The 461,373-nt window shown below is 39.4% G+C and carries 495 protein-coding genes, 11 pseudogenes, 2 riboswitches and 2 other annotated features (2 of these 510 running past the window's edge); of the genes and pseudogenes, 351 read left to right on the plus strand and 155 right to left on the minus strand.

The window, feature by feature from the left end:
• Window positions 1-592, plus strand: the 3' portion of a protein-coding gene (locus ABE41_RS05775) for an MBL fold metallo-hydrolase (protein ID WP_066287405.1). It extends 254 nt beyond the left edge of the window; 592 of the gene's 846 nt are visible here — the last part of the coding sequence; its start codon lies off the left edge, out of view; it ends in the stop codon at window positions 590-592.
• A gap of 43 nt (window positions 593-635) precedes the next feature.
• On the opposite strand, the gene ABE41_RS05780 is transcribed toward ABE41_RS05775, so the two are convergent.
• Window positions 636-899, minus strand: coding sequence for a hypothetical protein (locus ABE41_RS05780; protein WP_066287410.1), 264 nt, complete (start codon window positions 897-899; stop codon window positions 636-638).
• A 103-nt stretch (window positions 900-1,002) separates the two neighbouring features.
• On the opposite strand from ABE41_RS05780, the gene ABE41_RS05785 reads away from it, so the two are divergent.
• The 3 genes from ABE41_RS05785 (at window position 1,003) to ABE41_RS05795 (ending at window position 3,795) form a co-directional block, all read left to right on the plus strand.
• Window positions 1,003-1,629, plus strand: coding sequence for a LysE family transporter (locus ABE41_RS05785; RefSeq protein WP_066287414.1), 627 nt, complete (start codon window positions 1,003-1,005; stop codon window positions 1,627-1,629).
• 162 nt (window positions 1,630-1,791) lie between these two features.
• Window positions 1,792-3,084 (plus strand): amino acid permease, encoded by a 1,293-nt coding sequence (locus ABE41_RS05790; RefSeq protein WP_367642143.1) that lies wholly within the window; start codon window positions 1,792-1,794, stop codon window positions 3,082-3,084.
• Between the two features lie 318 nt (window positions 3,085-3,402).
• Window positions 3,403-3,795, plus strand: a complete 393-nt coding sequence (locus ABE41_RS05795) for a VOC family protein (RefSeq protein ID WP_066287420.1) — start codon at window positions 3,403-3,405, stop codon at window positions 3,793-3,795.
• Window positions 3,796-3,819: 24 nt separating this feature from the next.
• Here ABE41_RS05795 and ABE41_RS21510 read toward each other — a convergent pair whose 3' ends face one another.
• The gene (locus tag ABE41_RS21510) at window positions 3,820-4,191 is read right to left on the minus strand and encodes a hypothetical protein (RefSeq protein ID WP_367642144.1); all 372 of its coding nucleotides are present in this window, start codon (window positions 4,189-4,191) and stop codon (window positions 3,820-3,822) included.
• 128 nt (window positions 4,192-4,319) lie between these two features.
• On the opposite strand from ABE41_RS21510, the gene ABE41_RS05805 reads away from it, so the two are divergent.
• Entirely contained in the window at window positions 4,320-5,339 is a 1,020-nt protein-coding gene (locus tag ABE41_RS05805) for a S66 family peptidase (protein WP_066294664.1), read from the plus strand.
• A 68-nt stretch (window positions 5,340-5,407) separates the two neighbouring features.
• Here ABE41_RS05805 and ABE41_RS05810 read toward each other — a convergent pair whose 3' ends face one another.
• The gene (locus ABE41_RS05810; protein WP_066287422.1) at window positions 5,408-6,199 is read right to left on the minus strand and encodes a TIGR00266 family protein; all 792 of its coding nucleotides are present in this window, start codon (window positions 6,197-6,199) and stop codon (window positions 5,408-5,410) included.
• Window positions 6,200-6,385: 186 nt separating this feature from the next.
• Here ABE41_RS05810 and ABE41_RS05815 point away from each other — a divergent pair, with 186 nt between their 5' ends.
• Window positions 6,386-7,204 (plus strand): STAS domain-containing protein, encoded by an 819-nt coding sequence (locus tag ABE41_RS05815; RefSeq protein ID WP_066287425.1) that lies wholly within the window; start codon window positions 6,386-6,388, stop codon window positions 7,202-7,204.
• A 139-nt stretch (window positions 7,205-7,343) separates the two neighbouring features.
• On the opposite strand, the gene ABE41_RS05820 is transcribed toward ABE41_RS05815, so the two are convergent.
• The gene (locus ABE41_RS05820) at window positions 7,344-8,027 is read right to left on the minus strand and encodes an LrgB family protein (RefSeq protein ID WP_066287427.1); all 684 of its coding nucleotides are present in this window, start codon (window positions 8,025-8,027) and stop codon (window positions 7,344-7,346) included.
• Window positions 8,024-8,386 (minus strand): CidA/LrgA family protein, encoded by a 363-nt coding sequence (locus ABE41_RS05825; protein WP_066287429.1) that lies wholly within the window; start codon window positions 8,384-8,386, stop codon window positions 8,024-8,026. The genes ABE41_RS05820 and ABE41_RS05825 overlap by 4 nt, the downstream gene beginning before the upstream one ends.
• A gap of 201 nt (window positions 8,387-8,587) precedes the next feature.
• On the opposite strand from ABE41_RS05825, the gene ABE41_RS05830 reads away from it, so the two are divergent.
• Entirely contained in the window at window positions 8,588-8,926 is a 339-nt protein-coding gene (locus ABE41_RS05830; protein WP_066287430.1) for a MerR family transcriptional regulator, read from the plus strand.
• Window positions 8,927-8,942: 16 nt separating this feature from the next.
• On the opposite strand, the gene ABE41_RS05835 is transcribed toward ABE41_RS05830, so the two are convergent.
• The gene (locus ABE41_RS05835; protein ID WP_066287431.1) at window positions 8,943-9,791 is read right to left on the minus strand and encodes an SDR family oxidoreductase; all 849 of its coding nucleotides are present in this window, start codon (window positions 9,789-9,791) and stop codon (window positions 8,943-8,945) included.
• Window positions 9,792-9,799: 8 nt separating this feature from the next.
• Window positions 9,800-10,240: an Lrp/AsnC family transcriptional regulator gene (locus ABE41_RS05840; protein WP_066287432.1), complete on the minus strand. Its 441-nt coding sequence runs from the start codon at window positions 10,238-10,240 to the stop codon at window positions 9,800-9,802.
• Window positions 10,241-10,378: 138 nt separating this feature from the next.
• On the opposite strand from ABE41_RS05840, the gene ABE41_RS05845 reads away from it, so the two are divergent.
• Window positions 10,379-11,428 (plus strand): oxidoreductase, encoded by a 1,050-nt coding sequence (locus ABE41_RS05845; RefSeq protein ID WP_066287434.1) that lies wholly within the window; start codon window positions 10,379-10,381, stop codon window positions 11,426-11,428.
• A gap of 352 nt (window positions 11,429-11,780) precedes the next feature.
• On the opposite strand, the gene ABE41_RS05855 is transcribed toward ABE41_RS05845, so the two are convergent.
• On the minus strand, window positions 11,781-12,098 hold the full coding sequence (locus ABE41_RS05855; protein WP_066287437.1) for a hypothetical protein: 318 nt from the start codon (window positions 12,096-12,098) through the stop codon (window positions 11,781-11,783).
• A 210-nt stretch (window positions 12,099-12,308) separates the two neighbouring features.
• On the opposite strand from ABE41_RS05855, the gene ABE41_RS05860 reads away from it, so the two are divergent.
• The 6 genes from ABE41_RS05860 (at window position 12,309) to ABE41_RS05885 (ending at window position 19,012) form a co-directional block, all read left to right on the plus strand.
• Window positions 12,309-12,965 (plus strand): C40 family peptidase, encoded by a 657-nt coding sequence (locus ABE41_RS05860; protein ID WP_066287439.1) that lies wholly within the window; start codon window positions 12,309-12,311, stop codon window positions 12,963-12,965.
• A 494-nt stretch (window positions 12,966-13,459) separates the two neighbouring features.
• The gene (locus tag ABE41_RS05865; protein ID WP_066287441.1) at window positions 13,460-13,771 is read left to right on the plus strand and encodes a hypothetical protein; all 312 of its coding nucleotides are present in this window, start codon (window positions 13,460-13,462) and stop codon (window positions 13,769-13,771) included.
• A 69-nt stretch (window positions 13,772-13,840) separates the two neighbouring features.
• Window positions 13,841-15,853, plus strand: a complete 2,013-nt coding sequence (locus tag ABE41_RS05870) for a hypothetical protein (protein ID WP_066287443.1) — start codon at window positions 13,841-13,843, stop codon at window positions 15,851-15,853.
• A 2-nt stretch (window positions 15,854-15,855) separates the two neighbouring features.
• A complete protein-coding gene (locus tag ABE41_RS05875; protein ID WP_066287444.1) occupies window positions 15,856-16,527 on the plus strand; it encodes a putative bacteriocin export ABC transporter in 672 nt (223 codons plus the stop codon).
• 266 nt (window positions 16,528-16,793) lie between these two features.
• Entirely contained in the window at window positions 16,794-17,483 is a 690-nt protein-coding gene (locus ABE41_RS05880) for a M15 family metallopeptidase (RefSeq protein ID WP_066287446.1), read from the plus strand.
• Between the two features lie 203 nt (window positions 17,484-17,686).
• Window positions 17,687-19,012: a GntP family permease gene (locus tag ABE41_RS05885; RefSeq protein WP_066287448.1), complete on the plus strand. Its 1,326-nt coding sequence runs from the start codon at window positions 17,687-17,689 to the stop codon at window positions 19,010-19,012.
• Between the two features lie 279 nt (window positions 19,013-19,291).
• Here ABE41_RS05885 and ABE41_RS05890 read toward each other — a convergent pair whose 3' ends face one another.
• Genes ABE41_RS05890 through ABE41_RS05900 form a run of 3 tightly spaced genes read right to left on the minus strand, consistent with a single transcriptional unit; the run spans window position 19,292 to window position 20,984 of the window.
• Complete coding sequence (locus tag ABE41_RS05890) at window positions 19,292-19,786, minus strand: DMT family transporter (RefSeq protein WP_066287450.1); 495 nt, start codon at window positions 19,784-19,786, stop codon at window positions 19,292-19,294.
• A gap of 15 nt (window positions 19,787-19,801) precedes the next feature.
• Window positions 19,802-20,506: a Crp/Fnr family transcriptional regulator gene (locus tag ABE41_RS05895; RefSeq protein ID WP_066287452.1), complete on the minus strand. Its 705-nt coding sequence runs from the start codon at window positions 20,504-20,506 to the stop codon at window positions 19,802-19,804.
• A 52-nt stretch (window positions 20,507-20,558) separates the two neighbouring features.
• Window positions 20,559-20,984 carry a DMT family transporter gene (locus ABE41_RS05900; RefSeq protein WP_066287454.1) on the minus strand — a complete coding sequence of 142 codons (426 nt, stop codon included), beginning with the start codon at window positions 20,982-20,984 and terminating at the stop codon, window positions 20,559-20,561.
• Between the two features lie 204 nt (window positions 20,985-21,188).
• Between ABE41_RS05900 and ABE41_RS05905 the strand changes: the two genes are divergently transcribed.
• On the plus strand, window positions 21,189-22,076 hold the full coding sequence (locus ABE41_RS05905) for a DUF4199 domain-containing protein (protein WP_066287455.1): 888 nt from the start codon (window positions 21,189-21,191) through the stop codon (window positions 22,074-22,076).
• Window positions 22,077-22,168: 92 nt separating this feature from the next.
• On the plus strand, window positions 22,169-22,672 hold the full coding sequence (locus tag ABE41_RS05910) for a DinB family protein (protein ID WP_066287457.1): 504 nt from the start codon (window positions 22,169-22,171) through the stop codon (window positions 22,670-22,672).
• Between the two features lie 42 nt (window positions 22,673-22,714).
• Here the strand turns inward: ABE41_RS05910 and ABE41_RS05915 are convergent, their stop codons facing one another.
• Entirely contained in the window at window positions 22,715-23,335 is a 621-nt protein-coding gene (locus tag ABE41_RS05915; RefSeq protein ID WP_253805443.1) for a cell wall hydrolase, read from the minus strand.
• 277 nt (window positions 23,336-23,612) lie between these two features.
• Here ABE41_RS05915 and ABE41_RS20545 point away from each other — a divergent pair, with 277 nt between their 5' ends.
• Window positions 23,613-23,741 (plus strand): DUF4023 domain-containing protein, encoded by a 129-nt coding sequence (locus ABE41_RS20545; RefSeq protein ID WP_077362638.1) that lies wholly within the window; start codon window positions 23,613-23,615, stop codon window positions 23,739-23,741.
• Between the two features lie 54 nt (window positions 23,742-23,795).
• On the opposite strand, the gene ABE41_RS05920 is transcribed toward ABE41_RS20545, so the two are convergent.
• Window positions 23,796-24,587, minus strand: coding sequence for a lipase family protein (locus ABE41_RS05920; protein WP_066287459.1), 792 nt, complete (start codon window positions 24,585-24,587; stop codon window positions 23,796-23,798).
• Between the two features lie 130 nt (window positions 24,588-24,717).
• On the opposite strand from ABE41_RS05920, the gene ABE41_RS05925 reads away from it, so the two are divergent.
• From ABE41_RS05925 to ABE41_RS05965, 9 genes are all read left to right on the plus strand, one after another.
• Window positions 24,718-25,569 carry a hypothetical protein gene (locus ABE41_RS05925; protein ID WP_066287460.1) on the plus strand — a complete coding sequence of 284 codons (852 nt, stop codon included), beginning with the start codon at window positions 24,718-24,720 and terminating at the stop codon, window positions 25,567-25,569.
• A 271-nt stretch (window positions 25,570-25,840) separates the two neighbouring features.
• Window positions 25,841-26,638 (plus strand): nicotianamine synthase family protein, encoded by a 798-nt coding sequence (locus ABE41_RS05930; RefSeq protein ID WP_066287462.1) that lies wholly within the window; start codon window positions 25,841-25,843, stop codon window positions 26,636-26,638.
• Between the two features lie 34 nt (window positions 26,639-26,672).
• Complete coding sequence (locus ABE41_RS05935; RefSeq protein ID WP_083207680.1) at window positions 26,673-27,977, plus strand: opine metallophore biosynthesis dehydrogenase; 1,305 nt, start codon at window positions 26,673-26,675, stop codon at window positions 27,975-27,977.
• Entirely contained in the window at window positions 27,974-28,846 is an 873-nt protein-coding gene (locus ABE41_RS05940; protein WP_066287464.1) for a DMT family transporter, read from the plus strand. The genes ABE41_RS05935 and ABE41_RS05940 overlap by 4 nt, the downstream gene beginning before the upstream one ends.
• 62 nt (window positions 28,847-28,908) lie before the next feature.
• Window positions 28,909-30,453, plus strand: coding sequence for a nickel ABC transporter substrate-binding protein (gene nikA, locus ABE41_RS05945; protein WP_066287467.1), 1,545 nt, complete (start codon window positions 28,909-28,911; stop codon window positions 30,451-30,453).
• Window positions 30,454-31,395, plus strand: coding sequence for a nickel ABC transporter permease (gene nikB, locus ABE41_RS05950; protein ID WP_066287469.1), 942 nt, complete (start codon window positions 30,454-30,456; stop codon window positions 31,393-31,395).
• The gene (gene nikC, locus ABE41_RS05955) at window positions 31,392-32,249 is read left to right on the plus strand and encodes a nickel transporter permease (RefSeq protein WP_066287471.1); all 858 of its coding nucleotides are present in this window, start codon (window positions 31,392-31,394) and stop codon (window positions 32,247-32,249) included. Before nikB ends, nikC begins: the two co-directional genes overlap by 4 nt.
• A gap of 13 nt (window positions 32,250-32,262) precedes the next feature.
• Window positions 32,263-33,291, plus strand: coding sequence for an ABC transporter ATP-binding protein (locus tag ABE41_RS05960; RefSeq protein ID WP_083207681.1), 1,029 nt, complete (start codon window positions 32,263-32,265; stop codon window positions 33,289-33,291).
• Complete coding sequence (locus ABE41_RS05965) at window positions 33,278-34,048, plus strand: ABC transporter ATP-binding protein (RefSeq protein ID WP_253805444.1); 771 nt, start codon at window positions 33,278-33,280, stop codon at window positions 34,046-34,048. The genes ABE41_RS05960 and ABE41_RS05965 overlap by 14 nt, the downstream gene beginning before the upstream one ends.
• 36 nt (window positions 34,049-34,084) lie before the next feature.
• On the opposite strand, the gene ABE41_RS05970 is transcribed toward ABE41_RS05965, so the two are convergent.
• From ABE41_RS05970 to ABE41_RS05985, 4 genes are all read right to left on the minus strand, one after another.
• Window positions 34,085-35,545, minus strand: coding sequence for an MDR family MFS transporter (locus ABE41_RS05970; protein ID WP_066287478.1), 1,461 nt, complete (start codon window positions 35,543-35,545; stop codon window positions 34,085-34,087).
• A gap of 371 nt (window positions 35,546-35,916) precedes the next feature.
• Window positions 35,917-36,111: a YfhD family protein gene (locus tag ABE41_RS05975; protein WP_066287480.1), complete on the minus strand. Its 195-nt coding sequence runs from the start codon at window positions 36,109-36,111 to the stop codon at window positions 35,917-35,919.
• A gap of 150 nt (window positions 36,112-36,261) precedes the next feature.
• The gene (locus ABE41_RS05980; protein ID WP_066287483.1) at window positions 36,262-39,984 is read right to left on the minus strand and encodes a S8 family peptidase; all 3,723 of its coding nucleotides are present in this window, start codon (window positions 39,982-39,984) and stop codon (window positions 36,262-36,264) included.
• Between the two features lie 423 nt (window positions 39,985-40,407).
• Window positions 40,408-42,546 carry an FUSC family protein gene (locus ABE41_RS05985; RefSeq protein ID WP_066294669.1) on the minus strand — a complete coding sequence of 713 codons (2,139 nt, stop codon included), beginning with the start codon at window positions 42,544-42,546 and terminating at the stop codon, window positions 40,408-40,410.
• 262 nt (window positions 42,547-42,808) lie between these two features.
• On the opposite strand from ABE41_RS05985, the gene ABE41_RS05990 reads away from it, so the two are divergent.
• The 10 genes from ABE41_RS05990 to ABE41_RS06030 all read left to right on the plus strand — a co-directional run bounded on the left by ABE41_RS05990 (window position 42,809) and on the right by ABE41_RS06030 (window position 50,620).
• Window positions 42,809-43,318: an LURP-one-related family protein gene (locus ABE41_RS05990; RefSeq protein WP_066287486.1), complete on the plus strand. Its 510-nt coding sequence runs from the start codon at window positions 42,809-42,811 to the stop codon at window positions 43,316-43,318.
• 134 nt (window positions 43,319-43,452) lie between these two features.
• Window positions 43,453-43,659 (plus strand): hypothetical protein, encoded by a 207-nt coding sequence (locus ABE41_RS05995; protein WP_083207682.1) that lies wholly within the window; start codon window positions 43,453-43,455, stop codon window positions 43,657-43,659.
• A complete protein-coding gene (locus tag ABE41_RS06000) occupies window positions 43,656-44,126 on the plus strand; it encodes a YjdJ family protein (protein WP_066294670.1) in 471 nt (156 codons plus the stop codon). The genes ABE41_RS05995 and ABE41_RS06000 overlap by 4 nt, the downstream gene beginning before the upstream one ends.
• 119 nt (window positions 44,127-44,245) lie before the next feature.
• The gene (locus ABE41_RS06005; protein WP_066287487.1) at window positions 44,246-44,893 is read left to right on the plus strand and encodes a pentapeptide repeat-containing protein; all 648 of its coding nucleotides are present in this window, start codon (window positions 44,246-44,248) and stop codon (window positions 44,891-44,893) included.
• A 2-nt stretch (window positions 44,894-44,895) separates the two neighbouring features.
• Window positions 44,896-45,051, plus strand: a complete 156-nt coding sequence (locus ABE41_RS20935; protein ID WP_156774230.1) for a hypothetical protein — start codon at window positions 44,896-44,898, stop codon at window positions 45,049-45,051.
• A 209-nt stretch (window positions 45,052-45,260) separates the two neighbouring features.
• Window positions 45,261-46,106, plus strand: coding sequence for a cupin domain-containing protein (locus tag ABE41_RS06010; RefSeq protein WP_066287489.1), 846 nt, complete (start codon window positions 45,261-45,263; stop codon window positions 46,104-46,106).
• 420 nt (window positions 46,107-46,526) lie between these two features.
• Window positions 46,527-47,339: an ABC transporter ATP-binding protein gene (locus ABE41_RS06015; RefSeq protein WP_066287492.1), complete on the plus strand. Its 813-nt coding sequence runs from the start codon at window positions 46,527-46,529 to the stop codon at window positions 47,337-47,339.
• Between the two features lie 69 nt (window positions 47,340-47,408).
• The gene (locus ABE41_RS06020) at window positions 47,409-48,353 is read left to right on the plus strand and encodes an iron-hydroxamate ABC transporter substrate-binding protein (protein WP_066287494.1); all 945 of its coding nucleotides are present in this window, start codon (window positions 47,409-47,411) and stop codon (window positions 48,351-48,353) included.
• A 219-nt stretch (window positions 48,354-48,572) separates the two neighbouring features.
• Entirely contained in the window at window positions 48,573-49,616 is a 1,044-nt protein-coding gene (locus tag ABE41_RS06025) for a FecCD family ABC transporter permease (protein WP_066287499.1), read from the plus strand.
• Complete coding sequence (locus ABE41_RS06030) at window positions 49,616-50,620, plus strand: FecCD family ABC transporter permease (RefSeq protein WP_172827388.1); 1,005 nt, start codon at window positions 49,616-49,618, stop codon at window positions 50,618-50,620. Before ABE41_RS06025 ends, ABE41_RS06030 begins: the two co-directional genes overlap by 1 nt.
• Before the next feature lie 295 nt (window positions 50,621-50,915).
• Here ABE41_RS06030 and ABE41_RS06035 read toward each other — a convergent pair whose 3' ends face one another.
• Window positions 50,916-51,965 carry an NAD(P)/FAD-dependent oxidoreductase gene (locus ABE41_RS06035; RefSeq protein WP_066287503.1) on the minus strand — a complete coding sequence of 350 codons (1,050 nt, stop codon included), beginning with the start codon at window positions 51,963-51,965 and terminating at the stop codon, window positions 50,916-50,918.
• Window positions 51,966-52,152: 187 nt separating this feature from the next.
• Here ABE41_RS06035 and ABE41_RS06040 point away from each other — a divergent pair, with 187 nt between their 5' ends.
• The gene (locus tag ABE41_RS06040) at window positions 52,153-52,716 is read left to right on the plus strand and encodes a sigma-70 family RNA polymerase sigma factor (protein WP_066287506.1); all 564 of its coding nucleotides are present in this window, start codon (window positions 52,153-52,155) and stop codon (window positions 52,714-52,716) included.
• Window positions 52,706-54,022 (plus strand): hypothetical protein, encoded by a 1,317-nt coding sequence (locus tag ABE41_RS06045; protein WP_066287507.1) that lies wholly within the window; start codon window positions 52,706-52,708, stop codon window positions 54,020-54,022. The genes ABE41_RS06040 and ABE41_RS06045 overlap by 11 nt, the downstream gene beginning before the upstream one ends.
• A 29-nt stretch (window positions 54,023-54,051) precedes the next feature.
• Here ABE41_RS06045 and ABE41_RS20940 read toward each other — a convergent pair whose 3' ends face one another.
• A complete protein-coding gene (locus ABE41_RS20940) occupies window positions 54,052-54,192 on the minus strand; it encodes a hypothetical protein (RefSeq protein WP_156774231.1) in 141 nt (46 codons plus the stop codon).
• 116 nt (window positions 54,193-54,308) lie between these two features.
• Window positions 54,309-55,178, minus strand: coding sequence for a TetR/AcrR family transcriptional regulator (locus ABE41_RS06050; RefSeq protein WP_066287510.1), 870 nt, complete (start codon window positions 55,176-55,178; stop codon window positions 54,309-54,311).
• Window positions 55,179-55,344: 166 nt separating this feature from the next.
• On the opposite strand from ABE41_RS06050, the gene ABE41_RS06055 reads away from it, so the two are divergent.
• The gene (locus ABE41_RS06055) at window positions 55,345-56,865 is read left to right on the plus strand and encodes an MDR family MFS transporter (protein WP_066287512.1); all 1,521 of its coding nucleotides are present in this window, start codon (window positions 55,345-55,347) and stop codon (window positions 56,863-56,865) included.
• A gap of 136 nt (window positions 56,866-57,001) precedes the next feature.
• Window positions 57,002-57,169 carry an imidazoleglycerol-phosphate dehydratase gene (locus tag ABE41_RS06060; protein WP_066287514.1) on the plus strand — a complete coding sequence of 56 codons (168 nt, stop codon included), beginning with the start codon at window positions 57,002-57,004 and terminating at the stop codon, window positions 57,167-57,169.
• 182 nt (window positions 57,170-57,351) lie between these two features.
• Here ABE41_RS06060 and ABE41_RS06065 read toward each other — a convergent pair whose 3' ends face one another.
• Window positions 57,352-58,227 carry a LysR family transcriptional regulator gene (locus ABE41_RS06065; protein ID WP_066287517.1) on the minus strand — a complete coding sequence of 292 codons (876 nt, stop codon included), beginning with the start codon at window positions 58,225-58,227 and terminating at the stop codon, window positions 57,352-57,354.
• A gap of 121 nt (window positions 58,228-58,348) precedes the next feature.
• Between ABE41_RS06065 and ABE41_RS06070 the strand changes: the two genes are divergently transcribed.
• Both ABE41_RS06070 and ABE41_RS06075 read left to right on the plus strand, forming a co-directional pair.
• Window positions 58,349-59,713, plus strand: a complete 1,365-nt coding sequence (locus ABE41_RS06070; RefSeq protein ID WP_066287520.1) for an MFS transporter — start codon at window positions 58,349-58,351, stop codon at window positions 59,711-59,713.
• 20 nt (window positions 59,714-59,733) lie between these two features.
• Window positions 59,734-60,690 carry an NADP-dependent oxidoreductase gene (locus ABE41_RS06075; RefSeq protein WP_083207685.1) on the plus strand — a complete coding sequence of 319 codons (957 nt, stop codon included), beginning with the start codon at window positions 59,734-59,736 and terminating at the stop codon, window positions 60,688-60,690.
• A gap of 520 nt (window positions 60,691-61,210) precedes the next feature.
• Here the strand turns inward: ABE41_RS06075 and ABE41_RS06080 are convergent.
• On the minus strand, window positions 61,211-61,861 hold the full coding sequence (locus tag ABE41_RS06080) for a FusB/FusC family EF-G-binding protein (RefSeq protein ID WP_066287522.1): 651 nt from the start codon (window positions 61,859-61,861) through the stop codon (window positions 61,211-61,213).
• 379 nt (window positions 61,862-62,240) lie between these two features.
• On the opposite strand from ABE41_RS06080, the gene ABE41_RS06085 reads away from it, so the two are divergent.
• From ABE41_RS06085 to ABE41_RS06150, 15 genes and pseudogenes are all read left to right on the plus strand, one after another.
• Window positions 62,241-62,678: a nuclear transport factor 2 family protein gene (locus ABE41_RS06085; protein WP_066287523.1), complete on the plus strand. Its 438-nt coding sequence runs from the start codon at window positions 62,241-62,243 to the stop codon at window positions 62,676-62,678.
• Window positions 62,679-62,889: 211 nt separating this feature from the next.
• Window positions 62,890-63,117 (plus strand): annotated as a pseudogene (locus ABE41_RS06090) (YciI family protein); the annotation flags it as partial.
• A 2-nt stretch (window positions 63,118-63,119) separates the two neighbouring features.
• Window positions 63,120-63,473: pseudogene (locus tag ABE41_RS21345) on the plus strand (RNA polymerase subunit sigma-24); the annotation flags it as partial.
• A 91-nt stretch (window positions 63,474-63,564) separates the two neighbouring features.
• Window positions 63,565-63,939 (plus strand): YciI family protein, encoded by a 375-nt coding sequence (locus tag ABE41_RS06100; protein WP_066287528.1) that lies wholly within the window; start codon window positions 63,565-63,567, stop codon window positions 63,937-63,939.
• Between the two features lie 300 nt (window positions 63,940-64,239).
• On the plus strand, window positions 64,240-64,536 hold the full coding sequence (locus tag ABE41_RS06105; RefSeq protein WP_156774232.1) for a hypothetical protein: 297 nt from the start codon (window positions 64,240-64,242) through the stop codon (window positions 64,534-64,536).
• 214 nt (window positions 64,537-64,750) lie between these two features.
• The gene (locus tag ABE41_RS06110; protein ID WP_066287535.1) at window positions 64,751-65,098 is read left to right on the plus strand and encodes a YoqH family protein; all 348 of its coding nucleotides are present in this window, start codon (window positions 64,751-64,753) and stop codon (window positions 65,096-65,098) included.
• A 406-nt stretch (window positions 65,099-65,504) separates the two neighbouring features.
• A complete protein-coding gene (locus ABE41_RS06115) occupies window positions 65,505-66,890 on the plus strand; it encodes an LVIVD repeat-containing protein (protein ID WP_066287537.1) in 1,386 nt (461 codons plus the stop codon).
• A gap of 268 nt (window positions 66,891-67,158) precedes the next feature.
• A complete protein-coding gene (locus ABE41_RS06120) occupies window positions 67,159-67,434 on the plus strand; it encodes a DUF3986 family protein (RefSeq protein WP_066287539.1) in 276 nt (91 codons plus the stop codon).
• Window positions 67,435-67,523: 89 nt separating this feature from the next.
• The gene (locus ABE41_RS06125; RefSeq protein ID WP_066287541.1) at window positions 67,524-67,964 is read left to right on the plus strand and encodes a hypothetical protein; all 441 of its coding nucleotides are present in this window, start codon (window positions 67,524-67,526) and stop codon (window positions 67,962-67,964) included.
• A 170-nt stretch (window positions 67,965-68,134) separates the two neighbouring features.
• Window positions 68,135-68,371: a DUF2651 family protein gene (locus tag ABE41_RS21515; RefSeq protein WP_367642155.1), complete on the plus strand. Its 237-nt coding sequence runs from the start codon at window positions 68,135-68,137 to the stop codon at window positions 68,369-68,371.
• 99 nt (window positions 68,372-68,470) lie between these two features.
• On the plus strand, window positions 68,471-68,626 hold the full coding sequence (locus ABE41_RS20945) for a tRNA U-34 5-methylaminomethyl-2-thiouridine biosynthesis protein (protein ID WP_156774233.1): 156 nt from the start codon (window positions 68,471-68,473) through the stop codon (window positions 68,624-68,626).
• 126 nt (window positions 68,627-68,752) lie between these two features.
• Complete coding sequence (locus tag ABE41_RS06135) at window positions 68,753-69,340, plus strand: histidine phosphatase family protein (protein ID WP_066287544.1); 588 nt, start codon at window positions 68,753-68,755, stop codon at window positions 69,338-69,340.
• 109 nt (window positions 69,341-69,449) lie between these two features.
• Window positions 69,450-69,797 carry a hypothetical protein gene (locus tag ABE41_RS06140; RefSeq protein ID WP_066287547.1) on the plus strand — a complete coding sequence of 116 codons (348 nt, stop codon included), beginning with the start codon at window positions 69,450-69,452 and terminating at the stop codon, window positions 69,795-69,797.
• A 466-nt stretch (window positions 69,798-70,263) separates the two neighbouring features.
• Window positions 70,264-70,605, plus strand: a complete 342-nt coding sequence (locus ABE41_RS06145) for a hypothetical protein (RefSeq protein ID WP_066287553.1) — start codon at window positions 70,264-70,266, stop codon at window positions 70,603-70,605.
• 138 nt (window positions 70,606-70,743) lie between these two features.
• Window positions 70,744-71,223 (plus strand): GNAT family N-acetyltransferase, encoded by a 480-nt coding sequence (locus ABE41_RS06150; RefSeq protein WP_066287557.1) that lies wholly within the window; start codon window positions 70,744-70,746, stop codon window positions 71,221-71,223.
• A 459-nt stretch (window positions 71,224-71,682) separates the two neighbouring features.
• On the opposite strand, the gene ABE41_RS06155 is transcribed toward ABE41_RS06150, so the two are convergent.
• On the minus strand, window positions 71,683-71,874 hold the full coding sequence (locus ABE41_RS06155; protein ID WP_066287560.1) for a hypothetical protein: 192 nt from the start codon (window positions 71,872-71,874) through the stop codon (window positions 71,683-71,685).
• Between the two features lie 263 nt (window positions 71,875-72,137).
• Here ABE41_RS06155 and ABE41_RS06160 point away from each other — a divergent pair, with 263 nt between their 5' ends.
• On the plus strand, window positions 72,138-72,599 hold the full coding sequence (locus ABE41_RS06160) for a CarD family transcriptional regulator (RefSeq protein WP_066287562.1): 462 nt from the start codon (window positions 72,138-72,140) through the stop codon (window positions 72,597-72,599).
• Between the two features lie 631 nt (window positions 72,600-73,230).
• Window positions 73,231-73,626, plus strand: a complete 396-nt coding sequence (locus ABE41_RS06165) for a DUF1801 domain-containing protein (protein ID WP_066287566.1) — start codon at window positions 73,231-73,233, stop codon at window positions 73,624-73,626.
• Window positions 73,627-73,750: 124 nt separating this feature from the next.
• Here ABE41_RS06165 and ABE41_RS06170 read toward each other — a convergent pair whose 3' ends face one another.
• Entirely contained in the window at window positions 73,751-74,020 is a 270-nt protein-coding gene (locus ABE41_RS06170; protein ID WP_066287571.1) for a hypothetical protein, read from the minus strand.
• 200 nt (window positions 74,021-74,220) lie between these two features.
• Window positions 74,221-74,463: a hypothetical protein gene (locus tag ABE41_RS06175; RefSeq protein ID WP_066287573.1), complete on the minus strand. Its 243-nt coding sequence runs from the start codon at window positions 74,461-74,463 to the stop codon at window positions 74,221-74,223.
• 837 nt (window positions 74,464-75,300) lie between these two features.
• Between ABE41_RS06175 and ABE41_RS06180 the strand changes: the two genes are divergently transcribed.
• The gene (locus ABE41_RS06180; protein WP_066287577.1) at window positions 75,301-75,909 is read left to right on the plus strand and encodes a DedA family protein; all 609 of its coding nucleotides are present in this window, start codon (window positions 75,301-75,303) and stop codon (window positions 75,907-75,909) included.
• A gap of 81 nt (window positions 75,910-75,990) precedes the next feature.
• Window positions 75,991-76,362, plus strand: a complete 372-nt coding sequence (locus ABE41_RS06185) for a VOC family protein (RefSeq protein ID WP_066287580.1) — start codon at window positions 75,991-75,993, stop codon at window positions 76,360-76,362.
• Between the two features lie 60 nt (window positions 76,363-76,422).
• On the opposite strand, the gene ABE41_RS06190 is transcribed toward ABE41_RS06185, so the two are convergent.
• Genes ABE41_RS06190 through ABE41_RS06200 form a run of 3 tightly spaced genes read right to left on the minus strand, consistent with a single transcriptional unit; the run spans window position 76,423 to window position 81,767 of the window.
• The gene (locus ABE41_RS06190) at window positions 76,423-77,976 is read right to left on the minus strand and encodes a SagB family peptide dehydrogenase (protein WP_066287584.1); all 1,554 of its coding nucleotides are present in this window, start codon (window positions 77,974-77,976) and stop codon (window positions 76,423-76,425) included.
• A 21-nt stretch (window positions 77,977-77,997) separates the two neighbouring features.
• Entirely contained in the window at window positions 77,998-79,938 is a 1,941-nt protein-coding gene (locus tag ABE41_RS06195; RefSeq protein ID WP_066287586.1) for a TOMM precursor leader peptide-binding protein, read from the minus strand.
• Window positions 79,935-81,767 (minus strand): hypothetical protein, encoded by a 1,833-nt coding sequence (locus ABE41_RS06200; protein ID WP_066287587.1) that lies wholly within the window; start codon window positions 81,765-81,767, stop codon window positions 79,935-79,937. The genes ABE41_RS06195 and ABE41_RS06200 overlap by 4 nt, the downstream gene beginning before the upstream one ends.
• A 1,350-nt stretch (window positions 81,768-83,117) precedes the next feature.
• On the opposite strand from ABE41_RS06200, the gene ABE41_RS06210 reads away from it, so the two are divergent.
• The 3 genes from ABE41_RS06210 (at window position 83,118) to ABE41_RS06220 (ending at window position 85,522) form a co-directional block, all read left to right on the plus strand.
• Window positions 83,118-83,768 (plus strand): DsbA family oxidoreductase, encoded by a 651-nt coding sequence (locus ABE41_RS06210; protein WP_301336214.1) that lies wholly within the window; start codon window positions 83,118-83,120, stop codon window positions 83,766-83,768.
• Window positions 83,769-84,049: 281 nt separating this feature from the next.
• Window positions 84,050-84,472: a hypothetical protein gene (locus tag ABE41_RS06215; protein ID WP_066287601.1), complete on the plus strand. Its 423-nt coding sequence runs from the start codon at window positions 84,050-84,052 to the stop codon at window positions 84,470-84,472.
• 357 nt (window positions 84,473-84,829) lie between these two features.
• Window positions 84,830-85,522 (plus strand): HAD family hydrolase, encoded by a 693-nt coding sequence (locus ABE41_RS06220; RefSeq protein ID WP_066287603.1) that lies wholly within the window; start codon window positions 84,830-84,832, stop codon window positions 85,520-85,522.
• 9 nt (window positions 85,523-85,531) lie between these two features.
• Here the strand turns inward: ABE41_RS06220 and ABE41_RS06225 are convergent, their stop codons facing one another.
• Window positions 85,532-86,455 (minus strand): S66 peptidase family protein, encoded by a 924-nt coding sequence (locus tag ABE41_RS06225; protein WP_066287605.1) that lies wholly within the window; start codon window positions 86,453-86,455, stop codon window positions 85,532-85,534.
• Between the two features lie 189 nt (window positions 86,456-86,644).
• On the opposite strand from ABE41_RS06225, the gene ABE41_RS06230 reads away from it, so the two are divergent.
• Both ABE41_RS06230 and ABE41_RS06235 read left to right on the plus strand, forming a co-directional pair.
• Window positions 86,645-87,115: a DinB family protein gene (locus ABE41_RS06230; protein WP_066287607.1), complete on the plus strand. Its 471-nt coding sequence runs from the start codon at window positions 86,645-86,647 to the stop codon at window positions 87,113-87,115.
• 192 nt (window positions 87,116-87,307) lie between these two features.
• Window positions 87,308-88,768, plus strand: coding sequence for a protein adenylyltransferase SelO (locus tag ABE41_RS06235; protein ID WP_066287610.1), 1,461 nt, complete (start codon window positions 87,308-87,310; stop codon window positions 88,766-88,768).
• A gap of 66 nt (window positions 88,769-88,834) precedes the next feature.
• Here the strand turns inward: ABE41_RS06235 and ABE41_RS06240 are convergent, their stop codons facing one another.
• Entirely contained in the window at window positions 88,835-89,182 is a 348-nt protein-coding gene (locus ABE41_RS06240) for a hypothetical protein (protein WP_066287614.1), read from the minus strand.
• 193 nt (window positions 89,183-89,375) lie between these two features.
• On the opposite strand from ABE41_RS06240, the gene ABE41_RS06245 reads away from it, so the two are divergent.
• The 5 genes from ABE41_RS06245 to ABE41_RS06265 all read left to right on the plus strand — a co-directional run bounded on the left by ABE41_RS06245 (window position 89,376) and on the right by ABE41_RS06265 (window position 93,195).
• Complete coding sequence (locus ABE41_RS06245) at window positions 89,376-90,170, plus strand: DUF2935 domain-containing protein (RefSeq protein ID WP_066287616.1); 795 nt, start codon at window positions 89,376-89,378, stop codon at window positions 90,168-90,170.
• Window positions 90,171-90,515: 345 nt separating this feature from the next.
• Window positions 90,516-91,160, plus strand: coding sequence for a pentapeptide repeat-containing protein (locus tag ABE41_RS06250; RefSeq protein WP_066287621.1), 645 nt, complete (start codon window positions 90,516-90,518; stop codon window positions 91,158-91,160).
• Between the two features lie 125 nt (window positions 91,161-91,285).
• Window positions 91,286-91,645: a VOC family protein gene (locus ABE41_RS06255; protein WP_066287624.1), complete on the plus strand. Its 360-nt coding sequence runs from the start codon at window positions 91,286-91,288 to the stop codon at window positions 91,643-91,645.
• Window positions 91,646-91,897: 252 nt separating this feature from the next.
• Entirely contained in the window at window positions 91,898-92,380 is a 483-nt protein-coding gene (locus ABE41_RS06260) for an NUDIX hydrolase (protein ID WP_066287626.1), read from the plus strand.
• Window positions 92,381-92,430: 50 nt separating this feature from the next.
• The gene (locus ABE41_RS06265; RefSeq protein ID WP_066287627.1) at window positions 92,431-93,195 is read left to right on the plus strand and encodes a hypothetical protein; all 765 of its coding nucleotides are present in this window, start codon (window positions 92,431-92,433) and stop codon (window positions 93,193-93,195) included.
• Between the two features lie 107 nt (window positions 93,196-93,302).
• On the opposite strand, the gene ABE41_RS06270 is transcribed toward ABE41_RS06265, so the two are convergent.
• Window positions 93,303-94,022 (minus strand): GDSL-type esterase/lipase family protein, encoded by a 720-nt coding sequence (locus tag ABE41_RS06270; RefSeq protein WP_066287632.1) that lies wholly within the window; start codon window positions 94,020-94,022, stop codon window positions 93,303-93,305.
• A gap of 262 nt (window positions 94,023-94,284) precedes the next feature.
• Between ABE41_RS06270 and ABE41_RS06275 the strand changes: the two genes are divergently transcribed.
• The 15 genes and pseudogenes from ABE41_RS06275 to ABE41_RS20955 all read left to right on the plus strand — a co-directional run bounded on the left by ABE41_RS06275 (window position 94,285) and on the right by ABE41_RS20955 (window position 105,801).
• Window positions 94,285-95,130, plus strand: a complete 846-nt coding sequence (locus ABE41_RS06275) for an AraC family transcriptional regulator (protein ID WP_172827334.1) — start codon at window positions 94,285-94,287, stop codon at window positions 95,128-95,130.
• A 435-nt stretch (window positions 95,131-95,565) separates the two neighbouring features.
• Entirely contained in the window at window positions 95,566-98,985 is a 3,420-nt protein-coding gene (locus ABE41_RS06280; protein ID WP_066287634.1) for a phosphodiester glycosidase family protein, read from the plus strand.
• A gap of 340 nt (window positions 98,986-99,325) precedes the next feature.
• Window positions 99,326-99,811 carry an NUDIX hydrolase gene (locus ABE41_RS06285; protein WP_066287637.1) on the plus strand — a complete coding sequence of 162 codons (486 nt, stop codon included), beginning with the start codon at window positions 99,326-99,328 and terminating at the stop codon, window positions 99,809-99,811.
• Window positions 99,812-99,819: 8 nt separating this feature from the next.
• Window positions 99,820-100,131, plus strand: a complete 312-nt coding sequence (locus tag ABE41_RS06290) for a hypothetical protein (RefSeq protein WP_066287639.1) — start codon at window positions 99,820-99,822, stop codon at window positions 100,129-100,131.
• A 381-nt stretch (window positions 100,132-100,512) separates the two neighbouring features.
• The gene (locus ABE41_RS06295) at window positions 100,513-101,112 is read left to right on the plus strand and encodes a GNAT family N-acetyltransferase (protein ID WP_066287644.1); all 600 of its coding nucleotides are present in this window, start codon (window positions 100,513-100,515) and stop codon (window positions 101,110-101,112) included.
• Window positions 101,113-101,528: 416 nt separating this feature from the next.
• Window positions 101,529-101,798, plus strand: a complete 270-nt coding sequence (locus tag ABE41_RS06300; protein WP_066287646.1) for a hypothetical protein — start codon at window positions 101,529-101,531, stop codon at window positions 101,796-101,798.
• Between the two features lie 30 nt (window positions 101,799-101,828).
• Window positions 101,829-102,397, plus strand: a pseudogene (locus ABE41_RS21590) (AAA family ATPase).
• Window positions 102,394-102,978 (plus strand): NUDIX hydrolase, encoded by a 585-nt coding sequence (locus ABE41_RS06310; protein WP_253805445.1) that lies wholly within the window; start codon window positions 102,394-102,396, stop codon window positions 102,976-102,978. The pseudogene ABE41_RS21590 and the gene ABE41_RS06310 overlap by 4 nt, the downstream one beginning before the upstream one ends.
• On the plus strand, window positions 102,968-103,396 hold the full coding sequence (locus ABE41_RS06315; RefSeq protein WP_066287652.1) for a GNAT family N-acetyltransferase: 429 nt from the start codon (window positions 102,968-102,970) through the stop codon (window positions 103,394-103,396). Before ABE41_RS06310 ends, ABE41_RS06315 begins: the two co-directional genes overlap by 11 nt.
• A gap of 33 nt (window positions 103,397-103,429) precedes the next feature.
• On the plus strand, window positions 103,430-103,714 hold the full coding sequence (locus tag ABE41_RS06320; protein ID WP_066287655.1) for a hypothetical protein: 285 nt from the start codon (window positions 103,430-103,432) through the stop codon (window positions 103,712-103,714).
• Window positions 103,715-103,737: 23 nt separating this feature from the next.
• Window positions 103,738-104,184, plus strand: coding sequence for an NUDIX domain-containing protein (locus ABE41_RS06325; RefSeq protein WP_066287658.1), 447 nt, complete (start codon window positions 103,738-103,740; stop codon window positions 104,182-104,184).
• Window positions 104,185-104,282: 98 nt separating this feature from the next.
• Window positions 104,283-104,627, plus strand: coding sequence for an avidin-fold protein (locus ABE41_RS06330; protein WP_172827335.1), 345 nt, complete (start codon window positions 104,283-104,285; stop codon window positions 104,625-104,627).
• 168 nt (window positions 104,628-104,795) lie between these two features.
• A complete protein-coding gene (locus tag ABE41_RS06335; protein ID WP_066287661.1) occupies window positions 104,796-105,083 on the plus strand; it encodes a hypothetical protein in 288 nt (95 codons plus the stop codon).
• A gap of 25 nt (window positions 105,084-105,108) precedes the next feature.
• A complete protein-coding gene (locus tag ABE41_RS06340; protein ID WP_156774235.1) occupies window positions 105,109-105,573 on the plus strand; it encodes a hypothetical protein in 465 nt (154 codons plus the stop codon).
• 45 nt (window positions 105,574-105,618) lie between these two features.
• Window positions 105,619-105,801 (plus strand): hypothetical protein, encoded by a 183-nt coding sequence (locus ABE41_RS20955; protein ID WP_066287667.1) that lies wholly within the window; start codon window positions 105,619-105,621, stop codon window positions 105,799-105,801.
• Here ABE41_RS20955 and ABE41_RS20555 read toward each other — a convergent pair.
• Window positions 105,752-105,997: pseudogene (locus ABE41_RS20555) on the minus strand (DUF2975 domain-containing protein); the annotation flags it as partial. The gene ABE41_RS20955 and the pseudogene ABE41_RS20555 sit on opposite strands and share 50 nt — an antisense overlap.
• A 148-nt stretch (window positions 105,998-106,145) precedes the next feature.
• Between ABE41_RS20555 and ABE41_RS06355 the strand changes: the two are divergent.
• Complete coding sequence (locus tag ABE41_RS06355) at window positions 106,146-107,501, plus strand: IS1182 family transposase (RefSeq protein ID WP_066286973.1); 1,356 nt, start codon at window positions 106,146-106,148, stop codon at window positions 107,499-107,501.
• A gap of 175 nt (window positions 107,502-107,676) precedes the next feature.
• Here ABE41_RS06355 and ABE41_RS06360 read toward each other — a convergent pair whose 3' ends face one another.
• Window positions 107,677-108,045, minus strand: a complete 369-nt coding sequence (locus ABE41_RS06360; protein ID WP_066287672.1) for a hypothetical protein — start codon at window positions 108,043-108,045, stop codon at window positions 107,677-107,679.
• A gap of 211 nt (window positions 108,046-108,256) precedes the next feature.
• On the opposite strand from ABE41_RS06360, the gene ABE41_RS06365 reads away from it, so the two are divergent.
• Window positions 108,257-108,649, plus strand: coding sequence for a GNAT family N-acetyltransferase (locus tag ABE41_RS06365; RefSeq protein WP_172827389.1), 393 nt, complete (start codon window positions 108,257-108,259; stop codon window positions 108,647-108,649).
• A 165-nt stretch (window positions 108,650-108,814) separates the two neighbouring features.
• The gene (locus ABE41_RS06370; RefSeq protein WP_066287678.1) at window positions 108,815-109,135 is read left to right on the plus strand and encodes a hypothetical protein; all 321 of its coding nucleotides are present in this window, start codon (window positions 108,815-108,817) and stop codon (window positions 109,133-109,135) included.
• Between the two features lie 54 nt (window positions 109,136-109,189).
• Here ABE41_RS06370 and ABE41_RS20960 read toward each other — a convergent pair whose 3' ends face one another.
• Entirely contained in the window at window positions 109,190-109,351 is a 162-nt protein-coding gene (locus ABE41_RS20960) for a hypothetical protein (RefSeq protein WP_156774236.1), read from the minus strand.
• A 246-nt stretch (window positions 109,352-109,597) separates the two neighbouring features.
• On the opposite strand from ABE41_RS20960, the gene ABE41_RS06375 reads away from it, so the two are divergent.
• Window positions 109,598-110,212 carry a VanZ family protein gene (locus tag ABE41_RS06375; protein ID WP_066287682.1) on the plus strand — a complete coding sequence of 205 codons (615 nt, stop codon included), beginning with the start codon at window positions 109,598-109,600 and terminating at the stop codon, window positions 110,210-110,212.
• A 72-nt stretch (window positions 110,213-110,284) separates the two neighbouring features.
• On the opposite strand, the gene ABE41_RS06380 is transcribed toward ABE41_RS06375, so the two are convergent.
• A complete protein-coding gene (locus ABE41_RS06380; RefSeq protein ID WP_066287685.1) occupies window positions 110,285-111,280 on the minus strand; it encodes a Gfo/Idh/MocA family protein in 996 nt (331 codons plus the stop codon).
• A 179-nt stretch (window positions 111,281-111,459) separates the two neighbouring features.
• Here ABE41_RS06380 and ABE41_RS20965 point away from each other — a divergent pair, with 179 nt between their 5' ends.
• The 3 genes from ABE41_RS20965 to ABE41_RS06390 all read left to right on the plus strand — a co-directional run bounded on the left by ABE41_RS20965 (window position 111,460) and on the right by ABE41_RS06390 (window position 112,590).
• Window positions 111,460-111,603, plus strand: a complete 144-nt coding sequence (locus tag ABE41_RS20965) for a hypothetical protein (RefSeq protein ID WP_156774237.1) — start codon at window positions 111,460-111,462, stop codon at window positions 111,601-111,603.
• 325 nt (window positions 111,604-111,928) lie between these two features.
• A complete protein-coding gene (locus ABE41_RS06385) occupies window positions 111,929-112,174 on the plus strand; it encodes a hypothetical protein (RefSeq protein ID WP_066287692.1) in 246 nt (81 codons plus the stop codon).
• A 32-nt stretch (window positions 112,175-112,206) separates the two neighbouring features.
• Complete coding sequence (locus ABE41_RS06390) at window positions 112,207-112,590, plus strand: FAS1-like dehydratase domain-containing protein (protein WP_066287696.1); 384 nt, start codon at window positions 112,207-112,209, stop codon at window positions 112,588-112,590.
• A 72-nt stretch (window positions 112,591-112,662) separates the two neighbouring features.
• Here ABE41_RS06390 and ABE41_RS06395 read toward each other — a convergent pair whose 3' ends face one another.
• Window positions 112,663-112,854, minus strand: a complete 192-nt coding sequence (locus ABE41_RS06395) for a hypothetical protein (RefSeq protein ID WP_066287702.1) — start codon at window positions 112,852-112,854, stop codon at window positions 112,663-112,665.
• Between the two features lie 114 nt (window positions 112,855-112,968).
• Between ABE41_RS06395 and ABE41_RS06400 the strand changes: the two genes are divergently transcribed.
• The 13 genes from ABE41_RS06400 (at window position 112,969) to ABE41_RS06460 (ending at window position 131,729) form a co-directional block, all read left to right on the plus strand.
• Window positions 112,969-113,790 (plus strand): alpha/beta fold hydrolase, encoded by an 822-nt coding sequence (locus tag ABE41_RS06400; RefSeq protein ID WP_066287704.1) that lies wholly within the window; start codon window positions 112,969-112,971, stop codon window positions 113,788-113,790.
• Window positions 113,791-114,007: 217 nt separating this feature from the next.
• Complete coding sequence (locus ABE41_RS06405) at window positions 114,008-115,894, plus strand: sigma 54-interacting transcriptional regulator (protein WP_066287709.1); 1,887 nt, start codon at window positions 114,008-114,010, stop codon at window positions 115,892-115,894.
• A gap of 165 nt (window positions 115,895-116,059) precedes the next feature.
• Window positions 116,060-117,028 carry an enoyl-CoA hydratase/isomerase family protein gene (locus ABE41_RS06410; RefSeq protein WP_066287712.1) on the plus strand — a complete coding sequence of 323 codons (969 nt, stop codon included), beginning with the start codon at window positions 116,060-116,062 and terminating at the stop codon, window positions 117,026-117,028.
• Between the two features lie 40 nt (window positions 117,029-117,068).
• Window positions 117,069-118,439, plus strand: coding sequence for a TIGR00366 family protein (locus ABE41_RS06415; protein ID WP_066287714.1), 1,371 nt, complete (start codon window positions 117,069-117,071; stop codon window positions 118,437-118,439).
• A gap of 31 nt (window positions 118,440-118,470) precedes the next feature.
• Window positions 118,471-119,880 carry a phenylacetate--CoA ligase family protein gene (locus ABE41_RS06420; protein ID WP_066287717.1) on the plus strand — a complete coding sequence of 470 codons (1,410 nt, stop codon included), beginning with the start codon at window positions 118,471-118,473 and terminating at the stop codon, window positions 119,878-119,880.
• Window positions 119,877-120,929, plus strand: a complete 1,053-nt coding sequence (locus tag ABE41_RS06425; RefSeq protein WP_066287720.1) for a zinc-binding dehydrogenase — start codon at window positions 119,877-119,879, stop codon at window positions 120,927-120,929. The genes ABE41_RS06420 and ABE41_RS06425 overlap by 4 nt, the downstream gene beginning before the upstream one ends.
• Window positions 120,926-121,777 (plus strand): 3-hydroxyacyl-CoA dehydrogenase, encoded by an 852-nt coding sequence (locus tag ABE41_RS06430; RefSeq protein WP_066287725.1) that lies wholly within the window; start codon window positions 120,926-120,928, stop codon window positions 121,775-121,777. The genes ABE41_RS06425 and ABE41_RS06430 overlap by 4 nt, the downstream gene beginning before the upstream one ends.
• A 17-nt stretch (window positions 121,778-121,794) precedes the next feature.
• The gene (locus tag ABE41_RS06435; RefSeq protein ID WP_066287727.1) at window positions 121,795-122,571 is read left to right on the plus strand and encodes an enoyl-CoA hydratase/isomerase family protein; all 777 of its coding nucleotides are present in this window, start codon (window positions 121,795-121,797) and stop codon (window positions 122,569-122,571) included.
• Between the two features lie 359 nt (window positions 122,572-122,930).
• On the plus strand, window positions 122,931-124,130 hold the full coding sequence (locus tag ABE41_RS06440) for a hypothetical protein (RefSeq protein WP_066287729.1): 1,200 nt from the start codon (window positions 122,931-122,933) through the stop codon (window positions 124,128-124,130).
• A 12-nt stretch (window positions 124,131-124,142) separates the two neighbouring features.
• Window positions 124,143-124,757, plus strand: a complete 615-nt coding sequence (locus ABE41_RS06445; RefSeq protein ID WP_066287732.1) for a cell envelope integrity TolA family protein — start codon at window positions 124,143-124,145, stop codon at window positions 124,755-124,757.
• A gap of 123 nt (window positions 124,758-124,880) precedes the next feature.
• The gene (locus ABE41_RS06450) at window positions 124,881-127,388 is read left to right on the plus strand and encodes an McrB family protein (protein ID WP_066287735.1); all 2,508 of its coding nucleotides are present in this window, start codon (window positions 124,881-124,883) and stop codon (window positions 127,386-127,388) included.
• Complete coding sequence (locus ABE41_RS06455; RefSeq protein ID WP_367642147.1) at window positions 127,354-129,837, plus strand: DUF2357 domain-containing protein; 2,484 nt, start codon at window positions 127,354-127,356, stop codon at window positions 129,835-129,837. The genes ABE41_RS06450 and ABE41_RS06455 overlap by 35 nt, the downstream gene beginning before the upstream one ends.
• A 92-nt stretch (window positions 129,838-129,929) precedes the next feature.
• Window positions 129,930-131,729 (plus strand): GmrSD restriction endonuclease domain-containing protein, encoded by a 1,800-nt coding sequence (locus ABE41_RS06460; RefSeq protein ID WP_066287736.1) that lies wholly within the window; start codon window positions 129,930-129,932, stop codon window positions 131,727-131,729.
• A 1,070-nt stretch (window positions 131,730-132,799) separates the two neighbouring features.
• Here ABE41_RS06460 and ABE41_RS06465 read toward each other — a convergent pair.
• On the minus strand, window positions 132,800-133,699 hold the full coding sequence (locus tag ABE41_RS06465; RefSeq protein ID WP_066287739.1) for a LysR family transcriptional regulator: 900 nt from the start codon (window positions 133,697-133,699) through the stop codon (window positions 132,800-132,802).
• A 232-nt stretch (window positions 133,700-133,931) separates the two neighbouring features.
• Between ABE41_RS06465 and ABE41_RS06470 the strand changes: the two genes are divergently transcribed.
• From ABE41_RS06470 to ABE41_RS06565, 20 genes are all read left to right on the plus strand, one after another.
• On the plus strand, window positions 133,932-135,143 hold the full coding sequence (locus tag ABE41_RS06470; protein WP_083207693.1) for a metal-dependent hydrolase family protein: 1,212 nt from the start codon (window positions 133,932-133,934) through the stop codon (window positions 135,141-135,143).
• A 66-nt stretch (window positions 135,144-135,209) separates the two neighbouring features.
• Window positions 135,210-136,241 (plus strand): dipeptidase, encoded by a 1,032-nt coding sequence (locus tag ABE41_RS06475; RefSeq protein WP_066287745.1) that lies wholly within the window; start codon window positions 135,210-135,212, stop codon window positions 136,239-136,241.
• Between the two features lie 15 nt (window positions 136,242-136,256).
• Complete coding sequence (locus ABE41_RS06480) at window positions 136,257-137,096, plus strand: tetratricopeptide repeat protein (RefSeq protein ID WP_066287748.1); 840 nt, start codon at window positions 136,257-136,259, stop codon at window positions 137,094-137,096.
• A 113-nt stretch (window positions 137,097-137,209) separates the two neighbouring features.
• Complete coding sequence (locus tag ABE41_RS06485; RefSeq protein ID WP_066287754.1) at window positions 137,210-138,763, plus strand: ABC transporter substrate-binding protein; 1,554 nt, start codon at window positions 137,210-137,212, stop codon at window positions 138,761-138,763.
• A gap of 138 nt (window positions 138,764-138,901) precedes the next feature.
• The gene (locus tag ABE41_RS06490) at window positions 138,902-139,822 is read left to right on the plus strand and encodes an ABC transporter permease (protein WP_066287757.1); all 921 of its coding nucleotides are present in this window, start codon (window positions 138,902-138,904) and stop codon (window positions 139,820-139,822) included.
• Window positions 139,823-139,836: 14 nt separating this feature from the next.
• Entirely contained in the window at window positions 139,837-140,739 is a 903-nt protein-coding gene (locus tag ABE41_RS06495) for an ABC transporter permease (protein ID WP_066287760.1), read from the plus strand.
• A 21-nt stretch (window positions 140,740-140,760) separates the two neighbouring features.
• Window positions 140,761-141,765 (plus strand): ABC transporter ATP-binding protein, encoded by a 1,005-nt coding sequence (locus ABE41_RS06500; protein WP_066287762.1) that lies wholly within the window; start codon window positions 140,761-140,763, stop codon window positions 141,763-141,765.
• Window positions 141,740-142,702: an ABC transporter ATP-binding protein gene (locus ABE41_RS06505; RefSeq protein ID WP_066287768.1), complete on the plus strand. Its 963-nt coding sequence runs from the start codon at window positions 141,740-141,742 to the stop codon at window positions 142,700-142,702. The genes ABE41_RS06500 and ABE41_RS06505 overlap by 26 nt, the downstream gene beginning before the upstream one ends.
• Before the next feature lie 19 nt (window positions 142,703-142,721).
• Window positions 142,722-143,924 carry a M24 family metallopeptidase gene (locus ABE41_RS06510; RefSeq protein ID WP_066287772.1) on the plus strand — a complete coding sequence of 401 codons (1,203 nt, stop codon included), beginning with the start codon at window positions 142,722-142,724 and terminating at the stop codon, window positions 143,922-143,924.
• A gap of 686 nt (window positions 143,925-144,610) precedes the next feature.
• Window positions 144,611-145,342, plus strand: a complete 732-nt coding sequence (locus ABE41_RS06515; RefSeq protein ID WP_066287776.1) for a DUF4145 domain-containing protein — start codon at window positions 144,611-144,613, stop codon at window positions 145,340-145,342.
• Window positions 145,343-145,395: 53 nt separating this feature from the next.
• Window positions 145,396-145,725, plus strand: a complete 330-nt coding sequence (locus ABE41_RS06520) for a hypothetical protein (RefSeq protein WP_066287777.1) — start codon at window positions 145,396-145,398, stop codon at window positions 145,723-145,725.
• Window positions 145,726-146,064: 339 nt separating this feature from the next.
• Entirely contained in the window at window positions 146,065-146,511 is a 447-nt protein-coding gene (locus tag ABE41_RS06525; RefSeq protein WP_156774238.1) for a hypothetical protein, read from the plus strand.
• 73 nt (window positions 146,512-146,584) lie between these two features.
• A complete protein-coding gene (locus ABE41_RS06530; protein ID WP_066287782.1) occupies window positions 146,585-148,546 on the plus strand; it encodes a sigma-54-dependent Fis family transcriptional regulator in 1,962 nt (653 codons plus the stop codon).
• Window positions 148,547-148,852: 306 nt separating this feature from the next.
• On the plus strand, window positions 148,853-149,659 hold the full coding sequence (locus ABE41_RS06535; protein ID WP_066287783.1) for an SDR family NAD(P)-dependent oxidoreductase: 807 nt from the start codon (window positions 148,853-148,855) through the stop codon (window positions 149,657-149,659).
• A gap of 16 nt (window positions 149,660-149,675) precedes the next feature.
• On the plus strand, window positions 149,676-150,614 hold the full coding sequence (locus ABE41_RS06540; protein WP_066287784.1) for an alpha/beta hydrolase: 939 nt from the start codon (window positions 149,676-149,678) through the stop codon (window positions 150,612-150,614).
• A gap of 88 nt (window positions 150,615-150,702) precedes the next feature.
• Window positions 150,703-151,533 (plus strand): SDR family NAD(P)-dependent oxidoreductase, encoded by an 831-nt coding sequence (locus tag ABE41_RS06545; protein WP_066287787.1) that lies wholly within the window; start codon window positions 150,703-150,705, stop codon window positions 151,531-151,533.
• A gap of 940 nt (window positions 151,534-152,473) precedes the next feature.
• On the plus strand, window positions 152,474-152,929 hold the full coding sequence (locus ABE41_RS06550) for an OsmC family protein (RefSeq protein WP_066287794.1): 456 nt from the start codon (window positions 152,474-152,476) through the stop codon (window positions 152,927-152,929).
• 804 nt (window positions 152,930-153,733) lie between these two features.
• The gene (locus ABE41_RS06555; RefSeq protein ID WP_066287801.1) at window positions 153,734-155,059 is read left to right on the plus strand and encodes an SIR2 family NAD-dependent protein deacylase; all 1,326 of its coding nucleotides are present in this window, start codon (window positions 153,734-153,736) and stop codon (window positions 155,057-155,059) included.
• Entirely contained in the window at window positions 155,040-155,531 is a 492-nt protein-coding gene (locus ABE41_RS06560; protein WP_066287808.1) for a hypothetical protein, read from the plus strand. Before ABE41_RS06555 ends, ABE41_RS06560 begins: the two co-directional genes overlap by 20 nt.
• Before the next feature lie 5 nt (window positions 155,532-155,536).
• Window positions 155,537-157,528 carry a hypothetical protein gene (locus ABE41_RS06565; protein WP_253805486.1) on the plus strand — a complete coding sequence of 664 codons (1,992 nt, stop codon included), beginning with the start codon at window positions 155,537-155,539 and terminating at the stop codon, window positions 157,526-157,528.
• 508 nt (window positions 157,529-158,036) lie between these two features.
• Here ABE41_RS06565 and ABE41_RS06570 read toward each other — a convergent pair.
• The gene (locus ABE41_RS06570; RefSeq protein WP_066287814.1) at window positions 158,037-158,462 is read right to left on the minus strand and encodes a hypothetical protein; all 426 of its coding nucleotides are present in this window, start codon (window positions 158,460-158,462) and stop codon (window positions 158,037-158,039) included.
• A 270-nt stretch (window positions 158,463-158,732) separates the two neighbouring features.
• Between ABE41_RS06570 and ABE41_RS06575 the strand changes: the two genes are divergently transcribed.
• The 9 genes from ABE41_RS06575 (at window position 158,733) to ABE41_RS06610 (ending at window position 168,233) form a co-directional block, all read left to right on the plus strand.
• Window positions 158,733-161,747, plus strand: a complete 3,015-nt coding sequence (locus ABE41_RS06575) for a UvrD-helicase domain-containing protein (protein ID WP_066287816.1) — start codon at window positions 158,733-158,735, stop codon at window positions 161,745-161,747.
• A 74-nt stretch (window positions 161,748-161,821) separates the two neighbouring features.
• The gene (locus tag ABE41_RS21350) at window positions 161,822-162,274 is read left to right on the plus strand and encodes a recombinase family protein (protein WP_253805446.1); all 453 of its coding nucleotides are present in this window, start codon (window positions 161,822-161,824) and stop codon (window positions 162,272-162,274) included.
• A 95-nt stretch (window positions 162,275-162,369) separates the two neighbouring features.
• A complete protein-coding gene (locus ABE41_RS21355; RefSeq protein WP_253805487.1) occupies window positions 162,370-162,507 on the plus strand; it encodes a hypothetical protein in 138 nt (45 codons plus the stop codon).
• A gap of 530 nt (window positions 162,508-163,037) precedes the next feature.
• Window positions 163,038-163,172 carry a sporulation histidine kinase inhibitor Sda gene (locus ABE41_RS06585; RefSeq protein WP_253805447.1) on the plus strand — a complete coding sequence of 45 codons (135 nt, stop codon included), beginning with the start codon at window positions 163,038-163,040 and terminating at the stop codon, window positions 163,170-163,172.
• A gap of 188 nt (window positions 163,173-163,360) precedes the next feature.
• Window positions 163,361-164,491, plus strand: a complete 1,131-nt coding sequence (locus tag ABE41_RS06590; protein ID WP_066287824.1) for an ROK family protein — start codon at window positions 163,361-163,363, stop codon at window positions 164,489-164,491.
• A 3-nt stretch (window positions 164,492-164,494) separates the two neighbouring features.
• Complete coding sequence (locus ABE41_RS06595; RefSeq protein WP_066287826.1) at window positions 164,495-165,727, plus strand: ABC transporter substrate-binding protein; 1,233 nt, start codon at window positions 164,495-164,497, stop codon at window positions 165,725-165,727.
• A gap of 55 nt (window positions 165,728-165,782) precedes the next feature.
• Entirely contained in the window at window positions 165,783-166,661 is an 879-nt protein-coding gene (locus tag ABE41_RS06600) for a carbohydrate ABC transporter permease (protein WP_066287829.1), read from the plus strand.
• 1 nt (window position 166,662) lies between these two features.
• Window positions 166,663-167,511 (plus strand): carbohydrate ABC transporter permease, encoded by an 849-nt coding sequence (locus ABE41_RS06605; RefSeq protein ID WP_066287830.1) that lies wholly within the window; start codon window positions 166,663-166,665, stop codon window positions 167,509-167,511.
• Entirely contained in the window at window positions 167,508-168,233 is a 726-nt protein-coding gene (locus tag ABE41_RS06610; protein WP_066287833.1) for a glucosamine-6-phosphate deaminase, read from the plus strand. The genes ABE41_RS06605 and ABE41_RS06610 overlap by 4 nt, the downstream gene beginning before the upstream one ends.
• Window positions 168,234-168,798: 565 nt before the next feature.
• Here ABE41_RS06610 and ABE41_RS06615 read toward each other — a convergent pair.
• Both ABE41_RS06615 and ABE41_RS06620 read right to left on the minus strand, forming a co-directional pair.
• Window positions 168,799-169,680: a hydroxymethylglutaryl-CoA lyase gene (locus tag ABE41_RS06615; protein ID WP_066287835.1), complete on the minus strand. Its 882-nt coding sequence runs from the start codon at window positions 169,678-169,680 to the stop codon at window positions 168,799-168,801.
• Window positions 169,673-170,347 (minus strand): GntR family transcriptional regulator, encoded by a 675-nt coding sequence (locus ABE41_RS06620; protein WP_066287837.1) that lies wholly within the window; start codon window positions 170,345-170,347, stop codon window positions 169,673-169,675. Before ABE41_RS06620 ends, ABE41_RS06615 begins: the two co-directional genes overlap by 8 nt.
• Window positions 170,348-170,564: 217 nt before the next feature.
• Here ABE41_RS06620 and ABE41_RS06625 point away from each other — a divergent pair, with 217 nt between their 5' ends.
• The 9 genes from ABE41_RS06625 (at window position 170,565) to ABE41_RS06665 (ending at window position 178,811) form a co-directional block, all read left to right on the plus strand.
• Entirely contained in the window at window positions 170,565-171,764 is a 1,200-nt protein-coding gene (locus ABE41_RS06625) for a CaiB/BaiF CoA transferase family protein (RefSeq protein ID WP_066287839.1), read from the plus strand.
• Between the two features lie 18 nt (window positions 171,765-171,782).
• Window positions 171,783-173,207, plus strand: a complete 1,425-nt coding sequence (gene leuC, locus ABE41_RS06630; protein WP_066287843.1) for a 3-isopropylmalate dehydratase large subunit — start codon at window positions 171,783-171,785, stop codon at window positions 173,205-173,207.
• Entirely contained in the window at window positions 173,207-173,830 is a 624-nt protein-coding gene (gene leuD / locus ABE41_RS06635; RefSeq protein ID WP_066287845.1) for a 3-isopropylmalate dehydratase small subunit, read from the plus strand. Before leuC ends, leuD begins: the two co-directional genes overlap by 1 nt.
• 63 nt (window positions 173,831-173,893) lie before the next feature.
• Window positions 173,894-174,160: a hypothetical protein gene (locus tag ABE41_RS06640; protein WP_066287847.1), complete on the plus strand. Its 267-nt coding sequence runs from the start codon at window positions 173,894-173,896 to the stop codon at window positions 174,158-174,160.
• Window positions 174,153-175,661, plus strand: coding sequence for a sodium:solute symporter family protein (locus tag ABE41_RS06645; RefSeq protein WP_066287850.1), 1,509 nt, complete (start codon window positions 174,153-174,155; stop codon window positions 175,659-175,661). Before ABE41_RS06640 ends, ABE41_RS06645 begins: the two co-directional genes overlap by 8 nt.
• Window positions 175,662-175,691: 30 nt before the next feature.
• On the plus strand, window positions 175,692-176,954 hold the full coding sequence (locus tag ABE41_RS06650) for an MFS transporter (protein WP_066287855.1): 1,263 nt from the start codon (window positions 175,692-175,694) through the stop codon (window positions 176,952-176,954).
• Window positions 176,944-177,540: a flavin reductase family protein gene (locus ABE41_RS06655; RefSeq protein ID WP_066287856.1), complete on the plus strand. Its 597-nt coding sequence runs from the start codon at window positions 176,944-176,946 to the stop codon at window positions 177,538-177,540. The genes ABE41_RS06650 and ABE41_RS06655 overlap by 11 nt, the downstream gene beginning before the upstream one ends.
• 138 nt (window positions 177,541-177,678) lie before the next feature.
• Complete coding sequence (locus ABE41_RS06660; RefSeq protein WP_083207696.1) at window positions 177,679-178,260, plus strand: MEDS domain-containing protein; 582 nt, start codon at window positions 177,679-177,681, stop codon at window positions 178,258-178,260.
• Between the two features lie 56 nt (window positions 178,261-178,316).
• On the plus strand, window positions 178,317-178,811 hold the full coding sequence (locus tag ABE41_RS06665; protein ID WP_066287858.1) for a DinB family protein: 495 nt from the start codon (window positions 178,317-178,319) through the stop codon (window positions 178,809-178,811).
• Between the two features lie 80 nt (window positions 178,812-178,891).
• Here the strand turns inward: ABE41_RS06665 and ABE41_RS06670 are convergent, their stop codons facing one another.
• The 3 genes from ABE41_RS06670 to ABE41_RS06680 form a co-directional block, all read right to left on the minus strand.
• Window positions 178,892-179,398 (minus strand): DUF3231 family protein, encoded by a 507-nt coding sequence (locus ABE41_RS06670; protein ID WP_172827390.1) that lies wholly within the window; start codon window positions 179,396-179,398, stop codon window positions 178,892-178,894.
• Between the two features lie 498 nt (window positions 179,399-179,896).
• Window positions 179,897-180,220 (minus strand): ArsR/SmtB family transcription factor, encoded by a 324-nt coding sequence (locus ABE41_RS06675; protein ID WP_066287865.1) that lies wholly within the window; start codon window positions 180,218-180,220, stop codon window positions 179,897-179,899.
• A complete protein-coding gene (locus ABE41_RS06680; RefSeq protein ID WP_066287868.1) occupies window positions 180,221-180,640 on the minus strand; it encodes an SRPBCC family protein in 420 nt (139 codons plus the stop codon).
• Window positions 180,641-180,778: 138 nt separating this feature from the next.
• Between ABE41_RS06680 and ABE41_RS06685 the strand changes: the two genes are divergently transcribed.
• Window positions 180,779-181,498, plus strand: coding sequence for a hypothetical protein (locus tag ABE41_RS06685; protein ID WP_066287871.1), 720 nt, complete (start codon window positions 180,779-180,781; stop codon window positions 181,496-181,498).
• Window positions 181,499-181,728: 230 nt separating this feature from the next.
• Here ABE41_RS06685 and ABE41_RS06690 read toward each other — a convergent pair whose 3' ends face one another.
• The 4 genes from ABE41_RS06690 to ABE41_RS21440 are packed head-to-tail and all read right to left on the minus strand — an operon-like array spanning window position 181,729 to window position 185,669.
• Window positions 181,729-182,877 (minus strand): Ger(x)C family spore germination protein, encoded by a 1,149-nt coding sequence (locus ABE41_RS06690; protein WP_066287873.1) that lies wholly within the window; start codon window positions 182,875-182,877, stop codon window positions 181,729-181,731.
• Window positions 182,874-183,965, minus strand: coding sequence for a GerAB/ArcD/ProY family transporter (locus ABE41_RS06695; protein WP_066287875.1), 1,092 nt, complete (start codon window positions 183,963-183,965; stop codon window positions 182,874-182,876). The genes ABE41_RS06690 and ABE41_RS06695 overlap by 4 nt, the downstream gene beginning before the upstream one ends.
• Before the next feature lie 32 nt (window positions 183,966-183,997).
• Window positions 183,998-185,536, minus strand: coding sequence for a spore germination protein (locus ABE41_RS06700; protein ID WP_066287877.1), 1,539 nt, complete (start codon window positions 185,534-185,536; stop codon window positions 183,998-184,000).
• Between the two features lie 7 nt (window positions 185,537-185,543).
• Window positions 185,544-185,669, minus strand: coding sequence for a hypothetical protein (locus ABE41_RS21440; protein WP_301336204.1), 126 nt, complete (start codon window positions 185,667-185,669; stop codon window positions 185,544-185,546).
• 149 nt (window positions 185,670-185,818) lie between these two features.
• Here ABE41_RS21440 and ABE41_RS20970 point away from each other — a divergent pair, with 149 nt between their 5' ends.
• Window positions 185,819-186,001, plus strand: coding sequence for a hypothetical protein (locus tag ABE41_RS20970; RefSeq protein ID WP_156774239.1), 183 nt, complete (start codon window positions 185,819-185,821; stop codon window positions 185,999-186,001).
• Window positions 186,002-186,188: 187 nt separating this feature from the next.
• Here the strand turns inward: ABE41_RS20970 and ABE41_RS06710 are convergent, their stop codons facing one another.
• A complete protein-coding gene (locus ABE41_RS06710; RefSeq protein ID WP_066287883.1) occupies window positions 186,189-187,064 on the minus strand; it encodes an STAS domain-containing protein in 876 nt (291 codons plus the stop codon).
• 307 nt (window positions 187,065-187,371) lie between these two features.
• Here ABE41_RS06710 and ABE41_RS06715 point away from each other — a divergent pair, with 307 nt between their 5' ends.
• From ABE41_RS06715 to ABE41_RS06725, 3 genes are all read left to right on the plus strand, one after another.
• Window positions 187,372-188,562: a metallophosphoesterase family protein gene (locus ABE41_RS06715; RefSeq protein ID WP_066287888.1), complete on the plus strand. Its 1,191-nt coding sequence runs from the start codon at window positions 187,372-187,374 to the stop codon at window positions 188,560-188,562.
• A 259-nt stretch (window positions 188,563-188,821) separates the two neighbouring features.
• The gene (locus ABE41_RS06720; protein WP_066287890.1) at window positions 188,822-189,358 is read left to right on the plus strand and encodes a competence protein ComK; all 537 of its coding nucleotides are present in this window, start codon (window positions 188,822-188,824) and stop codon (window positions 189,356-189,358) included.
• 144 nt (window positions 189,359-189,502) lie between these two features.
• Window positions 189,503-190,435 carry an acetamidase/formamidase family protein gene (locus ABE41_RS06725; RefSeq protein ID WP_066287892.1) on the plus strand — a complete coding sequence of 311 codons (933 nt, stop codon included), beginning with the start codon at window positions 189,503-189,505 and terminating at the stop codon, window positions 190,433-190,435.
• A 374-nt stretch (window positions 190,436-190,809) separates the two neighbouring features.
• On the opposite strand, the gene ABE41_RS06730 is transcribed toward ABE41_RS06725, so the two are convergent.
• The 3 genes from ABE41_RS06730 to ABE41_RS06740 are packed head-to-tail and all read right to left on the minus strand — an operon-like array spanning window position 190,810 to window position 192,749.
• Complete coding sequence (locus tag ABE41_RS06730) at window positions 190,810-191,322, minus strand: GNAT family N-acetyltransferase (RefSeq protein ID WP_066287895.1); 513 nt, start codon at window positions 191,320-191,322, stop codon at window positions 190,810-190,812.
• Window positions 191,313-191,858 carry a GNAT family N-acetyltransferase gene (locus ABE41_RS06735; protein WP_066287898.1) on the minus strand — a complete coding sequence of 182 codons (546 nt, stop codon included), beginning with the start codon at window positions 191,856-191,858 and terminating at the stop codon, window positions 191,313-191,315. Before ABE41_RS06735 ends, ABE41_RS06730 begins: the two co-directional genes overlap by 10 nt.
• 15 nt (window positions 191,859-191,873) lie before the next feature.
• On the minus strand, window positions 191,874-192,749 hold the full coding sequence (locus ABE41_RS06740; RefSeq protein WP_066287901.1) for an aminoglycoside phosphotransferase family protein: 876 nt from the start codon (window positions 192,747-192,749) through the stop codon (window positions 191,874-191,876).
• A 121-nt stretch (window positions 192,750-192,870) separates the two neighbouring features.
• Here ABE41_RS06740 and ABE41_RS06745 point away from each other — a divergent pair, with 121 nt between their 5' ends.
• Window positions 192,871-193,419: a histidine phosphatase family protein gene (locus tag ABE41_RS06745; RefSeq protein ID WP_066287905.1), complete on the plus strand. Its 549-nt coding sequence runs from the start codon at window positions 192,871-192,873 to the stop codon at window positions 193,417-193,419.
• Window positions 193,420-193,455: 36 nt separating this feature from the next.
• Here ABE41_RS06745 and ABE41_RS20975 read toward each other — a convergent pair whose 3' ends face one another.
• On the minus strand, window positions 193,456-193,599 hold the full coding sequence (locus ABE41_RS20975; protein ID WP_156774240.1) for a hypothetical protein: 144 nt from the start codon (window positions 193,597-193,599) through the stop codon (window positions 193,456-193,458).
• Window positions 193,600-193,684: 85 nt separating this feature from the next.
• Between ABE41_RS20975 and ABE41_RS06750 the strand changes: the two genes are divergently transcribed.
• The 5 genes from ABE41_RS06750 to ABE41_RS06770 all read left to right on the plus strand — a co-directional run bounded on the left by ABE41_RS06750 (window position 193,685) and on the right by ABE41_RS06770 (window position 196,437).
• Window positions 193,685-194,005: a hypothetical protein gene (locus tag ABE41_RS06750; protein WP_066287909.1), complete on the plus strand. Its 321-nt coding sequence runs from the start codon at window positions 193,685-193,687 to the stop codon at window positions 194,003-194,005.
• Window positions 194,006-194,035: 30 nt separating this feature from the next.
• Complete coding sequence (locus ABE41_RS06755) at window positions 194,036-194,587, plus strand: GNAT family N-acetyltransferase (RefSeq protein WP_066287913.1); 552 nt, start codon at window positions 194,036-194,038, stop codon at window positions 194,585-194,587.
• Window positions 194,588-194,624: 37 nt separating this feature from the next.
• Window positions 194,625-194,996 (plus strand): VOC family protein, encoded by a 372-nt coding sequence (locus ABE41_RS06760; protein WP_066287915.1) that lies wholly within the window; start codon window positions 194,625-194,627, stop codon window positions 194,994-194,996.
• A gap of 452 nt (window positions 194,997-195,448) precedes the next feature.
• Window positions 195,449-195,934, plus strand: coding sequence for a GNAT family N-acetyltransferase (locus ABE41_RS06765; protein WP_066294686.1), 486 nt, complete (start codon window positions 195,449-195,451; stop codon window positions 195,932-195,934).
• Window positions 195,935-196,140: 206 nt separating this feature from the next.
• On the plus strand, window positions 196,141-196,437 hold the full coding sequence (locus ABE41_RS06770; RefSeq protein ID WP_066287919.1) for an antibiotic biosynthesis monooxygenase family protein: 297 nt from the start codon (window positions 196,141-196,143) through the stop codon (window positions 196,435-196,437).
• A 123-nt stretch (window positions 196,438-196,560) separates the two neighbouring features.
• Here the strand turns inward: ABE41_RS06770 and ABE41_RS20560 are convergent, their stop codons facing one another.
• Window positions 196,561-196,680 carry an FbpB family small basic protein gene (locus ABE41_RS20560; RefSeq protein ID WP_083207697.1) on the minus strand — a complete coding sequence of 40 codons (120 nt, stop codon included), beginning with the start codon at window positions 196,678-196,680 and terminating at the stop codon, window positions 196,561-196,563.
• Window positions 196,681-197,188: 508 nt separating this feature from the next.
• On the opposite strand from ABE41_RS20560, the gene ABE41_RS06775 reads away from it, so the two are divergent.
• Window positions 197,189-197,377 (plus strand): hypothetical protein, encoded by a 189-nt coding sequence (locus ABE41_RS06775; RefSeq protein WP_066287921.1) that lies wholly within the window; start codon window positions 197,189-197,191, stop codon window positions 197,375-197,377.
• A 142-nt stretch (window positions 197,378-197,519) separates the two neighbouring features.
• Here ABE41_RS06775 and ABE41_RS21360 read toward each other — a convergent pair.
• Both ABE41_RS21360 and ABE41_RS06780 read right to left on the minus strand, forming a co-directional pair.
• Window positions 197,520-197,645: pseudogene (locus ABE41_RS21360) on the minus strand (GNAT family N-acetyltransferase); the annotation flags it as partial.
• Between the two features lie 79 nt (window positions 197,646-197,724).
• Window positions 197,725-198,174, minus strand: a complete 450-nt coding sequence (locus ABE41_RS06780; protein ID WP_066287923.1) for a GNAT family N-acetyltransferase — start codon at window positions 198,172-198,174, stop codon at window positions 197,725-197,727.
• 322 nt (window positions 198,175-198,496) lie between these two features.
• On the opposite strand from ABE41_RS06780, the gene ABE41_RS06785 reads away from it, so the two are divergent.
• Window positions 198,497-199,984 (plus strand): DHA2 family efflux MFS transporter permease subunit, encoded by a 1,488-nt coding sequence (locus tag ABE41_RS06785; RefSeq protein WP_253805448.1) that lies wholly within the window; start codon window positions 198,497-198,499, stop codon window positions 199,982-199,984.
• A 23-nt stretch (window positions 199,985-200,007) separates the two neighbouring features.
• Here the strand turns inward: ABE41_RS06785 and ABE41_RS06790 are convergent, their stop codons facing one another.
• The gene (locus ABE41_RS06790) at window positions 200,008-200,679 is read right to left on the minus strand and encodes a hypothetical protein (protein WP_066287924.1); all 672 of its coding nucleotides are present in this window, start codon (window positions 200,677-200,679) and stop codon (window positions 200,008-200,010) included.
• A 184-nt stretch (window positions 200,680-200,863) separates the two neighbouring features.
• Between ABE41_RS06790 and ABE41_RS06795 the strand changes: the two genes are divergently transcribed.
• Window positions 200,864-201,496 (plus strand): LysE family translocator, encoded by a 633-nt coding sequence (locus ABE41_RS06795; RefSeq protein ID WP_066287926.1) that lies wholly within the window; start codon window positions 200,864-200,866, stop codon window positions 201,494-201,496.
• Window positions 201,497-201,568: 72 nt separating this feature from the next.
• On the opposite strand, the gene ABE41_RS06800 is transcribed toward ABE41_RS06795, so the two are convergent.
• Complete coding sequence (locus ABE41_RS06800; protein WP_066287929.1) at window positions 201,569-202,648, minus strand: nitric oxide synthase oxygenase; 1,080 nt, start codon at window positions 202,646-202,648, stop codon at window positions 201,569-201,571.
• A gap of 101 nt (window positions 202,649-202,749) precedes the next feature.
• Here ABE41_RS06800 and ABE41_RS06805 point away from each other — a divergent pair.
• The 8 genes and pseudogenes from ABE41_RS06805 to ABE41_RS06840 all read left to right on the plus strand — a co-directional run.
• A pseudogene (locus ABE41_RS06805) lies at window positions 202,750-203,184 on the plus strand (NUDIX hydrolase); the annotation flags it as partial.
• 24 nt (window positions 203,185-203,208) lie between these two features.
• Window positions 203,209-203,757 carry a GNAT family N-acetyltransferase gene (locus ABE41_RS06810; protein ID WP_066287935.1) on the plus strand — a complete coding sequence of 183 codons (549 nt, stop codon included), beginning with the start codon at window positions 203,209-203,211 and terminating at the stop codon, window positions 203,755-203,757.
• A gap of 442 nt (window positions 203,758-204,199) precedes the next feature.
• Window positions 204,200-204,679 carry a DUF2975 domain-containing protein gene (locus tag ABE41_RS06815; protein WP_066287937.1) on the plus strand — a complete coding sequence of 160 codons (480 nt, stop codon included), beginning with the start codon at window positions 204,200-204,202 and terminating at the stop codon, window positions 204,677-204,679.
• Between the two features lie 9 nt (window positions 204,680-204,688).
• Complete coding sequence (locus ABE41_RS06820) at window positions 204,689-204,907, plus strand: helix-turn-helix domain-containing protein (RefSeq protein WP_066287940.1); 219 nt, start codon at window positions 204,689-204,691, stop codon at window positions 204,905-204,907.
• A gap of 42 nt (window positions 204,908-204,949) precedes the next feature.
• Window positions 204,950-205,756, plus strand: coding sequence for a DUF817 domain-containing protein (locus tag ABE41_RS06825; protein ID WP_066287944.1), 807 nt, complete (start codon window positions 204,950-204,952; stop codon window positions 205,754-205,756).
• A gap of 139 nt (window positions 205,757-205,895) precedes the next feature.
• Window positions 205,896-206,204, plus strand: a complete 309-nt coding sequence (locus tag ABE41_RS06830; RefSeq protein WP_066287947.1) for a hypothetical protein — start codon at window positions 205,896-205,898, stop codon at window positions 206,202-206,204.
• Between the two features lie 57 nt (window positions 206,205-206,261).
• Window positions 206,262-206,774, plus strand: a complete 513-nt coding sequence (locus tag ABE41_RS21365; RefSeq protein ID WP_253805449.1) for a hypothetical protein — start codon at window positions 206,262-206,264, stop codon at window positions 206,772-206,774.
• Between the two features lie 41 nt (window positions 206,775-206,815).
• On the plus strand, window positions 206,816-207,007 hold the full coding sequence (locus tag ABE41_RS06840; protein ID WP_066287952.1) for a hypothetical protein: 192 nt from the start codon (window positions 206,816-206,818) through the stop codon (window positions 207,005-207,007).
• 31 nt (window positions 207,008-207,038) lie between these two features.
• On the opposite strand, the gene cyoE is transcribed toward ABE41_RS06840, so the two are convergent.
• Window positions 207,039-207,947: a heme o synthase gene (cyoE, locus tag ABE41_RS06845; RefSeq protein ID WP_066287955.1), complete on the minus strand. Its 909-nt coding sequence runs from the start codon at window positions 207,945-207,947 to the stop codon at window positions 207,039-207,041.
• 406 nt (window positions 207,948-208,353) lie between these two features.
• Between cyoE and ABE41_RS06855 the strand changes: the two genes are divergently transcribed.
• A complete protein-coding gene (locus ABE41_RS06855) occupies window positions 208,354-208,914 on the plus strand; it encodes an AAA family ATPase (protein ID WP_066287960.1) in 561 nt (186 codons plus the stop codon).
• A gap of 13 nt (window positions 208,915-208,927) precedes the next feature.
• Window positions 208,928-209,650: an alpha/beta hydrolase gene (locus ABE41_RS06860; RefSeq protein WP_253805450.1), complete on the plus strand. Its 723-nt coding sequence runs from the start codon at window positions 208,928-208,930 to the stop codon at window positions 209,648-209,650.
• A gap of 23 nt (window positions 209,651-209,673) precedes the next feature.
• On the opposite strand, the gene ABE41_RS06865 is transcribed toward ABE41_RS06860, so the two are convergent.
• The gene (locus ABE41_RS06865) at window positions 209,674-210,606 is read right to left on the minus strand and encodes a sigma-70 family RNA polymerase sigma factor (protein WP_066287963.1); all 933 of its coding nucleotides are present in this window, start codon (window positions 210,604-210,606) and stop codon (window positions 209,674-209,676) included.
• Between the two features lie 89 nt (window positions 210,607-210,695).
• Complete coding sequence (locus ABE41_RS06870; protein WP_066287965.1) at window positions 210,696-210,923, minus strand: hypothetical protein; 228 nt, start codon at window positions 210,921-210,923, stop codon at window positions 210,696-210,698.
• A gap of 100 nt (window positions 210,924-211,023) precedes the next feature.
• Between ABE41_RS06870 and ABE41_RS06875 the strand changes: the two genes are divergently transcribed.
• From ABE41_RS06875 to ABE41_RS06890, 4 genes are all read left to right on the plus strand, one after another.
• Window positions 211,024-211,566 (plus strand): P-loop nucleotide/nucleoside kinase family protein, encoded by a 543-nt coding sequence (locus ABE41_RS06875; RefSeq protein WP_066287968.1) that lies wholly within the window; start codon window positions 211,024-211,026, stop codon window positions 211,564-211,566.
• Entirely contained in the window at window positions 211,550-212,458 is a 909-nt protein-coding gene (locus ABE41_RS06880; protein ID WP_066287972.1) for an aminoglycoside phosphotransferase family protein, read from the plus strand. The genes ABE41_RS06875 and ABE41_RS06880 overlap by 17 nt, the downstream gene beginning before the upstream one ends.
• 312 nt (window positions 212,459-212,770) lie before the next feature.
• Complete coding sequence (locus ABE41_RS06885; RefSeq protein ID WP_083207701.1) at window positions 212,771-213,103, plus strand: ArsR/SmtB family transcription factor; 333 nt, start codon at window positions 212,771-212,773, stop codon at window positions 213,101-213,103.
• A gap of 95 nt (window positions 213,104-213,198) precedes the next feature.
• Entirely contained in the window at window positions 213,199-213,705 is a 507-nt protein-coding gene (locus ABE41_RS06890) for an SRPBCC domain-containing protein (RefSeq protein ID WP_066287974.1), read from the plus strand.
• 47 nt (window positions 213,706-213,752) lie between these two features.
• Here the strand turns inward: ABE41_RS06890 and ABE41_RS06895 are convergent, their stop codons facing one another.
• Window positions 213,753-214,844: a citrate synthase/methylcitrate synthase gene (locus ABE41_RS06895; protein ID WP_066287976.1), complete on the minus strand. Its 1,092-nt coding sequence runs from the start codon at window positions 214,842-214,844 to the stop codon at window positions 213,753-213,755.
• Window positions 214,845-214,960: 116 nt separating this feature from the next.
• Here ABE41_RS06895 and ABE41_RS06900 point away from each other — a divergent pair, with 116 nt between their 5' ends.
• From ABE41_RS06900 to ABE41_RS06915, 5 genes are all read left to right on the plus strand, one after another.
• Window positions 214,961-215,839, plus strand: a complete 879-nt coding sequence (locus tag ABE41_RS06900) for a LysR family transcriptional regulator (RefSeq protein ID WP_066287980.1) — start codon at window positions 214,961-214,963, stop codon at window positions 215,837-215,839.
• A 204-nt stretch (window positions 215,840-216,043) separates the two neighbouring features.
• Complete coding sequence (locus tag ABE41_RS20980; protein WP_156774241.1) at window positions 216,044-216,220, plus strand: hypothetical protein; 177 nt, start codon at window positions 216,044-216,046, stop codon at window positions 216,218-216,220.
• 98 nt (window positions 216,221-216,318) lie between these two features.
• On the plus strand, window positions 216,319-216,669 hold the full coding sequence (locus ABE41_RS06905; protein WP_066287984.1) for a VOC family protein: 351 nt from the start codon (window positions 216,319-216,321) through the stop codon (window positions 216,667-216,669).
• Window positions 216,670-216,745: 76 nt separating this feature from the next.
• The gene (locus tag ABE41_RS06910) at window positions 216,746-217,201 is read left to right on the plus strand and encodes a hypothetical protein (RefSeq protein WP_066287988.1); all 456 of its coding nucleotides are present in this window, start codon (window positions 216,746-216,748) and stop codon (window positions 217,199-217,201) included.
• A 105-nt stretch (window positions 217,202-217,306) separates the two neighbouring features.
• Entirely contained in the window at window positions 217,307-218,239 is a 933-nt protein-coding gene (locus ABE41_RS06915) for a bifunctional helix-turn-helix transcriptional regulator/GNAT family N-acetyltransferase (protein ID WP_253805451.1), read from the plus strand.
• A gap of 137 nt (window positions 218,240-218,376) precedes the next feature.
• On the opposite strand, the gene speD is transcribed toward ABE41_RS06915, so the two are convergent.
• The gene (speD, locus tag ABE41_RS06920; protein WP_066287996.1) at window positions 218,377-218,757 is read right to left on the minus strand and encodes an adenosylmethionine decarboxylase; all 381 of its coding nucleotides are present in this window, start codon (window positions 218,755-218,757) and stop codon (window positions 218,377-218,379) included.
• A gap of 181 nt (window positions 218,758-218,938) precedes the next feature.
• Window positions 218,939-219,865, minus strand: a complete 927-nt coding sequence (locus tag ABE41_RS06925) for a spermine/spermidine synthase domain-containing protein (protein WP_066287998.1) — start codon at window positions 219,863-219,865, stop codon at window positions 218,939-218,941.
• Between the two features lie 210 nt (window positions 219,866-220,075).
• On the opposite strand from ABE41_RS06925, the gene ABE41_RS21210 reads away from it, so the two are divergent.
• The 3 genes from ABE41_RS21210 to ABE41_RS06935 all read left to right on the plus strand — a co-directional run bounded on the left by ABE41_RS21210 (window position 220,076) and on the right by ABE41_RS06935 (window position 222,384).
• Window positions 220,076-220,249, plus strand: coding sequence for a hypothetical protein (locus ABE41_RS21210; RefSeq protein WP_172827336.1), 174 nt, complete (start codon window positions 220,076-220,078; stop codon window positions 220,247-220,249).
• A 230-nt stretch (window positions 220,250-220,479) separates the two neighbouring features.
• Window positions 220,480-221,826 carry a S8 family serine peptidase gene (locus tag ABE41_RS06930; RefSeq protein ID WP_066288007.1) on the plus strand — a complete coding sequence of 449 codons (1,347 nt, stop codon included), beginning with the start codon at window positions 220,480-220,482 and terminating at the stop codon, window positions 221,824-221,826.
• Between the two features lie 114 nt (window positions 221,827-221,940).
• Window positions 221,941-222,384, plus strand: a complete 444-nt coding sequence (locus tag ABE41_RS06935) for an SRPBCC family protein (RefSeq protein ID WP_066288010.1) — start codon at window positions 221,941-221,943, stop codon at window positions 222,382-222,384.
• A 61-nt stretch (window positions 222,385-222,445) separates the two neighbouring features.
• Here ABE41_RS06935 and ABE41_RS06940 read toward each other — a convergent pair whose 3' ends face one another.
• Window positions 222,446-223,306 (minus strand): LysR family transcriptional regulator, encoded by an 861-nt coding sequence (locus ABE41_RS06940; protein ID WP_066288014.1) that lies wholly within the window; start codon window positions 223,304-223,306, stop codon window positions 222,446-222,448.
• 123 nt (window positions 223,307-223,429) lie between these two features.
• Between ABE41_RS06940 and ABE41_RS06945 the strand changes: the two genes are divergently transcribed.
• The 3 genes from ABE41_RS06945 (at window position 223,430) to pheA (ending at window position 225,561) form a co-directional block, all read left to right on the plus strand.
• Window positions 223,430-224,326, plus strand: coding sequence for a DMT family transporter (locus ABE41_RS06945; protein ID WP_066288017.1), 897 nt, complete (start codon window positions 223,430-223,432; stop codon window positions 224,324-224,326).
• Window positions 224,327-224,414: 88 nt separating this feature from the next.
• The gene (locus ABE41_RS20985; protein ID WP_156774242.1) at window positions 224,415-224,558 is read left to right on the plus strand and encodes a hypothetical protein; all 144 of its coding nucleotides are present in this window, start codon (window positions 224,415-224,417) and stop codon (window positions 224,556-224,558) included.
• 178 nt (window positions 224,559-224,736) lie between these two features.
• Entirely contained in the window at window positions 224,737-225,561 is an 825-nt protein-coding gene (gene pheA, locus ABE41_RS06950; RefSeq protein WP_066288019.1) for a prephenate dehydratase, read from the plus strand.
• A gap of 42 nt (window positions 225,562-225,603) precedes the next feature.
• Here pheA and ABE41_RS06955 read toward each other — a convergent pair whose 3' ends face one another.
• Window positions 225,604-227,346 carry an ABC transporter ATP-binding protein gene (locus ABE41_RS06955; RefSeq protein WP_066288022.1) on the minus strand — a complete coding sequence of 581 codons (1,743 nt, stop codon included), beginning with the start codon at window positions 227,344-227,346 and terminating at the stop codon, window positions 225,604-225,606.
• 610 nt (window positions 227,347-227,956) lie between these two features.
• Between ABE41_RS06955 and ABE41_RS21295 the strand changes: the two genes are divergently transcribed.
• Window positions 227,957-228,286 carry a hypothetical protein gene (locus ABE41_RS21295; RefSeq protein ID WP_066288025.1) on the plus strand — a complete coding sequence of 110 codons (330 nt, stop codon included), beginning with the start codon at window positions 227,957-227,959 and terminating at the stop codon, window positions 228,284-228,286.
• A gap of 294 nt (window positions 228,287-228,580) precedes the next feature.
• Here the strand turns inward: ABE41_RS21295 and ABE41_RS06965 are convergent, their stop codons facing one another.
• Window positions 228,581-228,979, minus strand: a complete 399-nt coding sequence (locus tag ABE41_RS06965; protein ID WP_066288026.1) for a hypothetical protein — start codon at window positions 228,977-228,979, stop codon at window positions 228,581-228,583.
• Window positions 228,980-229,151: 172 nt separating this feature from the next.
• Here ABE41_RS06965 and ABE41_RS06970 point away from each other — a divergent pair, with 172 nt between their 5' ends.
• The 3 genes from ABE41_RS06970 to ABE41_RS06980 all read left to right on the plus strand — a co-directional run bounded on the left by ABE41_RS06970 (window position 229,152) and on the right by ABE41_RS06980 (window position 230,651).
• Window positions 229,152-229,532, plus strand: coding sequence for a YkvA family protein (locus ABE41_RS06970; protein WP_066288028.1), 381 nt, complete (start codon window positions 229,152-229,154; stop codon window positions 229,530-229,532).
• Between the two features lie 134 nt (window positions 229,533-229,666).
• Window positions 229,667-230,008 carry an NUDIX domain-containing protein gene (locus ABE41_RS06975; protein ID WP_066288031.1) on the plus strand — a complete coding sequence of 114 codons (342 nt, stop codon included), beginning with the start codon at window positions 229,667-229,669 and terminating at the stop codon, window positions 230,006-230,008.
• Between the two features lie 118 nt (window positions 230,009-230,126).
• Entirely contained in the window at window positions 230,127-230,651 is a 525-nt protein-coding gene (locus tag ABE41_RS06980) for a DUF3189 family protein (protein ID WP_066288038.1), read from the plus strand.
• A gap of 107 nt (window positions 230,652-230,758) precedes the next feature.
• Here the strand turns inward: ABE41_RS06980 and ABE41_RS06985 are convergent, their stop codons facing one another.
• Window positions 230,759-231,085 (minus strand): hypothetical protein, encoded by a 327-nt coding sequence (locus ABE41_RS06985; RefSeq protein ID WP_066288040.1) that lies wholly within the window; start codon window positions 231,083-231,085, stop codon window positions 230,759-230,761.
• Between the two features lie 164 nt (window positions 231,086-231,249).
• On the opposite strand from ABE41_RS06985, the gene ABE41_RS06990 reads away from it, so the two are divergent.
• From ABE41_RS06990 to ABE41_RS07035, 10 genes are all read left to right on the plus strand, one after another.
• Complete coding sequence (locus ABE41_RS06990; protein ID WP_066288042.1) at window positions 231,250-231,699, plus strand: GNAT family N-acetyltransferase; 450 nt, start codon at window positions 231,250-231,252, stop codon at window positions 231,697-231,699.
• 15 nt (window positions 231,700-231,714) lie between these two features.
• Window positions 231,715-232,440, plus strand: coding sequence for a hypothetical protein (locus tag ABE41_RS06995; protein ID WP_066288043.1), 726 nt, complete (start codon window positions 231,715-231,717; stop codon window positions 232,438-232,440).
• Between the two features lie 21 nt (window positions 232,441-232,461).
• Window positions 232,462-232,737 (plus strand): hypothetical protein, encoded by a 276-nt coding sequence (locus ABE41_RS07000; RefSeq protein ID WP_083207702.1) that lies wholly within the window; start codon window positions 232,462-232,464, stop codon window positions 232,735-232,737.
• A 21-nt stretch (window positions 232,738-232,758) separates the two neighbouring features.
• The gene (locus tag ABE41_RS07005; RefSeq protein WP_066288046.1) at window positions 232,759-233,388 is read left to right on the plus strand and encodes a pyridoxamine 5'-phosphate oxidase family protein; all 630 of its coding nucleotides are present in this window, start codon (window positions 232,759-232,761) and stop codon (window positions 233,386-233,388) included.
• Window positions 233,389-233,473: 85 nt separating this feature from the next.
• A complete protein-coding gene (locus ABE41_RS07010) occupies window positions 233,474-233,812 on the plus strand; it encodes a hypothetical protein (RefSeq protein WP_066288048.1) in 339 nt (112 codons plus the stop codon).
• 105 nt (window positions 233,813-233,917) lie between these two features.
• Window positions 233,918-234,241, plus strand: a complete 324-nt coding sequence (locus ABE41_RS07015) for a hypothetical protein (protein ID WP_066288051.1) — start codon at window positions 233,918-233,920, stop codon at window positions 234,239-234,241.
• 25 nt (window positions 234,242-234,266) lie between these two features.
• Complete coding sequence (locus ABE41_RS07020; protein ID WP_066288054.1) at window positions 234,267-234,809, plus strand: hypothetical protein; 543 nt, start codon at window positions 234,267-234,269, stop codon at window positions 234,807-234,809.
• Window positions 234,810-235,065: 256 nt separating this feature from the next.
• Window positions 235,066-235,983 carry a GNAT family N-acetyltransferase gene (locus ABE41_RS21595; protein ID WP_066288057.1) on the plus strand — a complete coding sequence of 306 codons (918 nt, stop codon included), beginning with the start codon at window positions 235,066-235,068 and terminating at the stop codon, window positions 235,981-235,983.
• A 53-nt stretch (window positions 235,984-236,036) separates the two neighbouring features.
• Window positions 236,037-236,258 (plus strand) — a binding site (T-box leader).
• 45 nt (window positions 236,259-236,303) lie between these two features.
• Window positions 236,304-236,759 carry an HIT family protein gene (locus tag ABE41_RS07030; RefSeq protein ID WP_066288060.1) on the plus strand — a complete coding sequence of 152 codons (456 nt, stop codon included), beginning with the start codon at window positions 236,304-236,306 and terminating at the stop codon, window positions 236,757-236,759.
• Complete coding sequence (locus tag ABE41_RS07035; RefSeq protein ID WP_066288063.1) at window positions 236,752-237,549, plus strand: PP2C family serine/threonine-protein phosphatase; 798 nt, start codon at window positions 236,752-236,754, stop codon at window positions 237,547-237,549. The genes ABE41_RS07030 and ABE41_RS07035 overlap by 8 nt, the downstream gene beginning before the upstream one ends.
• Window positions 237,550-237,614: 65 nt before the next feature.
• Here the strand turns inward: ABE41_RS07035 and ABE41_RS07040 are convergent, their stop codons facing one another.
• Entirely contained in the window at window positions 237,615-237,965 is a 351-nt protein-coding gene (locus ABE41_RS07040) for a cyclic-phosphate processing receiver domain-containing protein (RefSeq protein ID WP_253805452.1), read from the minus strand.
• 401 nt (window positions 237,966-238,366) lie between these two features.
• Here ABE41_RS07040 and ABE41_RS07045 point away from each other — a divergent pair, with 401 nt between their 5' ends.
• The 6 genes from ABE41_RS07045 to ABE41_RS07070 all read left to right on the plus strand — a co-directional run bounded on the left by ABE41_RS07045 (window position 238,367) and on the right by ABE41_RS07070 (window position 240,974).
• Window positions 238,367-238,915: a DUF3231 family protein gene (locus ABE41_RS07045; RefSeq protein WP_066288071.1), complete on the plus strand. Its 549-nt coding sequence runs from the start codon at window positions 238,367-238,369 to the stop codon at window positions 238,913-238,915.
• Between the two features lie 267 nt (window positions 238,916-239,182).
• Window positions 239,183-239,602 carry a GNAT family N-acetyltransferase gene (locus tag ABE41_RS07050; RefSeq protein ID WP_066294694.1) on the plus strand — a complete coding sequence of 140 codons (420 nt, stop codon included), beginning with the start codon at window positions 239,183-239,185 and terminating at the stop codon, window positions 239,600-239,602.
• Between the two features lie 21 nt (window positions 239,603-239,623).
• On the plus strand, window positions 239,624-239,866 hold the full coding sequence (locus ABE41_RS07055) for a hypothetical protein (protein ID WP_066288074.1): 243 nt from the start codon (window positions 239,624-239,626) through the stop codon (window positions 239,864-239,866).
• A 12-nt stretch (window positions 239,867-239,878) separates the two neighbouring features.
• Window positions 239,879-240,097: a DUF3951 domain-containing protein gene (locus tag ABE41_RS07060; protein ID WP_066288077.1), complete on the plus strand. Its 219-nt coding sequence runs from the start codon at window positions 239,879-239,881 to the stop codon at window positions 240,095-240,097.
• Window positions 240,081-240,644, plus strand: coding sequence for a GNAT family N-acetyltransferase (locus tag ABE41_RS07065; RefSeq protein ID WP_437435462.1), 564 nt, complete (start codon window positions 240,081-240,083; stop codon window positions 240,642-240,644). The genes ABE41_RS07060 and ABE41_RS07065 overlap by 17 nt, the downstream gene beginning before the upstream one ends.
• 3 nt (window positions 240,645-240,647) lie before the next feature.
• Window positions 240,648-240,974 carry a lipoprotein gene (locus ABE41_RS07070; RefSeq protein ID WP_156774243.1) on the plus strand — a complete coding sequence of 109 codons (327 nt, stop codon included), beginning with the start codon at window positions 240,648-240,650 and terminating at the stop codon, window positions 240,972-240,974.
• A gap of 493 nt (window positions 240,975-241,467) precedes the next feature.
• Here the strand turns inward: ABE41_RS07070 and ABE41_RS20590 are convergent, their stop codons facing one another.
• Window positions 241,468-242,082, minus strand: a complete 615-nt coding sequence (locus tag ABE41_RS20590; protein WP_172827337.1) for a nuclease-related domain-containing protein — start codon at window positions 242,080-242,082, stop codon at window positions 241,468-241,470.
• 192 nt (window positions 242,083-242,274) lie between these two features.
• Here ABE41_RS20590 and ABE41_RS07080 point away from each other — a divergent pair, with 192 nt between their 5' ends.
• The 5 genes from ABE41_RS07080 to ABE41_RS07100 all read left to right on the plus strand — a co-directional run bounded on the left by ABE41_RS07080 (window position 242,275) and on the right by ABE41_RS07100 (window position 245,607).
• A complete protein-coding gene (locus tag ABE41_RS07080; RefSeq protein WP_066288081.1) occupies window positions 242,275-242,439 on the plus strand; it encodes a DUF3934 family protein in 165 nt (54 codons plus the stop codon).
• Between the two features lie 105 nt (window positions 242,440-242,544).
• Window positions 242,545-242,946: a hypothetical protein gene (locus ABE41_RS07085; RefSeq protein ID WP_253805453.1), complete on the plus strand. Its 402-nt coding sequence runs from the start codon at window positions 242,545-242,547 to the stop codon at window positions 242,944-242,946.
• A gap of 57 nt (window positions 242,947-243,003) precedes the next feature.
• Window positions 243,004-244,008, plus strand: a complete 1,005-nt coding sequence (gene galE, locus ABE41_RS07090; RefSeq protein ID WP_066294699.1) for a UDP-glucose 4-epimerase GalE — start codon at window positions 243,004-243,006, stop codon at window positions 244,006-244,008.
• Window positions 244,009-244,411: 403 nt separating this feature from the next.
• Window positions 244,412-244,864 (plus strand): hypothetical protein, encoded by a 453-nt coding sequence (locus ABE41_RS07095; RefSeq protein WP_253805454.1) that lies wholly within the window; start codon window positions 244,412-244,414, stop codon window positions 244,862-244,864.
• A gap of 2 nt (window positions 244,865-244,866) precedes the next feature.
• Window positions 244,867-245,607 (plus strand): hypothetical protein, encoded by a 741-nt coding sequence (locus ABE41_RS07100; protein WP_066288086.1) that lies wholly within the window; start codon window positions 244,867-244,869, stop codon window positions 245,605-245,607.
• Between the two features lie 62 nt (window positions 245,608-245,669).
• On the opposite strand, the gene cphA is transcribed toward ABE41_RS07100, so the two are convergent.
• On the minus strand, window positions 245,670-248,300 hold the full coding sequence (gene cphA / locus ABE41_RS07105; RefSeq protein WP_066288088.1) for a cyanophycin synthetase: 2,631 nt from the start codon (window positions 248,298-248,300) through the stop codon (window positions 245,670-245,672).
• Between the two features lie 16 nt (window positions 248,301-248,316).
• Entirely contained in the window at window positions 248,317-249,111 is a 795-nt protein-coding gene (locus tag ABE41_RS07110; protein WP_066288091.1) for a cyanophycinase, read from the minus strand.
• A gap of 271 nt (window positions 249,112-249,382) precedes the next feature.
• On the opposite strand from ABE41_RS07110, the gene ABE41_RS07115 reads away from it, so the two are divergent.
• The 3 genes from ABE41_RS07115 to ABE41_RS07125 all read left to right on the plus strand — a co-directional run bounded on the left by ABE41_RS07115 (window position 249,383) and on the right by ABE41_RS07125 (window position 250,730).
• Window positions 249,383-249,877, plus strand: coding sequence for a competence protein ComK (locus ABE41_RS07115; protein ID WP_066288093.1), 495 nt, complete (start codon window positions 249,383-249,385; stop codon window positions 249,875-249,877).
• A gap of 95 nt (window positions 249,878-249,972) precedes the next feature.
• Complete coding sequence (locus tag ABE41_RS07120) at window positions 249,973-250,293, plus strand: hypothetical protein (RefSeq protein WP_066288095.1); 321 nt, start codon at window positions 249,973-249,975, stop codon at window positions 250,291-250,293.
• 53 nt (window positions 250,294-250,346) lie between these two features.
• Window positions 250,347-250,730: a hypothetical protein gene (locus ABE41_RS07125; protein WP_066288100.1), complete on the plus strand. Its 384-nt coding sequence runs from the start codon at window positions 250,347-250,349 to the stop codon at window positions 250,728-250,730.
• 121 nt (window positions 250,731-250,851) lie between these two features.
• On the opposite strand, the gene ABE41_RS07130 is transcribed toward ABE41_RS07125, so the two are convergent.
• The 4 genes from ABE41_RS07130 to ABE41_RS07145 all read right to left on the minus strand — a co-directional run bounded on the left by ABE41_RS07130 (window position 250,852) and on the right by ABE41_RS07145 (window position 255,707).
• The gene (locus ABE41_RS07130) at window positions 250,852-252,291 is read right to left on the minus strand and encodes a sodium:solute symporter family protein (RefSeq protein ID WP_066288105.1); all 1,440 of its coding nucleotides are present in this window, start codon (window positions 252,289-252,291) and stop codon (window positions 250,852-250,854) included.
• Between the two features lie 35 nt (window positions 252,292-252,326).
• Window positions 252,327-253,667 carry an aspartate aminotransferase family protein gene (locus ABE41_RS07135; protein WP_301336205.1) on the minus strand — a complete coding sequence of 447 codons (1,341 nt, stop codon included), beginning with the start codon at window positions 253,665-253,667 and terminating at the stop codon, window positions 252,327-252,329.
• An 83-nt stretch (window positions 253,668-253,750) separates the two neighbouring features.
• Entirely contained in the window at window positions 253,751-255,127 is a 1,377-nt protein-coding gene (locus tag ABE41_RS07140; protein ID WP_253805455.1) for a sigma-54 interaction domain-containing protein, read from the minus strand.
• Between the two features lie 157 nt (window positions 255,128-255,284).
• Window positions 255,285-255,707: an organic hydroperoxide resistance protein gene (locus ABE41_RS07145; RefSeq protein ID WP_066288111.1), complete on the minus strand. Its 423-nt coding sequence runs from the start codon at window positions 255,705-255,707 to the stop codon at window positions 255,285-255,287.
• 121 nt (window positions 255,708-255,828) lie between these two features.
• Here ABE41_RS07145 and ABE41_RS07150 point away from each other — a divergent pair, with 121 nt between their 5' ends.
• Window positions 255,829-256,302 (plus strand): MarR family winged helix-turn-helix transcriptional regulator, encoded by a 474-nt coding sequence (locus ABE41_RS07150; protein WP_253805456.1) that lies wholly within the window; start codon window positions 255,829-255,831, stop codon window positions 256,300-256,302.
• A gap of 29 nt (window positions 256,303-256,331) precedes the next feature.
• Window positions 256,332-256,520: a Ger(x)C family spore germination C-terminal domain-containing protein gene (locus ABE41_RS21530; RefSeq protein ID WP_367642156.1), complete on the plus strand. Its 189-nt coding sequence runs from the start codon at window positions 256,332-256,334 to the stop codon at window positions 256,518-256,520.
• A 31-nt stretch (window positions 256,521-256,551) separates the two neighbouring features.
• Here the strand turns inward: ABE41_RS21530 and ABE41_RS07155 are convergent, their stop codons facing one another.
• From ABE41_RS07155 to ABE41_RS07165, 3 genes are all read right to left on the minus strand, one after another.
• The gene (locus ABE41_RS07155) at window positions 256,552-257,328 is read right to left on the minus strand and encodes an alpha/beta fold hydrolase (RefSeq protein WP_066288116.1); all 777 of its coding nucleotides are present in this window, start codon (window positions 257,326-257,328) and stop codon (window positions 256,552-256,554) included.
• 2 nt (window positions 257,329-257,330) lie between these two features.
• Window positions 257,331-257,981 (minus strand): spore coat protein, encoded by a 651-nt coding sequence (locus ABE41_RS07160; RefSeq protein WP_066288120.1) that lies wholly within the window; start codon window positions 257,979-257,981, stop codon window positions 257,331-257,333.
• A gap of 126 nt (window positions 257,982-258,107) precedes the next feature.
• Window positions 258,108-259,289, minus strand: a complete 1,182-nt coding sequence (locus ABE41_RS07165) for a DHH family phosphoesterase (protein WP_066288123.1) — start codon at window positions 259,287-259,289, stop codon at window positions 258,108-258,110.
• Window positions 259,290-259,431: 142 nt separating this feature from the next.
• Here ABE41_RS07165 and ABE41_RS07170 point away from each other — a divergent pair, with 142 nt between their 5' ends.
• Both ABE41_RS07170 and ABE41_RS07175 read left to right on the plus strand, forming a co-directional pair.
• Window positions 259,432-260,718 (plus strand): MFS transporter, encoded by a 1,287-nt coding sequence (locus tag ABE41_RS07170; RefSeq protein WP_066288125.1) that lies wholly within the window; start codon window positions 259,432-259,434, stop codon window positions 260,716-260,718.
• Window positions 260,719-260,769: 51 nt separating this feature from the next.
• The gene (locus ABE41_RS07175; protein ID WP_066288130.1) at window positions 260,770-261,015 is read left to right on the plus strand and encodes a hypothetical protein; all 246 of its coding nucleotides are present in this window, start codon (window positions 260,770-260,772) and stop codon (window positions 261,013-261,015) included.
• A gap of 465 nt (window positions 261,016-261,480) precedes the next feature.
• Here ABE41_RS07175 and ABE41_RS07180 read toward each other — a convergent pair whose 3' ends face one another.
• From ABE41_RS07180 to ABE41_RS07190, 3 genes are all read right to left on the minus strand, one after another.
• A complete protein-coding gene (locus ABE41_RS07180; RefSeq protein WP_253805489.1) occupies window positions 261,481-262,893 on the minus strand; it encodes a sensor histidine kinase in 1,413 nt (470 codons plus the stop codon).
• Window positions 262,883-263,569, minus strand: coding sequence for a response regulator transcription factor (locus tag ABE41_RS07185; protein ID WP_066288137.1), 687 nt, complete (start codon window positions 263,567-263,569; stop codon window positions 262,883-262,885). The genes ABE41_RS07180 and ABE41_RS07185 overlap by 11 nt, the downstream gene beginning before the upstream one ends.
• A gap of 72 nt (window positions 263,570-263,641) precedes the next feature.
• The gene (locus ABE41_RS07190; protein ID WP_066288140.1) at window positions 263,642-264,697 is read right to left on the minus strand and encodes a hypothetical protein; all 1,056 of its coding nucleotides are present in this window, start codon (window positions 264,695-264,697) and stop codon (window positions 263,642-263,644) included.
• A 320-nt stretch (window positions 264,698-265,017) separates the two neighbouring features.
• Between ABE41_RS07190 and ABE41_RS07195 the strand changes: the two genes are divergently transcribed.
• Window positions 265,018-266,178 (plus strand): acyl-CoA dehydrogenase family protein, encoded by a 1,161-nt coding sequence (locus ABE41_RS07195; RefSeq protein ID WP_066288143.1) that lies wholly within the window; start codon window positions 265,018-265,020, stop codon window positions 266,176-266,178.
• Between the two features lie 405 nt (window positions 266,179-266,583).
• Here the strand turns inward: ABE41_RS07195 and ABE41_RS07200 are convergent.
• A pseudogene (locus tag ABE41_RS07200) lies at window positions 266,584-266,956 on the minus strand (glyoxalase superfamily protein).
• A complete protein-coding gene (locus tag ABE41_RS07205; protein WP_066288146.1) occupies window positions 266,949-267,890 on the minus strand; it encodes an MBL fold metallo-hydrolase in 942 nt (313 codons plus the stop codon). The pseudogene ABE41_RS07200 and the gene ABE41_RS07205 overlap by 8 nt, the downstream one beginning before the upstream one ends.
• A 367-nt stretch (window positions 267,891-268,257) precedes the next feature.
• Here ABE41_RS07205 and ABE41_RS07215 point away from each other — a divergent pair, with 367 nt between their 5' ends.
• The 3 genes from ABE41_RS07215 to ABE41_RS07225 all read left to right on the plus strand — a co-directional run bounded on the left by ABE41_RS07215 (window position 268,258) and on the right by ABE41_RS07225 (window position 269,260).
• On the plus strand, window positions 268,258-268,686 hold the full coding sequence (locus ABE41_RS07215) for a VOC family protein (RefSeq protein WP_066288152.1): 429 nt from the start codon (window positions 268,258-268,260) through the stop codon (window positions 268,684-268,686).
• A 2-nt stretch (window positions 268,687-268,688) separates the two neighbouring features.
• Entirely contained in the window at window positions 268,689-268,976 is a 288-nt protein-coding gene (locus ABE41_RS07220) for a hypothetical protein (RefSeq protein ID WP_066288156.1), read from the plus strand.
• Window positions 268,977-269,080: 104 nt separating this feature from the next.
• Complete coding sequence (locus tag ABE41_RS07225) at window positions 269,081-269,260, plus strand: hypothetical protein (protein ID WP_066288159.1); 180 nt, start codon at window positions 269,081-269,083, stop codon at window positions 269,258-269,260.
• A gap of 16 nt (window positions 269,261-269,276) precedes the next feature.
• Here ABE41_RS07225 and ABE41_RS07230 read toward each other — a convergent pair whose 3' ends face one another.
• The 4 genes from ABE41_RS07230 to ABE41_RS07245 form a co-directional block, all read right to left on the minus strand.
• A complete protein-coding gene (locus ABE41_RS07230; protein WP_066288162.1) occupies window positions 269,277-269,933 on the minus strand; it encodes a TetR/AcrR family transcriptional regulator in 657 nt (218 codons plus the stop codon).
• A 68-nt stretch (window positions 269,934-270,001) separates the two neighbouring features.
• Window positions 270,002-271,039 carry an ABC transporter permease gene (locus ABE41_RS07235; protein WP_066288165.1) on the minus strand — a complete coding sequence of 346 codons (1,038 nt, stop codon included), beginning with the start codon at window positions 271,037-271,039 and terminating at the stop codon, window positions 270,002-270,004.
• Window positions 271,029-271,757 carry an ABC transporter ATP-binding protein gene (locus ABE41_RS07240; protein ID WP_066288169.1) on the minus strand — a complete coding sequence of 243 codons (729 nt, stop codon included), beginning with the start codon at window positions 271,755-271,757 and terminating at the stop codon, window positions 271,029-271,031. Before ABE41_RS07240 ends, ABE41_RS07235 begins: the two co-directional genes overlap by 11 nt.
• 181 nt (window positions 271,758-271,938) lie before the next feature.
• Window positions 271,939-272,379 carry a universal stress protein gene (locus tag ABE41_RS07245; RefSeq protein WP_066288173.1) on the minus strand — a complete coding sequence of 147 codons (441 nt, stop codon included), beginning with the start codon at window positions 272,377-272,379 and terminating at the stop codon, window positions 271,939-271,941.
• Window positions 272,380-272,656: 277 nt separating this feature from the next.
• Between ABE41_RS07245 and ABE41_RS07250 the strand changes: the two genes are divergently transcribed.
• Window positions 272,657-273,421, plus strand: coding sequence for a class I SAM-dependent methyltransferase (locus ABE41_RS07250; protein WP_066288175.1), 765 nt, complete (start codon window positions 272,657-272,659; stop codon window positions 273,419-273,421).
• A 49-nt stretch (window positions 273,422-273,470) separates the two neighbouring features.
• On the opposite strand, the gene ABE41_RS07255 is transcribed toward ABE41_RS07250, so the two are convergent.
• Entirely contained in the window at window positions 273,471-273,902 is a 432-nt protein-coding gene (locus ABE41_RS07255; RefSeq protein ID WP_066288178.1) for a DUF4395 domain-containing protein, read from the minus strand.
• A gap of 137 nt (window positions 273,903-274,039) precedes the next feature.
• Here ABE41_RS07255 and ABE41_RS07260 point away from each other — a divergent pair, with 137 nt between their 5' ends.
• Window positions 274,040-274,492, plus strand: coding sequence for a PaaI family thioesterase (locus tag ABE41_RS07260; protein WP_066288185.1), 453 nt, complete (start codon window positions 274,040-274,042; stop codon window positions 274,490-274,492).
• A gap of 169 nt (window positions 274,493-274,661) precedes the next feature.
• Here the strand turns inward: ABE41_RS07260 and ABE41_RS07265 are convergent, their stop codons facing one another.
• Window positions 274,662-275,159: a peroxiredoxin family protein gene (locus ABE41_RS07265; RefSeq protein ID WP_253805457.1), complete on the minus strand. Its 498-nt coding sequence runs from the start codon at window positions 275,157-275,159 to the stop codon at window positions 274,662-274,664.
• 423 nt (window positions 275,160-275,582) lie between these two features.
• Between ABE41_RS07265 and ABE41_RS07270 the strand changes: the two genes are divergently transcribed.
• The 4 genes from ABE41_RS07270 (at window position 275,583) to ABE41_RS07280 (ending at window position 280,064) form a co-directional block, all read left to right on the plus strand.
• Window positions 275,583-276,743, plus strand: coding sequence for a S8 family peptidase (locus ABE41_RS07270; RefSeq protein ID WP_066288190.1), 1,161 nt, complete (start codon window positions 275,583-275,585; stop codon window positions 276,741-276,743).
• 399 nt (window positions 276,744-277,142) lie between these two features.
• Window positions 277,143-278,144, plus strand: coding sequence for a S8 family peptidase (locus ABE41_RS07275; RefSeq protein ID WP_066288192.1), 1,002 nt, complete (start codon window positions 277,143-277,145; stop codon window positions 278,142-278,144).
• A gap of 37 nt (window positions 278,145-278,181) precedes the next feature.
• Window positions 278,182-278,352, plus strand: coding sequence for a hypothetical protein (locus ABE41_RS20990; RefSeq protein ID WP_156774244.1), 171 nt, complete (start codon window positions 278,182-278,184; stop codon window positions 278,350-278,352).
• 620 nt (window positions 278,353-278,972) lie between these two features.
• Window positions 278,973-280,064: an MBL fold metallo-hydrolase gene (locus ABE41_RS07280; protein WP_066294705.1), complete on the plus strand. Its 1,092-nt coding sequence runs from the start codon at window positions 278,973-278,975 to the stop codon at window positions 280,062-280,064.
• Here ABE41_RS07280 and ABE41_RS07285 read toward each other — a convergent pair whose 3' ends face one another.
• Both ABE41_RS07285 and ABE41_RS07290 read right to left on the minus strand, forming a co-directional pair.
• The gene (locus ABE41_RS07285; protein ID WP_066288195.1) at window positions 280,065-280,262 is read right to left on the minus strand and encodes a hypothetical protein; all 198 of its coding nucleotides are present in this window, start codon (window positions 280,260-280,262) and stop codon (window positions 280,065-280,067) included.
• A gap of 90 nt (window positions 280,263-280,352) precedes the next feature.
• Window positions 280,353-280,862 carry a cupin domain-containing protein gene (locus ABE41_RS07290; RefSeq protein WP_066288199.1) on the minus strand — a complete coding sequence of 170 codons (510 nt, stop codon included), beginning with the start codon at window positions 280,860-280,862 and terminating at the stop codon, window positions 280,353-280,355.
• Between the two features lie 426 nt (window positions 280,863-281,288).
• Here ABE41_RS07290 and ABE41_RS07295 point away from each other — a divergent pair, with 426 nt between their 5' ends.
• On the plus strand, window positions 281,289-281,864 hold the full coding sequence (locus ABE41_RS07295; RefSeq protein ID WP_066288202.1) for a thioredoxin family protein: 576 nt from the start codon (window positions 281,289-281,291) through the stop codon (window positions 281,862-281,864).
• A gap of 150 nt (window positions 281,865-282,014) precedes the next feature.
• A complete protein-coding gene (locus tag ABE41_RS07300) occupies window positions 282,015-282,923 on the plus strand; it encodes a CobW family GTP-binding protein (protein WP_066288203.1) in 909 nt (302 codons plus the stop codon).
• Between the two features lie 37 nt (window positions 282,924-282,960).
• Here the strand turns inward: ABE41_RS07300 and ABE41_RS07305 are convergent, their stop codons facing one another.
• Window positions 282,961-283,383, minus strand: coding sequence for a DUF4830 domain-containing protein (locus ABE41_RS07305; RefSeq protein WP_066288209.1), 423 nt, complete (start codon window positions 283,381-283,383; stop codon window positions 282,961-282,963).
• Window positions 283,384-283,476: 93 nt separating this feature from the next.
• On the opposite strand from ABE41_RS07305, the gene ABE41_RS07310 reads away from it, so the two are divergent.
• Entirely contained in the window at window positions 283,477-284,085 is a 609-nt protein-coding gene (locus tag ABE41_RS07310; RefSeq protein ID WP_066288215.1) for a hypothetical protein, read from the plus strand.
• A gap of 16 nt (window positions 284,086-284,101) precedes the next feature.
• Window positions 284,102-284,674, plus strand: a complete 573-nt coding sequence (locus ABE41_RS07315) for a hypothetical protein (protein ID WP_066288218.1) — start codon at window positions 284,102-284,104, stop codon at window positions 284,672-284,674.
• Window positions 284,675-285,094: 420 nt separating this feature from the next.
• Here ABE41_RS07315 and ABE41_RS07320 read toward each other — a convergent pair whose 3' ends face one another.
• The gene (locus ABE41_RS07320; RefSeq protein WP_066288220.1) at window positions 285,095-285,541 is read right to left on the minus strand and encodes a GNAT family N-acetyltransferase; all 447 of its coding nucleotides are present in this window, start codon (window positions 285,539-285,541) and stop codon (window positions 285,095-285,097) included.
• Between the two features lie 70 nt (window positions 285,542-285,611).
• Window positions 285,612-286,268, minus strand: coding sequence for a haloacid dehalogenase type II (locus ABE41_RS07325; protein WP_066288224.1), 657 nt, complete (start codon window positions 286,266-286,268; stop codon window positions 285,612-285,614).
• A 126-nt stretch (window positions 286,269-286,394) separates the two neighbouring features.
• Between ABE41_RS07325 and ABE41_RS07330 the strand changes: the two genes are divergently transcribed.
• A complete protein-coding gene (locus tag ABE41_RS07330; protein ID WP_066288228.1) occupies window positions 286,395-286,730 on the plus strand; it encodes a LapA family protein in 336 nt (111 codons plus the stop codon).
• A 74-nt stretch (window positions 286,731-286,804) separates the two neighbouring features.
• On the opposite strand, the gene ABE41_RS07335 is transcribed toward ABE41_RS07330, so the two are convergent.
• Window positions 286,805-287,608: an alpha/beta fold hydrolase gene (locus ABE41_RS07335; RefSeq protein WP_066288230.1), complete on the minus strand. Its 804-nt coding sequence runs from the start codon at window positions 287,606-287,608 to the stop codon at window positions 286,805-286,807.
• Between the two features lie 191 nt (window positions 287,609-287,799).
• On the opposite strand from ABE41_RS07335, the gene ABE41_RS07340 reads away from it, so the two are divergent.
• The 9 genes from ABE41_RS07340 (at window position 287,800) to ABE41_RS07380 (ending at window position 297,955) form a co-directional block, all read left to right on the plus strand.
• Window positions 287,800-288,816 (plus strand): LacI family DNA-binding transcriptional regulator, encoded by a 1,017-nt coding sequence (locus ABE41_RS07340; RefSeq protein ID WP_066288233.1) that lies wholly within the window; start codon window positions 287,800-287,802, stop codon window positions 288,814-288,816.
• A gap of 84 nt (window positions 288,817-288,900) precedes the next feature.
• A complete protein-coding gene (locus tag ABE41_RS07345; RefSeq protein WP_066288239.1) occupies window positions 288,901-291,006 on the plus strand; it encodes an amylo-alpha-1,6-glucosidase in 2,106 nt (701 codons plus the stop codon).
• A gap of 17 nt (window positions 291,007-291,023) precedes the next feature.
• A complete protein-coding gene (locus ABE41_RS07350; RefSeq protein ID WP_066288241.1) occupies window positions 291,024-292,277 on the plus strand; it encodes an ABC transporter substrate-binding protein in 1,254 nt (417 codons plus the stop codon).
• A gap of 27 nt (window positions 292,278-292,304) precedes the next feature.
• Window positions 292,305-293,195: a carbohydrate ABC transporter permease gene (locus tag ABE41_RS07355; protein WP_066288242.1), complete on the plus strand. Its 891-nt coding sequence runs from the start codon at window positions 292,305-292,307 to the stop codon at window positions 293,193-293,195.
• 12 nt (window positions 293,196-293,207) lie between these two features.
• Window positions 293,208-294,032 (plus strand): carbohydrate ABC transporter permease, encoded by an 825-nt coding sequence (locus tag ABE41_RS07360; protein WP_066288246.1) that lies wholly within the window; start codon window positions 293,208-293,210, stop codon window positions 294,030-294,032.
• A 256-nt stretch (window positions 294,033-294,288) separates the two neighbouring features.
• Entirely contained in the window at window positions 294,289-295,302 is a 1,014-nt protein-coding gene (locus ABE41_RS07365) for a phosphotransferase enzyme family protein (protein WP_066288247.1), read from the plus strand.
• 121 nt (window positions 295,303-295,423) lie between these two features.
• A complete protein-coding gene (locus ABE41_RS07370; RefSeq protein ID WP_066288249.1) occupies window positions 295,424-296,026 on the plus strand; it encodes a biotin transporter BioY in 603 nt (200 codons plus the stop codon).
• 15 nt (window positions 296,027-296,041) lie between these two features.
• A complete protein-coding gene (gene bioB / locus ABE41_RS07375) occupies window positions 296,042-297,028 on the plus strand; it encodes a biotin synthase BioB (RefSeq protein WP_066288252.1) in 987 nt (328 codons plus the stop codon).
• A gap of 102 nt (window positions 297,029-297,130) precedes the next feature.
• Window positions 297,131-297,955, plus strand: a complete 825-nt coding sequence (locus ABE41_RS07380; RefSeq protein ID WP_066294706.1) for a mechanosensitive ion channel family protein — start codon at window positions 297,131-297,133, stop codon at window positions 297,953-297,955.
• Between the two features lie 41 nt (window positions 297,956-297,996).
• On the opposite strand, the gene ABE41_RS07385 is transcribed toward ABE41_RS07380, so the two are convergent.
• Entirely contained in the window at window positions 297,997-299,487 is a 1,491-nt protein-coding gene (locus ABE41_RS07385; RefSeq protein ID WP_066288256.1) for a potassium/proton antiporter, read from the minus strand.
• A 417-nt stretch (window positions 299,488-299,904) separates the two neighbouring features.
• On the opposite strand from ABE41_RS07385, the gene ABE41_RS20600 reads away from it, so the two are divergent.
• Window positions 299,905-300,078: a Fur-regulated basic protein FbpA gene (locus tag ABE41_RS20600; RefSeq protein ID WP_253805458.1), complete on the plus strand. Its 174-nt coding sequence runs from the start codon at window positions 299,905-299,907 to the stop codon at window positions 300,076-300,078.
• Between the two features lie 355 nt (window positions 300,079-300,433).
• Here ABE41_RS20600 and ABE41_RS07390 read toward each other — a convergent pair whose 3' ends face one another.
• A complete protein-coding gene (locus tag ABE41_RS07390; protein ID WP_066288258.1) occupies window positions 300,434-301,846 on the minus strand; it encodes an alanine/glycine:cation symporter family protein in 1,413 nt (470 codons plus the stop codon).
• 263 nt (window positions 301,847-302,109) lie between these two features.
• On the opposite strand from ABE41_RS07390, the gene ABE41_RS07395 reads away from it, so the two are divergent.
• Window positions 302,110-302,658, plus strand: coding sequence for a class I SAM-dependent methyltransferase (locus tag ABE41_RS07395; protein ID WP_066288260.1), 549 nt, complete (start codon window positions 302,110-302,112; stop codon window positions 302,656-302,658).
• 37 nt (window positions 302,659-302,695) lie between these two features.
• On the opposite strand, the gene ABE41_RS07400 is transcribed toward ABE41_RS07395, so the two are convergent.
• Genes ABE41_RS07400 through ABE41_RS07405 form a run of 3 tightly spaced genes read right to left on the minus strand, consistent with a single transcriptional unit; the run spans window position 302,696 to window position 304,361 of the window.
• A complete protein-coding gene (locus ABE41_RS07400; RefSeq protein ID WP_066288263.1) occupies window positions 302,696-303,049 on the minus strand; it encodes a DUF2512 family protein in 354 nt (117 codons plus the stop codon).
• A gap of 13 nt (window positions 303,050-303,062) precedes the next feature.
• Window positions 303,063-303,215 carry a hypothetical protein gene (locus ABE41_RS20995; RefSeq protein WP_156774245.1) on the minus strand — a complete coding sequence of 51 codons (153 nt, stop codon included), beginning with the start codon at window positions 303,213-303,215 and terminating at the stop codon, window positions 303,063-303,065.
• Window positions 303,216-303,227: 12 nt separating this feature from the next.
• The gene (locus ABE41_RS07405; RefSeq protein WP_066288268.1) at window positions 303,228-304,361 is read right to left on the minus strand and encodes a zinc-dependent alcohol dehydrogenase; all 1,134 of its coding nucleotides are present in this window, start codon (window positions 304,359-304,361) and stop codon (window positions 303,228-303,230) included.
• Window positions 304,362-304,512: 151 nt separating this feature from the next.
• Between ABE41_RS07405 and ABE41_RS07410 the strand changes: the two genes are divergently transcribed.
• The 4 genes from ABE41_RS07410 to ABE41_RS07425 all read left to right on the plus strand — a co-directional run bounded on the left by ABE41_RS07410 (window position 304,513) and on the right by ABE41_RS07425 (window position 307,386).
• Window positions 304,513-304,755 carry a glycine--tRNA ligase gene (locus ABE41_RS07410; RefSeq protein WP_066288271.1) on the plus strand — a complete coding sequence of 81 codons (243 nt, stop codon included), beginning with the start codon at window positions 304,513-304,515 and terminating at the stop codon, window positions 304,753-304,755.
• Between the two features lie 97 nt (window positions 304,756-304,852).
• Entirely contained in the window at window positions 304,853-305,638 is a 786-nt protein-coding gene (locus tag ABE41_RS07415; protein ID WP_066288274.1) for a Nif3-like dinuclear metal center hexameric protein, read from the plus strand.
• A gap of 180 nt (window positions 305,639-305,818) precedes the next feature.
• Complete coding sequence (locus tag ABE41_RS07420) at window positions 305,819-306,385, plus strand: tyrosine-type recombinase/integrase (protein WP_066288277.1); 567 nt, start codon at window positions 305,819-305,821, stop codon at window positions 306,383-306,385.
• A 92-nt stretch (window positions 306,386-306,477) separates the two neighbouring features.
• Entirely contained in the window at window positions 306,478-307,386 is a 909-nt protein-coding gene (locus tag ABE41_RS07425) for a YitT family protein (RefSeq protein WP_172827338.1), read from the plus strand.
• 151 nt (window positions 307,387-307,537) lie between these two features.
• Here ABE41_RS07425 and ABE41_RS07430 read toward each other — a convergent pair whose 3' ends face one another.
• Together ABE41_RS07430 and ABE41_RS07435 are read right to left on the minus strand one after the other, a co-directional pair.
• Window positions 307,538-308,074 (minus strand): HAD-IIIA family hydrolase, encoded by a 537-nt coding sequence (locus ABE41_RS07430; protein WP_066288283.1) that lies wholly within the window; start codon window positions 308,072-308,074, stop codon window positions 307,538-307,540.
• A gap of 13 nt (window positions 308,075-308,087) precedes the next feature.
• A complete protein-coding gene (locus ABE41_RS07435) occupies window positions 308,088-308,513 on the minus strand; it encodes a PH domain-containing protein (protein WP_066288285.1) in 426 nt (141 codons plus the stop codon).
• 346 nt (window positions 308,514-308,859) lie between these two features.
• On the opposite strand from ABE41_RS07435, the gene ABE41_RS07440 reads away from it, so the two are divergent.
• Both ABE41_RS07440 and ABE41_RS07445 read left to right on the plus strand, forming a co-directional pair.
• Window positions 308,860-309,468: a histidine phosphatase family protein gene (locus ABE41_RS07440; RefSeq protein ID WP_066288288.1), complete on the plus strand. Its 609-nt coding sequence runs from the start codon at window positions 308,860-308,862 to the stop codon at window positions 309,466-309,468.
• Between the two features lie 99 nt (window positions 309,469-309,567).
• Window positions 309,568-311,247 carry a DMT family transporter gene (locus ABE41_RS07445; RefSeq protein ID WP_066288290.1) on the plus strand — a complete coding sequence of 560 codons (1,680 nt, stop codon included), beginning with the start codon at window positions 309,568-309,570 and terminating at the stop codon, window positions 311,245-311,247.
• Between the two features lie 52 nt (window positions 311,248-311,299).
• Here the strand turns inward: ABE41_RS07445 and ABE41_RS07450 are convergent, their stop codons facing one another.
• Together ABE41_RS07450 and ABE41_RS21370 are read right to left on the minus strand one after the other, a co-directional pair.
• The gene (locus ABE41_RS07450) at window positions 311,300-312,325 is read right to left on the minus strand and encodes a C40 family peptidase (protein WP_066288292.1); all 1,026 of its coding nucleotides are present in this window, start codon (window positions 312,323-312,325) and stop codon (window positions 311,300-311,302) included.
• A gap of 237 nt (window positions 312,326-312,562) precedes the next feature.
• Window positions 312,563-313,810, minus strand: a complete 1,248-nt coding sequence (locus ABE41_RS21370) for a site-2 protease family protein (protein ID WP_066288295.1) — start codon at window positions 313,808-313,810, stop codon at window positions 312,563-312,565.
• Window positions 313,811-314,318: 508 nt separating this feature from the next.
• Here ABE41_RS21370 and ABE41_RS07460 point away from each other — a divergent pair.
• A complete protein-coding gene (locus ABE41_RS07460) occupies window positions 314,319-314,747 on the plus strand; it encodes a hypothetical protein (protein ID WP_066288297.1) in 429 nt (142 codons plus the stop codon).
• Between the two features lie 37 nt (window positions 314,748-314,784).
• On the opposite strand, the gene ABE41_RS07465 is transcribed toward ABE41_RS07460, so the two are convergent.
• The 3 genes from ABE41_RS07465 to ABE41_RS07475 form a co-directional block, all read right to left on the minus strand.
• Window positions 314,785-315,147 (minus strand): hypothetical protein, encoded by a 363-nt coding sequence (locus tag ABE41_RS07465; RefSeq protein ID WP_066288300.1) that lies wholly within the window; start codon window positions 315,145-315,147, stop codon window positions 314,785-314,787.
• A 111-nt stretch (window positions 315,148-315,258) separates the two neighbouring features.
• Window positions 315,259-315,816, minus strand: coding sequence for a GNAT family N-acetyltransferase (locus tag ABE41_RS07470; protein ID WP_066288303.1), 558 nt, complete (start codon window positions 315,814-315,816; stop codon window positions 315,259-315,261).
• Window positions 315,817-315,830: 14 nt separating this feature from the next.
• Entirely contained in the window at window positions 315,831-317,327 is a 1,497-nt protein-coding gene (locus ABE41_RS07475) for an HD-GYP domain-containing protein (protein WP_066288306.1), read from the minus strand.
• Window positions 317,328-317,640: 313 nt separating this feature from the next.
• Here ABE41_RS07475 and ABE41_RS07480 point away from each other — a divergent pair, with 313 nt between their 5' ends.
• Complete coding sequence (locus ABE41_RS07480; RefSeq protein ID WP_066288310.1) at window positions 317,641-318,369, plus strand: TraR/DksA C4-type zinc finger protein; 729 nt, start codon at window positions 317,641-317,643, stop codon at window positions 318,367-318,369.
• Between the two features lie 39 nt (window positions 318,370-318,408).
• Here ABE41_RS07480 and ABE41_RS07485 read toward each other — a convergent pair whose 3' ends face one another.
• The gene (locus ABE41_RS07485) at window positions 318,409-319,044 is read right to left on the minus strand and encodes a LysE family transporter (RefSeq protein ID WP_083207710.1); all 636 of its coding nucleotides are present in this window, start codon (window positions 319,042-319,044) and stop codon (window positions 318,409-318,411) included.
• A gap of 146 nt (window positions 319,045-319,190) precedes the next feature.
• On the opposite strand from ABE41_RS07485, the gene ABE41_RS07490 reads away from it, so the two are divergent.
• Entirely contained in the window at window positions 319,191-319,766 is a 576-nt protein-coding gene (locus ABE41_RS07490; RefSeq protein WP_066288311.1) for a cysteine hydrolase family protein, read from the plus strand.
• A gap of 116 nt (window positions 319,767-319,882) precedes the next feature.
• Window positions 319,883-320,116 carry a hypothetical protein gene (locus tag ABE41_RS07495; protein ID WP_066288314.1) on the plus strand — a complete coding sequence of 78 codons (234 nt, stop codon included), beginning with the start codon at window positions 319,883-319,885 and terminating at the stop codon, window positions 320,114-320,116.
• 32 nt (window positions 320,117-320,148) lie between these two features.
• Here the strand turns inward: ABE41_RS07495 and ABE41_RS07500 are convergent, their stop codons facing one another.
• Window positions 320,149-320,697: a ribonuclease FAU-1 family protein gene (locus tag ABE41_RS07500; protein WP_066288318.1), complete on the minus strand. Its 549-nt coding sequence runs from the start codon at window positions 320,695-320,697 to the stop codon at window positions 320,149-320,151.
• 106 nt (window positions 320,698-320,803) lie between these two features.
• Between ABE41_RS07500 and ABE41_RS07505 the strand changes: the two genes are divergently transcribed.
• A complete protein-coding gene (locus ABE41_RS07505) occupies window positions 320,804-321,202 on the plus strand; it encodes a hypothetical protein (RefSeq protein ID WP_066288320.1) in 399 nt (132 codons plus the stop codon).
• Window positions 321,199-322,074 carry an alpha/beta fold hydrolase gene (locus tag ABE41_RS07510; protein WP_066288322.1) on the plus strand — a complete coding sequence of 292 codons (876 nt, stop codon included), beginning with the start codon at window positions 321,199-321,201 and terminating at the stop codon, window positions 322,072-322,074. Before ABE41_RS07505 ends, ABE41_RS07510 begins: the two co-directional genes overlap by 4 nt.
• A gap of 32 nt (window positions 322,075-322,106) precedes the next feature.
• Here ABE41_RS07510 and ABE41_RS07515 read toward each other — a convergent pair whose 3' ends face one another.
• Window positions 322,107-323,402 carry a purine/pyrimidine permease gene (locus tag ABE41_RS07515; protein WP_066288327.1) on the minus strand — a complete coding sequence of 432 codons (1,296 nt, stop codon included), beginning with the start codon at window positions 323,400-323,402 and terminating at the stop codon, window positions 322,107-322,109.
• Between the two features lie 452 nt (window positions 323,403-323,854).
• On the opposite strand from ABE41_RS07515, the gene ABE41_RS07520 reads away from it, so the two are divergent.
• Both ABE41_RS07520 and ABE41_RS07525 read left to right on the plus strand, forming a co-directional pair.
• A complete protein-coding gene (locus tag ABE41_RS07520) occupies window positions 323,855-324,112 on the plus strand; it encodes a hypothetical protein (protein ID WP_066288331.1) in 258 nt (85 codons plus the stop codon).
• Window positions 324,109-324,366, plus strand: a complete 258-nt coding sequence (locus ABE41_RS07525; protein ID WP_066288333.1) for a flagellar biosynthesis anti-sigma factor FlgM — start codon at window positions 324,109-324,111, stop codon at window positions 324,364-324,366. Before ABE41_RS07520 ends, ABE41_RS07525 begins: the two co-directional genes overlap by 4 nt.
• On the opposite strand, the gene ABE41_RS07530 is transcribed toward ABE41_RS07525, so the two are convergent.
• Window positions 324,367-324,777 (minus strand): phage holin family protein, encoded by a 411-nt coding sequence (locus tag ABE41_RS07530; protein WP_066288336.1) that lies wholly within the window; start codon window positions 324,775-324,777, stop codon window positions 324,367-324,369.
• A 207-nt stretch (window positions 324,778-324,984) separates the two neighbouring features.
• Between ABE41_RS07530 and ABE41_RS07535 the strand changes: the two genes are divergently transcribed.
• From ABE41_RS07535 to ABE41_RS07555, 5 genes are all read left to right on the plus strand, one after another.
• Complete coding sequence (locus ABE41_RS07535) at window positions 324,985-325,266, plus strand: hypothetical protein (RefSeq protein WP_066288338.1); 282 nt, start codon at window positions 324,985-324,987, stop codon at window positions 325,264-325,266.
• A gap of 170 nt (window positions 325,267-325,436) precedes the next feature.
• Window positions 325,437-326,546: a GGDEF domain-containing protein gene (locus ABE41_RS07540; protein ID WP_066288340.1), complete on the plus strand. Its 1,110-nt coding sequence runs from the start codon at window positions 325,437-325,439 to the stop codon at window positions 326,544-326,546.
• Window positions 326,547-326,654: 108 nt separating this feature from the next.
• The gene (locus ABE41_RS07545) at window positions 326,655-327,683 is read left to right on the plus strand and encodes a YkvI family membrane protein (RefSeq protein ID WP_066288341.1); all 1,029 of its coding nucleotides are present in this window, start codon (window positions 326,655-326,657) and stop codon (window positions 327,681-327,683) included.
• 53 nt (window positions 327,684-327,736) lie between these two features.
• Entirely contained in the window at window positions 327,737-328,060 is a 324-nt protein-coding gene (locus tag ABE41_RS07550) for a nucleoside triphosphate pyrophosphohydrolase (protein ID WP_066288344.1), read from the plus strand.
• Window positions 328,061-328,400: 340 nt separating this feature from the next.
• Window positions 328,401-329,189 (plus strand): DeoR/GlpR family DNA-binding transcription regulator, encoded by a 789-nt coding sequence (locus tag ABE41_RS07555; RefSeq protein ID WP_066288347.1) that lies wholly within the window; start codon window positions 328,401-328,403, stop codon window positions 329,187-329,189.
• Window positions 329,190-329,232: 43 nt separating this feature from the next.
• Here the strand turns inward: ABE41_RS07555 and ABE41_RS07560 are convergent, their stop codons facing one another.
• The 3 genes from ABE41_RS07560 to ABE41_RS07570 are packed head-to-tail and all read right to left on the minus strand — an operon-like array spanning window position 329,233 to window position 330,857.
• On the minus strand, window positions 329,233-329,997 hold the full coding sequence (locus ABE41_RS07560; protein WP_066288348.1) for a DUF4097 family beta strand repeat-containing protein: 765 nt from the start codon (window positions 329,995-329,997) through the stop codon (window positions 329,233-329,235).
• Window positions 329,994-330,542: an HAAS signaling domain-containing protein gene (locus tag ABE41_RS07565; protein WP_066288352.1), complete on the minus strand. Its 549-nt coding sequence runs from the start codon at window positions 330,540-330,542 to the stop codon at window positions 329,994-329,996. Before ABE41_RS07565 ends, ABE41_RS07560 begins: the two co-directional genes overlap by 4 nt.
• 3 nt (window positions 330,543-330,545) lie before the next feature.
• Entirely contained in the window at window positions 330,546-330,857 is a 312-nt protein-coding gene (locus ABE41_RS07570) for a PadR family transcriptional regulator (protein WP_066288355.1), read from the minus strand.
• Window positions 330,858-331,396: 539 nt separating this feature from the next.
• Here ABE41_RS07570 and ABE41_RS07575 point away from each other — a divergent pair.
• Window positions 331,397-332,722 (plus strand): APC family permease, encoded by a 1,326-nt coding sequence (locus ABE41_RS07575; RefSeq protein WP_066288357.1) that lies wholly within the window; start codon window positions 331,397-331,399, stop codon window positions 332,720-332,722.
• A gap of 253 nt (window positions 332,723-332,975) precedes the next feature.
• Here the strand turns inward: ABE41_RS07575 and ABE41_RS07580 are convergent, their stop codons facing one another.
• Both ABE41_RS07580 and ABE41_RS07585 read right to left on the minus strand, forming a co-directional pair.
• Entirely contained in the window at window positions 332,976-333,968 is a 993-nt protein-coding gene (locus ABE41_RS07580) for an alpha/beta hydrolase family protein (RefSeq protein WP_172827339.1), read from the minus strand.
• A 147-nt stretch (window positions 333,969-334,115) separates the two neighbouring features.
• Window positions 334,116-335,153 (minus strand): SEC-C domain-containing protein, encoded by a 1,038-nt coding sequence (locus tag ABE41_RS07585; RefSeq protein WP_066288361.1) that lies wholly within the window; start codon window positions 335,151-335,153, stop codon window positions 334,116-334,118.
• Window positions 335,154-335,347: 194 nt separating this feature from the next.
• On the opposite strand from ABE41_RS07585, the gene ABE41_RS07590 reads away from it, so the two are divergent.
• A complete protein-coding gene (locus ABE41_RS07590; RefSeq protein ID WP_066288362.1) occupies window positions 335,348-336,370 on the plus strand; it encodes a DUF4349 domain-containing protein in 1,023 nt (340 codons plus the stop codon).
• A 22-nt stretch (window positions 336,371-336,392) separates the two neighbouring features.
• Here the strand turns inward: ABE41_RS07590 and ABE41_RS07595 are convergent, their stop codons facing one another.
• Complete coding sequence (locus ABE41_RS07595; RefSeq protein WP_083207715.1) at window positions 336,393-336,623, minus strand: IDEAL domain-containing protein; 231 nt, start codon at window positions 336,621-336,623, stop codon at window positions 336,393-336,395.
• A gap of 371 nt (window positions 336,624-336,994) precedes the next feature.
• A riboswitch (TPP riboswitch) is annotated at window positions 336,995-337,103 on the plus strand.
• Window positions 337,104-337,306: 203 nt separating this feature from the next.
• On the opposite strand from ABE41_RS07595, the gene thiD reads away from it, so the two are divergent.
• From thiD to ABE41_RS07640, 9 genes are all read left to right on the plus strand, one after another.
• Window positions 337,307-338,128 (plus strand): bifunctional hydroxymethylpyrimidine kinase/phosphomethylpyrimidine kinase, encoded by an 822-nt coding sequence (gene thiD / locus ABE41_RS07600; protein ID WP_066288363.1) that lies wholly within the window; start codon window positions 337,307-337,309, stop codon window positions 338,126-338,128.
• The gene (gene thiM, locus ABE41_RS07605; RefSeq protein WP_066288366.1) at window positions 338,115-339,014 is read left to right on the plus strand and encodes a hydroxyethylthiazole kinase; all 900 of its coding nucleotides are present in this window, start codon (window positions 338,115-338,117) and stop codon (window positions 339,012-339,014) included. The genes thiD and thiM overlap by 14 nt, the downstream gene beginning before the upstream one ends.
• A complete protein-coding gene (thiE, locus tag ABE41_RS07610; protein ID WP_066288371.1) occupies window positions 339,011-339,685 on the plus strand; it encodes a thiamine phosphate synthase in 675 nt (224 codons plus the stop codon). Before thiM ends, thiE begins: the two co-directional genes overlap by 4 nt.
• Before the next feature lie 6 nt (window positions 339,686-339,691).
• The gene (thiW, locus tag ABE41_RS07615; RefSeq protein WP_301336215.1) at window positions 339,692-340,201 is read left to right on the plus strand and encodes an energy coupling factor transporter S component ThiW; all 510 of its coding nucleotides are present in this window, start codon (window positions 339,692-339,694) and stop codon (window positions 340,199-340,201) included.
• 73 nt (window positions 340,202-340,274) lie between these two features.
• On the plus strand, window positions 340,275-340,514 hold the full coding sequence (locus ABE41_RS07620) for a hypothetical protein (protein WP_066288374.1): 240 nt from the start codon (window positions 340,275-340,277) through the stop codon (window positions 340,512-340,514).
• A 448-nt stretch (window positions 340,515-340,962) separates the two neighbouring features.
• A complete protein-coding gene (locus tag ABE41_RS07625) occupies window positions 340,963-341,565 on the plus strand; it encodes a winged helix-turn-helix domain-containing protein (protein WP_066288375.1) in 603 nt (200 codons plus the stop codon).
• Window positions 341,562-341,771 (plus strand): hypothetical protein, encoded by a 210-nt coding sequence (locus ABE41_RS07630; protein ID WP_066288378.1) that lies wholly within the window; start codon window positions 341,562-341,564, stop codon window positions 341,769-341,771. The genes ABE41_RS07625 and ABE41_RS07630 overlap by 4 nt, the downstream gene beginning before the upstream one ends.
• A 15-nt stretch (window positions 341,772-341,786) precedes the next feature.
• The gene (gene clpP / locus ABE41_RS07635) at window positions 341,787-342,368 is read left to right on the plus strand and encodes an ATP-dependent Clp endopeptidase proteolytic subunit ClpP (RefSeq protein WP_066288379.1); all 582 of its coding nucleotides are present in this window, start codon (window positions 341,787-341,789) and stop codon (window positions 342,366-342,368) included.
• 261 nt (window positions 342,369-342,629) lie between these two features.
• A complete protein-coding gene (locus tag ABE41_RS07640) occupies window positions 342,630-343,865 on the plus strand; it encodes an MFS transporter (RefSeq protein ID WP_066288382.1) in 1,236 nt (411 codons plus the stop codon).
• Window positions 343,866-343,952: 87 nt separating this feature from the next.
• On the opposite strand, the gene ABE41_RS07645 is transcribed toward ABE41_RS07640, so the two are convergent.
• Together ABE41_RS07645 and ABE41_RS07650 are read right to left on the minus strand one after the other, a co-directional pair.
• Window positions 343,953-344,813, minus strand: a complete 861-nt coding sequence (locus ABE41_RS07645) for a DUF1206 domain-containing protein (protein ID WP_066288388.1) — start codon at window positions 344,811-344,813, stop codon at window positions 343,953-343,955.
• A gap of 14 nt (window positions 344,814-344,827) precedes the next feature.
• Window positions 344,828-345,916, minus strand: a complete 1,089-nt coding sequence (locus ABE41_RS07650) for an AI-2E family transporter (protein ID WP_066288390.1) — start codon at window positions 345,914-345,916, stop codon at window positions 344,828-344,830.
• Between the two features lie 153 nt (window positions 345,917-346,069).
• Here ABE41_RS07650 and ABE41_RS07655 point away from each other — a divergent pair, with 153 nt between their 5' ends.
• The 5 genes from ABE41_RS07655 (at window position 346,070) to ABE41_RS07675 (ending at window position 351,334) form a co-directional block, all read left to right on the plus strand.
• On the plus strand, window positions 346,070-347,086 hold the full coding sequence (locus ABE41_RS07655; protein WP_066288392.1) for a LacI family DNA-binding transcriptional regulator: 1,017 nt from the start codon (window positions 346,070-346,072) through the stop codon (window positions 347,084-347,086).
• Window positions 347,087-347,176: 90 nt separating this feature from the next.
• A complete protein-coding gene (locus ABE41_RS07660; RefSeq protein ID WP_066288395.1) occupies window positions 347,177-347,899 on the plus strand; it encodes a ThuA domain-containing protein in 723 nt (240 codons plus the stop codon).
• 377 nt (window positions 347,900-348,276) lie between these two features.
• Entirely contained in the window at window positions 348,277-349,311 is a 1,035-nt protein-coding gene (locus tag ABE41_RS07665) for a Gfo/Idh/MocA family protein (protein WP_066288397.1), read from the plus strand.
• Window positions 349,308-350,369: a Gfo/Idh/MocA family protein gene (locus ABE41_RS07670; RefSeq protein ID WP_066288400.1), complete on the plus strand. Its 1,062-nt coding sequence runs from the start codon at window positions 349,308-349,310 to the stop codon at window positions 350,367-350,369. Before ABE41_RS07665 ends, ABE41_RS07670 begins: the two co-directional genes overlap by 4 nt.
• The gene (locus tag ABE41_RS07675; RefSeq protein ID WP_066288403.1) at window positions 350,366-351,334 is read left to right on the plus strand and encodes a sugar phosphate isomerase/epimerase family protein; all 969 of its coding nucleotides are present in this window, start codon (window positions 350,366-350,368) and stop codon (window positions 351,332-351,334) included. Before ABE41_RS07670 ends, ABE41_RS07675 begins: the two co-directional genes overlap by 4 nt.
• A gap of 155 nt (window positions 351,335-351,489) precedes the next feature.
• On the opposite strand, the gene ABE41_RS07680 is transcribed toward ABE41_RS07675, so the two are convergent.
• Entirely contained in the window at window positions 351,490-352,893 is a 1,404-nt protein-coding gene (locus tag ABE41_RS07680; RefSeq protein ID WP_066288405.1) for a LysM peptidoglycan-binding domain-containing protein, read from the minus strand.
• 192 nt (window positions 352,894-353,085) lie between these two features.
• Window positions 353,086-353,299: a binding site (T-box leader), on the plus strand.
• A gap of 45 nt (window positions 353,300-353,344) precedes the next feature.
• Between ABE41_RS07680 and proS the strand changes: the two genes are divergently transcribed.
• The gene (gene proS, locus ABE41_RS07685) at window positions 353,345-354,775 is read left to right on the plus strand and encodes a proline--tRNA ligase (protein WP_066288407.1); all 1,431 of its coding nucleotides are present in this window, start codon (window positions 353,345-353,347) and stop codon (window positions 354,773-354,775) included.
• A gap of 127 nt (window positions 354,776-354,902) precedes the next feature.
• Window positions 354,903-356,156, plus strand: a pseudogene (locus ABE41_RS07690) (dicarboxylate/amino acid:cation symporter).
• A 161-nt stretch (window positions 356,157-356,317) separates the two neighbouring features.
• On the opposite strand, the gene ABE41_RS07695 reads toward ABE41_RS07690, so the two are convergent.
• Together ABE41_RS07695 and ABE41_RS07700 are read right to left on the minus strand one after the other, a co-directional pair.
• On the minus strand, window positions 356,318-356,968 hold the full coding sequence (locus tag ABE41_RS07695) for a YdcF family protein (protein WP_066288409.1): 651 nt from the start codon (window positions 356,966-356,968) through the stop codon (window positions 356,318-356,320).
• A gap of 12 nt (window positions 356,969-356,980) precedes the next feature.
• Window positions 356,981-358,249 (minus strand): MDR family MFS transporter, encoded by a 1,269-nt coding sequence (locus tag ABE41_RS07700; RefSeq protein ID WP_066288412.1) that lies wholly within the window; start codon window positions 358,247-358,249, stop codon window positions 356,981-356,983.
• Between the two features lie 102 nt (window positions 358,250-358,351).
• Here ABE41_RS07700 and ABE41_RS07705 point away from each other — a divergent pair, with 102 nt between their 5' ends.
• Entirely contained in the window at window positions 358,352-360,106 is a 1,755-nt protein-coding gene (locus ABE41_RS07705; RefSeq protein ID WP_066288414.1) for an ABC transporter substrate-binding protein, read from the plus strand.
• Between the two features lie 89 nt (window positions 360,107-360,195).
• On the opposite strand, the gene ABE41_RS07710 is transcribed toward ABE41_RS07705, so the two are convergent.
• The 3 genes from ABE41_RS07710 to ABE41_RS07720 all read right to left on the minus strand — a co-directional run bounded on the left by ABE41_RS07710 (window position 360,196) and on the right by ABE41_RS07720 (window position 362,749).
• A complete protein-coding gene (locus ABE41_RS07710) occupies window positions 360,196-361,200 on the minus strand; it encodes an inorganic phosphate transporter (protein ID WP_066288416.1) in 1,005 nt (334 codons plus the stop codon).
• A gap of 12 nt (window positions 361,201-361,212) precedes the next feature.
• Window positions 361,213-361,830, minus strand: coding sequence for a DUF47 domain-containing protein (locus ABE41_RS07715; protein ID WP_066288420.1), 618 nt, complete (start codon window positions 361,828-361,830; stop codon window positions 361,213-361,215).
• Between the two features lie 331 nt (window positions 361,831-362,161).
• Window positions 362,162-362,749 carry a TetR/AcrR family transcriptional regulator gene (locus tag ABE41_RS07720; RefSeq protein ID WP_066288423.1) on the minus strand — a complete coding sequence of 196 codons (588 nt, stop codon included), beginning with the start codon at window positions 362,747-362,749 and terminating at the stop codon, window positions 362,162-362,164.
• A 146-nt stretch (window positions 362,750-362,895) separates the two neighbouring features.
• Between ABE41_RS07720 and ABE41_RS07725 the strand changes: the two genes are divergently transcribed.
• The 3 genes from ABE41_RS07725 to ABE41_RS07735 all read left to right on the plus strand — a co-directional run bounded on the left by ABE41_RS07725 (window position 362,896) and on the right by ABE41_RS07735 (window position 366,805).
• A complete protein-coding gene (locus ABE41_RS07725) occupies window positions 362,896-363,783 on the plus strand; it encodes an ABC transporter ATP-binding protein (RefSeq protein ID WP_066288426.1) in 888 nt (295 codons plus the stop codon).
• Window positions 363,780-364,586: an ABC transporter permease gene (locus ABE41_RS07730; RefSeq protein WP_066288428.1), complete on the plus strand. Its 807-nt coding sequence runs from the start codon at window positions 363,780-363,782 to the stop codon at window positions 364,584-364,586. Before ABE41_RS07725 ends, ABE41_RS07730 begins: the two co-directional genes overlap by 4 nt.
• Window positions 364,587-364,933: 347 nt before the next feature.
• Complete coding sequence (locus tag ABE41_RS07735) at window positions 364,934-366,805, plus strand: heavy metal translocating P-type ATPase (protein ID WP_066288430.1); 1,872 nt, start codon at window positions 364,934-364,936, stop codon at window positions 366,803-366,805.
• A gap of 334 nt (window positions 366,806-367,139) precedes the next feature.
• Here the strand turns inward: ABE41_RS07735 and ABE41_RS07740 are convergent, their stop codons facing one another.
• The 4 genes from ABE41_RS07740 to ABE41_RS07755 all read right to left on the minus strand — a co-directional run bounded on the left by ABE41_RS07740 (window position 367,140) and on the right by ABE41_RS07755 (window position 369,728).
• A complete protein-coding gene (locus ABE41_RS07740) occupies window positions 367,140-367,700 on the minus strand; it encodes a YtxH domain-containing protein (RefSeq protein WP_066288432.1) in 561 nt (186 codons plus the stop codon).
• A gap of 156 nt (window positions 367,701-367,856) precedes the next feature.
• Window positions 367,857-368,045 (minus strand): cold-shock protein, encoded by a 189-nt coding sequence (locus ABE41_RS07745; protein WP_066288434.1) that lies wholly within the window; start codon window positions 368,043-368,045, stop codon window positions 367,857-367,859.
• 67 nt (window positions 368,046-368,112) lie between these two features.
• Window positions 368,113-369,066, minus strand: coding sequence for a helix-turn-helix transcriptional regulator (locus tag ABE41_RS07750; RefSeq protein ID WP_066288441.1), 954 nt, complete (start codon window positions 369,064-369,066; stop codon window positions 368,113-368,115).
• A 218-nt stretch (window positions 369,067-369,284) separates the two neighbouring features.
• Window positions 369,285-369,728 (minus strand): MarR family winged helix-turn-helix transcriptional regulator, encoded by a 444-nt coding sequence (locus tag ABE41_RS07755; RefSeq protein WP_083207717.1) that lies wholly within the window; start codon window positions 369,726-369,728, stop codon window positions 369,285-369,287.
• 225 nt (window positions 369,729-369,953) lie between these two features.
• On the opposite strand from ABE41_RS07755, the gene ABE41_RS07760 reads away from it, so the two are divergent.
• Window positions 369,954-370,796, plus strand: a complete 843-nt coding sequence (locus ABE41_RS07760; RefSeq protein ID WP_066288445.1) for a DegV family protein — start codon at window positions 369,954-369,956, stop codon at window positions 370,794-370,796.
• Between the two features lie 71 nt (window positions 370,797-370,867).
• Here ABE41_RS07760 and ABE41_RS07765 read toward each other — a convergent pair whose 3' ends face one another.
• A complete protein-coding gene (locus tag ABE41_RS07765; protein ID WP_066288447.1) occupies window positions 370,868-371,731 on the minus strand; it encodes a sulfite exporter TauE/SafE family protein in 864 nt (287 codons plus the stop codon).
• Window positions 371,732-371,981: 250 nt separating this feature from the next.
• On the opposite strand from ABE41_RS07765, the gene gnd reads away from it, so the two are divergent.
• The 5 genes from gnd (at window position 371,982) to ABE41_RS07790 (ending at window position 378,054) form a co-directional block, all read left to right on the plus strand.
• Entirely contained in the window at window positions 371,982-372,878 is an 897-nt protein-coding gene (gene gnd / locus ABE41_RS07770) for a phosphogluconate dehydrogenase (NAD(+)-dependent, decarboxylating) (RefSeq protein WP_066288449.1), read from the plus strand.
• A 382-nt stretch (window positions 372,879-373,260) separates the two neighbouring features.
• Window positions 373,261-373,779 carry an acyl-CoA thioesterase gene (locus ABE41_RS07775; RefSeq protein ID WP_066288452.1) on the plus strand — a complete coding sequence of 173 codons (519 nt, stop codon included), beginning with the start codon at window positions 373,261-373,263 and terminating at the stop codon, window positions 373,777-373,779.
• A gap of 242 nt (window positions 373,780-374,021) precedes the next feature.
• Window positions 374,022-375,701, plus strand: a complete 1,680-nt coding sequence (locus ABE41_RS07780) for a spore germination protein (protein WP_172827340.1) — start codon at window positions 374,022-374,024, stop codon at window positions 375,699-375,701.
• Entirely contained in the window at window positions 375,698-376,933 is a 1,236-nt protein-coding gene (locus ABE41_RS07785; protein ID WP_066288454.1) for a Ger(x)C family spore germination protein, read from the plus strand. Before ABE41_RS07780 ends, ABE41_RS07785 begins: the two co-directional genes overlap by 4 nt.
• The gene (locus ABE41_RS07790; protein ID WP_066288456.1) at window positions 376,930-378,054 is read left to right on the plus strand and encodes a GerAB/ArcD/ProY family transporter; all 1,125 of its coding nucleotides are present in this window, start codon (window positions 376,930-376,932) and stop codon (window positions 378,052-378,054) included. Before ABE41_RS07785 ends, ABE41_RS07790 begins: the two co-directional genes overlap by 4 nt.
• Here ABE41_RS07790 and ABE41_RS07795 read toward each other — a convergent pair.
• Window positions 378,023-378,253: a YczF family membrane protein gene (locus ABE41_RS07795; protein WP_066288458.1), complete on the minus strand. Its 231-nt coding sequence runs from the start codon at window positions 378,251-378,253 to the stop codon at window positions 378,023-378,025. The two genes, ABE41_RS07790 and ABE41_RS07795, sit on opposite strands and share 32 nt — an antisense overlap.
• A 72-nt stretch (window positions 378,254-378,325) precedes the next feature.
• Between ABE41_RS07795 and ABE41_RS07800 the strand changes: the two genes are divergently transcribed.
• Window positions 378,326-378,958 (plus strand): SOS response-associated peptidase, encoded by a 633-nt coding sequence (locus tag ABE41_RS07800; protein ID WP_066288464.1) that lies wholly within the window; start codon window positions 378,326-378,328, stop codon window positions 378,956-378,958.
• A gap of 489 nt (window positions 378,959-379,447) precedes the next feature.
• Window positions 379,448-381,874, plus strand: coding sequence for a DUF6359 domain-containing protein (locus tag ABE41_RS07805; protein WP_083207718.1), 2,427 nt, complete (start codon window positions 379,448-379,450; stop codon window positions 381,872-381,874).
• A gap of 322 nt (window positions 381,875-382,196) precedes the next feature.
• On the opposite strand, the gene ABE41_RS07810 is transcribed toward ABE41_RS07805, so the two are convergent.
• Window positions 382,197-382,403 (minus strand): alpha/beta-type small acid-soluble spore protein, encoded by a 207-nt coding sequence (locus tag ABE41_RS07810; RefSeq protein ID WP_066288466.1) that lies wholly within the window; start codon window positions 382,401-382,403, stop codon window positions 382,197-382,199.
• Between the two features lie 314 nt (window positions 382,404-382,717).
• Here ABE41_RS07810 and ABE41_RS07815 point away from each other — a divergent pair, with 314 nt between their 5' ends.
• The 4 genes from ABE41_RS07815 (at window position 382,718) to ABE41_RS07830 (ending at window position 387,554) form a co-directional block, all read left to right on the plus strand.
• Window positions 382,718-383,656, plus strand: a complete 939-nt coding sequence (locus tag ABE41_RS07815) for an EamA family transporter (RefSeq protein WP_066288468.1) — start codon at window positions 382,718-382,720, stop codon at window positions 383,654-383,656.
• Between the two features lie 82 nt (window positions 383,657-383,738).
• Window positions 383,739-384,515 carry a Cof-type HAD-IIB family hydrolase gene (locus tag ABE41_RS07820; RefSeq protein ID WP_066288472.1) on the plus strand — a complete coding sequence of 259 codons (777 nt, stop codon included), beginning with the start codon at window positions 383,739-383,741 and terminating at the stop codon, window positions 384,513-384,515.
• Window positions 384,516-384,937: 422 nt separating this feature from the next.
• On the plus strand, window positions 384,938-386,563 hold the full coding sequence (locus ABE41_RS07825; protein ID WP_066288474.1) for an N-acetylmuramoyl-L-alanine amidase family protein: 1,626 nt from the start codon (window positions 384,938-384,940) through the stop codon (window positions 386,561-386,563).
• Between the two features lie 133 nt (window positions 386,564-386,696).
• On the plus strand, window positions 386,697-387,554 hold the full coding sequence (locus ABE41_RS07830) for a patatin-like phospholipase family protein (protein ID WP_083207720.1): 858 nt from the start codon (window positions 386,697-386,699) through the stop codon (window positions 387,552-387,554).
• A gap of 264 nt (window positions 387,555-387,818) precedes the next feature.
• Here the strand turns inward: ABE41_RS07830 and ABE41_RS07835 are convergent, their stop codons facing one another.
• From ABE41_RS07835 to ABE41_RS07845, 3 genes are read right to left on the minus strand one after another with little or no spacing between them, the layout of a single operon-like run.
• Complete coding sequence (locus tag ABE41_RS07835) at window positions 387,819-388,787, minus strand: ABC transporter ATP-binding protein (protein WP_066288477.1); 969 nt, start codon at window positions 388,785-388,787, stop codon at window positions 387,819-387,821.
• Window positions 388,788-388,797: 10 nt separating this feature from the next.
• Window positions 388,798-389,583, minus strand: coding sequence for an ABC transporter permease (locus ABE41_RS07840; RefSeq protein WP_066288480.1), 786 nt, complete (start codon window positions 389,581-389,583; stop codon window positions 388,798-388,800).
• Between the two features lie 3 nt (window positions 389,584-389,586).
• Window positions 389,587-390,366, minus strand: a complete 780-nt coding sequence (locus ABE41_RS07845) for an ABC transporter permease (protein WP_066288482.1) — start codon at window positions 390,364-390,366, stop codon at window positions 389,587-389,589.
• A 101-nt stretch (window positions 390,367-390,467) separates the two neighbouring features.
• Here ABE41_RS07845 and ABE41_RS20605 point away from each other — a divergent pair, with 101 nt between their 5' ends.
• Complete coding sequence (locus ABE41_RS20605) at window positions 390,468-390,656, plus strand: EAL domain-containing protein (RefSeq protein ID WP_437435470.1); 189 nt, start codon at window positions 390,468-390,470, stop codon at window positions 390,654-390,656.
• A 145-nt stretch (window positions 390,657-390,801) separates the two neighbouring features.
• Complete coding sequence (locus ABE41_RS07850; protein WP_066288484.1) at window positions 390,802-392,892, plus strand: peptidoglycan D,D-transpeptidase FtsI family protein; 2,091 nt, start codon at window positions 390,802-390,804, stop codon at window positions 392,890-392,892.
• A gap of 72 nt (window positions 392,893-392,964) precedes the next feature.
• Here ABE41_RS07850 and ABE41_RS20610 read toward each other — a convergent pair whose 3' ends face one another.
• The gene (locus ABE41_RS20610) at window positions 392,965-393,051 is read right to left on the minus strand and encodes a YjcZ family sporulation protein (RefSeq protein WP_077361959.1); all 87 of its coding nucleotides are present in this window, start codon (window positions 393,049-393,051) and stop codon (window positions 392,965-392,967) included.
• 221 nt (window positions 393,052-393,272) lie between these two features.
• On the opposite strand from ABE41_RS20610, the gene ABE41_RS07855 reads away from it, so the two are divergent.
• From ABE41_RS07855 to ABE41_RS07865, 3 genes are all read left to right on the plus strand, one after another.
• Complete coding sequence (locus ABE41_RS07855) at window positions 393,273-393,806, plus strand: copper resistance CopC family protein (RefSeq protein WP_066288489.1); 534 nt, start codon at window positions 393,273-393,275, stop codon at window positions 393,804-393,806.
• 423 nt (window positions 393,807-394,229) lie between these two features.
• The gene (locus ABE41_RS07860; protein ID WP_066288490.1) at window positions 394,230-395,993 is read left to right on the plus strand and encodes an ABC transporter ATP-binding protein; all 1,764 of its coding nucleotides are present in this window, start codon (window positions 394,230-394,232) and stop codon (window positions 395,991-395,993) included.
• A 2-nt stretch (window positions 395,994-395,995) separates the two neighbouring features.
• Complete coding sequence (locus tag ABE41_RS07865) at window positions 395,996-397,804, plus strand: ABC transporter ATP-binding protein (RefSeq protein ID WP_066288491.1); 1,809 nt, start codon at window positions 395,996-395,998, stop codon at window positions 397,802-397,804.
• Between the two features lie 277 nt (window positions 397,805-398,081).
• Here the strand turns inward: ABE41_RS07865 and ABE41_RS07870 are convergent, their stop codons facing one another.
• On the minus strand, window positions 398,082-399,041 hold the full coding sequence (locus ABE41_RS07870) for a metal ABC transporter solute-binding protein, Zn/Mn family (protein WP_066288497.1): 960 nt from the start codon (window positions 399,039-399,041) through the stop codon (window positions 398,082-398,084).
• Between the two features lie 523 nt (window positions 399,042-399,564).
• Here ABE41_RS07870 and ABE41_RS07875 point away from each other — a divergent pair.
• The 6 genes from ABE41_RS07875 to ABE41_RS21535 all read left to right on the plus strand — a co-directional run bounded on the left by ABE41_RS07875 (window position 399,565) and on the right by ABE41_RS21535 (window position 402,251).
• On the plus strand, window positions 399,565-399,987 hold the full coding sequence (locus ABE41_RS07875; RefSeq protein WP_066288500.1) for a CBS domain-containing protein: 423 nt from the start codon (window positions 399,565-399,567) through the stop codon (window positions 399,985-399,987).
• A gap of 46 nt (window positions 399,988-400,033) precedes the next feature.
• Complete coding sequence (gene crcB / locus ABE41_RS07880; RefSeq protein WP_066288503.1) at window positions 400,034-400,423, plus strand: fluoride efflux transporter CrcB; 390 nt, start codon at window positions 400,034-400,036, stop codon at window positions 400,421-400,423.
• Complete coding sequence (locus ABE41_RS07885) at window positions 400,420-400,767, plus strand: fluoride efflux transporter FluC (RefSeq protein WP_083207723.1); 348 nt, start codon at window positions 400,420-400,422, stop codon at window positions 400,765-400,767. The genes crcB and ABE41_RS07885 overlap by 4 nt, the downstream gene beginning before the upstream one ends.
• Before the next feature lie 20 nt (window positions 400,768-400,787).
• On the plus strand, window positions 400,788-401,372 hold the full coding sequence (locus tag ABE41_RS07890) for an undecaprenyl phosphate transporter UptA (protein ID WP_066288507.1): 585 nt from the start codon (window positions 400,788-400,790) through the stop codon (window positions 401,370-401,372).
• A 138-nt stretch (window positions 401,373-401,510) separates the two neighbouring features.
• Complete coding sequence (locus tag ABE41_RS07895) at window positions 401,511-401,702, plus strand: hypothetical protein (protein WP_066288508.1); 192 nt, start codon at window positions 401,511-401,513, stop codon at window positions 401,700-401,702.
• 267 nt (window positions 401,703-401,969) lie between these two features.
• Window positions 401,970-402,251, plus strand: coding sequence for a HesB-like (seleno)protein (locus ABE41_RS21535; protein ID WP_367642148.1), 282 nt, complete (start codon window positions 401,970-401,972; stop codon window positions 402,249-402,251).
• A 54-nt stretch (window positions 402,252-402,305) separates the two neighbouring features.
• Here ABE41_RS21535 and ABE41_RS07900 read toward each other — a convergent pair whose 3' ends face one another.
• Window positions 402,306-403,013, minus strand: a complete 708-nt coding sequence (locus ABE41_RS07900) for a thermonuclease family protein (RefSeq protein ID WP_066288509.1) — start codon at window positions 403,011-403,013, stop codon at window positions 402,306-402,308.
• Between the two features lie 133 nt (window positions 403,014-403,146).
• On the opposite strand from ABE41_RS07900, the gene ABE41_RS07905 reads away from it, so the two are divergent.
• From ABE41_RS07905 to ABE41_RS07915, 3 genes and pseudogenes are all read left to right on the plus strand, one after another.
• Complete coding sequence (locus ABE41_RS07905; protein ID WP_066288512.1) at window positions 403,147-403,329, plus strand: hypothetical protein; 183 nt, start codon at window positions 403,147-403,149, stop codon at window positions 403,327-403,329.
• Window positions 403,330-403,344: 15 nt separating this feature from the next.
• Window positions 403,345-403,662 (plus strand): annotated as a pseudogene (locus ABE41_RS07910) (redoxin domain-containing protein); the annotation flags it as partial.
• A 114-nt stretch (window positions 403,663-403,776) separates the two neighbouring features.
• Complete coding sequence (locus tag ABE41_RS07915) at window positions 403,777-404,139, plus strand: cupredoxin domain-containing protein (RefSeq protein WP_083207725.1); 363 nt, start codon at window positions 403,777-403,779, stop codon at window positions 404,137-404,139.
• Window positions 404,140-404,178: 39 nt separating this feature from the next.
• On the opposite strand, the gene ABE41_RS07920 is transcribed toward ABE41_RS07915, so the two are convergent.
• The 6 genes from ABE41_RS07920 to ABE41_RS07945 form a co-directional block, all read right to left on the minus strand.
• Complete coding sequence (locus ABE41_RS07920) at window positions 404,179-404,904, minus strand: hypothetical protein (protein WP_083207726.1); 726 nt, start codon at window positions 404,902-404,904, stop codon at window positions 404,179-404,181.
• A gap of 15 nt (window positions 404,905-404,919) precedes the next feature.
• Window positions 404,920-405,207, minus strand: a complete 288-nt coding sequence (locus ABE41_RS07925; protein ID WP_066288520.1) for a hypothetical protein — start codon at window positions 405,205-405,207, stop codon at window positions 404,920-404,922.
• 375 nt (window positions 405,208-405,582) lie between these two features.
• Window positions 405,583-406,341 (minus strand): IucA/IucC family C-terminal-domain containing protein, encoded by a 759-nt coding sequence (locus ABE41_RS07930; RefSeq protein ID WP_066288523.1) that lies wholly within the window; start codon window positions 406,339-406,341, stop codon window positions 405,583-405,585.
• Complete coding sequence (locus tag ABE41_RS07935; protein WP_066288525.1) at window positions 406,316-407,134, minus strand: ABC transporter ATP-binding protein; 819 nt, start codon at window positions 407,132-407,134, stop codon at window positions 406,316-406,318. The genes ABE41_RS07930 and ABE41_RS07935 overlap by 26 nt, the downstream gene beginning before the upstream one ends.
• Window positions 407,135-407,150: 16 nt before the next feature.
• Window positions 407,151-408,194 carry a FecCD family ABC transporter permease gene (locus tag ABE41_RS07940; protein WP_066288528.1) on the minus strand — a complete coding sequence of 348 codons (1,044 nt, stop codon included), beginning with the start codon at window positions 408,192-408,194 and terminating at the stop codon, window positions 407,151-407,153.
• On the minus strand, window positions 408,191-409,201 hold the full coding sequence (locus ABE41_RS07945) for a FecCD family ABC transporter permease (protein WP_066288530.1): 1,011 nt from the start codon (window positions 409,199-409,201) through the stop codon (window positions 408,191-408,193). The genes ABE41_RS07940 and ABE41_RS07945 overlap by 4 nt, the downstream gene beginning before the upstream one ends.
• A 185-nt stretch (window positions 409,202-409,386) precedes the next feature.
• Between ABE41_RS07945 and ABE41_RS07950 the strand changes: the two genes are divergently transcribed.
• The 7 genes and pseudogenes from ABE41_RS07950 (at window position 409,387) to ABE41_RS07975 (ending at window position 414,280) form a co-directional block, all read left to right on the plus strand.
• The gene (locus tag ABE41_RS07950; protein ID WP_066288532.1) at window positions 409,387-410,349 is read left to right on the plus strand and encodes an ABC transporter substrate-binding protein; all 963 of its coding nucleotides are present in this window, start codon (window positions 409,387-409,389) and stop codon (window positions 410,347-410,349) included.
• Window positions 410,350-410,692: 343 nt separating this feature from the next.
• A complete protein-coding gene (locus tag ABE41_RS07955) occupies window positions 410,693-411,916 on the plus strand; it encodes an MFS transporter (protein WP_066288535.1) in 1,224 nt (407 codons plus the stop codon).
• A 106-nt stretch (window positions 411,917-412,022) separates the two neighbouring features.
• Window positions 412,023-412,445, plus strand: a complete 423-nt coding sequence (locus ABE41_RS07960) for a DnaJ family domain-containing protein (protein ID WP_066288538.1) — start codon at window positions 412,023-412,025, stop codon at window positions 412,443-412,445.
• Between the two features lie 11 nt (window positions 412,446-412,456).
• Window positions 412,457-412,831: pseudogene (locus tag ABE41_RS07965) on the plus strand (cupin domain-containing protein).
• 26 nt (window positions 412,832-412,857) lie between these two features.
• Window positions 412,858-412,983, plus strand: a complete 126-nt coding sequence (locus tag ABE41_RS21445; RefSeq protein ID WP_301336206.1) for a hypothetical protein — start codon at window positions 412,858-412,860, stop codon at window positions 412,981-412,983.
• Window positions 412,940-413,875 (plus strand): magnesium transporter CorA family protein, encoded by a 936-nt coding sequence (locus ABE41_RS07970; RefSeq protein WP_066288540.1) that lies wholly within the window; start codon window positions 412,940-412,942, stop codon window positions 413,873-413,875. Before ABE41_RS21445 ends, ABE41_RS07970 begins: the two co-directional genes overlap by 44 nt.
• A gap of 54 nt (window positions 413,876-413,929) precedes the next feature.
• A complete protein-coding gene (locus ABE41_RS07975) occupies window positions 413,930-414,280 on the plus strand; it encodes a hypothetical protein (protein WP_066288543.1) in 351 nt (116 codons plus the stop codon).
• A 20-nt stretch (window positions 414,281-414,300) separates the two neighbouring features.
• Here ABE41_RS07975 and ABE41_RS07980 read toward each other — a convergent pair whose 3' ends face one another.
• Together ABE41_RS07980 and ABE41_RS07985 are read right to left on the minus strand one after the other, a co-directional pair.
• Window positions 414,301-414,519 carry a hypothetical protein gene (locus tag ABE41_RS07980; protein WP_066288548.1) on the minus strand — a complete coding sequence of 73 codons (219 nt, stop codon included), beginning with the start codon at window positions 414,517-414,519 and terminating at the stop codon, window positions 414,301-414,303.
• Window positions 414,520-414,565: 46 nt separating this feature from the next.
• A complete protein-coding gene (locus ABE41_RS07985; RefSeq protein ID WP_066294729.1) occupies window positions 414,566-415,225 on the minus strand; it encodes a deoxynucleoside kinase in 660 nt (219 codons plus the stop codon).
• 274 nt (window positions 415,226-415,499) lie between these two features.
• Here ABE41_RS07985 and ABE41_RS07990 point away from each other — a divergent pair.
• The 3 genes and pseudogenes from ABE41_RS07990 to ABE41_RS08000 form a co-directional block, all read left to right on the plus strand.
• Window positions 415,500-416,081, plus strand: a pseudogene (locus ABE41_RS07990) (DsbA family oxidoreductase); the annotation flags it as partial.
• Window positions 416,082-416,497: 416 nt separating this feature from the next.
• A complete protein-coding gene (locus ABE41_RS07995; protein ID WP_083207729.1) occupies window positions 416,498-417,742 on the plus strand; it encodes an MDR family MFS transporter in 1,245 nt (414 codons plus the stop codon).
• On the plus strand, window positions 417,739-418,113 hold the full coding sequence (locus ABE41_RS08000; RefSeq protein WP_066288554.1) for a VOC family protein: 375 nt from the start codon (window positions 417,739-417,741) through the stop codon (window positions 418,111-418,113). The genes ABE41_RS07995 and ABE41_RS08000 overlap by 4 nt, the downstream gene beginning before the upstream one ends.
• Window positions 418,114-418,214: 101 nt before the next feature.
• On the opposite strand, the gene ABE41_RS08005 is transcribed toward ABE41_RS08000, so the two are convergent.
• Window positions 418,215-418,550 (minus strand): ribonuclease M5, encoded by a 336-nt coding sequence (locus ABE41_RS08005; protein WP_066288555.1) that lies wholly within the window; start codon window positions 418,548-418,550, stop codon window positions 418,215-418,217.
• Window positions 418,551-418,652: 102 nt separating this feature from the next.
• Here ABE41_RS08005 and ABE41_RS08010 point away from each other — a divergent pair, with 102 nt between their 5' ends.
• From ABE41_RS08010 to ABE41_RS08025, 3 genes are all read left to right on the plus strand, one after another.
• Window positions 418,653-419,732: a hypothetical protein gene (locus ABE41_RS08010; protein WP_066288560.1), complete on the plus strand. Its 1,080-nt coding sequence runs from the start codon at window positions 418,653-418,655 to the stop codon at window positions 419,730-419,732.
• A gap of 487 nt (window positions 419,733-420,219) precedes the next feature.
• Window positions 420,220-420,669 (plus strand): hypothetical protein, encoded by a 450-nt coding sequence (locus tag ABE41_RS08015; RefSeq protein WP_083207730.1) that lies wholly within the window; start codon window positions 420,220-420,222, stop codon window positions 420,667-420,669.
• 98 nt (window positions 420,670-420,767) lie between these two features.
• A protein-coding gene (locus ABE41_RS08025) for an IS3 family transposase (protein ID WP_156774198.1) occupies window positions 420,768-421,930 on the plus strand; the annotation gives its coding sequence in 2 pieces (ribosomal slippage) (window positions 420,768-421,044 and window positions 421,044-421,930; 1,164 coding nt in all).
• A gap of 56 nt (window positions 421,931-421,986) precedes the next feature.
• Here ABE41_RS08025 and ABE41_RS21005 read toward each other — a convergent pair.
• The 3 genes from ABE41_RS21005 to ABE41_RS08035 all read right to left on the minus strand — a co-directional run bounded on the left by ABE41_RS21005 (window position 421,987) and on the right by ABE41_RS08035 (window position 424,007).
• Window positions 421,987-422,127 carry a hypothetical protein gene (locus ABE41_RS21005; RefSeq protein WP_156774250.1) on the minus strand — a complete coding sequence of 47 codons (141 nt, stop codon included), beginning with the start codon at window positions 422,125-422,127 and terminating at the stop codon, window positions 421,987-421,989.
• A 105-nt stretch (window positions 422,128-422,232) separates the two neighbouring features.
• Window positions 422,233-422,475 carry an NUDIX domain-containing protein gene (locus ABE41_RS08030; protein WP_066288566.1) on the minus strand — a complete coding sequence of 81 codons (243 nt, stop codon included), beginning with the start codon at window positions 422,473-422,475 and terminating at the stop codon, window positions 422,233-422,235.
• A gap of 56 nt (window positions 422,476-422,531) precedes the next feature.
• The gene (locus tag ABE41_RS08035) at window positions 422,532-424,007 is read right to left on the minus strand and encodes a methyl-accepting chemotaxis protein (protein ID WP_066288569.1); all 1,476 of its coding nucleotides are present in this window, start codon (window positions 424,005-424,007) and stop codon (window positions 422,532-422,534) included.
• Between the two features lie 134 nt (window positions 424,008-424,141).
• Here ABE41_RS08035 and ABE41_RS08040 point away from each other — a divergent pair, with 134 nt between their 5' ends.
• Both ABE41_RS08040 and ABE41_RS21010 read left to right on the plus strand, forming a co-directional pair.
• Window positions 424,142-425,005, plus strand: coding sequence for a hypothetical protein (locus ABE41_RS08040; protein WP_066288576.1), 864 nt, complete (start codon window positions 424,142-424,144; stop codon window positions 425,003-425,005).
• A 173-nt stretch (window positions 425,006-425,178) separates the two neighbouring features.
• Window positions 425,179-425,319 carry a hypothetical protein gene (locus ABE41_RS21010; protein ID WP_156774251.1) on the plus strand — a complete coding sequence of 47 codons (141 nt, stop codon included), beginning with the start codon at window positions 425,179-425,181 and terminating at the stop codon, window positions 425,317-425,319.
• A 327-nt stretch (window positions 425,320-425,646) separates the two neighbouring features.
• On the opposite strand, the gene cspD is transcribed toward ABE41_RS21010, so the two are convergent.
• Window positions 425,647-425,847: a cold-shock protein CspD gene (gene cspD / locus ABE41_RS08045; protein ID WP_066237152.1), complete on the minus strand. Its 201-nt coding sequence runs from the start codon at window positions 425,845-425,847 to the stop codon at window positions 425,647-425,649.
• 429 nt (window positions 425,848-426,276) lie between these two features.
• Window positions 426,277-426,567, minus strand: a complete 291-nt coding sequence (locus tag ABE41_RS08050; protein WP_066288578.1) for a late competence development ComFB family protein — start codon at window positions 426,565-426,567, stop codon at window positions 426,277-426,279.
• A gap of 212 nt (window positions 426,568-426,779) precedes the next feature.
• On the opposite strand from ABE41_RS08050, the gene ABE41_RS08055 reads away from it, so the two are divergent.
• The 17 genes from ABE41_RS08055 (at window position 426,780) to ABE41_RS08135 (ending at window position 443,427) form a co-directional block, all read left to right on the plus strand.
• Window positions 426,780-427,436 carry a GntR family transcriptional regulator gene (locus ABE41_RS08055; protein ID WP_066288581.1) on the plus strand — a complete coding sequence of 219 codons (657 nt, stop codon included), beginning with the start codon at window positions 426,780-426,782 and terminating at the stop codon, window positions 427,434-427,436.
• 25 nt (window positions 427,437-427,461) lie between these two features.
• Complete coding sequence (gene hpaI / locus ABE41_RS08060) at window positions 427,462-428,394, plus strand: 2,4-dihydroxyhept-2-ene-1,7-dioic acid aldolase (RefSeq protein ID WP_066288582.1); 933 nt, start codon at window positions 427,462-427,464, stop codon at window positions 428,392-428,394.
• Window positions 428,395-429,186, plus strand: a complete 792-nt coding sequence (locus ABE41_RS08065) for a fumarylacetoacetate hydrolase family protein (protein ID WP_066288589.1) — start codon at window positions 428,395-428,397, stop codon at window positions 429,184-429,186.
• Entirely contained in the window at window positions 429,170-430,684 is a 1,515-nt protein-coding gene (gene hpaE, locus ABE41_RS08070; RefSeq protein WP_066288591.1) for a 5-carboxymethyl-2-hydroxymuconate semialdehyde dehydrogenase, read from the plus strand. The genes ABE41_RS08065 and hpaE overlap by 17 nt, the downstream gene beginning before the upstream one ends.
• Before the next feature lie 12 nt (window positions 430,685-430,696).
• Window positions 430,697-432,172 (plus strand): 4-hydroxyphenylacetate 3-monooxygenase, oxygenase component, encoded by a 1,476-nt coding sequence (gene hpaB, locus ABE41_RS08075; protein ID WP_066288592.1) that lies wholly within the window; start codon window positions 430,697-430,699, stop codon window positions 432,170-432,172.
• A gap of 13 nt (window positions 432,173-432,185) precedes the next feature.
• Window positions 432,186-433,169 carry a 3,4-dihydroxyphenylacetate 2,3-dioxygenase gene (gene hpaD, locus ABE41_RS08080; RefSeq protein ID WP_066288593.1) on the plus strand — a complete coding sequence of 328 codons (984 nt, stop codon included), beginning with the start codon at window positions 432,186-432,188 and terminating at the stop codon, window positions 433,167-433,169.
• A 321-nt stretch (window positions 433,170-433,490) separates the two neighbouring features.
• A complete protein-coding gene (gene iadA / locus ABE41_RS08085) occupies window positions 433,491-434,663 on the plus strand; it encodes a beta-aspartyl-peptidase (protein ID WP_066288595.1) in 1,173 nt (390 codons plus the stop codon).
• A gap of 95 nt (window positions 434,664-434,758) precedes the next feature.
• Entirely contained in the window at window positions 434,759-435,214 is a 456-nt protein-coding gene (locus ABE41_RS08090; RefSeq protein WP_066288598.1) for a pyridoxamine 5'-phosphate oxidase family protein, read from the plus strand.
• Between the two features lie 92 nt (window positions 435,215-435,306).
• Window positions 435,307-435,696, plus strand: a complete 390-nt coding sequence (locus tag ABE41_RS08095; RefSeq protein ID WP_066288601.1) for a hypothetical protein — start codon at window positions 435,307-435,309, stop codon at window positions 435,694-435,696.
• 123 nt (window positions 435,697-435,819) lie between these two features.
• Window positions 435,820-436,425, plus strand: coding sequence for a TVP38/TMEM64 family protein (locus tag ABE41_RS08100; protein WP_066288605.1), 606 nt, complete (start codon window positions 435,820-435,822; stop codon window positions 436,423-436,425).
• 291 nt (window positions 436,426-436,716) lie between these two features.
• Window positions 436,717-437,466 (plus strand): type I methionyl aminopeptidase, encoded by a 750-nt coding sequence (gene map / locus ABE41_RS08105; protein ID WP_066288608.1) that lies wholly within the window; start codon window positions 436,717-436,719, stop codon window positions 437,464-437,466.
• Between the two features lie 155 nt (window positions 437,467-437,621).
• Complete coding sequence (locus ABE41_RS08110) at window positions 437,622-438,023, plus strand: DoxX family protein (RefSeq protein ID WP_066288611.1); 402 nt, start codon at window positions 437,622-437,624, stop codon at window positions 438,021-438,023.
• Window positions 438,024-438,196: 173 nt separating this feature from the next.
• Window positions 438,197-439,555: a magnesium transporter gene (mgtE, locus tag ABE41_RS08115; protein WP_172827341.1), complete on the plus strand. Its 1,359-nt coding sequence runs from the start codon at window positions 438,197-438,199 to the stop codon at window positions 439,553-439,555.
• Window positions 439,556-439,803: 248 nt separating this feature from the next.
• Entirely contained in the window at window positions 439,804-441,630 is a 1,827-nt protein-coding gene (locus tag ABE41_RS08120; protein ID WP_083207731.1) for a GAF domain-containing sensor histidine kinase, read from the plus strand.
• The gene (locus ABE41_RS08125; protein ID WP_066288615.1) at window positions 441,627-442,265 is read left to right on the plus strand and encodes a response regulator; all 639 of its coding nucleotides are present in this window, start codon (window positions 441,627-441,629) and stop codon (window positions 442,263-442,265) included. The genes ABE41_RS08120 and ABE41_RS08125 overlap by 4 nt, the downstream gene beginning before the upstream one ends.
• A gap of 329 nt (window positions 442,266-442,594) precedes the next feature.
• Window positions 442,595-443,185, plus strand: coding sequence for a hypothetical protein (locus ABE41_RS08130; protein ID WP_066288618.1), 591 nt, complete (start codon window positions 442,595-442,597; stop codon window positions 443,183-443,185).
• Window positions 443,182-443,427, plus strand: coding sequence for a GNAT family N-acetyltransferase (locus ABE41_RS08135; protein WP_066288619.1), 246 nt, complete (start codon window positions 443,182-443,184; stop codon window positions 443,425-443,427). Before ABE41_RS08130 ends, ABE41_RS08135 begins: the two co-directional genes overlap by 4 nt.
• A 155-nt stretch (window positions 443,428-443,582) precedes the next feature.
• Here the strand turns inward: ABE41_RS08135 and ABE41_RS08140 are convergent, their stop codons facing one another.
• The gene (locus ABE41_RS08140) at window positions 443,583-445,184 is read right to left on the minus strand and encodes an MDR family MFS transporter (protein WP_066288620.1); all 1,602 of its coding nucleotides are present in this window, start codon (window positions 445,182-445,184) and stop codon (window positions 443,583-443,585) included.
• Between the two features lie 72 nt (window positions 445,185-445,256).
• Window positions 445,257-445,694, minus strand: coding sequence for a MarR family winged helix-turn-helix transcriptional regulator (locus ABE41_RS08145; protein ID WP_066288622.1), 438 nt, complete (start codon window positions 445,692-445,694; stop codon window positions 445,257-445,259).
• Between the two features lie 474 nt (window positions 445,695-446,168).
• On the opposite strand from ABE41_RS08145, the gene ABE41_RS08150 reads away from it, so the two are divergent.
• Window positions 446,169-446,825: a peptidoglycan recognition protein family protein gene (locus ABE41_RS08150; RefSeq protein ID WP_066288625.1), complete on the plus strand. Its 657-nt coding sequence runs from the start codon at window positions 446,169-446,171 to the stop codon at window positions 446,823-446,825.
• On the opposite strand, the gene ABE41_RS08155 is transcribed toward ABE41_RS08150, so the two are convergent.
• The gene (locus ABE41_RS08155; RefSeq protein ID WP_066288631.1) at window positions 446,822-447,184 is read right to left on the minus strand and encodes a DUF2243 domain-containing protein; all 363 of its coding nucleotides are present in this window, start codon (window positions 447,182-447,184) and stop codon (window positions 446,822-446,824) included. The two genes, ABE41_RS08150 and ABE41_RS08155, sit on opposite strands and share 4 nt — an antisense overlap.
• A gap of 134 nt (window positions 447,185-447,318) precedes the next feature.
• On the opposite strand from ABE41_RS08155, the gene ABE41_RS08160 reads away from it, so the two are divergent.
• The 10 genes from ABE41_RS08160 to ABE41_RS08205 form a co-directional block, all read left to right on the plus strand.
• The gene (locus ABE41_RS08160) at window positions 447,319-448,149 is read left to right on the plus strand and encodes an STAS domain-containing protein (protein ID WP_066288637.1); all 831 of its coding nucleotides are present in this window, start codon (window positions 447,319-447,321) and stop codon (window positions 448,147-448,149) included.
• A 92-nt stretch (window positions 448,150-448,241) separates the two neighbouring features.
• The gene (locus tag ABE41_RS08165) at window positions 448,242-448,451 is read left to right on the plus strand and encodes a WYL domain-containing protein (protein WP_066288638.1); all 210 of its coding nucleotides are present in this window, start codon (window positions 448,242-448,244) and stop codon (window positions 448,449-448,451) included.
• 15 nt (window positions 448,452-448,466) lie between these two features.
• Window positions 448,467-448,826 (plus strand): YhjD family protein, encoded by a 360-nt coding sequence (locus ABE41_RS08170; protein WP_066288639.1) that lies wholly within the window; start codon window positions 448,467-448,469, stop codon window positions 448,824-448,826.
• A gap of 316 nt (window positions 448,827-449,142) precedes the next feature.
• Complete coding sequence (locus tag ABE41_RS08175) at window positions 449,143-449,796, plus strand: serine/threonine-protein kinase (protein WP_156774252.1); 654 nt, start codon at window positions 449,143-449,145, stop codon at window positions 449,794-449,796.
• A 77-nt stretch (window positions 449,797-449,873) separates the two neighbouring features.
• Window positions 449,874-449,963, plus strand: a riboswitch (cyclic di-GMP riboswitch).
• Window positions 449,964-450,225: 262 nt separating this feature from the next.
• Window positions 450,226-451,161 (plus strand): GGDEF domain-containing protein, encoded by a 936-nt coding sequence (locus tag ABE41_RS08180; protein WP_066288640.1) that lies wholly within the window; start codon window positions 450,226-450,228, stop codon window positions 451,159-451,161.
• 430 nt (window positions 451,162-451,591) lie between these two features.
• Window positions 451,592-452,107: a GGDEF domain-containing protein gene (locus tag ABE41_RS20615; protein ID WP_083207733.1), complete on the plus strand. Its 516-nt coding sequence runs from the start codon at window positions 451,592-451,594 to the stop codon at window positions 452,105-452,107.
• A 442-nt stretch (window positions 452,108-452,549) separates the two neighbouring features.
• Window positions 452,550-456,053 carry a helicase-exonuclease AddAB subunit AddB gene (gene addB, locus ABE41_RS08190; protein ID WP_066288645.1) on the plus strand — a complete coding sequence of 1,168 codons (3,504 nt, stop codon included), beginning with the start codon at window positions 452,550-452,552 and terminating at the stop codon, window positions 456,051-456,053.
• Window positions 456,050-459,793, plus strand: a complete 3,744-nt coding sequence (gene addA / locus ABE41_RS08195) for a helicase-exonuclease AddAB subunit AddA (RefSeq protein ID WP_066288648.1) — start codon at window positions 456,050-456,052, stop codon at window positions 459,791-459,793. Before addB ends, addA begins: the two co-directional genes overlap by 4 nt.
• 10 nt (window positions 459,794-459,803) lie before the next feature.
• Window positions 459,804-460,985, plus strand: a complete 1,182-nt coding sequence (locus ABE41_RS08200; RefSeq protein ID WP_066288650.1) for a metallophosphoesterase family protein — start codon at window positions 459,804-459,806, stop codon at window positions 460,983-460,985.
• On the plus strand, window positions 460,982-461,373 hold the 5' end (the start) of the coding sequence (locus ABE41_RS08205) for an SbcC/MukB-like Walker B domain-containing protein (RefSeq protein WP_066288652.1). It continues 3,013 nt past the right edge of the window; only the first 392 of its 3,405 coding nucleotides appear in the window; its start codon is at window positions 460,982-460,984; its stop codon lies off the right edge, out of view. Before ABE41_RS08200 ends, ABE41_RS08205 begins: the two co-directional genes overlap by 4 nt.

A 461,373-nucleotide genomic window follows, 5' to 3' on the forward strand; every position in this document is an offset into this window, starting at 1 on the left:
GACTCACGGACACTTCGATCATGTGGGAGCGGTTAACGAGCTAGCTGAAAAGTGGGGTGTTCCCGTTTATGCACACCATGAAGAGATTCCATATTTGAATGGGCAAAAAGACTATCCAGAGCCAGATCCATCTGTAAATGGCGGATTGGTCACGAAACTTTCACCTATGTTTCCGAATCACGGTATCGATTTAGGGAATTATGTTCAATCTCTTCCAGAGGATGGAACCATTCCTGGACTTACCGGGTGGAGGTGGATTCACACACCGGGTCACACACCAGGACATGTCTCATTCTTTAGAGAAAGTGATAGGGTACTGGTTGCAGGGGACGCTTTTATAACAGTAGAACAGGAATCGCTCTATAAAGTCTTGACGCAAAAACAAGAAATGAACGGGCCGCCAAAATATTTCACGACGGACTGGCAGCTGGCGAAGAATTCAGTTCAAGCATTAGCTGCTCTTCAGCCATCTGTAGCTGCAACAGGGCACGGAGTTCCGATGAACGGACCAAAGCTTACAGAGGAACTAAATAAGCTTGCCGAAAACTTTGACGAGCTGGCAATACCTGCCCATGGAAAATATGTAGATTAGAAAAAGATAAATCCCTCGTGTACACGTCACGAGGGATTTTTTATCAATCATATCGTGTTTCTTGCAGAGCAGCTTGTGTTTCGTGAAGGTGGCGCAAATATTCCTTCGCATGCAGAAGCTGCTTTTTTTCTTCCTCAGTTGTTCCTTCTCCAGCAGAATGGAGAGATTGCTGAGCGGTTTCAAGCCAGACTTTAGCGGTCTGAAAACAATTCGGTGCTGCGTTTGCCTGAGCTTCGATCATGGCTTCATCGGCACGTTTTACATGGTCTAACACTTCTTTTACCTTGGGATCTAAGTTTTGTTCCATAGGATTGCTTCTCCTTTTAAAAGAATTTATGGTCTGAATGAATCTCCTGACGAATAAGATGAAGACATGCAGAGTTGTCCATCTTCTATCGTGGAGGTCGCCAATGTTTCTTATTTTAAAATATGTTTTATTAGGGATATCACTTGCGGCACCAATCGGTCCAGTCAACGCGGCTCAAATGGACCGCGGAATTAAATACGGTTTCTGGCAAGCGTGGATGGTCGGACTAGGAGCGTCAATAGCAGATGGTCTGTACATGCTTTTGGTATATATGGGACTCGTAAGTTATATCGATACAGCATTTATGAAGTCTTTTCTATGGCTTTTCGGCTGTTTTGTTCTTTTATACACCGGGATCGAGACATTTAAAAAAGCGACGAAAGAAATGAGCAGCGAAAAGAACTACACAGTACATGTTGGTAAAAGCTTTTTTGCAGGATTTCTCATGTCGTTAACAAATCCTCTTACCATCTTATTTTGGTTAGGAATTTATGGTTCTATACTTGCAGAAACAGCCGCAAAGTACAGCTTTGAGAGTTTAATGCTATACAGCGGAGCCATATTTGCAGGAATACTAGCGTGGGACTTTACGATGGCACTTGTTTCGAGCAGTTTCCGAAAGCTCTTGGCTGACCGGATATTAGGTGCCATATCTAAGCTGTCAGGATTATCATTGATTGGCTTTGGCGTTTACTTCGGGTATCAAGGAATTGCATTTTTGTTCTTTTAAAACAGCTCAAGGTGAGACTTGGGTTGTTTTTCTTTTTGAGTATGCATATTTGACCGGTTAAGTCTGAACAATAATACGTGAGCAGCAGGAGGGTATTATTGTGAAGAATTTAACTGTAATGGGCCAGTTCAGCCCAATATGGACAAATCAGAAGTCAAGAAAATGACATGGTGGCAGCTCTCTCTAATAGGGGGCGGCTGTACGATCGGAACGGGTTATTTTCTGGGTTCAACCATTGGAATCCAGCTGACAGGTCCTTCGATTGTTTTTTCATTTTTATTAGCCGCAATCGGTACATACATCGTATTTCAGCTCCTTGCTAAGATGACAGCAGCTGATCCTCAAAAAGGGTCCTTCTGTTATTACGCTTCACAAGCCTTTGGGAGGTGGGCAGGATTCAGCTGCGGGTGGAATTATTGGGTATCCAGTATATTGATCATGGGCAGTCAGCTCACAGCACTTTCGATTCTTTCACAGTTTTGGTTTCCTCATATTCCGTTATGGGTGTTTGCAGCAGGTTATGCCATTCTCGCCATTATCGTTGTGCTGGCAGGAACGGAGAAATTTGACCAAGTGGAAAACCTGCTTGCTGTTATAAAAGCGGCTGCAATTGTCATGTTCATTATTTTAGCAATAGCAGGGCTCATCGGGATAATCGATGGAAAGTCATATGATTTATCCATTCCAAATAACTTCGATGGTTATTTTGCAGGCGGGCTTAAAGGATTCTGGTCGTCCCTGATCTATGCGTTTTATGCTTTTGGCGGGATTGAAGTAATCGGAATGATGGCGATGCAGCTAAAAAAGACAGAAGATGCGACGAAAGCAGGAAGCATCATGCTTTTGATTTTAACGATTATTTATGTGCTTTCTATTGGGTTGGCTGTAACAACAGTAGAGATGGAAGTTTTCGATCATAAAGAAAGTCCTTTCGTAACCGCAATGAAACGATATCATCTATCGTTCTTTCCTCATGTCTTTAATGGAGCAATTATCATAGCCGGATTTTCAGCGATGGCTGCTGCATTGTTCGGAGTTACGAACCTTTTGCAGTCTCTAGCAGAAGATAGTGATGCTCCAAAGTTTTTTGCGAAAAAGATTAAATACAAAGAACTTCCGATGGCAGCAATGGGTTTGGGAGCCGCAGGATTATTAGCAAGCATCATCACAGCTCTGCTCCTTCCAGGGAGGATATACGAATATATCACTACAGCTGCAGGAATCCTTCTTTTATTCAACTGGCTTTTCATCATCTTTTCAGCTATGAAGATTCTTAAGCAAAAAGCTTGGGCAAGAGTAATCGCCGTAATTGCGGTTGTCTTTATATTTGCTGCTGTAACAGGAACGTGGTTTGAGCACACCATTCGACCTGGGCTGTATGTAAGTTTAGCAATTGCAGCATTAATTGGCGCAGTCGCAATCATGATCCAGAAAAAACATACAAAATTCCAATAAAACTGTCTTCTACGTACACGATGTGCTCTTAGGAAGGCGGTTTTTTTACTTTTTAAAGCTGATTTTTTGCTTTAAAAAGATGGCATGGGCGAAACGGGAGGTACATGGGGCGAATCTGCATATATTCAGGGTGAGACGAAAGGTATACCGGGTGTAAGCACGATGAGTTGGGGCGAAAACATTTAGTTATTAGGCGTACGTGTAATAAATATAAGATCACGTACCGTAAAAAACTCTTCTTAATAAATTGTAAAGGACTTCTTTCCTCGAAAATCGAATCTTTATAAAACGACGATTTTTTCAAAGGAGAAGATACATATGACAGCTGACAATCAAAAAATCACTACATTCCTCATGTTTACTGGGCAAGCAGAAGAGGCGATGAACTTTTACATATCTTTATTCGATGACTCTGAAATTACGAACGTCCTTCATCAAGAAAACGGAAAGGTGCTGCATGCGACATTTACGCTGAAGGGGCAGTCGTATATGTGTATCGACAGTCCGATCAACCATGATTTTACGTTCACTCCATCCATTTCGCTTTTTGTTAAGTGCGATTCCTTGGATGAGGTAAGCGGTCTTTTTGAAAAATTATCACATGGTGGCTCCGTTCTCATGGAGCTAGGAGAGATTCCGGGCTATGAAAAATTCGGCTGGGTACAGGATCAATACGGTGTTTCATGGCAGTTGAGTCTTCTTCAAAAATAAAAAGCAGGGAATTGCGCCTGCTTTTTATCCAAAACAAACAAAATTTCTAATTTGGGAATACCCATAACGCACTCGTTGGCGGCGTCCGCCTACCCAAACATATCCTGTAACACTGTTTCTGCGGATCTCTGTTGGGAAAAACCAAAAGTCTCTTCCAAATTGACCTTGTCTTCGAAGACCTAACAAACCCCAGCTTCCAAGACAGGCACATATTCTTTGCCGGATCATTGGCGGCTGGTAGCTCGATGTGAAAAATGGCTGCGGGATTTGCCCTTGAGCAAATTGCTGAGGCGGAGGTCCAAAAGGTCCCTCATCTTCATCTCCATTCGGACGATCAACATACATAGGTTCCTCATGCGAATCATGGTTCTGATGGTAAAAAGGATGGTTATACATGAACAATTCACCTCCTTGTCTGATGACTCTATGATATGGATATGTTGTACACTTCGAATGAGTAGCTTGTACGTCAGCCTAAATTTAAAAAGCAGTGTTAACGAATGAAAATGAAAAGAGAGATGAACATGATCAAATATCCAATTTTAAAAAATAATGCAATGATCGGTGTAACAGCACCATCTTCAGGAGTGCCCTCATTTTTGCATGACATGTTCAAGCAGGCATGTGATCGAATGGAGAAGAGGGGCTATCAGGTAACAGTGGGTGATACTGTCTGGACTCAAAAGAAAGCAAAGTCTGCACCTGCGAAAGTAAGAGCAGATGAGTTTAACCAGATGATGGCAGACGAATCCATAGACTTAATCATTCCTCCATGGGGCGGTGAACTCCTAATCGAGATGATTGAACATGTAGATTTTACTTCCATTAAAAAGAAGTGGATTCTCGGGTATTCCGATACAAGCGCATTGATGCTTGCAACTACACTGAAAAAAGGAATTGCGACAGCGAACGGAATAAACTTTGTTGATGTTAGAGGGGAATGCATGGATGAAACGACAGCAATGTGGGAGAAGGTGCTGTCAACGAAAGAAGGAGATTCCGTTCTTCAGCATTCATCCTCTAAATATCAAAAGGCGTGGGACCATGCGAACCCAACCCCATGTATCTTTCATCTGACAGAAGAAACGAGCTGGAAGACAGTCTCAGGGGCAAAAGAAAAGGTAGAAGGCCGCTTGCTCGGCGGATGTATTGATATCATCAGGCATTTGATAGGGACCCCATTTGGTGATGTGAAGACTTTCCGTAAGCAGTTTATAAATGATGAACCGATCCTCTGGTACTTTGAAAACTGCGAGATGAATACAACAGATTTGAGAAGAACATTGGTGCAAATGAAGCTGGCAGGCTGGTTTGAAGGCTGTTCAGGAATTCTGTTCGGCAGAAGTGATGCAAACGATACTGTGGAAGATTATACAGCAGAAGATGATTATCAGGATTTGGCAAAAGACCTTGGAGTGCCTGTCATTTATGATATAGATTGCGGTCATCAGCCGCCTCAAAATACATTCATAAATGGTGCCTATGCAGAAGTAGAAGCAGATGGTGAGGGTAAGGGCACTGTTTTGCAGCATTTTAGAACATAAAATAATTAATGGACAACAAAAAGCTGGCTCGTCATTCGAGCCAGCATTCTCCACTTATAATCTACCAATCAATCACCATTCAGCATGCCGAACACGCCTTTAGCTAAGCTGCCTTCGTCACTGGAGCCGCCTCGGTGTGGTGCAGCTGCGAATACTCGGCTCGCCAATCGGCTGAAAGGAAGGGACTGGATCCAGACTGTTCCTGGTCCTCTTAATGTTGCAAAGAATAAACCTTCACCGCCAAATAATGCCGTTTTCACGCCTTTCACCATCTCGATGTTGTAATTGACACCGCTTGTCATCGCAACTAAGCAGCCGGTATCGACGCGGAGAACTTCGCCGGGTGCCAGTTCTTTTTTATGAATCGTTCCGCCAGCATGAACGAAAGCCATGCCGTCACCTTCAAGCTTCTGCATAATGAAGCCTTCTCCACCAAAGAACCCAGCGCCGATCTTACGCTGAAACTCGATTCCTACAGAAACACCTTTAGCCGCAGCCAAGAATGCATCTTTTTGACAGATCACTTTTCCGCCAAACTCACTCAGATCCATCGGGATGATTTTACCAGGATAAGGAGAAGCGAAAGAGACGTGCTTCTTCCCATTGGCGTCATTTGTGAAAGTTGTCATGAACAGACTCTCACCCGTTAGTACACGTTTACCGGCACTGAAAAGCTTGCCCATCAAACCGCTTCCTCCGCCTGAAGAACCGTCGCCAAAGATCGTTTCCATCCCGATTCCGTCTTCCATCATCATCAGTGCACCAGCTTCTGCGATCACTGTTTCATTTGGATCGAGCTCCACTTCAACAAACTGCATGTCATCTCCGTAAATTTTATAATCAATTTCGTGATTGTTCATGTTCATTTCCTCCAATTAAGTTCATTTTCGTTAACCTAAGTAAATTACGTTTCAGGGAGAAAATTGGTTTCAAAATACTTACTTAACCGTGGAAATATTTTCAACTTCCAAATTCTTTTTCTTTATTTTAAGGAAATGGTACAATAGAAGGTAGAAATTTCAAAACAATTAATAGGAGTGAACACTATGGCTTTAACCTTGGAAAAGGATTATATCGATTATTTTACAAATAACAGAGAAGAGTTCCAAGAGTCATTATTAAGTGAAGCCCAAAATGTTCGGGGGAAAATTGAAGAAATCCTTCTGATTGGTAATATCGATCTATTATCCAATGCTCATAAACTTGTGATGTACACGATCCAGGGGAAAGACGATGAATTAGAATCATTTGCAAAAATTGAAGGTGTTTCATGGGCATCGCACAGCCTTACGCTAGCATTCAAACTTGAGTGGGTACAAGCTATCCGCAGAACTATCTGGAAGTACTTGCAAGAATTCGATAAATTAAATCAGATTGATTTAGACAGTGACAGATTTTTTAATATTGAAAGACAAATTAACGACCGCATTGACAAGTTTTTAAACGAATTATTCTTGAGTTATTCTGAGTACAAAGATAAGCTGATTGAATCACAGAGAGCGCTCGTTGAAAATCTCTCTGTTCCAATTATTCCGATCACTGCAACAGTTTGTGTCCTTCCTCTAATTGGAAGTATTGATACATATAGAACGGACACGATTGAAGAGAAGGTTCTAATGGAAATCAGCAGACTTCGCATCGGAACGCTAGTCATTGATCTATCCGGTATCGCTCAAATGGAGACTGAAGTGATCGAACATATGATGAAGGTCATCGAAGGGGCGAACATGATGGGCTGTGAGTGTGTAATCACCGGCCTGCGTCCAGAAATCGTACGCAAAGTGACGAGCATCGGGTTAAATTTCGAAAGTAAAGCACAAACGAAAGCCACGCTTCAGCAAGCATTGGAAGATTACTTGAAATAACAACTTTATGATAAAAAAATCAGAGGATGACTCAAAAGTAAAAAACTTTTGAAGTCACCCTTTTTTTATTAAAAAATAATAAATGAGGACTGGCAAAAATAAGTTAACTTACTTTGGGGACAGTCCTTTTTCTGCATTTCTATGAAAACAACATATAGAACGGTATTAAGGATGAAACAATGATGGCGGTAGTGGTCATGGCAATTGCACTCATAGCACCTTCTTCTTCTCCCCATTGCAAGCACTTGCTTGCTCCAAGCGCCTGTGCTGAAGCACCCATTGCGAGCCCTTTTGCTGCTTTGCTTTTTATGTTTAGCCATTCTAACACTTTAGGACCACAGATAAAAGAAAACAGAGCTGATGTTAAAACGAATAAAACAGTTAGTGCAGGCACTCCGCCAAGGGATCCAGATGCTGAAAGCGCGACAGGCAATGTGGCTGCTTTAGGAAGCAATGACGCCATGATGTCCTTTTTGATACCGAACAAAGTGGCAAGAGATATAGTTGAACCAACACCTGCCGCACCTCCAATAAAAATACCTGTACCAATTTTTTTGAAATTCTTTTTGATGAGCGGCCATTGTTTATACAGCGGAATTGCCAAAGAAACAATCGCTGTTTGCATGAGTATGGAAAACAAACCGCTGCCGTTTTCGTAAGCTTTATAATCTAAGTGAAGGAAAGGAAGAAATGTGAACAGAAACACAGTTACAGTATAGAGCGGGTTTAGCCAAACATTCCGATTTGCTGCTTGAAATATCTTTAAGCCAATAAGATAAGCAAACACGGTAATTCCTGTACTGATTAACATATTTTCAATCATTGTTTTAGTCTCCTTTTCAATTTTTCGTAAAGCTCCACAGAATATCCTGTGATGACGATGATACATAAGCTGCTCCCGGCTATGACGACGCCAAGCTTCCAGATTTTCATATGAATATGGTGAAAGTACACTAAAGCTCCAATAACAGGCGGGATAAAAAGCAATGTCATATGCTGCAGGTGAACATTAGCGGCTTTTTCCACCCATTCAATCTGAATGATGCCGGTAAGAAGTGATAAAAACAGTAAGAGCATTCCTACAATACTTCCGGAAAGGGGCAGTCGGAAGATAGATACAATGGCATTTCCAAAGGCTAGAGAAGAGAAGATCAGGGTAAACTGCCAAAATATCTTGTGCATCTGAACCACCTCGCATTCATTTCCTATAGTGTAAAGAACAGAAATACTTCCATCTACAAACTTGGCAGAAAATATACCAAGGTTTTTTAATTTTCAGAAAATACATGTCAGATAACCTCACAGTTTTCTTGATTAACAGTTGGATTGAGATAAAGTGGAACAAAAGGGGACCTCTTTTTATTTGAAAAGGGAGTGGCTGGAATGTCTTCTGAAAGCACACCCTATAAAGATAAAAAGGTCATTTCAATAGGAATTGTGAGGGAGCTTACGGGATTATCTTTAAGACAGATCCGGTATTATGGAGAGCGAAAGTTAATATTCCCTGATCGCAATGAGAAAGGAACGCGAAGATATTCGTTTTCTGACATTGAAAAGCTCATTGAAATTGCGAATAAAAGGGAAGAGGGGGTACAGACAAATGAAATTAGACGGGAGATGAACAAGGAAACAAAACCGGTTGAAAAGAGAATGCTCAAAGAGATGCTGCGGGGTCAGTTTAATGCACACTTCAGGAATAATTCGAATAACAAACCATTTTAAAAAGGCAGTCAGAAGACTACCTTTTTTTAAAATCAAACAGCTTTTTTAAGATTACACTCTCAAGAAGTTTCCAAGGGATAATTGACTTCATAAAAAGACTTATTTTAATATCTTTACCGATTGGGTACCGCAGTTTCGGTGTCTTTTTTTGTGAAGCAATCTTTGCTACTAGATTTGCCACATCCAGCGGATTTCCGTGACCCGCTTTGCCAGACTCAATTTCATCAAGCAGTCTTTCCATATAAAAATGATAGGGGGAATCCCTGCTCACAGTCGTATTATCGACCGATGACCAGATGTTTGTCTGATAGGAACTAGGTTCAACAAGGATGACATCGATGCCAAACGGTTTTAATTCCAATCGGAGGCTCTCGCTCAGACCTTCAAGTGCGTGCTTAGATGCCGTGTAAGGGGACAACCCCGGGAATCCAAACTTTCCTGAGATGCTGCTCATGTTGATGATCCTGCCTGTCCGATTTTTCCTCATTATCGGAAGCACAGTTTGTGTCACGGCGATCACGCCAAAGACGTTCGTCTCAAATTGCAGCCGGTATTCATCCACCGAAAGTTCTTCACAAAAACCGCCAAGTGCAAACCCTGCGTTGTTCACGAGCACATCAATACTAGGAAACTTTGAAAGGTACGCTGCAAAAGAACGAACCGATTCCTCTGATGTCACATCAAGAGTTTGCAGCTGAATGAAGTCAGACACCTCTTGTTCATCCGCCAAACGCAATAGATTCTCCGCTTTATCCAAACCTCTCACCGTACTGATCACTTCAAAACCGGCCTTCGCGAGTTCCACTGCACACAGCATGCCGAATCCGCTGGAAGTACCAGTCACTATGGCTATTTTTCTTTTCATTGAATCTCCTATTCTTCTTCCACTATGGGAATTGTATTTTTTAAGGGAATGGGTGAGGAAAGCACAATGAGTGTAGTGGAATCCCCGTGTTTTCCGCTTGCGTTAATAAGATCTTCTAGTGATTGCATAGACTCTGTAACTATTTTTAACAAGTAATTATATTGACCGCTAATTCTGTGAAGTTCCACTACATCAGGAGATTGTTCACAAAAATGAATGAACTTTTCACAATTCTTTGTGTGAAACAACAGGAAAGCGGTAGTGGATTTGTTTATTTTTTCCGCATTAACTACCGCTCTATAATGATCAATCATTCCTTTTTCCTCTAACCTTTTGACTCGTTCCGTCACTGCAGGCTGTGATAAAGCGACCTTTTTTCCGAGTTCTGTCATTGATATGCGTGCTTGCTCCTGAAGAATAAGCAAGATTTGTTTATCAACTGTATCCATTTGAAAGCCTCCTAAAATTTAAATGCTGCTTTCTTTATCTATCTTTATTTTATAAGAAAATTTGTAAAAACTCATTTATAACCCTCTGTAAAGAAAGATAAATCATTCTTAAAATGGATAGTGAGAGGAGGAATACGGATGTATAAGAAACTACTAGAACCAGTAGAAGTAGGTACATGGAGGCTCAGAAACCGGATTGTTATGGCTCCAATGACAAGGTGTTTTGCCGATGATCAAACAGGAACCGTTGGGGATGACGTGGTTGAATACTACAGAAGACGAGCGGCAGATGGGATTGGCCTGATCATTACAGAAGGGATTATTATCAGTCAGCGGGGAAAAGGAACATTTAATTTGCCAGGCCTGTACACAGAGGGACAGGTCAAAGGCTGGGAAAAGGTCACAGATGCCGTGCATGAAGAAGGAGGCACCATAATCGCTCAATTGTGGCATGTTGGAAGACTGACTCATCATCAAGTAACTGGGGGATTTCCGCCACAAGCTCCATCTCCAATACGTGCAAAAGGTAAGGTTCATCGATTTGGAGAGCCCTTTGATATACCTGAAGAAATGACGGTTGATGATATTAAGGAAGTGATTCGGCAATATGCCAAAGCTGCCCGTAATGCGATACTGGCAGGGTTCGATGGTGTTGAAATTCATGGTGCTCATGGTTATCTGATCGATCAGTTTAACTCCGATGTTACCAATCAGCGAACTGATCGTTATGGCGGTAATCAGAGACAGCGATTAACGTTCATGAAAGAAGTTACTCAAGCAGTTATGCAGGAAGCGGGAGGCAATCGAACGGTGCTCCGTTTTTCGGAAATAAAGGATGATCTCCCTGATTTTAGATGGGATAATCCCGAGGAAACGCTAAAATTGTACGTTGAAGCATTTAAGGAAACGGGAGTAGAGATGCTCCATCCCTCAACCAATCATTTTGCCGGTTTCATCAGTAAAGATCATAAACTTCATGAGCTTGTCCGTAAGTACTGGTCCGGAATCAGTATCGGAGTCGGTGACCTTAACCCGAATACCGCCAACCAGGCAATAGAGAACGGTATAATTGATTTAGCGGCGTTTGGACGGCCACTTCTAGCGAATCCAGACTTTGTTCAAAGATTAATAACGAACGCTAAATTAGAAATCTATGATAAGACCAAGCATTTATCGCAGCTCGTTTAATTTTCATGGCTCATTTGTATAGATCTGCAGGTCTCTTGTTTCGATAGCTGCTTAATAGCTTAACAAATGAAACATAAGCACCCACTGCTGCAATGCCATAAACGATACCCATAACGATGCGGGTCCAAAGACTGTGAGGGTGAGCAATAAATATTGAAATGACAAGACCGATGATATTAGCGATTGCAGGAATTAAAGCAGAAATCGAAGGAAGAAAAATTTTAAGAATCTCAATAAGAACGATGATAGCATACAGCGATCAATGCATCCCAAAAGTTAGTATGAATGAATGGGAACTCCAAATAGATGCCTCCTTCATTTTACCCTATACTATACTCTATACAATTTGGAGCTAATCTTTCCTGTTATCATCCTCAAGGATCTTAATATCTTTCACTTCAAAATCATCAGGGCACCAGCAGTCTTTCCCCGGTGTTTTATCAATGAAAGTTGCGGTAACTCTTTGACCGATTTCATAGGCATCAACAAAATAGAGCTTAATAGGTTTACCGTCAATTTGAATGATTTTTTCCTCTTTATTAACTTCTGTAATCTCACCTGATAAAGTATGAGTTTCATAAGAGTCACAACCGGCTAAAGAATAAACAAGGAATAAAAACAGTGCAGCTCTTTTAAAAGAATTGTTCCAGCAGAAAGCTTGTTCTCTCATTTAATCAATCTCCTTTACTCTCATCACCAATCTTCTTCATTTACAACCCAATTCCTTCCAATATTACAATATGTGATTTATCATACATTTGGCCAGAAATTGTTATTCCTCTGTAACTCCTCTAAAATCTCGCTGTCATCTGGACCTGTTAGTATGGGACAGGTCAGATCAAAAAGAGATCGGCGAATCATATAAAAAGGGGATGGTAGTTTGAAGAAACTAACAGCAGGATTAGCATTAGCAGGTGTTGTAGCATTCAATCCAGCGACAGGTCATGCCGCAGTAGGAGATCAGACTCTGGAACCTGGAACAACTCATGCAGACGTGCAAGAACTTCAAGAGATTTTAGACAACAAGGGATATTTCTCATATAGTAAAACAACTACTTACTATGGCGACTATACGACGGATGCCGTGAAAAAGTTCCAAGAAGCTAAAGGAATTACGGTAGATGGAATCGCTGGAGATGAAACATTTAAAGCGCTGGGTGTTGATGGAGAAAGTAACGATTCAAATATCGTGGAAGTAGCGAAAAAATATGAAGGCACAAAATATACGTGGGGCGGAGAAACAGCTGAAGAAGGCTTTGACTGCAGCGGATACTTAAATCAAGTGTTTGATGAAGCAGAAAACATAGACTTGCCGCGCACGGTAGATGAAATCTATTCAGAAGGAACTAGTGTAGATGAGCCGGCAGTTGGTGACATCGTGTTCTTTAACTTAGAAGGAGACGGTCCAAGCCATGCTGGTGTATACGTTGGTAACGGCGAATTCTGGCACGCATCATCATCAAATGGTGTTACATCAGATGACCTTAATAGCTCTTACTGGAGCGATAAATATATCGGAGCTAAAAGCTACGAATAAAAAATAACAATAAGGTAGACGGAAAATGAAACAAGGCTGCTGAATGCGGCCTTGTTTTTTTGTATACCCGGATAGACTAAATTTCACACGTTAAAAATGCCGATAATGACTCATGAAATGAAAGATTTATGGATGTAAAATGACAGAAAGAGGAATTTTTCTAAATTTTTAAATTCGGTAGTACAATAGAATTATTTTTCACTTCTAATTAACAGTTCAATTCATTTCCGACATAACCAAGTGGAATTTTGCAAAACTCTAATGAAAGTTATAAATAAATCAGAAAGGAAAAAGGGTTCACTGTATTTTACATATAATTACAATAATTAAACAAAAAGAACTATACCGAGATGCCCGGCTCAGAAAAAAGGGGAATTATATCTATTTTTCTGCTGTAAAACAACCAACTTTCATAAATATGAAAATAATTACAAATTAACAAAATAATGTTAAGTTGATTACGGGAAAAAGAGCAAAGGGCAGAGGTGAACGGAATGAAGAAGAAAAGCAGAATCTTTGTAACGTTATTAACATTAGCAATGTTTATCATCCCGGTTGGAATCGTTAGTGCAACATCCGTTGCGGGTGGAGAGTTGATTTACAAAGGCGGACAGACAGATACGAAAGTCTACTCTGATATCCGTGATGCGAAACCAGATAATGCAAAAAAGTATAATGTTTGGGCAGCTGTAAAAGTTTGTTCTAGCACTTATTCTTCAGGTTGGAAAGCGGATGCAGCTTACAAAAGTGCAGATCGCCAATGGTACTGCAACGAGACTTCACATTATGATTACTACCAAAGATAAAATCTAATTACATTTGCTCTTTTTCCCCTTTCATCAATGATGAATGGATCGGAATCCTCAGGAGGAACTATGAAGAAACTATTATTTGTTTTTCTTATTGGACAGCTCTTATTATTATCTTACATTTTTAATAAATCGCTATTTGACATCTACGAGCTTAATAACATGGGAGACGCCTCACAAAAATCATATAGTGTTGAAGACTTCTCAGGAAACGAAATGAACAAGCTGTATCAGGGATTAGAGACTGCTTGCTTGAAGAATGATGAGTGCGGACTGCAGCTCGTGAAAACCCCTGTATCAAAACATGATCAGTTTGTGTATGAGATCTATCATAGTGACATCGATTCAATCAGCCAGCCAAAATCGATTTCAAAAGATACATCGCTCAACTATTACCCGCTTACAAAAGAGGAATTTATCGATAACAACGGAGTCTTTTATACGGACTTGCCGCAAAATAAGTTGACTCAAATAAGTGAGAAGGCTGGTCTTTCTGTTAAACCATATGATAATGATATCGCATATGGCCAGGTGATCAATTATAACCTGCTCAATTTCATAATACTGCTATTGCTGACACAGCTTGTCTTATTCATCTATACTTTTACGAGAATCAAGATCAATGCTATCAAAAAGATGATGGGCTACTCAAGCTTCCAGATGATATCAGATTCACTGCGAAACTTTTTGTACATGGAAAGCCTAGCAGTAGGAGTTACGCTCATTATTCATCTCGCTTACTATGTGGCCATGCAGAGTGTCGTACCGAGATATTTTGCATTATTGACCGCTTTTCTCGTTGTTGTGACAATCATCAATGTTTTACTTTTGTTAATTACACAGATCAGCCTGCGTTTTATTGATATCAGTTCGATGCTGAAGAACAAAGTGTATTCCAACCGGTTAAATTATGTTCTGTATGGGATTAAGATTCTATTGATCCTGGCTATTACACTTTCAATTTCTTCTTTTTATTCGAATTACAAAGACTATCAAGCGAAGCGGAAAGATCTGGAGCGATACACAAAGCTAGAAGGATTTTTCACATCGAATGGCTATAATGCTGATGAAGATACGAATGCCAGAAAGAACCTGCCTCTTTTAGAGAAGTACGGAGATTCGATTAAACAGGTGTACACACATTTTGATAAGTCGGATCAGCTGTATGTAAATGATGCCTATATTACAGAGCTGCTTTCAGAGGACTATCTGGAGACTCAGGGACTGACTAAGAATGATATTTACCAGTCATTAAAAGAGAACCATATTGTCGCCAATGAACGTTATATACAGGATTTCATGGAAATAAAAGATGAGAACGGCAAGAAAATAAATAATCTTTCATTCAAAGAACCTACGATATTGGTTCCAGAAAAATTAAAAAAACAAGAAGCAGAAGTAAAAGAGGTTTATACGGAGCAGTTCAACCATCTGCTGAACTACAATGAATACTTCGGTCTGCCTGATGATAAGGAAAAAAAGATAAACAGCTTGAATATCGTTTATACACAGAATGATTATGAGTTCGAACTGCTCGGCCAATCCGAAACGAATCTGAAAGATACAATTGTGATGCTCGATCAAGGTCAGTTCGGCAGCCTGTATTATTACGACCTGCTGAATGCAGGAGATCTATACTTTAAGCTGAATGATCGTGAAGCGTTCAGTCAGATTATAGGAAAAAACGGTCTTCAAAAATTAGTGAACGTCGGAACATTATTTACGCCTTATATGGATAAGGTACACTTTGTCGAGTTTGTGATGTACAACGCGCTCGTATTTACAATTCTATTTTTGCTGACACTGATCTTTGTTATCTACATCTCAAACTATGTAGATATCGTATCCAACAGCAAAAGATACGGCGTCCAATATATATACGGGTTCAGTCTGTTAAAAACGTTTCACACGCATCTAATTGTTTTTCTGCTGCTCCTTGTTATGGTGGCACTGAATTTCTTTATCACATTCAACGTTCCTTTTTATATCATGATGCTGGCAGCAGACCTGCTGATTCTGATGTATCTGCACAACAAACTGATTAAAAAAGATATTCACAAAATAGTTAAGGGTGGATAAACATGACTGTTATTGAACTTGTGAACGTATCAAAAACCTATGACAAAGCGGAAATACTTTCGAATATGAACTTAAAGGTAGAGCAAGGTGAGATGATCGCCATAATCGGGGAAAGCGGAAAAGGGAAAACAACGCTGCTTAACATCATCGGACTCATCTCCAAAAAGCAAAGCGGAGATCTAACTCTGTTTGGAAAGAAAAATCCTTCCATTTACTCCAAAGAGGCTATGATGCTTAGACGTAAAAGAATCGGTTATCTGTTCCAAAACTACGGACTTGTTGATGATGAAACGGTCAAGTGGAACCTGCACCTGGCTCTTGAATATAAGAAGCTCAGTAAAAAAGAGAAAGAAGAAAGAATTGACTCCTTGCTGAATGACTTTGGTCTGGCATATTTAAAGAACAAGATGATCTACCAGCTAAGCGGCGGGGAGCAGCAGCGGATCGCGATCATCCGCCTTATCCTTCAGGAGAGCGATCTGATTCTAGCAGACGAACCAACCGCAAGTCTTGATGCCGAGAATGAACAAACGATACTAAAATATTTGAAACAATTGAACGAACAAGGCAAAACGATCGTCGTTGTCACTCATAATAAAGACATTTTGCCTTATTTCTCCCGAGTGATCTCATTAGACGATATGTACGTAAAGGAAAGCAAGTCTGCGATATAATAACCGAGCGAAAAAACAAAAATCGCATAGAGAATAGCAATATAAATCGCAGCGTTATTCGTTGCGATTTTTTTCAAGTATATATAGTTTTATGAAAAAATACTCACTATAATACCCTGCCACACAAGGTGATGACCCTGACGAAAAGGATTAAATGGTTCTCAAAACGAATAAGAATAAGGTTATGACGAATGGATTTTATTCCATAAACGAGCAGCATTGTTGAATAAAATTATTTACTTATTTATTGATAAGGAATGAGAATGATGAATAATAAAGATTATTTATATATACCAGAAATCAAACGGATCGAGGGTTGGAAAGATATAAAGATAGAAATGAGTGGCGAAAAATTAGTACCGCTAAGTCAAAGTAGTAGTTTTATAGTAGAGCCTATGTATTATATAAATGGAATACTGGGTGCTATAAATGAATGCTATGTTCGTGAATCTATTGCTCATATGTTAGAGCAAGCATCATTAAAACTTCCCATCGGTTATAAATTTATTATTTGGGATACTTGGAGACCAGTAGAAGTACAACAGTCATTATTTAATGATTATAAAAAAGTATTATCTTCGAAACATCCAAATACCAACGAAGAAGAGTTAATAACATTGACACAAAAATATGTAGCATTACCATCTACTAATGTATTGCAACCTTCTCCGCATTTAACAGGTGGTTCCGTGGATTTATCTATTGTAGATGAAAAAGGAAAACTACTTAATATGGGAACAGATTTTGATGATTTATCGAATAAAGCTTCAACGAGATACTATGAAATCAGGGGAAACGACAATAAAATAAATAGTTTTGAGAAAGAGTGTTTACATAATAGAAGATTGTTATATCACACACTTACGTCAGTAGGTTTTACTAACTATCACGAAGAATGGTGGCATTATGATTTTGGAAATCAACTTTGGGGAAAAGTTACCAATAACAAATGTTAAATACTCTTCAATATACATTTAATTTTAAAGCCCGCTAGAGCAGTAGGTTAACTTTTGTGCAATGCTGAATAAGACCATAAAATGAATCCAATATAATACACTTACAAATATTTTAATCTTCTTAATTGATTCCCCTTACCATTGCCTGAACACTTTTAATTGATTACGTTGAGTATATACAAGGAAGGGTGGAATGATTAACGATGGATATATATTTACTGCTTGTTACATTAGCAGCTATCGTCATTGTTATCGCAACCGTATCCTGGCTTAAATGGCATGCTTTTATCAGCTTAACAGTAGCCAGTTTATTTTTGGCTCTGATGGCAGGACTATCTTTAGATAAAATTGTAACCGCTTACGAAACCGGAATAGGAGAAGTTTTAGGACATCTGGTCGGGATATTGGCATTAGGTACAATATTAGGAAAAATGCTTTCAGAATCGGGAGCCGGACTTCAGATCGGCAATTTCTTTATACAGATTTTTGGTGTTAAACGCTTGCCGTGGGCTATGCTGCTTTCAGGTTTTATTATCGGTATTCCTATATTTTTCGAAGTAGGTATTTTAATTTTACTGCCTTTAGTCATTTCGTTACATAAAACTACGAAGCAAAATATTTTATTGATCGCCTTGCCGGTTATTGCAAGTCTATCTATCGTGGACGGTCTTGTTCCACCGCGTCCTGGCGCACTTGCTGCTATCAGCATATATGATGCCAATCTTGGGTTGGTTCTTCTTTACTCTCTTGTAATCGCACTTGTTGCTGCAGTTATTGCAGGTCCGTTGTTTGCAAAATGGGTGCACAAACGTGTTATTCCTGAAACAGAACCGGAATTAATCCGCATCGATACGGATGCAAAAGAACTGCCAAGCTCAGGAATGTCTTTCTTCATTGTTTTACTCCCAGTCTTTCTTATGATCCTCGCTGCTTTAGCACCATATGTACAACTTTCAGAAAGCGGGCAGAAATTCTTTGCACTTATCGGAAATCCGGTCATTGCATTATTAATCGCGGTATTTGCAGCATATTATTTTTTGGGATTCCGTAAAGGGATGAACAGAGATCTTATTACAAAATTTACGGAAGAAAGCCTTCTGCCTGTAGGTTCAATCGTTTTAATTATCGGAGCAGGCGGCGGATTTAAACAGATATTGGTCGAGAGTGGTGTTGGTGAGATAATGGGCAGCATGTCTGAAGATCTATCCCTGTCTCCGCTAGTGATGGCCTTTATCATTGCAAGCTTAATTCGAATTGCGACAGGCTCAGCAACGGTCGCCTTAACAACGGCTGCTGGAATTGTTTCTCCGATCATTGAACATATGTCCGGGGTCAATTTGGAATTGCTCGTTATTGCAACAGGTGCAGGATCCATGATGTTTTCGCATGTAAACGATCCAGGCTTTTGGATGGTAAAAGAATATCTTGGCTTAACCGTTATAGAAACCTTCAAAACGCTGACCGTGCTCGAAACCATACTTTCCTTAACCGCATTTGCAGGCGCTTTGCTGCTTAATGTATTTATATAAAAGCCGTTATCCTAAACTTTGTTGCTTTTGAAAGAGGTTAATTTCCGCTGCAGGACTCGCTTTCCGCAGGGTGTGCGGTGAGCCCATTCGTCGCCTTGCGACATTGAATGGTCTCACCTGTCCCACTCATCCTGCAGGAGTCTCGCCCTTCCACTCCAATTAACTTTCAATGAAGAACTTCACCATCATCTCTCAGAAGCAACAATCTTTTAGAAAAAGAGCGTTACAAAAAAAAGAAGTGGCTGATTTCCACTCTAGTTTGCTCGCTTCCTGCGCGGCTTATCTGCCCACTGAATATTGTTTCAAAGGTTTTTGAACCTGTTCAACCTCTTTCTTTTCCGTGCTGCTAAACTTAAATACGATTACACCTCCAGCGATCACCAGTACGCCGACCAGCTGCTGAAACGTAAAAGGAATCTTCTCTAAACCGAACCAGCCGAGTGAGTCCCACAACAAAGCAAATCCCAGCTGTGAGGTAAGCACAATCGCGATGGCATACGTCGGACCGAGCAGTCGCGTTCCCTGCACGAGACAAACAACCACCCCGACTCCGATCAAGCCGCTGAACCAGTGCCATGTTTTCATGTTATCCAACATAAACAGACCGCTGCCTTCAAAAACAAGGCCAAGCGTCATGGAAGCAAGGAATCCCAACCCCAATACCAAAGCAGTCGTGGCCCATGTACCTGCCTGTTCATTAACTTTCGTGTTAAAAATGTTTTGCAGACCAACAAGCAATCCAGCTAATACCGCAAAGAACAATCCTAAGAACATAACAATCGCTCCTTTCTATTCATAGATGTTATTGTGACCGGCGATCGCACTTAAACCCTCTTTGTCTTTCACTAAAATGAACCCGTTATGACGATCAATGAGTCCGTCTTTTGAAAGATGCTGAATGACCCGGTTTAAGTGTCTATAGCTTGTACCTATGAGATTCGCTGCATCCATCAAATGCGCTGTACTTAAACGGCCGGTCGCAAGAGTTTCATTTTCTTCAAAACAAACGGAAAGAAGGTAACTGGCGAATCGTACTTCAACCGGATACAGAAGGTTAAAGCTTAACGAGCTGGATTTGATAAAAAACTTTTGTGTGATCACTTCTAGCAAAAATTTTAGAAGAGGGGTATGGTCACTCGCGTACTTCCTCAGCCATCGGTGGTGAACACCGATCATATGAACAGTTGAAACAGCCTCAACTGTATTAATAAATTCGGTCCCATTCTGCACGTACTCAATATCACCAATGGAATCCAGCGGCTTTTTAAAGGAAAGGATAAGCGTTTTGCCCTCTGGGGAAGTAGTGAAAATTTTCACTTTACCCTTAACAAGCACATACAAACAATCAGCGGGATCGCCTTGAGAACAAATCAACTCACCATGATCAAAGCTGAATAATGATAAATGAGGCTTCACTTCATCGTTAAAAATATTCTCGATTTTTTGTGTCTTCAAATAATGCTCTAGCATTTCACGATCCTGAATCTCTATCATTCCTGTACTTCACCCCATGACTTTTCAGCACTTATTTTCAAAAATCATATCATCAAAACTTCAGAATCACCACGCCGGCGATCATCATTCCGATGCCGATAAACTGTGGAAGTCTCATCTTTTGTTTCAATACTCCGAACCAGCCTTTCCCATCGATCAAAAAGGTGATCGCAAGCTGTGCAATCAGGATAACTGCAATCGTCAAAGTAACACCGATTTCTTTAATCCCGAAAATATTTCCGTAAATGACAACAGCCGCAAAAGAACCGCCAGTTAGATACAAAGGTCTTACACCTTTAAAGTTTTTCCATTTTCTATCTCGAACGATCATGACGATCAATAATGCCATCAGGAAGCCAGTTAACTGGGTAACTGTCGCAGCTTGCCAAGGACCGATGTCTTGACTGATGCGGGAATTCGCTACACCTTGCAGCGTGATAAAGCCCCCGGCTAAAAATGCAAAGATAATTCCTCTCATCGTCTCACTCCCCAATTCAAATTCTTATCTAATTAAAATGCATTTCCACATACGTTGGGAAGGACATATGTCCTAAAGTTAGATAATTTTGTTCTGATAAAGAGATGATAACGATATGATGATTTAGTGTTTTCCCTTTTCACTTCCCAAGTTATCGTTTAAAATAAAAAGCTGCACAACAATCTCTACGAAAGAGGTAAGATTATGAAACGTATTCCAATGCTATCAAACAAAAATAAAAATCAAGAACCGAAATCAAATGAGATCAAGAACCGTGAAAGCTGGCTTAAGATTATTATTATCGGTGGCTTCGCATTATTGTTATTTTACAAAATCGCAACAGCCCCATTCGTATTCCGTTTTTCGGATTTTATCTCGTTGTTTAGTTCACTGTTCGCAATTGCGGTTACATTAATCTATTTCAACAAAATCAATAAGCTGGAGAAGATGATGGAAGATTATACAAAGGGCAGACCAGTCCAGCAGACCGAAGTACAAATAGCCGAGGAAGAAGTGACAGAGCCAGACCAGAAGCAGCTGGAGCTTTTTGAAGAAAAAGTGGAAGAACCACGAACAGCTGTTGAAGAAGAAACGGAAGAAGAGTCTTTAGAGGAAAAAGAAGACGAAATCTCTGAAGAAATTTTTGAAACAAAACGCATCAAAGAAGAAGAGCTTGAAAAAATCGAAATGGATAAAACACAAATTTACAATGAATTATTTACTAGAGCTCAATTAAACGAAGAAGAAATGAAATATTTCAATGAAAGAATCAGAGAAAAAGAAACAGAATCCTTTAACACCAAACAAGAACTGAACCAGTTTAAAGAACGCATTCAAAATGTTTTCAAGAAAACGCCTCAGCTGTTTCAAAAAAGAGATTCAAGGATTGAAGGAATCGTTCGTATGCTGAATCCTGTTACACTGAAAAACGCATCACTAGAGGATCTCAATCAACGATTAGATGCAGTAATAGATGTTATACCAACCGAAACACTTGATTCATTAGTTCGAGATGGTCTCTTGGATTCACATTATCACCTAACACGTTCAGGCTATCGTGAATTCATTCAAGTCAGCAAGACATTTCAATAAATAATGAAGGACCTCTTTCTAAATCTAGAAGGAGGTTTCTTTTATTCGGCGAAGTTAGAAATAACGAAAAAACGTTAAAGGTGGTGTTTTATATGGGTGCTCTTCAATTGATCGAAACATACAAAAGTGACCTTCAGAACTATTCTGTGCAGCAGCTGAGACATATACCAGAGGCTGGGGTTTGGTCGCTATGTCAAATGTACGACCATGTGATTCTTGTCGCTCATGAGTACCTTGATCAGGTAGAATATTGTGCAGCAGCAAGCGAAGAGCAAACGCTTGGAAAGACGGAATTTGGTGAAAAATTATTTCAAAATGGAGGATTCCCGCCAATTAAAATCCGTTTGCCTGTTGAGATGAATGCTCCTCCAAATAATTCAGAAACCAATGAAGAGCTCATGCGGAGAGTTGATCAAGTTATTGAAAGGATGAAAGATTGGGAAGGAAAAGTAGATTCTATAAATCCAAACTACAAAATAAAACATGGTGGCTTTGGATGGCTTAACGCAAGGGAATGGTACGACTTGATCGGCATGCATTTTCGTCATCACCTTAGACAAAAGAGTGAGCTCGAACAAAGGCTTTTAGTGAAATAAAAGACATACCTCCTTCTAAAACAATAGAAGGAGGTTTCGTCGTTATCGGGCAAATAGATGGTTGCCGATCTTCGTTACAGATTGTCTGGTGAAAATCCAGGTGTTTGTCGCAAGATCAGGGTTGTAATAATAAACGGAACCGTATGTAGGATCCCAGCCTTGCATTGCATCGAATACAGCGCGATAAGCATAGCTGCTTGGCTCCAAATTATACTGTCCATCATGAACTGCAGTAAAAGCATTCGTTTGATGAATGACATCACCCACGTTATCAGGGAATGCGGAATCATCGATTCGATTCAAAATAACAGCCGCAACCGCAACTTTTCCTATGTATGACTCGCCTCTTGCTTCTCCATGGACGACTCTTGCCATTTTTTCCACTTCATTAAGCATCAAAAAGGTTGCTGGACCTGCAACGCCATCAGAAGACAGATTGGACTTATATTGAAAATCCATGACAGCTCTCTCTGTGATCGGACCATAATAACCGGTAACAGGACCATAAAAGAAACCCATGTCTTTCAAATTTTGTTGAAGCTCGGAAACCTCGTATCCTTGATTTCCGACCTTTAAAAGACTATGAGCTTGTACACTTGTTGGTAAAAACAATACAGCAACAAAAAGAAATAAAAGCATGAACTTGCTTATAAAATTTTTCATTAATGGCTCCTTTCTCCACTTTTTTCTATATATTATCAGTTGTGAAAAGAGTGGACATGAAGCACTTGGTCTATTTTTACAACTTTTTAAATCCATACTAAAAGTAGGAAGTTGTGACAAATTCCTGTACTATTCTACTAACTATGCTTTGTACAGGTTTTTAATATGAAAACAAAGGGTAAATTAGGAAATTGATTCTATCTTAGATAAACGAAAATGAGTAATTTCCTCATAAAGGGATATAGTAACAAGTGAATATTCCCTAGGAGGCAAAATAATGGAAAATACAAGTGATTTTGTAGAAAAATTGCATGATGATCAGGAGAAACAAGAAAAGAACAAAAAGCAGGGGAAAGGTAATCCTGGACAAAAATTACCGAACAAGCAGCATAGTACAAACAAGTGAATTCTATGTATAAGCCACAGTGAAACGTTAACGCCACTGTGGTTTTTTTATGGTTTAAAAACATCCACCGGACCTCGAAGTATCCGGGCAAAAACCAGGATTGTCTTTGCACATTTTTTTCGCGAATTTCGGATAAAGCTTACTTAATTGATTAAAGTAGCAAACGACCTTATGATTCAGCCGGACACTGCAGTTTTCAAAACACAAGCGGAATTCCTCTCCAACAGGCATGTTCATGAGAGGTTCTTTTCTAAATAATAAAGGTGTTACATGGTTCGTAACGGCGTCGTACATATTAATGATGCGTACGCTGTTTTTGACTTCTTTATAAAATCGCCGGACGAACTCAGTGTTTCCAATCGGCAAACTAGCAAACGTGTAAAGAATGGGATTGTTAAATGGTGTGTTCACAGCGGCATCCAATGTGAAAAGTGTAGCCAGACAAGCGCCAAGGCTATGGCCTGTCACAAGCAGTTTTTTCTCTGGGGGAAGTCTCATCAGGACTGTTAAAATAATGCTTCGGGCTGCTGAATAAATACGGGTGATTCCGCGATGAGTTTTACCGCTGTTTTTCACAAAGGGATACGTAACTTGAGGGATGTCCAGGTAGGAGGATACGTTATTTATCGTTGAAGTTCCGCGGAAAACGACGACAACGTGATCGTCAGATTCTGCGATAAAACCGAATATCTCACCTGAAAAAGAGGGGATAGAGCACTTCAGAGTATAGCCGCTTGGGAGTGTGAACGATTTGTCATCACTTAATTGATAAGCCTGATGACACATGACGGCCAAAAACATAGCAAGATGTCCATCAAATTCATAAACAATTTTATCTTTACCCATAAGCACCACTCCCCTCAGAATACTAGATGTAATAGTATATGAGGGAGGATGCAGCAAGGTATAGACGGATATGATGGTTATTCATAGAATGTGGTAAAATTAGTAAAAAGGCAAAGGCGTTGGGGATAATATGCAGATCATTGATACCATTCCATATTTTAAGCAAAATTATCATTCTTCTATCGAATTTTTGAGAAATTATTACGGGGAGTATCCAGAGATATTTAAAGAGTATTTTGCATACCATTGCAAAGATACAGAAGAAAGGCATCTAGCTTCATTAGAAAAATATCCAGGCGTTCTATCTGATATTGACCTCGTTTACAAAAATATTGTGCCTATCATACATGGAACAGCTGAACACTATAAGAACAACTATCAAGTGTCGTTTCCCGCGGACATCAACCTCATTGTTGGAGGGTTTGGGTCAAATGCGTATACATACCGTCAAATCATTCCGAACATCACCTTTGCTCTGGAAAAATTATCACCCGTCCAAGATCATCTAAAGACAATCGTGGCACATGAGTTTGGTCATGCGGCACACAACATCATTTCAAACAATGCAGGGATAGACTGGAAGAATGTCGATTGGAACAGTCCATTAACATGGCTTTATCAAGAAGGAGCAGCAACCCATTTCTCCAGACAAACAGCAAAAGGCATTAAGGAATCTGTGTATTTTTCCTTTGATGATGAAGGAGAAAAATGGCTGCAGTTTTTTAGTAAAAACCAAGAAAAAATTATCTCGGATTTTGCAAGGGATGTTACAACTGAAACACCAATCGCAGTATTTAAAGAATGGTTCTCCATTACTGGGGGGGCGAAGTTTGGTTACAATCGGTTAGGTTATCTCATCGGGGATCAGTTTTTTCAGGAATTGATTAAAAGAAATGGAGAACTCGTGGCTATAGTAGCTTGGAAAGATACCAGTTACAAAGAGAATGTAATTAACTGGTTATTAAACACACACAAAGTCTGAAAAAATAATTCTAGTGTGTTATTTAATTTTACACATCCTATAATATTGGAGTTTTAAGTTGTTCAAAAATTATTAGAAAAGTAGCTAAGCAATCGGCAGCATTTCTCCCTCTTGAGAAATGCTCTTTTTTATTTTGTAAAGGACCATTTATTAAAATTAGAGGAGAAATCAATATAACATAGGAAAAAATTCATTTGACGATTTATTGAAAGGAGTGTTACTATACAAAACGTAATGATTACGATTTGATAATAATTAAAGGAGGTACCATGTGAAAGAAAGATTTCAATTATTGCTGTCTTTAAAAGTGATTGAATATGAGATTAATGAGCTGTCTGAGTTTGCGAAAGAATGTGATGAATGTTTTGACTTGCTAAAAACAAAGCTTGATAGTCTGCATCACTTTATGACCGATACCAACAACATTACTCTATGGCAAGAATGGGGTGAGGATCAAGATATCTTATCTTTTTCTGAAAAAGTACGGGAAGCTTCTGTTCGTGCCCTTTGTCAGATGGAGAAGTACCAGAGTATGCGGTCGTGTAATCATCAATTAAATGCGAGTGAGTATATATCCGAGCTTTCTCGTTCGGTCAAACAGGAATTAGAAGATCTAAAAATTAACAGTGATTCGAAGGTGCTCTTCATTGGCTCAGGTGCATTTCCTGTTTCGGCTCTCACTATAGCTAGTGAAAAAAGTGCTGAAGTATATTGTGTAGACATTGATCAGGAAGCAGTTGTTATGGGAGAAAGAGTTGCTGAAATCACAGGGCTTAAATCACTTGTTAACTTTTCAGGCAAGGAGTTAAAAAATCTAGCTTTTGCTAAAAAGGCAACACATGTGGTGATAGCTTCACTGGTTAAAAACAAACCAGATGTGCTCAGGGAACTAAAAGATTTATTACCATCGCGAACACAAGTTATAATTCGATATGGCAACGGATTAAAGTCGATTTTTAATTATCCGTTGGAAACGGATCTTTCAAGGGATTGGGAGTTAAGAAAGGTGAACAGGATAGATGGTATTTACGACACCATGATCCTGCAGAAACAAAGAGTAAATACATAGACTAGCAAACTGATTATTAACAGGGGAGGAAGCCGTGCAGAAACAAGAAAATACAAGAAGTTTTGGAAATACATTGATCGCAGGTGCCGGCCCAGCCGCTATTCAAACCGCTGTTCAGCTTTCTAGAGGATTTAGTAAAAAGATAGGTTTTTATAATCGGACGGGGACTCATGCAGATCGTTTTAAAGAGGAATTAAAACAAAATCAGTATCATATTTCACTTACTGTTCAAGGTTCTGACACAGTATATAGTACTAAAATTCATCACTTTTTTGACAGCAGTGATGGATTACAGGATGAATGGGATACGCTTATTCTTTCAACGCCGTGCTTTAGTTATTCCGATGTCATGCAATCTCTTAGGATAGTAAATTTAAAGCGTTTAAAAACCATTATCCTTATTTCACCGAATATCGGTTCCAATGATTTAGTCAGAAATTATACGAATAAAGGCATTGTTGATGTCATAAGCATGTCCACTTATTATGCAGCTACAAAACATAGCAGTTCAGATTCAGTAACAAAAGCACATACAAAGACCTTTAAGAAACGCATCTATATAGCTTCTTCAAAAAAAGACAGCTATATGCTAACCGTTCTGAAACGATTTCTTAATAGTTTAGGAGTAGAGGGGATGATGGTGGATGATCCCGCTGAGGCGGAATGCAGGAATATTACCACTTATGTTCATCCGGCTCTTTTTATGAATGCCTTTACCCTAAACGAAGTATTCGATCTTCACACTTCTGGAAAAAAATATATGTATAAACTATACCCAGAGGGGCCGATCACGCAAGAGACGATTCGAACGATGGTAGCCGTTTGGAAAGAGGTTTCAAGACTAGTAGAGCATCTAGGCGCAAATCCAATTAACTTATTGCAGTTTCTGAACGATGATAACTACCCTGTCCCTGAAGAATGCCTCTCCAGAGAGGATATTGAAAAGTATGGTGATTTCGAGGTAACGAAACAAGAGTATTTATTATATGTTCGGTATTCTTCGATCCTTATCGATCCCTTCTCTAAACCAGATGAACATGGAAGGTATTTTGAGTTTTCAGCCGTTCCGTTTAAACCAGCAAGCCGTGAAGAAGACGGTAGATGGAAAGTGCCAAGAATTCCTTTTGAAGACTACCAAAAACTAAAAGTCATCCTAGGAATCAGCCAGAAGTTAGGTGTTCATATGCCGAAAACAGAGTTTCTGATCAACTGTTTTGAAAAGGAGTGCCAAAAGATAGAGAACAAGCTGGCGATGGGTGAATCCTTATTACAAAAATGGGAGATCTCTTCGATATGTGACGTCAATGAGATTATGAAAGCAAGAGGGAATGTATCATGAAAAATGGTGTCTTGCTGGCAATCCTATCATCCTTTGTCTTTAGTATTATGAACGCTCTTGTTAAAGCTGTAAGTTTAAACATTCCTTATTCAGAAACAGTATTTTTTAGAAGTTTAATAGGAACGATTATCATTTTTATCATCATGAAGAACAAAAAGGTTGGATTTTCAAAAAAAGGGGTACCAATGCTCGCTGTGCGAGGAATTTTTGGGGCACTTTATTTGTTGGCTTATTTTTATACGATTGCAAAAATACCGTTAGCAGATGCAAGTATTCTTGCTCACCTGTCACCGTTTTTTGCGGTATTGCTCGCAGCTGTTTTTTTGAAAGAAAGAATGCCGAGAACGATACTCTACGTGCTGCCTGCCGTACTGTTGGGAGCGTTCTTGCTCATTAAGCCGCAGGAGTTCTCATCTTATTCTATGTACGCTTTGATAGGTATAGGATCTGCCTTTTTTGCGGCGTGTGCTGCCACATCAATTCGTTATTTAAGTCAGAGACACCATGCCTATGAGATCGTGTTCTATTTTTTAGCCACGGCAACCGTGGTGAGCATTCCGCTGATGTGGAACCATTTTGTTATTCCATCACCTTTAGAGCTGTTTTATCTAGTCTGTATCGGAGTCGTTTCTCTTATTGGGCAGTTGTTCTTAACAAGTGCATTTACACATGAGAACGTGGTGATTGTAGAGATCACTCGTTACATCGGCATCGTGTTTAATACCTTTTGGGGCTTCTTGTTCTGGGTGGAGATCCCAGATGGACAAACAATCATGGGCGGTATTCTAATCATCGCTTCCTGTATCTTTTTATCACGAAGAAGAGAATTAGAAACGAGGATTAAGGGGCTCAGATTAAAAAAGGCATAATATTTTTTTTAGTTATTAAATCGTAATGAATACGATTAACAAAAAGTAAAGGAAGGTCCATAATGAATCGTTATCAAACAATAATAGCTGGTTTATGTTTTATCCTCCTGCTGCTGACGGGTTGTTCAACAACACAAACAAGCACAGATAGTAAGAGTAATGAAGATAAGAAAGTCACGATGATCTTTAGTTTTAAAGCGGCTAACCTAGATCCTCATACAGGATTTATCCCGATCCGTGCCGGATTAACGGAGACTTTGCTGAAGCTGGATCAAGAATCAAATATTGAGGGTTGGCTTGCTGAAAAATGGCACACAGATGATAACGTAAACTGGGAATTTACAATTAGAGATGATGTCCATTTCCAAGATGGGAAGAAGCTTGATGCAAAAGCAGTCAAAGATTCTCTCGAACGCAGTATTGAGGTGAATGAATCTTTAGGCAGTTCATTAAAGATCAAATCGATGAAAGCTGATGGTCAAAACCTTTCCATCCAAACGACAGAGCCATATCCTGCTCTGCCTTCGGAACTTGTTAATCCGTATACCTCAATTGTTAACATAGAAGCTGAAAAGAAGGCAGGTAAGGATGCTTTTAGAAACAACCCGATCGGAACAGGACCATTTAAAGTAAAAGAATTTAAACCGAACCAAGAAGTTCAGGTTGTGAAGAATAAAGATTATTGGGCAGAAGAGCCGAAGTTAGACTCAGCCAAAATTAAGTTTAATGAAGATGCGAACGTACGGGCGCTTGCTCTGCAATCAAAAGAAGCTGATGTAGTCTATAATCTTCCTTCAGAAAGTTTAAGTGCTATCGGGAAGGATAAAGAACTGGCAATCGAATCAGTACCAGGACTTCGAGCGCATTTCATCTTATACAATAGCCAGAGTCCGAAAGTGTCAGATGTAAAAGTCAGAGAAGCACTCGACCTTCTTTTAGACCGAAAAAGCATAGCAAACGATATCATGCTGGGTCATGGCGTTCCAGCGAACGGTCCTTTTAATAGCAGTCTGCCTTTTGGGATCGATGATGAAGTCAAAGAAGCAGATATCGAGAAAGCAAAGCAATTATTAACGAAAGCTGGATATAAAGAAAACGCTGACGGGAAGATGGAGAAAGACGGCAGCCCATTAACACTTGAAATCATCACGTACAAAGCACGTCCAGAGCTGCCGTTGATCGCGCAATTGCTTCAATCAGATGCAAGTAAAGCTGGTGTTGATATTCAGATCAAGACCGTTGAGAACGCAGATACTCATCTAGCTGAAAACAATGATTGGGATTTAGCAACTTACAGCAATAATACCTCACCGCGCGGGGATGGGAGCTACTTTTTTAACACTGCATTTACCGAAACAGGTGCCTTAAATGTAGGAAAGATTAATATGCCTGAACTTAATAAAGTAATCGATGAATTGAACGCGACAAGTGATCTAAATGAACGAACAGCTTTATCGAAAAAGGCAGCACGGATGATTAATAAGGAAGTTGCGCATAGCTATGCAGTATATCCAAACATAATCGTAGGAATGAATAAGCGAATCTTAAACTGGAAGCCTACAGCAGAGGAGTACTATATACTTACGCATACGCTGGATGTGAAATAAGTGTTCCTTATCATAAGAAGAAGATTGATCCAATTAATTTTCGTATTACTGGTTCTATCGTTATTCACATTCACCTTGATGAAGTTAGCTCCTGGAGACCCTGTTTTAACAATTTTAAATGCAGATGAAATGGTGGTAACAGAAGAAGATCAAGCCAAGCTCAGGAATAAGCTTGGCTTTGATCAGCCGCTTTATGTTCAATATGGAAAATGGATGCTGAATCTGGTTCAGCTTGATCTTGGCAAGTCTTATATGAACGGAAAACCGGTATGGGATGAACTGATGGAACGATTACCCATTACGTTTGAGCTTACAATGTTTGCGATTCTTATTATGGGTTCGTTAACCATACCACTCGGAATCCTGTCAGCCCGAAAAGTTAATAGATGGCCTGATCAACTTAGCAGGATTCTTGCTTTAATAGGTGCATCCATCCCTAGTTTTTGGTTAGGTTTAATCCTGATCTACGTCTTTGCTTTTAAATTGCAGGTATTGCCGTCGTCAGGGATCGGTTCATATTCTCAAATCATCCTGCCTGCTTTTACTTTGGGATTTACGTTTGCTGTCGTTTATGCAAGACTCCTCCGGGCAGGACTGCTGCAGAGTATGAGTGAAGACTACATCTTAGCAGGCAGAGCAAGAGGGATAAAGGAATGGAGGCTTCTCTGGCTACATGCATTCAGAGCTGCCCTCCTTCCTGTTATCACTGTCTTTGGTTTAAGTATAGGAAGCTTCCTGGGAGGAGCTGTTGTCATAGAAATATTATTTTCCTGGCCTGGGCTGGGCAGTTTGGCAGTCGATGCAATCTTTAGCCGTGATTATCCAATCATTCAAGGGTATGTTTTGTTGACCGGTGTATTTGTTGTCATTGTGAATCTATTTGTTGATCTGTCTTATTTTGTGATCGATCCAGGAATTAAAAGAAAAGAGGGGACATTATGAAAACAGACGTATCAATGCCGAAGGAAATAAACATAGGATTGGTATTGAAGAAAAGAAACTACATGATCTTATGCGGTCTCTTGTTTCTCGTAATGATCACCCTCATCACATTAATCGGTCCGTTTATTGTACCGAATGATCCCTATACTGCGAACATGTCAGAAAGGCTTGCTGGGCCAAGTCTTACCTACCCGCTTGGAACTGATCATATGGGAAGATGTATCTTTTCTAGGATCATTATTGGTTCACAAACCACATTAGGCATAACAGGTCTGGTAGTTGCAACAGTTATTGGAATCGGAATACCTGTCGGCCTTGTAACAGGATACATAGGGGGGCGCATTGATTCTGTCGTTATGCGTTTAGCTGATGGAATGCTTGCTCTTCCGGAATTTATATTAGCGATAGCGATCGCAGGATTTTTAGGACCGAGCTTAACCAATCTAATGATATCCATCGTATTTGTTAAGTGGATTGGGTACACAAGAGTCGTGAGAGGAATCGTCATATCAGAAAGAAATAAAGATTATGTATCTGCGGCAAAAGTTTCCGGGAGTTCACATTTTAAGATCATAAGAAAACATATGCTACCGCAGATTATTTCACCAGTACTTGTGCTTGCTGCACTTGATATCGGAAAAGTCATTCTGATTATCTCTTCTTTATCATATCTTGGTCTCGGTGCACAGCCGCCAGCACCTGAATGGGGAGCGATGTTAAATGATGGACGGCCTTATTTCCAGACAGTCCCTGAACTTATGATCTATCCAGGATTAGCAATCTTTTTTGTTGTCTTGTCCCTAAACTTAATAGGAGAAGGATTAAGAGACAGACTTGATGTGAAACGGCAATAGGAAAGGGAGAGCGATGGAAACCACATTTGAAAAATCTATTAACAAAAACTGTACGAATCATATAGTAAGAGAATCTTTGTTTGAAATAAAAAACCTTACCATTACCTCTGCTTCCCAAAAAGACCTAATCAAACAAATTGATTTATCGATCAAGCCTGGTGAAATGCTGGGTCTTATAGGAGAGAGCGGCAGTGGTAAAAGTCTAACCGCAACAGCTTTACTTGGTTTGCTTCCTTCTTCCTTAACGATTAAAACCGGTTCGATTACATTTATGAATGATGAGATTACATCTCTTTCAGAAAAAGAAATGAGACAGCTTAGAGGTAAAGAAGTTGCCTTTATATCTCAAAATTATCAAAGTTTTTTCACCCCTTTCATAAAGATTGGCAAACAGTTTATAGAAGGTATACAAAGCCATATTCAAATAAAAAAATCAGAAGCAAAGAAACTTGTCCTATATTGGTTTAACAAGGTTAGTCTTCCAGCCGAAAGAGTTTTTAACAGCTATCCGCATCAGTTAAGCGGAGGACAGCTTCAAAGAGCAGCCATTGCATCCGCCATCATGTTAAAACCAAAGCTGATTATTGCAGACGAACCAACAACTGCTTTAGACGTTTTAACAGGAGAAAGAATTCTAGATCTGCTGAAAGCACTTCAAAAAGAGCTGAACTGTGCTGTTCTTCTCATAACCCACGATTTAAAACATGTGATGAATAGAGCTGAAGAAATCGCTGTGATGTATGGCGGGCGAATCATTGAGAGCGGCCGTGCAGACAATGTCTGTCAGGATCCTGCTCACCCTTATACTAAGCTTCTTTTTCAATCAAGACTTCAGTTGAAAAAGAAAGTACCGGATAAGCTTCCTGCGATTTACGGGGAGCCTGGATTGACAGCAGAACAAGGTTGTCCGTTTGCACTGCGGTGTCCTTATGTATATCGTGTGTGTAATGAAAACCCTCCAACGAAAAAGGTAAGTGATCATCATTGGACAGCTTGTCATGCTGCAGTACAAGGAGAGGTTGACCAACATGTTGGAAATTAATTCGCTTACGAAAACATACGGAGGAAATGTTATTTTAAACGGCATTTCATTGACAATGAATCAAGGAGAAAGTCTTGGAATCATCGGAGAGAGCGGGAGTGGAAAAAGTACACTGTCTAGGGTGATTACGGGTCTTGACAATATCGATGAAGGTGAAGTTGTATTTCAAGGAATTAGCCTGGATCCTAAAAAAGGAAAGTCTTTAAAGAAACTTCGGAGACATGTGCAAATTGTCTTTCAAGATCCTTCAAGTTCTTTAAACCCAAAACTTCCAGTCTGGAAATCTGCAATAGAGCCTTTAGAAAATTACACTGATGCCATGCCAGCATATTTACAGCATGTTAAACACAATAAGAAGTCGATGGCAGAGGTGTTGTTCAATAAAGTAGGATTATCCAAAGATCTGCTAGAGAGATACCCGCATCAGCTAAGCGGCGGACAGAAACAGCGGGTGGCGATTGCGAGAGGAATCAGTCTGCAGCCAGATCTGCTCATATGCGACGAACCAACGTCGAGTTTAGATGTATCGATTCAAGCACAGATTTTAAACTTGTTAAAAGAACTGAAACGAGATTTAAATATGTCCTATTTGTTTATTTCTCATGACCTAGCAGCTGTTCAATTTATGTGTGACAAAATCGCAGTCCTAAAAGATGGAACCATACTTGATATGTTCAGGACGGAAGAGATATTCTCAGAAACCCGCCATGAATATACTAAAAAGCTGGTGAGTATAGCTTTACAAAATGCCCTTTAACTACTAAAAAACACTGCGTATTTGCAGTGCTTTTTTCTAATGTGAAGACTCTTCGGGAGAACGTTGTCTTTCTTTTATAAGAAGTAAAGAGATTCCGACGCCCATAATAACAAGCAGCAGCATTACACCATAGATCGCATGAATGCCGGAAGCCAGTATTTCTTGAAGCTGAACCAGCTTTTCCGTCGGAAGACTTCCGTGTTCAAATGATGCGTTCAGGTTCAGATTGTCTTGACCAGCTTTTTCTGCTTTTGAAAGAGTAATAATGTTAAAAATCGTTCCGAAAACGGCTGAACCAAGTGTCTGACTGAACGTGTTGGTAAAGGTGTTCGATGCTACAGCCACACCTCTTTTGCTTGATGGAACAGAGGACTGGATGATCAGCATAAAGACAGGCATCATCAGTCCCATACCGAGTCCCAGCACACCTGATGCAGCATAGATCAGAAACTCAGGAGAATGTGCGGTTAACGAGAAAAAGATGCCCGATGCTGCGGCTACTACCGTTAATCCGAGCGTGATGATCCAGTTTTCTTTCATCTTTCCAACGATGTTGCCGACAATCAGTGATCCAAGTGTCCAGAATACAGGTAAGGGCATAAGGATGAAGCCCGCTTGTGTTGCGGTTTTTCCCATAACTCCCTGACTCCAGATCGGCAAGTAAATCGTGATACAGATAATGATTGCACCGACAATCAGCGTTAACGTGTTCACGATCAGAACACTGCGGTTCTTGAACAGATTAAGCGGAATGAGAGGTTCAGGTGATGTTAATTCGATTCTTACAAAAACAATAAACGTGATAAGTGCAAAGATGAAAAGTCCGATGATCGCCGGGCTCGTCCATTCCTGCGTCTGGCTTCCGGTTAAAAGGGCATACAGGAACGCAATCGTCCCGAGTGAGAAGGTGACTGCACCCTTGTAATCTATATAGGGCTTTCCTTTTGTAAGTTCTTCCTTATAGTTGACGACTAGCATGAAGAACGCGAGAAGACCGAACGGAATATTTAAGAAAAAGATGTACCGCCAGGAGAGTGTATCAACTAAAAAGCCTCCCATCAGTGGTCCTAAAACGCCAGCGACTCCCCAAACCGCAGAGATCCAGCCTTGTGCTTTCGCTCTGTCCTTCGCCTCTGAATAGAGATCTCCGATAATCGTCATCGTGATCGGCATAACGGCTCCGGCACCAAGACCTTGAATCGCGCGATAGAAGATGAGCTGTTCCATGGACATGGCAATTCCGCAGAGTGCTGATCCAACTAAAAAAAGGACGATTCCTGACAAGATAACCTTCTTCCGGCCGAACAAATCTGCTAGCTTCCCATAGATCGGTGTCGATACAGCAGTCGCGAGCATGTATACCGCATACACCCAGCTTACGAGCTCAATTCCTGAAAGATCGCTTGTAATTCGCGGTACGGCTGTACTAACAATCGTTCCTTCCATTGCCGCGAGAACGGTAACAAGCAGAAGCGCGGTCATAATTTGTTTTTTCATATGAAACCTCCTCAAAAAACAGGCAAAACATCAATAAAATGAATAAATCGATTAAAACGTTCATCACAACAAAGAAATATATTACCACTAAAGGCTGTTTTAAGCTATTATGTAAAACTTTGAAGTGTGGTAGGTGAAATCGGAGGAAATTTGATCGGAAAATGGGGTTGTATGTTAAACGAATCTCCAGTTTGAGCGAACAGGTCATCATTCTGAGCGTAGGTGAGACATTTTGAGCGTACGAAGACGATTCTGAGCGTAACTCGATGATTTTTAGCGAAGAGAGAACAATGTTGAGCGAACTTGTAATAAATAAAAGAACACGTACCGTGAAACAAAAAAGGAAGAAGCAGATCGCTTCTCCCTAATCCTTATTCTTCATCATCATCTTTTCTTCTTACTCCTGTTGTATCAAAACCAGGTTTCTTTTCGAATTCGTACTCAGCATTTAATTCTTTTGCAAATTCGTATTCCTCACTGTTTGAATCTGCGATTTGATTCTTTGGAACTTGAGGAAGGGAAGTGAGATTCTTATCCTTGTTTCCCTTATGATGGTGGTGTCTCATACTTTAAAACATCCTCTCTTGAAATTTTCGTTCAACTATAGGTTGTGAAATCAGCGTGTTTTTTATGAAATGAACTTTAATTAAAAGAGAAGGGGATTATAAAAAAGAACAGCCTGCTAAAACGAAGTGTTTTAACAGGCTGTTTTAAATTTACTTTAAACCATAAGCTTTGATGATTTCTTGAGAGATTTTAATTCCTTCATCATCCCAAGCTGTTGCTCGCAAGGAAACAGATTTACTCGTTTTAGGATTATTGATTTTAGCAATCCAGCGATCATCCGCTGTGCGCTTAAGTAATACTGCTTTCCATGACTCACCTTCGTCAAAAGAAACGTCCAATGTTGCACCTTCCAGATTACCGTATCCTGCTACACCATCTATTTTAGCCACAGAAAGTTCGAGTGTAGTGGATGGTGCAGCCAGTGTATTTCCGTCCATGTCAGTCTCTACTTTGTAATCAAGTGAATAGAACGGAAGCAACGTTTGGTAATCTTCACCTTTTCCAGACCAGAATGTCCATTCTGTATGAGTGCTTACAGATGTAGACCAGCGATTCGGATCACGCTTTGCATCGGTTACTAAGCGGTATTCTTTTCGTTCTTCAGAAATGCCGCTGAATACATTTAATGCTTGGCTTTTTCCTTCTTTAATCAGAGTATCTCCTTGGTATAGCTTGTGTGTTTGGTTTTTAACCGATTCATCATAACCGGTACCGCCTGTAGACCCATTTCCTGAATCTGCCCAAGCCGGAATGTTAAGCTGGAAGCCGTTTCCTTGACGCTTAGGCGTCCAATAACCAACTCCCAAGCGTGGACGAACAACCGGTGAGAACCAATCTTCCTTCATTTTTCCACCTTTTTCATACGTAACTGCCGGCTGGCGAACTTCCCATTGGCTGTCTAATACTTCTGCATGGTGATACCAGCGAGTATCTTTGACAGCTGATACCCATTCTGTACGAACAGAAGGGAGGTCTAATTTGTATAAGAAACCAACAGCTCCAAATGTATGTGGGCGCAGATCATAACGGAATTCTCCGCCAGGCGCTTCACGGTCAGATTTGTAGCGAGTGTCGATCTTAACTAGTTCATCATTTGTTGGCGCATAGGTTAGATCTTCCGGAATGCTGCCTTGATGAACCTCCATTAAATCATAGACGTACGGCGTGTTCACTTCACCTTCAACGTTCAAGTTCAAGTTGCCTGACAGCGCTGCTTTAATTAGTTCGTCACCTTCACTTTTACTGATTGCGGCAACAGCAAGCGGAATATCTGAATAATCCGGATTTCCTGCAAAAACGCTGAATTCTTTATCTTCATTATTGACGATGATCAACAGCTTCGCACCTGCTCCGTGTGCAGCAACTGCCTGCTCGGAAGGTGTTGCTTCCGTGTTTCGATCAACAACTACAATCTTGCCTTTAACATCTTTGTTTTCATAATCAGCTGCTGTTCCATTCCCAGCATAGACAGTGGACAAGTTATATTTGCCATCAAGAGGTGTGCTGCCTGCTAATGGAATGTCGTCAAGTACTTTTCCTTTAAAATTGATTTCAAGGTAAGGTTTGATTAAACGCCAGCGAGTCAAATATTCAAACTCTCCGTTTTCCACTTTTTCCGTCGGAGCAGCATACATCTTATCGATCCATACTGGCAATAAGTTTATATGGCTCATCGTTTTACCGTCAATAGAACGGTAGTACTCCATACGCTGATAGCTTGGTTCCGTGTTCTTTGGCACTTCGACTTTAATTTCTTTAGCTTTTGATGCATCAAGTTCTACCGTTTGAGGTCCGTCCAATGTGATTTCTGGATTTCCTACTAATGCAATACCGCGGTGATCGGTATTTGTATCGACATCCATCAGAGACATTGCCGAATACGTACCAGGGCGTAGACGCAGTTCAGTTGTGCCGTTAACAGCTACGATTTCAGGGTCCATGTCTTTACTGAATAGTGCAGCATACGTAAGAGTTGGGTTACCATCGCGGTCTTTGGCGTTTAAAGTTAATGTATACTTTTCCTCTTCTTTTACCATACCCATCGAAGTATGAGCCACTTGGTTGCCTTCAGCGTCAGTTGCCATTAAATGACCTTCATAGCGACTGCCTAACTCACCTAATTGAGGATCCAATGTTACAGTTACACTTTTTGTGCCGTTAGCCGGAATCGTGATCTGTGTCTCAGATAACAATAACATGCCGCTTTGTGCAGCATTGCCATTTGCATTGTTAAAATCAGCTTGCAGATTTAGCGTTACAGCCGTGTCCGCATCATTAGTGTACGTGACTGTTTTTTGTACAGGCTGGGCATCATCATGCGGCCATTTAAAGAAGCCAAATGAGATAGAGCCCGTTGCGCGGACTGTGCTGTTTGCCGCTGCTGGAACATCCAGTCGACCAGTACCAATATGATATGGTGAATAATTTAACTTCTTAGAGGTACTCATCAACGCTTCTTTTAATTGAGTGCCTGTCCAATCCGGATTCTTCTGTAATAGAAGGGCTGCAGCACCAGCAACGTGCGGTGTTGCCATGGATGTACCATTCATGCTTCTATATGAACCAGTGCCTGAAGAAAGAGCAGAGCGAGCAGCAACTATTCCAACCCCGGGTGCAGACAAGTCTGGTTTTATTGCTTTATCTCCATATCGAGGTCCTTTTGATGTAAAATAGGCAATCTTGTCAGATTTATCGACAGCTCCAATTGTTAAGGCAGCATCGGCTGCTCCTGGTGAGCCGATAGCCCCTTCATAGCCTGCGTTACCGGCAGCGATAACAAATAGTGTACCTTTGTCTTCACTAAGGCGGTTTACAGCTTGAGCCATAGGGTCTGTTCCATCAGAAGGTTCAGAGCTTCCAAGACTCATACTTACGATTTTAGCGTTATCAGACGCCCATTCCATACCGTCGATGATCCAAGAATCTAAACCGCTGCCTGCATCATTCAGCACTTTACCAACTAATAAACGGGCCTCAGGGGCAACCCCTTTATTTTTCCCTTCGGAAGCGGCACCTGTTCCTAATACAGTCGAAGCAACATGGGTACCATGTCCATGTTTATCATCCACTGTCTCGTCAGGTACAAAACTTTTCGCTTCTTCTATTTGTCCAGAAAGATCCGGGTGATTCGGATCAATTCCTGAGTCAAGCACAGCTACTTTAACTCCCTTGCCGGTAAAACCTGACTCCCATACAGTGTTGGCTCCGATTTGAGGAATACTTTGCTCTAAATTGGCTTCTACTCGTCCATCCAGCCATATTTTTTCAATTCCTTGTTCAAAGGATAAAGACTCTGAGGCTGTTTTTTGTGCTGGAGCATCTTCAGGAGTAATATCTTCCCAGAATGTATCCGCTTCCTTTTTAGTAGCCGAAAGGGCAGCTCCATTAATACTCTCTAATACGCGAGCTTTTTTTGCTCCTTTAGGAGTCGGTTGACTTTGTTGAGCAGATCTTGCTTTAGATTCTTCATACTCAACGATTACAGGCAATGAACTCATTTTCTTGTCATCATAGCCATTCTTAATTAGTTCAGTAACATTGAACAAATCCATGTCTAATTTTTCAGCTGCTACATAAGGCATAGCGGAACTTGGAATCACATAAGTATCCTCACCAAGGGTAAGTACTTGTGTACCTGAGCCATTACGGTCAGCAGGTTCCACGTTAATGATTTGTTTTCCGCCTTCAATGGTTGTAATTTTAACAACGTCACCTGTGATCAAGGTGATGGTTTGTTCGCCAGAACTTGCAGCATTTTCGATCGCGGTATTTATTGCTGCATGATCAAACGCGGTTACGCTGGTTAAAGGTGATGAAAGCATAACGGTGGATAAGGTTGCTGCAAAAAACCTCTTCATATTCCATTTTTTCACGGTATATCCTCCTAGTAGCTATAATGTAGTATTTTGAAAGCTAAATATGTAGAAAAAGAGTTTACTAGGTTTTAGGCATGAAACACCTCCAATAAGTAAAGATCGTATTCATGAAGATGAAAAAGTTGGAACTGTGGATTTGGTAGGATTCTAGATGAGGACTGCTAATTAAGTTGAATTGTATAGGGACTTGTTTTCGTTGACAAAGGGGGTTTTGATGAAGGGCTAGAGACCTATTTTTACAGAATGATAGTCGTTTTTTTGTTCGAAAATAAGAAAAAGTAATTCAAATGAACCAAAATCGAAGAAAAGAGTTGGGGTTTTTGATGATAAAAAAACAAAAAGACACTCACAAAATGGAGGAGTGCGTTTCTTTTGTATGAAAATGGAAGTAATTATCGCTAAAAATAAGGAAGAAGTACATTACTTCTCCCTTGCACCTAACTCTGTACCTAGTTCCAAGAGGGAACGGTTGATACGCCATACATAATAAATGTGATGAATCAAGTCGCGCTGAGACTGTTTTCTGCTCGGAGCAAGACGCTCGATCTGCTCCTGTTCGTTTTCAAGACTGTACATAAGAGGTTCTTCCAGTTCAGATCTCTTTAAAAGATCCATTAACGTATCCATGTTATGTCCAAGCTTTTCTTCGGTCTTTTTAAACACTTCCACCAATTCCTCAGGATAGTCGAATCCTTTTCGATAGGAAGAGGCAACGAGATGTTTCGCATAATAATTGATGGCAGACAGCACCGTAAACCATCTGGTCATATCCGTATGTGCAGGCGATCCCGGCCGTTGCATTAGGGTTTGAGCTTCATCCTTTATAGCCTGCAGCTTTTGATCCAGCGTAAATCCTTTTTCAGAAAGCTCCTTAACATTCACATCCTCGCGAAAACTTTTCACATACTCCGTAACATACGGCTTAAGCTCAGTTAAGAATTCATTGATAGATTCGGCCACTTTTTGTTTCGTTTTCTTCGGAAAAATAATCGTTGAAACAACTAGTGCGATCAAAGCCCCTGCGATCGTATTAAGAACTCGGGAACCAATGAGTTCAAACGTAATTCCGCCAAGCAAGATATCATACATGAACGCAATCAGCATCGTAATAAACAAGCTCATCATTGTGTAAGAAACAGTGATCAAATAAAAAGCTAAGAAAATAACGGCAAAGAGCAAGATGACTTCAATAACCGGCTGGCCGGAAAACAGCTTTGCCATCAAAAAGCCGATCACTGCTCCTATAATGGTCCCGAGTGATCGCTGGAATCCTTTCGTATAAATACGGCCGATCGATTCTGTTCCAAGCAGGACGATAAAGGCAGTAAGCAGTACCCAGTACGGCTGGGTAGGAGAGATAAGCTGCCCGATAATGATGGAAAGAACACCAGCTGCCAGCGCCTGATAAGCTTTTTTCGTGGAAGGCTTCAAACCTGGTTCATCTTTTGGAGCATCTTCATCTAACTCTTCTTCAGCTTCTGCTGGCGCATCTTGGACGGTCCTTTTATCCTGCAATGACTGCTGTATCGTAGTAGCGCCTTCTATAACATGGTTCGCAATCGATTCAAGCTCTTGATCGCGATTCAAGAGGTCCAGAATCATAAGCCGCAGCTTTTGAACTGCCCGTTCTGCTCCTTCTAAATTCTGTTCCTCGTTATGTGGCGCAAGCACTTCCGCTTCGCGAAGAGCCTGGGTGACCTCGATAAGCAGAGGTCTTATCTCCTCCAGATCTTGGGCATCCGCATTTTTTAAACTCCGTATCGAATCAGATAATGTTTCAGCAAGCATCCCCGTATCAAATACATATAACCGCAGCTGCGCTGTTGTTAAACCTGGCCACATCTCTTTTACATCTTCAGCCTTTATGTATCCCGAAACAATCACGGCGTACTCTTTTAACTTAAGTACATTTTTCTGAAGATCTTTTTTGCGTTTCATACTAACTTGTGGGTCCTTCATGGCACTGAGTAAAAGATTAAAAGTAAGATTGCTCTGAAAATGAAAAGAACGAATACTCTTTTTTAGATTTTTTGCCGTACCTTGAAAAAGTATAAAATTCACAACATACGCATAAAGAATACCGATCGTAATGCCAGCGAAAAACCAAGGCAGCTGGTTGCTGTGCAGCTTCAAAACAGACGAGATATAAACCGTCATAAAAGCGATCATGGATAGAGAAAAATACCGCACCCCAAAACGGGTCAGATAAAAACTGCAAAAAATGATGATGATCATCATCACATCGATGTAATACGCATTGCCAGATAAAGAACCGATCGTTATCCCGAACATGGCAGAAGGGGCCATCAGCAAGGTGGTGACCTTCATCTTTTCCTTCGTGTCATCCATGATCGCCATGATTCCTAGCAATCCGGCCATTCCGGCAACAATGGCAGGTGTGATCACGGGATTACCAGCAGCACGCATGATCAAAAGCGTTGTAAAGACTGAGGCAATCAAGCTGACCGTCGCGCGGCTGGCTTTATAAAAGCGAATCTTTCCAGGGTCCGAGGCTAGCAGTCTGCCAAGCCAGTCATGTTTTCTATGAAGTTCTCTCATCCATTTCACCCCGTTTCTCCCGATAAATAATAAGTATCATGCTACCACACGCTTATTTATTATCCCAAGTTATTACCTTTTACACCTGTAAACATGCACAGGCAATTACACTTTACTAATAGAAGAAAGGAATATACTTCCAATCAGTGGAATATAGAGAGGGGAAGACAGTCCAATTGTAATAGGAATAATTTGTGCTTGGATCTTCCATATCACTGATAAGGTTTTATTAAAACTAAAGCTAAATAAAGGAGTACTACCTATGGAAAAATGCGTATATTTCAATGACAATTTTTTCTCTTCGGGGAAAACGGATATTTACAATGAATCTCAAGAAAGGCTTGGAGAAATTGATTTAAAAAGTGTGTTCGGTTCGAGTTTGAATGTGGAGAATGAAAAAGGAGAAGTTGTTGTGGAAGGAAATTTTCCTTTTTTCTCAAACAGATGGAGCATTAAACAGCCGAACGGGACTGAATTAGGCGAGGTGAAATCGTCATTTGCCTTTTTCTCAAAACGGTACCATTATCTCACCAATAACGCTGCATATGAGATTGAATCACCTGCTTTTTCAAAAGAATACACCATTCTTGATGAGAACAAAGCGGAAGTAGCAACGTTCAAGAAAGTGAACGGATTCTTTCAATCACCAGCTTTTGAATTGAAGAATTACTCGGATTCACTATCAACTGAAGAACTGATCGCTGTTGTGATGGGAGTCAATGCAATTGAAAAGCGCCACAATTCAAGTGCAGGTGGAGGAGCAGCTACGTAATATAGCAGGGGGTTCGTTGGGATGAATAGGTTATTTTGGTTTTTGCTCGTATTTGCGATTGTATTTTTTGTCGTATTTTTTATTCCCAGACTCTTATTTCAAGGAAACGGATTTTAAAGGAGAGTAAAATTAGATTGACTATTAGATTTCTGATTTTATTATTAGTCCTGGTATTAACAGCTTGCCAGAATCATGAAAACAGAGAGTACTTGCATTGGGGAGAAGCAGAAGGAAATATGATTGAGAGATTGGAGTATGGAGGGGTTGATTACAAGGTGGAAAAGGGAGAAGTCTATATTCCAAAGGATCAATTAAAAAGAGCGACGGCTTGTTGCACATGACTTACATCATTCAATATGCAATAGCAATCTTTACGTTTCTATTCTCGACATTTTCGGCTTGGTATGAAGGAAGCGAATTAAGGGATGTTCAATGGGAGTGGAATCACTCAGCTATTTTCTCTAAGTGGTTAAACGGAACGGTAACAGCACCGTCGGATATTTCCGGTCTCGATCACTTTATTTATGCAGCAAAATTTAAGCCGGTCTTTCCAATACTCATGACAGTTAGTGGGTTGTACCTAATTGCATTAACCGCAACTTGGCTGCTAAAGAATAAAAGAAACAAATTGTTTATGTTCTTCAGTATACTTGGGCTGTTATTAATGCTAGCGAGTTCACTTACTTATCAATCACCAACAAAAGGACTGGAATTGATTACTTTGCTGTTTATCGTAACAGGATTAATGAGTATTATTGCTTCGGCTGTTATAAAAATGAAATTGCCAATAAAAGATAACATCTATTGATTATTTTTGGATAGTTCATTGCTCACAATCTTGAGTAAAAATAAAGACTTATAAACCTTTTTGTTTTCTTGTAAAGTTAATGAACAGTTAGAAGAAAATAGAGGTGGAATATGTCAAAAATGAAAATTGAATCACCCAAAATTCATCCTGATTTAAGAAGTGCTAATTTCCATGATATTTTTTATGAAGAAGAGCCGGAACTCATTAACTGTACAGTCGTTAGCTCCCAAGCAGACAATGAGGTAATTGATAAGGTTGTTTTTTCAAAGGTTATTTTTAAGAATACAACTTTCATTAATTGTACGTTTATGAACATCGATATGACGGATGTGGTTTTTGAGAATTGTAATTTATCCAATACACGTATGTGTGATGGGATTATACATAGAGCGGTGTTTAAAGATTGCAAACTGTTAGGTGCAGATTTTTCAGGAGCTAATCTTGGTAACGTCCTCTTCGAAAACTGTGATTTGAATTTAAGCAATTTTACAGAGACGCGTTTTAAACAAGTTGGATTCGAGGGGGCGTCTTTAAAAAGCGGTAATTTTTTTGATGCTGAATTGAATAAGGTTCGTTTATATCACTGCGATCTTAACGATGTGGATTTTACACAGACGATTCTAAAAGGAATTGATATCAGTACGTGCACCTACGAACAGATAAATGTCACTGCTGAAAGTTTAAAAGGGTGCGAAGTTTCACCCAATCAAGCTATAGGATTCTCAAGATTGTTAGGACTTAAAATTAAAGAGGGGATAAGCTTTTGAAAGTGGGTCATATACTAATTGCAGCTGCCGTATCGGCTACTGTTGTTACAGCAAGTGATGGATTAGAAAATTGGCAAAGAACGATTCTAAGTTTAGTTACGATTTATTTTACTATTTTTATCCTTAATATTTTTCAAAAATGTAGAGATAAAAGATAGCATAGAAAAAAGACGCCCAATAGGACGTCTTTTTGTGCGTATTGCGGCGAGAGACAGCACTCCACATAGTGCATTGCCAAAAGGCGCGTCAATCTCGTCTTATGCAAATTAGCTCATCGCCAGACTAGTATATCACCATTCACACTGAAAGAGAAGGGGTACCTTCTATAGACATAGGCATATGATAATTCCATAAGTCTTTGAAGGGAATGAACAACGTGTATAATTCTTTCTACCGTTTTGACCATTCACAAGCGGAATCTATACTTATGGGGATCCAAAGAGAAGCTTCAGCGATCAATTTATACCAGCGATTAGCACATACTGCGTCTAATCAGCACCATAGGAACCACATTCTTTATGCACTTGAAGGCAAACAAAATCATATGCAACAATTTACAGATCTTTATGTTTCTCTTACTGGATTACAACCCGAATACCATATAGATCCGGTGGCTTTCTACTGTTACAAAGATGGATTGCGAATCGCTTATGAAGCGGAATTAAAAGGTAGTCAAGCATATCAGAACCAAAGTCAGCGCAGTCAAAATCCTTATCTCCAGCAAGTGTTCCTGCACGCTTTTTCTGAGAAAAAAGAAAGCGCAGCTCTAATGGATTGGTTATATCGAGATACTCCGGCAGAAATTAGAGATTATGGAGGGAAGCCGTTAGTTATTAATATTGATGAAGCATCTAAAGTGAATAATACGTACCGAACGGCTCTCTGGACTGGTGAACATTTGCAAGTAACCTTGATGAGTATAGACGTTGGAGATGACATCGGATTGGAAGTTCATCCGAATACCGATCAGTTTCTGCGTATAGAAGAAGGGCAAGGGATTGTTCAAATGGGGGATAGCCAGGATCAACTAGACTTTCAAGTGGAAGCTTATGACGATTTTGCCATTATGATTCCGGCAGGGAAATGGCACAACCTTACCAATACAGGAGATAAACCAATCAAACTATATGCCATCTATGCGCCGCCTGAACATCCGTTTGGAACCGTTCACCCAACAAAAGCAGCGGCTATGGCTGCTGAAGCGAGTGAATAGGTAAAAAAAATTCAATTTTTTATCAATAATTGACCCAAAAGTGTGTACTTCAACTTTTGGTGTCATTTTTTTTTTGTTAAATACAGATTATTATGCAGTCTGAAAGGTGATTTTTCAGAAGGAAAATCCTTGGTTGAGCGAAAACAAGGTGTTTTTGAGCGTAGCGGCAAGGTTCTGAGCGATACGTAAGCTATTTGGAGCGGTACTAGATGTGTTTTGAGCGTACATTACAAATCCTGAGCGTACGTGTAATAAATATAAGAACACGTACCGTAGCAGTAAAAAAATAAATACTTTGTGAAAAATTTATAAAACGTATTGACACACTCCAGGCAATCCAATAAAATGAAAAACGAGATTGATAATCATTTTCAATTGAAACATACATTAGCTAAAACCAGTACAAAAGGAGGGCGAAACATGTCCAGACTGTATGCGGAAGACTTACATATTGCTTATGGTGAAAGGGACATTGTGAAAGATCTCAACATTTCCATTCCAGATGGGAAGATCACTACGATTATCGGACCGAACGGCTGCGGAAAATCAACGGTTTTGAAAACGTTGTCGCGCATCTTGAATCCGAAGTCTGGTGCTGTTTACTTAGATGGTAAAGCCGTGAGCAAGGAGTCAACGAAGAAAATCGCTCAAAAGATGGCGATCTTGCCGCAGTCTCCAGATTCACCAGAAGGACTTACGGTAGGAGAACTCGTTTCTTACGGAAGGTTTCCATACCAAAAAGGCTTTGGAAAGCTGACAAAGAAAGATTTTGAAGTGATAGACTGGGCTCTTCACGTGACGGGTGTTTCTGAGTTTAAGGACCGTCCGGTAGATGCACTCTCAGGCGGTCAGCGCCAGCGTGTCTGGATTGCGATGGCATTAGCACAAGAGACAGATATTATCTTGCTGGATGAGCCGACTACATACTTGGATCTGTCTCATCAGTTAGAAGTCCTTGAGTTATTGCATCAATTGAACAGAGATGAGAAACGCACGATCGTCATGGTGATTCATGACTTGAATCATGCAGCGAGGTTTGCTCACCATATGGTGGCAATGAAGGATGGCTCGATCCTTAAAGAGGGAACGGCAGAAGAAGTAATGACACGTCAGGTGCTTCGGAACGTTTTCAATATCGATGCCGAGATCGGTGTTGATCCAAGAACGAGAAAGCCAGTCTGTCTTACGTATGATCTTATCAAAAATGTTCAGTTAGTTGAGAACTTGGCGTAATTGATCGCCTTTCTTTTTTACTGTTAATTGAGAATGATTTTTATTATCGAATATATGGGGGATAACAAAATGAACAAACGCACAAAACAACTATTAGTAACTTTTATGACAATGCTGCTCGTGTTCGCACTTGCTGCATGCGGAAATAAATCAGAAGAAGGCGCAAGTTCAGGAGAAAAAGACTCCAAGAAAGAAACAAGAATCTATAAAGGCGAGAATGGTGACGTTGAAGTACCTGCCGAACCAAAACGGGTTGCGATGATGGCGGCTACATACGCTGGTAACTTACTAGATTTAGGAATCACGCCAATTGCAGTAAACGAATATCCGAAACAAAACAAATTCTATGGCAACAAACTGGACAAAGCAGAAGTGGTAACAGCTGATTCTTATGAAAAACTTCTAGAATTGAATCCAGATCTAATCATCACGTATTCAGATGACAAGAACATTAAGAAGTACGAAGAAATCGCTCCAACAGCAACAATGACATATGACAAGTATGATTATAAAGAACAGCATGTTGAGATCGGTAAGATGGTAGGTAAAGAAAAAGAAGCAAAAGCATGGGTTGAAGAGTGGGATAAGAAAGCAGCTGACGCTCGTGAAAAAGTAAAAGACGCGATCGGTGAAGACAAAACGTTCATGGTTATGGAAGCTTACGGAAAAGACATGTATGTTTACGGTGAGAACTGGGGCCGTGGAACAGAAGTTATCTATCAAGCTCTTGAACTAAAAGCGCCTAAGAAACTAGAAGAAGATGTATTCGGTCCTGGCTGGAAAGCAATCTCTACTGAGACGATTCCAACATATGCAGGAGATTATATCTTTGTTGGATCAGGTGCTGGCAATCCGGATAACTCATTCATGGAGTCAGATGTTTGGAAAGAGCTTCCTGCAGTTAAGAACGGAAACGCAATTAAGTTCGATTCAGAATCATTCTATTTCAATGATCCGATTTCTCTGGAAAAAGAGTTAGACTTTATTGTAGAAGAATTAACGAAAAAGAAATAATAGGTTTGTAGCTATTGTAAGTAGTTGATTTCCGCTCCAGGCTGCTCGCTTTCCACGGGGCGTGCGGTGAGCCTCCTGCCGCTTTGCGCCATTAGGAGTCTCCACCTGACCGCTCGTCCCGTAGGAGTCTCGCACCTTGCGCTCCAATCAACTTTGTCAATGAAGGACTGAAAACGGAAAAGAGCTAAATAATAAAAGCCTCAAAAAGGAAAATAGGCCATGTTCAAAACAAAGACCAAGCTTATAAAAGATAATAAAGTGTACTCAAGGCCTGCCGTTGGTTTAGTGATTCTGCTGTTTGGATTCATTCTCTTATTGGCGAGTATGGGTCTTGCGATTTCAGTAGGTGCAGCACAGATTAATTTTCCGACCGTTTGGAATTCTGTCTTAAACTATGATCCTAGCAGGGAAGCTGATCGTATCATAGTCAGCCTTCGATTACCGAGAGAGCTTGGTGCTGCGATCGTCGGTGCGGCGTTTGCGGTCAGTGGTGCAATCATGCAGGGGATGACGCGAAATCCCCTTGCAGACCCTGGCTTACTTGGGTTGAACGCAGGTGCGAGTTTAGCTCTTGCATGTGTGTTCGCTTTTAACACAGGCGCAAACTATTTTACCGTGATGATGATTTCCTTTATTGGTGCAGGAATAGGTGCAGGAATGGTGTTCGGATTAGGCTCGATGAGCAGAGGAGGACTTTCTCCCATCCGGATAACCCTAGCCGGTGCAGCTGTTTCTGCACTGCTTTCTTCGTTAGGTGAGGGAATTGCTTTATACTTTAAGCTTTCACAAGACCTTGCTTTCTGGACAGCAGGCGGAGTTTCAGGAACGAACTGGGAACAGCTGAAGCTGATTGTACCTGTAGTCATTGTGGGGATCCTGATCGCTGTTATGTTTTCCAGGCAGCTCACGATCCTGAGTTTTGGTGAAGAAGTGGCAAGAGGGCTGGGGCAGCGCACTCTGTTAACAAAAATTGTACTGATGACGGTCGTACTGATCCTTGCAGGTGCAGCGGTCTCACTTGTTGGTGCCATCGCGTTCGTTGGATTGATGGTTCCGCACATCGTACGTTTCTTGGTGGGGACGGATTACCGTTGGATCATTCCATGTTCTGCGATGTTCGGCAGTGTGCTGATGGTGCTGGCAGATACTTTTGCTCGTACGGTTAACGCTCCTTATGAAACGCCAGTCGGCGCGGTCGTTGCTATGATCGGTGTACCTTTCTTCCTTTACCTTGCTAGAAAGGGAGGAAGAAAACTGTCATGATGAATGCTACTCAGATTAAAAGAATTAGAATAACAACGATTGCAGCCATAATCCTGCTTTTAGCCGTTTTTGTAATTAGTGTAGCAACAGGTTTTGCGTCACTCACTCCTGAAGAACTGTTTCGGACTATAATCGGACAGGGAACTCCTCGCGAAAATCTAATTTTGTTTGAGTTTCGGCTGCCAAGAATATTTGTAGCAATCTTAGCGGGGATGGGGCTCGCGGTGTCTGGTGCCATCCTGCAAAGTTTGACGAAGAACCCGCTTTCTGACCCTGGTATTTTAGGAATTAATGCCGGTGCAGGTTTGATGGTCGTGGTTTATATCATGTTTTTCACGGTTGAAACATCAAGTTTCTTATACGTCCTTCCGCTCTTTGCTCTTGCAGGCGGTATGGCAACAGCGGCCGTCATCTACATCATGTCTTATATAAAAGGCGAGGGCGTTGAGCCAACGAGGCTTGTGCTCGTCGGGGTAGGTCTGGCCGCGGCATTATACGGAGCAACTCTAACATTATCAACAAGATTAGATATGGAAGATTACTCATTTATGGCGAACTGGATAGCGGGAAGAATCTGGGGTGACGATTGGATGTTTGTCCTATCATTGCTGCCATGGATCATAATCCTGATTCCGATCACAATCTTGAAGTCAAATGTGCTTAATACCTTGAACCTTCATGAAAATGTTTCAATTGGTGTTGGAGTGAATGTGGGACGGGAGCGAATTGTCCTGATCATGATTTCGGTCGCACTTGCTTCTGCATCCGTTGCGGTGAGCGGCGGTATCGGTTTTGTTGGACTGATGGCACCTCACATCGCAAGGTCACTCGTTGGTCCGCGGCATCAAGCTTTCTTGCCCGTTGCTGCATTAATAGGAGGAATCTTGCTCCTTGCTGCAGACACGATAGGAAGAGTCGTCCTGGATCCAAGCGGAATTCCAGCTGGAATCATTGTAACGATAATTGGAGCACCGTATTTTATGTATTTACTAGCCAAAAAATAGCGTTTTTAATAGAGCTGACTCAAAAAAGGCACTTTAATGTGACTGTTTGGGTCAGCTTTTTCGTGTACCTTGATGTGTTTTCAATTGGATTTGCTCTTGTGGGGCGAAACGAGAGTACTATTGGGCGAAACGGGAGCCAGTCGGGGCTAAACAAGAGCATTCCTGGGTGAAACGGAGGCAAGTTGGGGCTAAACGACAGCGTTATGGGGCGAACGTGTAATAAATATAAGAACACGTACCTAAAAAATCACACTCAATCTTTTGTAACAAAAAAGGAGCCCATCGGCTCCTTTTCCTAATGAATCATCTGTTTCACAAGTTCACGGTTGCGCTCTTTGAACACTTCGTTATGAGACGAAACCATCGCAACAGTTTGGGCATCTGGTTGAATAAACTGCTTCGCCTTATTAACAGCATTCGCAGCATCTTGGAACGTTCCAGCGATTAAATTCAACTTGCCTTCATGCTTCAGGATATCACCTGCAGCATACAGACCAGGAACAGATGACTCACTGTTCGCGTTTCCTGCGATATAAAAGTTATCAGCAAGTTCAATGTTCAAGTCGCAATTCCCAAGCAGGGATGTATCCTGCTCAAACCCATGATTGATAATAACTTCATCTATTGGAAGGTAGGAAACCTCACCGGTCACATGGTTGGTCAGCTCAATCTGCTCGATCACCTCATGGTTTGGACAAGCAAACAGCTTCGAGATCGAGGTGTTGAAAATACAGTCCGCGCAGCTGTTCATAAGCTGTGTAACTTGAGCTTCGTGTCCAGCTAACGTTCCTTTTCGATATGTAAGGTATACTTTTTTGGCGATCGGCACTAGTTCGTTTGCCCAGTCAATCGCAGTATTACCGCCGCCTGAAATGACGACTGTCTTATCTTTAAATTGCTGAAGGGATTTCACAGTGTAGTTTAAATTAGACACTTCAAATCTTTCAGCACCTTCAATATCTAGCCGCTGAGGATTTAAGATACCACTGCCCACTGCAACGATCACCGTTTTTGAATAATGCTGTTCTCCACTGGCACCTTTTAAAATAAAAATACCGTCTTCATCCTTCGTCATCGATTCAACTTTTTCATTTAGAACAACTTCCGGATTGAACGTTAACCCTTGTTCAACCAGTTTTTCAATAAGTTTTGCACCAGGGAGCGGGGTATGGCCGCCAACATCCCAGATCATTTTCTCAGGATATACATGAATCTTACCGCCTAAATGAGGCTGAAACTCAATAATCTTTGTCTTCATCTCTCTTAATCCGCTATAAAAGGCAGAATACAGACCTGCTGGCCCTCCACCGATAATGGTTACATCAAAAATCTCTCTGTTTTCCATATGCGTTCCTCCTCAGGAAGCAATAATAGTGATTATCATTCTCACCTAAATATATAACGAATCTCACTTTTTTACAATGGAAATTTGGAACGGATTACTGCCTAAGATGAAGTCGCATTTTTTCTGTGTAAAAAATGGACCTTAATTAAACCGATAATCGTCTATTATAAAGAATAGAGGTGGGGAAATGGAAAAAGCTGAAGAATTACAAAGTATGACTCCCATAGGTCAAAGTAAGGAAGAAATCCTCATGTGGCTTATGAAAGAATACGGGCGAGACTTAAAGAGATTAGCATTTACATATGTTAAGCAAGAACAACTGGCAGAAGATATCGTCCAAGATGTTTTTGTAAAATGTTATAAAAACTTAAATTCCTTTAGACAGGATTCATCATATAAAACGTGGCTTTATAGAATTACTGTTAATAGTTGTAAGGATGTTATAAAAAGTTGGAACTTTAAAAATCTCATAATTTCAAACTTAGTTGGCCAACCCATTCATGCGTCCAAAGAGAAATCTCCCGAAGAGAAACTTCTCACATATGAAGAGAATGATTACTTATCCAATCTAGTAATAACTTTGCCAATTAAGTTAAGGGAAGTTATTATTTTTTACTATTATGAAGAAATGAAGATCGACCAAATATCTGAGCTGTTAGGTATTAACCAAAACACAGTTAAATCTAGACTTTTAAGAGGAAAGCAGCAATTGAAAAAGAAGCTGGAAAGAGGTGATAAACGTGGAAGATAAACTAAAAAACCTCAATGAAAAGATGAATAGCACACTACTTAGAGAACTGGATTTTAATGAAAATAGTATGATGCAGGTCATGCGAAAAGTAAAAGAATCAGAAAAACCTCAGAGCAGTTCTTTCTTTTCTCGAACATGGAAATTCACTTTAAGTACTGTCGTTTCAGTTTCTTTATTAACAGCCGTCACGTTATTTGCCGTTGAACAAATGAATCTTACAGAAAGCGGAGACACAAAATTATTAAAGGAAAACTTAGCGAATAAACCAGCGACAACAACATATATACCAGAAAAAAAAGAAGAGTACTTTGGTGAAATGACAAAAGAAGAAGTACTTACAAAGATGATCAACACAATCGATTACTTTGAAACTGCTAAGGGGAGTTTTGAGGAATATACTCATAATAATATGACGACAGTAGAATTCCAGCTAAATATGAAAAAACCAATCGGAGGTTTTAGTAAAACCGTGCATGTGCCGAATGGCAAAATAAATACGAATGTTGAAATTACTTATTATGATAAAAGCACAGTTTGGAGTATCTCTAAAGAAAATAACTCTTATCGAAAAATGGGATATTTGCCTACGTCTACTTGTTGCACATTAAAGATTCAAGATGCATTTTCAACAGATTCAGATGGAGTGAACATGACAAGCTACCGAGATCGGCCGCCTATTGGAATGGCCCAAAACTCTCTTTTTCCCTATGAAATTGCTTCAAATTATACAAGAGATTTAGAAAGATGGGAAATTGAGAAGCAGGACGAAATGGTACTTGGTCACAATACAGTCGTCATTAAAGGATATCTAGACAGTTATGCTTCCGAAAAACATAGCTCTAAGACTTTTCGATTTTGGGTGGATAAAGACACCGGAATCCTTGTAAAGTATGAGACCTATAATGAAAATGATGAGGTTGTAAATTACCTGTACCCTAAAGAGTTACTGATTAATATACCTATAGAGGTCAGTAAATTAAAACCGGATATAACAAAATATAAAAACCAGTTTGATATTAATGAATCTCCAAGCGGTGAAAAGAAGTTTCTAGCAGAAGATAAAAGCAAGGTGGCTCTCTTCGTGGTTGGAGATGAACTAGAAGTGTTTGAGTTGGAAGACAAAGGGATTAATAATATTCAATCTATCTTTAATGCTATATCCTTAAAAAAGGCTCAACAAAAATATCCGTTTTTAAAGTTACAACAAGAACCAACATATGTGGTATTTGATAACAAAAAACAAATATTTAATACTACTGATTACAATGAATTAGTGAGATATTTAAAGAATTTGAAATTGAAATAAACAAGATTTAACGGAAAAATATTTCTATTTCACCCTTTGTTATCTCCATTTTTTACGGATTCACTTAATTTACTTATTTTCGAATTTAGAACCATGCCAAAGACAAAAGAAGAAACAAGACCTAGGATACTAAAGAAAATTAAGGCGGCAAAGCCAGTTTCATTACGCATAATTAAACCTCCAAAGGATTGATGAATTTAATTTATTATTTGTATCCATATATCTTTTATCCATCAAAAAAGAGGCTGCCAGCGATTACTCTGGCAAGCCTCTTTATCTTTTTACTTCAAGTCTTCAATAAATACCAAAGCATGTTCGTAAACTTTTGTACTTGTGATTGAATCGGCGTCTCGTCAAATAGCTTCTGAAAAGGTTTTAATAATGGCTGAAGGACGACTTTGCGCATCCGTTCACGCTGTAATTCATTTACGATTACATCAAATAAATCCTGCTGTTCGTCATTAAAAGTGTGATGTTCTTGCAGCTGGTCTGCAAGCTTTAAGATATCTTCCTTGGTTACGACATTTTTACTCATATTCGTACGCAGCAGATCAATGGCTGAATGATTCAGCATGATTTTCTCATTCATAATCATTTTCGGCGCGATTAGTTCGATATACGACAAAAGGGTGTCCACCACTTCATCTAATGAATACGTACTGTTCGTAACCCGGAGAGTAAATAACATGTGGTGGACCATGCCAAAAAACAATACGGTAGCTTCAAAAGCATGATCGCGGATGTCTTCCCCCATAATATCTATAAAACGATTGGACAGCCATTCCATCTCATAAACACGGTGCTGCATAACTAGTTTTTTGAGCTCAGCTTCATTGGATGACAGAATAGCCTCAAATAGTGGCGTTACATTTCGCTCTTGATTCAAACGCATGATGGTTGTAATTTGCTCGATAAAAACTTGGCGGTCACTTGGATCCTTACCGATCTGGAGCGCGATCCGCTGCTGGCTTGCATCATAGCGCAGGAATTCCAGGATATCTGCAACACAATCATTCTTTGAGGAGAAATAATTATAAAACGTACCTTTTGAGATGTTCGCTTTTTCAATAATTTCCTGTATAGAGGTTTGCTGAATACCTTTTTCTATAAACAGTTTTAATGCAACGTCAGCTACTTTTCTTTTCTTATTGTTCATGTATTCATGCCATCCCCTTGGTTTACTTCTATTTGTAGTATAAATATTTTCTGAAGGAAAAACAATAATTTTTAGACTATCGGTATAAAAGTGTTGCCTTTTTTGAACCTCGAGTATAAACTTAATAAAGTTAAGTATTAATTTTATAAAACAGAGGGGAAAATACATGAATAATACGGATACAACTTTAGAACATAAAAAGCCTCCTTATTTAATGCTTGCTATCTTGTTCGTCGGAGCATTTGTTTCATTTTTGAACAACTCATTGCTGAACGTCGCACTTCCGACAATTATGGTTGATTTAGAAATAAAAGATTATTCAACGGTACAATGGCTCGTCACAGGATTCATGCTTGTCAGCGGAGTATTGATTCCGGCATCAGCCTTCTTGATCACACGTTTTTCAAATAGAGCGCTGTTTATCACTTCCATGGTCATTTTTACAGTAGGTACGGCTATTTCTGCATTCGCACCGAACTTTGGACTGTTACTGACAGGACGTATGATTCAAGCTGCAGGTTCTTCCGTTATGGGACCGCTCTTAATGAACATCATGCTCGTCAGCTTCCCACGCGAAAAGCGTGGTATGGCGATGGGGATCTTTGGTCTGGTTATGATTACAGCACCAGCGATAGGACCAACATTATCAGGATATATCGTAGAATACTATGACTGGCGATTGCTTTTTGAGATGATCTTGCCTTTAGCGATCATTAGTTTATTATTCGCAGTCTGGAAGCTCGAAAACGTCATGCCTCAGAACAAAAAGGCGACACTTGATTATGCTTCCATTGTATTATCAAGTATCGGGTTCGGGGGAATCTTATACGGATGCAGTACCGCGAGTTCCGATGGATGGACGGATACCATCGTACTCAGCACACTTATTACGGGTGGTATTGCACTAATTCTGTTTTTGCTGCGTCAACTCAAACTCGAAGAGCCATTATTGGATATTCGTGTTTATAAATATCCGATGTTTGCACTTGCTTCCATTATCGCGATTGTAAACGCAGTAGCTATGTTCTCGGGGATGATCTTAACTCCGGCATACGTACAAAGTGTTCGCGGCATTTCTCCGTTAGACTCTGGACTGATGATGCTGCCGGGTGCGATTGTAATGGCTGTTATGTCGCCGATTACCGGAAAGCTGTTCGATAAATTTGGTCCGCGTGCTTTGGCAGTAGTGGGACTATCGATTACGGCTGTATCCACTTATATGCTGGCTAATTTAGATGCTCAATCGGCGTATTCTTATATCATCTTCGTTTACTCGCTGCGTATGTTCGGACTTTCGATGGTTATGATGCCGATCATGACAAACGGATTAAACCAGCTGCCGACGAAACTCAATCCGCACGGTACAGCTGTAAACAATACAGCTCAGCAAGTATCAGGTTCGATTGGAACGGCAATCCTCGTTACGCTAATGAACTCTGTAACCAAAACAGAAGCAGAAAGCTTAATGAGCGGAGTGGATCCTGCAACCATAACAGAAGCTTCAACTGCTGCATTATCACAGCAAGCGTTATTATCCGGAATTCAATATTCGTTCTATGTTGCATTAGGGATGAACATAGTAGCACTGTTGCTAGCATTGTTCGTAAAACGTGTAGATACAAGTGCAGAAGCTGTTAAAAAGATAGAGAATCAGGGCAAACCATTATCTAAACCTGTAACAAATTAATTAAAAAGTGAAGCTGATACAAAAGGGGCGTAACTAGGACTCTTTGTGTCAGCTTTTTTTATGCAGTGAAAAATGAGTAATCGGCAACGTAAAAGCAATACTAAAAAGGAAGCTTTTTATTAAAGGAGGAAATGAGATGACGAGTCGCAATGGAAGTAAAGGAAGCCAAAATCAAGGTTCACCGCAATCACAGCACGATCAAGAATTTGCAAGTGAACTGATAAGCGGTAATAATAACAAAGGAAACGAATATCGTTCTAAAAAGGGAAGTAAATCAAAGACTAAACCAAAGCAAAGCGAATAAAGCATGCGCTTGTAAGGGGTCTCTTACCCCTATATACTAGTGATGTAAAATTTGTTTCATTACAAAACCACGAACTCTTAAACGATTAGACCAAATTGTATAGAGATTAGGAAAGAAATTCGCAGCAGAATTCGCTGCGATTTTTTTATATTTAAAGTTTTTGATGTAAAAACCACTTTCAGCTATTTTTTAACGAAATACTCGATTAGCAAGTCACGAAAAGTACGTGCCGCCAAGGATAAATAACGTTTTTCGGACCATGCTAACTGATAGGTACGCTGACAAGTGGGCTCTATAATACGTAAATGGTGAAAGGAGTTTTCTTTTTCTAATAAAGTTTCTAACCAGAAAGAAACTCCAATCCCCGACTTAACCAATTCTATTAATGTCTTAGAGTCGTCTGTTTCACAGACAATATTTGGTGTAAACCCGGACTTCTGACATAATTCATCGGTATCCTCGCGGAAAGAATGACCCTTTTTAAAGTGAATAAAAGGTTCAGTCGCGACTTCACTTAATTTAATACTTTGCCGATTTGCAAATCGATGTGTGAAAGGGACGGCTAGTACAATTTCTTCCGTTAATATCGGTAAATTACGGATTCCATTCCGTTTAATCGGCTTACAAGAAATGCAAAAGTCTAATTCTCCATTTTCCAGTAACTGCTCTTGCCTCTCTTTTGTAGAAACTTGTGAAATACGAAAACGCACATCAGGATAGGAGGAGCGAAAAATATTTATCATGTCAGAAAATAGAGGTAAAAAAGTGGTGTCTATCGAAACTGTTCCTCGTTCTAATCCCGCCATATCTACAATTTCTCGCTGCCCTTCTTCAAGTAGTTTCAGTGCAGCATCAACCTTTTCCAGAAAAACTTCTCCATATCTATTGAGGCGAATCTGTCTGGCTTGACGATCGAATAAAGGAACTCCTAAATCTTTCTCTAACTTTGCAATGGTTTGACTTAGAGAAGGCTGCGTGATGTGTAGCTCTTGTGCAGCTCGTGTCAAATGATTCAATCGTGCAATCTTCTGAAAATACTTTAGTTGAAGGAAATCCATTTCAATCGACTCCTTTCATAAGTTTGTAATTATGATTATATAAACAAATATATAATTACAATTATGCTAAATCAACCATACAATAGAATTATCCAAAAGTAGTGAAGGAGGATTCGACAAAATGAATGTATCCGTCGCAGAAGAAACGAGAATCGTTCGATTACTTTGTTTCATTGTTCCGTTTTCCATCATTAATATTTATATGTTAAATGTTGCGCTTCCCGATATAGCAAGAGAATTTGAAATCAGTCCCTCTACTACCAGCTGGGTGGTTACCATATCCGGAATCATATCAGCCCTTGGAGCTCTGATTTACGGAAAGTTAGCCGATTATTATGGTATAAGAAACTTGGCTACTTTTGGCGTACTGCTGTTTTCAATCGGTTCTCTTTTATGTTTCTTATCCCCGAATTATCCGTTGCTAATCGTCGGTCGCATCATCCAAGGTATTGGTGTCTCTTCCATTCCATCTTTAGCCATGACCATTCCTGCTCGTTACATTGCAGAAGAAAGACGTGGAAAAGCTCTGGGGATAATCGCATCTGTGATGGCATTTTCAGGTGTCATCGGTCCTATTTTGGGTGGAATACTTACAGGAGCTCACTGGAGATATTTATTTCTCTTTTCTTTGAGTATTATTCTCACCCTTCCATTAATTCGGAAATGGTTACCAAATGAAGTTCCCAAACAAAAAGAGAAAATAGATATTTTCAGTGCAGGATTGCTAATAGCTTTCATTGTGTCTCTGATGGAATCTATCACCCTATTGAATCTATGGTTACTATTTGCAAGTTTTGGATTTTTTGTTTTCTTTCTATGGAAACAAAAAAAATCTCCCTTTCCATTTATTCCTTTTCACTTATTTCATCATGCTTCTTATCGTCAAGGAATGTTTATGGGCGCTTTAAACATTTCAGCCAATTTTGGTGTTTTCCTTGTTACACCATTACTTCTCAGTGAGGTTTATGATTTAAAAGGATATTGGATTGGATTACTAATGGCTCCGGCGGCCGCTGTATCTGCTCTATTGGGTAAATATGGCGGATCACTAACCGACAGTAAAGGCAATCGCTATGTATTAACGATTTCTATCATTCTACTCAGCATCGGTTTTCTTTTACTCTCTACCTTCGCTGGGTATACTTCATGGACCATTTCTATTTTCCTGATTTTTACCGAGGTCGGCTATATTTTTATGCAGCCTTCAATTACCAAGCTGGTTTCATCTCATCTACCCAAAGAGCATTCGGGGATTGGCATGGGAGTGTATGGTCTATTCAACTTTTTAACCATTGCTGTTGCAGGTACGACCATAACCAAAGCTGTGGAGTATGCCAAGATTCCGCCACTCAATCCTCTTGCCATACTAGGAAAATCTGGAGTTTACAGTAATGTATACTTGTTTTTCTTCCTATTATCATTAATGAATTTATTCTTTTTATACAAAATTATGTACAACTCTAATAAAAAAATGATTCAAATCTAAAATAGAAAGGAAATTATAATATGAGTATTCCTATGATAAAAGCTGTACGTGTTCATCAATACGGAGGATCAGAACAACTAAAAATAGAACACATTCCGCGCCTCAATCCATTAGCTGGAGAAGTATTGATTCGTATCTATGCCGCAGGTGTTCTCCCCTATGATTGGAAATATCGTCAAGGACAATTCAAAAAATTTCGTCCGGCAAAATTTCCCTATATTCCTGGTTCTTCCTTTGCGGGAATCATAGAAGAGGTTGGCGCAGATGTGACGGAGTTTGGTAAAGGACAAGCGGTTTTTGGTCGTAGCGAAAAAGGTACCTATGCTGAATATACAACAGCTCCTATCAAAGGACTTTCTCTAAAACCAGAAAAATTAACTTTTGATGAAGCAGTCACGATACCTGGAAGCGCCTTGCCTGCATGGTTAACTTTGTTTCATAATGGTGGATTGGTGGCAGGTCAAAAAGTGTTAATCCATGCAGCAGCTGGTGGATTTGGAAATTTAGCAGTTCAATTAGCGAAATGGAAGGGAGCCCATGTGATCGGCACTTGTTCAACAAATAATGTGGACTTTGTGAACGCTTTGGGAGCAGACACTGTGATCGATTATACTGCTGAACGGTTTGAACAAAAAGCTTCAGATGTAGATCTTGTAATTGATACAGTAGGAGGAAAAACTTTAGAACGATCATGGTCTGTTGTAAAGCAGGGAGGAAGGCTTTTGTCTATTGTGGAGGAGCTATCCAAAGAAAAAGCAAAAGAACGTGAAATCCATATAATAAAACCAAGTTTACATTCTATGCCTTCACCTGAGAAACTACAAAAGATTTCTCGGCAAATTGCTCAAATGCTAGTGGAGGGAAAAATAAAATCTGTTATAAACAAAAAATTCCTATTACATGAAGTTCAACAAGCTCATGAGCTTAGCCAAATTGGGCATGGACGAGGACGAATTGTACTCCACATTGCTAATTAAAAATAAATCAAGAAAGTAAAAGAAAAAACGACTAGAGAAGAGGAAAATGTTGAAACAAAAAATCATTTGATTGTACGTACTATATTTGAAATATTATTGTTAATATAAGGGTTAAAATCGGATTTTATTTTAATGTACGGTACGACTTTATCAATACTCATAATAATTGATTATTTAGCAATTAGGTTGTTTCTTAGTCGGTTTCAAATGATTTTTAACTTAGTAGAACTTTTGAGTGTTTGTATTATCTGTATATTAATAAGTACAGTATTTACCTTCTATGGATGGTATAGGCTGGAACAAGATTGGTTGAAAAATAAATCTCCTTTCAATTAAAATTTGCGTTTTGTAAAGGATTTTCTGCTCCACAATCGGGTGCTTTAACTGAATAAGAATATAAGAAAACGACCAGACATAAATCAGGTCGTTTTGATGTTGGTTCCACATCTAGTTACAGTGTTATTTCAACTGCTAATTAGTATGTGACTTATATGTTTTTATTAGAACAATTTATCCATCCTTAGTAAAGAACCTCTTGAAGAAACTTCTCCAATACAGCAACTTCCGTAATCTTCTTGTTGCACTCATGGCTGTCCACGCACATATAGTTACCGATCGCTTTATAGTAATCAGGGGATGCGTTCGCTGGTTTGGATTTGGTGATTGCTGAAAACAGAGCTACGTCTCCAATCCCGTTACATAAAAAACATATTCCTTTGCTCGCAGGAGTATAACGTCCTTGAATACCAACCGTTTGACCGTTCAGATGATAGACGATAAACAGTTTTTGAGTGGCGATGTCCACCCAGCCCAAATAGCTGATCTTGTGATGAACGATCGTACTTAGGTTAGGTGTCTTTAACTTCTTGATCTTTGGGTACAACTTCATGATCTGTTTTCCAGTTACTTGTGAAAATGCCTCTAAATATGATTCCAGCGAAAACAGATATTGCTGGAATTCTTCCGTCTTACGCAATCCCACAAACTGTTCTAATGTATGTTTTTGAGAATCTGTTATTTCCGGAAACGATTCCAAAATAGTGGATAGAGCATTGAACTCTACCGCTTCAATTACTTTAGGGTCAGCACCGTTATTGCAGGCATGCTGCAGATGTCCGACTTGTTTTTTAATGAGGTTATATTGATGGTTTCTAATGAATGGTGTATTCATTGCTTTCAGCTCCTTAGTTTTAATAAAAAATAAAACAAGCTGCAAAGCCCATTATTAGAAACGATAACTGCTCTCGGGCGACAATCAATATCGATTACGATCCGCCCATACAAAGTATCGCCCTAACAAAAGGCTTTGCATGAGCAGCTTTTGATTACGGCAAACTGATTTGCCATTTCCATCACACTCCATTCATCACTATTTATTATAAAAAGTATTCTGGTGAACTGCAATTGAAACATCCTAAAATTTAGCAGAATTTTTAACATGAAGATGGCTTGAAAAGGATAATAGATAACTCAATAGAATACATAGAAAAGTGAAAAGAATACTGCTTTTATTCTAAAAAAGGCATTTGAATAATAAAGGAGATGTATTCATGAGTATTCGTTTTAATACAGTTCAAGAAGTGCTGGAAAACTACAAATCAGCCATTTATGAGAATGATGTTGAGAGATTTATATCTGCCTTCGATTCTGACATCCATATTTATGATTGTTGGGGAGAATGGGAGTGTACTGGTATTTCTCTATGGAAGGAAATCGTTAAAGAATGGTTTGGTGGTTTAAGTAAAGAAGGTGTATTACTCAAGACAGATTTTGCTGATCTCGTAATTGAAGAAAATTCGAATCTGGCTTTTATTCATTGTGCTGTTACTTTTGCGGCTTACAAAGAATCCGGAGAGAAACTTCGTCAGATGACGAACAGATTTACATTTGGTTTAAGAAAAGTAAGTGAATCGTGGTCCATCACTCATTTTCATTCATCTTTGCCGATAAGTATGGAAACGGGCAAAGGGATTTTTAACTTGAAGTAATACGATCTTAAAATATTATGTACGGTTAATTGCATCGCGGCAAGCGATAAGTTATGTGTAATTTGGGAGATTGTTTTTTTTATGTCAGTTAAACGTGATGCCATAATCAAATCTTGAATGGAGTGGGCGGCTCGTGACTCATAACAAAAAGATGAAACGGAATACATACAAAAAATTGAACAATGGATTTCCGATGAATTTAAAAAGGTAAATAAGCGGAAATCGCCCGAGCTCAGAGCTCAATGAAGCCATGAGGAAGTACAATGAGGAATTAGTTAAGGCAGGTGTGCGGGTTGCGGCTAAAGGACTTCATCCAAGTTCAAATGGGATTCGCATTTCGTATCCAAAACCAGGGGAAAAACCGGTGGTTACGGATGGCCCATTTACGGAAACCAAAGAATTGATTGCCGGGTTCATTTTGATTGATGTGAAGTCGAGGGTATAGCTGCTTGTCACGCCAAGGCACGAACAGCAACGGAAACGGATTGGCAAGAAATTTCCGCCCTATACGATGCCCTTGCCCAGGTGGCACCTTCTCCCATAGTAGAATTGAATCGTGCGATTGCTATATCGATGGCATTTGGGCCAGAGGCAGGGTTGGAGATTGTTGATTCTCTACTTTTGGAGCAGACGTTGAAGAACTATCATTTGCTTCCGAGCGTAAAGGGCAATTTTCTCCTAAAGCTAGGGAGAAAGAGGGAAGCATTTGAAGAATTCCAGCGTGCTGCTTCGTTAACACAAAATGTACAGGAACAGAAATTCCTATTGAAACAGGCTAAAGTTTGTATGGAATAAAAAAATATATTAAAGTTTTGTCGATTTTACAGTTTGATGATTGACATATTAATAGATACAAAAAAATTCGAGTAATATAGGAGAGATGAATATGATATTTTTATGTATGGGCTATTTCAACCCTGAAAAAATGAATGCACGCCCAAGGGCAGAGATTGAGGCCGTTATGTGTGAATGCCAGCCCGTCGTTGAGAATTTTTATGAAAGCGGTAAGGTGCTGATTGATGCCGGTCTGGAGTCAGAGACCAAAAGCTTACGCCGTGTGAACGGTAAGGTAATCGTAACAGATGGTCCGTTTACAGAAACGAAAGAGCTGATCGGCAGCATATTCATTTTTGAAGCAGAGGGCATGGATGAGGCGATCCGGCTAGCCTCTCTTCATCCGACAACACAAATCAGCAGAGGGGAAGAGTTTGGCTGGCGCATCGAAATCCGTCCTGTTCATTACTTTAAGAACGATAAATGAGTTACCATAAAAAAGGCATTTCCTAGTGATAGAGGGTGCCTCTTTTTTATTTTAAGCTATTTTCTAACCAATGATGAGCGATCAAAGTGCAAGCTGTGAGACTCCTGCTTGCTCCTTCCGAAAAAAACTTTTAACCTCCGATAATTTCCGTGAACATATATTCAACGATAAGATGTGTTAATTTATGAAGGGTTAACACCTATTTTATTGAATTTAACTTATTGAACAAACGTAGCAGGATTGTGGAATAAGCATAGATATTCAAAAGCGTGGTAATATTTGTATAAAGGAGGTTTGGTAATGAAATTTAATACTAAAGTAATTGTCGGGTTAGCACTAAGTGTAACTTCAATAATTGGCTTAATATGTTACTTGCCCAATAGTAATAATGGCTTGAAAAGGGAAATTACCAAAGCAAATATTCCTCAACGTGAAGTCATAATTAGAGATTCTGTTGACGAACCTTTGCCACCGACTGTAAAGAATGTCCAAACTATGCCAAACAAACGTGAGCCACAGCCTTTGCCGAATGCAGAGCTTGATAAGCCAATAGTAATAACTAAAATGCCAATAATAAAATCTGAACAGCAAGATTAAAGCACTGCTATCGCAGTGCTTTTTATGTCTTATGAAAACCTAATTTATATCAATTATTCAACTATCGAGTTGCGTTATCGAAGTTCCAAAGAGCTGTTTACACAGCTCTTTTTATTGAACTTAAGGGCAGTTTAGTTTAACAAATCCTTGGCATAAATAATCTTTTTTTAGGAGGGTACCCTACTTAATAAAACTAAAATGAGGAAGTTTTAAAATGAAAAAAATATTCCATAGTATAATTATTGCGTTAGCCATTTTTCCTTCAACAATTCTTGCAGAGAGTGAACTTGAAAAACTCCCTTCTTGTTCAGAGATACTTAATCCAACAGCTGGCGTACCTGAAAACGCAAGGGGAGTAGCATTAATTTATAACATTGATAGAACGTTTAATGATAAAAGAACTAGCCTTAGCGTTCACGCTTTGTATATGCCTGAACCATCAAGGTTTGGGGATTTTGACAGTTACGAAGTATTAGCCTCTATTCCGAAAGAAGTAAGTTGGATATTCCCGCTTACAAGATATGCAGAGAACAATTGGTCGGGAAAATTGTTAGACCAATAAATTCAAAAACACACAAGTTTGGTCCTGTTGTACTTGTAAAAAATGTATCCTGTAAATAGAAAGTAATTCTTATTCCATTAAAGGGTGCGTTTCTGTAATAAGTAATGTACACTTCTTTGGAAATCTAGTGCAATTAGCTGGATTAGAGTTAAAAGACCTAGTGAGTAACAAACAATACTTAGTATAAACCTCATATTTTAAAAATTTTCTAGTCAAGAAGAATGAAGATAGGAATGTCTCTTTATGTAGAAAGATTAGGAAATATAGTTCATATAAAAATGACAGAATATTCATTATTATTTATATGACATATATCTATCATCAAAAGTTTTTTTTAAAACGTTTAGTCGAGGCAGTATGTTCGTACATAATTGGTTGTTTTAATTATTTGATAGGGGTGAAAAAAATGAAAAGTGAAATTTTAGTAAAAACTGCATTGGTAGGTGCATTAGTATTTTCAGCAGGAGGAACTTCTGTTTTAGCCCATGATGAGATTGGGGGAGGAGAGGAAAAAGGCGATAACCTTGCCGGTGTCGAATTAACTGTTCCATTGCTTGAGGGAAGTAAGAATACTGGCAATCTTAAGGAAGTGGCTGCTGTTCCATTGAAAGAAATCCGAGACGGTGTAAAAAACTCAACAGGAGATGTTTATGCCCATAAAGGGTTTGCCTATTTAGGAACACACCGAGCGAATGGCGGAGGGGGAGGTGTCAGAGTTTTTGATATGAAAGATCCTTCCAACCCAGTTGAAGTTTCAGTATTTGCTGCTATTCAAGGTACCTGGCAAGAAAAAGTAATCGTCAAAACGGTAAACACGAAACATTTTAAAGGTGACCTAGCGGCAGTAAGTGTCCAAAAGATGGATCAGAAAGATCCAAATTCACAGGGCGGTTTTGTATTATATGATGTTACGAATCCTCGTGAACCTAAAAAGCTCGGTTTCTGGGAATCCTCTTCTTCTGGAGCAAGGGGTACACATGAGCTGTATTTGACCGTACAAGGAGATAATGTTTATGTTCTGACTGCGGATTGCTATGCTGACTATTACTCGCATGGCAAAAAAATGGATGTTTCCATTGTGGATGTATCCAACCCTACGAATCCGAACACCATTTATGAGTTTAATCCTCGTGCCTACATACCTGAAGTCAGCGATGAAAATTATGATGGTTACAATTGGACAGATGAGGAAGGCATACAGCGTGCTGCGTTTGCTCATAGTGTAAAAACAGATGGAACAGGAAAAACGGCTTTCCTTTCTTACTGGGATTTAGGGACCATCATGTTAGATATAAGTGATGCGAAAAATCCTGTATATCTCGGAAGAACAGACTTTGCTTCAGATGTCCAAGGAGCGGCACATTCCATGGATCTTGCAAAAGGCGGAACTGTACTGGTTGAGACAAGAGAAGTATTCGGCCCAACAAGAGAGGGATTCGAATCTGCTTATGGCTATACGATGATCTATGATATTAAAGATAAAACTAATCCTGAGCTACTAAGTACATTTAGGACAGAATTTACCGAAACGATCCCTAATGGGGCTACTGTCCATGATCCAAAGGTGCACGGGAATACATTATACCTTTCACATTATTCTGGCGGAGTCAGAACGGTCGATATCACCGACCCATCTTCACCACAACAAACAGGTATGTATATCCCAAGCAAAGCAAACATATGGGGAGTTTTTGTGGACCGGAACTATATCTTGGCATCTGATATCGGATCTGGCTTAAAGGTTTTACAAAAAACCGGCGGTCCCAACATGAACAGAATGGGTGGAGTATAAAAAAATACCAAAATAAGAGTATCGAGCACATTCCTATCATGGAATGTGCTTTTTCTTAAGAAGATGATCATTGAATCAATGGAATGTCAACATTGATGCTGGCTGGTATATAGAGATGACACATGGGGAAACAGCATATTGAAAAATTAAAAGCCATCAAAAACTAAAGATTATCTTTCATGAGTCAGTAACGGAGAATAAATGAATAGTTCTTTTTCAGCAATCAGGAGCTTTAGTAGGACAAATAATTTAATTAAAGGTGTACAAAATGGATAAATTGTATGACGATAAATATCATCTGCATTTAGGTTATTATGAAAATAACTGTGATTATGAGTCTATTGCTTACAAGAGACTATCAGAGGATGTATGGGATATCTTCTTTGATTTTAAACATTATGGGATCAAAAATACTACCCAAGAAAATGAATTAACATTAGTGGGAAATGGAACAAGAATTTTTTCAATCCACGACAAGGAACTTAATTATGATATCGGAGTTAAACGATTTGAGAAGTGGCTAACCTTACATAAAATAATCTAATATCAATTGAACTCCTTATTAAGCAATCGGGTGCATTTCTCAAAGAAGGAGAATGCCCATTTTTATAAATGTAAAGGGAATTATAGGATTTGAGTGGAGGAGACTTTATTTTAATTAGAAAAATTGTTGTCGCAATATTTACTAGCTGCATTATTACAATCTTAAATGTAATAATATTAGGTATGGAACTGGGTCTTTTAATAGGAATGTACTTATGTCCTATTGTTATTTTCTATGGTTGTTTGTCTTCTTTGGTTTCCGATTATATAACAAATAGGGCTAAAGGTTTTCAAAGGCTTTTTACAGCGGGTCTTCTTCATATGGTTTTTGCGATTTTATTCCTCATCCCCATACTTATATCAGAACGAACAAATGATTTAAATATAAGGAATATTGTAAGTGATATTTTTCTTATGCAATCAATAATGTGTTCGATCCTCTTTTGGTTATTAGATGAGTTTCTTAGAAGAGAAAAAATTAAAAGCAAATGGAGAATCCTTTTAAATAAAATTGGTGATCTAAGGATGTAAAATAGATTTTTATTTGTTATAAAAATCATTTTGATATTCCACAAACGGGTGCGTTGATTATATAAGGATTAACGTCTTTTTTATGGAAAATATTAAGCAAACGAGCAAGATGGATTGGGATTGTTTTTAAAAAATTATTGGTATTTAAGAGGTGAGGCTGTGTGTATTTGGTGGGATTATTAATCTACGCTTTCCCATTACTATCAATTATGTTAGGTGGACTTGGTTATTTAATTTCTCGAAATGTTTATTTAACCCCAGGGGCAGTATTAACTGTTTCTTTAATTGCTACTTATACAGTGTTCAATTCATCTTTTTTGATGTGGGTAGTTATTTATACAATCTTCTCCTATATCGCTGGACTTGCTATTAAAACACTTGTTTCAACTAGAAAACAAGAATCTTAGCCTAATTAAAATTTCTATTCACCTTATGCAGCAATTGGGTGCGTTTCTTCAAGAATGAGATATTTATTTTTTATAGAATTAAATTGAGGATGTGGATTTATGAAGGGTTTACTATTAGCAATTTTAGGTGCTATTGTTGGTTGGTTGCTTTGGGGATTATTTACAAAGGATTTCGAAACAGATTCCCTTCTTTTGCTCATCTTTGGCATTTTTATAGGACATAGTATTGGAAAAAAGGAAAGCTCTTCTACATAGAGAAGCAAATTTTCTTATTCAACTATCGGGTGCGTTTAATAAAGATTCAAAGTCAGTTTACCAAATACTTTTTTATTCAACGAGCAGGGTAGCTGAAGAACTAGATATTAAGAAAAGGGTGGGAGAATGACTACCATAGGTCTGATTCGCCACGGAATAACTGAATGGAACTCCTTAGGTAAAGCTCAAGGAGTAAGTGATATTCCTTTAAATCTGATTGGAAGAAAACAAGCCACAAACATTGGAGAGAGGCTATCTCTTGAAGAACAGTGGGATATGATTATTACAAGTGACTTATCTAGGGCATTTGAAACTGCGAAAATTATTGGAAGTAAAATAGGCTTGCCCATTAGTCATATTGATGAAAGGGTAAGAGAAATAAATTGTGGGAAGATTGAAGGAACTACGGAAGAACAAAGAGTCAGACAGTGGGGTAGTGAATGGCGTAATTTAGAACTTGGAATGGAAAACTTTGAAGACGTATCTAACAGAGGAATAGACTTTTTAAAAGATATAATTTGTACATATAAAGGTAAACGTATCTTGGTAGTGAGCCACGGTGCTTTAATCGGGTTAACCTTACAAAAGTTATTTCCTCAGAAATTCCAGCAGACTTATATTGATAATACTTCGATTACTATTTTAAGTCATATAGATGATAAATGGGATTGTTCTTTGTATAACTGTACGCGGCACTTAAAACTTTCCCATTAAGGTGTGCGCTGATCTAGCCATATTATTATGGAGCATATTAAACAAACGTGAAGGATTGTGGAATAAAGGGTATTCAGAACCTTGGATTTTTGAAAGGTGAAATACAAATATGAGGTACGCATTAATTTTAATAACCATTAATATGCTTTTGTTTGGTTGCTCAAGTACAACCTTTTTTGAGGGAGAACTTTTGGAGAACAAAAAAGTTCATCTTATAGTCGATTGTTCTGACGAAGTGAACAGAGGAGAAAATAATGTTAAAGATTTAGGATATTTATGTAAAGTGGTTGTTACTGTTAAAACAGTATTCCTCAACGAAAACAGTGAGAAAATTAACTCAGAACAGCTTCAAAATGGAGCAAACCTAAAAATAGTTCTTTATGGTCCCAGTAAAATTAGTAAGAATGTAGAATCCAGGGAAGTAGAAGCCAAGGAAATTCATATGCTTACTGACTAAATATGCTTTAGAAGAAGACAATTGTTATTAAACAATCGGGTGCTTTAATGGAATAATAATTTATATAATTCAAACACTGGAAATTAAACTTCGTCAATTAGTTGTTAAATATATTGGAGCAAGTTCATATTGAATTAGAAATTGCCATAACCCTGATGAAATTGCAGTAACTAATAATACATAGGTGAATATTAAACTCAATCTTAATTTGCTAACCAATGGAATCCCCTCCTGTATGGTGGTCTATTGAATTAATCTTTAGATATATATGAGACAAGCAAAAAAAATAAGACTTTATCTAAGTATTTTTATTTGGTAGTCATCTTCTTCAACAAAACGGGTGCGTTTCTCCATGAAGGAGAGATCTGCACTTTTTATCGAAGTAAGGTCGGAAGCTGAAGCAAGATTGGATTAAAAATTTATGTTGTTTCAAACTAAATAACAGGAGTTTTGGAGGAGGCTGCAAATGTATGAATTATCTAATGGCTTATTAGATTCAATAATTGAACCTTTCAAAAATGGTTTTTTCATTGTAATAACGATAGTTTTATGTTGGTTGTTTTATATTATGTTTAATCAACAAAACACCAAAACTCCTTATTTGTGGTTTATTGCTCACATTTTAGGAATTTTAATTTCAGGCTATTTGTTTTTTGAACTCCTAACAACAAATATGAAAAATTCGCATGGAATTCAATCATGGGTTTATGATGAAGTTTCTTATAGATATAAAATTATAGGATTAATTTGGGTTGTAAGTCTATTCTGTTTATTAATAGGTATTAATTGTTTTAGAAAACAAAAATAAGATTTGGAAATATTGTTGGAGTAGTTAATTTGTATTCATGAGCCGGGTATCTGATTCTTATTCAACAATCGGGTGCATTTCTTCAGGAAGGAGAAGTGCTCGAATTAAATACTATATATTAGGGAGAGTGTGATTTATATGATTAACACTTCAGTGAAACTGAGAGATGTTACAGAGGAAGACATCCCTATCTTCTTCGAGCAACAACTCGATTCTACCGCGAACTATATCGCTGCCTTCACAGCTAAGGACCCATCGGATAAAGATACATTTATGGACCACTGGACAAAAATTATAGCCGACGAGACTATAACCATTAAAACTATCATTTTTAATGGGAAAGTCTCTGGTCACATCTCGAACTTTGAACAGTTCGGAGAACCTGAAGTCAGTTATTGGATTGGAAAAGAATATTGGGGTCAGGGGATTGCAACTAAGGCGTTATCTGAGTTTCTGAATTATATCAAGATACGCCCACTTTTTGCTCGTGCCGCCAAAGACAACATTTCCTCCATTCGGGTCTTGGAAAAATGCGGGTTTAGAATTACCTCTGAGGATAAGGGTTTTTCCAACGCTCGAGGAATTGATGTTGAAGAATTTATTCTGAAGCTTGAATAATTTGATGTTAATCAATAACGGAGAACCATTTAAGTTTAAAAAACCAGCTTTTTTAGGTTGGTTTTTTCTTTCGCTTATTCAACAAACGGGTGCGATTGTTGAATATCTAAAGAGCTGTTTACGCAGGTCTTTATTATTGAATTAAGAAGCAAAGCAGGATTGTGGAGATATGGTTATACCTTGCTACTTTTATCATCTTTAAAATAAACATAATTAATGGTTTTAACTATAAATGTATGGTTTGTTTGAACTCCAACGTTATGGCAAGAACGAGTATTGAAAGTTCGTTGGTTAAAAGGAAATGGAATCGAATTGTTTGCTCATTGCCAAGATTATATGCATAAAATGCAGAACATTTAGGAAAGGGTTGTATAAAATTAAACGCCTATCGCCCAACGGCTGCAAGTATAAACAAATTGCCGATAGCAACGCACAAACAAAAAAATAAGTGTACTATCCTTATCCTAATTCGGTTTCTTGAAATGAAATAGTTCCTATTTTTTTGCCCGTTTCATTATCAATAAGTAGATGCCCGTATAGTTTGCGAACTAACCAATACATTTCATCAGGATCATAAGCTACTATTACATCTTTTTGTAACTCTCCATTCCCTTCGACAGTTACATTGTATCTTTTTCTCTTAGGATGCATTAAATCAACTCCTAGAAGTGTAATCACAATAGAATACCCGAAATTATACCTTTTTCAAACAAAATATGGTAATTATCAATTGACCTTCCCTTTATTGGTAATCCAACACGTTCCCTATTGTTTTGATGTTGTTTTTGATTGAACTGATTTTTAAAGAAAAAGTTATTGACAACAAAAATAAAGAAATGATATTATTAAATATTTGATAAAAAAACGCATATATGGTATCCTGTAGAAGGTTACCATATATGGAGGTGGATTATATGTTTCAAATTGGCGATAACATTGTTTATCCAATGCACGGAGCAGGTATAATTGAAGCCTTAGAAGAAAAAGATTTCCCAGGGGAAAAACAACAGTATTATGTCATAAAAATGTCAATCAGTAATATGCAAGTTATGATTCCAACGCGTAAAATATTGAGTTCAAGTATACGACCAGTTACTGATATACATGCATTAAAACACATCATACACATTTTTCAGCATGGAGAATCAGATAGATTACTACCGTGGAAACAAAGGTATAAAGTAAATACGGACAAACTAAAAACGGGTGAAATACAGGAAGGTGCTGAAGTTGTACGTGATTTAATGCGTATGAAGAAAGAAAAAGCACTTAATGCAAGCGAAAAAAAAATGTTGGATAATGCATATGAATTTTTGATTAGTGAACTTGAAGTAATTGAAGGAATCACTGAAAATCAAATAAAAAGTTTCTGTTAAGGTTAATTATAGATAATATATTGCATTCCAAAAAATATCCTAAATTTTACGGGATATTATGATTAAAAGTAAAGCATTTCAAAGACATTCAACTTCTTCAACTTACTTTTAGAACATTAGCCTCTTTTGTTATTCTACAATTTAATCCATTTTTATTATTTAAACCTCTTCTACGAACATTTGAAATTTTATCAAAAAACTCGACAATATTAGTCACTTGATATTTGTAATACTGATTCACACTGGCACGGACAAGGAGCCGTAAGGATGGAAGAGAGGTAGGGCTTTCATTGTTTTAGGTATATCTAAGTGATTATTTTTCTAGAAGGAAAAAACAATCAATCTCACCTCTATCTTTAAGAATTTCTTACATCCACTGTGACAGTGAATAGGAATTGTTTATCTTCTTTTTATAAAAGATACACGAGTTGGTAACATATAAATATATGGTTAACGATAAAAAATGACGGAATTTCTAGAACGATTGTTAACATTGTTCTTCAACAAAAAGGTCAACCAGAAATTCTGGCTAACCTTTATATTACGAACGGGTGCATTTCTTCAGGAAGGAGAAATGCTCTTTTTATTGAAAATAGATAAATGTGTAATCGTAAAAAAATGAGGTGAGATAATGACGACCCATGAACCCGATAAGGTAGAAAAATTTATGAATAACCTTAATCATCCTCTTAAAGAGGAAATAGAAGCTGTACGAAACATAATCAAAAGCACAAATAGTGAATTTACGGAAAAGATTAAATGGAATGCACCTAGCTACAGTATTCAAAATAAAGATAGAATAACTTTTAATTTACATGGTAAAGGATTTTTTCGTCTTATTTTTCATTGTGGAGTCAAGGTAAAAGAGGGTAGTAATGAAGATCAGCTGTTCGTCGATACTACTGGTTTATTGGATTGGGTGTCACCAGACAGAGCCATCATAAAGTTTACTAATAAAAGTGACGTAATAAGAAACGAAGAGAAACTTAGAGAAATAATAGCTAAGTGGCTTAAGGTAACGGTTTGAAAATTCTATAAAAGTAGTAAAAATGTTCAACGGGTGCATTTCTTCAAAAAGGAGGTGTGATATGGGTTGCCTTTTAGGCAAGAACAGAGTACAAAATAAAAAGCACCCCAAGGGATGCTAATAACTACACACGTTGTATTTCTTTTAATATTTTAGTTTCACAAAAGTCAATCCCTTGAGCTGTAATCTTAACTAATAAACTTTGGTTAAGTCTTTTAACTTTAATTAATCCTTTTTGATCAAGATAATCGTAAGCAAGGTTTTCTTCAGGAGCTTTTTTTAATTCATCACTGTTAGTACGATATTCACTACCAATATTAGTAAAGTGATAATCATACAAATCGAACAATATTTTTTCTCTTAGTGCAATTCGTTCTTCTATAGTTTCTGTCAAACCATTTCCCCCTTTCACCAATTAAATTCAACTATAGGAAACAATTACCTTTAAATAAGTCTTAAAAAAAGTGTAGCAATAACTAAAAACCAAATAATTTATAGAAAGCGTTGTTTAGTAGTAGGACACTCAGCAGCGCATTTTTTTAATTGAATAATTTATTTAAGTCACAATTTGAAGCATATAGGATGCTGTATCTTTTATATTTCAAACATTACCATTTGACAATGCCGAATCATTTCTTGTAATAGGTCATGATCTCTAAGGACAGTCCAAGATATTTCATACTCCCCTGTACTTTCCTTAGCCCTACCTCGATAGTCTTTCTTACCATCTGAAGCAATATAAACATCCCAGATCCAAGTTTTTGTAACTTTATCATCTTCGCACGTATCTATTTCAATTAAGTAATGGCTCTCTACTGGATATACTCTATGTGCCAAAGTTACACCTCCTTCCGCCTTACTAATTTCGGCAACAGGAACAATTTCATTTAAACAAAAATAGCAACCAATTCAGTTGCCGTTTTAAATGGTCTGCTTAATATCATATTAACACCTTATAAACAAAATGCTCTATTTTATTCTGCCATTTTCTGCCGTTTATCTGACATTTTTTGACTCGTTTTGAGGTAATGGGTTCATTCCTTTAAGATCATCTGCCATTGTTCCCTTTTTGCTCTAGAATATTGCAGTATCCCTGTAATAGTTATTCCATAATCGGGTGCATTACTTTAAGAAGCAGAAGTGCACTTTTTTATTGAAATAAAGGACTGATACTTAAAATAATTATAGAAAGAGGAATTAATAATGAGTGACTTACTAACGATAATACCATTTAGTCTTTTTCGGGATTTTTGTATGGCTAATTTTCTTGACACTTGTAGATATTACTGAAAAGTTGAAAGAACAGAATGATATTTTAAAAGAATTGGTACGTGAGAGAAAAAACAACTAAATGCTAGGATATAAAGACATATTTTTTATAATGTAATAGTGGTTTTGAAAACCAATAGTATTTACCCTGCCATAGTTTTTCATATTGTTATAAATTTGGGAGTAGTTATTAATAGATGGATAATCTGAACTCATTAAAGGGGGCTTTAGTTGAAGCCTCTTATTTTTTTCCTCCATATTATAGAGGTTTTGGTTGCGTGATCACTTTTCGTCTAAGCTTTTTTAGAGAATTTTATTTTAATAGAAACTTTTTTGAAAAATAGACGTACATGTACAGAGTCTATTAAAAAATGTGCATCTTAGTTTGGATCAAAGGAGTTTACGATGGAAAATTGGTTAACTAGTATTATGAACGAATTCGGCTATGTTGGCATATTACTGCTGATTGCGCTCGAGAATATTTTTCCGCCCATCCCGTCGGAGATCATTTTAACGTTTGGCGGTTTTATGACACAAACCTCAAATCTGAATATTTTAGGAGTTGTCTTATCAGCAACAGCGGGTTCTGTGCTAGGTGCTTTAGTGCTTTACGGAATCGGTCGGCAGCTGGATGTTGAAGTAATGGAGAAGATCATTGATCGCTGGGGACATATTCTACGACTCACGAAAAAAGATATTCATAAAGCAGATGCCTGGTTTGACCGTTATGGTCCTTGGACGGTATTCTTTTGCCGATTTATACCGCTCGTCCGGAGTTTGATCTCTATCCCTGCAGGAATGTCAAACATGAACATGGGTGTGTTCCTTGTCCTTACTACTCTTGGAACCCTGATCTGGAACGTGGTACTCGTAAACCTGGGAGCTTATTTCGGTGAATCGTGGGATGTTATCGCGCATTACATGGACGTTTATTCGAAAGTGATTTATGTTTTTTTGTTCGTGCTATTCATTGTTTTCATTGGACTTTATATAAGGAAACGTCAAAAAAGATAAATAATGAAAAATTTTTTGGAAGATGAAATTATTTCGATTATATTTGTTGTAAGAAAATAATAAGCGTTAAGAGGAGGAACTATGAAACTAGGTGCATTCTCTGTAAGTTTAACGGTAAAAGATATTCATGCTTCAAAAGAGTTTTACGAGAAACTAGGATTTACAGCTCTTGGAGGAAACATCGAACAAAATTGGCTGATTTTAAAGAATGAAAGCTGTGTAATCGGTCTTTTTCAAGGCATGTTTGAAAAAAACATTCTCACATTTAATCCGGGTTGGAATGAAAATGCCGAAAATCTCGATTCCTTTACAGACGTTCGAGATCTTCAAAAGGAGCTTAAAGCTAAAGGCGTAAAAATGCTGACTGAAGCAGATGAAAACAGCGAAGGGCCAGCAAGTTTTATAGTAGAAGATCCGGATGGAAATCCGATTCTTTTTGATCAGCATAGATGATCATAGTCCAGCCAGAAAGATAAACGTAAAGAAGCCTGAGAAAATGATCTCAGGCTTTTTTTAGATGTGCAAACTTCCTTGCAATCTCGGATTTGACCGATAATGCCCGATTGGTATATGAAGCAGACTGGTTCTTCCTCTTTGATTCAATTGAAAGAGCTCATCATACCAAGGTACATTAAATCCTAGTATGGGATGCCCGCCTAACTTTAATGCCGAAGCGGCCAGTAGCAAAGAATGAGAGAGAATACCCGTTTCCATGTGCTGAATGCGATGCCCTCTAAATCCATAGGCACTTCGATAATGATCCTGATTTCCAACGATGTTCACGGATAGAGAAATCTGTGCCGTATTAACAAAGTCGGCTAACAGTCCGTCTTGAAGTGCGTTGCGGAAATCTCCTTCAGCTATACCTCTCAATACATGCGCTGAACCATCGTAGGCGTATAAGGCGTTTGATAAACCATCAATGTTATATGAACTAAGAGTAAGAGATACCCTGTAAGGAAGCTGCTGAAGACCTTGATCAAGATCATTTCGGTAGGAACTCGCAGAAATGGTTTCAAAAAATAGTGCAGACAATGTGTTCAGGCTGATCGGCTTCAAGACGAAATCCAGGCCAGGTGAGTAGCGGCTACCGCATGCATTTGAGAACTTGTAAGATAACCGATCTACAGAAGGAAGCCTGATAACCGGGTTTCCTCGTTCTTCATGCTGGGTCTTTTTTATTGTGATTGGAGAAGCAAAAGAATCCATCATGCATGCTTCATTCATCTTAAGCAGCATCGGGTATTCTCTTATTTCCTTCGACCGGACGTAATGCTGATGATGGAGCGGTTTCAGTTCAGAGCATAATTTTTCTGCCGATACCGGATCTTGCGCTTCATCACGAAACCAGGTCATTTTTTTATCAACAGAAAGAGGAACCACAGCATATACACTTTCTTCGTTTTTGTTGATTCCAATCATATGATTGATGGCACGGTCCAAAAAGTGATAATAGACGCCTGATTCAAAACCGAGCCGCCGCCCGACTTCAAGCAGCTGACCGATCACAAATCCAGCATCCAAACCATGAAGCCGGTAAGAGAAGTTATGATATTTGAAAAAGTTCTTCCAAAAGAAAGTTGAGATAAAAACAGCTCCAAAAGAAGAAGAGACGTCACAGCGGTTACCGAGTGCCTGCTTTACATAATCATCAAAATTACCTTCCCGCAAACAAACTAAACAGTGGTGCGCGACGTCATAATGATAGATTCCAGCAGCCACATCTTCAATTTTTAAATACAAGTAAAGTTCACTTGGATACAGCGCTCCGCCGGATGGGACAAAACGCCTGCATGCTGTCCATGAGTCCGTTTGGCCAGGAAAAGGGAACGACTCGCTGACTTGAGTAAGTCCAAAACTATACCAAAGAAAGTGGCCGATGTCTTTTAAAGTTGGTTTCGCCGTTTGTTCAAGTACTTCCGGAATATCTGAATCTAAATGTACAACAGGCAATCCACGATACAGTTTATAGGGAAGAGGCGCATCGTCCCAGTTCACCTCCCAGTCAGGGGGTGTTATCTTGTCAGTCTCGAAATGAAGTTTATACAAAAATTCATCGAGGTTCATAACGGTTCCCCCTTGGCTAACTTATGGAAATGGATGAGGATACGGATTAAGCTCCCCATAGGTGAGAGGCTGTTTCACGTAACCGAGTTTTGCAGGCACAGTCAGAACGCGATCAAGTCCCTTTAACCGAGTCAAGTGGTGACCAAATGTCATCGGCAGCATCCCTGGTATTACAACTTTTACACAGTGCAGTCCGTTTAGCTTCAGTTCAGGTCCTGTTTGATCAACAACAATGACTTCTAGATTCAATTTTTTAAACGTTTCTAAGACTCCATTTAGATCATCCAACAAGTCAGCATTTTGACGGACTGGCTGAAATTCGTCTTTAAAATTTTTATTCATCCGTTTATCTAGCAGAAAGAACATCCGTTTCTCCGCTTCCTTTAAACCGTACAGCATCGAATGATCTTCCATATGGCGGACGAGATACGAGTCACGAAGCACCTTTTCATATTTTTTGCGGTTCATTACAAACTCATTATCCATGTTAAAAAGCATGCCGGACAGTTCTTGAACGGCTCCTTTTACCGCTCGAACCGGATCTAGGTGGGCACCCGCTGCACATAGCAGATTCAATCCATCATCCTTCGTATTCTTGGCCATCGCCCAAATGCTCGGAATACCATTCTCCGTCGTAGAATTAAACAGATGAATTTCATACCCCGTTATACTCTGAAGGCGGTGGAGCATGAGCTGCAGTTCTGTATCATCGATCGTCTTGCTATCCAGGCGGGGAATAGGAAGCTGGCCATACCAAGCCATAAGAAACGCATCCCGCTCAACGATCTCGAAGATTCCATATAAAATAGCTTCCTCTAGGCTTCCGCCAACTGCACAGCCGTTCGATGTTTCGTACACAAATCCTTCACCGCCGCCTAAGCTGTAATAAGCGAACGTCTCAGGAACGAGAATCGGCCGCTCCTCTGTTAACGAATATCCCCAAACCCAATGAACGGGGCGGTCTCTATCCAAAGGTTTGAAAGGAAAATGAGATCTCTCATATTGTTCCTTCGTATGAACGCCGATCGATTCAGGATCCAGCGCATACTTCTCTACCTTTGAATACGGTTCATACACAGTCGTTCGTTTACCTCGCGGCGCATAGCCGCAATATCGCTCTAGTCCCTCTAAAATACCGGAGAGCTCACTATGTGCATAAGAATGGGTGCGTCCTGCGTTCAATTCGTTACCCGACAATAATGGAAGATTGACGACGGTGTCTGCAAAAGGGGACAGGTAATCATATCGTTTATAATTTAATACACCCGTCCGGCTGTCCAAGTAGTCTTTGCTGAGTACTTTATGGAGTTCTTCTATTGAGCGGCACCGGTAACTTTCCATTGAAGTTTTTGGGCTTTGCTTCAAATTTATTTTTGCGAAATCCGCTGTATCCTCCGGAAGGCCGCCGCAAACTGAACAGTACGGGTCAGGTAAAAAGAAATGGCGGGAAAGCCTGAACGTGTTCAAGTGCAGCAAGAGGATGTGATTCACTGTATGTGTTTTTTCTCCATTTAAAAAACGATGAATCTCATCTTGAATGAGAGCAGCAGTTTGAGAGATTCCGAGAATAGAGCCCCACGGATCTCGTAAGCTCTCACTTTGATTCAGCTTGTATTCTTTGATTTGAAAATGTTCTCTTCGGTCTGGTCCCGTCATAAAATGCCGAAGATCGGCACACTGCGAACAGCCAGGTTCATCAGTCACAACAAGCGGTCCGATGTTCGCTTCACCAAAGGAAAAGAATGCCCTGAGCCATGGGGTACCACTCGAACCGAATACTTCTTCAGCTTTTAAATGTTCAGCCGGATCCCACGAGTCGTGAAGCACCAATCCCAAATTTTCTTTATTTGGGACGGCTTCTTTTACAGAAGCCCAGCGTGCAATTTGATAGGTTTCACGTAAATTCATAGATACATAGTCAGCTAACTGTCCGTTTCCAATAATAGCGATGGAGTGTTTCATGACTGTTCCTCCTCGCTCAGTGTGACACCGAATATTCCGGCTGTGTGTTCATTAAGGATGGTTTCGGCTTGCAGCAAGAAGAACTGTGCCCGCACGTTATTCTTTTCTAGTGTTTGAAGTGCTGACGCAAATGTTTCGTGAAGGGACTGTTCATCCAGGGAAATGACCTGTAATTGCGTTTCACATGGAATGGAATTGACCCTGACACCATAAGGGTTAAACAGGTTTTCATTATTTTGCGTGTCTATTAAGGCCGTTTTTAATGCTCTCTCTAAAGCCAACTTATTATTCAAGCCAGCACTACCGTACCAATGGTCATTGGTATGCACCCAGACGACAGGAAGACCGAACACTTTAACACCGCTATAAACTTTTGTTTCAGGACAAAACTTAGACAGAGACTTTATCAAAAAGCGGCATCGCTCATCATGAATACTGCTTACGTCCAACCTAGATGAAGCAGCATATTCCTTTGTCTTCGCTAATGCTTCATGAAGACTGTTCTGCAAAGCTCTGCACATGCTTTCAATTGCCGTTTGACCGGCACCAGCAGTTAATGTGGGAGAGGCATCCCGGTATAAGCCTTTCACATATGTTTCGATCCCTGAGAGACCAGCCTCAGTTCTTGCTTCATCATGCGTAAGTCCTGAACAGACAATCTCTGTGCGAGGATCTGCTACCGTAACTTTGCATTGGGATAAAGGAAGCTGCAGCAAATCTTCTTCTTCCCACGTATGAAAAATACCGGTATCTCTTGAAGTGATCTGATAAAACAACGATTGGAAATCTTTTTGTGGATGGTTTGTGTCCAACATGTGCACCAGCGGGTCTGGAATGGGCAAAGCTTTCGTGTTTCCTGTCACTTGAGGATGGGGAATAACAGGGTGCCAGCTGCCCTCGAGTGTTTCTAAGCTAAGTCTGTAAATTAGGCTGTCTTTTTTGCTTTCCTGTACCCCGGTAATCGTTTTGAAAAGTTCAAAAACCGCCACGTTTGCGAGCATGGAAACAGCGGTTGACGAAGCGGAGCTTATTGCTTCTTCCGTTTGATGCAGCCGGCGATAAGCGGACTCCCAGCAAGCATTGGATTCCGCAGAAACTATTGGTCCCGCAAATGCAGCATTTTTCTCAATCGTAACGGGTAAAAACGTCTTGCCCTGGTTTATGCAGAATTTTTGTATCTCGCGCAATTTATTCAAATCATTTCCTTCTGAACCGTAGATGATATAGTCGAACCGCTGCAAGTTTTCACTGTTTTTCTCTAACTGTGTGATGGAAATTAAGGTATCGGGATCTGCCGCCTTCACTTTCGCAATCATTTTGTGGAGTCTTTTTTCATCTGTTTCTTGAGTAGCAAAGATGCTGAACGCAGGAAGACCAGAATCAATCAGTGATTGGACAAGGGAGTGAAGAAGGGACCCGGAACTTAGCACAGCTACCTTCGTCTCACGGTACTTTTGAAACCGATATGCGCCAGAGTCTTTTAAATAATTGATGTATTCAATCTGTGAAGCGTATTTTGTAAGGATAGACTCGGAAAGCTGGTGGGGAAGATCCTGACTGACATCACGTACAAAACCATTTTCGAATAAAACGTCCGTAATCTTATACACTTGCTCCTTATAGGGCTCTGGTAAACCGTTTGTTACTTCACCGAGCGTCAGACTTCCATCCAACAAGGGAATTAACTTCTCAAGCCACTTTTCAATCGTGCTTCCTTCTATTCTTACAGAGGTTACATTGTTCCGAAGATAAACTCCTTTATTGTGTTCCGGATAAATAAAGAGATCTTTTTTCACCTTTAAACACATAGAAGGATTTACTTTGTTCATAAGACCACTCCTCCACGAAAAGCTCATCATCTATTAATATGGATACCTTTTGTCCATTATGTATTTTAAAGTTTGAAGGGAGGGCAAACTTCTTTTACGATAATCGGCTTTTACGGACGCGTTCTTATATTTATTACACGTTCGCTCAATATCGCTGTCGTTTCACCCCAACTAGTCTCTGTTCCGCACAGGATTGCTGTCGTTTCACGCAAGAAAGCCTTTGTTTCGCTCAGCCGCATACACTTGCACCTAAGAATGACAATTTCATCTGATAAAACACCACGAAAATATGAAAAAGCTGACATCAAAGGCCACTTTATGTACCTTTTGAGTCAGCTTCAAGTCCTTTTTCTTAATTAAAGCACCATATTATCATGTCTCAAGAGCTAATTAGTGTCCACCACAACGTCCGCCGCCGCCACCGCAACGTCCGCCACAGCCGCCACAACGACCAGCGCAACCGCCACATCCGGCACATCCGCCGCAACGTCCAGCACATCCGCCGCAGCCGAAACATCCGCCACAGCCTCCGCAAAAGTTAAAACAGATACCGATTACACAAACGCCGACACAGGTGCCAACGAAAATACGGGGATCTTGTTCACGCGGATCTTGTGGATGATGCGGGTTACCGCCACTGACTTGAAAGTCACCTGTGCTTAATCCATCCAGATTCCATTGGTGTTTATTATCCAATAAGAACACCTCCTTGAATTGTTTGTACTATTAATAACGAGTTAAGATTAATCGCAAGTTCACGTGAAAATCTCTTCTCGATTTCCTCATATTAAAATATGGAATTTGCCTGTCCCGAGTTACTGGATTGGGTGTAAGGCAGGGGTGGGAAAGGTTCTGCAATCAAATCAATCATTGTACTAAGTGACATATTTTGAAATAATTGTAATTGAATACATAAACGAAAACTGATGAGCTGGATAAAACAGCTCTTTTTTTTATAAAAATAAATCCTTTTGATATATATCCCGTCTTAATGAATGAGGTAATAAAAATGCCTGAAGATGAACAGCTCGTGAAAGAGATCTTAACCGGCAGCCAAGCGGCTATGGATTGTTGCACTAATATGGATCCTTGTAATTTCATCAGTCGTAGTGATAGTGAGCAGTAAAGTGATAAAGAATAAGGAAGTAACGATATAGCCTTATGAGAAAGCGGTTTAAAATACGGTGTAGGGTAGGGGTCAGACCCCTACCCTACACCGTATTTTTTGTACAGAATCAAATCACGTGTAAAAAAACAGAATTCCTTCTATACTGAAGATGAAAAAGACAATTGGAGGGATCGTTTATGCATATTGAAATGTGGACTGACTTCGCTTGACCATTCTGCTATATTGGCAAAAAGCGTCTGGAGGACGCTATTAAGCAGATTGACCATCCGATCGAAGTGACGTATCGATGCTTTGAGTTGGATCCGACGATGGAACGTGATGTCAAAGATAACATGTACGAAAAACTCGCTAAAAAATATGGCATGAGTATAGAGACAGCAAAAGCAAACACAGAGAACATGACTCAGATGGGGAAAGAGGCTGGGGTAGATTTTAAGTTTGATACCTTAATCTTAACCAACACGTTTGATGCTCACCGTGTAACGATGCTTGCCAAAGATCACGGCTTAATGCATAAGATGACAGATCGCATTCTGCGTGCTTATTTCACCGAATCCAAACATATTGGTGATCATGAGACTTTAGTGGAGCTTGCAGCTGAAGTCGGGTTGAACAGGGAAGAAGTAGAGAAAATGCTCGCAAGTGATGAGATGACAGACGCTGTGCGTGCTGATCAGCAAACAGGTCAGCAGTATGGCATTACAGGCGTTCCATTCTTTTTGATTAATAAAAAATACGCCCTTACCGGTGCCCAGCCAATGGAAGTATTTGTGAACGCTTTGACTAAAATCATCGCAGAGGATGAGATCACTTCTTTAAACGATCAAAACGGAGTAAGCTGTGATGACGATGGCTGTGACATACCTGAATAGTAGCAGGCTAAACACAATGTGCATTTTTCCTAATGAAGGAGAAGTGCACTTTTTTATGGAAAGAAAGAGAGGAGAATATTATATAAATAGTAGAAAATCATGTTTCTCATGATTTTTATATTGTTAAATAGAAAAAACAGCTTTTTTATAGAAAGGCTCTGTTAAAGGTAATTCAAAATTCAATGTGTAGTCGCTTATTCAACGAATTGCTTACTTGAGGAAAAAAGGTAGAACAATAACATATTAAATGAAATTCAGCCTATTTTAAGGAGTTTATGAAAATGAGTATGGCAACCTATATTGGTTTAAATTTTGCAGTAAAACTTAATGAATACTATACAGAGGATGAGGTTGAAATTGGTTATGTTTTCTCAAATGAAGAAAATCGTAATGTAGTTAAGCAGAAGCATTTTACTACGCCTTATATTTATGAGGTTTCTGAAAAAGGTCATCCCATATGGCAAATGAATGAATTTCAAAAGATTCACTCACCGCATAACTACGAAAAATCCAAAAAGACTTTTCTCTATTTATGTCACCTACTGAAAGAGTTGATTCCACAAGGGGATTATTGTGAAATTTATATTTGTTGGTTAGGTGAAGAGGATGAAGAGCGTGAGAATGAGTTGAAAATTAATTTAAATAATCTACAAATTGAAACAATAGATATTTATGAAAAACGCTTAATTCGAATAGAAAATTAAAGGGTTCAACTCAAAATAGATTAGCACTACTTTTTGTTGAATTTTCTAAATTGAAGTTGTGCTTTAGTTGAACAAAAATTGAGGAAACCCTATTTATTAGAGTTTCCTTTAATTTTGAGCTAATTTTCAACATTAAAGTTTAACAGAGCCTATAGAAAATAAATGCTGGTTAAATAAAAGAAGTAAAGTTGAAACGAGAAACTACCAATAGATGAGGTTCAAAAAATGTATTCGAACCGTTATAAGTCCTAAACATCCATTTATAAGTCTTCAAAAAATTTTATAAGTCCTCATTAATTTGGGATCCAGAAAAATAGGGATAAATCCTGTCCCTTAAACCAAAAGGAGAGTGATAGTTTGGTAAATACAGTGCTCTTTGATCTAGATGGAACCTTATTGAATAGAGATGTATCCATACAAAACTTCGCAAGTGATCAGTATGAAAGGTTAACTGATCGGATCGGGAACATACCAAAGGAAATTTACGTCTCCAGATTTATTGAGTTAGATAATCGAGGTTATGTATGGAAGGATAAAGTCTACCAGCAAATCGTTAAGGAGTTCCATATAGAAGGAATAACTTGGGAAGGCTTGCTTGCCGATTACCTTGCTTATTTTAAACACTTTTGTGTTCCTTTTCCGGGTCTGCAATCGATGTTAAAAAAGTTGAAAGCTAAATCGATTTCATTAGGAATAATTACGAACGGTTTTACTCATTTTCAGATGAGTAACATAGACGCACTGGGGATAAAAGAATTCTTTGATATCATGTTAATCTCCGAAAGCGAAGGCATAAAAAAACCTGATATCCAAATATTTAATCGAGCTATACATTACTTAAAATCAACTCCGCAACATTGTATCTTTGTAGGGGACCATCCCATCAATGACATAGATGGAGCAAAAAATGCTGGAATGATAACGGTTTGGAAAAAGGATAATCAATGGGAAAAGGTGAATGCTGATTTTGCGATTGATCAATTAACAGAAATCATTGAGATCGTCGAAAAACTGCAAAGCAGATCCGCTGTTACTAATCTGCAAACCTAGCAAACCTCTTTAAGCGATCACAGTCGGCTCCATCACAGTAATTGTGCGGTTGTTCGTATTCATGTTCACGTTTACCCCGAAAGGTACTGCTGCTTTATAAAACCCGTGTCCGCTTGCCAAGTTCGTCATCAGTGGTTTGCCTAATGGAACAATAAATTCATCAATTACATTTTCGTACGTTTTCCCATAAGCAGGATTACAATTTGTACATTCTCCCATCATAATTCCGATACAATCATCAAATTTACCAGCTAGCTTCAGGTGGTTCAAGTATCGATAAATCGTATTTACCGGTTCATGTGTATCTTCAAGAAATAAAATCTTTCCCTTTGTGTCAATCTCATAAGGAGTTCCTAAACTGCCTACGAATGATGTGAGATTACCGCCAACGATCGGACCGGTTACATTGCCAGGAACTTTACTGACAAGCGAAACTCCTGCTGGATTATTAATGGGCCAAGGTGCGGTTAATCGTGTAGTGGCATTGAAGAACTGGTTATAGTTATAGTCCGGAGTACCTGGTTTGAAATCAAGGAGCATTAAGCTATGAAATGTGACTAGATTCGCATATTGGTAAAGAACATTCAGCAGTATAGTGATGTCGCTGTAACCCGAAATAAGTTTAGGATTTTTGCTGATCAGGGGAAAGTCCAAATAAGGAAGGATGCTCGCTACCCCCACACCGCCCCTTGTAGGCAGGATCAATTTGACTTGTGTATTTTCAAACATGGACATCAAATCCGCGGCCTGCTGCTGAGGGGGAGCTGCCTGGAAACCGTTAGCAGCATATACATAATCACCCACAATAACCTGGAACCCCATGTTTCTTAATGTATTGATTCCCTGATTAATCGTGCTGGCATCCAACGGACTGCCTAAAGTAACAATACCAATCGTGTCACCCCGTTGCAGCTGTCGCGGTTTATTCGCCATCTCTTGCCTCTCCCCTCTGTAAAACACAAAACTGCATTTCTATTTATATTCATTAAAAAGTGTTTTTATCAGACTTTTTTTGAAAGGTTGAAAAATCCAGTTAAAGAAGGAATAAACCATTCAAACAAGAATAGTAAACCTATCATGCTCTGGAACAATAGGGTTCACTTCTATAAGGAGGAAATGACTTTGGATCGAATTGACTTGCTTTTAAATGTACTAGATTCAACGTATGAAAAGGAGAGCTGGTATGCTCCGCTAAAACAAGCCATTGAAGGAATTACGGCACAACAAGCCTGCTGGAGACCAGCGGGAGAGGCAACTAAAACAATCTGGGAGAATGTTAATCATCTCATATATTATAAAGAGAGACTTGTGTCCAACATGCAGGGAATTGAATGGACACATAATCTAGATGGTGATCAAACCTTCAACCTTACTGAGCAGTCGAATGATGATAAGGAATGGAATAAAGTTGTTGAACGCGCCGAGGATGTTTATCACCGTTTAAGAGACTTGCTGATTAAGACTTCTGAGGAGGAGCTTAACCAAAATTCACTAGAAGGGAAGTTACTGGACATCTTCCTCCACGACGCCTATCATACAGGTCAAATTATTCAAATCAGAAAAATGCAAGGGTCCTGGCCCTCGCATCGTTAAGTGTTGAATAAAGAAGTTTTAAGTGAAAAGAAGAATAACGCCCTCAAATGGGCGTTTATTTTTTTGGTGTGAAAAGGGAATAATGGTGAAGCAGAAGAGACTCAAATAAATCTGTAATGTGTTAATGTGGAATTAGATAAGTAACGAGGAACTTTAATTATTAATAAAATAAAGATTAAGAAAGGAGATCCCATGACAAAAGAAACGGGATGGAACCTAGAAAACAGTTATGCAAGTCTGCCTGACAAGTTTTATTCGACGATCAATCCGAACCCGGTTGAAGGACCCAAATTAGTGCAGCTGAACGAATCACTTGCGAAATCATTAGGGTTGAATGTTGAAGCGTTAAAGGATGAGGAAGCCCTTCAAGTTTTCGCAGGAAATAAAGTTCCAGAAGGCGGTTCGTCATTAGCGCAAGCATATGCCGGTCATCAGTTCGGTAACTTTACGATGTTAGGTGACGGCCGTGCACTCATGGTTGGTGAGCAGATCACACCAAATGGAGAACGGTTCGATATTCAGTTAAAAGGTTCAGGGAGAACGCCCTATTCACGTGGAGGAGACGGTCGTGCTGCACTTGGACCGATGCTGCGCGAATACATCATCAGTGAAGCGATGCATGGGCTTGGTATCCCAACCACCCGCAGTCTGGCGGTCGTGACTACTGGCGAACCCGTTATTCGCGAAATGAATCTGCCTGGTGCTATTATGACGCGTGTTGCTTCCAGTCACCTTCGAGTTGGAACATTTGAGTTTGCGAGACAGTGGGGTTCAGTCGATGAACTTCAGGCACTCGCTGACTATGCGATCGAGCGACATTATCCAGAAGTAAAAGACGACGAAAATAAATATCTCAGTTTTTATAAGGAAGTTATTAAACGCCAAGCATCATTAATCGCTAAATGGCAGCTCGCCGGCTTTATTCACGGAGTAATGAACACAGATAACATGACAATCAGCGGGGAAACAATCGACTACGGTCCTTGCGCGTTCATGGACACGTATGATCCAGCAACTGTGTTTAGCTCCATTGATGTTCAAGGACGATATGCATATGGCAATCAGCCGAGTATCGGCGGCTGGAATCTGGCGAGGTTTGCTGAAACGTTATTGCCGCTGTTCCATGACGATCAAGAGAAAGCAGTGGAACTCGCACAAGAAGCGATCTCCGAATACGGGGAGCGATTCAACAGCCACTGGCTTGTAGGGATGAGAATCAAACTTGGTTTATTTCATGAAGAAAAGGAAGATGAAGCAATTATTAAGGAACTTCTTCATCTGATGAAAGAGCATTCAGCCGATTATACGAATACCTTCAGAGCATTAACCCTGGATAAAAAAGAAGATAACAAATTGTTTAGATCTCCTGAATTTGCAGAATGGCATGCTAAGTGGGAGGAAAGACGCAGCAGACAGACAGAATCAAAAGAGTCTTCCAATGAGTTTATGCGAAACAGTAATCCAGCAGTAATTCCTCGAAACCACCGTGTAGAAGAGGCATTAGAAGCTGCAGTGCAAAATGGAGATTTTAGTGTGATGGAGAAGCTGCTTGATGCACTATCAAATCCACACGCATATTCACCGGAACAAGAAGAGTACTGCAAATTGCCTCCTGAATCAGAAGGTTCTTATAAAACTTATTGCGGAACATAATTTAAAAGTAAAAATCATAAAAAAACGTGGGTCATTTTATTACAGACCCAAGTTTTTTTTTCAAGATCAATAAGGATATGAATAAGGAGGAGCGTAACCTGGAGGATAATAATATGGATAATACGGATAGTAGTATGGATAATAAAATATTCTTCTTATAAAAGGAAATGGAAACCTTCTTCGGCGAAATCTTCGAAACCTTGGTCTACGCCTGTAATCATCATCATCATAATCGTCACCAGTAAAAATATACTCTCGTTCTACACTATTCATCTCTTCGGCGACCATCATCGTTACTCCCTGATCATCCGTACTTTCTATGATGCCATCAATCGTTCGTCCATCAGTGGTTTCAAGCAGCATATGGCTGCCTATATGTTTTTGGCATTGCTCTTGCATATTTCTTACATCCATTGAACCGCGCTCCTTTTTGGTAACTTAGATCGAACAAAATCATTATATCCGGGAATTTTTAAATTGGTGCTGGTCCGCTGTCTGAAAAATTGTTAATAGTACCATTGAACGAATTTATTTTTTTGTGCATGAGTAATGGAGACTAATAATATACATGGGAAGGGAAACAGCATTAAGACTGTGAGGGGATACAATGGCGAATCCGATAGTGGCTAGGTCTCTAGATGAAATTCAATTTTGGTCCAGAATAATGAAAGAACATGCCTTATTTCTAAGCTTGGGTTTCACTTATGAACAGAAACAATTGATCGACGAAGCACGTCAGTTTATAACTGTATTTGAAAGAATTGAGGAGAAGTTATCCAGATTTAATGTGAACTCAGACCTGAATCAGGTTAAAGCTTTTAACACGGAGGTCTACCAAGCAGCTGCTGCAATTTGGAGCTATAAACGGAAGGTATTAGATTTAACATTGCGCTGTGTGATCCGCACAAACAATTTTCCATTATTGGTTGACCATATTAGCAGGGAAGCAGCCTATTTTGCCAATCGATTAAAAGAACTAAATAAAGGGGTCTTAGTCCCAAAACCGGATGAAGTTATACAAGAAAATGTATTCTTTTTAAGAATTATGGCGGATCATGCAAAGTTTATCGGACATCTATTAGACCCTTCTGAGAGAAAGTTAGTAGAACAGGCGAGAGAGTTTAGTCATGATTTCGACCAACTACTTTTTCAAGCGATTGATTTAGATTCGATGCGGCCGCAATCTGAAACTAAACCATTATTAAGCCAGTTTTTAGATCAAAATAAAGTCTCCGTTGCCTCATTAAGGGATTTTAAGAAAACAGCAAGAGAGCTAATAGAAGCGTGCCGTATAAAGAGTAATATCCATCCACTTCTAGCAGACCATACGTTTAGAGAAGCTGAAAGGTTTTTAGAAATCATAGATTTATTTGAGTACAGTCTAAATACGAGCCAGAGTTGAAATGAATAGTGAACAGATAATATGAGGTAAACTCGGGTCACCAAGACCTGAGTTTATTTTTTATAAGAGCCAACACCATGTCCACCAGGAAAACATATCAGTTTACGGGATCCATTCGGCAGCAATATGGTATTACCGGTTAATTCACGTACGCCCAGTTACAATGAAGTTTCACCCAGAATTGTACACGTTTCACCCGAACTTGGTTCAGTTTCACCCCAACAATTCGAAGTACCGCCCCGTGAACCCTCAGTTCCACCCGTGACTGATTTACATGAATCAACAGCCACATTATTTGGGAGGGGAAAAGCTATTTTTGTCGAAGCTTAAAAAGGGGTGATGAAAATGAATAAGAAGGTAAGAACCATACATACTCCAGACCTTCCGGAAGATTTGGAAATTATTACAATTAACGAAATGGCTGACGGATCTAACTTCGAAATGGGGAAGATCGAATCAACGATCGGCAATATCAATGCAAAGAACATTAAGTTTAGTGAAGTTCATATAAAAAATGTGAACTTTGAAGAGTCACAGCTGCCCTTTTCATCATGGGCTGATGTAGTATTTGAAAAATGCGACCTATCGAATGTGAAACTAAATGGTGCGCGATTTAATCGTGTTGCGTTTAAAGAGTGTAAGTTAACAGGTGTGGATTTTGATGAAACTGTGATGCAGGATGTGCAGTTCATCGATTGTCCAGCCCCGTATTCCTTGTTCAGTCTTACAGATCTTCGGGATGTACGCTTTGACAACTGTTTGTTAAAGGAAGCAAATTTTATTGAGGCAAAGCTGGACAATGTTCAGCTTGGGACATCGAACATCGAAGAGGTGCAGTTTTCAGACACATCGCTAAAGGATGTTGATCTTAGCCGTTGCGAGTTCACATTTATACATATAAAAGAGAATGACCTCCGCGGTGCAATCATCTCACCTCATCAAGCCGTTACTTTTATTGAATTGTTTGGGTTGAAAGTAAAGGGCGTCTAATGAACGCCTTAAAAACTCGGGTCATCAAGACTCGAGTTTTTTTGCGACATTTTTTGCAGGTGTTTTTTTAGATTAATCGAATAAGTAAGAGGTGTTTCCAAATAAAGGATGAAGGACGTGGGTTAATGAGTCAAGTTTGTGTGATCGGGATTTATGTACCTAATATTCAGAAGGCAATAAGTTTTTACACAACTGTTTTAGGATTTGAAGTTAACAAACAGTATGGATCCAAAATTGTAACACTTGTTCATGGAGATTTGCCAATCGTTCTAGAAGAAACTGAACATCCCATGCAAGAAGGTTCGAGCAAGCCTTCTGGAGTGGTTTTAGCTCTGAAAACCGAAGATATTCACGAGACAGTTCGTATGCTGAAAGATCATCATGTTGATTTTATCGTGGAAGAGCCGACAGATTGTCCTCCAGGGAAATTCGTCAGCTTCCGAGATCCATTCGGTAATGTGTTAGAGTACCTGCAATTTAATTAATAGAGAAAAACCTCGGGTCATCACGACTCGAGATTTTTTTTATCCCTTTTGGAGTGATCGTTATATGGCATGCCACAAGAACAGCGGTACTCTCCGAATAATAAATGGTAAGCAGGCGGGAATTCCTGATTGACTCGCTGAACTTCTCGTGCAAACTATTATCACGAATCTATCATTCTCCTGTTATGGAAAAAAATTCTAACTCCTACTATGATGAAAATAGAATAAGAGATTTTACAGGAGGTAATAGTTATGGCGATGCCAACTCATATTGTAGCGGTAGGTGCATTTGTAGAAGATGATCACGGAAATATTCTATTAGTTAAAACACATCATAACGGATGGGTGATTCCCGGCGGACAAGTTGAGGTTGGAGAAAATTTGATGGACGCACTCGTACGAGAGGTAAAAGAAGAGAGCGGGATTGACGTCATCGTTTCTCACTTAATGGGTGTGTATTCGAACACAGCTCAATATAAATGGCATGATGGCGTAACGGATGTACCTACTAAACTAATGCTAGATTTTGTTTGTAAACCGGTGGGCGGAGAATTGTGCGGGTCAGATGAAACGACCGAAAGCCGCTGGGTACCGAAAAATAAAGTGTTGGATTTGGTTGAAGGTGAAGCATACATAACCCGTTTTACCGATTATATGAACAAAGAAGGACAGGTGCATTATAAAGCGTATGTAACAAAACCTGACTTTGAATTGCAGCTGGAGAGGAAAGTATAGTGAAATGAGAAAAATTCTTTAATAAAAAACAAGTCAGGGAGGTGGCTGATATGTATCCGAAACTGAGCATTCTTCAGACGTGGAAGAAGTTTGATAGTTTTCCGATGGAAACACTGACGAAGGCTTGGTATTTTGACAAAGGAACTCCTAAGAAACAAAGAGATGTTTCCCAGATGAAAGAACATCGAGAGCGATACGGCATTACCGGTAATTGCTTTGATCTGGTCCTTTGGCTGCTGGATGAATTCAAAAAAGATGGTGTAAAAGCCTATCCGATCGGTTCAAAGTTTAACACGGAAAAGGCACATGTAGCTGTCATTGCTCTAGACGAGAATGGCAGGCGGTATTTGTGCGATCTAGGAGATCAGTGGTTAACTCCAATCTTGGTGGATACAAGTGCTGAAGATTTCTCGAACGATAAGCTGACTGGTTTTTTTCCAGGAGCCAAGATACAGGTGCTACCGGAGAATAACGGCTTTATCGAAATCCTTTACCACCGGCCAAATGGGAAGTGGTCCACACAAACGTTCAATCTTGAGCCCATTGAGATGAATGCCTTTATGCAAGCAGCCGAATTTTCGCAAAATCACATCGGATTATATCCACTATTTGAGTGCAGAATCCCATACAAATTTGAAGTGGCACACTGGGAATTTTATAATTGGGAGAGCTTTCTCAGTACGAATGATGGTTTGCATGATGAGGAACAAACGTATTCTATTGAGCATTGGGTTAACGTCATTCATGAAAAAGCAAACTACAACAAAGACTTCTTGTTTGATGCCTTAACCAAATACAAACAAATTACTACATAACATAAAAAAGAAAAGAATGGCACAAGACTTTTGATCTTTCTATAATTAAAAGGCGAAACAGCAGAAACGACTCGTAAATGGACGAGTCGTTTTTGCTAGATTCTAAGTTATTTGGTTTTCTTGTTTTGCATGATGGCCTTCCAGAATTCTTTTGCTATTACTTTGTATCCTTTTATATTCAAATGATTATCTTCTGGGTTAGGCATATATTTTTCGAAATGTGGATCGATTCGATTTCCTGTCGGAACAAACGTATCACCATTCGCTTCGGTGCGCTTTTCAATTTCTGCGTTCAGTGCGTCATTTAATGGAACTAAAAACTCTTGAACTTGTTCAGGGTAGTAAGCAAATGGATTATAATATCCCATTACATAAACTTCGACGTCAGGATTTAGTTCGTCGATGGTACTGAGTATCGTTTGTAAATTGTCACTGGCAATGATGATTCCTTCATATGCAGAGGATGGATCTGAAAGAAGTCTTTGGAACAAATCATTCGCACCAATAGTAACGGTAATATGTGTAGCATCCCTTACTTCTTGCCGTATGATGTTGTTGTCTTTTAAGTCATTTTTTAATTGGTCTGAAGTGTAACCGGAAACCGCAAAATTATTGTAATCTACCACAGCACCTCCATTATTAAAATGTTTCAATAGATAATCTGTATAGCTGAGGTCATACGAACCATACGGTGTCATTCCGGCTGGTATGGAATCACCTAACGAGACATATTCCACATGCCGATCGGACGGTTGAGAAGCAAACGTTGCTGCATTGGACGAGAAAAGCGCCACCACAGTCATCAAACTAACTAATCTTTTCTTCATCAAAATAATCGCTCCTTTGTTTTTTTATTTTCCTTGTTTCAATCTATTTCCTGCATTCATTATATAAAAGCCACTGGTATGAATCCTGTCATTCCGTGCTTTTACTAAACAGGTTAGCTGGTGCAGCTCTTGACAACAGATCACCATTTTCATCGTGCAAAGCAGGTTGGAACCTAGCAGGTGTCGAATGTAATACCGTCTATTCAAAAATGCTTAGCCGAATCGTAATTCAAGTTAACAAGGAGCAAAGAGGTGATTAGGTGTGGACTGGTTGAAACGGATGGAAGATGCTTTGGCGTTCATGGAAAGCAAGATGAACGAACCGCTAGATATCGAGGCGATTGCTAAGGTTGCCTTCTCTTCTCCTTTCCATTTTCAAAGAATGTTCCATATGTTAACTGGAATGACCGTAGGTGAATATGTGCGAAAACGCAAATTAACGTTAGCTGCGCAAGAACTGGCCGTATCCTCCTCTAAAGTGGTTGATATAGCCTTGAAATATGGATATCATTCGCCGGAATCCTTCTCCAAAATGTTCCGGAAAATCCATGGCATTTCACCCAGAGAAGCTCGGCGTTCTGGCGTTTCATTAAAAGCGTTTCCCCGTCTTTCGCTCCAATTCACGATCCAAGGAGAAAAGGAAGTGGATTATCTCATAGAGGAAAAAGAATCGTTTATCGTAATCGGTAAATCTGCCACATTAACATGTGGGAAGGAAGGCTGCACCCGAGAATGGTTTTGGGGAGAATGTCAGCAGGACGGAACACTTGCGAAATTCAAATCCCTGGAAACCGATACGCCTCTACTCGGCATAACATTAAATTTTGATGAAAATTTTACATACATGATTGGTAAGAAAGAAGAGGCAGCGGTTCTAGCAGATGGATTAACACTGCACCATATACCTTCCTCAACCTGGGCTGTTTTCCCATGTGATGGACCGATACCTGCAGCTATTCACAATGGATTCCGTCAAATATACCAGGAATGGTTTCCGGCAACTGAATATGAACATGCCGGACTGCCCGAAATCGAGGTTTATACCGCTGATCCTACAGAACCAGAAGGCTACAGGTCCGAAGTGTGGATTCCTGTTCTGAAAAAATGATTAGTTAGTCAAAATGAAGGGGCTGTCCCAAAAGTAAGATAAACTTACTTTTGGCAGCTCCGAATTTTTTATTTTTACAAATAAAAAATACATAATATGCTCAAGTTACAGCAATCATATCGCGGATTTTTAGAATAGTTGACGATAGCTAATAAGGTTGATTGAAAAGAGTTTTGACTTCTAAAGTTTTTTTTTGAGTCAGCTCTTCTTTAGCATTTCGGGTGTTTCTAAAATAAATCCTTTTATGCTCTAGTTAGATAGTAATTTATAAACAAATTATTTAATGTTATAGGTATATACTTCCAAGATTTTTTAACAACGAGGAGTTATTACCTATATTTTCAATGTGTTCCAAACTTTACAAAAGCCTCATTAGAAATTAACAGATTTTTGTTTTAATAGAATCATAAATCTATTTTTCTAGGAGGAGTATTTGTGAATAAATTAAGGTATTTACTGATTGGCTCTCTATCGGTCTCTATGACAGCGGGTATGATGCAGCCGGTTATGGCTCAACCGTCCACTGAAGATGCCGAACAGGTTCGTATTCTGGATGAGCGACCAGCTCAATCATCCAAACATGATGAACCGCATACGGTCATTGAAGGTGAAAAAGAGATCACACTAGTTACCAATCATCATACGGAAACCATTGGGGATGGCGTGAAATTAACGAGTTTCGAACGGTTTGATGCCCGTGGGTGGTTAAACGGTGAAATGATGAAGGTAGATTTGGCGAAGGGATCTGTGTTTGCAGATATTCTGCATCCTGGTGTTGTGTCAAAAGCAGAGCCATTATCAGAAACTGCTAACCGTGAAGGAGCTATAGCGGGAGTGAACGGTGATTTCTTTGACATCAATGGAACGAAAGCAACGGTCGGTGTAGAGGTTCAAGACGGGAAGCTTTTAAAAGGAGCAGCGACTGGCAGGGAGAAATCTGCAGGGCTAGATGATAACGGAATCGGACAGATTGCAGATGTTCTTCTTGATGGGACAATCACGTTTAATGATAAAAACTACAAGCTTACTTCATTAAATCAGTATGGCATACCGGCAAATGGAATCGGCTTGTATTCTTCCTTTTGGGGTACAGCTTCCAGAAGCGGTGTTGCAGGCAGCAGTAAATCCGTGCATGAAGTCAGAATCCAAAATGGAAGAGTAATAGAAAGCAGTGCGGGTATTTCGGATGAACCTATTTCTGAAGATATGCTCGTATTGATAGGACGTGAAGCAGGAGCTGGTATCTTGCAGCAGCTAACGGTTGGACAGGAAATTACGGTTCAATATGCACCGAAAATTACGAACGGCAATCCTTTTAAGTTCGCGATCGGAGGTAACCCTGTTCTGGTAAAAGATGGAGAAGTGCAGGATGTGGATAATGCTGCAGTAGCGCCACGGACGGCAGTCGGTTATTCGGCAGACGGGAAACAGATGTATCTCGTGACAGTCGATGGCAGGCAAACAAGCAGCCGCGGTTTGACGCTTTATGAACTAGGTGAGCTCATGAAAGAATTTGGCGCATACCATGCGATTAATTTAGATGGAGGCGGATCCTCAACCATGGTTGCACGAACGTCTGGGGAAGATCAAGTCGATATCGTAAACAGTCCCTCTGATGGAATTGAACGGGCAGTGCCAAATGGAATCGGTCTATTTACAGAAAAAGGGACGGGCGATCTTTTCGGAATGAATGTATCGACTGAGTCTGAGGTCGAAAATTCAGATCGCATCTTTCCAGGACTTACAAGAAAGTTTTCAGCAAAAGGATTTGATAACGTATACGACCCTGTACAGACGGGACAAGTCAGATGGCAAGCCATTCCTGGAGACGTTGGGAAGCTGGATGATTCAGGAGTGTTTCATGCAGCAAAATCAGGTAAAGCGAATATAGAAGCTCAAAATAAGCATATAAAAGGAACCAATCCAGTTACAGTTCTTGGCGAGCTAGAGCGAATTGAAGCGAGCGTACCAAGAGTTGGTCTTGCGGAAGGAGCAACCGGAGACTTTTATATAAAGGGATATGACAGAAACGGCTATTCCGCACCGATCGAACCTCAAGATGTGAAATTAGAGTATGATCAGTCTGTTATTGAAGTAAAGCCAAATTCCGACGGATCCTTTTCTGTGTTGACAAAAACGGATGAAAGTTCTACCTTAGTAAAAGTCATAGTAATGGGTAAAGAAGCTTTTCTTCCCGTTACAGTCGGATTAAAAACTGAAAATGTTTCAACGATGGAAACCCTGCCTGAATGGCGATTTTCTTCAGCCCGCGGTTCTGGAACAATCCAGGCTGGAGAAGGTAAAAACGGCAACGGGATTAAAGTAAACTTTGATTTTTCAAAGTCAACCGGAACACGAACGGCTAACGTTCATCCTGTTAATCCTCTATTCCTGCCTGGCGAGCCGCAATCGATCGGTCTTTGGGTGAAGGGGAACGGTAAAGGCGAATGGATGTCTTTTACTACAAAAGGATCTGATGGGAGCAATCATTATCTTTACGGACCATATGTCACCTGGACAGGATGGCAGAAAATCGAGATTCCTGTACCTTCTGGTGTGAAGTTTCCACTAGAGTTACGAACAATCGGAGCGATCGAAACAGATAAATCGAAACAATACACAGATGAACTGGTGTACGATGATCTAACGGTAAAATTAAGCCCGACTGTGGAGGTTCCTGTTGTCGAAGAGAAGCCAGATCCTATTGTTCTACAGAACGCAGAAATTGGGGGGGAGCGCTGGAAATTTGCAGTCATGGCGGACAGCCAGTTTGTCGCAGCCTCACCAAACAGCCAGCAAGTGCGACTAGCAAGAGAAAGCTTGCGACAAATCGTAAAGGAGAAACCTGATTTCTTAATCATCGGCGGTGATTTCGTGGATACGGCTTATACGAAAGACTTTGATCTGGCACAGCAGATTCTAGAGGAAGAAGTAGGAGATCAAATTCCGGTCTATTATATCCCGGGTAATCACGAAATTATGGGACCCGGAAATCTTGATAACTTCTTGCACGAGTTTAAAGAAAACAACTACTTCTTTACACATAAGGGAACACAGTTCGCTCTCATGGATTCATCAACAGGCAGCTTGCGTACATCGGATTTTAGTCAGTTGGTCGAATTTAAAAACATGCTTGAAATAGCAGCCAAAGATCCGGCAATCAAGAATCTCGTTGTGTTGGAGCACCATCCAACAAGAGATCCCCTTTCTTCACAAAACAGCCAGCTGACAGACCGGAAAGAAGCGGAACTGTTAGAGAAGTGGATGACGGAGTTTAGGGAAGAATCGAAAGGAAAAGGCGTACTTCATGTTTCCGGACATGCACATACAGTAAACGTAGAACGCGTTGACGGGGTTCCGTATATGGTTGTCGGTCCAACAGGGAAAGCACCATACGGTCCACCTGATGCAGGTGGATTCCATGAATGGACTATGTTCGGAATCGATCCAACACCAATCCCGTCAAAAGCGAACGGACCAGAAAGCTCGAGTGAACAAAGTCCGATCCGTGATACTGAATGGATACGGGCAGAGGTGAATCCACTATTGGAAGGTATAACTTTGGATGTACCAGAAACGATTTCTGCAGGTGAGACGGTAAAAGTGGATACGACCGGACATCAGGCAGGAAACGTGAACTTTCCGCTGCGTTATCCGGCAAGCGTAAATTGGAGTGGAAGTGATAATGTTTTTATCGGAAAGGGTGAAGCTTTAAACAAAGCAAAAGACTCAGGCAAATACATTGCTGTTTTTGATACAGTGACCGGGAAACTTACTGCCCTTCAAAAAGGTGAGATTCAATTAAAAGTAGAGTCTAATAACACAACAGCGGAAAAAACGGTTACTATTCAATAGGAATTACAAAGGGAGTAACTGCGCTATTTTTAATGGAGGGGCTGACCCAAAAGGACACGTAACGTTAACGTGATCTTTTGATGTCAGCCTTTTTTATTTTGTGGAGGTCTATGCACTAAAGATAAAATCATGTTTCCTCTCTTTTAAAAAACAGTAATCATACTCCATTCTTTCCAAGTTGTTTATATGCAGATATTGGATCTACATTACGCCGGTGTGATTCATCAAAGTAAAAGAATCTGATTTTATCATGAATCAATCATTTCTTTGTTATGGAAAAAAATTCAAACTGCGAATATGATGGATAAAAGAATAATTAAATTTGTGGGAGGTAATCGGTATGGCAATGCCAACTCATATTGTAGCGGTAGGTGCATGGGTAGAAGATAATCATGGAAACATTCTGCTCGTTAAAACCCATCATGAAGGCTGGGTATTTCCAGGTGGACAGGTGGAAAACGGAGAAAGCCTTATAGAAGCAGTCATCAGAGAAACGAAGGAAGAAAGCGGGATAGACATTGAGGTTTCACATCTATCAGGAGTCTATTCAAACACGGGTGAATACATAGGGTACGATGGGGTAACGAACATACCAACCAAAGTGATGTTTGATTTTGTTTGCAAACCGATCGGAGGAGAATTGGGTATACAAGAAGAAGAAACGACCGATAGCCGCTGGGTCCCAATCGATCAAGTGTTGGATTTCATCACAGAGGAAGCGGTACGGACCCGTTTTAAAGATTACTTAAAAAAAAATGGCGGAATTCATTACAAGAACTTTGTGACAAACCCGGATTTTGAATTGAAACTGGAACGGACAGTATAGGTGGTTGAATGAGAAGAAAGATATATTTTGTACTATTTTTCATGATGAGTCTATTTATCTTTCCTCCGCTGCTGGCACCAACCTTTCATGACAGCGATAGTCAGAAATCCGCCATTCGGGCAGAGTTAACAGAAAGAGGACATCCATATCAGAGTTTCATAGCATACATAGAAGAGAATGGAAGCGATCCCGAATATGGTGAGAGGTTCGACGTAACATGGCATGATTTCGATAGTGCAACAGGAATGACACCAACCATATTTTATGTGAAAAAAAACGATAAAGGGTATGAGGTTGTTTCAGCAGGTACTGGACCTTGATAAATTTAATTAAAAATATCGTAAATGTTATTTTGTTACTGTTTTTTATCGTTTTAGTGCCGATAGTATTTTACATACAAATATTATTTGTTGAGGAAGCTCCAACGAAAAATGAATTTTTCATATAAATAGGGTTTTCTATAACAATAGTTATAGTTGCAGTGCTGAAGAGTTTTCTAAGCGATAGCGGTGGAATAAACTTCATCTTCTATTATTCTTTAGCGTTCACTTTACTTTGGATAGCTGCTCTTATGGATACATATAATTATGAACGAGCTCAAGTAGTGAATCAGTTGAGATATATCGGGTTTTCTGCTGCTTTCTTATCTTCCTTAATCAATTTAAGGTTAACAAAATTTAAATCTCTGAAAAGGTGACAAAATGATCCACTATACAGGAACCCCGAAAATAGAAACTGACCGGCTGATCTTGAGAAAGTTTGAAATAAATGATGCTCAAAGTGTTTTTGATCATTGGCTTTCAGACGAACGGGTTACTGACAATCGAATCAATGCAGCACACAAGTCAGTTTCGGAAACAATGGAGAGAGTACATAAGATCGTAAACCAATATGAAAGTGAAGACTTTTGTTACTGGGCTATTGAGCTGAAAGATACCGGCGAACTAATTGGAGAAATCGATTTATATGATTTTGACAGTGCCACTGATAACTGTGAGGTAAGCTACTCACTCGGTTACAAATGGTGGAATCAGGGCTATGGAACTGAAGCCTTAAGAGCGGTTGTGGAATTTGGTTTCAGGACTATGAATATTCATAAGATAACAGCAGCTCATAACACCGATAACCCTGCTTCAGGAAGGATTATGAGCAAAGTGGGGATGGAGCAAGAAGGAATCATCAGACATATGATCCGCAATAGCAAGAATCAATACAAGGACTGTGCGGTTTACGGCATTCTTCAAGAAGATTATATGAAACATCAAGGTAGTTCCCACTCCGTTATTGTTACGGCTGACTAAAAAATAAAATCTGTCAGAGAGATAGGGATATTATGAAGCTTTATAGGGCTTTTGTGTTTTTATTTTTTTGTTTCTGGATCATACTGTCACATTTATACCCCGAACCGAGTCGGTGGTCTGTCTTTACTTCAAACCGATCAACCGATACTCCTCTGATGGAGCAGATTTCTATCATTAAAGTTACCTTTTTCGGACTAATCGTTGCAGGTTTACATTATATTTTTAAAAAATTGAAATTCCGATGGATTTGAGATAAGAGGGATGGGTTTGAATAATACCTCGTAAAATGTGGTCTTCTGGAGGGGAGAATTTGGAGAAGAAAATAATAACACTATTAGTTGTTTTCTTATGTACCTTAATTGTTCCAACTAACAGAGATAAATAAAGAGATCGGCAAGGTTACGAGGTACTCGGATATGTATCAGCAGCCCGGAAATTTTTCAAATGTTTATGAGAAAGGGACGAAATATTACTCTATTAAAGGTGTTAGTCCAGATGAATCCATTGCGGTGGACGACGGCAACGGTAATTATAAAAAGGCTGTGAGAGAGAAAGAGTATACTTTTGGAAGAACTGCCGAAGACGTTTCAGAAGAGAATAGTTCGGATATGACTGCAAGTCTTTTAGTCCTGTCTACCATTACCATATTTGTGATTTTAATAGTGTTGAAGAAAATAAAAAGATAAAGGCAGAAGGTAAGGAATGGTGTTCATTTTATGAATAGATTAGTAATCATGACCGTTGGCAAAACACATAGCGGAAAGACGACATTTGCAAAAAAATTGGAAAAAGAATTACATAACTCCGTTGTGATCGATCAAGATAACCATGCTGAATTCCTGCATTCTTATTACCAAACATTGTTACCGAAACAAGGACCTAATCTAATCAAATATGCTATCACACAAACGATTGTTGATTATGCAGTTAATGAAACGAATTGCCATATTATTCCCTGTAAAATCGAAGTCGGAAAGGTCGTCTAAAGCAGCTTGAATATTTTCATAACAAAGGATTTACGAGTATACTAGTTAACTTCGATCTTCCAAACTATGTTCTTAAAGAGAGAATTGCAAAGAGCAATAGAAGTAAAAATGTGTTACGTGTTGCTTCAACTTTTGAGGAAGTATTAACTCGCCAAGAAAATGAGACGAATAAAGAAGATATTATAGCTCCAATAGAAGGAGAAACAGATCATTTATTTACAATCAAAAACTCCGATGACATTCAGTCTGTTATTGAAAGAATTGTTAACATTGCTCAACAGGAAAAATTAATGAAATGAAGAGGGTACATATGAAAAAATGGAAAACATTAAACTCGGAATATTACTTTATAACTCCATTTGGTAACTTGAGAAAAGACAGATGTGAACTGCCAAACGGCCATATTATAGATGGTTATTACATAAATGAATATGCTGATTGGGTGAATGCCATTGTTGTAACGAAGGAAAATCAGATAGTGCTAGTGGAACAATATCGATACGCAGGGGATGATGTTTTTTTAGAAATCCCAGCTGGGAAAATAGAAGAGAATGAATCATGTGAGGTAGGGATACTCAGAGAAGTTCGTGAAGAAACGGGATATACTTCAATGATGAAACCTATTAAATTAGGAGAATTTATGGTGAATCCTGCTACACAAAACAACAAAGTCATTACTTTTCTCATAATGGATGCCTATCAACGATTTGAACAAGATCTTGATGCCACAGAAGAAATAGAGGTTCGGTTATTTGATTTTGATAAACTGGGAGATTTAATCAGAACGAATCAAATTAAAACACAACTATTCACATCACACGCTTATTTTATGGCTAAAGATTATCTCGCTAATAAACGGAGTTATCTATATGATTCGTGAAGCTGAAGGAACAGATAAAGATAAATTGTTCAAACTCTATCGAATGTTAGTCCCCAATAGTAAGAAAATGAATGTACTTGAAGAACAAATTGAAGCAATAAGAAAAGACCCGAACAATTTTGTACTTGTATACGAGGAAGGCGCAGAAATATTAGGGACAGTGACACTAAACATATGTTTACAAGCTCTGCATGGCAAAAGACCATATGGAGTGATTGAGAATATAATTGTCCATGAGAATCATCGAAATAAGAATATTGGACAAAAACTTTTACAGTATGTTGAGGAATATTGCAGGTCGTTAAATTGCCATAGAATTATGCTTCTAAGTAACTCATCCCGTGAAAGTGCACACCAGTTCTTCGAAAGAGAAGGATATGATGGATCAGTCAGTAAGGGATTCAAAAAGTATTTGTAAGTATATACCCCGTTAATTCAGCAAGAAAAAGTTGTGTGGGGAGTTTGCTTTAACTTAGCCAAAAGCATTTTTAGCCATAGACCTATGCTTAAAAAAGAATTTTTCACTAAAAAATATAAGGAAGTGCTTAGTAAAGAGTCAATTGAATTAAAGGCCGAACAGGTTTCAGGTATCAAAGGGAAATTAATTGAAAAGGGCATTGTTTATTCCACCGTATCTGCCGATTACGTTCTTGTCTATGTTTTCGAAGGTGAAGGAGATATGGTTTATATTAATGCCGAGACGGGTGTGGTTGAAAGGCGTTATATTTTTAACTAGGAAGTTATTAGAGAGGAAAATAAATGAATTTAACCAAATATAATGGTATAGAGTTCCTTGAGTTTATTAAAGCGACAGAAGAAGAAATCTATAATTATCATCCTGTAGCGGGCTTATTTGCAGTAATAAAATGTGAAGGTAAGTACCTTTTGTGTTACAACGTTTGGCGTGAACAGTGGGAGTTGCCAGCAGGTAGTAGAGAAGATGGAGAAACTCCAAAGGAATGTGCAATAAGAGAACTGTATGAAGAAACTGGACAAATGGTAACTGATTTAAAGTTTAAAGGTTTATTAAAGTCTAAAAAAACAATAAATGGAGAAATTAAATTTAATCCCGTGTACTTTGCAAACATGGAAAAACTCCAACCTTTAAAGGAAAACGAAGAAACTTCGAAAATAATGCTATGGGATTTAAAAGAGGAAATTGGTTCTATTGATTCGGTAGATATCAGGATACTAGATTTTATCTAATTATAAAATTGAATAGGTATAAAATCTGGCTGATATAAATGGCCTTCCCAAGAAAAAATGATATGATTGTAAAAATAAATTGGGAGAGGAGCAACGAGATGATAGATTATAATGGCCGCAGCTTTGTCTCAGTAGAAAATACAGAGAACGGAGAAGTTTCTTCAAAGACTTTTTTTGAATATAAACAAGAGGGTCAGATCATCACTGCAACTTATGGTGGAGGGGAAATAATAAAAGGAACATTAGTTGGGATCGTAAAGGAAGACGGTTGTTTAGAGTTTAGGTATAACCACGTAAACACCAAAAATGAAATTAGAGGCGGACAATGTATTTCTACTCCTGAAATCTTACCAGACGGGCGAATCAGGCTTTACGAGAATTGGAAATGGCTTGACTCAGAAGCTACTGAGGGAAATTCCATTATTGAAGAGGTTAAACTATAACACTGTTCGTTACTCAAAAGATAATAAAAGCAAGCGTTAAAGTAGAGCATTTCTTCAAGAAAGAGAAGTGTTCTTTTTTATTGAATTAAAGGGAATGTTATAAAGTATGTTTGAACGAATAACTTTAAAAAAGGATTAGTAAAAAAGAATCTCGTTAGAGGGATATCGTTGGATAACAAGATCAAAGAATTAAGTATTATTTCATCTCTTTTAGCAATCGCAGGGTTAGTTCTGATGTTTTCAAGTAACTATTTTGGGACTACCATGGGCGATTCTTGGCTTCATGATCAAGCTGGCGTTGCTGATACTGATCAATATAATCGAGTTGTTGACACGTATAAAAATAACTTTGTGATCATTGGAAGCATTCTGTTTGGAGCAGGTATCTTAACAGCCATTCTTACGTACTTTATATCTTTCCTAACCGTAAAGAATGAAAATAGAAATATAGTCTGACGAGGTGATAAAAGAGTTGAAGAGCTTGAGTAAGCAAAAATATTTTGCAGCTGCATGGCTGATCTGCATTCTTCTGCTGACTGGATGTATAGGTGAGGATTATTACGAAGACCCACCTACAGCGCATTTAGAGATAGGAGATAAGAAGTATAAACTGAAAGAGGGGAATCGTAACTGGAGATTTACTGATGAAGACCTCAATAAGGAACACATTGATCTGAAAGAGCTCGCTGCCAAACAGAAACAGATTACGGTGAAACCAGGCGGACGGGCCCTCTTAGTTTATGAACAGAATGGTAAAGACGGCCATTATATCTATACTGGGCAAACGATAGGTGTAGTAGCTAGAAAAGGCGATGAGATTCAGATTCTAGGTGAACAAGCTGGAGGATTCTATTTTCCGAAAGAAAAAGGCAATTATGTATTAGAAATAGACTTCGATTCTGATCAGGGAGATACGGAATTTGTAGGGAATATTAAAGTGGAATAATTGATATAATGGCTTGACTTTGAAGCAACGGAGGGAAGTTCCATTATGTCCATTAAGGACCGTCTCATCGCCTCCAATATTGCCATGGTCGTCATACCTTTCATTTTGTTTATCTTGTTTGAGATTTTGTTGGCAACCTTACTTTTTGGAAGAACGAATGGGACTGCTGATAACTTTTTTATTTTTTATCCAGGAAATTTTTTAATGGCTTTTGAAGTAAATCCATAATGCCTGCGATGATACTTGTTGCCAAAATGCCCATTAGACTTAGTGAAATTGGACCTGCTGCATCGTCACCTGTAACTTTTGCGAGCACCTTTAAGCTTACTATTCCTAACAGAATGAGGAAAATGACTGTAAAAGAACATTTTTTTATAACATTTAAAGATTTAAGTGATAACTCGGAGAAAGCATTGTTCCTTTTTTATTTAAAGTAAATAATATCGTTTATCAATAAAAAAAGACAAATGAAATCATTTACGATTTCATATCAGCTTGTAGACAAAGTATATGTCTACAAGCTTTTTTTATTGTAGAATTAAACTAGATAATGTTTGAGGGGAGAAATTAACATGTTATCTAAGCATTCTACTGAAGGACGTCATCAAGTAACTTTAGCAGCTCTCGACGAGCTTGTACCTCAGGATCATTTAGTACGTAAAATTGATCAAGTTATGGACTTTGATTTTATTTATGATGCAGTAAAACATACATATTCACTAGATAATGGCAGACCGAGTGTAGATCCAGTTGTTCTTATCAAAATGGTCTTAATCCAGTACCTGTTTGGTATTCGCTCCATGCGTCAAACGATTAAAGAGATTGAAACAAACGTCGCTTATCGATGGTTTTTAGGCTATGACTTTAGTGAGAAGATACCTCATTTTTCAACCTTCGGTAAGAACTACGCACGCCGTTTTCACGATAGTGATCTCTTTGAACAAATCTTCTACCGTATTCTTCGTGAAGCGATGAATCATGGATTGGTTGATCCAACTGTTGCGTTTATTGATTCCACACATGTGAAAGCAAACGCCAATAAAAAGAAGTTCGATAAGAAAACAGTTCGTGTTGAAACGCGTAGCTATCAGAACTTATTAGAAGAAGAAATTAATGTTGACCGTGAGGAACACGGAAAAAAGCCATTACCCCCTCAAACGAAGATTGAAACTAAAGAAGTGAAAATAAGTACGACTGATCCTGAGAGTGGCTACTATGTGAAGGATGAACGAGAGAAATTGTTTGCCTATTCCTTTCATACAGCCAGCGACTCGAGAGGATTTATATTAGGAAGTTTAGTCACAGGAGCCAATGTTCATGACAGTCGAATGCTCGAGCCATTGATGAATCAGTTGATCGAAAATGTAGGAACACCAACTGCCCTTGCCGTTGATGCAGGATATAAAACGCCAGCTATCGCTAAGTATTTAATAGATCAGGAAATCCGTCCCGTGATGCCATATACCAGACCCAAAACAAAAGATGGTTTCTTTAAGAAATACGAGTACGTCTACGATGAATACTATGATCAATACATATGCCCACAAGGTGAGATTTTATCGTATAGAACGACGACCCGTGAGGGCTATCGTCAATACGCTTCCAATCCTTTGAAGTGCCAAAACTGTCCAGTACTCTCTCAATGTACACAGAGCCAACAGCACATAAAGATGATTCACAGGCACATCTGGGAGGATTATCTCGAAGAAGCCAATCACCTCCGACATACTGAAGAGAATAAAGAAATGTATGCAAAGCGAAAAGAAACGATTGAACGTGTTTTTGCGGATGCAAAAGAAAAGCATGGTATGCGATGGACGAAGCTCAGAGGGCTTAAAAAAGTGTCCATGCAGGCGATGCTTACTTTCGCTGCCATGAACCTTAAAAAACTGGCAAACTGGACATGGCGAGAGCCATGCCCAGCTTGATATCTTAACTAAAAAAAGCTAAAAACAGGACAAACCCCTTTTCAATTTATAGTGAAAAGGGGTTTGTCTACGGTCTGAAATGAAATCATTTACGATTTCATATGTCTTTTTTAGTGTTTTTTATTGTTTGTACTCCAAAAGTGAAGTACTTACTGTTAGAGGTAGTTGCTTTTTTTTAATAGGCGGGCGATCCCATCTCCATATTCCCGTTTAATAAATCGATAGAGAACCACCATCCTGAAAGAGGAGACTTTTTGGCTTGATCATCTGCTTCCGTACAAGCAACCTGTTTACCGCTCAAATACCAAAAATGATAATGTTCCGGAGGTTCAACTTTAAATAATAATTGACCTTCTAAATCAAATCCAAATAAATAGTCCGTTGTTTGCGAATCCCTTGTTAGGATTAATACTCTATTTTCTTTTGATAGAACATGGACGGTTTCAACTTTACCTAATACGAATTCCTCTGTGCCGTTTTTTACGGTGTTAAAATCATCACCATCAGTAGAAAAATGAAATGCATCATTTATTCCAAAGAACATCTTCCCACCTCCATAGAAAAGAATAATAGCTTCCTATTTATGTTTATTATAGATTTTGAAAGAAGCAAATGAAAGCTAATGAACTAATCTGAAAAAAGGGTTGTAAGGCGTTAAATCGAATTTAATTTTGGAAAGGAAAGGATGTGATCGATTGGATCATGAAATTATTATTATACCCTATGAATCTAAGTATGCTGAACAAACAGTTAAAATGTGGAGAGAAAGCAAGTACAAGGCTATTGGTCATAAAGAAGCTCATAGTTTTGAAAGCCATGTATACTTTTTGAATCATATTTTACATAAAGAATATCAAGTTGATATAGCCCTATGGGATGAAAACGTGGTTGGAATCATTGCATATAATGAATCGGAAATTATCCAGCTCTATATTCATAACGACTATCAGGGTAAGGGTATAGGAAAAAGCTTACTTAGAAAAGCGAAGGAACAATCATCAGGAAGATTAACATTATACACATTCGAGATAAATAAAAAAGCCCAACGCTTTTATGAGATGAATGGCTTTAAGATCATTGGTAGAGGGCATGAAAATGAAGAAAATTTGCCAGATATCCTTTATGAATGGATTAAAAGTGTAGATTAAGTCAGATTAAAAAAGAAGGTATGTATTGAAAGTGAAAAATATATTATTTGCTCTCGTAATTGCGTCACTTTGGCTAACGGGTTGTATGATTGGTACTGAAGAAATAAAGACGATTTTCCTCCTTCTATGGCGGGATTGATTAATGTCCAGGGGAAAGAGTATGAAATGAAAGCAGGAAATTATAAATGGAAAAGAAAGAAAGGATCGGAAACTGAGGTTGTACAAACAGATGCTGCATCTCCATCCCAAAAAGGTGAAAATTACAATGCCATTGGGTTGGGACCGAACACTAACATTAATATTGAAATTGAAGATAATCCAAAGATATCCGTTTACCAATGGAATGAGACCGGTAGAGATAAAGAAGTCACCATAAAAAATAATCATTTAGCTGTTCCGTCAAGAAAAGGTCGGTACATCTATGAGGTATTAGCCAAATGGTCAAATGGCGAAGTATCCTACACGTTTGTAGTTGAAGTGAACTAATTAACTCTTTGGATTATTACAGAAGAAGCTTTCCCTAATTTAATACTATAAAAATTATTTGGAGCTTTTTAATATAGGTAGTAGAGAAGGAGCTAAACGTTTAATTGTTTCCATAGGAGAAGAATAAGAAATCTTTTGTATCTTAAAATTCGGTTGTTCATCATTATTCAGGCGTTTTAAAAGTTGTTCTTTATATTGCTTTTTTGTAAATTTCACTTCCAACACCTCTACTTTTGATTTCTAGGTATTGCTTGATATTTGTATAATACTACAAATTAGTAGAATTAGATATATTTAGGATTGTCAGTGTTCTTCACTTTTAAAACAAACCTTCTTGCTAAAACTTCCTATTTCAAAGGATTATTTATTGAGTTAATTTTAAAATTTTGAAATAATTGGTATTAACAAATGGGGTAGGTTAGTTCAATAAGTTATTATATAGATTTTGGGGGATGTTAGATATTGGTTTTGATTAATGGAAGTTTAATTATCTTATTAGCATTTATATGTTATGTAGTGGTACGAAGTATTTTAATAGGAAGAAATTATAGAAACAAAGTTCAAATTTATTGGCTTAAAGAAATGATAAAATTTCTTTTTGTTATATACATAAGTTTAGTTATCTCTGTAACTTTATTTCCTTTACCATTAGGATTTCAATATGAATATGAAAATCTTCTCCGTAATATTAACATCGTTCCTCTTGTAACGATTATCAATAATATTAGTCAAATTGGTACTGCTTATGATGGCGATGTTCTTTTTATGATTTCACTTATTGTTAGAAACGTAGGCGGGAATATTTTGTTATTCATGCCTTTAGGTTTTTTAGCACCCATTGTTTGGAATAAAGCAAAAGGTTTAAAATCAGTTACCTTTTTAGGGTTGGCTGTGTCTATCACTATTGAAATTTTACAGCTTTTAGAATCTTTTGGCGGTGGATGGGGACGAGTCACTGATATTGATGATGTTATTTGTAATGTGTTAGGTGCAGTAATAGGATACTTTATTTATGTGTTTTTTAGTAAAACAGGTGAAAAGTTTAAAATAAGCGTCATTACAAATTTGAATGCATAGTTTTTTACGAAACTGAATCATGAATAGATATAATAAGAAAACGACCAGACATCAATCTGGTCGTTTTGATCATTATCGTGTACGGGTATCCGCTGGGAATACGAGTCCAATCTGCTTTCTAGCTTCATCCATGATCTTCATAACTTGTAAGCTGTTTTCATGAGAATTGTAATCTGACTCTAGTTTTCCGGCTTTTACGAGATCCATGAACTCTTTTGCTTCATAATACATCTTCGGCTTGTCTTGCTCTACCGTGATATCTTCTGTTGTACCGTCTTTATAACGGATTTCGATTTTCGACATGTCTTGAATATGGTCGATCAGGATGCTTCCGTTCTCGCCTTGGATCTCTGACGGAACGTACGAGTTCGAGATCTTCGAGTACATGACCACTGCGCCTTTGTCTCCATAGTTCAAGAGGATGCTGCCTTCACCGTCCACTCCAGACTCCAACAGAAATCCGTTCGCTTTTACCGAATCAGGCTTTCCGAAAAGAACGACCATCGGGTACAGACAGTAGATCCCAATGTCCATCATCGATCCGTTTGAAAACTTAGGGTTAAACGCGTTTAGAATCGTTCCTTCTTTGTACTTATCGTAGCGGGAAGAGTACTGACACGAGCTTGCAAAATAGCGGCGTACAGGTCCGATCTTATGTAATTTCTCCTGGATGCTCTTAAAGTTCGGCATGACAGTAGAACGCATTGCTTCCATCAAGAGGACGTTGTTCTCTTTGGCAGCTACGATCATGCTTTCCATTTCTTTTGCGTTAGAAGCCATTGGTTTCTCACAGATCACATGCTTGCCATGATTCATCAATGTAATGGCTTGTTCGGCATGAAACGAGTTCGGGCTCGCGATATAAACGGCTTCGATCGTATCGCTCGCTGCCATCTCCTCTACATCTGTAAACGTGTGTTCAGCACCATTTCTAACGGCAAAATCCTTTGCTTTTTCTTCCGAACGTGAGTAGACAGCTGATAATGTAAAACCTTCCACTTCTTTTGCTGCAGTAATAAAACTTTCAGTAATCCAATTTGTTCCAATCACACCGAATTTCAATACCATTCATTCCTTTCAAAATAAGGTAGGCAAAAGCCATACCGTTTTCATATTATGTATTCTACTCCTTTCGTCACGAGAAAGACAAATGAACAGGACCAATTGACTGTTTTTGTCAGAAAAAGTTTTATACTATAATATTTTGGGGTAAACTATAAACAAAACCTGGTAAGGAGGGATGAGTTATGCTTACAATCACTAACCATGAACAGCTAACTACCAAGCCTTTAGATTTGCCAGTACCACGATACGTGCTCAGTGAGAAACCAATTTCTGAGCAAGATAAGCAAAAGCCAGAATTCGAACTTACGTCATTGAATCCGAAATAGAAGACATACAAAAAAGAGCTTAGATCATCTAGATCTGGCTCTTTTCCTATTTCTAGCTTATTACTGACAGTATTATTCCGGTCCCGTTCACGATTCCAGGAGTAATGTTGCTTGGAATTACGGAACCTGTTTTTTCATACAACTGAAAAAAAAGAGACCCGAAAATTTACAGTAGTGTGTTAATTCCAAATTGTTCCTCCTGGCTTATTTGTTATGTTATGGTAATTGTAAATGAATTTACTTTCAACAGGAGAAGCATTTGAACAATATGTTGATAGCAGTACAGAAGAATTAAAAAGATAAATATTGAAGGGAAAGATAAAAAATGAATAAATTCGGAATTTTTTCGTTTCTCATGGTTATAGCAAGTGTTGTTTCATTTCTTCTATTGAGAGGACCGAATGCGAATCTATCGACAGGTATTATCGTTCTAGGATCACTTTCATTTATTGGCGTTGTTTTGGCGGTACTATCGAAGAAATGGCTATCAAGTATATTAGGTGTATTACTAAATGGAGCGGTCTTGACCTTTGCATTTCTCTTATTGCTCGCAAAGGGAATTGGTGGTTAAGGACTAATGTTTAATTCAAAGGGGAGTCCAGGGTGAATCTAAAAGTCGGGGATATCATTAGTTTTAAACGGATGTTCACAAAAGAAGATGTTGAGATGTTTACGAAAGTCTCTTGGGATGAAGGGGATCATCATATTCATCCAGATGAACAGGGACGGCTTGTCATCCAAGGGTTGTTAACGGCTACATTGCCAACAAAAATTGGTGGAGAAAACAATGTACTCGCTCGTACGATGAACTTCGAGTTTTTGAGACCAGTTTTTACTGGAGATACAATCCTATGTGAAGTGCGGATTGAGGAGTTAGAACCAAAAGAAAACAATCGAACATCGATCATGGCCACTTTCCAATGCACGAATCAAAATGAGAAACAAGTATTAAGAGGAAACTTTGCAGGAGTCATCTTATCAAACTAGCAGCTCAGCGCATGACATTTGAGCTGTTCTTTTTATATACAAAAACACCGCAAAAAACGCGGTGCTGCATGTTCATTTTATTTGGTTTCTTTGTTCCTGAATAATTTTATAAAAATAAAGAGAACCATGACCACCGGCGATACCTAATGGCAGGATGATAAAGGGTGCCCAGGTTTTGTCATGCAAACCGAACACGTAGAAAACCCCATAAATGATGATCATCGTCATAATGCTAAATATGAATCGGATAAAATAGTCTTTCACCGTTAACGCTCCTTATTGCTATGTTTGTTTTATAGTACCACAATTCACAAAAGAGCAGGATTCAATAATGGTTTTACAGAATGGAGTAACCGAAGCAAAAAGGAGTGGTAAATCGTGTCTTATTGTAAAGTAGAGAAAGCGAATATCTATTATGAAGAAATCGGATCTGGAATGCCGATCCTCATGATCCACGGATTCTCACCTGACCTACGTTTGATGAAAGGATGCATGGAACCGATCTTTCAAGAGAGGGATGGATACAGACGCATCTATATCGACCTGCCAGGAATGGGGCAGACGAAAGACTATGATACTATTCAAAACTCGGATGGGATGCTCGAAGCTGTTATTCAGTTCATTGAAACTATATTGCCCAACGAGGCATTCTTGATTGCAGGAGAGTCATATGGTGGTTACATAACAAGGGGAGTAATTGCGAAAATGCCTGAGCGTGTAATGGGTGCAGCGTTTATCTGTCCGATGATCATTCCTGATAAAAACATAAGAACACTACCGGAGCATGCCAACATAGAGATTGATGAAGAATTCCTCGCTACATTAACAGAAGAAGAAAGAGAAGACTTTAAAGGAATTCATGTGAAGTTAGATGAATACACGTGGAGAAGGTACAACGAAGAAGTCGTAGTCGGAATGAAGATAGCAGATTCGGCATTCTTAGAAAAAATCTCACAAGCCTATGGATTTACGTTCCAAATTGATCAAGAAGTTTTTCAGAAGCCAAGCGTGTTTCTGGCGGGAAGGCAAGACCATATTACAGGTTTTAAAGACGTGTATGATTTACTTGATAAATATCCTCGGGCCACATTCTCTATACTAGATTCGGCAGGGCATAATTTGCAGATTGAGCAGAATAAACTTATAAATGTACATATTACTGATTGGTTAGAGCGGTTTCTAATGGGAGTAAAGAAATAAATATGACTTTAATCCTCTATTTTATAAAAATAGAGGATTTTGTCTTTTGTTGTAAAACTATACTAAAAAGCTAATAAATATTAATTGTAGGTAAAAATGACTACATAGGAGGTGCGTATAAATAAAATAGTTGTTTTAATAAGGTTTTATTTATAAAGAGAGAATTTTTTACTAGGGTGGAGGAAGAGTTTGTAAAGGACTTTTAGGGGGGATCGATATGAAACTAGGAGTAATATCACCATATCCTGAATTCACAAATTTAGTTAGAGAGATTTCAATTGATATGGATGTTCCGTTAATAGTCAAAGAGGGTGCATTACAAAGAGGTTTGGCCGCTGCGAATCTCATGATAGAAAAAGAGAATGTAAGTGCAATAATAGCAAGAGGAGCAACAGCTGATTTATTAGAAAGTAAGTTGAAAATTCCAATCATTAAAATTACAGTAAATAATTTTGACCTGCTAAAAACCTTCCAAACTGCTAAACAAATTTCATCCGAAATTGTTTTTATCGATCATTATGAGAATTATTCAATGTATGATATTGCTTTTATTGAGAAATTATATTCTGTAAACATAGTATTAAAACGATACCAAGATGAACAAGAAATTGCAGACATTATGCAACAGTTGAAACAACAAGGAAAGCAGAAAGTAATTGTTGGAACAGCGCATTGCATGGAAAGAACAGCAAAGAAATTAGACTTATCATGTTTTGTAATTAAATCTACTAAGGAAGTTATGATAGAGGCATTACATAGGGCGTTTGAAACTGCACGTCTATACGAGAGAGAAAAATTAAGACAAAACCATCTTCAAACCATTATTTCTCATGCATTTGATGGTGTTATTGCGACTGATATTCAAGGTAATATTAGCGTATTTAATAACGTGGCAAGTGAATTATTAGATGTTAAATCACATGAACTGATCGGAAGAGAATTAAAAAAGGTACATCACCCAAAACTGAAAAAATTGTATGGAGATGGTTCTGAAGTTAGAAAGAAGATTTCAAGCTTCGGAAACCAAAGATATGTGGTTAACAGAATTCCTTTAGAAGGCGAAAGTATTGTAATTACTTTTCAAGAGACTAATAAAGTTATTGAACAAGATTCACAGTTACGGAGAAACCTGCATAATAGAAGGTTTTACGCGAAATACACATTTTCAGATATTCTTTATAAAAGTGCTGAAATGGAACAAGTGATTGAATTATCCAGATTCTATAGTAAAACAGATAAGAGTGTGTTAATTACGGGAGAGAGCGGGACAGGAAAAGAACTTTTCGCCCAAAGTATACACAATGAAAGTAATCGCAACAAAGGTCCTTTTGTTGCGATAAATTGTGCGGCACTTCCAAAAGACCTACTTGAAAGTGAACTATTTGGATATGAAGATGGAGCATTTACAGGGGCAAAAAAAGGCGGGAAACCGGGACTTTTTGAGATGGCTCATGAAGGTACTCTATTTTTAGATGAAATTGGAGAGCTTCCAATCGATTTGCAAGCAAGGCTTCTCCGTGTTCTTCAAGAAAGAGAAGTGATGAGAATTGGGGGAGAAAAAATAATTCCTATTAATGTTCGAATTATTTCAGCAACTAATAAAGACCTTAAAGCTTCAATAAAAGATAATAATTTTAGGGAAGATTTATATTTTAGACTAAATATATTGCGAGTGATTATTCCCCCGCTGCGAGAAAGAAAAGATGACATCTTTGTTCTAGTGAATCATTTCTTACAAAAGAATGGCGAGGTAAATTATTTGTATGATGAGGACTTTCTAATGTTTATCAAAAGTTATGATTGGCCGGGTAATGTTCGTGAATTAGAAAATGTCATTGAAAGAATGACTACTGTAGGTAAAGTCTCTAATGATATGAAGAAAATCTTACTCGATCATCCTATTGGAATTCTGAACCAAACAGAAAAAAGTCTTCAGGTAAAAGGAAGTATTGAGCTAACACTAGGTACTTTAGAAGAGATGGAGAATCAAATTATTTATCATTTCCAAAAATCCTATCAAGGAAATAAGCAAGAAATGGCTGAAAAACTCGGATTAAGTCGTACAACACTATGGAAGAAAATCAAAAAATTAGACATTTTATAATAAATGTTCATATTTTAAACAAACGTTCACTTTATAAACGCTGAATGTCAGAATATTAACATTACAAAAGTCTTCTCCCTTGAGAAGGCTTTTTTATGCGTTAATAAACGTTGGCATGGAACTTGCATGATAAATAATTGTATTAAAAAAATTGGAGGGATTTTAATGAATTCAGATCACTTTTTACATCCAACACAGCCAGGTGAAGCAAATTTTGAGAAGGTTAAATATGAAAAGAAGGACATGGTTGCAACCATTACAATCAACCGTCCGGAAGTTTATAACTGTTTAAACTTCCAGACATTAAGAGAAATGACAAGAGCATTCGAACTAGCATCTTGGGATGATGAAGTCGGAGTAGTTGTATTAACAGGTGCTGGGGATAAAGCATTTTGTACGGGTGCAGATATGAAGGAACAAAACAATGATATTTTGGAACGTCCAAGGAACTATTGGAAATGGATGGGGGTATTCATTGAAGCACATGAAAAACTTATGAACATTGGAAAACCTACAATAGCTAGACTTAATGGGATTACTGTAGGTGGCGGAAATGAATTTAACATGAACTGTGATTTAGCTGTTATGGCAGATCATGCTTACATCAGACAAGTTGGAAACTCTCATGGAAGTGTAGCTGCTGGCGGAGCAACACAATGGTTGCCGATAATGGTAGGTGATCGTAGAGCAAGAGAGATTCTTTGGTTGAATGAAGAAATTAGTGCAGAAAAAGCTCTTGAATGGGGTTTAGTAAATGAAGTAGTCCCTATGAGCCAATTAGATGATGCAGTGGATCGAATGGCAAAGAAATTATTAAATAAACTGCCAGAATGTGTTCGTTATACAAAAGAACAAACAAATTATTGGAAGAAGATGTCCTTGAACCAAACTGTAGGACATGCGCGTGATTGGCTGACGGTTCATACAAGTGCATTTGAAACACATGAAGCAATGAGAGCCTTCAATGAGAAAAGAAAACCTGATTACATGATGCTCAGAAACAGAGCTGCAAATGGAGACTCTTCTGAACACTTATGGGGAGCACCAATGGTTGAATGTCATGAATGCGGAACAAAGGATCTGCCAGAACACTTTAATCATTGTGGGAAGTGTGGAAGTCCGTTAACAAAGTAATGTATAAATATTACCAATTAATGTATAGGGGGTTATTAGGATGAGGCTTTCTGTTTCAGAAAGAATTGCTAGTTGGTACAGCCGGTATTTTCCTCATGATTTTATTTTCGCAATAATTTTGACCCTTTTAGCTATTCTCAGCGCATATGCATTTACTGCAAGTTCTATTGGAGAAGTATTGGATGCTTGGTTTAATGGTATTCCCATGTTATTTACTTTCGCTTTTCAGCTCATGTTTACTTATGCAGCTGCATTAGTGTTAGTTGACACACCGGTAGTTCAACGGTGGATTATAAAAGCTGCAAACACCATTAAAACACCTATGGCTGCTTATATTATCACTGGAGTTTTTGGTGCTCTGACTTCTTTTTTAGGGTGGTATATAGGACCTGTTGTCACTTCAATTTTTGCTCGAACAGTCGGTAAACAAGTTAAAGGAGTCGATTATCCGTTATTAGCGTCAATAGCTTATTCTTCTTTTACCATTTCTCTAACGGGTATTTCAGGTACAATTCCACTTTTCGTATCAACAGAAGGTGAACTGAACAATCAATTATTTGGTGGTATTATTCCACTTGATCAAACAACATTTTCAACCATAAACATGGTATCTTGTTTTGCTATTGTCATGGTGACAACACTTATTTATTACTTTGTTGCAAGAAACAAGAAAAAAATTACTACATTTCAAGATTTAGCAATCGAGAATGAAGAGGTTGCGAGTAGTGTAGAACCTGAAATAACTTCGGTTAACACTAACACGAACAAAGCGTTTGCTGACAAAGTGAATGATTTTAGACCAATGATTTTAGTTATAGGCTTAATAGGATTCCTATACCTTTTCTATTATTTTTCACAAAAAGGTATGGCTGGATTAAATTTAAATACAGTTGCATTTATTGCGCTAGTCATGGGCTTGTTAGTTCAGAAGGATGCTGTCAGTTATTCAAAGTCTTTTTCCAAAAACTTAATTTCAACTGGTTCAATCGGTCTTCAATTTCCGCTTTATGGAGGAATAGCATCCGTATTAATGGTTTCAGGTTTGGCAGGGAAACTCACCGACTATATTGTAAGCGTTTCCACTGAAACGACTTTTCCTATTCTAACGTTTCTTGTAACTGGTTTTATTAATTTGTTCATACCTTCTGCCGGATCACAGTTTACAGCTACTGCACCATTTTTTATACCAGCTGCAGAAGCGCTTGGAGTAGAGATGCCAAGAGCTGTTCTTGCCATTACTTACGGAGACATATGGACGAACTTAGTCCAGCCATTTTGGACATTGTTATATTTCCCTATATTAGCTGCAGGTACGAGATTGCAGGTAAGAGATTTCTTAGGATACTGTTTGCCCATCTTATTGGCTGTAGGTGTAATTTGGATTGTAGCTTTAATGTTCCTTCCTATTTAGTTAATAGCAATAGTTGAAAGGTGGTTATAAAGTGAGTTTTCCGTACTACCATAAAACGATTGACTGGAATAAGCTCGTCTCGGAGTATGAACCTCCTCAAGAATTTGTAGAGGGAACTTGGAAATGGAGCCGTGACAGAATTGAGTATACACAGCTCCAACGGTTAAAAGAAACATTAAATAAAGGCAGTGAGATTCCTTTTTATCAAATTCTGTGGGAGAAACATGGTTTCTCCCCAGAAGATGTACAGTCTTTGGATGATATGTACAAAATCCCCATTTATACAATAGAAGATATTCGAGATAGCATCGAACGAAAACCGCCATTTGGTGATTATCAAAAATATCATTTTTCTGATGGAACTCACACACCCTTGAGATTCTTTACAAGTGGTGGAACTACTGGTACACCTAGACCGACCATTTATTCCCAGTGGGATAGAGAAGTGGGGGCTATCCTAAGTGCTCGAACGTTCTACCTTCAGGGTATTAAACCTGGTGATGCCGTAATTAATGCTTGGTCTTATTCAACTCATAATGCAGCTTGGATAATGGATCATGCATTGTGGCATTGGTTAGGATGTACTCCCATAACGACAGGAACAGGGAATGTAACGCCTACTGAAAAACAGGTTGAATTTGCAAAGACTTTTGGTGCTTCAGCGATCATTGCAACATCAGATTATTTATTACACATCGCTGAAACTGCAAAGAAAATGGGGTATGACCCGAAGACAGATTTTAATTTAAGAACACTATCCGCATTTGGAAATACGGCGCCAGTAGAAGAAGCATTCGGAATCCCTGTTTATGATTCATATGCGTTTCATGAAGTTCAATATGTAGCAGCGGAATGTCCAGCTAAACAAGGACTGCATATTTTTGAAGATTCCTTTATCGTTGAAGTCGTTGATTTTGAGACAGGTAAACCGCTTCCGCCAGGTCATAGAGGAAACATCGTGGTAACAGCTCTTTATAAGACAGGAACCCAGCAGATCCGTTATAACATTCAAGACATCTCTGCTCTCTATGAAATGGTGCCTTGTGCCTGCGGCAGTCTGCATAAACGGATGGAATATTTCCAAGGTCGAAGTGACACTATGGTGAAACTGCGCGGTATTAATGTATGGCCGGAAGCATGCGGGAAAATAGTTTCTGAAGATAGCAGAACAAATGGTGAATATTACTGTTATGTAGAAAAGGTTATACAAGATGGAAAACCAGCAAAAGACGAAATGACGATATTGGTTGAAAAAAGAAGTGTTGATCAACATGATGAGTCATTAAAACAAGATTTAGAAGAGATTTTAAAAAGAAAAATCGGTGTAAAAATTCATGTTCAAATTGTAGATACGGATTCATTAAAAGAATTAACAGGACATGGTCATAGAGCAAAATTAAAACGGTTCGAGGATCGCCGAAAAGAGGGGATGGGTGTATGAAAGCCGTTGTACTTAACTCACATGGACCAATTGAACATTTAAACATTTCAAAAGACCAATCTTTACAAGACCTCCAATATGGAGAGATAAGACTAAAGATTATGTATTGTGGTTTGAATCATTTGGACTTATGGCTTCGGAAAGGAGGAACAGGTGATAAGATAACACTGCCTCGTATACCCGGAAGTGATATCGTCGGAATTATTGAGTCATCGAAAGGTGAAGGCGTTTTTAATTTATCTAAAGGAGATACGGTATTAGTTTATCCAGGTACATCTTGCGGGGATTGCACATACTGTCAAAAAGGAAGAGAGACTCTTTGTAAGGAGTTTAAGATAATCGGTTATCACATAGATGGCGGTTATTCCGACTATATAAATGTTCCTGCAAAAAACGTAGTTAAAATTGAAGCTCAAAATCTAGACGCATGGGCTGCCGTACCCGTTTCGTATATAACTGCCTGGAATGGTTTAGTGACGAAAGGGAATCTAACTATGTTTGATACAGTAGTTGTTTGGGGTGCTACTGGCGGATTAGGATATGCAGCCCTGACCATTGCTGAAGGCTTTAGTGCGAAAACGATAGGGATAGTAGGATCAAAAGAAAAGGAACTGTTTTTAAGAGAAAGAGGATATAAAGGACATATCGTTGTAAGGTCAGAGAACTTACAAAAAGAGATTAGGGAACTAACAGATAATCAGGGTGTTGATATCGTTCTTGACCATGTAGGACAAGAGACATGGAAAGAAAGCTTGAAGATGTTAAAACGTGGAGGACGATTGGCCTTTTGTGGAGTGACAACTGGTCATCAAGCTGTTACTGACCTGCGTTATATCTTAGGTAAACAGTTAACGATTCATGGATCATGGATGGGAGACATGAATGATTTTAAAGAAGTTGTTCAATTTATTGAAGTGAATGAAAACTTACCTTACATTTGGAAGACGTATAGTCTTGATGAAGTTAGAGATGCACACCAAGTGATGGAAGAACAAAGACACATTGGAAAAATCGTATTAAAAGTGAATGAAGAGGAAAAGGCTATATGAACGTAAATCATATATTGGTGGTCGGATCAGGTGTAATGGGAAGAGGTATTGCTTATTCAGCTGCATTAGGAGGATATCAAGTAACATTATGCGATATTTCTCAAAGCGCTATAGAAAACGCAAAGAGTGAAATTGGACATTTATTTTTAAAGGCGGTGGATAGCGAAAGGCTTACCTCGGAAAAAGCAGAACATTTTTCAAGCAAATTAAACTATTCTACTGAACTTGAAAAGAGTGCATCTTCTGCAAATTTTGTTATAGAAGCCGTGCCGGAAGTTATGTCCATTAAGAAAGAAATCTTTGAAAAGTTAGATCAATACACTTCGACTGAGACGATTTTGGCTACCAATACTTCCACTATGAGTCCAACCGAAATAGGTTCATATACGAACAGGGCTGACAAAATAATCGCTATGCATTTTTTTAACCCGGTTCATAAGATGAAGCTTGTTGAAATCATTAAAGGACTTGAAACAAGTGAAGAAACACTGCGTGTTACACAAGAAATAGCTCATGCAATGGGAAAAGAAACGGTTGGTGTAAATGAGTTTCCCGGTTTTGTTACTAGCCGTATTAGCAGTTTAGTAGGTAATGAAGCTTTTAACATGCTGATGGAGGGGGTAGGTTCACCAGAAGAAATTGATAAAGCCATCGAACTTGGATTGAATTATCCTATGGGACCATTTAAGTTAGGTGACTTAGTAGGTCTTGATACACGACTGAAAAATCTTGAATATCTTCATAAAACTTTGGGTGAAAAATACAGACCAAGCCCGCTTTTAGTGAAATATGTGAAGGCAGGAAGGCTAGGAAGAAAATCAGGAAAGGGCGTTTATAATTACACATAATGTGAAGGAGAACGTCTATGAACTTTGAATATTTGTTATTAAATGTTGAAGATCATATTGGAACGATCACAGTAAATAGACCAGAAAAAAGAAACGCGATGAATTCAGAAAGCTGGATTGAACTTCGCGATGCAGTGAGTTATTTTAATAGGATGCAAGAAGTAAGGGTAATTGTAATCACAGGAGCAGGTGACCAGTCATTTGTTTCTGGTGCTGATATTGAGTGGTTAAGAGATCGTCAGCCTCTAGATATTTATGGATCTGCTGTCCAAGATGTCCTGCTTAGTGTCTATCAATCGAAAAAACCAGTTATTGCAGCTATCAATGGATATGCATTAGGTGGGGGCTGCGAACTTGCAACTGTATGCGATTTTAGGATAGCTAGTGAGCATGCAAAATTTGGCCAGCCTGAGATCACCCTTGGTATCTTGCCAGCAGGTGGAGGAACCCAACAGTTAACGAGATTGATTGGACTTCCAAGAGCCAAAGAATTAATATTAACGGGAAAGATAATTAATGCCCAGCAAGCTTTTGAATATGGATTAATCAATGAAATTACATCAAAAGAAAATTTCAAGGACAGAATTAAGGAGTTTGCTAAGTCACTAGCTAGTAAGCCTCCTGTAGCATTGATGTTGGCTAAGATTGCCTTAAATGAAAGTGTGACAACTGATTTAAATGCAGGATTGGCACTTGAAAAATCGTTACAGGCAATTCTATTCAGTACTCAAGATAAAATAGAAGGGACAACAGCTTTTTTAGAAAAAAGAGAAGCTCAATTTATAGGGAAGTAATTTCACGAGACCTGTTTAAAGGTCTTTTTTTACAAAAATATAAAAAAACAAGTTACTTCTTTTTAGTGCACTATTGTTGTAAAAAATTTAAAAGATTAATAATTTGCAGACTGAGCAGGGTAAACTTTTGAATGTATATATTAGTGAGTGGTTGGACGGCTGGAAAATTATAGTGAGCAAATATTAAAAGTGAAAATGTAATGGGTAAAGTCACCTTTTTAAAGGTGGCTTTTTATTTTTTTACGGAAAGTGTAAATAAAGATGTTGTAACTATAAAATTTTCTTGAAATACCTTCCAAAAGGAATTATTATTAATTTTGGAAATGAATGCTAATGTAATAAAAAGGGAGAAATGAAAATTGGGGAAATATTTACTTGTATTAATTACTTTGTTTATTTTCGTACTGCCACATCAAGGGTTTGCTCACTCAGGCAGGACAGACAGTAGTGGTGGCCATAACTGTTCAGATAGTTCTAAAGCTAAAGGGTTATGTACAGGATATCATAATCATAATGGAGGAGGTACAAGCGGTGGCTCAACTCCGGCACCCGCACCAAAACCTGCTCCTGCTACTCGCAGTGATAAAGATTGTTCAGATTTTGCTAACTATGATGAAGTAGTAGCTTATTGGAATGCAAAAGGTTATTCTGCTACAAATGATCCGGAGAGATTAGATGGATTTGGTAATGTAGTGGATGATGGGATTCCATGTGAGGTACCTAGTGATTATGATACGGCAAAAATAAACGGAAGTCCAAAACAGATCGAACAGCAAGATTCAGCAAAAGGGGAAAAAGCTGGCTACCAAAAAGGATTGGCTGATGGCACAAGTGGTGCTGAAGAAAACGATTCATCTACTGGTTCAGCAGCTTACCAATCTGGCTTTAGCACGGGTTATTCTAAAGGGTATACGGAAGGCATGCAAAAGTTTGAAGAGCAGAAAAAAGCTGTAGAGAAAGAAGGATATGAAGCAGGTAAGAAACAAGATAAGCTAATCCTGCCTGCAAAGTATCAAAGTAACGCACTTTTAAAACAAGAATACGAAAATGGTTTTAACCGAGCTTTAAAAGAAAAAGAAGAAGCACAGATTGCTAGTTTTCAAGAAAAAGGTCTTCAAGATGGAATGAAAGATATTAAGAATACTCCTGAGGATGTAAGTCAAAATTTAATAGGCGCATACCTTTCTGGATATGAGGAAGGCCAGCAAAAATTAAAAGAAAAGTATTTAAAATTGGGCTACAATGCTGCATTTACAATGATTTCTTATAAAAAGCCTGCTTTAGAAAAAGAAAAGTATGTTAAGTGGTACAAAGAAGGATTTGAATCCAATAAAGAAGTCGAAAAAATAGAAAAAGTAGCATACGAGATGGGTCTAAATGAAGAAAAGTATGAAGTTCCTCAAAAATACCTAAAAGCAGAAACGGTGTTTAAACATCACTATGGATTAGGAGAACAAGCTGCTGAAGATGCTGATGAAGCAAACACAGTGATTTTTGGATTAGGAATAGCTGCTTGGTTGGGAAGAAGATACTATGTGGCTCGTAAAATGGTAGCTTAAGGAGAGAGTAAGATGGGGATCTATCAAAAGATATGTTATAAAACAGAAGATTTATTCGTAAAACTTTTAACTAAGAAGCAAGATAATGTACTAGTGAAAGAAAAAGTTCAAACTTATCGAAGTAATAAAGAAGCTGCTAAAGAACAAAAGCGTATTAAAAGAAAACAAGCCGCTGAAGAACGCCAACAACAACTTGAAGCTAAAAAAGCAAAAGAAAAACAAGAGGTTGTTAATCTTTTAAAGTCACTAGTAAATGACTCCTACACGACTTACGAATTTAACGAAGTAAAAAACAATAAAGTATTCTTTCAATCTTTAATTCGAAGTGTGTTTGAACCTGATGAAAAAGGATTAACCTTCTTATTTTGTGAGTTTGACAAAAGCAGTAAGAAAGAAATAAAAGGTTACTTAATCGCTACCAACAAACGAGTTTGGTTCATAAATAAGTCACTAGACTTTCAGCAAAAATTCCGTTATCAAACCATTAGAGACATCAAGTGGTTTAATGACGGAATGCTGGAAAAAGGTTTATACATGCAATACGGTGTAAAGCGACTTGAGTTTGATGAGATATTTGATAAAGAACAAATGATTCGTGTTGGGAATACGATTTTAAATCAAATATAAATAATAGGAGCACTTGGCTAATACAGCAAGTGTTTTTCTATTTATTACTTTTTTTGGTACAAGGTTATTGATATCATTGGAAATAATAGCATTGATTAAATATTATCCAAAGTAGGTGATTGTATGCTTGAAAAATTAATTATTAACTATTTAGAGGGATTTAAAGATATCCAGACTTTAAGTTCAATGCAAACTAATTCTATTAAAGTAAGTGATGAAGGCTTCTATGTAGAAACTGATTCTTCTATAAGAAAGTTTGAAGTAGGTGAAAAGGCAAGTTCTTGGGAGTTAATTTCATTTCAATTTTTATATGAGGCCTGGAATGAATTTGCTAATACTAGGCTAGCTAATTCCTCAGACTTTATTATGGCCAAAGGTCGTACTTCATTTGTAATGGCATTGTTTTCTAAACTTCCATTTGTATCAGTAACACAAAAAAATAAAAAAAAAGCAATTCAACTAAATCAATATTTAACAGATCAATTACCAGAGATAAATTTAAATCAGGTATTAGAATTATTAGAAGAAGTTATTTCAAAGGGACTAGATCTCAAACATCTGAAACAACACTACCCAGAAGACAATGTTTATAGATTAAAGTCTCGTGCTCGTCAAGGTTTGAAATTATTGGGTTTTATTGATAGTCAGTATGTGCTAAATGTTAATTTAATTGATGAGTACAAATCAAGTCATAACAAATCTTTAATTCTTAAGAGACAAATATTAAAACACCCGTACTTCTCAACTGTATATGACCTACTTTCAAAGTCTTCTGATTTAGAAAATGTATATAAGTTTCAAGCCATAAAAGAACTTGGAATGTTAATTGTGAAGAATTCTGCAGGTGATAACTTAATGCGTGATTCTGTTGCCGATGCTCGGACAAGACACATGCTTTCTTGGATGCAAGATGTCGATCTACTTAATGAGGAGTTGAACCCGATTATGGAGGAAAGCATTCGTCCTTTACTAATTAAAACAATGCAGGAATATTTAACTGCTAGAACAGAGCCGCTAACTAATCATCCATTAGGAAAATTAGTTCGATCTGATTTACCAGATGCTATTAGTAGATTACCATTTATAGATAGAGATACATATTTAGTAAAAGGATCAGTGGGACAAGGAAACTGGGCAACAGTACCTTGGTTAGCAATCTTAAATAAGAATATTACTACATCTACTCAACGTGGGTACTATATTGTTTATTTGTTTAGTGAAAATATGCAAGAACTATACCTGACAATTGCACAAGGAATTACTGAAACATCCAGGGATGAAATGTTGAAGCTAAATGATGAAATAAGAAAAAATATCGAAATGGATGGAGTAATAAAAAGTAGTGACTACTATCTTGGTGAAAGTGCAAAAGCACGAGGATATGTAGAAAGTACTGCAGCTTACATAAAATATACCTTAGAAGACATGCCTTCAGAAAACCAACTTATAAAAGACCTTGAAAAAATGATTTCCTACTATGAGAGGTTCATAGAGTATAAAAAAGAAAATAGCGTAGAAGAAAAGTTAGCCTTTTTAAATGTAAATGAACAAGAAATAACAGATCATATTCATTCCTACATACAAAGCAAAGGTTTTTATTATAAAAAGGAAGAGGTTATAAATCTTTACTTGTCTTTAAAAACAAAACCCTTCGTCATTCTCTCTGGGATTTCAGGAACAGGTAAAACCAAAATGGTGCAATGGTTTGCTGAGAGTTTGGGAGCTACAGAGGAAGATGGTCAGTTTACTTTAATTCCAGTTCGTCCTGACTGGAGTGATGGTTCTGATCTATTAGGCTATGTTGATATTAAAGGTGACTTCAAAAAGGGTCCTTTAACATCGGTGTTAGAAAGAGCAATGGATGATCCGGACAAACCGTTCTTTGTTTTACTCGATGAAATGAATTTAGCTCGAGTCGAGTATTACTTCAGTGATTTATTAAGTGTAATGGAAAGTAGACGCCGGAAAGATGGGAAAATTGTTACAACACCAGTGTTACCTTTTGAGGTGGAAGGCAGAGACATTATTCTTCCTTCAAATGTATATATCATTGGAACGGTTAACATGGATGAGACTACACATCCGTTTAGTAAAAAGGTGTTGGATAGAGCAAATACAATTGAGTTTAATAGAGTTCAATTAGATCATTTTTCTTTCCTCGAAGATCAAGAAGAACAGGCACCTTTGTCTATTATAAATCAGTCTTTAGCCGGAGACTTCTTACATTTAAAAGATGCTTACCAAGATAATATCGCGTTAATTAAGAAAGTTACCGAAGTGTTAGTAAATATTAACAAACAACTCGAAGGCATCGGTGCACAGGTAGGTTATCGAGTCCGAGATGAGATTTGTTTCTATGTCATTTATAGTAAAAAAAATAACTTACTGACATTTGAAGAAGCTATGGATCAATCGATTCTTCAGAAGATCCTTCCTCGAATATCAGGTAGTGATGAGCGTGTATGGGACACTCTTAAAGGTCTTTATGAAATCTGCATGAGTAAGGTCTACAATGCTGATGTTGGGCCAGAATTGAATCACGCTATATATCCTAAATCTACTGAAAAGATCTTACATATGATTAGGAGGTACGAGAATGATGGCTTCACTTCCTTCTGGGCTGGTTCGTGAGGATGTTGAACTCGTATTAATCGAAACGAATGAATTTACTCTTTTTATGAAAGGGAAACCTTATCATCAGCGGTTCGAAGGGCTGTCTCAATATAAGAAGAGGCTGCAGAATGAAATGATGGAGTTTAAGGTTGAGGGAGAATCTATACAATCAGTTAAAGTTTTTGATTTGGACCAACAAATGCTGGCCGCTAGTTCAGCGTTTAGACCAATCTTTTTTGAGAATGGAAACTATCAAATTATCGTTACTTCGAAAACAGATTCAGAGTTAGAGTTTTATCATGAACACCATCTTTTAAGAAACGCTGTAAGTAATGTGCCAGTAAGTTCTAAACAAGTTTTAATGGGGAATCTACAATTTCAAAATGAAGTTGGTTTGTCATCATTTGAAATTCGTACTCAAGGGAAAACGTTATTGACTGTGATTTTCGAAATCTTTCCTTCCAAGCTTGATTATAAGGAAGATTACAGAAAGTTATTAGATGAAGTGAACGAAGAAATTTATAATCTAGCTTTTCATTTTTTACGGAAAACGTATCTTGGTGCTAGGACTAGGGTAGAGGGAGAAGCGAGTGCTGCTGAATTTTATCGATTAATTCAACATCATTTCAGATCCTTTCTACAGGCGATCAAAAGAATCGAGCAACAACCACATCATCAACTGATTACCACTCATCAAAAAGTGAGAGGAGATCAACTAAAGAAACTGGACTCTTTTGGTAGAAATCAGCTTAGAAAAAAAGTTTCATTGTTTCAAGAGGTTCAAAATGGTATAAGATTTGGTAACAAACAACTAATGCCTACAGAGGGCTTGCAGGTCAAAAAACAGCACTCATTTGATACGATGGAAAACCGCCTAATCAAGTGGTTGTTGATTCGTATTGAAGATAAGCTAAAAGATTTGCTGAATAAAGTAGAAACTCCTATTGGTCGATATAAATCAGAACCAGATCAATTTGTAGTTCAAACGATTAAAGAAATGCAAAAGCATTTACAACAAAGAATAAAAAATCCGTTTTGGAAGACAATTAGTAAGCTTGACCGTTCTGTGATGAGTTTAGTGATTCAGATGGCACCAGGGTATAGAGATGCTTTTCAAATCTATGTGTTACTATCTCGGGGATTAGAGCTCAATGGACAAATTTATAAAATGTCTGTTAAAGATGTAGCTCAGCTTTATGAGTATTGGACCTATCTCAAGCTTGGGGCTTTATTGGATAAAAAGTATGTACTTCTTTCTCAAGATGTGGTGAAGGTGAATAGAGAAGGTCTGTTTGTGAACCTCGATAGTAGTAACTCAGCTAAACGCGTGTATAGCCATCCGCATACAGGAGAGAAGATTATTCTTCAATATCAAAAGGAAGAAAGACATTTACCTACTATCACACAGAAACCAGATACGATGTTGAGCATTGAGAAAAAAGGTAAGGATTACACCTACAATTATATCTTTGATGCCAAATATCGTATTGATTTTGCCGTAGAAGATAGTTATTACGAAAAGCGATATAACAGCCCAGGACCTATGGAAGATGATATAAACACCATGCATCGATACCGAGATGCGTTAGTTGTTCAACATAATGGTCCCTTTGAACGAACAGCATTTGGTGCATATGTATTATTTCCTTGGTTTGAAGAGGAGTTATATGAGCAGCATGCTTTTTATAAAAGTATAGAATCGGTTAATATTGGTGGCTTGCCGTTTTTACCAAATGCAATGAGGTTAGTAGAGCAGTTTGTGGAGCATCTTATTGAGAAAAGTCCTGAAGAAATACAAGAAGAAGGGATACTACCAAGAGGTACATTAGATAGTTGGAAGTCTTCATTAGATGAAAAAGTTGTAGTTGGTTTAGTGAGTAATGAGGAAGTTTTTAAAGATTGTATCCAACAAAAAACTTATAAAATTTCTATGAAGGATTTGAAAAAAGGATGGCAAGAGGCAAAACATATTGCCCTTTACCTATCAAGTAATGTATCCAGTAATAACGGTGTAAAGTATTACGGTGAAATTGTGGGTATTTCCTTCAGTTCAATGGAAAACAGTGAGCAAGTAGTTGCATTTACAGTGGATATTTGGAAATCATTAAGGAACATTATCAAACCAGTCGGATATGGTATATCGTCTTATATGCTTACAACGTTAAATACTTTGAAAGAAGCGAGTGAGTTACCAGAGCTTTACATGAAAAGTAACGATGAACTAGCTTTATGGAGAACAATGCGCAGGCTTACAAAAAATCCTAAACTTAATTTAAATCATACTGAAGTTGACCAAGCATCGGAAATTGTTCAAATAAAATCAGGTGAGGTACTAGTTACTCTAAGTAAAAAAGAAATACAAGTAAAACGTATAGGAAGTATGAAATTAACTTCTATTGATAGAGAAGAGTTTTTAAACAATCCCAATCGATTATTCAAGGAAGTCATTGATGTTTTAAATAATTAGTCAGATCTTACTAGATTATGATTCTATCTCATATGTTAGATTGGAATATTGTTAGGGTATGGCTTTAATATGTAAAAAAGGGGTGGGAAAACATGAAGCCAAGGTATGAAGTAAATAACAGTTCAATAGAAAGCATTTTAAGCTGGATAAAAGATGGAGAGATCGCAATACCCGAAATACAAAGACCATTTGTTTGGGATTCGTCTAAAGTTCGGGATTTAATGGACTCTCTTTACAAAGGATTTCCTGTAGGTTATATCATTACTTGGCGAAGTCCTGATACAAATTTAAAAGACGGTACGAGGTCGGAAGGAAAAAAGATACTAATTGATGGACAGCAGCGTGTAACTGCATTGACAGCAGCATTATTGGGGCAGCAAGTTGTCACATCTGATTATAGGAAAAAACGTATAAGAATTGCATTTCATCCAATTGAAGAACGATTTGAAGTTACTAACCCGGCAATTGAGAAGGATTCTATATGGATTTCTGATATTTCAATGTTCTTCCAGCAAAATTATCAGTCTTTTCAATTTGTAATGGATTATTGCCAAAAAAATAGTATTTTAGATTTTAATGAAGTAGCACAAAAAGTGGATCGGTTGATAAAGATTCGCTACAGCAATTTGGGTATTATAGAATTATCACATGAATTAGATATTGAAACTGTAACAGAAATTTTTATTCGAATTAATTCCCAAGGGGTTGTGTTGAGTCAGGCAGACTTTGCGATGTCAAAGATTGCTGTAAACGAATTATATAATGGAGTAAATATTCGTAAAACAATTGATTATTTCTGTCACTTAGCTAAACGTCCTGGAGATTTCCATTTGATAGAACAAAACGATTCAGAATTCTCAGCAACTGATTTATTTCATAAACTTAAATGGATTAAAGATTATATAGAGGAGTTATATGTTCCAGACTACTCTGATTTACTACGAGTAGCATTCACACATAAATTCCTTAGAGGAAAACTAGCTGATCTTGTAAGCTTATTATCAGGGCGTGATTTTGCTACACGTGAATATAAAGAAACAATAGCAGAGGAATCTTTTAAAAAGCTAGAAGAAGGCGTGCTAGATTTTATAAATGAAACGAACTTTAAGCGTTATATTATGATTGTAAAATCAACTGGTATAATTAATCAAAAATTGATTCGATCACAAAATGTGCTTAATTTCGGCTATATTCTTTATCTTTTGCTTAAACAAAAGGGAACAAATAAAGGAGATATTCCAAAAATAGTACGTCGCTGGTTGGTATTATCAATTTTAACGAGACGGTATTCTGGATCTCCAGAATCAATGTTTGAATTTGATGCTCGTCGATTTGCAAATGCTCAAAATCCAATGAATTATTTGGAGCACATAGAGAGTGGGGAATTATCTGATGCTTTTTGGAACAATATTTTGATTTCCCGGCTTGATACGCCTGTGACAAGTAGTCCATATTTTAATCTGTATTTAATGGCACAAGTAAAGAATAATGAAAAAGCTTTTTTATCTAAAGAAAGCGAAGTTCGACACTTGATTGAAGGACGTGGAGATGTTCATCACATTTTTCCTCGTAAGTATCTTCAGAAAAATGGATTTACAAGCAGAAATCAATATAATCAAATTGCTAATTATGCAATTATACAACAGGAAATAAATATTGCAATTGGTGATAAAGCACCTGAAGAGTATATGAAATCCTTAAATGAACAATGTGAAACAAAAATATTAAAGTATGGTGAGATTGTAGATCGAGATAGATTGAAAAACAATTTAATATCTAATGCCATCCCAGATTCTATATTTCATATGAATGCATCACATTATTCAGAATTTCTTGAAGAACGACGAAAACTAATGGCCATTAAAATTAGAGATTACTATCATTCTTTATAACTACTATATCGTAATCACCATGAAAGGACAGAAAGTGAATTTGTTGTTTTTTAATTCCTTGTCCCTACACTTAACAAAAAAGTAGAATATATATAATTGAAAGAAATCAAAATAAATAGTTGTAGGTGATCATATCAATAACAAAAGGTGTATAAAATGTGGGATTCAAATTCACTATACAGATTGGATAATATTAAAAGAAATGTCTTACCTACCGATATGTGATAATTGTATATTTGCTGAGGATCAGGGAGTTGAAATTAATGAAAAACAAAATTTTTCCTTGAATAAAATAATAAAATTTCCTGAAAAAAGAGAATAGTTACGTCTATTATAGTTAAAACACGCAAATGAGCGTGTTTTTTTAATTTAATACACTGGTTCGTTAAAGTGCACTTTTACGAACAGTAGACCTAACTTAATAACATACTAGATTTATGCGTTCATAAAACTATTAAAAAAGATTTACGAACGTTCATTTGTTTTTACATACTTTTATGAACTATTTGGTACAATTAAGGTAAATTGTACCAAAATAGGGGTTCTATGAAAATTCGTAAGTTTGGATAAATTCGAGTGAGTAGTAAAGATCTAAGAATATTTAAACACAAAACATTTAGGAATTAAATGACTTTCGTCCTTTTGACGTGGAGACGAAAGACACCCTAGGCAGGAGTTCAAGGGGGTAAAGTGGCTACCCTGATGGAAAGGTAGGGAACTTCGGTAGTTTTACGATTCATGATGCAAGAGTGGGAAATATAAAAGAGAACAAAAAAAAGCAGACGCTAGGCCTGTTTTCTATAAAGGAACTGATTTTATTTAATATTTTAATCCTCTAGACTCGTTCCGTATGACCAAATAACAAACGAAAAAGGAACCTACAGATGTGTGAGAGCCCGACTATCTGTTGTTACCGGTTGAATTATAGAAGATTCAATATAGAGCTAACATGGGTCCGGGGATGTAAGGTACTTAGATAAAGGTTTGATCAACTTTTTTTCTAGAGTTGTAAGATCTGCAAAACTCCTTTTTTATAATCTTTATATTGATTTGAAAACCATATTGTACAGTTATTTTACTGAATCTTGTATAACAAATTCTTTTACAAGTGTAATAAAAGGATCTACAATACTTGATTTTTCATTATGCCGCCAGGCAACTGCTGTTTCGATCTTTGTAGTGGTGTCTGTAATCTCTTTGAAAACTACTCCTTTCATTTGAAGATTTTCCAATAAATATGGTAGTAGAGCTACCCCCATTCCAGCGGAAACAAGAGATGTAACAGCTGTTGATACATGGGCGGTTGTTATTTTTGGTATAAATCCCACTTTATGGAAAATACTCATAATGGTGTCATAATAAACGGACCCCTCTTGTCTTGGGGTCATAATAAACGTGTCTTCCGCTAATTCCCGTATCTCAAGAGGGAATTTTTTTTTTGCCATCTTATGAGTTTCAGGTAAAACAGCAATAAAATGTTGTCTACGGATGGGTGAAATGTTTAATTTACTGTTTTCGATGGCGATGGGTGTGCAAATAAGACCTACATCAATTCGCTCTTCATTTAACGCAAGAACTTGCTCGGGTGTGCTCATCTGGTGAACGATCACCTCAACGAGCGGAAACTTCGCTCTATAAGATTGTAGTAAAGGAATGAAGTCGTATGTTGCTGAACCCGTAAATCCAATCACCAACTGGCCATATTTCCCTTCGTACGCTTTCTTTGTGTGATCGCATGCTTTCTCCACCTCAAATAGAATTTTATATGCTTTTCCCAAAAAAACTTTTCCCGAATCGGTTAATTCAACTTTACGTTTTGTGCGATAAAATAACGGAACTCCTAATTCGCTTTCTAATTGTTGAATCTGTTGACTGAGTGGGGGTTGGGATATATTTAAGCGAACAGCGGCACGGCTAAAATTCAATTCTTCGGCAACGGTCACAAAGTATCTTAAGTGCCTTAGTTCCATGTTGATTACCCCTCGTTTCTAAAGTACTTATACTTAAAAAGTATTATAATTCAATTTTTTAAATATTGGAAATATTTTTAATTTCTATATAAAATAAAAACTAAGACAAGAGTGGGAGGGGATGACACAAGATCCTCAATAATTTTTCAGTTAGGAATACGCATTGCATAAAGATTGTTCCAGATCAATGCGCTAATTTTACAACCAATTATTCTAATTAAGGGGTGAGGGTATGATGTCAAAAGTAATAGTCTGTGGAACTTTAATTGATGGATCTGGTAAAGCACCAATGCAGAACATGGCTATCTCAGTCGAGAATGGCAAAATTCAATGGGTGAGGCCGGCAGACCAATTAGATCTTAGTGAAGGGAATGTAATAGATCTAAGTCATCTCACAGTTCTCCCAGGTCTTATCGATTGCCACGATCATCTTGGAATCGATGTTGGTGACGAAGAAGCTCAGTGTCAAGAACCGATTGAATATATCTCAATTAAGTGTACTAGGAACGCACGGGATATCCTGCATGCTGGGATAACTACTCTCCGGAGCGTAGGTGAAAAAGAACGTATTGGTTCAATGATGAAACGGGCGATTGAGGAAGGCTTGGTTCAAGGTCCGAGGTTGCTGGTGGCTGGTCGAAATATCGTACGTACAGGTGGTCACGGTTATTTTCTTGGCCGTGAAGCAGATGGTCCAAATGGATTGCGTACAGCCGTGCGGGAAGAGATAAAAAATGGTGCAGACTTAATCAAAATAATGGTAACTGGTGGTGTATCTACTGCTGGTTCCAACATGCTCACAACGGAGTTCACGGATGAAGAAATTGTGGCAGTAATAGACGAGGCACATCGCAATGGACGGAAGGTTGCCGGTCATGGTTATGGTGGTCCAGGGGTAAGATCAGCGATTAAGGCAGGAATTGATTCCATCGAACATGGACTCTATCTCACGGAAGAAGATATTCAGCTAATGGTTCAACACGGTACCTATTTGGTCGTTACCGCTGGAATCTATTACGCAATTCTTAAACATCCTGAGGTACCAGCTTTTATGAAAGAGAAGGTTAAAGGTTATACAGATACTTTACTTGGAACGTTGGCACTTACAAGAGGCTCTGGTTTAAAGATCGCACTTGGTACCGATGAGGTTCATGGCAAGATTTATGAAGAAATGCAGTTCCTGACTCAAGTCGGTTACTCACCGATGGAGGCATTACAAGCGGGGACAAAACATGCAGCTGAACTTTGTGGATTAGCCGATCACACAGGTACTATTGATGCCGGTAAGTTTGCAGATGTGATTGCAGTACCAGGTGACCCGTTAGAAGATCTATCTCGATTGGCAGATGTTCATTTTGTCATGAAAGCAGGCAAAGTTGAGTTTGTCAAACACCAGGAAATCAATCGACTTTTTACGGTTGGTCAGAAGCTTTTCATAGACTGATAAACATCCGTTCTCGTGTCAAGTTTGGTGGGTTGCAATTAAACTAAAATTAAGGAGGAAAATAGTATGGGAAGTGTATCAGAATCTTTAACGATTGATGGCTGTGCATATGCTGAAGGCGAATTTGAAGGGTGTTCAGATGCGGTACATCGATCTAAATTAAGCGCCTTCTTCCTAACCTTGTCTTCTTTTGAAGGTTTTTCGGAAACAATTCGCTCAATTGGTAAGATCTATAATTTGGCAGATAAGGAAGAGAAAAAGATATGTGTAGCTCGATCTTATGATGATTTAGTCAAAAATGCTCAAGTAGGTAAAAAGTCTATCATTTTAGCTTTCCAGGAACCATATCCAATAGGGAATTCTTTGGATAACCTTCGCGTTTTCTATGAACTTGGGGTGAGGGTTGTTCAACTCACTTATAATAAATCGAATTATATCGGTACGGGTTGCACGGAATCAACAGATCGTGGTCTTACTGACTTTGGCAGGGAGTTAATCGCTGAGATGAACCGGCTGGGTATGCTTATCGATGTCTCGCACTGCAGCAAATTAACTGTATTAGAAGCGATTAAAGCCAGTTCTCAGCCTATCGTAATCTCCCATGCTAATGTGAAAAACATAAGTGATAATCCACGAAATAAAACAGATGAAGAGATCAAGCTACTTGCGGAGAAGGGCGGCGTGATCGGATTAACTCCCTGGTCAGCGATTCTTTGGAATTCAGAATTAGACAAGCAGCCATCCCTTGATGATTATTTAGATCATGTAGAATACATTATCAATCTAGTAGGGATTAACCATGTAGGGTTTGGCAGTGATATAACGCTTGATGATAAGGAAGATCAATCAGGTACGTTAGTCCAAGCAAATTTATACCCAGAAGTGGTGAGTGAATATTACAGAAGAGTAGGCTCTGAACCAATAGTATCTCATGCCAAAAATTTTAAAGGTGTAAAAGAGATCGATAACGTAATTGTAGGTTTAAAAAAGAGAGGATACAGTGAAGAAGCTATCGGGAAGTTTTTAGGCGGCAACTTTACGAGAGTGTTAAAGCAAGTTTGGAAATCAGAAAGGAATGTTGTTTCAAGTTCAAAATAGAATGGGGACATTGAAATGAAAAAAGGCACATTCATGAATATAGCATTAACTGAGCAAAGAGATTCAAGAGAAAATCAGCTAGGTTGGTCTAAATCAATATTAGAAATGTCCAAGGAAGTAGCGGGAATTAACGAAGAGCTAGAGAAAACACCGAATAACGCGGATTTATGGATGATAAAAGGAATTGCATTATCCAAATCCTTGCTTTTTAGAGAGGCAATCGATGCGTACTCAATCGCATTAAGCTATGATCCTTTCCATGCTTTGGTATACAGGCACAGAGGACACCGTCACTTATCTATACGCATGTACAAACAAGCAGCAGCTGACTTTGAGCTATCATCACGTATTGATTCAACGAACTGGGATACCTGGTACCATTTGGGCCTAGCCTATTACTTACTAGGTGATTTCAAACGTTCTGAAAGCGTATACAGAAAATGCATGGAGATTACTGATACTGATGATAAATATGTAGCCATTGCAGATTGGTACTGGATGACCCTTATGCGTCTAGGGAAAAAAGAAGAAGCCATAAAACTGATTGAACCCATTACAGAGGATACAGATCCAGGAGAAAATGCTTCTTACCATAGAAGATTGCTTATGTATAAAGGTTTACTAAAACCAGAGGAACTTCTGTATTTTGAAGGTGCACAGCTTCCTGACTTAGAACTTGCCACACAAGGTTATGGGTTGGGACATTATTATCTTGTGTACGGTGAAATAGAGAAAGCAAAGGCTATGTTTAAGAGAATCGTTGAAGATTCAACGCAATGGTCCGCATTTGGCTATTTGGCAGCTGAAGCGGAACTAAGCAATATGTCCAAGAGTGATTCTTTATCTAGTTATTGAGGTTTATATAATCAATGCATTCGAGGTCGGCATCTTTGAAAGAACGAATACTAGAATGACAACAGCGTATGCCAAAGTATAAATGAAGTAAAGTAGATTTGGAGGGGGATAATATGAGGAAATTATCATTTTTGCTTTCATTAAGCTTGGTACTAGCTCTTGTTGGGTGCTCTTTTCCCACTAGCGGAGATCAAACTACAGATAAGTTAGTGTTTGCTCCTAATACGGATGCTCAAACTTTAGATCCGCAGCATATGAATGACAACACCTCTGAGCAAGTAATTAGAATGCTTTACAATGGATTACTGAAATTTAATGAAAAACAAGAAATAGTAGGCGATTTAGCAAAATCATGGGAAGTGTCTAAGGACGGAAAAGTATGGACGTTTAAATTAAAGAAAGGGGTTAAATTCCAAGACGGTGAAGACTTTAACGCAGAAGCTGTGAAAAAGAGCTTCGATCGTTTCCTCAATAAAGATAATGGGTTAGCGCAGTACCAATCGTATGAAATGATAAAGGAAGTAAAGGTTATCGATGACTATACGGTAAGCTTTACCACCAAGGAGCCATTCGGTGCTTTTAAAGCCAGCATGGCGAATACGTCAGGTGGGATCATCAGTCCTAAAGCGATAGAAGCATATGGTAAAAATCTTGGGAAAACAGCGAAATCTAGTGTTGGTGGTACTGGTCCATATAAAGTTGTTGAGTGGAAAAAGGATGAACAAATCGTTCTGGAACGTTTTGAAGATTATTTCGGCAAAAAAGGTGTGACCAAAACAATCGTTTACAAACCGATTCCCGAAGCAGCATCTCGTGTAATGGCATTAGAAACGGGAGAGGTGGATGTAATACAACAAATCCCAGCAAAAGAACTGAAAAGACTTGAGTCTGTCAAAGGGATCGAGATTACTAAACTCCTTGGAAACAATCAGAGACAGTTTAGATTTGACGTTTCGAAAAAACCGTTTAATGATACACGCGTAAGACAAGCGGTATCTTATGCGATTGACAGGCAATCAATTTTAGATAACGTTGTACCTGGTTTAGGTGAATTGTCTACCAGTGCATTAGCAAAAGTAACATGGGGCTATACTGATCTCGGTTCAATTCCATACGACCCCGAAAAAGCAAAGAAATTGTTGGCAGAGGCAGGCTATCCAAATGGATTTAAGACGAAAATTACCACCACGGAACGATATATACAAGGGGTAGAACTTGCCGAGGCATTAGCTGCACAGTTGAAAAACGTAGGTATCGAAGCAACAATTGACGTGAAAGAGTGGAGTGAGATCGTAAAAGAGTGGGGCGGCGTAACTCCGGATAAATTTAATCAAGGTATCTTTATCATGGGCGCTGCACCATCTACTATGGATGCGGACAAGGGTATGCGACCGATCTACGCTACTGCAAAAACAAACGTTCAAAACTACGGTTTCTACTCGAATAAAGAGTTTGATGATGTGATTTATAAGGCAATGAAAGAGATAGATCCAAATAAGCGAAAAGCTCTCTATAAACGTGCACAAGAGATTGTTTACCTCGAAGATCCAGTTGCATTCTGGCTCTACGATCAATACGTGATTGTTGCAAAAAAAGACAAGGTGAAGGAAGTAACAGTAAGCCCGTTAACCTTGATTACATTTGAGAAAGCATACATTGAAAAATAAACAACTTAAAGGAAGATTAATTACTCGCTTGGTGGAGGTCAACTTGACTAAGCGAGTCTACAATCCATTCTGAATAACGACCTTTCAAGATAATAAAGTAGTTTGGTTCCAGTGAGGGAGATAATGGAGGTGGGAAAAATGTTAAGCTTCATTATTAAAAGACTTTTGCAGATATTCCCCGTTTTAATGGGTGTTACGATTTTGGTATTTAGTATGCTTCATATGATCCCTGGGGATCCAGCAAGAACGATGGTTGGGATTGAAGCGTCACAAGAAATAATTGAAAAAGCAAGGGAAGAACTAGGACTTAATAAACCGTTATACGAACAATTTGGTATTTTTATAGGTAATGCACTTACAGGAGACTTAGGAATGTCGATAAGAACAGGTCTTCCTGTTACGCAGGAAATCGCGGAGAGACTCCCTATCACTGCTACAATCGCGGTTGGCGCAACAATTTTCGCGACTATTTTTGGCGTGCTTTGTGGCATTATTGCTGCCATTAAACAAAATAAATTCGGAGATAATCTGATCATGATATTGTCACTTGCTTCTATTTCAACCCCATCCTACTTTTTGGGGCTGTTGCTGATGCTCGTTTTTTCGTTATATCTTGGATGGCTTCCAACGATTGGGATAAGCTCGCCGATTCATTATATTCTCCCTATCATCACCCTGGGAGCACAATCTATGGGCTTGATTGCTAGGATGACAAGGTCCAGTATGCTTGATGTGATTAGGCAAGACTTCATTCGAACGGCAAGAGCCAAGGGCTTGCCCGAACGAATCGTTATTTACGTTCATGCCTTAAAAAATGCGTTGATCCCAGTTGTTACAGTTATTGGGTTACGTTTTGGAGGATTATTGGCTGGTACGGTGCTGGTAGAAAGTGTGTTTGCGGTTCCAGGTATCGGCCGTTTTATGGTAGATGCTGTATTGACCCGTGATTATCCTGCCGTACAAGGAACGGTACTTGTCGTGGCGACAAGCTTCGTCTTGATTAATGTGCTAGTAGATATTGTATATCGAATTATAGATCCAAGAATTCGCTACAACTGAGGGGAGTGACTCGCATGGACCAGCCGGTAGCAAAAATGGGAACATTGCCAGAGGTGGAGAAATTCAAAGCCAATCCAAGGGAGATTAAGAACCAGGTATTAAAGCGCTTTTTAAAAAGAAAAGTTTCTATCGTTGGTGGAATCATTATTATTATTTTTGTAATTACGGCAATATTCGGACCACTATTTGCCCCTTATGATCCGCTTCAACAGGATTTGGCAAACAATTTCCAAGGGGCGAGTGCAGAGCATTGGCTCGGGACAGATAATTTGGGAAGAGATACTTTGTCCCGGTTAATCTACGGCGCAAGAATCTCTTTGGAAATAAGTATGGCAAGTGTAGGCTTGGCGCTGATTGTAGGTTTAGTACTTGGCGTTACAGCAGGTTATTATGGTGGCAAAATTGAAACCCTCATTATGAGATTTGTCGATATATTATTGGCTTTCCCAGGTATTTTACTGGCAATCGTAATTGTCGCGGTGTTAGGAAATGGTTTAGTTAATACCATGATGGCGGTAGCGATTTTCTCCGTTCCGGACTTTGCGCGGATAATCCGGGCTTCTGTCATTTCGTTAAAAGAGATGGAGTACATTGAGGCATGCAAGGCAGCCGGCGCGTCTAATCTTAGGATTATTTTACGGCATATTATTCCCAATTCATTATCACCTGTCATTGTGCAAACAACCCTTATGATGGGTACGGCAATCTTAACTGCTTCTGGTCTTTCCTTTATTGGACTAGGCGTGCAGCCTCCCAATCCAGAGTGGGGAGCCATGTTAAGTAAAGCGAGAGAATTGCTGAGAAGTGCACCGCTTGCAGCAATTGCGCCAGGAACTGCGATTACATTGGTTGTACTGAGCTTCAGTCTAGTTGGGGATGGCTTAAGAGATGCACTCGATCCCAAGCTAAAAAACTGATAAGGGAAGCAGGTGAAAAAAATGGATGAAAAATTATTAGACATTAAAGGGTTAAAAACATATTTCTTCACGGAAGAAGTCACTGTTAGAGCGGTAGATGGTGTGGATCTGCAGCTGGGGAAAGGTGAAACACTAGGGATCGTAGGCGAATCTGGTTGCGGTAAAAGTATGATGTCATTATCGATCATGGGACTTGTTCCATCTCCACCGGGAAAGATTGTAGAAGGAAGTATTAATTTTAAAGGAAAAGATCTTTGCAAAATTAGTGGCTCAGAGTATCGAAGAATTAGAGGAAATGAAATATCAATGATTTTCCAGGAACCGATGACCTCTTTAAATCCGGTATTTACGATTGGAAAACAGTTGATGGAGGTGTTTCAATATCACCAAAAATTACCAAAAAAGGAAGCGAAAGAAAAAGCGGTTAAAATTTTACGGCTTGTCGGTATTTCCATGCCAGAAAGTCGGATTCATGAATATCCCAATCAATTGAGTGGTGGAATGAGACAAAGAGTAATGATCGCAATGGCACTTGCATGTAATCCGGATTTATTGATCGCGGATGAACCGACTACCGCGTTGGATGTTACGATTCAAGCACAAATTCTAAAACTAATGAGTGATCTGAAAGCAGAATTTAACACCTCTATTATCCTGATTACCCATAACCTTGGAGTTGTTGCAGAAATGGCTGAAAAAATCATGGTTATGTATGCGGGAAAAGTGATGGAATATGCTGATACAAAAACGATTTTTAACAACCCCAAACATCCTTATACCGAAGGATTGCTTGATTCCATTCCGAATATTGATAAACCGGTAGAGAGGCTATCAGCCATTCCCGGTACAGTTCCAAGTCCTCATCATTTCCCAACTGGCTGCAGGTTTCACCCGAGATGTAAATACGCAATGCCGGTGTGCTTAGAAAAAGAACCTGAGCTCATACACTTGGAAGATAACACTCAAGTAAGATGTTGGAAATACGGAGAGGAGGGAGCTCATGAATCAAGGACTACTGCAAGTTAAAAATCTAAAAAAATACTTCCCAATCAATAAAGGACTCTTTTCCAAAACAGTCGGGGCTGTTAAAGCTGTAGATGGCATTAGTTTTTCTATTCTCGAAGGGGAGACATTTGGACTTGTTGGAGAAAGTGGTTGTGGAAAATCAACAACTGGAAGGATGATTCTAAGACTCATCGAGCCTACAGATGGTCAGGTTATTTATAAAGGGAAATATATCCAGGACCTTCCGAAAGACAGCATGAAGAAACTGCGCCGAGAAATTCAGATCATTTTCCAGGATCCGTATTCGTCTTTAGATCCACGCTTTACCATAGCCGATACGATCGGAGAAGTATTAGAAATCCATAATATGTACACCAGAAAAGAAAGAACAGACCGAATCTTGCATCTCTTGGAAGCAGTGGGTCTAGGACCCCAGCATATCAATCGGTACCCGCACGAGTTTAGTGGAGGACAAAGGCAGCGGATCGGCATCGCGAGAGCACTTGCGTTAAATCCATCGTTGCTGGTTTGTGATGAGCCAGTTTCGGCTTTGGACGTTTCAGTGCAAGCCCAAATCATAAACCTTATGCAAGATTTGCAAAAAGAGTTGAAGTTAACCTATCTTTTTATTTCACATGACCTTAGCGTCGTACACCACATTTGTGATCGTATCGCCGTTATGTATATGGGGAAAATTGTTGAAACTGCTGATAAGAAAACACTATTCGAAAATCCATCTCATCCGTATACCCAAGCTTTGTTAAGTGCGATTCCTGTACCTAATCCTGGTTTGGCAACCCAAAGAATTGTGTTGGAAGGGGATATTCCTAGTCCGGCACATCCGCCAACAGGCTGTCGCTTTCATACCCGTTGTAAATTTGTTACTGAGAAATGCAAAAAAGTGGAACCGCAACTGAAGGATATTGGCGGAAGCCATCTTATGGCATGCCATTTATAACTAGAAAGGGGTAATTAAAGTGGTAGAAGCGATTACAATGAGAGAACCATTTATGCTTGAATTTCCAGCGTCGGAATACAAAAAACGACTAAAATTGTTGATGGAAAAGATGGAAGAAAACGCGATGGATGCAGTTATTCTCACCACAAAGGAGAATACAAGATATTTTACAGGATACCAGCTGATCGTATGGGGTAGTGGTATATCAAAGCCGGCATGTGCAATCATCACAAAAGATGGAGAAGTAACGATGGTGAGTGGTTATAGCAACCGTGAGGCTTTGAAGGTTACCACTTGGGTAGAGGATCTCAGAATTTGGGACCCATTGGGAAGAGATGATGCAATTACGAACTTGCCGGATGCAATCTATGATGTACTCACCAAGAAAGGATTGGCAAAAGGAAAAATCGGTATGGAGACCGGAGTTGGTTTTCGAATTCACATGAACACCACTGATTACAGTAAACTGATGGGACATTTACAGGATGCTGCCATTATTGATGCTGGCCCGTCCATTTGGGATCTTCGTGCAATAAAATCCGAACTGGAAATTAGCCACATGAAAAATGTTTGTAATATCAACATAAAGGCATATGAAAAAGCACTTAACTCCATTTATCCAGGGATGACTGAATTGGAGTTATTTAGAGAGATTTCCAAGGCGATGTTCGAATTCGGTGCAGATGAGGTATTTCCTCTCGGTATAAGAGCAGGTGCGGAACGGTATACACAAAGCAATTGTCCACCAAGTGAGCGTCCAATTGAAAAAGGAGAAATAATTCTCATTGACGGCGGTCCGGGCTGTAAAGGTTATTACTCCGACATCATACGTGAGGCGATCATTGGTCAACCTTCTGACAGACAAAAAGAGCTATATGATTTCTCTGTAGCCGCATGTGAAAAAGGACTGGAATTCATTAAACCGGGTGTGACTGCCGGTGAAGTATGCCAGGTGGTCGATGAATTTGTCGATGCACATGGCTATGGAAAATACTACGAAACTCGCGGATGGGTTGGACATTCTATCGGAGTATCCATTCATGAAATGCCGACCTTTGAATTGGGATCAGAATTAATTCTGAAATCTGGTATGGTATTCGCTATCGAACCTGCTTTTTATGAAGAAGGTGAAGGCTGGTTTGGCATCGAGGAAAATATTTTAATAACAGATAAAGGATATGAATTATTAACACCACTCAAGCGCGATCTGTGGATTTTGTAGGAAAGAGAAGGAGCGAGTGGCAATACAAACGAAAATCCCCACCCTTAAAATAGGTAAAACACAAATCTAGGTTCTCGGCCATCGCATCACAGAATTCATAAGAAAAGATAGTTGAAGAAGGGTTGCACTGATCCTGGTCCATAGATTAAAAAAACTCGCCAATTCGCGGCGAGTTTTTGAGTTTTTATATGCCAATTATTATGTTAGGAACCCTTTACTTTTTTTGGGGGGTACTTTCTATTCATGATGTTGTCCTTTTGAGTGTATCGTTTATTCCTTGTTTGTTTCAATAGGGTAGACTTTAATGGAACGCACTAGGTGAGATATTAGAATACCGTTTTGAAATATCCCATTTCTCTGTTTCAAAATTCAGCTATTAAACCTAAGTAATTAAGAAATGCCTCGATAATATAAATACAGGTATTTAAGGCTCCTGCTTATTTAGATTGAGACCATACTGCATGGTGCATAGTGGTCTATTTTTAGTTGATATTCCTAATCCGTATAGAATCAAATTTATATAGGCAATTTTAAGCGGTAAAACGTTCATTTTATGCAGTATTATGTGTAATGATTACCCCTAATTGAGTTGAATTTTCGCCTAGCATGTTATTTTACACACCCACGAAAAATTATTTATAGTAAGTTATTACCTTTAATTGTAAGATTGAAGTGGGTGATGTTGTGTGAATAAATTAGAAGAAAAAGTTTATTGTAATGTATGTAAAGGTGCTAGAAATCATCATATTTTAAAGACTTATAGTGAGGTTGCAGATTATCATTCAGATATACACTGGCATGCGAAATATCACATAGTTCAATGCTTGGGATGTGACACTATTGCTTTTGTTGAACAATATGGTGATGAGGATACTTGGGATTATAATGAATATACGGGTGAAAGGGAATGGAAAGATATTTTTAAAGTGTTTCCAGAAGAGCCACCAAAACCATCCAAAGATGATTTTTTCCTTGGAGATTATAAGTTAAAAATAAAAAATTTTAATCATGTTGATCCTGAACTGAAAGAATTGTATTCACAAATAGTCCAAGTTTTTAATCAACGGTTTAATATTCTTTGTGCAGCAGGGTTAAGAACGTTAATTGAAGCAATTTGTCTTAAAACTAATATAACGGGTGGAAGACTTTATGATGAAGATAAAAAAGTTAAAATCTCTAAAAAAGGTAATGAAGTATATTCCACATCCCTTGAAGGAAAGATATATGGATTATATGATAAACAGTTAATTCTATGGGATCAATGTAGAATTTTACAAGAAATAAGGGACATAGGTAATAGTGCAGTTCATGAAATAGAAATTCCATGTATTAAAACTCTTAGACCTGCAATCATTATCGTAGAAGGAATATTTGAAAGTATATATGAGTTGAGAGAAAAAAGTTTAGTCAAAAAGTAGCAGGAAAATTATCCCTTTTTGTCGTATTTAGTAGATAGGAAGGGGGTGTCAAGGTGAATAGTGATAAAAGAGCAGAAATTCGTATGTCAGAAGCAAAAGCATGGCTTAAGGAACTAAAAGAAGAAAACAATGTATTAGAACAAGAATTAGATGCAATGGAAGTAAAAGTTGAAAGATTACAGGCAAGGTTTGAATTAGCAGAAAAAACTTATAGACGTTCATCTATGGAAAGAATTAAAGAAGACAATGTAACTCCATTACAAGAAAGTCTTCTTGCTTTGAAAAAAGAATACGAATTAAAACAAGTTAATAACAATCAAAAAATTATTGCAAATGAAAAACTTATCGAGAATATTGAAGCAGTAATTAAGGTTAATTCATAAAAATAAGCACTTCTAACCGAGTGCTTTAATATATTTTAAGGGGATAATGGATTATAGAGTATTTTCTAATTAACTTTTTTATGAAACGATGAAAGTGGTTAATCATTAATTAACCGTTCTTTAAGTGAGGAGTATCAATAAGTATCGTTTATGAAACGACAGCATTGAATTTTCTTCCAAATGCTTATCTTTTTCCTTCAGGTTCCTTTTGCCCTATACATAGAAAGGAATACGATTATATTTGTATTATAAAGGATGATATACTTATAAAAAAAAATTTAATTATTCGAGGAGAGTGCACAATGTTTAAATATGGACGAGAAATGGGTTGGGATGAAAATGATTGTATCATTTCAGGACATTAACAACAGATTACAAGAGAGACTGGATCAACTATTAACAGCAACAAAGTTTCCAATTCGCACCCTAACAGAAGGGGAAATCAAAAAAATATTTGGAGAATACCTTTTGCCGATAGAGGGGGTTTATCTTATTGTAAAAAATAAACCATTGTATGTTGGACGTTCTAGGAACTTAGCACAGCGCATTGGAGTTGATTTAAGGGCAACTACAAGAAAACAAGCAACACTGTCATACAAGTTAACAACGTTAAAAGATCGCTTTCCCCAACTGCAGACAATCCAAGATGCAAGGAACTATATTTACGATCATTATTCTATTCAAATGATAAGAGTAGAGGACGAGAATGAACGGGCAATAATTCAGATATATGCAGCAATGGAATTGGGTACAATAAAGGAGTTTAACAGTTTCAGAGAAACGTAAAATAATGAAGTTACTATTCTACATACTGAATAACAGACCGAATAATATCATTTTTAAAAGATGGAGGAATGTTATGAAAAGGAGACTGAATATCCCCAGTTCTGACTATGTTAATTTTAATTCTTCTGTTCAAAAGGCTTGGTCCGCTTATATTGAAAAGGATGATTTGTCGGAAGGTAAAATACGTACTGACATTCTAAATTCATGGGAACGTTCAAAACAATTTGGTGTTGATCCTTTTCAGTTAGAAGTTAAAGAAGTTGTGCAACAAGATGACTTGATTTATAGACGTGAAAAGAATGACACTCTACTTTCCTTCGCTTTACCTGATATGAAATACCTCTCAGATTCCCTCCAACATACCGATACAATAGTGACCATTTCTGATAAAAATGGCGTAATTCTTAACTCTTTTGGGGACACTGCTATCTTGAAAAAAGGTGAAAAAGTACGGCATATGCCCGGTGCTGTTTGGACTGAAGAAGTAGCCGGAACGAATGCAATTGGAACGGTACTGAAAAGCAAGAAACCAGTACAAGTTTTGTTCACTGAACACTTTTGTACTGGATGGCACGATTGGTACTGTGCGGCGGCACCCATACTTAATCCGTTTACAAAAGAGTTACTTGGAGTTTTTGATATTACTGGTAAAAGTACTATTATAAATCCCCATACAATAGGTCTAGCTATTTCAAAAGCTAACCACATTTCAAAATATATAGAACAAAATGTTTACCAATATGGCTTAAAACTTAACCCTTTTTTAAACGCGACGCTAGATTCAACTGAAGACGGAATTATTATTGCGGATGCGAAAAAGAACATCTTGAAAATGAACGTAAAAACTGAGTTATATCTTAAAAACATGGGTGTTAAATCTCTCAAACACCTTGGTGAATTGGATGCGTTAGTAAATCTTGTTTTAGAGGGCCAAGAAAATACCATAGAGCATGAAATTACACTACATAAAGACAACTCTAGATATATTTGTTCTGTAATTCCCATTATTATGGACCAAGAATTACTTGGTGTTGTTATACGACTACGTGTAAGTAAGCCTAATTCTAAATTGATGAAAACTTCAGTAACTAAAGTGAATCAATTATCATCTACTAAATACAATTTTGGACAATTAATCGGGAAATCACCGAATTTTTTAAAAAGCATAAAACTGGCCGAGAAAGCGTCTCTGTTAAATTCCACCTTATTGCTTTCTGGCGAGACTGGCACAGGAAAAGAAATATTTGCACAATCTATCCATCATGCAAGCGAAAGAAAGAATGAGCCGTTTATAGCCATAAATTGTGCAGCGATACCTAGAGAATTAATAGAAAGTGAATTGTTTGGATATGAATCAGGATCGTTTACGGGTGCTAAATCTAAAGGTAGTCAGGGGAAATTTGAGCTGGCAAAAGGAGGAACAATTTTTTTGGATGAAATTGGGGATATGCCGCTAAAAGTACAAGTGCATCTCCTCCGAGTATTAGAAGAGAAAGTTGTTACAAGAATTGGCGGGGAAAAGCCGATTCCTATAGATGTCCGAATTATATCTGCTACACACAAAAATTTAATCGATGAGGTTCACAAAGAACAGTTCCGCCAAGATTTATTATATCGTTTACGCGTGATTCAAATAAGACTTCCTTCTTTACGTGAAAGAACCGAGGATATCCCATTACTTGTTAAACATTTTGTTAAAAAATTTAGTCCTCAATTCACTGACAAAGATGTACTGTTGCCTATAGAAACAATCCAATTACTTAAAAAATATCAGTTTCCCGGAAATATTAGAGAGTTAAAGAATATTGTCGAGCAGTCACTTTTCAATATGGAAGGAAATGTTTTACATCCTTATTATTTACCGTCTGAACTAATTGAGTCTGTAGAACATCCAATCGATTTTGAAAAAGAGCAGTTGATTGCAGCTCTAACGAGAATGAGCGGAAATATTACTAATGTAGCTATAGATCTTGGCATTTCACGCGCTACCTTGTATCGAAAGCTAAAGAAATATGGCATTCAAGCCAAATTTTAAATTTCGAATAAATAATCCACTTTTAGACCGTGAAATGGGTGCCATAAACAATGGTACTATGGTTTTAGCTTCTTTTAATAGGTTAAGACATGAGACAGATTTTGTCTCAATGAGACACACAGTTTTTTAAATATAAGGGTAAAAATGCCTATTACTACGGAAATTTGAATATTTTTAATTTGGCACACATCTTGCATAATAATTAGTCACAATAATGAAGTGGGGTGAAAACGGAAAATCAATGGCAAATTTTCAAGTGTAGAGCAGAGAACGAAATTCACAATAAAAAACAAGGAGGAATATCTATTGGGTAAAAGGTTGGAAGGTAAAATTGCGATTGTTACAGGTGCGAGTTCAGGTAATGGGCGTGCTATTGCGCTTGCTTTTGCGAGAGAAGGTGCCAAAGTTATTTGTAGTGACTTACAAAAATCAGCCCGACAAGGAGGATATGAGAAAAGTATTGATATTGACACAGATGATCTTATTCGCAATCAAGGTGGTGAAGCTCAATTTATTAAAGGCGATGTAACAAAGTCAGAAGACGTTCAATCATTAGTTGACGCATCTGTATCTAACTATGGCCGATTAGATATCATAGTCAACAATGCTGGTGTTTTTACTGGACTTGCTGGAATTGTGGAAGAATCGGAGGAAGCATTTGACTTAAGCATGGCTGTTAATACAAAAGGGGTTTGGTTGGGGTGTAAATTCGCCATTACTCAAATGTTAGAACAAAATGAAAGCGCTTCAAATGAATCGCGAGGAAAAATTATTAATATAGCTTCCATTGGGGGTCTTGTTGGTTTAGCACAGGAACCTGCATATTGCGCCTCTAAAGGTGCGGTTGTCAATTTAACAAAGCAACTGGCTGTTGATTACGCTCCTAGTCGCATTAATGTAAATGCTATTTGTCCCGGTTTTTTAGCAACTGCGATGGTAAGGCCATTTTTAGAAAATCCTGAATTAAATAAAGGTCTTCACGATCAATCACCATGGCCAACTTTAGGAACGGCAGAAGATGTTGCAAAAGCAGCTGTATTTTTAGCATCAGATGAATCACGTTGGGTTTCGGGTTCATCATTAGTCGTAGATGGTGGATTTACTGCACGATAAATTGGGAGGTGCCAAAATGGCTCATACAAGAGAAAATGTAACATTTAAAAGTGAAGGACATAATTGTAAAGGCTGGCTGTATGCTCCAGAAAACAAAAACGGACAAAAAAACCCAGCACTTGTGATGGCTCATGGATTCAGTGCGGTAAAAGAAATGTATTTGCCGAACTTTGCTGAAAAGTTTGCGGACGCAGGGTTTGTGGTTTTAGTATTTGATTATCGATTTATTGGCGAAGGAGAAGGGGAGCCGCGTCAACATGTAATTCCAGAAGAACAACACAAGGATTATAAAAATGCGATTACTTGGATATCCCAACACCCTGAAGTAGATGAGGAACGTATTGGAATCTGGGGATCATCATACAGTGGCGGGCATGTTTTACACATTGCTGCAACAGATCGACGTGTCAAAGCAGTAGTTGCACAAGTTCCTTTAGTGAATGGTTGGAAAAATGCACAGAGACTTATGAGGCCAGATATCATGAATAATTTTATTAAAGACTTAAATGATTATCGGAAATCAAGATACAATGGTGGAGAAGTCCAACATGTTGCAGTTGTTGCTCCGGAAGGAGAACCTAGTGCTTTACCAACTCCAGATTCTTATGAATGGTTCATGACAGGAGGAGAAACAATCGCCCCCAATTGGAAGAATCAAGTAACACTTGAAACCATGGAGGCATTTTTAGGATACAACCCGGCTGGTTTAATTGATATCATTTCTCCAACACCACTTTTGATGGTAGTAGCAGAGAATGATGAGTTGACACCTACTGATCTAGCAATTGAAGCATTCCAAATAGCAAGAGAGCCAAAAGAACTCGTTATAATTCCCGGGGGTCACTTTGGAGCATATTTGGAACCCGGATTATCTCATTCTGCGCCACCGGCGGTAGCGTGGTTTAAAAAATACTTATTGGATTCAACAACCACCAATCAGTTTATTAATGTTTAAATATCAGGCTCTTTTTAACACGGTTAGATAACTATGTTTATAATATGCTAGATTTAAAACAAAGAAATGAAGTCGGGAGTGAATAACCTTGGGTAAACTTAATGGAAAAGTGGCTCTAGTAACGGGGGCGAGTTCGGGTTTTGGACGAGGAATATCTTTGGCCTTAGCAGAGGAAGGTGCCAAAGTAATTGTTGCCGATTTAAAAAGAAATACAAATGAAGGTGGATTTGAAGATAATAATATTTCTACTGACCAAGTGATTATAGAAATGGGTGGACAAGCAATATTTGCGGAATGTGATGTAACTAAAGCAACTGAAGTAAAATACGCGGTACAAACCGCAGTTGAGGAATTTGGCCGACTGGATATCATAGTTAACAATGCAGGAATTTATCGTGGCGGCGATTATATGCATAATCTAACAGAAGAAGATTTAGATATGTGTCTAAATGTAAATGTCAAAGGTTCTTGGAACGGTTGCCAGCACGCTATAACTCAGTTTTTGAAACAAGGTGATGGTGGAAAAATTATTAACATTGTTTCTACCGCTGGGTTAGGTGGATATCCCTCACAGGCTCCATACAATATGTCCAAAGGAGCCGCTGCTAATTTAACAAGAACAATAGCAATCGAATATGGGCCACATAAAATTACTGCTAATGGAATATGTCCTACGTATTGTAAAACTTCTCTTACCAGACCGTTTTTTGAAAATGAAGAATTACGAAATAATGTTGAGTCGAAAATCCCGCTTGGAAGGTGGGGTGAAGTAGATGATGTGGCAAAACTGGCCGTGTTCCTCGCTTCCGAAGATTCAAATTATATAAATGGAGTAATGGTTCCATTAGATGGAGGAGAAACCCTCTCTAGCTTCTCAAATCAAGATTTCGGATTGCGAGTTTCATCTTTTCATAAATAAACATTAAAACAAAACTTTTTATACCAGAACAATTCCGAGTGAAAAACCGCATATTGTAAGAAAACTAGGCCCATAGAATATTATGGGCTTATATTCACATAAAATAGAGAAACATTCAAACATCGCCAGGGGGTGTTTTTTTTGAAAACTGAGTCTAAAAAAATGGAGATAAATGGAATGAGAGGGATACAACTGATATAAAAAAAGTAGGCCATCAAAATAGCCTCGCTTTCATATAAAGAGAGGATCCATCTCATACCTATCATAGGGTTAAAAATCAACTGTTTCGCAAGTCATGATAGTTTGAATTAAAACAAGTCGGTTGTTATTATTAAGGTGAACACCAACTACATCAAGGTTTGAATTGAAACATTCGTTTTCTTGTTTACGTACGCTACTTTAATTTTCGTTATCTCAAATATACTCCGTCTATAAAATTTATTTACTAGTAGATAGTAAACTTCTTAATTTCAATTCTATGCGATATCCTATACAGACAATTGGAATGGTTAATGTAATGTAACTGGGCTTTTTATTACGGTTTATCCTAAGTAGACAATGTTTTCCCCGATAAGTACCAAAAAACGAATCCGTATTTCCAAGGATTATGACAATTATTTTGATTCTTAAGATACAGTTCATGCAACATCCTTGCATTTACGAAAATCAGTCTTGCTTCCAATGTAGAAAAGATGAATTGTATACAAATTTAAAGTAATGATGATGCAATAGGGTCTAACTTGGTTACTCGTCACATAATGTGGGAATCGTGTTTTATACATTATTAAAAGACAATTCCATTTGGTCAAACGGTGGTCAACAATGGTCACAGATTACGGTTAACGGAACGGATTCGAGCCAAAAATCTTTATAATCTGCTGGTGTTTTTATATAATTCAGTTAATTCTTATAAACTTACTTGGGTAAAGGAGGAAATAAAATGGCTCAATCATCAACTTTGATTAAAGTATCAGCATCAGGGAAGTGGGATTCAGGTTTAAAAACCAATATCGCTGTTCGAAACTTTTCTGGTTTTTCCATGGATGAACCAGTTGAGCTTGGAGGAACGGATACTGCGCCCAATCCAATTGAATATGTAGCTGCTGCACTTAATGGCTGTAATGGAGTCATGATTCCCATGATTGCGCAAGAACTAGGCTTCAATTTTACCGGTATTGATTTTGAAACCACAGGCATATTGGATACCCGGGGCCTGATGGGGGAAGAAGGAGTTTCCCCGCATTTTCAAAAAATCCGATTCAATGTTAATATACAAACAGACGAAAACGAAGAGAGAATTGAAGAGCTGAAAAATGAAGTGGAGCGCAGATGCCCGGTCTTTAATCTTTTTGTTGATTCAAAGATTGAAATTGATACAAAATGGACTAAGATTTAAAAAGCTAGAATCAGATCTAGCAAAAAGGGTTGGTATTGAGGTCAGAGTACCATCCTTTTTGTAGTTAGAAACTTATTATATAGCACCGGTTTTGAAATGTTGACCAGGACACAATCAGTTTACGAACGAGGAGTTAGTAGATTCAGTGGTAATGTAAAAGGTGATTACCTTAGTAAAACAAATCTGTATGTTCCTGTTCCGTTTGCAAATTGCCGCATCGAACGACCTGAGGATCTTCCATTTTCTAAAAAATAGTTAAGTAGCATGGTAGGCAGCCTGGTGGCTGCCTTTTGTCGTTGTTCGCCCTTTACCTTCCGAATCGTAAAACAGTCAGAGCCGGCTAAACTTCTTCGCCGTCAGGACACCCGAACCTTTCCGGCAAGAAGCCAAGTCGGCGAGCCAAGCATTCAAGGGGCAAAAAACTTTGTTGTGGGAGTTACATCCACAAAAATCTTTTTATGCTGGTTCCCTTGACCATTTGTCTATCTTCGTTTTTCTTCTCTCCACGTTAAAGGGGCGAAAATCCTTCCCTTTAGGAAACGGTTTCGCTTCGGAAGGTAAAAAAGAGGAGGAGAACAAAGATGAAAACGAATGTATACGAGATGATGACTGAACTTATTATTGAACAGTTAGAAATAGAAGAAACACGTAAAAAGTCCTTTTTACCTTTTACTAACTGGTAGCAAAAAATATAAAATCTATGGATGAAAATGGTACTATTTGTTAGAATATGAATTAATATATCTATAAAATAGGTATTACATGAATAAATTTTGGAGCCAGCTGTCAGAAAGAGGAGATTGAATGGATGGTAACCTACAAGAGTTGAGAGAGGTTTATAATGATAGAAAATTAGTTCCTTTTATTGGAGCGGGGTTATCTGCCCCTTTTAAAGTGCCAACATGGGGAGATTTGATAAGGGAGATTACTGACAAATATGCTCATGGAAAAATAGAGAAATTATTAAAAGATACTGTTGAATGGCATCTTGACAGCACCGATTATTGGGGTGCAATCGATGCGATAATGAAATATGCAAACTTAGTGGATCAGGATATTCAAAAAATGATTGTGAAAATAATCAAACAAACGAAAGAGCATGTAGAGGACGCCAGCTTACACAATTATTCAGATCTTGCGAGAATGAACTTCAAACTTTATCTGACAACAAATTATGAAAACATTTTACATGAACAAATAAAGTGTGATGAACTTCCTATTTTATTAAAGAATATACAATTCAGTTCTCAAGAAATTTTTGATGAAAAACGGATTTGTCATCTTCATGGTTATACTGCTGATTCCGGTTCAATCGTTATGAGCAGAAGCAGCTATGAAAATCTCTATAGAAATGAAAAATACGGGGAATTGTTAAAAGCGGTCACCAGTAGCAAACATATATTGTTCATGGGCTTTTCTTTCGATGATAAGTTTGTAAGTGATCTAATTAAAGATTATAAGCGTTATCTCAACGGTACGCATTATATTCTTTTGGCTAACCCTACTAAAGAAAGAATGAAAGAATTGCGAGAACAATATGGCTTAATTACTATTCCATATGAAACAAAAGGATCTTCACATGTAATTGAAATTAGAAAAATATTGATGCAATTATCATCTGAGCATGTTCAAAACAAAATTGGCAGTCCAAATGGATCAGATGGTACTTCTAAAGTTTCTGGCAGTTCTGTTGTACTCGGAGCAGGGCTTTCGGACTTTCGGCATGATTTGACTAGTAATTTATTTTATAAAAAACTTAAGCTTGAGAATATCAATGAATCTATGATTGAGTTGAGTTCTATATTTTATGTAGCTTCAGAAAAATACATTCGAGCTTTAAAACAAGCAGGTATGTCATTAGAAGTTATTGAAGCTATTTTATTTGAAGTATTTGTTAAATACAAAGAGCTTTATATCAAAACGTATGAGAGTTTTGGCGATAGCAAACAATTATTAAAAGTTGTCCATGATAGTTTAGCTGAGTATGACTTTGGAAGATACGCTGTACTATTTGAAGATAATAGATCGAATGAAAGCGAAAATAAGGGTTTAATACATCTTTTGGCTGAGGATGAGACAATGGATGTTTGGTGGGGGGAGGAGAGATTTAATGAGCAGCCGGACAATTAAAAATTCATCAGTCCCTCTCTCTATTGAATTGTTATTTAATAATGAAAAACTTGATATAATGAAGACTTTGTGCCTTTTGTATGCTTTTTCGAAAGACAGCAGGAAACGTAGAACAGTATCTGAAATAATGTTTTATTACAGTCTTGTAAACTTTGATTTGATTAAGTTATTTGAAACAGATGAAAAATTCAGATATGGTGTGAAACCATCACCTAATCTGTATTTTCGTTTCCAGAGTAAAATTAATGGAATTCTTCTTAATATGTTACATTTGCAGTTTATAAATCTTAAAGGTGACATAACAAAAAAATTAGATGAAACAATAGTTCAGATAACTTCAACAGGTGAAGAATTTATTGATGAATTAAACTCGGTATTTTTCTCTAATTTAGTGTTTGAGTATTCACAGACACTGGAGAAAATAAAGTTTTCGGGTAGTAATTTGAAAGTGGTAAAGGGAGTGCAGCAGTGAGTCGTATGATAATAAGAAAATTAATCGTTCATGGAGCCTCATACAAGCGCACTATCAATTTTAATGAAGGCTTTACTATTATAAGTGGTGAAAAAACCTCTGGTAAATCATTAATTCTAAGTTTAATCGACTATTGTTTAGGAAAAAGCGAAAAAATCGATTTGAAAGTTCAAAAAGAATTGAATGCAAAATGTGATCAGGTTTTTCTTGAAATAAAAGTTGATAATGAAACATTGACATTAAACAGAGGGTTAAAGAAAAAATCAGATAATATCGGTATATACTTCTGCTCTTTTGAGAATATAGAGGGATATACACCAAAAACAGTTAAAATAAGTGAAGCCATGCACTTTCTTATGACTAAATTAAACATTAGTGAATACAAAATAATTAAGTATAAAAAGCATAGCACTAACAAAGAATTACAAACGGTATCTTTTCGCGATATTTTTAGGTATGTATATACAAATCAACATGCGCTAGGCACCAAAGACTTTCTAGAAAAGAAGACTACGTTCAAGAGTAATAAAAATCCTCATGCTTTTAGAATGATATTTAATCTGGTAGAAGCTGATAAAGATGCGTTGAAAGAAGAACTAGTAAATGCCCAGAATAAAATTCAAGATGCAAATAGAGTTATAGCTGGGTTGAATTCTTATTTGAAAGATAAAGATGCCGCAGATTTCAATGTATTATTTGCTAAGTCAGATAGATTTAAGAAGAACATTGAAGAGCAGATACAAGCAAAGAAAAAAATTATAGACAATAGTAAGTCTAATGATAATAATGAAAATGAATTGTATATTAAGCTCAAAAAGGATTTAGAAGAGATTGCTAATGAGTTATTTAATTATCAATACGAAAAGAAACATCTTCAGCTTTCGATCAATTCAAAAAAATTATTGTTAGAAGAATACATTCTCGAACAAGCAGAGGTAGATGCAACATTAGAAATCAATTACAAGTTAGTAATCCCTGATCAAAATATAGAATGTCCTCTGTGTCATTCGACGGTTTCTGTCCATACACATGATTTAGTCCACCAAAGTACTGACTCAGAAAAAATGTTACATAAAGTGAAAAATGAAATCAATAATAAAATAAGCTTGGTAAAAAGTTTGATTACTAATGAACTAAAAAATATTGAAGAAATAGATAGGAAAATAGTGAGGTTATCTAAAAAGCAAGGGATTTTGAATGAAGCTGTTGGCGAGTTCGCGAAAGAAACAGATGTCCCTTTTCTTTCTCAAATTGATAGCATAAATAGCCTGATAAACCGCTTGGTAAAAGATAATGAAATAGTAAAAGAGGGGTTACGTATTCATCGAAAAATCTCAGAAAAGGAAAAAGAGATTGAAGGTTTAGAAACTACTGTAACACGATTAGAGAAAGAACTGAAATCACTGCAAATAAGTGACGAGGACCGTAATAAAATATTTGATTTTCTAGATGATGAGTATAAAGGTTTTATGGAAAGATTGAAGTACGAAACGGATGGAGATACCTTTATTCATCGTGAGCAGTATATTCCTTTTTATGAAGGTTCAAATGTTTATGCCCATGATAGTGGTGGTTTGTTAGAATGTATGCAACTATCTTATTTAGGGGCAATATTAAAAAGTAAAACTCAAGGCTATGCTCCCGGACACCCAGGTTTTTTATTGTTAGATTCGATTAGCAAGTATGTTGGTACGTTGAAAAAAGATGAACAAAATGAAAAGAAACAAGGAGATGGCAAGTCGCAAGAACTGGAGCAAAAATCTGTGGAGGAACAAGATGGAATTGCAGAAAAAGATAAGATTAAAGATCCAGAAGTTTATGAAGAATTCTATAAAATATTGATTGAATTAAGTACGAACCATCAGATTATCCTAGTAGAAAACACACCACCAGAAAAGTTTGATTTTTTATATACAAAGTATACTTTTTATAAGGGCGAAAGAGGTTTGATCGATGATGAAAAGAATGAATTCAACGAAGTTGATGAGGAAGTATGAGAATAGTTGGGGAGCAAGAAATACATCAGTAATTACGGGATTGTTGGAAAAATAGATAGGTGAACAGAGTGGAAAGATGGGGGATCCAAATCAGTTAATAACCATGATCAAATCAGTAAGCGAGGGTTTAGTAGCGAGATCATTGGAGGATTTTTAGTCAGTCGGTTGGTAGGATTAAGTGCTGAAAGGAATGCAATTAAGGGGAAGTATTTCGAGTATAAGTTAGAAATAGTAAAAAGGGAAAAAGAGATAAATTGCCTAAATCTACATTTCTCGAATTTTTGTTTTACATCTTATTTCATTTTATTTTTTATATAATTTTATTAGCAGTCAAAACGTTAGACGACGAATAAATGAAAAAAGAGAGAGACATCATCTACTACAATAAATGGCGTACTCTCTTTTTTCTTTTCGAATTATAACTTTGTTGGACGTTTAAAACAGTAAAAAATTTCAACAGTAAAAGTAATAATTATATCTCAGGAGCGCTATTGGGTTATGTATTCAATCACTCATTAAGTTTCTTCAACAAGTTGCTGAAATGATCCTTTAGTTTCTTAAAGTTATCAGCTGTTCCTCCATACCAAGAAGCATTATTTCCATTAAAGCCATATACAGAGCCGTTCATGAGTTCATTTAATTTGTTGACAACCTCAAGATACTCAGAACTGTAAACTTTCCGCACTTCAAAGGGCTCTTTGGCTCCCTCATTGATCTGGTCCAAGAAAGTCTCTATCTTGTCTTTTAGTTTCTGACCTTCTGAGGAGACTATTTCAGTGTTTCTCTTAACCTGTTCCTTGTTAGACCCGCTTTCTCCTCGTTCTTCCTTATCTAGTCCAAACTCAAAGATCACCTCGTCATATTTCTTGTAGTACTCAGTGATCAGCTGGTTTATTTCTTTTATCTCTTTGCTGTAAGCATCATTTTTCCTCACCAGTATTCCTCCTCATTGATTTTCATGAAGTAAACTCCACTTGTACAACTTCCATGCTTACCTCTAAAATCCCTGTTTTAGTAAATGCAATTATGAGCAACCTTATTAACTACCTTCCTATAAATGATGTTCCTAATGAGTACTCCAAGTCTATAAGAATTACAGGCCACTTGTGTAGAAATTAAATGTAACGATAAATAATTATTATGGTAGAATTGTATTACTTGGTAAAATTAAGTAAATTTAACAATATATAAAGGTGATGGATGTATGGGCGCAATAGAAATCTTTAAAGGCTATTTAAATAGAGTCAATTTGTATATATACAGTGCCAAAATAAAAAAACATATTAGGCAGCTTGAGAAAGATATATTTGAAATAAACGGTAGGATTAATAAAATCGAAAGATCTCCAACACTTGTTTCGGAAAACTATTTTATTAACTATTTAAACGATCATCAACGAATGATGGATTATGTAAAAAGTGAAAATGTGTACTCATTTGATAACGCAATACAACAGAGGATAATGAATGTTCCTAGAGACAATTGGCCGGCTAGTTATAGACGATTGGAACTTGTATATAATCAGCAAAGTGAGAAATACCTTTACAAACTAGATGAACTGAAATCTCAAATTAATAAAACGAATCAAAAACTGAAGGCATACTACGACGGGATAGTCTCATGCCTTGTTGAAATAGAACGGATGAAAAAGAACTATATTTCGTACTCGTTATATACTGGAATGCTTGACAAATATCGATACATATATTCTTACTTTAAAGATGCAGAAACAGACAATGAAAAGGTACAAGAATTTTTGGTTATTTATTCAAGTTGCAATGAAGATAACGTTAAAAAGTGGAACGAAGAATTTGTTACAAGAGAGATGGCAGAGGAAAAAGACTTTTTCAGTGATATAGATGGTAAGGAACTTGACAAGCAACAAAAATGGGCAGTGATCATTGATGAAGATGCCAATTTAATTATAGCTGGAGCCGGTTCAGGAAAAACTTTAACGATTTCAGGTAAGGTAAAATACCTGGTTGAGAAAAAGCGAGTAAGTCCAAATGATATACTACTAGTATCTTTTACAAAAAAAGCAGCAAAAGAGATGGAGGAGAGAATTAAAGAGCGTTTGAACATAAATGTAGATGTTAAAACATTTCATAAGATAGGTATTGGTATTATTACTGCTTACTCTGACAACAAACCGGATGTAGAATCTGACCCTAAGAAGATAATCAAGGATTACTTTAATCAGGAGTTCTATGACAACCCTGAGCAATTAAAAAGAATGATTGAGTTTTTTGGCTACTATTTACATATCCCTAAGGATTTAGAAGAATTTAACAATTTAGGTGAATGTTACGATTATCATAAGCATTTGGATTTTGAAACATTAAAAAGTAAATATGAAGACAAGAATTATATCAATGAAAACACCGAAAAGCTGAAACAGAATCTGACCACGATTAGTGGCGAAAAGGTAAAAAGCCTTGAAGAAGTGATGATAGCAAACTTCTTATTCTTAAATGGAGTGGAATACGAATATGAAAAGGATTATGAATACGTAACATCGGATCAATTTCACAGGCAGTATAAGCCAGACTTTTATCTTCCAGAATACGACATCTATATTGAACACTTTGGTATTACAAAAGATAACCGGACTCCTTGGTTAAGTGAAATTGACGAAATAAAGTATATCAAAAGTATGGAATGGAAAAGAGAATTACACAACGAAAAAGAGACAAATCTAATTGAAACCTATTCCTATCTAACAAAAGAAGGGAGGCTATTAGAAACACTTAGGAAAAAGCTACTTGAGCAGGGTGTAATATTTATAGAAGTAGACATCATTGATATCTCTAATAAGATTTATGATACGGAAAACGGGAACCATTTTGGTGAATTTATTAAATTCGTTTCATCCTTCATCAACTTATTTAAATCAAATGGGTATGACTTTGATCAATTTGAAACTTTCATAAAAATTTTAGATAAAGGTAATTCATTTTTCTATAACCGAACGAGACTTTTCCTAGAAATTACTAAGCCTATTTATCGGTATTACCAATCCCAATTAAAGCAACATAATTTAATTGATTTCAATGATATGATCAATAGGGCGACATCCATAGTAAAAGCTGGGGAAATTAATTTCTCCTACAAATACATCATCATTGATGAGTACCAGGATATTTCCGTAAGCAGATATAAGTTAATACAGGAAATTAGAGATCGAACAAAAGCAAAAGTGATGTGTGTGGGTGATGATTGGCAATCGATATATCGCTTTGCTGGATCCGACTTAAATCTGTTTACTGACTTTGAGAAATACTTTGGACGTAGTGAACTCATGAAGATTGAAAAGACGTATAGGAACTCCCAAGAATTGATTAATGTAGCCGGAAACTTCGTGATGAGGAACAAAAAACAAATTAAGAAAAATCTAGTTTCTGGAAAAAACAATGATCAACCGCTAAGAATCTTCGGATATACTGGTGAAAATGAAAAACTGAGTAGCTTAAAGCATTTAATAGAACAAATAGTAAATGATTATGGACCAAAAGCTCAAATTATGTTGTTAGGCCGAAATAATTTTGATATTAAATTTGTGGATGAAAATGATGATTTCGACGTTAAGAATACGAAAGATAATATTAAAGTTACGTACAAGAAATATCCAGAATTAGATATTTTTTTCTTAACGGCCCACCGGTCCAAAGGCTTAGAATCAGATAATGTAATCATCATCAATACTTCAAATAGTTTGTTAGGTTTTCCAAATCGTGTAGCAGATGACCCGATACTATCATTAGTCATAACAAGCCAAGATGAATTAGAACTTGCAGAAGAGCGGAGATTGTTTTATGTTGCATTGACTAGAACTAAAAATGTTACGTATGTGCTGACTCCGGATTTAAAAATGTCTGTTTTTATTAAAGAATTAATAGATACACAAGGAATTGAATACGAAATACTACAAGGGAACACAACAATAACCAATAACCCCAATTGTCCTAAATGTGTCCAGGGATATTTGAAAATCAGGGTAAACGGCAAAACAAAAAAAGAATTTTTAGGCTGTAGTAATTATCCGAATTGTGAATATCGATTAAATGATACATCGGTCATTCATAATAAAATTGAGTGTAAAAGTTGTAAAGGGTATATGGTGGTGAGAAAAAGCAAGAGAGGACCATTTTATGGGTGCTCAAATTATCCTCATTGCACACAGATAATGGATATAGTGGAAAAGAAAAAGCTCGTCAGATGACGGGCTGAAGGCAATCTTTTCTATATATGCGGGGGGCAATAGCTGAATTTGAGAAGGCGAAAATTAATGAGCGGATGAGTCGTGGTAGAAGAGAAAAGGCCCGACAAGGAAAAGTATTAAGAAACTTCCAAATATACGGTTATGATTATGATAAAGAAACCTGCCAGATCATTATAAAGCCAGAAGAAGCAAATGTTGTCAGGCTGATTTTTGATCTATTTACCAAACCTAATGATCTTGTTGAGGGGATCAACGGAATCGCGAAATATCTTTCAAACAAAGGTATACCTACTAAACGTGGCGCTAAAGTATGGCACCGGCAAGTTGTTCGGCAGTTATTAATGAATCAGGTTCATACAGGAAAATTTCATCAAAACCGATGGAACACAGAGGGGATGCTTGGCAATAAGTATAAATCCAAAGAAGATCGAGTACCCATGAAAGAACGGCCGAAAGAAGAATGGATTCCAATGAGTGCCCGGCGATCATTGATGTTGAAACATTTGAACATGCACAAAGCTTGTTGAACGAGTCTAGACGCAGGTGGGCAAAAAAATCCAAACATGATTATCTGTTAAGCGGCTTGGTTCGCTGTGGAAATTGTAATAATACAATGGTAGGTATGAAAGTAACAAACTGGGGGGTAAAAGAACTTGTCTATTCAGATTATAAGAACTATTCTGGGGGCGAATCATCCGGGGTGTGTCGTAAAATAAAAGTTGAAAAGTTGAAAAGTTGGATCACGAAGTTTGGGATGTGATTCTTCAATTAGTTTAGTTGGACCAAAATTATGACCAAAATATGACCAAAATAATTTGAAAAGATAAGAAATATCTTAAAAAGCTATAAATTGAAAAAGCAGATTTAGAAGCATTTTTGACACGTTATAAAAGGGAAAAAAAGGGTGGAATGTGTTCCGCACACAAGTCCACCCTTGGGATAACCAGCGTGACGGATTTGTGCCGATTGAATTTGAAAAAACTTAAAAAGCTTTAAAAAGGAAAATCGAAAAACGTTGATAAATCAATGTTTTTACAAGCCTTTGATACACTATGAAAACCTTAATTAATCAATTCGAGATGGAAAGTTCAAAAGTAACTACAACTAAAAATATAGATAAGAAATTGACCGGATAATGAATTTAGACATTAGTATTTAACGATTTTAAAGTCCTAAATTACCTTTTTGAATTTTAAAACTCTTTGTCTTTTTTTATTGAACTTTTTCCCTTAGAATGAGTGCATGTTAGATTTATTATCTAATTAAAAACAATTATGAGGAGGAATGCATTTGAACAATATCATGAGCAACGAACAATTAATCATTAATTATCGTGCAGCTTTAAAACATGAAAAAAACAGTGAGATTGCAAAATACCTCAAACAAGAAATTAACCGACGCGGATTAAAACCAGTTTTAAATTAATGTTTTAAGTCACCTTACTATCCCAGGAAGGTGGCTTTTCTTTCTGTCCTCCATGAAGGGCGTACTTATCCTCCCTAACCATAACTTTTAACAAATTTCAAATAATTCTTGAAAATGAAAACCTTTTCATTATATGATAAAGATAGTTCGTTCACTTACCAAACAAACTAGAAAGCGGGGTGATACCTTTGCACAAAAAGGGAGACGCCGAACTTATCAAACAAATGAATACCAGGCTTATCCTCTCAAACATTCGAAAACACCAGCCGATTACGCGTGCGGCGGTATCACGGATAGTTGGGGTGAGCCGAGCCACCGTATCTTCGATCGTGGACGATCTGATCCGAAAGAAACTGATCAGTGAACGAGGATATGGCGATTCAACCAAGGAAGGCGGAAGGCGTGGAATCCATCTTGTGTTCAATCCGATCTCCTCGTATGGAATAGGAGTCGATGTTGGGGGAACCAAGATTCTCATCGTCTTGACCGACTTGGACGGAAACGTTGTACACAAGGAAGAGCATGCAACCCTCTTCGAACCCGAAAGTATTATCACCATGATTAAAGACTTCATAAAAGGTTCGCCAGTAAATGAGGAAGACATCAGCGCAATGGGAGTTGGTATACCAGGGATTCTTGACAGCGAAAACGGCATCGTCGTTGATGCGCCGGCTCTCCGTTGGGAAAACCTTCCCATACGAAACATCATGAGAAAGAGTTTTGCCTTTCCGATCTTCATCAACAACGACGTCAAATGTGCACTCTTTGGAGAACTTCATTATGGGGCAGGGAAATCATGCAAGAGCCTAGCTTTCATCGCAATCGGGACAGGCGTCGGTTCCGCCATTTACGCAAACGGAGCACTTCTTGAAGGTGCCCATTTCTCCGCAGGTGAAATCGGATATATGACCGACCGTAAGGATGTTGAAGAAGGGCGTTTCAATGTAGTAGGGGAATTTGGACAGTTCGAAAAGCGGACTTCCGGAAGTGCCCTAAATCGTGACGGGAAGACAGCTTATGATTGGTTCAGCGAATACGATGAGGGCAAAGAAGAAGGCATCACCGTTATTGACAATTACCTTCTTGATCTCGCAATTGGCATCTCAAATGTCGTCTGCGTCGTGAACCCTGAAAAAATTATTCTCGGCGGAGGAGTATCGAGAAGCCTTGGACCACACATGAAAAAAATAGAGGGTTGGGTGAAAAAACTGACCCCGATTCCTGTGACTATTGAGCGATCTCAACTTGGAAGTGACACGGGGGCAATTGGGGCAGTTGCCTATGCTTTTATGCAAGTAGAACATTATGAGGGGGAGTAAAACATGAAAAAATGGTTTCTAATGTGTATGATGTTGATCCTGATTATTGGTGTCATCGGCTGTTCGAAAGAAGAAAATGGCGGTAAAGTTACGCTAAATGCGCTTTTTATGAAACAGGCTGGATATAGCGAGGAAGACGTGACAAACATCACGAAGGAGTTCGAAAAGAACAATCCAAATATTAAAATCAAAGCGACATTCGCCCCATACGAAGCCCTTGAGCAAAAGGTTCAGACAAGCGCGAAAAGCGGCGGGTATGACGTGGTCGTCGTCGATGCGCCTTGGACAGCGAAATTCGCTAAAGCAGGGTTCGTGAAGGACGTAAGCGACAAGTTGAAAAGTGAAGAAGAATCCGATATCTTCCCAGGAGCCATAGACAGCGTTTCCTACGACGGGAAATTGTACGGGATGCCTTGGCTGAACGATACGAAATTCCTTTTCTATAACAAGGAAATCCTAAAAAAAGCTGGAATCCAAAATCCTCCTACGAATTTTGAGGAACTGAAGGAACAGGCAAAAATCATTCAGAACAAAAAATTGGTCCCATATCCGATTGTGTGGAGCTGGAGCCAAGCAGAAGCACTCGTCTGTGATTTCACTGCCATCACTTCATCATTTGGCGGGGAAATGACCGATGATAGTGGGAAACCGACGTTGAGCGACCCGAAAAATGTTTCAGCCCTGACATTCATGACAGATACATTGAACGAAAAACTGACAGATCCGAAGTCGACCGAATATCTCGAAGAAGACGTTCGCGGAGTATTCTCGAGCGGAAAAGCAGCCTTTGCTCTAAACTGGACATACATGTTCAACATGGCTAACGACCAAGAAGAATCATCCATTGCCGGAAAAGTCGGAATCGCTCCGATCCCAATGAGCGTAAACGGTGGTATGGGACTAAGCGTGACGAGCGGAAGCAAACATGCAGACGAAGCGTGGGAATACATTCAGTACCTTTCTTCAAAAGAAGTTCAGAAAAACTTTGCGAAAAACGCCCTACCTATTTGGAAGAGTCTTTATGAAGAACAACAAGTGATCGATACGAATCCAGAGGTGGTTGCTGCATCGAAGGTCCAATATGAACAGCTTGAAAACCGCCCTCGCGTTCCTTGGTACGGAGAACTATCAACCGAAATCCAAGTAGAGGTCCAAAAAAGCCTATTAGGAAAACAGACGCCCGAGGAAACCATGGATAACCTGCAGAAGAAAGCAGAGAAAATTTCAAATAAATAATAGGAATTGAAGGGAGGGATTCTTCCCTTTGTTTACAGAAATATGAGGTGGGAACATGAGACCAATCAAAGATAGAACCTTCGCCATGCTGTTGATCGTGCCTGCCGCCATTTTGGTATTCGGGATCGTCCTCTTTCCTCTTCTCCAAACCTTTTGGTACACGTTCCAAAACATGGACATCACCAGTTCATCCTATGGCGAAACGGCGGGACTAGAAAATTACAAACAACTGTTAGGAGATCAAGGATTTTGGGAGACGGTTGGAAGAACCGCTTACTTTACAGGATTTTCCCTCTTCCTGCAATTGAGTCTCGGTATCCTTATCGCCCTTCTTTTGAATGAAGATTTGAGAGGCAAGACTTTCCTAAGGAGTATTTTCATCATTCCTTGGGCAGTCCCGACGATTGTTAACGGAGCGATGTGGAAGTGGATTTATCATCCTGAATACGGGGCATTGAATGCCTTCTTGAATCAAATCGGTCTTATTGACGAATACAGAAGTTGGCTCAGTGACCCGACCGTTGCCATTCATATGGTAATGTTCGCAGACAGCTGGAAGATGATTCCCCTCGTCACGATTTTTATGCTCGCTAGCCTTCAGATGGCAAACAAGAGTGTGTATGAGGCGGCCATGTTAGATGGAGCAGGGGTATTGAAACGCTTTTATCACCTGACCCTTCCGTACTTAAAGCCGACCATCCTCGTCGTGCTCGTCATGAGAACCATGGACCTTTTCAAGGTGTTCGATATAATCTATGCGACGACACGGGGAGGACCGGCTAACGGTACCTTGACGCTCACTTACGAAGCTTACCTCACCAGTTTCGTGGAAGTGAATTACTCAAAGGGAGCGACCATTTCATACCTCATTGCCTTTATGGTAGCTCTCCTCACCTTTGTGTATGTCAAGACCTTGAAGAAAGGAGAGGAGTAGGATGAAACACTCTAGACCATTCAAAGCGCTGCAATATACGTTCGGCATTCTCGTTGCCTTTTTCACCCTGGCTCCTTACCTGTGGCTATTTATTTCAAGTATTTCCCTTCGGAAGGATCTCACCAAGGTCCCGCTGAAGTGGATTCCGGAACACGTCACTTTCAGCCGGTACGTGGACATTTTTACGAATGAAGGAAACGAGATGGCTTACACGTTCAAAATTGCGATGGGGAATACCCTCTTCGTCGGCATCACAGTGATGCTGATCAGCATAGTGGTTGGAAGCCTTGCCGCTTATAGCATCGCTCGGTACCAGTTTCCTTTCCGGAACAGTATCACCTATGTTTTTTTGTTCTCATACATGATACCGCCGGTTGTAATTGTTATTCCTTTGTATCTGCTATTATCGGAACTCGGGATGCTTGATCTCAAATGGACCCTGGTCCTTCTTGACCTTACGTTCGTTATCCCTTATGTCGTATGGGTAATGCAGAGCTATTTCCGCAGCTTCTCAAAGGAACTCGAAGAAGCGGCGATGATCGACGGAGCCTCAAGGCTTCAGATATTATGGAAAGTCGTGGTACCTATTGTAAGACCGGGATTGCTGGCGACAGGCGTACTGAGTTTCCTTTTAACATGGGAAGAGTTCTTTTTCAGCCTGTTGTTCACTTCAAGCCTTGAATCGAAGACAATATCGGTTGCCATTGCCGAATTCAGTGGAAAGAATGCGGTCGATTACGGGATGATCGCAACGGGTGGAATCCTAGCAACCCTTCCTCCACTGATCATCGTAGCTATGTTCCAAAAACAGTTGGTCTCAAGCATGACCGCAGGAGGAGTGAAAGAATGAAAATCCATGTATATGAAACCTATGAAGAAATGTCAAGAAACGCAGCAGAGGAAATCATTCGTCTGCTTGAAAACAAGCCTAACAGTGTCCTTTGCATCCCTGGAGGAGACACACCAAAAGTAATGCTTGGTTTTCTCGTTGAAGCATATAAGCACGGCCGGGTGGACTTCTCACAGGCTGTCTTCATCGGACTCGACGATTGGGTCGGAATCGGACCCGAGGACGAAGGAAGCTGCCAGCAATTTTTGAACAGCAACTTCTTTCATCAAGTGAATGCGAAGAAGGAAAATATTCATTTTTTTGATACGATGAATGAAAATTTACAGGATGAATGCCAAAAGCAAGACGAAATCGTGAAGAAATATAGTGGATTCGATCTCATGATTCTGGGAATCGGAATGAACGGCCACCTTGGATTCAACGAACCGGGAGTAGACTTCAGTCTGAATTCCCATGTCATCGACCTTGACGAGACCACACAGAGTGTTGGACAAAAATACTTCTCGAAGAAAAGAGTACTGAAGCATGGTATCACTCTCGGGGTGAACCACCTTTTGAATAGCAGGATGGTCTTCCTTCTTGCGAACGGAGTGAAAAAGGCGGAAATCGTAAAAGCAGCCGTCGAAGGTCCTGTAACGAATGCAAATCCGGCAAGCGTCCTACAGCAGCATGAGAACATCCATTATTACTTTGACAAGGAAGCCGCGTCCTTATTAGGATAGGTGATTAGTTATAAGTTAAACAGAATACGTAACTTTCTCTCCCCTTGAGATAATAAATGACCAAACCTTACATTTTTTTGTAAGGTTTTTTCGTTTTAGAGTCTTTGATGGGCTATCAATTAACACTCGCTTACTTACTTTTTGTTGATTTCATTCGGTTTTATAGCATTATCATATAAATATAGAATATTTTAAAAAAAGATAAGTGCAAACAGCCATTATAACAGCTTTTTTGACACAGAATAAAAAGGAAAAAAGGGTAAAATGTGTTCCGCACACAAGTTCATCATTGGTAACGGTGTCCATTTCATTTTCGTACCAATCTCGTGCCAACTGTATTTGAAAAGTATTGAAATGTTATAAAAATCAAAACTGGGAAAACCATGATTTAACAAAGTTTATATATCAATTGAATATGTTATGAAATTCTTTATTAATCAAGTTCGAGATGGAAGGTTCAATGGGATAAAGCGTAAAAAGCCTTGGAATATCACATGATACCAAGGATTTTTTGTATATATACATCACTAGGTCCTTTTTAACATAAAAAAGTAAAGGAGTGTTTTTATGAGATACCAGCCTTTATCAACATCCCATCCAGTGGCCGTTCCATACTTTTCTCTAGCCACTTCGCAGTTGTTACTAATCTCTCAAGATCTGTGCATGTCTCCACGTCCATCCCTTTAAACATGTTGACCATATCTTCTGTACATACATTGCCTACAGCTTTAGGTGCGAACGGGCAGCCGCCTAATCCGCCAATTGATGAATCAAAGCGAGTGACTCCAGCTTGGTATCCGGCAAGGATATTGGCGAGTCCTAGTCCACGTGTGTTATGGAAGTGAAGTCCGAGTGTTAGGTCTTTACCAAATTCCCGTTGAAAAGCTGATATCATGTTTTGTACCTGGAGTGGATTAGCCATTCCAGTCGTGTCTGCGAGTGTTATTTCTGTGCAGCCAGCTTTCAAGAATGACTCGGCCACATTCAACATTTTAGTGAGTGGGACTTCACCTTCAAACGGGCAGCCGAATGCTGTTCCGAGTACTCCGGCCACTCCTTTTGATGCTGCACCTTCCTCGATGACTTTCGTTAGTTCCTCAACCGCCTGATTCACCGTTCTTTTAGCGTTTCGTAGATTAAATGAGTCACTTGTCGTGGTTACAACATGAAGAAAATCAACGTCTGTATGTAACGCACGTTCGAGACCTGAACGGCTTAAGACAAGTCCAGCATAACGAACATCATCACGCTTCGGAACGAGACGGAGCACTTCTTCGGCGTCTGCCATCTGAGGCACGACTTTTTTGTTCACGAATGATACGGCTTCAATGATTCGTATACCTGAGTCGATGAGCTTGTTGATGAGTTCAACTTTCGTTTCCGTTGAGACGAGCTTTGGTTCGTTCTGCAGCCCGTCGCGTGGTCCGACTTCACAAATTTCAATCATGAGTATCCTCCTTCAACACATGGATTTTCTTGATTTCTTCTAAATGGGCAAGTACTTGATCACGACCTTGATAGATGTGTTCGGTCATCGCAACACGTGCGCGTTCGGAATCCTGATTCTGAATCGCCGAAAGAATCGTTTTATGAACTTCTAATGATCGTTTCAGCTCAAACTCGTCGTACCAATAGAACGAACGAAAGACGAGTGGCACGACAACTACCTTGGATAAATGAAAGTATATGTGCGGGTTTTTACATGCAGAAATGATAGCTTCATGGAACTGTTGATTGAAGTTCACGATCTCTTTAATAGAGTTTAAGTCTGCTTCTTTATAACGTTCAATCGCCTCTTCATAACGTGAATTCGCTTCTTTCATCTTTTCGATATCCTCATCCGTTCGATGAAGGGCAGCTTGGCTGGCTGCATAACCTTCTAATAGAGTACGAAGATCATAGATTTGCTGAATATCTTCACGTGTGAAATGGCGAACACTCACTCCGCGCTTAAGTGGGGTAACGAGACCTTCTGACTCGAGCTGCTTGATTGCCTCGCGTATCGGGGTACGGCTAAGCTTTAGTTCCTTCGCGAGAGATTCTTCTCCAAGCCTCATCCCAGGCTCGTATTTTCCGTGTATGATGGCTTCTTTTATATATTTATAGGCATCCAATTCAACCACTCCTTATATTTATTGTATACAAACTAAATTTAAGTTGCAATAATTTTCTGAAAACTAGTAAGGTGAAGTCAGTTAAATCAAGCGTTATATGAAATTATTAAAATAAAATTAAAATTACCCATTGACCTTTTGTATACAAAGCGTTAATTTGGTATAAAGATTAAGAAAATTATGATTATTCTAAAAATAAGACAAACGGAGGGATAACATGTCCGATCAACTTCCTTTAGGTGATATTCGTGTCATAGAGCTGGGAACCCTTTTGGCCGGTCCTTTTTCCGGAAGGCTGTTAGCGGACTTTGGGGCTGAAGTAATCAAGGTGGAACCGCCGGGTAAATCAGATCCGATGAGAAACTGGGGACAGTCAAAAGATGGTGTTGGACTATGGTGGCCGATTCAATCACGTAATAAAAAGTCAATTACGCTGAACTTAAGAGTAGAAGAAGGTCAGAACATCTTAAAAGAGATGGTGAAAGACGCGGACGTGATCATCGAGAACTTCCGTCCGGGAACGATGGAGAAATGGAACCTTTCATATGAAGAGTTATCTGAGATTAATCCGAAGCTTATTATGGTTCGGACATCCGGATACGGACAGACAGGGCCATATAAACATCGTGCAGGCTTTGGAAGTGTCGGAGAAGCGATGGGAGGTCTCCGGAATGTCACGGGATTTCCAGACCGTCCGCCGTCACGAATCGGTGTTTCAATCGGTGATACGCTCGCAGCACTTTTTTCAACGGTCGGCTGTTTAGTGGCACTGCATGAAAGAGAGCGTTCAGGAGTAGGGCAGGTCGTAGATACGGCTCTTTATGAATCGGTCTTCTCGGTCATGGAGAGTCTCATTCCGGATTATCTATTTGCCGGGTATATCAGGGAACGAATGGGGAACATCCTGCCGGGTGTCGCACCATCGAACATCTATTTTACAAAGGACAAGACCTATATCGTGATTGGAGCCAACGCGGACGGTGTGTTCCGGCGATTATGTGAAGCGATGGGGCAGCCGTATCTTGCTGACGATCCAAGATTCTCCACACATCACGCTAGAGGTGAGAACATGAAGGTGCTTGATATGCTGATCGAGGATTGGACGAAGTCGCTTGATGCGAAAGATGCCTTAGAGATTTTAGATGAAAAAGGTGTACCATCAGGACTCATTTATACAGCAAAACAAATCCTAGAAGATCCTCATTATCAAGAACGTGAGATGATCGTGAACGTGGATCATCCGGAGTTAGGTGAATTCCCGATGCCGGGTATCGTACCGAAACTGAGCCGTACACCAGGGAAAGTGAATCATGTTGGTCCTGAAGTGATGGGCAAGCATAACGATGAAGTGTATAGAAACTGGCTTGGATACAGTGAAGAGGAAGTCGAGAGGTTAAAAGAAACGAGCGTTATCTAAATCGGGGGTGAGAAGAACGTGGGGAAGACACTTTACGATAAAGTTTACGACAGGCATGTGGTCTACCAAGGAGAAGATCAGCCATCCATTCTGTATATCGATCTTCACCTCATTCATGAAGTCACGTCACCGCAAGCATTTGAAGGGTTGCGGATGAACAAACGTGTTGTCAGCCGTCCAGATCGAACTCTGGCCACGATGGACCATAGCATTCCGACAACAGACCGTTCACTGCCCTTTCGGGATGAAGTGGCGAAGAAACAGGTAAAGACATTAGAAGAAAACTGCCGGGAGTTTGGGATCCAACTGTTTGACCTACAGAGCGAGAACCAAGGAATCGTCCATGTGATCGCACCTGAGCTCGGGCTAACGCAGCCAGGTCAGACAATCGTATGCGGAGATAGCCATACGTCAACACATGGCGCGTTCGGAGCACTCGCTTTTGGAATCGGAACGAGTGAAGTGGAACACGTTTTAGCGACGCAGACACTAAAGCAGGACAAGGCGAAGACATTAGCCATCGACATAACAGGTGAGCTGCCAAAAGGAACATCAGCGAAAGATTTGATACTTTCTATCATCGGTAAATATGGTCACGACTTTGCAACAGGTCACGTGATCGAGTACAGGGGAGAAGCCATCCAAAACTTAACGATGGAAGAGAGAATGACGGTCTGCAACATGTCGATCGAGATGGGTGGACGCGCCGGGTTGATCCAGCCGGATGATGTAACGTTTAACTATTTAAAGGATAAACAGTATTCGCCTAAAGGAGCACAATGGGAAGAAGCATTATCTGAATGGCGGTCACTGTACACAGATGACGATGCCGTTTTTGACCAAACTGTAGAATTTGATGCGAGTGAAGTGGTGCCGCAAGTGACGTGGGGAACGAATCCTGGTCAAGGTGCCGGTATCACAGATGACGTGCCAACACCAGAGAATCTACCAATCAACCAGAGAAAAGCTGCAGAAAAAGCACTTCAGTATATGGGACTTCAATCAGGAACGCCTTTTGACTCTATAAAACTCGATAAAGTGTTCATCGGATCGTGTACGAACAGCCGGATCGAAGACCTTCGTAAAGCGGCTAAAATCGTAAGCGGTTACAAAGTCGCGGATTCTGTTCATGCACTTGTCGTTCCAGGGTCTCAGACGGTAAAACGTCAGGCTGAAGAAGAAGGTCTTGATCAAATTTTTATAAAAGCTGGTTTTGATTGGCGTGAATCAGGCTGCAGCATGTGCCTTGGGATGAACGAGGATATCGTGCTTGAAGGTGAAAGATGTGCCTCAACTTCGAACCGAAACTTTGAAGGCAGACAGGGTAAAGGAGCGCGCACACATCTGGTGAGTCCAGAGATGGCAGCAGCTGCAGCGATCAAAGGACATTTTGTGGATGTGAGAAATTGGGTGACAAAAGAACGTGAGGAGGTGGGCTCTTAATGGAACCTTTTACTTCATTTACCGGAACGGCTGTACCGCTTGATGTGGATAACGTCGATACGGATGCCATCATTCCGAAGCAGTTCCTGAAACGAACAGAGAGAACCGGCTACGGGGAGTTTCTGTTCTATGACTGGCGATTTGAAAACGGAAAGGACCGACATGATTTCATTCTGAATCAAGACCGTTATCAAGGGTCGTCTGTACTGCTCGCAAGAAAGAACTTCGGATGTGGCTCGTCCCGTGAACATGCACCATGGGCTCTATCTGACTATGGTTTTCGTGTGATTATAGCACCATCATTCGCAGACATCTTTTATAACAACTGCTTTAAGAATGGGATCCTGCCCATCGTTCTCTCAAATGCAGATGTGGATGTGCTGTTTCAGCGGACGAATGAAAAGCGAGGTTACCAGTTATCCGTTGATTTAGAGAGTCAAAGAGTGATAGATTCACATGGTTTTGAAGCGTATTTCGAGGTTACACCATATCGGAAAAGGCTCCTTCAAAAGGGTCTCGATGAGATCGGTTCAACACTGGAATTTCAGGATAAGATTAAGAGTTTTGAAGAACGGCACCGCATCTACTACTCAATAAACAAAAATGAAAAGGCTTCCATCTAAGGCTGTACTGCATCATAGATTATCAGCTCCATAGAACTTATTTTCTTTTAAGGAGGATATGATATGAAAACCAAGTCAGTGAAAGAACCGATCCGTAAAAAGTGGATCTGGATTCTGTTGTTTATCAACGTTGTATTGATTGTTCCCTGGTATTTTCCGAAGGGAGCGGTTGAACCGTTTGTCTTTGGATTTCCGCTCTGGGCATTTATTTCTACCTTTTTCACACTTATCATGGGAGCGTACCTAAGCTGGCTCTGTATCTCTCAATGGAACATCGTTGAAGAGGAAGAGGAGAACGCCAAGAGAAAGGAGGATGTGAAGCATGGATAATTTAACCTTCGCTGGTATGGATGGCATTATTATCTTAAGTGTATTCGCGATTGTTATGCTTGCCATCGGGTATTTCTCTGGTAAAGGAGATACGAATCTTCATCATAGTCTATCAGGCTACTATTTGGCAGGAAGAAATCTCGGTTTCATCGCTTTGTTCTTCACCCTTTACGCGACACAGTACAGTGGGAATACCATCGTCGGTTATGCGCCGGCAGGCTACCGGACAGGGTTCTCATGGCTGCAGTCGATCTCCTTCATGACAATCATCATCGGAATCTATCTGTTGTTCGCGCCAAGACTTTATGTGGTGTCGAAACGACGAAACTTTGTAACCCCCACTGATTGGCTGGAGTTCCGTTTTAAATCGAAGGCGGTTACGTTGCTATCTATCTTCTTGATGCTTTGGGGTCTAGGAAACTATCTTTTGGAGCAGCTCGTTGCGATCGGACAAGCTGTAGCGGGTATGACGGGCGGAACGATTCCTTATGAAATTGCGGTTGTCGTTTTCGTTCTCGTCATGCTTGCGTACGAGTGGATGGGAGGCATGAAGGCCGTAGCGTTCACGGATGTTATGCAAGGGATTGTCCTGATGATTGGAATCTTTGTGTTCTTGGCAGGTGCTCTATACTTGGTTGGAGGGAATTTTGCTGAAGTAACACGTTTTATCGCAGATAACGAACCTGAAAAACTAGGTGTTCCGCCAATGGAAGTGTCGGTGAACTGGTTCAGTATGCTCGTCCTTGTCGGGTTAGGGGCTTCTATCTATCCGCATGCGGTGCAGCGTATCTATTCTGCTGAAAGTGAAAGAACGTTAAAGAAGTCTTTCGCTCGCATGGCGTGGATGCCGCCGATCACTACAGGTCTTGTGTTTGTTGTCGGGATCATCGGAATCATGCTTTTCCCAGGATTGGATACAGCGGGGTCTGAACAGCTAGTAGGGTTGATGGCGAATAAAATCGCTGCGATCAACGGGTTTTATTATTGGATGATGATCATCTTCTTCGGTGGAATCGTTGCGGCGATTATCTCTACGGCAGACTCCGTGCTGCTGAGTTTTTCATCGATGTTATCGAACGATGTATACGGTAAGTTTGTAAATCCAGGAGCTACTGAACACAAGAAAGTAATGGTAGGAAAAATCGGCGGAATCATCGCGATCTTCTTCCTTTTAATGATCGCATGGAATCCTCCAGGCACACTTTATCAGATTTTTGTGTTAAAGTTTGAGCTCTTGGTGCAAGTATTCCCTGCTTTTGTTCTCGGTCTTTACTGGAAACGTCTAGCCGCAAAACCTGTGTTCTGGGGAATGCTTATAGGTGCTATTGTAGCAGGGCTGTTAACGTTAACGGGCTATAAGACGGTGTTCGGCATCCATGGCGGAGTGATCGGGCTTACGATAAACTTTGTCGTTTGTATCGTTGGTTCGATGCTCGTTACGGTCTCTGCTGAAAAATCATTGAAGAAGGACGAACTTGCAGTGTTGGAGCTTGAAGCATAATACAATAGATAAAAAAGAGTTGAAGCAGAAATGGCAAATTTAAGTTTGAGCGTTAAACGTAGTCGTCTTGAGCCACATTGGCGGATGCTAATCTGGCTCTTGATTGTTCAAATAATGGTTGCTTTTGTAGGACGAGGACTTGTCCCGCTTGGTGTATTGATTGGAGCTGACCTTTCTCTCACGAAAGCTCAGATTGGCATGCTTCCGGCGGGTCTCTTTTTAGGACAGGCATTGGCTTCCATCCCGGCGGGTTTCTTAGTGGACCGGCTCGGATCCCGGAAACTACTTCTTGCTCTGTCCTTGTGTTTAGGGGTCGGGTTCATGTTCTCGACCTTTTTTACACATTTCTGGTCGATGCTCATATTCGTGGTCATCGGCGGGGTTGGATACGGAGCCATGCACCCGGTATCGAACAGAGGAATCATCTATTGGTTCACACAAACACAGCGCGGCACTGCGATGGGCATCAAACAGATGGGCGTCACACTCGGATCTGCATTATCGGCCGTAATCTTGCTGCCTATAGCAGCATCATATGGCTGGCGGACAGCTGTAATCGGTGCAGCGTTGCTCTTGATTATGATCGGAGTTATATCCTTTTTTCAATACCGCGATTCAGAGTCCGCACCACAAGGGAAAAGTGATCAGCGGCTGTCTGTTTTTTATAAATCGATGTGGAGAATGATTCAGAACAAACCTCTCTTGCTTGTAAGCCTAAGTGCACTCGGACTGAATGGAGCGCAGATGTGCCTGAACACGTATCTCGTGCTTTTTGCTTATGAAAAGATGGGGATCTCGCTGTTTTTGTCGGGTTTATTGCTCGTCATATCTGAAGCATGCGGTTCGTTTGGAAGAGTCACTTGGGGTGTGATTAGTGACCGAGTGTTTAACGGGGAACGTGTGATTATTGTCATCGTGATCGTCATTATTTCTGCACTGTCGAGCAGTACCTTGGCATTGTTGCCTGAAGATACGCCATTTGGATTGCTTGTTCCGATCATCGCAGTCTTTGGGTTTGCGGTTTCGGGGTTCAACGGCATCTGGATGAACCTAGCGAGTGAACTCGTTCCACCTGAACAAGCCGGGATTTCGAGTGGATTAAGCATCACGATCGGGTCACTTGGGGTTATCGCAGCACCGCCTGTCTTCGGTTTTATGGTGGATCTGAACGGCAGCTATACATCAGGCTGGTTTTTTATCACAGGGTTGTTATGTATCGTTTTTGCAATTCTGCTAGTTTTGTTAAACGTTAATAAAAAGAGAAAAGCGAGGGTGAGTGAACGTGCAATTTGATCCGAAAGAGCTGACAGAAAAGGATGTCTACAAACTATTGGTTGGTTCAGTCGTGCCTAGACCGATCGCCTGGGTATCGACCATTTCAACAGAAGGAGTGGTCAACCTGGCACCGTTCAGCTTTTTTAACGTAGCCTCCCGAAACCCTCCTATGCTTTGTATATCGATAGGACCTGGAGTGGGAGAAAGAGAAGGAACGGAGAAAGATACACTCGTAAACATACGGAATCAAAAAGAGTTCGTAATCAATGTGGTCACGTCAACTTTGGGGAATGAGATGCAGAAAACGTCTGAGAACCTGCCGAGTGATGTGGATGAATTTGAAGCAGCAGGACTCACAACATTGGAAAGCACGATTGTAAAACCAAAGCGCGTTAAAGAAGCGCCGATCCAGATGGAGTGTCAGCTAGAACAGGTCATTCAGCTCGGCAGTGATCATTTGGTGATTGGCAGAATGGTTCGTTATCATATCAATGATGACTATTACCTTGGTAATTATAAAGTGGATCTAGAGAAACTGCAGCCTCTCGGAAGGTTAGCAGGGAATTATAGCGAGAGTACGGAATTCTTTTCATTGCCTAGATAAAAAGCAAGCTTAAAGGGGAAAAAAACCCTCTTTAAGCTTTTTTTATTAAATCAATTAAATGATTAACATCCTTAACTATATTATTCTATTAAAATCCTCTATACTTAAATAAAATAAGTTTAAAAGGGGGTTGCAGCATTGCGGGAAAAGATTACGGAACAGACGAAGAAGTTACAGCAATCAAATGGCGGTCATATCTTTTATGAATATCAGAGTGAAGAATCTTATATTCAAAACACCGTCTCCTATATCATCGCCGGGATCGAACAAGGAGATCATGTCATCGTAATCGAGAACGACAGAGTTTACCCGAAGATTGAAAGACAGCTGCGGAACGAACTGAAAAAAGAAGATTTGGAGAAAGTTCATCGCGTGAACAATTTTGATTTCTATTGTTTCAAAGGGGATTTTAATTCCGCGACGATCATCTCTTACTTTAAAAAGTTTGTTGAACCCTTCATTAATAAAAAAGTTTCCATACGAACATGGGCGCATGTGGAATGGGCGGATCAGGAACAAATTACGTATTACGTCGGTGAGTATGAGAAGGAAGTAGATAAGACGGTTATTGAGTTTGGGACGACTACGGTTTGTGCCTATGATGAAAGGCGTGTACCTCCACACTTGAAACAGGCATTGCTGAGCTGTCACCGGTATTATATGACTGATGAGGATGTGCTTTGTATTTCTGAAGATTTCAGAACCGTGGAATGTGTATAAAATCATACAACAAGAGAATCACCATGATTATTCCATTTTAAAAGGAGAACGAGAAGATGGATGTATTCGTAAGCCAGTATGATTGGATTCAACGTACAAGGGAGACATTATTCCGTTATTGTGAAACGATGTCACCTGAGGATTATGTGAAAGAGCTTGAAAGCTTTGGAGGAGACTCTGTTCGCAGTCTGCATGTTCATGTAGTCAATTGTTACAGGGGATGGTTAGGAAATCGTGCACTTGGAAAACGGCTATCTGAGATAACGCCAGAATCCGTTCGCTCTGTACAGGAAATGCGTGAAATTTTTAGGGAAACGGATGCCCTGGTTCATGAATTCCTGAATGAATTTAAAGATAAGGCGGATCAGACAGTTCAAGTAACGTTGAGGAGTGGCGGCATCTTGGAGCCAACAGCATTATGGTTATTCACCCACACCATGACACACGAGTTCCACCATAAAGGGCAGATTGTAAAAATAGGCAGACAGCTTGGATATAACCCGCCAGAAACAGACCTTATTGAACCTGAAGTTCAGTTCGTACAAAAATAAAACCTGGTTGAAAAAATTAAAACAGTCTCTTGAATAAGACATATTAAAAAAGAGCAAAGACATCTTTGCTCTTTTTTCAACTACTCACTTGCTTTAACTTGTAAAGGAGGGGGTACTAACCAACCTTTTTCTTTGTTCAACTTCAGCATCTTAGCACCAAATTGTGCTTTTGCTAAATGAAATTGTCCGTACATAACCCCAATGTCCTCACGTATGCTTTGTCCGATCATGGAACTACAAGCCACAAGTCCTGCTGCAACATCTTTTGATACAGAAGCACTGATCTCAGGGTCAAGGAATCTTGCACCTGGTGGAATATCTTCTAATTTAGCTACCGGACGCTCAGGTGGAGCAGGTGGTAAACCAATGCCATTTGCCTTTAGTAATTCTTCAATTTGCTTATTCTCATTTTTAAGTCCCTCAATCGCTTCTTCAACCAACTTTTTTAGGTGGCTATCGCCTGTGTGATTAACATATACTTGGTATCCAGCAATCATTCCGTGGTTTGTTAGCAGGTGTGTCCAAGCTCCATATATCTCTCCATAATGCATTGGCTCATCTTTTGGATTCCCACTTAAAATTCCCATAACAACACTCCTTATATTTTGTTTGAGATTCATTTACTTTCTCCTTTTATAGAAAAACGTAACAAAGATAGTATGGGAGTTTTTTTCTCTTTTATACTCAGTGAGAATTTGAAATGAGTCAGATGAAAAAAGACATTGAAGAAATGTAATAACAATGAAAAGAAGTTGAAAAGGCTTCGATTTCTTTTTGTTTGGATGAATAACATAGTGTGGTCATGATCTTAGGGCTGCCGCTTTACGGTACGTGTTTTTATAATCTGTTACACGTTCGCTCAATCTGACTCCCATTTCGCTCAAAACCGCCACTCTACGCTCAAACACCCCCTTGTATCGCTCAAAATCACGAACCTACGCTCAAACACCTCTTGTTTTCGCTCAATGAACTTATCCGAAGGGAATTTTAACTTAAAATGATCAGTTTTTTTAAAAGTACGGCATTAAATAAAAGAGACTGAATCAAAAATGCAGCAATACTGCCTTTTGAACAGTCTCTTTTCTTTATTTTTCGTCCTCAACTAGATGTTTCAGCATAGACAGCTTGTTCTCCCAGAATTTCTCGTAATAAGAGAGCCACTGCTTCACTTCTGTTAGCGGTTCAGGATGCAGCTGATAGATCTTTTCGCGGCCTTCTTTCCGGCCAGAAATCAGCTCAGCTTCTGTTAAGATATTCAGATGCTTCGTTACAGCGGTTCGGCTCATATCAAAATGATCGGCAATCTCGGAGATCGGCCGTTCATTTTCGGAGAGCAGGCGAAGTACCTCGCGTCTTGTCGGATCAGCGATCGCTTTAAAGACATCGTGTTTTTCAGCAGGTGCTGCCACTTAGCTCTCAACTACCTTTTTCAGTCTTTCATGGACAATGCCAACCCAGCCGCCGTTCATACGCTCGCGGATAACAGAGCTCTTTTCGCCTGCCTTGCCAACAATCGCATCTTCATCTTTCCATCCACTGTGAATGAGAGTGAACTCCGTCTGGTCACCTTGTTCTTTTAACAAAAAGGTAACCACCCAACCATCTGTATCCCAGCTAAAAGAAATCTTATGCGGTTCATCGATCACTAGCACTTTACACGGTGATGGCCCAAAAGGGGACTGGATATGAAACTCGTGTCCTTCTTCAGCTTTAAAGTCGTTCGGCATGAACCAGGATGACATGCCTTCAGATGTAGATACAGAGTCCCACACTTTTTGAATCGGTGCGTTAAATACTACGGTTTGTTTAATATCTTGTAATGCTGCCATATGTTCATCTCCTCGAAAATATATAACCATTTGGTTTCATGTCTAGAATATAACACCTTTTGGTTACATGTCAATATAAAGGGATATATTACCTTTTTAGAGAAATACACTTATATTGAATTTTTATGGAGGAAACTCATGAAGCATTTCGTTACAGTTCTTTTATTCATCACATTATTATCTTTGTTAACTTCCTGCAGCATTACATTTGGAGATTGTTCGCCGGTGGAAGCTAAATGGGCGGATACGTTGATGATTAATGATATCCACTACCAGCATGATTTTCCTGACCCTGGTGATCAGGAAGAGATACAAGTAGAAAAAGGGAAGCTCCTTGGTGAAGTGAAGTATAAGATGGCGGATGACGCGTGCGAGGGTTATCAGATGAAAAATAACGACGCGACGCTACTCGAAGAAGGCACAAAGATTTATGCCATCAAGGATATTCCACCGTCACTTGCTGTAGTGACTTATAACAAAGATGTCTTATCGGCGAGTAGAGTATTTGTCGTCGATCAAAATAAAAAAGCCAAAACGATCGGAGAGGTTTATCCGATACAAGGCTTAGTGAAAGACATCCACATTGAAAGTACGTTAGACGGCAGGAGGATCCATACTTTTATTCCTTCATCCACTGAAGCGTTTCTTAAGGAATGGATGCCACTCAAGCTGCAAGATCCCCAGAAGTTAGATAGTAAATGGGATGAGAATAAAATGATTTTCTTAGAGTTTGAGTTAACGAACGGCATCACCTTTAGACAATCGTATAATCTGGATTCCAAAGTCTTTCATTCAAGTGCAGTTGGAAATGAAGCAATCGCTGACATTATTAAGAAGGAATATGCTTCTATAGATTAAACACACCTTCTTGGCTCAGTTTCACTAGGGCATTTTAAGCTTTCACTCACGCATCATATAAAAAAGCTCTAAACCAATCTAATTCCGAGTGTTTAATTAAATATACAAAAGGCCTGAAAACTTAATGCTTTTCAGGCTGTTTCTTTTGTGATGCTATCTGGAGCATAATTTTAAATTTATATATTCGCTGACCTCAATCCTTAATGTCGTTATGTCAACTCCAGCATCTATTATTTGTTTTTTTCACCGATCATGCCATAATCCGTGATATGAATGCTGATATCTGACGTAACGGGAGTTGTTTTAAACCGCTGATCCCAATCTTTTTTTACACGTTTCCAAACTCTTGGATGATGAATTCTTAACTGGTTACCGAACCATGCTATATCTACTCCAAGGTCATCCTGCATTTTATTTAATGTCTGTTTGATCAATGTTTCTGCTTCTTTTTCTATTTCTTTTTCTATTTTCTTTACATTAGAATCTTCAAACAGATTAAATGGTTTTTTCCAGTCCTCTGAGATGCGTCCATCAATAGAAACGTTGATATGAAAGGAAAGATTATCACCCTTCACATGAGGCGTTATCTTTGATTTAATGTTTTGGATCTGAAAAAACACCGGTTTTTTTCCATGAGACCGAATGGATCCGCTCTTGCTGTCACCAGTTATGAGATTTAAACCCTCAATCTCTTTTTTGTTTAGTGTACCGATTAGTTTATTTGTTTTTCCTTTAATCACAGCCGCACCATCAAATTTCACTTCTCCTTTTTCTGTGGAGAGCATTTGTACGACAAAGCTTGAATCTGATTCCATGTAGCTTAGCATATGGATTAAGGAAATCGGTTTTAACATTCTGGTTGATAACTGATGATTGGCGATCTCATAGATTCGATACGAAGGAACGATATCCGGTTCATTTGATTCTAATGTCTTGCTTGCATTTCCTTTTGCAATAAAAACAAGCGTACTTCCTCTAATATCAATATCTCGATAATACAGATCAACCAATTGTTCCATGTCTACCTTTCTTGCAAGTTTTTCGCCGATCACGACAATTTTTTCGTGCGCGCCAAAGATGGTTCCTTCTCTTTTTAGCGTAGTCTCCCAACCGATTGGTTCCAGGGAATCTCCACTTTCTTTAACATTGATGTACTGCTTATGCCCTGATGAACTGGAAGATTGTCCGCCCCCTTGTTCATGAGGGACTATATACTGGAGGGTGGAGGAGAGGTTTCCATCCTTTTCTGCATCCAGGGCAGATCCAGCTACAAAATTTACATCCTCAATCGGCGTGTAACTCCAACAGCTGGTTAGAAGGATAAGGTTTGAACATAAAATTATACCGAGCCATACGTGCTTCTTACCTGATTTGTTCATGATTTTTTCCCTCGCACTAATGTGATGAGCAGCAGCAGGATAGGGACACAGCTAAAAAAGTAAAGCGTAAAATTGCCGATCATCGATCCCATCTGAAACATCTCGTTAATGTTTTTTGGCATCATGGAAACGATATAGATCAAGGGAGCAAGCCCATAAATAAAAAGGTCGATCTTCTTTTTAAAGAGGTGCGATAAGCCGAGAGCAGCAGCATAGTAACAAACTGTAAAAGTGGTAAACAGCTGCATTATCCAAATGACGAGAAGAAGGGAGTCAAACCGTTCTACGAAAAAACCTGATATCTCGAAACTTCTGATAAAGGTTAAGACCGGCCATGTTTGAGTCACGGCACCATCGATGGATAATGATCCGATAACCATTACAAAAGTGACACAATAGAAGACAAGAGAGATGCTTAAACCGATTACTGTCGCTTTTAAGGCACGACCAGGTTCTTTCATATACATATAGATAATCAAGATGATCTCAAACCCAACAAACGATAAAGAAGTGGTGGTCAATCCTTTCATAACAGGCATTACACCCATTCCCATTACAGGACGCAGATTGTTAATGTCAAAGACTTTGATTCCTAAAAACATGACGAGAAGAAAGAAAAGAATGGTGACTGGAAAGATGATTTCAAACATTCTCGCAATCGGGTTGATGCCACCGGTGATCAGATAAAGTCCGACCCAAATAAAGGGAAGAATAATCGCCCAGTTCGGTGTTCCTTCTAATAAGAAAAGACGTGTTGTTTCTGACATCGCTCTAAGTTCGAAGCTGGAGAGTGTAAGGTAATAGAGGATGATACATAAACTGACGACAGAACCAATTACTTTTCCTGTAATTTCGTTGCTGTACTGAAAGATGCTTTTTCCCGGAAATCGTTCAGCCAGTTTGACCATGATGATGGCAACGACGAGCGCGATGATTCCGCCGAGTATGATCGTAATCCAGCCATCAGGAGTTTTGACTTTTTCTGTTACCGTTCTTGGCAGTGTCAATATACCTATTCCTAAAATAAAATTGCTAATGATCACGACCGTTTGTGGAGTAGTAATCTGATCAAATTTTTGTTTAGTCATAGGTATCACTCCTTACCGGATAATCTCCTCGTTTACTTTCTCTTACTGTCTTGGGTATGCATCAGTTTTGGGCGGCGTTTCATCATAGATAGTGGCGCACGGATTAGAAAATCCTTTAGATCGCTTAACTGATATGGAACTGCCGGGCTTAAATAAGGTACGTTAAAGCTCTTTAGTTTAACGAGGTGTGTGCATAATAACAGGACGAACAAAACAACGCCATAAAGGCCATATACCGCAGAGAACAACATGACGATGAACCTGAGGAAACGTATCGTGATCCCAATGCTGTAGTGTGGCAGGGTAAAGGAAGAGATGGCTGTAACCGCCACCACGATGACCATGATGGGACTGACGATGCCAGCCTGCACCGCTGCTTCGCCGACGATCAAGCCGCCAACGATTCCAAGGGATTGTCCGACTGGCTTTGGAAGTCGTAACCCTGCTTCACGTAAAATTTCGATCGATATCTCCATGATCAAGGCTTCGATCAAAGGAGGAAAGGGGACACCTTCTCGACTAGCTGCAATCGAAATGGCAAGCTTTGTCGGAATCAATCCTTGATGGAACGAACTAAAAGCAATATAGAGGGAAGGACCGAACAACGCGATAAAAGCAGCCAAATAACGCAGCATCCGAATCAATGTTCCAGAAATCCACCGCTCGTAATAATCTTCCGGTGACTGTAACAGCATGTTAAAAGTCACTGGCAGAATCAACGCAAACGGAGTGCCATCCAACAATATACCAACACGTCCTTCAAGGATTGCGCCCATGACACGATCAGGACGTTCGGTGTTCTGAATCTGTGGAAATGGACTGAATTGATTATCTTCTATCAATTGTTCCACATACCCAGACTCTGGCAAGTCATCGATATTGATTGTATGAATTCGCTGTATGACTTCTTCTAAAAGCTGTGGATCAACGATGTCCCTCATGTAAACAACGGCTAAATCTTTTTTTATTTTCGTGCCGACTTTAAACGTATTAATCGCGAGGTCTTGTGTTTTGGATAGATTCCTTAACAAGGCCGTATTATCCGTTAATTGTTCAACAAATCCAACTCTCGGTCCTCGGACTAATGACTCTGACAGGGGTTCTTCGATATTCCTCGTTTTCGCTTTTGCCACATCAAGCACAAAACCTATTGCTGTTCCTTCTACGAGAAGACCGGCGGACCCAGCCAAAATAGCAGTGTTGAAGCTTGGTATGTTGGAAGTCTCACTTACTTTTCCGATCAATAACATATGAGCACTCAATCGTTCCCTTGTTGAGGTTTCGATATCACGATTCTGACAATCTTGTTCATCATCAGACATCAAACTGCGGAGGATATTATTGTTAATTAAATCTGTATCCGCCAACCCGTCGATAAAGATGAGCGCAGCCCGTGTATGTAGTATGCCAATCTTAAACTCTCGGATATGAACGTCACCATTATGTCCGATCTCAGTGCGTATCCTCTCAAGATCAATCGAAAGGTCACCGGTAAAAATGAAGGAGTTTGTTTGTGCTTCTTTCTCTATAGCCTTTTGTTGATCTTCTGCCTTGGATTGTTTTCTCTTCATGTGGCTTTCACACTTTCTCTAACGAATTGATCCATTTAAAAAACTTTGAAATGCCGATTGGTACGATGAAGCAAATCAAACTTTGTACAAGTACTATCCAATCAGGAAGGAAACTAAGAATTTTTGTTATCATCAATTCATCCCTCCTACGCCATTCTTACTGTTTACCAACTTAGATTCTCCAACTTAAGAGAAATTAACCTGAAGATAGGACGTAGAATCAATCCTGCAATATTGGTTAAATATGCTGAAATATAAAAGACAGATTGGAACCAGCTGAAAATGAATCTAGTCGACAACATTAACTCCTATTGGATGAACTGGACAAAAAGATGTGAAAGTGTCACTTCACTCCAATTTCCGGGTCTTTTCGTGAGCGGAAGTATGATCGAGTGGGGAGTGCTTGGGGTAACTCGGATCTATTATTCGATAAAAGAAGAGGATTCATCTCAAAAGTGGGGGTAGGGGGATATGCGCTACAAACCGTTCCTGAAAAATACCATCAAATCATTCAAGAGGCGCTGAGGATCAGGAATGGCCATAAAAAGTCCTGCTATAAATCCATATCAAGAGAAGAAGAGACGCCTTGGAATACATGAAGTTTCTCATGACCGAGTGCAACAAACTTAATAAATAAGAAAACCACCAGTCCTCAACGCAGGACTGGTGGTCTGTTTTTGTTATCAATCAATTTCCCATAGCCTAAGGCAGATAAGGCTTGCTTTAGATTCCCATTGGTCTGGACTTCGCGCATATTTATTCCGAACGAAGAAGCAGTTAACGCAATCTCCGGACGGATTCCGGTGACGATGACCCGTACACCGAGAAGGCGCAACGAATCGATCAGTAAGAATATACTTTGAAGCACTTCAGGTGTTAAGGTGTGAACCCCTGACAAGTCGATCACAAGTGAGAATATTTTATTTTCCACACACCGCTCCAGCGTTGTTATCTGGAGAATCTCTGCTCGCTCATGGTCAATTTCACCGATTAATGGCAGGACACCTATTCCATCAAATAGAGGAACGATTGGTCCTGATAACTCATGAAGTGCTTGATTTTTTTCATTGACGATCATCTGATGATTTTTCACATACGTTTCACTAAATGTATGTGACGCAAAGTCTAGGTTAATATCAATGTTTTTGATAACACTCATAACATCAAGGACAGAAAAGGCTTCTGTTTCAGCAAGCTCTTCTATTAAAATTAGTATTTCTTTTCTAATAAAAGGAAGCGGCTGCATGGCTACATCCAGTGATTGTCCATAATCTACGGCATAAAATGCAGTTTGTTCTGACCAATTCATCAATACAATTTCAGCCTGATCACCTTCGAGTGTTAAGGTTGATCCGAGGAGCTTGATAAATTCCTGAATATAAGCCGAAGATTGTTTCCGATCATGAGGCAGACCTGACATTTGCGGGTGCCTGTCAAAACGCTGAGTTAAGATTTTATTAGATAAAAGGGGTGCTTGTTCTACTAAAGCCTGTCCGACTTTTACAAACGCTTCTTTTTTAAGTTCCATTTTCAATAGCCTCCAATAAGAATAAGGATGGTTACGTATGACAAAGAGATAAACTTGTAATGAAATGGAACAATGAGATTGTTTTTATATTAAAAATTCAATACTAGAAACATTTGTCCTGCTTTTGTTTGTGCGATTTTTCTTTTAAAAGATATAATGTAGGATCATTCCTATTTTATGGGGGCTTTCCATGTAAAAATTCATTTGTTTAATCATTGAACAACCTTAACAGTAACTAAACACTTCCTCCAAATAGAGTTGGTACGCTAACAATGGTAAATCAGTACATAACATGGAGGGGTTTGGAATGAGTTCAAAACAAGTAAATCGTCGTGATTTTATTAAGATTGGCGGAGCGAGTACGCTTGCGTTAACAATCGGCTCGCTTGGTGACACGACGTCACTCTTTACCAAAGCAGCACATGCTGATAGTCATGAAGAAAAGGTTCTTCGATTCCATTCAAACGGTAAGTTCAAGGTCGTTCAGTTCAATGATACTCAAGATGATGAACGCATTGACCGCCGTACATTAGAGCTTATGGGAAAAGTGCTGGATGCAGAGAAACCTGACTTCGTTGTATTGAATGGTGACAATATTACTGGCGGATGTGATACACCTCTTGAGATGAAGCAGGCGATGAACAATATTGCCCAGCCTATGGAAAAGCGCGGGATCAAGTGGGCCGTTACGTTTGGCAACCACGATGAGGATTCTACGCAAAAAAGCGGTATTGATGAAAGTGAAATGCTGAATTTTTATCGTTCGTACAAACATAATTTGAACGATAAAGGAGCAAATATTAAAGGAACAGGCAACATGAACCTGCTCATTTGGGATGCACAGGCAAAGAAAGCAGTGTTCAACTTATGGCTATTGGACTCAGGAAGATATGCACCTAAAACGATTGCCGGACAAGACTTTGAAGGTTATCCGACATGGGACTGGCTTCGATTTGACCAAGTAAGCTGGTATAATGAAACGTCCCAAAGAATTGAGAACAGGTTTGGATATAAAGTGCCTTCCCTCATGTTCATACATATTCCGTTATGGGAGCACCGTTATATGTGGTATGCGAGCGTTGACAGCCGGACGGAAGCGGATCATTCCCGAGCATTAGAAAAGCATCAGATCACGGGTGAAAGAAACGAAGATGAGTGTCCGGGACCTTTCAACAGCGGGTTGTTTTCGGCCATGCAGCATAGAGGAGACGTAAAAGGAGTCTTCTGTGGACATGACCATATCAATACGTATGCTGGAAACTATTACGGCATCATGCTCGGTTATAGCGGAAGCACAGGATTTGGCGCATACGGACTCTCAGGTGCTGAGAAGAACAGACTTCGCGGGGCAAGAGTGTTCAATCTCGATTTGAATAACGAGAATGTTCTATCTGATACGCACATGGTGTTCGCCAAGGATTATGGGATCGACCTGACAGCTAATGATCAGAGTATAGATCCAGCACCGATTGAAGAAAAAGAAAAGGTAAGAATATAATCGAAGTTTAATAGACGAAAAGCCCGAGATATTAATCTCAGGCTATTTCTTTTTTGTTGAAAACGAAAGAATTTCTAAATATTTTGAAAATTTATGACGAAAAAGGTAGACTTACATAAAATGTCATGGTAATATCTTACTATATAGTACAACTTAAGGGGTATTTTGTACTATAAAAATTAAATAGGAGGTTAAATGGGGCAGTTGATAGTTTAGTTGGTGTATTAAAAAACAAAAACTGAAACGCAGGAGGAAATTAATGAAATTAACAATGACGCATGAGAAGGTTAAGGATTACGAGATCAACGGTGACACAATGGCGATCGTTCCATTTATCAATGTGAAAGGTGCTGTGTGTTCGGAAGTCTATGAACGTGAAGCAGTAATCCTGGTCGAAAAGAAACCTTTTCGCATCATCAAAGATAACTGCCTATATTATGGTGGTTCCTATGATGGAAAGAAGGAAGCAGCACGCATTAATATGGGTAAGATGTGCTTTGCTCCCATCATGATCGACTCAAAACTTGACCTGTATTTTTTTCCAATCCAATCACCACGAAATGATACCTGCATATGGCTTGCACAGCCGCACATCCGAAGAATTGATAGGACTGGTCATAAGCGTGCCAGCGTTATTTTTTCAAACGGCATGGATCTGCCCATCGCTAACACCCGCGCTTCCTTAGTAGGAAAACTCCATCGAGCAGCTCAATACAGAAGTGTTCTTGTTAATCGAACAAATGACAGAGAACGAGAACGAGAAAGAGAAAGAGATCGTGACCCGGTCCTTACATAGAACTTAAATCATGTTAAAAGCGCCTGATGCGAAGTGTATCAGGCGTTTTTGCATGTTATGAATTGTTCATATTTGAATATTCAATCGACCATTTTTTTACAGTATGATGAAGATGAAAACGAATACTTAATGGGAGGAATTACAATGGCACACTATTCTATTCATCCTGATCGTGCAACCTTACACGGCTCCTTCTCTATGGATTACGAACCTGTACTCCCGATTGATTCTGGAGACACCGTTCGTTTCAGTACGCTTGAAGCAGCATGGGGATTAGAGCCCTTTTCAGGTAAAGGCGTTCGTAAAAAGTTCGAACCGAGAGAGCGGCCTCGCGATGGTGGTCATGCTTTATGCGGTCCTGTAAAAATAAGAGGTGCAGAAGCCGGCATGACACTTGAGATTAAAATCAATGAGATTCTGCCTGGTTCATGGGGGTGGAATAGTGCCGGAGGATTTCCGCACCCCGTTAATATAGCTTTAGGTATCGCAGAAGGTGAAGAATATCATCTGAATTGGAAATTAGATTCAGATTCCATGGTAGGAGTTAGTGATAAAGGACATAAGGTGGCATTGCGTCCTTTTATGGGAATCATGGGTATGCCGCCAAATGAACCTGGGATTCACAGTACGACTCCGCCTCGTTTTTGTGGCGGAAACATCGATTGTAAGGAATTGATCGCAGGAAGTACGTTGTATCTTCCTATACCGGTATCAGGAGGACTCTTCTCTGTTGGAGATGGCCATGCGGTTCAAGGGGATGGGGAAGTAGGGTGTCCTGCGCTTGAGTGTCCAATGGATGTCGTAGACTTAACTCTATCAGTCCGTGAAGATATGAAACTATCGATGCCTCGGGCGAAAACACCAGCTGGATGGATCACGATGGGCTTTCATGAAGATCTGAACGAAGCGACTACAATTGCTCTAGACGGTATGCTAAACCTCATGTATGAATTGTTCGAATACGAACGAAAAGAAGCACTGGCTCTAGCCAGTCTTGTCGTAGATTTAAGGGTTACGCAGATCGTCAATGGAGTTCGAGGAGTACATGCTGTACTGCCTCATGGTGCAATAAGATAACGTCAAAACGACCAGAATTTTATTTTATCTGGTCGTTTCTTATGCTTTTAGTCATTCAAAGCAACCGATTGCTGAAGAACAATTACTTGTTTCTATAAGTCTTTTTAGCATAATAAAATGTAAAAATTGTAGTTGATAATGAAAGTATGAAAACTAATGTATATCCTGCAATACTAATGAAATAATTATATACTGGTGCCCTACTAAAATATATTCGTCCAAGTATTTGATGAAAAATAATAAAGTTCCTAATAAAGGTAAATAACTGTAAAAACCTTAAAATAATTCCCCACCTCATTGAAAGTTTATTAAACAATTTTGCACGATTGCTGAATAACAGTTTTTGTATTTTTAATCTAGTAATCTTCCTTATTTTATTTCCATTCTTCTTCTAAAATAGAGTAGGAATATTCATCCCACCATTCATTACCATGTGGAATGCACTTTTTGAAATAACCTTCTCTTCTCATACCTATCTTCTCCATCACGCGGTAAGATGGAGGATTCTCGGGCTGACAGGTTGCTATAATCCGATGCAAGTTCAAATCTTCAAATCCATATTTCAATACTGCTTTGGCTGCTTCTGATGCATAACCTTTATTGAAGTATTTAGAATTAAACACCCAGCCAATCTCGTACGTATGATCACCGAAATACTTATGGAATGCGATGTGTCCAATCAGAGTGTTTTCCTCGATCAGTATCACAGCGAACTGCTCTGGATCTCCACTCCGATTTTTATTTACAAATTCCTTTGTGTTCTCTTCTGAAAGAACTCCTTCAGGGATGTATTTCATGACATTGTGATCAGAAGTATACTCATGAACAGCTTTCCAATCATTTTCTTCAAAGTTTCTGATTAATAATCTCTCTGTTTTTAGAAACACTGGCTTTCCTCCCACTCTTCTCGAAGCAGACCCATCCTAATAGAATCATAGTATTCGCCATTATAATACCGGCACTTTCGGAGTCTCGCTTCCATTGTCATTCCGAATTTTTCCCCAACTTTTATCATTCTTTCGTTCCCAGACCACGTCGTATAACCAACCCGAACGAGCGGCATGGTTGTAAACAAATGATGGATCCAAAGACGAAGAGCTCTGGTACCGTAGCCGCCGCTCCAGAACGCAGGATCATAAATCCCGATCCCCATCTCAAGCCAGTTAGAAGGTTTGTGCTCCCAATAGTAGCTTACCGTTCCGATGACTTCTTCATTTACTGCGATCGCCCAGCGGCTTTCTGAATGGACGTACTTTTCTTGTTGCTCCATGAACTTTTCAAAAGGAAGAGACTTATGCTCGTAGTAAGGAGCATCCCACTTTTTCCATTCAGGCGATTCTTCTTTATAGATCAGTTCCCATAGTTTTGGTAAGTCCTCGTGAGTTATGGGTCTAATCGTTAATTCTTTATCGCGGTAAGACATTTCCGTTCCTCCAACCTATTTTTTCAAGGAAGCCGCTTTGACAACGTGCTTCCAATAATCCCAAGCTTTAAGATATTCCTCAAAATCTTCAGGATGATGCCGGACACATGTTGCCATTCTGAAATACAGACCAATTAGAACTTCCTCGTGCAAAAGTCTATCATTCTTGTTTTCGTATGTTTGTAAAAGACTCGTAGCCGAGCTGATCGTTTCTTTTGTTAAATCATCCGGTGAAGAACAAAACGCGTAGATGAGGTCGTAAATCGGCTCACCGAATACAAGAGTCGGATCGATCACCCCAGTCAGTTTCTCTTCTGTAAATATAAAATTATGTACACCGCAATCACCGTGCAATAAGTAAGGTTGTGTGAACTCGCTATTCCTGTTCGGGCTTTTCAAAAGCTTAAGAATAAGGTCATGATCTTCTTTTTCAAGATACGGTTTCAATATCGTTGATGACTCGATGGCTCTGCTTAGTAAAAAACTTTGCCATGAATCGGTGAGTTCATCTGCCCAGCCCCAGCCGGCAGGTTCTGAGACTGGTTTGTAGTGGTTTATGAATTTTTTTACAAGCGATTGAAGCAGTTCTTGTTTCTGATTTCGATTATAATTCACAGATCCTTCCACAAAAGAATAAACGATATAGCGGTAAGAAGGGTCTGTATAAAGAAGCTCAGGCAATAGAACTACATCTTTATAGCAGGTTAAGAAGAACGACTCTGCCTCTAGAACATGTGGTTCGTTTATCTTGACGACCCGTTTATTGTTTCTATTTTCGCGAAGCAAATATAACTTGCTCGTTGTCCCGCCGCTTAGCTGATCCACTTTTGTGATTTCATGGTTAAGTATGTTCTTATCTGTTAACTCTTGAATAATCTCCTTAATGTTCATGTAGCAACACCTCTACATTCAATTTAACATAAATCTCCATATTTATAGGAGAAAAAAACAGGGAAACGGCTGCTGGTAAGAGAAAGAAGTAACATCAATTTTTTAAAATGGGGACTGTAAAATGATTTATGTTGTTCGGCACGGCCAAACGGATTTGAACAAAGAAGGAAGATTGCAAGGCAGATTTGGACTGCCTTTGAACGATCAAGGTATCGAGCAGGCTGAAGCGTTAAAAATGGAGCTTACCGATATAACGTTCGATTATGTTTTTTCATCACCACAAGAGAGAGCCGTTCAGACAGCTGAGTTCGCTACGGGTAAAAGGGCTGTCGTTGATTCGAGACTTGATGTGTTTGATCTTGGGGAAGCGGACAGATTGAAGAAAGAAGAAGTGAAGATGGCTGGATTGATCCCTGATGCATCGGTCTATGAAGGGGTAGAAGACATACATAGTTTTATGGAAAGAGTATTTTCATTTATGGAAGAGCTTGAGGAAAATCCGAACTTTGTTAATAAAAATATTCTGATCTCAGGACACAGATGTACGACGGGTGCAATCGGGGCTTATATCAATGGAATGCCAGAAGACCAAAACATTCTCAGATACTCTTCCGATAATGGAAAGTATAAGATGTATGATTTGAATCGAGTGAGCCAGGTAATAAGGTAAAACGCATGAAAAAAGAGAAATAGGATCTCTATTTCTCTACTTCATGTCCTCGGAGTCTTTTTCATAAGCGATGACTACGAGCTTTTTGTTCGATTGATTACTTAACTTTTCTTCAAATGATTGCAGTTCGCTTACGAGATTTTCGGGAAGGTCTGCTGCGTTATAATGTTTATTATCCAAAATTCATCTCTCCTTTATAGAAACAGTGTTGCCATTATTTTTAGAAGGTATTCGTTTTATAAGGGTTTGTAGGGTAGGAAAGTTGATGGGGAAAGCGAATGAAAAAAAGATTAATGATTATTATCTCTTTGTTGAGTATATTCGTAATCGCACACGCAACGCCAAGTATATGGCATTAAGGACTGAAGTTATTCTAATGGGGCATCCTGTCGCATCGTTGACAACTGGAATTATAGAAGATGAGTTTCATAATGAGGTTGATAAAGAAAAGTTTGCTGAATTAAATGCAAAAGCATATACCCTCACAAAACCGCCTGTTGAAAGGGCAACACAAGGAAAACTAAGAAACTACCGGGTTAGAAAGGTCGGGTTTCTGTATTTCGCGGAATACTATGGTGAAGGGTAATCAATTACAACTTAAGAGGAGAATACAGCTATGGGTAAAGAGTTTCCAGTCATTGAAACAGAGAGATTGATTTTGCGAGAAGTTACAACGGATGATGATAAAGATATTTTTACATACTTATCAGATCAGGATGTTATGAAACATATGGGGTTAAAACCATATCAGACTGTAAAAGATGTATGGGAAGAAATCAGGTGGTATCAAACCATCCGCGAAGAAGGTTCAGGAATTAGATGGGGAATTACGCGAAAGGATTCTGGCAAGGTTATTGGAAGCTGCGGTTTTCTGAACAGAGTTTCTAAACATTTTCGAGCTGAAGTTGGATTTGAGTTGAGCAAGGATCACTGGGGACAAGGGATAACGGGTGAAGCGCTGCAAGCTGTGGTTAAGTATGGTTTTCAAAACCTTGAGCTCGAACGAATCGAGGCTTTGATCGAACCGGCTAACTTGCCCTCACAAAAATTAGTGGAGAAGCAAGGTTTTGTAAGGGAGGGACTGCTGAGACATTATGAATTCACGTGTGGTAAATTTGATGACTTGTATATGTATTCCATCTTAAAAGCAGATGTGATGTATACTTGATTATAAGAAAACTATAAACGTATTACGAGGAGGAACTATGAAACTAGGTGCATTTTCTGTAAGTTTAAGTGTAAAAGACATTCGGAAATCAAAAGAATTTTATGAGAATCTTGGATTTAAAACGTTAGGCGGAGACATGGATCAAAACTGGCTTATCTTGAAGAATGAAAGCTGTGTGATCGGTCTGTTTCAGGGCATGTTTGAAAAGAACATTCTAACGTTCAATCCGGGTTGGAATGGAAATGCCGAAAACCTCGATTCGTTTACAGATGTTCGAGAGCTTCAGAAGCAGCTCAAAGAAAAAGGGGTTAAAATACTGACTGAAGCAGATGAAACAGGCGAAGGGCCAGCACATTTTACAATAGAAGATCCAGATGGGAATCCAATTCTTATCGACCAGCATAGATAAAAAACTCTCAGAAAGCGATATGTACGGATTTACTTCAGAGTTGCAAACAAGTAAATATTAATACAAGGCGCACAGGAATTCGCAATATAATTCATGTGCGTTTTTTTTTGTTACACCAGGGTTAAAATTTCATTGCTAATATTCAAATTACGAAGGAATGCTAGAATAATATGTAAAAATATAGAAGTTGAATAATGTTGGTTTATATTCAATGAACGTAGCAGGTTTGTTGAATAAGGTAATAGGAAAGCAACGAAAGTATTAATGAAAGGTATTATTAAAAGCTAATAGAATATATAACAGAAACTACAAACAAAGGGAAGTTTTTGTATGAAGAAAAATCTTATAAAATGACTTATTTTAATGATATTTGTCATGTCATCAGTATTCTATGGCTATTATGAGTGCGGTGACATAACTAGGAGGTTTCCACTTTGAAAGCTTTTAAACCTATGGCGTTCCAGCTGAAAACCGAACGACTTGACCTGAATATGTGGGAGGAATCCGATTCACCCTGGATCAGAAAACTAGTTGGCGAACGTGGTGTGGATATGTCGACTCTTGAAGCCACCCGTAGCTCGATTATCGAGATGCGCAAGAAAGCAGTCGAAAATGGCATTTCTCTTCTCACTATTCGCCGCCGAGACGAAGGCGATTTCATCGGATACTGTGGCTTGATTATCGGTCGTTCCACACTTGAAGAGCCGGAGATCGCATATGAGCTGTTCCGAAGCGCTCACGGTAAAGGTTATGCGACCGAGGCAGCATCCGCGGTCCTGGACGCTGCGATTGCTACCGGGCGCCACAGGCTTTGGTCGACTGTAGGCGCTTGGAATGTTGCTTCCTTCCGAGTGCTAGAAAAAATAGGATTTAAGCGGCACCACAGCACGTGGGAGGACGAGAAAGGCGAGATAGTTTGGAACGTACGCGATCTTTAGAGATTCCGACCTGATCCGAAACTATAGAAAAGGAGAAAAGGTCATTACTTTAGGGGAGAATTCAGATACAGGTAAAAGGACTGGTTTATAACCCAAATAGTAGAAATGTACCTTTTTTCATGTTAAGGACCAGTTAGTAGAATAAGACTTGCAATATGTGATCCTTCTAATTTATTGTTGTTATACTTTAATTGAGGAGTGGTTACATGATACTGGAAGCTGTTATGCTACAAGTTAAACAAGGAATGGAAGAAGAATATGAAGCAGCCTTTTATAAGGCTTCTAAGATTATTTCATCAATGAAAGGTTACATATCTCATGAACTACAACGATGTATGGAGGTAAAAGGGAAGTATTTACTTTTAGTTAAATGGGAGAGTTTAGAAGATCACACAGTAGGTTTTAGACAATCAATCGAATACCAGGCGTGGAAAGAACAGCTCCATCACTTTTATGATCCATTCCCGATAGTAGAACATTTTAAATCAGTTAATCTTTCGTAAGGATATCATTTTGGGTTTTAAACTAGAAAAAGTCTCGTGGACGATAAATGACCCGAGACTTTGATTTAAACGTTCGTTCTATTAAAGTAATTTTTAAAAATTACTATTGAGGTAAAGTAGTAGTTAATTGTGTCTTGTTTCTAAGCGCTTTTCAATACGCTCAAGCATCTTTTTATCTTGTAGTAGTTCTTTTTTATTTTTCACTACTAATTCTTTAAAGGAAATCATATTCTTCTTTCTCATCGTATTCACCTTCCTTTGCTTATGAATATTATAGCCTATATTTTCCCATGAATATGCGAGAAATGTTACAAATCATTGAATATTTTGAAAATTAAAGCAAGAAAAAAGGTTTTCAAGAGATACGTTTAAGATCTGGTGGTCAGAGAAAAGAAGCTCGTTTAACTTTTTATTTTTACAGACTGCAAATCGGAAAATATAATTTTTGCCTTGAAACAAAAGGAAATAAAAATAATTATATACTCATGTGTCAGGTTTCTAATGAAGATGGTATTGTTTCAAAATATACCTCTCGACGAAGATATGTCCCTCCATGATCGGATGAAAGTTCCACGAATTAAATAAATTAGGAATTTATTTATTCCTTTATATAAGGTCTTAAAGAATAAAGAATATTTTTTATAAAACATGTAAAGTTAAAGTAGTAGTAATTTCCTTATATATTCTTAAGGTTTTTAGCCAAACTAACAATGTTCCAAAATTAGTGAACTAAAAAAAAACAGGTAATAAAATGAAAACAAACATGGATAAAATTTTACCGGTAATTGCCTCAGTTGGAGTGGGTATTGCAACTTATCAGATGATGAGCAAAAACGGTGGGAACATGAAGAATATGCTACCCTTAGCTACTAATATGTTAGGTATGGGGACTACAAATCAGGGACAGAACCAACAACAGTCTGACAGTCAATTGCTATAAGAGAATATAAAATAGTCCTCACTGAAAACACTTTGATTTAACCAGTTTTCCTACAAACGGGTACAATTGCTGAATAAGCCAAACTGTTTGTACTCCAAAAGAGAACTGTTAGAGATATAAGGGTTTCTCTCTCAACTATTAACATAATTCGGTAGGATGGAGGATTCTCAGGCTGACAGGTTGCGATGATCCGATGCAAGTTCAAATCTTCAAATCCATATTCCAATACTGACTCGGCTGCTTCAGATGCATACCCTTTATTGTAGTAAATTAGCTATTACCGTGCATACAATGTGACTTCTCCCAGAAAGATTCTTTATGGTCTTCAATCCAGCATAAATTTACTTTTAGGATCTAGGTAATTCCTTCCGAAAGTGCACGTCGGCAGCATCCGGAGTAGGAACACCTTCCCAACGAAAAATTTCTTTGTATCCGTGTCCCTCGTAAAAGCCGGGTGCCTGGAAAGTGAAAGAGGTTGTAAACACGGGGGTACAGCCTCGCGCTAGCGCTTCAGCCTCAAATTCCTTCAACAGTCTGGTCCCAAGGCCATCTCCGCGTGTATCTTCACGCACCCAAGTCATTCCGATTCCCGCGGCAACACCCCAGCTCCATCCGCTCATGCCTGCTGCAAGTTCACCTGAATTGTCTAATATCTTTACGGTTAACTCCTTTGCAGCATCGACCCTTGCAGTCGCTGCAGCGTTTACCTTATCCATTTCATCGGAAAGTCGTTTGTCTAATTCAGGATCTCCCTTTCCAACCGATGTGGTATATATTTCATCTCTTACATCTTTCAAAATAAACCCCCGAATTCATTAACATGATTAGCTCGAATGTTATTAATATCCTATTAAAAAAGTATAAATGATAGTTATTATGAAAGATATAGATCGGAAACGTCAGGAGATGGCGTATTCGTTAAATTAAAAATTCCAACAAAAGGATGATTGTCAGTTTCTTCATATTTGTGCTAGTATTGAATGCGAATGTTTGTTCTGTTAAAAATGTGTTAATCCTAATACAGACTTTTTCATTAATAACGAAGAACCAACAATTAATAAGTCATTTCAATGGATTACGCGCGAGTTTGTGCAATCCATGTGAATGGAAGGAGAAAAAGTGAAAAATCAAGATCATTCGACTGAAACCGGGGGAACGTTCGGAAGCAGAGCCAACTTTTTGTTAGTTATGATTATGATTCTCGGTGTATTTGTGGCCATTTTAAATGAAACGCTGCTTAACGTTGCTCTGACAAAAATAATGGCCGACTTTGGAATCGAACCGAGTACGGCGCAATGGCTCACGACGGGATACCTTCTTGTTATTGGCGTTCTTATCCCGGTTACTGCTTATCTCATTCAGCGGTTTACAACAAGAAGCTTGTTTCTCGGGGCGATGTCATTGTTTACTCTGGGAACATTTATAGCGGCCATTTCACCAGGGATCGAATTCCTTTTGCTCGGAAGACTGCTCCAGGCGTCGGGTACGGGATTGCTGTTTCCTTTACTCACGAATGTGGTATTTTCTGTTGTTCCTTTTGAAAAAAGGGGGTCGGCTATGGGGACGATTGGTATTGTGATTACCTTTGCTCCAGCAATCGGACCTACTCTTTCAGGGATCATTGTCGAGCATTTCAGTTGGCGAGTACTCTTTTATGGTGTGCTGCCCATTGCACTCTTAGTTATTGGTTTTGCTTATGCAAAATTGAAAAACGTTACTGAAACGACGAATCCAAAGGTTGATCTGATCTCGCTTCTGCTCTCAACGTTAGGTTTCGGGGGAATTGTGTATGGGTTCAGCAGTTCTGGTGAAGGGCACGGAGGCTGGTCGAGCAATGACGTTTTGCTTCCAATTGCAATCGGTGTTGTTTCATTAGTGTTATTTACTTGGAGACAACTAACGATATCAGAGCCACTGCTTAATCTTCGGACGTTTAAATACAGCATATTTAGGATGTCGACGGTAATCATGATGATTGTTATGATGTCGATGTTTTCAGCCATGATGCTGCTGCCGATCTTTCTTCAGAACGCGTTGGGGTACAGTCCATTGAAAGCAGGTTTGATCATGCTGCCAGGCGGTATTGTTATGGGAATCATGTCTCCGATAACAGGTCGTTTATTTGATAAATTCGGTGCGAAGTGGCTTGCTCTGATCGGATTAGGGCTGATTGCCAACACGCTTTGGCAGTTTGCTTTTATCGACTTAACCACTCCATACATCACCATCATGATTTTCAATACACTGCTGATGTTAGGAATATCAATGGTCATGATGCCGATAATGACCAACGCTCTAAACGAACTGCCGCCACCGTTGTATCCTCATGGGACCGCAATCATCAGTACACTTCAGCAGGTAGCGGGTGCGGTTGGAACGGCATTGCTTGTTTCAATCATGACCAATAGTTCTGCTCGCTATTTGGAGAGTCAGGGAATGAAGGAAGATGGAGTTACCATGCAGATTCTAGCGATGATTGCTGGAATGAAGAGCGCATTCTTACTCGCTTTTGGACTAGTTGCGATCGCATGGATCGTTTCCTTATTCATTAAACGTGCGGTCCCACAGGCTCATGCATTGAAAGCAGAGCAAGGAACTGCAAACTAAATAACAAGCCGGTTATCTCACTACTACAGAGATAATCGGCTTTTTTTAATCATATCCAAGTATTGCAGATCCCCTAGACCATATTCTTTAAAATTGTTTAGAAGTTCCATCAGAAGTTCGTTTTCTGTGAGATGCTGATTTTGCTGAATGTACTGCATGATATCACTGTCATCTTTTAAGTAATTTAAATAAAGCTGGACTCCCTTCTTTAGAGGGGGAGGATCAATCGTTTCAGGGCTCGTCTTATGGATCAAAACTTGTTTGTAAAGTTCATAATATCCTTGAGCTTCTAATGAATAATTTTCGATAGGTTCAAACTGGTCATCTACAATATGAAGTGTAATCGTACTTTGATGATTTGTCTGCTCCAGCCAGGCTAGAATCGTCAGGTAATTGATCTGACAAAACATATCAGCGTCAAACCATAGTTCGATGCTTTCAAACTCGTAATTAAAGAGTGGCTGAAGAGGTTTTAACGTGATCTCAGTATACTCATCAAGTGTCACGTGATGAAACTTAGAACGAATCTCTGCAAATTCGTTTGAAAAGATGTCATCTGACGTGTTTCCAAAGCACATCGCCTCATTAAAGGGGATTTTCAGTTCATTTTCAAGGAATTGTGTTTTTGTAAAATGCCTGTACATTTCTTGGCCGTTTAGAATATGAAGCTTCCGATTGGGACTTATCTCAAACACCTCCTGTTAATCGTTAAGGATACACCCTAATCTTCCTCATTTTCTATAAAACAATCAAGGGTTAATATAAGCGCAAATTTAAACAAGCCAATCAAAATTCTATTTGATTTCCTTTTTTATTTATAATAAATTGGAAGAATCATATATTCAGAAGGTCTTATCATAATTAGAAAGGTGATACTAAATGGAAAACTTTTATTTGTTTATCCTTATGTGTATTTTTTTAATTATTTTACCCGGTCCCGATACTGCGATTGCTACCAAAAATACACTCACCGTTGGGAGAAATGGTGGTCTGAAAACAGCTTTAGGTACTTGTTGTGCGCTTCTCATCCATACTTCTGCAGCTGTATTAGGACTTTCAGCAATCATTGTTAAATCAGCGTTATTATTTTCTGTTTTCAAATACGTTGGTGCTGTTTACTTAATTTATTTGGGTGTTAAAACATTATGGTCTCTGAAGAAAAGAGAAGAAGCAGCAAGTGTTGAGATGAATACAGATAAACAATTTGAAAACACATCTTGTTTTAAACAAGGGTTCCTTACCAACATCCTCAATCCGAAAGTTGCCGTATTTTTCTTAACCTTTTTGCCTCAATTCGTTGACCCAGGAAGCAATACCTTTATACCGTTTTTAATAATGGGTATCACTTATACTGTATTAACTTCCATATGGTTTTTACTTTACGTCTATTTAATTAATCAGATCAGTGCATTTATGAAAAGACCTAAAGCACAAAATATGATTGAAGGAATCACAGGTACAATATTGATAGGATTTGGAATCAAACTAGCATTAGAAAAGTCCCATACTTAAGCTGTTTGTTGTAAAAAATTAACCCTTGATCAACATCAATCAAGGGTCTTTGTATAACGTCTATTTTATTGATTAATAAGGTCTCGGTTGATAAAAATAATTCGGTTTAACAATATCGTTCTTATAAGGCTTATGAAAGATATGAGTCGTGGCAGGGGAAACCGGTGGAATGAGCCATGCCCAATTGCCGGTGACCGGTCTGCCGCTCTCGATCTCTTTTTCTTCAAACTTCTTAAACTGCTGTGCCGCCGTATGATGGTCCACGATGCTGACGCCGTCTTCGCGGAATGAGTGCAGTACGGCGATGTTAAGCTCAACGAGAGCTTTATCCTTCCATAATGTGATCGAACTTTTCGTGTCGAGGCCCATGAGTGAAGCGATCTGCGGCAGCATGTTGTACCGGTCTTCATCCGCCAGATTACGCGCGCCGATCTCCGTACCCATGTACCATCCGTTAAAAGGGGCCGCCGAATAACGGATTCCGCCAATCTCAAGAGCCATATCTGAAATGAAAGGAACACCATGCCATTTAAGGTGCAGGCCTTCAAACCATTTATATTCAGGGTGACGGATCTCTACTTCAAGAGCAGCGTCTTTCGGCAGTTCAAACAGTTTAGGTGCATGATCATTGATCTGAATAACAATCGGCAAAATATCGAACTTTCCGTACTTTGGCTCCCAGCCAAGCTCCATGCATTTTTCTGTAAAAGAGATAGAAGCAGGGTCACCAAGTACTCCATCCGGTGTGGTGTAGCCGGCATATCGAATCAGCTGATGGTTCCAGATACTGATCCGCTCGTTTTCTTTTTGAGGTGCGAATACTGAAATCGAAGGACGGATTCGCCCGCCATTTGTTGCATACGCCATGTGCGCTAAAATCGCCTCGAAAATCTCTTCTTCTGTCTTCAATTTCCTTTTATCAAAAGTGTGCATCTGATCCCAGAAAAGCCGTCCAATGCATCGATTGCTATTGCGCCAAGACACTTTTGCGCCATAATCAATTTCAAATGAAGTGTGCTCGTAGGTTCCTGTTGATTCGATCTGTTTCGTGATCGAGTCTATTCGTTCATCGATCTCAATCTGCGGTCTATTTAACTCCTGATAACAGGATGTGATAAATTCTTTTGCTTCTTGTAAAAGAGTGGTATTCAAAATAAAGCCCCCAGCTAAAAATAAGTTATTATTATAATAGCCGAGTTTTACCGTGTTTAGCGCTTTAAACTGTTACAAAAAACGTACATGGAGGAAAAGGTATGCGAGCTCCGTTCCAGGTTTTGGTTCTGCCTTACAGGATGACAGGAAGTATCATTGACTATGCGATCCTAAAACGAGCAGACTTGCATTATTGGCAAGGAATCGCGGGTGGTGGGGAAGATGAAGAAACACCGCTCGAGGCAGCAAGACGTGAAGTGTTCGAAGAGACTGGACTCACTGAATCCTGCAAGTTGATGATGTTAGATTCAATCACGTCATTGCCCGTAGAACATGTTGTTGGAGAGTTCTTGTGGGGTGAGGACTTTTATGTAACTAAGGAATACTCATTTGGAGTAGACGTTTCTGAAGGGGAGTAACTGCTATCAAAGGAACACTCTGCCTTTAAATGGATGAGTTATGAAGAAGCCTTTAGAGAGCTTAAATGGGACAGCAATCGAACAGCACTATGGGAATTACATAAAAGACTGACAAGAATGAGAGAAAAGGAGATATCTAACATGAACAACCAATTTCCGATTATTGAGACCGAGCGCTTGATTTTAAGAGAAGTAACCAAAGCTGATGCAGAAGACATGCTATTGTATCTCTCTGAGCCAGAAGTTGTAAAACATATGGGGTTAGAACCCTTTCAATCTATTGAAGATGCGTATGATGAAATAACCTGGTATGAATCTATCGTTAAAAATGGCACAGGGATCAGATGGGGAATCACGCTGAAAGAAGATAATAGAGTGATAGGAAGCTGCGGATTTCTGAATAGAGTGTCCAAGCATTATCGGTCAGAAGTGGGTTTCGAGTTGAGCAAAGAGTATTGGGGAAAAGGGGTCGCACGTGAAGCTTTGGAAGCTGTTGTGAAATACGGATTTCAACAACTAGAACTGGAGCGCATAGAGGCTTTGATTGAACCTGCTAATCTGCCATCACAAAGATTGGTAGAGAAAAGGGGTTTCCAGCGAGAAGGTTTGTTAAGACATTACGAATATACATGCGGTAAATTTGATGACTTGTATATGTATTCACTTTTAAAAGAAGATCTCCAAGATTAAGCTGAGGTCTTCATGAATACATTGATTCTAGCAGGAAGTGCTATTCCTCCAACCCAGTTGTGTACGAATCGTCTTTTGTCGAAAAGCCTATAAATAATTTTGAAGGATCATAAAAAATTTTGAAGGCTCATAAATAAATTTGAAGGATCATAAAACATCATAACTATACTTTTGCACAATAAAAGAACGCTTGGATCAAAGTCTGATCCAAGCGTTTAGTCTTTCAACAGGTCTCAGGCTAGCTGCGCAAGTTATTAATTGAATAAGTGTTAAGACATTAAAGAGCATTTCCTTGAATGAGAAATGCTTTTTATTTTTTGTTTCATTCAAGAAGCATAAATTTATTTCAATAATAATATAATAAGATTCAATATTATTTTATTGTAAATCGATAAATTATGTATTAAAATGAAATGCATAATCAATAGGTGAGGTGCTTTTTATGAAACGAGAAACATTCTTTTTAAAATTCGTTATTATACTTATGGGACTACCTGTTCTCGCATTGTGTATATTTGTGCTGCCTGAGATCGCTGAATTTTTTGCAGAATTAAATCCAACGTTAGATTTTTTGCAATATCCTTTTTTAATCGGATTGTATGCAACAGCAATCGTATTTTTCGCAGCACTGTTCCAAACTTTTAAACTTTTAAGCTACATTGACAAGAACGAAGCCTTCTCGGAATTATCAGTAAGATCTATACAGAATATCAAATACTGTGCCATCACCATCAGCGCCTTATTTGTGCTATTTATGCCACTCATATATCTTATGGCGGAGGTAGACGATGCCCCAGGTATGATATTAATCGGAATGGTCATTATTTTTGGCAGCACGGTGATCGCAGTCTTTGCAGCTGTTCTTCAAAAGCTGTTAAAAAATGCTATCGATATAAAATCAGAAAATGATTTAACGGTCTGAGGTGAAAACATGGCGATTATAATCAATATCGATGTGATGCTGGCTAAAAGGAAAATGAGTGTAACAGAACTGTCGGAGCGGGTTGGAATAACAATGGCTAACCTTTCTATATTGAAAAATGGAAAAGCAAAAGCGATTCGGCTTTCCACTTTAGAGGCGATTTGCAAAGCTTTAGAATGTCAGCCCGGGGATATATTAGAGTACAAAAATGACGAAGACAGCCTTTAAGGCAGTTTTATATCTATAAAAAAATCTGCGGAGGCATAAATCATGAGAGCATTAGAACAGCTTGTTCGTTTTGGATGGGAGCAGGCCCTATCCTGTTTGTTTCCTGTCGTAATCTTTGCCTCATTGGCTATTACACAGATTCTTCCGCTTCCTTTCCTGCCGCGTTATGACTGGCTGCTCATCATCTGTCTGCTCATGCAGTGGTTAATGGTGCGTTCTGGGCTTGAAACAAGGGATGAACTGAAGGTTATCACGTTGTTCCATCTTATTGGTCTTGCTCTTGAACTTTTTAAAGTGCACATGGGCTCGTGGTCTTATCCAGGAGAAGGATATTCCAAAATAGCTGGAGTACCTTTGTACAGTGGATTCATGTACGCAAGTGTAGCGAGTTATCTATGCCAGGCGTGGAGGAGATTTGATGTTGAATTGGTGAAGTGGCCTCCATTTTGGGCAGTAGTATCACTTGCAGCTGCTATTTATTTAAATTTTTTCACCCACCATTATTGGATTGACGTTCGTTGGTGGTTATCTGGACTTGTCATCATCGTCTTTTGGCAATCATGGGTTACATACGAAGTGAATGGAACTCGGTACCGCATGCCACTCTCACTTTCTTTCGTGCTGATCGGATTTTTTATATGGATCGCCGAAAATATCGCGACGTTCTTTGGAGCTTGGGAATATCCGAACCAAACCGAAGCATGGAGTCTCGTTCATCTTGGAAAGGTGAGCTCATGGCTCTTGTTAGTGATCGTCAGCTTTCTTATCGTAGCAACGTTGAAGCGGGTTAAGGGCAATTCTACAAGTGTAGACACTAGTAATCTTTATATTGATAAAAACTCCATTTAAAAAAGTCAGATCCGTAGTAAGGATCTGACTTTTTTATTGATGTGAAGAATATATAAATGATTAAGGTTTAAAGAAAAAGGATTTCTCTTAAGCAAAAAAGAATTATATAGGAAAAAATTAACAAATGAGGGAGGTTTAAATGCAAAAAGTAAAGTTTATAACTACATTAACTATTGAAGTGTTGTTAGTTTATTTCGTGTACATAAAATACGATTTTTATTGGGTAGATGCATTCTTTACAATTGGTGTTTTAACATTTTCAGTATTAATAATCTTTCTTCTTAACGTTAAAGGCAAAACAGGAAACTTCACTGGTTATCAAAGAGCTAGATTTGGTTTTGATGCGCCAATCGAAGACAATTGGCCCTTGATAAATCCAGTAACGCTTGCATCTGGATTGTTTTGTTTCTTATCTTTACTTGTCTCAGGCCTATACTATATGGCATAACACGGATCTATGGTGATGGAAACCGACCTGTATATTTATAGAAAGGGGGTTTGGTGAATGAAAAGAATCCTAATAATCCTGTTTATCCTTTTATTAACTGCCTGTAATGGTAATGCTGCAGTAGAGCAGTTGAAAGAAAATTATCCGGAAATAAAAGAAGTGGCAGAACAATTTCCTGAAAGTGTTCAAGAAAAATTAGCGGCTCCTACTGAATTACCCTTTGAGCCAAAAAATGTTGCTTTAACTTATGCTGGAGATATGCCAGGTAACCCAAAAAGAGATATTATTCATACTGAATTTATTTATGGAGATGGAGTAGGAGTTAATCTTCACGTTACCACTTATCATAATAAAAATAGTACATGGTCGAGTGATGGTAAAGAAATGAAGACCGTTAAATTAAAGGACGGTACTAAGGCTTTGATAGATGGTAATGCCGAAAATGTTAAACAAATTCGATGGGAAAAAGACGGGGTATATTACTCAGTTATGCTCATCAAAGCACCAAAAATTGAAAAGGAATACACGATTGAAGATGTTGTGAAAACGGCTAATTCAATGGAATATTAAAACGTTGTTTGTTGTTACTATGGATTAGGGGGGGTGGTGTAATGAGACGCAACCTTAATTACGTAACATTTTTTATACTACTATTCTGTTCTTCAATTATGGGTGGTTATGCTTTAAAGGCTGCATTTAAATTCTCAGTTACAATCGGATACGGGATCGGAATTCTTTTCCTTTTAGCTGCAGTCTATTATCAGAGCAAAAGAAAACAAGACCAAAATAATTTTCAAAAATAAAAAAGCCTGGCTGCGCAGGCTTTTTTGCTTGCTATTTAAGGATGAAGATCCCAACTAGGGAGTAAACGATAACTGTCGAAAACAGAATTGTCATGTGGATCAGCGAGTAGATGAAGAGCAGTTTTGCCCATTTCTCTGAATCCTTATTTTTCTTATAGCCGTAGATGCTGAGTACGAGCCAGCCTACATTAAGTAAAAGGGCAACGAGCGTCAGACCCAAGCTTAACGGGAAAAAGAGAAAACTTGTTAAGCTCAATAACACTAAGTAAATGTTGGTTTGGGTATACGTTCTCTTAACACCTTTTACAACCGGAAGCATCGGAATTTTTGCGGCTTTGTACTCATCATGTCGGCGGATCGCAATCGCATAGAAGTGCGGCATCTGCCAGATTACTTGAATGATGAATAATGCAGCAATGGCTGGATGAGTAAGTGTTCCGGTCATCGCAGCCCAACCGATCAGTGGAGGCATCGCACCCGATATAGAGCCGACCTCTGTGTTATAGATCGTTCTGCGTTTCGTTAGCATTGTATAAGGTACAACATAAAAGAACAGACCAAGAAAACCTAACACTGCAGCGAGCGGAGTAGTAAAAGCAAGAGCAATCATACCGAGAACAGCCATCACGATACCGAGAGTTAATGCTGAACGCACATTGATCTCACCCGTAACAGTCGGTCTTACCTTCGTTCTTTCCATAATTGCATCGATATCGCGGTCATAAATATTATTAAAAGTCCCCGCAGCACCAATCACAAGGATTGTACCGATCAAGACGAATAAGACATCTAACAGTTTATCACCAGGATCAATATCGTACGTATATAATGCCAGGGTCAATCCAGCGAACATCGGTACAAGGTTTGATTTAATAATCCCTGTTTTGACCGTTTGTCCTAGGACAGCTGACATCTTTTGTTTTTCCAAATTTCTTTCCATTCTACAAGACACCATCTTCATATATTTATCTCTATAGGTTAACCAATTAATTGTAACCTTAAATACATCTCTATTAAAGCACTAAATCTTTTCCCAGTACAAATGATAGAACAACAGGAAGCACATTACAAAAGAGTTTTGTGAACGTTTTGTGAGGGTTATGTGAGGGTTATGTGATAGGGTAGTTTGCATGTTGACTTGGGGAAAAAGAGGGGGTTTTAAATCCGGTCCTATTTCTTCCTTTACTTCACGAATAAACGCTGGCTCAATATCTTCTTCAATAACAACTTTTAAAACAACATGTAATTCTAATTTTGGATACACCCAGATTCTCCTAAACAATGGAATATTGTTCATTTTCATAGTAGCATATGGAGTAATACTTTTTACAAATGGGGGAAGCATCATGAAGCTGGTTTTATTATTCGGTCCTCAAGCTGTTGGTAAAATGACCGTTGGGCATGAATTGGAGAAGGTTACCGATCTGAAGCTCTTTCATAATCATATGACGATCGATCTCGTGACAAAGTTTTTTGATTATGGAACGAAAGAAGGAAAACGGCTCGTGAACCTTTTTCGATCTGAGATCTTTAAGGAGTTTGCCAAGAGCGAAAACTACGGAATGATTTTTACATATGTATGGGCCTTTAATTATGAGTCGGATTGGAAGTTTGTTGAGGATGTTTGCGGAATTTTTGAGGCTGAGGGTGCAGACATCTATTTTGTTGAATTGGAGACGGACCTGGATGAGAGGCTGAAACGAAACATAACACCTCACAGACTGGAACACAAACCGACGAAACGAAACATCGAATGGTCTGAAAACGATTTGAAAACTTCAATGGACAAATACCGGATGAATTCTTTTGAAGGCGAGATAAAAAAAGAGAATTACCTGCGTATCCATAACAAAGATTTGAGTCCGGAAGAAGTGGCTAAACAAATAAAAGAACATTTTAATCTTTGAAAGGATTAATGAAATGAAGATGCAGCTTAAAGATTTTCCGGTTACCTTGTTTCAACCGGAAAAAGGAAATGAAAAAGAGTACACAGTAATTATTTATCATGGCTGGGGTGGCAGAGGCCAAAGCTTTTATGAAATGGCAGAAGAAACAGCGAAAGAAGGGTTTAACACGATTGTTCCAGAGTTAATCTATCATGACACGCGGTCCCCGTTGGAAAACCCTTTTGACAAGAAAACGATGCAGAAGTACTTTTGGGAAACAATTTTTAAAAGTATTAATGAGTTTGAAGCTTTTACACGGGCATTAAAGCTAGAGAAGAAGAAACTTATTCTAGTAGGAAGTTCAATGGGAGGGTTTATTGCCAGCGGTATTTATGCGGCTCACCCTGAAATAGCGGGGTTAGTCTGTGTGAACGGTTCAGGATCTTTTCTGTTTACAGAAAAATTATTTAGAAAAATGGATAATCGAGATTTTCTATCTAAAGCAGAATTAGACCTGTTTAAAAAGTATGATCCTATAGGGAAAGTGAAAAGTAATTCTCCTGTACTGCTGATTCATGGGGATAAAGATACTATAGTACCGATTGAAGGGCAGAAGTATTTTTATGATTATCTCTTACAAAATGATGAAAATAGCCGAGTTACATTTAATATACATAACGATGTTAATCATAAATTCACTTCTGAAATGGTTGATGAAGTCATTGAGTGGATGAATCAGGCCGATTCAAGTCTTTAGAATCGGCTTTTTACTCTATGATTTCACGTCCAATTTAAGGGTGCTTTATCCAGCTGAGGAGGAATTCCCAATTCTTTTGATGCGGCTAGGATAAATTCCTTTCTGAAGAAATAACTTCTGTGGTAGACGATCTTCTCATTTTCTACATCTTGATATTGTATGTCGTGTACGAGAGGACCTTGATTTGAATCAGCTAACACGACAATCACTGGTTTCCCCCATAATACAAATTCCTTTGCGTGGTGACGAGGTAAGCCATACATGAGAGAGCCTTCGCGCATTTCGTCTTTTGTCGTCTCTAAGAATCCTAAAGATGCTTCATAATGTACATGGTCACCGAATAACGCCAATATTCCTTCTAAATCTCCTTGATTAAAGGCTTTTAAATAGGCAGATATAATTTCGTTTTTCTGTTCCTTTGTTTCATTTGTTTGTTTAGATGGTGAAGGTGCCTCGTTTTTCAGTTTTGCCTTCATCCGTCGGGTTGTGGCATAAACTGCACCAGGAGTCGTCTTGATGATACTCGCCACTTCTTCTGCTTTAAATTGAAAGACTTCCATAAGCAAAAAAACGGCGGTTTGTCTTGGTGTGAAAAGATGATAGAGCTTTTCAAGTGCTTCTTCTAATTCGAGCGTGTCTGTGAAAGCTTCTTGTGGTTCTTCCGCTTCATCTAGTGAACCTAAGTTTCGCTTTTCTCTTCTGCAGTGGTCGATCCAGGTGTTGGTTGCCATTCTGTACATATAGGATTTCAGATTAGTAGGATGCCAGCGTGTAAAAAGGCCGCCCATTGCTTTAAGTACCGTTTCCTGAAATAGGTCCTCCCCATCCCAAGGCGAGCCCGTCAAATACCGGCAGTACTTCCAAAGATCACTCCCGATTTCATCAATCATGGTTTGAAACTGTTGTTGAAGCTCACGTGACTGTTCATACAAACTAATTGTTTTAGATTGTGGCAAGAATAAAACCTCCTATAGAAAATTCGAATCTATATGTATAACGAACGTGCTGAAAAGAATTAAACGCTTTTATGAAAATTAATTTATGTTTATTTGTCTATCGGATCCGTGTCTTCTTTTATGAACTCAATTATTTCTCCATCCGATTTAATTTTGACCCCCTTGTCAGGGAAGCCAGCACTTAATTGCATAGCCAGCTGGACCATGTATGGTGAATTTCTTTCTCTGTCTATTAAATCACAAAGATGAATCATCATTTCATTAAAGGTGAAATAACAGCTATGAACATTACCGATAAAAAATAATTCAAATTTCATACCCCTTTTTATTTATAATCGAAGTAGATGTATTCTCTTTTACAGAACAATTTCCTCTTAATATATTTTTTTCTCTAAAATCTAAATCGAGGTGCAGAACATGTTTTTTATTCAAATGGCCGGTTTCCCAGGTGCAGGTAAGTCAACACTTGCTAGAGAAATAGGAAAACGTACAGGTGCGGTTGTGATTGATCATGATGTTGTAAAATCTGCGTTGTTACACTCTATAAATGAAAACACGTTGGAACCGAACCTTGCAGGGAAGATTTCATACAATATTGATTGGTCTTTAATTGAAGCTCAGTTATCCCATGGCAATAGCGTAGTCTTTGATAGTCCTTGTTTTTATAAAGAAATGATAGAAAAAGGTACTCAACTAGCAGAAAAGTATGAAGCAAGCTATAAGTATGTTGAATGCATTTTAAATGATTATAATCAAATCAATGAACGGTTAAGGAACCGTAATCGAATGATCAGCCAAATTAAAGAAACGAATCAAGAAATGTTCAATTATGGCTTGCATAATAGCAAAAAACCTCTGAATCACAAGTGTTTGCAAGTAAATACAAATTTACCGATAGAGAACTATATTGATGAAGTTATTCATTACATTTTGGAGAGAAACTATGAGATTACCAGATAAATTTGTCAGGACCATGAAAAGCATTCATAAAGAAAATGCCAATGAGTGGCTGAGAAATTTCGATAAGATGGTTGCTGATTATGAAGAGCGTTGGGAGCTTAAAGTCCAAGACCCTTTTGATCTATCCTACAATTTTGTCGCACCTGCTATCCGAAACAATGGTGAAGAAGTGGTGCTGAAGGTTGTACTTTCTCGTAAAGAATTCCTTACTGAACTTGAGACCATTAAGCGAATGAAGGGCAAAGGGATGGTTAAGCTTTTGGAATATGATACAGAAATTGGTGTCATGATTTTGGAACGATTGAGTCCTGGTGTAATGCTTGCAGAAATAGAAAGTGATGAGGAAGCAGCTCGTATTGCTTCACAGATCATGAAGAGCTTGTGGATTGCAGCCCCAGTGGGTACCAATATACAGACGGTAACCGATAGGGAGTATAGTTTGAAGCGCATCATCCAAAACAATCCGGATGGCTTTGAGCAAATTTCCAAAGAGACGCTTCAAGAAGCATTGCTGATTTTTGAACAGCTTAATAGTGAGATAAGCAACCCATACTTGCTTCATGGAGACCTGCATCATTACAACATACTTAAGGATGGCGATTCTTGGGTGGCAATTGATCCAAAAGGTTTAATTGGAGATAGGGAGTATGATGTGATTCAGTATCTGCTGAACAAACTGCCAGAGACGAATGTAAAAGATACCATTGAAAAACGTATAGATATTTTCGTGAAAGAACTTAACCTGGACAAAAAGAGATTGTTGTTAAGGGGGTTCTCTCATGCAGTTTTATCTACGTGCTGGACGATAGAGGACGGTAATTACAATGAAGCATTTTTAAGCACGATTGATGTATTTAATGAGCTTTTATCCAAAGAAAACATATCGCATTAATAATTTTTTAAAAAGACTGCCCTTAATGTACTCCTTTAGTACTTAAAATGGCAGTCTTTGTTCATATTAAGTAGCTGTTATAAGTGGATCGGGTGGAATGAAGAAGATATGGGGTGTAACTAGGGAGACACCGGGTGGAACTAGACCATAACGGGGTGAAACAAAGGGGAGTTGGGGCGTAACTCTGAGTTATTGGGCGAACGTGTAATTAATAAAAGAACACGTACCGTAAAGCGATATTTGTTGATAATATTTTAAATGAATTTTAAATATTCCTTTACACGTATATTCCTTATGGTGTATATTATAAACATGAATACAATATTAAATGCTCTCGCCGAGCCAAACCGCCTGCAAATTGTTGAACTATTACGTGATGGTTCCTTAACAGTAGGAGAGATCACCGACAAACTTGGAATGAATCAGCCTCAAGTTTCCAAACACCTCCGAGTACTTAGTGAAGCCGGGCTCGTCGAAGTGCAGCCGATCGCCAATCGACGCTATTACAAATTAAAAGCGGAACCGCTCAAGGAAATGAACGAATGGGTTCAATCTTTTCAAAAACTTTGGGAAGACCGGTTTGATCGGTTGGACGATTATCTGCAGGAACTTCAAAGGAAAAAAAAGAATAAACGAAGCGAATAGTTTAATAGCTACAATTCTTTCCGCACACCAAAATAAGGGAGGGCCGTTTTTAGTTGTAAAGTTCTTTAAAACACTAACTTTTAGGAGGAAATAAAATGGCTGAAAGTAATGTTAAGAATTCAATGACACAAACGGTTGAAGGCAATAATCTGATTTTCACACGGGTTTTTGATGCTCCAAGGGATCTTGTTTTCCAGGTTCTTTCTGAGTCTGAACACCTTAAAAATTGGTGGGGACCGAATCATTGGACGCTCCCCGTAAGTAAAATGGACTTCCGTGAAGGCGGATCGTGGCATTATTGCATGGAATCTCCTGATGGTGACATGAAGTCTTGGGGGAAATCATTTTACAAAGAAATCGTAGAGCCGGAGCGAATTGTCTACGAAGATTTTTTCTCAGACGAAGAAGGTACGATAAACGAAACCATGCCAGGAATGAAAGTTATCTTAACATTGATCGAACATGAAGGAAAAACAAAAATCGTGAGTCATACACAATTCTCTTCAGAAGAAGCTTTGAAGTCGGTGCTCGATATGGGTGTCGTTCAAGGTTTTACCGAAACGTGGGATAAACTCGAAGCACACTTGGAAAGAATTCAATAGATCAAGGAAGGCGTACTGTCCAGAAGTGGTCAGTGCGCCTTTTTCATTTAAACTTGTTTGTTTTTCAATTTGCCTACATAGGCAGATTGTGGTCTGTAAATCGTGTTGTCCTCTGCTTGTTCGAGAACATGTGCCGTCCACCCTACAATTCGGCTGGCGGTGAAGGTTGGGGTAAACAGTGATGGATCCAAATGAATGGATTTCATGATGGCCGCTGCGTAAAACTCTACATTCGTATAAAGTGATCTGCCGGGTTTGTATTCTTCCAGAAGCTTAACGGCAATTTCCTCAACTTCTATCGCCAAATCCAGCCATTCGTCCTGACCGACTAGTTCAAGCAAGGTTTCCTTCAAAGCTATACTTCTCGGGTCGTGGGTTTTGTACACACGATGTCCGAACCCCATAAGTTTTTCTTTTTGATCAAGCTTTTTTCGAATGACTCGTTCGGCATCCCCAACTAATGCAATTTCGTTTAAAAGGTCAATTACACCCGAAGGAGCACCTCCATGAAGCGGTCCTTTCATGGTCCCTATAGCAGAAGTGATGGCAGAAACGAGATCGGATTCTGTTGAAGCCGTAACTCTGGCAGAGAAGGTGGATGCGTTCATGCCATGTTCCAAAGTTAAGATCATATAGCTTTCAAGTGCTTTAACTTGTGCAGGATTTGGTATGATGCCATTTAACATGTAGAGGTAGTTTTCCACGTGAGACAAATCTTGACGAGGTGGAATAAACGGCAGACCTTCTGTATTTCTTTTTCTATATGCGATGATTGTTGGAATGATCGATGTAAGTTTCATAGCTTGTGAGATGGTAGGTTTCCAGTTAAAGTCTGAAGTCCCCGATGCAGAAATGACAGTTCTTAAAACACTCATCATATCCATATTTGTTGGAAGTGAGGTTAGGATTTCTATGAGGTGTTGATCCAGATCGCGATTTTTGCGCAATTCTTCTTTTGTATGCTTCAATTCTTTATCCGTTGCGAACTTCCCATGCCATAAAAGATAAGCAACTTCTTCAAAGTTATATTTGTTCAGTTCGTTTATTTCATAGCCCCGGTAAATAAGTTTTCCCTCATCCCCATCGATATGACTGATAGCTGTTTCGGCAGCAATAATGCCCTTTAACCCTTTTTGCATATCTTCATCTCCTTCTTAGTGATTTGTTATCATTGTATGGTAGATTAGTAATTAAGAAAATTAAATCTTATTAAATAGTTTATTTACTATTTTTAATAAGAAGGGGTGGAGTTAGAATGGAATTTAATTGGCTGACTACTTTCATAACTGCTGCAGAATGTGAAAATTTTAGAAGAACAGCAGAGATTCTATACATTTCTCAGCCATCCGTAACGGTTCATATTAAATCATTGGAAAAAGAAGTGGGTGCTGTTCTTTTTCATAGAGATGGAAAACGAATAAAACTGACAGAAGAAGGCAAGCGATATCTCGTTCATGCGAAGGAACTGATCCACGTTTACCAGCGGGGCTTAGAGGACATGAAATCTCTCAGTCAGGGCTATACTTCCCAGTTCTCCATCGCCATCTCGCCACTAATCGCAGATACGATCCTGCCTTCTGTGTTAAAAAGATACTTAAGTAAAAATCCTAATGTTGAGATTAATGTGAAGATCATTGAATCTATTGATATTGAAAAAGCGGTTCTGGAGGAGGAAGTAGATATCGGCTTGTCCTGTTTGAATAGCACGGATCCAGAGCTCGTTTGCAAACCTTTATATCAAGACAAATTGATCCTGGTGACGGCACAGGACGGAAGAGATTCAGAATCCGCACCGCCGCTTGATGAAGCAGAAGTATTAAACAAGAATTATTTGCTCACGAACAATCACCCAGGTTATTGGGATGTCTTATTAAAGAAGATTAAAAGTATTTATCCCTCTCAAAGAATGATGAAAGTTTCCCAGGTTCATATCACAAAAAGATTTATTAAAGAAGGACTAGGTGTTTCTTTTTTGCCAATCTCAACCGTTCGGAGAGAATTGCTGGAGGGTACGCTGCTAGAGGTGGATTGTCACTCCATTTCATTACCTGATGCTAACACATATGCCATTATGAAATATGAACATACAAGACAGAAGGAATTTGTAGAGTTCGTCTCACATTTCCGGTTCTGACGGAAAGACCTTTTGACGAGCATAGGAAAGTTATTTAAACTGACAACCAGGCTAGCGATAAACCTAGCAAGTGGCGAGCCCATCCGCTTTTGATAGAAATTTTATTGAAAATTATGTAAAATGCAGGCGGTTAAATGTATAATATAGGAAATGACACCTGAGAGTTGAACACCGGATCTTTAGAAAAAAGAAAGGGTGGTTAAAATGTTGTGGGTAATCATTGCTTTTATTGTGTTTTTCATGAGTTCAGCTGTATTTTTTGTGAGTAGAGCAGGCCAGCAAAATTTTTATTTAGACCAAAGAGAAACGTCGAAAGTAAACGATTCGTTAAAGCATTTTGTAAGATCGGGAGCTATTGTTCTGCGTGCAAAAGGTGATTGATATTAATCCCTCAACGAGTACAGTAAAATAGGAAATGAAAGACGTACAAGTTCGTGTGATTGTACGTCTTTTAAAATTTCTTGGTGGAGGTCTAAAGGATGAAAATCAAGGGTTTCGGTGGAGTGTTTTGGCGATCAAAAGATGTTGCAGCATTAAAAAACTGGTATAAAGAAACGCTTGGTATTTCTATGGATGACTGGAATGGAACGATTATCAAGCCAGATGCTGACAATGAAACGATCTTTTCTTTGTTTAAAGAACAGAGCGATTATTTTCCGGAAAATCAATCTGTCATGCTGAATTTTCAAGTGGAAGATATTGAAGCTTGGATGGAGCACTTCAATAAGGTGGGAATCCCCTTATTAAAAGAACCTGAAAAAAGTGAATATGGAACATTTATTTGGATTGCTGATCCTGAAGGAAGATGGATTGAACTTTGGGAGAAATGATCTCACAGATTGTCCAAACATAATTCCTGGTTTTGGCATATACAAGATTATAGCCTTTTAAAGGAGATTTTTTATTATGCCAAATCAACTGCAATACAGCTTGAAAACTCAATTCTCGTTTTGTGTCAGCGATAAAAAACTAAGCTGCATCTTAAGTGAGATCGCTAATCAGGGAATCAATATTAATGGATATGAGCAAAGTGTTTTTCCGACAAAAAGAAATTTCAATATGGTCAGACTAGTACCTGGTACAACTGAGTCACAAACCAAAGATGATTATTATACAGTTATCGCCATACTTAGGGATTTTGGGGTATGTTTTAATCAAAAAAAGGTCATTCAGATTCTTGATCTTCCAGCAGGAGTTCCAGGTCAAATTAATACTATTTTTGGTGCACTATGGTGCAAAGTAGATGTATTCTCAATCTACATTGGAGAGAATGATTCGCTTTATCTGGATGTTTCCGACAATCATAAAGCGATTTGTAAACTATCTCAAGATCCGATAAAGCAATGTCCTAAAAATTGTTGAATAGAGGCGCACACATAAGGAGGCGTCTTTTTTTTTGAAATTAGTTGACTAAGTCAACTAATGGAGTTTAAACTATTAATAATTTCAGACAATTTAGGAGGGCTCATGATGGATGGTAAACGTTATGTTGAACAAATACGTAATTTCAACAGATATTATGCGAGTGTTCTAGGTAAGATTGATCAAGAGATTTATAATCAATCTTTTACGCTAACCGAGGCACGAGTCATAACTGAAATCCACTTAAAAAACGGCTGTACGGCAACCGATGTAAGAGAAAATCTTGGGATTGACCGAGGTTATATGAGCCGGATTATCCAACGGCTCGAAGACGAAAATATCACGATAAAAAACCAGTCACTCGAAGATAAACGGCAGTATTCCCTCTACCTGACTGAATACGGCAAACAAGTTTACAACGATTTAGTTGAACGTGCAAATCATGGTGTGGAAAAAATGATTGAGAACGTGCCTAAACAAGAATTAACTAAGTTAGTCACATCGATGGGAGCAATAAAAAGCATTTATACACAAGAAACTTCATCTCAGAAGGAAATCGTGATTCGACCTTTTCGTTCTGGAGATGTCGGATACATTGCCTACCTGCATGGAAGGTTATACGATCATACCTATAAGTTTGGTCCGAAGTTTGAATATTACGTTATGAAAGGCTTAACAGAATTCATGCTCAATTCAGATGGGGGAGAGTTATGGGTCGCTGAAGTGGATAACCAAATAGTGGGTTCCATTGCCATTACGAAGTCGAGTGAAAATACGGCACAGCTAAGATGGTTTATTTTGGACGAAGATTATCAGGGCATGGGCATCGGGAAAAAGCTCATGGAAACAGCCCTTCATTTCTGCAAGGAGAAAAGCTATCAGCATGTGTTTTTATGGACGGTGAGCACGTTGCATGCAGCCCGATATCTCTATCAAAAATATAATTTTGAACTTACAGAAGAAAAACCAAATGAAGAGTGGACTGGAACGAAATTAATAGAAGAACGTTGGGATTTGGACATGAAAGGAATTTCGTAAAGGGGTATAAGAAAGACAAGTGTTTATGTAGCATGAAGGTAGCCCTTTGTGTTTGTCCTTAATATGGATTTATTACTGACTATTAGAGATTAGAACTCTGACACATATCCGGGGCTTCCTTCTATTATAGAATTTAGTTACAACCTAATAATACTTGTAACAGGTTGTGAAATTTCTTTTTCTCCTCTTAGAAGATCATATACAATGCCGTATTCTGCAGACAAAAAACTCAGTATATTCTTTACTTCTAGCGAAGGGTGCATTTTTCCACAAGTGTAAATATCTAAAGCGGCATACCCTTTTTCCGGCCATGTATGAATAGACATATGTGAAGTGGACAAGATAAGCACTCCTGTAACACCGTAAGGATCGAATTTATGAAAACAGCGGTTCAAAACGGTCATATTTAACCGGTTTGCAATACTCATCATCTCTGCTTCAAGTAAATTTTCGTTATTAAGAATTTGTGGATCACAATGAAATGCATCAATTGTGATGTGGTTTCCTTTTATTATCAATTTTTATAAACGCCTACCTTTACAACTATTTCAATCAATTAATTAAAGGGGAAATCTCCCTCCTCTAAATATCAAAAAAATTTCTAATTTATATACAACCCAAAAATCCGTAAAAAATTGTATGAAAGACAGATGCCCTAAAAAATATTCATTTTAAGGGCAACCTCTAAAATGTTTTATCTTATTGATATGGGTCTGTTTCTTCTTGATAAATTTGGTGGAGATTTAAACTGTTCATACGATTAACTGTTGCAGATTGACGGTGAGCAAGGGAGGTTTGACCAAATTCAAAAAGGTGATTTAGATTCTCTGGTAGTGTCCGACAAGGAACATTAATGGATACTTTTCTTTCCGTGAACATACTTGGTATTCTTGTTGCTAAATGAAATCCCCAATCACCAAAAGAAGGTATAATCGTATGATAGCTACTTACTGTCATGCCGGTATTGCTGATTGTTTCTCCGATACTCCAAAAGACAACCGGAGTATCAATGGGAGAATTAGCTTGAGATACTAAAACTCCACCATTAGCTAGAAACCCAGCTAGGCGAGTGAAAACCTCTGTTGTGTATAATTTACTTAGCGTAATATTTGCTGGATCTGGAAAGTCAACAATGATTACATTGTATTGACGCGTATTTGAACGTATGAAATGCTGTGCATCACGGATAAGAGTTCTTACTCTTGGATCATGAAAAGAATATTCGTTTAACTCACATAGCTCTGGAACACTGCTCGCAGCATGGATTACTTCTGAATCAATATCGACAAGGTCAACCGTATTAACGTCCGGGTATTTCAAAATCTCTCTTAGGGCAAGACCGTCACCGCCACCTAGGACTAAAATGTTTTTTCTGCTAAATGCCAAACTCATTGCAGGATGGACGAGTGCTTCATGATAGAAACGTTCATCCAGGGAACTGAATTGTAATTGTTCATTTAAATACATTCTTATATCCGAAATTTTTAGTACATTAATATCTTGGAATCTACTTTTGCCTTCGAAAAGTACTTTGTGATTTTGAGCTTTTATTTCCATGAGGCTATGTTTATCATATATATCACCGCCGGCTAGTGTTGTTTTTTTGAATAGATTTTTATCAGTCACTTTTCATCCTTCTTTCATAAAAATTCACATATTTTGAGTAGTATATGAAAAAATATGGTGAATGCTTGGACACTTTTTGTTCAAAAGCGTAAAAAGAATGTGGCACACTGTACTCTTGATAGACAGAAGAGAAGACGAAGGATGAAATACGTATAATAAACTCCTAATTGGTAATGAATGAAGATAAGACAACTAAAGGAGGATGTATCTATGGAAGTAAATATGAGCTCAGAAGAAGTCTTATTGGAGATTCAAGGTTTAAAGGCAAAAGGTTCGAATTTGAACAAAAAACAAGTTAAGAAAACAAATCCTCAACTCATGAGAAACGCCCTTCATTATTTTCCAAGTTGGGATGAAGCCATTGAACGAAGTAATACGGGTTGATTAAATAATAGTAAAAAGTCGCAGATCACAGATCATGCGGCTTTTTTTATTTTAGGCAGATAGTTATTTTTACCTAATATTAATAAAGCGACAGTCATGTTGATATGTACCTTTAGACTCATAGGTATAGGTAATTTAAACTGAATATTAGTAATTGTCAGAAATCTTAATTGTAAATAGTAGAAATATCACTATAATAAAAGTATTAGTTCAAAGGAGGTAGTAATTGGATGAAAAAGAAGATTTTAGCTGGTGCGTTAGCTCTAACACTTGGAGCGACAATGACCTTTAGCAGCGGTGGTAATGTGAATGCTGAAAATGGTCAGGCAAAGAAATACATAGTTATTTTTAAGGAACAAGCGAAATTACCTTCAGGATTTGGGAATGAAATCTCAAAAGCTGGTGGACAAATCGAATCGAGATTGGACAAGCTAGGTGCGGTTGAAGTTGTTTCTAGTAATCCAAACTTCCTTTCTGAAATCAAAAAATCTAGTACTGTACTAGAAGCAGGCGTACAAAATATTGTGCAGCCTGAACAAGCCGCTATTGAAGAAGTTGCACTAGTAAGTTCGTATGGTGCTGATGCAGAACTTTACAATAAATATCAATGGGATATTAAACAGGTTACTCAAAATGGAGAGTCGTGGACCCTGCCAGGCGGGACGGGTGAATCTGTAGATGGAAAAGATATTGTGGTTGGGGTTATTGATACAGGTATTGATTACACCCACCCTGACTTAAAAGATAACTATGCTTACGGTAAATCTTTTGTTCCAGGATATCCTGATGCGATGGATGAAAACTCACACGGAACACACGTTGCAGGATCCATTGCAGCTAAAGGGCGCACAATGGGTATCGGTCCTGACTTAAAAGTAGCTGCTTACCGTGTATTTGGACCAACAGGTGGAGCGGAAACATCTCATATTGCTGAAGCATTAATGACTGCTGCGGATGATAATGTTGATGTAGTAAACATGTCCCTTGGCGGCTATGACTGGTTCCAAAACCCAGACTATGCTACAAAAGATGTCGTAGCTGATGTTCGATTGTTTAATAGAGCCATTCAATATGCCATTCAAAAGGGTGTTACAGTAGTTGGGTCTGCTGGAAACAATGCGGTTGATATCAGTTCGCCTGGTAAACTATCAGGGGATGATAATGGTGCAACACACCGCAGTCCAAGCAGCCAGACTATGATCAGGGTTTCAGCAGGCGGAGCGCTAAAGAATCTAGCATTCTACTCGAACTATGGTGTAGGAAAAATTGATGTACTAGCTCCGGGTGGAGATCTTGGACCGAACTACGATCCTGCAACTGGTGCTGGGAGAGATAATACTTATCTATGTCTAGCAACTATTCCTGGAGGAGGGTACGGCTATAAAGGCGGAACTTCCATGGCGGCACCAAAAACAGCTGCACTTGCAGGTGTTATCATTGCTCAGCACGGGAAAGACAAGCTGAACCCGGCACAGGTTAAGAGCATCATCCAATCTTCCTCTGAAGATGTATTTAAAAGAGGTTATGATGGAGAATCAGGTTTCGGATTAATTAATGCTGTAGATGCGTTAAATTAATACTAACTGAAAGAAGCGGAGGCAGCATATTGCCCCGCTTTTTTGTTTGGTAGAATGTAAGTATGTAATCATTTTAATAATGAATAAGAAGAACAGAATAGGAGAGTTATGATTATGGATACCCAAGTAATTACACAAATGAAGATTGTTAAGCCTGCTGCTGATGTTTTTGAAGCCATTGTAGATCCAGAGAAAATAGGAGGCTTTTGGTTTTCCTCCAGTTCTGAAAGATGGGTTCAAGGCAGAACAGTTATATTAAGATATGACGAGTACAATGCAGAAGGTGAAATAAAAGTTTTAGAAGTTGAGGAAAATAAGAAAATCGTTTTTTCCTGGGGAGCAGAACATGATAATGGTTCGCTTGTTACCATTAAGCTGACTGAATTGGATGATGAAAGTACAATAGTTGAAGTGGTTGAATCAGGTTTGAAAGAAGATGATCCTGACGTTGTTAACAAAATGATGGGCCAAAAAGAAGGCTGGGTTTATACATTGACGTGTTTAAAGGGGTATTTAGAAAATGATGTAAATACTTTAAGGGCATCATTAATCCATTAAGAAGTTTTAAAGAGTAACTGCTTAAGCGAAAGTGGTTACTCTTTTTTATGGTTATCTATGCTTATCTATATCTTTCTATAATAAAGTCAATAAAATATCTGCTCGCGATCGGCAGAACTCTTTTATCCTTATATGCCAGACTGATTGTCCGGGCAAAGGATGGGGAAATTCTTTTAGTCACAATATGATAAGGACACCGATGTAAGACAAGTGTTGGCAGGATGGAGATTCCCAGACCCTGTTCGATCATTGACATGATCGTATAATCATCATGTACCCGGTATTGAATGTTGGGTTCGAAATTGTTTTGTTGAAAAATCGTTAACGGTTCACTTATTTCTCCTTCATCTAAAAGGATGTAAGGTTCCTTCAATAACTCTTTTAATGAGACTTCATGCTGCTCTGCCAACCGATGATCTTTAGGAAATACAGCTAACATTTCATCGTCCTGCAAGGGAATCATATTCAGGTTTGATACGGCTTTCGGGTTCACGAAGCCAAGGTCAACGCTGCCTTCTTTAATCCAACTGGAGATCTCTGTGTAATCACCTTGATGCAGTTCGAAATGAACAGCGGGGTACTGTACCTTGAAATCTTTCATCAATCCTGGCAGCCAGTGGCAGGAAACACTTGAAAATACGCCGATTCGGATAATCCCGCTCTCAAGTCCTTCCATCTCTTTCATCTTTTCTTTTAATTCCCTGTGTGAATTACAGATTTTCTTAATGTATGGCAAAAATTCCTCACCGTCAGGAGTCAATGTAATACCCGTTCTTGAGCGTAGAATAAGGATCGTAGAAAGTTCTTCTTCTAAAGAATGCACCATTTGGCTGATCGCTGATTGGGTGTAGCCAAGTTCTTCTGCGGCTTTCGTGAAACTGCCTGTTTCGATCGCTTTTATAAAGGCGTAATATGCATTCATCCCGTTTTCTCCCTTACATTAGAATTCCTAATAGTTCTATTATAAATATTCGTTTTATTAATGCAAAGGGAGGTGATACGATAAATCCAATCCAAAAATACATGAAGGGTTAGGGGCTGCTGCATGACACCTAAACAAGCGAACTGGATTTTAGTTTCCGTTTCTATGGGATGGGGAATGTCTTATATCTTTATGAAACTAGTAATAGATACGATTCCGGCCCTAACCATTGTGGCACTACGATTCGGGATTGCTTTTATCATAATGGTGCTGATTTTTCGGAAAAAAGTATTTCAAACAGATGCTAGAACGTTGAAATACAGTTTAATTCTTGGTTTTTTATTATGGGGGATCTTCATTACGCTTATGTATGGTATCAAACATACGACGGCTTCAACTGCTGGCTTTTTGATTAGTACAACGGTGATCTTAGTGCCAATACTTCAGGCGTTCATTATAAGAAAGCTGCCAAGCAGAAAGATCAGTCTGGGAGTTGTATTTGTTGCAATCGGCTTAACTCTGCTAACCATCGGAGAAGATTTTACGTTAGCGTTTGGTTCGGTTCTTTGTTTAATCGCTGCCTTTTTGTATGCAGTACACATTATAGTAACCAATCACTTTGCAAGAGAAGTAAATACCTTGCAGCTGGGAATCTATCAGCTTGGATTTGCCGCTTTTTTTGCGGCTGTCGGAACGTTTATTTTAGAAGTGCCTGTTTTACCACATACGATGATTCATTGGATCGCCATACTCGGGCTCACATTCATTTGTTCAGCATATGGATTTGTTATGCAGTCCATCGCTCAAAAATACACAACGCCAGAAAGCACCGGATTTCTTTTTTCACTCGAACCGATATTTGCCGCCATTTTTGCATTCATCTTTCTTCAGGAAAACATGGGGTTGAGAGGATACCTGGGTGCGTTAATCATTCTATTAGGAGTATTTACAGCCACCGTTACATTTAGAAAACGGGCTGATATAAGAATGTTGAAAGTAAAGAGCGGCATAATGAAATAACTGAAGTTGTAAAAAAAGAATGCTGCTTTCCAATAAATGTTATTATATTTATAAGAGCAAGCTATGTTTTTATAAGGGGGATAATAATATGGAATATGCAGGAACTTGGCTGCCGTTAATGGGGCTATTTACTTTTATACTACCAATTGGTTTAACGATATTTGTTCTTGTTATGTTGTATCAAATGAATCAATCATTAAAAAGAATTGCAGAGAGTTTAGAGAAAAAATAGGACTTCGTGAGTCTTAATCGCATTTTATATCTCGTGATAGAAACGAGATATATTTTTAGCCTATACATTGTTATACGAGGTAAATAAATTTTACAGCAATTTTCAAAAATATCAGTTGGTGTATTTAATCAATAGATGTATACTGAAACGAAAAGAAAAAGGCAGGCGTGTTCTAAATATGAAAGTAGCATACTTAGGTCCTCAAGGAAGTTTCTCAGAAGAAGCTGCCTTTCGTTATTTTACGAATGATGATATTGAGTGGTATAAAAGTGATTCTATCGTTGATGTATTAGAAGCGGTAGGTGAAGGCAAGGCGGATAAAGGGATTGTTCCGATCGAAAATTCTATTGAGGGAACGATCAATATTACTGCAGATGGCCTGTTAACGTATGATTTATTTGTTGAAGCTGAATTGATTTTCCCGGTTTCCCTGCATCTTCTCACTCTAAAAGGAGCCTCACTAGATGAAGTGCGTGAAGTCTGGTCCATCGTTCCAGCGCTTGCCCAGTGCAGAGATTTTATCAGAGAATCTAAAGTGAAAAGCAGGCAGTTTGACAGTACGTCTGCAGCCGCCCAAGCGGTTAAGAACCAAGAAAGAAGAGATGTCGCAGCGATTGCTTCCAAATATGCGGCTGAAGTGTTTGATCTGCAGATTACAAAAAGCGGAATACAAGATTGCAGCAACAACCATACCCGTTTCGTCGTAATCAGCAAGGAACCTGTAAAACAAAGGGAAGATCGAACGAAGACAATGATGTTGATCTCACCGACGGAAGATTATTCAGGGGTACTGTCATCCATCCTGAATGTATTTACTGCACTTTCAATCAATCTGTCCTGGATTGAGTCTCGTCCAACGAAAAAACAATTAGGGACCTATCACTTTTTTATTGAAACACAAAATGGTTTGCATGAAGAAAAGATGACAAAAGCGATTGCGATCTTAGAAGCTTATGGACATGATGTTCGAGTTTTAGGAAGTTATAATACAACGAAATTATAAAAAAAATCGGCCACTCTTATCTTAAAGAGTGCGCCGATTTTTTTACGCTTGTAACTCAAATTGTTTGGAATACAAATGAGCATAAACTCCACCGCGTTTGAGCAGCATGTCATGTGTGCCTTGCTCGGCAATTCCATTCTCGGTCAGCATGATGATCCGTTCAGCATTTCGAATTGTGGAAAGGCGATGGGCGATTACAATTGTTGTCCGTCCTTTAGCTAATGATTCGAGTGATTCTTTAATAATGCTTTCACTTTCGTTATCAAGTGCACTTGTTGCCTCATCTAAAATGAGAACGGGCGGATTCTTTAAGAAAACCCGTGCGATACTTAATCGCTGCTTTTGACCGCCTGAGAGTTTAACTCCTCGCTGTCCGATTTCAGAATGGTAGCCGTTTGGCAAACTCATGATAAAGTCATGGGCATTTGCATGCTTGGCAGCCGCAATAACTTCTTCATCAGTCGCCTCTGGATTTCCATAGCGAATATTTTCCATAACGGTTCCTGCAAACAGGTAAACATCTTGCTGTACGATCCCAATTGTTTTTCTTAATGAATGCAATTCGATATCACGCACGTCTACCCCGTCAAGAAAGACATTTCCACATGTCACATCATAAAAGCGGGGAATGAGTGAGCACAAAGTCGTTTTTCCTGCACCAGATGGACCCACCAAGGCTACGTATTCGCCTGGCTTCACATGCAGTGACAGCCCCTTTAGGACATATTCCGTATGGTCTTCATAACGGAAAGATACGTGATGGAACTCCACATCACCATCAACGTCAGACAGAATAACAGCATAAGGTTTGTTTTCAATCGCTGGCTTTAGATTCATTATTTCTATAAATCGCTGAAAACCTGTGATTCCTTCTTGAAACTGTGTCGTCATATGGGTCAGTTTTTGAATGGGCTCGATCATAAAGTTGATATAAAGCAAGAATGTGATTAAGTCTGCTAAATCTAACTTCTGGCTAACAATACTGGCACTTCCAAAGACGATTACCGCGATTGTAATAAGCTGAATAAATGTTTCTACTCCGTTGTAAAAGTACGCTTCACCTTTATAGGTATTTCTTCGGCTATCAAGAAAACGATTGTTTTCCCGGCTGAACTTTTCGATTTCGAGGTGTTCGTTAGCAAATGATTGTACGGCACGGATTCCCGAGAGACTATCTTCTACCTGTGCATTTACGTCGGCGATCCGCTCTTTATTTTCTTTAAATGATCTGTTCAGCTTCTTATTAAAGTACAGTGCAAAGGCTCCTAAAAAGGGCAAAAAACAGAATACTGCAATCGTTAATGGTGCGTTAATAAAGAACAATATGACAAACGCTCCAACAAATCGGGTCAAATATTTTACATAGTCTTCAGGACCGTGATGATAAAGCTCAGCAAGCATGAGAAGATCGGTCGTTACCCTGGACATAAGCTGGCCGGTCCGTTCTTTATCGTAAAAGCTAAAGGAAAGTTTTTGCATGTGTGCGAATAGTTCGCTGCGCAGATCTCTTTCCATAAGAGCTCCGACTTCATGACCTTTATAGTCCAGAAAGTAGTTTGCTATATTCTGAATCACTGCTAAAACAAGCATCAGTCCGCCAATCCAATACACTTCACTTAGTGCATCAGATAAATTCCCTTCGAGTACATCTTTCGTAATGTAGCGAACGAGCAGCGGAAAAACAAGAGTCACAGAAGATACAAGTAAGGCACATAACAATACGCATAGAAATATCTTTAAATACGGTTTGTAATAGGAAAAAAATTTTTTAACTGGAAAATGCATGATTTACCCCTTTGTGTGTTATTTAAATAAACACATATAAGGGAGTACACCGTTAAGAGAATCAAAACGATAAGCGGCGAATTTCTTCGTTAACCGGTTCCACCCTTATATGTTTGTACGGTTTGATTCGTCATGTTTCTCATGTGAATAGCCTCCTTATTTGTTGATACTTACATTGTAGATGATTTTATAAGGGAAAGAACATTAAATTTTTGTAATTAACTGAAAATTGTTTTTTAGCACTGTTTTTCACAGCGTAAATTGAGGGTTCACAGGTTCACTGCGTGAAAACTCACTAATCTTGCGTGAACGTGTAATAAATGTAGGAACACGTACCGAAAAATTATTGGTTTGAGGGTTCCTCAGCTGATTTGAGCGTAGATCAGCAAGTTTGAGCGTACCTCGGCTATTTTGAGCGTAACTCATCTACTCTGAGCGTAGCTCAGCAATCTTGAGCGAACGTGTAATAAATGTAAGAACACGTACCGTAAAATCTTTTTTTCTCCAAAAAAATCAAACTTTTTTTCTGAATTAGTGATCCAAATCAAAACTCTCTTCGTTAGCTTTATGAATCTATCAAAAAATGTTCAAAAAAAGGAGAGAGTTAACCATGAACAAGAAAATGAAAAAAGCATTAATTGCTGTTCCACTAAGTGTATCTTTATTAATCCCTACTTTTAGCGTAGCAGATGGGCATGGCCACGAAAGCCATAGCAAAGGTCAAATGTCTGCTGAGGTAACGAACCCTGCAATCGATCTTCGTGCATCGTTAGACACTCTTTTATCCGAGCATGCTTTCTTAGCTGTAGTGATAAAACACACGCCATTTATGCGTGTGTTTTATTGTTTGTTAGTAAAAATAATGAATGAAAGGATGATTAAGGCAATACCTATTATTCCTGCACTTACGATTATTTCACCCCGTTTAAAATGGAAATAAACGTAAACAAATGTGTAATAAATCGTTAAAGCAATTATAAGAAATACGGCAGCAGTTATTATTTTAGATGTACTATATTCACTAAAGGATATTGTAAAGTGCAATATCCACGACAACAGTGATACCGCTCCAAACCTATATAGAAATTTTTCAGTATTCATAACAAGTCCTTTTAATCCTTTATTCTTACTTTTGCCTTAGCTTCTCTAAATTCAAGTGTTCGATAAGGAACGATTATGAAGTTGTCGCTTCCACCTTCACACTCAGTTAAGGTTACACCACTATAATTGGGATCTATATTCTGGCAGTTCTAACTTCTTGTAATCCAATTAGGGTTTCCCCGCCACCCGTTAAATAAAAATCTTTCATTCCTAAAAATTTGTTGTCTATTTTGATTTGTCCGTCCTTTGTAGATATCGTATTTTCTACACTTTTTCCATCTTTCGTTACATTAACAAATGACAGTGCAGCTGACTCACTACTTTTCGATTTATTAATAAGTGCAAAAAGTTTATCTAAATTATGTATCTTATAATTAAGTGGGGGACTTTGACCCGTTTCTTGTAAAATCACATCTCCGTCCTTGATGCTATCTTCTAATACAAACGTTTTCTCCTCTTTAGCTTTCGGATCATCCTGACAACCCGTTAACCAAATCACGGATAGTATAAAAAATAGACTTAACTTCTTCAAATCATCACTCCCTCTTTTTTATTTATTACGAACAAATTAGAAAAAAGTTCCAATAAATAGATTACTAAGTGAGAATTTTAATCCTTTTATAAGAATTTCATGGAGGTATGCAAATTGAAACGATTATACTGTAAAAAAGAAGTTAGGATATCCAGAAGGAAGTTATGTGAAGATGAATAAAATTAAAACCTGGGCAAGAAATCTAAAAAAGTATGTATATGTTCTTTACTTCGCTTATAAGGATCCTAGAGTACCTTGGTATGCAAAGGTATTTACTGCATGTGTTGTTGCATATGCATTCAGTCCGATTGATTTTATTCCTGACTTTATCCCTGTGTTGGGTTATCTTGATGACATTATTATCGTTCCTTTAGGGATCAAGCTTGCTTTAAAGATGATACCTAACGCGGTAATCAAGGATTGTGAAGAAAAAGCAGAAGAGTTGATGGTAAAGGGGAAACCGAAGAATTGGCTAGTTGGCACTTTAATCATTATCTTTTGGGGGATTATTTTAATCTGGGGCAGTATGGCTATATTTCAATACATCAAATAACGAAAGCGTCTCTCCTGTTGGAGGTCACTTTTTTTCTATTAAGCAGGGATTTCTGCAAAAACAATAGAAAAGAGTTCAAAGTGAATTACAGAAATTGGAGGATATCGATAACCCCGTGGGAGGGAAAGGAATAAATGCTACACCTTGAAGAGAGACCAAGAGCTTTTGCAGCTATCATTAAAGACAACTTAATCCTTATGGTTCGTGAAGAAACTGATCGTAAATCCTTCTGGACATTACCCGGCGGCGGGCTAGAGAACGCTGAATCTTTTGAAGAAGCTGTGATTCGTGAAGTCCGGGAAGAAGTAAACTTAGACGTAAAAGTCATAAAATACTTATTTTCAAGAAATTATGAACTTGGTATTGAAAAGTGTTACTTAGTTGAACCGACAAACAATAAACCTCCTACATTAGGATACGATCCGGAATTACCAATGGATAATCAAAACCTTAAAGAGGTGCGTGGCACTCGTTAAAAAGTATGAAAGATGATTTACAGGTTAGTGAAGTTATTAAAGCTTTGAAAATCTAGCAAGTATATTAACCTGCCAAAAGGCGATAATTATGGATAACTATTTCAAGGAGTTGTCACGGATGATCTTTATCTATAATGATTTTGGCGGTACACATACAACGGCACTAGCGGCGGCTTTTCATCTAAAAAAACTACCGGCTCATGCTGAACTTACGAGAGAACAGATATTAAATATAGAATACTTTAACAAATTGGATACGTCTGATATGGGGAAGATTATCTTCCACGGGGTGGATGAGGAAGGGCATTCCGTCTATACAGTCGGACGGGGGAACTCTAAAATATTCGTTCCTGGTTTAAAGGATATGTTTGAAATCCTCCAGAAAAGAAATGGAACAGAGGAACAATTAATCTTTTCAAACACATCACCGACAGTTCCTTTATCTATGACGGTTGGAGGATTTTTTTCAAGAAGACTAGGTATTGATTTTATTGGAGTACCTTTACTAGTGATGGGTGCTAAACAAGCTTCTGCTCAAATCGCTTATCTTGTTGAACATACAAAAGAAATGGCTAATAAATCCTCTGAACAGGTCCTTATCATAGACAATAAAAAAGAACTTTTAATCACGGAAGTTAGTTAAAACATCTTTTTCAGGGAAAATGCTCCTCACTTGGTTAGGGGCTTTTTTATGTGGCATCATTCAAAGTGAATTCATAAGCAATTAAAAAGCTTGGGGTATCCCCCAAGCTATCTTTGTTCGTTCGTATCCTTCACACTGGCAATCTCGATCTTTTCCACAAACATGTTAAATACGCTGCGTTTTTGTTCGAGCTTCTTCAGCTGTTCTTTCAGCTCATTGTATTTTTCCTCAAACGGCTGCTGGTAAGTCTTCTTAATGTTCTTGATCATTTCCTCGTTGATGGTGGATTGAATAACTTGTTTCGTAATCCCGAATTTATAAGAATAAAGCTGAAGTTCAGTCTTAACATTCTCGTACTCTTCATCAATTTCTTTCTTTTGTTTTTCAATCTCTTCTTTCCATTCAAGCAGAGCATCTTTTACATACGGCTCCATCTTTTGCCTCCTTAAAGCAGTTCATTCGTAAGTCTAACTTTTTATGTACTCAATACACTATTTATAATGAGAAGCTCTTTTATGGGGGTATTTTCATACATTGACTAAATTTTTCCATAACTCTATGATTGAGATAAATACACTTAGAGAGGGTTAATTTCATTATGAAACTAGAAACAGAAAGACTAACGATTGTACCTGTTGATCACCAGCTTGTTGAGAAGCTTTCGCCAGAAGATTACGAGATTCATGGCTTTATTAAGAGTTATCTTACGGATTTAAAAGAGGATGAGAGTTTGCTTGGATGGGGCGTTTGGTTTGTGATTGAAAAAGAGACTGGAAGGATTATTGGAGATACCGGATTCAAAGGGAAACCGGTGGATCAAACGGTTGAAATCGGTTATGGCATCATTCCTTCTGCACAAGGAAGGGGATATGCAACAGAAGCGGTTAATGGCATCATAGATCGGGCGTTATCTACGAATCTCGTAAGTAATGTTGTCGCTGAATGTTTAGATGACAATATTGCTTCTGTAAAAGTTTTAGAAAAACTAGGATTTGAAAGAACGGGTACAGATGAAAATATGCTGAAGTGGAAGATAAGTCATCAGTAGAGAGGGGTTCAGCATTTGCAAGAAAACTTCTTCCAAAGAAAAATGATGGCTTCGATTGTAACAGCAATCACTTTGGCAATGATTCTAGCTAGCATATCCATATATGATGATGCTGGCAGAACATCTGATTATGGAGAAGCTTTTTTAGCAGCCGGAATGCTGTATGGCATGTATGGTGGAGTCATTGTACTGTTTTATGGATCTTTAATGTCGGCCGTAATTGAGTTTGTTATGAACAGATGGTTCAATATCAAAACTCCTATATATATTTTATTCCACGGTGTTTTTGGTCTGATCATGCTTAAAGTTCCAATTCTTGCTGTGTTCGGTGTTGCGGCAGCAATTCTTTATGCACTCATCGACAGGTGGATCCTTCATCGTATAAAAAAAGATAAACCAATTAAGATGATCATGTTAACTCCTATTACTCTTTTTGCGATGATTTGGTCTGTACTCAGTTTTATATCACCAGATCAGCCACCTTTTACAGTCGAGGATGCAGTTGAGTTTGCAACGTCAGGTGTAGGAACCATAATTGATAAGTTTCCGAAAGAAGAAGGCGTCATTACGGTTGGAAACGCTACTAGAGAAACGAGTGTTAAAGAGATCGGGGATGAAGTGTACATCGTAACTTTTACTGAGACGTGGAAAGACGAGGATGCAGGGGGGCCGTGGTCGATCTCTTATAAAGTGGAACGAGGATCTTCAACGCTTTATGATCAAAGTCATAATGGATTGTAATTTGAGGGAGGGGGACTCACTTTGCTCGGCGTTGGATGGGTTTATCCGGTTATAGTAATAGGCATTATTATCATCGTTTCTTTTATAAAGTTGTATTTAAATCAGAACTGGAAGCTCTACTATACAGCATTTGGACAGGAAAATTACTTTAAAGTCGTCTCACAATTACAGTCGGATGGTATCAAATATAAAGTTAAGGTTCCACTCCAATTTGATCGTGAACGATCTTTTAACGACAATACGCAGTATGATATTTATGTAAAAAAGGATGAAGTACATCGAGCTTCAATAAAATAAACGGATGGTGACCTTTTTACAATGACTAATTTTAAAGAGTGTATTACAAGTCAGGAAGAATTGAGAAATTTATTAGGAAATCCAAGTTTGAGAGGGCAAAATAAAGTGATTTCTACTATTGATCAGCATTGCAGAGAGTTTATAGGGAAGTCGCCTTTTCTAGTCCTCGCTACGTCAGATGCTGACGGAAACTGCGACAGCTCGCCTCGTGGTGACGCGCCAGGTTTCGTTTATGTGTTGGATGATAAGCACCTCATTATTCCCGATCGTCCGGGGAACAAGCGTGTCGACTCGATGTTCAACATACTTGTAAATCCTAGAGTGGGGCTTCTCTTTCTCATACCTGGCATGAGTGAAACGCTTAGGATTAATGGAGAAGCGGCAATTATTCGCGATGAAGATATTTTGGGGAAAATGGCGGTTAACGGGAAAACGCCGCTGTTAGGAATTGCTGTGAAAGTAGAGCAATGTTTCATGCATTGCGGCAAAGCCTTCAAACGTTCCGGGCTTTGGGAGCCAGATAGGTGGTCGGCTAAAGAGAACTTGCCGAATGCCGCAAAGATATTAGCTGATCATGTGAACCTTCCGGGAATGACAGAAGATGTAGTTGCAGAAGCTCTATTAGATGGTTATAAGAATAAACTTTACTAGGGGTCTTATTCCTCAGAGCGGGAGAGTGTAACAAGTTGTCTCCTTGTGAATATGATGTATTGAATATTTTTTAGGAGGCTTTCTTTTGCACTACGGCAAAGACAATGCTGGGTATCATATGCCCAACGAGAATTACCACATGAAGAAGGATGGACATCATGATTGGATGAACATCTGCAAGCAAAGATTAGGACAATATTGCGAGGTGGAAATGGCAAACGGCAAGGTCTATCAAGGCAAAATCCACAGCTATGACAATGAAAACATGTATATGGTGATGCAAACGCAAGACCGTTCAGAGCGTGTATTTGGATTTGGTCCAGGATTTGGTTTTCCTTTCTTTGCAGGGCCTTTCTTTCCTGGTTTCGGACTTTTCGGTTTCCCGTTTTTTGGAATCCGGAGATTTAGACGTTTTTGGTGGTAATCTATCTTAAATATCAGCAATGATTCCATTTTAGGAATTATTGCTTTTTTATTTCCTCGAAAATGTAAAATTATGTTATATACTTAAAGGGGAGGAGATTTGAATATGTATTGGGAGACAATGCCGGTTTGGGTTACAATTGTTCATTTATTATTTAATGCTGCCATAATAGGGACTGTTATTTATTGTTTAATTCGTTTTCAAAAAATAAACTTATCAATCTTCACTTTAGTCGTTTTAATAATTGTACAGATGGTTGGTTTAATAAACAGTATTGGAAGAGAAAAGGGTGTAAATGAATGGGAACACTTGGTGAACCAGCTGGTGCAAGGTGAATTGTGGTCTCTTTTTGTCGTTATCGGATACTTTTATTTGTGTGTGTGGCTAGTGTTATTTTTTAGTAATAAGAAATTCCTAATTAAAAAATGAACTTTTGTTAAAAGGCGGTAGGTTCATGAAAAAGTTCCTAGTCGGAATTTTAATTTTTATCGTATTAAATCTTTACTTTAATTTCACTACATATTTCATTTCAAATACAGTTATTGTGTTTATTAGTATTCTGCTATTCTTTCCATTAGCATCTTATCTTGTTAGATTTGTAGGTATTTCAGGTCTGCGCGGCTTAGGTTTGTTTTATAGCAAAAGAGGTCTTCGCTTTTTTTGCATCAGTTTTTTGATCGGTTTTGGAACTTGGACTCGAATGTATCTCTTGTATTCGTATTTAGGTAAATTTCAAATCATGGGCGTGAAAACGGGAATCGAAGCGTTGTGGATCGTTCTCCAAGTACTGGTGGGCTTTTTTCTCGGTTCATTAATCAATGATTTGATTACTAGAAGCTATGTTATTCATTTCCTTCAAGGCAAGATGCAACCTGTGGTAATTGGATTTATCAGTATTGTCATCTATGCTCTTGATGATTTCTGGAATGGCGACCTCACCTTAATGAATTTTGTATTTTCCTTAATCCTTGGCTGTACGTTCACGTTGGCTTTTTAAAGACAGGGTCTCTTTGGGCAAATACAGGTCTTCATTTCGGCCTGAATATTGCATTCGGTTTATTATATGGACTTAATGGCACATATGGATCAGGATTGATCACTACGGTAGAAGGGGGGATTCATTGGGCTGTAAGCAGTTTGATAGTGTTAGGTGTGCTTGTGTGTTATTTGTAACCGTTTATTTTGTCTATTAAAAACCAAAAGTTGAGAGGAAAGAAGAAGCTCATGTTGTATGAAATTATGGAGGTGGACCGATGATAGAGTTTGATGTGATAAAGGCATCTGTTAAGGATAGTGAGGACATTCTGAGTCTTTTAAAGGAAGTCGCGTATTGGCTGAAGGACAAAGAGATCAACCAGTGGGGCTATTTATTACAGGGCGGAGACGATCGTGAGATTCTGCAGGCTATTGAGAACCAAGATACTTTCGTCGTTTTAAAAGACGATGTGATGGTTGGAACGTTCACACTTTCAACGACACAAAGTGAATGGGATCAGCATATTTTTGGAGTTGATGATACGAATGATTCTTTATATATACATAGATTAGCAGTCTTTCCGAGATACATGGGTAAGGGAATCGGGAAAAGTATATTGGAATGGATCGAAGAAAACCATCAAAGCAAAAAGACTTATTTGAAGCTGGATTGTGTGGCGGACAATCCGAGGCTGAATCAATTCTATCGTGAGAATGGTTTTGAATACTTGGGTGAGACGGACAAACATAGCAAGTATCAAAAAGTTTTGAATAGTAGTATAAATCAATCGTTTCGTTCATCCTTAGAGGGTTTTAAAGAATCATGGAAACGATCTTCACTCGAAGATTTGAAAAAGTGGATTTCTGTAAATTACCAAGCACGCGAAATTAAAAATGGAGAAATTTTTGATTTTGGTTACGAAGAATCCATCAACGGCTGGGAGCAAGCATTTAACCAATTTCGTCAAAAAGATGTAGAGTGGCTCCTTACTGAAGATGGGATTATTCCTTTAAAAGAGAATGAAGTAATGGTCATACTGAGTGCTTCTTTAATAATTGAGGGAAAACCATTAGACACGGCGAATCTTTTCTTTCAAACATTTAGGATGGAGCACGGTGATTGGCAGCTAGTAAGAAGCTATATTGAAGCGGGTTTACCAATGGAGAAAGTAAAAAGCTTAAGCATTTTCAAATAGATTATTGACAGAATTTTCAAATGCTACTATGATTAGTAAAAGTTTTCCATAGAATAAACGCTTTGATTAGGAGTAGTAAGGATTTTCTGTTGTGTAGAGAGCTGCTGATTTGGTGAAAGGCGGCCGATAGATTTCCCGAACTCGCCTAGGAGCGGTCAGATTGAGATGTAGATCTGAACGGTTAACTCCCGTGAACGAGTCTTGAGAAGGTTTGTATTTTTTATAGCAAACTAAGAAGAGTGGTACCACGTTAGGAACAGCCTATCGTCTCTTTCCTGAGATGATGGGCTTTTTATATTTATATAGGGGAGAGAGTGCAGATGAGTGAGAGTTGTTTTATTTGCAATAAGCATAATGGGGATATTCAAACTTCAGGCGTTAAGATCTATGAGGATGAGTTCGTATATGTCGGTCATATCGATAAGGGAGGCAAACCTTCTTATCTTGGTCATATAATGATTGATTTGAAGCGGCACGCTCCGTCTCTAGGTGATATGACGATGGATGAGGCAAAAGCATTCGGTGTCATTATGGCAAGAGTGAGTAAAGCGTTAAAGGAGACAGAAAAGGCGGAGCACATCTATGCAGCTGTTTCTGGTAATTCGGTTCCGCATCTTCATATGCATATCATCCCGCGTTTTCCAAATACACCTGAAGCATACTGGGGTGCATGGGAAGTGTACGACTGGCCGGAAGCCCCGTTTGGCAAAAACCCTGAAATCATACAAGTGTGTGAGCAGATCAAGAGTTATTTGGAGGAGACCTCTTATGAGTGAATTGAGCTGGGTAGGCAGTGACAAAAACTTCGTTGATGAATTAGATGTAAGCTTGGTTGGAAATGTCGCAGTAGGGAGATTCGGCGGCAACTCGTCTGCTGGACAATACAAAAATGAAGACGGTTGTTTAGTTTGGGTAAATGAGAGCGGCGGGTGGGAATTTACCATGATTCTTGATGGCCACAAGACCGCTTCTAGTGTGGAGCTGGTGGTTGATCATTTTAACAAAAAAAAGGATGAGATTCAAAGGGTGTTAATGCTGCCGGCAGGTGAGGCGCTAAGAACAATGGACTCCCTTATATTAGATATTTTCCAGGCGCCGGATTTTATGGAAGCTTGCCGAAAAACTACAGGAGAAACCGCTTGTATGATTGTTATCCGGAAAGAAAAATACTTGTGGTGGTTTTCAATAGGTGATTGCATCCTTCACGTGTTTCATCCTGAATTGATCGCACTTGGTGAGAGGCAGCTGAACCAGAGAAGTTTTTACGAATGGGTGGGTGAGGTTAACACGTTTAAGATGACTGTACCTTGTTACAGCACTGGCAAGAAAGAATTAAGACATGGTGAAAGCCTTATTTTTATGACAACAGATGGATTGACGGAATGTCCTGGTGTAACGTTTGCAAATCCTGAAGCGGTAGAAGGTACTTTTAATGGTGTGAGTGTTCCAGAAGCTGTCAGGGATTTATTAGAAGAAGTTAGAATAAAAGGTGTGAGGGACAGTACGACGATTATCTCTTGGTCTGTTTTTATTGAGGAAACGGCCACTATGCCAAGTGATCTTTAATGTTGGTAAACTGTGGCTGTTTCCTCAGTTTATTTGTTTAAGCATTGTGTATAAGGGATTGTGAGTTACATGACGTCCATATAATGCTGCAGAACACGTGGCGGGATGAATTTGAGAGGCAAAGGTCGTAAGGATACGATAATAGTTGGCGGCATAATAAGATCTTTTTGTGCTTGTTTAAAGTGGTTATACATGCCTTTTCCTGCGACTGAATTGGCGGAGTGTATGGTAATGCGATTTGCGAAAAGTTTCTCGTCAATCATCATTTGAACGAGCATTGTGCCATTTCTTGTTTTACTTATCAGGTCATGATCTAATGACAGATGTTCGATGTCGAACTTTCGCAAGAGTTCAATACATTCGTCGATGGTCTCGACAAACACATAACCATCTGGCGGACTCCGGTAATCATCCATAAATACACTGATTTTCTCCATTTCTTGCACTCCCTTCGAAGAACGGAGGGTGACTAAGAAAAGTCGAAAGCCCTAAGTTTTTGTAATATAACTATCATAACATACTTTTGGTATTAATGAAAAAGCCACTTGCCGGGAAGGTGTAACATTGAAATCTATTTTTATTGGCATATCAGTCCTTTTGCTTCTTGTAGCATGATGTCAGAGCAAGGGTCTATAACATTGAAGAAATGCACAGGTGATTATACTGGGGAAACGGTATTATTAACACTAAAAAAATAAAACAATAAGCGTACCCCTTCATGTACCCTTCGAACTATACATCTAATACATTGCATAGTTTAAGCAAATCAGGAAATAATTCGTAATATCTTCAATTTATTAAAATAGGAGTTGACCTGATGCCTAACATTTTCGAAGCAATTATCGATTACATTAAAACCACGAATGATAATGAACCAAAACCTCGTCCGCACATTGGAGAGGCAATGGGATGCTGGCTTTATTTCACAGCTTTAGCAGAAGAAATACCAGCATTAGAAGCTTCATTAAATACAACAACGGATAATGAGCTAATTAGTTTATTAAATAATTCCCTAGACCTTGCTCAGCATCAATTAGATGTTTTAAGAAATTTAATGATAAATGAAGGTATCCCATTATCACAAGTGGCAGAATCTAAACCAAAATCTGATCCAAACAGTGTCCCCTTAGGTGTAAAAGTAACGGATGAGGAAATTGCTAATTTCATTTCACTAAAAGTGGCTTCCAATATTATTTTGTGTTCTACAAATATGAGTCAATGTATTCGAAATGATATTGGTCTAATGTGGGCAAGATTTCATGCTGAGAAAATGATATTTGGAATGGAACTAAAAACTGCTATGAGAAAAAGAGGTTGGATTAAAGTTCCACCTTACTTTTATCCGCCAGGGGCACCTAGTAACTGATTTTTGGCACCACTTTTTCAGTTGCCTGTCTGTTTGTGGAGTAATCAGCGTTGATATATATAAATAAGCCAACTTATTCAAATACGAATTTGTTGGCTATTTGCATTGTTTTTTTGTTTTAAACGACAAAGAGAACCCTTTACTTTTTAATTGGTACGCTTATTAATCGCTATACATATATTATGGCTTTTCAATTTATAAAAAGGAAATAAACAAATACAATAGAAATATGTGGTAAACCCCAAAATGACAGAAGGTGAGCTCTGGATGATTCGACGTGCAATGATAGTAGATGCCAAAGAGATTCCTAGACTTTGTTTGCAGCTTGGCAACCAAATTAGAGTTGAACAAGTAGAAGAACGACTTGAAAAGATTAATCAGGAGAAAGACAGTGTGATCTTTTTGTATGAAATGGATAACTTGATCTGCGGCTGGGTGCATGTGTTTGGAAAATGTATCATTCAGATGGAATATGCCGAAATTGGTGGATTAGTGATTGATACAGAATATCGAGGTAAAGGAGTCGGCAAGAAGTTAATGGGAACAGCGGAGGAATGGGCAAAGGATAAGGGGTTTTCTGAAGTTAGGCTCCGTTCAGGTGGACATAGAAAAGAAGCCCATCAATTTTATAAAGGTATAGGTTATGAAAATATAAAATGGCAGGAAGTATTTAGACTTAAACTTTGACTATTTAAGAGGTGTAACGAATTGGGGAATATCGATAAACGAAAACGGCTAGAAGAAGAGGTTTTTACTTATAGAGTCACGAAGGATAACATGGTCTTTATTGATTTTCATGGCAAGCATGTAAAGACTTTAAAGGGAAAGGAAGCGGAGAAAATCATCAAAAGAATTGAGCAAGCCGCAACTGACCACGAGGTGCAGTTGATTCTTGCTAAAGTAACAGGAAACTTTAAAAGAGGTAATGAAAAAGATGCTTCAAAAAATTAGGGTGATTAAGGTATGACGGTTGCTGGAATTATCTTTTATGCTGTAGTTTTTGGACTCATCCTCTACCGCATCATCGTTAAACGAAAGATGCCTTCCAATAAATACACTCCATATGATGATATTACGATGGGAAGGCATATTGATGTGATACAAGATCAGCCAATCTACGATACAAAACATGAGATTGAATATAGAGAAGAAATGAGGAATGGACATGAACCAAAGTATTGATATGAAACAAAAGCTGTCTGGACAGAACGTTTATATACGCTTACTTAGTGTGGATGATGCAGAAGAACTTCTTCAATTGCAGGTGGAGAACAAAGAATTCTTTGAGAAGTATGCGATGGAGCGCTCGCCAGATTTTTATACGCTCGAAAGTCAGCGGAAGCGACTTCAGATGATGGCTGAGAATGCTAAACAGGATCTTGATTACTTTTTTGGTATTTTTACAAATGAAGATCATTTAATTGGTACGATTAATCTGTTTGCCGTTATGCGCGGATCCATTCAAAGTGCGTTTGTCGGGTATTTCTTAGAAAAAAGGCACAATGGAAAAGGCTATACAACTGAAGCGGTGAAGCTGATCGTGAAGTATTCTTTCGAGGAATTGAAGCTGCACAGGGTGGAAGCAGGAGTCATGCCTCGTAACATGGGATCGATTCGTGTCTTAGAAAAAGCAGGCTTTGAAAAAGAAGGACTTGCCCGCAAAAATGTGAAGATCAACGGTAAATGGGAAGACCACCAGCAGATGGCTATTATCAATCCGGCTGACTAATGTATGAAAAAGTGGCTGTTAATTTTGTTTATTTTAATTGGTTTAGCTGGATGTAATGAAGAGAAGCTGGTTCGAATTGATTTTCAAAAGGGTGAGAATCGTTCAGGGGAACATATAATTACAGACGTGAACCAGCTTAAGTCGATTGAAGAGGTCTTTAGGCAGGTGAAATGGGAAAACGCAAAGGTACAGATGTCCAGAAAAGAAGACATGATGCTTACATTTTTCTACCAATATAACACGAACGAACCAGAGAGGTTAGAGGGGTATAAAATTTGGCTGAACAAAGATAAGAGCATCGAAATTGTTAATCCTAACGGAAATAAATAGTGAGCTAGAAGAAGCAGAAGCGCAAATATTGATGGAAGCTGTTAAATGATTAGAGAGTCTAGGTGGTAGACTGTTCCTTTTTTAAAACCGGTTTTTTTAAGATTAAGTGAATGTAAAAGGTATTTAGTTTTATAGTCTGAAGTTAAATTTAAGTATTTTTTACATTCTTTGTTTGTAATTGCAGGTGATATTAGCAAGGCATAATCTTTTAAGGCTTGAATATGAGCATTCTTAAAGATCAGTTTACAATGCGTACAAACCCAATTTGCCTTATATCGTTTCAATGGTACTTTTAAACTGCAGTTTTCACATAATACACCGGTAATGAGTTCATTCTTATTTATTTCATAGTGCATAAGGACTTCGGAATTGTAAGGATCATTTAGTTTATTAAGGATCCTTACAGTTTTTTTTATTTGTTTTTGTGAAAATTGAGCTTCTTTATATTTACTGCAAAAGTTCTCAAATTTCATCTGTAAAAGTGGACTTTTAATTACTTTTGAAGGGCTTCTTTATAGGAAGGTGAACATTCAATTTGTGATGTTGGATTTGTCATTACAACAAGGGTTTCAATTGGAATAGGAGGTAACTTGAATTTATTTATGATCTGAGATAGATGATATGATTGCCTTTTTACTTGAAGGATTGGATCTTCAAAAATATCAACCTTGCCGTTTAATGTCCTTACTAATTGCCCAAATTTATCATCAAAGTAAAGGTGTCCCGCATAATTTTTTATTTCTAATAGCAATATGAATTTTGAAGTAATGATTAATGTGTCTAACTGAAAATAATAATCTAAATGAAGTATTCTTGTATTATACACAAAAACAATGTCATCTTTAGGTAGATAACGATAAAAATACTTTAAAGATCTTTCCCCTTTTAAACCAGAACTAAATGATGCCAGCTTTTCTTTAACTTTTGATCTTTTAGGATGATTATCAGGTAATCTCCTCAAAAGAGCCTCAAGTTTAGTAATAACTATTGGTGAATTTTGTCGTTCTTTAATATAGAGCCCTCCTAAAATGATATATTTCCATTTTGTGCTTTGTTTTTTTTGATGACAAACTTCAAATTTATGTAAAATTAAATATTTGAAAGACAATATCGTCAATTTTAATAGAGATATCGTCAAAAATCGGAGGGATATCGTTAAAAATTTCAGTATATCGACAAATATCAAAATTTATCAATAAATGATCAACGTCGAGCCAAAGTTGCCTTTTTTTATACTAATGTAGTAAAATCCACTTTTCTGCTCTATACTGTGTAATAGAATGTGCATGGAGTGATTATGATGAGTAAAGCAAAAGCTAATAGCAAGAAAAAGACTGGAGTAGGTCAGGGAACTGGCAAAAAGGGCTGGAACCGCTGGAAATCAAGCAGCAAGAAAAAAGGACCAAAACCGTATGTAAGCAAAGGTACGAAAAAGATAGATAAAGATCAGGAACAAAACGATTAATAGGAGCCAGCTCACCATAAAAGTGAGTTGGCTTTTTCATTTGGTATATTTCCTCCCGAGCCACAATAAAATGAACTATCTCATGGTATTGGGGGAGGACGAGCAGTGTCTATAAACAAAACGGATTACACGATATCTGAAGACCTTGTCATTAAATACAACACGCTAAGTGCCAAGAAGAAAGAGCTCGAAAAGGAACTGGATGAACTGAAGAAAGTCTTTCATATTTATTTTGATAATCTCGTTGGTCCGAACGAAAAAGGAGAGGTTACGGTCAACAATTACAAATTGCAAAGACAAATTCGAAGGTCGGAAAAGTTTAATGATGAGAAGACGGTCCACCGGCTAACCGAACTCAACATGACCGATCTGATTCATCATGTTCCAAAACCTGATGAAGAAAAAGTGAAGTCTGCCCTCACGCTTGGATTAATAAAAGAAGAAGACTTGGAAGGCTGTCTCATTAAAAGTGCGTCTCAAGCCATTGTTGTTAAAACACTTAAATAAAAGAGGGGTGACTTGTATCAAAAAGTCACCCTATTTGTTATGGAGAGTGATAGCGAAATGACAATTTTAGTAACTGGCGGAGCAGGGTACATCGGCAGTCACACGGTTCTATACCTGAAAGAAAAAGGTGAATCTGTTGTTGTGCTGGATAATCTATTAACTGGTCATCGGCAATCGGTTTTAAACGACGTTCCTTTTTATATGGGAAGCTTACATGACGAACAGCTGCTGAGCTACATTTGTCAAAATCACAACATAGAGGCTGTGATTCATTTTGCGGCTAATTCCCTTGTAGGTGAAAGCGTGAAAGATCCGCTATCCTATTATGAAAACAATATTGCTGGAACACTTTCCCTGCTGAAAGTAATGAACAAAAACAATGTAAAAAGAATCGTATTTTCTTCAACGGCGGCAGTTTACGGAGAACCAAAGAGCGTTCCGATTCAAGAGGAAGACCCTGCAATCCCGACAAATCCTTATGGAGAAACCAAGCTTGCGATAGAGAAAATGCTCCATTGGGCGGATAAAGCACATGGCATAAAGTCCGTTGCACTCCGCTACTTTAATGCAGCTGGGGCGGACCCTGAAGGACGCATTGGGGAAGAGCACCTACCAGAAACGCACCTTATTCCGATTGTATTGCAAGCGGCATTAGGGCAAAGGGAGAACATAACGGTGTTTGGTGATGATTACCCTACGCCAGATGGCACATGTGTCCGGGATTATGTGCATGTGATGGATCTGGCTGATGCTCATTATTGTGCCTTGCAAAAAATCAGAAACACGAAAGAGAGCGGCATTTACAATCTTGGGAACGGCAAAGGATTTTCTGTAAAAGAAGTAATTGAGGTTTGCCGTGAAGTTGCGCAATATGACATCAAGATAGAAACAGCACAAAGAAGAACGGGTGATCCAGCGGTATTGGTTGCCTCTTCACAAAAAGCACGGGATGAGCTGAAGTGGCATCCACGATATCCTGATTTGAAGACCATCGTCACCGATGCTTGGAACTGGCATAAAAACAAAGCAGAATCTTTTAGTGTAGTTCAACATTCTAAATAATTTCAAACAGCTCAAGTCATTTCTGCCACTTGAGCTGTTTTTTTTAAGGTAGGATAGAAGTAGAATGGTTAATATGCAATAATTGTAATTACATGGATAGTTTGGTATATAGATAGTTTTTTAATTAAAAGGGGTGCTGATCATCAAGTTTTATTTCGAAAACCATTTTCCATCAATGTTGATGGATATCTTGGCAATTATCGCGGTTGGGGTTCTTGCGTATCGCATCTATAAAAAGCAAGATGAGAAACCAAAGAAGTGGAAAACTTTTATTGTTATAATCTTGGGTCTTTTTTCTTTTTCCTTCACTATACCGATATTTAATACGTTCATTAAAATCCCAATCCTGCCGCTTGGTGTTTGGATTTTGTATTTTATCTACAGGAACAAGGTGGAAAAGTGGGTGAGGTACAGACGTTTTGCTTGGTTAGGATTCTTCGCGAATTTCATTTTTCTTGCGGCCACATTTTTATCATATCCTTTTCAGAATGCCTTGTATCCAGAAAATAAACTCACTACATACATGGCAACTGTGAAAGAAGCGAAATTAGTAAACATTCATCCTTCTGCAAAAAATCAACAACTCAACAAAAATAGTCTTGAAAAACAGATAAATACAATGAAAAAAGATTCTATACCAAGTGAGGAATGGTATTACAATACAGTCGTAAATGTCGAACCGGAGGACCGTAAAGAACGATTCCCTTATCAGCTTACTGGCACAGAGACTAAATGGGGAAGCGGGACTAGTGCGGTTATATATGTAGAAGAAGACGGGAAAGGTTTATTAGTTTGGACACCAGCTAAACAATTATACTACCGAACAGATTCCTCCATATTAGTAGGGGGGAAATAAAGATGACGAAAACAACAAAATTAACGATAAGCATGGGTGTATTGATTATTTTAGGGGTCATCATTTATTGGTATTTTCCAAGAACTCCAGTTACTTTTCCTTCAGATAAGGAATTGATAGTAAATATAAACCATACGCAATCAACTGTGAGAGTCAAAGAAATACTAGATAAAATAAAAATGGATGAGGAACACTTTTTCGTTCCATTCACCTCAACAACAGGTGATTATGGAACAAGTTATTGGGAATGGCAGAATACAAAATGGAAAGTACTTAACATCGATAATTCAGGAGAACCGAAAGTATGGAAGATTGATAGTAATGATCCTTCTACATTTCGGTTAGTTTGGAATCTTCATGAAGACGATAAGGTAGACCATATAAAGTTTTTCCTATATAGAGAAAGAAATTTTCATGTAACGAACGGAGTAGAATACTATTATCCAAAACTGCAGATGGAAAAGAGAATAGAGACTGCTTCGGCTTCATATGGCTCTATGAAACTTCCAAGTGATTGGTTATCTGTCATCGATTCTCTAATTAAGATGGATTCAGCTGCAACACCAAATTTATTTGGAGATTTTGACATGAACCGTTATATGTATTTTGCTTGGAAGCCCTATGAACAATCGGGGATTGAAGCGAGGTTAGAGGGGACTAGCAATGGATTTTCTTTTATGAATGATGATATTGAATTGGATTTTGTAAGGATAATGAATGATTCAGATATCGAATCTCAATAATCCAAAAAAACAGTGCATCTCCCAAATAAGGGAACATGCACTGTTTTTCTTTTTCTACTTTATTATTCTGCTTTCTGTAAGACGGAAACAGATTCAGAGGCTCTGATTCTCTGTAAAATGCCTTGAATGGATGGATACTCGTCGTACAAGAATACGAGTGTATCACCAGGTTGTGATCGCTCCCATGCCTGTAGCATCGCTTCAGGTTCTTTCGGATACACATGAACAGCCGTTTTTTTTTTTGATTCCTTTACACCGGTGTAGAGAAGATGAACCGTTTCGCCAGGTGTGCGTCCTCTTAGATTCACATCTTCTTTAATGATAAAAATATCCGAATGGGTACCAAAGATGCGGCCCATCTCTTGAATGTTATGGTCCTGTCTATCTCCGGCTGCCGATCCAACCGTAATCACACGACCGCCATTTCTCAGCTGATCCACGGTTTCGAACAAAGCTTTAAGACCTGCTGGGTTGTGAGCGTAATCTACTACAATTGTCCGGCCGTGGATGTTATCCACGTTAAAGCGTCCGCGGTTTTGGTTCTCTGTCGGAAGGAACGTAATCACTTTGCTGCGCAGTTCAGATAACGGACGTCCTAATGAATGGGCAGCAGCGAGTGCACCCAGTACGTTCGCAACATTATGTCGGGCTGCACCATTGATCGTTAACGGAATATGAGAAACAGGCAGGAATCTTTCTGCCTTTCCGTTCTCACTGAACATCACCCAGTCATTTTCGAGGTACCATACTTTTGCGCCGCTCTTTAGTCCCTTCTGGATCTCCGGATTCATGACGGATAGCGAGAAGAATACGACTTCACCGTTCGTGTGCTGTGCCATATCCACACAACGTGGATCATCGGCATTCAATACACATGTGCCTTCAGGCAGTACTACTTCAGCCACCGTTTGTTTTAATCTTTTCAGATCATCTAATGTTTCGACGCCATTTAAGCCAAGATGATCTTCACTCACGTTTGTTACGATGCCAACATCACAATAACGGAAAGCAAGACCTTCACGAAGCATGCCTCCCCGTGCTGTTTCAAGTACAGCAACATCAACGGCTGGGTGAGACAATACTTTGCGGGCACTTCTTGGTCCGCTGCAGTCGCCGGAATCCAGCTGCTGATCGCCGACCCATACTCCATCAGAACATGTAAAACCGACCGTTACATTTTCTTTTTGTAAAAGGTGCGCGACTAATCGGGAAGTCGTCGTTTTACCGTTCGTTCCTGTTACAGCCACCACGGGAATAGCGGCTTCTTCACGGGATGAGAACAAGTAATCAACAATCGCCCCGCCGGCATCACGTTTTTTTCCTTTTGAAGGGTAGAGGTGCATGCGGATTCCTGGAGCTGCGTTCACTTCTAAAATGGCAGCTTCCCCCTCTTCAAAAGGAACAGTTATATCTGTTGAAAGGATATCGATGCCTGCAATATCAAGACCGACAGCAACTGCAGCTTCAATGGCCATTTTACGATAAGAAGGGTGAACTTCATCTGTAACATCAATTGCAGATCCGCCCGTTGAAAGATTTGCGTTTCCAAGCACTTCTAAGGCTTGTCCTTTTTTCAAAACGGATTGCAGGGAGTAGCCGCTCTTTTCTAAATGTACGACAGTGCGCTCATCCAGCGGAATCTTGCTCATCGCTTTTTCATGTCCGTCGCCACGCAATGGATTCAAGTTTTCTTCATCAATTAATTCACCAACTGTTTTGTAGCCGTCTCCCGTTACGATAGGCGGAAGTCGCAGGCTCACAGCAACCAGTTCTCCGTTCACTACAAAAAAGCGATAGTCGTTGCCAGCATAATAACGTTCGAGAATGTACTGCGTTCCGTCACTGTACACAACACGAAAAGCTGCTAACAGATCTTCATCATTCTGTATGTCGGTCACGATATTTTGACCTTGTCGCCCGTTAAGCGGTTTGATCACAAGGGGATAACCGATTTTCTCAGCTGCCTGAAGAAGTTCATATTCATTGGACACAACATCGCCCGATGGAACAGGAAGACCCGCACCTTTTAACAGTGTCTTCGTCATATCTTTATCACATGAATTTTCTACGGCCAGATAAGAGGTCTGGCTAGAAATCGTCGCTTGCACGGATTTTTGTTTTTTTCCGGTTCCAAGTCTTAAGTAGCTGTTTGTTCCGATTCTTTCCACTGGGATCTTGCGACTTCGAGCAGCATGGTAGATCGCTTCTGTACTCGGACCTAATTTATGCAGATGATAAAGGTCTGAAGTATGCTGTATATATGAATCAGCGCTGATCTCATCTCCTTCAAGAATAGCCGTTACGATTTCGATCGCTGCTTCAAACGCGTAATAGCCAGACTTTGGCTCTGCATAATCATACGTAACAAAGTAGATTCCTTTTCGCTCACTAGTTATCGTCTTGCCGCGTTTGACTTTTATACCTGCAAGATGCTGGATTTCTAACGCAATATGTTCTAATATATGCCCCATCCACGTTCCTTCATGAAGACGTTCCACAAATCCGCCGGCATATCCTCTCGAACACGTGTGAGTATGAAGGGATGGGATGACTTTTAATAATTTTTCTGTAAAACCCGGTAACAGGTTTGAAGGTTTTTCCTCGAATTCTTCTATATCAAGCTCAATCCAGATAGTTGGTTTGAAGCTGTAAAGATTAGGTCCCGTTAAATAATTCACGCGATTGATTTTCATTTATTACGCTCGCTCCTTAAGAGATGATTAATTCTCGTTTGTGTAAATTGAAAACCGCGCCCGCACCCAATGTATGGAAGCGGATATCGGAAATCGTCATGTTTCCTTTGTTCTCAGCAACGTCTACATAGGTTGATGTTTTGCCGTCGAAGATGCTGACGTTGTATTCGCCGATTACTTCGAACTGTACGCCGTCGTTATGTACCCAGATTGCAGTGTTTTCATCGATTCCGATGCCAATGATCTGAGGATTTAACGCGATGGCGCGCATCAGCCTGCTGAAACGGTCGCGCTGGGAAAAATGTTGATCAATGATAACGTCTTCTAAAAATCCGAAGCCTGAGCCCATTTCTAGAACAGAAACGTCCTCTTTTTCAAAAAGCTTAGACGATATAATCATTAATCTGCTCATAACAGCAGCACCGGCACTCGTTCCGCCGATGGTTAAATTGTCTTTCCATTCCTGAAAAAGGTGTTTGTAAAAAGTGGTGCCGCCAAGAATACTTGTCAGTCTCAGCTGATCTCCGCCTGTCATGAACAAACCCGACAGAGTTGAGAGCTGCTCGGGCAATTCAGGATCCTCCGCTTTTTCACGGGAATCTAAATGGAAAAGCAGTGGCTTTGTGCCATGTAATGTGTGAAACAGTTCATGATATTCGCTGCCTACTTCTTCCGGAAAGCCGGATGCTGTTGTCAGAATTCCGATTGGACCTGGACGGTTCTTACATAATGCAGCGAACCTGGAAAGGATCATTTTCTTATCGCTTTTGTCTTCATTGCCACCAATGATCAACAGATCACCTTTTGCCATCTTTCATCAGCCTCTTTGATAAATGTAGTAGTTGGTATTATAGGTCGAAATTAGCAAGGAATTTCGCCCTGTTATGTATACCACTATTCGTCATCGTTCAAACCAAAACGAGGAAAATATTTACTGAATATTTAAATTGTTAGAATTTTTGTAAAAATAGCTAGATTCCTGTCAAAAGACTTAGTATAATTTACCTACTGGAAGTTTTTTGCTTTCAAAATAATGAAAAGGAGAGAAGGTAAAACAAAAGAGAAAATAGGAGGATGTATAGATGGAAAAAACAATGCTTCTAGGTTCCTACGAAATTAACACAAGCACAATGGCACTTTTACCGTTTTACAATGAGTTCGGAGTAGTGCATACCGAAATATTGGAATCGGAAAAAAATGAAAGAGTCGCACTCAGTCCTATCAAAATTATCAATGAAAGCTGCTTGTTCTTCGGCTCCAGTTATGAAGGCAGGCGAGAAGCTGTCCGCCGCTCAATGGGCTATGTGAGTTTATCCCCAATCATGATCAACCTCGAATTAGGCATTTTCTTTTTTCCCGTAGAATCACCTAAAAACGAAACATGCATCTGGTTATCACAGTCACACGTGCAGCGAATCGAAGCCGTTGACTCCGATACATGCAGTGTCCACTTTAAGAACACCGCAAACCTGATCTTACCCCAATCGAAGCATGCATTAGAGGCGAAACTGTTCCGTACCGCGCAATACCGATATATATTAAGTGAACGAGTGAGTGAAAGAAATATGAGATATTAAAAAATAGCGCCTGATGCGAATGAAATCGCACGGGCGTTATTTTATGGAACTTTCTTCCTTTTGGGACGTAAGTATTAAAAAAGGGAGGGAATTGTATGAGAAATATAATGATTTCTGTTATCACAGTAATCATCATGATAGGGGTCAATTTTGGACTAGCGAGGGTTTTTGGCTGGAATTTTATTGATTTTTCCTTGTTTGTCGGCTTAGCATGCACCTTCATCATACGATATTTTACTTCGACCGGCGGTTTAACTTCCAACATGGTTCGTGTACAAACTCAGGCTATAACTGGCATTAAAGTAGAAGAAGAGAAACAGACATTTAAACCGACTTATGCTTATTACACAGCTCTTGTTTATACAGCAGTCTCGTTTATCGGCATTATTATTTATTATCGGGAATATTTTTTATAAGGTGTTAGGTAACCTTGACTCTTCATTTTTCGTCTGATAGTAGAGGTGAGGAAATGAGAAAAAATTATTTCAGCTTGATCCTTTTATTGTTAGTAATCTTGTCAGCATGTAAAGAAAAAGTTAATGTACAGATTTCAGGGATGCCAGATGCTGAAGAGGTACTAACTCTTGATCCGAATTCTAATATTTTTTTGTGGGATGGCCGTGTTTATAAAACAAATATAGAGTGGGTGGAGGAACTAAAGCTGACAAAACATAAAGAGCTTGGTGTAATTACATCTGTCTCTACACACCGTGAAAACTATAACTATAAAAACGGCATGGCAAATAAACTGCCGATTGGTGCGAAAATCTTTTCAGCTAAAGAAAGAGACGACATTTTGCTTGCAGAATACGAAGGAAAGTTAATGAAATATTTGGGGGTAAGTGAAGGGTAACACGCTTCGTTGACAAGATGATTGTAGTACCTGGAGCAGATATCAACAACTTCGAATTGCAACAAAGTATACGAAAGCAACCAAAAAAAGAAACCTTCCAAACTGGAAGGTTTCATCATTGTTACGCTTGTTTTCGTGCTTCCTCTTCATCCTCGTCTTCTTCATCCTCGTCAAACGGCACATCAAATTCAGAGGCAGGTGCTGTGAATAATGAAATACCTACCAAACTTATAAGACCAGCCGACATACCATATAGAATAGGATTTGTTGCAGTCAGCCCTTCCATAAAGAGCCCCACTAATACAACAACTGTTGAGATTATGATCGAATAAAATCCAGAACTTGGTGTAGCTCTTTTCCAAAAGAAAGTCATGACGAGCGGAACAAATATGGCTCCAGAAAGAATGGCATAGGCAACATCAAGCGCCACCAATACGTCTTGAATCCAGATAGAAAACGTAATCGCTATCAATCCAATAAAGAGGGTAGTTATTCTAGATGCTGTTATAAGTTGACGATCTGTTGAGTTCTTTAAAAAGTACTGTTTTAATATATCATTTGTAATTAATGTTGATGAAGCAAGCAATGATCCGGATGCTGTTGACATTAGAGCAGAACAGACGCTTGCGAGAACAAGACCTAAAATCCCCGTTGGAAGAATGGTAAGAGCCATCTCAGCAAACGTATTTTGAGGATTCTCTAAGTTAGGAAGTACAATGAATGCACACATCCCGATGATACTCCCAGCAATCGCATAAGCAATACTATATACTCCTGCAAAAATAGAACCGTTTCTTGCTATTTTACTAGATTTAGCTGTAAATACACGCTGCCAAATATCTTGGGAAACAACCATTCCAAGTGCAAACAGCAGGAAATATTGGAAAATTTGCTGATAGCCGATGGTAGTAAAATCTAAATGAGTTTCAGGTAACGTGGATACTAGATTTCCTAAACCGTCTACTTTTGAAAGACTCATAGGCAGCATGATAAAGAAGATTCCAGCCGTCATCACGACAAATTGAATAATGTCTGTAACCGTAACACTCCACATTCCGCCAAGAATCGTGTAAAAGAGGACGATACTACCACCAACAAGCATAGAGGTTGTAATGCTCCAGCCTAATAGTACGTTAATGATCGTACCCATGCCAATCACTTGAGTGACGGCAATCATAAGCGTATAGATCGAAGCAACAATAGCACTTAAAAGACGTGTTTCTGATTTATACCGTTTACCCAAAAGTTCACTGATCGTGGTAACTTTTAACGAATTAATCTTTTTAATAAAAATAGTACCTAAAAGAATAATGCCTAAACCAATCATAGATACAAACCAAATACCCGAGATTCCAAATTGATAGCCAAGCTTTGTCGTTCCAATTGTTGCAGCTCCGCCTAAAATAACAGCGGATAAACAGCCTAGATACATGAACATGCCAAGATTTCGTCCGGCTAGGTTGAAGTCCTCAGATGTTTTTGCCTTCGTTGAACCGATAACGCCAGCCCCGATCAATACTGCGAAATACAAAAGAATAATAACGGTATCAAGTGCCTGCATAATAAAAAACCTCCTTTTTTATTGAAAGATTGTAGTCATACATTTTGATAGCTTCCGCTTAACTGCATGTGAAGTTCATTCTGATATTCCAAAACAGCTTCTTCCAGAACAGACAGGCCGTAATCGATTTGTTCTTTATTAACTGTTAGAGGAGGAATCATCCGAATCACTTCTCCGTGGTTTCCGCATAGGTAGAAAAGCACTCCTTTTTCTAAGCATTTGTCTAGGATGGTCATTAAACCGTTTCCGTCAGGCTTGCCAGTCAAAGGATCAACGATTTCGATGCCAATCATGAGACCAAGTGCTCTGATACTGCCAATAACAGGTGATTCTTGCTGTAACACTTGCAACCGTTCGTAAGCATATGCCCCCATGTTTTTCGAGTTCTCAACAAGCTTTTCTTCTTTTAAAACAGCAATCGTAGCAAGTGCAGCTTCACAAGCGATCGGATTTCCTCCGAACGTTGTTCCATGACTTCCTAACGGCCATTGCTTCATCAATTCTTTAGAAGCGACAGTAGCACTTAAAGGCAGACCGGAAGCAATCCCTTTTGCGATCGCCATAATATCAGGTATGACATCAAATGTCTGTGCTGCAAACCACTCACCAGTGCGACCAAATCCCGTTTGGACTTCATCAAAAATGAGCAGAATGCCGTGTCTATCGCAAACCTCTCTCATTTTTTTCAGCCATCCACTTGGAGGTACGATATAGCCGCCTTCACCAAGAACAGGTTCTACAATCATACAAGCCACTTCTTCTGGTGTTACTTGATGATTAAACAAGGTTTCAAAATCTCTCTCAAGCTTCTCGATCACGTACGTTTCAGGATCCATTCCACTCGGGCAGCCCTTCACATCAGCATAGGGTACTTGATAAGCGAGACCGTTCGGCTGAAGGAACTTACGATATTTGCTTTTCGATGTGGTGACACTTAAAGCACCGAGCGATCTGCCATGGAAACAGCCGATAAAGGAAACGACATACGGCCGTTTCGTTACATGCTTGGCTAGTTTGATCGCTCCCTCAATTGCCTCTGTACCACTGTTAGCAAAGAAGAAACAATCGAGATCACCAGGTAAAACTTTTGCCAATTCCTTTGAAAGCTTCAAGATCGATTCATACATGATGACACCAGAAGGGCCATGCATGAGATGGTCAGCACCATTTTTAATCGCTTGTACGACTTTCGGATGACGATGACCCGTGTTAGCTGTTGCGATCCCAGAAGTGAAATCCAGATATTTCTTTCCATCTAATCCGTAGTAATAACAGCCTTCCGCTTTTACTACAGGTAGATTTGGATGATCCTTAGCCATACTGGGGGCTAATAGATCGGGCATTTCCGTTACAAGATTACTCCAGTTTGTTGACACAAAATGACCTCCTTGAATATTCAATCTCTCGTTGTATAAAAAATTCCTATACAGAATATCCATGCAAGTTTTGTGCCAAAATATTAATAAATTTTATACTTTTTTAATTTTCTAACAATTGAAGGTTGACTTGTCCCAAGTGCATTCGCTATACGTATTGTTGTTATGTATTTTTTTCTCGCTTTTAATAAAATTTGTTTTTCCGTTTCCTCCAATAATTCTTTTAATGTTTTATCGCTATCAACTGAAGGCGGAGAAAGGGTAGGCCCTTTTTTTAAATGGTCTGGAAGCTGTTCTACTGAAATAAGGGTTGATGGTGAGAGAACGACTAATCTTTCCATAATATTAATAAGTTCCCGCACATTGCCTTTCCATTCGTAATGCAACAAGTGGTGCACGACCGCTTCATCTAATTTCTTTTCGCGATTATATTTCTCCTCAAATTGCTGCAGCAGCAAATGTATAAGAGGTACAATGTCTTCTGTTCGTTTTCGGAGAGGAGGGATTGTTACAGGAACAACGTTTAATCGAAAATATAGATCTTCCCGGAATCTTTTCTCTTGAATAGCAGTATTCAAGTCTTTATTCGTAGCAGATATCAACCGGAAATCCACTTTGATTGGCTTTGTTCCACCTACTCGGTAAAACTGTTTTTCCTGAATCACTTTTAACACTTTTACTTGATGATGCAGCGGCAATTCACCTATTTCATCTAAAAAGAGTGTTCCGCCATTAGAGAGTTCAATCAAACCTACCTTTCCTTTTTGGTGTGCACCTGTAAATGCACCGGATTCGTAGCCGAATAATTCAGCTTCAAACAACGAATCTGGAATTGCACCGCAGTTTACTTCAATGAACGGTCCTTTGTTTCGATGGCTTTTATTATGTATGAATTTTGCTAGAAGTGATTTTCCAACACCAGATTCGCCAAGAATCAGCGCATTCACATCGACTTCAGATAATTGAAGCGCTGTACTGATTACCTTTTTCATATCTTCACTGTTTGCTATGATTCCGGCATCCATGAGTTGCTTACTTCTCAACAGATCCAATTCGCTTTTAACACGTTCCATTTCTTCTTCCATTGTAATTAAAAAATCTTTGTATTCTGCTAGTTCAGTAATATCATGCGAATAACTGACAATCCTGTAAAGCTCACCTTTTTCGTTATACACGGGGATGCCTGTTACCAGCAGTTTTTTTCCTTTATTCGTTGTTTGGACAAAGGTGATCTTCTTATTTTCCTTTACAACCATAGGTGTTAGTATCGGAGTAAATAATCCTTGTCTTTCAAGATCATATACAGATTTTCCAATCAGGCTCTCAGAATCTACACCGTAAATCTTACCTGTAACTTCGCTGACTTTTAGAATAATTCCATCTACGTTTGTTACTAAAATATCGTCTTTTAATGAATGAAGAATTTGTTCGTTTTCATTCCATGTAGAAGAAGAGGTCAAAATAATCATCCCTTTCGATTATTAGTAGTGATTTTATTATGCAATTCTGAATAATTATTCGTTTTTGAATAATTATAGCTTAGAGAGTGCCTTCTGGATACGGGTCAAATGAAATTTTTCCATGAAAAAAGGACCAACAATGTGGTCCATAATTTTATTACAATACTTCTGTATTTAATTCTACATCAATATTTCCTTTTGTTGCCTTTGAGTAAGGGCAAACGCCATGTGCTGTTTGAACAAGTTCTTGAGCTTCCTCTTGTGATACTCCGCTGACCCCTACATGAAGCACGACCCCCAGCTTAAAGCCGCCATCTGTATCTTTTCCGATTGAAACTTCAGCGGTTACTTTGGATTCAATCCGTTTTTTGGATTGTCTCGCCACAAGGTTTAACGCGGAGTCAAAGCAAGCTGCGTAACCAGCTGCGAATAATTGTTCGGGATTGGTTGCACTCTCGTCTCCAGATCCACCAAGTCCTTTTGGCATGGCTAACTGATGGTTTAATACTCCATCCTCGCTTTTCACCGTTCCCGCTCGTCCACCTTCTGCTGTTGCTTTAGCTGTATATAACTTTTCCATATGGAATAACACTCCTTTTATTTGTGTAAAATTAAATTGTGTACAACTAAATAATAAGAGCTTATTATAATAATGTCAAACAATTAAATTGTGCAAAATTAATGTATAATAGAAAGAAGCGATGAATGAAGGAAAGGAATCGATTATGGAAGATCAAAACCCCTTGTTATTAGAAAGCCAAATTTGCTTTAAAATTTACACGCTTGAACGTGAAATCACGAAATTGTATAGAAACTTGTTACAAGATCTGGATATGACGTATCCTCAATATTTAGTCATGCTGCTGCTTTGGGAAAAAGATGGGATGACCGTTAAAGAAATAGGAAAACGATTGTTTTTGGATTCGGGCACCTTAACACCGATGCTGAAACGAATGGAGGCTAATGGAATAATTAAAAGAAGACGATCAACTGAAGACGAGAGAAGTGTCATTATTTCATTAACAAAGAAAGGTGAACAATTAAAACAAAAAGCAGAATGCATTCCTTCTAAATTAGTGGAAGATATGTCGTTGGATCATGGGGAATTACCGACACTGAATAAAACGCTGACAAATATGCTCTACAGGCTGCAAGGGCAGACCACTAGTAATTAATAAACAAATCTTTAAACACTTAGATCAATATTGAAAAAGATGCACAAAGAATTATAAAAATCTTTCAGGATAACGATGTAGATCCTTTAGGTTTAGAGGCAAAATATGAAGCTCATTATCGGGATTTTAAATTAAAAGAATGGGAAGCTTTGTATCCCGATGTTAAAGTTAACGTCAATGTGGACCTTAACATTAACCATACAGGTATTATTGAATAAAAAGTAAGAACTTTCCGAGCGGAAAGTTCTTTTAATTTGCTGTTAAGCTCATGATAAATTCTTTCATGTACAGATTCAGCTCATCAGCAGCTTTTGTTGGTATCTGGTGCTTTACATTGTCAACGATTTTTAATTCATTGTGTTTCAATTTTTTATGCAATATCTTGGCATATGGATGAAACTGGCGGTCTTTCTTCCCGTAAACGAGAAGAATTGGCAGATCAATGTTCAAGAGCTGATTTGTGCAATTGTATTCTGCACTGTAAGAATAATACTGCTCGATATTTATTGCATTACCCTTCATTGATGATGTAAATAGCAGTCGGAATATCTCGTTGTTATTTGAGTTCGTCTTGGAAACAGATAATGCAATAAGCGGTACGGCATCCTGGGCAGCAAGAGATCTCCCCAGCTCAATTTTATCTTTTAAGACACCATGTGCTTCAGACATGCCGCTTATGATGATCCCGCCAAGAGCTCGATCTGGCAGTGTAAGTAAGAACTCCAAGACAATAGAACCGCCGGTCGAATATCCACTTACATAGGCTTTATCAATACCGAGATGATCCAGGAGCTGTTTAATATCCTCTACAATTAGTGGATACGTAAGAGGAGAACTTGAATAATAACTTTTACCATGGCCTCTAATATCAAAAGTGATTACCTTATATATTTTTGATAATTCATCTTCCTGATAAGTGAAGTTTTCAGATGTAAGCAGGGGAGGGTGGATAAATATGATGGGCACCCCGTCTCCTTTAACACGATAAGATAAAGAAACGCCATCTGCTGTTTCAAAGTAAGCCATTTTTAATTAGGCATATTCCCAGGATTGTTTTGCTGTGGAGCTTGAGCATAACTTTGAAGCATCGCAGTCATATCTTGATCTTTCAATTGCGGAACCTGATAATATCCATGTTTATTTTGATATAAAAAGATCTCGTAACTCATTTCAATAAAGTTTGGAACACTATCTGCGACAACACGGCGTAATACAGGGTTGGTCATCTCAAGTGCTGTCATGGCTAATAGCGTAGCTAATGACTTTGTGTTTCCTAACATGTAAGCAGATAATCCTTGGTCGGAAAGATCGTTCACAGATTGATTTGGCTTTTTCGGAGCTCCCGGCTTAATGCCATAAACAACATTGTTATCCTGGTTCATTTTGTATTGCTGAGTCGGAACTTCCGGGTCTTGTCCAGTACTGAAACAATCAACGATTGTATTATACATTTGGGTTAGAAATGCAGCCTGGCGGTGGTTGATATCTTTTAAGATCGGGTCCTTAATGTGCTGATCATACATTTGATATTGATCAAGCATGCTGATGATGCCGGCAATGACTTCATGCGCATCAAACAGCTCGTGGCCGCCATGGTTTTTATTCATAGCTTGATTTCCCATCATATTTTGCGGCTTTTGAGCTCCGTTTTGCATTTGATTTTGATCTTGGTTAGGCATAGGGATTTCCTCCTAATATTTTTATTACGTCATTAGGATACCTAGTTTCAGATCAATCATGTGTACAAATCAAAAAAACTGGCTCATTTTGGTTGAATTTACAACCTTTTTGAGCCAGTCTTTGTTTTAATTATTGTTTACTTCATCATCACGCATCAGCCAGCCTTCAAAATGGCGTTTCACATAGTTTTCAGCTGATTGGAAACTATCAAACGTTTCATCGACTGGATGGGTTTTATGTGTGATCAGCCAAGTTTCGTTATCATCTGAGTAGATCTTTGAAACGTCCTGGTATTTATTCACGTACATGGTTCCATCAGGGTTTTCTTTAACGTTTTGTTCGTTCTTCGGTGCATCAATTCTTCGCGGCTGTTCTTGGAAAGCTGCCACAACAAACTTCTCAAAAGCTTCTGGTGTCATTGTTCCTCCAGATGCTTTAGGATGTCCGCCGCCGCCATACTGCTTCGCGTAAATCGAGCAATCCACTTCTTCATGAATGGTACGCAGTCCAATCCGTTTGTTTGCGATATTCAAGATCACGATAAGATCTAAGTGAGGGTTCTCACGATTGATCTCGTTGCCTAGTTCTGAATGATAACGTTCAGCATGCAGAATACCGATCTTGTAAGTCTTCTCTTCAGATCCTTCACCTAAAGACCAAGTGTCCCAGATCTCAACCATTTGCCGCTGCTTTTTTTTAATGTAATCAGCGATGTTTTCTTCTTCTAAATCAAGGATCGTTGTTTCCGTTTCAGAGAACTCGAATGAGTCACCCTTTAGGCGTTCCATGATCTGTGCTTCAAACTTATCAGGAGGAAGAATGAAGAATAGGTCATTAAGACGTTTTGCTTCAACCTTTTGATCAAACCATTCCCACGTGTCATAAAGTCTGACCAGCTCTACATATTCTTTTAGAGCGCCTGTGTCTTTCAGTTTGCCGTTCTCCAATAAATATTCATAAAAAAGAGAAGTTGCACAAGTCAGACGATCATCGTCATAGCGAACTTGAACATGTCCCCAGTCAAATCCGTTAAAGTGAAGTGCTGTTGCATGATGGTCGATCAGTTTAACTTTTCCACCAGCATTGGAACGTTCGTCCAGACGCATCATTAATTCTTCGTTTACAGCGATATCTGTAATAATAATTTCTGTTTTTCGTTCTTTTGGGTTATCCAGAAGCTGTTCCACACGGTCGTTGATCGTACCATGAGAACAATATGATATTTTGCAGTTGTCTCCAAATGCAAGCTGTGCCAAGTAACCGCACGATTTACCGTCTAAATCATTGTGTGAAAATAAATGAATCATGTTAGTATCCTCTCTATTTTGCTCTCTGTCTAGAGTATCGTCATAATGCGAAAAGTTCAACCTAAAAAAACATTTACAAAAGATGGAATTAGGTAGAAAATGGTAGTAGAACTTTGTTGCATACAAAAATGGAGGTTTTCAAATGAAGGATTTTCTGAAAATATTTCAGAACCGAAACTTCAGCAAGCTTTTTTTAGCTGGATTTACATCAATGATGGGAAGTATTATAGGCGTTACAGCGTTTATGTTTTATTTGCTGGATAAATTTAGCGAACAACCATTTTATGCGACGCTGGCAGAGTTGATGTATTCACTGCCTACATTAGCAGTCTTTTTTATTGTAGGTGTGCTTGCAGACAGGATGGACCGTCAGAAGATCGCTTTATATTGTGACTGGATTTGTGCTGTTCTTTGTTTAGCATTGATGGGTGCAATTTTGCTGGATTGGATGCCGTTAATATTTGCGGTTTTATTTTTGAGAAGTGCTGTCGGCAAGTTCTTCTTTCCAGCAGATCAAGCCATGGTGCAAGGGATTTTGTCAAAAGATGAATATGCGATTGCTGCAGGATTAAATCAGATGGTTGGAAGTATGTTCATGCTTTTTGGAAACATGCTGGGGATCTTTATTTATTGGAGTGTCGGTATTCAAGGAGCTATCGCATTTGACCTTGTTACATATGTGGTTTCCGCTTTATTGATCATGAGTATGAAAGTGAATGAAGAAGTGCGTTTGCCGAATGGAAAACATAAGTTTAAAGATATTAATATCGGGATGGTATGGAAAGATTTCGGTGCAGGCTTCTCGTATATAAAGAATTCTAAATTACTGATGGCTTTGATTTTTGGTTTTTTCTTGTTCGGTGTAGTCAATGGCGGTCTATCGGTCATGCCTGCATTTATCATGAAATACAAACTTGCTCCGGAAAATTATGAGCAAATGATGATGTGGATGGGGATTGTGTTTGGTATTTCAGTCCTGGCTGGAAGTGTAATTTGTTCGATGCTTGCTAAGAAGATAAAGCTTTCAACGGCTATTATCATTGGACTTTTTGCAAGTGGTATAGCAATTGGTCTTTGTGCAGTAGCTGCAAACATTTGGGTTTTCTTTATTTTCACTGCTCTAATGGGGCTTGGTATTCCGCTTGTAAACATTGGCTTAGGCGGATGGCTGCCAAAAATCGTGGACCCGAAAATGATGGGACGTGTTCAAGGTGCAATCACACCGATTAATATGCTTTCACACACGGTCACACTTGCATTGATTGCGGCGTTTTTTCCGAAATTTTTATCAGTTGAAGCGCTATTCTGGGTAGTAGGTGGAGCACTTTTCATTGTTGGATTGTTCTATATGTTCACATTGCCTAAATATGATGTTGAAGAAACAGAAGAAACAACTGATATGGATCTGAAAGAAAAAGTACCAGTGTAAAGCTGGTGAAAGTAACGAACCCCTTATATAATGAAAGGCGGAGGGGAAGTTATGGCATTATTTCAAAGTATTCTATTCTGGTTTTTTATTATATTGCCTATCGTTCTTTTTATCGTGGCCATCGCCAGAACATCGTGGGTGTTGATGCTCGTGAACTTGTTATTAACACTGCCGTTAGTTTGGTTTGTAGGCTGGATTACGGAAAGATATGGTGCAGTTTTTGTTGTAATCGCTATTCATCTCATCACAGGTGGTTGGCTGTGGGTGAAAAGTCAGCGAATGGATTTTAGATATTAGTATGTGAAGGTTTCTGCAGATTTCAGTGTATGCAGAGCCTTTTTTATTTGGTTGTTTTCGTAAACTTTGTTGCTCTTGAAAGTGGTTGATTTCCACTCCAGGCTGCTCGCTTTCCACGGGGCGTGCGGTGAGCCTCCTGCCGCTTTGCGCCATTAGGAGTCTCCACCTGACCGCTTCATGGAAGTATCCTTGCTCCTGCGTCTACAAGTAAATGCTACCGATGTGAGCTTCCTCGTCGCATGCCTAGCGAGAAACTTCTCATGTGGTAGGCACGCACCTTGCGCACCAATCAACTTGCAAATGATGCAGAATTGAAAAAGCCAAAAGCAACAATCCTTTAGAAAATTTTTAAAAAAACGACCGGCTGGGATGGCCGGTCTCGCTGGTGGGGAGGTTAGGTGTTGGAATATCTAACCTATATTTAGAATAACACGAACAAGTGTTCCTGTAAACTTTTTTTGCAGTCTATTTTTTCCAAAGTATTGAAAAAGTCGTTCCTTTTGGTGAACTTGACTTCATAATGAGTTCGGCACCTAAAGCTTTTGCAAGCATTCTGCTAAATGGCAAACCAAGTCCAAGTCCTCTGACTTTTAACTTTTTCTTTTCCCCTCGGAAGAAACGTTCGAAGATATATGGCTGTTCTGCTTCAGGAATGCCTGATCCTGTATCATGAACTTCGATTGCTTTCTTTGATAAGGATACAGTAATTGAGCCATCCTTTCCAAGTGCTTGGTAAGCGTTATTTAAAAGGTTGATCAAGATCTGCTGTAATCGAAGCGGATCTGTTTCTCTGAATACATTTTCTTCGGGAACAACTAACTTAATATCGAAATCCTCATTCAACGTGATTTTCCAGTGATGTACAATTTCTCTCAGAAGTTCATTCATATTGGTTTCTTCTGATCTAATAGAAAACGCTCCGGCTGATAGGGAGTTGTAATCTAGGAGATCTTCAATCATTCTCTGTAATCGGTGAATTTCTTTCATTGTAATTTCTAAAAACTCATCACTTTCATTTCCAGAAACAATCCCGTCTTTTACAGCTTGAACAAGACCGCTTATTGATGTTACAGGTGTTTTTAAGTCATGGGTAACGTCTGCCAGCAGTTCTGCGCGAAGAGTTTCGAGCTGAGTCAGCCTGTTCGTCATCTCTTCAAAAGATGTTAATAATTCATGGATTTCCTTTTCTTTTGCTTCATCGGTGTTTAAATTGATATCGTAATTGCCATCTCTAATCTGGGAAGCAGCATATGCCACATTGTGAATCGGTTTTAAAATTTTCTTAGTCAATAGATAGATGACGATCCATCCGAGCAATCCCAACCCGATCAGTAAGATGATCGGCAATCGATATTCTTGCTCAACATCTGTTAATTCTGAGGCGTTTTGCACGACAAGAACCCAGCCCGCTTGATTGTTTTCATAGACAATCGGCTTTTTCACTGCATATACATGGGTATCATTTAGTTGTAATTTTTGTACCGTTTTATTATTTTCTAAAATGTCAGAAGGAATCTTCTGGAGATTATGAAATTGATGTTCTTTAGGCATAAGTCCTTTATGAAGTGGTTTTGAATTTAGGACATTGCCATTCATATCTGTTATAAAAAACTCTGGCGGTCTGTCCATTTGAAGGACTTTGGCTCGGTCATCGAGTTTCTTGTTGAATAGGTTGTAGTCTTTATTTCTGTCTGTTGATGCGATTCGATCTGCCGCTTCAGCTGCCATATATTCCATGAGGGTTAACCGGTTCTCAAGGGTAGTATGTCTGATCCACCATAAGGAAAAGACGCTAAGGATCAGCAGTCCGATGAAAAGAGTAAACAAATATCTCGTTGTCCAATACCTTAACAATGTTGTTCGATTTTTATTTTTCATAGACACAGAACTGATACCCCAATCCTCGAAGTGTACGTATTTCTCCTTGTGAATCAGGCCATTTTGCCAGCGCTTGTCTGATTCGTTTTATCGCGAGGTCCACAGCGCGTTCACTGCCGTCGTAATCCAGTCCCCAAACTTGTTCAATTAAATTGTCCCTAGTAAATGTCCGGTTAGGCCTAGCTGCTAAAAAGAAAAGCAGGGAAAGATCTTTCGGTGTAAGAACGACAGGTTCTCCGTTTATTTTGACAACATGAGAATCAAGATTAAGGCTCAGTGATCCAAATTGTTTTATATTATCTGTCTCTAAAACATTTGCAGCACGGCGTAATACTGCATTAACTCTTGCAATGACTTCTTCACCAATGAAGGGCTTTGTTATGTAATCGTCAGCGCCTTGGTTCAATCCTTTTAAACGGTAATCGATGTCTCCAAGTGCAGTCAGCATGATAACGGGACAAGAGCTGTTTTCGCGGATTTCTTGCAGGATGCTCCAGCCATCTCGATCTGGGAGCATTACATCCAATAGTACGAGATTAGGAGTATGTTCAGTAAACATATGAAGTGCCGTTTTACCATCAAATGCCTGAAGCACTTCATAGCCTTCATGTTTTAAGTACACGGTCAAAACTCTTGAGATGGTTTCTTCATCTTCAACTAACAAAATTGTTCTCATGGCAGCTCCTCCTATTACCCATACTATACTTGAAAAATCCCCAGTTTTATAGACTGGGGACTTGATGGAAATTTAAATTTCATTTCCGGTTTCAGCAGGACTTTCTTCGTTTAATTGCGGCTGTACATCAGCTGATGGAGGAGCGTCTGGACCAAATCGTTTTCCGCCTACATGATGCTTTCCTTTACCATGATGACCATCAGGACCAAATCCGCCTTTTCCAAAAGGTAGGAAGAAATCATCCCCGCGCAATGCATCAAGCTTATCAGCATCTTTCTCTTGGATCGCTTCAATTAATTCGCGAGTTGATTTGTCTTTTGTAGAGATGCCAAGTTCCTTTGCCAGGTTCTGCACTTTTTTCTCTTGCACTTCCATTGCAATTTCAGGAATCGCTTTTCCGTCGATCGTGATATTCAGTTTTTTAGCTTCTGCTTTAACTTTTGCAGACATTACTTCATGAGCCAGTTCTCTCATTTCCTTACCGTCAGTCGATATTCCTAACTCTTTCGCTTCCTTCTTAATCGATGCAGTCATCACTTCCTGTTGAAGGGTTTGAAGGTCTTTTCCGTCTGTTGAGATGCCAAGTTCCTTCGCTTTTTTGTTAAGTGAAGCTTGTCTAATATCTTGTCTCAATGTTTCAGCATCTTTTCCGTCTGTTGAAACACCAAGTTTCTTTGCTTCTTTTTTCAATTCAGCTAAGTGAATGGCATCAAACAGTTCACTAGCATCCTTATTGCTTGTAGAGATTCCTATATTCTTCACTTTTTTCTGAAGTTTTACGAGCTGTACTTCTTCAGCCAATGTTTCAACGTCTTTTCCGGAAGTCTTAATTCCTAATTCTTTCGCTTCCTTTTTGATTTGTTCTGTGCGGATCTCCTTCATTAACGTTTCTGCGTCTTTACCGCTCGTACTGATTCCAAGCTCTTTCGCTTTTGCAAGTAAATCCTCTGAGTCTCCTTTAAAGAAGCCACCTCCAAAATGGCCGTGTCCTTTCATCTTCATCTCCCATTTTTTCGATGATGACTCTGCAGATGCAGTCTGATCGTTGTCTGCTGCAAGGGAAGTGGTTGCGTAGCCTCCAGCTAATAATGCGCCTGCGATTGTAAAACCGATTACTGATTTTTTCATGAAATGTTTTCCTCCTGGATGGTTTTGAGTAGTTTTTTCTAAGGTTCGAACCTTGTACACTTAATGTAACCACTGAAGATGTCAGCACAATGTCAGGAGAAAGAAAATATAAAAATATATTGAACATTTTTTGAAAGCAAAAATGAAGCAAGCATTTCCAATCAAATAAGGACTATTTCATTAAAAGTATAAGAAGGAATGTGTCAGGTTGATGTCAAAGGGGAAGTATGGGTCATATACCTTGCCGATTTTTATGTAAAAGGCATACACTATATTTTAAAACGCAGTATTCTTATTTGTTAGGAAGGGATTGTCATTTTGTGAGCTATTTATATGATGCATATATAAAAAATGAAACACAGCAGAAGTGGTTTAGCAAAATAGATATTTTGGCTAGTAAGTTTGCAGAGCGAGCTGATAAACATGACCGCGAAGGCAGTTTTCCTTTTGAAAATGTGGATGAGCTTAAAAAAGCTGGATACTTGTCGTTAACGATACCGAAAGAGTTTGGCGGAGAAGGGCTTAGTCTGTATGAGTTTGTGCTTTTACAAGAAAGAATTGCAGCTGGGGATGCAGCAACAGCATTGTGCCTCGGATGGCACCTTGGATGTTTTCTCGAACTATCCGAAGAGCGATCGTGGAAGGAAGAGACGTTCCGTTCATTATGCGAAAAAGTGGTAAACAATCAAGTCCTTGTAAATCGTGCGGCATCTGAACCTGCGACAGGCAGCCCGACACGCGGCGGGATGCCGCAAACGAAAGCTGTTAAGCGGGGTGATGACTGGGTGATCAATGGTACTAAGACTTTTACATCTATGGCGCCGGCATTAGATCATGCAATTGTTTCTGCACAAATTGGTGACACGGGGAAAAAAGGAAACTTTTTAATTGATATGAAGCAAGATGGAGTCACTATAGAAGAGACGTGGGATACAGTTGCAATGAGGGGAACCAGAAGCGATGATCTCGTTATGAAGGATGTAAAAGTTAATGATGAGTCTCTTGTTGAAGAAGAGCGTGGAAAATTAGACTTTCCAAAAGCTTGGCTGCTCCACATACCGGCTTGTTATCTTGGCGTAGCAGTTGCTGGAAGAAATGAAGCCGTTAATTTTGCAAAAAGCTATAAACCGAATAGTTTGCCGGGAGCTATTGCCGAGGTTCCTGAAGTTCAACGCAAGATCGGTGAAATGGAGCTCGAGCTCTTTAAGGCAAGGGAACTTCTATATTCAACTGCTGCAAAATGGGTGAATGAGCCCGAATCGAGAATGGAAATGGGACCTTCACTCATGGCAGTTAAGCATGTGGCAACAAACTCGGCTGCAAAAGTAGTAGATCTTGCGATGCGGATTGTGGGAGCAAGAAGCTTGGCCATGTCGAGTCCACTTCAGCGGCACTATCGAGATGTGCGTGCTGGACTTCATAACCCGCCGATGGACGATATGGTAATTAGTTCACTGGCTAAGAGAGCTTTAAATGAATAGCTGTAATCTTCAAAGCCTTTCAGCTCATTATAGAACTGGAGGGCTTTTTGCTGTTCGATAAAGTGGGGAGGGGGTATGTAAAGGGGTGGGATTTGTCGAGGAATTGTAGACTCGTGGATAAACAGCCGAAACTTTTTGATTGAGGGCTAAAACTCGTGGATAAACTGGCCGAATTTCTGGATTGATGCCCTGGATTCAAACTCTTGGGTAAGTCTGAATACCCCTTAAGGTATCATCTGAAAACAGTTTCGGCACCCGAAAATGCACCTGATTTGTATGTTTTACGATGTGTTCAACCTGACTTGTTTAGTTTTTTTGTGAAATCACTTCATTTGCGCCCTAAAAAATGAAATATCCCTTCTAAAAATAATCAGAAGGGATACCCACATTATGAAGGAGTATACCCTACCTCTGTTGAGGCTCGTAAAAACAAAGGTTATTTCCGAATGGATCCCCTATCCTGATTTCCAGATGGCCATGAGCTTTTTCTAATCCAGGTCTTGCATACTTGTATTTTTTTTTTCGAAATCAGTTTATTGTGCAGCTCTTCAATTCCTTCAACTTGTATACGGATTTTGATGCCAGGGCTGGAATCACCATAATGTTCTGAGAGATGCAATTGGCAAGAACCTGATGACACTTGCATATATAAAGGATAATCTTCTTCATACCGGTGCTCCCAGTCTAGATGAAACTCCAAAAAGTCTAAATAAAATTCTTTTGCTTTTTCTACGTCAAATATTCGAAGGATCGGAGTAATGCTCTTTGCTTTAATCATGTAAAGTGGTCTCCATTTTGTTTTTTACGAGTTGTTTTAATTGTTTTAGATTTGTTACAAAAAGTTCTTTCAAAGCCCAATCTTTATAGGGAGATGGGATTTTTATGTCATCCACATCTTCTTCACTCTCAGCGAGCCTCTTTACGTCTTTTATGTATTGAATAATTTGATAATAGTCTGATTTTGAACCTAACGGACCATGTCCGGGTACGGCTGTTTGTATATTCCAGGTACTCAATTCTTGCAGCGTATGCATCCAGTTATCCAGATCGGATTCATCAAAGAACGAAGGATTTGTTTGGACGAATAATAAATCTCCCATAAAAATGACCTCGTCTTCTGGTAGATATAAGAACGTATCACAAGGCGAATGACCAGCGCCTCTTGTGAAAAGCTGAGCTGTCCGTTCAGTACCATGAATAGTAAAAGCTTCAAGGAACGTACAAGAAGGGAGAGTTAGCGTCAAGGTTGGTAAGGACACTAAGATTTCCTGTAAAAAATGAATCTGTGTGAGTGTTTTTCGCGCTTTTGTCTCGTTATATTCGCTTTGTAACGTTTGTATGTAATTTTCTAATCCAGCGATATCTTGCTTCTGTACATTAATACGTTGAGGCTGAATGTCCCTCGTTTTTTTGTAGGTTACCTCACTTGATATCAGGATGCTGGAGTCGAAAACCTGGTTTCCGCGGATGTGGTCTCCATGGTAATGACTGTTCACAACCCAAGAAACAGGCCGATTTGTCACCTCTTCTGCACACTTCTTTAATTCCAGTGCTGCTTGCTGTGTATTGAATGTGTCAAATACGATAGTTTTATCACCCAAATCTATGAAACCCGCATTTCCAACGGCACCGCCGCCATCCTTAGCAATAGCTGTATATATACCTTCTTTTACTTTATGAAGTTCAAAATGTTTATTTTCAGTCAGATTCATGTAATAACCAACCTCCTATCATTTAATTTTCTCTTCTAACCTGCAGAAACCTTTATATCAAGAAGGATTTTTATTCCAGAAAAAAGAATTGTAAAGGAAAGGGTGGACACTATGAAACTAGGAACGATTGTTTACTATGTCTTGTTTTTATACATCGGTTTTTTTATATTTCTCCAGGAGGATTGGTCTCCTTGGTTAGTTGGCTTCCTAGTCATTGTATTAACTTTTAGTCTTCGAAAGTTTACAGAGAGGGTCGAATTCTTACAAAGGAAAATTCACTTTCTTGCCGGGTGTGGTGTTCTTTATGGGATGCTGATCATTTGGGCGTCTGTGATTAAATTTATCGTTTATTAAAGGAGGGCAATCAATGAAAGAAAAACTAATCCGAGTAGGTACTGCGTATGTACCAGTTCGGGATCCAAACTTATCTGCTAAATGGTACGCTGAAAATCTTGGAGCTGAAATTAACTATCAGGATGAAGATAAAGCGATTATGAATCTAGCTAACCAAAGCTTTTTCCTCGTAAAGGCAGAGCAAAACGAGAGTGCCAACTTCACAGATTACAAAGGCAATGAAAGATTTAGTTTAACGTTTGAAGTCGACGGGATTGATACGCTGTATAACTTGCACGAGGAATTCAAGAGTCTAGGAATTCAGACTGGTGAAATAGAAGACCGCGGTCATGCGGGTGAGAATTTTGTATTCTGCGATCCGGATGGAAACAAATTTGATGTATGGAGTGAATTAAGTCCGTCATTTAAAAAAATGCGCGCTTCTTATTACGAGGAGGTATAAAAATGAGGTGGGTGATCGGTATCATCTTCTCTTTGTTAGGCGTTCTTCTACTAACGCAAGGTCTATCTTTAAGAGCGGCTGGAGCGGGAACCATAGATGGTGATGGTATCGGCGTTTATTTCTTAGGCATGGAAATCAATGATAAAGTGGCAACCGCCGATATACCGACTTACGCTAATGGCTTTTTAGGAACAGGCACGATTCTTTTGCTTCTTGCTGTCTCACTTTTTGTTATCCTCTTAAAAGAAAAAAACACATTCAAACCGATTCGAAGAAAAAATCATGCTTGAATTTTATGTGAAAAGGGAAATTTCATAGAAAGATAAAGAGGAACCAGGGATGAAGTCTCAAGGTTCTTTTTTCTTTTTTAATAATGTGCTGAGGAGGTAAGAGTATGAAAAAGAGACTTGTGCTCGTATTCATTTGCGGGTATTTATTGCTTGGTCCTTCGGCAAAAGTATTGTCTCCTACATTCAATGATAAAGCTGTGAACCTGTCTCACTATACTCCGATCAGCACGACAATCGTCAGCGAGAACCAAGTATTATATGATAAACAAAACCCGCTCCAGTAAATGGGCGGGTATGCTCTTATCGTTTTCCGCTTAATCCGTACATCACAAATTCAACGATGTGTTCAATCTCTTTATCATCATCCCATTCCTGGTTAGGAAAAAGAATGAAGCGGGGTAGAATGTAACCGATGATGCTTGAGGCTGACATGCGTATGATGGTTTCAGGTGGCAAGTCGATGATTTCTCCCTTTTCCTGAAAGTGCTCGATGATTTTCTTAAACTTCCCGTATACGTGCTCATTGAAAAGTTTCTGATAAGGTTCACGAAGCTCGTCGTGAAACGCAATCTCTTGTATGAAAATTTTCAACACAGAGAAATGTTTTTTTACGAACTCCAGACGATTCTTCGCGATCATTCTTAGAAAATCCTCGTAATGCTCATACTCTTTCTCAAATACTTCTTTTGCAAATGTTTTTATAAAGAAGGGAGCAGCGAACTTTGCCATTGTCGGTGTAACGATCGCTAAAAGAAGTTCCTTTTTTGTTTTGTAGTGGCGGAAGATCGTACCTTCAGCAACCCCTGCTTTCTTTGCAATTTCACTTGTGGAAGATGCTGCAAACCCTTTTTCTGAAAAAGTATCAATTGCCGCTGCTAATATTTTTTGCTGCTTTTCACTAATGACAGTGTCTTCGGTGTCATTTATCAGCTCTTTAATCCATTCTTGATCGGACATGAGTGTGTTTCTCCTTTAAACGTGCGTTTCTTTTATTATAGACACATTTTTCATCAGTGGACAAACCGTTACAGTTTTCTGTGTTTTTTTAACGCCAAAACGTTTAATACCATAAAGAGCAACGAAAAACCGGCGAGAACAAGAACTTCATCATAGATCTCTGACCATCCGCCGCCTTGGATCATTACGTCGCGAATCGCCTGGCCGCCGTAAGTCAACGGCATGAGATAACTTAGCGGCTGGAGCCAGTCAGCCATCGTTTCAATGTTAAAGAGTCCAGAGAAGAACACTTGCGGAACGACGACCAGCGGTATGAACTGAATCATCTGCAGTTCGTTTTTTGCAAATGCAGATAGCAATGTTCCTAGCGATAGAGCTGTAACGGCCAACATGAGTGTGATCAAAATAACGAACCAGATGGAACCTGCCATCAGGATGTCGAGAACATAGATCGAGAACGAGACGATAATTGCTGATTGGATAATGGTAAAAATCCCGAAACCTAAAACATATCCAGCAACCATTTCCCAGCGGCGCATCGGTGTAGCAAGCAATCGTTCCAGCGTGCCTGTCGTTCTTTCGCGCAAAAATGAAACGCCTGCGATCAGGAATACGAAAAAGAATATGAAGAATCCAATTAGAAACGGTCCGATGTAGTCAAAGGATTCCATATCAGCCGATCCGTGCAGGTATTCAATTTCTGTTTCCATTGAGTTTTGCTGGTTGCTTTGCGGAGTCAATGGTTTCAGCGTTTTTTCCACAGTCATCATTACCGCTTTGTTAGCTGTCGGATTGCTGCCCTCCAAGGTGATTTTCGTTGATGGAGGGTTGATCTCAATTATTGCATCCAGCTTTTCATTTTCTAAGTCTTCGGCTGCTAGTTTTTTATTTTCATAGACTGTAAAAGACTTATCAGTTTTCTCAAGTTGTGAAGAAATCTGTTCCGTACTGCTCATTACAGCGATCTCAGGGTCATAATCATTTCCAGAAAAAACGAGATTAACAAGCGATAAGATGAGTAATGGTGCCAGGAACATCATGGCAAGCGTTCGTTTATCCCGGATGAACTGGCGGATGATCCGTTTTACTAATGCTCTAGTTCTCATTTCGGACACCTCCGTAATAAAGGAAAGCATCTTCAATCGTTGTACTTGCTGTGGATTCTTTTAGTTCCTGAGGTGAACCTGAAGCTATTAATCTTCCATCACGCAGCATACCAAGGTGGCCGCATTTCTCTGCTTCATCCATCACGTGAGTCGTGACAAGGATCGTTGTACCAGCGTCACTTAGTTTGTAAAGTTCGTTCCAGATTGACTGGCGAAGAACAGGATCAATCCCAACAGTAGGTTCATCTAGTATTAAGATCTCGGGTTCATGAAGAAGGGCTGCAGCTAATGATAAGCGTCTTTTCATTCCTCCTGAGTATTGATGAACAGGCTTCTTTAAAAATTCAGTCAGGTTTACTAGGGAAGCAGCGTGTTCGATTCGTTCTTTTTGCTTTTGTCCTTTTAAACCGTAAATGGAAGCGAAGAACTCAAGATTTTCTTTGCCGCTCAGTTCAACATAAAGTGCGTCAGATTGAGCCATAAAACCAATGCGTGTCATGTTATGAAGATTAGGCATGAGTGTGTCGAGTACTTTAATACTGCCTTTTGTTGGGGTTTCAATGCCTGCAATCATTTTAACGAGAGTCGTTTTCCCTGCACCGGATGGACCAAGTAATCCGTAAATCTTATTCTTTTCAACGTTTAACGAAATCTTTTCTAAAACCTGATGTGAACCATAGTTTTTTGATACATCGGATACGTGTATAACAGATTTCATACGGAACCTCCTTAAAGGTTAATGATAAGAAGTGAGTAATCACTCATTTTCTATTTTTAGCATATGTGAGTGTACAGAATATTGTCAAGTGAGTACTCACTCATTTGTTTCGACACAAAAAGAGATCCCCGAATAATAAGGGGATCTTCGTATATTTGAGGGGGTATTCATCGTAGTAACGTTACTTAATAACCAGTACGGGACATTCAGCTTTTTGAACAACGTAATGGCTTACACTTCCTAAGAACAATTCTTTTACACCGCTTAACCCGCGGCTGCCGATCACGATTAAATCGATTCCGTTTAGTGACGAATAGTGGGTAAGTACGTTTCCTGGGTGTCCTTCAATCGCTTTTGCAACGATAGGATGATCTGTTTTTAGGCTGATTTCTATTTTGACATTTTGGATGATCGCTTCGTTTCTTTCTTTTAACTCGTAGGATGCTTGTTCAACAGGATAGTTTGCGTACGTATATGCCATCGTATAAACAGGCTGGTAAACGGTGACTAGGTGAAGTTCATCGTCTTTTCTTTCGTTCGCAAATTCCACTGCAAAGTCTAATGCCTTTTGGCTTTCCTGAGATCCTTCATAAGCAACAAGGATGGTTTGTATGTTATTCATCTTAAATCCTCCCTACACTTTTTATATTTTGGAACTGATTTAAGCATATGATGTTAGAAGGTATTTGTATGTGATAAACATCACAAACTTTTGCTGTTTTGAAATAATATTGACGAAAATTTCAGGAAAAACCATAATTAACCTATATTACAAGAAATGAGGGGTTAAAGATGTTAAAAAACAACACTAGCTATGTTCAAATGATGATGGTGCGGAAGGGTTGAAATTTCGTTAACACTGACCCTCCGTGTAAAAACACTAATGGGGGAATTAATTTATGTCTTTTAGCAATTATGGAGAACTTTGTACGGAAGTTTATGATCTTACTAAAAAAGTTGGACAGTCTTTTGGCGGGGACATTGAGTATTACACGAGCAGACTGAAGGAAAACGGCGGACGTACCTTGGAAGCGATGGTCGGATCCGGGCGTGTAATCATTCCGCTTTTGGAAGCAGGGCTTCACGTTGATGGAATGGACTATTCTGCTGAGATGCTGGCTTCTTGTCAAAAGCGGATCGACGCAAAAGGATTATATGCTAACCTTTATCAAAGTGATCTTCAGAAACTCGATTTGCCTCAAAAATATAAGAATATCATTATACCTGGAGGCTCATTTTTACTGATCGAAAAGCGGGAAGAGTCACGTCAGGCATTGGAACAGATGTATGAAAATCTTGAGGATGACGGGCGTTTGATCTTGGATATCTTCCTGCCTACCGATAATTTTGAAGCGGGAAAAGTGCTTCGTACATTAACGGTAGACTGCCCGAACGGGGACATCATTACGATGGAAGATAAACTAGTAGAAGTGAACTTCTTCGAACAATACAAAGTATCCTATCTAAAGTACGAAAAATGGCGTCAGGGAAGTCTTATACAGACAGAACTGCAGCGTTTTGCAATCCGCTGGTACGGAATTGAAGAACTAAAGCTGATTATGGAGAGCGTTGGTTTTAAAAATGTTTCAGCGAGTGCTGACTTCCAGTATGGAAAGAAACCGACTTGCGCCCGTCAAAGCTTTGTTTTTGAAGCAACAAAATAAAGAAGAAAAACCATTTGCTTTTGTGAGCGAATGGTTTTTTTATACAAAATTATTGTCGATTTTGTGTTTTCTGATACCGATACTGCTGCCATCTGAACCGGATAAAGCAGCCAACGCAAAATCCTAATATAGCGATGAATGATGCAGCTGCTACCATTGCAGTTGCAGCTATAGCGACCCCAGTCCAATTCAGTGTGTATCCGATAAATCCTAGAGCTAATAGCGAAATGGCGATAAGCTGGTTAAATTGCTGCTGATCTTTATCTTCAGGAATATATTCAGATGGTTTCTTTTTCAAAAATAATCCTGCAAACCTCATCACCGGATTAAAGTTAAAGAACATTCCAAGTAATCCAGCGCTTAATGGCAACAATAGAATCCATGCTTGACCAGTTAGCCATGTGGCTGCAACTGATAAAAATATAAACCATTGATTCGTGCGGACTAAAGGTCTAGGGATAGAAGCAGGACTTTTTGTCATAGTAATTCCGACCTTTCTTATAGGTTTAGTTATTATAGTGTAAGTGTATTCGGTCGATATGTGAAGTGTTAAGCACTATTAAATTTAAGAAGGGGATTAGGGCGGATAAAAAGAATCCTTTAGAAGAGGTGATACGAATGAAGATAAAACGAGATGATACAGAGGTCCATTATCAATATGCTGAGGAAATCCGAGAAAAACTGAATCAAGACACATTTGCCCAGTGGCTCGGAATTGAACTGACGGAAATGGGGCCAGGAAGTGCAGAGGCTGAGATGACGATAACGGAGAACATGCTGAACGCACACGGGACCGCGCATGGAGCAGTGCTTTTTGCGATCGCCGATTTTGTGTTTGCAGTGGCATGTAATTCATATGGAAAAACATCGGTAGGGCTGTCGGTGAACATCGGTTATTTAGCAGCTTGTCAAAAAGGGGATAAAATAACCGCAAAAGCTTCAGAAATCAAGCGGAATCATCGCACATCTTGGTATGAAGTGACGGTTGAAAACTCAAATGAGGCGGTTGCTCATTTGAGTGCACTGTCCTATAGGAAGAACGACTACTTTGTAGGCGGGGAAGAGGAGTAGCGAGGAGTAATCACATAAAAAGTTGTGATATAAAAATATAGGTTAGTCACAAAATAAATGCTGCTCATCACATAAAAAACCACTATTATCACATAATTTGGTTTATTTTACCATTTTCAATAATGAGAAAAGGAGTGAGGCACATTGATCTGCGCCTCACTCCACTTTTTTATTTTTGCAATGTTTTTTTGATATATTTGATCGTCTTTCTTAAATCCTCTGCTGTCGGTCTGCCAAATGGTCCTGTCTGAATATCGAAGTACAGCACACGTTTTTGGTCATCCACTAAAAACAGTGCCGGTTCACCGTGTTGGCCATGATCTTCATAGAGCTCTCCGTTATGATATTGCACACCATATGGTTCTGCCGCAGCTCTTTCAGGATCACTGAAAACTGGAAATGACAGTGAATGTGTTTCCTTCATTTTATTCAGGTTTTCCATTTCGTCGGTCGAAATCGCTAGAATGTGTGTGTTTAATTCATTAAAGGTGTCGATGTTCTGTTCAAGCTCTTTTAATTGATCGTTACATACCGGACACCATTCTCCCCGGAAGAAAACGAGCAGATGGAAACGTTCATCTTTCTCCAGGTGCTGATGAAAAGAAAACGGTTCTCCAGTTTCACTCTTTAAAGTAAAATCTGGCGCCTTATCGCCTGTTTTTAACATATACATCCCTCCAACTCATTAGACTCTCCTTAAGGTATACCTCTAATCATGAGATTTAAACCATTTGACCAAACAATTCCTAAAATCGGTACACATATTTTGCCGCAAGCCAATAGCCAACTTTAATAATCAATTTTTTTTCGTAAAGATTGTAAAACAATGATATTAGATTAGGGTAGCGTTAAACTTTTGGGTTAAAAAAAATAGTGCTCGACTATAGGTATATTCTACGTCTATATGTAAAAAGATTCAAAAAATGAGAAGGGTTTACAATGACTTTTTACCTATTTTAAGTTAAAGCTTTTAAAAATTAGTAGTATCTATTTGTTTTTGCTAGAATAGTAAAATTTTTCTTTATTTTCAGTTATTTCACCCCTATATTAGAAATTGTCGACGACAACAAAATTTTAAGGAGTGAAGTAAATGTTTAAGAAGATTGCCACTATGGCAGCAGTACTACCATTAGTTGTATCTCTTGCATCACCGGCTTCAGCGGCGAAAAGTACCGAAGTAAAGGCGAATGTAACTCCTCAAGAAATTATCGTAAAATTTAAAGATGGTGTTTCAGACTCCAAGGCAAAGTCGTTAGCAGTTAAAGCAAAGGATGAAGTAAAAGAAAAAGGTTCAAAATTCCACGTGATTAAAGTTAAAGAAGGAACAGTAGAAGAAGCTATTGCAGAATATGAAAAGAGCGGAGATGTAGAGTACGCGGAACCGAACTATACATACCATGCTTCTTGGACACCGAATGACACGTATTTCTCAAATGGCGTACAATGGGCTCCTCAAAAAGTCAGTGCACAATCGGCTTGGGATATTACTCGCGGATCTTCTTCTGTAAAAGTGGCGATTCTCGATACAGGTGTTGATTACAACCACCCTGATTTAGCAGGCGGAGTAATTAAAGGGTATGACTATGTGGACAACGATTGGGATCCAATGGACCGACATGATCATGGTACACATGCTGCAGGTATTGCGGCTGCAACAACAAACAATGCTCGCGGAATTGCAGGTATGGCGCCGAACGTTATGATTTATGCGGTACGTGTACTTGATGCAAACGGAAGCGGAACTTTAGATGACATCGCGAACGGGATCTATCATGCTGTTGATAACGGTTCTAAAGTTGTTTCCTTAAGCCTTGGGGGACCAAGCGGATCAACCTCCCTTCAAAACGCTGTAAACTATGCAGCTTCTAAAGGTGTAGTTGTTGTAGCTGCAGCAGGTAATGAAAGCACATCTGCTCCAAGCTACCCGGCTTACTATTCAAATGCGATCGCTGTAGCAGCTACTGACCGCAACGATCTTAAAGCTTCTTTCTCAAACTACGGTTCTTGGGTTGATGTAGCAGCTCCAGGAGTAGACATTGCTTCTACAGTTCGTAACGGAGGCTATGCTTACATGTCTGGTACTTCAATGGCTTGTCCTCTAGTAGCAGGGATTGCTGGATTGCTAGCTTCACAGGGACGCAGTGCATCCAACATTCGTGCAGCGATCGAGAACACAGCTGATTACACATCTGGGACAGGTTCTTACTACTCTAAAGGGCGTGTAAACGCAGCGGATGCTGTTCGCTACTAATCTATAAAAGTAAAAAGGCTCTCAAGAACGGACTGCGTCCAGACTTGAGAGTTTCTTTTATCATAATAGTTTTAAAAGACTAGTAAAAAATGTCGAAGCATAAGAGGGAGGTAAGGATGAATGCTTATGTTTCTCTTGCATAAATTGTCGATGTAGACATAATTCCTTATTTTAAAAATGGGACTTGTGGAAACTTTTAACAGTTTGCTAGAATAGTGATAATAGTACCCTCAGCAAGAATCTTTATTCTTTTTTTTCTAACACTAAAAAGAAAGGAGGTTCGCATCTTCTTCGGCAGTTTCATTATCTCATTGGACCAACAAGTCTTACATGAATTTTTGCAGCCCTAGTATAACCAAATGATTCACTAATCTTTTTGATAAAAAGGAGGTAAGGATCATGAGTGAAATTCGTTTAATTCCCTTTGTGCTGGAAGATGTAATGGAAATATCGAAAGAGGAAATTCCATACGGTGTTGAAATGATCAACGCTCCTGCTTTTTGGCGTGAAGGTGAAAAAGGACAAAGTGTTGTGGTGGCTGTTCTCGACACAGGCTGTGACACGAGTCATCCTGAACTCGCTAATAGAATCGCAGACGGACGGAATTTCGTAGAAGGAGAGGAAGACGATTATACGGATGCCCATTACCATGGAACACATGTTGCAGGTACGATTGCGGCAACGCTAAATAATGCAGGTGTTGCAGGCGTTGCACCAGACGTGAAGCTGCTGATCTGCCGGGTACTCGGTAAAGATGGAAGCGGAACGTATCAAGGGATTATCGATGCCATCGATTATTCGGTAAAATGGCGAGGCGAGAACGGGGAGAGAGTACGTGTGATCTCGATGTCACTCGGTGGACCGAACGATGTCCCTGAACTTCATGAAGCGATTCAAAGAGCAGTGTTGGAAGGTGTTCTTGTAGTCTGTGCGGCTGGAAATGAGGGGGACAACAAGGAAGATACAAACGAACATGCTTTTCCTGGGGCTTATAAAGAAGTAGTACAAGTTGGTGCAGTAGATGCCAAAATGAAGCTGGCACCTTTTTCAAACACAAATGATGAAATTGATCTCGTGGCACCAGGTGTTGATGTGATCTCGACCTATCCTGGTAATAAATATGCCAAGCTGTCTGGAACTTCGATGGCAACTCCGCATGTTTCAGGTGCAGCAGCTTTACTGATCGAACGAGAGGAAAAACTGTTTGGCCGCGAGCTCTCTGAAGCAGAAGTTTATGCTCAGCTCGTTAAAAACACCTTAAGCATCGGATTAACGAAGAAGGCGGAAGGAAATGGATTGCTTGTCTTGAACGCGCAGGAAAAAGCGGTGTGTGATAAGGATACTTATCGAGCAATGAGAATTCCGATGGAAACGGCAGCAGCCAAAGATCCAGACTCATAATGCAAGCCCGTTTCTAGGAGAAAGGGCGTGTTGGAGGATGGCTTATAAAATCCTGGCACTTCTTATCAGTTTCGCAATGCTAATTGTGAAAATCTATGAAGAGATGAGAAGACGTGCAAGAATGATGGCAAAGAAAGAAGAGCTGGAAAAGAAGAAGAAACGAAAGCGCAAGAAAAACGCCAAGAAAAAAGAGAAGGAAAGTGCTTAAATGAATAATTGGAACAAAAGCTGATCTGCTGGACAAGATAACGTCCGGAATAGATCAGCTTTTTTGCTGTGTGGAGCGGATTTTGAAGATGCTTTTGAACGAGGTTAATTTCCGCTGCAGGGCTCGCTTTCCGCAGGGTGTGCGGTGAGCCCATTCGTCGCCTTGCGACATTGAATGGTCTCACCTGTCCCACTCATCCTGCAGGAGTCTCGCCCTTCCGCTCCAATTAATTTTTCAATGAAGAACTTCATTAGAAAATCTTTCTATAGCAACAATCTTTTAGATAAGAGCCTAAATTAGGTTCAGTTTTTGAAAAAAACTGTTCAGAATAGGGTTTTGAGTATGCGTACTAGGGCTGGGAGGGCGTGTTGGGTGTGCTCAAGGCTCCAAACAGGATCGAATCTAAAAGTTTTGGGGCTGAATCCACGAGTTTCAGCACTCAATCCAAAAGTTTTGACTTTCAATCCAAAAATTTTTGGTGTTTATCCACGAGTGGACTCTTGTTGCCAAAATTCGTTACACCCATAACTATCAATGGACAACTCAGCTTAAAAGTTGCTTCGCTGGAAAGAAAAGGAGTAGTATATTTACACTACAATGTTTTAAGAGAGGTCGTAAATATGTTTGCTTTGCTCATAATAATCGCTGTATTAGTGGTTGTGTTCTTATTCATCACTTTTCATCCGGTGTTTGGAAGCAATCCCTCTAAAGAAACTAAAACGAAGTACAGTTCACTCGAACATTATTCTAACGGTACGTTCGTCAATCAAATTACTACCGAAATGGCTACAGATTTCCGGTCCATGCTGCCTGTATTAAAAGAATTTCTAAAAGGAAATCCGAACAGACAGCCCGCTCAGCAGATTCCAATAAAACCGCTTCAGTTTTCTGCTCAGAATATGAACCAAAAAACAAAAGTGACTTGGTTCGGTCATTCTTCGTTATTGCTGGAAATTGATAATAAACGAATCCTTCTTGATCCAATGTTCGGAAAAGCACCGTCGCCCATTCCCTGGTTCGGCAACAAACGCTACAGCAAAGAACTGCCGATTTCTGTTGAAGATCTGCCTCAGATAGATCTGGTTGTATATTCTCATGATCATTACGATCATCTCGATTATGGCACGGTAAAAAAACTAAAGAGTAAAGTAAAGCGGTTTATAGTTCCGCTCGGAGTCAGCAGCCATCTGGTAAGATGGGGTGTAGAGCCAGATAACATACAAGAATGTAACTGGTGGGATGAAATTGTCGCAGCGGGTCTCACACTTGTTTGTACACCTGCAAGGCATTTCTCTGGCAGGAGTTTAACGAATCGCAATTCAACGCTATGGTGTTCTTGGGTTATCAAAGGACAAGAGACGAAAATCTATTTTAGCGGTGACAGCGGATATGGTCCGCATTTTAAAGAGATAGGTGAAAAATATGGACCTTTTGATTTAACCTTGATGGAGTGCGGTCAATACCATAAAAAGTGGGCTGCGATTCATATGATGCCAGAAGAAACCGTGCAGGCACATCTAGATGTAAAAGGGAAGATGATGATTCCCATTCACTGGGGAGCCTTTACATTATCATTGCATAACTGGATAGATCCAGTTGAACGGGCGGTCAAAGCTGCGAATGTTAATAACGTGATGATTTCTACCCCTCAAATAGGTGAAACGATATCTTTAGATGATGAACACCCTCGTACTAATTGGTGGAAATCCTGATCAGCGGATCTCAGATTTCTTTTTCATATGATGCAAAGTAAATATCAGACTCGTCAATCCAGCAGTAAGGATCGGGCCAATGCTATAGATGAGGTATCTCCAGTCTCCGGTCACAATGGAACTAACGGTAAAAATGATTGGGAATCCTATCAGCACAAATAGGGAGGCGAACAGACCGCCTTTTAAGTTTTCTTTCATCAGGCACCTCTTTTTTTGAATTTGGTAAATTTTAACTTTATGATACCATAAAAAAGGCGGTCCCAAAATGAATTTTGAGCCGCCTTTTTCTTATTTGCTTTTCCATAACTCTAACAGAGGACCTTCTTTTCCGAACAGCGGATCCGTTTCTGGCAATGGAACTAGCATAATCTCATCGAGCACTTCAGGGCGTTCGTCAGGCTCACCTTTTTTGAGGTTGTGTTCCATTCCGCCCGGATACGCTCCAGCTACTTTAAAGTCAGTGCTGCATCCGATCATTTTATGGCCGGTTCCTGCAGGTAGAACGATAACATCCCCTTTAGAAACGGTAACGGAAACACCGTCTTCACCGCCTAATAAAAGTACGGCTTCACCGCTCATAACCCCTAATACTTCATGTGTGTTGCTGTGGTAATGGTGGTAATCGAACACGCCATTCTTCCAGCCGTTAGTCCATCCGTTTTCCTCAAAAACATCCAGTGCATCCTGAGGTTCTTTTAGTTCACCAACGTACAATAGAACTGGCCAAGAAGGATGATTTGGAATCTTGCCATCATCCGTAAAGAACAGCGTTTTAACATTTTCGCTTAACATTTTCATATCCACTTAACACCTCACCCGTTTTTCGATTCTTTTCCCTTTATTCTATAAAAAGAAACTAAAACCTTTTCTGAAAATATTTTTTATGAAGTTGAAAATGAGAGGAATCTTACGAAAGAGCTCATTATTTGACGAAAACTAATGTGTTTAAAATAGTTTCTTTTTTGAATAAAAGTGGTATTAAAAGAAGTACAAGGTTTAAATGTTATTGAAAGGTGGAAATCAGTATGAAATACAAAGTTAAGGACTGGCTCCGGTTAACGCCGCGTGAGAGATACCTGCTTTTGTTCGCTGTTTCCCAACTCCAGAAAAAGCTCCGAGCAGGTTAAAAGAACCAAATAAAATATTTTTAAGGCGTTTTCATTGCCACAACTCCCCCTTGTTTGGTTACAATAAGAGTAGATAAAGAACAGGGAGGAACACAGAATGGCTGACCTCAATACTTGGTTTGAAAAAGGCATGACTCGCTATGCATATATAAATGCTATGAATACACACAAAGAGAACCTGCTTTCGATCTATAATGCATTCGTACTTCCAGATCCGATGAAAGACGCGTTGCAAGGCATGCAAAAAAGCCGGTTAAGAGCTATTGTGATCACCGAAGACTGGTGCGGTGATGCGATGCTGAATCTCCCTGTTTTTATGCGGATGGCGGATGAAGCGCTCATTGACGTCCGTTTTATTCAGCGTGACAAAAATTCAGAACTGATGGATCGATACCTTACAAATAAAGCAAAGTCTATTCCGATCATTATTTTTATAGATGAAAAGGGAAAGGAGATTGTGAAATGGGGACCGCGCGCTCCGAAATTGCAGCAGCTTGTTGAGGAACGTAAGAAGAAGCTTCCTGCTAAAGACGATCCGCGCTATGAAAAAGCATTCAAGCTTTTTGCAGACAAAATTTCAACTCTTTTCACGACAGACCACGCCTTATGGGAAGAAGTCAGTCTTGATATCATAAAAAAATTATTAACTAAAGTAAATGTCAACAGCCTGTAACTGGGCTGTTTTTTGTCGTTCAGGAAGATTTATGCGCGCTCCGGGAGATTTTTGCTCGTCCAGAGAATATAATACGCACAATAGTAGATTTAATAAGGTTTCTTATTGTAGAATGCAACAAGCGATTCTATTTTTTGTATGAGGTGTAACATGAAAAAAGCGAACGTAATTATTTTGGCAGGATTTTTAGGAAGCGGAAAAACAACCTTGCTTAAGCAGCTGCTTCAGCGGGAAAAGGAACGAAATCACAAAACAGCTGTCCTCATGAACGAACTTGGACAAGTTTCAATTGATTCCGATGCGGTCCCGGGAGATATCCCGTTAAAAGAATTGCTTAATGGCTGTATCTGCTGCTCATTGTCCGATCAGCTTGAAAAGCAGCTTTGGGGACTTTGTAAAGAAAATGAACTCGACACTTTAATCATTGAAGCAACAGGTGCTGCTCATCCGATTGATGTGCTGGATGCTTGTTTGTCACCATACCTGCTTGATGAACTGCATGTATCTGGAATCATTTCGGTCATGGATGCACCAAGGTGGCTTGACCGGGGTACGATGAGTGTACAGGCAAAAATGCTGATGCTGGAACAAATAAAGCATGCGGACTTCATCATATGGAACAAGACTGGTGCTTTGTCAGATGAACAGAAGCAATCAATAAAAGAAGACGCGAAACGCTTGAATGAAGGGACTCCATACGTACTGACTGATTATGCGAAAACAGACATTGATCAGCTGTTCGCACTCTCTGTAAAAGACAGAAAAGAGCATCAAAAAGTTACAGCAGACAAACTAAAGGTGAAAACGTGGATGTATTCATTCACAGGTACTGTCAAAAAAGAAGCCTTTGAAAACTGGCTGCGTGAAGCACCATCTTCCATATACCGGATCAAAGGCTACATTAAGCTTGAAGACGGAAAAATCTATCTTTTTCAATACTCTTACGGGTTGCCAATTTACGAAAAAGAGCTGATGAAAATGCCGTTAAGATTAGTGTTTATCGGTGAGGATTTGGATACGGAAAAATTAGCAGAAGGATTAAAACAGATAGAGCAATAATAACAATGACGCTTTGGTAAATTACTCGAGCGTCTTTTTAATTAAAACAATAATCTCTGTTCATAAAGTCTTCCTTTTCAACCATTTCCGCTACCCCGGGAACTGTATCCGAGACTTCAATATAACTTCCAATAATCTTATTTTCTCCAGATAAGATCACTGCCTCTAAATTTCTAGTATCGCATTTTTGTTCTAATCTATATCGGTGTCTCGTTATTTTAGTTTTTTCAAGTCCGGTAAAATCAACTCCAGCTAAAGAAAAGGTTTCCAACGGCTCAGGATAGTCAGGTATCGTAAACGGTTCTTTCTTAGGGTAATAAAAAGACAGATCCCAGCCTTTTTCTTCAATAAAAGCTCTATGGCTGTCAGGAATCAGCTGTTGAAAAGTGAGTTTCATAATGAGCAAGACAAGGAAAAAAGTCAGAATGAAAAAGCCAATTGCATATCGTAACTTTTTCAACAAAAAACCTCCTTTTTTTCACTCCAATTCCAATGATTTTATGTTAGTCTAATATTATCATAATTTTCCAATTATTAGATGAGGTGATTTCTTTTGCAAACAAAAGTGATAACAGATGATCATCGTAAAATTCATAAAGAAATTTATGGAGAAAAGCCAGGTCCGGTTCGCATTCAAAGAATACCTAAACTGAAATATGTGGCACAAGAGATGAATACTAAGTATCGTATGGATTGGGCTGGGCGGCCCGAACCTGTTGATCAACAATGGATTGTCTGGAAGATCGTCAATCAGCTTAAACACATAACGAAAACAAGGATAGATTATAAGTTTAAGTTGATGCCTCACGAAATTATTTGGCATGAAAAGAATAATAATCTAGCGAGAACCACACAGTTGATGCAGGTTCCTGATTGCATTACAGATGAGATGTTTGAAGAAGCACAAAGAAATGCCGCTAAGAACTTAAAGGAGCAGATCCCAGAAACAAAGCTTATTACTGCTGAGCCGGTGTTGTGTGCACAAAAGTTACATATCGGTCATTATCGTGAATCAAATGCAACTCTATTAGAAGTCATTCAGTTCGCAGAGGATCAAGGATATCAAATAAAAGAGAGTCATCGAGAAATTTACCTGACACCTGCAATGAAATGTCATGATCCATCTACTTGGAAAACAATCGTGAGTGTGGAGTTAGAATAACAATTAGGAGAACCATATGAGCGCAGATAAAGTAAAATTCAAACTGGAATTGGAAGAAGAGAATAAGAGTTTAAGTTTTGTATTAATTCTTATATTTCTTGGTTTAATTCTTAGTTCACTCATTCTATTTTTTGTTGGGAGGGATGATCAGAGAGAATTGGATGCACAGGGGATTGCTTCACAATGGGCAGAAGCTGAACTTCAATCCAATGTATCTATGAAATATCTCCTATTATCTGAAAGCGCAAGAATAAAATATGTGGATGAAGTTCCCGATGAAAAAAACAAAAAGATTGTGGAAAGCGAATTTGAAGAGTTAGATGTGTTTCGCTGGAAAAAGAAAAAGGGGGAGTATATTTTTAAATTTCATTATTATAAATTAAAATCCTGCCCTGAGTGCCAAAAAGATGTTTGGGTCAGAGTTAAAGCGGAGGAAGGTGAATGGGTAATACCTGAGAGCCATTTTTCCGAAGTCCAGGCAGACTCACTCATAAGAAACCTTGAAGCAGAGCAGATTCCAACATCCTCAGAACAAGAAGAGGAAATGGAAAATAAGAAATCTATATTTGAAAAAATACTTAACCTCTAAATTTATTTAATGGAAGGCTTTTTTCGTAAACATTGTTGCTATTAGTAGATGTTGATTTCCGCTCCAGGACGCCCGCTTATCCCGCAGGAGTCTCGCACCTTGCTCTCCAATCAACTAGTCAAAGAAGCCTACTCAACAAAAAATGTTCAAAAGCAACAATCTTTTAAGAAAATGAGCCTAATGGAAAAAGTAAAGTAAATAAAAAAAGAGGCTGACTTAAAAGTAAAACTTTTAAAGGTCATGCCTCTTTTTATTTAACCTTTTAGATAACGTCCATTATTACAAGATGGTAGGTTATCGAATAATACTCGATAAGATAGCTGAAATACGAAGGTAATTATTTATTTTTTATTTTGTAAAAAATAAAAAATTCGGGGTGCCAAAAGTAAGTTTACCTTACTTTTGGGACAGCCCCTTTCCCTAAATAGAAACTTTCATAAATTTACTAACGTCTTCGAATCCCATTTTTTCATACAGTTTAATAGCTGTGTGATTGAAGGAATACACATTTAGTCTTACATCGCTATAGCCGTTCTTTTTGAATTCTTTAAATGCTTCTTCAATTAAAAGCTTCGAGTATCCCTTTCCTCTGTATGGGGATTTTACATACAAATCGTTGATCCAGCCGACTTCATCACCTGTTAAATAGTCAAAAGCCTTATCAATTTGAACCCAGCCCAACAAGGTATCCCCATCCATTAAACAAACAAAATAAGCATTGTATTTTGCAGAATGTTCGTAGGCTTCAATCATTCTTTCTCTATTGTCCTCAGCATTGCAGTTTGTCGCTTCTTTACGATTCACACCAGCTAATTCATAAATCTCTTCGATCTCAACCTCTGACGCTTTTTTGAATTCTAACCCCATACGTTCATCCCCTAATTGTTAACTTTTCTCTTTACTTTTTTGATGTTAACATAAATTTCCTGAAAAGTATTTATTCCAGCAGTCCTTTAAGATCTTTATAAATATAATCCGGTTTAATACCTAGTTCATCAATTTCATGCCCAGCTCGATTGATCCATGCTGTTTTAAACCCAAAAGATGAAGCGCCTGTAATATCCCAGAAGTTAGAGCTCATAAATAAGACTTCATGGGGTTCAACACCAAGCGTTTCAAGAGCATGCTTATAAGCAGCTGGAGCGGGCTTATACTGTTTTACATCATCAACTGATAAAACGTTCAGGAGGTGATTTAGTTCTCTTTTTTCAATAAGAGGATTCAGCATTTCATAGGTGCCGTTTGAAAAGATGATCTGTTTTTTATTTTGATTTTGCAAGTTCTCCAATGTGGCATGAACCTCTTCATACACTTCAAGTTCTAAGTAGGATTGCATCAAAGAATTGAGTGCATCTTCATTAATTTGAAGAGAAAGATTTTTTAAGGTATACAAAAGAGCGTTTCTCGTAACTTCAGAAAATGGTTTGTAATTGCCTGTCAGCTGATGAATCATAAAATACTCAACCTGTTTTTTGCGCCACAGTTCACTGATTTTTTTGCCGAATCCATTAAATTCAGACTCGGCTTTTACTGAAACGGAATACACATCAAAAAGAGTTCCGTAAGCGTCATATACATAAGCTTTTATTGTCATATAAACACCGCCTTTTAAGTAAAGAGTACCCTTAAATGATATGTCTCAAATTCATAAAAAATATTTTTAGTGTTCCAGGTAGAATTTCCAGCAATACGGGAATAGATAATTTATGAGGTGATAAATATGAAAATGCAATTGTACTTGTTATTCGGTTTTGTTTTTGCGCTGATTATTGCAACTTTTGCTGTTATTAATGTTGGTGATGTAGAGATCAATTATCTATTTGGAACAGCTAATTGGCCGCTTATTCTTGTTATTTTGGGATCAGCAGTTTTTGGAGGTCTTTCTGTTGGATTATTCGGCTTGATCAAAGTAATTCAGCTGCAAAGACAAGTGAAAAAGCTGCATCAGATTCACAACGAAAAGGAATCGTGGAAAGCAGAAGAAAGAAGAGAAACAGTTTCTGATACAGTTACTCCAACGCAAGAAATTCCACATGAAAAAGCAGAAGATAAATAATTTAAGAAACCCTGAAGAAGTTATGAAATTTCTTCAGGGTTTCTTTTCTATTTTTGATTTTATTAAATTGAATCTTAAACAACAGCTTTTTTAATCCACTTTCTTTCTTGATTTAATATGAAATCCAATGAAATATTATTAAATTCTTTAGCTTTTTCTATGTTACAAACGTGTCCACAGTGATCGATGATATGAAGAACGGAATTTTGTTCGTTTTCTACATGTGCATTTATACCTTTGATGAACATATGGTCTTCACTTCCAGAAATATATATCTTATTAATTTGATTTGTTTCCTGGTTTAATTTTTTGTAAATGATATTGGAATCCATAGCAAGGTTAGACCACTTAATGAACTGTTGTTTGGTACCGAGTTTCTTTGCATGTCGGATAAAAATATCTCGAGAACGTTTGTGATTCCCTTTAGGCAAAACCAAGTAAGTAAAGATTTTATATAACGTCATATAAGGAAGTAACCCTCGAATAAACTTTAAATTTGCAAACTTAGCTAAAAGATAACCGTATGTTTCCCATTTAGCTACTCCTCCACCTACGACCATTGATTTTATTCTCTCTGGTGCTTTTAATGCAAGGTGCTGTAAGATAATGCTCCCTAAAGATACTCCTATAAAATGAGCTGATTTAATATGGAGATCATTTAATATTTTGATGGTTTTCTCAGATGTGACCTTTAATAAATTTTCGTGGTCTTCCACAGGCTTTGATTCACCATGTCCAGGGAAGTCAACTAACAATAGATTAAAATGTTCTTTGAAAATATCAATCTGCTTATAAAATATGTTGTGGTTTCCGCCTAACCCGTGCAAAAATACAACCCAATCAACATTTTTATTCTTGTAATATGTTATATATCTCAATTCTTTACCTTCTCTCTAATACCTCGCTTAAAACCTTGGTTATAAAACTTTTTCTTATTTTAGCATACTAAGCTGTTCAGCGTTATTCTTTAACAGATTCTATATTTTTTGAAAATTTATACTTGAAAGCGAATTCAATTAAGGTTAAGATAGACAACAAATCATATCCGAAACGTTTTGGAGGATGAAAAGTGGCAACGATTAGGGATGTAGCAAAAAAAGCGGGAGTATCTGTTACAACGGTTTCAAGAGCATTGAACGGATATTCTGACGTAAATGAAAAAACAAGAGAACGAATTAAAGCAATCGCAAAAGAATTAAAATACAGTCCAAACCTATTGGCAAGAAGCCTCGTGATGAAGAAGACAAAAACGATCGGTTTGCTCGTTTCAGGTTTGAGGATTGAAGGAAGCAAAGACAATTTCACCTATGAGGTTCTTTGCGGAGTAAATGATTGTGCTGGAGAGCTTGGCTATGAGTTAGTGCTCATCAGTACAGACTCTAAAAAACAGCAGGAAAAGACATACAATCAGCTTGTTCAAGAGCGTAAAGTCGAAGGAATTATTCTGCAAGGAATTAAAACGGATGATCCCTATCTAGAAGAAGTTCTGAAAAGTGATATCCCATGCATTCTCATTGATATCCCGATGGAGAGCGATTCAGTTGGATATGTCACAACCGATAATAGAGACGGTGCGAAATCAGCTGTCACACACCTATTGAACCTTGGGCATAAGCATATTGGGATGATCAACGGACACAGCCAAGCTTTTGTCAGCCAAGAACGGCTAGAAGGATATCAGGAGGCACTTCAGGAGAAAGGCATTCCGTTCAACCATTTATATGTTGCGGATGGTGCTTTTTTAGAAGAAAAAGCAGAGAGCGAAACGGGAATGCTGCTCGACAAACATCCTGAGATAACAGCATTGTTTTGTGCGAGTGATCTGATGGCGATGGGGGCGATAAGAGCTGCTAAAAAAATGGGACGAAATCTTCCAGAAGACTTATCGATCGTTGGTTTTGACAATATCATTTTGTCAGCCTATTCTACACCGTCACTTACTACGATTGGGCAAGATCGCTATCAATTAGGATATGAGGCAACAAAGCTTTTAACAGATATGCTCGAAGGAAACAAAGGCAGCAAAAGAAAAGTGCTGAACACAACTTTTATAAAAAGAGAATCAACTTCTGAAAACCACAATTAGTGGTTTTTAAAATACAGGTTACCGAAAACGTTTTGGGAAACTTTTGTAATCTACAAATTAAGATGAAGCAGGGGGAAATTAACCGTGAACTACCGTGTAATTAAAGAGAACGATTTATTTTTTTTAACAGATGACAAAGGAAATATACCAAAAGAAAACAGCTACGGTCTGGGGTTGTATACAAAGGATACAAGATTTCTAAATAAGTTTGATATCAAAATAAACGGCCAGGATCCCATTCTTCTTTCTTCTTCTGCGGATGAGAACTATATGGCGAAAATTTTGCTCACAAATCCTCACATGGAAGAGGACGGTGAACTGATCCTTTGGAGAGAATCGGTAGAGATTGAAAGAAAACGCTTAATCTATGGTGGTGTACTCTATGAAACACTTCAGCTGAAAAACTATTACCCTAAACCAGTAGAGTTTGAGATCAGCGTGCATGTAGATGTTGATTTTGCGGACATGTTCATCGTAAGAGGCTTTCAATCAGGTGATGTTGGCGAGCGTACTGGCGAAGAAGCAACGGATAAATCACTGCACTATTTTTATAGAGGAGCAGATGACGTTAAAAGAGCTGCCAAGATCCAATGGGATAGGGATGCTGTAGCTGTAAAAAAAGAGGGTGAAGTAGTTTTTAAGTTTCATTTGAGCCATGGTGAAGCGCAATCTGTTACGTTTACCGTTTCTCCTGAGATCGCCGGGGAGTCTGGGACAGTAATCGAGCCTGATACAGCGCTTGAAAAATTAAAACAATCCTATGAAAAATGGGAATCCAAAACAACAAGCATTGAAACGGATTACAAACCGCTTCAAAGATTAGTAGATCGGGGTATACAAGATTTGCGTGTACTTTTGACTGATATTGGACATGGGCAGTTTCCTGTAGCGGGACTCCCGTGGTTTGGAGTTCCGTTTGGCAGAGACAGTTTAATAGCGGCGCTTCAAATGCTAGCTTTCAATCCTGAAATTGCAAAAGGCACACTCTTAACGATGGCATCTCAGCAGGGGACAAAGGTGGACCCGTGGCGAGATGAACAGCCAGGCAAAATCATGCATGAGATTCGTTACGGTGAACTTGCAGCAACCAATCAGATTCCTTTTACCCCTTATTATGGAACGATTGACGCAACACCGCTCTTCTTAGTTCTTTTATCAGAATATACGAAGTGGACAGGGGATCTTTCACTAGCAGAGAAACTTCTGCCGAACGTGGAAGCTGCTTTAATGTGGATCGACGAGTACGGGGACCGCGATGGTGATGGGTTTGTCGAGTATCATCAGGAATCCAGCAAAGGCATCGCGAACCAGGGCTGGAAGGACTCGGGTGATTCGATTGTTCATCGAAACGGGGACTATGCTGAAACACCGATCGCACTTTCTGAAGTTCAGGGATATGTGTATCAGGCAAAGCAAGGAATAGCAGCGATTTTTGAAGCTCAAGGGAAAATGGAGGAAGCGGCAAAGCTCCGAGATCAGGCTGAACAGTTAAAGAAAAAATACGATGAAAAGTTTTGGATGGAAGATCAACAGTTCCATGCCATCGCATTAGATAAGGAAAAAAAGCAAGTAGGAACGTTAACAACTAATCCGGGACATGTTCTTTTTGCCGAGATGTTAGAAGAAGACAAAGCGGATGCTGTGATTGAAAAGTTAGTATCACCAGCTTTTTTCTCAGGGTATGGCATCAGAACAATGGCAGAAGGAGAAGCAGGATACAACCCGATGAGCTATCATGACGGCAGCATCTGGCCGCATGATAACAGCATGATATTGCTGGGGATGAGCAAACTTAGCCGTCAGTCAGCAGCCAGCACAGTCATCAATGGATTGATCGAAGCGGCAGATCACTTTGAATATGACCGCTTGCCTGAACTGTTCTGCGGCTACGGTTCTGAGGTTGGGCGTGCCGTGAAGTATCCTGTTGCATGTTCGCCGCAGGCATGGGCAGCAGGGACGCCGCTTGTCTTTATCCAGACGATTCTCGGACTTTTTCCTGATAGTTTAAACAAAGTGATTACATTGTCTCCTAAGCTATTAGAAAATATGAACCAATTATCGGTTAAGAAAATAAAGATCGGTGGAGGATACCTTTCTATAAATGTGCAGCGTGAAGGAGAAGAAACGGTTGTCACTGTAGACGAAAACACAACGGGTTACGAAGTCGTTCAAAAGGAACAAACCTCTTGAAGAAGGGAGTAAACGCAATGAGACCTAAAAAATGGTTGTCATCCCTAGGAATATCATCATTGCTGCTGGCTTCAGTGTTATCGGGCTGCAGCAGCAACGACGCTAGCAAATCTGACAAAACAGAGATCGTCTTAAGCGGGTGGGGCGGTAATCCAGTCGAAAAGAAACTGTTGAATGAAGTGCTTGCTGATTTTGAAAAAGAACACCCTGACATTGATGTGAAGCTGAATACGATCAACGATCAATATATGGATGTGCTGAAAACACGGCTGATCGGAGGAACAGCGGCTGATGTGTTTTACCTGGATGCATTCGAAGCTCCTGCATTGATCGAAACGGGCGCTATTGAACCTCTCAATAAATATGTAACTGATGAATTTAATGTCAATGACTTTGAAAAACCGATGATCGATGCGTTTAAGAGTGACGGTGAACTTTATGGACTTCCGAAAGATTATTCAACATTAGCTCTTTTTTATAATAAAAAAATGTTTAAAGAACATGGAATCGCGGGACCGCCAAAAACATGGGAAGAACTGGAGCAGATCGCGAAAAAACTGACGGATGCAGAAAAGCAAGTGTACGGTCTTGGTGTGATGCCGCAGATTGAGCGCATGTACTATTTGGCAGAATCACATGGCGGTGAAGTGATCACAGACGGGCGAGCAAGCTTTGCTGATGACAAAGTCGTTAAAGCGATTCAGCCGATCGTCGATATGCGTTTGAAAGATAAATCAGCGGCTACTCCATCTGAAGTTGGAGCGGGACAGTCTGCAGGAGAAATGTTTGGACGCGGGAAAGCCGCCATGGTGGTGGAAGGAAACTGGAACATCCCGTACATGGAAGAAACATTTCCAGATATCGACTATGGTACAGCGGAACTTCCAACCGTTAACGGGAAAAAAGGAACGATGTCATTCACTGTAGGCTACGCAATGAACTCTGAGTCAAAACATAAAAAAGAGTCTTGGGAGCTTATTGAATATCTGACAGGAAAAGAAGGAATGAAAAAGTGGACAAGCAAAGGGCTGGCATTGCCAACGAGAAAATCTGTCGCAGCCGAACTTGGCTTCGATCAGGACGAACTGCGCCGGCCATTGGTAAATGGAGCAAGCTATGCGACTGTATGGCAGGATGGGCCCTCTCTTCCGATCGTCATGAACAATTTTAACAACCAGTTTCTAAGTGCTTACCTTGGTGACCGTACGCTGAAGGAAGCGTTAGAAGATGCTGAAAAACAAGCGAACAGAGAAATAAAAGTTACCGAATAAGAGAGAAGTGAGGTGAAGAACGTGAAAATGTTTACGAGAAGAGAGAGAAAAGAAGCGGGGCAGGGCTATCTGTTCCTGCTTCCGGCACTTCTTATATTAGGTGTGTTTGTTATCGCTCCAATTCTATATGCAGTATTCTTATCTTTTCATAAAGTTGAGCTGCTTGGCGGTGCAAATTATGAATTTCGAGGATTGGATAACTTTTTAAAAGTAACCTTTGATGACCGGGCGATTATCGCTTTGAAAAATACCGCCATTTATGTAGCTGTCGTCGTACCTGCACAAACCTTTTTGGCGCTGGTGCTTGCTGCTTCCCTTAATGCAGGGCTTAAGGGGCAGAAGTTTTTCCGGGTCGTTTACTTCCTGCCGACCTTAACATCCTCAGCGGTACTAACCTTAATCTTTATGTGGATGTATAACCAAAATGGCTTGATCAACTATGTACTTAAGATCTTTCATCTTCCGACCTATAACTGGATCGGTGACCCTGATGTCGCGCTGATCGCTATCATGATCATGAACATCTGGGCAACTGCACCTTTCTTTATGGTCATCTATCTCGCGGCGTTGCAGGATATTCCCGATAGTCATTATGAAGCAGCCGAGCTGGACGGAGCAGGTGCGGTTCAAAAGTTTTGGCACATCACGGTCCCAAACCTGCGCCCTGTTACATCATTCGTTGTAATCATGGGGATCATCGGAACATTCCAGCTGTTTGATCAGTCGTACATTTTCTCCGGAGGATCGGGTGGACCGAACAACTCCACGCTGACCGTTGTTCTTTTAATCTATCAATATGCATTTAAGACACTTGGGACGATGGGTTACGCAACAGCGATCGCCTTCATGCTTGCGATCATCATTCTGGTGGCCACATTAGTGCAGCGCAAATTCTCGAAAGAAGAATCACTTTACTAAGGAGGAGATACCATGAAAAAACGATCGGCTGGAAGAAAAGCACTATATGTCATCTTGGTCGTTTACGCGATCATCACCGTCATTCCGTTTTTATGGGCGCTGTCTTCTTCCTTTAAAACACTAGGTGAGATCGTAAGCGGATCGATCAACTTTATACCGAAAGATTTTACACTGGACAACTATAAACAAATTTTCTCGAAAGAGCCGTTATTCGGCAGATGGCTGTTCAACAGTCTGTTCATCGCAACAGTTGGTACTCTGCTGAATCTACTGTTCAATTCAATGGCAGGATATGCACTCGCAAGGCTAAGCTTTCCGGGGAAAAAGAGCATATTCATCATTATCCTGGCGGTTTTGATGATTCCGTTTCAGGTCACGCTCATCCCGAACTTTCTGATTTTAAAAGAGCTGGGCTGGCTGAACTCCTATCAAGGAATGATCATACCCGGTGCGGTCAACGCAACGTTCATCTTTATGATGAGACAGTTCTTTGTGAACTTCCCGAAAGAAGTGGAGGAAGCAGCAGCGATCGATGGCCTCGGCCGCTTCGGTACGTTCTTCCGTATCGTGCTTCCGCTTGCGAAACCGGCCCTAGCCGCTCAAACGATATTTGTATTCATGGCGTTCTGGAACGACTTTATGAGGCCGCTCATCATTTTGTCCGACATGGATATGTTCACACTGCCGCTCGGATTGAACTCGTTTAAAGGACAGTTCATCTCATATTGGAACTACATCATGGCGGCATCGATGGTCTTTACACTTCCAATTATCGTTCTTTACGCTTTCTTTAACCGTTATTTTGTAAAAGGAATTAAGTTTACAGGAGATAAATAGAAATTCTGCTTAAGAACTGGCTTGGCAGGTGGTTGGAATACCTCTCGAGCCAGTTTTTTTGATGCCGTCTTATCGGAATCCCACGTTAAATGAATTTATTCCTGGCTTAATTTAAATAATCCCACGAAAAAAGGCAATAATCCCACGTTAAATTTAATATAACCACGAGCCGGCAATTCTCGACAAATCTTTAAAGGATTCAAGGAGTTTCATGTAGAATTTCACATGAAACTTATTTTACAGAACAGGTGAACATATGAAGAATCAACTAGAAAAATCTACAATCAAAAAAGCAGCGGAATTATATGGAGTAAACTCTAATAATTTAACAGCCATTTCTGAAGGATTTCAAAACAAAGTTTATAGCTTCACAAGGAACAATCATGATTACATCATGCGGGTTACATCTAAAGACAAAAGAACCTTTCAAATGCTCAATGAAGAGATCTCGTGGATTCAGTTTCTGAAAAAAAGCGGTGTACCTATTAGCCGTGCTGTTTCCTCGAAAAACAACCAGTTCGTTGAGGACATTCATGAATTTTTTATAACGGTTTTTGAAAAAGCACCTGGCGGACAGGTTCAAGTTCAGGATTCAAATCAATGGACCCCCCATTTTTTTCAGCGATGGGGAAAGTTGTTAGCAAAGGTTCATCATGCTGGAAAACAATATTCTGCCGGAAAATCTAATACCGATAGACCCTATTGGAGTCCAAATCATCCTTATAATCATGACCTATTTAAGAATCTGCCATCTGAATTCATACGGAAAAAGTATGTTGAATTGATTGAAAAAATCAAGGCGTATTCAATGGATAAGCGGCATTTCGGCTTAATACATAACGATTTTCATCAGGGAAACTTCTTTGTTGATAAAGACGAAATCACACTTTTTGACTTCGACGACTGTGCTTATTTTTACTTCGCTTATGATATCTCAACTGCGTTCTATCATGCGTATTGGCAGCACACATCTTTCAATTCAACGGAAGATGATTTTGCCGTGGAGTTCCTTACTCATTTTCTGAACGGGTACGCGGAGAGTAATGTTTTAACGAATGAAATAATCGACCAGCTACCAGACTTTCTTAAGCTTCGGGAGTTATTCCTTTATGTTCTTTTTCTAAAAGCTTGGAATATTGATAAACTGCAAGATTGGCAGGAACACACGATTAATAATCTAAAAACTAACATTGAAAACAACAAAATTTATGCAGATTTAGATATGGGTTTGCTGACCAAAATTAAAAACAACATTCAAAAACCACTCTAAAAATAAAGAGTGGTTTTACCGTCTTTTATATGTTAACCAAAATATATTATTAGTTGACGCAAATTAAAACCTCCGCTATTCTAATAGCATAAACAGTTCATACATATGGAGGTTCATTCAAATGACAGCAAGAAGAAATGGGTTAAAAACAATCGATATTACGCTGATTGGAATGTTTGTGGCATTGATGGCTATCGGGGCTAACATAACAACGATCTTTCCGTTCATGGTTGTTGGCGGAGTGCCGATTACACTGCAGACGTTCTTCTGTATTCTTGCAGGAGCATTATTAGGAAGCCGCTTAGGTGCGATTGCGATGAGCGTCTACCTATTAGTTGGTTTAGTCGGAGCACCGGTCTTCGCACAGTTTAAAGGTGGTTTTGCAACCGTAGTAAGTCCGACTTTCGGTTTCCTATTATCTTTTATTCTAGTAGCCTATGTAACAGGCTTGATCATTGAAAAGAATGGCAGCAAAGCGTCCTATGTAATCGCAACACTCATCGGAACGGCGATCAACTACGTGGTTGGAACAAACCTCATGTTCATGGCATATAAGATGTGGGCTGCGGCTCCTGAAGGATTCACTTACTCTATGGCTTGGGGATGGATGATGGTTCCGCTTCCGAAAGATATTATTCTAGCAGTCTGTGCAGGGTTGATCGCTCCCCGCATTAACATCGCACGAAAAAAGACAATGGGACATCAAACAAAACACGCATCATAAAAGGGAGGACACAACATGATTTGGAAACTATTAGCGGAAAAGGTTCTAGAAGGTCAAGAGATTACGAACGAAGAAGCACTTTCCATTTTAGAATGTCCAGACGAAGACTTGCTTTTGCTGCTTCACGGTGCTTATCAGATTCGAAAACACTATTATGGCAATCTCGTAAAATTGAACATGATCATCAATACCAAATCCGGTGCATGTCCAGAGAATTGTGGGTATTGCTCTCAATCAATCGTTTCAACGGCGCCGATTGAAACGTATAAGATGATGGATAAAGACGAGATGGTGAAAGGTGCACAAACGGCATATAACCTGAACGTCGGTACATATTGTATCGTTGCAAGCGGCCGTGGCCCAACAAATCGGGATGTTGATAAAGTAGTAGAAGCTGTAAAAGAAATTAAAGATACATATGGATTAAAAGTTTGTGCCTGCCTTGGAATCTTAAAGCCAGAGCAAGCTGCAAGGTTAAAAGAAGCTGGTGTGGACCGGTACAACCATAACTTAAATACTTCTGCTCGCAATCATGAAAACATCACAACATCACATACATACGACGATCGAGTGAACACCGTGAACGTTGTGAAAGACAGCGGAATCTCTCCGTGTTCCGGAGTGATCGTAGGAATGAAGGAAACGAAACAAGATGTGATCGATATGGCACGAAGCCTTAAAGTACTTGATGCGGATTCGATTCCGGTTAACTTTTTGCATGCGATTGATGGAACGCCGCTCGAAGGAACGGACGAACTGGATCCGCGTTATTGCTTAAAGGTACTGGCGTTATTCCGTTACATCAATCCAACTAAAGAGATCAGGATTTCAGGCGGACGTGAAGTAAATTTAAGAAGTCTTCAGCCGCTAGGACTATATGCTGCCAATTCAATCTTCGTTGGCGATTACCTCACGACAGCAGGACAAGAATCTACGGCAGACCACAAAATGCTGGTAGATATGGGATTTGAAATCGACAGAACGCCTGTAATAGCCCAATAAAATAGTAATTTGATTGAAAAGCCGCTCCAAGCCTTGTTAAAATAGAAACTATTCAATTGAAGACAAGTGGGAGTGGTTTTTTTGGAGAATTGGGAAAAATGGATGGGAAAAATAAATTGGGCTGAATTAATGCTCGAAGCAGGTTTATGGGCGGCAAAATTCTTATTGATTATCATCATGTTCATCATCATCAGATCAATCGGAAGACGAGTGATCAATCGCATGTTTGAAAGAGCGGCATCTCACCGTAAGATGTCTAGCGGACGAATCATCACGCTGCAAAAGCTCGTTGTGAACTTATTCTCGTATATTTTAATATTTGTTTTTGCAGGTATCGTGTTTAAACAGTTTGGACTTGAGATTGGTACACTGATTGCAGGAGCTGGTGTCGTTGGCCTTGCTATCGGATTCGGTGCTCAAGGCCTTGTTAGCGACGTTGTAACAGGATTCTTTATTTTGCTCGAGAAACAAATGGAAGTCGGCGACTACGTAACAATTGGCGGAGTTGATGGTATCGTTGAAGAAGTTGGACTGAGAACAACACATATCAGAGCGTTTGACGGTACACTTTCATATATGCCAAATCGTGAAATCAGTACGATACAAAACCATTCTCGCGGCAACATGCGCGCGTTGGTCGACATTGGTATCGCGTATGAAGAAAACATTGATCAAGCTGTAAAAGTACTGCAAGATGCATGTGACTCTGTGAAAGCGAACAATGAAAACATTGTGGAAGGTCCGAATGTACTTGGTGTTCAAGCACTAGGTTCATCTGATGTAGTAATCCGTATTATTTCTAAAACGAGAAATGGGGAACAGTGGGCAGTAGAACGTGAACTGCGCCAGGCTTTAAAAGAAGCGCTTGATGCAAACGGCATCGAAATACCATATCCTCATCAAGTGAATGTAGAAAAAGGTGCATAAAAAAAGCCGGAATCTCCCGGCTTTTTGTTTTATGGCTATTCTTACACGGAATTCTGCTTTATATTTTGTTCTGATAAATAATCGGTCAACGCTTGCAGCCTGTTTTTATTGACCATGATATATAGGATGTCATGTGGGAGAATATCAGTTTTGCCTGTGGGTGTAATGAGTTCATCACCGCGAATCATAGCACTCACAATTGACTCATTTGGCAATGTAATTTCTTCTAGAGTCTGTCCGATGATCTTCGCATTCTCCGGAACAAAGAATTCTACAATCTCCGCATTTGCTTTACCAATTGAAACAAGTTCCAGTACATGTGGAGAAGTAGGTTTCTCTTTTTCAGTGAGCTTTAGCTTTTGCGCGACCCATGGAATCGTTGAACCTTGAATAAGTGCAGAGGTCAGCACTACGAAGAACACAAGATTGAAAAAAAGCTGACTGTTCTCAACACCTTCAATTAATGGGAAGGTTGCAAGAACGATTGGTACCGCTCCTCTTAATCCTGACCAAGATAAAAATACCTTTTCTTTAAATGTAAAAGGAGAAAAATAAGTACTAAAGAAAACACCGATCGGCCTTGCGATCAGGATTAGGATAAGTGAAATAATCATACCTTTCACGATAATTCCGATGTGGAATAATTCACTCGGAAATACAAGAAGCCCAAGTATCGCAAACATTAATATTTGCATCATCCAGGCAAACCCTTCATTAAAGCGCACGATCGAGTTTTTATACGTCAGATGGTTGTTGCCCATCAATACAGCAGCTACATACACCGCAAGCAGTCCGCTCGCACCGGCAAGCATCGTCACGCCATAGGAAAGGATAGCGAATGAGAGGGCGAATACTGGATAAAGACCGCTTGATTCAAGCTGTATCCGGTTAATTGCATAAACTGCTAATTTACCAAAAAGGTAACCAAATACAATCCCCATACCCATCTGCCAAAAGAAGGAGAAGATCAGGCTGAAGATCGAACTTGTCTCTTTGGTTAACAATTCGATGAACGTAATCGTAAGAAAAACCGCCATTGGATCATTTGAACCTGATTCCGCTTCTAATGTTGAGGCAAGTTTGTCTTTTACATTTTTGCCTGTTAACACTGAGAATACAGCTGCAGCATCTGTAGAACCTACGATTGATCCGAAAAGAAAAGCTTCCAGCCAAGTTACATCGAGTAAAAATTTCACGGCAGCTGCAACAACCGCCGTTGTAAGAAATACACCGATCGTAGCGAGCGAGAGAGATGGGTACAAGATGGGTTTAACATTCGTCCATTTTGTTTGCAATCCACCTTCAAATAAAATAATGATAAGTGCGATAACGCCAACCAGCTGGGTTAGATGTGGATCATCAAAATAAATAAAGTTAAGTCCATCGCTTCCTGCAAGCATTCCGATTCCTATAAAAAGTACGAGGGCAGGTACTCCGAATCTTGATGAGAACTTTGTGGTAATAACACCTAATAGTAAAAGAAACGCTAATAATAAAATAAAATAATCTACATTAAGGCCGTCTTCGAACATCTCAGCTCTCCTTTTTAATTGATTTTTCAAGGCTGTTTTGAAAGAAGTTGATTTCCGTTCCAGATGCTCGCTTTCCGGGGGGGGGGCGTACGGTGAGCCTCCTCTGCACTTTGCGCCGTTAGGAGTCTCACATCTTGCACTCCAATCAACTTATCAATGTAGCAAAAGAATTAATTAAATGATCATAAGTAACTCATTTTGAATAAAGCCTTTATCAAACATGCCTATACAGTATTGACGACAAATATTGTCTAGAAACAATTGACAATTTATACAAAAGAGGGTAATGTTGACCAATAAACAAAAGAGGATAATGCATCACCTTACAAGTTTTAGAACATAAACTATTGTTGTAAAGTTTTTTCTCCTTCATTTGCGGGTAAGGTTAGTTGAAGAGATTTTCAGGAGGGATTGAACGTGTCAGCGGACCATCAAAAAAGAGAGAATTTAATTGCTGATCTATTGCTACATAACATATATAAAACAAAAGATGGACGTCATCTATACGAGCTTTCTTTGCAGGATCTTGAACAACAATTTAAGGATTTATTATCACCGCCTGCACAAGAAAAACCACTTAATAATATATGAGAGATAGATTTTAAAAGGGGCTGTCCCAAAAGTAAGGTAAACTTACTTTTGGCAGCCCTAATTTTTTATTTTTACAAAATAAAAAATAAAAAGATACCCGAATTCCATCGTTCATATTAGGGTTTTTAGATAACTTACCATCTTAGATTAAGGACGTATCGAGAAAGGTTTGAATCAGAATCGATCTGACCTCAAGTTTTTTATGCTTTTGAGTAACCTCCTTTTTTTTTTGAATTGAAACAATGGTTAAAACCGCCGAACAGAATCTTTGTATCCCATACAAATGTACGGACACAAATGATAAAAGTTTCAAACAAAAAAAAGACTCCCAGCTTAAATTGGAAGTCTTCTGTCATTAAAGCTGCTTATTTTCTTCTGATTTTTCTCCCCATACTTCGGTGTTTTTAAGACCGATACTGGATGGATAGAATACAGGATTCTTGCCTTCTTTTTTCTGCTTCATATAATCACCTAGTGCATCAAACGCAATTTTTCCTAATAAGGAGATTGCAATAAGGTTGATGATCGCCATTAACCCCATGAACAAGTCAGCTAAGCTCCAAACGAAGTCAAGTGAAGCGATTGCACCGAAACCTACCATCGCTACAACAGCAATTCTATATAAGAATAACCACATTTTGTTCTGACTGATGAATTCAATATTAGATTCACCGTAATAGTAGTTACCAACTACAGAACTGAAAGCAAACAAGAGAACAATTATAGCCAGGAACGGGCCGCCCCAGGATCCAAGCAGGTTGGTCAAGGCTTGCTGAGTAAGGATAATACCGTCTGCCTCTTTAGATGTATACATACCAGAAAGAAGAATAATGAATGCTGTAGATGAACAAATCAATAATGTGTCTACGAAAACACCAAGTGATTGAATCAATCCTTGTTTTACAGGGTGACTGACATCAGCAGTTGCAGCAGCGTTTGGCGCACTACCCATACCAGCTTCATTAGAGAAAAGTCCGCGTTTGATACCGTTCATCATCGCAGCACCAAGTGCTCCTCCAGCTACTTCTTCTAATCCGAATGCACTTTTAAAGATTAAGCTGAACACTCCTGGAAGTTCTCCGATATTCGTAATCATTAAAAATAGAGCAATCAGAATGTAAAGCCCAGCCATGATCGGTACGATGATTTCAGAGACTTTTGCAATTCTCTTAATACCGCCGAAGATAATTACAGCTGTAACAACAGCAAGGAAAATACTTACATAGACAGGCTTAATATCAAAAGACTGTCCAAATGCGCTTGCGATCGTGTTTGACTGAACAGAGTTAAACGCAAGTCCGAACGTAATCGAAATTAATACTGCGAAAATGACACCCATCCAGCGTGCATTTAAAGCTTTATCCATGTAATAGGCAGGACCGCCTCGGAAAGCGACTCCATCACGTACTTTATAGATCTGAGCTAAAGTGCTTTCAACGAAAGCAGATGCAGAACCAATCAATGCGATCAGCCACATCCAAAAAACCGCTCCAGGTCCACCAGCTGTAATAGCAAGTGCTACTCCGGCTAAGTTACCGGTACCAACACGAGACGCTGTACTGATACAGAATGCCTGGAAGGACGATACACCTTTCTTATCAGCAGCTGCTCCTTCACCTAATAAACGAATCATTTCACCAATCATCCGGAACTGAACAAATTTTGTTCGAACCGTGAAATAAAGACCTAATCCGATTAACATGACAATCAGGATATAAGACCATAAATACGTGTTAACATCACCAATAAAATTGTTAAGCAAATCCATTTAAATACACCTCAATTCGTCTAATGTCTCTCTCAGCTGTACACCGCTTTCAAATGTAGCAAAACCTCACATATTTTTCAATTAAAATTTTTTCATTACAAATATCTGCCAATAAAAATGTTCCCAAATCTATAAAAAAATAAACTGCAAATTCTTATGTGAATAGGACTAAATGAACCCTTTTTCTTTCACCTTCAGATTAAGATTGAATAATATGGATAAAGTCGATTGATTTAATCGGAATTAGAAACGGGGTAGAGAAAATGGAAGGCGGAACATCCTTATTCATTCAAAAGTTTATACAATCTCCTTTACAGATAGGCAGTCTGTTTCCAAGTTCTGCTGCCTTAGCGGAGAAAATGACGTCAAATTTAAATTGGGAAAATATAAATAAAGTTGCGGAATTGGGTGCAGGTACAGGGGTTATCACTCGTTCGATTATGACAAACATGCTTCCGGGCACTAAACTGCATGTTTTTGAGAAAGACAGCGAAATGAGGAAAGGACTACAAATGAAATTTCCAGAAGCCTCCTATTATGATGATGCGTGTGGAATCATAAAGAGCTTTGGGAATAGCGAAGGGACGCTTGATGCCGTATTTTCTGGCCTGCCTTTTTCGAATTTTAATAAAAGTATCAGGATGAAAATTGTTGATGAAATATATCGGTCTTTAAGACCAGGGGGAATACTCGTAGCGTTTCAGTATTCTACACAGATGAAAAAGTCATTTCAGACTGCATTTAAAGTAGTGGATATCTCTTTCGTACCGAAGAACTTTCCACCAGCTTTTGTGTATATTTGTGAAAAATAAAAACCGGAAGCCCATCCATGGGATACCGGTATGAGATTTAACGATAAGAATGGTCTAAATGGTCAGATATAAGATGCTTATGAACCATAGCTTCCATACCTGTAATGATTAAAGCCACCAAGATTGAACCCCATATTGAGATTGAAACAGCCGGGAGAATGAGGGCCAGCAGATAAACAAGGATAAATGTGGCTGCGAAGTCGATCATCAGCTGTTTTACGTATGAAATTCTTGAAATCATGATATATTCCATGAGCACGCCGATTGGAGCAAGTACTGCCGTGATCCAGATGATGGGCTGGACAAGCTTAAAGTCTACACTTTTAAAAAGGAAGTTGGCTAGAATAAGAGCTAGCGGAATTCCTAGAAATTTAATCATCAAGCTTTGCATGATGAATCACTCCTTATAGGTTGTTGTTTTGCTGGCTGATCTCGCCTTCGTTCAAGTACAGGTTGGCATCTTCTAATTTTTGATGCTGATCTAAAGATTCACCGCGAAAGTTTTTATTTTTAGCTGTTTTTATTTTTCTTTTTTCTCTGTTTTTATCGTTCTTCATCGTTTTAGCTCCTTACGTTTTTAGTACGACTTTTATGCAATCTTCCTTGTGGTCATTAAATAAATCATAGCCATTAGCCGCCTCTTCCAAGGGGAGAGTATGTGTAATAATTTCACGAGGGTCGAATTCTTCAGCCATAATCTTATCCATTAACGTGCTCATGAGATGTATAACAGGAGCCTGTCCCATTTTTAAAGTGATGTTTCTTGAAAAGAATGCACCAAGCGGGAAGCTATTATAAAGACCTCCATATACACCTGTTATCTGTACCGTTCCAAATTTACGTACGGCTTTTGTTGCAATCTGAATGGGTCCAAGTGTACCGCCTTGAAGTTTCAGCGTTTGTCCCACTTTTTCCATCGGTGATTTTTTACCATCCATCCCTACACAATCGATGACCACGTCGGCACCGCCAAGCGTCATTTCTTTAAGATGCTCACCAGTATCGGCAAACTTTGAAAAATTAACAGCCTCCACATTGTTCATCTTTTTCGCTTTAAGAAGACGGTAATCCAGATGATCAACTGCGATTACGCGGTTTGCTCCAAGCATCCATGCAAATTTTTGAGCAAAAAGCCCAACTGGTCCGCATCCAAGTACGATCACGGAATCCCCTTTTTTCATACCGCTGTTCAGCACACTCCAATACGCTGTCGGAAGTACGTCAGATAGGAATAGAAAATATTCGTCCTCCATCTCAACTGTATCTGGAATCTTAAAAGGAGTGAAGTTTGCGAATGGAACTCTTAAATACTCTGCCTGGCCACCAGGATAGTTGCCGAATTTTTCTGAGTAACCTAAATATGCACCAGAATCGTAATGCGGATTTGCGTTGTCGCACTGGCTTTCCATCTGATGAGTGCAGTAGTGACAGCTTCCACAAGCTACGTTAAAGGGTATGACAACACGGTCTCCTTTTTTAACAGAAGTTACGTCTGTACCTGTTTCCTCAACAATTCCCATCGGTTCATGTCCGATAATATATCCTTTTGGGAGAGGGAAATTACCTTGATAAAGATGCAGATCAGAGCCGCAAATCGTTGTAGATGTGATCCTGACGATAATATCATCCTTTTTTAATAACTTTGGATCCTCAACCGACTTCACTTGTATATCTCGTTTACCTTGATACGTAACAGCTTTCATCCTCTTACCTCCAATTTTACATTCCTTATCAGAATGAACGTCGTGGCACTGTTTTATACCTATTTTCAAAAGTAATCGTTCAAAGTGTCATAAAAAGGGATGAGAGTGGGTATTACTTCAATAAGAAAGTATTTAAAAGGAGGCGGGCGAGGTGGAATATTCGCTGTACAAAAAAGACGGCAAGTTTCCATGTGATGTTACAGTCGACTATGAAAACATGGTCTTTACAGTACGGGACAGCGATACAACGGGTGAAGTGTTCAACAGTGCGAGTGAAGTTGCAGAATGGATTAAGCAGCACTGGTCTGTGGATCAATTTCAACAACCAGATGATTATTATGATTTAATGAAACATCTCGAAAGCTCCCTGCAGGAAGAAATCAAATACGAATAATTGGGGTCAGGCCAGGTGAAATTCACTTGGCTTTTTTTAATGGTCTCATATGGGAAACTCTGTCATAATGGATAAAAAAAGATGGGGGAGTTCACCTATGAAAACGAGCGAATTTGAACAGCTTTTGCCGTCTTTATTCGGGAGATGGCTAACGACTTTTGAAGATGAAGGAGAGTATGGTTTTACAAACCAAATCGAAAAAGATAATAAAAGAGTAGCTTATGCGACAAACTTGACTCCTGAAACGATAGAGAAAGCAATACAAGCCAATGCGGATCTGCTTCTCACTCATCATGATGCATGGGATTTCCTTTATGGTATGAGAGAAGAGTGTGTTAAGAAGTTAAAGAAAAACGAAATCTCACATTTTTTTATTCATTTGCCACTTGATTTTGTGGAATTTGGTACATGCACGTCATTGTTTGAACAGATAAAAATTGATGAGATGACAAGATATTCTAGTTTTGAAAACGATAAAGAGTATCCAGGAATCGGAACCTTTCATAAAGCACTTTCGTTCTCAGAGCTAAAAAGCCGACTGGAATCTAAACTGGCTGAACCTGTCCGGGCTTGGCAAAACCATGACCGGCCAATTAAAAAGGTGGCTATCCTAACAGGGGCAGGGAATAACTCTGCATTAATTAAATTTGCAAAAGAAAATGACTGTGATGCATTTATTACAGGTGAAAGGACCTTGTATTCTGTGCAGTACGCTAAGTTTGCAGGAGTCAATTTATATGTTGGAAGCCATACGTATACTGAGATTTTTGGTGTAGAAAGTTTCGGAAGGAAAGTTAAGAAAACATACCCAGTTATTGAGCTTATTCAAATAAAAGAAGATCACATCGAGTCCGTCGAAGACCATAGTTTTTCTTGTACTTAATCAGTCGTCCTCCATTTGTTTGGAGGTTTTTTTGTGCATTACATGAATTCAGTTCTTCTAATTTGATAAAAACCGTACATATTAATAGAGTTGTTTTTTATTTAAAAGCATATTAATTTAATGTTACATAACAGTATGTTAAAGTAGTATTAAGTAACATAAAATTAGGTGATGATTTCGATGGAATATGTAGAAGCATTGAGGGATATTAAACAAATTAATGCCATAAAGCGATTTTTAAAGAAACAATCAGATCGTGATTATGTTCTTTTTGTATTTGGAATCAATACAGGTTTAAAAATTACGGAAATGCTCTCCATTAAAGTCGAAGATATCATGACTGAACAATCATGTATAAAAAGTTATTATTCATGGGTTCCTAAGGAAGGCGAATCCACAAAAGAAGTATTCCTGAATGAAACCGTTCAGAAAATTTTGTTTCTATATATCCAGTCTGCCAACTTAAAGAGTGAGGATTATCTGTTTTTATCTAAAAAAACAAAGATGCCAATAACAAGACAGCAGGCATACCGCATTATCAGTCAAGCTGCCGCTCAAGTGGGAATCAAAGGCAAGATCGGCACTAATTCTTTGAGGAAAACGTTTGGCTTCCATGCCTATAAACGCGGAGTTGCAATATCCCTTCTGCAAAAACACTTCAATCATTCAAATCCGTCTGAAACACTAAAATATTTGGGGATATCCAAAAATGAAGACATTAAAACTCAAATTGATGTAAGGCTCTAAATTTTTGTTTACTAAAATCCAAGGGAGGTATTCTTTATGTGTAGATATAGAGAAATATCTGTTAGGATGCATGTTAAATGGAGGTTCGAAGTATGACAAATGAAACAATCATTAATAATCAGATAACCGAGCAAATGAATAAGCAACACCGTAAGTTAACTAAGGGGAAGCTAGCGCTACGAGGATTTTTAATTACAATTGGTGCAGTTCTAATGGCGGTCGGACTGGAAATTTTCTTAGTACCAAACAACGTTATTGATGGCGGGATTGCCGGTATTTCAATCATGGCATCTCACCTAACTGGTTTAAGCCTGGGAATCTTCCTATTCGGCCTGAACTTGCCGTTTATTTTTATCGGTTATAAGCAAATCGGTAAAACTTTTGCTATTTCAACTTTATATGGAATTATAATTCTTTCTATCGCAACGACTCTTTTACATCCAGTACCGCCTTTTACAGATGACTTGCTGCTTGCTACCGTTTTTGGCGGGATTTTTATCGGCGTAGGGATCGGTATGGTTATCCGAAGCGGAGGTTCATTGGATGGTACAGAGATATTAGCAATTTTGTCAAACAGCAAACTGCCTTTCTCTGTTGGCGAAATTATTATGTTCTTTAACATCTTTATCCTTGGAGCAGCAGGTTTTGTCTTTACTTGGGACAGAGCGATGTACTCATTGATTGCTTATTTTATCGCATATAAAACCATCGATCTAACGATTACAGGTCTCGAGGAATCGAAATCTGCGTGGATTATCAGTGAGAACCATAAAGAAATCGGTGACGCGATCCTTCACAGACTCGGACGCGGTGTTACTTACTTAAAAGGTGAAGGAGCTTATACGGGAGACGAAAAAGGTGTTGTGTTCTGTGTGATCACTCGTTTAGAAGAAGCGAAACTGAAAGACATCGTGGATGAATTTGATTCTAGCGCGTTCCTTGCCATTGCAGACATTGCAGAAGTAAAGGGCGGAAGGTTTAAAAAGAGAGGAATCCATTAACAATTAGAACAAGAGGGTGTCTCTGCATCGGGACATCCTCTTTTTATTATTCATTATTCATTTATAGATCTTTAAATTTTTTAACGGTCTTCAAAAATTTTTATAGGTCCTCAAAAAAATTTATGGGTCTTCACTGCTAGCATGCTCATTTTTAAATCTCCACACATGCTTTTAAAAGCCAGTCTGCTCCTGTCTGCAGATTTTCTGCTACGTAATCAGGCAGCACGTTCGATGTTTGGTGATTTTGTTCATAAGCAGCAGTTCCTGAACCAGTAAGAACTAACACGGCTATGCAACCTGCGGATTTTGCAGCCATTATATCTGTCCAGCGGTCCCCGAATACGGCGCATTTTGATAAATCTAAAGAATGCTCCTTTGCGGCTTTTTCGAGCATCCCGGTGGAAGGTTTTCTGCATTGGCAGCCTTCCTTATGGTGATGAGGACAAAGGTAGATTTCGTCAAAACCAAAAGCTTTAAGTTCTCTGACAAAATCATCCTCTGATGCTTCTGCTCTGCTGATTCCAGGCTGATTTGTAAAAGAAAACACTGGAATGCCTTTTGCTTTTATTTGTTCAATCACTTCAGCCGAATAAGAAAACAACTGAAATTCTCCGGGGTATTCAACTCTATCTGATCCGCCGATTGTGCCGTCACGGTCTAAGAAAACAGCTTGCAGGTCATCATTCATAAAGAATCAGCTCCTAATTAAATTTAATGTCGGCATGAGGGCATCGCTCTTTTAACATACTTAAGAACTTATCTCGATCTTTCGGTGAAATAAGCGCCATGCCGAATTGGTATTTGATATTGATCCTTTTAAGTGATAACGCGGGGCTTGAAAGCGGGTTCCACGTTTTGTGTGCAGATATAATCTCACGGTAAGGAATTCTTTTATTGATTGGTCCGCAGCGGATCACTAATTCTTTTTCGTCTAATACATAATATGTAGTAAACCAAAGCCAGCTGATAAAAATGATAAACACAATATTCAAGAGCATAGGAAAAATAGATTCTCCCATATCTACTTCCCCAGAGATAAATGCAGAAATGGTGAGGAAGGTTCCATAGCCAATGCTGCCAAACAGAATTAAGCTTAGCCAGACATCTTTTTTTGATGTGAATTTCAAGATAATCACCCCTTAAAAAGTATAACTGAAATGACCATTAGTTGAAGAAGCAGGAACAAGCATGTTGTAATTACTACTGCGTTTTTCTTTTTATAACCGTGTCTGAAAAAATAAACGACAATAGAGATAACGATGATATTCAAACTAAACAACATAGGTAAATGAAAGGCTTCTGGTAAATGTGATCGAACTAGTTTTGGGATGACATTCGGTAAAAATATAAAAAATAATAATAGAAAACCTATTAAGCTATGTTTCAAAATAACACGTCCAGTCAGTACCATTTGTTTCCATTATACGGTAAAATAGGTGAGGCTTGCAGATTAATATTAATGGGGGAAGCGGCATGGAAATCTTATTAATACGACATGGGGAATCAGAGGCTGATATTTTACAAGTTCACGAGGGAAGAGCGGACTTTGAACTAACTGATCGGGGACGGAAGCAAGTAAGAGCGATGGCTGAAAAGGTGAAACGTGATTTTCCGCCAGAATTTATTTATGCTAGCACACTGAAAAGAGCGAGTGAAACAGCTCAAGTTTTGGCTGATACGATTGGATGCCCGCTTCGGCACGAGGAAGAACTGATGGAACATAATAACGGAGTACAGGCAGGATTAAGTTTTGAGGAAGCGAAAAGTCTAAAAGCACCTGTACACTTGCATGAGAGGTTTGATGAAGGTGAATCACATATCGAGTTTCGAATGAGGATTGAGACCATCTTTTCTAAGATTTTAGCAAACTCTAAACATAAAAGAATCGCGATTGTAGCCCATGGCGGTGTTATCAACTGTCTTCTCCGGTCCTTTTTCGATATGCCGATCTCTAAGAATTTTTATTTCTTAAACGGAGATACAGGGATCAGCTTTTTAGAAATCAGTGAAAGAGGGAAAGTTGTTCACTTTTTGAATAATACAAGCCACCTTGAAACAGATGAAGAGCTTAAATCCTTCTAAGCTCATTTTTTTATGCGCTGAAATACTTATCTGTAACTTTTTACATATTCATCCGTATTGATTAATAGGGTAAAGAAACACAATTAAAGGGGACAGAGTATGAATATCTTATTATTTTCAATTGTTGTGGGGCTGGCGGCAGCGCTTGTGGTCCTTCCGATCTCACCAATAAAAAAGCCGTCAAAAAAAGAAACGAAATACAATATGACGTACGCTATTATAGGAACGATTATTTGCACGGTACCGATTGTGTTTGCTTTCTATTATATTACGAATTTAGACCGCAACTTTTCTTCTATTTGGATGCTGGCGACCATTATTACTGGATTAGGAGCATTTTTTGCGACAGGAAAAGAGCGGATGATCAAATTGCTGCTTTTCACCCTGAGTATTTTTATCGGCGTGTACTTTTTAACGGCAGGTTTGTTCAATGCTGATGAAAAGTATCAGATAGCCAAAATGCAGGAAAAGACTGAGATTGATACGTTCGATGAAAAAGAAACGCCAGCGAGTGTTCCGCCAAAGTTTGCGCGCAACAAGATGAGAAAGTCATTTGGGCAAGTGCCAAACACGAGCTATTATGAACTTGGCAATCTCCAGATTCAAAAAGTAAAAGGAGAATATGTCTATATTGCACCTGTGGAGTTTTCCGGCTTCTTTAAATGGTGGAACGGCGATGTGACGCCGGGTTACTTTACGCTTAGTGCAACTGATTCTTCAGCGAACCCGAAGTTCATAAAATCCGATATGCTGTATACTCCATCATCTTATTTTAACAAAAACATGGAACGCCACATGCGGTCGGCATACCCTGAATACATCTTTTATGGCGAACCGCAGTTAGAGATTGACGATAACGGAAAACCTTATTATGTTCGCTCATATGGGGAGTTTATCTCTGCGCGAAATGGATTTGAAGTAAAAGGAAGTGTTGTCGTCGATCCGAAGAACGGGCAAACAAAAGACTACAAATTAAAAGATGCGCCAACCTTCATTGACGGTGCCGTTTCACCAGAGACGGTAAGTCTGCAAAATAGTTATTTTGGAAATTATGTTCATGGCTTCTTAAACAGCAAGTTCGGCAAAAAAGATGTTAAGCTTCCTTCTGATGAAGGTACAGAAGCTAACGTAAGTCCGATCTTTGATGAAAACGGAGATATGTACTATTTTACTGACTTCACGAGTCCGAAAGAGGGAGTGGATTCTATGCTGGGCTACTCGCTTACGAACGCGAGAACCGGCAAGGCTACCTACTATACTGGTAATCTAGAGGAATCGTATATGGATTCTCAAGGTGCCCTGCAGATCATCCAGAAGAAGTTCATCGAAAAGAAATGGGACGGTGAAATGCCTGTACTATATAACTTTTACGGAGAACCAAGCTGGTTAACGCCGGTGCTTGATTCCAATGGATTTTTACAGAATTACTTCATCGTATCTGCAGCAAACCCAGAAATCTCTGTATACGGAAACACGCCAAACAATGCGCTGAAACAATATAAAACAGCATTGCAGCGCGGCGGGGGAAGTGTGGATGGAAGTTCTGAGGCTGAAGAAAAACAAGTAACGGGCACTGTTCTTCGTGTTTACAAAGAAAAAACGGGTGACTATACGATCGTGTCTTTCTTGTTAGACAATCGTCAGAGCTATGTCGTTTCTTCAGAAAGCAACCCGCTATCTATCTATCTTAAAGAAAGCGATAAAGTGGACGTAACGTATCAAGATACAGGAGAATCCTTCTTGCCTGTAACTGAGATCGCGATTGAAGGACTTAATTAAACAAAAAAAGCAGTGCATTTCGAAATTGAAATGACACTGCTTTTTCTTTTACTTATTGCTCCGGTACATAGCGTCTTGCACCAGAAAACTCTACTGCGTATGCAGGAGTTGAGATTGGATCTAAGCGAACGGTTGATGCTGTGTTCGGAGAGTGGATCATCATTCCGTTTCCAGCATACATCGCAACGTGGTGCACGCGGCCTTTTCCTTCATCATAAGCAAAGAACATGAGGTCTCCTGGCTTAAGCTGATCTTTATCTACGATCAGTCCTTCTTTTGATTGCGGTCCAGAATCTCTCGGGATTGTAATTCCATTTGCCTTATGAACCGTATGTGTAAAACCAGAGCAGTCAAACCCGAAGCCTGCCGCTCCAGCCCAAAGATATGGGAGACCGAGGAACTTTTTCGCTTCTTCTACAAGCTGTTCACCTGTCGGAACAGGAATATCACTTTCATTCTTATAAACCTTTGCATCTTTCGCATCCAGCCAGCGTACTTTACCTTCTGGAGTTAAAACAGCAATCGTGTGCCGGAATGCTTTTAAAACAGGAAGTCTTGTGTTGTAGCTTAATTCTAAGTCTTGTTTATGGCCGAACGGCGCTTTAGAAAGCCATGCCGTCGGATTAGTGATGAGAGCAAACGGCTTACCATCTGCACTCTCAAATCGGTCTGAGGTTGTAAGCTGTTCTAACGGCATCCAGCCAGGATATCCAAGTTCATTTCTTGGAGTGGGCTGTCCATAAACCGCAACTTTAACCCATTCGCCTTGCTGTTCTAAAACCCGGACCTTTTGTCCATAAAGAGCTTGCGTCTCAAGTTCTCCAACAAGCCAAAGCTTTTGTTCATAAGACATACTTGTTGTCCATTCTCTAAGATCAACAGGATTCGAGAGGGAAGGGCCATCAATATCATCACGTGCTGCATCTGGATTTGACCATAGTGTGGCAGCTGCAACATCAACATAAAGATCTTGCCCGATTACATTTGTTTCAGCTGTTCCTTTTTCAGCAGAAGCGGTGTTTGTGAACATGCCTAGTAACATCGCAAGCGAAAAAAGAACCTTCATTAGTTTTCGCATTTTTTGTCGCTCCTTTTTCTCTTTTTCCTCACAATTCGAGTTTTCTATAACTTTTTCCTTTATGGAGAACTAAAGATAAGTCAAATATCCTTCTGTTAAGGCTATGAAACATGAAACTAAGGTACTAAAAGAGGAAAATTACAGGTCAAAAGAAGGGGAGGGGAATGCATGGGATGAAAATAAAACAAAAAGGCTTAACCCAAAAGGATCTATTCCTCTTGAGTCAGCCTCTCTTACTTAACTAATCAAAAAACGATTTACTTCCATCAAATGGTTTCCGTAAACTACAAAAGCGGATAATACTCCTGCCAGAAGAAGGTACAAAGCAAGGACTACGATCTTCGTTTTCATGTTTGATACATAATAATTTTTTTGCTGATCATATACTTTCTTTGTTTCTGCTTTTTCAGCTAACAAACTCTTTTCATAAGCTTCAAAATAAGCGGCAGTGTTGAAGTCTGGTAATACAGGAAGAGAAGTGATTCCTTCAGGGTCTGACTCGTGATAGGCTTGTGCCAGAGCTTCTCTTTTATTGCGGTCTTTTTCATATTCTTCCCGCAGGGTTTTCAGAAAACGCTCACGATTATTTAGCATCTCAAGCTCTACAATGATCTTATGCTTCTCAATTTTCTTTTTATCCTGAAGGATTGGAAAAGTAAATCCTGTAGGAACACTGTCCTTTACGCGGTTTTTAGCAACACGAACATCTTCTATATAAGTCCCGATGATATGAGAAAAGTTCGGCATATCCCGGTATTCGTTTAATTCCTGCTGAATGTGTGAAAGTTTTTGCTGTTCAACTTCAAAGGCTTCTAATGTGAGCTCTGTTCTTTTATGTTCAAAATCTTCACGAACCCGTTTCCACCAAGTCATAATTCCGAAAAGGAAGACTAAGAAAATAATCGGATCTGGTGATATGAACAAGTACGGAATAACGATGAGGAGCCCGATAAACCAAATCTTTGTAGATAACACACCAACGATCCGACCGCCATCGAGCGGAGAAACAGGGAACAGGTTGAACAGGTTGATTATAGCTCCTAAAAAGATAACAAGACCCCAGAACGGCTGCCCGGTAGATTCATATAAAAAAACTGCGGGCATGAACGAGAGAAGCCCGAATAAAGGCCCTGCATAGGCAATATAAGCTTCGTCTTTTGCGTTCTTAGGCATTTCCTTCATACCGATCGCTGCACCCATAAAGGGTATGAATATAGCGGGTGAGGTCTTTATCCCTTTTTGTTTTGCTGCGACCAGATGTCCCATCTCATGGACAAATATTAAATAGACGATCGCTACTGCGAATTTCCATCCGTAAAAGACGGCATAAGCACCCATTGAAATGAACATGGAAATGAGTGTAGCGAACTTACCTAGTTTTAATAATCCGAACACCCATTTTAATTTACTTAATAAGAATAAACCAATACCCGCAAGAATCGTCCATAAACGGGACTGATTTTGCTTTTCTGCTTTTTCAGCCATGTATGAATCCCCCAAATGATTTCTTAATTCTATCTTAAATGATATACGTTTGAAGTGGAAAGAAGTTTCTTTTAGGTGATTGTTTCTCCGTTTTATTAGACAGTGAGCGTCACAGCTCATGCTGATAACAGGACAAAAATTAAAGCTAACCGAAAAGGTGGTCATGAAAGTAGTTGATTTGCGTTTCAGATACTCGCTTTCCGTGGGGTTGGCGGTGAGCCCACAGGAGTCTAGCATCTTACACTCCAATCAACCTATCAATGAAGAGGTGTCAGATATGAGCGGAAGGTAACGACCTAGGTGTAGAACCTGAAAGCAGCCTTTTAGCATGGGTATCCTAGAACTACACCAAAAAAATTTAGGAACAAAGAATGTCACTTGTATTTCTATAAAATTCCCTTTTCTTGTCGTTTTTTATTCGAAAATTGGGGGTATACGAAAAAGAGTACCCCTTTATTGAGTACTAATCGATTCGAATGATGTGTAAAGATGAGAAGGAGGGATCGGTTTGCCTGTGCAAAATGAACAATTAATCCAAGCAGACCCTTTTGTGTTGAGCAAATCCGAAGTTGTTCACGCTGTTAAGAAGTACTTGAACCGTGAAGGCTATGAAACAAGAAATCTTGGAGATCTCTGCGGTATTGATCTAGCAGCAGCAAATGAATACCATACACTGTTAATTGAAGCCCAAGGGAACCATGCTGAACACCACGAGAAAGAAACTGTATTTACAGGCAGTCAGCTAGATAAGCATATGAGCTGTCAGCTTATAAAATTGCTGAAAAACTATGAAAAAAATCCAGCGAAAACGTTAGTAATGGCAAATCCAGATACCCCTCGAATACGAAAGATGACAGAAAATATAAAACAAGCACTAGATGATCTTGGCGTTGTTCGCTTTTGGGTTAAAGCAGATGGAAGTATTGAGTGGGAATAATAAGTAAAAGGAAAGCACCGGAGATCTCACTCCGGTGCTATTTTACTTTTTCGATTGTATCATGGCTTTGTTCATATAGCTCAGGCAGTACGTTCATTTCTTCTATGTCACGTTTCGTTTTTTCTGTGCCAAGCAAGTAGAGAAAACGGAACAATTCGTAAGCAAGTTTACTGTCTTTACCTCGGTCATGTTCCGCATAAGCTTCATTAAAGTGCCTTTTAGGAGACCAAATATCTAACCACTCTTTTTTTGTGTTGGCTTTCATCTCATAGATAATATGTTCCAGTTGCTTTTTTTCATCATATGAAGCCTGAATTTCAAAATAATGAATAAGATCATCTGCCGGTATTGGCTGTATTTCACCCTTAGCTGTTACAAAGAACGTTTCTTTTTGTTCCATATCAAAAACCTCCTTTTTCTTTCCATTCCTTCTGTAAGAGTATTTGAAACATGGGATGAGGCCATCATAAAAAATGATACAAAAAAGAAGCTATCAGGAGCATAGCTTCTTTTAATATAAATTTGCATTTCGTTTTAATAAGGAATACACATACATATCGTAAAATTTGTCTTCAGCTTTTTGGTATTCTTTTAATAGTGCCTCTTGATTAAACCCGAGCTTCTCAACAAGTGCTCTTGATGAGGAATTCTCTGGTCTGATCGTAGCTGCGATCCGGTTAAATTCCATTCCGTTAAAACCATAATGAATTATCGCTCTTAATGCTTCATTCATAAAGCCTTTATGCCAATATTCTCGGTTAAGTTCATATCCGACCTCTGTGCGCTTATCTGATTTGCTCCAGTTATGAAAGCCGCAAGTACCAATCAGTTTTCCCTCACCTTGGAGAACGATTCCCCAGCGAATAGCACTTCCTGATTTAAAACCTTTTTCAAAAGCTTCAATGAGTGAAAATGCATCCTCTTCTGACTTCAAAGGTTCCATTCCATAGTATTGCAGTGCCTCTGCATCTGAGAAAGTAGAGTAGATCTCAGCAATATCAGACTGCAGTACTGGCCGGAGCTTCAGCCTTTCTGTTTCAATAACGGGGAAATTATCATATGTGTTCAAAAAAGCACCTTCTTTTATGAAATTGATTTTAGTTTCATTTCATCTATAAAAAGCTGTGTTAAATAAGGATCCCACTGCGTACCTTTTCCATCTTCTAAGATCACGAGTGCTTTTTCATGTGTCATTCCTTTTCGATATGGGCGGTCGGAAGTCATTGCATCATAAGCATCTGCAACTGCAATAATCCTTCCGAAAACAGGGATATCCTCGCCTGCAAGCTGTTCGGGATAGCCTTTGCCATCATACCGTTCGTGATGATAACGTACACCAGGAAGCAGCGGCTTCATTGCATCAAACGGCTGAACTTGTGCAAGTATATCTGCTCCGATAACCGGGTGTTTTTTTATTTGTTCAAATTCCTCAGGTGTCAGTTTCTCTTCCTTTAAAAGTACGATATCAGGTATTCCGATTTTGCCGATATCATGAAGCAATGCAGCTTTTCGAAGCTGCAGAAGCTGCTGAAAAGGAAGACCAGCCATCTGGCCTATTTTCATAGCATAGTCTGCAACACGGAGGCTATGACCAGCTGTGTATGGATCTCTTGCATCCAATGTAGCCGCCATCGTCGCAAAAAAGCTCTCAAGCAATTGTTTGTTTTCATGTTCACGAGACTGGATCGCCCTGGCCATATGGTTGAACCCCTTAATAAGCTTTGAAAACTCATCGGAATATAGATCATCTACTTTTGCGTTTGAGTTGCCTGTGCGGACTTCATACATACCAGCTTGAAGTTCATTCATGGGCTGCTGAATATCCTTAAAAAGAAGAAACGCACCAAAAATAGCAAAGGAAATACCTATAAGAAGTACGAAGAATGCCCAGCTCCAGTAAGAACCGTTAACTGGTGATGATAGTTGATACAATCGCACCTGATTTGCCAAAGCGAACAATAAGAGTGGGAATGTCCCGATAAAAAGTGTGCTCCACTGAATTTTACGCTGGATAGATATATGTCTGGAAGTTGCTAAAGACAAAATCACGCCATGATCTTTCAGTGTTTTCTCCTGAATATTTCTTAAAACAGGCTGAACAGCTTTTGTCGTTAAAAAGAACTCAATGATCGCATGCATGCCAGCAACTAAAATCGCGCCTAGTGAGGCAAGATATATGTAGTAATAAGGTAATGTTAAGTATTCAAAGTAAATAGCTGAAGCTGTTAAACACACCGCAGGAATAGACAGGCCGAAAAGGTGCGGACCAAGTATACGCTTTACTGTCCGAATCGGGAAATGGTGCGCATGAAAATATGCTTTTTCTGCCAGCTGCAATGCAGGTTGTTTTTTACTGAAATATGTACGGAAAACAGAAGTATGCATACGGAAAAACAGATATTCTAATAAAAACATGATTATGCAGGAAGAAACAAGTATTCCGCATAATACAAAGATTTCTTTGGCCGAAAAACGGAGTGTTGTGAATAGAAAGACGCCGCCAACTCCTAAAACCGCAGCAGTTGAACCAATTACATAATTCTTTAATAAACGTCTTTCAAATTGTTCGTGTACAGTCAATTCTCCACCCGCCTTTCTTACTATTACTTTTAAAACGATACTAATAGCATACCTTACAAAAACTTGGAAAAAAAGCTATTTTTCTACATTTTATTACATTTTTTGTAGATTTTCTTATCTTCGTATTATAAATATCGTATTTTTTTTCGTTTCCTTTAACTTAAAGGTGTAAATGAAGGTAAGATGCGGCCTGCAAGGGGATAATTCTTTAAAGTATAGCATGTGTGTGAAATGTACAAAATACACGGGATGGATAAATTCTAAGGAAAACGGGTAAGAAATGGTATACGGATGTAGGAAGGGAGCTAGAATAATGTCATTATCAACACAAGAAATGGACCATTTTAAACAAATTTTAATTGCTCGTAAAAATGAAATAAAAGAAATGAGAGAGAGAAATGACTCTTTTGGAAGTGATGTGGAATTTCCGAAAGAATCTACGGGGGAATTATCAAACTATGATAATCATCCAGGAGATCTTGGGACTGAGCTTTTTGAAAAAGAAAAAGATATCGCATTAAACGACCTCCATGAAAAAGAACTGGAGGATATCGATGCTGCACTTAATAGTATCGAAAGAGGCAAGTACGGTGTTTGTAAAACTTGCGGAGAAGATATTTTAAAAGAACGATTGGAAGCTATTCCATCTACACTCTACTGCAAGGAACACAGCCCTGGTCAGCATTCATCAGATGACAGACCAGTAGAAGAAGCTGTATCTGGTCCGGATTATTCGAGAAGAAGCAATGATGGGAAAGATGCCACATTCTTTGACTCGGAAGATGCTTGGCAATCAGTAGCGAAGTACGGAACAAGTGAAACACCGTCAGATTTTACAGATCCTGAAAAACAGGACTATAACGAGATGTACGAAGACTCAGATGATGATGATGGCTATGTAGAAAACTATGAAGGTTTTGTAACAACAGATATAACAGGAAAAGAGAGAAACGTTATACAGAACCGCAAACATGAAGAGTACGAGGAAGAGCTCGATCGCGAAGAAGAAAGACAATTAGACCGGGACAAGTACGATAAATAAATACAAAAACAGCCCATGTGAACGATGCATGGGCTGTTTTTATATGACTTTTAGCAGCTGGAAAAACAAATGACAAGCGAAACCAAGTAAACCTGCTCCTGCTAATCCTGTCATTACTCTGACGGTTATATCATTTATTAATGTGCGAAAAAAATGAACGGTAAATGCAACATTAATATTCCATAAAATAATACCAGCGATGATAAACAAACTTAGACAGGCATTAATCCACCATTCAAAATCACTAGAAATACTTTGCAGCGTTCCTCCATAAATTCCAAACCAGAACAAGAAATTAAAAGGGTTCATTAATGCAAGTATAAAACCTGTCCAATAAGGCTTCTGTTCGGGTTTCTCTTCTTTAACTGAAAGAAGTCTTTTTTGTAACCAGGCCATTCTTATTGTTGAAATTCCCAAGTACGAAAGCATGATAATCCCAGCAAACAGCATAGTGATTTGTACGATCGTATGCTGCAGGAAAGGAGAAAGACCTAAAAAGATCATAAGCATGAATATGAAATCTGCGCTTACTGCTCCTAATCCGACTAGCCAAGATGGCCAGAAACCGCCTGCTAATCCGCGTTTGATCATCTCAAGTTTAATCGGTCCTACAGGAACGGCTAAACTGATCCCAAGCATCATAAAATGAAAACTTAAAACCCAAAACTCGCTCAAAACTACTCCTCCTGGGAATTGTGCTTGTCTATCTTTCTTCGAAGATATGAGTACATGAAATAGATTATTACGGCAGGAAATGTAAAAAGTTTAACGAACAGTACATTAAAGGCTGTAACTATCATCTGCTAAAAGGAGCCAAGTCCGTGAAAAAAGCGTGTTTGCTTATCATTGATGTGCAAAAAGGTTTTGAAGATGCAGGTTTTTGGGGAGTACGAAACAATCCGAATGCTGAAGTTAATATGCTTACATTAATAGATGCATTTAGAAACACGAATTTACCCGTCTTTCATGTTCAGCACCAGTCGGAAAATGAGAATGCACCTCTGCATCCGACGAAATTAGGTTATCAGCTGAAAGCAGGATTTGAGCCGAAAGAGAATGAGCCACTTTTTATTAAGAGTGTGAATAGTGCATTTATTGGAACGACACTAAAGGACGAGCTGGACAAACAAGGAATTCATCAGCTCATTGTAGTAGGCTTAACGACTAATCATTGTGTATCAACAACGGTAAGGATAGCTGCAAACTACGGTTATGGCGTTTCTCTTGTGCAAGATGCCACGGCAGCTTTTGCTGTCACTTCTTATAATGGAAGAAAATTTTCAGCTCAAGATGTACATGAGTCCGCTTTGTCGCATTTGCACGAAGAATTTGCTGAAATTTTAAGTACAGAGGAAGTTTTGGCGAAATGGGTAAAATCATCCCACTATATCCAATAAAAACATAGACAATATTCCCCAGGAAATGTCGGATACTGTTAATGGTTTAGAGGTATTAATTTAAGGGAAAAATGAATAAACAACATAATTAGATCATTTTGAGGTGTCATAAAAACATGGTGAAAAATCAAATAGAACAGCTGATGAGAGAACCAGAACAAGAATTAGAGTTCTGGAGAGAAGAGGATCAGCAAAGAGAACTTGTTAGAATGCGTTATGTTCCCCAAGGTGAGGGAGGATATTTTCAGGTTACCTATTTAGATGAAGAAGAAGGTATCATTGGTTCACAAGTTCTTGATGAAGTAGAAGATGCAGAACGATTTTTACAAAAGAATCAACCAGCTATTTAAATAAACCAGAGGATCAGTCCTCTGGTTTTTTATTATATAAATTTCTTTTCTCGATTCCATTCTGCGGAGTGTTTTTCACATATTTGAAGATCCTCAAATTCACCATTCTTAAATTGAGAAATTATTTCTTCTGCGGTTTTATGAGCAAGCTTCAATTCTTCTTTTGATATGTCTCCTTTATTAAAGGCTTCCATTAATTCATTATCATCGAGAATAAAAATTTCCTTATCTGGCAGTATTACGATATCCAAATCGAGATCTAAAAACCAAGGGATTCCTTCTTCATCTACCCCGTGTTCTTTGCACATGTCAATATAGAATTGTACGACTTCACCATGCTGATCCAAAACAGTGGTTATCGTATATTTTTTTTCTTCTGGAAAGTGCTGGAGCCATGTATAACCCGTGTCTGCTATACAGACTTCATGATTTTTGTATTGAACGATGAGTGGTTCTGACACTTTTTTTAGATGGATTACTGTTACCTTACCTTTAAAGCAGCCGTCTTCTTTATGAACAACTTCGAAGTTTCGATCCGTAACTCTTTTCCAATCGGGTCTGTCTGCTCTTTTATGTTCCATACACACCTCCATATTTTGTAAAATTATAGCAAATTTTCTTTGCAAAGGGAAGGAACCGAAAGAATTAAGAAGAATTGAGTATATGCAAAGAAGGAGGTAAGGCATAATGAAAAAACTGCACAATGAATTAGAAGCCTTCCAATTAGAAAAAGGATGGGAGATCAGCCGGGAAAATTCAGAAAAAAGCATTGAATCACTTTTGCTTAATCATATGATGCTGACGACTGAAATTGCTGAAATAGCTGAAGAACTCCGAAAGCTGATGAATCTCTCATTCGAAATGAGAGAGGAGGGTATCGACAAAGAACATGCGTTTTTATTGGCTAAAAGAGAAGTAGCTGACGATATAGGAAAGGAAATAGCGGACAGTATTGCATATCTGTGCAAGTTTGCGACATTTTTTGGCAGGGACATAGAAGAGGATGTTCATAATAAACTTCACGAAATTAATAACCGTAAAAAACCAAATCTCCAAAAAAGAATGAAGGAAGAGGTAAAACAATGAACATTAAAGCGGATAAATATGAGTTTACATCGCATGACGGAACGAAGATTGCTGCATACGATCATGGAGGATCAGGAGAGGCTTTGATTTTCCTTCATTATTTAGGTGGGAGTGCACCATTATGGCATCCGGTTATCCAGCACTTTTTGGATAAATACCGGGTTGTGACTTATGACATGAGAGGACACGGTCTATCTGGCCAGCCAGATGACGGCTATACCTTTGAAGATACAGCTAAAGATTTAGAGGCAGTGATGGATTTCTTTTCGATTAAAAGTGCTCATCTTGTTGGAAGTTCTTATGGTTGTATGGTCGGGGCATATTTTGCTTCAACTCGTATTGACCGTGTACTGTCACTTGTAAATTCAGAAGGGGCTCTCGTTAATAATACAGGTGATGATGGGTTGTATGATGAATCGTTCGAAGAGCATATCGCAAAGTTTAGAGATCAATTAGATCCAGAGTATGATTCTGTAGAAGCGTATAAAGAATATTATAAAGAAAACTGGAAACCTTGGAATGAGGCAAGGGCTTATTTTGTGGAACACTATGTACCTCGTATGAAAGAAAACGGAAAAGTCGGGCCGCGCACAACGGGTAGTACGATGGAAAAGATTATCGCAGAAATTTATTACACGAACTTTTTAACCTGGTATGAGAAGGTAAAGTGTCCTGTCTTGTTCTTGCCAGCTGAAACAGAAGGAAATCTGGATAAAAAAGAGAGATTCATTGAAAAAGCTTCAAAGGTTCTTCCTTTTTGCAGAAAGGTCATCATTCCAGGAACGACTCATTTAATGATGTACGATCATGAAAAAGAACTTATTCAAACGATTAAAGAATTTTATGCTGATATTCCTGTCTCAGTCAAATAAGAAAGGGCTCCTCTAAGAAGGGAGCCCTGATTTTATGAATGCTGCTCTTTCTTGGAGTCCTTTCGTTTGTAAAACTGTTCTAATGCCATACATGTCAGCATTCCCATGATCAGTCCGTTGCTCAGAAGCGTTACGACGATACTCGGCCATTCTTTCAAAGCAGCTGCCGGAATGAACAGACTGCCGATACCCACCATTAAGGAAGTACTGATAATAAATAGATTTGTATCGGATTTCAACTCTGATTTATATTCTCTGAACGCCAGGCCGATCATGCTGGAGAAAGGAAGAAATATGGTCGCATATCCTACCGGTGCTGGGATACCAGCAAAGAAAAAAGTAAGCGGTGGAAAAAAGCTGATGACGATGATGAACGCATTTCCCAGAATGAAAGCCAAGCTGCTAAACATCTTTGTAGTTAAAATGAAGCCTGAAGCACCAGATATCGGTACACTGGCTACGGCCGAGAATAGACCAGCGATCCACGTATTCAGTCCCATTATGATAGACGAGCGATTATAGTTGATAGGTTCGTATTTTACACTTTCTGATTCATACGCTTTTTCCACCACGTTGATGCTGGCTACCATATTTGTCAGTAATAGTAGCCCCACAAAAAGGGAGGTAAGAATTGCTCCTCCTGATAACTCAGGCATACCCCACGCCAGCCATTCGGGAAACGCAATTACTTTCGTAGATTGCATCGTTTCTTTCGTTAAGTTTAATAGTTTAAACAGCCCCCATCCCAATATGAGGGAGATAAGAATGGAATAGCTCCGCAGCCATCGTACTTTAGATTTTCCGAGGCCGATCGATAATACAAGAATGAATAGTGATGCGGCAGCAACTTTCGCATCGGCATTTTCCTGCAGATATCCGATCCCAAGGATTCCTTTTATAAAAGAACCGCTTAATTGTGAAACGAGTAAAATAAGATATGTTCCTGTTACAAGAGGAGTAAAGAGTGCTCTTACTGAAGTGATAATACGAAAAGCACCAAGCAGAAAAAATAGAATTCCGCTGATCAGCATGCCGGCAGTCAGCTGCTGTAACCCATTGGCTGCTGTCAATGCCCCTGATGCAACGATTCCTGCGTATACGGTAAAAACTCCCCACCATAATCCAGCGGGTCCTTCATTAATTGGCAGTTTATGCCCGAATAAGACTTGTAGGATAGCAGAGAGTCCAATGATAAAAAAGGAGCGCTGCAAAAGGTCTGCTGTTTCTGCTTGTGTCATTCCGAAAGCATCGCCAATAGCGATTGGAGCTACAAGACTGCCTGCTAATATAAAGACCATCCATTGAAGTGAGGAAAATGTTAATTTCATGAGAACACCTACTGTTATGTATTTCTATTAAGCTATTTTCGTATACATTGTTGTTTTTGAAAGTAGTTGATCTCCGTTTCAGGATGCTCGCTTTCCGGGGGGCGTGCGGTGAGCCTCCCCTGCGCTTTGCGCCGTTAGGAGTCTCACCTGTCCCGCTAATCCCCCAGGAGTCTCGCACCTTGCACTCCTATCAACTCGTCAATGAAGAAATGATTTGAAAGCATCATTCTTTAGAAAATAGCCTTCTTTTATTATAGACCTTAAACTAGATTAGCAGAAGGAAAGATGTTTAGAGGGAAGTATAGTAAGGGTAATTTCCTGTAAGACACAATCACAACAAGAGGTTTGAATTTTCTGTAAATATTTTTTCGGTCTATCCTCATAAAACATATGACATACCCGAAACATATAGACACAGGTAATGACGAACCATAAACAAAGGACGATTTAAGATGCAGAAACTTACACACGATGATGTTATTCAATGGTTAGAGAAACATCTATTGGACTTTGAACAGTTTACGCCTTACTTGTTTACTTCCCAATGGATTCATTCGTTTTGCAAGGATAAAGAAAATGGAAATGAATTCGAAGTGAAATTGGATACATCTGGTCAAGAGTTGTTCTTTAGATTACTGGATAATCTGGATCAAGATGGTACATGGAAATGGCTTGGGACTATTAATAACGCAGGAGAGGTGAAATCATGAGAATTGATGGACAGCAACCGGTACAAAGAAAATACGATGTAAACAAAATGTATCAGCAGCCTTCTGTTAAGCCTCCGTCATTTGCCAAAGACGAACTTTACATATCAAACGAGGCAAAAGCATTGAATGATCATGCTCAGTTAAACATAAGAGAAAAGAAACTTTTGGATATAAAAAAACGCATTGATGCTGGAGAGTACCAGATCAATGCGAATGAAATTGCAAAAAAGATTTCACAGTTTTACTCAATTTAATTATTTTTTGTTGTTTGTGCTGTCTCTCTGTCTTAACAGGGAAACGGCATTTTTTATGAATGGCGGTATTGGTACATTCAACCTGCCTGCATTTTCAATCATAGATAATAATTCATTTGATAAATAGAAAAAGATTGTGGCGGATTGGATATATAAACCGCCTAATAATTGATCGAGAGAATGTGCTACAGCAACTATGGCAAAAACCATTACCTTTTTTAATATTCCCTTAAAGCCAACCTTGCTGTTCAGTTTTCCTTCATAAGCCGATGCTGCCAAACCCGTGATGTAATCCAGAACAACGAATAGAACTAATGTTTTTAATAAAAGGCTTGGTGTTCCAAAAAGGAAGCTTGAAAACGCTCCTATCGAAACAACGGTCATATGGTAAAATGTTGACCATCTTTCCATTCTTAATTCCTCCCTTATCTCCCAATAATCTAGTATATGCTTGTTCGCAAGCACCTGAAATGGCGAATGCCTAGTGCTTGTCCTCCTATTTTTTTGAAGGTTTATTTCAAATGTGTTAAATAGTCAAAAAATTTAAAAAATAACGAGTCAGACACGCACTATATCTGTTACAATGAAACAAATCCGGAAAGGGAGGAAAGAAATGCAATGAACAAAATTACGTTAGGCTTGCCTCCACATTGCCACAAAGTATCTTGTGACGGAAGAATGATCAAAATTAAAGACTCAGGAAACAACAAATGGACGTTTCCACTCTCTGGGACAGAAAACGCAGTTGTCGAAGAAGTAAACGATGAAACAGGACTGCTCACCATTCACGGAAAGGATAAGATACTGGCAACCCTTGAAATGCCAATTCGATTTTGTGAAGTGGGAAGAGGCTGGCTGCTTGATAAGTTACCTAAAAAGAAACGTGTAAAAATAAAATAATAATTTCCGCACAGCTGGATGCGCTCTGGCTGTGCGTTTTCATGTTATAAATCGTTTTGCTGATCGAAAAAGAGCCTTGAACAAGTAAAATATTTTTATATCAACAGCAACAGACTTTAAGGAAAATAATGTTATAATGATGAGGTAACCGTGTAGATGGGGTGAATGAATTGGGAATAACACGCCTGCCTGCACACTTAAATCACATCGCTTGGAACCGGAAAATTATTAATGTTTTTTGGGTGATTGTCTTTGTGTCAGTGTGCGTTGAGGTAATCAACAGCTTTTTTACAGAAAGGCCGCTAAAAGAATTTTATTTAGAATACGTATTATTACCGACGCTTCTCCTGTCATTGGCGGCTTTCATCGCAGAATGGGGTTATAGAAAGCAGGGTAAATACATTGACTATATCATTATAGGGGTAGCTAATTTAATCTCAGGAATCTTAGTAGGCGTACACTCAGAGATGTATGTGATGTATGCTTGTTTATTCTTTCCTATGCTGATCTCTACAATATATTTTGATAAAAAGAAGATCTGGATCTCTTTTGGACTCAGTTTAATGATTTATTTAGGATTATCAGCTTTTCATCCAATTGTAAAAGAATTAAATGATGTTATGGCACAACTGTCGATGGCGTGTATCTTGCTGACATCCACAACGATCTGTATCGGTATCATGAGCCGAGGTTACGAAATTGGACAGCATCTGATAAAAGCCCAAGCTGAACACCAGGAGCTGATGGTTAAGTCTACTATCATGGAAAAACAAGTAAAGACAGATGCTCTCACGGGTTTGTACAATCATATGGCATTCTATGAATACATGGATGTATTGCTGTTTCAAGCTGATACTTACCATTATCCGCTCCACTTAGCCGTTATCGATATCGATAATTTTAAAAAAGTAAACGATACATATGGTCACGGAATAGGTGACATCGTCTTAAAAAGAATTGCATCTGCAATAAAAGAAAATGTAACGACAGATGATTTTGTCGCCCGATATGGCGGAGAAGAATTTGTCGTTATACTAAATGATGTTGATGAAGATAAAGCTTTTAAAATTCTTGAGAATATTAAAGCTGTTGTACAAGGTCTGGAGCACCCTGAGATCTTAGAGGATAGTGTAACTATAAGTGCAGGGCTGCAAACATACCGGACAGGCATGCACAAACAGGCGTTTTTTGAAGGTGCAGACAACAGTCTGTATGTTGCTAAACGCCAGGGGAAGAACCGTGTGATCATTCAGGAGTGCAGCGAGGCGCTGCAAATTTAATAAGCAGTAATTCAAACAGTAAGGAGAAAATCCTTGCTGTTTTTCTTTTTCTTCTAAAACTCTTGTCCATGCATATGTTTGTAAAGATATGGCCATGGAGGTGAGGGCATGAGTGGACGGATGAAACAAATATTACAGATTGCCGCCACTTACATCGGCACTGTTGTAGGCGCCGGGTTTGCTACGGGAAGAGAAATCGTTGAGTTTTTTACGAAATACGGTTCAGCTGGTTTTGCCGGCATTCTGATCAGTGGGTTCCTATTTATAGTAATTGGTACAAAGCTGATGATTATGGCGAGAAGAATAGGTGCTTCTTCATTTGATGATATGAATCGTCACTTATTCGGCTCAGCAGCATCTCGAGTTGTAAACATATTAATGCTTATCATGCTTTTTGGGGTAACTGGTGTCATGCTGTCCGGAACAGGTGCATTGTTTCGTGAACAGCTTCATCTCCCGTTTCAGGCGGGAGTAATTTTAACTCTTATCGTTACGTATTTAGTAATGAAAAAAGGAATAGATGGAATTTTATGGACCAACTCACTGATCGTTCCGATTATGATTTTGTTTTCATTGGTATTGTCATTTTCAATGTTTGATTTTGGAGGACGGCAGCTTTTTGTTGCCGATGATTTTACTGGAGGATGGAAATGGCTTGTCAGTCCTTTTACTTACGCAGCTTTTAACTTAACCTTGGCACAGGCGGTGCTTGTTCCTTTGTCGCGGGAAGCTACTGATGAATCAGTTATCAAATGGGGAGGATTCTTAGGCGGAATAGGTCTTACGTTTATCCTGTTAAACAGCCATTATGTCCTTTATTCCGTTCCGCGTGTCCTGAGCTATGAAATTCCGATTGCAGAAATAGTTGGGGGGCTAGGAATCATGGTACATTACTTTTTTGTTCTCGTAATCTATGGTGAGATCTTCTCTACACTGATCGGAAATTTATTTGGCCTTGCCGGCTCGCTTAGAAAGAATATGCGGTTATCAAGCAATGCAATATTAATTTCCTTGATGCTGGGAAGCTATTTGCTGAGCCAAGTAGGATATGCAGAACTGCTGCATTATTTATATCCGGTCTTCGGAATGATTGCATTAATATTTTTAGCTGCGGTCTCTGCTAAAAAGCTTAATTGATGAATACATTGAAATATATGATGAACCGAAATTGCTGGAAGGGAAAAAAGTAAATGGCGTATTACAATAAATTAGTCCGTGATAAAATACCAGAATTGCTTGAACTTGCGGGGAAAAAAGGGACATTCCGCATTCTGGGAGATAAAGAGTTTGAAAGTGAATTAAAGAAAAAGCTCGCTGAGGGTGTGAAAGAATACAGAGAAGCGGTAAGTGAGAGCGATGCAGCAGAAGAGCTGGCAGGTTTGTTTGAGATTTTGATTGCGCTTACGAAAGTCCACCATCTCACATTAAGGGAACTGGATGAGATCAGGCAGGAGAAAGCGAAGAAGCACGGACGATTCCATGAACGTCTCTTTCTAATCAAGGTGGAAGACTAAGGTGGGGTCTGACCCCAGACAAATACAAATCACTGATTTGTATTTGTCAGAAAGACATAATGTATTATTTTGGAAAATTATGTGATGATGTACTATTTTTATGTGATTATCTTCACTTTTTATGTGATGAGGGTTAATAATTATGTGATTGTTCAATATGGGTCTATGAATCTTATAAACAAGCAAAAACAAGTACTGTCCTTATGCTTGTTTTTGCTTGTTTCAATTTAAAATCAGATAAAACAGGAAAAAACACGCAAAAAATATTTGACAAACAAGCATAATGCCGCATATGATTAGAGTACCACGTGGAAATAAAAGGTAATGGAGGAGATTTATTGTGTTTTCTGAAGAAAGAAGAGAAAAGATCTTAGAAGTGTTAAAAAATGAAGGTCGTGTTCTTGCTAAAGAGTTATCAGATGCCCTCCAAGTTTCAATTGATTCGATACGCCGTGACCTTTCAACATTAGAAGATAAAGGGCTAGTTAAACGTACACATGGCGGTGCAATACCTGTGACTGAAGTGAAGAAAGGCCCTGCTGCTCCAGCAAAACGCTACACAGAAGGATCAGACCACGAGAATGCCATTGCGAAAGAAGCAGCAAAATGGATTCAAGCTGGAGATACTCTTTTTATCGGTGGTGCATCGATTCATTATGTTCTGCTTAAATATCTTCCTGACGTTTCACTTACAGTAGTTACGAATTCCTTGAAGATTGCTGACGCACTCAGGGAAAGGGAAAACATCGATTTATATGTGATCGGAGGCAAGGTGAAGAATTCGGGTAATATGACGGATGCACTCGCCACTCAGCTTGTAAGCAAATACTCGTTTGATCTCTCATTTGCGACCGGCGGCGGTATTTCAGAACGAGGAATTAGCACAGCAACACCTGAAGCAGCTGCATTTATGAAGGCTGTTGGTGCAGTCTCCAGAAAGAGCATCGGACTTTTTCCGCATTATAAAATAGGCGTTAATGCCTTTGCGAATGTGGGACCGGTTTCTAACCTGGAGGTGATCATCACAGACGAAGAAGCACAAAGAGATGATCTTGCCGCGATTGAGCAGCAGGGCGTTAACGTGTTGATTGCCGGGACAGAGAAATCCCACTCAAAAAAAGAAAGCTAAACTTTACTACCAATCAAAAAGACCCCAACAGGAGGTCTTTTTGTTATTCTTCAAACATCATTAAAGCAAGATCGCCAACATCAGATTTTAGAACGACTAATGGACCCCCAATTCCAATCGTACCGTTTTTCATATTCGGAAGCTTCACGAGTTCTTCACCGATCGAATTACTGAGGTGGGTTCGCAGTTGCTTTGGCTCTTGTTTTGTTTTAATTGTTATATCTCCAACGTCCGATTTTGCAGTAATATCTTTCTCAATTTTTTGAAGCACAACATCAATATCGCCAACATCTGACTTTGCAGAAACAGCTCCCACAACATCATTAAGAAAAATATTACCCACATCAGTTGTAATATCAATATGTTCTGCTTTTACTTCATTAAGTGTGATTGATGCCGCGTCTGAATTTACTTGCAGACGTTTAAATTCATCTCTCGGGAGTTTAATGCTTAATTCGTAATCACCAGAAAAAACGGAGAAGTAATGTCTTTTTTGCTGTTCGGCAGTTTCGATTATGATTTTGTTTTTCTTGTTTGTAAGAGAAAACTTTAAATTATCCTCATTCTTCTTTTCAACGCTTCCTTTTAAATAGATCTCGATTTTATCGCCGTCATGCGGCCTTACAGTCACATCAGCTATGCTCGTTGAAACCTCAATATCATCTATATTTTCAGCTGAAATGGAGCGTTTTTCATTAATTTTTGCAAAGTTAAAAGGTGACTCTCCCATAACAAACAACACAGCATTGCCAGCAATGGAGACTCCTATCAGAATAAAGGCTATACGTATTATTTTTTTTATATTCATGAATACTTCCTCCTAATCATTCTCAGGTTGAACGTCAGGTAGTTTAATGTAATTTTGTATACCACTTTTGATGTTTTTATCGCACACACAAGCAAGAGAAGACCAATTCCGATTAAACCAAAAATCAAAAAGATTTCTTTTAAGAATGTTACTGTCAAGCCGTCCTGAAATAATAGGAGAAAGGGAGAAACGAACAAAGCCGCAGCCACTGCTGCTAGAACAACAGGTAATAGAATCAGTACGATAAATGGCGCAAGCACGAAGATTAGATTGAACAATCCTAATCCTAATGTCGCAAACACTGCACGGGTAACAGAGCGTAAAGATGGATCTTCTTCTGCTCTTGAGATTTCAGACTGCGCAAGGAGTTCCTTTGCTATTTTTCTTGGACTGCCAAGCCCTGAGATAATATCCTCATCCGATCTGCCGCTTTCTTGTGCCATGTTAAAATGTTCCTCATAATCTTCAAGAACTTCTCTTTGTTCATTGATAGGAAGCGACTTTAGTTCTTTTGCTAATTCATTTAAATAGTTTTTTTTATTCACTTGTTATTCCTCCTCCAGCATTTCGTTTACACCTTTAGTAAACTGCTGCCATTCTTGTAAAAGTTCATTCTTCAGCTCAAGGCCTTTATCCGTTATCTTGTAGTATTTTCTTGGCGGTCCTTCGGTTGATTCCATTAAATAGGTGGAAAACAACCCTTCCTTTGTCAGCCTTCTTACAAGAGGGTAGATGGTCCCCTCCGATATCTCGAACTTTTTTGAGATTTCCTCAACCAATTCGTAGCCATAACGGTCTTTTTTTGATGCCAGCACGAGCACACAAAGTTCAAGAACCCCTTTTTTAAATTGAACATTCATTTTCACACATCACCACTTTACTTAGTACTGTTTATTGCAAGGTACTGTATAAGTAATATATTACCATTCGCTTAAAATAGCAAGCCCTAATTTGGAAATTTATGATAAAAAATAAACTGGAAGATTTTCTGACATATCAACTGTTCATTGTGCTTATTTCATTTATGCTTACTAATAAATGCAGTAGTGTCAGGAAATGAGGTGAGGATATTGCTTCATTCTTCACATTTTTCATCCGAGGAAAAATTGAGAATACGTGAGCTGAAAAGGAAAATTAGGTCTGTAACTGATCCAGCTGAAAAGAAGGAGTTTGAAAAACAACTAAATGACATAATGGAAAAAGCGTTTATAAAAAAGCAGCTTTTAAGGCGAAATGAACTTTAGCAAGTTCGTTGTCCGCTATCTATATATAGAAAACCTTTTCAAATAACTGAATTGCCTGTCTACTTTGGAAAGTAGTGACAATTTTAACTTGTTTATGTTAAAGTGACACTAGTCTTTTTCAGATGGACAAACGTTTTCTAAGGAGTGGACACAGCATGAATCAAGAAGCAGCATTGAAAAAAGACATCGGGCTTTCTGTAGCCATGTCCATCGTTATTGGAACGGTCATTGGATCCGGTATTTTTATGAAGCCTGGAAGTGTACTCGAATACACAGGGAACTCAAATCTTGCCCTTTTAGCTTGGGCCCTTGGAGGTCTTATTACACTTGCTGGAGGTCTTACGATCGCTGAAGTTGCGACACAGATCCCGAAAACGGGCGGTCTTTATGTGTATATGGAAGAAGTATACGGCAAGCTCTGGGGTTATTTGAGCGGATGGGTCCAGACGGTCATCTATGGACCAGCCGTAATTGGTGCGCTTGGCTTGTACTTTGGATCATTGATAGCAAATCTTTTTTCTTGGGAAAAATCGTTTGGTCCATGGATTGGGATCGGAACTGTACTTTTTTTAACAATTGTAAATAATTTCGGAACAAAATACGGCGGTTTCGTACAAAACTTGTTCACGATTGGAAAGCTTGTTCCTATTGCTCTGATTATCGTGTTTGGGATTGCGCAGGGTGACGAACAGATCTTAAATTCTTCAAGCGGATCTGTAATTGAGATCAGCATGGGGGCAGCCATTTTAGCAACTCTGTTTGCCTATGATGGCTGGCTGATGGTTGGATTTGTAGCGGGGGAGATGAAGAACCCTGGGAAGACGTTGCCTAAAGCGATTATTGGCGGCATATTGATCGTAATGGCAGCTTATCTTCTCGTTAATATTGCATTGCTGCATATTCTGCCAGCTTCTGAGATCGTGAGACTTGGTGAAAACTCTGCTGCATCTGCGGCTACAATACTTTTTGGACCATTAGGCGGTAAACTGATCGCGGTCGGTATTGCGGTATCGATCTTTGGCTGTTTAAACGGAAAAATTTTAACGATTCCTCGTGTGCCGTTTGCGATGGCAGAACGAAATCAGCTCCCGATGGCAAAGACGTTCAGCAAGGTCAGCGAGAAGTACGGTACTCCGATCGCCGCAACGTACTTGCAGGTTGTTATTGCAATCATCATGATGATTATGACAGATCCTGATTATCTGTCAGAAATGGCGATCTTTGCTGTTTATATTTTTTACATTTTTGCATTTTGTGCGGTGTTTAAGCTTCGCAAGCGAAATAAAGGTGCAGCACGCGTTTACAGTGTGCCATTATTCCCGTTCGTTCCGATCTTTGCGATTATCGGTTCAATGTATATTGTCGGAGTTACAATCATGAATGATCCTTTTGATAGTTTGACAGCCATATTTATAACAGTAGCCGGACTGCCAGTCTATTATTGGCTGCAGCGTAAAAACCAAAATTCAGTATTAAAATAAATAGGCGCATTTCTATAAGATTGTTGCTACTGAGAGATTTTCTAAAGTTCTTCATTGAACAGTTAATTGGAGCGGAAGTGTGAGACTTCTGCAGGACGAGCGGGTCAGGTGAGACCACTCAATGTACGGAGTACGGAGGGGGCTCACCGCACGCCCTGCGGAAAGCGAACCACTGCAGCGGAAATTAACCACTTTCAAAAGCTACAATGTTTACGAAAACAGCCATAAAAAAAGACCCTCTCATGGGTCTTTTTTATTGTGCGATATTATTTGAACAATTCGATTTATAATGTGACTCTAGCCAATGTGATATGACATCTAATCCGTCCTGGTTCAAAGGTCTCGAAGGAAGGATCTTCATCAGCTTCTTTACTCTTACCATCGTTTTGTCTTCATGCTGAAAACGGAAGCCATGCTCCATATTTTTAATAATATGAGTCTCAGAAGTTCCCTGTACTAGTGTGTGAAGCTCCTCTAAGAGGACAGGATTAACCAGTCCATCTTTGTCACCGCAAATTGCTATAACAGGATAGTTTATCTTTTTCAAGCCATTTCTTGGGTTATAGGCAAAGTGCTCTCTGAACCACTTTGCTGGCTGTTTAAATATGAATAAAACTTTGTAAACCTCTTTATTAGATTCAATAATTTTTTGTATTTGTTTCCGGGTTTTAGCTTCTGCTTTCTTTTCATTAATAAGTAATCTCAAAAGGAACCCTTTTAAACCTTTAGAGCTTTTTAATTCTTGGTAGGTAAATAACCTTTGATATGTTGTAAATTCATCTAAATTACCAACTCCGCCGGATAGGAGCATCAATCCATTTAGTGTTTGTCTTTCCGATAATGCTGTACCTATTATTGTACCTTCACTGTGACCAGCAACGATAATTTTATCTGGATCAACAAGAGGATGGTTTTTAAGGGTTTGAAGTGCCTGTTCAGAATCTTCAACAAGCTCCCAAAGGCCGGTTGATAACCAGTCTCCTTCACTTTTACCTGTTCCTCTTTTATCGTATCGAAAAGTGATAAAACCTAAATTCGTTATGTATTCAGCAAGTTCTTTATAAACATTTAGCTGATACTTACCCTTAGGACCATTTCCATTGCGATCTAGAGGACCAGATCCAGAGATGAGCAGAACGGCTGGATATTTTTCAGTGTTGTTGATCGTCTCGGGGATTGTGAGGGTACCATACAATTTTTTATTCCCTGCGATTTCAATTTCTTTTTCTGTGAATAATGGAGTCACATTTAAAACCTCCGTCCTCAAAATGGAAAATACTTCTTAATATTGATATTAGTACAAAGGTTTACAAATGCAATATTTATTTTTCTTGTGATCAATAATAAAACCCGCCAGGAGTTTCCTGACGGGAGAATATGAAATATATGATAGCTATACGCTTAATAGTTCTTTCATTTCACGGTAGCGAGATGAAAGACTAGCTGGTGATACGCCGTATTTCTTGGCTGTTTCAGCTTGTGTGGAGTTAATGCCTCTAATATCTTTTGATACGAGGTAATCCAATGCCGCAGCATAGATTTCTTCTTTACGAATGGCTGGCTTTGATTCGTTGATGTATTCACTCCAAAGTTTTTCAGCCTCTTTAACAACTTCTGTTTCCGCATTAGCTTTAACCAGTTCAGTTACAGCTGTGTACTTTTCATCTTTCTCTTCCGAATCACTTGGAGCTTCAGCATTTTTCGCTTCTGCAGACTTTTCAGAACTAGCTTCCTTTTGTTCAGCTTTAGGCTGCGGAACCCCTGCAGATATATCGATTAACGAAAGCTGCAGTACAGCCGGGAATTGATTTTTGAAAATCTCTTTTGCATCTGCTAATGGCTGGAGTTTCTCAACGGCATCTTTTAATGGCGGCAGCTCAGAAATAGGCATCTCTACATAGCCGACATAAAATTCGTAATTGATTCCGTTCGATACGAGAGTTCCAAGCAATGCGCTGTCTGTTTTCGGTTTTTCAGCAGCGTTGATTGTCACATCGTACAGTTTCTCTGTCCATATGTCTTTTACTGTAAAAATAAAGCCTGTTTTTTGTTCGACGACTTTATATAGTGAAGGCACTGTATTTGTCCAGCCGGCTAAGATCTCGGCAACTTCAGGCTTAACAGAGTTCTTCACCTTTTCGACATAAAGCTCAACAGGTGTTTTGCCGCCATTTATTTTAGAACAGAAAACTTCCCAGCAAACAGCGATGTTCGCATACGTTTGCTCCTGGTCTTTGCCAACCGGATATTTTTTCACATACTCAGACGTACGTGCTGCTAAATCCTGCTGATAGTTCTCAAGGGCAAATTTGATAAGGCCTTCTTGATGAAAGGACACTTCGCGTGTTTGCTCTTCTTTATGTAAGCAACATTTCTTATATTTTTTTCCGCTGCCACAATAGCACGGATCGTTTCTTCCTATCATTGACATGCTATTCCTCCAGTTAAACCACTTACTTATCCTGTACATACTAGCATAAATCGGTATTTTTTCAAACAACTAATCACCAGACAACATTTTATCATAAAAATGGTTAAGAAAAAATCATTCAATAGGTTGGTTTTTCGCGCTCTGAAACCTTTATTTAGTAAAAGGCGTCTAAGCAGAAAAGGGGGATTTACGATATGTGGAAATTATGGAAAGTGTGGGTATTGATCTGTGTCTTATTATTAGGAGCCTGCAGCAGCAATGGAGGAAGTAAAAAGGAAGCTGAATATAACATGGCAGGTGGCGACAGTTCAGAAGGGAAGATGGAAGTTTCTAAGTCATCTGCAGATGAAGGGTCAGTTTCATCCGAAAAAAGCGAAAAGAAACAATCTATCCAAGATCAGCGGAAAGTTATCTATAACGCGGATCTGCGAATAACCGTTGAAAAGCTGCAGAACGCGATGGAAACGGTGCGGAAGATGGTTGATGATAAAGGCGGTTATATCGTTGAATCCAACACGAATATCGGCGAGGAAGGCTATCAGGACGGGATGATGACGGTACGTGTTCCAATGAATGGTTTCCGGCCTTTTTTACAGGAAGTGAAGGATTTAAGCGAAGGGGCTCCGCATGAAAGTGTACGAGGGGAAGATGTCACAGAAGAATATGTGGATCTGTCTTCTCGATTAAAAGCGAAGCAGCAGGTGAGAGATCGGCTTGAATCATTTATGAAAGAGGCTGAGAGAACAGAAGACTTATTAAAAATCTCTTCAGATCTTGCAAGAGTACAAGAAGAAATTGAACAGATTGAAGGAAGGCTTAACTTTTTAAAAAATCAAAGCGATTACTCGACAGTTACTATCCAGTTTGAAGTGAAGAATTTGAAGGCTGAGAAGCTGCAGACAGGTGATTTAGACACCTGGAAAAAAAACGAAGATGCTATTCATGGAGACGGTAAACTTCTTTGTTTCTGCGATTTCATTTATCGTTGTTGCATTATTTGGATTAGCGCCTGTGTGGATTGTGCTGATACCCGTTGTAATCTGGATCTGGAGAAGGACAAAAGGGCAAAAGAAAAAGCCGGGTTCTCCGACATCCATGTAATAAGTAGATACGTTTTATTCATGTCAGATAACAGGTACGTCAGAAACACCCTCTGCAGCCCGGATAACAGTCCGGAAGCTGAAAGGGTGTTTTGGCTTTTACGGCACCTTTTTTAAGGGTGAACCGTGACCAAAAGCCTTATCCGAGAAAAGCTTTGTATTCTTCAGTCAGTGTCATAAAACGCTCTTTATCTTTTTGATCCAAGGCATTGTCGATTTCTTTTTCATAATACTCTTTGTAGTAACTGTGCAGGGCTTCATCCAGAACCATTTGGGCAATAAGGCTGAAGGCAAATGGGTCTCTTTTTTGCTGTTTGTACTTCACCATCTCATTTTGGTTTTTGTTAAAAGAAGTGTTTTTGTCTTTCATCCTGTTTCCCTCCTTGAAATTATCTCCCTATCCAATTTAACCTTTTATGTTTCTAGGTTTCTACTAGTATACTGAGCAAGGTGCTCAATGACAACCATTTTATTTGAAAATTCTGAAAAAAATTTGATAATCATTCCAATGTACTGTATTTTCACCACCTTTTGGTAATTGTTTAATCGTTTGTGACATTATTACGGTTTGCTTTCCCATTTGTTTCAAGTGTTATAATTTAGTGTTATTTATGTGTTTATTTTGTGTTACTTACTATTTCCCCGTATTTTAAGAGGCTTAAACACTAAGAAACACATAATTGAAAAAAACATTGACTTTTAAACTGGTATGTGAGTAGGATGGTGTTAAATCAATATCGTCATTTCCGCTAGGGGTGCTTATGTTTTTAAGCTGAGAGAAGGTGATAGCCTTCGACCCTTTGAACCTGATCCGGTTAATACTGGCGTAGGGAAGCGGCGTGGTCCATTACAATCTACAATCGTAATAGCCACCCGCTTTTCATTTGCGGGTGGCTTTTTTGCGCTATCAGAAAATATAGCTTATTAGCATGATGATTTTCGACGTGGCACCAACAAGTTTAAGTCCATCGTATAAGTGCAACTAAGGTTGACGCGAAAGGCTTGGCGTCAAGCAAATTTTCTTTAAGTTTCTAGTTTAGGAGGGGAATCGTGATGGGACAATTAATCAAAGTATGCAAAGCACTGACAGTCGCTGGTTCTGACAGTGGAGGCGGTGCAGGTATTCAGGCTGACGTGAAGACATTCCAGGAATTTGGTGTGTACGGAATGTCTGTACTAACTGCCGTTACGGCACAAAACACGACGGGTGTCCAAGGGGTGTATCCAGTTCCTCTGGATGGATTGGAGCAGCAGTTAACGTCAATCGGAAGCGACCTTAAGCCTGACGCAGTAAAAACAGGTATGCTATTTTCAGGTGAATATATTGAAAGTGTTGCCTTTTTTATTAAAAAGTTTGGCTGGAGCAACCTGGTCGTCGATCCTGTTATGGTTGCGAAAGGCGGGGCAAGTCTTCTAGGTGAGGAGGCTCTAGAAGCGATGAAAATGTATATGCTGCCCCTCGCCAAAGTAATCACACCTAATATACCTGAAGCTGAAGCGCTGACAGGGATAGAGATTACGGGTGATGAAGCAAGACATGAAGCGGCTCGCATCCTGTTTAATATGGGCGCTGATTATGTGGTGATAAAAGGCGGACATATGGAAGATGAGTTTGTTTCAGACCTTGTCTACAACGGTAATGAAATGTGTGAACTTATTGATAAACGAGTTTACACAAAAAATACACACGGTACTGGCTGCACATTCTCAGCAGCAGTTGCAGCTGAATTAGCTTACGGAAAAACGATGGAAAACGCTGTTCGAAATGCGAAAAAGTTTATCCAGACGGCGATCGAACATGGTATTGATGTCGGTTCCGGACATGGACCTGTAAATCATTTTGCTTATAGGAGGATTCTTCATGAACAACACTAGAATACAAGAATGGAAAGCATTTGTAGAACAGATTAGGAAAGAGCGGCCGCTAGTCCACCATATTACGAATAATGTAACGATGAACTTTCTCGCCAACGGTGTTCTGGCAGCGGGTGGAAGTCCTATCATGGTTCATGACGCGCGGGAAGTAGAAGACGCAGTTGCTGTGTCCGACGCATTGGTACTTAACATCGGAACTTTGGAAGAAGCCGCAGCTGAATCTATGAAACTTGCACTTCGTAAAGCGATGCACTGTGGAGTGCCTGTCGTCCTTGATCCCGTAGGAGTAGGACTCTCTTCATTCCGCCAGGAAACCATCAAAGAATTGTTGTCAGAATATTCACAATCGAAGGAAGTCAGTCCCCAAACAATTCTGACAATTTGCGGGAATGCAGCAGAGATGAAATTTCTCGCTGGTCTTGGCTGGGATGGCCGGGGAGCGGACGGCGACCTCGGCAATTCTGAAGGTGATTTACACCAGCTTGCAATAGCTGTTGCAAAACAGACGGGGTGTATTATAGCAATGACGGGTGAGAAGGATGTCGTTTCAGATGGAGAGAGGGTTATCGAACTTTCACATGGTCACTCGATGCTTTCGCTAGTGACAGGGACTGGCTGTTTTGCTACTTCAATGATTGCGCTGTATCAGGCTAATCAAAAAGATGAAGCAGTACACAAACTTTCTTTTCTAGAGCGCACTGCTCTTGCGCTTCTGATGCTCACGAAAGCGGCAGAGGAAGCTGTGAAAACATCGAGAGGACCAGGAAGCTTTCAAACAAAGCTTTTAGATGAACTTTTTTTATTAGAAACTACGGAATCCATTTGGCAGGATAAGATCAACTGGCTTGAGAGATCACCAGCAGTTGAGAGAGGTGCACACAAATGACAGAAATCTTACAAGTGAACCTGGCTCATAAGCTATCACTCTATTTTGTAGCAGGTACGATGAACTGTGAGTCTCCAGAGTCTTTTCATGAAATTCTTCTTCAGGCTGTTAAAGGCGGCATCACAGCTTTTCAATACCGTGAAAAAGGCGCAAAGTCTTTAATAGGTGAAAATCGGTTAGAAGCAGCAAAGAGGGCTAAAGAAATTTGCAGGGATCATGGAGTGCTTTTTATTGTGAACGATGATCTGAAATTGATGAAAGCTGTGGATGCTGATGGTCTTCACGTCGGACAGACAGACGGGAGCTTAGCTTTTATTCGCAAAGAGACAGAAGGCAAGATCCTCGGCGTTTCCGCGCATACCCTTGCTGAGGCAAAAGATGCTGTTGATCACGGGGCTGACTATATCGGAGCAGGTCCCATCTACGCAACTGTTACCAAACCTGATGCGCAGGAGCCTGTAGGAACAGGGATTTTCCAAGAGTTCCGAACAAACGAGATAAGCGTTCCTGTAGTTGGAATTGGCGGAATCTCTTTGGATAATGCTGCATCTGTTATCAGTGCTGGTGCAGATGGAGCGGCAATCATCTCAGCGATCAGTCAGTCACAAGATCCGTTCAAAACATCTCGGAAATTGCTCATGGACATATTAAACGCAAAGAGGGGATTGTAAGTGAAAATTTCAGTTCAAAAGCTTACACTCATGGCAATGTTTGTTGCTATAGGCACTCTGGCTTCACACATATTGTGGATTCCAGCAGGTGTTGCAAAAGCTTTTCCAGTTCAGCATGCGATAAATGTCATCGCTGGTGTAATATTAGGCCCTCTGCCTGCAGTGATTGTAGCTTTCGCGATAGGGCTTTTGCGTAATTTGATTGGTGTCGGTTCGCTGCTTGCCTTTCCAGGTGGGATGATTGGAGCATTGTTAGCGGGGTATTTTTATAGAAGAGCTAAAACTTATAGAGCAGCAGCGGCAGGTGAGTGGATCGGAACAGGTCTTATAGGAGCGGTAATTGCAGTTCCGGTCGCAGCCCTTTTCTTAGGATCAAAGACAGGTGCATTTTTCTTTGTGCTTCCGTTTCTCACAAGTTCTGTTGCCGGTGGAATTATTGGATGGATGGTACTCAGGTTGATTAGAAAAAGTTCATACGTAAATCTGAATGCAGAGTCACACGAAAAATCTATTTAAGATCATGCACCGAATAGGCCTCCAAACCGTACACTGAGTACTATCACCCGGTGAAAAGGGGGCCTTTTATCAGATGAAAAAACGACCAAAACAGTGGGTTTATGCCGAAATGCTGCTTATGTTCTTGGGACTGCTGCTCGCCATCTATAACGGAAAGTATTGGGAGAGCCCTTCTGTATTATTTTCGATCTTAATGGCTATCTTTATATTCCGAGCAGTGGAACGAAGAATATTTAAACAAAAAACAGAATTTTGGTTTAACGTCGGGATGGCCGGGATCTTCCTTATCCTAGGCGTCATACCTCTTTTATAACGCTCTATTCCAAGATTGTTGCGTATAATTTCTTACGCTTCATTGAAAAGTTGATTGAAGTGCAAGGTGCGAGACTCCTCGAAAATGAAAATCGCATTTTCTTCGTGCGATGTAACGCTGTCGAAGCCTTCCTTGTCCTGCGGAACGAGTGTGACAGGTGAGACTCCTAATGGCGCAGTGCGCCAGGAGGCTCACCGCACGCTCCGCGGAGAGCGAGCGGCCTGGAACGGAAATCAACTACTTTAAAAACATCAAAGCTTGCGAAAACAGCCTTTAAAAAAATTCAGAATGCAGACTGTTGTTGATAGGCAGTCTGTTTTTTATGTTTCTAGGCAGGTGTATATTTTGAGTAAATCTTTGACATAATGAAGCCTAACGTAATAAAATAATTTTACGTAAAGTATTATTTTTACGTAGGGAGTAAATTCACAAAAGTGAGGTGATGTGAGTGAATAGGAATCAAACCGTACCAGAAACATTTATCGTCACAGAGCCAGAACAGGCTGCAGCACTTCTGCATCCTGTCAGGTCAGAGATCATAAGCTTATTGAAGGAACCGAGATCTGCGACAGAACTATCAAAAGTGATGAATGATTCCGCTCAAAAGGTGAATTATCATCTAAAGACACTGGAAAAAGTCGGTCTTGTTATGAGGGCAGGCACAAGGAATGTAAGAAACCTTGTAGAAGTTCTTTATAGAAGTGCGGGGAAAACTTTTCTGTTATCTGATTCACTCGGTCTGTCACAAGAAACCATCCGAAAACTGAAGGGTCAGACTGCACTAGCTCATGTATTATCTTTAACGGAGAAAATAAAACGAGACGCCGTATCCCTTATGGAAGAGGCTGAGAATGAGGAAATTCCGAGTGCAGTCATGGAGATGGAGCTCTCACTTTTAGGCGTAGAAGAACGGCAAGCTTTTTTACAAGATTACTCAAACATGCTTTCAGAACTGATTAAAAAACACCATGATCCAAAACAGGGAAAATCCACAACGTTTCATGTTTCAATGGCGATGTACCCAAAACCTGAAGGAGGCGGCACAACGTGAAAGAGGAACAGAAGAGTACGGTTACACCGATAAAAAAAGATCAAGTTACGGAAGAATCAAACGTGATCCCGATGAAAAGAGAAGTGCAGGTTGAGGGTGCTGACAGTCAGCAGCAGCCGGCGAAGATTATTTTTATTACATCAGGATTCGGGAAAATAAATGTTCCGAATACTACAAGCACAAGCCCGATGGCAATCGCGGCATAAATAGGAGGAAAACAGATGAACTTAATTCCAATGGTTGTTGAATCCACGAACCGCGGTGAGCGTTCGTATGATATTTATTCAAGGCTGCTAAAAGACCGTATTATCATGCTTGGAAGTGCTATTGATGATAATGTGGCAAATTCAATCGTCGCACAGCTTCTTTTTCTTGCTGCTGAAGATCCAGATAAAGACATTTCCATCTACATTAATTCACCAGGGGGCTCAGTAACTGCAGGCCTGGCGATCTATGACACGATTCAATTTATTAAACCAGATGTGTCCACAATCTGTATCGGCATGGCAGCATCTATGGGTGCAGTTCTATTAGTGGCTGGCGCTAAAGGAAAGCGTTATGCGCTTCCGAACGCAGAAGTCATGATCCACCAGCCGCTCGGCGGAACACAAGGGCAGGCATCTGACATGGCCATCCACGCAAAACGAATTCTGCAGACACGCGAGCTCTTAAATAAAATCATCTCAGACCGCTCCGGACAGCCTATTGAAAAAGTAGAAAAAGACACAGACCGCGACTACTTCATGTCAGCAGAAGAAGCAGTAAAATATGGGATCATCGACAAAGTGATAGAGAAGATTTAAGCATATATTAAGCATGTAGTAAGCAAATATTATATAAGAGAAGCCAGCCCGATTCGGGCTGGTTTCTCTTTGCGGGAAATGGGGTCTGACCCCTAACAATTTATTTCCCGCATGCGATATTCATTTTCTTCCTAGGCGGTTTGCTCGATTTCACGTGTCGAAAATCGCTATTTTAGTATTGGACTTGTTTGATGTGGTAATCTATTGAAAAGATACATAGTTTGGAAGTTTATGAGTAGATGAAGAAAGAAGGAATGCAGCATGGCCACATCAACAGAAAAGACGCCAAGCTTAGCGTCTTCGCAGCAGAAGACCATTTATTCAATTTTATTTGCTATTAGTTTTGTTCACTTGTTAAATGACTCGATGCAGGCTGTTATTCCTGCGATTTTTCCAATCTTAGAGAAATCGATGGGGCTTACTTTTACACAGCTCGGGTGGATTGCTTTCACGCTCAACATTACTTCGTCTGTAATGCAGCCAATCGTTGGCTGGTATACGGATAAAACGACCTCTCCGTATTTACTGCCTTTTGGCATGATGGCCAGTTTAATAGGTATGCTAGGGATTGCTTTTGCCGATTCGTTTTATATGATAATCATTTCTGTTATTGGAATTGGACTCGGATCTGCGGTATTTCATCCTGAAGGTTCAAGAGTTGCTTATATGGCTGCAGGAAATCAGCGCGGTCTTGCCCAGTCAATCTACCAAGTTGGAGGGAACTCTGGGACTTCACTGGCACCTGTGATGACTGCGCTTGTTTTTGTTCCGCTTGGTCAATTTGGGGCAGTATGGTTTACTTCGTTTGCGGCGATCGCTATTTTTGTTCTGTTTTATGTATCAGGCTGGTACGCTAGACAGCTTGCTCATTTTCCTCGCGTAAAAAAACAGACCGGTGAGAAAAAAGCGATTGATAAAAAACGTAAAAATCAAGTCATTATGGCGATGGCACTTCTTGTTTTCCTCGTGTTCGGACGGTCTTGGTATTTCTCAGGAATCAGCAACTATTATCAGTTCTATCTGATTCATGATTACGATTTGACCATCCGACAGGCGCAAATTTATTTATTTGTATTCATGGCGTCCGGGGTGCTTGGTACATTCTTCGGGGGACCGATTGCAGACCGTTTAGGAAAGAGGAACATGATCTTTTGGTCGATGGTCGGAACAGCACCATTGGCACTTCTTTTGCCGCATGTGGGATTATGGGCAGTAGCGCCGTTGTTTTTTATGATCGGGTTTATTTTAAACACAAGCTTCTCTGTTACAGTGGTTTATGCGCAAGAATTAGTTCCTGGAAGGATTGGAATGGTTTCAGGATTAATTGTAGGTCTTGCATTCGGAATGGGAGCACTCGGTTCAGTTGTGCTCGGGAAGGTAGCGGATGTTACAAGCATTTCATACACCATGCTGCTCATCAGCTTTTTACCTTTGTTAGGGCTGTTGACCGTGATGCTGCCAACTGACCGTACACTAGAGAAGTGGTCTAGAGAGTGATAGAGTGATGGGGTCTGTCCCGGGACCCCATACAAAATCCAATCAAAAAAAGATCCTAGCCGCTGGTCCGGCAAGGATTTTTCTTCTTTATTGGTTATTCAATCTACGATATCTGGCACTTGCAAACATAAACACGCCATAAGCGATAAAGCCAAGGGCTACGATTGCGAGCAGAACCGGGCCGAATGGCTGGTTCGCAAGCTCTAGAAGAGCACCGTCCAGCCCTTTTGTTTCTTCAGGATTTGCGAGAATAGCGGTTCTTATAAGGAAAAAGGCGATAATCATAAATACAATCCCGCGTGCGATCATTCCAAATGTACCGATATATCCGCTCCACTTCCATTCCTTCTTGTTCATTTCGTTTTTCTTAAGGTTCTTTTTGAATTTTCGTGACATGGCTCTGAACAGAAAAACAACTCCGATTATGCCAAAAACAAGTCCGCCGATTGCTACCAATAACTGTCCGAAAGGCTGGGCCAGCATCTGTGCAGATAAAGTCTGATACGTTTTATCCGACGATTCTCCTCTTGCACGGAAAAGAATACGCAAAGCACTAATGCACATTGCCGTATAAACACCTGCAATAATTAAATATCCAAGTCTGCTGAACCATCTCTTCCAGCTATGGTTCACGCATTCAGGATCAAAGACCGCTTTCGTAATCTGCCAGAACGCATAGGCGCTTAACCCAACGGCAAGTACAATCAATAAAACAGGTCCAAACGGCTGCTGGGCGATCGTGTAAAGTGCGCCTTGCGAGCTTGCTTCATTCAAATGTGTACCGGTTGAGGTAATCAACGCAAGAATTCCGATTACAACATACACGATCCCCTTTGACAGGTATCCTATTCTTGCAAAGCGATGTATCCACGGCCGGAAAGACTCAAAATGATTCTTAATCTTATCTTTATACGTTTCTTTTTTTACGAATGGCTGTTTTACAGTCAAATTCGGCTCTCCTTTCAGAGCAAATCACTTCTCGTCTCTGGTGGGTTATATAACAAATAAATCCGGTACAGATTACTTATGATGGTTTTTGTAACTGCATACGCCGGAATAGCCAGCAGCAAACCGATAAAGCCAAAAGCGGCACCAGACATCAGTACGACCAATATAATTGTAAGCGGGTGTATGCGAAGTTTTCTTCCCATGATCTGGGGAGATAGAATGTTACCTTCCACCTGCTGTACAACAAGCGTTACAAAAGCTACTTTTATCGCCATCACCGGATCTTGGATGAGCCCGACTAAAAGAGCAGGGAACACCCCGATGAATGGTCCAAGAAAAGGAATAACATTCGTCAAAACAGCAAAAAGAGCAAGAACGAGTGCGAACTTAAGTCCGATAATCATATAGCCGGCATACATAAATACTCCGACAAACAATGCGACCAATATTTGTCCTTTTATATAAGAAGACAGCGTAGAATCGATATCCCGCAGAATAGCAGCCACGTCATGTTCCATGTGACGCGGTACAAGTCTTAGAAAATAATTAAAAAACTTTTTATCATCAAGCAGTAAATAAAATAGAATAAACGGTACCACCAATAGAACGAGAGCAATATTCGTTAAAGTAGTAACGAGAGCAATTACATCTTTGGAGATGGAGCTTGTGAACTTTTCGAGGCGCACGGTTGCCAGTTTTGCAACCTGTGTGCTGTCAATAAATGATTTGTTTTCACCTGTGACCATTTTTCCTGTTTTTTCAGTGGCTTCACCTATTTTTTTAGGAAAGTCATTTGTAAGATTTGTTAACTGATCTGCAACGATAGGAATGGCAACACCTGAGATTCCGGAAAAAGCCAAAATTAATCCCAGCATGACTAAGAATATAGCAAGAAATTTTGGGACTTTCTTTTTGATCAAAAAACGGATGAGCGGCCGAAGCAAATAATATAACAAACCTGCGATAAACATTGGAAAGAAGACGCTCGAAATAACAAGATAAAGGAAGTCAATGAGATAGTCGATTTTCCCTAGCAAGAATAGAATCGTGAGTACGAGTACGGCACCTGCCCCGTACTTAAAGAATGAGTGCTGATACCACATAAGCAGTGACCTCCATTTCATATTAGTATTCTTTTCCCTTTTTCAAAAACTGTAATCTTTTTTTAGGGAAAATATAATTGACTTTTTTTTAGAGCGCTGATAGATTGAAAGGGTAAATGTAAACGTTTACGTAACAGAAAGCAGGTTGATGTTTTGAATCCGACAATTAAAGATGTAGCCAAGTATGCAAACGTTTCAATTGCAACGGTTTCCCGGATTGTTAATGGGCTGCCAGGCTATTCGGAGGACACGAAGAAAAAGGTGCAAGAAGCTATTGAAGCATTAGGCTACCAGCCGAACGCCATTGCACGCGGACTGATCAACAAGCGGACCCAAACGATCGGTGTCCTGTTTCCCGAAGTGTCCGGGATGCTTTCATCAGAGGTTTTAGAAGGTGTCGAGAATGCGGCTCACGACGGCGGATTCAGCGTTATCGTCTGCAATACGACATCCAGCGGAAAGCGGACAGTCAAATATTTGCGATTATTGCAGGAAAAAAGGGTAGACGGCATCATCTTTGCTTCTGAAGATGTGAAAGAAGAGTACTATAAGATTTTTCAAGAGATGAAAGTTCCTGTAGTCCTTGTCTCAACTGCATCATCAAACTATGATCTGCCTTTCGTCCGTGTAAATGATTTTGAAGGAGCTTTCCAGGCAACTGAGCATCTGGTGAAAAAAGGGCATAAGCAGATTGGCATGATAGGCGGCAGCAAGAATGATCCAATTGCGGGAGTTCCGCGTATGAGAGGTTTTAAGGAAGCACTTCAAAAGCATTCCCTGGCCTTTTCAGAAAATCACATCACGACTAACGAAGGCTACCGTTTTCAAAATGGAAAAGAGTCATTGCCTGTGCTGCTGAAGCAGCTGCCAGATATGACCGCTCTGTTTGCTGCGAGTGACGAGATGGCGATTGGAGCTATGTCCGCCGCACATCAGCTGGGCATAAAAGTACCAGAAGAACTTTCAATCATCGGATACGATAATCTGAAGATTGCAGAAATGTGTTATCCTGCGCTGACAACAGTCTCACAACCTTTAAAAGATATGGGACAAACCGCAGGCGAGATTTTAGTGAAATTGATTAAAGGTGAAGAAAAAGAAGCAGAAAGCCGTTATATGCCATTTACGATCGTAGAGAGGCAGTCAGTCTGTGATTTACATGACAAGTAAAAAACGGAGGCAACATTCGCTTCATTTTTATTTAAGAAATACGTAAACGTTTACGTAAAACGCTTACACATAAATAGGAGGCATATACAAATGATTAAAGTTACAGTATGGAACGAGAACCGACACGAACAGAAGAACCCGACAGTGCAGGAAATCTACCCAAAAGGAATTCACGGTGCCATCGCTGAGTTTTTAGAGAATGCTGGCCACGATGTGAAGACAGCAACACTTGATGAGCCAGAGCACGGTCTTACAGAGGAAGTGTTAAACAACACAGATGTTCTTGTATGGTGGGGGCACCTTGCACATGACGAAGTAGATGATGAGATCGTGAACAAAGTCCAGCAGCGTGTATTAGATGGAATGGGTCTCTTAGTTCTTCATTCCGGCCATTTTTCTAAAATCTTTAAAAAGCTTATGGGCACGTCTTGCGATTTAAAGTGGCGTGAAGCGGACGAAAAAGAACGCATCTGGATTGTGAACCCTAGCCACCCGGTAGCAAACGGTCTTGGTGAGTACATCGAGCTTGAAAAAGAAGAGATGTATGGTGAGCACTTTGATATCCCGGCTCCAGACGATCTTGTTTTTGTTAGCTGGTTTGAAGGAGGAGAAGTGTTCCGCTCAGGATGTGCTTACAACCGCGGAAAAGGGAAGATCTTCTACTTCCGTCCAGGGCACGAGACTTACCCGACTTATTACAACAAAGATGTTCAAACCGTAATTACGAATGCCGTGTCTTTCTTAGCTCCAACTGGAAGCCAGGCTCCTGTATACGGAAACGCAAAACCGCTTGAAGCAATTGGTGCAAAATAATTTTAAAGGCTGTTTTCGCAAAAACTTTGTTGTTTTTGAAAGTAGTTGATTTGCGTTCCAGGTCGCTCGCTTTCCGCGGGGCGTGCGGTGAGCCTCCTGGCGCTCTGCGCCATTAGGAGTCTCACCTGTCACACTCGTCCCGCTGGAGTCTCGCACCTTGCGCTCCAATCAACTTATCAATGAAGTGAAAGAAAAAAATAATCATAAGCAACAATATTTTAGAAAAGAGCTATTTTAAAAGAATTGGAGAGTTGGTTTCCGCGGAGCGGGCGTTGAGCCTACAGGAGTCTCGCACATTAAGCTCCAATCAATTTGTTAATGCAGAATCTGAGTAAAATTGTTTTAAGAAAGAAACCAATCATGAGGAGGAAGTTATTATGACAGTAAAAGTAGGAATTATCGGATGTGGAAGCATCGCCAATCACCGTCACCTGCCGGAGTATGCGGCAAACCAGGATGTTGAGATCGTTGCGGTATGTGATGTTGTAAAAGAACGTGCTGAAGCTGCACAAGCTATTTACGGCGGGGAAATCTTTACGGACTATAACGAGCTGCTTGCACTTGATGAAGTAGAAGCCGTAAGTGTTTGTACACCGAACTACCTGCATGCACCGGTTTCAGTTGCTGCTTTAAAAGCAGGAAAGCACGTTTTATGCGAAAAGCCGATGGCTACATCTTTACAAGAAGCTGAAGAGATGATTGAAGCAGCTGAAAAAAGCGGGAAGACTCTCATGATTGGGCATAATCAGCGTTTCGTTCCAGCACATCAAAAAGCGCGTGAGATCATTGCGAACGGTGAACTTGGGAAAGTATACAGCTTCCGTACGGCTTTCGGCCATCCAGGACCTGAGGCGTGGAGTGTTGACGGGAAGAACAGCTGGTTCTTTAAGAAGGATGAAGCATTTATCGGTGCGATGGGTGACCTTGGCGTTCATAAAACTGACTTGATTCGTTATATCCTTGGGGAAGAGATCGCAGAAGTCGGTGCGTTTGTAGAAACAAGTGCGAAGGAATTCGCTTCCGTTGATGACACAGCAGTTTGTGTATTAAAAACAGACAGCGGCATTATCGGAACACTCGCTGCAAGCTGGTCATATACGGCAAAAGAAGACAACTCAACAATCATCTATGGGGAAAAGGGAATTCTTCGCCTAGAAGACGACCCACAATATTCACTTGTAGCACAATATACAAATGGGTCGATTGTTCGTTATGAGATGGGTGCGATCCAGACGAATGAAAATCAATCAAACTCTCATGTTGTTGATCATTTTATTAAAGCGGTTGAATCAGGCGAAGCACCGCTCATCACTGGTGAAGAGGGCAAGCGTTCACTAGCAGTAATCCTTGCAGCGTTAGAATCAAATGATAAGAAGACGATCGAAAAAGTTAAAACAGGAGTACACGCATGAAATTAAGAGTAGGCATAATAGGGGCTGGCGGCATTGCGCAAGGCCGTCATATCCCCGCATTTCAACAACTTGGAGATCAAGCAGAAATTACTGCGATCAGTGATGTAAACGTGGAAGTTGCGAAATCAGTTGCTGAAAAATTTCACGTACCGAACTACTTCACAACCTATCAAGAGATGTGGCCGCATGTGGATGCTGTTGTCATCTGTACGCCGAACAAGTTTCATAGAGAAATAACTGTTGCGGCTCTAGATGCTGGTAAACACGTACTTTGTGAAAAACCGATGGCGATGACTGTAGAGGAATGCGCCGAGATGGTTGAAGCTGAAAAGCGATCTGGTAAAGTACTATCCATTGCGTATCACTATCGATATATGAAAGAATCTCAAGCGGCGAAACGTGTAATTGAGGCCGGTGAAGTAGGTAATCCATTCGTTGTTCGTGTTCAGGCTCTCAGAAGACGCAAGGTGCCAGGCTGGGGAGTTTTTACGAACAAAGAGCTTCAGGGCGGAGGAAGTTTGATAGATTACGGCTGTCATCTCCTTGATTTAACTTTGTGGCTGCTTGATAACCCGGCTATAAGTGAAGTTTCAGGTCAAACGTATAACACAGTTAGCCGTGAAGCGGAGCAGGTGAACCAATGGGGTACTTTTGATGCCGATACTTTTGAAGTCGATGATCACGTTACGGCTTATATCCGTTTAGCGAACGGCGGAACGATTCTGTTCGAAACGTCATGGGCTGCAAACATTCCAGATGATGCGGAAATGGTTCGGATCTCAGGTGACCGCGGCGGACTTGATGTGTTTCCTTTCTCGGTCAATAAAGCAGAAAACGGTATGATGACAACAACTAAGGCCGATTGGATTCTGGGAGAAGATGATCCGGGACTTCCGCAGGCTAAGAATTTTGTAGACAGCTGTCTAGGGAAAGCTGAGCCATTAGTAAAAGCGGAAGAAGCGATGAACACGTCGCGTGTCATTGAAGCAATCTATGCAAGCAGTTTAATGGGGAAAAGCGTCCCTGTTGAGAACGGAAAAGGAGTGGAGAAAGCATGAAACTAGGAGTATTTACAGTTCTTTTTTCACAAAAGTCATTCACGGAAATGCTTGATTATGTAAAAGAGGCAGGCGTTTCAGCTGTTGAGATCGGAACAGGGAACTATCCTGGCAACGCGCACTGTCCGCTAGATGATTTATTAGCGAGTGAAGACAAGCGCAATGAATATCTGCATGAAGTAGAAAAGCGCGGTTTAACGATTTCGGCATTCAGCTGTCACGGGAACCCGCTGTCTCCAGATGAGGCGTTCGCGAAAGAATCCCATGATACTTTTGTAAAAACAGTAGAGCTCGCAGGGTTGATGAACGTACCTGTCGTGAACTGTTTCTCAGGTGTTCCTGGGGATTCTGAAAGCGCCAAGTATCCGAACTGGCCGGTATCACCTTGGCCGAACGAGTACAGCGACGTACTTAAGTGGCAATGGGAAGAAAAGCTCATTCCTTATTGGCGTACATGGGGTCAGTTTGCAAAAGAGCATGGTGTTAAAATCGGTTTAGAGCTTCACGGCGGTTTCTTAGTTCACACGCCATACACGTTGTTAAAACTGCGTGAAGAAACTTGTGATGCGATCGGTGCCAACCTTGATCCTTCTCACTTATGGTGGCAAGGCATCGATCCTGTCGCAGCAATCAAGATCTTAGGTAAAGCTGGAGCGATCCATCATTTCCATGCGAAAGATACGTACTTAGATCAAGAAAACATCAACATGCACGGCTTAACAGACATGCAGCCATACGGCGCTGTTCAGAACCGTGCATGGAGCTTCCGTTCTGTAGGATGCGGCCATTCTGTTCAGGACTGGTCTGATATGATGAGTGCGCTTCGTACGTATGGCTACGACTATGTTGTGAGCATTGAACACGAAGATCCGATCATGTCAATCGAGGAGGGCTTCTCTCGCGCTGTGAAGAACCTGCAGTCGATCCTCATCTCTGAACAGCCAGCCGAGATGTGGTGGGTCTAGTACAAAAGTAGGGGTCTGACCCCAAACAAATACAAATCCGTGATTTGTATTTGTGGGGTGCACACCCCTTTGATAAGAAAGCCTGAAATCCGAACTTGCGGGTTTCAGGCTTTTTCCATTCTAAAGCAGAAAGCAACTAGAAGAACTTCGGTAAGCTAAATCTTCCTTACACGCATCGTGTCGCGAATGACTGGCCAGTTCTGCGGAAATGGAATACCCAATACCCAGAAGCTGACTCCGCGGAGACCATAATCAATGGCAGTTCTGTATTTTGCCTGAACACTCCTGGCATCCTCAAACCAGACTTCATGTTCTTTCCCTTGTGCATCGAAATACTTAAACCAAGGTGATTGATCACCTTCATCAAATTCAATGGATACATTCATCTGAGCAGCAAGATTTACAGCTGCAACGGGACTCAATGTACGGGCGAAGGTGCCTTGTACGAAAGGCAGTGTCCAATCCCGTCCATATGTGGGAACTCCCATCATTATTTTTTCACGTGGAATCACCGTAACGGCGTAATCAAGCACTTTTTTTACTTCATCCAAAGGAGCGATAGCCATCGCGCGTCCGCCTGCCCATCCCCATTCATAGGTCATGACCACAACAAAATCAACAATCTCTCCATGAGCTTTGTAGTCGTGGGCTTCGTACAAGAGGCCAGGCTGTTCTTCTTTATATTTCGGAGCAACAGCAGAAGAAACAGAATACCCTAATGGTCTAAACTTTGCGACTGCCCGCCTTAAGAAATCGTTGTAGTCTTCTTTATTCTCAGGATATACGTATTCAAAATCAAAGTTTACTCCGCGGAATCCTTTTGTTTGCATCGTGCTAAGAATATTGTTCAGAACCGTCTCTTGTAAGGAATCACTGTCCAATATCGTTTTAATCAGATCTGAATTGAATTCTCCATTTTCAATATTGGCGATTCCCATAAGAGGAGCAACCCGGTTAATTCTCGCAGCTGCAAGAACGCCTTCGTCCTGAAGAGGAGTTAATCCGCCAGACTTCGTAACCGAATAACTAAACGGTGTGATATAGGTTAGATAGGAGCCTACATTTCTTACCTCGGTTTGAGCGGCAGCCCCCATATTCGTTATATAAGCATTCACTTCTTTTACAGGTCTTTTATAAGGGATGGAAAGCCTAGTTCCTGTATAAATCAAAGCTGGATTAGCAATATTATTTTCCTTTTGTATATCTGCCACAGAAGTGCCGTATCGATTCGCAATGGCGTAGAGGGATTCACCCTGTTTCACGACATGTACGGGTATATCAATCACTTGGCCGACATATATAACAGAAGCAAGTGGTATGTTGTTCCAGCCTATTAAACTTTCAATAGTCGTCCCGAACCTGGCTGCAATCTGGTAAAGTGTATCTCCCGATTGAATTGTATATGTCGGAAAATCATTAGGAATTACGAGCGCCTGACCAACTACTAGAACATTTTGATTCTCAATACCGTTAACTTTAACGATAGAAGCTATTTGAACACCGTAGCGCTGAGAGATCTTCCAAAGAGAATCACCCCTTTGAACCACATGAATGTACATAAAAACAACGCCTCCTTTTACTCTGTATCTATTGTATTAAAAATTGACCCATTTTATGAAGAAGACAGAAGGGGGGACAGACCCGGGTCTGTCCCCCCTCTCACTTTAAAGCTGTAAAGAGTAATCGCAGAAATAAATGTAAAGCTATAATTGACAGTTCATGGCAGTATCAACTATAATTCTCAAAAACAACCAGAAACATCGATGAGGATTAGTAGATTGATCTTGTCTTTTATAGAGAGGGGGCCACCTGCTGAAAGGTTCCTGCTGACAGCCAATCGAACCTGCCTAGGAGTTCTGATTCCGTTACTAGTGGAAGATATCAGCGGTTCAAGACCGTTATCATGAAAGAGTGTAAAGCTATGCTTTGAATTAGGGTGGTACCGCCATGCAAATGGTCCCTAATATTAAGCATAGCTTTTTTTATTTACTAAAAAGAGGAGTGCATCTAATGGCAAAGGATTTTGTAAGAGACGTAACAAGTATGGATGACGATTTTGCACAGTGGTATACAGATGTAGTAACAAAAGCTGAACTAATTGATTATTCCAGTGTCCGCGGGTCCATGATTCTAAGACCTTACGGCTATGCGATCTGGGAAAACATTCAGAAGCAGCTGGATAAACGGATAAAAGAGACAGGGCATGAGAATGTCTACATGCCGCTCTTTATTCCTGAGAGTCTGCTGCAAAAAGAAAAAGATCACATCGAAGGTTTTGCACCTGAAGTTGCATGGGTGACACATGGCGGGGAAGAGAAGCTGACAGAGCGCCTTTGTGTCCGGCCGACTTCTGAAGTTCTTTTTGCTGAGCATTTTAAAAGCATCATCCATTCTTACCGTGATCTGCCTAAGCTGTATAACCAGTGGTCGAACGTTGTAAGATGGGAAAAAACGACGCGTCCTTTCCTTCGTACATTGGAATTCCTTTGGCAAGAAGGGCATACGTGCCATGAAACTGATGAGGATGCCCATGAGGAAACGGTTCGCATGCTTAATGTTTACGCTGAACTTTGTGAAGAGTATTTGGCAGTACCGGTCATCAAGGGGCAAAAAACGGAAAAAGAAAAGTTCGCTGGAGCAAAATATACGTACACGATTGAAAGTCTGATGCATGACGGGAAAGCTTTGCAATCTGGGACTTCCCATCATCTGGGAGACGGATTCGCAAAAGCGTTTGGCATCGAATTTACAAACAGAGAAGGCAAGCTGCAGACGGTGCAGCAAACCTCTTGGGGCTTCACAACACGTATTATCGGAGCGATGATCATGGTACATGGTGATGACAGAGGACTGGTTGTTCCGCCAAAGATCGCGCCAACTCAGCTTATGATCGTGCCGATCGCCCAGCATAAAGAAGGCGTACTTGATTTTGCTTACGATTTAAAAGATAAACTTTCCGCCACAATCCGTACAGGAATTGATGCAAGCGATAAAAAGCCAGGCTGGAAGTTCAACGAGTATGAGATGAAGGGAATTCCGCTTCGTCTTGAAGTTGGACCGCGTGACATCGAACAGCAGCAAGTCGTACTCGTACGCCGAGATACAGGAGAGAAACAGACCATATCAATAGAAAACTTAGAATCGCAAATACAAGAAATCTTAACCGACATCCAACAAAGCTTATTTGAAAAAGCGAAAAAGCACCGCGAAGAAAAAACGTCTGTTGCCGTTACTTTCGATGAATTCAAAGAAATCCTAACAAACAACGGAGGTTTTATTAAAGCAATGTGGTGCGGAGATGAAGCATGTGAGAACTTCATTAAGGATGAAACAGGTGCAACATCACGTTGCATGCCGTTTGAACAAGAACAACTCTCGGACAAATGCGTTTGCTGTGAACAAGAAGGAAAGCACCTTGTCTACTGGGCTAAAGCATATTAATCTACGTACAAAAAAGGGGGGACAGACCCGGGTCTGTCCCCCCTTTTTTTCACTCCCCTCTATGCAAAAAGTTAATTCCGTATAAAATAGATAGTGTGACAATGAATCTAGTAAGGGGAGTAGTTTTATGAAAAATACGTGGAAAGCTTATCGCTCTCCGATCATTTTACTCATTTCGATAATTATCGGAAGTGTGATCGGTTCAGTGATGGGCAAGGATGCGGCGGTTCTTAAGCCGTTTGGGGACTTATTTTTAAATGTTATGTTCATGATCGTTGTTCCGCTTGTTTTCTTTTCGATTTCAGCGAGCGTCGCGAACATGGCAGGAGCAAAACGATTTGGCAAGATCATAAGCTCGATGCTGATCGTTTTTACTTTAACAGGTACGATCGCTGCCGTGACAAGTATGGCTGGAATCTAACTGTTTCCTCCATCTGAAGGTGTGAACATTGATCTTGTTAAACCTGATGCAGCAAACGAAGATGTCTCGATCGGTGATCAATTAGTCAGTACTGTTACCGTCCCTGATTTTGTTGATTTGTTAAGCCGTGCGAACATGCTTGCACTTATTCTTTTTTCAGTATTATTAGGCCTTGCTACATCAAAAGTGGGAGAGAAGGCTAAGCCTCTTGCGAATTTCCTCACAGCGGGAAGTGAAGTAACCCTGCAGATGGTGAAATACGTCATGTATTATGCGCCAATCGGGCTAGGAGCTTATTTTGCGGCACTTGTTGGAGAATTCGGTCCTACTTTGCTAGGATCCTATTTTAAAGCAGTACTATTCTATTATCCGTTCTCTATTGTTTATTTCTTTGGTTTCTTTACGCTTTATGCTTGGATGGCACATGGAAAGCTTGGTATCCGAACGTTTTGGAAGAACATGCTTTCTCCGTCTGTTACAAGTCTTGCTACATGCAGTTCAGCTGCTAGTATACCGGTTAACTTAGAAGCAACGAAAAAGATGGGCGTTCCTGATGATATTGCAGAAACGACTATTCCGCTCGGTGCCACGCTTCATAAAGACGGATCTGTCATTGGCGGCGTACTTAAAATCACATTCCTCTTCGGAATCTTTGGGATGGATTTCTCAGGAATCGACACATACTTCCTGGTTGGCGCAGTAGCGCTCTTAGTAGGAATGGTGATGGGAGCGATTCCTCAAGGCGGGCTGATCGCTGAGATGCTGATTCTTTCATTGTTTGGTTTCCCGGTTGAGGCTCTCCCAATCATTGCTGCAATTTCTGCTATTATTGACCCGCCTGCAACATTGCTGAACGCAACGGGCGACAATGTTGCAAGCATGATGACAGCGCGTTTAGTTGAAGGGAAGAACTGGCTGACAAAGAAAGTTTCTCCGTTAAAAGAGCAAAAAGGCGCGTAAAAATATAAGGCTGTTTTTGTAAACTCTGTTTCTCAAGGCTGTTATTGATTTCCGTTCCAGGAGTCTCGCTCCTTGCACTCCAATCAACTAGCTAAGAAGCGACTTTACAAAAAGCATCACAACAAAGCCCTTCAACTCAGATATGAGTGAAGGGCTTTTCTTTATAGCAATCTCTCTTCCGCAGGGATGCCTCTTAAGTGTCCTGCATCACCATATTTGCAGATACGCAGATACTCACCCCACACACGAGATCTTCCTTCATGTGTCAGGTGCCAGTTATCACGCCTGATTCCTTCACCGCTGTAGACAGCAGGAAATCCAAATGGGACAAACCGAATTTCCTTAGTCAAGTACTTCTGCAATGTTCGAATCTGCCTTCCAGCACAATGTGCTTTACATACAACAAGAAGGGACTTCACTTTTGTAAAATCAAATACTTCAAGCGCATGTATTACATTTTCCATAGAGTTCCTAGATGTCTCTTCATAAATAATACATTTCTCAGGTACACCTGCTTCAATCATTTTTCTCTTTATTACGAGTGATTCCGGAATTGTTCTGTCTTCCCATGCTGCATGCTTTTTTCCGGTCGGACTCACTCCGCCCGTTACAACAAATGTCCTGCTTAATCCAGTTTGATATGCTTTAATCGCTGCTTCCCAATGACCGGGATGCGTTCCGCCAAAGACAAAAACAGCGTCACAAAGTTCTGGGATGTCATCATAATAAAAAACTATATCAGTGAGCCAGTCAATCTGCTCTTTCGTTAATTCAGGTACTTTTTCCGGTTCTTTCGCAATAAGCGGTTTCATTCCAATTCCTCCTTAAGCAGTTGCTTTCACGGCAGTTTTACTAGTATAAAACCGGTTAAATGCCATCTGAAAAAGAAACATGCCCATCATACCCAACAATAAATACAAAGTTCCCATTGTCCATGACGGTAAAAATGCTCCGATTGTAAGCCCCAAAGAACCAGCAATTTTTGCCGCTTGAAAAACAAGCCCGTTCATCGCCATATACGAACTTCTCTTAGTCTCATCAGCCAAATCTGCCAAGAAGGCCTGGCGGATTGGAACGTAAAGCAGTTCACCGATCGTGTAGAGAAGAACCGCACTCATCAGGATGCTCATAGAGTTGGATGCACCAACGACAGAGTAGCCAAAGGTATATAGAGACAACCCAATAAAAAAGACTTTCATATCATTGAACCGTTTCATCTGTTTTGTGAGCCATATGGTTAATAAAACGACAAGCACCGTGTTTTCCGTAGATAGCCAGCTCAGCATTCTAATGCCTGTCATCTCAAACGAAAAGCCATTCCAGAAGGTTAGAGTGCGCACTTCAAACTCCTGATCTAATCGGACACCGATATAGTTATGCATCTGGAACTCTAACGACATAATACAGATGCTGCCTGCAACATAGAGCATGAATGTTTTATCATGCATGACAGAGCGGTAGTTTTCAATGACGTCACACAAGACATTTCGCTTTTCTGAACTGACCACAGCACTTTTTGATTCAAACGACTCGGTCATCCAATACGTAACAAGGATCCAGGTGAAAATTGATACGAAGGTAAGCACTAAAAACAATTCGAACCTGTGAGATTTAAACAGCAACCCTCCGACGATTGCTCCTAAAGCAATCGATAAGTTAATAGACCAATAGTTTAAGCTGTACATGAATTTGCGGTTTTCCGGTGTGCTCACATCGATCAGCATAGCTTCTGCTGCCGGATTCATCAGTCCTGAGCTGACACTTGAAACCAACATCATAGAAAATGTCAGCCAGACTGAATCAAGAAAAGGCGAATTCGCCAGTGCCATTACAGCAAATGAAGCTACCTGTATGCCTTGAGCAGTTACCATCACTTTTTTCCTGCCGACCCTGTCAGCAATATAGCCTCCATAAAAACTAACGAATAGTGAAACTAGAACGTTGATGATCAAAAGAAAACCAGCCATTACTTGGCCAACCTTCATAGAAAAGTAGATCGCCATGAATGGAAATATCATCGTACCAACAATTCGCGTTAAAAAGGACGTTATGATCCGGATCTTTATATTCCGGTGCAATTCTCTAAACCCCATAAAAGTCACTCTCCTTATTTCCAATTTTATCTAGAAAAAGGAGAAGAAAAAGGGTAAACTTTTTATTATTATTTCCCCTTTTAATATTTTGGAGGTAACCCTATGAAACTGCTGGACTATTATGTGAGTCTTCGGCTGCATCAAAAAGAAAATGACTTCACAGATACAATGAATATAACCGTGCAGGAACTTGCTGATGTTTTGTGCTGTACGGAGCGGAATATTAAGATTCTTTTAAAACGGATGGCGGCAGAAAAATGGCTCACCTGGAAACCGGGGAGGGGGAGAGGCAATACTTCAACTCTAACTTTCCATAAAGATATACGTACAGGTCTTCTTGAGATTTTTCATCAAATGCTGCAGAAAGAGGACGTGAACGCGGCTATTAATCTTTTAAAAGAAAATCTTCCAGAGGATATTAAAGAAGAACTTCATCACACGCTCAACACTTATTTTGGCTATCAGGAGAAAGGACCCGAAACCACGAAAGATGTTCTGAAGATACCGATGACACGAGAGCTATCCACACTGGATCCAGCCTTTGTTTCTGTATCCTCTGAATCACACTTTGCCCGGCAGATCTATGATACGCTTCTGCAATATGATGAGAAGGAAAAAGTATTTACCGCTCATCTGGCCCATGATTACGACGTATCAGCAGACGGAAGGACGATGACCTTTTACTTAAGAAAAGGCGTTATGTTCCACAATGGAAAACACATGACTTCTAAAGATGTACTTTATACCTTTCAAAGATTAAAAGATCAGAACGCGAACTCGCCATGTCAATGGCAGACAGCACTTGTATTAGATGTTAGGTGCATTGGTCTTTACACGATCCAATTCTCCCTGAAAAGAAAAACTAGGATGTTTCTGCATTTTATGAGTTCGATCTCGATGGCTGTCCAGCCTGAAGATGAAACGGAATTGATCGGAACCGGGCCGTTCTCCGTAAAGGATTTTCGAGATGATGTCCTCATATTAGAGGCGAATACTCATTATTTTAAAGAAAGAGCATGGCTTGACCGGATTGAGATCTGGCAGATTCCGCAGAATACAAAAGTAGATCTTCATTATGAACTGCCGGAAGAATCTGGCAATGAACAGCTTGGTGAAGCTGTGAACCTTTTGCAGGTGGGAAGCAACTATATCACGTTTAACTTAAATAAAGCTTCTATTGTTCAGAATTGGCACTTCAGAAACGCTATCTATCATTTGTTTGATATTCATTTGATGATAAAAGAGCTAAAGAAAGACAAGCTATTAGCGGCAACAAGTCTTTTTCCAGAAAAGAGCCTTGAGAATCCGCCTTCTGAAAAAACTTTGAAACAGGCTGAAGAATCCCTTCATGCATCTGGATATAACGGAGAGATCCTTAAAGTAAGTTTTTTTGATATGAAATACAGCAATGAAGATGCAATGTGGCTAAAGAAGAGAGCAGAATCAATTGGTCTGAATCTGAAGCTTCATCCTTTTCCACTCACGGATTATTACAAAGAGGAAGTGACAGCTAACTCAGATATGATTCTTATGGGTGAGATGTTTGAGAACAATATTGTACTTGCTTTTATTAATTTTTTTAAGCATAAAGCAAGTTTCGTTAATCGTTTTTTGGCAGGGCAAGAAGAAGAGCACATTCAGCGAATTGTCGACCTTCTCATGGACGAAGAGGATGAGGAGAAACAAAAAGATTATATGGACGAAATTGAACATTATCTGCAAGAGAGGAGACTTGTTCTTAACAGTTATCATACATACCGGAAAAAGAATTTCCCGGCCAGCCTGAAGAATGTTTCCATGAACACCTTCGGGTGGGCGGATTTCAGAAAGATTTGGATCAAGCCAGCTGTTAAATAAATGCTCTTATCTAAGGTGGCGAGACTTTTGAGGCTTCATCACATGCCTCTATGAAAAAGAAGCACGGTTTCCCGGGCTTCTTCTCTTATTTAGAAAAATAAAATCAGTACAAAATATGATAATGCAGCAAGTGTTGCTGAGATCGGTAATGTAATACACCAAGTGATTAACATGGTCTTAGCAGTTCCCCATTTAACGCCTCTTAAACGGTGAGATGCACCGACACCTAGAATAGAAGATGTAATTACGTGAGTTGTACTAACAGGAATACCGAGAACTGAAGCACCAAGGATTACTGAAGCACCCGTTAAATCAGCAGAAACACCGTTAACTGGACGGATCTTCATAATCTTACCGCCAACTGTTTTGATGATCTTCCAACCGCCGACTGAAGTTCCAAGTCCCATTGCAAGAGCACAGGAAACCTGAACCCATAACTGAATATCTGTACTATCTGTGTAGCCGTTAGCAATTAAAGCCATTGTAATGATACCCATCGCCTTTTGAGCATCGTTTGTACCATGTGAATAGGCTTGAAATGCAGCAGTTAGCACTTGAACTTTTCGGAAATTATTGTTTGTTTTTGTTAAATTAGCATTTTTAAAGATACGTTTAATTGCATGATAGAATACAAACCCAACTGCAAATGCCAAAATTGGAGAAAGCAATAAACCATAAATAATTTTAAGGAAACCGGAATAATGCAAAGCTTCAAATCCCGCAGCCGCAATAGCAGCTCCGGCGATCGATCCGATGATCGCATGTGATGAAGAACTTGGAATTCCGTAATACCACGTGATCAAGTTCCATGCGATCGCCGCTATTAGAGCGGCTAAAATTACAACTGATCCGTTTTGAAGAGTAAATGGATCCACTATATCTTTTGTAATCGTTTTTGCTACACCTGTAAACGTCATAGCTCCGACAAAGTTCATGACAGCAGCCAATAGAATGGCTTTTCTAGGTGTTAGGGCTTTTGTTGAGACCGATGTTGCAATAGCGTTTGCAGTATCATGGAAACCGTTGATAAAATCAAACGCTAGTGCACCGATAACAACGAGAATAGTAAGGATTAATATAGAATCAAATTCCATAGCAAATACCCGTTACGCGTTTTTCATGATAATGGATTCAAGTGTGTTTGCAACATTTTGGCAGCTGTCGGCGATGCCTTCAAGTACATCATACATTTCTTTGTACTTGATAACTTTGATTGGATCCGTTTCAGTTGCAAACAATTGGCGCTGTGCTTCACGATATAGATCGTCACATTTTGATTCATAATCTTTAATCTTAATCGCATGTTCACGCATATCAAGAAGTTTTTTATCAGCAAGAAGATTTACTGTAAGCAAAATCTCATCTGCACTTAATTTAATGTTTTCAACAAACTTCACCATATATTCATCAGGATTTGTGATGGCATAAATATCAAAGAGGGCAGAGGCCTGTTCGATGCCATCTAAAATATCATCCATGCTCATAGCAAGTGATAAGATGTCTTCTCTTTCGATAGGTGTAATAAATACTTTGTTCAATTCCATGATAACAGTATGAACATAAGAATCGCCTTTTGACTCAAGCTCTTTCAAATGATCAGCAAACTCACGCAAGTCATCTTCGTTCTTGATCTTGAAGTCGTAGAAATAACCAGCAGATTCCTTAAGGTTGCTTGCAATATCCGTTAGCATTACAGCAAACTTATCCTTTTTCTTTGTAAACATAAGTACCCTCCAAAAGAAATGTCTTTAATCCTTTTTCTTTAACCTTTTATATCAGCAGTTATTTTGTCTTTTTTAACCACCCAACACATTATACAAAAAAATTGTCGAAAAAGAATGAATTGTAATCAAAAATTTACAAAACTTTTTCTGGCTCATAGTTTCTTTATACATTTCCCTAATAAAAATATCGTAAGCAGAAAAAAGATTTCCTGTTGAAAGCTTCTTATAGAATCTTGTAATAAAGTTTAATAGTGCTCATTTTTGCCGTAATTGCAAACTCGTGGTTTCAAGCCCAAAACTTTTGGATTATCCGCATGTAGTCTGCGTCCGTCTATTCCTTCGGTTGTGATAATCCATAGAAGAACATTTGGAAGATATCCGAGGCTAATTTTTTTCCGTTCTCAGCTGTAATCATGGATATGAGCATGTCGTTATTAAAAAGCTGGATATATACCATGATCGATTGTTCAGAAAGGTCCGGGTTGATTTCTCCCGTTTTCTGCGCGTCCTTGATTAATTGCATTATCAATGGAATAGCATGTGAAGATTGGAATTCAGTCAAATATGCTCTCAATTCCTCGTCAACTAACATCATTTCTCTTATGACTTCTGGATGAATATTGGCTACCTGCTTCGTTTTATGAAGGATGCTCGTCTTCATTTTTTCCAGAAATGAGATGTTTTTATCAAACAGATCTTTATGAAACTCATATTGTTCGATCGTATAATCTTTGATAACTTCCCTAAATAATGCTTCTTTGCTGCCAAAATGATTGTAGATTGTAACTTGGGAAACACCTGCTTCTTTAGCGATGTCTTCGATTTTAATATCTTTAACGCCTTGCTGCTGAAACAGGGTAAAGGCGGCTTTTTTTATATCCATTTTCTTTTGTTCTTTTCGGCGTTCATATCCGTTCAAAACACTTCACCTCAATAATAGGATAAAACATTTTTTGAAAAATAACAAACATCATATTTCAAAAAGTTCTTGCCAAATTATTTAAATGGGTATATGATAATTTTGAAATATAAGCATATAAATATTTCAAAAAGAAGGTGTGTCTTATGATAATAGTTAAACAGCTTACAAAACGTTTTACACCTGAAAAAGGCTTGTTTGATTTGAATTTTGAAGTAAAAAAAGGTGAAGTTTTTGGCTATATCGGACCAAACGGAGCAGGCAAGTCTACGACGATCCGCCATTTAATGGGCTTTATGAAACCTGACGAAGGAAGTTCCACCATCAATGATCTGGATTGCTGGGCAAAGTCAGCTGAAGTTCAAAAGATGATCGGATACCTGCCCGGGGAAATTGTCTTTTTAGAAGGAATGAACGGGCTGGATTTTTTAATCCTTATGCAAAAAATGAGAAGACATAAAATGACTCAAAAAAGAGATGAGCTGATCGAGCGGTTTCAGCTGGATGTAAAAACACCTATCCGCAAAATGTCAAAAGGGATGAAGCAAAAGGTGGGAATCATTGCAGCCTTCATGCACGATCCAGAGGTACTGATCTTAGACGAACCTACTTCAGGGCTTGACCCGCTTATGCAGCGTGTATTCATTGACTTAATTTTAGAAGAAAAACAGAAGAACAAAACGATCCTGATGTCATCGCACAGCTTTCAAGAGATCGAGCGCACGTGTGATTCAGCGGGAATAATTAAAGATGGCAGGCTTGTAGCATTAGAAGATATCCATTCGTTAAGAACCGTGCAAAGACGGATATTCGAAGTGAAAGTAAAAAATGAAATAGATATTGATACCATCCATCAATCCAATCTCCAAACAGAGATCATGGGGAAAAAGACGATTCATGTAACCGTTCAGGGGAACGACCAGGAATTTATTCAATTGCTAAGCAGATGTGAAGTGGAGCATGTAGATACGAGACCGCAGGATCTGGAAGATATCTTCATGCACTATTACGACAGAAGGGAAGTGGCGAAATGAGCTGGCCTCTCTACCTTTCGATGATGAAAAGCCATGCGAAAATGCTCGGAGGCTTCATATATGGTGCAGTAGCTTATATCGTATTGATCATTTGGATTTATCCTTCAATTGCTGACATGAAGGGATTTAACGACATGATTAATGCACTGCCAGAAGGAATGCGCAAGCTGATCGGCATGGAAAATGGGATCAACTCACTGGCTGATTACATTGCAGGGGAATTTTACGGCATGCTGTTTTTAATCATTCTTATGATCTATGTCATCCTAACTTCTACCCGGTTAATGGCCCGCCTAGTGGATCAAGGTTCCATGGCATATTTGCTTGCGACACCTAATTCAAGGTTTAAAGTTGCTGCTACCCAAGCTGCAGTAATCATTACCGGACTTGGAATGATTGTTGCTTTTACAACACTAAGCGGTATTGCCGCAAGTGAATGGCTGATTTCGGGTTATGAGCTTGATGTGGCTTCATTTATTACACTTAATGTTTTAACGTTCCTCATTTTTCTAGTGATTGCCGGATATTGTTTCTTCATTTCATCTTCGTTTAATGATGAGAAGAAGGCGCTTGGTATTTCTGCCGGGTTAACCCTCTTCTTTTATATGCTGAACATGGGAGGAAAGCTGAGTGAAGAAACAGAATGGCTATTGAACTTTACGATATTCAAATTGTATGACCCGATTAAAATGATTAACAATGAAACAGATGCAATGTTAACCGGTTCGATGCTTGGGCTAGCGGCGATCCTTTTATTCGGTGGGAGTCTAATCGTTTTTAAAAGAAGGAATCTTCCTCTTTAGATTATGTCCCGTGGAAGCTCGCTTCGGGAGGGTGTTGTTGTAGTCGCAGGTCAGCACTTCATATTACTTTCACCGCGGCTCACCTTACCCCTCGCGGAAAGCGAGCATCCTGAAGCGGAAATCAACCACTTCTATATAGAAGCATTCATACCAATCTTTGAAAAAAAGAAGTATAATAAAAATAACAATTTACGTGTAACATTTTTTAAAGGATCCACATAGAATAGTAAGGCTAGGAACCGAATATTGGATAGTTTTCAGGCTGCTGTCGTTTAGACGGCAGCATTTCTGCTTTTATAAGGGTAATGAGGATGATTGTTATTATCAATACGTAGGAGGGAAGTTAAATGGAACTCTCTGCACGGACTCAGCTAATATTCGCAACCACGGCCGGGTTTTTAATTCTATCGGCGTGGCTGATCGAAACGTATACGCAATCACCATTCTATGTACTGTTCTATATACTGGCTTTTATTGTTGGCGGTTATGCTAAGGCAGTTGAAGGCATACAAGGAAGTATCGAAGAAAAGCAGCTGAATGTTGAACTATTGATGATGTTGGCAGCGATTGGATCTGCGGCCATCGGCTATTGGGGAGAAGGGGCTGTCCTCATACTGATTTTTGCATATTCTGGTGCACTCGAAAGTTATACCCTTCAAAAAAGTGATAAAGAAATCAAATCACTAATCTCTTTACAGCCTGAAGAAGCATGGCTTATTTCAGGAGAAAAAGAATATCGGGTAAATGCGTCAAGTTTAGAACCTGGTAATCTCATTAAAGTAAAACCTGGAGAAAGAATTCCAGCAGATGGTGTCGTACAAAGGGGAAAGTCTAATGTAAACGAATCAGCTTTAACTGGCGAATCATTTGCAAAAGAGATAGGACCCTCCTCAGAAGTATTGGCGGGTACTTTAAATCAATCGGGTCTTCTCGAGATTTCCGTAACGAAGCATATGAAAGATTCGGTTTTTCAAAGAATGATTGACCTTGTAAACAGGGCTCAGAGCGAAGCACCGCCTGTTCAGAGGAAAATAGAAGAATTTGAAGCGAAATATGTTTTATTTGTATTATTAGCTGCAGCATTAACGGTGCTGGTACCTGGATCGACAGGTATATGGAGTTATTCAGAATCGTTATACCGTGCGTGTGTGTTATTGGTTGTAGCATCACCATGTGCACTTGTTGCCTCGACTATGCCAGCATTGCTAGCTTCACTTTCAAATGCAGCTAAGCAAGGGATTCTTTTTAAAAGCGGTGTGTTCATGGAGAAGCTAAATATGGTGAACGTGATTGCATTTGATAAAACAGGAACTCTCACAGAGGGGAATCCATCCGTGACGGCGGTAAAGTATGTTCATCCTTCAATAAAGGAAGAAATATTGATCCCGATTATTTATACGATTGAAAAAAACAGTACTCATCCATTAGCAAAAGCGATTTTAAATAAATTAGAACCGGACTTTAAGGACAACGAGAAAGAGATCATCTCTTATGAAGATATCCCTGGGTTAGGTGTTAAGGCGGAAGCGGCAGGTATTCAATGGAAGATCGGCAGCAGGGAATTGACAGGTATAAATGATAAAAGAGAGTCAAAATTAATCGAAGATCTAATGAAACATAATGAAGTTACAGGTCAGACGGTGGTATATGTCACGGCTGATGATGAGCTGGCGGCATACTTTTTAATAGGGGATACCGTTCGCGATGAAACTATAGATGCCATTGAAGCCCTGAAACAAAAGCAAATCTTAACGCTAATGTTAACTGGCGATTCCAAACGCGGAGCCGAAATGATAGGAAGGCTCGCAAAAGTAGATGAAGTGGGCTATTCCTGTATGCCTGAAGATAAAGTGAACACGGTTAAGAGATGGAAAGAGCGGCAGGCTGTAGTGGCTATGATCGGTGATGGTGTGAACGATGCTCCTGCTTTAGCGGTTGCGGATGTCGGTGTTGCGATGGGAATGGGAAGTGACGCCGCGATTGAAACAGCAGATATTATTTTAGTGAAGAATGATCTTAGCAAATTATTATATGCCATGCGTTTATCAGAGCGGTTATCAAATATCGTTAAACAGAACATTGTATTTTCGGTTGGTGTCATTCTTTTCTTGCTGTTTGCAAATTACTTTCAGGTTCTGACACTGCCTTATGGGGTGATCGGACATGAAGGGAGTACAATAATTGTCATTTTAAACGGGCTCAGGCTGTTGAAAGGCTAAGCGTTGGTAGTTTTTCGAAACTTTGTTGCAAGTAAAACGAGGGTTAGTTGATTTCCGCTCCAAGGGCTCGCTTTCCGCGGGGTGTGCGGTGAGCCCCCTAGGCGCAACATTTTTATTCATTAAAGCATTTGTGCTCCTGCGTCTACATGCAAACCCTGTAGATGCGGGCTTCCTCGTCGCATGCCTTTCGAGATGATTATCTAAGTAGCTGGCACGCTGCAATCAACTTGTCAATGAAGAAACTTCACAAAAGCAATCCAAAAATAACATTCTTAGAAATGAGCCCAAAACATAAAGAAAAAGCCGGACATCGCGTCCGGCTTTATAACTTACATCAAAATTTATTATTTACATCACTTTGTTTTTTCTCATAGGAAGTAGAATCTGTTCCAGTCATTGTACGGGGTTTTACTACAGCAGTTGAATTTGATGAAGATTGAGTGCTGTATCCGTCTCTTTCTGCTTCCTTTTTTGCTTCATCGATCGCTGTTTTTGTTTCGCTCTTAGCTTCTTTAACCGTATTTTTAGCTTCCTGAAGCTTTTGTCGGGCAGAAACTGACATGCTGCTTGATTTATCTTTCATAGATTCAACAGCATCTTTTGCGTCCATCTTGCCTAGCTTAGCTTTTAGCATCGTTTCGTCTTTCTTTTGCATTGTACGCTCTTTAAGCTTGATGGAAGTGTCGCGCAAATCGTTTCTGAACTCATTGCCTTTCTTTGGCGCATATAAAAGTGCTGCAGCAGCACCTACTAAACTCCCGACTACAAGTCCAGTTGTAAAACCTGATCCAGAACCTTTTTTGTTATCATATGTTTCCCGTGTTTGGAAATCGGAATGCGTGAATACCGGCTCCGCTGTTGTAGTATGTGTTGTGTGTGTATTTTCGTTATGCATAATCAATTCCTCCTTTTTTGCTTGTATATAAATCGTACCCGGAAGTGCTTGGAGTTAAACACTTAAGCCATAAATGTATAAGCGAATAAAGGGATTTGTCTAAATGACGGCATAGAAAAAGCCGGGCTATACCCGGCAGGTTTTCTATTTATTTCATTAGCTTTTGAGTTCAGGAAGCATTCGGATTTCCTCATTCATTGCTGATTTACAAATGGGGCATTGAGGTTCTTTTTGCAAAGAAAAGTCAGCGCGCATCCAGCATGAGCAACCGTCACTCGAACATGCCCAAACCTTCGTTTCTACGTCTGGAATCGGCTCTGCAGGTTGTTTTGAAAAAAAAGCCATAGATATCCCCCTTTTCTGTTCTACTTATAGTATACGCCTAAAAGAGGAAAAATATGTATCATTTTGATTACATATTCAAAATAAGTTCATTTTTCGCTGAGATTTCTTTTGCCCAGCGAGCATGAATCACCCTTATCTCATAGGGGGAATGAATGGTTATGTCTGATTTTAATAACCACAAATAGTCTGCTATTTTATTTATGTGATTCAATAAAACTCTGCCCTTTAGCATGATGGTGCCGTCTTCAAGTTTGACGATGAATTGTTTAAGAAATGGATGTGAGATGCAGTAATCCGTCTTTTCTGGTGCAATTTCAGCAACAAGCTCAAAAAAGGAACGCGGAGTAATTCTGGATGCCCAGTTATGGATTGTAATATCAGTAAAGTCTTTTATATCCATAGGTTCATAGTTAATCACAGCTTGATGGATATCCGAAAGATTAAATACATGAAAATCTGTCAGTGAGTAGCAATAGGCTGGACAGAACCACTCTCCATTTTCATTGTAGATACCGATAGGCTGGATATTGCAGTATGTCTTAGAATCTTGAATATGATAAAGAACAGTAACGATTTTTTGTTTTATTGCCGCTTCAAGCATTACTGGTGCATGCAAACTTTGCTCAGGAAGGGGAAAGTTTATTGAAAGGCGTTTTTGAATGTGATCCCAATTATCTTTAGCATCTTCTGGCAAATATTGAAGAAGTTTATGAGAGACAGATCTGCTTTGAATTTGAAAGGGAAAACTTTCTGTACCATATGATTGAAGACCATATAATATAGCGGAAGCTTCCATTTCAGTAAATCCGATTGGCGGAAGTATACGATCGTTTTCAATCCGGTATCCGCCATGGGGACCAAACTCGGAAATAATCGGCAATCCCATCTCCATTAGCCTCAATAGATCACGCTGTATAGTACGGGTAGAAACTTGAAATTCAACCGCTAATTCTTTTAATGTAAATTGTTTTTTAGTATTAATAGATAATAATAGTCTTTCTAATCTTTTTATCTTTGACATGTTTGACCCCTATTAGTTGTATTCAAACTTTTGTACTACTCGGTTGTATTTTATATCGTACATAATTATTGAATTGTTAGTGTTTCACCGAATAAAGTCGAAATAATAGCTTGAAAACAAAATAACACGTTATCCATTTTAGATAACGTGTTAAGTGTAAATATGAAAAGTAGTAAGACTAAGCTGGGATTATTTTTTAGGGCAGGGTGTTTGAAGTTTTAGTTTTTTACGATCGAAGAAAGATGTTCAAAACATTCAACCATATCAGCTAGCTGTTTCTCAGTAAGCTGGGACATGTATTTTGTTAAAACACCATTTCTCTTTTCCTGAATCATTTCAAAAGCATCTAAACCAGCTTGGTTCAGATGAACATAGACGATTCGACGATCTAATTCCGAACGATACCGGTCAACTAATCCTCTTTTAACAAGTCTGTCAATGATGACGGTAGTAGCACTTGCACGAACTTTCATAGCGTCGGCAATTTCAGAAACGGTCCATTTTTCACGAGTAGAAAGTGTCTTCAAAATTTGAAATTGTGTAGAGGTAATCTCTTCTTCTTCCCAAATTTCAGGTTTTAACACGTCCATGATTTCTACAAAAGCCTTCTCTATCCGCTCTACTTCTATTAAAACATTTCTACTTTCTGCTACCACTTTCACAGTACTGCCTCCTTAGCTTACATTACTCCTATTTTAATATAAATTTCCGATAAGTTCCATTAATATGTAGTATAAAGTATCTAGTTACCAATGTGTATCTCTGCGCTAGTATTTAAACTATTGAAATATAGATTTAATTTAGCAATAAAAATATATTCCTGTCATAAAAGAGGAATTCTTTCATGAATATCTAATAGAAAAAGAGAGAAAAAAGGGGGAAGAGAGATGGCACGTATTGCTTGGATTACAGACAGTACAAGCTGTATTACACAAGAAGAAGCGAAGCAGCTTGGCATACATATTATACCGGTATCGGTCATTATGGGAGAAGAGGTATACAAGGATGGTGTTGATATCACACCAGATGAATTTTATACAAAATTGGAAACAATTACCGAACTTCCGAAAACAAGTCAACCAACTGTTGGTGAGTTTTCTGATTTCTATGAAGTGCTTAAGCACGATTATGACTGTGGCATCGCTGTACACGTATCAGAGAAATTCAGCGGTACGATCAACGGATCAAGGCTTGGAGCAGATATGGCAGATTTTCCTGTACATATCGTAGATTCGAAAATCACTTCTGAAGCTATGAAACAGCTTGTGTTAAAAGGAAAACGATTAGAAGAAGAAGGACTTGCTCCTGAAGAAATCGCTACACGATTGAGAGATTCAGCAGATCATGTTAAAGGGTATGTATGCATCGGGAGTTTAGAGCAGCTGAGACTTGGAGGCAGATTATCCGGTGCAAGTTTCTTGGTTGGAAACCTCCTGCAGATCAAGCCTATCCTGACATTTGATAATGGATCACTTGTACCTTTTGAAAAAATAAGAACGCTAAAAAAAGCAGAGTCGCGTGTACTTGCTCTGTTTGAAGAGGCAGCGGCACGAACATCTGTTAATGGAGTAAGTGTCATATATAGCGGTTCATCTGAAAAAGCAGAAGATTGGCTTCACCTTCTAAAAGATAAATATCCAAACATCACGATTAACCTGGGACAGCTTAGTCCGGCAATCGGGGTCCACGTGGGAGCAGGTACTCTTGGCATCCTTTGGTTTGAGGATTAAGATTTTACAGCAAAAGGCAAAAGTGTAAAAAGTAACAGGGGACAGACCCGGGTCTGTCCCCTGTTACTTTTTTAAGATTTTTTACGGACAGCTGCGATGATCAGCAAGATCCAGATGAACAGCAGGGGCAGCAGGTAATACATTTCCTGAAACAGCTCCAAAAAAAAGAACTCTTTTAAAATGGTACGAAGGTTTGTCAGGATAATAATACCACCGGCCAGCACACCTAATAATGCTGGTTTTAGATGTTTTACAAGCCAGGCGGCAAACGGAGCAGCAATGACACCGCCAACCATCATGGCAAGAACGATTTGCCAGTAAAGGGTTTCCCAGCCGATGAACAAAAAGAAGCCGATTGATGCTGATAAAGATACTGCAAATTCGCTAAAGTTAACTGATCCAATGGCCATGCTTGGTGTCAGGTGTCTCTGTGTTAGAAGTAATGGCGTGGTCAATGGACCCCAGCCACCACCGCCTGAAGCATCCAAAAATCCGGCGGCAAATCCTACTGGTCTATAAAGTTTCCCTATTTTTTCAGTGTCTTCTTTAATGATTGGCCTTGCTGAAATCTTTAACATTAAAAAGCGGAATATAACATAAATTCCTAATCCGAGCAAAAATAAAGAGATATATGGTTTTATGAACACAGCCGGGATATAGCTTAAAAATGCAGCTCCTGAAAAAGCACCAACAGCTCCAGGTAGCACTAACTTTTTAACAATATTTATATCAACGTTCCCAAACTTGAAATGAGAGTAACCAGAAGCGGCTGATGTTACAACTTCAGCTAGGTGAACAGAAGCTGATGCGATCGCAGGAGAAAGTCCGATCATTAACAGGAGAGTAGTAGAAGTTACACCGTAGGCCATACCGAGTGATCCATCAATCAGCTGAGCCATCAGACCGATCAAGGCGAGCACTATAATTTTTTTCACGTATTGTCCTCCAATAAACCGATATCCTATAGATTATGTGGACAAACGTGATTCTGTTTAGGCAAAACCCTGAATGTAATCAGATTCCTTGTAAAATAGAGAAAACACCCGCAAAACATGATTAAATAATTGTTTTTTTGATCATTTTTCGATAAGGTAGTAGACAGTGTTGCAAGTAAAGGTTAAGAGCCTTTATTTTGTGGAATAATACAAAAAAGTACGAAATACATAAAATGGAGTGATAAGAACAATGGAAATCGGATTGATCGGCCTCGGTAAAATGGGCTTTAATATGGCATTGAACATGAACGATAAAGGCTATACTGTTATCGCTACTGATGTTAACAAAGACACAGTTAAAGAGATTTCTGAACAAGGTGTTAAAGGTGTCGAGTCAGTTGGAGAGCTCGCAAACTCATTCTCAGGAAGAAAGGCTGTCATTCTTCTTGTACCGGCAGGTGAAATTGTTGACCAAGTAATCAACGAGCTTAAACAGCACCTTTCAGAAGGGGATATTATTGTTGATGCGGGGAACTCCATGTACAAGCATACACTTCGCCGTTACGAAGAATTAAAAGCTGATGGCATCCACTTTGTTGACGTTGGTACTAGCGGAGGAACAGATGGTGCTCGCTACGGACTTTGCGCAATGATGGGCGGAGACGACGATGCGGTAAATTACCTTGCACCGCTTTATGAAAAAATTTGCGTTGAAAAAGGTTTCTTGATCACTGGCCGCGCTGGATCTGGCCATTTCTTAAAGATGGTTCATAACGGTATTGAGTACGGTATGATGCAAGCGATCGGTGAAGGATTTGAAATCCTGGACAAGAGTGATTTCGATTATGACTATGAGGCTGTTTCGAGAGTGTGGAACAACGGATCTGTTATCCGAAGCTGGCTCATTGAATTGATGGAGAATGCGTTTAGCAAACAGCCTAACCTGGAAGATATCCGCGGCGTTATGAACTCTTCAGGTGAAGGGATCTGGACAATTGAAGCTGCACTTGATTATCAGGCATCAGCTCCAGTTATCGCACTTTCACAATTCATGCGTTTCCGTTCATTAGAAGATGACACATTCCACGGTAAAGTAGTTGCTGCACTGCGTAATGAGTTCGGCGGACATGCTGTCGTAAAAAAATAATTCTTTAACGCTCTATTCTAAGATGAGAGATTTCGTGGAAACTTCTTTATTGAATAGTTAATTGGAGCGAAAGGACGAGACTCCTCGAAAATGAAAATCACATTTTCTTCGTGCGATATAACGCTGTCGTAGCGTTCCTTGTCCTGCAGGATCAGTGGGACAGGTGAGACCAGTCAATGTCGGGAGGCGACGAGGGGCTCACCGCACACCCTGCGGAAAGCGAGTTCTGTTGTGGAAATTAACTTCTTACAAAAACAACAAAGTTTACGAATACAGCATGTTTAAAGACCTCTGTGCCAGGGTGAAAAGCAGAGGTCTTTTACTATTTTTATCAAGAAAAACATATACTATCAATGACTTGAAAGGGATAGGAGTTTAGATTATGGAAAACAAATATATACGCGAGTCACGCACTGTTAAATCTTCAGTTGTACTGCCTCCTGATACAAACAATCATGGAACGCTCTTTGGAGGCAAGCTTATGGCTTATATTGATGATGTTGCAGCCATTTCTGCGATTCGCCATGCACGCAAACATGTTGTTACAGCCTCTACTGATTCGGTAGATTTTCTACAACCAATTAAAGAAGGTTATTCCGTTTGCTTAGAGTCGTTCGTGACTTGGACAAAAACTACTTCGATGGAGGTTTTCGTGAAAGTCATTGCAGAGAACCTGCTGACTGGAGAACGTAAAGTGTGCGCCGTTTCTTTTTTAACATTTGTAGCCATGGGAGAGGATGGAAAGCCTACACCTGTGCCAAAAGTCATACCTGAAACAGAAGAAGAGAAATGGCTGCATGAACATGCACCAGAACGGGCGATCGCAAGAAAAAAACGCCGTGAAGAAAGCAAAAAGTTAGCAAAAGAATTCGGTGTGAAAAAGCCATGGGATTCAATTTGAGCATAAAGATATATTTTTAAAAATTATAGATGTTAAGATTCGCAAAATGAGAATAAGGTGATATAATAAAGTTAACCTTTTTCCAGCCAGGGATACAGAACCCTGGCATTAATCTTGTTAAATTGTTTGAAGCCCCTAATTCGTTGGTAAGACGAATTAGGGGCTTTTTTGTGCTGTAAATTTACATAACCATGGACACTTCCGCAAATGCTAAGAAAAGATTGGAAAAAAGGCGGATGGTTATGCGGAATAGAAGAAAACGCCCTATTATCAAAACCCATAAAAAACTATCTGATATGATTGCGGATAAAAAAGCCGGCGAAAGTTCTTCTCTTCAAACGAAGTCAGGTGCTTCAGAAGTTCAAATTCGAGAATTCAATGATCAGCAGCAACCAGTGAAAGTAGGAGAATTGAGCCCAGCCTTACATATCAATGTTGATAGAATTAAAAACCGTCTTGGTAATCCGACGGACCTCATTATCCGGGAATTTGAGTTTGAACTTGAACAAAAGGTAACAGCAACACTTATATTCCTGGAAGAGATGAACGATACACAGCTCTTAAGTGAATTTATTTTAGAACCACTGATGAATCTTACATCCGAAAAACAATCATCTCCAGTTCCCATAAACCATGCACTTCATTACATTAAGCAGAATGCACTTGCTTTAGGAAGAGTGCTAGATGTCGAAACAGAAGACGAATTGCTGGAAGCGCTGCTTGCCGGATTAAGTGTCCTATTAGTCGAAGGTAATACGAAAGGCCTTAAGATGGGCACTAACGGCGGAAAAATGCGGAACATTGAAGAGCCGACATCTGAGGTTGTTATTCGCGGTCCGAAAGAAGCTTTCACGGAATCAATAAAAACGAACATTTCATTAATCCGAAGAAAATTAAGATCACCAGATTTGCGAATTGAAAAGTTTATAGTCGGTGATATCACTAGAACAGATTTAGCCATTGTATATATGGATAACATCGTAAACCCTTTAATCGTAAAAGAAATAAAAGAAAGAATTGAACAGGTAAAAACGGATGGCCTACTTGAAACGGGCCAGCTTGAAGAATTCATACAAGATGAGACGGTTACTGTTTTCCCGCAATTGATGAGTACTGAAAGACCTGATGTGGTTATCGGTAATATTTTAGAAGGACGGGTAGGCATCATTGTAAACGGAACACCATTTTCACTTATCGCACCTTCGCAATTTATTCAGTTCTTTCAATCATCTGAAGACTATTACATGAGATATGACATCAGTACTTTTTTGAGACTGCTTCGTTTTTCCGTTTTTATTATCTCGTTGATTGCTCCATCCATTTATATCGCCCTTACAACCTTTCATCAGGCTATGATTCCTACTACATTGCTTTTTGGTATTGCTGCTCAGCGTGAAGGTGTACCTTTTCCAGCTATAGCGGAGGCACTAGTTATGGAGATTACATTTGAGATATTACGTGAGGCGGGAATTCGGATGCCCCGTGCAGTTGGTGTAGCCGTATCGATCGTTGGTGCACTTGTATTAGGACAGGCAGCTGTTCAGGCAGGGCTCGTATCACCTGCTATGGTTATCGTTGTTGGGATTACAGCAGTTGCCAGTTTTGCAATTCCTTCATTTGCTGTCGCAACATCAGCCCGTTTACTCCGGTTTCCTCTGATGATTATCTCTTCAGTGTTTGGTTTTTATGGGTTAACTCTTGCGCTGATCGTAATCGTTGCTCATTTAACGAGTCTGCGGTCATTCGGTATTCCATACTTAAGTCCGTTTGCTCCGATACAAACACAGGATTTAAAGGACAGTTTATTCCGATTTCCTGTCACTCACTTATTTAAGCGGCCAGAAAAGCTGGCAAAGAAAAATGCTACCCGTACGCTGCCTTATGAAGTTAAGAAAAAGAGAGAGGAGGAAACAACAAGATGAGTTTCTTGAAATGTTTCGTCCCTCTCTCCCTATGTCTTCTTTTTCTGGCAGGGTGCTGGGATCAGAATGAGCTAGACGAGCTTTCGATCGTGATGGGAATGGGGATCAATATAGATAAAAAAGGGGATTTGATCGTCACATATCAGGTAGTGAACCCAACAGAAGTCGCACCTGGGGTTTCGGGCGGAGGCGGCGGAAAACAGCCTGTATTTACAGTTTATGAAACAAAAGGAAATAATTTGATGGAAGCAACGAGAAAAGCTACTAAACAAACTTCGCGCCGTCTATTTTTTGCACATGCCCGCATGGTTGTATTTAGCGAGAAACTAGCAAAAGAAAATATTTATGAAGCACTCGATATGATGTCGCGCGATCCGGAAGTACGTTCTACGATACAGGTTCTGATTGCAAGAAATACAACACCTTCTAAAATATTAAGAACGTTTACGGCTATAGATAAAGTGACTTCAGATGAAGTGGCTGCAATCTTAAGAATATCTGAAAAAACCTGGGGAGAAAATGTTCAGCAGGATATAAATGAAGTTCTTCAATCTATTATCAATGAAGGCGGAGAGCCTTTAATTAACGGGATTGAAATTATGGGTGATAAAGAGCTCGCTGTTACAGCTAAAAACTATGAGGTAGGAGATCCCGCGAGAGTAAAAGTGTCAGGGATGGGTGTTTTTAAACAAGGTAAATTAAAAGGATGGCTCGATGGACCTAAAGCGAGAGGCGTTCTATGGTTAAGAGGAAAAATTGCAAGCTCCGTTGTAACTGTGCCTTGCAAAGGCAATAAAAAAGGGTATGCGATTGAAGTTGTCCGTTCCAATACTGAACTCTCAGCTTCCACTGAAAGAGATGTTCCAACAATAAATGTTGAGGTTTTTCCTGAGACGAATATTGCGGAAACAAATTGCCCGGTTAATCTTGAAAAGCCATCTGAAATATTTAAAATTGAAAAAATGTTCAACAATGTGATTGAGAAAGAAATAACGAAAACGATAAAGGCTGCGCAGAATTTCAATAGTGATGTAATCGGATTTGGTGAACTGCTGTACCGGGAAAACCCTGAAAAGTGGGATCGCGTTTATAAAAAGAACTATAATCGGGTTTTTCCTGAGATCCAGGTCAGAGTTAAAGTGGACTCACGGATCAGAAGGTCAGGAATTCGAACTTCTCCATTTTTATTTGAGAAAAATCAAGAGAATAAGGAGGAAGTTGAATCCTCATGAAAACGTATAAGATCGATCTTCAGCAGTATTTTATTCTTATCGTGTTGTTTGAACTTGGTAGTGCTATTCTTGTCGGACTTGGGATGAATGCTGGCAGAGACGCATGGATCGCCATTTTGTTTGGTATGTTTGCAGGAATGATCTTGTTTGTAGGGTACTTCTTTTTGTATAAACAGTTTCCTGAAATGTCCTTAACGCAATATATACAAGTGTTATTCGGGAAGTATGTAGGGAAGTTTTTTGGATTTTGCTATATGCTGTACTTTTTGTACCTTGCGTCCAGAGTGTTGCGTGACTTTGGAAGTTTGCTTCTGTCAGCTGTTTTTGTACAAACACCGATTATCGTAGTGAACACCTTAATGGTCGCAACGATTGTGTATGTCTTAAAGCTTGGATTTGAGGTCCTGGCTCGAACAGGAGAAATATTTTTTGGGTTGGTTGGCTTGGTAGGGATTACATTGGCGGTATTAGTTTTATCGGCAGATCTTATGGAATACAACTACTTGCTTCCTATATTTGGAGATGGAGTTATACCTGTATTAAAAGCAGCTTTTCCAGTAACGCCGACGTTTCCTTTTGGAGAGATGATTGTTTTCACTATGCTGCTTCCTTATTTAAAAGTGAAAAACAAAAATAAGGCTTTAAAGGTAGGTTTATTAGGAATGGGAGTAAGCGGTATAGTATTAAGTACGACGATTGCAATGGATATCGCCGTTCTAGGCGGACACGTCGCAACTCATGTTTACTTTCCTCTTTTAGCAGCTGTAGCGAAGATCAATCTCGGAGAATTTATACAGAGACTTGATGCATTAGTTGTATTTACATTAATCATTGGTGGATTTTTCAAGGTTGCCGTCTTTTTATACGTATCTGTAAAAGCCGCGCAGGATGTATTTGGAGTTAAGGAAGAAACCACAATCATCGGACCGATAGGAGTTGTTGTCATTCTATCTTCGATTGGGATTGCATCTAATTACGTAGAACATATTAATGAAGGGTTGAATGTTGTGCCTCAATTTATTCACATTCCGTTTCAGGTTGTTTTACCTGCAATCTTTATTATTGTATTCTTAATTAGAAGAAAGCAGCTTAAGCATTTTGCTTCCTCTTCATCCAGCTAGACCACATGAATGTTAGCAATGGAAGTATGAACAATACGATCACCAGGAAAAATTCCACTTTATCCACATATTTAAAAAATGAAAAAAAGGATCGTTTGAAGACGGTTAAAGGCGGTGTGCCCATAAACCAGTCAATGCCAATTAATAGGGCAATCATTGCAGTAAGTATTATCAAATAGATGGATACAGGGTTTATCATTTCTATCGCCTCCTGAAGAATAGTTTTTACAGTATTCTGCCACTTATCCATCATTAAAAGGGAGCGGGGAAAATGTGCGGCAGGTATTTTCTTTATTATGACAAGGATTTTATCATTGATGCCTTTAATATAGTGAATGAGTTCGATTATGAAGACCGATTTAACATCGCTCCCAGTCAGGATGTGCTAGCTATTGTTAAGGGCAGCTCAGGTAACCGGGCGGGGTATATGAAATGGGGGCTTATTCCGAAGTGGGCGAATGACCCTAAGATCGGCAACAAACTGATCAATGCCAGAAGCGAAACAATCGAAGAAAAACCAAGCTTTAAAGAATCTTTTTATCAAAAAAGATGTCTGATCCCTGCAAGCGGCTTTTACGAATGGGTAAAAGAAGGGAATAAAAAACAGCCTTATCAGTTTACCTTAGAAGATAACGAGCCTTTTGCTTTTGCAGGAATCTGGTCCAGGTGGAATCAGGGGCCAGCTGGTGCGGGTGCTGAAAAAATAACTTGTTCAATATTAACAAAGGAATCTAATTCGTTTATGGGGACTTATCATCATAGGATGCCAGTTATGCTGAGACGAGAAAAAGGAGAACTCTGGCTAGATCGCGGAACAGACAAAGACATACTCCTGGCGTTGCTCAGTGAAAATAACCCTGAACTTTCAGCAGAACCAGTTACAAGGGATTTAAATACGAGATAATACCGGCTCTTTTAAGGCAGAACCTGCTTTAGGGAAGCCCGGTTTTTTTATAGGTTCTTTTCATGGTTTTCTCTAAAAAATTGTTATTTAGCGGTGTTACGTTCGATTCTCTTCTTTGACAAGTTGATTGGAGCGTAAGGTGCGAGACTCCTCGAAAATGAAAATCACATTTTCCTTCGTTCGATATAACGCTGTCGAAGCCTTCCTTGTCCTATAGGATGAGGGGGGCTCAAACACCCTGCGGAAAGTGAATCCTGTAGCGGAAATTAATCTCTTACAAGTGCAACAAAAATTGGGAACATAGATTTTGTATTTAAAAGTCCCGAAATCGGGATAGTGTTTTTGGTAAAACAGAACTATATTGTAAATTATTTGTAAGTCTTTCTGACTGTTTTAACATAAAACTAACAATTGAACCGACAAACTTGTGTTATATTCTTCATGGATTTACTAAGTTTTACATAATAAAACATAGGCAGGTGGACGGTTGTGTTAAAAAGAAAGACGAAAAAACTCACAAATATAAGTATCATTTTTGCTATGGTAATCAGTTTAATATTACCTATGCAGCAAGCATCAGCGGCTGACGTAATTACCGTAAGCGAGGCTATTGCAAATAATACTGGAACGGCGACTGTTGAAGGTTATATAGTTGGGATTGTTTCGAGTGGTAATAATGGAAATATAACTTGTGATTATGAGGCACCTTTTAATACCGAGTATAATTTAGCACTTGCTGATTCTCCAGATGAAAAAAACATTGCAAAAATATTACCGGTGCAATTAACAACAGATGTTAGAGCGGATTTAAACCTGAAAACTCACCCTGAAAATTTAGGGAAAAAAATACAAATTACTGGGAATTTAAAAGCTTACTTTACAGCACCTGGCCACAAGGACGCTACTTCTTTCTCTTTTGTCGATGGCACACCTCCTGAACCTCAAGTAGAAGAAGTAAAATCTTCAGTTGAAGGACAAGTAGTTTCTAAAGGAACTCAAGTAACACTTTCAACTGCAACACCTGATGCAGCAATCTATTACACAGTAGATGGCTCAAACCCAACTGCGGATAGCACGCTTTACTCTGCTCCAATTACGATTAATGAAGATGTAACTATAAAAGCTTTAGCTGTTAAAGATGGATTGAAAGACAGCAGCATTGCTGAATTTAAATATCAAGTAGCACTTTCAGGACTTCGCATTCATGATATCCAAGGTGCCGGTCACAATTCTCCTGTTGCAAATAAAGTAGTTGAAGGTGTAGAAGGCATCGTAACAAAAGTGGTAGATGACAGAAACTTCTACTTGCAAGATTTAGTACCAGATAACGATTCTAATACATCTGAAGGAATTCTTGTATATAAGCCGGGTCATGAACAAACGGAAGGCAATGTCGTTTCCGTAAATGGTCAAGTTAAAGAATGGGTGCTAGAAGGGTACTCTGACAAATTAGGAACAGATCTTGCAATGACTGAAATCAATGCTGATAAAGGTCAGGTAGCAACACTCGAAGAAGGACAAGAACTTCCTGAGTCTATCGTAATCGGCATGTTCGGCTTGCAGCAGCCGACAAAAATTATTGATAATGATAATTTTGAAGAATTCGATCCAAATGAAGATGGAATAGATTTTTATGAAAGTTTAGAAGGTATGCTTGTAGAAATTAATAATCCGGCTGTTATTGCGCCGCAAAAGTATGGTGAACTTGTTGTTCTTCCAGATCGCGGTGAATACAGCAGACTTAATTCTGCTGGCGCGTTAAATATTACTGAATTTGATTACAATCCTGAACGTATTTTCGTAGATATGGGCGATGAAGATTTTGTTGCCAAATCAGGTGATTATTTTGAAGGGGCTATTACTGGTGTTGTAAGCTATGGTTTTAGCAACTATAAAGTATTGACGGATGCGGAAGACCTTCCAGCGTTTGTTGAAGGCAACACAAAAAGAGAAATCACTCGTATTCACGAAAAACATAAAGAACTAACAATTGCTAGCTTTAACGTTGAGAATTTTTCAGCCAATGAAAAGGGAACTTCAGATGAAAAGGTTATGAGAATAGCTGAATCAATCGTTCAAAACCTAAAGTCTCCTGATATTGTAGGTCTTGTTGAAATGCAAGATGGGAACGGTTCTACAAATGATGGAACTACTGATGCAAAAGAAAGTGCTGACCGTTTAATAGCTGAAATTGCAGCTCAAGGCGGACCAGAATATGTATACACAGATATTGCTCCTGAAAACAATCAAGACGGCGGACAGCCAGGTGGTAACATTCGTGTAGGATTCATCTACAATCCTGAACGCGTTTCACTTACAGAGGGAACAAAAGGAACGGCAACAGAAGCAGTAGAATATAAGGATGGGAAACTTACACTAAATCCAGGACGTATTGATCCAACCAATGTAGCTTTTGAAGACAGCCGCAAGCCGGTAGCAGCACAGTTTGAGTTTAACGGTGAGAGTGTAATTGTGGTTGCGAACCACTTTAACTCCAAAGGCGGTGACCAGCCATTATTTGGTAAGAACCAGCCTCCATTCTTAGGGAGCGAAGAACAACGTTTAGCAATTGCTGATATCGTAAACGGTTTTGTTAAGGATGTAAAAGAAGAGGACAAGAATGCAAAGGTAGTTCTTCTTGGAGACTTCAACGATTTTGAATTCACAGAATCACTTGAAATTTTAAAAGGGAATGAGCTTACTAATATGGTTGAGAAAGTGCCATTTAATGAGCGTTTCACATACTCATACCAGGGTAACGCACAAGTTCTGGATCATATTTTAGTAACCAACAACATGGCGAAGAAAACAAAGGTTGATATTGTTCATATCAACTCACAGTTCATGGAACAACATGGACGTGCAAGTGACCATGATCCGGTACTGATTCAGGTGAAATTGGATAAAGTAAAATAAAAAATAGAAGAACTGGCTAAAAGGACATGAAAACTCCCTTTTGGTCAGTTTTTTTTGTCTATTTATCATATTTTACACGACCATTTGTTATGTAAAAGTACAGGTTTGAGCGAAACGCGGGTAGAGTTGAGCGAAACTAGGAGCAGTTTGAGCGAAAAATAAGATATTTTGAGCGAAGATATACGATTCTGAGCGTAGCGAGCTTTTTTTAAGCGTACGTGTAATAAATAAAAGAACACGTACCGTAAAATTCAAATATCCTAAAATATGAAAAGGACTGACTCCCAGGAGTACAGTCCAGTTTTAATCAAAAAACTCGCGATTAGCGACGGTATCCGCCACCTAGTTGCTGCTCAGCCATTTGAACAAGACGTTTAGTGATTTCACCACCAACAGATCCATTCGCACGGGATGTTGTGTCTGGTCCAAGTTGAACACCAAACTCAGAAGCGATTTCATACTTCATTTGATCCAAAGCTGCTTGTGCTCCAGCTACTACTAATTCATTAGAGTTGTTGTTACGTGCCATATGTATCACCTCCTTGTAATACTAGTTTGTATATCTTTTACAAAAATATGCATCTGTTGGAAAATATTTTTATAAGTCATTAATTAGATAGGTATTCGCATATTTTTTACATAACCCACACAAAAACCTTAGGATTTCGTATGATAAATCATCCCCCTATTTTTATTTTCAAGAAAAGCACTGTACTGATTTCCAGTCGGTGTTTTTCTTTTTGAATTTTCCACCTGCTATTTTAAGATTTTGGATTTATAATAGAGAAGGAATTTTACAGATATGTATAGAATATCGATGCATTTAAGAGAGCGGGTGGAGAGATGGGGCTTAAGAACAAAGAAAACATCACGAAATGGAAAGGGATAGCATTAGCTTTAACCGGTGCTTCGCTTTGGGGATTTTCAGGAAATGCTGCAGAGTGGATTTTCTCTCATACCGCAGTGACAGCGACATGGCTTGTATCCGTTCGTATGGTGATGGCAGGGTTGCTGCTTTTAATCTTAGTCTCCTTTAACAATAATATTTTTTCAGTTTGGAAGAACAAAAGAGACCGCTTAGATTTGCTTGTTTTTTCTTTAACGGGAATGCTTGGCGCACAGCTGACGTTTTTCTTAAGCATTGAGGCTGGAAACGCACCGACAGCGACGCTTCTTCAGTTTTTAGGTCCTGTTTTTATCACGATTTATTTTGCATTGAAGTTCTTAAAATGGCCGAAGCGAAAAGAATGGATCGCCGTGTTGATGGCACTTACAGGGACATTTCTGCTATTAACAAATGGAAAGCTGGATTACATAACCGTATCTAAAGATGCCATTTTCTGGGGTGTGCTTTCTGGTGTTTCGGTTGCCGTGTATACCGTATATCCAGTCGGGTTATTAAAACTTTACGCATCTGCTGCAATTACGGGCTGGGCGATGCTTTTAGGCGGATTAGCAGTTTCTGTATGGACACAGCCTTGGCAAGCGGGATTCATTGACTGGACACCATCTCTTTTTTGGATGCTTGCGTTCGTCGTTATTTTTGGAACGCTGTTGCCGTTTTATCTGTATTTAGATAGTTTGAAATACATTTCTTCAACCGAAACAAGCCTGCTTGGAAGTGCTGAACCATTAGTAGCCACAATTGTTTCAGTTGTCTGGCTCGGTACCGCGTTCGGCAGTTTCCAATCGGCAGGTGGTATGCTGATCATATTAACTGTGTTCTTATTATCTATGCCGGAAAAAGGAATTCTCAAAATTAATCAGACTGTCAATAAATAGCTTTTTTGTATCGCACATTTGACTTTTTTTCTGAATCGTACCACTATGGTAGGGTACAACTTACAACAGGAGTAGATGCGAAATGAACGATAAAATTGTATTTTTTGATATAGACGGAACACTAGTAAACGATGAAAAAAAGATTCCGGAAAGCACGACAGAAAGCATCAGCCAGCTGCAGAAAAATGGTGTGCATGTGGCTATTGCTACTGGACGCGGTCCATTCATGTTCGAACCTATTCGAGAGGAACTTGGTGTTGATTCATTCGTCAGCTTTAACGGTTCATTTGTTGTATTTAAAGATGAAGTGATCCATAAGACACCTCTGCCAGCTGAATTCATTACTAAAATTGAAAAAGAAGCAGAAACTGCAGGTCATCCCCTTGTCTATCTTGACCATCAAAAAGCTACTTGCAACGCAGATGATCATGAAATCATAAAAAACTGTACTTTCAACCTTATGCCAAATTATCCGCTCTATCAACCTGGCTTCTATAAAGACAATGAAGTCTATCAGGTACTATTGTTCTGTCAAGAACAGCATGAGAAAGCTTACCGTGAAGGGTATAAAGGAACGTTTGATTTTATCCGCTGGCATGAGGATGCACTGGATATCCTGCCAACCGGTGGTTCAAAAGCAAAAGGGATTGAAGCCTTTATTAAACAGATGAACATGAAACCTGAAAACGTATTTGCATTCGGTGACGCATTGAATGATATCGAGATGCTGAATGCGGCAGGAACCGGTATTGCGATGGGAAATGGAATGAAAGAAGCGAAAGAAGCCGCTGACTTTGTAACAAAATCAGTCGATGAAGACGGAATCTATTATGGACTAAAACATTTTGGACTCATTTAATAGTTGGTAAAACCTTTGCAGATGCAAGGGTTTTTTCTTTCGTCTGGGCTGTAGACTTTTTTGCTATTGAAAGATGTTGATTTCCGCTCTAGGTACTCGCTTTCCGCGGGGCGGGCGGTGAGCCTCCTGACGCTTTGCGCCTTTAGGAGTCTCACCTGTCCCACTCGTCCCGCAGGAGTCTCGCACCTTCCACTCCAATCAACTTGTCAACGAAGTATCTTCATAAAAAGAATCATAAGCAACTATTTTTAGAAAAAAGCCTTTGTTTAACAATGTAGAAATATATAGAAAAAAGTATAAATTTTGGTAAATAATTTGAAGGGATTTCTCCTATTTTGGCGAAAAAAGGCTTTATGATAGCTGGAGCAGTGTCGATATAAGCTATACAGCAAGAAAAGACGTCCAAATAGGAGTTGAAACAGGTGAAAGCAAACGTTAAACTGGTTAACTTGATTTTGTGTTCCTTCCTCATACTGTCATTGATTCCGGCGATTTCAGCATCTGCTGAGAGTAAAGCAACTGTAAATGCTACGAGCTTAAATGTTCGCTCAGAACCAGCTCTTTCAGCCAAAAAGATAGGTTCACTGAAAAACGGAGACACCGTAACAGTGCTGAAAACGGAAAAGGGATGGGCAAACATCAACTTCAACGGCAAAAAAGGATGGGTGAGCGCAGAATTTTTGAAGGTGAAGAATGGTTCGGCACCATCATCCCAGCCGCCAAAAACAGAGAAACCCGCAGCTAAGCAAGCAAAGGTTACAGCTACTTCTTTAAATGTCAGAAAAGGACCAAGCCTTCAGCATACTATTGTAGGATCACTTAAGAACGGAACAGTTGTAACGATACAAAATCAAGATGGCAAATGGTCATCAATTACATATGGAAAGATATCCGGCTGGGTAAGCAATGCATATCTGCTGGAGCAAACTTCACAGCCTCCAGTTGCCCAGAAACCAGTCAACAATAATTCAGGGAACACAAACAATAATAATAATGGAAAATGGGGATCCGTAACAGCGACTTATTTAAACTTCCGATCTTCCGGAGATCTGAATGCACCTATTATAGGTTCATTAAAGTACGGAACAGCTGTTCAAATTCTATCTGAATCTTACGGATGGTCATCTATTCAGACTTCAGATGGAAAAAAGGGATGGGCATCCACTAAATATATTTCTGTACAAAGCGGGAGCTCTCTAGTGACTACAGCACCTAAGCCAGAAACAAAACCGCCTTCCGCACCGCCTGCTTCCGTACTGAAAAAAGTAGTGGTAATGACAGACGGAGTAAACATTCGACAAGGTCCATCGACAGCTTACCTCATTATTGGAAAAGCCAATCAAGGAGATGAGTATGCTTATATTCAATCAAAAAATGATTGGGTGCAGCTTAGACTTCCTAACGGAAATAACGCATGGATAGCAGGCTGGCTTGTTGCCATTCAGCAGAATTCGTCTTCACCTAACAGCAATACAGGAACAACTTCGCCGAAACCTTCAACGAACGGATTAAAAGGAAAACGCATTGTCATTGATCCAGGTCATGGCGGGCATGATCCAGGTGCACTTGGGAAAAACCATGGAACGCATGAATCAGAACTTACACTCATGAGTGCAAGACTTTTAGCAACACAGCTGAGTAAAGCAGCTGCTGTGGTTATTCTTACACGTAGTGACAGCAATTATCTTTCTTTAAATAAGCGTGTAGAAATAAGCCATTATCATTTTGCAGATGCCTTTATTAGTCTTCATTACAATTCAGCTCTGGATACAAGGGCTTCCGGGCTCTTAACGTTTTATTACGGTCAAAAGGACATCAAACTTGCAGATTCCGTTCATTCTGGCCTTCTTCAAGCAGGTACTGGTCTTTCTGGCGGGAATGTCAGATTTGGAAACTTCCATGTATTGCGCGAGAATAAACAGCCAGCCGTATTAGTGGAGTTAGGGTTTCTTTCAAATTCATTCGACGAAATGACGGTAAGAACTGACTCCTTTCAGTCTAAAGCGGCTTCTGGTATTACGAACGGACTAGCAAAATATTTTCAGTAAGCACATTCAGCTGTCTCTTATTTAGGAGGCGGCTTTTTTTTATTCAAACTTTTCGCTGGATTTTACAGGTGGATTTTTTCTATAATTAAAAGCACAAATAATAAAGTTTGTTAACAATAGGTGGTGCAGGGTTTTGGAAAACTCCGGATTAATTCTTGAGGGTGGGGGAATGCGCGGCGTTTATACAGCTGGTGTTCTCGATGTATTTATGGAAAATGATCTTTATTTTCCTTATGTGATCGGGGCTTCTGCAGGAGCTTGTAATGCGGTGTCCTATTTATCGAGACAGCATGGAAGAAATCGTACGGTGAACCTGGAATATAGCTCACATCCAGAGTATATTTCTTATAAGAACTGGCTGTTTAAGAAAAAAGGTCTGTTCGGTATGGATTTTATTTTCAATGAACTTCCAAACCGTCTTGTTCCATTTGATTATGAAGCGTTTAAAGGATCTCAAGAAAGATTTGTGGTCGTTGTTACGGACTGCAGAACAGGTGAACCGGTTTACTTGAGCAGAGAAGACTATAATAAAATGGACATCTCAATGGTATTAAGAGCATCCTCTTCCATTCCGTTCATTGCACCAATGGTTGAGCTGGAAGGCAAACATGTGATGGATGGAGGCATTGCCGATCCGATTCCTGTTCATAAAGCGATGAAAGATGGAGTTAGAAAAGGTGTAGTCGTCCTTACTCAAAATCATGGCTACCGAAAGAAAAAGCCAAAAATGACGTGGGTCACTAAGCGTTTTTATCCAGAATACACAGGGTTAGATGAAAGTTTGCGAGGACGCTACCTCAAGTACAATGAAACGCTGGATTACATTGAAGAAGAAGAGAGAAAAGGAAACCTGTTCGTACTGCGACCTTTAGAAAAGATGAAAGTAAAGCGGATAGAACGTGACCCGAAAAGGCTCGGAGTTCTTTATGAACATGGCAGAAAAGATGCAATCGATCAGCTGGACAACTTAAGAAACTGGCTTAACAACTAGTTGCTCTTGTAAGTGGTTGATTTCCGTTCCAGGGTGCTCGCTTTCCACGGGGCGTGCGGTGAGCCCCCTAGGCTAATCAAGCCTGCTGGGGTCTCACCTGTCCCGCTTATCCCGTAGGAGTCTCGCACCTTGCACTCCAATCAACTTGTCAATGAAGAAAGGTTGCAAAATACTTAGAAGCAATAATCTTTTAAAAGAGCCATTAAATAAGAAAGCTGGCATGCGGGGTTTCTCTCAGAACCTTGCAGCCAGCTTTTGTTATTCTTAATATATTTTTTGAATCACTTCTTCTATATCCGGTTCTTTCATCTGAATATCAACCGGTTCGCCCCACTTTGCAACCTCTTGAAGCAATGAAGGGGAAGAAAGAACAGACCGGTCATACATGAGTATAAGTTTGTCATCTTCCCAGCGCATTTTTTCGATACCGTCTAATTCAGCCGGCAAATGCTTGGGCATCTCCCTGTATTGCACTTCTATCACGCTCGGCAATCCGATATTATGTCTTAGATCTTCAAGAGAACCATCAAGCACAATCTGCCCATGATTGATCACAATTACCCGGCTGCACAGCTGTTCGATGTCATCCATATCATGTGTCGTTAAGAGGATGGTTTTCTTTTCGTTTGTGTTGAGTTCTTTCAAGAAAGACCGGATGCTTGTTTTGGCATTTACATCGAGACCGATCGTCGGTTCATCCAAAAAAAGTACATCTGGATTATGAATCATAGCCGCAGCAAGATCTCCCCGCATGCGCTGTCCGAGGGAAAGTTTTCGCACAGGTGTATTCATAAACTGTCCGATCTGCAGCATATCATCATACAGCTTTAAAAACGCTTGATATTTAGTATCAGGTACTTTGTACATCTCTTTTAAAATATCAAAAGAATCCCTTAAGGGAAGATCCCACCATAGCTGTGTCCGCTGCCCGAAGACGATGCCAATCTTTTTGGCAACGTCTTTTCTTCTTTTTTGAGGACTCAGACCTGCCACCTTAATGCTTCCGCCAGTTGGATGAAGAATACCTGACAGCATTTTAATCGTTGTTGATTTTCCTGCACCGTTCGGACCAATGTAACCGACAAATTCACCTTCTTGAATGTTAAAAGAAATATCATTTACAGCTTTTACAACATGATGTTTGGTAGATAGAAGGGAAGTAAATGAACCGATGAATCCTTTTTTCGTTTCATAGATTTTAAAGTGCTTGTTTAATTGATCTGCAACTATCATATGTTCCTCCTTAACTGCCTGTACTGTGGTAGTGCCGAATTCCAAACTGCCAGAAACGCAATGATAAACATAAAAAAACGAGAGCAACTGCCGGCGGCCATGCCAGGTTCCATATGTTGCCGCCTTTATTTAATAAGAATAGGATAGGCGTGTAGTTCATAAACCCAACTGGAATGACAGTGAAGAAAATAATCTTTAACCATCCGGGGTAGATGTTCATCGGATAGTTTGCTGCATTAAATGGTGCATAAAGTGTGAAGGTCTGGAAATCTTTAATTCGCTGCGTCCAGAACGCGAGAGTTGCTGTCAGGAGTCCAAGAGAAAAACAGATCACTACACCAGATGCAATGGAAACAGGCAAGTACAGCAGAAGCAGAAGCATATCAAAACTCTCCAGGCTGAGTCCGATAATAGAAATAACAAGAATGATAACGCCTTGAGCGGTTCCTCCGATCCGTGACAGGTCAAGGTTCTTAGTTAAGAGCAGTGAAAGTGGAGAGACTGGGCGAATAAGGAGGCTATCAAACTCTCCTTCTACCATGTATCTTTCAAAATTATGAATCTCTACACCAAACACTCTGTAAAGCGTTATTGCTACAGAAGAAATACCGTAAAGCAAGCCTACTTCATAAAGATTCCAGCCTTTCACATCATCAAAACGCTGTAAGATCGCCGCGAGCAAAACGAAATCAACAGCCATTATCAATCCATATGAAAGAGAGGATACGAGAAAATTCATTTTATATTGCATGCGGGAACGCAAGCTTCCTGATAACAGCTTCAAATAAAGATTCATAGCTTATCCTCCTTGAATCTCTAATTTTTGGCGTGCTCTTTCGGTAATCCATAGATTCAGCAAAGTTAATGCTATAGCCCAGAATAGCTGAAACCAGATGACATCATTTGATGCTTTTTCAAGGAAAACCATGACTGGATAATAGATGGCTCCTGCAAAAGGCAAGTACTGTGTCAAAGTTGACAAAGGTGCCGGAAGAAAATCGATAGGTACCATCTGTCCGCCGAGACCGGCTAATAAGGTGAAGTTTACGAAATGTGCCCAGGCGACTTCCGTCGTCCAGCAAGCACTAATTCCTACCAGATAGTGTAAATTAACAGATATAATAATAGCGAGAAGTACTGAAATACTTATGAAAAGATAGCTTGATAAATGTTGAGGTACATAAAAGCCGACGGTTAATGCAAAAACGAGTCCGATCGGAATCGAACGAAAGAAGAAATTATAAACGAGCCGTCCGGCTTCTTGTGAGGTAACGTACAGAAAAAAGTTTGTTGGTCTGGCAAGTTCTAATGAGATGGCTCCGTTTCGGACACCGTTTTGAATGTTGAGTCCTGCTGTTAAAAATCCGGAAAGCCAAAGGATGCATTGTGCAGCAGCTATGTAATATGTCATGTCCATTACATCATAGGGACTGCTCTGTTCTTTTCCTTGCAAAACACCTGCCCAGATTGCAATGAATACAAAGCCAAAGATTGCACTTGCCGCATTGTTAATGAGATGGGCAACTTTATATTGCATATTAGTCATAAAGCTTTTTTGTAACAGAATCCAATAAACCATAAGTCCCCCTTTATAAAGCTGTAATTTCAGAGCGCAGAATTATAAAATAGCAAATTTTACAAAAGTTTGCAATTCTTTTTTGTTCGTTCTGTGACGAAGATATAGAAAAACAACATATGATCAAACAAATTGTTCAGGTGGCAAACGAGATAGGGGCGATCGTTTTAGCAGAAGGTATCGAGAGAAAAGAAGAGGCAGACCTTGCTCGTCATTATGGAGTACAGCTTGCACAAGGCTATTATTTCGGTAAACCTGTCCCAACGGAAAAATTAATGATTACAGCTGAATAACGCAAGCCAAAACCTTATCAAAAAAAGATAAGGTTTTTTTTCATGATTATGTTGGAATTTTGGTCAACATCTAGTAATCTATACATAGATGCTTTTGTAATATAATTGTAAAATTAACGGGAAAATTTCCAAAAGGAGCGGAATGATGGTAACGAAAGCGGATCCGGAAAGAAAGAAGAAAAAAACGCAAGTACCCTTTCGTTTAAATGTCTTGTTTTTAATCGTATTTTTTCTATTTTCGATTCTTATTCTCAGGCTTGGTGTACTCCAGATCGTGAACGGAGAAGAAAAACGATTGGAGTCTGAGGCTGTAGAAGAAGTGATTGCTAGAAAAGAAGCCCCGCGCGGAAAGCTGCTCGACAGCAACTTTCGTGAAGTGGTAGGAAACAAACCATTTTTTTCTCTCACATATACAAAGACAGTAGATACAAAAGCCGATGACACGATGCGTATCGCAAAATGGCTTGCTAAAAGACTAGGTGTAACTGAAGAGCAGGAGAAAAAGATAACTGAACGTGATAAAAAAGATTATTTTATCGCACAGAATGATATCACGGAATTAATGGAAGAACGCTTAAGCAAGAAAGAGAAGAAATTAAGTGACAAGGAACAATACAAAGCACTTGTTGATAAGATCACCGAAGAAGAAATCAAGAGTCTTACAAGTGAAGATTTAAAAATACTAGCCTATAAACGGGCAATGGATTCAGGCTATGCATACTCAGCTCAAAGAATTAAAACAAATTTGACGAACGAAGAGGTTTCCATCATATCTGAAAATCTTGGCGACCTGCCTGGCATCGATATTATGGCAGACTCTAAAAGAATATATCCTTATGGAGAATCAGCGATATTTGGTGCTGTGAAACAAATTCCTAAAAGCAAAATGGAATATTTTTCGAGCCTCGGCTATGACAGAAGTGATCAAGTAGGAGTCAGTGGTCTTGAAGTTCAGTATGAGCAAGTGCTTAGAGGAATGAAGGAGAAGTCTGTTTATCTTACAAACCCTAAAACGGGGCAAACGATTGGTGAACCGAAATCAATAGCTGGTCAGCGTGGAAAAGATATCGTTCTGACTTTGGACATGGAGCTTCAATTTAGATTAGAACGTATTTTAGAGGAAGAGATCTTAAAAGCTAAACCCCTTCCAGGCAATGAGTTGCTCAAATCAGCTTATATCGTTATGATCAATCCGAAAACAGGAGAAGTCAAAGGTATAGCAGGTAAAAGATACGAAGATGGTAAGTTCATCAACGATGAGTACGGTGCATTGTTTAATTCCTATGAAATGGGATCAACTGTAAAGGGAGCTACGGTTTTAGCAGGGTTACAAAAAGGACTTGTTGGTATGGGAGAACAAATATTTGATACTCCATTTACTAAAAATGGCATGAATAAATCATCATGGAAGAACATGGGCTGGATCAATGATTTAGATGCTTTAAAAATGTCCTCTAACGTATATATGTTCAATATCATGGACCGGATGATTGGACCCGAGCATTGGACAGAAACGTATGCAGAAGCACGCTATATGTATAGTCAATTTGGATTAGGTGTTAAAACCGGAATAGACTTTCCCAAAGAAGCAACAGGTTATGAAGGAAAACCGCCAGAAGGTGAATCGGCTACACTTTACGATTTAGGAATCGGCCAGTTTGACACATATACGACAATGCAGCTTGTACAATATGTATCAACCATTGCAAATGGGGGATATCGTGTTAAACCGCAGCTTGTAAGAGAAATTCGTGAACCTGCATCCGATGAAGAAAATGGCGGGAAGTTGCTCAAACGTTTTGAACCAATCATCTTGAACAAACTCGATGTTGATGAAAAATATATCAAACGCGTGCAGCAAGGATTCTGGCAAGTAATGCATGCTCCTGGCGGGACGGCAAAAGGATATTTTGACGATGTTGAAAAGTATCATAACCCTGCCGGGAAGACAGGAACAGCTCAGCGTAGGATTAAACACCCTCAAACAGGGCAGGTTACAGAGAAACATAACTTAACACTAGTTGGCTATGCACCATTTGAGAACCCGGAGATTGCATTCGCAGTCGTGGTTCCTGAAGGTACACCACGAAACGGTAATCAGCGAATCAACAAATACATCGGTCAGCGTGCGTTAGAGGCCTATTGGGACCTTAAGAAAGAATACGGCGAAAACGCGGCTACCGTTAACGGAAATATGGAAAAAGAAAAAGAAGAAACAGAAGGCTCTGCACAATAATGCTGAGTTTTTCTTTTATAAACACAAAAAAAGCCGGACGAATCCGGCTTTTTTTGTGTTTGCTATTTCTTATTAGCAGAAGCAAGCTGCCCCTACAATAATCAATAGAATAAACAACACTACTACCAACGCAAAAGAATTGCCATGAGCAAAACCCATCGATTTTTCCTCCTTTAATTCTTGCAATTGTTAATTCCATACATTCTATGCCTGTTTTAATTTTCGAAGTGGGCAGGAGCGGAAAATACAGCAAAATAGGCTTAATATGTATGTTTATCACTGGAAATGTCAACGATTTGTAAAGAGTGAATACTTGTGAGGGTATTCTATCTTTGTTTAAATAGTAAATAGATAGAAAAAATTCATACAGGGAGCCAATTATGAAAAAAACGGTCTTATCCTTTCTTTTATTATTTGTCATTGTATTAAATGTGCCTTCATCCGTATTTGCTCACTCAGATCTTGAATCTGCGACACCTGCAAAAGGGGAGAAGGTTACCACAGATCTTGAAGCAGTGATTTTAACGTTTTCAACGAAAATTGAATCGTTAAGCACCATGAACTTGAAAAACGAAAATGAAGAAATTCCCCTCCAGATTAGTATTGAAGATAATCAAATGACGGGGAAAATGAACAATAGGCTTGAAAACGGCAATTATACAGTTGAATACAAAATAATCGGAGCAGACGGTCATGTAATCGAGGGGAACTACTCGTTCTCGGTAGATCGGCCGGAACAGGCTCAGCCAAAAGAAGAACCAGAACAAAATCAAGATAATACCGAACAAATCCTACCTGAGCAAGATAAGGAAGAACAACAGCCTGGCAATCCGAGCTATTTTGGGCCATTGACGATTGGATTAGTTATTTTAATTGCTATAGTTTCTTTCTTTGCTTTTAGAAGAAAAAGATAGGTTGTTCGAAGTGGTTGATTTTCCGCTCACACGTTGCTTCCAAGGCGACTTTGAGCGAAAAAGAAAGATTTTGAGCGAAATTAAAGGTAGTTTGAGCGTAACTCGGCGTTTTTGAGCGTAAATCAATAAGTCTGAGCGAAAGTGTAATAAATATAAGAACACGTACCATGAAATTGCATGGAAGTGTATTCACAAAGTGTATACACACAGCAAGCTTTTAGAAATGAATAAATGAAAAGCTAAAAAGCCTCGAATAATTCGGGGCTTTTTTTTGTAGGATAGGAAAGTGAAATTAATTAATAAAGTTTATTGTTAACAAATGTCTTTTTTTAGAAAACTCGAGCAAATGTCTAGTTTTTTCTAACTATTCTGTTATATGATGTATATTGTCTTTTGTTTTTTCAGAAGGGGGAAGGTGAAGATTTGGATACGTTTAAAAGATTAAAAGACTTTTATTGGCCTTATAAAAAATATTTTTACTGGTCGATCCTGACTTTGATTCTGGTATCAGCCATTACGGTTGTGTATCCGATGGTTCTGCAGTTTACCATCGATGAAATCATTATAAAAGGAGAATATTCATTCGTTCCTTACGTGGCAATCGGCTTTATCGTACTTATGGGAATAAAAGGAGCAGCTACATATTGTCATCAATATTTTGGGGATTTGTTTGGAATCAGCTCCGTTTTCCAGCTCCGTGAATCTCTGTATGAGAAGCTTCAATTTTTGCCTTTCAGTTATTATGATAATGCAAAAACGGGAGACCTCATGTCCCGGTTGACAGCAGATGTAGAGGGTTTTCGGTTCTTCCTCTCATTTGGATTTTCCCAGCTTATCAATTTCGTTCTAATCATTGCATTCAGTCTTTCCGTAATGTTCTTCTATTCGATCCCGCTGGCAATCATTACACTTTGTATGATGCCATTCCTCGCAATCGTTGTTTACAAGTTTGATAAAGAAGTACATCCCGCATTCAGGGGAATACGAAAATCAATGGCTAACCTTAACACTAAAGTTCAGGAAAACATTAGTGGTATCAACACAGTTAAGTCATTGTCGAGAGAAGATTTTGAGATTGGTAAATTCGATACGTCGAACGAAGACTACAAATCTCAGTTTTTGAACACATCACATATCTGGGCGCGATATTTTCCAATCATGGAGCTGATCGGGAACTTGTCAGTCGTTCTTTTGCTTGCGTATGGTGGTTATCTGGTTATCAACGGTGATCTTACTGCAGGAGAACTAGTCGCTTTCTTCAGTCTTGTGTGGTACATCATGGGTCCTATCATGAATTTAGGGTTTATCATGAATACCTTCTCACAATCAAAAGCTTCTGGGGAACGCCTTCTTGAAGTATTAGATGAACCTCTTGAGTTAGAAGGCGAAGACCGTGATACAGCAATGGTTCGTCTGGATGGAGAAGTAATGTTTGAACAAGTGACACATCGTTATAAAAATGAAAAAAAGGATGCTTTAAAAGATATTACTTTTACTGTTAAACAAGGTCATACGATAGGGCTGATCGGGGCAACTGGTTCTGGGAAGACATCCATCACCCAGCTTTTATCCAGGTTTTACAAACCGGAGTCTGGAAGAATTTTAATCGATGGCAAGCCGTTAGAAAAATACTCGCTTAATACGTTAAGAAAAAATATCGGAACTGTACTTCAGGAGTCATTCTTGTTTTCATCGACGATCAGGGACAATATTTCCTATGGCAACCCTGACGCTGATATGGATGAGATTGTAGATGCAGCAAAACGCGCACAGGCTCATGACTTTATCATGGAACTCCCTGACGGGTACGATACGATTTTAGGGGAGAGAGGGCTTGGTCTTTCTGGAGGACAAAAACAGAGGATTTCCATTGCCAGAGCCATCCTTATCGATCCAGCCATTCTCATATTAGATGATGCAACAAGTGCAGTTGATATGGAAACAGAGTTTGAAATACAGCGTGCTTTAAAAGAAGTCATGGATGATCGGACGACTTTTATTATCGCTCATCGTATTTCATCTTTAAAACATGCGGATGAAATATTGGTCCTTAATGAAGGGGCGGTCATAGAGCGGGGAACTCATGAGGAACTTATTCAGAAAGGGTCAGGAAACTATCGCAGAATCTATGACATCCAATATCAAGACAAAAATAAAGTGTTTCAAAATAACGGGCAGGGGGTGTAGAAATGGATAAGAGAAAAAAATCAGCCCGTTTCCGTTATTCTTCCGAGCAGGTGATCGACAAACCGTTTAACTGGAGTCAGATCATCAGGCTGTTCGGCTATATGAAACCATACAGCAAAAACCTGCTTCCTAAAGCGTTTTTAGCGATGATGGTCACAACTGCAGTCAGACTTGCTGTTCCTGTATTCATTGGGGTGCTGACGTTTGATCATGCGATAAAGAACAAAGATACATCACTTCTAATTAAATTAATCATTGCTATATCGGCTCTTTATCTTATCTCATGGGGAGCGAATACACTCCGGATACGATGGATGAATTATCTGGGACAATATGTGATCTATGATATTCGCCAGCATCTGTTCAAACATATCCAGCGACTGTCACATCGTTTCTTTGATCAGCGTTCGGCAGGATCGATACTCGTTCGGATCATCAACGATGTTAACTCCCTGCAGGATCTATTTACAAACGGTGTTATCAACGTACTTATGGATGTAATCATGCTTTTTGGTATCATCGTAATCATGTTTGTGTACAGTCCAGAGCTGACTCTGGCAATAATGGTGATTTTACCGCTGATGTTCTTCATTTCTACAAGCTTAAGAAAGAAAATAAGACGTTCCTGGCAGGTTGTCCGCATTAAGCAGGCAAAGCTGAACTCGCATCTGAACGAAAGTATTCAGGGGATAAGAGTTACAAAGTCTTATACACAAGAAAAAGAAAACATGAGCTTTTTTAACGGAGTAAATAATGAGACATATGACAGCTGGAAAACGGCAACACAGCAAAATGCTTTGTTCCGTCCTTTTGTAGAAATGTCTAACGCGATCGGTACAGCGATATTATTATGGTTTGGGGCTTACTTGATTCAGGGTGAAGCTTTGGAAATCGGTGTTTTTGTTACCTTTGCATTTTATCTGGGGATGTTCTGGGAGCCGATCTCCCGTTTAGGGCAAGTGTATAATCAGCTTTTAGTAGGAATGGCTTCATCTGAACGAATCTTTGAATTTTTGGATGAACAGCCTAATGTTCACGAGAAAAAAGGTGCCTTTGAGTTTTCAAGAATAAAAGGAGAAATTGAGTTTAAAAACGTTGAATTCTCTTATGATGATAAACGAAAAGCATTAAAAGGAATCGACCTGACGATTGGGGCAGGTCAGACTGTAGCTCTTGTGGGTCATACAGGGTCAGGTAAGACCACGATCGCAAACCTGGTGAGCAGATTCTACGATCCAACTTCAGGTGATGTTTTGATCGACGGTGTAAACTTGAAAGATGCCAGCTTAGGCAGCCTTCGTGAAAAGGTGAGTGTAGTTCTTCAGGATACCTTCATCTTTTCGGGAACGATCATAGAGAACATCCGGTTCGGAAGACCTGATGCGACTGATGAAGAAGTTAAAAACGCTTCGAAAGCGGTAGGAGCACATGCTTTTATTGAAAAACTTTCTGATGGTTATGAAACAGAGGTTGAAGAGCGAGGGAATGTTTTATCAGTAGGAGAGAGGCAGCTGCTTTCCTTTGCACGTGCTTTACTCGCTGACCCCGATATTCTAATTCTGGATGAAGCGACAGCAAGCATCGATACAGAATCTGAACAAAAAATCCAAACGGCTCTTATGACTTTACTGAATGGAAGAACAGCTATTATTATAGCGCACAGACTTTCCACAATCAGGGAAGCAGATAATATCGTTGTCCTGGATCATGGAGAAATCATTGAGCAAGGAAATCATAACGAACTCATGGATGATGAAGGGGTTTATTATCACCTCGTGGTTTCACAGTTTAAAATGCTTGATGCGATTTAAAATCAAAGGCTGTTTTGGTAAGCTTTGTTGATTTTGAAGGTAGTTGATCTCCGTTTCAGGATGCTCGCTTTCCGCGGGGCGTGCGGTGAGCCACCTTGCTGCACAGCATCTGCTGTGTCTCACCTGTCACGCTGATCCCGCTGGAGTCTCGCACCTTACACTCCAATCAACCTGCCAATGGAGGCAAAATACAAAAAATCCACCAAAAGCAACAATCTTTTAGAAAAGAGTCAAATCAAAAAAACGCCTGGGAAATGATTCCCAGGCGTTTTGCTTTTTATTGAAGCGCTTTTGATAATGTTTCAATGTTTTCTTTCATGATGGAAAGATAATCACGGTCGTTCTTCAAATCGTCTTTTGTCAGTGTTTCAAGATTGTGCAGCGTCAATGTCTTGGCTCCGACTTCTTTATTGATCATCTCAGCCACTTTATTATTAACATTTTCTTCGAATAGGATATAACGGATCTTTTCTTTCTTAGCACCTTGAATGATGTTTTCGATCTGATGCTGACTTGGTTCATGAGATGGTGAGAGCCCGCTGATCGCAATCTGTTCTAGATTGTAACGCTCAGCCCAATAACCATAAGCAGCGTGAGATACAATAAAAGAGTTCTTTGGAGCTTCTACAACTTTACTCTTAAAAGAAGCGTCCAGCTCTTTTAAATCTTTAATCAATGCAGTATGATTCTTTTTAAAATCCTCTTTTGCGTCAGGTTTGACTTTCACTAGACCGTTATAGATATTTTCCGCCATTTTTTGAGCTAGAACCGGGTCAAGCCAGATATGAGGGTCCTGTGAGCCATGTTCGTGATGTTCTTCTTCATTCCCATGTGCTTCTTCACCTTCATCATGTGCACCTTCTTCTTCTTGCTCTTCTGTATGCGCGAGTTCTACTCCTTTTGCAGCATCTACAATTGGAACGTTTTCTTCTTTTAACGTATCCGCAACTGAAGAAGAGAACTCATCGGATTCCATCTTATTGTAAACAAACGCATCGCCTTCTGTTATCTCTACCATTTTCTTAGTCGATGGCTCATACGTATGTGCATCTGCTCCTGGTGGTATAATGGACGAAACCTCAACATGCTTTCCACCAATTCTTTCAGTAAAATATTCTAAAGGATACATTGTTGTATATATATATAATGTTCCATCTTTTTTATCAGCACTTTTGTTCCCGCAAGCGGCAGTTGCGATCAAAAGAAAAATCATGCCTATCAAGCCTAGTCTTTTCATCGGTTTCTCTCTCCTTTCAAACAATCCTTTTTTATTATAAACGGAATCATTACGATTTGCAAAAGAATTTAACGGTTCATTTCTAAAAGATTGTTGCTTTTGAACATTTTTGTGGAATATACTTCTTTGACTTGTTGATTGGAGCGCAAGGTGCGAGACTCCTCGAAAATGAAATTCACATTTTCTTCGTGCGATTTAAAGCTGCCGAAGCCTTCCTTGTCCTTCGGGATTAGCGGGCCAGGTGAGACCCTGCAGGCTTGAAGAGCTAGGGGGCTCACCGCACGCCCCGCGGAAAGCGAGTCCTGTAGCGGAAATTAACCTCTTACAAAAGCAACAAAGTTTTCGAAAACAGCCTTTTTAAAAGCCTTGCACAAAGGAATGCGTTGAATGTAAGTGGAGATTTTAAAATAAGACAGTGGTTTAATAAAGCAGACCAAGTTCCTTTTTGATATAATGGAGTAGGTGTTAGAAAAAGCGTTTAATTAAGCGTGAATCATGCTTACAAAGGAGAGCGCGTACCAACATGAATATAGCTTTTTATTTGTTGCCTAAAGATGAAGTAAAGTACTTGAACCCTGAAGCAACTATGAGGCAGGCATTAGAGAAGTTATCTTATCACAAGTATACTTCAGTGCCGCTTGTATCTGAAGAAGGACGCTACATTGGAACGCTGACTGAAGGCGATCTTCTATGGAAGCTTAGGGAAGCTTTTGAAAAGGGTTATGATGAAGTTTTAAAGACAAAGTTAACTGATGTGCCGCAGCGTATAAATAATATATCCGTATCGATCAACTCAAATATGGAAGACCTTATTACTTTGTCTACTGACCAGAACTTTATTCCTGTTACCGATGACGATGGTCATTTCATCGGTATTATTAGAAGAAGAGATATCATCAAGTATTGTGCAAATTTAATTTGGAAAAAAGAACTGACAAAAGATTAAGGCATGTGTCTTAATCTTTTTGTACATACAGGAGGAATAGTATAGGGTGAAAATCGCAGCAATCACTGCCGGTGGAATGCTTGGAGCTGTTCTCCGGTTTTGGATCGGTATCCTCCTTTATCAGCCCCATGCGCAGTTTCCGTTTCCCACCTTGGCGATAAATTTGATTGGAAGTTTTATTCTTGGGTGGTTTGTTGTTCACGGATCTCAGCAAATAAAAAACAGAACACTCGTATTAGGAATTCAAACAGGATTTTTAGGTTCTTTCACGACGTTTTCAACATTTAATGCGGAGATTGTTCTGCTTTTGGATCAAGGACTTCATTCGATAGCTATCCAGTATTTCATAATCAGTGCAGTAATGGGTATTGGAGCGGTCTTACTCGGGATGAAATGCGGCTCAGTCCTTCTAGAGAAAGAAGGTGCTGAACAATGATATTAAGCTCTATTGCTGTGGCTGCCGGCGGAGCATGCGGTGCACTGGCTCGTTACTTTGTGAGTCAGCGATTAAATGGAGAAATTCCTTGGGGAACGTTTTGTGTTAATATTTTCGGATCGTTCTTATTAGGCTGGTATGTCGTGAATGAAGGACGGGAAATACTAGATTCACTGTACGCAGCAGGTTTTCTAGGCGCCCTCACGACATTCTCGACACTTCAATTTGAAGTTGTTACACTTTATAAAAAAGATAAAAGAAAAGTTCTTTTTTATTTGGTCCTGACATACACATTAGGATTGATAGCTGCTTGGACAGGCTTTTTGGCAGCAGCAAAAATATAATCAGAGGTTAAGGAGATACAATGAAAGAATTAGTGATTTCACTGCTAGAATGGATTATGAGTTTAGGTCATTTAGGAATTGCACTTGGGTTGATGATTGAGGTCATTCCCAGTGAGCTTGTTCTATCTTACGGTGGGTACATGATTGCCAAAGGACATCTGAATTTCACCCTAGCTGTTATTGCCGGGACAATCGGCGGAACGCTGGCACAGCTTTTCTTATATTGGATGGGCTATTATGGAGGACGACCGTTCTTAGAAAAGTACGGAAAATACATTCTAATCTCTAAAAAGCAAATTGACCTTTCAGAAAAGTGGTTTAATAAATATGGTACAGGCGTTATTTTCTTTGCTCGATTTATTCCGGTTGTAAGACATGCGATCAGCATCCCAGCGGGTATTGCAAAAATGTCATTTGCGAAGTTCACATTATTTACAACACTTGCTGTTATTCCATGGTCAATCTTCTTCATTGAATTAGGAAGCAGGCTTGGAAGCAACTGGGAAGACATCAAAACAATCGCTGCCCCTTACACAAGAGGAATTATGATCGCAGCAGTCGTGATCATCTTCCTGTTTATCTTGTATAAAGTAAAAAAGAAATAAGAAATAAGAATATGTTAATCAATGAGCCCACTTAATAATAAGCGGGTTTTTATTTTGTTTAGAGGACAAATTCTAAGCGAATTCGTCCACATCATATATATCCCTACTGTGAAAAAATTTCTGAAGGAGGGAAGGGATATGGATACTTTCATAAAAAATTATCATGAAACCTATAATGCAGCAAAAGTGAACGAACTTTTGCTGCGGATTAAAGCTCATAATGAAAGGTCAGATATGACAGCGAAGGTCTCGGAAGCGATGCGGAACTGTGGTTTCAACAGCGGAGATATTGAGCAGGTGCTGAAGCAGCTCAGGGGGGACAGTCCCTAGTCAATTACACTTAGCTGATTTTGTGTGTTTGGGAAGGACAGTCACGGTCAAGGCTCATAAATTAAAATGAAGGCTCATAAAAATTCCTGAAGGTTCATAAATCTTCACGAAGACACATAATAAACGTTAAGCCGCTTCAAATTAGTGACTTCCACTAATGAGAGCGGCTTTTCCCGATGACTTTGAATGTATTTCCCACTTCAGACAAGCATTTTCTTCACGATTTAGGCAAAAATACGATATACTACACAGGAAGAGGTGATGGCTTTGGAAATTACATTAAGCGCAAAAAAGTATATTGAAGAAGTGCTTGAAATGAATAACGCAAACGGAATCCGAGTTTATTTTGCAGGCATGGGCTGAGGAGGTCCAAAGCTTGGCCTGGCTCTGGATGAGCCGGAAAACTCAGATGTTATTGAAGAAATTAACGGAATTCGTGTTGCTTTTGACCAGAGAATTAAAGATCAGACAACTGCATTAAAGCTTGATTTTGAAGATTCTAAGCACGGCTCTGGATTAATTATGGTCGGGCAGGATGAATGCTGCTAAAACAAAAACCGCTGTGACAGGAATTCCTGCCTCACAGCGGTTTTTATATTTCACTTATTGCTGAGACTTCCGGAAACCGGCATCGATTGCTTCTTGCTCGCTGCAGAACCATTCTTCAGGTTTAGTAATTTTATAATATCTGCCGCTTTCAACATGATAGATTTTTTCTCCGGAAGAGTTAATGTTCCCTTTAATCGTGCATTTTGAGTCAGCAGGCTCTTCGATTGGATCTTCTGCTTCTTCAGGAATATAACCATCCTCCTGTGAATAGTTCTCCAAACTCCAAATGCCATTCCCTTCTTTTTGAGCATGTTTTTGGATCTTCTCGTAGTCATCCACATATTTTGTGTTTGGCTCAAACACATAAGCCACTCGCGCAAATCCTTTTTCAAGCAGCGATTCTTGAACACTCTTATCGTCTGCATACACGTATGCTAAGAGTCTCCCGTACTTGTCCCGTTCACCAATTCCAAGCTCCAGCTCAACATTCGATCCGCTCAGCATGTTTTCGGTATGTTTGCTCGCTTCTTTACTAAACGGCTGAACGGGTTTTTTTGGATGGACGCTCTCCGGGGTATCTACTAGTAAAAAGCGAACGGTTTCACTTTTACCATCGACTTTTACTTTTATCGTGTCACCGTCGACTACGTCTAGAACTTGAACTGGAATTCTATCTTTTTCAGACGATAGCAACTGGCTGCATCCTGCGAGAACCAAGAAAATTGAAGAAAGAATCAGCCCAACTTTAAAGTTAAATTTCATATGTATCATCCTTTAATAAGCCAATTTATTGTATATGAGTTACCCATATCTATTATAATAAAAGATAGATTGAAGAAATTATAGAATATCACATTACATGAAAAAAGTGGCGTATTCTAGAAAGGAGATTGCCTTGAAAAAGATACATAGATTATTTGCGATCTGTTTTGCAGTGATTTTAACACTGACAGCTACAGGCTGCGGGAATGACTCTAAGCTGAAAGAAGCGAAACTAGAAAACCAGAACGGTGAACCGGTAGCCGTATTTCCTTCAGACAAACCGTCATTAATTTTCTTATTTACAACTGCTGGCTGAGGACTCTGTCAAGCTCAGCTGGTTCAGCTGAAAGAGAATGTAAATAAGTTTGAAGATATGGATGTTAATATGTATGCAGTGAGTTCTGATACGGTTGAACATTTATCAGCTCTTCATCAAGAAATGCAGCCGCCGTTCCCATTTTTGTCTGATCCTGAATTTAAATTGATCGACCATCTGGATATGAAAGGCGAAGGCGTAGCAAAACGCGGTTATGCATTAGTCGATAAAAAAGGTAAAGTAATAGTTACGAAAGTAAACGACCACTGGGGAGAGCAGATCGACCAGACGTCAAAAGAAATTCATGAAGCTTATAAAAAGATGGAAAAGTAGTCTGGTGAATATCACCGGGCTTTTTTCTTTGTGACATCTGTCACAGATTCTCCATACTAGATGCATTAAAATAGGGTTATAATTACATTAGAAAGAATCAAGGAGGCAATTCAGATGTTGAAAAAATCATTGTGGCTTGCGGCAATCGCAGTTCTTGCTATCGGTATCCTGGCAGCTTGCGGTGGAGGTAAAGATAAAGAAGAAGGTTCTAAAAAAGCAGAAGAAACAGTAACAATCGAAGCGAAGAACTTTGAGTTTGATCAAAAAGAATACAAAATCCCAGCAAATAAAGATGTTGCTCTAAAACTAGAAAACGTTGACGGAAATCATGCTCTTATGATTGAAGGGGAAGATGTAAACATCGCAGGCGGATCGTCTGATGTTGTTAACTTAAAACCAGGTGAATATACACTTCGCTGCAGCATTCCATGCGGAAACGGACATGCAGACATGGTTTCAACGCTTGTAGTTGAATGAAAAAGTAAGCCCTCCGACTTGTGTCGGAGGGCTTTTTTTTTAAGAAAGTGGCTGGATTTGTATAAGGTCTTTGTTGTATGGCAGTCCTTTCATAGTTGAGGCCCATAAGTTCCCGAGCAGACGCGGCATCATCTGATCCGAGGGAATGGAACCATTGTTATCGAGAAAATAAGAAAAATATAACAAGTATAGCCATGATGAAACAGGCATCAAAATATCATCCGCAAAATCACTGCTCTCTGTAATCGTAGCAAAAGAATGAGATTCCCACCCAGAAATGAAACGAGACCGTTTGCCATTAAGTTTAGACTCAATAAAATGCAGTGAATGAGCCACTTGCGGGTCATCATCTCCATCGGCATGCGCTAACCTAGACTGCATCTCTAAAGAAATTTCATCAAGGTTGCCTGCTTCTGCAACCACATGGCATAATGACTTATCGTAATGAGCATTCAGTGGTACCCAATCATTCTTTTCTAATATCTCAACAAACGAAAGTTCTTGAGCAGGAATCTCCTTATAAGGCGGCCGGAATGTTTGTCTCCCATATTTCACGTTGTGCAAAGATTCTTTTACAAAATGAGCAGCAGCATACCATTGGTCGTTCTGATCTTTAAATAACCGTTCCCCGGAAGAGAGGGAATAGGCGGTAAATAAGTCTTTTTTATTAAACTCGTAATCAGGGAGCTTTTCTTGTGTCAAAAAATCAATAATCTGGTTGTCTGGTGCTTCTATTGCAGCTAGAACGAACGTATGAATGCGCAATAATGTCACGATCCTCTAATTTTTTATTTTCTGAATGGTATCCTTTACGTCAGCAAAACCTTCTTTTACAGCCAAAAAGCTATTCTTCTTTTGATATATATCATAACGAAGGTAATCTTTCTTTTCCTGCAGAAGCTGCTGCTGTGTTTTTACATCGTTCATGCGGGCAGTAATACTGTCTCCTGTACTTTTCATTTTTTGAACCGTAGTCATTGATTCCTTTATCGCTTTGAATGCCGGCACCAAAAAGAAAACAGCAACACCTGCACAGGCAGCTAAAAATAGAAATAACCACATCATCATCAAACGCCTCCAATCATCTTTTCTTTACTAAAGTACCCGGAAACACACAAGAAAAAACAAAAAGCTCTTCTAAAAGAGATTGTTGTTTTGGGATCATTTTGTTCTTTCTCTTCATTGACAGGTTGATTGGAGTGCAAGGTGCGAGACTCCTCGAAAATGAAAATCACATTTTCTTCGTGCGATGTTACGCTGTCGAAGCCTTCCTTGTCCTGTGAGATCAGCGGGACAGGTGAGCCCCCGTCAGTGCAAAGCGATAGGGAAGCTCACCGCACGCCCCGCGGAAAGCGAGCATCCTGTAACGGAAATCAACCACTTCAAAGAACATCAATTTTGCGAAAAAAGCCAAACAAAAAACCCGGGCTGTTTTGCCGGGTTTTATCTCTTGGGACATGTAGAACAGCAAGTCCCGTTTTCAGTTTTGTAATAAAGGCAGCACGTTTTGCGGATTTTCGTTGGTCCACAGCCTACAGGAGCCATAAATCGGTGAAATGGATTCTTTGTTAATCCAAAATGATAAGCTTCTGCATCCATGAAAAATGCATAGTCTTCTTGAATGCGCTGTTTCACCTCATCTGGATGATCCTCACTAAGCCATGTTTCGTAAATCCAGCGTATGTAGATCCAAGCATTTTCCCATAGTGTTGCTTTAGAGATACGTGCAGATTTTGCCACGTGGTTAAGCATCACTGAAATATTTTCTTTAAAAAGAGTTTCAATCACACTTGAGCGCCAGTCTTCTCTTGATTGTGAGGAGAGCTGTGCAGAAGCATCTTTTAATGTGAATGATGGAAGCCACATGGCATCGGAGTTATGGTCTATTAAGTATACGTTCTCAATATTCATGTCAAACGATTTATTTAACATAGTCATTCCGTACAGAGAAGAGGTAAGACTGCAGTAAGCATAGCGTTTAAAAAATAGCGATGCTGTAACGGGACGCTTACTAGAGCCAATTCGCGGACCTGTTTGATCCAAGAAATCCAGCAAGTTGTCTTCGTTCAATAACTGTCCTGCAGAAATTACAGCTTCGTTCTCAAATGGTGCCTGAAAAGAAAATCGGTAGTTTGAGCTTATATGCTTTTTTTCATCTGCCGTCCATCCGTTAGACTTAGGCGTACTGAGGAGTATTGACATGTCGGACAACCCGCCCCTTTCCGTATGGGATACACATTGGTGTTCCGAATACCGGATCCGGAATCACGGTACTGGACATCTGAAAGACATCTTCAACTAACTGTTCCGTCATGATTTCTTCTGGTGCACCTTGTGCATAAACTGACTTATCTTGAATCGCTATAATATGGTGTGCATACCGGCAAGCTAAGTTCAGATCATGTAGTACCATCACTATTGTGCGCTTTTCCTTTTCGTTTAACTCGAATAAAAGGTCCAGGATTTCTACTTGGTGTGTCATATCCAAATAGGTAGTTGGCTCATCCAGCAGAATTGTGTCAGTGCCTTGTGCGAGTGTCATAGCAATCCAAGCACGCTGGCGCTGACCGCCAGAAAGAGAGTCAACAGGTGTTTCCATAAAAGGAAGCAGGTTTGTTGCTTTTAAAGCATTCATTACCGCTTTTTCATCTTCTGGAGACCATTGGTGAAGCCAAGACTGATAAGGAAAACGACCTTGTTTCACGAGCTGCAGAACGGTTAATCCTTCAGGTGCTACAGGACCTTGCGGAAGGATGGCAAGCTCTTTGGCTACTTGTTTTGTGGAGCGTTTTGCAATGTCTTTTCCGTTTAACAGAACGCTTCCTGATTTCGGATTTAAAAGACGTGCCATAGATCGTAACAGGGTGGATTTACCGCATCCGTTGCTTCCGATAAAGACGGTGATTTTACCCTTTGGAATCTGCAGGTTCAATTCATCAATGATCGGTTCTTTTCCATAAGCTAACGTAAGGTTTGAGGTTGTTAAAACAGCCATCTGTCATCCACTCCTGTTATTGGTTTTTAAATAATAGATAAATGAAGTACGGTGCACCGATTGCAGCTGTGAAAACACCAGCCGGCACCTCTAATGGTGAGAAAAGAGTTCTGCCAGCTAAGTCTGCTAGCACAACCATGATACCGCCGATTAATGCTGAAGCAGGAAACAATCCGCCGAATGATGATCCGGTGATTCTCCTGGCGATATGCGGTCCGATCAATCCGACAAATCCCATTGCTCCTGCAAAGGCGATAGCAGATCCTGCTAAAGCTGTACATACCATTAAAAGCATGAAGCGTTCACGGTGAACCAAAATTCCTGCACCAGTTGTAAGGTCATCGCCAAAACCTTGAATGTTCAATCGCCTTACAAGAAGTATGAGAATCGGCAGCATTCCTAAAAACCAAGGAAGCATCGCTTTTACTTCTTTCCAAGAGGTGCCGTACACCGTTCCGGTCAGCCAGACAGTAGCCTGGCTTGCCCGGTAGATCGGTCCCATCAGCATCATTAATGTTGTTAATGCCTGAAAGAGAGCCATCAGGCCTATTCCGATCAAAATGAGCCTTATTGGCGTAACACCGTCTTTCCAAGCTAATCCGTATATTAAAAAGGCAACGATGGTCGCCCCGGCAAAAGCAAACAAAGGCAAAAAATTAATACTTAATAACAAGTTGTTGCTGTCATCACTGAACATAGTTAAAAAGGCAACTGCGGCAAATCCAGCTCCGCCTGTAATGCCAATCATGTCGGGTGAAGCAAGTGGATTCCTGATCACCCCTTGCAGGATAGCCCCTGATAGTGCAAGGGACGCGCCAGCAATAAATGCAACCATTACTCTCGGAAGTCTAAACTCAGTTATGATCAGCTGATTCATTTCAAGACCTGATCCAATTAAAGCTGTAAATACATCAAATGGTGCGATGTATAGTTCACCGACGCCTATACTGACCAGCATTGAAAAGAGAGCAACCAATGTTAAAACTAAAATCGCAAATGTTGTTTTTTTATCAATTAAGTAAGAAAATGATTTTCGCTGTATTACCCAATACTTTCTCATCTTTGAAAAATTCCTTTACGAACAATGTAAATAAAGAACGGTGTACCGAGTAAAGCGGTAACTACTCCAACAGGAGCTTCTTCCGGCATGATGATGTAACGTGCCCCGATGTCAGCGAGTACCAGCATGATTCCGCCTGTGAGTGCCGAAAAAGGGACAATCCATCGATGATCACTGCCGACTAGGTATCTTGCAAAATGCGGAACTACTATTCCTATAAAACTGATCGGTCCTGCAATAGCAACCGAACCTCCTGCAAGGAGAACGACCATTAGTGCAGCAGCAAATTTAAAGATCACAGTCTTCTGTCCTAAGCTGACTGCTACATCTTCTCCAAGCGCAAAAGCATTCAACTGCCGCGATAGGAGCATAGAAACAGTCCATGCTATTAACAATGCCGGCATAACTGCTGCAAGCATGGAGAGCTTTCTGCCTTCTACAGAACCTGCCAGCCAAAACAAAACTTCATCAAGTGCTTTCTCGTTTGTTACCAGCATTCCTTGTGTAAGGGAAGCGAAAAGTGCTGCCATAACCGCTCCAGCCAATGTCAGTTTAACAGGTGTTAAACCGCCTCTTCCTGCAGACCCAAGAGCGTATGCAAGACCGGAAGCTACTGCAGCTCCAAGAAAACCGATCCACATGAATTGCTGAATAGAAGTGATGCCTAAGAAAGTAACACCAAATACAATAAAAAATCCCGCACCGGCATTTACGCCAAAAATATCAGGTGATGCGATTGGATTGCGGGTAAGTGCCTGCATAAGGACTCCTGCAATTCCTAAACTAATTCCTACAGCCATTCCGACTAGTGCACGGGGAACTCGGGAAAGCTGTATGATTAAATGTTCATTTGAGCCGTTAAAAGCGGTGTATGCTTCAATTGCCATTGATAGCGAGGTATCTGTGTAACCTAATACAACACTCAACACCATCACGATAAAAGCGATGAATATCCCTATGATTAATACGGCTGTTCTAATTTTATTATCTTGTAATATTCCGTTCATCAGAGCCTCTTTTAATAATGAAAAATATTCTCATTTACAGTTTAAAAGTAAAATAGATATCTGTCAATGACTTTGAAAATCATTATCATTTAGTTATTGACAACGTATACATCCTCGTATTATGATACGAATTGTAATTGATTCTCATTATCATTTACACAATAAAAAAGGGGAGAGACAATAGAATGAAAAAGATTACATACAAATGGCTAGCTCTTGTAGCCGTACTTACATTAATGCTCGCATTAGCAGCATGCGGCGGGAAAGACAAAGCGAAAGAAGAAGAAAAATCAGGCGGATCAAAAGATTCTTCTTATAAAGTAGAACATGCAATGGGCACAACAGAAGTTAAGAGCAACAAACGAGTTGTTGTTTTGACAAACGAAGGAACGGAAGCAGTTCTAGCACTTGGTGTAAAACCAGTCGGAGCCGTTAAGTCATGGTTAGGAGATCCTTGGTATGACCACATTAAGGACGATATGGAAGGCGTTGAAGTAGTTGGTAACGAGAGCGCAGTTAACGTTGAGAAAATTGCTTCATTAAAGCCAGATTTAATCATCGGTAACAAAATGCGTCAAGAAAAACAATACGATGAACTAAACAAAATCGCACCAACTGTATTTGCAGAAGATCTTCGCGGTGACTGGAAAATTAATTTCGAGCTTTATTCTAAAGCATTAAATAAAGAAGAAAAAGGTAAAGAAGTATTAGCTGCATTCGATAAGCGTATCGAGGATTTTAAAGCAGAAGCTGGCGACAAGCTTAAAACTGAAGTATCTATGGTACGTTTCATGCCTGGTAAATCTCGTATCTACCACCAAGATTCTTTCTCTGGTGTAATCCTTAAGCAGATCGGCTTTGCTCGTCCTGGAGACCAAAATAACCCTGACTTTGCAGAAGAAGTAACACAAGAACGCATTCCTGAAATGGATGGCGACATGCTGTTCTACTTCACATATGAAGCTGGTGACGGAAAGGCAACTGAAACAGAAAAAGAATGGACAAATAACCCGCTTTGGAAGAACCTTGGAGCTGTAAAAGAAGGAAATGCACACAAAGTAAGTGATGCGATCTGGAACACAGCTGGCGGTGTAAAAGCTGCTAACCTTATGATTGATGATCTAGAGAAGTACTTTTTAGAAAAATAATAACGAGACATAGGGGGAGCATAGTTTGCTTCCTCTATTATTTTGGCTATTTTCATGTTGCTATTAGAAGTCGTTGATTTCCGCTCCAGGTGCTCCCTTTCCGCGGGGCGTGCGGTGAGCCCCCTAGGCTCTTCAAGCCTGACGGGGTCTCACCTGTCCCGCTAATCCCGCAGGAGTCTCGCACCTTGCGCTCCAATCAACTAGCCGAAGAAGCGTACTCCAAAAAATATTCAAAAGTAACAATCTTTTAGAATGAGAGAAAATATTAAATCAATGATCGTTTTCCTGTCTGAATTTTCCTATAATGAGTTTAGATAGAAAAAAGGTCAGGAGATTAATTAAGATGAAGCTTTCAGGGGAGATTTTTCGCAATAGAAGTTTTTTATATTTTTGGTTTAGTTCGATCTTAACAGCTATGGGCGACAGCTTTTTTATGATCACATTAATGTGGCTGCTCGTTCAGATTTCTGGTTCACCTGTTATTGTTGGTACGTACATACTGCTTGTTACGCTGACGAAATTCTCGTTTGTTCTGTTTGGGGGAGCAATAGTAGACCGCTTCTCAGTAAAAAGACTGCTGATTGGATCGTCAATTGGAAGAGGAAGTATTTTGCTGCTCTTGTTTGCTGTTATTGCTGCAGGCGATCCTTCCATTTATTTCTTTTATATCACAGGGGTACTCTTTGGGCTGATTGATGCTGTAAGTGAGCCTGCAGGCATAACCTTCAGGACCCGGCTTGTCCCAGAAAAACATTACACACAGTCTATGAGCCTTTTGATGATGGCTGGTCAGGCGGCTAGTGTGGTCGGTCCAGCTCTTGGCGCAATGCTTTATGCAATGTACGGAGCTAAAATGGCGTTCTTATTAAATGGTGTTGCATTCTTCACAGCTGCGGGCTTATTTATTTTTATTAGAGTTAATGACGAGGAGTCAGAAGAAAAAACGACTTCCTTTTTGGCTGGAATTAAAGAAGGATTTTCGTTCTTCGTTGGTGCTCCTGTTCTTGCCACGATGGCAGTGTTCGCCTTTTTTGCAAATGCTGCGGTGGGTGCTGTCATGGTAAGTCTTCCTTTTTTAATGAAGGATTTAGATTTTGGAATAAAAGGGTACGGATGGGCTCATACTTCGCTTGCGGTTGGAAGTGTTGTAGCTGCAGTAATTTTCTCTTTATTTGTGATTCATAAACCTAAGCCTTACATGACGTTGTTAACTTGTTTCCTGCAGGGTGCAGGCATTTTCCTAATCGGTTTCTTTTCAAAAGAGCTGGCTGTTCTTCTGTTTTTGCTTGCTATGGTCGGCTTTCTTGAGGCAGCGGTTAATGTTATCGCACCGAGCGTAAATCATGCTTTAATTCCACCAAAGCTGTTCGGGCGTGTGATAGGAATCATGGTAATTATTATGGGAATTTCTGAACCCATTGCAGCAGGAACCGCGGGTTTTCTCATTGAAAAGATAGGAGCAGCAGATGTATTCGTTTGGGGAGGTTCTATGGAGATGCTAGTTGCTTTCCTCGTATTCTCACTTCCTTTCATAAGAAATTTTAAAGGTGTTGAAAAGAGTTCGTAATTTTTTCACAATTCTGCTACTAATCTGACATAACTTTCGCAAGGCAAATGGATGAGTTTACATAAAATATATAGTAGAAGTAAATTTATTCCTGGAGGTTTTTACGATGACTAAAAAACCGTCATATGAAAAGGAACTGCAGAAGCGCGAAATTCTAATGAAGGACGAGCAGACAAACGCCTGGTATTATGAAGACCATATCTCGGCAATCGTGAACCGTGCGCGAAAAGAAGGGGCTTTTGACAATCTGGAAGGTATGGGCAAACCGCTTAATATTGATGAAGACCTCGTTTACAATCCGGAAAAACGCCTGCACAAAGTAATGAAAGATAATAATGTTTTGCCGAATTGGGTGAAACTTGGCAAAGAGATAGACGTATTAAAAGAAGAGCTAAAATCGTACACGGTAGAATATAACATCAAAAAAACAGTAGAGTCCATTAACCAAAAAGTGTTTCAGCATAACTTGACGTGTCCGCCAACTGCACAGCGGATGAAAGTGAATCTGGAGGACGTTTTGAAGAAGTAATTGGAGGATGTATGTCTAAAATAAGCACGTTAAATGCTGAACATTATCAATGGGGAAATGCCTGTGACGGATGGCATCTCCTTAAACAGGATGACTTGAGTATCATCCACGAAAAAATGCCTCCGAAAACGGCAGAGGTTAGACATTACCATGTGTTTTCTCGTTAATTTTTCTTTATTTTAAATGGTGCAATTATCATCGAAATAGATGGAGCAGAATGTGTGTTGAGTGCTCATCAAGGATTAGAAATCCCTGCAGGTACACCTCATCAAGTGCGTAACGAAAGCGAAGTATCTGCTGAATTTCTAGTAACATCCCAGCCTCCTGCCCATGGTGATCGTGTCGTCGTTAAAAAAGTGAAAAGCATCAGTCATGTGACCCTTTAGTATTTATTGCTATAGGGTCTTTTTCTATGGCTGATTTCGTAAACATTGTTGCTATTAAGATTCGATTCAAAGGGAAAGCTACTCAAAAAACGGACTGGAGCAGATTTGATGCTGAAATACAAAAAAAACACGAACGAAACTATCCGGCTTGAGCATTTTGAAGTTCCTGATCGCGATGAAACAATTTGGATATTTTATGATTCTCCTGAAGAAATGAAAAAAGACTCTATTCTCGAAAAAGTTGAACTTCATCATCTTGCAGCTTCTGCATTTACCACCTTTTCCGAACATCCTAGTATTAACGTGTATGCAAAACACGCTGTTGTTTCTACCTTTTATTTAGAAACGGAAAGCCTAGAACCGATTAGGATCAACCTTTTAATTGGAGAGCAATATTTGATCGTCATGTCTGAACGAAAGATACCGTTCAGAGGAGCGCTCGTAAAGGACTTTAAAGAAAATCCGGAACATATGCAGCACGTCAGCTATATGCTTTATTATTTCATGAAAGATATCGTGAATTCTTATTTAGAAGTGGTGGATCAGCTTTCAAATGAGTTTTTAGAGCTCGAAAAAAGAGTTTTTGTTGATCCGTTAAAACGTGAGATCGGACATAAAGTTTATCGCTGGAAAAGCCGGCTGCACAAATTAAGACAATACGTGGAAGCAGAAGAGAGTATCATTCAAAAGATGGGACACGATGATTTTGAGTACGCCAATGAGGAATCAGGCTTTTATTTTAAGGATCTGCTCTCTGCTTTCTCAAGAGTGACAACTGCATTTGACAGTTTTAAAGAGAATCTAAAGGGTGTTCTAGATCTACAGATGTCATTAAAATCAGATCACATGAACCGCATTATGAAGACCCTTACCCTTGTGAGTGCAGTCTTTGTACCCCTGACGTTTATCGCAGGTCTATATGGTATGAACTTTGAATATATCCCTGAGCTGAAATGGCGTTACGGCTATTTCTATGTATTAACGCTTTGTTTTTCTTTAGCTGTAATGATTATGGGTTATTTTAAGAAAAAAAGATGGTGGTAATCGTTACATAAAAATTCGGCAGTGGCGGAAAATAAATAAAAAGGAGGGCGTAACTTGGAGAAAAGACCTTATTATGTGAACGTTGAGAGCGGAGAAATTTTGCCGATAAAAACTGCATCAACTTTTCAGTTTGAGATATCAGCTTCAGATGATGATGTGCGAAAACTCGAGAAAAAGTTTCAAGAGGTAGACAGCGCCGCATCAGATACTTTCGTAAGATCGCATGTACCATACGTTCCTTATTCAAATGATCCAGATAACGATCGCTATGATCAAAAATTACAAGAGGCTTATCGGATCATCCATGACCTTGGCCAAGACGAAACAAGACGGTTTATTGAAACGATGAGCTTCTGGAATCCGGAAAAACCTGAAGACATTGAAAAAAGGCCAGAGAATAATTAATCTCTTGGCCTTTTCTTTGGTTAATAAACGAAGAATGCAATGTAGATGATGAGGATCACCGCTATAGAAAATCCTGCTAATGCAATAAAAACGGGATTTAATAATGCAGTATGTCTTGAGACTGCAGGGTTTACTTCGTCTTCCGTATAAACTTTTTGTTTCTTTGCGACCTTCATTGTCCACCATAGTCCAGCAGCCGCTACAAGGACAGCCAATAAGATAAAGAATAGTGTAAACAAAATGTTCACTCCTTAAAGCTTGATTGTCCATATAGTGTTTGTGGATTTAGCGGGTTTCATGCATAACAGCAGAACGTTGTTCAAGGGACTCGAGACGCTGAAGTTCATTTTTAACAAGTGTCATAATTTTATCCTGATCATTCCTGTCAAAGATATTGTATTGGTCACTTTCAATCATTAATACGGGTGTCTTATCATACGCTTTGATCCAGTCTTTATATTTTGCATGAAGCGTTTTGTAATAAGCTAGAAGTTCAGGATTCTCTTCAACCTGCTCATAAGAACGGCCTCTTTGTTTAATCCGGTTCAAAACGGTTTCCAAGTCACTGTCCAGATAAATAAGCAAGTCCTGACGTGACTTTGGAGTTTTGTCAATTTCGTTCATCATCGTTTCAAGCAGATCCTTATACGTATCAAATTCAAGCTGTGTCATATTGCCGGAATCAAAGTTCAGTTCTGCAAAAATCAGATCTTCATAAAGACTGCGGTCCAGGACGTTATCAGGACTTGTTCTTGCTTGGCGAATCGTTTTAAAGCGTGTGTTCAGAAAATAAATCTGAAGCGGGAAAGCCCATCGCTTCGGGTTTTTGTAATAATCGGGTAAAATAGGGTTATCAACGACACTTTCGTAAAAAATCTCGCTGCTTAGCTGCTCGCTCAGAAATTCAGCATACGTTGATTTGCCCGTTCCGATCATACCTGCCATTAAAATCACGGTATATCCTCCTAAAATGAAATGCTAAAACACATTAATGTAAAAGCGTGGTTCATATGTATGTAAATCAATATATGGTATGTATGGCTTGTAAGCCCTTCTAAATATATCACGGAATACAAAAGGTGAACAGAGGCTGTTTGTCGGAAAATGGAGAATTTGGCCTAAAGTTTAATAACTAAGAAGTAAAGAGCAAGGAGAGGAGATAAGGGATATGACTATTAAAATCAGAGTTTATTCAGATTTCGTTTGACCATATTGTTTTTTAGCGGAGGCTCCGCTATTAGAAGCAACAAAGGATAAAGATTTTGAAATAGAATGGATGCCATTTGAATTGCGTCCCTATCCAGAGGAGACGTTAAAGCCTGAAGGCAATTACATTCAGCGTGCATGGCAGGAATCTGTACTTCCACTTGCACAAAAGATGGGAGTAAAAATGATTCTGCCGGAAGTATCACCTCAGCCTCATACACACCTGGCACATGAGGGTCTTTTATTTTCTAAAAAGCATAAGAAAGAGAAAGAATATGCACACCGTGTTTTTACCAGTTTCTATCAAGAAGGTAAAGACATAGGACAAATTGGAGTACTTCGCGGCATCGCTGAAGAGGTTGGGCTCGATGGAGAATCGTTTGAGCAGGCACTCGTTTCCCGTGAATTCTGCAGCGAGAGAGAAGAATACTTACGGCGAGCGTTTGAAGAGGTGCAAATTACAGCTGTTCCGACTATGTTTATCGGGGACAGAGTTTTAAAAGGGCTCCACCCGCAGGCAAATATTGAACGTGCTTTAAGAGGAGCGATCCGGGACGAGAAGATGGAATTTTGCGAAGGCGAAGAATGTGAATAAAAATAGAAAAAAGAGCGCTTAGAAGGGTTTCCTTCTTTGCGCTCTTTCTCGTTCTTAACAATGAAAAAAGGGGGTTGTTGATAGGGATGTATATAATATAGCAAGTCTTATAAAAATTATGAGGAATATGTGATTTTTTTGATAAACGTTATCACTTTGTGACAAAGTCGCGTTGACGGACTAAAGAGAAGGTGTGAGTTTCGCACCTTCCGCTCCAATCAAATCAGCTTTTCATCACAGAAAAAACAAAAAGAAAAAAGCCCATGTAGGGGAGGGCTCTTTTCCGGGAAAGGGGGGTACACCTATATCAGACGAATCAAATAAAAGAAAGTTTCAAAAAATGTAAATTTTCTTTTCTATCTTTCTAAAAAAAGTGATAAAGTTATAAAACAGAAAAGATGAGAGAAGGAATGGGGATGAACGGATTTTTTGCAAAATGGCATCCAGCTGTCATCGTTATAGTAACGGGAACTCTTTTTACTAGAGCAGCATTTTTTATGACAATGCCATTTTTAGCGATTTACTTGTACAGCGAAAAAGGAATAGAACCTGCTATGGTAGGATTGATTATCGGTGTGAGTGCACTTACAGGAACATTCGGGGGTTTCTTTGGAGGTTATCTCTCTGACCGAGTTGGAAGGCTTCCTGTTATGACAGCTGCAATTTTAACATGGAGTGCTGTTTTTGCAGGATTTGCGATTGCAGAATATGTCTGGCACTTCTTTCTGCTGAATATGTTAAACGGCCTCTGCCGATCATGGTTTGAGCCGATTTCAAGAGCATTGCTTGCAGACGTTACTACGAAAGAAAATCGTCTTCGCGTTTTCAATGCCCGCTATTTTGCCATCAATGTAGGAGCAGCGATCGGACCTGTTGCTGGGACTCACCTTGGAACAAGTTCTTCAACTGGTGCATTCTATATCACTGCTGCCGCATACCTCGTATACGGGCTATTAATCATCATTACGCTAAAAGGTTATTCAGCAGAACTAAAAGCCGGTGAAGAAAGGAAGTTTTCTATCAAATCTGCACTGACAGTCCTGTCAAAAGATAGAATCTTGGCATTTTTTCTAATAGGAAACACAATAGTGATGATGGCACAGTCACAAATGGATACAACACTTGCGCAATATATAGGGAATGCCCCGCAATTTGAGAATGGTGTGAAGCTGTTTGCGTATCTTGTGGTTACAAATGCCGTAACGGTGTTAATACTACAGTTTCCGGTTACGAACTATGTTAAACGGTTTCAGCCGATGAACGCACTTCGCTTTGGAAGCATTGCCTTTAGTCTTGCGTTACTTGGATTCGGGTTATCAACGAACTGGATCTTCCTTGTAATAAGCATGGTGTTTTTAACTGTAGGAGAAATAATCGTTTTCGTAATGAGTGACGTATTATTAGACGACCTTGCTCCAGACCATATGAGAGGTACATATTTTGGAGCGATGTCATTTCGCTCGATCGGATTCAGCGCAGGACCATGGATTGGCGGTCTCCTTTTAAGTACGTTCGGCTTTGAACATGGATTCTATGTATTTGGGAGTCTGACGCTAATCTCGTTATTGTCACTTCCATTTTTTCAATATGGAGAAACGATTCGAAAGAATTTATCAGCTGAACATTCTGTTTCGACTCAAGAGAGGAGTTTACACACATGATTACAGGTATTGAACATACGGGAATTATGGTAACGAACATGGAAAAATCACTTTCGTTTTATACTGAAATTTTGGGATTAAATCTGCTGGACCGTTTTGATCATACAAGCGTCCCAGTGGAACTTGCTTTTTTAGGATTAGATGAAAAGGTCCTTGTTGAACTGATATCAGGTTATCCGGGAGAAGTAACGAACGAAGGAAAGGTTCACCATCTTGCTTTCTCTGTTACAAACATCGAAGAAAAGTTCGAGATCTTAAAGGAAAAAGGGGTTCAGCTAAAAGACAAAGAAATTACAGAACTGCCAAACGGAAAATACTTTTTCTTTTACGGTCCTGATGAAGAGTCGCTTGAATTCTTTGAAAGAAAATAAAATGGAGGCTGCGGAGAAATTCTCTGCAGTCTCTTTTTTAATTTTTTGTAAAGGTATTGAGTTTTAGAAGGAAGGGATTTGAACAGAGAGAATTCTTCAGTTTAGATACCTGGGAGTGTTTCCTTTAAATATTGATTAGAGCAGTATTCGACTCCGTATTTGTAACGTTGTTCTCTTATATTTCTAGCTTTTTTTGGATCAATGGGAATACGTTTTATTTCTGGATAAGCCTCCATAATCTTTTGGGCGATTTTGTCACCAGGCTCATCAGGGTCTGTTAAAACGTACACCTCGTTACATATTATTAGTGCTTCTTCAATCGCTCTTCTTTCTTTATGACGAAATGAAATGCCATTTAATATAACGAAATGGGCATGGGGGTCGACACTTTGTACTCTCAGTTGATCACTTTTGCCTTCAACAATGTATCCGGTCATAGCGCCTCCTGTAAAACTTGGATTCACTATGATTTTATGGAGTGCATATTGATAATAGTACAACTTCTAGAAAATTACTCATAAAAAAGGGGATTATACATTTTGAACAGGCTTTATCTTATCACGAAAACATTTTGTTACTGCGTATGTTTAATATTATTGCTTTATGGTTTGTTTCTTCTAACGGATCAATTATCAGGATTTTTGCTCGGTGTGATCTTGATCATTTCAAGTATTAAATTTTATTTGGCTAAGAGACTAACTAAATCTAAAGCTGAAAGAATCAGCTTTTTATCCATCGTTATAACCGTTGTTTTATCCTCCGCTCTTTTTTCTTCCTTCAATTTTTTCCTTCATCATACCTTAACTCAAGATTTACCTGCACGGGCTAAAAATCAGTTTTATACGAAATCACTTTTGTATGATAATCAATTCTTGTTTAAGAGAATTGATTTCCTTAAAACGCTCAGCGTAAAATCATCAAAAGAGGCGGTCGTATTCTATCGACCAGGAGATGATCATTTCGCAAACCTCGCCATACAGCATATACGAAAAGTTATCTCAATGAATGAAAAGTTGATCGATATTCATCAACCAGTCCCGGTTACGGTCATTCTATATCGAAATCCGGAGAATTTTCAAAACCAATTACCCGTTCATTCCTATGAAAATTTACATGGCATGTATGTTCCGACAGAAGAAACGATCCATCTTTTAGTTACTAAGCAAATGGAGGAGAATGATGAACCATTTTTAGAACTAACGGCTCATGAGTATACCCATCATTGGATTGTAAGCTATCTAGGACAAAGGGGTCTTGTTAACGGGCATTTACCTCGATGGTTTGAAGAAGGAATAGCGGAGTATGCTGGATTGGCAAGTATAGAAAAAATCCCCAGATTTATGCCACTTCAATTCATTCCTTTTACAAGAATTCAAAGTGTTAGTGATTGGGCAAATGAAAACAGCAGAAATTCTCCTCATCTTCCATACCGCCAAAGCTATTATGCGATCGATCAACTAATCAGAGACGGCAATCAGTCAAAAATTAAGAATTTACTGCTGGAAAACAACCAAAACTTCTATCAAACGTTCCAAAATGAGCTCGCTGAATCCATGGTAGAATTTGAGTTGCGATTTTTAAGGGATGAAATGAGAGAATACAGAGAGAACACAGACTGAAAGAGACAAGAATGGAGTAAGGGTGCCAGTAAATTGAAAAAACAATACAAATAAATCTCTATTACTTAATCCACGAGATTTGGTAATAAGCCCACGAGATTTAGTATCATTTTATCCACGAGTTCGCGATCCTCGACAGATATCGATAAGCAATCATCAGATACTATGCCGAACAACCTCAAAAAAAAAAGACCCAGTGAATATGGGTCATTTCATTATCTGCTTTTTAGTTTTCGTTTAATGATTGGCAGCAATCTCTTTTTTCCTTGTTTGATTAAATGGGCAACCGCCATTCCTTTTATACCTTTACTAATGCGTCCCATTTTTTCAGCCTCCTTCAAAAACATAGGTGTTTCATGTAATATACCCTAAACAATAGAACAGCAATCCAATTTATTTGGAATTACGGGATACTTGTCTATACGTTTGGGTTAATAGATGAATAAACTAAATCGAGCACAAACAACATATACAGGAGATGAATATTTTGACGCAAAGATATTTTCCTTTCTTTCCGGGTCAAGGCGGTGGTCAAGGTGGAGGCCAAGGGTTTGGACCTCCAGGCGGGGGTCAGGGATTCGGACCACCGGGACCTCCTCCAGGTGGACCAGGCGGAAAAGGAGCAGGCGGCGGTGGAGGCGGGGGAATGGCGCCAACATCAGCACCGCCAGGTTTTACTCCTTCACAATCACAAGCGTATAGCTTTGGTGGCGGCGGAGGTGGTGGCGGCCAGTTTGGTGTCTATGCAGTTGATCCAGGAGCAATAAGACCTTGTCTGTATCAATTCATTTACATTTGGCCATCATGGGGACCTGGTTTTTGGGCATGGCTAACTTTTGTAGGACGTCGTTCTGTCGCTGGTTTCCGCTGGAACGGACGCCGCTGGGTATACTTCGGAATGGACACTCGCCAGATTAATTCATTTTATTGCTATTAAAAAAGCCGCCATTATAGACTAACCTAGGTAGATGAGACACAATAAAACACCTCCGAAATGATACACTTATTCTAAGTGATAATCGGAGGTGTTTTTGCATGGGCAAAAACGTATATTCAAAAGAAACAAAGTGGGCTGTTGTTAAGGATAAAATGAGTGGCCAATTTACGAATGAAGAAATTATGAATAAGTATGGCATTAAAAATGTTTCGCAAATAAAAACATGGGTGAAATGGTATCGTGAAAATCAAGTACACCGGTTTAATCAGCCAATAGGCAAACAATACTCTTACGGTCTTGGACCTGATTCAGCTAGTGAAGAGGAAAAAAAGGACCGTCAATTCAATCACTATAAACAGGAGAATGAAATCTTAAAAAAGTATTTGGAGATCGAAAAGGAGTTGAAAAAGAAGTAGTTCTCCGTTTGGTAAAAAAATTACGAAAAAAGTACACGGTTACGGCTATTCTAAGCGCGCTAAACGTTCCAAGGTCCACATACTATCGTTGGGTGTCTACTCCATCTAATGATTTGTCTAAATCAGAGAAGGTCATTATCTCACTTTGTGAAGAGACTAACTATCGGTATGGACATCGTAAAATTAAGAATTTACTTAAACGTCGATATCAAATTAGTTTGAATCGAAATTCGGTGCAACGTATTATGCAAAAGCATCATCTACAGTGCCGTGTAAAGCCAAAGCGCAAGTGGAAATCTCAAGGGGAATCCATCATTGTCGCACCAAACATTTTAAATCGAGATTTTTCAGCAGCTCGACCTAATCAAAAGTGGGTAACAGATATAACATATGTTCAATATGGTTCTATTACATTGTACCTATCGACCATAATGGATTTATTTAATAATCAAATTGTGGCTCACAAGCTCTATACCCATCAACAAGTTCCTCTTGTGGCAGATACCTTAAAAGCAGCTTTGGAATCACGAGGGAACCCCAAAGGGGTTATAATCCACTCAGATCAAGGAAGTGTGTATACATCCTATGGGTATCAACAACTAATAAAGGATAGGAAATTGGTCAGCAGTATGTCCAGAAGAGGAAATTGTTGGGATAATGCGGTTATTGAGTCCTTCCATTCCAATCTAAAATCTGAAGAATTTCAATATGTGAAGTTTAATTCTATGCCGATAGATAAAATCAGGGAAAAAGTAGATCAGTACATGAAGTATTATAATGAAGAGCGTATACAAGAAAAATTAGGCTACCACACCCCAATTGAATTTGGTAGTATGGCAGCCTAACTGGTGGTGTTTTATTATTGTCTCATTTGACTAGGCCAGTCTAATTAGGCGGTTTTTTATTTATACTTTGGCAGCTGCAGAACTTCCCATGTATGATAAGACTTTCTTTCAGCTGGTATCTTCTTTTCTAAAAGATAGTGTTTTGCTTCACTAACAAGGGGAGAACACCAATCTTCTTTCAAAAATTCAGTTTCCATCCATAAGACACCCTTCGAATCTTGATCGGGAATATCTGCTAAAGAAATTTTATTTGTTTCATCCACGGTACATAAATAATAGACAGCAGTATGCTGAGATTGTGTTCAATGTTTGTAATTCCACGGAAGTTCATAAGACCTTTCACCGGCTCTAACTGCTGTCAGCACCTTATAACCGGTTTCTTCTAACACCTCTCGCTCAACGGTTTCGATTTCTGTTTCACCACTTTCAGGTGTCCCGCCCGGAAGGTCAAGGCGGTTCTTGTACGGGCCGCCGCTCTTTTCCACAGTGAGCAGGTGACCAATGTCATTTGTGCAGATGCAATAAATTCCTTTATGTTTATGCATAATAATCTCCTTAAAAAAACCTTTTCACTTTAACATGAAAAGGCATTTCCGTAATTTTATTCTTTTACAAGTTCATTCAATTCGGCCGTTAGCGATTCGAATTTGTTGAAACTCTCAACTACTTCTTCCACACATCTGTGCTGCTCTTCTACACTTGCGAGTACTTCTTCAACAGCTCCGCTAGATGTTTCAGCAGTCCCAGAAACAGACTGGATTTCTCCAACGATGTATCCTGTTGATTCATACAGTTGATTGATCAATGTTTGTACTTGAGAGGATTGAGTCGCTACTTGATCTGTGTTTATTAGAATACGCCCGAAGTTGTCTGCTGTTTTCTGGGTTGCTTCAAGACTCGAGGTAACAACACCTTGTGAGCCGTCAACGAATTGTGCAGCCTGTTTTGCTTTATTGCGGATCTCACCAAGGATGCTGGCGATTTGTTTAGTAGAGTTTTGTGAGTCTTCCGCCAACCTGCGAACCTCATCAGCGACCACTGCAAAACCGCGGCCTTGTTCACCAGCACGTGCAGCTTCAATGGCTGCATTCAGTGCAAGAAGATTTGTTTGTGAAGAAATTTCTTCAATCGTTGTCAGAATCCCTTCAATTGATTCACTTTGTTCGTTTAGTTCGTGCATTAATGAGTTCGTTTGGTGCATCAGTTTGCTTACTTCTTCCATCTTGGCCGACAGTTCCGAAACCTGGCTTTCTCCTGCCTTAGTTACTTGAGCTGTTTCTTCAGATAATTTTTTCATGTCGCTTGAGTGCTGATAAAGTCCTTTTGCAACATCGTTTGTATTAGTTACAGACTCGTTCATCCCGCCAACACTAACTGCCTGGGACTCAACTCCTTTAGCCACTTCTGTAAAGGCGTATGTAATGTTACTTGAGATCTCACCGGTTCTCGTAACATTTTCTCTTACGGACTGACTGAAGATGTGCAGATTTTCAGTTGCTTCTTTTACCTTCGCCAATAGATGTTCAAGCTTGATCTTATCATTTTCGGCCTGCTTTTCAGCTTTTCGAATATTTTCCTGCATGCGCTGACCCATTTTTGCCTGGGCAACAAGAGCGCCCGTAATGACAATTAGAAAAACATTCAGTGAAATGATTATCTTGGGATCTTGCCCGGCAAACATGGAATCTTTATATTGAAAAAAGAAAAAATTGGTTAACAATACTCCGCATACACCCGATAGTAAGATAGAAATGTAATTATGATATAGCGTAATAACAGCAAGGCACACATATGTCATCAAATAAGTGGAAATTTTTGGATTCGAGTGTGCCATGACAACGGTTAAGATCGTTAGACCAAATACGACGTAATATTGAACAGCATGTGGCGCCCATTTTCGGTAAGTCCAAATTGTGAGTGTGAGAAGAATCACTAATCCTGATAAACCGTAAAACATAACACTGTTAATGGTTTTTGTACTTGCATATGTACTTCCGAGTCCAAGAAAGTACATTCCCCATAACATTTTCGTTACAAGCTTGTTCGTTTGTAAATTTGAGGCAAATGATGGATTCAAAATTTTTCATCTCCGTTTTAGAATGTATAAGTACTGTTTTTATATCGACATATTTTTTTAAGTATTAAAGGCGTAATTGCCAGTATGTAACAATTTTTTTATAAGTATCGTCTAAATTAATGAGGTGATGAGTCATGACAACAAAGACTTGGATGAAGAGCTCTATACTTGCACTTGCGGTATTATTATCGGCGTGCAGCGGTAACGTACAGGAAACAGAGAAAAAAGAAGCATCTAAGAAGACAGCAGAACCGGCGGAAGTTGCAGATCAAAAGGAAGAACCAGCCGAAGAACCAGCTGCATCTATTGAAGAGGAAGGTATTTATATCGGGCAAATCGATAATAATTCTATTGAAGTAGAAGCATCGGGTGATACACTTGTCCTCCGATTGTCTGATGAAGTGCGAGACACTGTTGCAAATTTAGAAGATGGGTCAAAAGTTTCGATCGTTTACAAGAAAAACGAGAATGATCAATGGATTCTTGAAAAGATTACAGCTGCTGACTCTGGAACAGGAGAGCCGGCTGCCTCACAAACTCTTAAATATACAGTCAATGGAATTACCGTTGAGAAGGAAGCTGCTCTAACAGAGAGTGAACAAGATTACTACTTTTATAAAATAGATGATTTTGAGTTTACAGCCGAAGAACCGCGAAAAGATTTGATGTTTGCTACAGAGTTTGCGGAAACTTTCGTCAGAATAGAACCGCTTTCAGAAGATGCATCTATTGAAGATCTTAAAAAGTGGGCAAACGATGAACTTGCGGCTGTTGGAGAAGTAAAAGAAGTGAATGGAGTAGAAACAGCTGGTCCTGCTTTTGAATCTACCCAACTATTTATTACGGCATCAAAAGATTCCTTTAAGAAATATATCGTCATCCAAGAGCTGGAGAGCGGAGACAAAGTGAAATACACGATTAATCTTCCGCAGCATAAAAAAACAGCCGAGTGGGAGCAGGCAATCTGGGCAATGCTATCCACATTAAATATGAGGTAAGTAATATAAGAGGCGTTCTTAATGGACGTTTTTTTATTTGTGTAAAAGGATTTCTTTAAATAATAAGGAATTTAAGGACATTATTTCGAAAATTAGAAGCATTAAAGTAGCATGTGGCATATAATATTTGCAAAGGTTAAAAAAGTTTCCTTAAGGAAAGATAGGTGAATGCCATGTGGTACAAAGAAAGTTCTTTGTTTAAACTGCAGCAATATACGCTGATCCTGCATAAGCTCGGTATATTTTCGCAGGAAGATAAGGCAGACATATTAGGGAAGATCGAAAGCTACAAATCAAAAATACGATTTAAATAGTAGAGGTCCTATCCGGGGAGCCTCTTCTTTTTATTTCAAAAAAAATTCTATTTGCGTACACATTGTTGCTATTGGAAGTGGTTGATTTCCGCTCCAGGATGCTCGCGTTCCGCGGGGCGGGCGGTGAGCCCCCTAGGCTATTAAGCATGCCGTGGTCTCACCTGTCCCGCTGATCCCGCAGGAGTCTCGCACCCTGCGCTTCAATCAACTAGTCAAAGAAGCGTACTCCAAAAAATGTTCAAAAACAACAAATCTTTTAGAAATAAATAAAAACAACCAAAGAAAAAAACCGGCAACAGTATGCCGGTTTCGTATATAAGTTTAAACTTATTTTTTAGTTACGTTAGCTGCTTGTGGTCCGCGAGCTCCGTCAACGATTTCGAATTCTACTTCTTGACCTTCGTCAAGTGATTTGAATCCTTCAGATTGGATAGCTGAAAAGTGTACGAATACGTCGTCTCCACCTTCAACTTCGATGAAACCAAAACCTTTTTCTGCGTTAAACCATTTTACTTTACCTGTTTGCATGTGAATGCCTCCTAGAACGTTTGCACATTTGTGCCGTAATTACCAAACAACTTTCAAACTCTTATTTAAGATGTAATCCAGTCCGGAATGGTTGTCACAAATATATCACAAAGTGGTTTGTCCCGCAAGGAACTATTCTGAAAAATAGGAATAAAGAGACACGTGCATTTTATTAAAGGCTCTTCTCTAAAAGATTGTTCTTAGAGAAGGGTTTTGTTCGATTCTCTCCTTCGAGAAGTTGATTGGAGTGCAAGGTGTGAGACTCCTACGGGATCAGCGGGACAGGTGAGACTCCTGACAGCGCAGAGCGCTAGGAGGCTCACCGCACACCCCGAGGAAAGCGAGCATCCTGGAGCGGAAATCAACTCTTTCAAGACCAACAAAGTTTGCAAAAATAGTTTAATTAAAAACTAAAGAAAAAACCATCTTCTACTCTTGGGAGGAGGATGGTTTTAAGTCATGTGAAGGACGCGTTGCTACGATGCCTGTTGCCTTAACGATCTGGTTCAGAATATTTACTCGTGATTGGTCATCAAAGTTTTGTGCTTTTACGTATGCATAGCCATCTTCATTTGATACATAGCGGGGAGGCAAATTGTTGAGTGTAATAGCAAAAACATCTGCTTTACAAATCTCACATTTACAAGGAAGCTGAAGTTGTCCCCAATAATTCCGTAATGCTTCATCTACTAGTATTTCCATTGCATTTTTCACATTCATGGGTTTGTTACCCCTTTATACACAATCTATATGAATAGAATAGCTTATTCTTACTATATGTGTAAACTTCTAAACTCTTTAACATGACCTTATTACTAGTATAATTTTAAATATATCCCGAAAACGTTACTATCTTACTAAATTGACAATAATATATGATTTTTCTGAAAATAAACTTGAAATCATATATGATTTGAGATTAACATAGGATTATGAATACTCAACAAAAACCCAACAAGCAGCAATATGCTTATCAAGTCATCCGTTCCCGCATCTTAGATGGAAGATATCCGCCTGGCCACAAACTCGTAATTGACCAGCTGGCAAGGGAGCTTCAAACGAGTGCCATACCTGTTCGTGAAGCGATCAGGCTGCTCGAAGCTGATTCCCTTATTTCTTTCAAACCTTATTCAGGAGCGATCGTTACCCCCTTTGATGAAGAGGCATATTTAGAGACATTGTCTGTACTTGCCGTACTAGAAGGCTTTGCAACAGCAGAATCATCTAAGTCCTTTCCTCGCGAAAAACTCGATGAACTAAGAGCGTACACCAAGTTAATGGAAGAAGCACTTGATTCACTTGATTTTTCTCTTTTCTCAAACTACAACAAAGAATTTCACAAACTAACCTACAAATATTGCTCAAACCAGTTTTTAATGGAACAAATTCATTCAACTTGGGAGAGACTTGGTACAGTCCGAAAGAGCGGTATGACTATGAAACCTTCCAGAATGAAACGATCCATTGCTGAACATTACCTGTTAATTGAAATGATTGAAAAGAGAGAAGATCCGGAGAAAATTGAGTCTTTTACACGCAATCATAAGTTGAACACGCTGAAAGCTTTTCTTGAGGACAAATCAAGTTAGCCCAAAACGATCAATTACTAAGGAGATGAAAAGAATGAATGCAGAAGAAGCAAAAAAGACGCTACGTGGATCCATCGCGCCTATCATTACCCCTTTCCATGATGATGAATCACTTGATCTTGATACGCTTAAAAGTTTAATAGACTGGCATATCCAGTCAGGGAGTCATGGTATATCTGTAACCGGAACAACAGGAGAGCCCTCCTCACTAACGCTGAAAGAACGCGAACAAGTGATGGAAACAGCCATTAAGGCTGTAAACAAACGTGTACCGATCGTCCCGGGTACAGGCTCAACAAACCACCAAGAATCACTTCATCTCACAAAACTCGCACAAGAAATGGGAGCAGATGCTGCTATGGTCATCGTCCCATACTACAACAAGCCTTCACAGCATGCTTTGTACAAACATTTTAAGACAATTGCAGACAGTGTGGATATCCCGCTAATCATCTATAACATTCCAGGAAGAACAGCCGTTAACCTTGAAGTGAAAACACTTGCCCGCCTTAACGAAGATTGTCCGAATATTATCGGTGTAAAAGAATCGAATAAAGACTTTGAACACATTAATCGTGTGCTATTAAACTGCGGACGTGACTTTATGCTGTATTCAGGAATCGAACTGCTTTGCTATCCGATGCTTGCAATCGGTGGAGCTGGATACATATCCGCAACAGCAAACGTGCTGCCATCAAAAGTAGCTGAAGTATATAACGCATGGGAAGCTGGCAATGTAGAAGAAGCAATGAAGCTTCATTATGATCTTATGCCATTGAACGATGTTCTCTTTAAAGACACGAACCCAGCACCTTTAAAAGCTGCACTTGGAATGATGGGGAAAATCAATCCAACATTGAGAATGCCAATGGACTTGCCGGCAGAAACCTTGCAGAAGGAAATCAGATCTGTACTTGCTGACTATGGATTAGTAGAAAAAATAGGGAGTGAAGCGTAAATGAAACATGCGAGAGTGATATATGAAGGAAGAGAACAAAAAGGCACGGTAACAGACGAAGTCATTACATTTTCATCAGGAAAAACAGCAAGCATAAAGGACATTGAAACATGGCTTCCGCCTTTTCAGCCAAATAAGATGATCGGACTTGCACTGAACTATGCTGACCATGCAGATGAACTCGGCCTCGAAAAGCCAGCTGAACCCGTTCTTTTTATCAAACCAAATTCATCTCTAGTCGGACATAAAGGGCAAGTGTTCTATCCAGACGGAGCAACTTACATGCATTATGAAAACGAACTTGCCGTTGTGATCGGTAAAGAAGGAAGAAACATTAAAACTGAAAATGCGATGGATTTTGTAAGCGGTTACACAATTGCGAATGATGTAACGGTCCGTGACTTCGTTAACAACTGGTACCGTCCGCCTGTACGTGCAAAGGGACATGATACGTTTGGTCCGATGGGTCCCTTTTATGTGGATGCTGCAGATATTCCTGATGTAACAAACCTTGAACTCCGCACATATGTGAACGGTGAACTCAGACAGCAAGGCAACACGAAAGACTTGATGTATTCCATTCCTGAAATCATCGAGTTCGTGTCTTCATTTATGACGCTAGAGCCGAACGATGTGATCTGGACGGGAACACCGAAAGGAATCTCCCACGTACATCCAGGAGATGTTGTAAGACTTGAAATCGACTATCTTGGCGCATTGGAAAACACCATTGTTGATGGCCGTTCAGAAAAGGTGCCAACGGGAGGGAAGGACAATGAAGCCAGAAGTTAACGAGACGATCCGTCATTATATTAACGGACAATTCGTTTCAGGCCATACCGGTGAATTCTTTGTAAACTTGAACCCTTTTACAAATGAAAAAATAAATACAGTCAGTGAAGGGACAAAGGAAGATATTAACCTCGCTGCAAAAGCGGCAAAAGAAGCCTTCAAAAGAGGACCTTGGGGGAAGATGAAGCAAGAGAAGCGTCTTCAGTACATCTATAAAATTGCGGATTTAATCGATCGTGACATTGAAGAGATCGCCTTGCTGGAGTCCTATGACACAGGTCTTCCGATTGCACAAACAAGAAAGATGGTCGGCCGTGCAGCAGATAACTTCAGATTTTATGCGGAGATGGTAAAGAACCGCATGTCTGGTGAAGCGTATCACGTGGATGACGAGTTCATGAACTACACCATTCAAAAGCCTGTTGGTGTTGCAGGACTGATCACACCATGGAATGCTCCATTCATGCTTGAAACGTGGAAAATCGCTCCAGCTCTGGCGACGGGAAACACAGTTATTTTAAAACCAGCCGAGTGGTCGCCACTGACAGCTAACAAGCTAGCGGAACTGGTTGATGAAGCAGGATTGCCACAAGGTGTCTTCAACGTTGTTCACGGATTTGGTGAGAAAGCCGGAGCTTCCCTTGTCGCGCATCCGGACGTGCAGCTTATCTCTTTTACAGGGGAGACGAAGACAGGATCGGAAATTATGAAGAACGGAGCGGATTCTTTAAAACGCTTCTCGATGGAACTTGGCGGCAAATCTCCAATTATCGTATTTGATGACTGTGACATGGAACGCGCAATGGATGCTTGTGTTTGGGGAATCTTCTCTTTTAACGGTGAGAGATGCACAGCGAACTCCCGTTTGTTTGTGCAGGAATCTATTAAAGATGAATTCGTGGCCAAGCTGAAAGAGAGAGTTGACAACATTATTGTCGGTGACCCATCCGATCCTGATACAGAAGTTGGACCGCTCATTCATAATGATCATTATGAAAATGTGAAACGCTATTTGAAGATTGCAGAAGATGAAGGGGCTGAAGTCTACAGCCAGCAGCTCTCTGAATCTCATAAAAAAGGAAACTTTGTAGCTCCTACTCTTTTATTAAATGTAAAAAATGATATGACTGTTGCTCAAGAAGAAATTTTCGGTCCGGTACTCTCAGTAATGACCTTTAAGGATGAAGCAGAAGTCATCGACTATGCAAATGACATTAAGTACGGCCTTGCGGGTTATGTCTGGACAAATGATATGAAAAAAGGCCTTCGTGTGGCAAACGCTGTTGAAGCAGGCATGCTGTGGGTGAATTCGCAGAACGTACGTGATCTTCGCATTCCGTTCGGAGGTTCAAAAAATTCAGGAATCGGCCGTGAAGGCGGGCATTACGCGTTTGAATTTTACACAGAAATGAAAGTTGTGCATGTGGCGCTCGCTGACCATCACATTCAGCAGTTCGGTAAGAAAAAACAACCGCTTCAGACCGAAGCAAAACACTAAGGAGGGATTTCTTTGCCTGCACGTACGGGGGAACAATATATTCAAGGAATCAAGAAGGCAAAAAATAACGTTTGGATTCATGGTAAAAAAGTTGATGATGTACCTTCACATCCAGCATTCCGAAACATTGTGAGATCCATTGCCAACCTGTATGACCTCCAGCATGAAAAAGCAGACAAGATGTTATATACCTCTGAGAAAACAGGCGATCAGGTAGGCCTGTCCTTCATCGCGCCTAAAACAGTTGAAGATCTGATCCGCCGCCGTGAGATGATTTCCGAATGGGCAGGATACACGGGCGGAATGATGGGACGTACGCCGGATTATTTGAATACAAGTGTGATGGCGTTTGGTACATCGGGAAGCTTCTTTGCTCAAGATGATCCGATGTTCGCAGAAAATGCAAAAAAGTATTATGAATATTGCCGGGAGAATGACATCAGCTTAACGCATACGCTCATTCATCCGCAAACAAACCGTTCAAAAAGGCAATCCGAACAAAAAGACCCATATTTATCAGCTCGTATCGTTGAAAAGAACAAAGATGGAATCGTTGTAAAGGGAGCCAGATTGCTTGCAACACTTGGGGGAGTTACTGATGAGATCGTTGTATTCCCTTCAACGTTAAACAAGGCGTCCTCTGATGATGATCCATACGCAATGGCATTTGCGATTCCGAACAACACAGATGGTCTTAAGTTCTTATGCCGTGAATCTTTCGATCAAGGCAGAAGCCAGTGGGATCATCCCTTAAGCTCTCGTTTTGAAGAGAGTGACGCAATTGTTGTATTTGATAATGTTCTCGTTCCATGGGAGCGTGTTTTTGTCAGCGGCAACTCTGACATCTGCAACCGCACATATGTGGAGACGAACGCGATTGTTCATATGGCACATCAAGTTATTGCGAAGAATACAGTTAAAACAGAATTCGTCCTAGGGGTAATCTTGAACATGATGGAATCCATCGGAATAGATGTGTTCCCGCATGTAAAAGAAAAAGCGTCTGAAGTCATGCTCATCTTAGAGACAATGCGTTCTCACTTATACCGTGCAGAACACAATGCATCGATCGATAAATATGGCAACATGACACCAGACTTTGCCCCATTAAACGCAGCGCGTAACTGGTATCCGAAGATGTATCAGCGTATTGTGGAGATCGTGAAAATTCTTGGTGCATCCGGCTTAATGGGAATACCGACTGAAGCAGACTTTAATGCTGATGACATCGGTGAGCTCGTTCACCGCTATACCCAAGGCGCAAATATTGATGGATATGAGCGTACTCAATTATTCCGTTTAGCATGGGATATTTCGATCAGCACGTTCGGCGGACGCCAAGCTCTTTATGAATATTATTTCTTTGGCGACCCGGCGCGTATGTCAAATATCTATTATGATCAATTCAACAAAGAGCCTTATAAAGCAATGGTGAAAGACTTTTTAAATCGTGTGAAATCCTCAAATCACAATTATACGAGTGTATAGGGAGGTAGAGACGTTGGATTTTAACATTATACGTATCGCGCGAGTTGTCATGAACGTGACTGATCTCAACGCTTCCCGTGATTTTTATGTAAACGCACTAGGGTTCATTGAAACGGCATCTACTTCAGAATGGATGGCTTTAAGAGGATTAGAAGAGCATTGTCATCATAGCCTTCTTTTGAAAAAAGCCGAAAAACCAGGCGTGCATGCCGTGAGCTATAAAGTGTGGGAAGATGGTCACTTGAATGCTTTAGAGTCCTTTTTTAAAGGAAAAGGGGCGAAAGTACTTTGGAAAGAAGCTGATATGTCGGTTGGAATCGGCAAAACGCTGTGTGTGGAAGACCCTTCAGGCATTCCTCTCGAGTTTTTCGTCGAAATGGAAGGTGCTGAGCGCTGCATTCAAAAGTATGATTTATACCGCGGTGCCCGTGTTCAGCGCATCGATCATATCAACTGTATGGTTCCTGATGTGGAAGCAGCTGTAGCATTCTATACGGATGAACTCGGATTTAGGGTTTCAGAGTATACAGCTACGGAAGATGACAGGACTTGGGCTGCATGGCTTCACCGAAAACCAACCGTCCACGACGTAGCATTCATGAATGGTGAAGGTCCGCGTCTTCATCATGTCGGTTTCTGGCTGTCAGATCCGATGAGTCTCATTCATTGCTGTGATGTGATGGCAAGTATGGGCTATGCAGACAATATCGAACGCGGTCCAGGCCGTCATGGATTATCAAATGCCTTTTTCCTTTACATTCGTGACCCGGATGGAAACCGCATCGAATTGTATAATGGGGATTACTTAACAAGTGATCCAGATTTTAAGCCTGTTAAGTGGGATATTAACGATCCGAGAAGGCAGACGTTTTGGGGACATAAAGCCCCTGATAGCTGGTTTAATGAGGCGACTTCGTTTTTAGATATGGAAACTGGCGAGCCAGTGAAGCAAAAAAGCCCGACTTTGGCGCAGCGCAAGCCGGACTTTGTAACGTGATTATATAAAAAGGGAAGCTGACTCGGATTTTTGCTCGAGTCAGCTTCTTTGCTCGTCCAGCGAGATTTATACTCGCTGGACGGAATTTATGAGCGCTTAATGGAATTTGTGCTCGCCATACGGATTTTGTGCTCGCCATGCAGAATTTATGCTCGCCATACGGATTTTACGAGCACCATACGTAATTTATGAGCAACATACAAATTGTGAGTCCACAAGAAGTAAATTTTACATTTACCTTTATGGTCTTTTTCATTGATAATAGATTTATTATTATAAATCATGCATTTTAAGAAATAGGTAATAAAAAGGACTGATATTATGTTTACAATGATTAATGGCGGCGAGGTATATGCACCTCATCATCTTGGAAAAAAGGACATATTAATAGCTGCAGGAAAAATCGCAAAAATCTCAGATCACATCGAATGGCAATCATCCGATATTGACATCCATGTGATCGATGCAACAAACAAGATTGTTACACCTGGATTTATTGATGCTCACGTTCATATTACAGGGGGCGGCGGAGAAGGCGGATACAAAACAAGAACGCCAGAGATTTATTTGTCCGACGTAACTCTTGCTGGTGTCACGACCATTGTCGGAGTAATTGGTACTGATGGCACTGCCCGCACGATGACAAATTTAATCGCAAAAGCGAAAGCGCTTAAAGAAGAAGGAATCTCTTGCTATGTACACACTGGCTCTTATCAGGTGCCTGTAAAAACGCTGACAGGAAGCATCGAAACCGACATCATGATGATTGATGAGGTTATCGGAGTTGGAGAGATTGCTATTGCCGATCATCGATCCTCTCAGCCCCAGGCTCATGAACTCGCAAGGCTAGCCTCGCAAGCACGTGTTGCAGGCATGCTGTCTGGGAAAGCGGGTGTAGTCAACATCCACCTCGGTGATTCAAAAAGTATGCTTTCGTTAATTGAAGAAGTAATTGAAACGACGGATCTCCCAGTTTCTCAGTTTTATCCGACGCATATCAACCGCAATTCATATGTGTTTGAAGCGGGGATCGAGTACGCCAAAAATGGTGGCTATGTAGACTTTACAACAAGTACAACGAAACAGTTTATTGAAGAAGGCGAAGTGAAATGCAGCGCGGGGTTAAAGCGAATGATTGATGCGGGAGTGCCTAGTGAACTCATTACATTCACCTCTGATGCACAAGGAAGTTTGCCTGCTTTTAATGAACGGGGAGAATTTACCGGACTTCGTATCGGTAAAGTGAATTCGCTATATAAAGAAGTAAAAGATGCTGTCCTTCATGAGGGGATACCGCTTGAAACCGCCTTGCAGACGATTACAAGCAACCCTGCGCGAGTTCTAAAGCTTAAAGAAAAAGGAGTTCTTGCAGAGGGACTTCATGCTGATCTTGTTCTTCTGAAGAAGGATGACCTGAACATTGATTCTGTAATTGCACTCGGTCAAGTGATGGTTCTGGACGGAAAAGCGATAATAAGAGGAATATTTGAGTAACGGAAGCTCACTTCAGCTTCCTTTTTCATTTTTCTGAAGAGAAATATATGGTAAAATAGACAGCATACATACAAAAAAATTAAGGTGGCGATCACATGGCGAAACAGGAAACACCAACAAAGTTAAGTCCTGAATTGTTTGAACACCTGCAAGGCGAGCAGCTTGTATTGCTTGGTACAGTTGACGCAGAATCCAATGCTCCATCCGTAAATGCAATTTCCTGGGTAAAGAGTTTATCAGAAGAAAAAATCCGTTTTACAGTAACAAACAATTCCCGAATCGTTACTAACATTCAAGCCAATTCTAATGTAGTGATGACAGTTGTCGGGCTTGAAACCGTTTATTCGATTAACGGAAAAGCCAATATTCTGGAAAACGCTATGGCGGATGTACCTCTTAAGCTTGCAAAAATTGAAGTAGATATTGAACACGTATTTGAGAGCATGTTCTGGGGTGCTAAGATCGTCCAAGAACCTGTATATGAAAAAACGTATAACGAAAAGAAAGCGAAAGAGCTGGATGAGCAGGTATATGCAGCTCTTATGAAGTAAAAAGCCACCCAGAAATTATGAGGAATCATCAGGGGCCGTCTTACAGCATATTAAGGCGGTTTTTATTATACCGAAAAAAGAGGGTGACTGAAATGAAAGCTGCCTGGCGTATGCTGCTCTTTTCTGGATTGATATCAGTCTTTACCGGTATTTTCTTTGTAACGGACTTGTTAAAAACTAAGTCAGCGGCAGGGATGGGAGTATGGGGCTACTTTCTTTTATTTTGGGGGATAGCGGCTGTCATGATCTCGTTTAAACGGCTGCCGTTTTTTTGGTTGATGAAAGTTTTAGCTGCAGCAGGTATTTTCCTTCATGGATCACTTGTTTTATATTGGCTTCTGTTTCCTGAGGGTCTTGGACAGGAATTGGGTAAGGGAAATTCATTTTATGGGATAACCTCAGGGCTTTCAGCTGTTTTCTGCATCTTTATAATCGGGAAAAAGACGAAGAAAAAAATCCGTTCGCATTCAATTTCTAAATAGTGTGCTTTTTTGGATTATGATAAAATTATAGAATGAACGACTCCTTGTTTTTCCTCGATTCCGTTTTAAAAGTGTTAACGATGGCAACGATGAGGGTATGAGGAAGAAAAGGGTGAGAGAACGATGGACTGGAAAAACTGGCAGCATTATTTTACTGAAGAAAATATACTAAAATTACTTGAGCAATACCGCGACCTTGGCTTTTTGCCCGGCATTTTACTGCCAATGCTTGAATCATTCATTCCCATTTTGCCATTATTCCTTTTTGTAGCGGGTAATGCGGCTGCGTATGGATTTTGGTTAGGTTTTATCTATTCGTGGATCGGCGTTTGTTTAGGTTCAGCTATTGTCTTTTTGTTAGTTCGGAGATTCGGGCAAAAACGATTCTTGAACTTCTTAAACAGGCATACTAACACAACCCGGATGCTGAACTGGGTGGAGCGCCACGGATTTGGAATGCTCTTCTTAATTTATTGTTTTCCTTTCACGCCTTCAGCATTAGTTAACGTCGTTGGCGGACTTTCCCGAATTAATATTAAAACTTTTTTATTAGCTTTAACGCTTGGTAAACTAGTAATGATCGCGATCGTATCATTCATTGGCTACGATTTTGTAGATGTTTTGAAGAGTCCATTAAAATTAGGATTAATCGTGTTCGGAATATTTGTTCTATGGCTAGGCGGCAAAGTAGTTGAATCCAGATTAAAACAATCGGAACATCAGGCTTAATTTATAGCCTGGTGTTTTTTTATTATAGGCTTTTCTAAAAGATTGTTGCTATGAACTTTTTTTGTTGAGTACGCTTCTTTGACTAGTTGATTGGAGCGCAAGGTGTGAGACTCCTAACAGCGCAGAGCGCTAGGAGGCTCACCGCCCACCCCGCGGAAAGCGAGCATCCTGGAGCGGAAATCAACTACTTCCAATAGCAACTAAGTTAAAACGGGCGACCTTAATCATACAATTTTTCACGCAGAACTTTTCCTCGGAATATAGTTTAAAAAGAGGAAGGGAGAGGGCGGTTTGGTTGAGATCAAATCCGATAAACAAATAGAGAAAATGAAACATGCAGGAGCGATCCTTGCTGAATGTCATAAAGCTTTAAGCAAAATGGTTTTGCCAGGAATCACAACGTTAGAACTTGATCAATTTGTGGAGCGCTTTCTTCAAGAGAGAGGTGCAAAGCCTGCGCAAAAAGGATATATGGGTTATCCATTTGCAACGTGTTCATCTGTAAACAATGAGGTCTGCCATGGCCTTCCGAATAGAAGACCTTTAAAAAATGGAGATATAATTACCGTCGATTTTGTTGTGAATCATGATGGATGGCTTGCAGACTCAGCATGGTCATATGGAGTTGGGAAAATCGCACCAGAAGCACAAAGGTTAATGAAAGCAACTAGAAAAGCATTATATAAAGGGATCGAACAAGCACAAGTCGGCAACCGATTAGGAGATATAGGGAACGCGATCGAATCTTATGCTGACAGAAAAGGCTATTCTATTGTTAGAGAATTTATCGGACATGGTATTGGGCGAAAAATACATGAAGAACCTCAAGTTCATCATGTTGGGAACCGGAACACAGGAATTAAACTAAAAGAAGGTATGGTCATAACGATAGAGCCAATTTTCAATCAAGGGCTTCCTTATATCACGATGGGATCAGATGGATGGACGGCATTGACGTACGATGGAAGCTTATCTGCTCAATATGAACATACTGTTGCCATTACAAGAAATGGACCGATTATTTTAACTGAACAAGCTTAAAACTGGATTAGCCGCATATTCTTTATAAAAGGATTGCGGTAATTTTTTTTGATCTTATAATTATTTTTTAAAGTTACTTGACATAGACAAGTTACATATCGTAATATACTAACATAAAGTAAGTAAAATAAACTTAAGAAAGAGGGAATCATTATATGTTATCTTTAGGATTACTCATTATTCGTCTAGTAGTTGGTCTTGCTCTTGCAGCACATGGAGCGCAAAAGTTATTCGGCTGGTTTGGAGGCTATGGTTTAAAAGGAACAGGAGGCTGGCTGGAATCAATTGGAATAAAACCAGGCTACACGATGGCTCTAATAGCTGGTCTTGCGGAATTTGGCGGGGGATTGCTTTTTGCTGCAGGACTCTTTACAGAAATAGGGGCGGTCTTAATCGCAGCCACTATGCTTGTAGCCATCCTTAAAGTCCATTTACAAAACGGCTTTTGGGTGACAGCTAACGGATACGAATTCAATCTTGTACTCATTGCAGTAGTGGTTGGAGTTGCCTTAACAGGCGCCGGTACTTATTCGCTGGATTATTTATGGCTGAAATAGGGAAATAGAATAAAACTAGAGAGGAAACCATCTATTTAAGGTGGTTTTTTCTTTGTGAAAAGCGATATGCTATGAATAGGTTTAAAAAGCGTGATGTTGCATCATTTCTTTCATAGTCACACATGAAAAAATCACTTATAATGAATGAGTATTTTATAAGGAGGTGACGTTCCTTGTTTAAAGAGATGTCAGAGAATCAAATCTTATTGTATGTCATTAAAAACCTGAAAGAACTTAGAAAAAGAGAATTTCAGCTGCTTATTGATGAACTTCATCCTTACGACATTGCCAATGTATATAAGAACTTGCCTGAAAAGCACAGACATAAGTTTGTAACGTTTTTGACTACCAGACAGATTGCATCATTGATTCAAGAATTAGACAGTGACTTGCAGATGGAGATTCTGCACAAATTAGGCATCGAACGTTCATCTCATATCATGAACTTGATGGAAAACGATGACCTTGCTGACTTGCTTGGTAATTTGGATGTAAATGAAATTCAGGATTTCTTATCTTCAATGAAAGCGGATGAATCAAAAAGTGTTCAGAGTTTGATGCAATATGACTCTGATACTGCCGGCGGAATTATGACCAACCGATTTGTCTGGATTCCGAAAGTCTATACGGTTCGGGATGCGGTCGAAAAATTAAAAACATTCGCAGGTTTTGCTGAGAACATTTATTATCTCTATGTTATTGATGATGAAAAAAAACTGGTTGGGGTTGTTTCGTACAGAGACTTACTTCTGGCAGAAATGGATGAAAAGATTGAAGAGATCATGTACAGCAGGGTTATTGCTGTACCTGCCGAAACGGATCAGGAAGAAGTAGCCAGAACGATTGAGCGGTATGACTTTATTGCGGTTCCGGTTATTGATGATCAGGAACGATTGATCGGGATTGTAACCGTCGATGATGTTCTCGACGTCTTAATTGAAGAAGCGAATGAAGACATTGAAAAGCTATCAGCAACTGGTAAATCAATTGACTTTCAAACAAGTGCAATTGTAGCATCATATCGCCGCCTGCCTTGGCTGATCTTGTTGCTCTTTATTGGAATATTATCTGGAAGCATCATCAGTACATTTGAAGGCACCATTGAAAAAGCTGTTGCCTTGACCTATTTTATGCCCATGATTGCTGGAATGACGGGGAACACGGGTACACAGTCGCTTGCCGTTGTGGTTCGTGGATTAGTGTCCCATGATATTGACCGGGCAACGATCGTAAAGCTGATCATGCGTGAGTTTGGTGTAGGCTTTATTATAGGAATAACATGCGGGATTTTAATTGCGATTGTCGCTTTTTTATGGAAAGGCAACCTCATTTTAGGTCTTGTTGTAGGAAGTTCTTTATTTTTCACCTTAATTATAGGGACACTTGCCGGTACACTAATTCCCTTACTTCTGTATCGTTTTAAGGTAGATCCGGCTGTTGCATCAGGACCTCTGATTACAACGCTGAATGATATTTTCTCCTTATTTGTTTATTTTGGAACAGCAACAATGTTTTTATCTCATCTATTATAAAAGGTTAGTTAATAGGTACTATATTCATATACGTCTTTTGTGCAATAGAAACGGCTTAACTGAAATGCGATAATATTAAAAAACATGGTTTTTCCGGAATTGGTCAGCGGCGTAAGTCATTCGACTAATTTCGGTTTTTTTACGCTCTATTTTCTCTAGCACATTCACCACATTTTGGAGGAGAATGTCTGCTAAATAGCTATGTTATAATAAATTGACTGAATTTTTTATAAAAAGAGGTGGGAAAAGTGGGTTTGAATCGGGAGGCAACAGCAAGTAAATTTGTTTCGGCTATCATTTTAGCTGGGATCATTATTTGGATTTATAGTGCATTTTCTATCACGAAATATCCTGATCTGCTAATTTTTTCAACATTATTGCTGTTTCTATTTATTACAGAATACTTTCCGATTCCGATTTGGAAAGGACTTAGTGCTTTAAGCTTTCCTTTGCTATATACGATTGAACTTCTATATGGCTGGGGATTAACTGTTGTCGTATTTGGCGTAATGGTTTGTCTTGTTCATGCGTTGAATAAGCGTCCGCTTCGTATCGTTCTATTCAATCCAGCACAGCTACTAATCAGCTTTTTTGGTGCTGTTCTTGCTGCAGAATTTATTATTTTATTCTTAGAAGCTGGATTGAGCGCTTTCTGGTATGCAGAAGTAAGAATGATCCTGATCGCTGGAATGTACTATATTTTTAATAACCTTATCGTAGACGCTGTTTTACTGATTCGGCCCCAAACATACCCATTAAAAATATGGAAAACAAAAACGTTATCTGAAAGTCTTGTAACACTCTTTTCCATAGCTTATATTACCTTAATGTTCTTGTTAGGCAGCCAAAACCGTGGTGTGGTAGATGTATTCTCCTATATCTTTTTCTTTTCTCCGCTTGTGGCGATCGCACTTATCTCTTCATTTATTGCGAGGCTGCACCAAGAGAGAAACCGTTTAAAGGCTTTATACAAAATTAGTACAACCTTCAATGCTCATCTTCCATCGAAAGATTGGCTTCAGCAAGCGGAGCTCCCATTTTTAGAGTTTCTCGGAACTGATGCGGTGTTATTGTTTCTTAATGATGGACACTCATGGAAAAAAGCATATGAAAACGGCGTGATATCCGTTGAAAAAGAAATTTGTACTGATTTTATCAATCTGCTGGAATCTAATCCTTCCATGCATCTATTTAACAAAAAGAATGAGAACAACGTGTGGGGATTTTCTTTCTTTCCCGATTCCATTAAGTCTGTCATGCTTGCGCCGCTAATGGCGGAAGAAGAGATAACGGGGGTACTTATTACTGGCAGAACGAGATCGCATTCTTTTTCTGCAGTTGATACACAATCGATGGCAACTTTAGTAAACCAGCTGGCAGTTGCCTGGAAAACAAAATTGCTGATTTCTGAACGTGAAAAACGGGTTTTATTAGAAGAACGAAACCGTATTGCGCGTGAAATACATGATGGAATTGCACAGACACTGGCTGGGTCTGTCATGCAGCTTGAAACGGCGCAGCGTGTTTTTACCATGAAACCCGAAAGAACAAAACAATTGGTAGCAGTCAGTACAGAGAAACTGAGGGGGAGTTTGAAGGAACTCCGGGAGTCTATCTATGCATTAAGACCTTATCCAACTGAAAGAATTGGGCTTCACCAAGCAATTAAAGCGAAGATAAGTGCAGTAAAAGAAGAAGGACACCTCATTCAAATTCATTTTCAGGAGCGTGGAACTCCTAGCAGATTGAGTACAATGGTTGAAAAAGTGATCTTTGATATTTTTCAAGAAAGCCTTCAAAACGTCTTAAAGCATGCAAAAGCTACTAAGGTGAGCATCCTGCTAAGCTATTCAAATGATCAAGTAATTTTTAGGATTAAAGATGACGGTGTTGGATTTTCTCTTTATGAATCGATGATTAAAGCACGGCAAGAACCGCATTACGGCATACTAAACATGAATGAACAGTCAGATACTTTGGGGGCATCTCTTCATATTGATTCTGCCAAAGGAAAAGGAACAGAAATTAAACTTCAAATCCCTCAATTAGAAACAAAGGAGGCTCACATAACATGATTTCTATATTACTAGTAGATGACCATGCTATTTTAAGAGACGGATTAAAAAATATACTATCTTTTGAAGATGATATAAAAGTTATTGGAGAAGCGATCTCTGGTGAGGAAGCACTCAAACTAACAGAAGAATTGTCACCAGATGTGATCATTATGGATATTAATCTTCCAGGTATGAATGGAGTCGAAACAACAGCAGTTATTAAAGAAAAAAATCCTGATGCCAGGATACTCGTTTTAACGATGTACACACACGATGAGTATTTAATGTCTGCTTTAAAAGCAGGAGCCGATGGATATTTATTAAAAGATGCTCCTTCTGAACATGTTGTTGATGCGATAAATGCGGTTTACCGCGGCGAATCTATGATTACGCCGAGCATGACCAAGAAACTGGTAAATATTCACCTGCAGCAAACCCAAGTGAAGAAAGATGAATCCAACCTGACCGACAGGGAACAGGAAGTGCTGATTGGCCTAGTAGAAGGGCTGAGCAATAAAGAAATCGCAGAAAAGCTTTTTATCAGTGATAAAACAGTAAAAATCCACGTTAGTAAAATCTTTAAAAAACTAGAAGTTAAGAGCCGTTCCCAAGCCGTCATCTATGCGGTACAAAACCATCTCGTTTCTATGTAAACCAGTCCATAGGCTGGTTTATTTTTTTCGCTCTTTTCTAAAAGATTGTTGCAACTAAGAGATTTTGTCGAAATTCTTCATTGAATAGTTAATTGGAGCGAAAGGACGAGACTCCTGCAGGATGAGTGGACAGGTGAGACCACTCAATGTCGCGAGGCGGCGAGGGGGCTCACCGCACACCCTGCGGAAAGCGAGTCCTGTAGCGGAAATTAACCTCTTCACAAAAGCAACAAAGTTTACGAAAACATCCATTTTTTAATGAAAAAATTGTTGCATTTTTCCATCTTGAAGCTAAAATTAATAGAAACATATGAGAGGGGAACAGTCAGATGATTGTTAAAGCAGATCAGACGATGCATGAGAAAGTGATGAATTATTTGAGTGATGAACCAGCTCTTAATCTATTCATCATCGCAGATATTGAGAATTTTGGCTATGAAACTGATTTTCAGGATATCTGGATAGACCTTGATGAGGCAGGAGAAATACAAGGGATATTGCTCCGCTATATGGGGAACTATTTGCCATATGCAAAAGGAACCATTAACGCAAAAGATTTCTCAGAGATCATAAACAAAGATACGACATATGAGATGCTCTCAGGAAAAAAGGAGATTACTGAACAGTTCCGTCCTTATGTTAAGTTTGAACAAACAAAAGAAACCTATTTTGCTGAACTTAAAGATAATAGCTTGTTAAATAAAAACAGCAGCCGAGAGGGAATTCAGCAAGCCGGCCTTAAAGATGTGGATTCTTTAATAGAACTGAAACTGCAGATAAAAGAATTCACGATTAGAGCGACTGCAAGACAAAGTTTAGAGCAGGCTCTGAAAACAAAAACGGGACGTACCTATTTTATGAAGGAAGGTAATATTGTCGTTTCATGCGCCTCAACAACTGCAGAAAATTATCCGCTATGATCGTTGGTGTATGTTCACATCCCGAAAAAAGAAACCAAGGTCTTGCAACCCAATGCATGGAGGCACTTTGTCACGATGTTCTTTCAGAAGGAAAAGCACTTTGCCTTTTCTACGATAATCCAAAAGCAGGTTCTATCTATAAAAGACTTGGATTTAAAGATATTGGCATGTGGAGTATGAATTTTCCTGTTCATATGACTGTTCCAGAGAATAGTTCAACTGAAGAAACACTGATAAAATAAGACTGCTGTTTTCGTAAACTCTGTTGTTCTTGAAAGGGTTGATTTCCGCTCTAGGTACAATCAACTTGTCCAAGAAGAGACTAAAGTAACAATCTTTTAGAAAAAGCCAAAATAAAAAAGACGGCGGAGAAAATAATTCTCCTGCCGTCTTTTCTTTATGCGGATTGATCTTTTAATTCTTCTTTGCTTTCATTTGATGTTCTTAGCGGTATTTCTTTTAAGAAGAAGAACGTAAGCAGCAGGGCAGTTCCGATCACGAGTGCTCCTGTCAGGAAAACGCCATTTAAGGCATAGCTTAACGATTCTCGCAGTATCTCCATGACTTGTTTTAAGAAAACAACAGATTCTGGAGGCAAGTTGCTGAACTTTGCCATCACAGCTTCTTGATTCAACAGTACTTGAGGATTCGCCAGATCCTTAATTTGCTCACTCATCTCAGGAGTAACATTTGGAGTGGAAGCGATCAGTTTTTGAGAATTTTCGCTGAAGTGATCTGCCAGTGTGTTGTTCATTACACTTCCCATGATTGAAACACCGATTGTTCCTCCTAACTGACGGAACAACTGTACAGAGGAAGTGGAAACCCCTAAATATTTATGTTCAACTGCATTTTGAACGGTTAACGTAAAGATAGGGAACGTGATTCCAAGACCTGCTCCAACTAGAATCATATTTAGAGTAGCTGTCATATTCGTAGTTTCCGTATCCATGAAATGCATACTCGTCATTCCGCTTGCCATGATGAATAATCCCAGCATGGCAAGTTTTTTATATTTGCCGGTCTTTGTTACAATCTGGCCGCTGATCGTACTTCCGGCAACCATCGCAAGTGTCAGGGGCATCATAACAAATCCTGATTTTGTAGCTGACGTGCCCATTACGCCTTGGATAAAAAACGGCATATACATAATTGACCCAAACATTCCTGCACCTAAGAATAGTCCGATAATGTTTGAGATAGTAAAAACTTTATTTTTAAACATATCAAGCGGAAGAACAGGACTCTTGACACGTTTTTCTGTACGGATAAACAAAATGAATGCAACGATTGTTACCCCAAAAAGTCCTATGATCTCAGGCGATAGCCATTCATATTGATTTCCGGCCCATGTGAACGAAAGCAGAAGCGGAACTACTGTTATCGTTAAAAGCAGAGACCCGGTATAATCAATAGATTCCTTTTCTTTTCTTTGTACAGATGGAAAAAGTAAATAAATAGCCGCAAAAGCTACTAAACCGAACGGAAGAAAGATCCAGAACACCCAATGCCAATGAAAATGATCAACGATATAGCCGCCAAGGGTTGGTCCGAAAACGCTGGCCAATCCGAAAACACTGCTCATGATCCCTTGCCATTTACCGCGTTCACGTGGAGGGAAAAGGTCTCCTACAGCTGTAAAAGCTGTTGACATGATCATCCCTCCGCCAAATCCTTGAATACCCCGGTATAGAATAAGTTCAAGGATGCTGTCTGAAACACCGCAAAGCAGTGATCCGACAGTGAAAACTCCAATACCAATAAGTATAAAAGGCTTGCGGCCGTATATATCGGAGAGTTTTCCTACAAGTATAGCTGTAATGCTGGATGTTAACATGAAAATCGTAAATACCCAGCTGTAATATTCAATGCCGCCAAGATCGGCGATTATCCTTGGCAGTGAAGTTCCTACGATCGTTTGATTTAAAGCTGCAAAAAGCATGGCAGCCATAATAGAAATCATGATTATGATTTTCCGCCGGAGTTCAAGATGTTCCATAAATCTGCTTCCCCCTATTCATCTAGCAAATAATTAATAAAGTGAAGTATCTAACAAAAGCAAAACTGCCTATTAATCAAGCAGTTTTGTAGAAGCAGCTACCATGAGCTTCATTTCTTCTTCTGATAAATTAGTGAACTTTTTAGCTAAATACTCGTTTTTTATTTGATCCATTTCATCTGCAATTTTCTTGCCGTCTTCAGTAATTTCCAAGTAAACAATTCTGCGGTCAGAATCCGAACGTACACGCTGAATATAGTTCTTTCCAACAAGCCGGTCAGTAACAGCTGTTATATGGCTCGATGAAACCTTTAATTCATTGGCGATCTCAGAAGCCATTAGAGGACTGTTCTTGTGAAGAGTCTGCAGAACTGCAAATTCATTGCTGGGAATATAATCGGTATAAACTTCATTCAAACCTTTTCTGAGAGTCCGAAAAAGTCTTCGTAAACTCATTTCCAATTCGCGTTCTAAGTTATTTCTTGATTGGGACTGCTCGTTATTTTCCATATTAACACCCTTGCTTTTTGTTTCTTCTCTAAGTATATGATAATTTATATTTAATAAGAAAGAAAGTAAAAGGGTTAAGGGGAATACTAGATGAAGAATTCAACATTGTTTTTTGTGCTTCTTGGTTTTGGTTTTTTAGTAGGCATCGCCTATTGGATATGGGCAATTACAACTCAATCGCCGCCGGGCGGAATGTGAAAACAGCTCTTTTCTAAAAAGTTGTAGCTTCTGGTATTTTGTTACGTTTCTTCATTGACAAGTTGATTGGAGCGCAAGGTGCGAGACTCCTGAAGGCGCAAAGCGCCAGGATGCTCACCGCCCGCCCCGCGGAAAGCGAGCATCCTGGAGCGGAAATCAAACACTAACAAGAACACCGAAGAAACGCAAAAACTGTAAAAAAGTTGAGCCGTTATGGCTCTTTTTTTATGCAGAAAAACATTTATAAATGAAGGTTATTAATTTGGAGGTGTAACTTTGAAGGAGAAATACTTGATTACAAACCAGCATGTCAAAAAGGAACTTAAGCAGCGTCCAGGCGGAAACCGGACTCCTCGTTATGCAGTTGCTCATGATACAGGAAACCCAGGTTCAACAGCCAGGCAAAATTTTAACTATTTTAACAGCAAACCACTGGAGGCCTCTGCACATGTGTTTATTGACGATAAAGAAATTCTTGTAATCATTCCGCTGCATGAAAAGGCTTGGCATGTTCGTTCAAACGTTTCAGATGCGAATGATTGGGCGATTGGGGTAGAGCTATGCTATGGGTCTTCAATTGATTTCTCTGAAGCTTACAGCCGCTACGTTTGGTTTTTTGCTTATTTGTGTGAGAAATATCAATGGAATCCAGAGACCCATATAAAAGGACACTTTCAGCTTGATCCGAAGCGAAGAACAGACCCGTTAAATAGTTTTCATCAATATGATAAAAGTTTTCCTTTCTTTATTGAAGATGTTAAATATGAATTAAAAAAACACCTGGTTAATCTTGAAGAATTTAAAGATACAGCAACTGCACCGGGCAACCTATTTAAAGTGCAGATCGGGGCGTTTTCATCCAGGGAGAACGCACAAAAACTTGCAGCCAAAGCTAAGGCGGCTGGTTTTGCCGTTTACATTGAGCATATTTAAATCGTTTGTTTTTCTTTTTTCCACGTATAATACACCAGGCAGATTCCAGCTAAAACAAATAAAGGCTCTAGCACATTTGCTTCAGGCCCGCTCGTTACTCTATGCAGCTGAAAAATCCAATGAAACAGAATGTTATCTACAGTTAAAAACAATCCAATAGCAGCTAAGAATCCGTGAAAAAAAGAAGAATTATAACGTTTATAAATGAACAATAAAATTAACACTAATATAGTGATTCCGAAAAAAACAGCCCCTATGCGTTCACCCATACTTTCCGCCTTTAATTCCCAGGCAAAAGCGTATGTTGACCAATGAGACATTGCAAAAATCCCCAAAATAAATCCAAACCAAATTTTCATAGTACCTCCTTACTAGTAAAAGAACAAAATCCGACATCAAATTTAAAAAAACAGGTTTAACTTATGTATAATAATGGTATATAGATAAGTGGTATGCAATCATTTTTTATTTTTATAGGGGGATTATAGATAAGATGGAACGTCAATTACACGAATTGGGGCAAAAGATTCTTATACATAAATACGATCTTGCCAGAAAAATTGATGAAGTAAAAGCTGAACACGGTGAACCCGTATCTGAGCTTACTGATCATGTACTGCAGCTTCGGGGAGATTTATTTGGCTATTTTGGGAAATCGCTTTTTGAAGATTTGGCAGAAGTTGAACCTCTGTTTATAGAATGGGGAAAAAAGAGCGGGGAACTAGCAGTCCAATACGAAGTTCCTTTAGACATGGCATTAAAAAGCACCCGTTTCTTCCGGATTGTCTTATGGGATTTTATACGGAACGAGATTCAAACTGAAAGTTTTTCAATAGAGACGGTACTTAAAGCAGCTTCTGTCATTGACCCGCTATTAGATGAAACGGTTCATGCTTTCAGTGTGGCTTATGTTGAAAACAACAACAGAGTGCTAGGACTGGCACGTGAAGCGATTGAGGAGCTTTCTGTACCTGTTGTCAGATTAACAAGAACTGTTGCGGTCCTGCCGCTTGTTGGTACAATTGATACACACCGTTCTAAGTTAATCATGGAAACGTCTCTGCAGAAATGTACAGAATTGCAAGTTGAACACTTATTTATCGACTTATCAGGAGTACCTGTCATTGATACGATGGTCGCTCACAACCTGTTTAAGGTTATCAATTCGCTTAAGCTTTTAGGAGTAAAAGTTACATTGAGCGGAATGCGCCCAGAATTGGCGCAAACAGTTGTATCCTTAGGAATCAGCTTTGAAGGAATCTCAATATCAGGAAACCTTTATCAGGAGCTTGAAGCAATGGGAATCGCTCAGCAGCCGAAATAATCATATAATACCTGTCATTTTATGGGCAGGTATTTTTTTCTTGTATAAAAAGAACATTTGTTCGCATATAATAAAAAAAAGGAGGTTTTTTCATGACGAATTTGTTAATGAGATGCATCCAGGAAAGGGCAGCCATCGAGATGATTTATTTATCTGAGAAAGGTGTGATCAGCCATAGACTTATTACGCCATACTCGTTTGACGGAAAATTGATAACGGCCTATTGCGCAGTTCGCAAACAAATTAGAACATTCGAGCTGAAAAATATTTTATCTGTGCAATTCCGTTTTTTGCCTTCATAGAATGGAGGGATAGACATGCAATATGGAAACGAGGAAGAGCGCTCACTTATTGAAAAATATGTGATGTATCCAATTATGCTGGCCTTGTTTGACCGGGACTTGAAGGTAGTGAACCGTTCTCCGTTTAAACTGAAACAGCCTTACATTGCTTTATTGGAACAGATTATGAATCAGGTGAGCAAAGACCTTCATGACGTGCGCATCGAGCTTCGGAAGAGAAAAATAAAGGTTATGGATGGACGAAGAGATCATGATATTACTGAATATGAGATATTTATCCGGGGATATCGTGAAATTATGCGATTTCCGAACGTCCATTTAAAAAACAAAGCAGAAACCCTCATGCTGTCATATCTTCGAGTGGCATCAAAATAATGGCTCTTTCCTAAAGATTGTTGCTAAGGAGAGATTTTAAAAAATTCTTCGTTGAATAGTTAATTGGAGCGGAAGGGCGAGACTCCAGCAGGATGAGTGGGACAGGAGAGACCATTCAATGACGCAAAGCGGCGAATGGGCTCACCGCACACCCTGCGGAAAGCGAGTCCAAAGAGCGGAAATTGGCCTCTTTCAAAAAGTAACAAAGTTTACGAAAACAGCCTTGTTAAAGTTTCCTTTTTGACTCCATCTGTATACAATGAACGTAATGCACAATGATATCATTACTGAAGAATATCAGAAATTGAGGAAACACATGGAACACTTTATCCAGCTGACACGACAATTAAATAGAGAGATAATAATTGAAAGCCGGAACCCGTTTGATCCCGTATGTCCTGTAAATACACCTTTCCCTTGGAAGATACTTGGATGCGGCAATTATGCTGCGGTATTTTACCACCCTGACTATCCTTTATATGTTGTCAAAATCTACGGGAGAGATGAACATGGTCTTCTAGAAGAAAAGAAGGCTTATGAACGTTTAGGTGAACATCCGGGCTATTCCGTTTGCTATTATACAGAGAACAGGTTTTTGATTTTAAAGAGAATAGAAGGAATCACGCTTTATGATTGTGTTCATAAAGGTATCAGAATTCCCGAAAGTATCATCCGTGATATTGACAAGGCTTTGGAATATGCAGAAGAAAGAGGACTTTTCCCTAGTGATGTACATGGCAAGAACGTCATGATATCAAAAGGCAAAGGTATAATAGTTGATGTTTCTGACTTTTATAAGAAAGAACCTTGCCGCAAGTGGAAGGATCTACGAAAGGCTTATTTCAGCATTTATAAGCCTGTTTTTTACCGTTTTCCCATTCGAATTCCGTATTTTGTTTTGAATATGATCAGAATGGGGTATAGGTATTATCGAAAGTTAAAATTATCCATAAACAAGGGTAAAAAATAATGGTATTAAAGACCTATAAAAAACATTGGCACAATTTACCTATGTAGGATATAATATCTATAAACGAATAGGAAACCTTTGTTTAAAGGCAAACCAGTTGAAAAACTGGGACGCAAAGCTATGGGCCTAAAGTATGAACGAACATACAATGGCAGCCGGTTGCCAAAGGGGAACGGATAATTAATGTTTCTTAGCAAGAGGATTGAGTCTTTGAAGACAGAACGTAAATCACGGAAACAATGCACCTGCGATTACTCGGTGCAACTCGCAGTTTTCGTGCAACCTTCGCTCGTCACCAACGATGAGATCCGACGCTTAAAAACATTAAATTAATGTTTTAGAAGTTATCAAACATTAAAAGCCATTTCCCTTTATTTAAGGGTAATGGCTTTTTGTATGCAAATTTTTAAGATTTGAGGGGTTGCAATAATGGAAAACTTCCAACTAGAATTACGCACACTCAAAAAAAGCTTATTTAAGGAATTCATGAAGTCGATTCCAGCGATGATACATACACATAAAGAACACTTAAGTCAATTTGATGACTTCAGCTCATTTATGAACGGTTTTGTTGAACAATATGAAGAAATATTAGAGAAATTTTTGCGTGGAATCGTACATGCAGTATTTTTGAAGGAAGAACGTTTTCAGCATTTCTTGAAACAAGCTGAACAGAAAGCATTCCGCTCAGGGATCCATTTCTTAAGACACCAGCGAATTCCTCACCAAGCGCTAGCTTGTTTTTCTACAAGTATAAGAGAATCAGTTCTGCAAGAAATGAAAAGAGTAACCGTTTCCGACTCGCTTCCAGTGCAGCTATTTATGTTAGATCGCTGGAACATGGTAGCACATCGTACGATTACAGGTTTCTTAAGCGGATTTTCATCTCAGCAGTTTAAAGATTTAAAAGAGATCAGTATCCGTGATCCGCTTACTAATCTATATAATCGCCGTTATTTTTATGATTGTCTTGAAAAAGAAATTGGTAAAGCTCAAAAACAAGAGATGCCGATTACACTAGTTATGTTTGATATAAATAACTTCAAACAGATCAATGATGAGTATGGCCATCATGCTGGAGATGAGCTTTTACAGCAGATCGCGGAATTATCCAAGCGATTAAAACTTTTATCAGGTTTCCGGTTTGGGGGAGATGAATTTGTCTTCTTGCTGCCGGGAATAACAGAAGAGGACGCTTACAAACTGGTTGAAAAGATGGAAAGCCAGCTAATGGCATGGAACAAATCTATTTCATTAGCATACGGTGCGATCGAACTGTTAGGCGATGCATGTGAAAATATTGATTATTACCTGCAGCTTGCTGATGAACGGATGTACAGCAATAAAAGAGAAGTTAAAGCATAATATCAGAGACTTATTCCCGGTTCTTTTTACAATAGGGATCCTTTATATGACATCTACACAAATCGTCTTGAACGATTTCCTGAAAAGTCCTTCTATTACCTGATTTTTACTAGAGGCGGAATCCTTTTTGATTATATTGCTTATGTTTGGCTGATGCAGTTGACTGGAGGCTCGGAAAGTCCATTCATGCCTGTAGGTTATTTGATTGTTATTCATGCCGCTCTTTACTGGAGGTTAAGGTTCTTTTATCGTTGGAGGAGCCAGTTTTGCTGTTATTCTGTATTTCTTTTTAAGAGATGGAGGCTATCAGGACACAACAGAGTTTTTTCAGTTCTTTATGGATACGTCATTCTTATGGCTGATTGCCCTGTATGGAGGTGTAATTGCATCTAAAGAAAGACAGTATTATTTCGAGGAAAATATGTACTAGCTGCAATCTCTCCAGGATTATCTTACAGGGTTATTAAACCACAGAAAGTTCCAGGAGGATGTCTTAGAGAAAACGAAACAGAAAGCTCCTTTCGCGCTAGTCCTTTGTGAAATAGATTATTTTAAAGAGTTTAACGATAAACATGGACATGTTTTAGGTGACGAAGTCCTCAAACTCGTTGCCGCAGGATTCGAGCGGTATTTGCCAGCAAAAGAAGGTAAAGCTTATCGATATGGCGGAGAGGAATTTGCGTGGATCATGGAAACGGCAGTAGAATCAGAAGTTACAGAAACGATCCAGCAGATAAATACTCATCTGCAGATGTATCCGTATACACTTGAAGATGGAAAACTTCCTGTTACTTTAAATTATGGAATTGCTTTTTATCAAAAGGGAGAACGTCCGGCAGAAATTATACAGCGTGCAGATACGCTCCTTTATGGAGCAAAGGCAGCAGGGGGAAACACATTAAAATTTGATCATAAAAAAAATGAGGAAAAGCAGCTGATCATGTAGCTGTTTTTCTTTTTTAGTAAGGCTATTCTCTAAAAAATTGTTGCTTTTAGGTCATTTTTCATTTTCTTCATTGGGCAAGTTGATTGGAGAGCAAGGTGCGTGCCAACTACCTGATTACTCTTCTCGCAAGGCATGCGACGAGGAAGCCCGCTTCGATAGGATTTCTAGCAGACGCAGGAGCACACATGCTTCCTTGAATATAACACCCCACAGGCTTATATACCGAGGAGGCTCACCGCACACCCCGCGGAAAGCGAGCAACCTGGAGCGGAAATCAACCACTTTCAAGAGCTACAAAGTTTAGGGTACAGTCTTATTTTCTAGCAGGAATCCTTTAAATACCAGTCATATTTCCTTCGTTTTGAGTATACTAGCCTTTGCCCTGCTGGTAGATTGTGAGATAATAAAAGCAGAATTTGTGTTCGGAACAGGGGATGAAAATATGAGTTTGCAATTTATTTTGGGACGATCCGGCAGCGGAAAGTCCCACTCTGTCTTTCAAGAGATACGTGAAAAACTTGCAGAGGACCCGATGGGGAGTCCCATTATCTACTTAGTGCCAGATCAGATGACCTTTCAATCTGAGTATAAGCTTGCATCAACTCCCGGATTAAATGGGATGATTCGTGCCCAAGTTTATAGTTTTTCACGTTTGGCTTGGCGCGTTCTTGGTGAAACAGGCGGGATGACAAGAATGCACATCACAAGCACTGGTGTGAGAATGATGCTCCGCAAAATTATTGAGAGTAAAAAAGAAGAACTGAAAATATTTAAAAAAGCTTCTGAACAGAGCGGTTTTTATGAATTGCTCGAGCTTATGACAACAGAATTAAAGCGGTATTGTGTATCCTCAGAAGATCTTTCCTGGAATGCAGAAACGCTGCTTTCACTTGGTCAAAAAGAAAATAACAAAAAAGTTCTTAAAGACAAGCTGTCTGACTTAAGCATCATTTCAGGCGCTCTTGAAAAAGCTCTTGCTGGAAAATACTTAGACTCTGAAGATTATTTAAAACTCCTGCAGGAGAAAATACCTTATTCAAATACGATAAAGGATTGCGAGATTTACATAGACGGTTTCCATTCTTTTACACCGCAAGAACTTGAAGCAGCTGCTGGTCTCATGGCACATGCAAAGAAAGTGACGATTGCTCTGACTTCCGAGGAATCATATCGTACGGACACTGATCCGCATGAACTGGATCTCTTTTATATGACAAAGAAGACAGCACAAGTTCTCACACAAAAAGCGAAAGAGCTGAATGTGGAGATAGAAGAGCCAATCGTGCTCTCTCATATGCCAAAATTTATTTCTCCTGCGATTGCCCATATTGAAAAACAATATGATGCGAGACCTGCGATCAGCTATTCGAACCCAGAGGGGATACACTTAGCAGCTGGGGTCAATTTAAGATCAGAGGTTGAAGGTGCAGCGAGAAAAATTATTGAACTTGTCCGTGATGAAGGGTACAGATACCGGGATATTGCTGTAACGGTAAGAAATGCGGGCAGTTATCAGCCTCTTATTGAAACAGTATTTGCCGATTATGGGATACCTGTTTTTCTAGACCAAAAAAAATCGATGCTTCATCATCCGCTCATTGAACTGATCCGGTCTTCACTGGATGTTGTTTTAAAGAATTGGCGGTATGAAGCTGTATTTCGTGCTGTGAAAACGGATATGCTTTATCCGCTTGATGAGATGAGAAAAACAACATCAGAGATTAGAAGATGCATGGACGACCTGGAAAACTATGTATTGGCTCTCGGTATTCAAGGCAGCAGATGGACAGATTCAAAACCTTGGAAGTATAAGAGATTCAGAGGATTTGAAGCTGATGATTTCGGAAAAACGAGCCGGGATGATGAAAAAGAACAGCTGATCAATGATCTTAGAGATATGATCGTGTCACCGATGAAAAGACTTTCTAGAGATTTATCTAAGAGCATAACCGTAGCAGATTTTTGTACATCACTTTATAAATATTTAGAAGACCTCTCCGTTCCTATGAAACTAGAACGCTTAAGGCTTCATGCTGAATCTGAAGGGAAGCTTAGAGCTGCACGTGAGCATGGACAGGTGTGGAATGCAGTGCTTGGCCTTTTAGATGAAATGGTAGAGCTGACCGGAAGCGAGAAGCTTTCCAAAGAAACATGGATGCAGATGCTTGAGACGGGTCTTGAAAGTATGAAGTTTGCTCTTGTTCCGCCATCACTGGATCAGGTTCTGGCAGGAACTTTGGAGCGTTCACGCTTTACAGATGTGAAAGTTAACTTTTTATTAGGGGTTAACGATGGAATCATACCGCTTAAACCAAAAGATGATGGTCTGTTATCTGAAGACGAAAGAGAAGCACTTGAAAGAAACGGTGTTGTGCTGGCACCTTCAGCAAGAAGAAAGCTGCTGGACGAACAATTTATGATCTACCTGGCATTAACGAACGGCAGTGACCGGTTGTTCGTATCGTATGCGCTGGCTGATGAAGAAGGAAAAACATTGCAGCCATCAATGGTCATTCAAAGGATGCGGGATCTATTCCCTGATCTAAAAGAGCATCTATATCAAAATGAACCTGGTGTTAAAGAAGATTTATCTTTTGTTCAGCATCCTGTGAAGAGTGTGTCCTATTTAAGTGCACAGCTTCGCGAATGGAAAAAGGGATATCCGATCTCGCCTGTTTGGTGGGATGTCTATAATTGGATCATTACCGATGATCAGTACGACCACTATGCAAAAAAAGCGATATCGAGTTTGTTTTACTTTAACCGTGAAGCACCTTTAAGCCCTTCCGTATCAAAGGATCTTTATGGAGAAAGCATCTTAACGAGTATTTCCCGCATGGAGTTATTTCAATCTTGTCCGTTTTCACAGTTTATGTCATATGGATTGAAACTGCGGGAGCGTCAGATGTACAAACTGGAAGCTCCTGATATCGGACAGCTGTTCCATGCTGCTTTAAAACAGATGAATGATGCGTTGCAGCAGAGGAGAGTCCAGTGGAGCGATCTGTCAAAAGGAGATTGTTACCGTATGGCAGGAGATATCGTTGATCTCTTGGCTCCTAAGCTTCAGCATGAGATTCTGCTAAGCTCCAATCGCCACCTTTATATTAAGAAAAAGTTGAAAGAAGTTGTTGGCAAGGCTTCGCATATTTTAAGCGAGCATGCAAAGGCAAGCGGATTTACTCCAGCAGGTCTTGAACTTGCATTTGGCACAGGCGGAACGCTGCCTCCTTTAGTCTACAAGCTGCCTAACGGCACAACGATGGAGGTAGTCGGACGTATTGACCGAGTGGATACTGCCGCTAGTTCAAAAGGTCTCTTAATGCGTGTTATCGACTATAAATCGAGTTCAACAGGATTAAATCTTGCTGAGCTGTATCATGGCATCGCTCTTCAGATGCTCACATATCTGGATGTAGCAGTAGAACATTCAGGGAAATGGCTGGGACAAGAATCGATTCCTGCCGGTGTGCTTTATTTCCATGTTCATAACCCTCTTTTAAATCAAAAGAAGCTATTGACTGCTGAGGAGATAGAAAAAGAAGTGCTGAAGAAATTCAAGATGAAAGGTCTTGTTTTAGCAGAGGAAGAAGCCGTGCAATTAATGGACAGCACGATGGATAAGCGTTCTAACATTATTCCTGTTGCACTTACGAATAATGGATTCCATAAGTCCCACTCGTCTGTGGCTTCGGCATCTAATTTTGAAACGATGAGACATCACGCACGAAAAATGGCTGTAAGCTCCGGAACAGGTATTACGGACGGAGTGATTGACATATCGCCTTATGAAATGAAAAAGAAGGTGCCTTGCACGTTCTGTTCATATAAACCAGTATGTCAGTTTGATCAGACATTTGAAGAAAATCAATACCGTCAGCTGAAACTAGAAAAAGATGAAATCATTTTAGAAAAAATGCAGGAGGAAGGAGGCAGCCGCGTTTGAAAACATTAATTCCAAAACCCGAAGGATCAACTTGGACTGATGAACAATGGCAAGCAATCCAGGCACGAGGAGAAAATATACTCGTTGCAGCAGCGGCCGGTTCAGGAAAAACAGCCGTTCTTGTTGAAAGAATTATTACGATGATAAGAGAGCGGTCTGCAGATGTTGACAGATTGCTCATCGTTACATTTACAAATGCTGCAGCTGCAGAAATGCGCAAACGTATTGGGGAAGCCATCGATAAAGAGCTGACTCATCATCCTTCTTCGCTGCATCTTAGAAGACAATTAAATTTATTGAACAAAGCTTCCATCTCTACACTCCATTCTTTTTGTATTGAAGTTTTAAGAAAGTATTATTATGAAACAGATCTTGATCCAGGGTTCAGGGTAGCAGAAGAAACAGAAGCTGAACTTATCCGTCAGGAAGTGATCGAGGAGCTTTTTGAAGAAGAGTACAGCAAAGGAGAAGAACATATTTTTTATCAGGTGGTTGATGCCTATAGCTCAGATCGGAATGATATGGATCTTCAGAAGCTTGTTCTTTCACTCTATGATTTTGCAAGGAGCCATCCAGACCCTGAAGGCTGGCTCGATCAAATGGCTGATACTTACGAGATCAATGCTTCGTCCATCGATGACCTTCCTTGGACAAAAGAACTTCTTGCGGATATTTCCCTGCAATTAGAAGGACTGCAAGCTATGGCCGTTCGTGCGCGTGATCTGGCAGAAGTCCCGGGAGGACCCCTTCCTTATGCAGCGACACTGGAAGAAGACTTGGACTTTTTAAAGTCTCTGAATCGTGTGAAAGAGAGTTGGAGCGAATTATATGAGGTTTTCCAAACCTATGAACCTCCAAAGCTAAAAGCGGTCAGAGGAAAAGATGTTGATGAAGAACTAAAGAATAAAGTAAAAGCAATGAGAGATACCATTAAAAAGAAAATGGGCAGTTTGAAAGAAGAATTCTTTGAACGACATCCTGATTCCTATGTTGCACATATAGAAGAGATGGCACCGATCGTAAGAGAGCTGTCATCTCTTGTAAAAGCATTCGGCCGCAGATATTCATTGGCAAAGCGCGAAAAATCACTCGTCGATTTTGGAGATCTTGAGCATTATTGCCTGCAGGTATTAAAAGGTGAAGGTTCAACAATGGAAAATCCGGTTCCTTCTGATGCAGCAACTGAATACCGTGAGCGGTTTGTCGAAGTTTTAGTAGATGAATATCAAGATACAAACTTTGTTCAGGAATCCATTGTCCGTCTCGTTTCAAAGGACTCGGATTCAGGAAACATGTTCATGGTTGGAGATGTGAAACAGTCTATCTACCGTTTCAGGCTTGCTGAACCGCTTCTCTTTTTATCAAAGTATAAGCAGTTCACAAAAGAAGGCGGGAATGGACTCCGAATCGATCTTGCCAAAAATTTCAGAAGCCGAAACGGAGTACTTCAGGCTACGAACTATTTGTTCAGGCAGATTATGAACGAAACAGTCGGAGAGATTGAATACAGTGAAGATGCTGAACTTAAATTAGGAGCAGATTATTACCCGGATCAGCCGGGGAATGAACCTGAACTGATTTTGATTAATAAAAGCCAGCCTGTTGTTGATGAGGAAGGTCTTGAGAGCGGTGAACTGGAAAAGTCAGACCTTGAGACTGTTCAGCTGGAAGCGCGTGTGATCGCTGAAAGAATAAAAGAAATAGTCGGGACAACAGGGAATTCTCCTCATCTTGTTTTTGATAAAAAAACAAAGATGATGCGTCTAGCAAAGTACAAAGACATTGTCATGCTTTTTAGAGCAACCTCACAATGGGCGCCTGTTATATTAGAAGAATTTAAACAGCAGGGAATTCCTGCACATGCGGAACTTTCAACTGGATATTTTGACGTGACGGAAATCCATGTGATGATGTCACTTCTGAAAGTAATCGATAATCCTCTTCAAGATATCCCGCTTGCAGCAGTTCTCCGATCTCCGATTGTAGGTCTGACAGGTGAAGAGCTTGCGATCGTCCGGCTCATTCAAAAAAAGGACAGCTATCTTGGAGCAGTCGAGCTATACAGCCAAGAAGGAGATAATTCAGAGATCAAAGAGAAGGTTTCACTATTCTTAAAACAGCTCGAATCATGGCGTCATCAGGCTCGTCAAGGTTCACTGGCAGATCTGATCTGGGACATTTATAGAGAAACAGGTTACTTTGATTATGTTGGCGGTCTTGCTGGAGGTAAACAAAGACAAGCAAACTTAAGGGCGTTATACGACCGTGCAAAAATGTATGAAAGCACATCTTTCCGCGGGCTGTTTCGTTTTCTTCGTTTTATCGAAAGGATGCAGGAACGCGGCAAAGATCTTGGAGCAGCAAGAGCGCTCGGTGAACAAGAAGACGTTGTGCGCATTATGACCATTCATAAAAGTAAAGGTCTCGAATTTCCGATCGTTTTTGTTGGCGGCTTAAACAAGCAGTTCAACACGAGAGACCTGAAAGAAAAAGTGCTGCTTCATAAAGAGCTTGGTCTCGGAACGCAATATATTAATCCGGTATACCGTGTAACCTATCCGACACTTCCCCGATTAGCGATAATCGGCAGAAAAAAGATGGAGCTTATCGCCGAAGAAATGCGTGTCCTTTATGTAGCACTGACACGTGCGAAGGAAAAATTGTATCTGGTCGGAACAGTGAATGACATCGAAAAATCGGTTGAAAGCTGGAGTGATTCTCTTTATGAAGAGAGCTGGCTGCTTCCGGACCATGAACGTGCGGGAGTGAAAAGTTATCTGGATTGGATCGGGCGTGCGGTTATCCGGCATAAAAATGCGGGCCCTCTATTATCTGTTCTAGGTACTGGTGAACGAGGAAGAGGAGAAGTTTTCATAGATGAAACAGATTGGAAGATTACGATCCTTCCAGCGAGTGATTATGAAGAACTTGAAATGGCACAAGAGCAGAAACAAGAAGAGCTCCTTTTAAAACTGCAAAAATTCGAGCCGGTGGACATTGCTAGTGATTCGAAAGATGAGATCAGCCATCGTCTAGAGTGGCAATATCAACATAAGTCTTCAACTGCAACGCGTTCTAAGCAATCAGTTACAGAGTTAAAAAAGCAATTTCAAACAGCAGATGAATACAGCAGTACGGATCTAGTAAAAGCGGCACAGCCTGCAATTCATGAACGTCCTCGATTCATGCAGGAATCTCAGTTGAATGCCGCTGAAGCCGGTACAGCTATGCATATGGTTATGCAGCATGTAGATTTTACGAAATCTCAAACTCTTGAAGACTTGCAGGAACAGCTTGCAACAATGGAGGCTAGAGAGCTTCTGACTGGTGAACAAGCCCGTTATATACAGTTAGATCAAATAAAAGAATTTATAGATGGACCACTCGGACAAAGAATCATAGACAACGGCAGTTTTCAGAGGGAGATTCCCTTTAGCATGGCTCTTCCCCTCTCGGAAATTAAAGAGAACTGGAGCGGGGAAGAGGAGCATGTTCTCGTTCAGGGTGTAATTGACTGTTTAGTTGAAGAAGATGATGGATTTATCTTGATCGACTATAAGACAGATAAAATCAAGAATCGCTTTACGAATGGGTTTTCCGGTGCAAAAGAAACGTTTTTAAATAGATATGAGATGCAGCTGACGTTGTACGCAAAAGCAATAGAAAGAATCTTAAAGAAACCGGTAAAAGAGAGTTATCTCTACTTTTTTGACGGTGGACACATTCTGCAAGTGAAATAGGGGGGATACGATGCGATTGCTTCACACCGCTGACTGGCATTTGGGACGTTCTTTGGAAGGACGCAGCAGGCTTGAAGAACAGCAAGCTTTTTTGGACGAACTAGTAGATATTGTGACTAGAGAAAAAATAGATGCAGTTCTTATGGCAGGGGATGTATTTGATACGGTGAATCCCCCTGCAGCTGCTGAACAGATGTTTTATGAAACACTTGCCCGGATCAGCCGGAAAGGTGAATGTCCTTTTATCGCGATAGCTGGAAACCATGATCATCCAGACAGACTCGCAGCTTCTTTTCCGCTTTCGAAAGAGCTAGGAATCACGCTAGTAGGGCTTCCGACTTTAGAGCTGCAGAGGGTTCCGATCAAAAGAACGGGAGAAATGCTGGAGATCGCAGCACTGCCTTACCCGTCTGAATCCCGTTTGAAGATGCTGTTAAGTGAATCAGCCGAAGAACTTGACGTTCGCAGCCAATATGATGATTGGGTAGATTCCTACTTTAAAGAAATAACGTCAAGATACACACCTGGCAATGTGCACCTCGCAATGAGCCATCTATATGTAGCAGGAAGCAAGGAGAGCGATTCAGAACGCCCTGTTCATATCGGAGGGGCTTATACAGTAGCGGCAGAAAGTCTTCCTGCAGCTGCACAATATGTAGCTCTAGGGCATCTGCACAGGCCGCAAATCATAAAGCGTGCTAAAACCGAAGCGCGTTATTCTGGATCTCCGCTATCATATAGTTTTTCAGAAAGCGGTCAATCAAAATCTGTAACGATTATTGATGTGGAACCCAACCAAAAGGAAAAAGTAGAGGAGATCCACTTAACGTGCGGCAAGCCACTTGTAGCATGGGAAGCAAAGAATGGCATTTCTGAAGTCTTTCAAGGTGTTCAGGATGGTCTGCATCACAATTGCTGGATTGATCTGTCGATTCATGTGCAGGATGCTCTTTCGATGGAAGAGATTCAGAGACTCAGAAAAGCGCATGGTGGTATTGTTCATATAAAGCCTGTTTTTACAGAAGCTCTTGGTGAACAGATCAGTGTTTCTGCACAAAAGCTTCCGGTAGATGAGCTTTTTACAGCATTTTATAAACGTCAGACTGGCGGAGCTATTCCTGACCAAGAACTGATTTCACTTTTCCTCGATCTCGTAGGTGAAGAGGATGGGGAAGGAGAGAATGCAGGATGAGACCATTACATTTAAGCGTTTCTGGACTCCAAAGCTTCCGCGAATCACAGACCATACCTTTTAGTGAACTTTGTTCGGGTGGAGTGTTCGGGATCTTCGGACCAACAGGAAGCGGAAAATCAACAATTCTGGATGCAGTAACACTAGCTCTGTACGGTAAGGTGGAGCGTGCTGCTGGCGGAACACACGGAATTATGAATCAGGCTGAAGATAAACTCTCTGTTTCTTTTTCGTTTCAGTTAGGGCAGGGCGATGCCGAAAAAAACTACACGATTGAACGTTCCTACAAAAGAACAGGTGAACATACGATTCGGACGAGCACTTCTAGATTGATCGAGTCCGTTAATGGTGAATCTGTTGTACATGCGGACAAAGAAAGAGATGTTAC

The organism is Fictibacillus arsenicus (assembly GCF_001642935.1).
Classification (GTDB): Bacteria; Bacillota; Bacilli; order Bacillales; family Fictibacillaceae; genus Fictibacillus; species Fictibacillus arsenicus_B.

Bases quoted from the DNA above. Each gene is read 5' to 3' on its own strand.
- ABE41_RS05780 (WP_066287410.1), bottom strand. From the start codon at position 899: ATGGAACAAAACTTAGATCCCAAGGTAAAAGAAGTGTTAGACCATGTA.
- ABE41_RS05785 (WP_066287414.1), top strand. From the start codon at position 1,003: ATGTTTCTTATTTTAAAATATGTTTTATTAGGGATATCACTTGCGGCA.
- ABE41_RS05790 (WP_367642143.1), top strand. From the start codon at position 1,792: ATGACATGGTGGCAGCTCTCTCTAATAGGGGGCGGCTGTACGATCGGA.
- ABE41_RS05795 (WP_066287420.1), top strand. From the start codon at position 3,403: ATGACAGCTGACAATCAAAAAATCACTACATTCCTCATGTTTACTGGG.
- ABE41_RS21510 (WP_367642144.1), bottom strand. From the start codon at position 4,191: ATGTATAACCATCCTTTTTACCATCAGAACCATGATTCGCATGAGGAA.
- ABE41_RS05805 (WP_066294664.1), top strand. From the start codon at position 4,320: ATGATCAAATATCCAATTTTAAAAAATAATGCAATGATCGGTGTAACA.
- ABE41_RS05810 (WP_066287422.1), bottom strand. From the start codon at position 6,199: ATGAACAATCACGAAATTGATTATAAAATTTACGGAGATGACATGCAG.
- ABE41_RS05815 (WP_066287425.1), top strand. From the start codon at position 6,386: ATGGCTTTAACCTTGGAAAAGGATTATATCGATTATTTTACAAATAAC.
- ABE41_RS05820 (WP_066287427.1), bottom strand. From the start codon at position 8,027: ATGATTGAAAATATGTTAATCAGTACAGGAATTACCGTGTTTGCTTAT.
- ABE41_RS05825 (WP_066287429.1), bottom strand. From the start codon at position 8,386: ATGCACAAGATATTTTGGCAGTTTACCCTGATCTTCTCTTCTCTAGCC.
- ABE41_RS05830 (WP_066287430.1), top strand. From the start codon at position 8,588: ATGTCTTCTGAAAGCACACCCTATAAAGATAAAAAGGTCATTTCAATA.
- ABE41_RS05835 (WP_066287431.1), bottom strand. From the start codon at position 9,791: ATGAAAAGAAAAATAGCCATAGTGACTGGTACTTCCAGCGGATTCGGC.
- ABE41_RS05840 (WP_066287432.1), bottom strand. From the start codon at position 10,240: ATGGATACAGTTGATAAACAAATCTTGCTTATTCTTCAGGAGCAAGCA.
- ABE41_RS05845 (WP_066287434.1), top strand. From the start codon at position 10,379: ATGTATAAGAAACTACTAGAACCAGTAGAAGTAGGTACATGGAGGCTC.
- ABE41_RS05855 (WP_066287437.1), bottom strand. From the start codon at position 12,098: ATGAGAGAACAAGCTTTCTGCTGGAACAATTCTTTTAAAAGAGCTGCA.
- ABE41_RS05865 (WP_066287441.1), top strand. From the start codon at position 13,460: ATGAAGAAGAAAAGCAGAATCTTTGTAACGTTATTAACATTAGCAATG.
- ABE41_RS05870 (WP_066287443.1), top strand. From the start codon at position 13,841: ATGAAGAAACTATTATTTGTTTTTCTTATTGGACAGCTCTTATTATTA.
- ABE41_RS05875 (WP_066287444.1), top strand. From the start codon at position 15,856: ATGACTGTTATTGAACTTGTGAACGTATCAAAAACCTATGACAAAGCG.
- ABE41_RS05880 (WP_066287446.1), top strand. From the start codon at position 16,794: ATGAATAATAAAGATTATTTATATATACCAGAAATCAAACGGATCGAG.
- ABE41_RS05885 (WP_066287448.1), top strand. From the start codon at position 17,687: ATGGATATATATTTACTGCTTGTTACATTAGCAGCTATCGTCATTGTT.
- ABE41_RS05890 (WP_066287450.1), bottom strand. From the start codon at position 19,786: ATGTTCTTAGGATTGTTCTTTGCGGTATTAGCTGGATTGCTTGTTGGT.
- ABE41_RS05895 (WP_066287452.1), bottom strand. From the start codon at position 20,506: ATGATAGAGATTCAGGATCGTGAAATGCTAGAGCATTATTTGAAGACA.
- ABE41_RS05900 (WP_066287454.1), bottom strand. From the start codon at position 20,984: ATGAGAGGAATTATCTTTGCATTTTTAGCCGGGGGCTTTATCACGCTG.
- ABE41_RS05905 (WP_066287455.1), top strand. From the start codon at position 21,189: ATGAAACGTATTCCAATGCTATCAAACAAAAATAAAAATCAAGAACCG.
- ABE41_RS05910 (WP_066287457.1), top strand. From the start codon at position 22,169: ATGGGTGCTCTTCAATTGATCGAAACATACAAAAGTGACCTTCAGAAC.
- ABE41_RS05915 (WP_253805443.1), bottom strand. From the start codon at position 23,335: ATGAAAAATTTTATAAGCAAGTTCATGCTTTTATTTCTTTTTGTTGCT.
- ABE41_RS20545 (WP_077362638.1), top strand. From the start codon at position 23,613: ATGGAAAATACAAGTGATTTTGTAGAAAAATTGCATGATGATCAGGAG.
- ABE41_RS05920 (WP_066287459.1), bottom strand. From the start codon at position 24,587: ATGGGTAAAGATAAAATTGTTTATGAATTTGATGGACATCTTGCTATG.
- ABE41_RS05925 (WP_066287460.1), top strand. From the start codon at position 24,718: ATGCAGATCATTGATACCATTCCATATTTTAAGCAAAATTATCATTCT.
- ABE41_RS05940 (WP_066287464.1), top strand. From the start codon at position 27,974: ATGAAAAATGGTGTCTTGCTGGCAATCCTATCATCCTTTGTCTTTAGT.
- nikA (WP_066287467.1), top strand. From the start codon at position 28,909: ATGAATCGTTATCAAACAATAATAGCTGGTTTATGTTTTATCCTCCTG.
- nikC (WP_066287471.1), top strand. From the start codon at position 31,392: ATGAAAACAGACGTATCAATGCCGAAGGAAATAAACATAGGATTGGTA.
- ABE41_RS05960 (WP_083207681.1), top strand. From the start codon at position 32,263: ATGGAAACCACATTTGAAAAATCTATTAACAAAAACTGTACGAATCAT.
- ABE41_RS05965 (WP_253805444.1), top strand. From the start codon at position 33,278: ATGTTGGAAATTAATTCGCTTACGAAAACATACGGAGGAAATGTTATT.
- ABE41_RS05970 (WP_066287478.1), bottom strand. From the start codon at position 35,545: ATGAAAAAACAAATTATGACCGCGCTTCTGCTTGTTACCGTTCTCGCG.
- ABE41_RS05975 (WP_066287480.1), bottom strand. From the start codon at position 36,111: ATGAGACACCACCATCATAAGGGAAACAAGGATAAGAATCTCACTTCC.
- ABE41_RS05985 (WP_066294669.1), bottom strand. From the start codon at position 42,546: ATGAGAGAACTTCATAGAAAACATGACTGGCTTGGCAGACTGCTAGCC.
- ABE41_RS05990 (WP_066287486.1), top strand. From the start codon at position 42,809: ATGGAAAAATGCGTATATTTCAATGACAATTTTTTCTCTTCGGGGAAA.
- ABE41_RS06000 (WP_066294670.1), top strand. From the start codon at position 43,656: ATGACTTACATCATTCAATATGCAATAGCAATCTTTACGTTTCTATTC.
- ABE41_RS06005 (WP_066287487.1), top strand. From the start codon at position 44,246: ATGAAAATTGAATCACCCAAAATTCATCCTGATTTAAGAAGTGCTAAT.
- ABE41_RS06010 (WP_066287489.1), top strand. From the start codon at position 45,261: ATGAACAACGTGTATAATTCTTTCTACCGTTTTGACCATTCACAAGCG.
- ABE41_RS06015 (WP_066287492.1), top strand. From the start codon at position 46,527: ATGTCCAGACTGTATGCGGAAGACTTACATATTGCTTATGGTGAAAGG.
- ABE41_RS06020 (WP_066287494.1), top strand. From the start codon at position 47,409: ATGAACAAACGCACAAAACAACTATTAGTAACTTTTATGACAATGCTG.
- ABE41_RS06025 (WP_066287499.1), top strand. From the start codon at position 48,573: ATGTTCAAAACAAAGACCAAGCTTATAAAAGATAATAAAGTGTACTCA.
- ABE41_RS06030 (WP_172827388.1), top strand. From the start codon at position 49,616: ATGAATGCTACTCAGATTAAAAGAATTAGAATAACAACGATTGCAGCC.
- ABE41_RS06035 (WP_066287503.1), bottom strand. From the start codon at position 51,965: ATGGAAAACAGAGAGATTTTTGATGTAACCATTATCGGTGGAGGGCCA.
- ABE41_RS06040 (WP_066287506.1), top strand. From the start codon at position 52,153: ATGGAAAAAGCTGAAGAATTACAAAGTATGACTCCCATAGGTCAAAGT.
- ABE41_RS20940 (WP_156774231.1), bottom strand. From the start codon at position 54,192: ATGCGTAATGAAACTGGCTTTGCCGCCTTAATTTTCTTTAGTATCCTA.
- ABE41_RS06050 (WP_066287510.1), bottom strand. From the start codon at position 55,178: ATGAACAATAAGAAAAGAAAAGTAGCTGACGTTGCATTAAAACTGTTT.
- ABE41_RS06055 (WP_066287512.1), top strand. From the start codon at position 55,345: ATGAATAATACGGATACAACTTTAGAACATAAAAAGCCTCCTTATTTA.
- ABE41_RS06060 (WP_066287514.1), top strand. From the start codon at position 57,002: ATGACGAGTCGCAATGGAAGTAAAGGAAGCCAAAATCAAGGTTCACCG.
- ABE41_RS06065 (WP_066287517.1), bottom strand. From the start codon at position 58,227: ATGGATTTCCTTCAACTAAAGTATTTTCAGAAGATTGCACGATTGAAT.
- ABE41_RS06070 (WP_066287520.1), top strand. From the start codon at position 58,349: ATGAATGTATCCGTCGCAGAAGAAACGAGAATCGTTCGATTACTTTGT.
- ABE41_RS06075 (WP_083207685.1), top strand. From the start codon at position 59,734: ATGAGTATTCCTATGATAAAAGCTGTACGTGTTCATCAATACGGAGGA.
- ABE41_RS06080 (WP_066287522.1), bottom strand. From the start codon at position 61,861: ATGAATACACCATTCATTAGAAACCATCAATATAACCTCATTAAAAAA.
- ABE41_RS06085 (WP_066287523.1), top strand. From the start codon at position 62,241: ATGAGTATTCGTTTTAATACAGTTCAAGAAGTGCTGGAAAACTACAAA.
- ABE41_RS06100 (WP_066287528.1), top strand. From the start codon at position 63,565: ATGATATTTTTATGTATGGGCTATTTCAACCCTGAAAAAATGAATGCA.
- ABE41_RS06105 (WP_156774232.1), top strand. From the start codon at position 64,240: ATGAAATTTAATACTAAAGTAATTGTCGGGTTAGCACTAAGTGTAACT.
- ABE41_RS06110 (WP_066287535.1), top strand. From the start codon at position 64,751: ATGAAAAAAATATTCCATAGTATAATTATTGCGTTAGCCATTTTTCCT.
- ABE41_RS06115 (WP_066287537.1), top strand. From the start codon at position 65,505: ATGAAAAGTGAAATTTTAGTAAAAACTGCATTGGTAGGTGCATTAGTA.
- ABE41_RS06120 (WP_066287539.1), top strand. From the start codon at position 67,159: ATGGATAAATTGTATGACGATAAATATCATCTGCATTTAGGTTATTAT.
- ABE41_RS20945 (WP_156774233.1), top strand. From the start codon at position 68,471: ATGAAGGGTTTACTATTAGCAATTTTAGGTGCTATTGTTGGTTGGTTG.
- ABE41_RS06135 (WP_066287544.1), top strand. From the start codon at position 68,753: ATGACTACCATAGGTCTGATTCGCCACGGAATAACTGAATGGAACTCC.
- ABE41_RS06140 (WP_066287547.1), top strand. From the start codon at position 69,450: ATGAGGTACGCATTAATTTTAATAACCATTAATATGCTTTTGTTTGGT.
- ABE41_RS06145 (WP_066287553.1), top strand. From the start codon at position 70,264: ATGTATGAATTATCTAATGGCTTATTAGATTCAATAATTGAACCTTTC.
- ABE41_RS06150 (WP_066287557.1), top strand. From the start codon at position 70,744: ATGATTAACACTTCAGTGAAACTGAGAGATGTTACAGAGGAAGACATC.
- ABE41_RS06155 (WP_066287560.1), bottom strand. From the start codon at position 71,874: ATGCATCCTAAGAGAAAAAGATACAATGTAACTGTCGAAGGGAATGGA.
- ABE41_RS06160 (WP_066287562.1), top strand. From the start codon at position 72,138: ATGTTTCAAATTGGCGATAACATTGTTTATCCAATGCACGGAGCAGGT.
- ABE41_RS06165 (WP_066287566.1), top strand. From the start codon at position 73,231: ATGACGACCCATGAACCCGATAAGGTAGAAAAATTTATGAATAACCTT.
- ABE41_RS06180 (WP_066287577.1), top strand. From the start codon at position 75,301: ATGGAAAATTGGTTAACTAGTATTATGAACGAATTCGGCTATGTTGGC.
- ABE41_RS06185 (WP_066287580.1), top strand. From the start codon at position 75,991: ATGAAACTAGGTGCATTCTCTGTAAGTTTAACGGTAAAAGATATTCAT.
- ABE41_RS06190 (WP_066287584.1), bottom strand. From the start codon at position 77,976: ATGAACCTCGATGAATTTTTGTATAAACTTCATTTCGAGACTGACAAG.
- ABE41_RS06195 (WP_066287586.1), bottom strand. From the start codon at position 79,938: ATGAAACACTCCATCGCTATTATTGGAAACGGACAGTTAGCTGACTAT.
- ABE41_RS06200 (WP_066287587.1), bottom strand. From the start codon at position 81,767: ATGAACAAAGTAAATCCTTCTATGTGTTTAAAGGTGAAAAAAGATCTC.
- ABE41_RS06215 (WP_066287601.1), top strand. From the start codon at position 84,050: ATGAGTATGGCAACCTATATTGGTTTAAATTTTGCAGTAAAACTTAAT.
- ABE41_RS06225 (WP_066287605.1), bottom strand. From the start codon at position 86,455: ATGGCGAATAAACCGCGACAGCTGCAACGGGGTGACACGATTGGTATT.
- ABE41_RS06235 (WP_066287610.1), top strand. From the start codon at position 87,308: ATGACAAAAGAAACGGGATGGAACCTAGAAAACAGTTATGCAAGTCTG.
- ABE41_RS06240 (WP_066287614.1), bottom strand. From the start codon at position 89,182: ATGGATGTAAGAAATATGCAAGAGCAATGCCAAAAACATATAGGCAGC.
- ABE41_RS06245 (WP_066287616.1), top strand. From the start codon at position 89,376: ATGGCGAATCCGATAGTGGCTAGGTCTCTAGATGAAATTCAATTTTGG.
- ABE41_RS06250 (WP_066287621.1), top strand. From the start codon at position 90,516: ATGAATAAGAAGGTAAGAACCATACATACTCCAGACCTTCCGGAAGAT.
- ABE41_RS06255 (WP_066287624.1), top strand. From the start codon at position 91,286: ATGAGTCAAGTTTGTGTGATCGGGATTTATGTACCTAATATTCAGAAG.
- ABE41_RS06260 (WP_066287626.1), top strand. From the start codon at position 91,898: ATGGCGATGCCAACTCATATTGTAGCGGTAGGTGCATTTGTAGAAGAT.
- ABE41_RS06265 (WP_066287627.1), top strand. From the start codon at position 92,431: ATGTATCCGAAACTGAGCATTCTTCAGACGTGGAAGAAGTTTGATAGT.
- ABE41_RS06270 (WP_066287632.1), bottom strand. From the start codon at position 94,022: ATGAAGAAAAGATTAGTTAGTTTGATGACTGTGGTGGCGCTTTTCTCG.
- ABE41_RS06285 (WP_066287637.1), top strand. From the start codon at position 99,326: ATGGCAATGCCAACTCATATTGTAGCGGTAGGTGCATGGGTAGAAGAT.
- ABE41_RS06290 (WP_066287639.1), top strand. From the start codon at position 99,820: ATGAGAAGAAAGATATATTTTGTACTATTTTTCATGATGAGTCTATTT.
- ABE41_RS06295 (WP_066287644.1), top strand. From the start codon at position 100,513: ATGATCCACTATACAGGAACCCCGAAAATAGAAACTGACCGGCTGATC.
- ABE41_RS06300 (WP_066287646.1), top strand. From the start codon at position 101,529: ATGTATCAGCAGCCCGGAAATTTTTCAAATGTTTATGAGAAAGGGACG.
- ABE41_RS06310 (WP_253805445.1), top strand. From the start codon at position 102,394: ATGAAGAGGGTACATATGAAAAAATGGAAAACATTAAACTCGGAATAT.
- ABE41_RS06315 (WP_066287652.1), top strand. From the start codon at position 102,968: ATGATTCGTGAAGCTGAAGGAACAGATAAAGATAAATTGTTCAAACTC.
- ABE41_RS06325 (WP_066287658.1), top strand. From the start codon at position 103,738: ATGAATTTAACCAAATATAATGGTATAGAGTTCCTTGAGTTTATTAAA.
- ABE41_RS06330 (WP_172827335.1), top strand. From the start codon at position 104,283: ATGATAGATTATAATGGCCGCAGCTTTGTCTCAGTAGAAAATACAGAG.
- ABE41_RS20955 (WP_066287667.1), top strand. From the start codon at position 105,619: ATGTCCATTAAGGACCGTCTCATCGCCTCCAATATTGCCATGGTCGTC.
- ABE41_RS06355 (WP_066286973.1), top strand. From the start codon at position 106,146: ATGTTATCTAAGCATTCTACTGAAGGACGTCATCAAGTAACTTTAGCA.
- ABE41_RS06360 (WP_066287672.1), bottom strand. From the start codon at position 108,045: ATGTTCTTTGGAATAAATGATGCATTTCATTTTTCTACTGATGGTGAT.
- ABE41_RS06365 (WP_172827389.1), top strand. From the start codon at position 108,257: ATGTGGAGAGAAAGCAAGTACAAGGCTATTGGTCATAAAGAAGCTCAT.
- ABE41_RS06370 (WP_066287678.1), top strand. From the start codon at position 108,815: ATGAAAGCAGGAAATTATAAATGGAAAAGAAAGAAAGGATCGGAAACT.
- ABE41_RS06380 (WP_066287685.1), bottom strand. From the start codon at position 111,280: ATGGTATTGAAATTCGGTGTGATTGGAACAAATTGGATTACTGAAAGT.
- ABE41_RS20965 (WP_156774237.1), top strand. From the start codon at position 111,460: ATGCTTACAATCACTAACCATGAACAGCTAACTACCAAGCCTTTAGAT.
- ABE41_RS06385 (WP_066287692.1), top strand. From the start codon at position 111,929: ATGAATAAATTCGGAATTTTTTCGTTTCTCATGGTTATAGCAAGTGTT.
- ABE41_RS06405 (WP_066287709.1), top strand. From the start codon at position 114,008: ATGAAACTAGGAGTAATATCACCATATCCTGAATTCACAAATTTAGTT.
- ABE41_RS06410 (WP_066287712.1), top strand. From the start codon at position 116,060: ATGAATTCAGATCACTTTTTACATCCAACACAGCCAGGTGAAGCAAAT.
- ABE41_RS06415 (WP_066287714.1), top strand. From the start codon at position 117,069: ATGAGGCTTTCTGTTTCAGAAAGAATTGCTAGTTGGTACAGCCGGTAT.
- ABE41_RS06425 (WP_066287720.1), top strand. From the start codon at position 119,877: ATGAAAGCCGTTGTACTTAACTCACATGGACCAATTGAACATTTAAAC.
- ABE41_RS06430 (WP_066287725.1), top strand. From the start codon at position 120,926: ATGAACGTAAATCATATATTGGTGGTCGGATCAGGTGTAATGGGAAGA.
- ABE41_RS06435 (WP_066287727.1), top strand. From the start codon at position 121,795: ATGAACTTTGAATATTTGTTATTAAATGTTGAAGATCATATTGGAACG.
- ABE41_RS06445 (WP_066287732.1), top strand. From the start codon at position 124,143: ATGGGGATCTATCAAAAGATATGTTATAAAACAGAAGATTTATTCGTA.
- ABE41_RS06450 (WP_066287735.1), top strand. From the start codon at position 124,881: ATGCTTGAAAAATTAATTATTAACTATTTAGAGGGATTTAAAGATATC.
- ABE41_RS06455 (WP_367642147.1), top strand. From the start codon at position 127,354: ATGATGGCTTCACTTCCTTCTGGGCTGGTTCGTGAGGATGTTGAACTC.
- ABE41_RS06460 (WP_066287736.1), top strand. From the start codon at position 129,930: ATGAAGCCAAGGTATGAAGTAAATAACAGTTCAATAGAAAGCATTTTA.
- ABE41_RS06465 (WP_066287739.1), bottom strand. From the start codon at position 133,699: ATGGAACTAAGGCACTTAAGATACTTTGTGACCGTTGCCGAAGAATTG.
- ABE41_RS06470 (WP_083207693.1), top strand. From the start codon at position 133,932: ATGATGTCAAAAGTAATAGTCTGTGGAACTTTAATTGATGGATCTGGT.
- ABE41_RS06475 (WP_066287745.1), top strand. From the start codon at position 135,210: ATGGGAAGTGTATCAGAATCTTTAACGATTGATGGCTGTGCATATGCT.
- ABE41_RS06480 (WP_066287748.1), top strand. From the start codon at position 136,257: ATGAAAAAAGGCACATTCATGAATATAGCATTAACTGAGCAAAGAGAT.
- ABE41_RS06485 (WP_066287754.1), top strand. From the start codon at position 137,210: ATGAGGAAATTATCATTTTTGCTTTCATTAAGCTTGGTACTAGCTCTT.
- ABE41_RS06490 (WP_066287757.1), top strand. From the start codon at position 138,902: ATGTTAAGCTTCATTATTAAAAGACTTTTGCAGATATTCCCCGTTTTA.
- ABE41_RS06495 (WP_066287760.1), top strand. From the start codon at position 139,837: ATGGACCAGCCGGTAGCAAAAATGGGAACATTGCCAGAGGTGGAGAAA.
- ABE41_RS06500 (WP_066287762.1), top strand. From the start codon at position 140,761: ATGGATGAAAAATTATTAGACATTAAAGGGTTAAAAACATATTTCTTC.
- ABE41_RS06505 (WP_066287768.1), top strand. From the start codon at position 141,740: ATGAATCAAGGACTACTGCAAGTTAAAAATCTAAAAAAATACTTCCCA.
- ABE41_RS06525 (WP_156774238.1), top strand. From the start codon at position 146,065: ATGATTGTATCATTTCAGGACATTAACAACAGATTACAAGAGAGACTG.
- ABE41_RS06530 (WP_066287782.1), top strand. From the start codon at position 146,585: ATGAAAAGGAGACTGAATATCCCCAGTTCTGACTATGTTAATTTTAAT.
- ABE41_RS06540 (WP_066287784.1), top strand. From the start codon at position 149,676: ATGGCTCATACAAGAGAAAATGTAACATTTAAAAGTGAAGGACATAAT.
- ABE41_RS06550 (WP_066287794.1), top strand. From the start codon at position 152,474: ATGGCTCAATCATCAACTTTGATTAAAGTATCAGCATCAGGGAAGTGG.
- ABE41_RS06555 (WP_066287801.1), top strand. From the start codon at position 153,734: ATGGATGGTAACCTACAAGAGTTGAGAGAGGTTTATAATGATAGAAAA.
- ABE41_RS06560 (WP_066287808.1), top strand. From the start codon at position 155,040: ATGAGCAGCCGGACAATTAAAAATTCATCAGTCCCTCTCTCTATTGAA.
- ABE41_RS06565 (WP_253805486.1), top strand. From the start codon at position 155,537: ATGATAATAAGAAAATTAATCGTTCATGGAGCCTCATACAAGCGCACT.
- ABE41_RS06575 (WP_066287816.1), top strand. From the start codon at position 158,733: ATGGGCGCAATAGAAATCTTTAAAGGCTATTTAAATAGAGTCAATTTG.
- ABE41_RS21350 (WP_253805446.1), top strand. From the start codon at position 161,822: ATGAGTCGTGGTAGAAGAGAAAAGGCCCGACAAGGAAAAGTATTAAGA.
- ABE41_RS21355 (WP_253805487.1), top strand. From the start codon at position 162,370: ATGAAAGTAACAAACTGGGGGGTAAAAGAACTTGTCTATTCAGATTAT.
- ABE41_RS06595 (WP_066287826.1), top strand. From the start codon at position 164,495: ATGAAAAAATGGTTTCTAATGTGTATGATGTTGATCCTGATTATTGGT.
- ABE41_RS06600 (WP_066287829.1), top strand. From the start codon at position 165,783: ATGAGACCAATCAAAGATAGAACCTTCGCCATGCTGTTGATCGTGCCT.
- ABE41_RS06605 (WP_066287830.1), top strand. From the start codon at position 166,663: ATGAAACACTCTAGACCATTCAAAGCGCTGCAATATACGTTCGGCATT.
- ABE41_RS06610 (WP_066287833.1), top strand. From the start codon at position 167,508: ATGAAAATCCATGTATATGAAACCTATGAAGAAATGTCAAGAAACGCA.
- ABE41_RS06615 (WP_066287835.1), bottom strand. From the start codon at position 169,680: ATGATTGAAATTTGTGAAGTCGGACCACGCGACGGGCTGCAGAACGAA.
- ABE41_RS06625 (WP_066287839.1), top strand. From the start codon at position 170,565: ATGTCCGATCAACTTCCTTTAGGTGATATTCGTGTCATAGAGCTGGGA.
- leuD (WP_066287845.1), top strand. From the start codon at position 173,207: ATGGAACCTTTTACTTCATTTACCGGAACGGCTGTACCGCTTGATGTG.
- ABE41_RS06640 (WP_066287847.1), top strand. From the start codon at position 173,894: ATGAAAACCAAGTCAGTGAAAGAACCGATCCGTAAAAAGTGGATCTGG.
- ABE41_RS06645 (WP_066287850.1), top strand. From the start codon at position 174,153: ATGGATAATTTAACCTTCGCTGGTATGGATGGCATTATTATCTTAAGT.
- ABE41_RS06650 (WP_066287855.1), top strand. From the start codon at position 175,692: ATGGCAAATTTAAGTTTGAGCGTTAAACGTAGTCGTCTTGAGCCACAT.
- ABE41_RS06665 (WP_066287858.1), top strand. From the start codon at position 178,317: ATGGATGTATTCGTAAGCCAGTATGATTGGATTCAACGTACAAGGGAG.
- ABE41_RS06670 (WP_172827390.1), bottom strand. From the start codon at position 179,398: ATGGGAATTTTAAGTGGGAATCCAAAAGATGAGCCAATGCATTATGGA.
- ABE41_RS06680 (WP_066287868.1), bottom strand. From the start codon at position 180,640: ATGGCAGCATTACAAGATATTAAACAAACCGTAGTATTTAACGCACCG.
- ABE41_RS06685 (WP_066287871.1), top strand. From the start codon at position 180,779: ATGAAGCATTTCGTTACAGTTCTTTTATTCATCACATTATTATCTTTG.
- ABE41_RS06690 (WP_066287873.1), bottom strand. From the start codon at position 182,877: ATGAACAAATCAGGTAAGAAGCACGTATGGCTCGGTATAATTTTATGT.
- ABE41_RS06695 (WP_066287875.1), bottom strand. From the start codon at position 183,965: ATGACTAAACAAAAATTTGATCAGATTACTACTCCACAAACGGTCGTG.
- ABE41_RS06700 (WP_066287877.1), bottom strand. From the start codon at position 185,536: ATGAAGAGAAAACAATCCAAGGCAGAAGATCAACAAAAGGCTATAGAG.
- ABE41_RS21440 (WP_301336204.1), bottom strand. From the start codon at position 185,669: ATGATAACAAAAATTCTTAGTTTCCTTCCTGATTGGATAGTACTTGTA.
- ABE41_RS20970 (WP_156774239.1), top strand. From the start codon at position 185,819: ATGAATCTAGTCGACAACATTAACTCCTATTGGATGAACTGGACAAAA.
- ABE41_RS06710 (WP_066287883.1), bottom strand. From the start codon at position 187,064: ATGGAACTTAAAAAAGAAGCGTTTGTAAAAGTCGGACAGGCTTTAGTA.
- ABE41_RS06715 (WP_066287888.1), top strand. From the start codon at position 187,372: ATGAGTTCAAAACAAGTAAATCGTCGTGATTTTATTAAGATTGGCGGA.
- ABE41_RS06720 (WP_066287890.1), top strand. From the start codon at position 188,822: ATGAAATTAACAATGACGCATGAGAAGGTTAAGGATTACGAGATCAAC.
- ABE41_RS06725 (WP_066287892.1), top strand. From the start codon at position 189,503: ATGGCACACTATTCTATTCATCCTGATCGTGCAACCTTACACGGCTCC.
- ABE41_RS06735 (WP_066287898.1), bottom strand. From the start codon at position 191,858: ATGTCTTACCGCGATAAAGAATTAACGATTAGACCCATAACTCACGAG.
- ABE41_RS06740 (WP_066287901.1), bottom strand. From the start codon at position 192,749: ATGAACATTAAGGAGATTATTCAAGAGTTAACAGATAAGAACATACTT.
- ABE41_RS06745 (WP_066287905.1), top strand. From the start codon at position 192,871: ATGATTTATGTTGTTCGGCACGGCCAAACGGATTTGAACAAAGAAGGA.
- ABE41_RS06750 (WP_066287909.1), top strand. From the start codon at position 193,685: ATGGGGAAAGCGAATGAAAAAAAGATTAATGATTATTATCTCTTTGTT.
- ABE41_RS06755 (WP_066287913.1), top strand. From the start codon at position 194,036: ATGGGTAAAGAGTTTCCAGTCATTGAAACAGAGAGATTGATTTTGCGA.
- ABE41_RS06760 (WP_066287915.1), top strand. From the start codon at position 194,625: ATGAAACTAGGTGCATTTTCTGTAAGTTTAAGTGTAAAAGACATTCGG.
- ABE41_RS06765 (WP_066294686.1), top strand. From the start codon at position 195,449: ATGGCGTTCCAGCTGAAAACCGAACGACTTGACCTGAATATGTGGGAG.
- ABE41_RS06770 (WP_066287919.1), top strand. From the start codon at position 196,141: ATGATACTGGAAGCTGTTATGCTACAAGTTAAACAAGGAATGGAAGAA.
- ABE41_RS20560 (WP_083207697.1), bottom strand. From the start codon at position 196,680: ATGAGAAAGAAGAATATGATTTCCTTTAAAGAATTAGTAGTGAAAAAT.
- ABE41_RS06775 (WP_066287921.1), top strand. From the start codon at position 197,189: ATGAAAACAAACATGGATAAAATTTTACCGGTAATTGCCTCAGTTGGA.
- ABE41_RS06795 (WP_066287926.1), top strand. From the start codon at position 200,864: ATGGAAAACTTTTATTTGTTTATCCTTATGTGTATTTTTTTAATTATT.
- ABE41_RS06810 (WP_066287935.1), top strand. From the start codon at position 203,209: ATGAACAACCAATTTCCGATTATTGAGACCGAGCGCTTGATTTTAAGA.
- ABE41_RS06815 (WP_066287937.1), top strand. From the start codon at position 204,200: ATGAAACGAGAAACATTCTTTTTAAAATTCGTTATTATACTTATGGGA.
- ABE41_RS06820 (WP_066287940.1), top strand. From the start codon at position 204,689: ATGGCGATTATAATCAATATCGATGTGATGCTGGCTAAAAGGAAAATG.
- ABE41_RS06825 (WP_066287944.1), top strand. From the start codon at position 204,950: ATGAGAGCATTAGAACAGCTTGTTCGTTTTGGATGGGAGCAGGCCCTA.
- ABE41_RS06830 (WP_066287947.1), top strand. From the start codon at position 205,896: ATGCAAAAAGTAAAGTTTATAACTACATTAACTATTGAAGTGTTGTTA.
- ABE41_RS21365 (WP_253805449.1), top strand. From the start codon at position 206,262: ATGAAAAGAATCCTAATAATCCTGTTTATCCTTTTATTAACTGCCTGT.
- ABE41_RS06840 (WP_066287952.1), top strand. From the start codon at position 206,816: ATGAGACGCAACCTTAATTACGTAACATTTTTTATACTACTATTCTGT.
- cyoE (WP_066287955.1), bottom strand. From the start codon at position 207,947: ATGGAAAGAAATTTGGAAAAACAAAAGATGTCAGCTGTCCTAGGACAA.
- ABE41_RS06855 (WP_066287960.1), top strand. From the start codon at position 208,354: ATGAAGCTGGTTTTATTATTCGGTCCTCAAGCTGTTGGTAAAATGACC.
- ABE41_RS06860 (WP_253805450.1), top strand. From the start codon at position 208,928: ATGAAGATGCAGCTTAAAGATTTTCCGGTTACCTTGTTTCAACCGGAA.
- ABE41_RS06870 (WP_066287965.1), bottom strand. From the start codon at position 210,923: ATGAAATTTGAATTATTTTTTATCGGTAATGTTCATAGCTGTTATTTC.
- ABE41_RS06875 (WP_066287968.1), top strand. From the start codon at position 211,024: ATGTTTTTTATTCAAATGGCCGGTTTCCCAGGTGCAGGTAAGTCAACA.
- ABE41_RS06880 (WP_066287972.1), top strand. From the start codon at position 211,550: ATGAGATTACCAGATAAATTTGTCAGGACCATGAAAAGCATTCATAAA.
- ABE41_RS06885 (WP_083207701.1), top strand. From the start codon at position 212,771: ATGAATACAATATTAAATGCTCTCGCCGAGCCAAACCGCCTGCAAATT.
- ABE41_RS06890 (WP_066287974.1), top strand. From the start codon at position 213,199: ATGGCTGAAAGTAATGTTAAGAATTCAATGACACAAACGGTTGAAGGC.
- ABE41_RS06895 (WP_066287976.1), bottom strand. From the start codon at position 214,844: ATGCAAAAAGGGTTAAAGGGCATTATTGCTGCCGAAACAGCTATCAGT.
- ABE41_RS06900 (WP_066287980.1), top strand. From the start codon at position 214,961: ATGGAATTTAATTGGCTGACTACTTTCATAACTGCTGCAGAATGTGAA.
- ABE41_RS20980 (WP_156774241.1), top strand. From the start codon at position 216,044: ATGTTGTGGGTAATCATTGCTTTTATTGTGTTTTTCATGAGTTCAGCT.
- ABE41_RS06905 (WP_066287984.1), top strand. From the start codon at position 216,319: ATGAAAATCAAGGGTTTCGGTGGAGTGTTTTGGCGATCAAAAGATGTT.
- ABE41_RS06910 (WP_066287988.1), top strand. From the start codon at position 216,746: ATGCCAAATCAACTGCAATACAGCTTGAAAACTCAATTCTCGTTTTGT.
- ABE41_RS06915 (WP_253805451.1), top strand. From the start codon at position 217,307: ATGATGGATGGTAAACGTTATGTTGAACAAATACGTAATTTCAACAGA.
- ABE41_RS21210 (WP_172827336.1), top strand. From the start codon at position 220,076: ATGGAAGTAAATATGAGCTCAGAAGAAGTCTTATTGGAGATTCAAGGT.
- ABE41_RS06930 (WP_066288007.1), top strand. From the start codon at position 220,480: ATGAAAAAGAAGATTTTAGCTGGTGCGTTAGCTCTAACACTTGGAGCG.
- ABE41_RS06935 (WP_066288010.1), top strand. From the start codon at position 221,941: ATGGATACCCAAGTAATTACACAAATGAAGATTGTTAAGCCTGCTGCT.
- ABE41_RS06940 (WP_066288014.1), bottom strand. From the start codon at position 223,306: ATGAATGCATATTACGCCTTTATAAAAGCGATCGAAACAGGCAGTTTC.
- ABE41_RS06945 (WP_066288017.1), top strand. From the start codon at position 223,430: ATGACACCTAAACAAGCGAACTGGATTTTAGTTTCCGTTTCTATGGGA.
- ABE41_RS20985 (WP_156774242.1), top strand. From the start codon at position 224,415: ATGGAATATGCAGGAACTTGGCTGCCGTTAATGGGGCTATTTACTTTT.
- pheA (WP_066288019.1), top strand. From the start codon at position 224,737: ATGAAAGTAGCATACTTAGGTCCTCAAGGAAGTTTCTCAGAAGAAGCT.
- ABE41_RS06955 (WP_066288022.1), bottom strand. From the start codon at position 227,346: ATGCATTTTCCAGTTAAAAAATTTTTTTCCTATTACAAACCGTATTTA.
- ABE41_RS21295 (WP_066288025.1), top strand. From the start codon at position 227,957: ATGAACAAGAAAATGAAAAAAGCATTAATTGCTGTTCCACTAAGTGTA.
- ABE41_RS06970 (WP_066288028.1), top strand. From the start codon at position 229,152: ATGAATAAAATTAAAACCTGGGCAAGAAATCTAAAAAAGTATGTATAT.
- ABE41_RS06975 (WP_066288031.1), top strand. From the start codon at position 229,667: ATGCTACACCTTGAAGAGAGACCAAGAGCTTTTGCAGCTATCATTAAA.
- ABE41_RS06980 (WP_066288038.1), top strand. From the start codon at position 230,127: ATGATCTTTATCTATAATGATTTTGGCGGTACACATACAACGGCACTA.
- ABE41_RS06985 (WP_066288040.1), bottom strand. From the start codon at position 231,085: ATGGAGCCGTATGTAAAAGATGCTCTGCTTGAATGGAAAGAAGAGATT.
- ABE41_RS06990 (WP_066288042.1), top strand. From the start codon at position 231,250: ATGAAACTAGAAACAGAAAGACTAACGATTGTACCTGTTGATCACCAG.
- ABE41_RS07005 (WP_066288046.1), top strand. From the start codon at position 232,759: ATGACTAATTTTAAAGAGTGTATTACAAGTCAGGAAGAATTGAGAAAT.
- ABE41_RS07015 (WP_066288051.1), top strand. From the start codon at position 233,918: ATGTATTGGGAGACAATGCCGGTTTGGGTTACAATTGTTCATTTATTA.
- ABE41_RS07020 (WP_066288054.1), top strand. From the start codon at position 234,267: ATGAAAAAGTTCCTAGTCGGAATTTTAATTTTTATCGTATTAAATCTT.
- ABE41_RS21595 (WP_066288057.1), top strand. From the start codon at position 235,066: ATGATAGAGTTTGATGTGATAAAGGCATCTGTTAAGGATAGTGAGGAC.
- ABE41_RS07030 (WP_066288060.1), top strand. From the start codon at position 236,304: ATGAGTGAGAGTTGTTTTATTTGCAATAAGCATAATGGGGATATTCAA.
- ABE41_RS07035 (WP_066288063.1), top strand. From the start codon at position 236,752: ATGAGTGAATTGAGCTGGGTAGGCAGTGACAAAAACTTCGTTGATGAA.
- ABE41_RS07040 (WP_253805452.1), bottom strand. From the start codon at position 237,965: ATGGATGATTACCGGAGTCCGCCAGATGGTTATGTGTTTGTCGAGACC.
- ABE41_RS07045 (WP_066288071.1), top strand. From the start codon at position 238,367: ATGCCTAACATTTTCGAAGCAATTATCGATTACATTAAAACCACGAAT.
- ABE41_RS07050 (WP_066294694.1), top strand. From the start codon at position 239,183: ATGATTCGACGTGCAATGATAGTAGATGCCAAAGAGATTCCTAGACTT.
- ABE41_RS07060 (WP_066288077.1), top strand. From the start codon at position 239,879: ATGACGGTTGCTGGAATTATCTTTTATGCTGTAGTTTTTGGACTCATC.
- ABE41_RS07065 (WP_437435462.1), top strand. From the start codon at position 240,081: ATGAACCAAAGTATTGATATGAAACAAAAGCTGTCTGGACAGAACGTT.
- ABE41_RS07070 (WP_156774243.1), top strand. From the start codon at position 240,648: ATGAAAAAGTGGCTGTTAATTTTGTTTATTTTAATTGGTTTAGCTGGA.
- ABE41_RS07080 (WP_066288081.1), top strand. From the start codon at position 242,275: ATGAGTAAAGCAAAAGCTAATAGCAAGAAAAAGACTGGAGTAGGTCAG.
- galE (WP_066294699.1), top strand. From the start codon at position 243,004: ATGACAATTTTAGTAACTGGCGGAGCAGGGTACATCGGCAGTCACACG.
- ABE41_RS07100 (WP_066288086.1), top strand. From the start codon at position 244,867: ATGACGAAAACAACAAAATTAACGATAAGCATGGGTGTATTGATTATT.
- cphA (WP_066288088.1), bottom strand. From the start codon at position 248,300: ATGAAAATCAATCGCGTGAATTATTTAACGGGACCTAATCTTTACAGC.
- ABE41_RS07110 (WP_066288091.1), bottom strand. From the start codon at position 249,111: ATGGCAAAAGGTGATCTGTTGATCATTGGTGGCAATGAAGACAAAAGC.
- ABE41_RS07115 (WP_066288093.1), top strand. From the start codon at position 249,383: ATGGAAAAAACAATGCTTCTAGGTTCCTACGAAATTAACACAAGCACA.
- ABE41_RS07120 (WP_066288095.1), top strand. From the start codon at position 249,973: ATGAGAAATATAATGATTTCTGTTATCACAGTAATCATCATGATAGGG.
- ABE41_RS07125 (WP_066288100.1), top strand. From the start codon at position 250,347: ATGAGAAAAAATTATTTCAGCTTGATCCTTTTATTGTTAGTAATCTTG.
- ABE41_RS07130 (WP_066288105.1), bottom strand. From the start codon at position 252,291: ATGCAGGCACTTGATACCGTTATTATTCTTTTGTATTTCGCAGTATTG.
- ABE41_RS07145 (WP_066288111.1), bottom strand. From the start codon at position 255,707: ATGGAAAAGTTATATACAGCTAAAGCAACAGCAGAAGGTGGACGAGCG.
- ABE41_RS07150 (WP_253805456.1), top strand. From the start codon at position 255,829: ATGAATGAAGGAAAGGAATCGATTATGGAAGATCAAAACCCCTTGTTA.
- ABE41_RS07155 (WP_066288116.1), bottom strand. From the start codon at position 257,328: ATGGCTTACTTTGAAACAGCAGATGGCGTTTCTTTATCTTATCGTGTT.
- ABE41_RS07160 (WP_066288120.1), bottom strand. From the start codon at position 257,981: ATGCCTAACCAAGATCAAAATCAAATGCAAAACGGAGCTCAAAAGCCG.
- ABE41_RS07165 (WP_066288123.1), bottom strand. From the start codon at position 259,289: ATGATTCATTTATTTTCACACAATGATTTAGACGGTAAATCGTGCGGT.
- ABE41_RS07170 (WP_066288125.1), top strand. From the start codon at position 259,432: ATGAAGGATTTTCTGAAAATATTTCAGAACCGAAACTTCAGCAAGCTT.
- ABE41_RS07175 (WP_066288130.1), top strand. From the start codon at position 260,770: ATGGCATTATTTCAAAGTATTCTATTCTGGTTTTTTATTATATTGCCT.
- ABE41_RS07180 (WP_253805489.1), bottom strand. From the start codon at position 262,893: ATGAAAAATAAAAATCGAACAACATTGTTAAGGTATTGGACAACGAGA.
- ABE41_RS07185 (WP_066288137.1), bottom strand. From the start codon at position 263,569: ATGAGAACAATTTTGTTAGTTGAAGATGAAGAAACCATCTCAAGAGTT.
- ABE41_RS07190 (WP_066288140.1), bottom strand. From the start codon at position 264,697: ATGAAAAAATCAGTAATCGGTTTTACAATCGCAGGCGCATTATTAGCT.
- ABE41_RS07205 (WP_066288146.1), bottom strand. From the start codon at position 267,890: ATGAATCTGACTGAAAATAAACATTTTGAACTTCATAAAGTAAAAGAA.
- ABE41_RS07215 (WP_066288152.1), top strand. From the start codon at position 268,258: ATGAAAGAAAAACTAATCCGAGTAGGTACTGCGTATGTACCAGTTCGG.
- ABE41_RS07220 (WP_066288156.1), top strand. From the start codon at position 268,689: ATGAGGTGGGTGATCGGTATCATCTTCTCTTTGTTAGGCGTTCTTCTA.
- ABE41_RS07225 (WP_066288159.1), top strand. From the start codon at position 269,081: ATGAAAAAGAGACTTGTGCTCGTATTCATTTGCGGGTATTTATTGCTT.
- ABE41_RS07230 (WP_066288162.1), bottom strand. From the start codon at position 269,933: ATGTCCGATCAAGAATGGATTAAAGAGCTGATAAATGACACCGAAGAC.
- ABE41_RS07235 (WP_066288165.1), bottom strand. From the start codon at position 271,039: ATGAGAACTAGAGCATTAGTAAAACGGATCATCCGCCAGTTCATCCGG.
- ABE41_RS07240 (WP_066288169.1), bottom strand. From the start codon at position 271,757: ATGAAATCTGTTATACACGTATCCGATGTATCAAAAAACTATGGTTCA.
- ABE41_RS07245 (WP_066288173.1), bottom strand. From the start codon at position 272,379: ATGAATAACATACAAACCATCCTTGTTGCTTATGAAGGATCTCAGGAA.
- ABE41_RS07250 (WP_066288175.1), top strand. From the start codon at position 272,657: ATGTCTTTTAGCAATTATGGAGAACTTTGTACGGAAGTTTATGATCTT.
- ABE41_RS07255 (WP_066288178.1), bottom strand. From the start codon at position 273,902: ATGACAAAAAGTCCTGCTTCTATCCCTAGACCTTTAGTCCGCACGAAT.
- ABE41_RS07260 (WP_066288185.1), top strand. From the start codon at position 274,040: ATGAAGATAAAACGAGATGATACAGAGGTCCATTATCAATATGCTGAG.
- ABE41_RS07265 (WP_253805457.1), bottom strand. From the start codon at position 275,159: ATGTTAAAAACAGGCGATAAGGCGCCAGATTTTACTTTAAAGAGTGAA.
- ABE41_RS07270 (WP_066288190.1), top strand. From the start codon at position 275,583: ATGTTTAAGAAGATTGCCACTATGGCAGCAGTACTACCATTAGTTGTA.
- ABE41_RS07275 (WP_066288192.1), top strand. From the start codon at position 277,143: ATGAGTGAAATTCGTTTAATTCCCTTTGTGCTGGAAGATGTAATGGAA.
- ABE41_RS20990 (WP_156774244.1), top strand. From the start codon at position 278,182: ATGGCTTATAAAATCCTGGCACTTCTTATCAGTTTCGCAATGCTAATT.
- ABE41_RS07280 (WP_066294705.1), top strand. From the start codon at position 278,973: ATGTTTGCTTTGCTCATAATAATCGCTGTATTAGTGGTTGTGTTCTTA.
- ABE41_RS07285 (WP_066288195.1), bottom strand. From the start codon at position 280,262: ATGAAAGAAAACTTAAAAGGCGGTCTGTTCGCCTCCCTATTTGTGCTG.
- ABE41_RS07290 (WP_066288199.1), bottom strand. From the start codon at position 280,862: ATGAAAATGTTAAGCGAAAATGTTAAAACGCTGTTCTTTACGGATGAT.
- ABE41_RS07295 (WP_066288202.1), top strand. From the start codon at position 281,289: ATGGCTGACCTCAATACTTGGTTTGAAAAAGGCATGACTCGCTATGCA.
- ABE41_RS07300 (WP_066288203.1), top strand. From the start codon at position 282,015: ATGAAAAAAGCGAACGTAATTATTTTGGCAGGATTTTTAGGAAGCGGA.
- ABE41_RS07315 (WP_066288218.1), top strand. From the start codon at position 284,102: ATGAGCGCAGATAAAGTAAAATTCAAACTGGAATTGGAAGAAGAGAAT.
- ABE41_RS07320 (WP_066288220.1), bottom strand. From the start codon at position 285,541: ATGGGGTTAGAATTCAAAAAAGCGTCAGAGGTTGAGATCGAAGAGATT.
- ABE41_RS07325 (WP_066288224.1), bottom strand. From the start codon at position 286,268: ATGACAATAAAAGCTTATGTATATGACGCTTACGGAACTCTTTTTGAT.
- ABE41_RS07330 (WP_066288228.1), top strand. From the start codon at position 286,395: ATGAAAATGCAATTGTACTTGTTATTCGGTTTTGTTTTTGCGCTGATT.
- ABE41_RS07350 (WP_066288241.1), top strand. From the start codon at position 291,024: ATGAGACCTAAAAAATGGTTGTCATCCCTAGGAATATCATCATTGCTG.
- ABE41_RS07355 (WP_066288242.1), top strand. From the start codon at position 292,305: ATGTTTACGAGAAGAGAGAGAAAAGAAGCGGGGCAGGGCTATCTGTTC.
- ABE41_RS07360 (WP_066288246.1), top strand. From the start codon at position 293,208: ATGAAAAAACGATCGGCTGGAAGAAAAGCACTATATGTCATCTTGGTC.
- ABE41_RS07365 (WP_066288247.1), top strand. From the start codon at position 294,289: ATGAAGAATCAACTAGAAAAATCTACAATCAAAAAAGCAGCGGAATTA.
- ABE41_RS07370 (WP_066288249.1), top strand. From the start codon at position 295,424: ATGACAGCAAGAAGAAATGGGTTAAAAACAATCGATATTACGCTGATT.
- bioB (WP_066288252.1), top strand. From the start codon at position 296,042: ATGATTTGGAAACTATTAGCGGAAAAGGTTCTAGAAGGTCAAGAGATT.
- ABE41_RS07380 (WP_066294706.1), top strand. From the start codon at position 297,131: ATGGGAAAAATAAATTGGGCTGAATTAATGCTCGAAGCAGGTTTATGG.
- ABE41_RS07385 (WP_066288256.1), bottom strand. From the start codon at position 299,487: ATGTTCGAAGACGGCCTTAATGTAGATTATTTTATTTTATTATTAGCG.
- ABE41_RS07390 (WP_066288258.1), bottom strand. From the start codon at position 301,846: ATGGATTTGCTTAACAATTTTATTGGTGATGTTAACACGTATTTATGG.
- ABE41_RS07395 (WP_066288260.1), top strand. From the start codon at position 302,110: ATGGAAGGCGGAACATCCTTATTCATTCAAAAGTTTATACAATCTCCT.
- ABE41_RS07400 (WP_066288263.1), bottom strand. From the start codon at position 303,049: ATGCAAAGCTTGATGATTAAATTTCTAGGAATTCCGCTAGCTCTTATT.
- ABE41_RS20995 (WP_156774245.1), bottom strand. From the start codon at position 303,215: ATGAAGAACGATAAAAACAGAGAAAAAAGAAAAATAAAAACAGCTAAA.
- ABE41_RS07405 (WP_066288268.1), bottom strand. From the start codon at position 304,361: ATGAAAGCTGTTACGTATCAAGGTAAACGAGATATACAAGTGAAGTCG.
- ABE41_RS07415 (WP_066288274.1), top strand. From the start codon at position 304,853: ATGAAAACGAGCGAATTTGAACAGCTTTTGCCGTCTTTATTCGGGAGA.
- ABE41_RS07420 (WP_066288277.1), top strand. From the start codon at position 305,819: ATGGAATATGTAGAAGCATTGAGGGATATTAAACAAATTAATGCCATA.
- ABE41_RS07425 (WP_172827338.1), top strand. From the start codon at position 306,478: ATGACAAATGAAACAATCATTAATAATCAGATAACCGAGCAAATGAAT.
- ABE41_RS07430 (WP_066288283.1), bottom strand. From the start codon at position 308,074: ATGAATGATGACCTGCAAGCTGTTTTCTTAGACCGTGACGGCACAATC.
- ABE41_RS07440 (WP_066288288.1), top strand. From the start codon at position 308,860: ATGGAAATCTTATTAATACGACATGGGGAATCAGAGGCTGATATTTTA.
- ABE41_RS07445 (WP_066288290.1), top strand. From the start codon at position 309,568: ATGAATATCTTATTATTTTCAATTGTTGTGGGGCTGGCGGCAGCGCTT.
- ABE41_RS07450 (WP_066288292.1), bottom strand. From the start codon at position 312,325: ATGCGAAAACTAATGAAGGTTCTTTTTTCGCTTGCGATGTTACTAGGC.
- ABE41_RS21370 (WP_066288295.1), bottom strand. From the start codon at position 313,810: ATGGCTGAAAAAGCAGAAAAGCAAAATCAGTCCCGTTTATGGACGATT.
- ABE41_RS07465 (WP_066288300.1), bottom strand. From the start codon at position 315,147: ATGGAACAAAAAGAAACGTTCTTTGTAACAGCTAAGGGTGAAATACAG.
- ABE41_RS07480 (WP_066288310.1), top strand. From the start codon at position 317,641: ATGTCATTATCAACACAAGAAATGGACCATTTTAAACAAATTTTAATT.
- ABE41_RS07495 (WP_066288314.1), top strand. From the start codon at position 319,883: ATGGTGAAAAATCAAATAGAACAGCTGATGAGAGAACCAGAACAAGAA.
- ABE41_RS07500 (WP_066288318.1), bottom strand. From the start codon at position 320,697: ATGGAACATAAAAGAGCAGACAGACCCGATTGGAAAAGAGTTACGGAT.
- ABE41_RS07505 (WP_066288320.1), top strand. From the start codon at position 320,804: ATGAAAAAACTGCACAATGAATTAGAAGCCTTCCAATTAGAAAAAGGA.
- ABE41_RS07510 (WP_066288322.1), top strand. From the start codon at position 321,199: ATGAACATTAAAGCGGATAAATATGAGTTTACATCGCATGACGGAACG.
- ABE41_RS07515 (WP_066288327.1), bottom strand. From the start codon at position 323,402: ATGAAATTAACATTTTCCTCACTTCAATGGATGGTCTTTATATTAGCA.
- ABE41_RS07520 (WP_066288331.1), top strand. From the start codon at position 323,855: ATGCAGAAACTTACACACGATGATGTTATTCAATGGTTAGAGAAACAT.
- ABE41_RS07525 (WP_066288333.1), top strand. From the start codon at position 324,109: ATGAGAATTGATGGACAGCAACCGGTACAAAGAAAATACGATGTAAAC.
- ABE41_RS07530 (WP_066288336.1), bottom strand. From the start codon at position 324,777: ATGGAAAGATGGTCAACATTTTACCATATGACCGTTGTTTCGATAGGA.
- ABE41_RS07535 (WP_066288338.1), top strand. From the start codon at position 324,985: ATGAACAAAATTACGTTAGGCTTGCCTCCACATTGCCACAAAGTATCT.
- ABE41_RS07545 (WP_066288341.1), top strand. From the start codon at position 326,655: ATGAGTGGACGGATGAAACAAATATTACAGATTGCCGCCACTTACATC.
- ABE41_RS07550 (WP_066288344.1), top strand. From the start codon at position 327,737: ATGGCGTATTACAATAAATTAGTCCGTGATAAAATACCAGAATTGCTT.
- ABE41_RS07560 (WP_066288348.1), bottom strand. From the start codon at position 329,997: ATGAATATAAAAAAAATAATACGTATAGCCTTTATTCTGATAGGAGTC.
- ABE41_RS07570 (WP_066288355.1), bottom strand. From the start codon at position 330,857: ATGAATGTTCAATTTAAAAAAGGGGTTCTTGAACTTTGTGTGCTCGTG.
- ABE41_RS07575 (WP_066288357.1), top strand. From the start codon at position 331,397: ATGAATCAAGAAGCAGCATTGAAAAAAGACATCGGGCTTTCTGTAGCC.
- ABE41_RS07585 (WP_066288361.1), bottom strand. From the start codon at position 335,153: ATGTCAATGATAGGAAGAAACGATCCGTGCTATTGTGGCAGCGGAAAA.
- ABE41_RS07590 (WP_066288362.1), top strand. From the start codon at position 335,348: ATGTGGAAATTATGGAAAGTGTGGGTATTGATCTGTGTCTTATTATTA.
- ABE41_RS07595 (WP_083207715.1), bottom strand. From the start codon at position 336,623: ATGAAAGACAAAAACACTTCTTTTAACAAAAACCAAAATGAGATGGTG.
- thiD (WP_066288363.1), top strand. From the start codon at position 337,307: ATGGGACAATTAATCAAAGTATGCAAAGCACTGACAGTCGCTGGTTCT.
- thiM (WP_066288366.1), top strand. From the start codon at position 338,115: ATGAACAACACTAGAATACAAGAATGGAAAGCATTTGTAGAACAGATT.
- thiE (WP_066288371.1), top strand. From the start codon at position 339,011: ATGACAGAAATCTTACAAGTGAACCTGGCTCATAAGCTATCACTCTAT.
- ABE41_RS07620 (WP_066288374.1), top strand. From the start codon at position 340,275: ATGAAAAAACGACCAAAACAGTGGGTTTATGCCGAAATGCTGCTTATG.
- clpP (WP_066288379.1), top strand. From the start codon at position 341,787: ATGAACTTAATTCCAATGGTTGTTGAATCCACGAACCGCGGTGAGCGT.
- ABE41_RS07640 (WP_066288382.1), top strand. From the start codon at position 342,630: ATGGCCACATCAACAGAAAAGACGCCAAGCTTAGCGTCTTCGCAGCAG.
- ABE41_RS07650 (WP_066288390.1), bottom strand. From the start codon at position 345,916: ATGTGGTATCAGCACTCATTCTTTAAGTACGGGGCAGGTGCCGTACTC.
- ABE41_RS07660 (WP_066288395.1), top strand. From the start codon at position 347,177: ATGATTAAAGTTACAGTATGGAACGAGAACCGACACGAACAGAAGAAC.
- ABE41_RS07665 (WP_066288397.1), top strand. From the start codon at position 348,277: ATGACAGTAAAAGTAGGAATTATCGGATGTGGAAGCATCGCCAATCAC.
- ABE41_RS07670 (WP_066288400.1), top strand. From the start codon at position 349,308: ATGAAATTAAGAGTAGGCATAATAGGGGCTGGCGGCATTGCGCAAGGC.
- ABE41_RS07675 (WP_066288403.1), top strand. From the start codon at position 350,366: ATGAAACTAGGAGTATTTACAGTTCTTTTTTCACAAAAGTCATTCACG.
- ABE41_RS07680 (WP_066288405.1), bottom strand. From the start codon at position 352,893: ATGTACATTCATGTGGTTCAAAGGGGTGATTCTCTTTGGAAGATCTCT.
- proS (WP_066288407.1), top strand. From the start codon at position 353,345: ATGGCAAAGGATTTTGTAAGAGACGTAACAAGTATGGATGACGATTTT.
- ABE41_RS07695 (WP_066288409.1), bottom strand. From the start codon at position 356,968: ATGAAACCGCTTATTGCGAAAGAACCGGAAAAAGTACCTGAATTAACG.
- ABE41_RS07700 (WP_066288412.1), bottom strand. From the start codon at position 358,249: ATGGGGTTTAGAGAATTGCACCGGAATATAAAGATCCGGATCATAACG.
- ABE41_RS07705 (WP_066288414.1), top strand. From the start codon at position 358,352: ATGAAACTGCTGGACTATTATGTGAGTCTTCGGCTGCATCAAAAAGAA.
- ABE41_RS07710 (WP_066288416.1), bottom strand. From the start codon at position 361,200: ATGGAATTTGATTCTATATTAATCCTTACTATTCTCGTTGTTATCGGT.
- ABE41_RS07715 (WP_066288420.1), bottom strand. From the start codon at position 361,830: ATGTTTACAAAGAAAAAGGATAAGTTTGCTGTAATGCTAACGGATATT.
- ABE41_RS07725 (WP_066288426.1), top strand. From the start codon at position 362,896: ATGATAATAGTTAAACAGCTTACAAAACGTTTTACACCTGAAAAAGGC.
- ABE41_RS07730 (WP_066288428.1), top strand. From the start codon at position 363,780: ATGAGCTGGCCTCTCTACCTTTCGATGATGAAAAGCCATGCGAAAATG.
- ABE41_RS07735 (WP_066288430.1), top strand. From the start codon at position 364,934: ATGGAACTCTCTGCACGGACTCAGCTAATATTCGCAACCACGGCCGGG.
- ABE41_RS07740 (WP_066288432.1), bottom strand. From the start codon at position 367,700: ATGCATAACGAAAATACACACACAACACATACTACAACAGCGGAGCCG.
- ABE41_RS07745 (WP_066288434.1), bottom strand. From the start codon at position 368,045: ATGGCTTTTTTTTCAAAACAACCTGCAGAGCCGATTCCAGACGTAGAA.
- ABE41_RS07750 (WP_066288441.1), bottom strand. From the start codon at position 369,066: ATGTCAAAGATAAAAAGATTAGAAAGACTATTATTATCTATTAATACT.
- ABE41_RS07760 (WP_066288445.1), top strand. From the start codon at position 369,954: ATGGCACGTATTGCTTGGATTACAGACAGTACAAGCTGTATTACACAA.
- gnd (WP_066288449.1), top strand. From the start codon at position 371,982: ATGGAAATCGGATTGATCGGCCTCGGTAAAATGGGCTTTAATATGGCA.
- ABE41_RS07775 (WP_066288452.1), top strand. From the start codon at position 373,261: ATGGAAAACAAATATATACGCGAGTCACGCACTGTTAAATCTTCAGTT.
- ABE41_RS07780 (WP_172827340.1), top strand. From the start codon at position 374,022: ATGCGGAATAGAAGAAAACGCCCTATTATCAAAACCCATAAAAAACTA.
- ABE41_RS07785 (WP_066288454.1), top strand. From the start codon at position 375,698: ATGAGTTTCTTGAAATGTTTCGTCCCTCTCTCCCTATGTCTTCTTTTT.
- ABE41_RS07790 (WP_066288456.1), top strand. From the start codon at position 376,930: ATGAAAACGTATAAGATCGATCTTCAGCAGTATTTTATTCTTATCGTG.
- ABE41_RS07795 (WP_066288458.1), bottom strand. From the start codon at position 378,253: ATGATAAACCCTGTATCCATCTATTTGATAATACTTACTGCAATGATT.
- ABE41_RS07800 (WP_066288464.1), top strand. From the start codon at position 378,326: ATGTGCGGCAGGTATTTTCTTTATTATGACAAGGATTTTATCATTGAT.
- ABE41_RS07810 (WP_066288466.1), bottom strand. From the start codon at position 382,403: ATGGCACGTAACAACAACTCTAATGAATTAGTAGTAGCTGGAGCACAA.
- ABE41_RS07815 (WP_066288468.1), top strand. From the start codon at position 382,718: ATGGGGCTTAAGAACAAAGAAAACATCACGAAATGGAAAGGGATAGCA.
- ABE41_RS07820 (WP_066288472.1), top strand. From the start codon at position 383,739: ATGAACGATAAAATTGTATTTTTTGATATAGACGGAACACTAGTAAAC.
- ABE41_RS07835 (WP_066288477.1), bottom strand. From the start codon at position 388,787: ATGATAGTTGCAGATCAATTAAACAAGCACTTTAAAATCTATGAAACG.
- ABE41_RS07840 (WP_066288480.1), bottom strand. From the start codon at position 389,583: ATGAATCTTTATTTGAAGCTGTTATCAGGAAGCTTGCGTTCCCGCATG.
- ABE41_RS07845 (WP_066288482.1), bottom strand. From the start codon at position 390,366: ATGGTTTATTGGATTCTGTTACAAAAAAGCTTTATGACTAATATGCAA.
- ABE41_RS07850 (WP_066288484.1), top strand. From the start codon at position 390,802: ATGGTAACGAAAGCGGATCCGGAAAGAAAGAAGAAAAAAACGCAAGTA.
- ABE41_RS20610 (WP_077361959.1), bottom strand. From the start codon at position 393,051: ATGGGTTTTGCTCATGGCAATTCTTTTGCGTTGGTAGTAGTGTTGTTT.
- ABE41_RS07855 (WP_066288489.1), top strand. From the start codon at position 393,273: ATGAAAAAAACGGTCTTATCCTTTCTTTTATTATTTGTCATTGTATTA.
- ABE41_RS07865 (WP_066288491.1), top strand. From the start codon at position 395,996: ATGGATAAGAGAAAAAAATCAGCCCGTTTCCGTTATTCTTCCGAGCAG.
- ABE41_RS07870 (WP_066288497.1), bottom strand. From the start codon at position 399,041: ATGAAAAGACTAGGCTTGATAGGCATGATTTTTCTTTTGATCGCAACT.
- ABE41_RS07875 (WP_066288500.1), top strand. From the start codon at position 399,565: ATGAATATAGCTTTTTATTTGTTGCCTAAAGATGAAGTAAAGTACTTG.
- ABE41_RS07885 (WP_083207723.1), top strand. From the start codon at position 400,420: ATGATATTAAGCTCTATTGCTGTGGCTGCCGGCGGAGCATGCGGTGCA.
- ABE41_RS07890 (WP_066288507.1), top strand. From the start codon at position 400,788: ATGAAAGAATTAGTGATTTCACTGCTAGAATGGATTATGAGTTTAGGT.
- ABE41_RS07895 (WP_066288508.1), top strand. From the start codon at position 401,511: ATGGATACTTTCATAAAAAATTATCATGAAACCTATAATGCAGCAAAA.
- ABE41_RS07900 (WP_066288509.1), bottom strand. From the start codon at position 403,013: ATGAAATTTAACTTTAAAGTTGGGCTGATTCTTTCTTCAATTTTCTTG.
- ABE41_RS07915 (WP_083207725.1), top strand. From the start codon at position 403,777: ATGTTGAAAAAATCATTGTGGCTTGCGGCAATCGCAGTTCTTGCTATC.
- ABE41_RS07925 (WP_066288520.1), bottom strand. From the start codon at position 405,207: ATGATGATGTGGTTATTTCTATTTTTAGCTGCCTGTGCAGGTGTTGCT.
- ABE41_RS07930 (WP_066288523.1), bottom strand. From the start codon at position 406,341: ATGTCAATACTCCTCAGTACGCCTAAGTCTAACGGATGGACGGCAGAT.
- ABE41_RS07935 (WP_066288525.1), bottom strand. From the start codon at position 407,134: ATGGCTGTTTTAACAACCTCAAACCTTACGTTAGCTTATGGAAAAGAA.
- ABE41_RS07940 (WP_066288528.1), bottom strand. From the start codon at position 408,194: ATGAGAAAGTATTGGGTAATACAGCGAAAATCATTTTCTTACTTAATT.
- ABE41_RS07945 (WP_066288530.1), bottom strand. From the start codon at position 409,201: ATGAACGGAATATTACAAGATAATAAAATTAGAACAGCCGTATTAATC.
- ABE41_RS07950 (WP_066288532.1), top strand. From the start codon at position 409,387: ATGAAAAAGATTACATACAAATGGCTAGCTCTTGTAGCCGTACTTACA.
- ABE41_RS07955 (WP_066288535.1), top strand. From the start codon at position 410,693: ATGAAGCTTTCAGGGGAGATTTTTCGCAATAGAAGTTTTTTATATTTT.
- ABE41_RS07960 (WP_066288538.1), top strand. From the start codon at position 412,023: ATGACTAAAAAACCGTCATATGAAAAGGAACTGCAGAAGCGCGAAATT.
- ABE41_RS21445 (WP_301336206.1), top strand. From the start codon at position 412,858: ATGGCTGATTTCGTAAACATTGTTGCTATTAAGATTCGATTCAAAGGG.
- ABE41_RS07970 (WP_066288540.1), top strand. From the start codon at position 412,940: ATGCTGAAATACAAAAAAAACACGAACGAAACTATCCGGCTTGAGCAT.
- ABE41_RS07985 (WP_066294729.1), bottom strand. From the start codon at position 415,225: ATGGCAGGTATGATCGGAACGGGCAAATCAACGTATGCTGAATTTCTG.
- ABE41_RS07995 (WP_083207729.1), top strand. From the start codon at position 416,498: ATGAACGGATTTTTTGCAAAATGGCATCCAGCTGTCATCGTTATAGTA.
- ABE41_RS08000 (WP_066288554.1), top strand. From the start codon at position 417,739: ATGATTACAGGTATTGAACATACGGGAATTATGGTAACGAACATGGAA.
- ABE41_RS08005 (WP_066288555.1), bottom strand. From the start codon at position 418,550: ATGACCGGATACATTGTTGAAGGCAAAAGTGATCAACTGAGAGTACAA.
- ABE41_RS21005 (WP_156774250.1), bottom strand. From the start codon at position 422,127: ATGGAAACTGAATTTTTGAAAGAAGATTGGTGTTCTCCCCTTGTTAGT.
- ABE41_RS08030 (WP_066288566.1), bottom strand. From the start codon at position 422,475: ATGCATAAACATAAAGGAATTTATTGCATCTGCACAAATGACATTGGT.
- ABE41_RS08040 (WP_066288576.1), top strand. From the start codon at position 424,142: ATGACAACAAAGACTTGGATGAAGAGCTCTATACTTGCACTTGCGGTA.
- ABE41_RS21010 (WP_156774251.1), top strand. From the start codon at position 425,179: ATGTGGTACAAAGAAAGTTCTTTGTTTAAACTGCAGCAATATACGCTG.
- cspD (WP_066237152.1), bottom strand. From the start codon at position 425,847: ATGCAAACAGGTAAAGTAAAATGGTTTAACGCAGAAAAAGGTTTTGGT.
- ABE41_RS08050 (WP_066288578.1), bottom strand. From the start codon at position 426,567: ATGAATGTGAAAAATGCAATGGAAATACTAGTAGATGAAGCATTACGG.
- ABE41_RS08055 (WP_066288581.1), top strand. From the start codon at position 426,780: ATGAATACTCAACAAAAACCCAACAAGCAGCAATATGCTTATCAAGTC.
- hpaI (WP_066288582.1), top strand. From the start codon at position 427,462: ATGAAAAGAATGAATGCAGAAGAAGCAAAAAAGACGCTACGTGGATCC.
- ABE41_RS08065 (WP_066288589.1), top strand. From the start codon at position 428,395: ATGAAACATGCGAGAGTGATATATGAAGGAAGAGAACAAAAAGGCACG.
- hpaE (WP_066288591.1), top strand. From the start codon at position 429,170: ATGAAGCCAGAAGTTAACGAGACGATCCGTCATTATATTAACGGACAA.
- iadA (WP_066288595.1), top strand. From the start codon at position 433,491: ATGTTTACAATGATTAATGGCGGCGAGGTATATGCACCTCATCATCTT.
- ABE41_RS08090 (WP_066288598.1), top strand. From the start codon at position 434,759: ATGGCGAAACAGGAAACACCAACAAAGTTAAGTCCTGAATTGTTTGAA.
- ABE41_RS08095 (WP_066288601.1), top strand. From the start codon at position 435,307: ATGAAAGCTGCCTGGCGTATGCTGCTCTTTTCTGGATTGATATCAGTC.
- ABE41_RS08100 (WP_066288605.1), top strand. From the start codon at position 435,820: ATGGACTGGAAAAACTGGCAGCATTATTTTACTGAAGAAAATATACTA.
- ABE41_RS08110 (WP_066288611.1), top strand. From the start codon at position 437,622: ATGTTATCTTTAGGATTACTCATTATTCGTCTAGTAGTTGGTCTTGCT.
- ABE41_RS08125 (WP_066288615.1), top strand. From the start codon at position 441,627: ATGATTTCTATATTACTAGTAGATGACCATGCTATTTTAAGAGACGGA.
- ABE41_RS08130 (WP_066288618.1), top strand. From the start codon at position 442,595: ATGATTGTTAAAGCAGATCAGACGATGCATGAGAAAGTGATGAATTAT.
- ABE41_RS08135 (WP_066288619.1), top strand. From the start codon at position 443,182: ATGATCGTTGGTGTATGTTCACATCCCGAAAAAAGAAACCAAGGTCTT.
- ABE41_RS08140 (WP_066288620.1), bottom strand. From the start codon at position 445,184: ATGGAACATCTTGAACTCCGGCGGAAAATCATAATCATGATTTCTATT.
- ABE41_RS08145 (WP_066288622.1), bottom strand. From the start codon at position 445,694: ATGGAAAATAACGAGCAGTCCCAATCAAGAAATAACTTAGAACGCGAA.
- ABE41_RS08155 (WP_066288631.1), bottom strand. From the start codon at position 447,184: ATGAAAATTTGGTTTGGATTTATTTTGGGGATTTTTGCAATGTCTCAT.
- ABE41_RS08160 (WP_066288637.1), top strand. From the start codon at position 447,319: ATGGAACGTCAATTACACGAATTGGGGCAAAAGATTCTTATACATAAA.
- ABE41_RS08165 (WP_066288638.1), top strand. From the start codon at position 448,242: ATGACGAATTTGTTAATGAGATGCATCCAGGAAAGGGCAGCCATCGAG.
- ABE41_RS08170 (WP_066288639.1), top strand. From the start codon at position 448,467: ATGCAATATGGAAACGAGGAAGAGCGCTCACTTATTGAAAAATATGTG.
- ABE41_RS08175 (WP_156774252.1), top strand. From the start codon at position 449,143: ATGGAACACTTTATCCAGCTGACACGACAATTAAATAGAGAGATAATA.
- ABE41_RS08180 (WP_066288640.1), top strand. From the start codon at position 450,226: ATGGAAAACTTCCAACTAGAATTACGCACACTCAAAAAAAGCTTATTT.
- addB (WP_066288645.1), top strand. From the start codon at position 452,550: ATGAGTTTGCAATTTATTTTGGGACGATCCGGCAGCGGAAAGTCCCAC.
- ABE41_RS08200 (WP_066288650.1), top strand. From the start codon at position 459,804: ATGCGATTGCTTCACACCGCTGACTGGCATTTGGGACGTTCTTTGGAA.